The following is a 453,739-nucleotide window of genomic DNA, read 5'->3' on the forward strand; positions in this document are numbered from 1 at the left end:
GCGGCCCCCCCACCAAACCCGCGGCCCGCGCGCCGGTCTCTCCGTCCGCGCGCGTCCGGCGTGCGGACCGGCGCGAGCGCGCGGTGCGGCGCGCCCGCGCGCCCGGTGCTCGGCGATCCGGCCGCGCCGAGTACCGTGACGGTGCTGCGGTCACCCGGCCGGAATGTCGTGCGCACCCGGCGGTCGCGTGTGTGCCGCACGTCGTGGCGGCCGCGACCGGCAAAATCGAACGGAGCATTTCTCATGAAGCTTGCTGTCATCCCGGGCGACGGGATCGGGCCCGAGGTCATCGCCGAGGCGCTCAAGGTGCTCGACGTAGTCGTGCCCGGCGTCGAGAAGACCGAGTACGACCTCGGCGCGCGTCGCTACCACGCGACCGGCGAGATCCTGCCGGACTCGGTGCTGCCCGAGTTGAAGCAGCACGACGCGATCCTGCTCGGCGCGATCGGCGACCCGTCGGTGCCCAGCGGCGTGCTCGAACGCGGGCTGTTGCTGCGCACCCGGTTCGCGCTGGACCACCACGTGAACCTGCGGCCGTCCAAGCTGTTCCCCGGCGTGACCAGCCCACTGGCGGGCAACCCCGACATCGACTTCGTCGTCGTGCGCGAGGGCACCGAGGGCCCGTACACCGGCACCGGCGGTGCGATCCGCGTCGGCACTCCGCACGAGGTGGCCACCGAGGTCAGCACCAACACACGCTTCGGCATCGAGCGCGTGGTGCGCTATGCCTTCGCCAAGGCGCAGGCCCGCCGCAAGCACCTGACGCTGGTGCACAAGAACAACGTGCTCACCTTCGCCGGCTCGCTCTGGCAGCGCACGGTGGACGAAGTCGCGGCCGAGTTCCCCGATGTCACAACGGCTTACCAGCACATCGACGCCGCCACCATCCACATGGTCAACGACCCCGGCCGGTTCGACGTGATCGTCACCGACAACCTCTTCGGCGACATCATCACCGACCTCGCCGCCGCCGTGAGCGGTGGCATCGGCCTGGCCGCCAGCGGCAACATCGACGCGTCCGGGACGAACCCCAGCATGTTCGAGCCGGTGCACGGCAGCGCCCCCGACATCGCCGGTCAGTCCAAGGCCGACCCCACCGCCGCGATCCTCTCGGTCTCCCTCCTGCTCAATCACCTGGGCGACACCGAGGCGGCCGCGCGCATCGAGTCGGCGGTCGCCAAGGACCTCGAGTCGCGCTCCGGCGCCGCGTCGACCGTGGAAATCGGCGACCGCATCGCCGCCACTGTCTGACCGTTCCCAGGAAGGTCCCGTTCCCTGAAGGAACGGGGCCTTCTTGCATTCAGGCTCCGCACGGATGCCGCGCCTGACCGGCTCTCTCGCACATCGGCGTCGTCTGGGTAGCACCATCGCGCGCAGCAGGCCCCGGCGGGACAGGACTCCGCGCGCGAGTCCGCCTGCTACGTCACTCCGGCGCGCCTCGGCCTTGTCCGCGGCCCGACTTCGGCCGCGCGACGGAGGCCCCGGTGGATCGTCGGCGCCGAGGTCGAGACTCGAACACGACCGGACCTCTGGGAACTCGGGACGGCTGCCTTTGCGGTCCGCCTACGGCTGTGCCGTCGAGTCCCGGCGGAGCGGTTGTACCGAGGCCGAGACTTGGAGGTGACCGTCGCTGGAGGACTTCGGAGCGGCTCGGTCGTCTGTGTTCGTGCCCTCGAGTTCCGGTGGATCGGTGGTACCGAGGTCGAGGCTCGGCAATGGCTTTCTACCGGCGACTCCGGCGCGGTTGGCCGAGTTTGTGGCTCTGCTACGGCTGCGCCGTTGAGTTCCGGAGGGACCTGATCTCCAAGGGCACCACCGTCTTGGGCCCTCCGGGCGGACTTCGGCCGGGGCAGGCGGGACTTCGGGGGGCGGGTCTAGTCGGCGTCGCGGGGGACGAGGGGAACTGCCGCGACAGCCGTGACAGCGGCCAGGAAGAAGGCGGCGGGGAAGCCGCTCGCGGTGATCAGCGCGCCGAACACCGGAGGGACGGCGGCCATGGCCAGATTCTGACCGGTGTTCTGCACGCCGAGGCCACGGCCGCTCCAGTATGGGCCGGCGATTTCGGCGACGGCGGTGAAGGCCAAACCGTTGTCGGAGACGGTGATCACGGACGCGGCGATCAGCAGCGGGATGGCGGCCCACCACCAGTGCGTCCACGCGGTCAGCGCCAGCCCCGCCATCGAGAGCACGGCGGCGACGGCGACCGTGCGCAGCGGTCCCATCCGGCTGCCGACGCGATCCGACCACGCGCCCGCGCCGATGCGGCCCAGCGCGCCGAGGATCTGCGTGACGGTCACCAGCGCGCCCGCGGCGGCCAGCGACCAGCCGATGTCGCGATGCAGCCACAGCAGCGCGAAGGTCCACACCGTGCCCTGCGGGACGACCAGCAGCACCGAGACCAGATGGATGCGCCACAGCGTGGCGTCGTCGCGATAGGGATTGGCCCGCAAGGCCGGATCGGCCTCCGACCGGGCGGGGCGCGGCGGGTCGACGATGCCGGCCAGGCAGCCCACGGCCGCCACGCCCGCCATGAGCGCGGGAACGAGAATCGCCGCGGGCACGCCATGGGCGGCGGCGACGGCCGGGATCGCCAGCGCGCCGACGCCCACGCCCAGCGGCTGCGCGGTCTGCCGGATGCCCATCGCCAGCCCGCGCCGATGGGGCGGGAACCAGCCGACGATCACGCGGCCGCTCGCGCCGTTGGTGCTGGCCGCCCCGACGCCGCCGAGGAACAGCAGCGCGCCAAGGGCCAGGTCGTTCGTCGTGGCCGCCGCGGCGCAGCCGGCCGCCAGCATCAGCAGCGGGCCGCCGACCAGCACCTTGCGTTCGCCGATCCGGTCGACCAGATAACCCCACGCGATCAGGGTGCACACCAGGCCGACGGTGGGCATGGCCACCAGCAGTCCGGCCGTCGCCAGCGCCATGCCGCGATCGGTCAGCGCGGGCAGCAGGAACGGGACACCGTGGATGAAAACCGCGCTGGACGCCTGGGCGAACACACCGAGACCGAGCATGGACCAGCGTCGAACCTCGTCGATCTGCGTCACGGTCGCCATCGGCTACTCCTCGGAATCTCATATTTTGGGAATGAATTCCCACTTTGTGAACTATTCTGCTCACGGTACACCTCCGCGGCCCCGCCGTTCGACGGCTTCGGCTGTCGAACTCCTCACAGCGCGGCGGGGGCAACGACGCGCCGGTTCGGACCACTCGGTCGGGCGCGTTCGGGCAGGTGACGGCGGGTCGATAGACTCCGGGCATGCGTCTAGGTCGAGTTGCCAGTCCCGATGGGGTCGCCTTCGTCAGCATCGAAGGCGACGGAAGCGACAGCGTGGCCAAGGAGATCGCGGAACATCCGTTCGGCACACCGACGTTCACCGGACGGAGCTGGCCGCTGGCCGACGTGCGGCTGCTCGCGCCGATCCTGGCCAGCAAGGTGGTCTGCGTGGGCAAGAACTACGCCGCGCACGCCGCCGAGATGGGCGGTCCCGCCCCGGCCGACCCGGTGATCTTCCTCAAGCCGAACACCGCGATCGTGGGCCCGAACGCCCCGATCATCCTGCCGCCCAGTTCATCCCAGGTCGACTACGAAGGCGAGCTGGCGATCGTCATCGGCCGCCCCTGCAAGGATGTGCCCGCCGCTCGCGCGCTGGACGTGGTGCTGGGTTACACCGCCGCCAACGACGTGACCGCCCGTGACCAGCAGCGCCACGACGGTCAGTGGACCAGGGGCAAGGGCTACGACACGTTCTGCCCGCTGGGTCCGTGGATCGAAACGTCCTTGGACCCTTCGGATCTGGAGGTCGTCACCGAACTCGACGGCGAAGTCCGCCAGCGCAGCCGCACTTCGCTTCTCCTGCACGATATCCCGAAGCTCATCGAGTGGATCACCACCGTGATGACGCTGCTGCCCGGTGACGTCATCCTCACCGGCACCCCCGAGGGCGTCGGCCCGATGCGCGAGGGCCAGCAGGTCTCGGTGACCGTCGAGGGCATCGGCACCCTCACCAATCCCGTTGCCGCCAAACGCTGATCGAAAGAGAGCCATGACTGAAGTACGGGTCCGATTCTGCCCGTCACCGACCGGGACGCCGCATGTCGGCCTGATCCGGACGGCACTGTTCAACTGGGCCTACGCCCGCCACCACGGCGGCGCATTCGTCTTTCGTATCGAAGACACCGATGCCGCACGGGATTCCGAGGAATCCTACCGGGCGATTATCGATGCGCTGCGCTGGCTCGGGCTCACCTGGGACGAGGGGCCGGAGGTCGGCGGCCCTTACGAACCATATCGTCAGTCGCAGCGAAAAGATCTGCACCTGGACGTGGTTCGGCGTTTGCTGGAGGCCGGTGAGGCGTATGAATCGTTCTCCACACCGGAGGAAGTCGAGGCCCGCCATCGCGCCGCGGGACGCGATCCGAAGCTCGGTTACGACAACTACGATCGTGATCTGACGCCCGAGCAGATCGCGGCGTACCGGGCCGAGGGCCGTCCCGCCGTGATCCGGCTGCGGATGCCCGGCGAAGACCTGTCCTGGCACGATCTGGTGCGCGGCGAGACCACCTTCAAGGCGGGCAGCGTCCCGGACTTCGCGCTCACCCGTGGCACCGGCGATCCGCTGTACACGCTGGTCAACCCGGTCGACGACGCACTGATGCGGATCACCCACGTGCTGCGCGGCGAGGACCTGCTCTCCTCGACGCCGCGGCAACTCGCGCTGTACGCCGCGCTGCGCCGGATCGGGGTCACCGATTTCACGCCGGAGTTCGGTCACCTGCCGTTCGTCATGGGCCAGGGCAACAAGAAGTTGTCCAAGCGTGATCCGGAGTCCAATCTGTTCGCCCACCGCGACCGGGGCTTCATTCCTGAGGGTTTGCTGAATTATCTCGCGCTCCTCGGCTGGGGACTGTCCGAGGACCGCGACGTGTTCTCCATGGCGGAGATGGTCGAGGCCTTCGACATTTCGAAAGTAAATTCGAATCCGGCCCGTTTCGACCAGAAGAAGGCGGACGCGCTCAACGCCGAGCACATTCGATTGCTGGCGCCGGGTGATTTCGCTCACCGGCTGCGGGAGTATCTCACCGAACACGGCCTTGTCGGCGCCGAAATCGATGAGAAGGTGTTCGCCGCGGCGGCGGAACTCGTGCAGACCAGGATTGTCGTGCTGGCCGACGCCTGGGAGCTGTTGCGTTTCTTGTTCGCGCCGGCCGAGGAGTTCGCGATCGACCCCGCGGCGGGAGCCAAGAATCTCGGCTCCGACGCGACCGGGGTATTGCAAGCCGCTATTACCGCGGTGGAGCCGTTGGCCGAGTGGACCACAGAGGCGATCGAGGAAGCGCTGAAAAAGGCGCTGATCGATGATCTCGGGCTGAAACCGCGCAAAGCCTTCGCGCCGGTGCGGGTCGCGGTCACCGGATCGCATATCAGCCCGCCGCTGTACGAATCGCTGGAACTGCTCGGCCGCGACGTCACCCTGGACCGGTTGCGCTCCGCGCTGGACTGGAAGGAGACCGGCCAGGCCGCGCCGCAAGGCTGAAAATTAGGGCTTTGACCAGGCGATTTGTAGTTAACCCGTAGCCGTTTGGTACTCTTCTTCTCGGCCCGGAACACGGTCTCGAGTCACCCAGACGCGAGGCTGAACGACCTGGTCATTGGGGTATGGTGTAATTGGCAACACAGCTGATTCTGGTTCAGCCATTCTAGGTTCGAGTCCTGGTACCCCAGCGGAGTGTGTTGAAAGACTTCGGTTCGCGGCCGAAATACCTCAGCACCTGGCGATTTGGTCGCCGGGCCTCGGCCGGATAAGCTAGCCGAGCCTCCTGATCGAAAGATCACCACGGCGCTCCTCGCGACAGCGAGAAGCAGTCCTGGCCCCGTCGTCTAGCGGCCTAGGACGCCGCCCTCTCAAGGCGGTAGCGCGGGTTCGAATCCCGTCGGGGCTACACGAGTGGAAGGCCCATGCTCATGGAGCATGGGCCTTTCTCGTTTCGCAATGTCTTGTGGGGATGCAACCCCACACCCCGCCCGGAGGGCTTCGCCCCCGGACCCCCGGCGAGGGCTTCGCCCCGCCTGGATCGTGGTGGTTCCGTGCCGGGTGAGCTGCGGTTTTGGTCTCGGCTGTGGCCAGAAGGGCCGCAGTAGTTGCGCCGGTTCGGCTGGCTGCCGGTGCTGCTGACGGTCTGCCGGCCGTGTCGGATCCGTCCGGTGAGCAATCCGATGCTCGGATAGACCCGTGAACACGGTGGCAAACGGTCGCGCTACCGGCCGCCGATGCGACTCGCATGCGGCAGTGACCAGTGAGATTGTGCTCGGTGCTGTGCAAAGCGCCCTGCGGTGCCGTGCTGCGACGGGTATGGATGTCGCTGACGACGCAGCTGCGAACCGGCCGTCGCCGGATGTGCGCTGCCGCCATCTGTGCCATCCCACGGACATGGTCGGCGGCGGCATCGCACCTCGGCCGACCCCGACTCGCTCCACGGGTTGCGGCGTCCGGTGCCGGGATGCCACGCCCAGGTGTGGACGTCCTTGGTGACGCGTGCGGCCGAAGTCGTTCCGGGTCTCGCGCCCGTGGCGCGGTCCGATTCACTCGGTGGTGTGCGGTGGGATACATCGTGAGACAGCGGCGGGCGCGCCATGACGGGCCCGGGATCGACGCTGCGGCACGGACTCGTTCGATACGACATCACACCCGGCGGGCGGTCGTCGCGTACGTCGCGGTGCGCCTGGCGACAGCGTGGATGAGGCGGTGTGCTCGACGGCAGCGCTGACCCGCCGAACCCGGCGAGTCCGGGTGCCCCCTCGGCGCGTCCGGCGCAAACCGGCGCAAAAGGAAGGCCCTCCAGCGATCTTGCTGGAGGGCCTTCGCCGTCTGTGCGGACTAGCCGCTCTTGCGCCGGAATTCCCGCTTGTGGCCGACCGCGGCGTGCGCCCCGGACGCCTTCGACCGGCCGTCGAGGTGATCGGCCGCGCGGGCGTTCTGCTGGTTCTTGCGCTCCAGTGCTTCCCGGAACTTGCGCTTCACCTCGTCGGCGCCAGTGGGCTTACCCGAATCCGCCATCGCTGCTCCTCGTCGTCGCGGCCGCGCAGCGCGTCCTCGCGGGCGGCGGTGCCCGGCCGATTCCTGTCGAACACCCCGACGCTAGCCCGTGCGAGGTGGTTGTGTCAGTTGGATTTCGGGCGCGTCGCGCGGCCCGATCGCGCTCGGGTCAGTCCAGCGCCTGCGCGGTACTGCCGCCGAGGGGCATCGCGGGGAGACCGAGCTTGCGGTGATCCCAGCTGCGGATGCGCTCGGGCACCACGCGGACGGCGACCCGCTTGTTCAGCATGGCCTCCACCATCGGCCGCACCTCCTCGCTGTAGGGACCGGTGTAGCGTTCCCACACGCTCACGCCGACTGCGAAGAGTTTCCCGGCGTCTTCGACGATCTCGGCGCGGCCCTCGATCGAGACGCCCCGGAGCTGGTCGTAGGTGTCGCCCGCCTCGACCATGCAGGTGACCCGGGGATCGCGGCGCAGGTTCACCGCCTTCTGCGATTTGGCCTTGGTCTCGAACCAGATCTCCCCGTCGATGAGCGCGTACCACATCGCGGTCAGGTGCGGCGTGCCCTTCGGGCCGATGGTCGCCAGCGTCGCGATCCGGCTGCGCTGCAGGAACTCGGTGATCTCGGTGTCGGACATCACGATCTGTGCCCGTTGGTTGACTCCCATGGGCCAACTGTAGAGAGTCCGGACTGAAACGTGTTACAGGCGCTTGTGCAGGGCCTCGGCCGCCGCGACCAGATCCGCCGCCCACCGGGCGCCCGGCCTGCGGCCCATCCGATCGATCGGCCCGGACACCGAGACGGCCGCGACCACGCTGCCCCCGGCGTCGCGCACCGGCGCGGACACGCTGGCCACGCCGGCCGCGCGCTCGGCCGCGCTCTGCGCCCACCCGCGCTTGCGCACCTCGGCGAGCGCGCGCTCGCCGAACACCGCGTCGGCCAGGATGGTGCGCTGCAGCTCCGGGTCGGCCCACGCCAGCAGCACTTTCGCAGCCGATCCCGCGGTGAGCGGAAGCCGCGCGCCGATCGGCACGGTGTCGCGCAGTCCGACGGGGGGTTCCAGCGCCGCGACGCAGACGCGGGCGTTGCCGTCGCGGCAGTAGAGCTGGACGCTCTCCCCGGTGATCTCGCGCAGCCGGGGCAGAATGGCCGACGCGGCCTCGAGCAGCGGATCGCTGGCGCTGGTCGCGAGCTCGGCGAGGGCCGGGCCCGGCCGCCAGGTGCCGTTGCTGTCGCGAGCGAGCAGGCGGTGCACTTCCAAGCCGACGGCGAGCCGGTGCGCGGTGGCGCGCGGCAGCCCGGTGCGCGCGCACAGCTCGTTGAGACCCGACGGATGCTCGGCTACGGCGTACAGGACCGCCACTGCTTTGTCGAGAACGCCGATGCCGCTATGCTGTCTCATAGAACGATACTAGCGTCTCGGATGTTGAGAAATCCACCTTCACGGATTCCGCCCCTCAGCGTCCGTACCAGGCGCAGCTATCCCAACTTGTGCAACCGTCGCCGCGTCGGAGTCCAGATCGCGGAACGGCTGCTTCGTCCGAAAGGTGATCAACCATGGCCGAACCGCGCACGCTGGCCGAGAAGGTGTGGGACCAGCACGTCGTCGCTCGCGGGGAGGGCGAGGGTGCCTCGCGCGAACCGGACCTGATCTACATCGACCTGCATCTCGTCCACGAGGTGACCAGCCCGCAGGCCTTCGACGGCCTGCGCGCCGCGGGCCGGCCGGTGCGACGGCCGGATCTCACGATCGCGACCGAGGACCACAACGTCCCGACCGTCGATATCGACAAGCCGATCGCCGACCCGGTTTCGCGCACCCAGGTGGAGACGCTGCGGCGCAACTGCGCGGAATTCGGTGTGCGGCTGCACCCGATGGGCGACCTCGACCAGGGCATCGTGCACGTGGTCGGGCCGCAGCTCGGCTTGACCCAGCCGGGCATGACCGTGGTCTGCGGCGACAGCCACACCTCGACGCACGGCGCGTTCGGCGCGCTGGCGATGGGCATCGGCACCTCCGAGGTCGAGCATGTGCTTGCCACCCAGACCCTCTCGCTGCGGCCGTTCAAGACGATGGCGATCACCGTGGACGGCGCCATGCCCGCGGGCGTGACGAGCAAGGACCTGATCCTGGCCGTCATCGCGAAGATCGGCACCGGCGGCGGCCAGGGCTACGTCCTGGAGTACCGCGGGGAGGCCATCCGGGCCATGTCGATGGAGGCCCGAATGACGATCTGCAACATGTCCATCGAGGCGGGCGCGCGGGCCGGGATGATCGCGCCGGACGAGACGACCTACGAATTCCTCAAAGGACGGCCGCACGCGCCGCAGGGAGCCGACTGGGACGCCGCGGTGGCGGCCTGGGAGGCGCTGAAGACCGACGAGGGCGCCGTTTTCGACGCCGAGGTGCACATCGACGCGTCCCAGCTGACTCCGTTCGTCACCTGGGGCACCAACCCGGGTCAGGGCGCCCCGCTGGGTGAGGCGGTGCCCGACCCCGCCGCCTTCGCCGACGAGGTGGCCCGCGAGTCCGCGGAGAAAGCTCTGCGTTACATGGACTTGGAGCCGGGTACTCCGCTTCGACAAGTACCGATCGACACCGTATTCGTCGGTTCGTGCACCAACGGACGCATTGAGGATTTGCGTGCGGTGGCCGGGATTTTGAAGGGACGTCATGTCGCCGACGGCGTGCGAATGTTGGTTGTACCGGGGTCGATGCGGGTTCGCGCCCAGGCGGAAAAAGAAGGACTCGGCGAGATTTTCACCGCGGCGGGCGCCGAATGGCGGCAGGCGGGCTGCTCAATGTGCCTGGGAATGAATCCGGACCAGCTCGAGCCCGGCCAGCGTTGCGCGTCCACCTCGAACCGCAACTTCGAGGGCAGGCAGGGCAAAGGCGGCCGTACGCACCTCGTTTCTCCCCTCGTAGCGGCCGCGACGGCGGTCCGCGGAACACTGTCGTCGCCTGCGGATCTGGACTGACCGGCCCCGATTCCCTCAAACAAACCCAGGAGATTCGTAATGGAAGCCTTCACCGTGCACAAGGGCATCGGGGTGCCGCTGCGCCGCTCCAATGTCGATACCGATCAGATCATCCCGGCGGTCTACCTCAAGCGGGTCACCCGGACCGGATTCGAGGACGGGTTGTTCGCCGCATGGCGGACCGATCCCGACTTCATTCTGAACATCGCGCCTTACAACAGGGGTAGTGTGCTGGTGGCGGGCCCGGATTTCGGTACCGGATCGTCGCGTGAGCACGCTGTTTGGGCGCTGTCTGACTACGGCTTTCGGGTGGTCATCTCATCCCGGTTCGCCGACATCTTCCGCGGCAATGCGGGCAAGGGTGGTCTGCTCGCCGCTCAGATGTCACAGAACGATGTCGAAATGCTCTGGAAGTTGCTCGAGGAACAGCCCGGCTTGGAATTGGTTGTGGACCTCGAGGCGCGCACGGTGACGGCCGGAACCGTCGTGTTGCCGTTCGATATTGATGACTACACCAGGTGGCGTCTGCTGGAGGGATTGGATGACATCGGGCTGACGCTGCGCCGGGAGGACACGATCGCCCGGTTCGAAAAGGCAAGGCCAACATGGAAACCGACGACCCTGCCGGTACATATTTCGCAGACGTAATCACCCTCGCCGGTTAGCTGGACGGCCGGAGTTGTGGTAGCTGGACGTGTGCTAAACCACATGAATTTTGGCGTGGCACATAGACTCTTGCCCAAAGTGGGTTTACCGTGGTACCTAGTCGGTCCGACGACGGGCCATTAGTCTGCGGAGGATTCAATGAACAAGGCGGAACTGATCGACGTTCTGACCGAAAAGTTGGGTACGGACAGGCGCACGGCCACCGCGGCAGTCGAGCATGTGGTCGACACCATCGTGCGCGCGGTGCACAAGGGTCAGAGCGTCACAATCACCGGATTCGGTGTGTTCGAACAGCGTAAGCGGGCGGCTCGCGTCGCCCGGAACCCGCGTACCGGCGAAACCGTGAAGGTCAAGCCCACTTCGGTACCCGCGTTCCGTCCCGGCGCTCAGTTCAAGGCGGTGATCGCGGGCAAGCAGAAACTGGCCGCGACCGGGCCCGCTGTGAAGCGCGGGGTGAATGCGCCGGTGGCCGCGAAGAAGGCGGCGGCGAAGAAGACGGCGGCCAAGAAGACCGCCGCCAAGAAATCGACGCCGACCAAGGCGCCCGCCAAGACCACGGCCAAGAAGGCCGCCGCCAAGGCCCCGGCGAAGACCACCGCGCGCAAGACGACCGCTACGAAGACCGCTGCGAAGAAGGCGCCCGCGAAGAAGACCGCGGTCGCGAAGAAGGCTCCGGCCAAGAAGACGGCCACCAAGGCCACGGCGGCCAAGAAGACCACCGCCGCCAAGAAGACCCCTGCGAAGAAGACCGCGGCCAAGAAGGCCCCGGCTCGTGGAACCCGCTGATCTCGAGCCACCGCCGGATCGGCGCTGAATGCGCGGCCCCACGACTGGGCCCATTCGCCTCAACGTCGAGACGGCCCCGGGAGACACCCGGGGCCGTTTTCGGCTGTCCGCCTACCGTGCTGTCACCCTCGCGGCGCGCCGTGGTGGTCGACCGGCGCCCGCCGACCCGCGCGGTGACGACGGAGTTGCCGCCGGATCAGGACTGCCCGTCGTAGGCTGACAGCGATCGATCCAGATGGTCGGCGGCCACCAAGCGATGGCCGACGAACGACAGCACCCACACACTGCCCTTGCGATTGCGCGCCGACGGCAGCGCGAGTCCGTCGCGTTCGGCCAGCCGGCCCAGCAGATCCGGGATCACCTTGCCCTGACTGCAGACGACGCGAACCGCCTTGTCCGACACCAGGGCTCGAAACCGTTCCCCGGCCTCGTCCGGGCGCTCGGCGTACCCGTCTTCGGAAAACAATGCCTCCTCGGCGATTTCGACGCCGAGCTTGTCCGCTATCGGCACGACGGTCTGGACGCAGCGCAGTGGAGGGGCCGAATAGACCTGAGATGCGCCGAATGCCAAGAGATTCGGCGTGAGCGCCCGCGCCTGCGTCTCACCATCGCGGTCGAGCGGGCGCTGGTCATCGGGACCGTTGAAGCGGTCCCGACGGCCGGCTTTGGCATGCCGGACCAACAGCAGGGTGTCGGTGCGCGCGGGCAATCGGGTGAAGGCGCGCACCACCTGCCGGTCCATCGGATACGACAACTGGTCCATCACCCGGTCCAGCGGGTGCCAGCTGAGCACGTCCACCTCGGAGTTGGCCGTGAACTCCCCGCTGATCAATTCCGCGGCCCAGTAGTCGACCCGCTTGAGCTTGCGATGGCCCGGAATCGGGTAGGTCACGTGTCCGAGGTAGCGGCCGAGCCTGCACTCGAGCCCGGTCTCCTCGCGGACTTCACGGACCGCGGCCAGCACCGGGGTCTCACCCGGGTCGAGCTTGCCCTTCGGCAGCGACCAATCCTCGTACTTGGGGCGGTGCACGATCGCGATCTCGATCGCCCCGGTGGACGACTCACGCCACAGCACCGCTCCGGCGGCGTAGATGTTGGCGGTGACGCGGGGATCCCAGAACGGGCCCCCCTCCTGTTCGAACCCCGTGGTGGCGTTCACTGCTGATCTGGCCTCCGCAGCCGCATCAAGAACTCCTGATGGTCTCTGATCTTGTCCCCATCGCCGGACGTCCCCGGCGACGCCCGCCAGGTGCCGTCCGGTTGCAGCACCCAGCAGCGTGTGGTCGGCGAGAGGGCCGATTCGAACACTTCGCAGAGTTGTTCGGTCAACCGCGGGTCCTTCACCTGCGCCATCACCTCGACCCGGCGGTCCAGGTTGCGGTGCATCATGTCGGCGCTGCCGATCCAGTACTCGTCCTGCGCCTGGAAGTGCAGGATGCGGGAATGCTCCAGGAACCGGCCGAGGATGGAACGGACCTCGATGTTCTCGCTCATGCCCAGCACGCCGGGGCGCAGACCGCAGATCCCGCGCACCACGATCTGCACCGGCACGCCCGCCTGCGAGGCCCGGTACAGCGCGTCGATGATCTCCTCGTCGACGATCGCATTGGCCTTCAGCCGGATTCGGGCGTCCTCGCCCCGGCCCGCCAGCTCGGTCTCGCGCTGGATGCGCTCGATGATGCCGGAGCGCACGCTGTGCGGTGCGACGAGCAGGTTGCGGTAGTTCTCCTTGCGCGAGTAACCGGTCAGCGAATTGAACAGGTCGGTCAGGTCGGCGCCTATTTCCGGTGCCGCGGTGAGCAACCCGACGTCCTCGTAGAGGCGTGCGGTCTTCGGGTTGTAGTTGCCGGTCCCGATGTGGCAGTAGCGGCGGATGGTCGCGCCCTCACGACGCACCACCAGGCAGGTCTTGCAGTGCGTCTTCAGGCCGATGAGGCCGTACACCACGTGCACGCCGGCCTGTTCCAGCGCGCGGGCCCACTTGATATTGGCCTGCTCGTCGAAGCGCGCCTTGATCTCCACCAGGGCGACCACCTGCTTGCCCGCCTCGGCGGCGTCGATGAGCGCGTTGACGATGGGGGAATCGCCGGAGGTGCGGTAGAGCGTCTGCTTGATGGCCAGCACCTGCGGGTCGGCGGCGGCCTGTTCGATGAACCGCTGCACGCTGGTGGAGAAGGAATCGTACGGATGGTGCACGAGCACGTCGCCCTCGCGCAGCGCGGCGAAGACGTTGCGTGGCGTCTCGCGCTCGCCGAACGCGGGCGGGGTCGCGGGGACGTACGGGGTGTCCTTGAGATTCGGCCGGTCCACCCCGTACACCTGCCAGAGGCAGGACAGGTCGAGCAGGCCGGGCACCTGGATGACATCGCCGGGGTCGACGTCCAGCTCCCGCAGGAGTAGATCGAGCATGTGCTCGGTCATGTCGTCGGACACCTCCAGCCGCACCGGCGAACCGAACCGCCGCCGGGCCAGCTCCCGCTCCAGGGCCTGAAGCAAGTCCTCGTCGCGATCCTCATCGACCTCGAAGTCCGCGTTGCGGGTGATCCGGAACGAGTGGTGCTCGACCACATCCATGCCGGGGAACAGCAGATCCAGGTGCGCGGCGATGAGCGCTTCCATCGGCAGGAAAGCGGCGATCGGGGAGCCGGATTCGGTGCGGCGCACGCGGACGAACCGGTCGACGTTGTCGGGCACCTTGACGCGGGCGAAGTGCTCGCCGCCGGTAGCGGAATCCTTCACCGTCACCGCGAGGTTGAGACTCAGTCCGCTGATGTAGGGGAAGGGGTGCGCCGGATCCACCGCGAGCGGGGTGAGTACCGGGAACACCTGGTCCTGGAAGTAGCCCGAAAGACGCTCGCGTTCGCCCTCGTCCAGGTCGCTCCAGTCGATGATCGCGATGCCCTCGGCCGTCAGCGCGGGCAGCACGCTGTCGAGGAAGACGCGGGCATGCCGCACCGCGATCTCCTGCGTGCGCGCGGCGATCAGTTCCAGCTGTTCGCCGGGAGAGCGGCCGTCGGCCGAGCGGACCAGCAACCCGGTCTCGGCGCGGCGTTTCAGCCCCGCCACCCGCACCATGTAGAACTCGTCCAGGTTCGAGGCGAAGATCGCCAGGAACTTCGCGCGCTCCAGCAACGGCAGCGACGCGTCCTCGGCGAGGGCGAGCACGCGGGCGTTGAAGTCCAGCCAGCTCAATTCACGATTGAGGTAGCGATCACGTGGCAACCGCGCCCCCTGCGAGTCGGCGGACACGGGTGTCGCCGCCGGGGGTGGCGTGGGAAGCAACGGCTGCTGCTTGACGGTTTCCGTATCGCTCACGCCAACGATCATCCCTTACCGGACAGGCCACGCGCATCCCGCGAGCGTGATCGCCCTGTGTCTCACGCCACCATGGCGACCGGCTAGCACACGTGTGGAACGTGTTCGTGAACGCCACTCGGCCATCCGATGTCGTGCAGGACAGCACGCGTCGCGTTCCCGGCCCCGAGGGCCACCGCGCGGTCCAAGTCGGCGGGGGTGTCGACGTCCAGGCGCAGGCCCGGCCAGTCCCCGGTGAGGTCGACCGCGCCCGCGTCGATATGGCTGCGTGCCGACCCGGGGCCGAAGCGGGGATCGAGCGCTGCGACCGGGTCGCGGACCACCAGCGCGGCGGTGCCGCTGCCCTCGTGATCAATGACTATCGAGCGCAGCCCGCGCGGGGCGGCGGCGAGCATGTCCGACAGCTCTTCCGGGCGCAGGGCGGGCAGATCGGCTTGCAGTGCGAGCAGATCGATCGGGCCGTGCGCACCGCGCAAGGCGGCGGCGGTGGCGGCCAGCGCGGTGTTCAGCCCCTCGGCCTGCGACTGGCGCGGTTCCGGATGGACCTCGGCGCCGAGCGCGCGGGCCATTTCCGCGACGGCGGGGTCGGGCGTGACCACGGTGACCGACACGACTTCGCCGACCGCCGCGGTGGCGGTCACGGTGTCGGCGAGCATGGCCAGCACCAGCCGGGCCCGGTGCTCCGGGCGCAGCCGGTCGGCCAGTCGGCTCTTGGCCCGATCGAGGCTCTTGACCGCGATCACGGCATGCACGGCGTGCGGGCGCATGCGAGCAATCCTTCCATGGCATATTGGGCTGATGACGAGGGCGGCAGTGCTGGGCGCGGGATCGTGGGGCACCGCGTTCGCGAAGGTGTTGGCGGACGCACGAACCGAGGTCACGATCTGGGCCCGGCGGCCCGAGGTCGCCGCGACGCTGGCCTCCGAACATCGCAATCCCGATTACCTGTCGGATATTCCGCTGCCACCGATCGCGGCGACCCCCGACCCGGCGGTGGCGCTGGACGGAGCGGACATCGTCGTGCTGGCGGTGCCGTCGCAGTCGCTGCGCGCGAACCTCGCGGAGTGGAAGGGGCTGATCCCGGACGACGCCACCTTGCTGAGTCTGGCGAAGGGCATCGAGACCGGGACGCTGCTGCGGATGAGCCAGGTGATCGAGGAGGTCACCGGTGCCGACCCGAGCCGGGTCGCGGTGCTGTCCGGACCGAACCTGGCGCGCGAGATCGCGCTGTGCCAGCCGGCCGCGACCGTGGTCGCCTGCTCCGACGAAGACCGCGCGGTCGCGGTGCAGCACGCTTGCGCGACCGGATACTTCCGGCCCTACACCAACACCGACGTGGTGGGCTGCGAGATCGGCGGCGCGTGCAAGAACGTCATCGCGCTGGCCTGCGGCATCGCGTCGGGAATGGGCCTCGGCGACAATTCGATCGCCAGCTTGATCACCCGCGGCCTGGCCGAGATCATCCGGCTCGGGGTGGCCCTGGGCGCGGAACCGGTCACGCTGGCCGGCCTGGCCGGGGTCGGGGACCTGGTCGCCACCTGCGCGTCACCGCTGTCGCGCAACCGGTCGTTCGGTCACGTGCTCGGCGCGGGCGGATCCATGGAGGCCGCCCAGTCGGCCACTCATGGCCAAGTCGCGGAGGGTGTGAAGTCCTGCACATCGGTGCGCGCGCTGGCCGAGCGGCACGGCGTCGAGATGCCGCTGACCACCTCCGTGCACCAGGTCTGTCACGAAGGGCTCTCCGTGCGCGAAGCCGTCGGCAACCTGCTCGGGCGGCGGATGAAGCCGGAGTGATCCGGGCCGCTCCACGCGGGCGGAGGCCGGAGTGTCCGGGACGGTCAGCGGTGGGAGCGCGTACCGAAACGGGTACGGTTCGGGGCATGACGAACCGGATCAGGGTGGCTGTGGTGTTCGGCGGGCGCAGCAACGAGCACGCCGTGTCCTGCGTATCGGCCGGCAGCGTGCTGCGTCACCTGGATCCGCAGAAGTACGAGGTCGTGCCGATCGGCATCACCGCAGAGGGCCGCTGGGTGCTCGGCGGTTCGGACGTGGCCGCGCTCGGCATCCACGATCGCGCCCTGCCGTCGGTGGACGCCACCGGCACGGCCCTGACCCTCGCCGCGGACCCGAGCCGCTCGGGGGCGCTCATCGCGCTCGACGATCCGACCGCCGCGCTCGGCACGGTCGACGTGGTCTTCCCGATCCTGCACGGACCGTTCGGCGAGGACGGCACGTTGCAAGGAATGCTGGAACTCGCCGGAATCCCGTACGTCGGCCCCGGGGTGCTGGCCAGCGCGGCGGGCATGGACAAGGAGTTCACCAAGAAGTTGCTGGCGGCGGAGGGATTGCCGATCGGCACCCAGGTGGTGCTGCGGCCCGGCACCGCGACGGTCACCGAGGAGGACCGGCTGCGCCTGGGCCTGCCGGTGTTCGTGAAACCCGCCCGCGGCGGTTCATCGATCGGCATCACCCGCGTCACCGACTGGGCGGAGTTGGACGCCGCCATCGCCGCGGCGCGCGCGCACGACCCGAAGGTGATCGTCGAAGCCGGCATCGTCGGACGCGAAGTGGAATGCGGGGTGCTGGAATTCCCGGACGGCCGGGTCGCGGCGAGCGTGGTCGCTGAGATCCGGATGCCGGAGACCGGCACCACCGCCGAGAGTCCCGCGTTCTACGACTTCGACACCAAGTACCTCGACGACGTTTGCGAATTCGACGTGCCCGCCAAGCTGGACGACGAGGTCGCCGAGCAGATCAGGGAACTGGCCGTGCGTGCTTTCCAAGCACTCGACTGCCAGGGACTGGCGCGGGTCGACTTCTTCGTCACCGAGCAGGGACCGGTGATCAACGAGATCAACACGATGCCCGGATTCACCGCCATCTCGATGTATCCGCGCATGTGGGAGGCCACCGGCATCGATTACGCCGCACTGATCTCGACGCTCATCGAAACCGCGCTCGTCCGCGGCACCGGCCTGCGGTAGGACTCGGGCTCGCGCTTCGCGATGGCGGACACCGTCGTGCCGTGAGTGACCCGGACGAGCGGTCGTCGAGCGGCTGCACTGTGTAGTCGGCGGGACATCCGGGGCACTCTCGGCCCACGTCCACGATGGTCCCCGGCGACAGCTACCGATCCCGACGGTAAGCCGATCCGCCGAGCCGGGGTTACCTGCCGAGATTTCGATGACGGTCAGGCGTGTCACCGCATTTCCGCCCAGCTTCCATCGTCATCCTGTACCGCTCATCCGGACCGGGCCGCGGCGCATCGCGCGCCCGGGACTCGGTGAGTGCGCCTCAGCCAGTCGCTCGCCGAATGCTTCTCCGGATCAGCGCGTGGCCGCGTGGCGTCAGTTGGGCAGCGGCCCAGGGTCGATCGGCTGGGCCGGGAGTTGCGCGGTGATGGTGTCGGAGACTTCTTGCAGCGGCGTCGGACCAGAACCGTCGGGGACGGTGAGGGCGATGTAGGCGCCCCGGTCGACGGCGAACCAGGTGCTCGCCGCGGCGGCCTGGTCACGGACCTCGAACCACTGCACGCCGTTCACGATCTGCAGCGGTGAAGCGCGGTTGAATTCCAGCGGGCGATCCAACCCGCAGCGCAGGACGATCGCGGTGCCGCCGTCGGGGCGCTGCCACGCGCGCGTGGCGGGCGGAGCGGGCTCCACCAGGGTCGACTTGGTGAACTCACCCAGGGTCGCGGGCAGCGCGGGCAGGAGAGCGGCGCAGGCCGGACCCTCCGCCGCCGGGGCCGGGACGGGACCGAGCACCAGAGGTTCGCGTTCGACCGGCGCGCGGCGCGCGAGCACGGCGGCGACCAGCACCGCGACGACCAGCACGACCGGAAGGGCCACGGCCGTGGCGATGAGGGCGGGCGAGTACTGGTGCGCCGAGGCCGATGCGGGCGCGCTGTCCGGCTCGTCCGCTGCGGCGGAGTCTTCGGCGTCGCTCCGGTCGGCTGCTGCGTCGTCGTCCGGTGCCGCTGCGTTCGAGGCAACTGCGTCGGCGCTGTCCGCGTCCTTCGTGCCCTCGGGCTTCCGGGATCCGGTCGCGGCTTCCGAGTGTTCGTCCCGCTCCGCCGAATCGCGGTCCGGCGAATCCGCCGCCATGGTCACCGATCCTTTCTGCTGCGCGCGTCGCCCCGGTCGGCAGCCGCGCAGCGGTGGACCGGGCCGGTGGTACTCGAGTGCCTCCGAAAGGGTACCGTCGGGCTCGTTCCAGCAAGCAGCGCGCCGGAAAGGATCGGTCATCAGCGCCAGCAGGGCCCCGAGGACAGTGCGTGAACTGGGGGAGTTCGCGCTGATCGACCGTATCAACGCGGGACGGGTGCAGGCGCCCGGTGTGCTGCTCGGCCCCGGCGACGACGCCGCGCTGGTCGCGGCGCCGGACGGCCGGTTCGTGGTGACCACCGACATGCTCGTGCAGGACCGGCATTTCCGGCTGGGCTGGTCCAGCCCCGAGGACATCGGCCGCAAGGCGATCGCGCAGAACGCCGCCGACGTGGTGGCCATGGGCGCGACGCCGACCGCGTTCGTCGTCGCGCTCGGCTGCCCTGCCGACACCCCGCTCGCGGTGATCGACGGACTCGCGGACGGCATGTGGGCCGAGGCCGCCAGGGCGGGCGCGTCCATCGCGGGCGGCGACCTGGTCCGCAGCCGTGAACTGGTCGTCTCCGTCACCGCCTTCGGCGATCCGGTCGGCGCGCCGATCACCAGAGCGGATGCGCGCGTGGGCGATGTCGTCGCGGTCGCGGGCCGGCTCGGCTGGTCGGCCGCGGGCCTGGCCGCCTTCACCGCCGGAGCGACCGGACCCGAGGTCGCGGAAGCGCTTGCCGCGCATCGAGTCCCGCAGCCGCCGTACGCCGTCGTCCTGGACGCGCTACGCCGTGTGCCGCGCGCGGACTCGAATGTTCCGCAGGCGCAGCGGGTTTCATCGCAGACCGATACCACGTCCGATTCGGCCGCCCGAGGTCCGGCGACGGTCTCCTTCGATGACGGAGCGTCGAATTCGCCCCGGGTGACGGCCGCCGAGTCGTCCGGATCAGTGCCGCCCGGCGCGGAGCGGGAAGCGCAAACTGCCTCGGAAAGTCGGGTGGCGGGTGGCGGGACCGACCCCGGACTGCACGCGCTGACCGACGTGTCCGACGGATTGCTCGCTGACCTCGGACACATCGCCGCGGCCTCGGGCGTGGGCATCGACCTGGATTCGGCCGCCCTGCGCGACCCGGCGCTGGAACTCGTCGCCGCTCGGCTGGACGCCGATGCGGCCCAATGGATCCTGACCGGAGGCGAGGACCATGCCTTCGCGGGCGCATGGTCGCCCGACCGCGCGCTACCCGCCGGATGGACCGCGATCGGGCGCGTTGTGGCCGGTCGCGGGCTCACCGTCGACGGCGTCGCCCAGACGGGTGACGGTGGGTGGGAATCGTTCCGTGGGGCGGACTCGTCAGCCGACGGCCGACCACGCTAAGTTGTGCGGTCATGGGCGCGAAACCACTGTCGGAAATCATGGATCCGGGATGGGCGAAGGCACTCGAACCGGTGGCGGATCGGATTTCCGCCATGGGCGAATTCCTTCGCGCCGAGAACGCCGCGGGCCGTGGCTACCTGCCGTCCGGTGAGAACGTCCTGCGCGCCTTCCAGCGCCCCTTCGAAGCGGTGCGCGTCCTCGTCGTCGGCCAGGATCCCTACCCGACGCCGGGCCACCCCATGGGTCTCAGTTTCTCCGTGGCGCCGGACGTTTCGCCGATCCCGCGCAGCCTGGCGAACATCTTCGCCGAATACAGCAAGGATCTCGGCCACCCGACGCCGTCCTGCGGGGATCTGAGCCCGTGGTCGGATCAAGGTGTGCTGATGCTGAACCGAGTGCTCACCGTGTCGCCCGGCAAGCCCGCCTCGCATCGGGGCAAAGGATGGGAGGCGGTCACCGATCAGGCGATCCGCGCCCTCGTCGCCCGGGACGAGCCGTTGGTCGCGATCCTGTGGGGCCGCGACGCGGCGACGTTGAAGCCACAGCTGGCCGAATCAGAGGTCCCCTACATCGAGTCCGCGCATCCGTCGCCGCTGTCGGCGTCTCGTGGGTTCTTCGGTTCCCGTCCCTTCTCGCGAGTGAACGAACTACTCGACGAACTGGGGGCCGAACCGGTTGACTGGCGCCTGCCCTGATCGGGCGTCTGTGTGTGATCGACCGAAGTAACGAGTGAGGAGCTGTTCCATGCACAACACCACCGTCCGCGGCGCGCTGCGCGGCACCACCGCGACCTTGGCCTTCTGCGCCGCTCTCACCAGCGGCGCCGCCGTCGCGGGTGCGGCGCCGCTGCGGCTCGAGCCCACCACGGAGACCGCGACGGCCCCGGTCGCCGAGGAGTACACCTCCAGCGGCTCCTCCACCATCTCCGCCTCGGTGAACGCCAAGATCGCGTGCCTGTTCTTCGTGGGCAATCTCGGCTGCTGAATCCGCGAATCGCCGGGTTCGTCCCGGCGCGGAACGGCATTGTGCGATCCTACAGATCGTGAGTAATGCGAACAATCTTCTCGAACCGTCTCGGCTCCGGCTGCGCGGTTCGGGTGGACTCGAGCTGGCCGCCGATCAGTTCGGCCCCGTCGACGGCCCGCTCGTCGTCTTCCTGCACGGTGGCGGGCAGACCCGGCACTCGTGGAAGAAGACCGGCGCCCGGCTGGGCGCGTCGGGAATGCGGGTGGTCACGGTCGACGCCCGCGGCCACGGTGACAGCGAGTGGGCGCCGGATCGCGACTACCGGCGCGAGACCATGGTCGAGGACCTCCTGCTGGTGCTGGAACAACTCGGCGCGCCCGCGGTGGTCGTCGGCGCCAGCATGGGGGGCATCACCGGGCTGCTCGCGACCGCGCGGCCCGGCGGGCAGGCGATCACCGCGTTGGTCCTCGTCGACATCGTCACCCGGCCCGAACCGGAAGGGGTCGCCCGGGTGATCGACTTCCTCGGCAAGCATCGCGACGGCTTCGACAGCATCGAGGAGGCGGCCGACGCGGTCGCCGCGTACCTGCCGCACCGCCCGCGGCCGAAGAGCACCGAGGGCTTGCTGCGCAACCTGCGCGAGCGCGACGGTCGTTGGTACTGGCACTGGGATCCGGACATGCTGAGCGACCGGGTCGAGGACCCGTCCGCCATGATCGAGCCGATGGAGGACGCGGCGCGCGCGTTGCGCATCCCGGTGCTGCTGGTCCGCGGCATGCGCTCGGACGTGGTGAGCGCCGAAGGGGTCGAAGCGTTCCAGCGGCTGGTGCCGCACGCCCAACTGGTGGAGATCGGCGGCGCCGCGCACACCGCGGCCGGTGACGACAACGACTCGTTCACCGACGCGGTGGCGAAATTCGTCCTCGCGACGATGGAATGACGCCTGCTCAGGCGAGCCCGGCGTAATCGGGCTTGCGCTTCGCGACGAACGCGTCCACGCCCTCGCGACCGGCGGCGGAGCCCGCGGCCGCGGCGATGCCGTCGCGTTCGCTGTCGAGCTGGTCGCTCAGCGTCGCGCTCTCCGACTGCCGCAGCAACGACTTGATGCCGGCATGGGTCGAACGCGGTCCGGTGGCGAGGGCGCGCGCCAGTCGCTGTGCCTCCGCGGCGATCTCCGCGTCGGGGACCAGCCTGCTCAGCACACCGAGGCGTACCGCCTCGTCGGCGTCCAGGACGGCGTCGGTGAGCAGGATTTCCCGCGCCCGTGCCCGTCCGACGACGCGCGGCAGCGTCCAGGACATGCCCCCGTCGGGGCTGAGGCCGATGCCGGGATAGGCCGGGCGCAGCTTGGTGCCGGGTCCGCCCAGCGCGATGTCGGCCAGGCAGACCAGGCTCATCCCCGCGCCGGCCGCCCAGCCCTGGACCGCGGCCACCACCGGGACCGTGACCGCGTCCAGCGCGCGGACGAACTCGTGCAGATCGGTGGCCAGACCGTGAATGTGTGCCGAGCGGTCCTGCGCCGCGGCGAAACCGCGCACGTCGCCGCCCGCGCAGAAGTTCGCGCCGGTGCCACGCAGCAGCACCGCGCCCACGTCGGAGCCGAGCGCGTGCAAAGCCGCGGTGCCCGCGTTGATGCCCGCGAAGTCCATGGACGTGCCGTTGGCGGACGTGGCGATGGTGATCTGGAGGACGCCGTCGACGGTGGTCACGTACCCGGCTTGCTCGCTGGTGGTCATGATCTGCACCCTAGTGGGCGCCGCCGAACGCGTCCCCGCGTGGTGCGGAGGGTGCGCCTACCGGGTTCCCACCGCCGCGCGATCCGCGTGCATCGTCGGCGTGCGCACCATGCGCACCTCCATCGCGGCGGTGAACACCTCGACTTTGCGCGTGCCGTCGAGCACGAAACCATGCTTGCGATAGAACGCCTGGGCGCGCGCGTTCTGTTCGAACACCCACAGCGAGCACGGAGCGGCCGGATCGAGCGCGGCGCGAATCAGGTCGTCGGCGACTCCGCTGCCGTGCCAGGCGGAACGCACATAGAGGGCGTGCAGTTCGAGCGGGGTCACCGGGTCCGCGTCGCCGGGCGGACCCCCGCTGGAGAATCCGATCACGACGTCGTCGACGATCGCGACGTGCGTGCGGCCCGGATAGCGCACCCGGTCGCGCTCCCACTGTTCGGCCCGCCGCGCGACGTCGAACGCGTCGAGCACGTGCGCGGGAACCAGCCCCCGATACGCCTCGCGCCAGCAGTCGATGTGGCATTCGGCGAGGCTGTGGACGTACTCGGCGGCCAATGGCTGGACCCGCCATGGACGCGTCGTCACCACGGCTCCGTCAGCCGGATGCCGGTAGTCATGACGACGCCCCGGACCACCCGATACGGGTGCCGGGGCGCGTGCCGACAGTGCTGGCCAGCCGGAGGGCGGATCAGCCGCGGGTGACCTTGCCCGCCTTCAGGCAGGAGGTGCACACGTTCATGCGGCGGGTGTTGCCCGGGGCGACCTGCGCGCGCACGGTCTGGATGTTCGGGTTCCAACGACGGTTGGTGCGCCGGTGCGAGTGCGAGACCGACTTCCCGAAGCCGGGGCCCTTGGCGCAGACGTCGCAGACGGCAGCCATAGTCGCGAACTCCTTCATGTCAATGGTGGGGACCGCCGCTTTCGCGATGCGGCGCGTCCTCGTGCAATGTCGAGTATGTGCCCTGTCGGCGGAGAGCCGACCAGCGCTGACCGGCGACGGCCGCGCGAGGCAACCCTGCAAGGGTAGCTGTGCTGCCACCGATCCACCAAACCGGTCCCCGCGGACGAGTGCCCGATCGTTGGCCGGGCACCTCCATTCTAAGGACGCGATGTTGCCGGTCGCCTGTCGGGACCGCCCGCTAACCTGGCGGGCGGCGGTGGTGCGCGGGTGGCGGAAGGGAGTGAGGTGACGGTGTCCGGAGTGCGAGAAGTGATGGACGGCACGGCATTGCTGCGCTGGGGCCGTACCTGTCTCGCCGGCTTGGCGCACCGGCGCGAGGAGATCAACGCGCTCAATGTCTTTCCCGTCCCGGACTCGGACACGGGTACGAACCTGCTGGCCACCATGCGTGCCGCGGTCGAGGCAGGAGAGGCGGCCGGTGCGCGGGCGAACGCGGACGGGAGCGCGGCCCGTGCCGTCGCCGTCGCGATGGCGCACGGCGCGACGGTCGGGGCTCGGGGCAATTCCGGGATCATCCTGTCCCAGGTGCTGCGCGGCGTCGCGGACGCGGTGGACGGCGGCCCGTTCACGGGGGACAGCCTGCGCGCCGCGCTGGCCAGGGCATCCGGGCTGGTCCGGGAGGCACTGAGCGTGCCGATCGAAGGGACCATTCTCACCGTGCTGGACCGCGCGACCACGGCGGCCGCGCGATGCCCGGACCAGGAGCTGGCGAACGTGGCGCTGGCGGCCGCGGACGGCGCGGCCGAAGCGCTCGGGGACACTCCCTTCCAATTGGGTGTGCTGGGTCAGGCGGGTGTCGTCGACGCGGGAGCCCGCGGGTTGGTCGTGTTGCTGGACAGCTTGGTCACCGTGACCCGAGGCGAGGCGCCCACGCGTCCGGAGTACCCCCGGCCGTCGGCGGCGCGGAGCGCGCCTGCCTGCGCCGCCGAACCGCGCTACGAAGTGATGTATCTACTGGCCGATTCCGACGAGCGGAGGGTCGCCGCGCTGCGCGCCCGTCTGGGTGAACTCGGCGACTCGGTCGTGGTGGTCGGCGACGGGCTCGGCTCCTGGTCGGCGCATGTGCACTGCGCCGACGCGGGTGCGGCGGTGGAGGCGGGCATCGCGGCGGGCGTGCTGAGCCGGATCCGCATCGAGAACGTGCTGCGCACGTCGCATCCGGACGTGCGGGCCGGGTCCGGCGACTCCGTCACCGCCGAGGTCGGCGAACGTGCGAACTGGGCCGATCTCGCTCCTGGCGCGACGTCCGGCTTGCCGACCCGACCCGGCCGGGAAGGCGGCTTCGCAGGCTCCGCGCCGACCGCCGATACGAATCATGCGGTGGTCGGTGTGCTCGGCCCGGGCGCGGCGGCGACGCCGGGGGTTCCGGCGGATCGCGGGATCTTGGCCGTGGTGGCGGGCGCGGGTGCGGCGGCGTTGTTCGAGGACGCGGGCGCCGTGGTGCTGGCGGGCGACGAGCCGGTCACGGCGGCGGCGCTGCTGGCCGCGATCCGGCGGATGCCGAACCGCGAAGTGCTGGTGCTGCCCAACGGCGCGCTGCCCGCGCACGAATTGGTCGCCGTCGGCGTCGCCGCGCGCGACGCCCGTCGCGACGTGCTGCTGCTGCCGAGCGCGTCGATGGTGCAGGGACTGGCCGCCTTGGCCGTGCACGACCGCGGGCGGATCGCGGTGGACGACGCGTTCGCCATGTCGGAGGCGGCGGCCACGACGCGGTGGGGATCGCTGCGCGCGGCGACCGAGCGCGCGCTCACCATGGTCGGCACCTGCGAACCGGGCGACGGGCTCGGACTGGCCGGGCACGACGTCGTCGTGATCGAGCGCGACGTGCGCGCGGCCGGGCGGACACTGCTGGACCGGCTGCTCGCTTTCGGCGGCGAGCTGGTCACGCTGCTGGTGGGCGCGGCCGCGCCGGAAGGTCTCGGCGACGAACTCGCCAGGTACGTCGAGCAGAACTTTCCCGGGGTCGAGGTGATCGTGTATTCCGGTGGGCAGCACGGTGATTCGGTGCAGATCGGAGTGGAATAGGGCATGGCGACACTGGGTGATCGGCTCGACCACATCCTCGGGGCGAAGGCGGCGGCCTCGCTGGCGGACGCGTTCGACATGCAGACCGTCGAGGATCTGCTGCGGCACTATCCCCTGCGGTACGCGACGCAGGGGCAGCCGCTCACCGAGGAGGCGCCCGAGGACGGTTCGCACATCACCGTCATCGGCCGGATCACCAAGGCCGAGCTGCGGCCGATGCGCAACCGCCGCGGGTCGTTGCTGAAGGTGGTCCTCGACACCGGCTCCGGCCGTGGCGTCGACGTCACCTTCTTCCATGGCGACAAGGTGAAACACGTGGTCCGTGCGGGTTTGCGGGCGATGATGTCGGGCACGGTGACGTACTGGCGGCCCGGTCAGTGGAATCTGAGCCACCCCGGCTACCTGATCCTGCCGGAGACCGAGGACGACACCGACTCGGTCGGCGCGCTGACGAAGGTACGCGGCGGCGGGGACCTGCGCGGTCTCGCGCAGAGCGCGCGAGGCGCGGGCGGGGTGGACACGGCGTTCATGGAACGCGAGTTCATCCCGGTCTACCCGGCCACCGCGAAGGTGCAGAGTTGGGACGTGCTGGCCTGCGTTCGGCAGGTGCTCGACCAGCTCGACCCGCTCGACGATCCGCTGCCGGAGGACGTGCGCGCCGAGCGCGCGCTGCCGAACCTGTCCGACGCGCTACGCCTGATCCACCTGCCCGAGCGCAAGTCCGATATCGATCAGGCCAAGGACCGGTTGCGTTTCGACGAGGCGCTGGCCTTGCAGCTGGTGCTGGCCGAGCGCAGGCACGAGGTGTCCGGGCGGCGGGCCCGTGCCTGCGCGCCGCGCGCCGACGGCATCGCCGCCGCGTTCGACCAGCGCCTGCCCTTCGATCTGACCGCGGGGCAGCAGCAGGTCGTGGCCGAGATCTCCGCCGACCTGGCTCGGGAGCAGCCGATGCACCGGTTGCTGCAAGGCGAGGTGGGCTCCGGCAAGACGATCGTCGCCCTGCACGCCATGCTGCAGGTGGTGGACGCGGGATTGCAGTGCGCGCTGCTCGCCCCGACGGAAGTGCTCGCCGCGCAGCACTATCGGTCGCTGCGCGGCATGCTCGGTGAGCTGGGCGCCGCGGGCGAGCTGGGCGCGGCCGACCACGCCACCCGCGTGGTGTTGGTGACCGGGTCGATGTCGGCCGCGGCCAAGAAGGCCGCGCTGCTGGAGGCGGTGACCGGCGAGGCGGGCATCGTGATCGGCACGCACGCGCTGATCCAGGACAACGTCGAGTTCTTCGATCTCGGCATGGTGGTGGTCGACGAGCAGCATCGTTTCGGGGTGGAACAGCGAGATGCGCTGCGCGCCAAGGCGAAAGCGGGCACCAGCCCGCATCTGCTGGTGATGACCGCGACCCCGATCCCGCGCACCATCGCCATGACCACGCTCGGCGATCTGGAGACGTCCACGCTGACCGAATTGCCGAAAGGCCGTTCGCCGATCGTCTCCAAGGTGGTGCCGCGCCGGTTGCACCCGAACTGGATGGATCGCGCCTGGGAGCGGATCGTGGAGGAGGTCGCCGCCGGTCGCCAGGCATATGTGGTGTGTTCGCGCATCGGTGACGACGAGGAGCCGGCGGGCAAGTCGCGCAACGGACGCGCGAAGTCCGGCGACGGCGCGAAGGAGGGCCCGGCCACCCAGGCGGTGCTCGACGTGTTCGAGATGCTGCGCGGCGGCCCGCTGTCCGGCGTGCGGGTCGGCTTGCTGCACGGCAGACTCCCCGCCGACGAGAAAGACCAAGTGATGCGGGCGTTCAACGACGGATCGGTGGATGTGCTGGTGTGCACCACCGTGGTCGAGGTCGGCGTGGACGTGCCCAACGCGACGGTGATGGTGATCGTGGACGCCGACCGGTTCGGCGTCAGTCAGTTGCATCAGCTGCGCGGCCGTATCGGCCGGGGCGAGCACCCCGGGTTGTGTCTGCTGGTCACGGACGCCGCGCCGGGCGGGTCGGCCATGGCGCGGCTGGACGCGGTCGCCGCCACCACCGACGGCTTCGAACTGTCGGTGCTCGACCTGCGGACCCGCCGCGAGGGTGACGTGCTCGGGGCCGCCCAGTCCGGCACGGCCCGTTCGCTGCGGCTGCTGTCGCTGCTGGACGATCTCGAGGTGATCACCGCGGCCCAGGAATTCGCCCGGGCCGTCGTGGCGTCCGACCCGGGCCTGCGCAAGCACCCCGGTCTGGCCGGGATGATGCACGCGGCGGTGGACTCCGAGCGGCTGGAGTACCTGGCGAAGTCCTGACGCCGCTCGACGTCGCCGCGTCGATCGGGGCGAGCTACGGGGTGGACGAACCCGACCACATCGCCACGGTCACCGCCCGAGCCGCGGGTAGGGCAGGTCGGTGCTGGTGTGCTCGGCGACCGCCAGCGGACTGCCGATGTGCGGGAAGGCCCGCTGCGGGCACGCGGGACGCTCGCACACCTTGCAGCCGGCCCCGATCGGGACCGACGCCGCCGGGTCGTCCAACTGCAATCCGGCCGAGTACACCAACCGGTCGGCGTATTCGACATCGCAGCCGAGGCCGATCGCGAAGTTCTTCGCGGCGGCGCCGAATCCGTGCGGGGCGATCGCCGCGGTGCGGGCCACCCACAGGTAGCGGCGGCCGTCGGGCATCTCGGCCACCTGGGTCAGGATGCGGCCGGGGTTGGAGAAGGCCTCGTGCACCACCCACAGCGGGCAACTGCCGCCGACCCGGGAGAAATGGAACGCGGTCGCGGACTGACGCTTGGAGATGTTGCCCGCCCGGTCGGTGCGCACGAAGAAGAACGGGACGCCGCGCTGGCCCTGCCGCTGCAGCGTGCTGAGCCGATGGCAGATGGTCTCGAAGCCGACTTCGAAACGCAGACCGAGCAGGTCGATGTCGTAGTGCAGTTCCTCGGCCGAGCGCAGGAATCGCCCGTACGGCAGGACCAGCGCGCCCGCGAAATAATTGGCCAGCCCGATCCGTGCCAGTGTGCGGGACTCGCCGCTGAGCGACGGGCTCTCGGCCAGCACGGCATCCAGTTCGGCCCCGTACAAGAGGAAGCCGAGCGTGGTGGCGATCTGGAAGGCGCGCTGGCCCGGCCGCAACCGGCGGGCGAGCGTGAGCGTCCGGGTCTCCGGGTCGTAGTGCCGTTTGGGAACGGTGCGGTCGGCGCCGTCGCCGCGCACCAAGACGGTGACCCCGGCGCGTTCCTCGGCGATGCGGGCGAGCTGGCGATCCAGCGAGCCGATGGTGAGTCCGGAGTTCTCGAACAACTGTTCCGCGGCGATGTCGAGCTGCGGAATGTGGTTGTGATGGTCGTAGAAGAAGTCGCGCACGTCCTCGTAGGGCATGGGCACTCCGGGCGCGCCCGCCGGGGCGGAGACCCGCGCCGACAGCAGATCGAGCTGATCGGTGGCGGCGCGTAGTCGGCGATGCATCGCCACGACGATCCGGGCGACCTCCGGCTGGCGGGTGGCCAGCTCCTCCACTTCGGTCAGCGGGGCGGTGTGCCCGCCCGCGGCGTCGATGAGCACTTCGTGCAGGTCCGACACGAGACGCGCGTCGGAATCGGCGGCGAAGAACTGGACGTCCAGATCGAAGGTGGAATTGAGTTTCAGCAGTACGGGAATGGTGAGTGGGCGCTGGTCGCGCTCGAGCTGATTGAGGTAGCTCGGCGACAGATCCAGCGATTTCGCCAGAGCCGCCTGAGTCATCCTCCGCTCTTCGCGCAATCGCCGAAGCCGGGCGCCCGCATACATCTTGCGCACGTGCACGATGGTAGCTGCGATGATTCGCAATCATCGCAAAAACACGCGTTATTACCCACGAAAATATGCTTTTGCAAGGTGTTCAGCAATGTATTCGATCTGCGTAGCGTGCGAAGAGAGGTTTTGCCGCCGTGTCGTGGAGGATGCATGAGAATACACACCGTACGAGCCCGTTCCGCCGCCGAGGAGTTCCCGCGCGCGGAGCATCTCGCGACGAAGATCGCCGAGGTGGCCGCGGACCCGGTCGAAGTCACCACCGAAGTCGCCGCGATGATCGTCAACCGGATCATCGACAACGCCGCGGTAGCCGCCGCGGCGCTGACGCGCCGCCCGGTGGCCGCGGCGCGCGCTCAGGCCACCGCGCAGCCCTACTCGCCGCGCGCAGGTCGCCGAGGCGCGACGGTGTTCGGTTTGCCCGTCCGGCAGCGGGTTTCGCCCGAATGGGCCGCTTGGGCCAATGGCGTCGCGGTGCGGGAGCTGGACTTCCACGACACCTTCCTCGCCGCGGAGTACTCGCATCCCGGTGACAACATCCCACCGATCCTCGCCGTCGCCCAGCATCTCCGCCGCGGCGGCGCCGACCTGATTCGCGGGCTGGCCACCGGCTACGAGATCCAGATCGATCTGGCTCGCGGGATCTGTCTGCACGAGCACAAGATCGACCATGTCGCCCACCTCGGCCCCTCCGTCGCGGCCGGCATCGGAACGCTGCTCGAACTCGACACCGAAACCATCTACCAGGCGCTCGGCCAGACCCTGCACACCACCACGGCGACGCGGCAATCCCGCAAAGGCGAGATCTCCAGCTGGAAGGCGTACGCTCCGGCGTTCGCGGGGAAGACGGCGGTGGAGGCCGTGGATCGCGCGCTGCGGGGCGAGGGTGCGCCCGCGCCGATCTGGGAGGGCGCCGACGGCGTGATCGCCCGGCTGCTCGGCGGGCCGGACGCCGCATACCGGGTGCCGCTGCCCGGGCCGGGCGAGGCCAAACGGGCCATCCTGGACAGCTACACCAAGGAACACTCGGCCGAATATCAGAGCCAGGCGCCGATCGATCTCGCTCGCCGAATGCGCGCGCGGATCGGCGACCTCGAGCAGATCGTCTCCATAGTGCTGCATACCAGTCACCACACACACGTGGTGATCGGCACGGGTTCCGGCGATCAGCAGAAGTTCGATCCGCACGCCAGTCGCGAAACCCTCGACCATTCGGTGCCGTATATCTTCGCGGTCGCGCTGCAAGATGGGAGCTGGCACCACGAGCGGTCCTACGCGCCGGAGCGGGCGCGACGGCCGGACACCGTCGCGCTGTGGCGCAAGATCAGTACGACCGAGGATCCGGACTGGACCCGCCGCTATCACGCCACCGATCCTCGCGAGAAGGCATTCGGCGCACGAGCTGTCGTGACACTGCGGAGCGGGGAGACGATCGTCGACGAACTGGCGGTCGCCGACGCGCATCCGCTGGGAGCGCGCCCCTTCGGCCGGACGCAGTACATCGCCAAGTTCCGGGCCTTGGCCGAGGGTGTGCTCGACGAGGACGAGCAGGCGCGTTTCCTCGACGTGGCGCAGCGGACGCCGGAACTGGCGCCCGGGGAGCTGGACCAGCTGAGTTTCACCGTATCCGAGCAGGTGCTGAGCCGGGCGCCGCGGATTCCGGAAGGAGTCTTCTGATGCGCGCGCCGGTGGGTACGGTGACCGGCCTGCTTTCGTCTGCGGTGAGCGCGGAACACAAGCGCGTGGCGTTCCGGGCCGGTCTGGCCTCCGGGCGTATCCAGCGAATGCCGGGTGCCTTCGACCCGTTGGTGGCCCGGGTGATCCAGGAGATCGGGTTCGAAGGCGTATACGTCTCGGGCGCGGTGACAGCGGCCGAGCTGGCCCTGCCCGACATCGGGCTGACCACCCTCGGCGAGGTGACCGCGCGCGGGCAGCAGATCACACGTGCGACCGAGCTTCCGGTGCTCATCGACGCGGACACCGGCTTCGGCGAGCCGATGAACGCCGCCCGCACCGTGACCCTCTTGGAGGACGCGGGGCTGGCGGGCTGCCACATCGAGGACCAGGTCAACCCGAAGCGTTGCGGGCACCTCGACGGCAAGTCCGTGGTGCCGGTCGAGGATATGGTGCGGCGGTTGCGCGCCGCCGTGTCGGCCCGGCGCGACCCGAACTTCGTCGTCTGCGCCCGCACCGACGCACGCGCGACCGAAGGATTGGCCTCGGCGACCGATCGGGCCAAGGCCTACGCGGACGCCGGTGCGGACCTGATCTTCGCCGAAGCGCTGGCCGACGCCTCGGAGTTCGCGAGATTCCGTGCTGCCGTGCGAGTTCCCTTGCTGGCGAACATGACCGAGTTCGGCAAGTCCGAACTGCTCCCGGCGCGCCTGCTCGAAGAGCTCGGCTACAACGCGGTCATCTATCCGGTGACCACCTTGCGACTGGCCATGCACGCCGTGGAGAACGGGCTACGCGACATCGACCGCACCGGGACCCAGGCCGCGCTGCTCGACCGCATGCAGCATCGGTCCCGCCTCTATGAACTACTGCGCTACCAGCGCTACAGCGAATTCGACGCAGGAATATTCACCTTCACCGTGAGCGAGTGAACGATATGACCGAGATCAAGAAGGGCCTGGCGGGCGTGGTGGTCGACACCACCGCCGTCTCGAAGGTGGTACCGGAGACCAACTCCCTGACCTATCGCGGCTACGCGGTGCCGGATCTGGCCCGGCACTGCGGGTTCGAGGAGGTCGCCTACCTGCTCTGGTACGGCGAACTGCCGGACTCCGCGCAACTGGAGCTGCTGTGCGGGCGCGAGCGCGCCCAGCGCCGGATCGATCGGTCCGTACTGTCGCTGATCGAGAAGATGCCCGACTCGTGTCATCCGATGGACGTGGTGCGGACGGTGGTGAGTTATCTGGGAGCCGAGGACCCGGAGGAGGATCTCACCGGCGCCCCGGCCCGGCGGGCGCTGCTGGCCAAGGCGCTGCGCTTGACGGCGATGCTGCCCACCGTGATCGCGGCCGACATGCGCAGGCGGCGCGGGCTGGATTTCGTCGCGCCGCACTCGCACTTGGGTTTCGCGGAGAACTTCCTGAACATGTGTTTCGGTGCGGTACCCGATCCACGCATCGTCAAGGCGTTCGAGACCTCCTTGATCCTCTACGCGGAACACGGTTTCAACGCCTCGACCTTCGCCGCCCGGGTGGTCACCTCGACCCGATCGGACATCTACAGCGCGGTCACGGCCGCGATCGGCGCGCTGAAAGGCCCGCTGCACGGCGGTGCCAACGAGGCCGTCATGCACGCGCTGCTGGAGATCGGCGAACCGGAACGAGCCCGCGAATGGTTGCGCGGCAAGCTCGCGGACAAGCAGAAAGTGATGGGGTTCGGGCACCGGGTCTATCGGAACGGCGACTCCCGGGTGCCGACCATGCGGGCGCAGTTGGCGCAGGTCGTGGCGGTGACCGGCGGCGAGCGGTGGCTGCGGGTCTGCGCCGCGCTGGAACGCGCGATGGACGAGGCCACCGGTATCAAGCCGAACCTGGATTTCCCGGCCGGTCCCGCCTACTACCTGATGGGCTTCGACATCGCCATGTTCACGCCGATCTTCGTGATGAGCAGGATCACCGGGTGGACCGCGCACATCATCGAGCAGGCGGCGTCGAACGCGCTGATCCGGCCGTTGTCGGAGTACATCGGCGTCCCGCAGCGCGAGCTGGCGGTCAGTCGCTGACCGGAGCCGCCGCCGGATGCATCCCCTTCCGCGCCGAGCAATTGCTTGGTTGAATGTTGCCGTCCGGCGTCCCGGCAGCAGGAAGTGAGCAGAACCGATGCCCGATCCCGACGAACTCGTGCGTGCGATGTGCCGAAGCTGGTCCGACCCCGATCCGGATCGGATCAGCGCCTACTTCGCCGAGGACGCCGTCTACCACAACATCCCGATGGAACCCGTCGTCGGCCGCGCCGCCATCCGCGACTTCATCGCGGGTTTCCTGACCACGTTCGATGGCATCGACTTCGACATCCACCACCAGATCGCCTCCGGCGCCGTGGTGATGAACGAGCGCACCGACACCCTCCGCTCCGCAGGCCGCGAGACCCCGCTCCCGGTCATGGGCTTCTTCGAAGTCGCCGACGGCGAGATCACCGTATGGCGCGATTACTTCGACATGGCCGCCATCAACCGAGCCTTCGGCCTGTAGACCGGCGGAAAATTCCTTCTCTTGCTTGGAACCGAATCAGGGGTGGGCGCGTCGAAAGTAGGCAAGAGGGGAAAGACGGTGTCGTGGTCGACTTGTGAGGAGGGGTAGCCGATGGAGCGTTGTTCCGGGTGTCATACGGCATGGCGACGGGGGATGCGGGCGCGGGCGCGGGAGTTGCCGGTGACGCGGCGGGAGGAACCGTGTGATCGGTACACCCTACGGCGGCGGCAGCCCCCGCGACCCGAGCCGGAATCCAGTTGAAGGCGTAGCTGATTCGGTGCCCCCTTCGACAGGCGAAGGGGGCACCGATCATCGATCAGTGGTCAGGTCACCGTACCGCTGCCGCCGCGGCGACCATGTTGCGCAGGGAGGCTTCCACCTCGGTGCGTCCTCTGGTCTTGAGCCCGCAGTCGGGATTCACCCAGAGGCGTTCGGCCGGAATGGCTTTCAGCGCCGCCCGCAACGACGTGGTGATCTCCTCCACGCTGGGCACCCGCGGTGAGTGGATGTCGTACACGCCGGGGCCTACCCCGAGGTCGAATCCCGAGGCGTTCAGGTCGTCGAGCACCTCCATGCGGGAACGCGCCGCCTCGATGGACGTGACATCGGCGTCCAGCCCGGCGATCGCTTCGATCACCTCGCCGAATTCCGAGTAGCACAGGTGCGTGTGGATCTGCGTCGCATCGGACACCCCGGAGGTCGCGAGCCGGAACGACAGCACCGACCACTCCAGATAACCGGGCTGCTCGGCCGCACGCAGTGGAAGCAGTTCACGCAAGGCCGGCTCGTCGACCTGGATGACCCGGATGCCCGCCGATTCCAGGTCCACGGTCTCGTCCCGGATGGCCAGCGCCACCTGGCGGGCGGACTCGCTCAACGGTTGGTCGTCGCGCACGAAGGACCACGCCAGAATGGTCACCGGACCGGTCAGCATGCCTTTCACCGGCTTGTCGGTGAGCGACTGCGCGTACCCGATCCAGTCGACGGTCATCGGCTCCCGCCGCGCGACGTCCCCGAACAGGATCGGCGGCCGCACGCAGCGCGTCCCGTAGGACTGCACCCACCCGTGCTCGGTCGCCGCGAACCCCTCGAGATGTTCGGCGAAGTACTGCACCATGTCGTTGCGCTCCGGCTCGCCGTGCACCAGCACGTCGAGCCCCAGTTCCTCCTGCAGCGTGATGACCTCCGCGATCTCCGCGCGCATCCGGCGCACGTACTCCGCCTGGTCGATCTCGCCCTTGCGCAGCGCGGCGCGCGCCAGCCGGATGGCCGAGGTCTGCGGGTAGGAACCGATCGTCGTGGTCGGCAGGGCAGGCAGCCGCAAACGGTCCCGTTGCAGTTCCCGGCGTTGTTCGGCGGGCGCGCGGCGGGCGGCGTCCGGACCGAGCGCCGCCAGGCGCGCGCGTACCCCCGGATCGTTCAGCCGCGGATCCGACTTCCGCGACGCCAGCGCCTCCCGGACCGCGGTCAATTCGGCATCGATCGCCTCCGCGCCCTCGCGCAGGCCGGTCGCGAGCAGCCGGATCTCGGTCACTTTCTCCGCGCCGAACGCCAGCCAGGACCGCAGACGCTCGTCCAACCGCGTCTCGCCGGCCAGTGTGTACGGCACGTGCAGCAACGAGCACGAACTCGAAACCGCCACGTGTCCGGCCGATCCCAGCAACAAACCGAGAGTGGCCACGGCTCGGTCGAGGTCGGTGCGCCAGACGTTGCGCCCGTCCACGACACCGGCGACGACCAGCTTGCCGGTCAGCGCGGGCACGGCCGCCACCGCGGCGACGTCGACGCCGGAGGTGAAGTCGAGCGCGACTCCTTCTATGCCGGTGCGCGCCAGCGCCGCGAGTGCCGCGTCCGGCTGTCCGAAGTAGGTCGCGACGAGGATCGCCGGGCGCTCGGTGGCCTCGGCGAGTTCCTCGTAGGTGACCTGGAGCAGGTCGATTTCCGCCGCGGTGAGGTCGGTGACCAGCACCGGCTCATCGATCTGCACCCACTCGGCGCCGGCGACGGCGAGCCTGCGCAGCAGTTCCCGGTAGAGCGGCAGCAGTTCGATCAGCCGGGCGAGTGCTGGGCCGCCGGTCGCCTTCGCCAGCTTCAGGAAGGTGAGCGGGCCGATCACGACCGGCCGCGCGGGCACACCCAGCTCCAGCGCCTCCTCGACTTCCGCCAGCAGCTTCTCCGGGTGCAGCGAGAACGCGGTCTCCGGGCCGATTTCCGGCACCAGGTAGTGGTAGTTGGTGTCGAACCACTTGGTCATCTCCAAGGGCTCGACCGTGTCGGTGCCGCGGGCGGCGGCGAAATACCGGTCCAGCGGATCCGTGATCCCGGCGACCCGGGGCGGCAGCGCGCCCAGCAGCTCGGCGGTGTCGAGCATGTGGTCGTAGTAGGAAAACGTGCCGACGGGGATGGAGTCCAAGCCCGCGGCGCGCATGTCGGCGAACTGGGCCTGCCGCAAGTCGCGCGCCACGGCGTGCAACCGGCCCGCGTCGATCTTGCCCGCCCAATAGGCTTCGATAGCCCGCTTCAGTTCGCGTCGTGGCCCCACTCGTGGAAGCCCGAGAACCGTCGCGGTGAACGGCTTCTGCTGTGCAACAGTCACGATGTTTCTCCATTGCTGAGGACGAAAGCCATCGCCATACGGGCAGGCGGAGAACCTTATGACATGCCGGTGAATGTTCCCGGCCGAGGAGCCCGACACGTCAGCTGGTGATCCGCGCGCCCAATCCACGAGGCGGTGGCCGCCGGGTACGGCGTACCCGGCACGGCTGGCAGGTCTTCGGACTCGCGGGCACCGGCCGTGCGGGCCGGCGTACGCCGGAGTGCTCCCGATGGCCGACCTACTGGCCGTCGCTTCCCGAGTCGCGGAGCCTTCCGGCCCGGTGAACTCAGTGCCTGGTGACGGCGGTCGTTCCTGCATACCGCTGCGGGACAGTCCCGGATTCTCACCGGGTTCCCTCTCACCCGCCGTGACGTCGCCGCACGGACGGGCTCGACTCCGTGGCGCGACGTCGGGGCTCCATCTCGTCGCGCTGCGGTGAACCAGCTGCCTCCTCAGCATAGGACGAGACGGGACGAGCGCGTCGAACCGGACCCGGTCGCCCGGCGTCGCATCGGTTGCCGACGCGCCGCATTTGTGTCGGCACGATGAACGCAACTTCGCAACGGTGCTAGTCGGCTTTGTGAAAAGTTCGCGAAGGGGGATTCCATGTCGGTGCGGTTCACGCAGCCGGGTACCTTAGGTCAATGTTCTCGAAAGTCTTGGTTGCCAACCGTGGCGAGATCGCCATCCGAGCCTTCCGCGCGGCTTACGAACTCGGCATCGGGACGGTCGCCGTGTTCCCGTACGAGGACCGCAATTCGGTCCATCGGTTGAAGGCGGCGGAGTCGTATCAGATCGGCGAGCCCGGCCATCCGGTGCGGGCGTATCTGTCGATCGAGGCGATCATCGAGGCGGCCAAGTCCGCGGGCGCCGACGCCATCTACCCCGGGTACGGATTCCTGTCGGAGAACCCGGATCTGGCGGCGGCGTGTGCCCGGGAGGGCATCACCTTCATCGGCCCGTCGGCCGAAGTGCTCGAACTGGCGGGTAACAAGGCGCGCGCCATCGACGCGGCCAAGGCGGCCGGCCTGCCGGTGTTGCGTTCGAGCGCACCGTCGTCGGACGTGGAGCAGCTGCTGGCCGCGGCGAACGAGCTGGAATACCCGATCTTCGTCAAGGCCGTCGCGGGTGGCGGCGGGCGCGGGATGCGCAGGGTCGCCGCACCCGAGCAGTTGCGCGAGTCGATCGAGGCGGCTTCCCGGGAGGCGGAGTCGGCGTTCGGCGACCCGACGGTGTTCCTGGAGCAGGCGGTGGTGAATCCCCGTCACATCGAGGTGCAGATCCTGGCCGACCAGCACGGCAATGTGATGCATCTGTTCGAGCGGGACTGCTCGGTGCAGCGCAGGCACCAGAAGGTGATCGAGCTGGCGCCCGCGCCGAATCTGGACCCCGCACTGCGCGACCGGATCTGCGCCGACGCGGTGGCCTTCGCCCGGCAGATCGGCTACTCGTGCGCGGGCACCGTGGAGTTCCTGCTGGACGAGCGCGGCAACCACGTCTTCATCGAGATGAACCCGCGCATCCAGGTGGAACACACGGTGACCGAGGAGATCACCGACGTCGACCTGGTGCAGTCGCAGCTGCGCATCGCCGCCGGGGAAACGCTCGAGCAGCTGGGTCTGAGCCAGGAGGCCGTGACCATCCGGGGTGCGGCGTTGCAGTGCCGGATCACCACCGAGGACCCGGCCAACGGGTTCCGTCCGGACACCGGCCGGATCACCGCCTACCGCACGCCCGGCGGCGCGGGCATCCGCCTGGACGGCGGGGCCAACCTGGGCGCCGAGATCGGGGCCTACTTCGACTCCATGCTGGTCAAGCTCACCTGCCGGGGCCGCGACTTCGGTGCGGCGGTGGCGCGGGCGAGCCGGGCGCTGGCCGAGTTCCGGATCCGCGGCGTGGCCACCAACATACCCTTCCTGCTGGCGGTGCTGGACGATCCCGACTTCAAGGCGGGCCGGGTCACCACCTCGTTCATCGACGAGCGCCCGCAGCTGCTGACCTTGCGGCAGTCCGCCGACCGCGGCACCAAGATCCTCGACTACCTGGCCGACGTCACCGTGAACAAGCCGCACGGTGAGCGCCCGACCACGGTGTACCCGCACGACAAGCTGCCCGCGATCGATCCGAGCGTGCCGCCGCCGGACGGCTCCCGGCAGCGGCTGCTGCGGCTGGGTCCGGAAGGTTTCGCGCGGGCGTTGCGTGAGCAGAAGGCGGTCGGCGTCACCGACACCACCTTCCGTGACGCGCACCAGTCGCTGCTGGCCACCCGCGTGCGTACCAACGGCCTGCTCGGGGTGGCGGGGCATGTGGCGCGGTTGACGCCGGAGCTGCTGTCGGTGGAGTGCTGGGGCGGCGCGACCTACGACGTGGGGTTGCGGTTCCTGTACGAGGACCCGTGGGAGCGGCTGGCGGCGTTGCGGGAGGCGATCCCGAACATCTGCCTGCAGATGCTGCTGCGCGGCCGCAACACCGTCGGTTACACCCCGTATCCGGAGGCGGTGACCCGCGCGTTCGTCTCCGAGGCGACCGCGACGGGCATCGACATCTTCCGGATCTTCGACGCGCTCAACAACGTCGACCAGATGCGCCCGGCCATCGACGCGGTCCGCGAGACCGGGACCGCGATCGCGGAGGTCGCGATCAGCTACACCGGGGATCTGTCGAATCCGGACGAGTCGCTCTACACCCTGGACTACTACCTGAAGCTGGCCGAGCAGATCGTCGACGCGGGCGCGCACGTGCTGGCGATCAAGGACATGGCCGGCCTGCTGCGCGCCCCGGCCGCGACCACGCTGGTCACCGCGTTGCGCAGCAATTTCGATCTGCCGGTGCACGTGCACACCCACGACACCCCGGGCGGGCAGCTGGCCACCTATCTGGCCGCCTGGCAGGCGGGCGCCGACGCCGTCGACGGCGCGAGCGCCGCGATGGCCGGGACCACCAGCCAGCCCGCGCTCTCTGCGATCGTCGCCGCGGCCGCCCACAGTGAATACGACACCGGGTTGAACCTGCAGGCCGTGTGCGACCTGGAGCCGTACTGGGAGGCGTTGCGGAAGGTCTACGCGCCGTTCGAGTCCGGGCTGCCCGCGCCCACCGGCCGCGTCTACACCCACGAGATCCCCGGCGGTCAGTTGTCGAACCTGCGCCAGCAGGCGATCGCGCTCGGGTTGGGCGACCGGTTCGAGGAGGTGGAGGCGAAGTACGCCGCCGCCGACCGGCTGCTCGGGCGTCTGGTGAAGGTCACGCCGTCCTCGAAGGTCGTCGGCGACCTGGCGCTGGCGCTGGTCGGCACCGGTGTCGAGGTGGAGGACTTCGCCGCCGATCCCGGCCGCTACGACATCCCGGATTCGGTGATCGGGTTCCTGCGCGGCGAACTCGGCACCCCTGCCGGCGGCTGGCCCGAACCGTTCCGCAGCAAGGCGCTGGCCGGGCGCGGCGCGGCCAAGCCCGAGACACCGTTGACGCCCGCCGACGAGAAAGGCCTGGCGGGTAGCTCCGCGGAGCGGCGGGCTACGTTGAACCGGCTGCTGTTCCCCGGCCCGACCGCCGAATTCCTCGCCCACCGCGAGAAGTACGGCGACACCTCCGGGTTGTCGGCCAACCAGTTCTTCTACGGTCTGCGCCGCGGCGAGGAACACCGGGTGCAGCTGGAGAAGGGCGTCACCCTGCTCATCGGCTTGGAAGCCATTTCGGAACCAGACGAGCGCGGCATGCGCACGGTGATGTGCATCCTCAACGGGCAGCTGCGGCCGGTGTCGGTGCGCGACCGGTCGATCGCCAGCGAGGTCCCGGCCGCGGAGAAAGCCGACAAAGCCAACCCCGGCCACGTCGCGGCGCCGTTCGCCGGTGTCGTCACTCTCGCGGTGGCCGAAGGCGATTCGGTCGCGGCGGGCGACACCATCGGCACCATCGAGGCGATGAAGATGGAAGCCGCGATCACCGCGCCGCGGGCGGGCACCGTCGGCCGCGTCGCCATCGGCGCCGTGCAACAGGTCGAAGGCGGCGACCTGCTCATCGAGCTGACGGTCCGGGAGTCGTCCGCCGGATGACGCGGATCGTCGCCGGAACGGCGGGCGGGCGGCGCCTCCGGGTGCCGCCCGCGGGCACCAGGCCGACCTCCGACCGGGTGCGGGAGGCGCTGTTCAGCGCGTTGGACGCTCGGCTGGACTTCGCGGGCACGCGGGTGCTGGACCTGTACGCGGGTTCCGGCGCGCTCGGGCTGGAAGCGTTGTCACGCGGTGCGCAGCACGCGCTGCTGGTCGAGTCCGACCGCAAGGCGGCGGCGGTGGTCCGCGGCAATATCGCCGAGCTGGGGCTGCCCGGCGCGGAATTGCGCGTCGCGACCGTGGCCGGTGTGCTGCAACTGGGCGGGGCGGGCGTTTTCGACGTGGTGTTCTCCGACCCGCCCTATGCGCTGGACAACGCCGCGGTGCTCGCCGACCTGCGGTCGCTGACCGAGCACGGCTGGCTGCGCCCCGGTGCGTTCGTCGTGCTGGAGCGTTCGGCGCGCTCGCCCGAAACGGCTTGGCCCGCAGGCTTCGTCCCGGCCAAGCCGCGCCGATACGGCGAAACCCGCATCGATCTGGCGGAGTACGAGCCGGACGCCTAGACGCGGACCGGCCACTCGCGCCCGGCCGGGTGAGTCCTGCTAGCGTCGCCTCATGGCAGGAGCACTGTGCCCCGGATCGTTCGACCCCGTGACCTACGGACACCTCGACGTCTTCACCCGGGCCGCGGCCCAGTTCGACGAGGTCGTCATCACCGTCATGATCAATCCGAAGAAGCAGGGCATGTTCACCGTCGAGGAGCGCATGGAGATGCTGCGCGAGTCGACCGCGCACCTGGGCAACGTGCGGGTGGAGTCGTGGCAGGGCCTGACGGTGGATTTCGCCCGCGAGCAGGGCATCACCGCGATCGTGAAGGGTCTGCGCGACGCGGGCGACTTCGGCTACGAACTGCAGATGGCGCAGATGAACAAGAAGCTCTCCGGGGTGGACACGTTCTTCATCGCCACCAACCCGTCCTTCAGCTTCCTGTCCAGCTCACTGGTCAAGGAGGTCGCCGCGTACGGCGGCGACGTCACCGACATGCTGCCCCCCTCGGTGCACAAGCGCCTCGTCGACCGTCTGGCCGAGCGCAAGAACTGACGGAGAACCCGCCAGCGGCGGGGGAGCCCTAGAAGACCAGCCCGCGCAGGGCGAGGAAGCGCATGCCGCCGACCGCGGCGGTGATCGCCAGGATGGCGGCGGCCTGCGCGGTGTCTCCGAGGCCGGGAGCCCAGAGGCCGAGCGCGGCCAGCGCCGCGGTCGTGACGCCGAGGCCGACGAGCGCGAGCCCACCGCCTTCCCACTGGGCGGTGAACCAGCCGACCCGTGCCGCGGCGTGGAAGGTGAGCTGACGGTGCAGTTCGTTGGCGATCATCGTGCTGACGATGGAGCCGACGACGTTGGCGACCAGCGGCCCGACGCCGTGCATGGCGAAGAACAGCAGGACGTAGGCGATGTTGCTGGACCCGCCCACCAGCGCGAAACGGATCAGCTGCGCGAACGCGCGATCGCCGCGCAGATAGCGGGTGAGCTGTCCGAACCTGGTCGCGACCGAGGTCGTCGGCAACACGGGGTATGGGCCCACCCACGGCACGAAGAAGCTGGTGGCGCTCCCTCCACCCGGTCGGGGTAGTTCCAGAACAGTCATCGTCTTTCCGATCGAACACAGGCCATCGGCAGAGACAACGGCGATGGTGATCGCCCGCTTCCCCGTCGACTCTTGGCAGGTTCCGTTCCTCGCGCATGTTCAGCGATCGCTGACGCGTCGGAACCTGTCAACATTCGACGGCAGGTTGCCCGTACCTCCGGCTTCCTGGTCCGCGATCCGGGGACCGCGGTAGGGGTGAAGATCTTGGTCGACCTTCCAGAAGAATGTAACACGAAGCGGAGAGGCGGTCTCCACTTGATTTCTGTGGCGTGCGAGACACTGGCCCGACACACCGGAAAGTGACTCGGCACGAGCGGTGACGACGGGCACACTGGGGCTCGGCGGAAAGTTTCGCCGTGAGTCCGCAGGAGGGTAGTGAGCATGTATCGCGTATTCGAAGCGCTCGACGAACTGGTCGCCATTGTCGAAGAGGCCCGCGGCATCCCGCCGACCCGCAGCTGCATCGTGCCGCGCGGCGACGTGCTCGAGCTACTCGACGACGTCCGCGACGCGCTGCCCGGCGAACTCGACGACGCCCAGGACGTGCTCGACCATCGCGACAAGATCGTCTCCGATGCCAGGACCGCGGCCGAGACCGCCGTGACCGGCGCGAACGAGCAGGCCGAGCGCACCATCGGCTCCGCGCGCGAGGAAGCCGACCGCATCCTGGCCGACGCCAAGGCGCATGCCGACCGCATGGTCGCCGAGGCGAGCGCGCACGCCGATCGTCTCGTCGCCTCCGCTCAGGAGGAAGCCGACCGCGTGGTGGCCGACGGGAATGCCGAATACGAGGCGGTGACCGGACGGGCGCGCGTCGAGTCCGAGCGGATGATCGAGGCGGGCAAGGCCGCCTACGACCGTTCCGTCGCCGAAGGGCTCGCCGAGCAGGAGCGGCTGGTCACGCAGACCGAGGTGGTCCGCGCCGCGCACGCCGAATCGGCCAGGGTGATCGACGCCGCGCATGCCGAAGCCGATCGCCTGCGCGAGGAATGCGACCACTACGTCGACTCCAGGCTGGCCGATTTCGAGGAGACGCTGACCAGCACGCTGCGCACGGTCGGACGGGGGCGGCATCAGCTGCGCAGCGGGGCGGGCGCACCCGACTACGCCGGCGAATTCCGCAGGTAGCGGCGTCGAACGGAGTGGGGGCGGGTTTGGGTCCGTCCCACATGATCGCGTATTGTTGAGTGGTTGCCCGTATCCCTCGATCGTGAGTGAGTTCGTGATGCCCGCCGGTTCCGGTTCCGCGTCGCGTCCGCAGTCGGCCAAGCGCCGGCCGCCGGACGGTGGTTTCGTGCTGGACACCCGCAGCCTCGGTCGCAGGCCGGGGACCATGCGCGAGCTGCGCCGCACCGTCACCACCGAGCAGCGGATCGGCCTGGATCTGATCGCCGTTCCCGTGGGCGCGCAGGTGGAACTCGACCTGCAGTTGCAGGCGGTGTCCGAGGGTGTGCTGGTCACCGGGACGGTGTCCGCGCCGGTCGAAGGCGAGTGCTCGCGCTGCCTCGAGCCGTTCGGCGACGAGATCACCTTGCAAGTGACCGAGTTGTTCGCCTACCCGCACAGCACCACGGAGCAGACCACCGAGGACGACGAGGTCTACCGCATGGTCGACGACCTCATCGATCTGGAGCCCGTGGTGATCGACGCCGTCGGCCTGGAGCTGCCGCTGCAGCCGCTGTGCACGCCCGATTGCGCGGGATTGTGCCCGGAATGCGGCGTACGGATGGCGATTGCGGGATCCGACCACCGGCATGAGATACTTGACCCTCGCTGGGCCGGACTGGCTAAATTCGCCTCCGGATCGCCCGGCACCGGCAGCCCCGACGAGGGTGCGGCCGACCGAGACCATTGAGCAAGACCGATCAGCCGAACCGGCAGAGCAATCAGACAGAGGAGAAGTAGTCGTGGCCGTTCCCAAGCGCCGGATGTCCCGTTCCAACACCAGGTCGCGGCGCAGCCAGTGGAAGGCCACCGCGCCGACCCTGATCACCTGCCCGAACCGCGCGTGCGGCGAGAAGACTCTCCCGCACATCGCGTGCCCGTCCTGCGGCACCTACAAGGGCCGCCAGGTCACCGCCGCGGTCTGATCGTTCGACCTGTCGTAGCAACGTGACCGACGAACCCGACTCGTCCGGTGAACACGCGAGCCTGCTCGCCGCGTTGGGCGTCGATGTGCAGCCGGACCTGTTGCGTCTCGCGCTGACCCATCGCTCGTACGCGTACGAGAACGGCGGTCTGCCGACGAACGAGCGTCTCGAGTTCCTCGGCGACTCCGTGCTCGGGCTGAGCATCACCGAACGGCTGTATCACGAACATCCCTCGAAGAGCGAGGGTGAGCTGGCCAAACTGCGCGCGAGCGTGGTGAACATGCGCGCCCTCGCGGAAGTGGCCCGCGGGCTCGGCGAAGGCGGCCTCGGTGTGCACCTGCTGCTCGGCAAAGGTGAGGAACTCACCGGCGGCCGGGACAAGGAGAGCATCCTCGCCGACGGCATGGAGTCGCTGCTGGGCGCCGTGCATCTGCAGCACGGCATCGAAGTGGCTCGCTCCGTGGTGTTGCGGCTGTTCGCGGAGCTGCTCGAGCGTGGACCGCGCATGGGCGCGGGCCTGGACTGGAAGACGAGCCTGCAGGAACTCACCGCCGAGCGTGGTCTCGGCGTGCCCAGCTACGAGATCACCTCGACGGGGCCGGACCACGACAAGGAATTCACCGCCACCACGGTGGTCGGCGGACGAGCCTACGGGCAAGGTGTAGGCCGGTCGAAGAAGGAAGCCGAGCAGAAGGCCGCAGGGGCCGCCTACGAGGCGCTGACCGCCGAAACCTGACGTGCCCGAACTACCCGAGGTCGAGGTCGTGCGACGCGGGCTCGCCGAACACGCGGTCGGCCGGGTCGTCGAATCGGTGGCGATCACCCATCCCCGCTCGGTGCGCCGCCATCTCGAAGGCGCCGCCGATCTCGCCGCCCGGCTGACCGGCCTCGAGGTCGAGTCGGCCGAGCGGCGCGGCAAATTCCTCTGGCTGACCTTCGACGACCCGGAAGTGGCCCTGGTCGTGCATCTCGGCATGAGCGGTCAGATGCTGGTCCAGCCCATGGACGCGCCGTTGGAGAAGCACGCGCATATCCGCGCCACCTTCGGCGACGGCACCCAGCTGCGCTTCGTCGACCAGCGCACCTTCGGCGGCTGGGCGCTCGCCCCGCTGGTCGAGGTGGACGGCACCCTGGTGCCGCAGCCCGTCGCGCACATCGCCCGCGACCCGCTGGACCCACGTTTCGACGTCGAGTCCGTGGTCGCCGCCATCCGGGGCAAACAGAGTGAGATCAAACGCGTCCTGCTCGATCAAGGCGTCGTCTCCGGGATCGGCAACATCTACGCCGACGAGGCGCTGTGGCGTGCGAAGATCCACGGCGGCCGGCTCGCCTCGGGGCTGTCGCGGTCCGCGGTGCGCAGGTTGCTGGCCGAAGTCGGCGCGGTGATGGGCGAAGCGCTCGCGGCGGGCGGTACCTCGTTCGACGCGCTCTATGTGAACGTCAACGGCCAGTCGGGCTACTTCGAACGCTCGCTCGCCGTATACGGTCGGGAGCACGAACCGTGTCGCCGGTGTGGTGCGCCGATCATCCGGGAGCGGTTCATGAACCGCTCGTCCTACTCCTGCCCGCGCTGCCAGCCGAAGCCTCGTCGTCGGTAGCGCGGGCGAGCTACCGTTTCCTCAGGGCGGTTCGGAATGTCAGCCGACCGTGAGGAAGGGAAGCATGCGCAAGCTCACCTATTACGTCGCGTCGACCATTGACGGATTCATCGCCACCGAGGACGGCTCGGTCGATTTCTTCCCCGTCGGCGGCGATCACGGTCCGTCTATCAACGCGCAGTATCCCGAGACGCTGCCGACCAAGGTGCGCGAGGCGATCGGGTTGGAGGAACGCAATCGCTACTTCGACACGGTGCTGATGGGACGCAAGACGCACGACTTCGGCGTCCGCACCGGCACATCGACTCCGTACGCGCACCTGCGGCAGTTCGTGGTCTCGACCACGCTGCCCGAGAGCCCGGATCCGGCCGTCGAGCTGATCTCGGAGAACCCGGTCGAGAGGGTCCGTGCGCTCAAGCGGGAGAGCGGATTGGGCATCTGGCTGTGCGGTGGTGGCGAACTGGCGCAGGTGCTGCTGCCGGAGATCGACCAGATCTTCCTCAAGCTCTACCCGATCGTGCTCGGCCGCGGCCGAGCGCTGTTCGGCGCCGGGTCGCGGCTGCCGGAACCGGCCAAGTTCCGGGTGATCACCAGCACGGTGTTCGAGGACGGGGTGGCGTTCGTCAAATACAGCCGGGTGCCGTAGCGCGTGCCGGACCAGCAACCGAGTGGCATGCCGGACCAGGCCGCGGCGCCCGGTCCGGAGGCGGCGTTGCGGGAGATCGGCTTCTGGCTCGAGCGCTCCCGGGCGGAAACCCATCGGGTGAAGGCGTACCGGCGCGCCGCCGACGTCGTGGCGGGATTGACCGCCGACGAGCGCGAGGCGCGCCGGGCGGCCCGCAGCTGGACCGAGCTCGCGGGCATCGGACCCAAGACCGCCGCCGTCATCGAACAGGCGTACGCGGGTGAGGTGCCGCGCTACCTGGCCGAGTTGCGCGCGGCCGCGCAGCCGATCGGAGCCCCGGGCAAGCCGTTGCGGGAGCGACTGCGCGGCGATCTGCACACGCACTCGAATTGGTCCGACGGCGGCAGCCCGATCGAGGAGATGATGCGGGTGGCGGCCGCGCTCGGGCACGAATACTGCGCCCTGACCGATCATTCGCCGCGCCTGACCGTGGCCAACGGATTGTCCGCCGACCGGCTGCGCAAGCAGCTGGACGTAGTGGCCGAGCTCAACGAGCGGATGGCGCCGTTCCGCATCCTCACCGGCATCGAAGTGGACATTCTCGACGACGGCGCCCTCGACCAGCAGGCGGATCTGCTTGCCCGGCTGGACATCGTCGTGGCGAGCGTGCATTCGCACCTGCGCGACGACAGCGCCACCATGACCAAACGGATGGCGTACGCGGTCGCCGACCCCAACGTCGACGTGCTCGGCCACTGCACCGGGCGGCTGGTCGCGGGTGGACGCGGCACCCGGCCGGAGTCGACGTTCGACGCCGAGGTGGTGTTCGAGGCATGCCGCACCTACGGCACCGCCGTGGAGATCAACAGCAGGCCCGAACGACTCGACCCTCCTTCGCGCTTGCTGCGACTCGCGGCCGAGATGGGCTGTCACTTCTCGATCGACACCGACGCGCACGCACCCGGCCAGCTCGACTGGCAGGGTTACGGCTGTGAGCGCGCGGTCGCGAACGGTGTCGCGGCGGAACGGGTGATCAACACCTGGCCGCTGGCGGATCTCCTCGCCTGGACTCGCGCGCAAGGGTGACCGCGGGGTCAACTATTGTCGAATACTCCGACATTGCCTGTGTCGGAACTGAATTGCCGCCGAGAATGAGGGCTACACGGATTGCTGGGGGTGGGATCAACTGGTGGGCGACTTTCCGCTCGAAATCGTACTCGCGCTCATCGGTATCGCCGTGCCCGTCGGGGCGTTCCTGTGGGAGTTCGTCTTCGCAGGCCGTAGGCGACTCGGCTATCGGGTACAGATGGACACCCCGGTCACCGGTGAGATCGAGTCGGTGTTCCCCGGAGTGCTGCCGCAGCTGCGCCCGTCGTCCGACGGGGCCAGTCCGGACCTGAAGGACATCTCGGTCGTGCTGGTGCGCATCGAGAACAGTGGCGTCACGACGATCGATACCCATGACTACAAGGCGCCGGACGCCGCGCGGATCGGCTTACACCTGCGCTTTCCGCAGCGCAGGGTGATCGGGATGGCGGTGAACGAACTCAGCGATCCGGCGCTGGCCGACAACCTCGACGCCGACTCCGGCATCGCGGTGCGCGAGGACACCGGCGGGCACATCGGCGTGATCGATCTGCCGAAGGTGCCGCTCGGTCCCGGCGATCATTACAAGATCCTGGCGATCCTGCAGCGTTCCGAAGGCGTCGGCGAATATCCGCAACCGGTGCTGCGGGGCGGCATCAAAGGCGGGCGGATCACCGAGACTCGCAGCCGCACCGGGATTCCCCTGATGATGGTCGCGCTCACCGTGTTCTTGGTGCTGGTGATCGTCGTCCAGCTGGTGGTGGCCGCGCTGGAGCCGTCGCCGACGCCACTGAACTGCGCCTCGGGAAAACTGACCGTGGTCGGGTCGTCGGCGTTCGGACCGGTGCTCGAGGAAGCCGCCCGGCAGTACCGGAAGCGTTGCACCGAGGCGGATTTCGCCTTCGGCTTCGAAGGCACCGAGCGCGGATTGGACCGGCTCGCCGAAGAGGGCGGGGGCAACGCAGGGTTGCTCGCCATCACCGACGGCGCGAAGGGCAGTGGTTATCCGGCGTTGGTGCACCGTCCGCTCGCGTTGTCGCTGTTCGCCCTGGTCGTGCATCCCGGCGTCGGGGTCCGCGGTCTCACCGTCGCCCAGGTCCAGGATCTGTACCGGGGCAAGATCGGCAACTGGCGGGCGGTGGGCGGTCCGGACCTGCCGGTGGTGCTGGTCAACCGCACCCCGGGCTCGGGTTCGCGGAACACGCTCGAGCGCAGGTTGCTCGACGGCTCCCAGCCGGATCGCTCGCACCTGAGCTGCACGGCGCTGAAGGGCACGGTCATCACCGAGCCCGCGCACTGCGAGGTGCAGGTGACCGCCGACATGCGCAAGGCGGTGGCCGAGATCCCCGGCGCCATCGGCTATGCGGAGTTCTCCGAGGCCGTCGACGCGGGTTTGCCGACTCTCGTGATCGACGGTGTGGCCCCCGGCCGCGACGCCGCTGTGCGGCGCACCTATCCCTTCTGGGGAGTCGAGTACGCCTACAGCAACGGGGAGTTGCCCGGGGACTCGCTGGCCGCGAGTTTCCTGCACTTCCTGACTGATCAGACCGGCAAAGAGGTGCTGCGCGCGCACGGCAACGCACCGTGCGCCGACCTGCCCGACCCCGGCCGCTGCCTGCCGGATCAGTGAACTCCGCGCGCTGGGAGCGCCGAGGTGCCGGTGGGCTGGGCGACGATGACCGCATGACGAAAGTCCCTCTGCGCGAGTTGAATCGGACGCTCCTGGTCCACACGACGACTTCGCCGCGCCGCTGCGCGATCGCTCGGTGGTGCGCTCCACCATGATTCGACGGGGGCGAACCCCTTTCGCCCGGCGCTTCCCGGGCAGGCACCCGCGCGGACTCGCCGAAACCGGCGAGCTGCTGGTGCCGCTGACGCACGGCCTCGAGCCAGACGTATGGAGCGGTGGCGCGATCGGCACGTCACGGTCGGGCCGGAGCCGAAGCCCTGCTGCGGTTCGTCGTGGCCGGTGACGACGCCACCCGGCCGGCCACGATCCGCAGGTCGTCCTCGACGGGTGATGCGCGCTGCGGTCGACAAGGCGGGGCCTCCGGCTTACCCATCGGTTGCCGAACGAACGCTGGGCGGCGCGATTTTTCCCGAACTGTTTGGTTTGAAGATCCCCGTCTGAGGTACCTCCCTCTCGGCCCCCCTGCTCATGCCGACGGCGTGACCAGGCCAACCAAGCCCCATGGACGGCGGTGCAGCTAGGTCTTCACCCCCGCCGCGGCGGCCACTTAGTTCAGTTCGGCGCCCGGTACTCCGAGTGCTGGGTGAATGCGAGTGAGTGCTATTTGGTTGTCCCTGGAAGGAGGGTCATGAGCGCGCTTTCCGTGCCGATTTCCGCGCAGGCGTCGTCCGATCTGGAGATGCCGTCGTGCGACTACTTGTCGACAGACCGTTCCAGCGGCCCGTTTCGCATCGCGATGGTCGTGCCGCCGTACTTCGACGTGCCGCCCAAGGCGTACGGCGGCGTCGAGGCCGTGGTGGCCGATCTGGTCGACGCGTTGGTGGCCCGTGGCCACGACGTCACGCTGCTGGGCGCGGGGGAGCCGGGGACGAAGGCGAAGTTCGTGCCGGTGTGGGAGCGGGCGCTGCCCGAGCGGCTCGGGGAGCCGTTCCCCGAGGTCGTGCACGCGCTGCGGGTGCGCCGCGCCATCGAGGAGCTGGTGGCCACCTCGGGTATCGATCTGGTGCACGACCACACCTTCGCGGGCCCGCTCAACGCGACCGTCTTCCAGAACATGGGCTTGCCGACGGTGCTCACCGTGCACGGGCCGGTCGAGGACGACATCTACCGCTACTACCAAGATCTGGGCGACGAAGTGGCGCTGGTGGCGATCAGCGACCGCCAGCGCGAACTGGCGCCGGGTCTGAATTGGTCCGGGCGCGTGCACAACGCGCTGCACGTCGACGATTGGCCGTTCCGGGTGGAGAAGGACGACTACGCGCTGTTCCTCGGCCGGTTCAACGAGTGCAAGGCGCCGCACCTCGCGCTGGAGGCCGCGCACGCCGCCGGGATCCCGCTCGTGCTGGCGGGCAAGTGCAGCGAGCGTCCGGAGCAGGCCTACTTCGAGGCCAAGGTGCGGCCGCTGTTGACGGAAAACGATCACGTGTTCGGTCTCGCCGACGCGGCGGCCAAGCGTAAGCTGCTTGCGAATGCGCGTTGCCTGTTGTTCCCAATCCGCTGGGAGGAACCGTTCGGCATGGTGATGATCGAATCCATGGTCTGTGGCACGCCGGTGGTCGCGCTGCGCGGCGGGGCGGTGTCCGAGGTGATCGTCGACGGCGTGACCGGCCGCATCTGCGAGGATCCCGCCGAGTTGCCCGCGGCCATCGAGGAGGTCAGGGGCATCGATCCGTACGCGTGCCGAGCCCACGTGCAGGCGAATTTCGGCTCCGACACGCTCGGCTTCGGTTACGAGCAGGTGTATCGCCGGGTGTTGCGTTCCAAGAAGCGGTTCGGCGCCGCGCCGGTGGACCTCGCGGCGCCTGCTGCCGCGCCGCTCGACGACGCCCCGGCGCCCGGCGCCGCGCCGATCCGGATCGCGGCGAGCGGATAGGCGTGACCGATTCCGCACCGTTGAGCCCCGCCCCCCTGAACTCCGGTGAGCCGACCGGGTTCGGGGGGTGCGGTTCGGTGACCCTGGTCGAAGGCGGCACGTTCTGCCTGTCCAATCGGCTCGGCGACGTCGAACCGGGCAAGCCGCACGGATTGTTCTTCCGGGACGCGCGCGTGCTGTCCCGCTGGGAGTTGCTGGTGAACGGCAAGCCCGCCGAGTCGCTTTCGGTGCTCAGTCCGGAGGCGTTCGCCGCCAGGTTCGTGTTGCGCAGGCCCCCGCAAGCGGGCCTGGCCGACAGCACGCTGCTGGTGGTGCGCGAACGGATCGTGGCCGACGGCATGCACGAGCTGATCACGTTGGAGAACATGGGCCGCGAACCTACCGCGGTGCTGCTGGAACTGCATGTGGATGCCGACTTCGTCGATCTCTTCGCGGTGAAGGAGGGCCGCGCGGGGCACGCGCGGGCCGACGTGACGGTCGCCGACGGCGAACTCGTGCTGCACGATCACGCCGACCGCAGCCGGGGGATCTCGATCTCGGCGACCGTGGAACCGGAAGTTCTCCCGGGTTCGCTGCTGTGGCGGGTGATCGTGCCGGTCGGCGAATGCTGGCAGACCGAGATCATCGCGCAGCCGACGGTGGGCAATCAGCGCTTCCAAGCGATCTCGCCGGGCGAGCACTACGGGGTCAGCGCGCCGGGCCGAAAGATCGAGGCGTGGCGTGACACCGCCACCGACATCGCCGCGTCCGACCCGGCGCTCACCCGGGTGCTGCGCCGCACCGAAAGCGATTTGGGCGCGTTGCAGATGCACGACGAATCCGGCGATGCCCGGCCGTTCGTCGCCGCGGGCGCGCCGTGGTTCATGACCCTGTTCGGGCGCGACAGCCTGCTCACCGCGTGGATGGCGCTGCCGCTGGAGGTCGATCTGGCGCTGGGCACGTTGCAGCAGCTGGCGGAACTGCAAGGCCAGGACGTCAACCCGCTCACCGAAGAGGAACCAGGACGCATCATGCACGAGATGCGCCGCGGCCCGGCCGGCGGGCAGGTCTTCGGCGGCAACATCTACTACGGGACCGCCGACGCCACACCGCTGTTCGTGATGCTGCTCGCCGAATGCCATCGCTGGGGCGCCGACCCGGAGGCGATCCGGCAGATGCTGCCCGCCGCCGACGCCGCGCTGCGCTGGATCACCGACTACGGCGACCGGGACGGGGACGGCTTCGTCGAGTACCGCCGCGCCACCGACCGCGGCCTGATCAACCAGGGCTGGAAGGACAGCTTCGACGGAATCAACGACGCCACCGGCCATATCGCCGAGGCGCCCATCGCGCTGTGCGAGGTACAGGGTTACGTGCACGCCGCGATGCTGGCCAGGGCCGAGCTGGCCGAGGCGTTCGACGACCCGCGGCTGGCCGGCCTGCTGCGCGAACGCGCCGCGGAGTTGCGCGTCAAGTTCGCCGAGCAGTTCTGGCTGCCCGACCGCGGCTGGTACGCCGTGGCGCTGGACGGCGGTAAGCGTCAGGTCGACGCGCTGACCAGCAACGTCGCGCATTGCCTCTGGTCGGGCATCGCCACCGACGAGCACGCGGCGGAAGTCGTGGCGCGCCTGGCCGGTCCGGAGATGGACTCCGGCTTCGGACTGCGCACTTTGGCGTCGAACATGGGCGCCTACAACCCGATGAGCTATCACTGCGGCTCGGTGTGGCCGCACGACACGGCGATCGCGGTGGCGGGCCTGCTGCGCTACCGGCACGTGCCCGGCGCGGTCGAGCTGGCGACGCGGCTGGCCACCGGTCTGCTGGACGCGGCGGCGGTGTTCGACGGGCGCCTGCCGGAGTTGTTCTGCGGCTTTCCCCGGTCGCGATTCGCCACGCCGGTGCCGTACCCGACCTCCTGTTCGCCGCAGGCGTGGGCGAGCGCGGCGCCGCTGCTGCTGGTGCGCGCCTTCCTCGGACTCGACCCCGACGCGCCGACCCGGACGCTCAGCGTCCGGCCGCAGCTGCCGGCGCGGTGGGGGAAGGTCTCGCTGCGCGCATTGCGGCTCGGCGCGACCACTGTCGACCTGGAGGCCGAGGGCGCGCAGATCACCGCGGCGCGCCTGCCCGACGACTGGCGGCTGGTGACCAGATGAGGCGCACCGGTTGCCGCGAGGCACGAGCGGGTATGCCTCCGGCGTAAGGATATTGGCAAGCCCTTCTCGCACTGATCCGCAGCACGGGAGGTGCACGATGCAGACATCACTGGATACGCAAGACCTGTGGCGGGCCCGATACCGGGACTGTTCCGCGGAGCCGTCGACAGATCTCGACATGGATCGCGCATTGTTCATCCGCAGCGTGCACGCCGGTCACGGCCCCGAGTGCCGCCAGTACCTCGCTGCGGCCGCGTATTGTCTCGACCACGGGGACGAGCACTGACCCGACGGCACCGCGGCGACGAGTAGCGCACTTCCCGCCCGTCGAGGTTCCGGTTACAGAATCGCGAAGGCGACGACCAGCCCGAGCGCGAAATGCGCGGCCGCCACCACGAGCACCTCGGTGGTGTAGGTGTCGGCGTGCAGCGCGGCGCCGATATCGATGCCGAGCGCACGCTCGATGACGCGCACCGAGATGACCTGGGCGACAATGCCGACCAGGCCGAACACCAGCGCGGCGATCAGACCCTCGGACAGCTTGCCACCGCCGCCGACGGCGAAGATGGCGAGCACGACGATGAACGCCATGCTGATCATGCCCGCCGCGGTGACGATGATGGCGTTCGGCTTGCCCGTCACCACCAGCTTGCGCAACTTGCCCGGCGTGGTCAGGTCGATGGCGTAGAAGCCGACGAGCATGAGTACCAAGCCGACGAGGGCGTAGAGGATGATCGCTCCCACACCCTCGCCCAGCGAACTCCAGTACCCCGATTCCAGGGCGACTGCGGTCATCTTGATCCTTCCGAGACGGGTTGGCGTACGGCCGAGACGGATTCGTGTTCGACGGTGGCGATGCTCAATCGGTGATGCGGTGCGGGACGAAGGCTGAGCCGTCGTCGGTGATCAGTCCCGCGGTCTCGCGGATGCCGAGGCCCGCCGCGGCGTCGCCGACGATCCACGCGCCGAGCACCGGGCGCATGTCGTCGAATTCCGGTAGCGGGTCGAGCAGCTGGTACACGTAGCCTTCCTCGCCGTAGACACCGCCGGTCGCGGTTTCCAGACCGGCGCCGACGATTGTCATGTTGGCGCCTTCGCGTCCCAGCTTCGGTTTGCGGATGTACTCGGTGAGCTCGTGCGGCGAGTCGAGGTAGGCGGGCAGCAGATTCGGGTGGCCAGGGTACATTTCCCACAGCACCGCCAGGATCGCCTTGTTGCTCAGCAGCGTCTTCCACAGCGGTTCGATCCACATGGTCTCCGGCAGGCTGTCCACGACGCGCTTGCCGAACTCGTCGTCGAGCACCCACTCCCATGGGTAGAGCTTGAAAATCGCCTCGATCGGGGCCTCCGCCAGATCCACGAAACGTTCCAGCTCCGAATCGAATCCGATTTCCTCGATCGGCAGCGCCACGGTGTCGAACCCGGCCTCGGCCGCGGTCTCCTGCATGTAGGCGGTGGTGACGTTGTCCTCGCCGGTGGCGTCCGCGCCCGACCAGCTGAAGTGCAGTTGCGCGGTGGGCAGCACGTCGCGCAGCTCACCCCACCGCTCGACCAGCTTCTCGTGCAACGAGTTCCACTGGTCGCCGCCCGGGTAGCGGTCGGTCAGCCAGTGCCACTGCACGATCGCCGCCTCCAGCAGCGAGGTGGGCGTGTCCGCGTTGTACTCCAGCAGTTTCGCCGGACGCCGCGCGTCGTAGCGCAGGTCGAAGCGCCCGTACACGTACGGGTCGGAGCGCCGCCAGGATTCCGCGATCGGGCCCCAGCTCCACTCGGGCAGGCCGAAATCGGCGTACCGCTCGGTGAGCACGATGTGCTCCACCGCGTTCAGGCACATCGAATGCAGGAGTTCGACGTCGGCCTCCAACGCGAGGATCTCCGACATCTCGAACTCGTAGTGCACCGACTCGTCCCAGTACGGGCGCGGCTGGCCGCTCGCGTCCCGGCCCGGGGACCCGTAGACCAGACCCTGGCTTTCGATGGTCTGCTGCCAGCCCGCCCGGGGCGTATCCCGCACGCGTCGCATCTACGACCCTCCGCCGGTGCTCTTGCTGCCCAGGCCGCCGCGCTGGATCGTGGTGCCGCTCTTGGTCTTGATCTCGGCGCCTTTCGGTTTGATCGTGGTGCCGCCCGTCGGCGGTTTGCCTATGGTGCCCGTACCGCCGTAGTAGTAGCGGTACTGCGGGCCACCGCCGAGGATGATCAAGCCCGGGTTGACGCCGGTGTCGCTGATGAAGCCGGGACGGCCGTCGCCGCAGTACGAGTCGTCGACCACGATCTCCTGGCCGTTCTCGGTTCGCACGCACTGCGCCGTCACCCGGTCCGGCGCGGCCAGCGCGCGATAGGCCAGATAGCCGCCGCCGACCAGCGCAGCGACGCCGACGATGGCGACACCGCCGATCATGACTCGCTTGCGGGTGCGCTTCTTGGCTTCCTCGGCCCAGGCGGCCGCGCGCTGTTCCTCCTCGGCGCGCTTGCGGGCCTTCTCCCTCGCTCGCGCCTCGGCCACGGTGGGCGGACGGGGCTGCGTGACGCCTGCTTCCTGGCGCTGAATACTGCCGGGCCGCGGCGGAACGGAGCCTGCCGGACGTTCGCCGCCCGGGCCGCTCGCCTCTCCGGGCGACGGCACCGAAGCCCCCGTGGACCAGTCGTTGCCGGGCTGCTCGGCGTCACCGGGACCTGGCCGTTCGGTGGCCCGGGAGACGGGCGTCGACCGATCCTGTTCGTCGCCGGACGCGGGCGTGGCCGCAGTGGCGGGCTGCTCGTCCTCGCTCGGGCGCTGCGGCCCGGACGGCCGCCCGGGCTCGTCCCGGCGCTCGTGCTCACCCGGATTCCGCGTGCTCACCGCTGCGCCCCCCTCGTCGCCCGAACCACCACTACCGCTCCTCGAAACCGGTCAAATCACCCCGCGCGGGCTCCCAGCTTTCCACAACCAACCTCACCTGACCAGGTGTATCGCCGGATCGCAAGTAGGCGAGCAACCGCTCGCACGCGGCTCGCGGCCCCTCGGCGACCACGTGCACGCGGCCGTCCCTGGCATTGGTGGCGTGCCCGACCAGGCCGAGTTCCAGCGCCCGCGACCGGGTCCACCAGCGGAAACCCACACCTTGGACCAGGCCGTGCACCCAGGCGCTCAACCGAACGGCCTCGTCCATCAGGCCTCGACGTCGAACGACAGCGTTACCTTCGATCCCGCCTTCAGCGTTCGTCCCACCGTGCAGACCTTGTCGATCGCGCGCTGCACGGTGACCAGCAACCGTTCGCGGGCCTCGTCGTCGAGTTCGCTGAGGTCGAGCTCGAACACTTCCTCCAGGTGCGGGTACACCTCGTTCTCCCGGTCGGCGTCGCCGGAGACGCGGATGGTCGCGTCGAAGTTGTCGCCGAGTTTGCGCGACAGCGGGAAGTCCGCGCTCAGGCCGGAGCAGGCGGCCAGCGCGATCTTCAGCAGCTCGCCGGGGGTGAACACACCGGGAACGCCCTGCGAACCGATCAGGACTTCGGCGCCGCGGGAGCTGCGCCCGGTGTAGGCCCTGGTACCGGTGCGCTCGACCCACAAGGTGGTCGGTTCCGGCGCGCTCGGCGCCGCGGTGGCGGGTGTAGCGGTCTGTTCAGCCATGGGTTCGATCCTGCCATTGTCGTCGCAATCAACTCGCGCGCCTGGCAACGCCGCGCCAGGTCGCGCCATTCCGCGCGGTCGGCGGCCCGTGGCCGGGATTACTACTCCTGGAACCGGTAACCCATGCCCGCCTCGGTGAGCAGGTGCTTGGGGCGCGACGGATCGTCCTCCAGTTTGCGGCGCAATTGCGCCAGATAGACCCGCAGGTAGTGGGTCTCGGTGGCGTAGGAGGGGCCCCATACCTCGCGCAGCAGCTCACGCCGCCCGACCAGCTTGCCTCGGTTGCGCACCAGCATCTCGAGCATGCCCCACTCGGTGGGGGTCAGGTGCACGGTCTCGCCGCGCTTGGTGACCTTCTTGGCGGCCAGGTCGACGGTGAACGAGTCGGTGGTCACGACCGGCGCCGAGGCGTCGGGATCGGTGGCGCCGCGCCGGACCGCGGCGCGCAGCCGGGCCAGCAGCTCGTCCATGCCGAAGGGCTTGGTGACGTAGTCGTCGGCGCCCGCGTCCAGCGCTTCCACCTTGTCGGCGGAATCGGTCCGCGCCGACAGCACGATCACCGGCGCGGAGGTCCAGCCGCGCAATCCGGCGAGCACCTCGATGCCGTCCATGTCGGGCAGGCCGAGGTCGAGAATCACGACGTCCGGGTGCCGGTCGGCGGCCGCGCGCAGGGCCGCCCCGCCGGTCGCGGCTGTGATCACCTCGTAGCCGCGGACGGACAGATTGATCCGCAACGCGCGCACGATCTGCGGTTCGTCGTCGACCACGAGCACCTTCGTCGCCACCGCCTCGGACGTCTTCGGAACCACCGCAGCCTCCTGTGTCGTCACGGACACCTCACTCACCCGCGTTCGTCGTCTCGTGCGCCACGGCCCCGCCCGCGCCGTCGGCTTCCGGCGGCTCGCCGCCGGGCAAGTCGACCAGCATGGTCAATCCTCCCCCCGGGGTCGGCTCGGCATGCACCGTGCCGCCCATCGCTTCGACGAACCCGCGCACCACCGACAGGCCGAGCCCGACGCCGGTGGTGTTGTCGCGGTCGCCCAGGCGTTGGAAGGGTTCGAACAGCTGTTCCTCGGTGCCGTGCGGGACACCGGGGCCGGTGTCGACGACGGCGATCGCCACCCGGTCGCCCGCGCGTTCCGCGGTGATCCGGACCGTGCCCGCGCGGGGCGCGTGCCGCAACGCGTTGTCGACGAGGTTCGCCAGCACGCGTTCCAGCAGGCCGCTGTCGGCGCGCACCGAGACGTCGCCCACCTCCACCCGGACCCGGTCCACCGCCGCGCGCCGCAGCCCCCGCGCGCCCATCCCGACGCTCACCAGTGCGCGGTGCACCGCCTCGTCCAGGTAGACCCGCCGCACCTGCGGGGTGACCACGCCGACCGCGAGCCGGGAGGAGTCGAGCAGATTGCCGACCAGCGCGGTGAGTTGATCCACCGATTCCTCGATCGTCTCCAGTAGTTCGGCGGTGTCCTCCGGGGAGAACTCGATGTCGTCGCTGCGCAGGCTGGACACCGCCGCTTTCGCCCCGGCCAGCGGGGTGCGCAGGTCGTGGCTGACCGCCGAGAGCAACGCCCGCCGCAGCCGGTCGGCCTCCAGCAGGGCCGCGGCGGCGCCGGCCTCCTCGGCCAGGCGCGCCTGCCGCACCAGCGCGACGGCCTGGTTGGTGACCGCGTTGAGCACCGGGCGGTCCGCCGCCGCCAGCGGGCGGCCGGACAACAGCAGCCAGTGGTGGGCGTCGCCCGCTTCCACCACGGTGTCGGCGTCGGAGGGCTGGCGCGGCGGGTCTGTGCCCACCTCGGCGAGCACTCGGTCGCCCGCTACCAAGCCGACCGCGCGCTGTGCGAAGACCTCCCTGATCTGTTCGAGCAGCCGGGGCAGATCCGCGCCGTGCAGGATCGCGCCGGAGAACATGGTCAGCAGCTCGGCCTGCCGGGACGCCTTGCGCGCCTGAGCGGTTCGCTTCGCGGCCAGATCGACCAGCGCCGCCACCGCGACGGCGACGATGAGCAGCACCACCACGGTGATGAAGCTGTTCGGCTCGGCGATGGTGAGGCTGTAGCGCGGCGGCGCGAAGAACCAGTTCAGCAACAGGCCCGACAGCAGCGCCGAGAACGACGCGGGCACGACGCCGCCGAGCAGCGCCACCGCCACTACGCCGACCACGAACACGGCGCTGATCCCGCCGAGATCCAGCACGTCGTCGAGGTAGGCGGCGCTGATCGCGCAGACCAGGGCCGGTACCAGAACGGCGGCGAGCCAGGCCGCCACGGGGCGGCGCGGATGCACAGCGGCGTACCGGAATCCGCGGTGGGCCTCCTCGTGCGTCACCATGTGCACGTCGATCTTGCCGGAGCGCTGCACCACCGTGGCGCCGATGCCCTCGTCGAAGACCCGCGCCCAGCGCGAGCGCCGTGAGGTGCCGAGTACGAGCTGGGTGGCGTTCGCCTCGCGGGCGAAGTCGAGCAGCGCGGTGGGCACGTCCGCCCCGGTGACGGTGTGCAGCGAAGCGTTCAGGCTCGCCGCCAGCTCGCGCAACCGCGCCAGCCGCTCGGTGGAGACCCCGGCCAGGCCGTCGCCGCGCACCACGTGCACGACCACCAGATCGGCGCTGGATTTGGTGGCGATCCGGCTCGCGCGCCGCACGATCGTCTCCGATTCGGGGCCGCCGGTCACCGCCACCACGACGCGTTCGCGCGCCTCCCACAATTCGGTGATCGCGTGGTCGGCCCGGTACCTGGCCAGCGCGGCGTCGACCTGGTCGGCCAGCCACAGCAGCGCCAGCTCGCGCAGGGCCGTGAGGTTTCCCGCGCGGAAATAGTTCCGCAGCGCCGCGTCGATCTTCTCGGCGGCGTACACGTTGCCGTGGGAAAGCCTGCGCCGCAACGCTTCCGGGGTGATGTCGACCAATTCCACCTGGTCCGCCCCGCGCACCACCGCGTCGGGCACGGTCTCGCGCTGCTGGATGCCGGTGATCTGCTCGACGACGTCGTTGAGGCTCTCCAGATGCTGCACGTTGACCGTGGAGATCACGTCGATACCCGCGTCGAGCAGCTCCGCCACGTCCTGCCAGCGCTTCTCGTGCTTGCTGCCGGGCGTGTTGGTGTGCGCCAGCTCGTCGACCAGCACCACCGCGGGCGCGCGCCGCAGCACCGCCTCGACGTCGAGTTCCGGGAACCTGCCGCCGCGATAGTCGATCATTTTCGGGGGTACGCGCTCGATGCCCTCGAGCAGTTTCGCGGTCTTCTCCCTGCCGTGCGTTTCGACCACCGCGGCCACCACGTCGCGACCGCGCTCCAGCCGCCGGTGCGCCTCGCCGAGCATGGCGTAGGTCTTGCCGACTCCCGGCGCGGCGCCGAGGTAGATACGCAGCTGCCCGCGTTTCACGCCTTCATCATCGCGCGTCGCGCTGCTCGGGCCGAGCACCCCTCGATCGTCACCGACTCCGTGTCACCGCCGCGCATCATCCGCCTCGATCACGACCGGTATCGGCCGCGGTGCCTGTTCGCGAACCCCGAACGCGCGGATGACCAGCGCGCAGCAGACGAATGCGACGACGACGATCATTGCCGACATTGTGATCCTCTCTTCCCTCCCGGCTGGACGGCACCGGTCGCGCTGGAATCATCCCGCCCGGCCTGCTCTCCACTTACTACCGTCGCCAGACGGCCGGACCTCGATATTTACGGGGTGTTGACGGTCCGTCCGTGTTCCTTGACGCCATCCTTGCGGGCGGCGCGTGACCGTCAACGAACCGCAAATGCCGAGTATCGAGGCGTCAAGAAGTCGTCAGGAACCGACGGGACGCGCCATAGGCGCGCTTCACTCGCTCTGTCGCGCCGAAGCCCGGCGCGCGGATGGAGGTTGGTCGAGTTATGTCGGTCGTGGTGTTCACCGCGCTCACCGTGGCGGCGTTCGCGCTGCTGGGGTTGATCCAGCGCGGGGTGGAGAAGTTGTGACCGCGAATCTGGTCGGTCTGGTTCTCGCCGTCGGCTCAGCGGTCTATCTGGTCGCGGCGCTGCTGTTTCCCGAGAGGTTCTGAGTGAGCACGACAACCGCGGGGATCGTCTTCGTGGCCTCTCTGATCCTTGCGCTCGCGCTGGTGCACGTGCCGCTGGGCGACTACATGTACCGGGTCTACGACGGACGCGAGCATTCGCGCGTCGAACGTCTCGTCTACCGCGCGATCGGAGCGCACCCCGAAGTCGAGCAGCCTTGGCCCGCGTACGCGCGCAGCGTGCTGGCCTTCTCGGCGGTCGGCATTCTCTTCCTGTTCTTCTTCCAGCTCGTACAGGGCCGGTTACCCCTGCACCTGAACGATCCGGGCACCGAGATGACGCCCGCGCTGGCCTGGAACACCGCGGTCAGTTTCGTCACCAACACCAACTGGCAGAACTACTCCGGTGAATCCACCCAGGGCCACCTGGTGCAGATGGCCGGGCTCGCGGTGCAGAACTTCGTCTCGGCGGCGGTGGGCATGGCGGTGGCCGTGGCGCTGGTACGCGGGTTCGCTCGCAGGCACACCGGCGATCTCGGCAACTTCTGGGTGGACCTGGTGCGCGGCACGCTGCGCATCCTGCTGCCGATCGCCTTCGTCTTCGCGCTCGTGCTGGTGGTGGGCGGTGTGATCCAGAATTTCCACTTGCACGACCAAGCGGCGCGGACGCTGAGCGGGACGCGGCAGACCATCACCGGCGGCCCGGTCGCCAGCCAAGAGGTGATCAAGGAACTCGGTACCAACGGCGGGGGCTTCTACAACGCCAACTCGTCGCACCCGTTCGAGAACCCGGCCACCTGGACCAACTGGGTGGAGATCTTCTTGCTGCTGGTGATCAGCTTCTCGCTGCCGCGCACCTTCGGCCGGATGGTGGGCAGCCGCAGGCAGGGCTACGCGATCGTCGCGGTGATGGGGACGATCGCACTGATCAGCGTCACGCTGACGAACCTGTTCCAGCTCCAGCACCACGGCACGGTGCCGACCGCGATCGGCGCATCGATGGAAGGCGTGGAACAGCGTTTCGGCGTGTCGAATTCGGCGACTTTCGCCGCCTCGACCACGCTGACCTCGACAGGCGCCGTCGACTCGTTCCACGACTCCTACACCAGCCTCGGCGGCCTGATGACGATGTTCAACATGCAGCTGGGCGAAGTCGCGCCCGGCGGCACCGGATCGGGGCTGTACGGCATGCTGATCCTGGCGGTGATCACGGTGTTCGTCGCCGGGTTGATGGTCGGCCGCACGCCGGAGTACCTCGGCAAGAAGATCACACCGCGCGAGATCAAGCTGGCCGCGTCGTATTTCCTGATCAGCCCGCTGATCGTGCTGGTCGGCACCGCCGCGGCCATGGCGATGCCAGGCCGGCGCGCGAGCATGCTGAATTCGGGGCCGCACGGTCTGTCGGAGGTGCTGTACGCCTTCACCTCGGCCGCCAACAACAACGGCTCCGCCTTCGCGGGACTGACCGGCAACACCGAGTGGTACAACACCGCGCTGGGCCTGGCCATGCTGTTCGGCCGTTTCCTGCCGATTATCTTCGTGCTCGCCCTGGCCGGTTCGCTGGCTCGGCAGGGCACCACTCCCGCGTCGATCGGCACGCTGCCGACACACCGGCCGCAGTTCGTCGGCATGGTCGTCGGCGTGACGGTGATCCTGGTCGCGCTCACCTTCCTGCCCGCGCTGGCGCTCGGGCCGCTCGCCGAAGGAATCCACTGACATGTCCAGTTCCGCAATCGATGACCTGGTCGCGGCGCGGGCCGAGTCCGATCGGCGGCGGCGGGCCAAGAGTGTCCCGAGCGGGGTTCTCGACCCCAAGATGCTGCTGACCTCGCTGCCGGACGCGGTGCGCAAGCTCGATCCGCGCACCCTGTGGCGCAACCCCGTGATGCTGATCGTCGAACTCGGCGCGGTGTGGTCGACCGTTCTCGCGCTGGTGGACCCGAGCTTCTTCGCCTGGGCGACCGTGGTGTGGCTGTGGCTCACCGTGCTCTTCGCCAACCTGGCCGAGGCCGTCGCGGAGGGGCGCGGCAAGGCGCAGGCCGACACCCTGCGCAAGGCGAAGACCGACACCGTCGCGCGGCGGCTGGTGGAGTGGTCGCCGGGCGCGCGGCTGGTCGAGGAACGCGTCGCCGCCACGGACCTGCGCCGCGGCGATCACGTCGTGGTCGAGGCCGGGCAGGTGATCCCGGGCGACGGCGACGTCGTGGAAGGCATCGCGTCGGTCGACGAGTCGGCGATCACCGGTGAATCCGCGCCGGTGATCCGCGAATCCGGCGGTGACCGCTCGGCGGTGACCGGCGGCACCACCGTGTTGTCGGACCGGATCGTCGTGCGGATCACCCAGGAACCCGGCCGCAGCTTCATCGACAGGATGATCGCGCTCGTAGAGGGCGCGAGCAGGCAGAAGACCCCGAACGAGACCGCGCTGAACATCCTGCTCGCGGCGCTGACGATCATCTTCGTCTTCGCGGTCGTCACGCTGCAGCCGATGGCGATCTTCAGCAAGGCGAACAACCCGGGCGTGCCGGACACCTCGGCGCTGGACGCGCACGGCGTCACCGGCATCGTGCTGGTCTCGCTGCTGGTGTGCCTGATCCCCACGACCATCGGCGCGTTGCTGTCGGCGATCGGCATCGCGGGCATGGACCGCCTGGTGCAGCGCAATGTGCTCGCCATGTCCGGTCGTGCCGTCGAGGCAGCCGGAGACGTGAACACCCTGCTGCTGGACAAGACCGGCACCATCACGCTCGGCAATCGTCAGGCCGCGGACTTCGTCCCGGTGCCCGGCGTGAGCACGGCGGAACTGGCCGACGCCGCACAGCTTTCCAGCTTGGCCGACGAGACGCCGGAGGGACGTTCCATCGTGGTCTACGCCAAACAGGCCTACGGTCTGCGGGAGCGGACGCCCGGCGAGCTGAGTCACGCGCGGTGGGTGGAGTTCACCGCGCAGACCCGGATGTCGGGCGTCGATGTCGAGGACCGCATGCTGCGTAAGGGCGCGGCGAGTGCGGTCACCGAATGGGTGCGGTCTCGGGGCGGTTCGGTGCCCGCTGAACTCGGCGCGACCGTCGACGGCATCTCCGCCGCGGGCGGCACGCCGCTGGTCGTCGGCCAGGTCGACGGCGACGGCGCCCGGGTGCTCGGCGTGATCCACCTCAAAGACGTGGTGAAGCAGGGCATGCGCGAGCGGTTCGACGAGATGCGCAGCATGGGCATCCGCTCGGTGATGATCACTGGCGACAACCCGTTGACCGCTCAGGCGATCGCGGACGAAGCGGGTGTCGACGACTTCCTCGCCGAGGCGACGCCGGAGGACAAGCTGGCGCTGATCAAACGGGAACAGGAGGGCGGGCGGCTGGTCGCGATGACCGGCGACGGCACCAACGACGCGCCCGCGCTCGCGCAGGCCGACGTGGGCGTCGCGATGAACACCGGGACGTCGGCCGCCAAAGAGGCGGGCAACATGGTGGATCTGGACTCCGACCCGACCAAGCTGATCGAGATCGTCGAGATCGGCAAACAGTTGCTCATCACGCGCGGGGCGCTGACGACGTTCTCCATCGCCAACGACATCGCCAAGTACTTCGCGATCATTCCTGCGCTGTTCGTGCCGCTGTTCCCCGGTCTGGACCTGCTCAACGTCATGCGGCTGTCCAGCCCGCAGTCGGCGATCCTGTCCGCGGTGATCTTCAACGCCGTCGTCATCGTGGCGTTGATCCCGCTGGCTTTACGCGGCGTGCGTTACCGGCCGTCGAACGCGTCGAAGTTGCTCAGCCGCAACCTGACCGTCTACGGGCTCGGCGGCATCATCGCGCCGTTCCTCGGCATCAAACTCATCGACCTCACGGTCCAGTTCCTCCCCGGGATGTCCTGATATGCGCCTTTCAACCTGGATCCGGCAGCATCTCGCCGCCCTGCGCGCATTGCTCGCGCTCACGGCGATCACCGGAATCGTGTATCCCCTGGCGGTTCTCGCGGTAGCCCAGCTCCCCGGCCTGCACGAGAAGGCGGACGGGTCGCTGGTCGAGGTGAACGGAACGACCGTAGGTTCCAGCCTGATCGGGCAATCGTTCACCGCCGCCGACGGTGCGGCTCTGGTGCAGTACTTCCAGAGCCGTCCCTCGGCCGCCGGTGACGGCTACGACCCGATGTCCACCGCCGCGAGCAATCTCGGACCGGAGGACATCGTCGACACACCGGCACGCGCGAGCCTGCTCACCACGGTGTGTGCCCGCAGCAAGGAGGTCGGCGACCGTGAGGGGGTCGACGGCAGCCGTCCGTTCTGCACGAAAGACGGTGTGGGCGCGGTGCTCTCGGTACTCGGACCGCGCGACCGCGATGGCGGCGTCGCGCATCCGGTGCGGGTGGTCAGCGTCAACGAGGCGTGCCCGGCGCGGCCGTTCGTCACCGCCTACCGCGGCGTCCGGGTCGACTGCGCCGAACCGGGACAGGATTACTCCGCCGGGCGTGTCGTCCCGATCCGGGGCGACGCGCCCGCCGATCCGGCGGTGCCGGCCGATGCTGTCGCCGCGAGCGGGAGTGGACTGGACCCGAACATCTCTCCGGAGTACGCGGCCATCCAGGTTTCCCGCGTCGCGAAGGCGCGCGGGGTTTCCGAAGACCAGGTCCGGGCCCTGGTGGACGAGCACACCAGCGGCCGGACGCTGGGATTCCTCGGTGAGCCACGCGTGGACGTCCTCCAGGTGAATCTGGATCTGGATCGCCGGTACCCCTACCGCGGGTGAACGCGGGCGGTGCCGTGTGCCGCCCGCGGCGGTCAGTGGCCGCGCGCGATCCAGTCGGCGAGGAAGGGTTTCTCCGCGCCGATGGTGGTGGAATCGCCGTGCCCGGTATGGACCGTGGTCTCCTCCGGGAGCGTCAGCAGGCGTTCGCGAATCGACTCGATGATCGTGCCGAAATCGGAGAACGAGCGGCCGGTCGCGCCGGGCCCACCGGCGAACAACGTGTCGCCGGTGAACACGACCTTCGCGTCGGGCAGATGCAGTGCGACCGATCCGGGGGAGTGGCCGGGCGTGTGCAGCACCTGGATCTCGCTGTCCGCCACGGCGATCCGAGTACCGTCCGCGAGCGGCCGGTACTCGGCTTCCGGATGGGTCATGCGCCACAGCGGCTCGTCCCCAGGATGCAACAGGATCGGGGCGTTCAGCCGCTCGGCCAGCTCGGGAGCGACCGTCACGTGATCGTTGTGCCCGTGGGTGCACACGATCGCGCGGACCGTGCGCCCGGCGACCGCCGCGACGATCGGGTCGGCGTCGTGGGCGGCGTCGATGACGACCACCTCGTCGTCGCCGCCGACCAACCAAATGTTGTTGTCCACCGCCCAGGTGCCGCCGTCGAGACAGAAGTCGCCGGAAGTGACGACGCGGTCGATGCGGGCGGTCACCAGACCACCACCGAGCGCAGCACGTCGCCGGCGTGCATCTTGGCGAAGGCCCCCTCCACCTGGTCGAGGCCGATGCGTTCGGTGACGAAGCGGTCCAGCGGCAGCCGTCCCTGGCGGTGCAGGTCGATCAGGGTGGGGAAGTCGCGTTCCGGCAGACAGTCGCCGTACCACGAGGACTTCAGCGCGCCGCCGCGGGAGAACAGGTCCAGCAGCGGCATCTCGATGGTCATCTCCGGCGTCGGCACGCCGACGAGAACCACCGTGCCCGCCAGGTCGCGGCCGTAGAACGCCTGCTTCCAGGTCTCCGGCCGCCCGACGGCGTCGATGACGACGTCGGCGCCCCACCCGTCGGTGTACTCCTGGATCTTCTCGGCCACGTCCTCGGTGGTGGCGTCGACCGTGTGAGTGGCGCCGAAGTCGATGGCCCAGCGCAGTTTCCGGGCGTCGCGGTCGACCGCGATGATGGTCTTCGCCCCGGCCAGCCGGGCCCCGGCGATGGCCGCGTCGCCGACGCCGCCGCAGCCGATCACCGCGACGCTGTCGCCGATCGAGACGTTGCCGGTGTGCAGCGCCGCGCCGATGCCCGCCATCACGCCGCAGCCGAGCAGGCCCGCCACCGCGGGGTCGGCGGCCGGATCCACCTTGGTGCACTGGCCCTCGTGCACGACGGTCTTGTCGACGAACGCGCCGATGCCCAGCGCGGGTGCCAGCTCGGTTCCGTCGGCGAGCGTCATCTTCGCGCTCGCGTTGCGACTGTCGAAGCAGTACCAGGGACGGCCCCGTTTGCACGCCCGGCACTCGCCGCAGACCGCGCGCCAGTTGAGGATCACGTAGTCGCCTTCCGCCACGTGGGTGACCGCGGCGCCGACGGTCTCCACCACACCGGCGGCCTCGTGGCCGAGCAGGAACGGGAAGTCGTCGGTGATCCCGCCGTCGCGATAGTGCAGATCGGTGTGGCAGACACCGCACGCCTGCACCCGCACCACCACGTCGTGCGGGCCCGGATCGGGGATCACGACCTCGGTGATCTCCACCGGTGCGCCCTTGCTGCGGGCCACGACCCCGCGGACGGTCTCCGACACCTGTGCCTCCTGAGCGAGTTCGTCGGGACGCGGATCCGGCCGCTCGGCGGATCCGCGAGCTGAACACCTGTCCATACAGCTGTTCCTGATGGAACCCTACCGCCGGATGGCGCCGAGGCGCGCGTTTCGAGCGGGAATCGGCCCGGAGGTTGACATTCCACTTTGGAGGGTTATGATGGAGTAATATTCCACTATGGAGGGTGGAACCGTCGATAGGACCAAGCATGGACATCTCCACCGGCACCCGCGCCTCGAATGCCGAACGCGACGCCGTGGTGCGCCTGCTCGGCAGGCATATGGCAGACGGGCGGCTGGATCTGCCCGAATACGACCAGCGCGTCGCCCAGGTGTACGCCACCACCGATCGCGAGGACCTGCGCTCGGTGCTGTCCGATCTGCCCGACCTCGGCAAGGACGCCGCCGCACCGGCTGCCGCGCGCCCGCGCATCCCGATCTGGCAGCGGATCGAAGGCAGCACCTGGCTCGGCGTGAGCCTGCTGGTGCTCGTCATCTGGGGCGCGATCTCGCTGAGCGTCGGCGCGTTCACTTACTTCTGGCCGATCTGGGTGATCGGCCCGTGGGGCGCGGTCCTCGCGTTCCGCATGGTGGCCGGCTTCGAGAACGGCCGTTTCACCCAACGGATGAGCTGAGCTTCGCTGCGCTGCCACCCGGTTCGCCGGGTAGCAGCGCCGTTTTCCTCCCCTACCAGCCGCGCCGGGAGGACTCGTGCGAGGTTTCGTAGCGTGATCGCTGATCGCCGCGGTGGCGGCGGCCGGGCGGCGGTTTGTCGTAGGTCCGTTCCGGGCCTCGGTCGAAGGGGCCGTCGTAGGGCTCGTGCCGCTCTCGCCGCCTGGTCTTGGGCTCGAGTTCCGTGGGCGTCTGCGGGTTCCCCCTGCGCCCGGTCTGCCGACCCGTTCGCGGCTGCCGGACCTCCGCGTCGTCGTATTCGTCCGGCTGTCCGCCGGCATGGCGCGGGTCGTCGGCGGGCGCTTGATGCCGACGTCTCGGCAGATCAGGACGGCCCGGCGTAGGACGGGCGATCGGGTCCGCTCCGCCGGTCCGGGGGGATCGATGGCCCTGCCGAGCGGGTTCGGGCTCGTCGCGGTGGCGGCGCGCGGGCGAAGCGTAGTCGTCGGACGAGCGGGTCTGTCGTGCGGCGGGCCGGGGAGCGTCCCCGCGAACTCGATCGGCATCGTGACGCCAAGACTGCGAATCGTCCCCTCTGCGCTGGGCGGAGCGCCTTTCGCCCCGCGCGGGCGTTGGTTCGGCGGATCCTTGCCGGCGGGCTCGGGCGTCCACGGCTTCGGTGGGCGTGCGCGCGGCGCCGGACGCGTCGCGCGACGGCTTCCGGGGGGACCTGCCCGCACGGGGTGGCTGCGGGGGACGCCCCGGCTGGAGCACGGGGAGTTCGCGGGTTTCCTGTGTGGCGCTGACGCCCTTCTCCCGATAGGTCGCGGGAATGTCGTGCGCGCGCAACCATGCGCCGGGGTCGTGGCGGGCTCCGGCGTCGAGCCAGGGGATGGTCTCCTCGAGCAGGTCGAGGAGATCGCCGGGCCCGTCGCCGAGTGCGACGCGGATGGCGGGGAATGTGTCTGGCTGGAACGTCCACTTCCACTCGGATCGTGGCGGTGCGCCACTGTGCCCGCGGCCGTGCACGACGAGGTCGCCGGAGCGGGAGATCTTGGCCCGCACCGTTCGCCTGCTCGACTCGATCACGAGTTCGCCCGTCTCGGTGCGAGTGACCTGTTCCATCTCGTCGTGGTCGTCGGGCTCGCCGGGGTCGCTGTCGTCGTCGTGGTCGACGCGGCGCAGCCATTTCGTCATCGCGCCCAGCGGGAACAGTGGCTGCGGTTCGTCCGAGCTACCGGTTCGGGTGATCCGCAATGTCCGCGCTATCCCGGCAACGAAATCGCCGCGCCCAGGTTCGGGCACGTCGTCGTCCTCGGGGTCGGTCACGGGCGCGGGCCGCGCGCCGACGCCGCTGCGCGCGGGTCGTCGGCCGGTGCCGTACGCCGGGTCGGCCGAGCGCCCTGCTCGACCGCGAAAATTCCCAGAACTGGGAGTTTCGTCCTCGTCCTGGTCGTCCCACGGCGGGTCGGCGTCCTGCTCCAGCGCCCGCAGCTTGATCTCGAACCACGCCGCGGCCAGGGCGCCCGCCGCGAGGGCGGCCGCGACCGCCACCTCCACCCGCACATCGCTGAGCAGAGCGCTCTTGCTGCGCTCACAGGCGTGCAGGAACACCAGGCTGCCGAGAACCAGCCCCGTGATCCGGGCAAGGCGGAACCGCGTGCTTGTCCCTGGCGAAGGGGCCGACATCGTGGTGCGCTCCCGAACGTTCCGCTGGCGAATCAGAGGGATCGTATGTGGCCGGAGCGCGCGACGTCAGTGCCAGTTCGAGACCGCCCGGAATCGGCGGACCAGCGAGCCGGGAGCGGGTGGCCGATCGACCGAGCGCGCGGGCGCTTTCCGCGCCGCGGCGCGTCCCGCGCCGGGCCGGCGCAACCGACGTGACCGGGTGCGGCCGACACGGCCGGGAGCCGCGTCGGCAAACCTCGGGCACATCGAAATGCGCGCGAACCGGCGGCGAGTCGATAACCTACGGATGTCGCCGAACCGCCACTCGGCCGCGTGCGCCGTCGGGGCCGGGAAACGCCCGGCACGCGACGGATACCATGACTGGTCGCCGGGATGCGCTGCCTCGACCACGCGGAACGGCCGACCGGGCAGAACACGGAAAGGTCGTCGAACTTGCACCTGAAGAGCCTGACGTTGAAGGGCTTCAAATCCTTCGCGTCCGCGACGACGTTGCGGTTGGAGCCCGGCATCACGTGTGTGGTCGGTCCGAACGGATCGGGCAAATCGAACGTCGTCGACGCGCTCACCTGGGTGATGGGCGAGCAGGGCGCGAAGGCGCTGCGCGGCGGCAAGATGCAGGACGTGATCTTCGCGGGCACCGCCGGACGCGCACCGCTCGGCCGCGCCGAGGTCACGCTGACCATCGACAATTCCGACGGCGCGCTGCCGATCGACTACGCCGAGGTGTCCATCACCCGGCGCATGTTCCGCGACGGCGCGGGCGAATACGAGATCAACGGCAACTCCTGCCGCTTGATGGACGTGCAGGAGCTGCTCAGCGACTCGGGCATCGGCCGGGAGATGCACGTCATCGTCGGGCAGGGTCAGCTGTCGGCCATCCTCGAGTCGCGCCCGGAGGACCGGCGCGCGTTCGTCGAGGAGGCCGCCGGTGTGCTCAAGCACCGCAAACGCAAGGAGAAGGCGGTCCGCAAGCTGGAGGCCATGCAGGCCAACCTGGCCCGGCTGACCGACCTCACCACCGAATTGCGCCGCCAGCTCAAACCGCTCGGCAGGCAGGCCGAAGTGGCCCGCAGGGCGCAGACCGTGCAGGCCGATCTGCGCGACGCCCGGCTGCGCCTGGCGGCCGACGACCTGGTCACCCGCCGCGCGGAACTCGCGAGCCAGCAGAGCAAGGAGGCGTACGCGCGCGAGCAGCAGATCACCGTGCAGACCGAGCTGGACGCGGCCAACGCGGCGCTGGCGCAGCAGGAATTCCAGCTGTCGCGGCTGACGCCGAGCGCCGAGGCCGCCGCCCAGATCTGGTTCCAGCTCTCGGCGCTGGCCGAGCGGGTCAACGCGACCATCCGGATCGCGGGCGACCGGGCGCGGCACCTGGACGCTGCCGCTCCGGTCAGCACCGGCCGCGATCCCGAGCAGCTCGAGGCCGAGGCCGACCGCGTCGAAGCCGAGGAAGCCGAGCTGCGCGAGGCGGTCGAGATGGCCGCCGAGACCCTGGAAGCGGCCAGGGACCAGCTGGCCGAACGTGAACACGCCGCCAAGGCCGCCGAGCAGGCGCATCTGGCCGCCGTGCGGGCGATCGCCGACCGGCGCGAGGGCGTGGCCCGGTTGTCCGGCAAGGTCGACACGCTGCGGGCCAGGGCGCAGTCGGTGGACGCGGAGATCGCGCGCCTGTCGGTCGCCATCGCCGACGCCCGCCACCGCGGCGAGGCGGCGCAGACCGAATTCGACACGGTGCAGGACGAACTGGCCGAACTCGACGCGGGCGAGGCGGGGCTCGACGCCCAGCACGAGCACGCCGTGCAGGCCCTCGAACTGGCCGATCAGCGCGTCACCGAACTGCGTGAGCAGGACCGCGAGGCAAGCAAGCGGGTCGCGTCGCTGAGCGCGCGCATCGAGGCGCTGGGGATGAACCTGGCCCGCCGCGACGGTGTGGCCTGGCTGGTGGAGCACCGCGAACAGGGATTGCTCGGACCGCTGTCGGGCCTGCTGCGCGTGCACGCGGGCTTCGAGGCGGCGGTCGCGGCCGCGCTGGGCCCGCTGGCCGACGCCGTCGCCGCCGATACCGGCGAGTCCGCGCACGCCGCGATCGAAGCGCTCAAGGACGCCGACGGTGGCCGCGCCGCCGTGGTCTTCGGCACCGACAGCGGCGAGCCGCCGAAGCCGGGCGCCTTGCCCGGCGGCGCCCGCTGGCTGGTCGACGTGGTGGAGTGCCCCGACCCGGTGCGCGGCGCGATCGCGGCGCTGACCTCGGGAACCGCCGTGGCCGACGACCTGCCGTCCGCCCGCGCGCTGGTCGCGGCGCGGCCCGAGCTGCGTGTGGTCACCCGCGACGGCGATCTCGCCGGAAACGGCTGGCTGCTCGGTGGTTCGGATCGCGCGCCCAGCCAGCTGGAGATCCAGGCCGACATCGATGCCGCCCGGGCCGAACTGGTCGCCGCGCAGCGCCGCGCCGAGGAACTCGAGGCCGCGCTGTCCGGCGCGCTCGAGGAACAGTCCGACCGCAAGGACGCCGTCGACCAGTCGCTGCTCGCGCTGCACGAATCCGATCAGGCGCTGGTCGCGATCTACGAACGGCTGGGCAGGCTCGGCCAGACCGCCCGCACCGCGCACGCGGAGAGCGAACGGCTCCTCGGCCAGCGCGACGATGCGGAGGCCGGCCGGGAAGAGGCACTGGCCTCGCTGGCCGAGCTGGAGGATCGCCTGCGGCACGCGGAGCTCGAACAATCCGAGGTGGACGCCGACGGTGCGGGCGCGGCGGGCACCGAATCCGCGGGCCGCGCACGCGAGGAGGCGGCGGCCGCGCTGGCCGAGGCGCGCGCGATGGAGGTCGAGGCCAGGCTTGCCGTGCGCACCGCCGAGGAACGAGCGGAATCCGTACGCGGCAAGGCGGATTCGCTACGCCGCGCCGCGCGCGCCGAACGGGAGAACCGGGCGCGGGCCGAACGCGCCCAGGCCGCGCGCAAGAAGGCGGCGGAGGTGGCCGCCGCGGTCGCCGAATCCGGTGCGAAGATCGCCGCCGAGCTGGAGCGCGTCGTCGGGGAGGCGGGCGCTCGGCGCGACGAACTGGTGCGCAGGCGCTCGGAGTGCGCCGCACAGGTCGAGCAGGTCAAGGAGCGGGTGCGCGCGCTCACCGCGCAGCTGTCCCAGCTCACCGACGCGGTGCACCGGGACGAGGTGGCGAAAGCCCAAGCCGCGCTGCGCATCGAGCAACTGGAGGCGACCATCGCCGAGCAGTTCGGCATCGCTCTGGACGACCTGATCGCCGAATACGGTCCGGATGTGCCGCTGCCGCCCTCGGCGCTGGAGATGCAGGAGTACGAGCAGGCCAAGGAGCGGGGCGAGCAGGTCAGCGAGCCCGCCCCGATGCCGTACGACCGGCAGACCCAGGAGCGCCGTGCCAAGCGCGCCGAGAAGGACCTCGCCACCCTGGGCAAGGTGAATCCCTTGGCGCTGGAGGAATTCGCGGCGCTGGAGGAGCGCTACAACTTCCTCGCCACCCAACTGGAGGACGTCAAGAGCGCGCGCAAGGATCTCCTGGACGTGGTCGCCGAGGTCGATGCCCGCATCCTCCAGGTGTTCACCGAGGCATACGCCGATGTGGAGCGCGAGTTCGTCGAGGTGTTCGCGAAACTGTTCCCCGGTGGCGAGGGCAGGCTGCTGCTCACCGACCCCTCGGACATGCTCACCACCGGCATCGAGGTGGAGGCCCGGCCGCCGGGCAAGAAGGTCAAGCGGCTGTCCCTGCTGTCCGGCGGCGAGAAGTCGCTGACCGCGGTCGCGTTGCTGGTGGCGATCTTCCGCGCCCGGCCCTCGCCGTTCTATGTGATGGACGAGGTCGAGGCGGCGCTGGACGACACCAACCTGCGCCGCCTGATCGGCCTGTTCGAGCAGTTGCGGGAGAAGAGCCAGCTGATCGTCATCACCCACCAGAAGCCGACGATGGAGATCGCCGACGCGCTCTACGGCGTCAGCATGCGCGGCGACGGCATCACCCAGGTGATCTCTCAGCGGCTGCGCGGGGAGAACCTGGCCCCGGTGGGCTGAGCCGCCACACGGTCATCCGCGGCGTCCGGGGAGGGTGACGGTGCCGGAGTCCAGATCGACCAGCGGATCGTCGCCCGAGATGCGATCGTCGACTTTCGCGATCGCCACCCACTCCTTGCGCTCGTGGATGTGCTTGCGCGACGGCCCGAATATCTCGTCGACTTCGGCGCCCACCGGGTCACGGTGGGCTCGTCTGCGCAGGCGTACCACTATGCCGAGGGTACGCCGCGCCCGCCGCACCACAACGCGACGACGCGGTACCCCGGATGGCCGGCTCGCCACGCGGCGAGCGCGCGTAGCTCGATCAGCTCGGTGAGCAGGCTGATGCGATATCGAGCGGACCTCGTACGCACCAGCCTTCGGCGCCGCCCACCCGGCTCCCACACGGCCTCGGTCGGCCGATCGTCTCCGCCGCGAAGCCCAGCGGCCACGGCGGCCGGCCGGATAGGCATCCCCGCTCACCCGGCCGGATTCACGGGCGACAGCTGCCCGCCACCGTCAACGCGCCCAGGCGGCGTGGGGCCGTGACCGGCCGACGCCGGTCACCGTCCAGCGCCCGCCTTCTCGCTGTCCAGCAGCGCTTTGATCTGCGCCGCCCCGGTTTCCGCCAGCCAGGCGTCGAAGGTCCGCAGTCCGGGATGGATCCGGCGGATCTCGTCGACGTCGGCCCTCCATCCGCCGGTGTGCCGCATCAAGCGCCAGGTGTTGCCGATCTCCGCACCGATGGCGTCCGCCTCGGCTTCGGAGACCTCGTGATAGCGGACGGGGTGGCCGGTCGCCGCACTGATCGCCGCGGCGGCCGCGGGCGGAGCCAGTACGTCGCCCGCGAGTTCCAGGACGCGGCCGTGGAATCCGTCCGGATCGGCGAACGCCAGAGCGGCGATGTCGCCGATGTCCGCGAGCGCGATGACCTTCATCGGGCCTTCGGCGGGAAACAGGTGCCGGTGCACGCCGTCGAAGATGCCGTCGACGGGCGACGTACGCAGCAGGTAGTTCTCCATGAAGCGCACGGGGCGCAGCAGCGTGTAGCGGATGCCTGCGGCGACGATAGCCTCTTCGATGCGCTGCTTTCCGGTCGTGCCCCAGGATGTGTTGTCGCCCATCGACGCGATGCCGGTGAACACGATCTGCCGCACACCGGCGTCGAGCGCCGCGCGCACGATCGCCTGTCCGCGTGCGGCTTCCAGGTCGACGTCCCAGCCCTGTGCGCGGTAGGCCGCGGGCGGGACCAGGAACAGCCCGGTGACACCGGCCAGCGCCGCGGGCAAGGTTTCCGGCGAATCGAAATCGCCGACGACGAGTTCCGCACCGGCCGCGGCCAACTCGCGTGCGGCCGGCGCGTGCGCGTCGCGGACCAGCGCGCGCACCGCCCTGCCGTCCGCCAGCAGCTTGCGGGCGGTTACGCCGCCCTGTTTGCCGGTGGCGCCGGTGACCAGGATGAGGGTGTGCTGAAAGGACATGCTTCGCCTTCTCTGCTCGATAGAATCGGGTTGGGTAACCCGGATTCGGACGATACGGGTGCCGCGACCCGATCCACTAGGGAACTTGTCGGAAGGCCGTAACGAAATGACCGCATCGCTCGCTCCCGCCGCGACGTCGCGCGCGGACGCCCGGCGCAATCGAGCCCGCGTGCTCGCGGCCGCGCAGCGCGCCTTCGCCGAGCAGGGCGCCTCGGTGTCACTGGCCGAAGTCGCCCGCAGAGCCGGTGTCGGGGCGGGCACGGTCTACCGGCACTTCCCGACCAAGGCCGATCTGCTGGAAGCCGTTATGCAGCAGCGCATCGACGGGCTGGCGCGGCTTGCCGCCGAGCACGTCGGCGCACCGGACGCCGGGGCCGCCTTCTTCGACTTCTGCGCCACCGTGATCGCCACCACGCCCGGCAACCAGGCCTTGTGCGACTTGGTTCAATCCGACGACGGCTGGCCGCGGGCGCTCTTGCAGAGCGCGGGTGTGCGGTTTCACCGCGCACTGGACGTGCTGCTGCTAGCCGCTCAGCGGCAGGGCGCCGTCCGCGCCGACATCGGGATCGATGACGTGCTCGCGATCTTCACCGGATGTGTTGCGATTCAACAGCTTCGGAAGACCCGGGGCGGCGTCGACCGTACCGCCGCGATCGTGCTCGACGCGCTGCGGGCAGGGCCGGGTGCGGCGATCGTAACGGAACGCGCGAGCGTGGACGAGAGTCGTAACGAAACGACCGAACATAACGAAAACGGGGGCGCGGATTGTCCGGTGTGTCACGCACCGGTGCCCCGCGCCGGGATCGGGCGCAGGGCGAAATACTGCTCGGCGGCATGCCGTCAGAAGGCGCACCGTCGACGTGTCGCGGCGGCGCGCTAGCGGCACTGGCGCAATTGCGCCATGTGGTGCGCTGTTGAGACATGACGCCGATCGCAGAGCGAGGGCAGTGCCTGTCGGCCGCTCCCGCGGCGGCCGATGGGGGAGTGCTAGCGGCGAGTCAGAGCAGATCGCTGACGTCGTCGGGCACGTCGACGGCGTACTTGCGCAGGATGTCCATCGAGATCACTTCCAGGGCGTTCTCATGCGTGGCGGCCAGGATCACGGGGGCGGCGACGCCGTCCTCGTGCGCGTGCAGCCATCGCACGGCCACCACGCACCATCGGTCGCCCGGCTGGAGACCGGGAAAATTGTTCTCTGGGCGCGGCGTGCTCAAATCGTTTCCGATGGACGCCTGATGTTCCAGGAATTCTGCCGTGACGACGGTGCACACGGTGTGGCTGCCCAGATCCTCCGGCCCGGTACTGCAGCAGCCGTCCCGGTAGAAGCCGGTGAGAGGATCGGTGCCGCACTCTTCCAGCGGCCCCCCAAGCACGTTTCGATCGGTCACGTCGCCGATCCTATTGTCCCTTCGCGAGAAGTTCCGCAGGACAAGAAATCTGGAGGGCTGTGTCGGTGCCCGCCCGGGCATGTCCACGGCCCGGGACCTGCGGTGTTCGCCGGACTCGTGCGGCTTGCCGGGGGCGGCGACTCGCGCACCCGGTGCGGCTCGGGGCCGGGTACGTGACGAGCGGTCTGCAAGGATGGTTCGCGTGAGTCCCGAAGTCTGGATCCTGATCGCCGCGGTCGCCGCACTGCTGCTCGTCGTGCTCGTCGCCGGTTTCGTCCGGTACAAGCGCGGCCGCGTGTCGCTGACTCCGCCCACGCAGGACAAGGAGGTGACCGATCGGTCCGGTGGTTACACCGCGTCCGGCGGATTCGCCTTCAGCCGGGGCGGCACGGCGACCGAACCGCAACCGGTCGAGCGCACCGATACCGAAGGACAGCCGCACGTCGGCGACGACGCGGCGATCCCGCGCGACGCGCCCAGACGCGGCATCACCAACGTTCCGTTGCCGGACGCGGACGTCGCCGAGGCGCCGCCGGCCGCCGGGGCCGCGCCGGTCGAACCCGAGACGGCACCCCCCGCCACCGACGCGGTGGCGCCGCCGGAGGGTCCGGTCGCCGACAGCGCGCCCGGCACGGCGGACGAGACCGAGGCCGCGGACACGGCCGCCGAGCCGGTCACCGCGGGCCCGGACACCGCAGCGGCCACCGACCTGGTCGCTCCCGACACGCCCGCGGGCGTCGAGGCGCCCGCCGCGCTGGAGGAGATCGAACCCACGGCCGGCCGCCTGGTCCGGTTGCGCGGACGCCTGTCCCGCTCGCAGAACGCGGTCGGCAAGAGCCTGCTCGGCCTGCTCGGTGGCGGTGACCTCGACGAGGACTCCTGGGAGGAGGTCGAGGACACCCTCGTGCTGGCCGACCTCGGCACCGCCAGCACCACGGCGGTCGTCGCACGGCTGCGTTCGGAGATGGCGGCGCGCAGTGTGCGCACCGCCGACGAGGCCCGTGCGGTGCTGCGCGACGTGCTGATCGAGCAGCTGCGACCGGAGCTGGACCGCTCGGTGCGCGCGCTGCCGCACCCGGACCACCCCTCGATCCTGCTGGTGGTCGGCGTGAACGGCACCGGTAAGACCACCACCACCGGCAAGCTGGCGCGCGTGCTCGTCGCCGACGGCCGCCGCGTGCTGCTCGGCGCGGCCGACACCTTCCGCGCCGCGGCCGCCGACCAGTTGCAGACCTGGGGCGAGCGGGTCGGCGCCGACACCGTCCGCGGCCGCGAAGGCGCCGATCCCGCCGCGGTCGCGTTCGACGCGGTGGCGGCGGGCATCGAGCGCGGCGTGGACGCGGTGCTCATCGACACCGCCGGGCGGCTGCACACCAAGACGGGACTGATGGACGAGCTGGGCAAGGTCAAGCGCGTGGTGGAGAAGAAGGCCGCCGTCGACGAGGTCCTGCTCGTGCTGGACGCGACCGTCGGGCAGAACGGGCTGACCCAGGCCAGGGTGTTCGCCGAAGTGGTCGACATCACCGGCGTCGTGCTGACCAAGCTGGACGGCACGGCCAAGGGCGGCATCGTCTTCCAGGTCCAGCACGAACTGGGCGTGCCGGTGAAGCTGGTCGGGCTCGGCGAGGGCGCCGACGACCTGGCTCCGTTCGAGCCCGCCGCGTTCGTGGACGCACTGCTGGGCTGAGTCTTCCCGCTCGCAGGCTCCTTCGAAAGGGACTGCGGCCCGCGCTGTTCCGGTCGGCGGGCCGCGGTCCATCCCGGGCCCCGGGAATGCGAGGGCGGTCACACCCCGGATGTTTGCCGAGTCCTCCTCCGCGATAACGAATGTCCGATTCCCGGACGACTACCTCACAGCGCCGGAAAACGCCTGGTGTACGTGACGAAACGTAGTGGCAACACAGCTGCGCCATCCGTTCACGTAGGTGAAACACGTCAGCTCTACGGATGAAACACCGAGTAAGGACCCTTCTGTTCAGGTCCATTTGCCGGAATCGGCGGGGCCCGAGATGAGGAGGACATTAAAGTGGCGTTTCCACTTACCGGTGCACCGGATACCGGTGACACCGCATGGATGCTGGCGAGCTCGGCGCTGGTGTTGCTGATGACGCCGGGCCTGGCTTTCTTCTACGGCGGCATGGTCCGGTCGAAGAACGTGCTCAACATGATCATGATGAGCATCAGCGCCATGGGCCTGGTCGGCGTGCTGTGGTCGCTGTACGGATACTCGACGGCCTTCGGTGACAACAAGTTCGGCCTGATCGGTGACCCGACGCAGTTCTTCGGCCTGAAGGGCCTGATCGGCGGCAACTCCGTCGCCGAGGTCAAGGACGCGGCGGGCGCGGTCACCACCGAAGCGGTGAACATCCCGCTCGCGGGCACGATTCCGGCGACCGTCTTCGTCGCCTTCCAGCTGATGTTCGCCATCATCACGGTTGCCCTCATCTCGGGCGCGGTCGCCGACCGCTTGAAGTTCGGCGCGTGGCTGCTCTTCGCGGGCATCTGGTCCACGGTGGTCTACTTCCCGGTCGCGCACTGGGTGTTCGACTTCGACGTGAAGGACGCCGACGGCAACGTCGTGCACGAGGGCGGCTGGATCGCCAACAAACTGCTCGCTGTCGACTTCGCGGGCGGCACGGCGGTGCACATCAACGCCGGTGCGGCCGGTCTGGCCCTGGTGCTGGTGCTCGGCAAGCGCAAGGGCTGGCCGACGACGCCGTTCCGCCCGCACAACCTGCCGTTCGTGATGCTCGGCGCCGGTCTGCTGTGGTTCGGCTGGTTCGGCTTCAACGCAGGTTCCGCGGTGACCTCCGGTGGCCTCGCCGGTTCCACCTTCGTCACCACCACCATCGCGACCTGCGCCGCGATGCTGGCCTGGCTGCTGGTGGAGAAGATCCGCGACGGCAAGCCCACCTCGCTGGGCGCTGCCTCGGGCATCGTGGCGGGTCTGGTCGCCATCACCCCGTCCTGTTCCTCGGTGAACGTGCTCGGCGCGCTCGCCATCGGCGTCGTCGCCGGCGCGCTGTGCGCCCTCGCGGTCGGCCTGAAGTTCAAGTTCGGCTTCGACGACTCGCTCGACGTGGTCGGCGTGCACTTGGTCGGCGGCATCGTCGGCACCCTGATGGTCGGTTTCGTCGCGGCGCCCGAGGCGGGTGCGGCCAAGACCGGTCTGTTCTACGGCGGCGGAGTCGATCAGCTGTGGCGGCAGGCGGTGGGCGCCGGTGTGGTACTTGCGTTCTCCTTCATCGCGACGCTGATCATTGCCTATATCGTGAAGTTCACCATTGGGCTGCGCGTGAGCGAGGAAGCAGAGTCGGTGGGCTTGGACGAGTCCGAGCACGCGGAAACCGCCTACGACTTCGCCGCTCTGGGTAGCACGGCACGTTCGGCCGTCAAGGAGGCATGACGAACATGAAACTGATCACCGCAATCGTCAAACCGTTCACGCTCGAGGACGTCAAGTCCGGGCTCGAGCAGGCGGGTGTGTTGGGCATGACCGTCAGCGAGGTCCAAGGGTACGGCCGGCAGAAGGGCCACACCGAGGTGTACCGCGGCGCGGAGTACTCCGTCGATTTCGTGCCGAAGGTCCGCGTCGAGGTCGTCGTGGACGACGCCTCCGTCGAGAAGGTCGTGGAGGTGATCGTGGAGGCCTCCCGCACCGGCAAGATCGGCGACGGCAAGGTCTGGGTCACTCCGGTGGAGTCCATCATCCGGGTGCGGACCGGCGAACGCGGCACCGACGCGCTGTAGCGGAAAACGAGTCGAGCGGCGGCCCCGCTCCCGCCGGACCTCCCGGTCGGGGCGGGGCCGCGCGCATGAAATGGGCGGTGGGTTGTGGGTAGTCAGTACCAGCACGACGGTGATCCGAAGGTCACCGGAGAAGGCAACGGCAAGGTGTCCAACGGCGCGGCCGACCTGGTCCGTGCGCGAACCCAATTGCTCGACGGCGGCCAGCCGCGCAATCCCCGGCTCGACGCCGAGTCGTTGCGCCAGGCCCTGGTCGACCTCTACGAACTGTGGCTCACCAGCAAGGGCGCCGAGCTGGGCATCGCTCCCGACAGTGGCTTGGCCGTGGTGGCCGTCGGCGGTCTCGGCCGCGGCGAGATGCTGCCGTTCTCCGATCTGGATCTGGTGCTGCTGCACGACGACGTCGACCCGGCCCGGGTGGCCGAGGTCGCCGACCAGCTGTGGTACCCGCTGTGGGACGCCCACATCAAACTCGACCACAGTGTGCGGACCGTTCCGCAGGCGCTGCGGGTGGCCTCGGACGATCTCATCGCCGCGCTGGGCATGCTCGAGGCCAGGCACATCATCGGCGACCAGGAATTGAGCAACCTGCTGATCGGCGGGGTGCGCCGGGAGTGGCGCACCGGCATCCGCTCCCGGTTCGATGAGCTCATCGCCCAGGCCCAGGCCAGATGGGAGCGCAACGGCGAGATCGCGCACCGCGCCGAGCCCGATCTGAAGAACGGGCGCGGCGGGCTGCGCGACATCCAGCTGCTCGACGCGCTGGCCATCGCCCAGCTGACCGACGCGATGCCGGGACTGGGCCCGGACGTGCCGGGCGGCGGATTGAAGCAGGCGCATCGGCGCCTGCTCGACGTGCGCACCGAACTGCACCGCGTGGCGGGCCGGGCCCGCGACCAACTGCGGGCGCAGGACGCCGACGAGATCGGCGCGGCCCTGCGCATCGGCGATCGGTTCGATCTGGCGCGCACCCTGAGCGATTCGGCCCGGACGGTCAGTTACTCCGTGGACGTCGGACTGCGCACCGCGGCCAACGCGCTGCCCCGCCGGGGATTGGCGCGCCTGCGCCGGATGCCGGTACGCAGGCCGCTGGACGAGGGGGTCGTCGAGCACGCGGGCGAAGTCGTGCTGGCCAGGGACGCCCGCCCGCAGCGCGACCCAGGACTGATCCTGCGCGTGGCGGCCGCGTCGGCGCAGACCGGTCTGCCCATGTCGGCCACCACCTTGAACCGGCTATCGGAGGACGCCCCCGAACTACGCGAGCCGTGGCCCAAAGATGCCCTCAACGACCTGCTGGTGCTGTTGGGCGCGGGCCGCGGCACCATCGACGCGATCGAGGCGCTCGATCGCACGGGCTTGTGGGGCAGGCTGCTGCCGGAGTGGGGCGCCGTGCGCGATCTGCCGCCGCGCGACGTCCAGCACATCTGGACCGTCGACCGCCATCTCATGGAGACCGTCGCCTACGCGGGCGGGCTGAGCACCCGGGTGGCGCGCCCGGACCTGCTCGCCCTGGGCGCGCTGCTGCACGACATAGGCAAGGGCCGCGCGGGCGATCACAGCGCGGTCGGCGCGGAACTGGCCACCCACATCGGCCGCCGCCTCGGTCTGTGGCCGTCGGACGTCCGCACCCTCAGCGCGGTCGTGCGTCATCACCTGCTGCTGCCGGAAACCGCGACCCGGCGCGATCTGTCCGATCCGGAAACGGTGCGGTACGTCGTCGACGCGCTCGACGGTGATCCGCAACTGCTGGAACTGCTGCACACCCTGGCGGAGGCGGATTCGCAGGCGACCGGTCCCGGCGTGTGGGGCGATTGGAAGGCGTCGCTGATCGGCGAACTGGTCCGGCGCTGCCGGTTGGTCATGGCGGGCGACCAGCTGCCGACGCCGGAGCCGATCGCACCGGACTTGATCGAGCGGGCCCGGGCGGGCGGGGTGCACGTCGATCTGAAGCCAGGGGAGAGCAAGCACACCTATGTCGTCACCGTCATCGCGCCCGACAGCTCCGGGCTGCTCTCCGACGCCGCGGGCGTGCTGGCGCTGCATTCGCTGCGCGTGCTGTCGGCCGCGCTCGGCGTCGAAGGCTCCTCCGCGGTGGACACTTTCGTCGTCGCGCCCAAGTTCGGCGATCCGCCGGATCCGGGACTGCTGCGCCAGGAACTGATCCGCGCCACGGCCGGGGACCTGGACGTCTCCGCGGCGCTGGCCAAACGCGAGCGCGAGGCGAGCACCATCGGCCGCAGCCGCTACGCGCAGGCGCAGCCCCGCCTGATCTGGTCGGACACCTCGGTGCCCGGTCAGGTGATCCTGGAATTGCGCGCTGAGGACCGGGTCGGCTTGCTCAGCCGCCTCGCCGCGGAGCTGGCCGAGTGCGGAGCCGATGTCCGCTGGGCCAAGGTGGTCACGATGGGCTCGGCCGTGGTCGACAGCTTCTGCTTGGATCTGGGCCCCGAGGACGGTCCCGCGCGCCGGGAAACGATCGAGAAAGCGCTTCTGGCGGTGGTTCCCAGAACTGCGCCGAAGCCTCCTCCGGAAGGTCTCGCGAATGCCGAAAAAGGCATTTAGCAGCAGATTTATCCGGTGATCAATCCGTTGCGAGATATTTGCTGCATCCGAACTCCCGCCTCGTGACCCGCCCCTACGATCTAGATCGTCTGGCTATCGCGAGCACGAGGGGAGCAGGTCGGTGGCAATTGAAGTCGTTTCGGCGTCCACGATGACGAGTGACGAGACCACGCACATGGCACGCTGCGTCGGCGGCGACCGCTGGGTGGTCTCCTGGCTTCCGGGTCGCACCCTGACCGGGCGACAGGCGGTGACCGCGATGACGATCGCCTCGACCGTCGCCACCTCGCCCATCCCGAGCACGGCGGAGTGGGCCGTCCTCGACGGCCTGGCCCTGCAGCTGGGCCTGACCGCCAACGAGGCGGTCTTCATGGTGGCCGAGGAGAATCACGACTACCGCAAAACGGCCAAGCCGCGCCGTCGCGTGCTCGACTAGCGGCCTCGCTCCGCGCGGAAGGACGCACCGCCTGCGCGAACATGCGGGCGATCCCATTACCCTGGGAGAGAATGTGACGTCCCCCGAGATCAGGAGCGCGATCGGTGTTCGAATCCCTGTCCGACCGGCTTACCGGTGCCCTCAAGGATCTGCGCGGTAAGGGGCGTCTGTCACCGGCCGACATCGACGCCACCTGCCGCGAGATCCGCCTGGCCCTGCTGGAGGCCGACGTCGCGCTGCCCGTGGTCCGCGGATTCATCGGGCGGATCAAGGAGCGCGCCAAGGGCGCCGAGGTCAGCGCGGCGCTGAACCCGGCGCAGCAGGTCGTGAAGATCGTCAACGAGGAACTGATCGGCATCCTCGGCGGCGAGACCAGGCGGCTGAACCTGGCCAAGAACCCGCCGACCGTGGTCATGCTGGCCGGTCTGCAGGGTTCCGGTAAGACCACGCTCGCGGGCAAGCTGGCGAAACTGCTGAAGGGGCAAGGCCACCAGCCACTGCTGGTGGCGTGTGACCTGCAGCGTCCCGGCGCCGTCACCCAGCTGCAAGTGGTCGGCGAGCGTGCGGGCGTACCCGTCTACGCGCCGCACCCCGGCACGTCCGTCGGCGGCGGGGAGAACCCGCTGGGCATCTCGGCCGCCGATCCGGTGAACGTGGCGCGCGGCGGCGTCGAGGAGGCTCGGCAGAAGCAGTACGACGTCGTCATCGTCGACACCGCGGGCCGTCTCGGTATCGACGAGGAGCTGATGCGCCAGGCGGCGGGCATCCGCGACGCCGTGCAACCGGACGAGACTCTGTTCGTCCTCGACGCGATGATCGGCCAGGACGCGGTCAACACCGCCGAGGCGTTCCGCGACGGCGTCGGCTTCACCGGCGTCGTGCTCACCAAACTCGACGGCGACGCCCGCGGCGGTGCGGCGCTGAGTGTCCGCGAGGTCACCGGTGTGCCGATCCTGTTCGCCTCGACCGGTGAGAAGCTCGAGGACTTCGACGTCTTCCACCCGGATCGCATGGCCAGCCGCATCCTCGGCATGGGTGACGTGCTCACCCTGATCGAGCAGGCCGAACAGGTCTACGACGCCAAGCAGGCCGAGGAGGCCGCCCGTAAGATCGGCAGCGGCGAGCTGACGCTCGAGGACTTCCTCGACCAGATGCTGGCTATCCGCAAGATGGGCCCGATCGGCAACCTGCTCGGCATGCTGCCGGGCGCCGGTCAGATGAAGGACGTGCTCGCCCAGGTCGACGACAAGCAGCTCGACCGCGTGCAGGCGATCATCCGCGGCATGACCCCGGCCGAACGGGCCAACCCGAAGATCATCAACGCCTCGCGCCGCCTGCGCATCGCCAACGGTTCCGGAGTCCAGGTCTCCGAGGTCAACCAGCTCGTCGACCGCTTCTTCGAGGCCAAGAAGATGATGGCGATGATGGGCCGCCAGATGGGCCTGCCCGGCTCCCGCCGCGGCAACGCGAAGAAGGGCAAGAAGGGCAAGAAGGGCGGTCGTGGCCCCACGCCGCCGAAGGTACGCGGCGGCTTCCCGGGGATGGGCGGCATGCCCGCCGGGATGCCCGACCTGTCCAACATGCCCGCCGGTCTCGACCAGCTGCCGCCCGGGTTGGAAGGATTCGACCTCAGCAAGCTGAAGTTCCCGAAGAAGTAGGACACTCGCGCCGCCCGCGCTCTTCGTGGGCGGCGCCGGTCCGTGTCGCGCCGCGCTCTGCTTCGCGGCTCGGTCATGCGGCGCGCGCGGGAAAGCCGGACGGCCTTCGCGGCCGAGCCTCACTCGGAGGACCGATCGGGGAATCGGACAGTAGGTTGGAGGCCGACGAGTTCAGGAGGTCACTGTGCATCTACGCGGTGTGGTTCTGCCCGAAGGCGAGGTGCGCGACCTCTGGGTGCGCGACGGCCTGGTGTCGTTCGAGCCGGTGCCCGGAGCCGAAACGCTCTGCGACTCGGGGTGGATCGTGCCGGGATTGGTCGACGCCCACTGCCACGTCGGGATCCGGTACGGCGGGGGTCATGAGGACCGAGCGGGCGCGATCGCGCAGGCCGAGACCGAACGCGACGCCGGGGCCCTGCTGCTGCGCGACGCGGGCTCGCCCATCGACACCCGGTTCATCGATGACCACGAGGAACTGCCCCGAATCATCCGCGCGGGCCGCCACATCGCCCGCCCGAAGCGCTACATCCGCGAACTGGGCATCGAACTCGACGACGAACGCGACCTGCCGGAGATCGTGGCCGAGCAGGCCCGCCGCGGCGACGGCTGGGTGAAGATCGTCGGCGATTGGATCGACCGCTCCGTCGGCGACCTGCGCCCGCTGTGGAGCGACGCGATCCTGAAAGAGGCCATCGACGCCGCGCATGCCAACGGCGCGCGGGTCACCGCGCACGTCTTCGGGGAGGACGCGCTACCCGGCCTGATCAACGCCGGTATCGATTGCCTGGAGCACGGCACCGGCCTCACCGACGAGACCATCGAGATGATGGTCGAACACGGCACCGCGCTGGTCCCCACCCTGGTGAACATCGACACCTTCCCGGGCATTGCCGACGGCGCAGGCAAGTTCCCGGTCTACGCCGCGCACATGCGCGAGTTGCACCGGCGGGTGCGCGGCACGGTCGCCGCCGCGCATGAAGCGGGCGTACCGATCTTCGCGGGCACCGACGCGGGCGGCTCCATCCGCCACGGGCGCATCGCCGACGAGATCGCAGCGCTCGCCGCCGCGGGCCTGTCCCGGCACGACGCGCTCGGCGCGGCCTCATGGAACGCACGCGACTGGCTCGGGCGCCCCGGCATCGAACCCGGCGCGCCCGCGGATTTCGTTGTCTACGAGCAGGATCCGCGCATTTACCCGGAAACGCTCGGTACGCCTTACGCCGTCGTCCTGCGCGGGCGGGTGTACGGCGAACGCGGTCCGGTCACCGGGCATCGATAACTCGTCACCCGGGCTCACCCGCGCGTTCGCGAACGGGGCGTAAGGTCGGATTCCGTGACGATTCGCCTCGGATATCAGATGCCCAACTTCAGCTACGGCAAGTCGGTGCGCGAGCTGTTCCCCACGGTTGTCGCGCAGGCCAGAGAGGCCGAAGCCGCCGGCTTCGACACGGCCTTCGTCATGGACCACTTCTATCAGCTGCCGGGCATCGGCACGCCCGACGAGCCGATGCTCGAGGCTTACACCACGCTCGGCGGCCTGGCCACGGCGACGGAGCGAATCCAGTTGTCGGCGTTGGTCACCGGCAACACCTATCGCAACCCGGCCATGCTCGCCAAGACCGTCACCACGCTCGACGTGGCCAGCGGCGGCCGCGCGGTGCTCGGCATCGGCGCGGGCTGGTTCGAACTCGAGCACCGCTCCCTCGGGTACGAATTCGGCACGTTCACCGACCGCTTCGAGCGGCTCGACGAGGCGCTGCACATCATCCAGCCGATGCTGCGCGGCGAGCGGCCCACCTTCGAGGGCAAGTGGTACCGGGTCGAGAACGCCATGAACGAGCCGCGCGTGCGCGACGACCTGCCGATCCTGCTCGGCGGCAGCGGCGAGAAGAAGACCTTCGGCCTGGCCGCCCGCTTCGCCGACCATCTCAACATCATCTGCAACGCCTCCGAACTGCCGCGCAAGATCGAGGCGCTGCGAGCACGCTGCGCCGAGGTCGGCCGGGATCCGCAAACTCTGGAGACCAGCTACCTGTGCTTCGTGATGATGGACGAGGACGGCGATCTGGTGCGCAAGCAGCAGCGCGATTACCTGAGCCGCATGGGTATCGACCTGTCGTCGCTCTCGGACGCGGAGCGCGCGCAGAGCCCGGCCGACCGTCAGTTCGTCGGCACCCCGGACGAAGTTGCCGAACAGCTGCGGACCCGCGTTCTCGACCACGGAGTCGATGGCCTGATCATCAACATGGTGTTCAACGGGCACGAGCGGGGCGCGGTCGAACTCGCCGGACGCACCTTTGCTCCGCTGGTGCGCTGACAAGCGCGAACCGGGCGCGAATGCCGTTGGCGCCGGATACAATCGGCCGATGATAGCCCCTCCGTGGCGCGCGTCGTACGGTGTCGACGCGCCGTCGGTGCTGCTGTTGCTGGGAGTTCTCGCGGTCGGGTATCTCGCCGCCGCCCTGGTGGTGGCGCTGTTCCAGCAACTGCGTCCGAGTCTGCTGCTCCTGCTGATCGGCGTCGTGCTGGCCGCGCAGTTCGCGTTGTTCCTGCACGCGACCCGACGGGGCAAGTTCCAGGTCTGGGCGGGCTTGCTCGACGACCTGGACCTGCGCGGCGACGAACGACTACTCGATATGGGGTGCGGCCGCGGGGCGGTGTTGCTGGCCGCGGCGCGCCGCCTGCCCGCCGGGCGCGCCGTGGGTCTGGACCTGTGGTGCTCGGCCGACAACTGCGGGAACACCCCGGCCACCGCCGAACAGAACGCGCTCGCCGAGAACGTCGCCGACCGGATCGAGCTGCGCACCGGCGACATGACCCGCATGCCGTTCCCGGACGACGTGTTCGACGTCGTCGTCTCCAGCCTGGCGATCCACAACATCCGGACCGCGGAGGGTCGCGCGGCGGCGGTCCGGGAGGCGTGCCGTGTGCTGCGTCCCGGCGGCAAATTGGTCATCGTCGACATCGGCAAGACCCGGGAATATCGCGCCGTCCTGGCGGCCGATGGCGCGACCGCCCTCACCCTGCGCCCGGTGGGGTGGCGGATGTGGTGGGGCGGCCCCTGGGTGCCCACGCGAGCGCTCACCGCCGTCGCTCCGGGGTAGTGCCGGAGGTGTTGTGGCGGGCGGGCGCCGGTTCGTGAACACGGGACGCGATTTCTGGCGTGATCGTCCGGTCTGGCACAATGGACCACCGTCCTTCCGGACAAGTGTCAGCCCGTCTCCGGTTCCGTACCGCGCGGCGGTCACACACTCGAAAGCGCAAAACCGGGCTCGCAGACCATGCGGGTCGCCGAATTGCGTCGTGACCAACCAACGAAAGGCAGATCAGCAGTGGCTGTTCGCATCAAGCTCACCCGCATGGGCAAGATCCGCAACCCGCAGTACCGCGTCGTCGTCGCCGACGCCCGCACCCGCCGCGACGGCCGGGCCATCGAGTCCATCGGCAAGTACCACCCGAAGGAAGAGCCCTCGCTGATCGAGATCGACTCCGAGCGCGCGCAGTACTGGCTTGGCGTGGGCGCGCAGCCGACCGAGCCGGTCCTGCAGCTGCTGAAGATCACCGGCGACTGGCAGAAGTTCAAGGGCATCGACGGCGCCGAGGGCACCCTGAAGGTCAAGCCGGCCAAGCCGTCGAAGCTGGACCTGTTCAACGCCGCGCTGGCCGCCGCCGACAACGAGCCGGTCGCCGAGGCCGTCACGCCCAAGAAGAAGGGCAAGAAGGACGCCGAAGATGGCGCCGAGTCCGCTGAGGCCGCCGAGTAATGTCCCCCGCCGCCCATGGACCGGCCCGGACGACGGGTGAGTCGCGTCTCGAGGTGATGGAGCAGTGAGCGCCGTCGTCGCCGATGCCGTCGAGCACTTGGTGCGCGGCATCGTCGCCAATCCCGATGACGTCCGCGTCGAGCTGATCACCGGCCGCCGCGGGCGCACCGTCGAGGTGCACGTTCATCCCGATGACCTGGGCAAAGTGATCGGCCGCGGCGGACGCACCGCGACCGCGCTGCGCACCCTCGTCGCCGGTATCGGCGGCCGGGGCATCCGGGTCGACGTGGTCGACACCGACCAGTAGATGGAACTCGTCGTCGGACGGGTCGCCAAGTCGCACGGTGTGCGCGGCGAACTCGTCGTCGAGGTGCGCACCGACGAGCCAGAGGCGCGTTTCGCGCCGGGCACCAGGTTGCGCGGCCGGCTGCCGCGAGCGGCGGAGGTCCGCGAATTCACCGTGGAGTCGGCCCGGGAGCACTCGGGCCGACTTCTGGTGTTCCTGGCCGGCGTGACCGACCGCACGGCGTCCGACGCGCTGCGCGGGATGCTGTTCGTGGTCGACAGCGCCGAGCTCCCGCCGTCCGAGGACCCGGACGAGTTCTACGACCACGAGTTGGAGGGGCTGGAGGTCCGGCTCGCCGACGGCACGGTGGTCGGATCCGTGCGCGAAGTGCTGCACTCCGCTGCCGGTGAGCTGCTCGAGGTGCGTGCCGCCGACGATGGGCGGGAGATCCTGATCCCGTTCGTCACCGCGATCGTGCCGACGGTGTCCCTCGCCGAGGGTGTGATCGTGATCGATCCGCCCGAGGGCCTGCTCGACCCGGAATGAGGCGGTGCGGAATTCGCTCCCGCGTCGCGCGCCCGGCCGGTGCGACGCGGCCCGGCGGCGAGAGGAGACAGGCATGAAACTCGACGTCGTCACGATCTTCCCGGAATACCTGGAGCCGCTGCGCACGGCGCTGCTCGGGAAGGCGATCGACAAGGGACTGATCTCGCTCACGGTGCACGACCTGCGCCGCTGGACGCATGACGTGCACAAGTCCGTCGACGACGCCCCCTACGGAGGTGGGCCGGGCATGGTCATGAAGCCGACCGTGTGGGGCGCCGCGCTCGACGAGGTCTGCCCCGACGACGCACTACTCGTGGTCCCCACCCCGGCCGGAGTGCCGTTCACGCAGTCGACCGCGCACCGCTGGGCCGCCGAGCGGCATCTGGTCTTCGCCTGCGGCCGCTACGAGGGCATCGACCAGCGCGTCTTCGATGACGCCGCCCGCCGCGTGCGGGTCGAGGAGGTCAGCATCGGCGACTACGTGCTGATCGGCGGCGAGGCAGCCGTACTGGTGATGACCGAGGCCGTGGTCCGGCTGCTGCCGGGCGTGCTCGGCAATCAGCAATCCCATCAAGAAGATTCGTTCTCCGACGGGCTGCTCGAAGGCCCCAGCTACACCCGCCCGGTCTCCTGGCGCGGCCTCGACGTCCCGCCGATCCTGCTGTCCGGTGACCACGCGAAAGTCGCGGCCTGGCGGCGGGAGCAATCCCTCGCCCGCACCCGCGAACGCCGCCCCGACCTGCTGGCGGCCCAGGACGAGGCCGGACCCGGGCGATAGACCGGATTCGCCTCGCTCCCAGCCCGAGGGCCACATATCGTCTCGTAGCCGTGCGGTGCGGCGCGCTGTCCCATCCGGCTCGCTTCGAGTTGGTTTCCGGCGCGCGGACGATCGACTCCTCCGAACTCGACGCGGCCGCCCATGCGGCGTAGGACGCGTTGGTCGACGTCGTCGCCCGATGCCAGACCGCGGGGGACCTTCCGGCTCCCGGCCTTGCGCAGGGCGCCGCCGATCCGGCCGCCTCGCCGCGAAGGGCGAGGCCGAGCCGACGCCGCCGACCTGCTCGCCTATCTCCGTCCGGCGTCGTGGCGGGGACCATCACGTCTCACGGCAGCAGGCCGTGGCGGCGGGCGGCCACCACCGCCTCGTGCCGGGAGTGGGCGTCGAGTTTGACCATCGCGTTGCGCAGATAGCTCTTCACGGTTTCCGGTCCGAGTGAAAGGCGTTGCGCCGCTTCCTGATTGGTGCAGCCCAGGGCGATCTGGGAGAGCACGTCGAGTTCGCGGCGGGACAGTTTCGGGCGATCGGGGTGCGGCTCGCCGGTGAGGACCCGGGTGAGTCGCTCGCACACCGCGTGCAGGCGTCCGCGCAAGCGGTCGTCGTCGGCCGAGCGCGCCATGTCGCGCAGTTCGGCGTGGATGTCGCGCAGTTCCTCGGTGATCGCCGGGGCCGCCGAAGGAGACGGCGCGGCCGCCTCCAGCATCCGCAGCCTGCGGTCGACCTCGTCGCGCACGGCGATCTCAGTGGCCAGGCGGCGACCGGCCTGGACGACGAGATCCGCGGTGCGGTCGCCCAGCGGGCTCGCCCCACGCGTCGCGGCGTAGAGCACCGCGCGGGAGCGGCGGTCCACCACCACGGGCACGGCCAGCACGGAGCGGATGCCCTCGCCCGCGACCGGCCCGTCGTAGTCGTGGGTGATCGAGGAGGCGCGGCGATAGTCCGAGACCGCGGCGGGCCGCCCGGAATCCATCACGCGGCCGCCCAGTCCCGAGGTCCGCACGACGGCCAGGCCGCGCAGGCCGTTGGTCAGCGTGCCGACGAATTCGGAGAGCAACAGCGCGTCGCCGTGCACCTCGCCACCGAACGCCACCGGCACGCCCGCGGTGCTCGCCACCCAGCGGATCTCGGCACGCAGAGCATCGCTGTCGCGCGGGCGCAGCAGAGCGGTGTGGGTCACGGGACTCACCCCTTTTCGGGGGTAGTGGGCGGCGGGATGTGACCCACATCCTATTGCACACCCGGGTTGCGCTGGATCACAGAACGAGGAGAACCGAAGATGGGCACCGATCCGAATCAGCGGGTGCGCGAACTGCTGGACTGTTACGACCGCGCCGACGCGTCGGCGGCGGACCTGCTGTGCGACCGGCACCCGGCCGACCGGGTCGCCTTCACGATCGTCGAGGCCGACCTGTCCTCGACCGACCTCACCTACGGCGAACTGCGCGAACGCTCCGCCCGGTTTGCCGCCGCGCTCGCCGGGCTCGGCGTCGAGCCCGGCGACCGAGTCGCCACGCTGATGGCGAAGTCGGCCGACCTGGTGGTGGCGTTGCTCGGCATCTGGCGGCGCGGCGCGGTGCACGTGCCGCTGTTCACCGCCTTCGCGCCGCCCGCCATCGCCCTGCGGTTGACCGCGAGCCGGGCATCGGTCGTCGTCGCCGATGCCGACCAGGCGCCGAAGCTGGCGCCCGGACCGGATCTGCCCGCCGACCCGCCTTGGCGGTTGATCGTCGTGGGCGCCGAGGTCCCGGCGAGCGCACTGCGGTTCGACGACCTGCTCGACGCCCACTCGGCCACCCACCCGCACGCCCGTCCGGTCACGGTCGGCGGCGACGGACTGCTGGTCCAGCTGTTCACCAGCGGAACCACGGGCACACCCAAGGGCGTCCCGATTCCGCTGCGCGCGCTCGCCTCGTTCCACGTCTATCAGGAATTCGCGCTGGACGTCCGGCCCGACGACGTCTTCTGGAACGCCGCCGACCCGGGTTGGGCCTACGGCCTCTACTACGCCATCCTCGGCCCGCTGGCCACCGGTATCCGCAGCATCCTGCTGCACGCGGGTTTCTCCGCCCCGCTCACCTGGCAGGTGCTGGACACCTTCGGCGTCACGAACTTCGCCGCCGCCCCGACCGTCTATCGCGCGTTGCGCGCCGACAGCACCACGCCGCCCGTGCATTCCCGGCTGCGCCGCGCCTCCTCGGCTGGGGAGCCGCTGACGCCGGAGGTCGTCGCCTGGTCCGTCGAATATCTGGGTGTCGCGGTGCGCGACCACTACGGCCAGACCGAGCACGGCATGGTCATCTGCAACGCCTGGCACGAAGACCTCGACATCGAGACTCCCGCGGGATCGATGGGGCGCTCGTTGCCGGGCTGGACCTGCGCCGTGCTCGCCGACGACGCCGACATCGTCGCCCCGCCAGGGCAATTGGGGCGCGTCGCGATCGACACCGAACGCAGCCCGCTGCTGTGGTTCCTCGGCTACCTCGACGCCCCGGAACGTACCGCGCAGCGTTACACCGCAGACGGCCGCTGGTATCTGACCGGCGACGCGGGCTCGCAGGACGCCGACGGCTTCTTCCGTTTCTCCTCCCGCGACGACGACGTGATCATCATGGCGGGCTACCGCATCGGCCCGTTCGAAGTGGAGAGTGTGCTGGTGCTGCACGAGCAGGTCGCGGAGGCGGCCGTGGTCGGCATGCCGGACGAATTGCGCGGGGAAGTGCTCGAGGCGTTCGTCGTGCTGCGCGACGGCGCGGAAGGCGGTCCGGAGCTGGAAGCCGAGTTGCAGAGCCTGGTGAAGCGGAAGTTCGCCGCGCACGCCTATCCGCGCAAGGTCCACTTCGTGGACGGCCTGCCGAAGACGCCCAGCGGCAAGGTGCAGCGGTTCGTGCTGCGGCAGGGCGGTGCCCGATGACCTCGGCCGCCGCGCTGCCCCTCCCCAGTTACGCCTCCGGTGTCTCGGACGTCCCCCTGCTCGGCGACACCATCGGCGGCAATCTCGATCGCACGGTGGCGGCGTTCCCGGATCGGGAAGCGCTGGTGGACCGGCCGAGCGGACGGCGCTGGACCTACCGTGCGCTCGGCGCCGCCGTCGACGCGCTGGCCTGTGGACTCGCCGGCCAGGGCATCGGCAAGGGCGACCGGGTCGGCATCTGGGCGCCGAACTGCGCGGAATGGTTCCTCGTGCAATACGCCACGGCGAAGATCGGCGCGATCCTGGTCAACATCAACCCCGCCTACCGCACCAGCGAACTGGAGTACGTGCTGCGCCAGGCGGGCGTGCGGATGCTCATCGCGGCCGAGCGGTTCAAGTCTTCGGACTACGTCGCGATGATCGAACAGGTCCGGCCGGATTGCCCGGCGCTGACCGAGGTGCTCGTGCTGGGCACGCCCGCGTGGGACGCGCTGACTCGCACCGCGATCGACGCCGATCGGCTCGCCACGCTGGGTGCGCGGCTGTCGGCCGACGACCCGATCAACATCCAGTACACCTCCGGCACAACGGGTTTCCCTAAGGGCGCCACGCTCAGCCATCACAACATCCTGAACAACGGATATTTCGTCGGCGAGTTGTGCGGATACACCGAACAGGACCGGATCTGCGTCCCGACGCCCTTCTATCACTGCTTCGGGATGGTCATGGGCAACCTCGCGAGCACCAGCCACGGTGCGGCCATCGTCATCCCGGCGCCGTCGTTCGATCCGAAGGCGACGCTGGCCGCGGTCGCCGCGGAGCGCTGCACCTCGCTCTACGGCGTGCCGACGATGTTCATCGACATGCTCGCCGAACTGGAGACGGCGGCTGTGGATCTGTCCACGCTGCGCACCGGGATCATGGCAGGCTCGCCGTGCCCGGTCGAGGTGATGAAGCGAGTGATCGGCCGGATGGGTATGCGCGAGGTGAGCATCTGCTACGGCATGACCGAGACGTCGCCGGTCAGCACCCAGACCCGGCGCGACGACGGCATCGACCGGCGCACCGCGACGGTCGGCCGGGTGGGGCCGCACCTGGAGGTCAAGATCATCGATCCCGCAACCGGTCTCACGGTGCCGCGCGGCGAACCCGGTGAGCTGTGCACGCGTGGCTACTCGGTGATGCTCGGGTACTGGGACGATCCGGAGAAGACCGCCGAGGCCATCGATGCCGCCCGCTGGATGCACACCGGCGACATCGGCGTGATGGACGCCGAGGGCTACGTGGCCATCACCGGCCGGATCAAGGACATGGTCATCCGCGGCGGTGAGAACATCTACCCCCGCGAGATCGAGGAATTCCTCTACACCCATCCCGACATCCTGGACGCGCAGGTGATCGGCGTACCGGACCCGAAGTACGGCGAGGAGCTGATGGCCTGGGTCCGGATGCGCGAGGGCGCAACGCCGTTGGACGCCGCAGCCGTGCGGGAGTTCGCCGCGGGCAAGCTGGCGCACTTCAAGATTCCTCGCTACGTGCACGTGGTCGAGGAATTCCCGATGACCGTCACCGGCAAGATCCGCAAGGCGGAGATGCGGGAGCTGTCCAGGCGGCTGCTCGGGCTCGGCGAGGGTTGAGGTGGCGGGGTTCACCTGGGCGTGGACCGCGTGTCAGGCGGCGACTGTAGTGTCTCCGACGTGACGACAGCGCCCGAGACTGCCAGTGCAGAGTCCACACCCGCCGTGCCACGCTCCGACACCGCGGGCCCAGCCAGCGTGAACCGTCGTATCGCGGAGGAACTCGCGGTGCGTGAGCCCCAGGTGCGCGCCGCCGTCGAGCTCCTCGACGCGGGCTCGACGGTGCCGTTCATCGCCCGGTACCGCAAGGAGGTCACCGGCGGACTGGACGACGCGCAGCTGCGCGTGCTCGAGGAACGTCTGCACTATCTGCGCGAACTCGACGAACGCCGCGCCTCGATCATCGAATCGATCCGCGGCCAAGGAAAACTCGACGACGCCCTGCACCGGCAGATCCTGCTCGCCGAGACCAAGGCCCGGCTCGAGGACATCTACCTGCCGTACAAGCCGAAGCGGCGCACGAAGGCGCAGATCGCGCGCGAGGCCGGGCACGAGCCGGTGGCCGATGCCCTGATCGAGGATCCGAACACCGATCCGGCGCAGTACACCGCCGAGCAACTCGACGGCGCGCGCGCCATCCTCGTCGAACGCTTCGCCGAGGACGCCGACCTGGTCGGCGAGTTGCGCGAACTGATGTGGAACCGCGGGCAGATCACCTCGACCGTGCGGGCGGGCAAGGAAGAAGCGGGCGCGAAGTTCGCCGACTATTTCGAGTTCAGCGAGCCGTTCGACAAGCTGCCCTCGCATCGCATCCTGGCGCTGCTGCGCGGCGAGAAGGAGGAGGTGCTCACGCTGCACCTCGAGCCGGACACCGAGGAGCCGCAGCCGGGCGAACGCACCGTCTACGAGGGCCGCATCGCCACGCGCTTCGGCATCGCCGACCGGGGCCGCCCCGCCGATTCCTGGCTGCTGGACACCGTGCGCTGGGCTTGGCGCACCAAGCTGCAGGTCAGTCTCGGCATCGACACCAGGATGCGACTGCGGCAGGCCGCGGAGAAGGACGCGGTCGACGTGTTCGCCGCGAACCTGCGCGACCTGCTGCTCGCCGCCCCCGCGGGCACCCGTACGACGATGGGTCTGGACCCGGGCTACCGCACCGGCGTGAAGGTCGCGGTGGTCGACGCCACCGGCAAGGTCGTCGCCACCGAGGTGATCTATCCGCACAAGCCGCAGGGCCAGACCGAGAAGTCGCTTGCGGTGCTGGGCGCGCTGGTCGCCCGATTCGGCGTGGAGCTCATCGCCATCGGCAACGGCACCGCCTCGCGCGAGACCGATGCCCTTGCCGCGGAATTGATCTCGCGGATCCCGGAGAACAAGCCCACCAAGATCGTGGTCTCCGAGGCGGGCGCGTCGGTGTACTCCGCCTCGGCCTACGCTTCGCAGGAGCTGCCCGACCTCGACGTCTCACTGCGCGGCGCGGTGTCGATCGCACGGCGGTTGCAGGACCCGCTGGCCGAGCTGGTGAAGATCGATCCGAAATCCATCGGCGTCGGCCAGTACCAGCACGACGTGTCCGAATCGCTGCTGGCCCGCTCGCTGGGCGCGGTGGTCGAGGACGCGGTGAACGCGGTCGGCGTCGACGTCAACACGGCTTCGGTGCCGCTGCTGTCGCGGGTGTCCGGCATCGCCGGGTCGGTGGCGGAGAGCATTGTGGCGCACCGGGACCAGAACGGCCCCTTCCGCAGCAGGACCGCGCTGCTCGACGTCCCGCGCCTGGGCCCGAAGGCGTTCGAGCAGTGCGCGGGCTTCCTGCGGATCCGCGGCGGCGACGATCCGCTGGATACCTCCGCGGTGCACCCGGAGGCGTATCCGGTGGTGCGGCGCATCCTCGAATCCACCGGCCGCGGCATCGCCGAGGTCATCGGGAACACCACGGTCCTGCGCTCGCTGCGCGCAGGCGATTTCACCGACGAGCGTTTCGGTGTCCCGACCGTCACCGACATCATCGCCGAGCTGGAGAAGCCGGGCCGCGACCCGCGTCCGGAGTTCAAGACCGCCGAGTTCGCCGCGGGCGTGGAGAAGGTCGCCGACCTGAAACCGGGCATGGTGCTCGAAGGTGTGGTGACCAACGTGGCCGCGTTCGGCGCGTTCGTCGACGTGGGCGTGCACCAGGACGGCCTGGTGCACGTCTCGGCCATGTCGCACAACTTCGTCAAGGACCCGCGCGAGGTGGTCAAGTCCGGCGACGTGGTCAAGGTCAAGGTGCTCGAGGTGGACGTGGCACGCCAGCGCATCGGCCTGTCGCTGCGCCTGGACGACGAGCCGGGCACACCCGCCAAGGGCGGCGACAACCGGCAGCGCGGTCAAGGCGGCCGCTCCGACCAGGGCGGGCGCTCCGGAGGCGGCGAGCAGCGGCAGCGGCAGAATGGTCAGAACAGGCAACAGGGTCAGAACCGCAACCAAGGAAAGGGGCGCGGCGGCAACCAGCGCCGGAACGCGCCCGCACCGAGCGGCGCGATGGCGGATGCGCTGCGCAGGGCGGGTTTCGGCCAGTAGTCCGGTGCGCGGGAGGGAGTAGCGGCCATGCGACGGTGGCTCCACGAGGACGTGATCGCCCAAGGGCGGCTGCCGTTGCTGTGCTTCCTCCTCGGATTCATCGTCGGATTCCTGTTCATCCGCGTCAGCGTCCGGCTCATCCGGGCGCGGGTGCGGTGGTGGCCGGGCAATCTGCGGGCCGGTGACACGCACATCCATCACATGGTGTTCGGGGTCATCCTGGTGCTCGCCTCCGGCGTCGGCATGGTCGCCCAGTACCAGAGCGCCGACACGGCCACGGCGAGCATCCTGGCCGCCTCCTTCGGTGTGGGCGCGGCGCTGGTCCTCGACGAGTTCGCGCTGATCTTCTATCTGCGCGACGTGTACTGGGAGGAGCAGGGACGCACGTCGGTGGACGCGGTCTTCGTCGCGCTCGCCGTCACGGGATTGCTGCTGCTGGGCTTCCACCCGCTGTGGATGCTGGACATCAACGATTTCCGGCGCGATCCGAGCACCGAGGTGCGCGCCTTCGTCGTCGCGTTCGCGGTCGTCAATCTCGCTCTGGCGGCGATCGTGATCGCCAAAGGGAAGATCTGGACCGGCCTGTTCGGCATGTTCTTCCTGCCCCTGCTGGTCGTCGGTGCGCTGCGGTTGAGCCGTCCGGGTGCGCCGTGGGCGCGCTGGCGTTACGCCGACCGCAGGCGCCTGAGGTACCGGGCGATCGTCCGCGAACGGCGCTATCGCCGCCCGGTCATCCGCGCGAAGATCTTCGTGCAGGACCTGGTCGCGGGAAAACCGGACGTCGAGCACGTCCGCACGGCGGCGGAAGCGGAACTCACCCGCACGGTCGTGCCCGCTCCGCCCGCCCCGCACCGGCACCACTCGCTCTGGCACGCCGACCACGTTTCACTACACACCCCCGGCTCGCCGCCCGCCCAGGACGCGATCTCCGGCGAACAGAATCGCTGAGAGCGGCGCATTCGGCGGAGATTCGACCTACCCTGCGCTATGCGTATACGTATACTGTGATCGTGGTGGATCCTCTGAGTCTCGCGGTCGGCGCCGGACTCGTCGGTGTCGGCTGGGCCTTCGGCCGGTTCGGACATCGCCGAGCCCGGTCGAAGGGCCGCCTTCTCGCGCGCTGCGGTTGCGGGCACGACCTGGCGCTGCACGACCGCGCTACCGGCAATTGTCACGCCGAGATCTCCCGTAAGGGCACGCACGGCCTGCGGGAATGGGTGGGCTGCCAGTGTCGCCGCTACACGGGGCCGACCCCGCTGGAAGAGGTGTTCGCCTCGCCGATACTGCCGCCGGAGTCCTGAGCCGGAAGAGGGGCAGCCCGAAGGCCGTCGTGCCGAGTTCGCAACCGCCGTGCTGTCCCGCCCTCTAGGTTCCGCTGTGCGGAGTGAGGGCGACCCGCGTGGCATCGCGGTCGGTAACAGGCGGCGGTCGTGCACTGTGGCGCGCCGGGGGTAGCGTGAAAGGGCGCCGTCGCACCGCCCGATTTCTTCCGCGGCGCGCCGATCTGGCACAATGCTCAGGTTGCCCTGGGTGGTTGTCGACCCGGCGCACCCCCTTATTCGGAGCATGAACCGGCCGAGCACGTCCAGTGCCGCCAGGGTCCTCTGTTCGCGCGAAACCAGAAGGATGGAAATGAACACCCTTGACTTCGTCGACGAGAAGTCGCTGCGCAGCGACGTCCCCGACTTCCGGCCGGGCGACACGCTGAACGTGCACGTGAAGGTCATCGAAGGCTCGAAGGAGCGCATCCAGGTCTTCAAGGGCGTCGTGATCCGCCGCCAGGGTGGTGGCATCCGCGAGACCTTCACGGTCCGCAAGGTGTCGTTCGGTGTCGGCGTGGAGCGCACCTTCCCGGTGCACAGCCCGAACATCGACCACATCGATGTCGTGACCCGCGGTGACGTCCGCCGGGCCAAGCTGTACTACCTGCGCGATCTGCGCGGCAAGGCCGCCAAGATCAAGGAAAAGCGCTGAGTTAGCTTTTCGGTACAACAGATTTTCCTCAGCCCGGCATCGGACCACGGTTTCGCTGCCGGGCTAATCTGTTCGGCGTGGCAGACGAAAGTGGGTCGGTGTCGGTGTCCGAATCGGGCGACGAGGGTACGCGGGCAGGTCGCGCCAAGCGGCGCCCGAAGAAGAAGCAGCGGCCGTTCTGGCAGGAATTGCCGATTCTCATCGTGATCGCCGCGGTGATCGCCGCGCTGATGGTCACCTTCGTCGGCCGGCCGTACGTGATCCCGTCCGAGTCGATGGAAACCACGTTGCACGGATGCGCCGGATGCACCGGTGACCGCATCTACGTGCAGAAGCTCAGCTACTACTGGGGCGATCCGCAACCGGGCGACGTGGTCGTGTTCGTCGGGCCGCCCTCGTGGAACACCCACTACCAGTCGATCCGTTCGGACAACCCCGCGGTCCGCGGCGTGCAGAACTTCTTCTCCTTCTTCGGCTTGGTGCCGCCCGATGAGAACGATCTGGTGAAGCGGGTGATCGCGGTCGGGGGCCAGACCGTGGAGTGCTGCGATCCGCAGGGCCGGGTCATCGTGGACGGCAAGCCGCTGGACGAGCCGTACGCCCGCTACCTCGCCCCTTACGTTCCGGGCCAGCCGTACAACGCGAGCGGCGGACGCGAGTTCAAGCCCGTGAAGGTGCCCGAGGGGCATCTGTGGGTGATGGGCGACAACCGCAACCAGTCGGCCGACTCCCGCGCCCATATCACCGACGAACTGCAGGGCACCATTCCCGTGGAGAACGTCCGCGGCAAGGCGGTGTTCAAGATCTGGCCGCCCGGCCGGATCGGCCCGGTGCGTTCGGAGAATCCCCAGGTGAACTGAGCACGCGGCGCGCAGGATAATTGGACGGTGGGGCAAGGGCGAGTGCCGGTGGGTAACGGTTGGCCGCCGCGCGTGGTGATGCGCAGGGCCGGAGGGTTGCGCACGCTCGAGGCGGCATTGATCCGCAGCGGTCTCGGACCGGTCGCCGGTGTGGACGAAGCAGGGCGCGGACCCTGTGCGGGACCGCTCGTGGTGGCGGCGTGCCTGCTCGCTCCGAAGGCGTATGACAAGCTGGCCGGCCTCGACGACTCCAAGAAGCTCACCGAGGCGACCCGCGAAGAGCTGTATCCGGTGATCGTTCGTCTGGCGCTCGCCTACCAGGTCGTCGTCATCCCGGCCTGGGAGATCGACTCGATCGGCATCCACGTCGCCAATATCGAAGGGATGCGTCGCGCCGTGGCCGGGCTGGGGCGCACTCCCGGATACGTGCTGACCGACGGGTTCCGGGTGCCCGGTATCCCGGTACCCTCGCTGCCCGTGATCGGGGGCGACGGCGCGGCGGCCTGCATCGCGGCGGCCAGCATCCTCGCCAAGGTCACCAGGGACCGCATCATGGTCGAACTGGACCAGCGGTTCCCCGGCTACGGCTTCGCCGCCCACAAGGGCTACAACACGCCCGAGCACACCGCCGCGCTGCACCGCCTCGGGCCGAGCAGCGAGCACCGTCGCTCGTGGCGCAACGTGCGCGAAGCCGCCGGGTTGCGGCCGGTCGCGGCGGCCGCCGACGAGGCCGACGCGCTGCTGGCCGAGGGCGTGGACGAAGCGCTGCCGGAGCAGTTTCCGGACGGGCGTACGGCTGGCCGAGTAGCTACCGACGCGGCGCATGCGCGATGATGTCACCACACGACGCGATGCGGCGAGAAGGAGGACGTCCCACCCGATGAGTGCCGAGGACCTCGAGAAGTACGAAACCGAGATGGAGCTCTCGCTGTATCGCGAGTACAAGGACATCGTCGGTCAATTCTCGTACGTGGTGGAGACCGAGCGCCGCTTCTATCTGGCCAATTCCGTGGAGCTGCGCCCGCAGAACGCGGACGGCGAGGTGTACTTCGAGGTGCGGATGAGCGACGCGTGGGTCTGGGACATGTACCGCCCGGCCCGCTTCGTCAAGCACGTCCGGGTCATCACCTTCAAAGACGTCAACATCGAGGAGCTGGAGAAGCCGGACCTGCGGCTGCCCGAGTGAGCCTGCCGTTCAGTTCCGCACAGCGACTCGGTTATCAACAGACTTTCCATTTCCCCAGGTCGACGGCTCTGACCTGATCCGATTCCGGCGCACGCTGGCCGGGTGACAGACAGACAGGCGCTCGGCGCACACGGGGAGGAACTGGCGGCGGCATTTCTGCGCGCCGCGGGAATGCAGATCGTCGCCAGGAACTGGCGTTGCCGATACGGCGAACTCGATGTGATCGCCACGGACGGGGACGTGACCGCGTTCGTGGAGGTCAAGACCCGTTCCGGCGTGGGATACGGTACTCCGGCCGAGTCGGTCACCTTCGCCAAGCAGCAGCGGATTCGACGGCTGGCCCTGCTGTGGCTGGCCGAGAAGGACGGACCGTGGCGGCGCATCCGGTTCGACGTGGTGTCGGTGCTGGTGGCGCGTGGCCGCACACCGGTCATCGATCATCTCCGGGCGGTGTTCTGAATGGCCCTCGGCCGGGCGCACTCGGTCGCGGTCACCGGCGTGGACGGTCTGCTCGTCGAGATCGAGGCCGATATCGGGCAAGGCCTGCCGTCGGTCCATCTGGTCGGACTCCCCGATACCGCATTGCAGGAGTCGCGCGACCGGGTGCGCTCCGCGGTGGCGAATTCGGGGGAGAAGTGGCCCGACGGCCGGGTGGTCCTCGCGCTGTCGCCCGCGACATTGCCGAAGCTGGGCAGCGTCTACGACTTGGCGCTCGCCGTCGCGGTGCTGGACGCGTCCGGCTCGGTTCCCTGCGATCGGCTCGCGAAGACCGTGCTGCTCGGCGAACTCGCGCTGGACGGCCGGGTACGGCGGGTGCGCGGCATCCTGCCCGCGGTGCTCGCGGCCCGCAAGGCGGGCTGGTCCACCGTCGTGGTCCCGGCGGTGACCATGGCCGAAGCGGGACTGGTCGAGGGCATCGAGGTCCTCGGGGCGCGCAGCCTGCGTGCCGTCGTGGCCTGGCTGCGCGGGGAAGGCGCGCTCGACGAGCCGGACGGCGACCTGCCCGACACGGTGCGCCAAGGCGGCGATCTCAGCGAGGTGGTGGGGCAGGACGAGGCCCGCTGGGCATTGGAGGTGGCGGCGGCGGGCGGGCACCATCTACTGCTCACCGGGCCGCCCGGCATCGGTAAAACGATGCTCGCGCAACGTCTTCCGAGTCTGCTGCCACCCCTCACGGAGGCCGAGGCACTGGAGGTGACCGCGATCCACTCCATGGCGGGCACGCTGGCCGGTGACCATCCGCTGGTCACCGCGCCACCCTTCGTCGCCCCGCATCACTCCACTTCGGTGACCGCGATGATCGGCGGTGGTTCGGGGACCGCCCGGCCGGGCGCGGTCAGCCGGGCCCACCGCGGCGTGCTGTTCCTCGACGAGTGCGCCGAGATCGGCACGAAGGTGCTGGAAGCGATGCGAACGCCATTGGAAGAGGGAGAGGTGCGTATCGCCCGCCGCGACGGCGTCGCGCGTTATCCGGCTCGTTTCCAGCTCGTTCTGGCTGCCAACCCGTGCCCGTGTGCCCCGGCGCGCGATGTCGACTGCATCTGCGCGCCGCTGGCTCGCCGCCGCTATCTCGGCAAACTGTCCGGGCCGCTGATGGACCGGATCGATATCTGGGTGCGGATGCACGGGCAGTCCGGCGCGGCGTTCAGCACCGACGCCGCGGAGAGCAGCGAGGTGGTCCGCGGCCGGGTCGCCGTCGCGCGGCGCGCCGCCGCCGAGCGCTGGCGCGAGTACGGGTGGCTGACCAATGCCGAGGTTCCCGGCCACATCTTGCGCCAACGATTCCGATTGCCGCGGGAATCACTCGCGCCCGTCGAGGCCGCATTGCGTCTCGGTCGCATGTCCGCGCGGGGTGCGGACCGGGCCATTCGCGTCGCCTGGACGATTTCCGACTTGCGCGGCGGTGACCTGCCCACAGCACAGGACGTTCTGGCCGCTCTGAACTTTCGTCAGCGGGGTGCCCAATGAGCGCGATGATGCCCGCCGAAGAGGGGGCGGCAAACCCGTCTGCGGCGGTGACCGTACGCGGCGCCGCGGACGTTTCCGGCATTGTGGCGACGCGTGCTGCCAGGGATGTGTCCGCGACCGCGAATCCGCATGAGCCCCCTGCGGCCGGGGATGTGTCTGCCGGCACGGAGGTGTCCCGGGCTGCCGACCTGCCTGCGGCGGGAGAGGTGCCCGGCGGCAGGAGCGCGTGCGTAACTGCTCCCGCGTCGCCGGTCGCCGAGGTGCCTGCTGTCGGGGCCTCCGCTACTGCGGACTTGCCTATCGTTGCGGGCTTGCCTGTCGTCGGGGACTCGGCTGCCGTTGGATGCGCGCCTGTCGTCGGGGACTTGTCTGCCGTCGGAGGCGCGCCTGTCGTCGGGGACTTGTCTGTCGTCGGGGACGTGGCTGCTGGGGACCCGCCTGTAGTTGCGGACTTGCCTGTCGTCAGTGATTTGGCTGGTACTGAGGACGTGCCTGTCGTTGCGGACTTGGCTGTCGTCGGGGACTTACCTATTGCTGCGGACTTGGCTGTTGCCGCACATTTGCCCGCTGACTCGGACGCACCTGCCGCCCCAGACCTGCCTGGAGGCGGAGAAGTGTTCGCCGCGAATGCGCCTGCGGTTGCGCACCCGCCCGCGGTGGACGTACCGGCAGCGGCGAACGGGCGCACGGTCGCCGACTCGTGCGCGGTGGCCCGAGCGCCTGCGCTCGCGGATGGGCGCTCGGTGGTCCAGGTGCCCGCAGGCGGTTCAGGATCGCTGTCCGGCGAACCGGATGCCCGGCGGCTCGCATGGGTGTACCTGTCGCGGGTGGTGCAGGGGCCGTGTGCGCCGCTGTCGGCGCTCGTCGAGTCGGTCGGGGTGGTGGAGGCGGCGCGTGCCGTGCGCGAGTGCGCCCTCCCAGAACCGCTTCGCGGGCCCACGGCGCAGCGGAGCGGTGTCGACGTGGCGGCGCGGGATCTGGAGATGATCGAGCGGATCGGCGGGCGGGTGGTGACGCCGGACGACCCGGAGTGGCCCGCCTGGCGCATGCTCGGTCTCACACAGCTCGAGCCGGGCCGGGATCGCGACGGCGCGGTACCGCTGGTGTTGTGGGTGCGCGGTCCACGCTCGCTGCTGGAGTCCAGCGAACGGGCGGTGGCGGTGGTCGGCGCGCGGTGCAGCACCGGGTACGGCAATCGGGTCACGGGAGAAATCGCGGGCGATCTCGCCGCACAGGGGTGGACCATTGTTTCCGGGGCCGCCTTCGGGATAGACGGCATGGCGCACCGGGCAGCGCTGTCGGTAGAAGGCCCCACGATCGCCGTGCTGGCCTGCGGCATCGACCGGCCCTACCCGGCGCAGCACGAGCGCTTGCTGGCCGACATAGCCGAGTCCGGCTTGGTGGTCAGCGAATACCCACCAGGCGTCTCCGCGCAGAAGCACCAGTTCCTCGCCCGGAACCGATTGATCGCCGCCCTCGCCGACGGTGTGCTCGTGGTCGAGGCCGGGCTGCGCAGCGGGGCGCGTAACACCGTCAAATGGGCGCGTCGCCTGGGGCGTCCGGCGCTGGCCGTGCCGGGCCCGGTCACCTCGGCCGCTTCGGTGGGCTGCCACCGCATGATCCGCGACGGCGAAGCGCTCCTGGTGACCAGGGCGGAGGAAGTCGTCGACGAAGCGGGGCCGTTGCGGTTGTCGCTTCCCGGAGCGGCGGCCGCGGGCGGCAACTTGGAGGACCAGTTGGCCGGAGACGAGGCGCTGGTCTTCGCCGCGCTGCCGAGAATCGGCTCCCGGCTGCCACTGGAGGTGTCGCGGCAGTGCGGACTGCCCCTTCCGGCGGTGCGTGCGACCTTGGCCGCACTCGAATTGACGGGTCTGGTGGCCAGTGACGAAAACGGTTGGCACCGAACGGGGCGGCGCGGATGAGACCCTTCGGCGCGGCCGCTTGCCATCCGCGCCGCGGATCGGGACGGTGGAAGCATGGCGGAGTTGCCCGAAGACCTGGAAGCGCTGCTGGTGGAGTACGGCAGGCATCTGCGGCTCGGACGCAATCGCTCCGAGCACACCGTGCGCGCGTACCTGGGCGACGCGCGATCCCTACTGGAGCATCTGTACACGCGGTCGGCGGATTCGGCGATCCGCGAACTGGACCTGCTGTTGCTGCGTTCGTGGCTGGCCCAGCAAGCGGCGGGGGGCGCGGCTCGCACGACTGTGGCACGGCGCGCGTCGTCGGCGCGCACGTTCACGGCATGGCTCAGCCGGACCGGCCGGTTGCCCGCCGATCCGGGGCTGCGGCTGGGTTCCCCGAAGGCGCACCGCGTCCTTCCCGCCGTACTCGGGCGGCAACAGGCGCTGGGCGCCATGGATGCCGCGGAGTCCGGTGCGGCGCAGCGCGATCCGATGGCCCTGCGAGACCGGGCGATAGTGGAGTTGCTGTACGCCACCGGGATCCGGGTCGGTGAGCTGTGCGGCTTGGACGTCGAGGACGTGGACCGCGAACGGCGCGTGGTGCGCGTGCTGGGCAAGGGCAACAAGGAGCGATCCGCGCCGTTCGGCGTGCCCGCCGACGAGGCGGTCGGCAACTGGCTGCGCTACGGACGTCCGGCCTTCGCCACCGCCGAGTCCGGTCGAGCGCTGCTGCTCGGCCGCCGCGGCAGGCGTCTCGATCAACGCCAGGCAAGAACCGTTGTCCACGAGGTGATCTCGGCCATCCCGGGCGCACCGGATCTGGGTCCGCACGGTCTGCGGCACACCGCCGCGACCCACCTTCTCGAAGGCGGGGCCGATCTTCGTGTGGTTCAGGAACTGCTCGGGCACGCCAGTCTGGCCACCACGCAGCTGTACACCCACGTCTCCATCGACCGGCTCAAGAAGGTGCACGACCAGGCCCATCCCCGGGCTTGACCCGCGCACGGGTCACGGACCGATGTAGTAATGCACCCGAGCCTCCCGTCCATCCGCGGTACGCCAGCCGCCGGGCCCGCTGTGCACCTGCCGCCAACCGTGTCGCTCGTAGAGGGTGATCGCCGCCGTGCTGTCGGACGCCACCGTGAGGACGGCGCGCTGCCCCCAGCTCGCGGCGACGCGTGCGGCTTCGGCCAGCAATCGTGCACCTACCCCCGCTCGGCGGGCGGCCGGGAGGACATACAACCGGATCACCGAGACGACCGCTTCCGCGCCCGCCGATTCGCGCAGGACCTCCGGCGTGTTGTCACTCGTGCCCAGGCCGATGTGCCCGACTACGGTGCCGTCGCGGTCGGCGACGAGTGCCGCGAGGAGTTTGGGCGGCGCCAGCCAGCCGGCGGGGTCGGCAGGCCAGACCGCCGGATATCGGTCGACGTGGTGAACGTGCCGCAGGGCCGCGGCGCAGGCGTCGAGGTCGGCCTCGGTGCGCGGTCGGATGATGACGCTCATCCGACCATTCTGGGCCGTCCGCCTGGCCGGACCTGCATTATCCGACTGATTGGTCGGTTTTCTTGCTGATCACGTGCCCGAAGTCCGTTACCGGCTCACTCTGTGGCGAAGTAATCGAATCCATATGTTTCCGGCACGGAGAAAGGGCACCCTGAGAGTAGCGAATCGGTGCCCGCAGTTCCCGGCGTACTTCGAGTGTGGGAAGACGAACGATGTCTACGTCCAGCGGACCACAGGCCCTGCGTCGCGAACTGTACCCATTGGCGGGACGGTCCGCGTGGGAGCGTCCTGCTTCCATTTCGCCACAACCCGTCACGCCGGAAGGCGTGCGGGAAATCTCCCTCGACGGCGGCGCGTCCAGAATGACGATCGGGCGGTCCGGCGCGGCCGATATCATCGTGACTTCCGACCCGACCGTGTCCCGCCTGCACGCGATTCTGGAGCGCATCGGCGGATGCTGGACCATCGTCGACGACGGCTTGTCGAAGAATGGGACATTCGTCAATGGTGAACGCGTCGGCGGACGGCGGAAACTCGGTTCGGGGGATATGATTCGCGTCGGTCGGTCGGTATTCGTCTTCCGGGTCGCCGAATCCTTCCACGAGGAAATGACGCTCGCGCATTCCCCCCTGCCGACCCGCAATTCACTGACGCCGGCCCAGTATCTGGTTCTCGCGGCGCTGTGCCGCCCGTACGACGCCCGTGACGCCTATTCCTATCCGGCCTCCAACCGCCAGATCGCGGACGACTTGTGCCTGAGCCTTTCGACGGTCAAGACGCACATGCGTGCGCTGTTCCGGATATTCCAGGTCGAAGCCTTACCGCCGAACCAGAAACGCCTGTTCCTGGTCGAACGCGCTATCGAATTCGGTGTCGTCACCGATCAGGAAAGGTAAGGCTCCGGCCGGCTCGTCGAAGGGTTCCGGTTCGGTCAGATCGGTTGGAAACCCGCGCCCGCGCCGCCGCGCGCGTTGACGTCGGCGACGACCGCGGTGATGTCGGTGCCGAGTTGCGGGCCCAGGCACGGCACGGCCAAGTAGCCGCTGACCATGCCGACGAGTGTGGTCCCGACGACGAGCGGAGCGCCCGAATCGCCCTCGACGACACACGTCTGCGTCCATGTCGAATTGCCGCCCGTCAACATGTCGCCGTAGGCCGGTCCGCAGGTGCGGCCGGTCGTCCGGCCTTCCTTGCAGACCGTGTCCGGGGGCCGGGCGGGCCCGCCCAGGCCGGTGATGGTGGTGCCGCCCACCTGGTTGACCGGCGCGACCTTGCCGGGATCGAATTCGATCACGGAGTAATCCAATTCGCGGCTGGCATAGACGACAGTGCCGACGGTACCGGCGCCGCGATCGCTCTCGGGGACGATGGCGGCATTCGCGTCACCGCAGTGGGCCGCGGTGAACCCGACGAGCCGACCGCCGGTGTCGCGCCCGATGGTGGTGAGCGTGCAGATGTTCTGACCGCCGACGACGATGCCCGAGCCGCCACCCAGTACGGATGGCGTCTCGGCCTGCGCGGTCCCGGGTGCCCCGAACAGCGCCGTGACAGCGGCTGACGCCGCCGCAGCGCCCACGAGTTTCCTGAACTTGGTCATCCGGTAATTCAACCGCACTTATCCGGGCGTCACGATTGATTCCCGCATGTTCACCGGATCGGTGCTTCGGCAAGGCCGAAACGAAATCAGCAGAGCGCTGCGAAAGACGAACGCCTCGGGCTGGTCACAGCCCGAGGCGCACATATTGGAGCCCACTTCTGACGGATGCGGTCAAGCCGCGCAGACGAACACGGCAACCGCGTTGACCACCGGCGGAAGGAGCAGCAGAGGAGCGCAGAAAATGCCGAGCGGCCAAATCAGGCCCAATGTCGCGGGCTCGACCTGAGCCGGTACCGCGTTATCCGCCACTTGCACAGGTCCCGGTGCTACGTCCGGAGCAGCGGATGCGAAACCTGAACCGAGGGCGATGATCGGTGCGAGCGCTACCGCCGCCGCCGTTACACGCATTTTGTTCGTGATCATGATGTCTCCAGCGATTGATTGCTTCACCAGCCCTCGTTTGTTGAAGGCCGTCATTGTGAACACACATCAACTCTTCTCGGCGGGCGCGCGCTAGACCATGAGCCCGGGGGTCGGAATCATTCATACCGGGGGAACCGAGGAGACGTCGGAATCGCTATTCTGCGCAACGCACGCGGGTGTCGCACCAGGCGGGCCGCGACGGGGCGATGCGCACGCGCCTGCCCCGCGCAGCCCACCCGGCACGATCAGCCGTGCGCGACCGGAGCGGTTTCCGGTTGCCCGGCTGCTTGCGGCCGCCGGGCGCGCAGCAGCACCGCGCCGAGCAGGGCGGCGGCGATGCTGAATCCGGCGCTGATCCACGCGCCGGTGGACATGGCGGCGGTGAAGGCATCCTTGGCGGGCTCGATGTAGCCGAGCTGGAAGGCCGCACCGATGGATTCGCGCGCGGCGTCCGGGGCGTCGGCGGGCATGTGCGAAGTGAACACACCGGCTAGCACGCTGCCGAGGATGGCGATGCTGATCGCCATGCCCACCTGCTGGATCGTGTCGTTCATCGCGGAGCCGACACCGGCGTGCTGCAGCGGGATCGCGCTCATGATGGCCGCATAGGCCGCCGGACCCGCCAGTCCGCCGCCGACGCCCATCACCAGCATGCTGACCAGCACCCACAGATACCCGCTGCCCGCCGCCAGGATGCCGAAGGCCACGCCCATGACGAGCAGGCCGGACACGATCAGCGTCTTGTTGCTCAGCGTCTTGCCGAGCGTCGCGCCGAGGCCGTTGCAGACCGCCGCGGCGACGGCGTAGGGCAGCAGCGCCAGCCCGGCCTTCATCGGGCCGTAGCCGAGGACGAACTGCAGGTATTGGGTGAGCATCAGCATGACCGCACCCATGCCGAAGACCATCAGCAGCAGGGTGAAGCAGGTGCCGGTGAAGTCGCGGCTGCGGAACACCGCCAACGGCAGCATCGGATGCTCCGACCGGCTCTCCCAGACGACGAAGGCGATCGCCGCGCCGACCGCCAAGACGATCGCGCCGATGTTCCATTCCCGCTCGATGATCACGTAGACCGTCGCGCCGAGCGCCACGACGGACAGGACGACGCCGACCAGGTCGACCGGCCGCTGCTCCCCGGTGGTCTCCGGCATCAGCACGACAGCCGCGACGATCGCGAGCAGTGCCACCGGGATGTTGAGCAGGAACACCGAACCCCACCAGTAGTGCTGGAGCAGGAAGCCGCCGAGCGTCGGTCCGGCGACGATGCCGACCATGGAGACCGTCGACCACGCCGCCATCGCCGTGCGCCGTTCGTCCTCGGCGAAGGTGGTCATCAGGATCGACAAGGTCGACGGCATCAACAGCGATCCGCCGACGCCCATCGCGACGCGGGCCGCCACGACCTGCCACGGTTCGGAAGCCAGCACGGCGGCCAGTGACGCCACCCCGAACACGGCCAGTCCGGTGATCAGCGCCCGCCGCCTGCCGAACCGGTCGGACAGGCTGCCCGCGGTGAGCAGGAGCCCGGCGAAGACCAGCACGTAGGCGTCCAGAATCCACTGCACGTCCGACGGCGTGGCGCCGAGTTCACGGATCAGCGACGGGATCGCGAGATTGAGCACGGTGCTGTCGAGCATCAGCACGAGCAAGGACAGACAGAGGACCCCCAGGACCCACCACCGGCGGGGGTCTCGTACAACGTTCGATTCCACTCGCACAGCGTACGAGAAACTCGAACAGTGTGCGAGCGATTATAAGATCGTGTCGTGACCAAGCAGTTCGCGTCGGTATGGACCAAACAGCCGCGCCAGCCCAAGTCGTCCGGGCTGCGCCGCGAGCAGATCATCGCGGCGGCCGTCGAGATCCTCGACGCCGAAGGGCTGGAATCGCTGAGCATGCGCAAGCTCGGCGCGAAACTGGGCGCGGGCGCGACCAGTCTCTACTGGCACGTGTCCAACAAGGACGAACTGCTCGAGTTGGTGCTCGACGAGTTCTGGGGCCTGGTCCGGACGCCGGAGCCCGAGCAGACTTCCTGGCGCGAGTTGCTGAACACCTTCGCCTACAGCCTGCGCGCGACCATCAGGGAGCATCCCTGGATGGCGTCGCTGGTCGGGCAACTGCCCAGCATCGGTCCGAACTCGCTGCGGTTGAGCGATCGGCTGCGCCGCGCGTTCGTCCAGGCCGGTTTTCGCGGTGTGGACATCTATCTGGCCAGCGGGACGGTGATGTGTTTCGTCCTCGGTCAGGTGATTCCGGAGATCGCCTGGGACAAAGTGTCCAAAGGCATGGAGATCGACGCCGACGGCATGCTGCGCGTGATGGGGGAAGTGGCCGGCGACTATCCCGAGATGCTCGCGGACTATCAGGCGACCGTGCCGACCGACCAGGAGGCCGCACGCGCGATGGCGTTCGACTTCGGCTTGCTCTGCGTCCTCGACGGACTCGAAGCCCGTCTGCGTAACATGCCGGAATCCCGGCAGGAGTCTCCGGCGAAGGACACTGGTCGATTATGAAACGTGTTCTAAGAAAATGGGCCCGGGAGGCGGTATGGTGCCGATAAATTGAAACGTGTTCTAAGTGCGTGATCCGGTGCGGGGACCGCATGACGACGCGGCGCCCGGGCGCCGCTGCGCAGAAAGGCGTCGACATGAGCACGCACACCATTCTCGGCAGAGAGGTGCGCATGCCGGTTCGCATCCGGCTCGCGCACGCCTTCATGGCGACCTATCTGGTGCCCGCGGAGCCCGCGCAGCGCCTCATCGACTACTCCGGCCTGCGGATTCTCCGGCTTCCGGGCGGACGCGCGATGTGCACGCTGGTCTTCGTCGACTATGTCGACGGCGACCTGGGCCCCTACCACGAATTCGGCGTCTCCTTCATGGTGCGCCACCACACCGCGGCATCGGGGTCGGGCAATCTGAAGGCGCTGGTCACCGGCCGTGCGGGGGTGTTGATCCACCGGCTGCCCGTCGACGGCGATTTCACCCTGGCCGCGGGGCGCGGTATCTGGGGCTTCCCCAAGGAACTCGCCGAATTCGTGGTCGACCACGGCGGCCGGACGCGCAGTGGCGCGCTGCACCAGAACGGGCAGCTCATCGCGGATCTCACGGTTCGGCCGGGGTTCGCGACCCCGAACCGTGCCGCCGCCTCCTCGTTCGACGCCTACTCGCACATCGATGGCGTCACCCGCTGCACGCGCTGGGAGATGCGTCCATCCGGCATGCGAGCGCGTCTCGGCGGGGCGAGGCTGACCCTGGGCGATCACGAGATCGCCGCCGAACTCCGGTCGCTGGGCCTGCCGCGGCGCGCGTTGATGTCCTCGTCGGTGTCGCGACTGGCCATGACGTTCGAAGACGCGACCGCGATCTGACGCCGCTCGGTCGCGTAACCACCCGGTCACGGCGGGCGAGGAGCGTGGACGGTCCGGCGCGGCTCCGGTTAGCCTGACGTAGCCGATCGTTCGCCAAACGCTCAGTACGGAGTGTGCCCGTGACCGTCGCCGACCGGAAAGGTGTGGCTGAAAAAGGCTGTGAACAGGCCAGAGCGCGGGGTAACGGCCGGTTTGCGCGAGAAGTTCGCGATGCTGGACCCTCCCTCGAACTCCGGTTGCCAGCCGGATCGGGAACGTGCCGACTCGCACTCGGCCGCTCGAACACCGCCGCGATGGGCGTGTCCACCAGGGGCGCACGTCCAGCGCGCATACCGATATGGAGCGCGTTCCCGTGGCCGGTGATCGCCCGGCGCGCGTTCCGGTGGTCCGCACTAGCGTGGTTCGTCGTGACCACCGCGCAGTCCGGCATCACCCAGTGCACCGGGACATCGCTTCGCGCCAGAAGAGGCCACGCCGTTCGATGCGGGCGGGCCGGCGGCCCAGGACGCACGTGCGCGGGTAGGCGGCGTCTTCCGACCCGAACCGAGGCGGCGTGACGCTGCCGAATCCGGAAGCCGAATCGGAAGAGGGCGAAGAGGAACTCGACTACCGCTTCACGCTCGCGAACGAGCGCACGTTCCTGGCCTGGATGCGCACCGCGCTGGGGCTGCTGGCCGGTGGCGTCGCCGTGCACACGCTGGTGCAGTCGTTCCGGATCGGTGGGTTGCGGCGCGCTATCGCGCTGAGCTGCTTGGTCCTGGCGGCGGTCGTCGCGGTCGGTGCGTACGCGCACTGGCGGCGCGTCGGGGTGGCCATGCGGCGCGGCGATCCGCTGCCGGAGACGGTGCTGGTGCCGATCCTGTCGGCGGGCATCGCGATCGTTTCCGTGCTGGCGGCCGTGGCGGTGTTGCTGCGATGAGCGCGCCACATCTGTCCGCGGAACGCACCGCCCTGGCGTGGCGGCGCACCGCCGTGTCGGCGATGGTCGTCGGCACGCTGTTCACGCACCAGGCGCTGGGCAGCGGCTGGCGCGCGGCCGCGGTCGCGCCCGTCGGCGCCGCGATCGCGATGGCGGCGCTGGCCGGGGCCTGCTACCTGCGCAACCGGAGCCTGCGGCGGGGCCGCTTCGCCCATGGCGATCGCGTCATCGCCGCCACGGCCGCGGCGGTGGTCGTGGTCGCGGTGGCCGCCGCCGCGGGCGGTTCCCTCGATCCGCTCCCCTGAACGGGGGAGCGGCTCAGCAACGTTGGCCGAGACGACAGGAGGACGACCATGAGCACAGCGAGCGAGCCGAGTGACTTCATCGTCGCGGAGCATCGGCGGGCGGCCGCCGCACTGCCCTTCGCCGACACGACCGACGCGGCCGATGTCGAGCGCGGTTTCATCGCCGCGCTGGAGCCCGGCGTGGTCACCTCCGACGACGGAACGGTCGTGTGGGACAACGACTCCTATTCGTTCCTGCGGGAACCCTGCCCGGTCTCGGTCCATCCGAGTCTCTGGCGGCAATCCGGCCTCGCGGTGCGACAAGGGTTGTTCGAGGTCACCGAAGGCATCTACCAGATCCGCGGTCTCGACATCTCCAATATGACGCTGGTCGAGGGCGAAACCGGCGTCCTGGTGATCGATCCGCTCATCTCGGCCGAGACCGCGGCGGCCGGTCTCGCGCTCTACCGCGCCCATCGCGGTGACCGCCCGGTGACCGGCCTGATCTACACCCATTCGCACGCCGACCATTTCGGCGGGGCGTGCGGAGTCACCACCACCGAGGCGGTCGAGGAGGGGCGCTGTCCGGTGCTGGCGCCCGCCGGATTCCTGGAACACGCGGTGGCCGAGAACGTCTACGCGGGCACGGCGATGGCGCGCCGCGCAGGGTACATGTACGGCGCGGTGCTGCCCCGCGGGCCGCTGGGCGCGGTGGGTTCCGGGCTCGGGCAGACCACGTCGGTCGGCACGGTCACCTTGATGCCGCCGACCGTCGACATCACCGCGACCGGCCAGGAGGAGACGATCGACGGCATCCGGATGGTCTTCCAGCTGACACCCGGTACCGAAGCCCCCGCGGAGATGAACTTCTACTTTCCCGACCACCGCGCGCTCTGTATGGCGGAGAACGCCACCCACACCCTGCACAACGTGCTCACGTTGCGCGGCGCGCTGGTGCGCGACGCCCATATCTGGGCGCGATACCTGACCGAGGCGATCAACCTGTTCGCCCGCGATTCCGACGTCGTCTTCGCCTCGCACCATTGGCCCACCTGGGGCACCACTCGGCTGGTGGAATTCCTCTCGCTGCAACGCGACCTGTACGGATATCTGCACGACCAGACCGTCCGCCTGTTGAACCAGGGGTACGTGGGCGCGGAGATCGCCGAACTGGTCACCCTCCCGCCCGCCATCGAGGAAGCCTGGCACGCACGCGGCTACTACGGCTCGGTCAGCCACAACGTGAAGGCCATCTACCAGCGATACATGGGTTGGTTCGACGGCAATCCCGCGCACCTCTGGGAACATCCGCCGGTGGAATCCGCGCGGCGGCACGTCGAATTCATGGGCGGCGCGCAGGAAGTGCTGCGTAAAGCGCGGACTTCTTACGACGCGGGGGACTACCGCTGGGTGGCGCAGGTGCTCGACTACGTCATTTTCGCCGACCCCGACAACGACGCCGCGAAAAAGTTGCAGGCCAGTACCTTCGAACAACTCGGCTACGGCGCGGAGAACGCGACCTGGCGCAATTTCTATCTCAGCGGAGCCTACGAGCTGCGCTACGGCTCGTTCGGCACGCCCACCAAGAGCGATTCGCCGACCATGGTGGCGGCTCTGTCCGTCGATCAGATCTTCGACGCCTTGGCGTTGCGCGTCGACGGTCCCAAGGCGTGGAACCACCGGATCGTGACGGACTGGATTCTCACCGACCAGGACCGCACGCACCGCCTGGAGCTGCGCAACGGCCGCCTCACCCACTTCGACGTCGCACCGGGCATGAAACTGCCGGAACCGGACGCCACCTTCACGCTGGCCAAGAACACCCTGATCCGAGTGTTGCTGGTCGGCGAGGACTTCGGCGTCGCGGCGGCCGCGGGCGACATCGTCATCGAAGGAGATGTCACCAAGCTCGCCGAATTGGTGGACATCTTCGACGCCCCCGATCCCGATTTCGCGATCGTCACACCCTAGTTCGCGCCTTGATCATCGAGCCTCCCGGCCGAAGAAGTAGCCGACAACGATCCCGGCGAGGCCCGACACGGGCGCCAGGTATTGCGTAAGTTCTTGGGCGGGCAGACCTTTGATGATGCCGAAGAGGACACCGGCGACCGTGCCCGCCACGAGCGCGGCGGCGAGTCCTGCGCGGTAGCGAGCCTCCAGGATCTTGTTCTTCGCCTCCGCTTCTTCCTTGATCAGCTCGGTGCGTCGCGACTCCGCCTGTAGCTCATGGTCCCGCCGCGCCCGATCGACGGCTTCCGTGTCGGCATATGCTGATGCCTGGTATTCGCGTTTCGCCGTGATGTAGGCCATCATTTGATCGAATGACAGGGCTTCGACGCCCATCAGTCGGGAAGAATCGATGATCTCCTGGATTTCGGCGCGGTTGTCGAGCGCCTCGCCGTAAATGGGCGAGGGGGGGTCACTTTCCACAGGAAGATCCGGGAGACTTTCGGCCGTCTCGGGTTCGCCGGTCACCGTAACAGTATCGCCTGCGTCCCGGCCCACTGCCGGTGGTCGGAAATTTTGGCTGTGAACCGATTCGTCGGCACTGTGCTCAATCGGACGTCGGCAACGTCGCGAGGTATCGGCCCGCGACGAAACGCTGGATCAGCCGCACCGCGGGTCCGCCGAGCCGGGTGTACCAGGTGGCGGGGCGGGAGAACGCGACGATCAGCCCGTACACCGTGTCGTCAGCGCGGTCGTACTCCACGGCGAACAATTCCTCGCCTGACGCCGGGTGGCCGGGCAAGGTTCCGTAGGCGAAACCCCGCCGGTCGGGTTCATCGAGGACGTACACCACGCGACACGGGGCGGTGATCCCCAACGGACCGAATCCGAGCCGCACGGTGATTGCCGTGCCGGGTTCGGCCGTCGGCGTATCGGCGGACCGGAAGATCCCGGTGCCCTTTTGCACGCGGTAGCTCAGAATCTCCGTACCCGCGCGTTCGAACAGCGCGCGTCCCCGGCCGAGACGTCGCCGCACCCGCAACCCGTGATAGCCCTCCGGCAGCACGCCTCGGGTCGCACCGACTTCGGAATACGTGAACGACGACAACCTATCCGCCATGCCCCGATCTTCGCCCCTCCGAGCCCGGTCCCGCCACCGCGGATCGCCGACACGCCGGTCCTGACTGTCCGGCTGCTCCGAAGACCTGAGCCGACCCGCGAACGAAGCCGCGGATCGCCACATTCAGGGGCGCACCGGTTTGAGCCGCAGGGGAGTGAGGCGCAGCAGCCCGAGCGGGTCCAGATACTCACGGTTGCGGCGGCGACCGCCGTCTACGCGGGCACCCCAGTGCAGACATGTCGTCGCGCATCCAGGGTGCCCGGACTCCAGCGTGCCGATCCGGGTGCCGCGTCCGACCCGCCTTCCCGCGGGAATCTCGGCGCGTACGGGCTCATAGGTCGTACGCAGCCCGCCCGGGTGCTCGATGGACACGACCGGCTTATCGGCCACCGTTCCGGCGAACACGACGATCCCTGCCCCGGCCGCGAGCACCGCTTGCCCCTCGGCGCCGGCCAGATCGACCCCGCGATGTCCAGGCAGCCAGTTCTGCGCGGGTTTGTCGAAGTGCCGTAGCACCGCCGGGCGCGGTTGCAGCGGCCAGCCGAACCGGCCGTCGGGTCCGGCTGTCGCGGTCGGCGTCGTCGCGACGATCGCGGTGACACCGAGAGCCAGCGCCGAGAAAAGACGCCGACCACGTCGCATGGCATTCGGACTGAGCATTCGTGCCTGGTCGGCAGGCCGACTACGACCCGCAGAGCGGTACGGGAGGTGCGCACAGGTCGCCACCCGAGGTGGAAGGCGTCTCGTCATCGCCACCTGTATCGAGGCCGGATTGCCGGAACGGAAGCGGCGTGCGGCGCAGCAAACCGGACAGAGACGGCAGGCAGGCCGATCCCGTGCACGCCCCGGGCACGGGTCGCGGGGCAGGCGTCCGGGCTGCGCTCGGCGACGCGGTCACGACGCCGAGCACGAAGAAGAGCGGAACGAGGAAAGTGGTCGCGGTGGAGATCGGTTTCATGGCTCCAGCCTTCCGCGATTCCGGCGTCGCCGAGGGCTCGATCCGCGGAATGGGGATAACTCACCCGCCTGTGAAAAGCTGCTGTTCCCCCTGGTCAAAGCCTTCGGCTCGGACCGATTTAGATCTGTGTGCCGGAAGGCCGTAAACTGATCGAGCGGTCCGTGCCTGCATGGACCGACTTCGCGCGCCACCCGTGCTTGTTCATAGCGGCGCTGTTCGAATCGGACTTGAGATATCTGGGTTCGCGGCAGCGTGTTCGGAACAGGGAATCGCCGGCTGGTCCCCACCTACGTGGTCGGGTCCGACGATTCGGCGGCGCCAGGGCAGCGGATCACCGATTCGCTGCGTCAACCGGCAAACGAAAGAGAGATACGGGAGCTATGGCTGTCGTAACCATGAAGCAGCTGCTCGACAGCGGCGCGCACTTCGGACACCAGACCCGGCGCTGGAACCCGAAGATGAAGCGGTTCATCTTCACCGACCGCAACGGCATCTACATCATCGACCTGCAGCAGACGCTGACCTACATCGACAAGGCCTACGAGTTCGTCAAGGAGACCGTCGCCCACGGTGGCACCGTCCTCTTCGTCGGCACCAAGAAGCAGGCCCAGGAGTCGATCGCGGCCGAGGCGACTCGCGTCGGGATGCCCTACGTCAACCAGCGCTGGCTGGGTGGCATGCTCACCAACTTCTCCACCGTGCACAAGCGTCTGCAGCGCCTCAAGGAGCTCGAGGCCATGGAGCAGACCGGTGGTTTCGAGGGTCGCACCAAGAAGGAAATCCTCATGCTGACGCGTGAGATGAACAAGCTGGAGCGCACCCTCGGCGGTATCCGCGACATGCAGAAGGTGCCTTCGGCCATCTGGGTCGTCGACACCAACAAGGAGCACATCGCCGTCGGCGAGGCGCGCAAGCTGAACATCCCGGTCATCGCGATCCTGGACACCAACTGCGACCCCGACCTGGTCGACTACCCGATCCCGGGCAACGACGACGCGATCCGCTCCGCCGCCCTGCTGACCAAGGTCGTCGCCTCCGCGGTGGCCGAGGGTGTGCAGGCGCGCGCAGGCGTGGCCTCGGGTGACGAGAAGCCGGAGGCGGGCGCGGGCGAGCCGCTGGCCGAGTGGGAGCAGGAGCTGCTCGCGCAGGCCGCCCCTGGCGCCGAGGCCGCCGAGACCTCTGCCGAGGCCTGAGACCCGTCACCACCGCGGCGTGAGCGACGCTCCCGGAGGCACCAGCCCGCGTAGGGGCCCGCGAACGCCGCGGATGGGCACAGTTTCGCCGGCGTTCACGGGCGAGTGTCATCGTGAGCGCCGCTGCCACCACCCACACTTCTCCGAAGGAGGCTCGCCGAGAATGGCGAACTACACCGCTGCCGATGTGAAGCGGCTCCGGGAGCTGACCGGCTCCGGGATGATGGACTGCAAGAACGCGCTGGCCGAGACCGACGGTGACTTCGACAAGGCCGTCGAACTGCTGCGCATCAAGGGCGCGAAGGACGTCGGCAAGCGTGCCGAGCGGACCACCGCCGAAGGCCTGGTCGCCGCCAAGGACGGCGTCATGGTCGAGATCAACTCCGAGACCGACTTCGTCGCGAAGAACGCGGAGTTCCAGCAGCTGGCCGAGCAGGTCGTCGCCGCGGCGGCGGCCGCCAAGCCGGGCGACCTGGAGACGCTGAAGGCGCTGGACCTGGGCGGCAAGACCGTCGACGAGGCGGTGCAGGCGCTCGCCGCGAAGATCGGCGAGAAGCTCGAGCTGCGCCGCGTCATCTCGCTGAACGGCCCGGTCGCCACCTACCTGCACAAGCGTGCCTCCGACCTGCCGCCCGCCGTCGGCGTGCTGGTCGAGTACACCGGTGAGGGCGACGCCGCGGCCGAGGCCGCTCGCGCCGCCGCCATGCAGGTCGCCGCACTCAAGGCCAAGTACGTGACCCGCGACGAGGTTCCGGCCGACATCGTGGAGAACGAGCGCCGCATCGCCGAGCAGACCGCTCGCGAGGAGGGCAAGCCCGAGGCCGCGCTGCCGAAGATCACCGAGGGCCGGGTCAACGGCTTCTTCAAGGACGTCGTGCTGCTCGAGCAGCCGTCGGTCACCGATTCGAAGAAGACCGTCAAGGCGCTGCTGGACGAGGCCGGTGTCACCGTCACCCGCTTCGCCCGCTTCGAGGTCGGCGCGAACTGAGTCTCGCCGCACCCCCAGCGTGCAGGCCCCCCGCCGACCGAACGAACGCCGGTTGACGGGGGGCCTTCTGCTGCCGCTCCAACCTGATAAGGCAGGATGGATGCCGCTCTGCCTTGCTCTACGTCACAGGCGCTCGCGATGAGCGACGAATCGCCGGAAGAACGACAATCCCTCGCCGAAGGAGACTGGAGACCCATGACGGACCCGGGGACCGATCGCCCAGGATATCGCCGGGTACTGCTGAAACTCGGCGGGGAGATGTTCGGCGGCGGGAAGGTCGGGCTGGACCCGGACGTCGTGCAGACGGTGGCCGAGCAGATCGCCGAGGTGGTCGCCAGCGGCGTCCAGGTGGCCGTGGTGATCGGCGGCGGGAACTTCTTCCGCGGGGCCGAACTCGAGGAGCGCGGCATGGAACGCGCCCGCTCGGACTACATGGGCATGCTCGGCACCGTCATGAACAGCCTTGCGCTGCAAGACTTCCTGCAGCAGCAGGGCGTGGACACCCGGGTGCAGACCGCGATCACCATGGGCCAGGTCGCCGAGCCCTACCTCCCGCTGCGTGCCAAGCGGCACCTGGAGAAGGGCCGTGTGGTCATCTTCGGTGCGGGCATGGGCATGCCGTACTTCTCCACCGACACCACCGCCGCCCAGCGCGCGCTGGAGATCGGCGCGGACGTGGTGTTGATGGCCAAGGCGGTCGACGGGGTCTTCACCGCGGACCCGCGCGTCGACGAGACCGCGACCATGTACTCCGAGATCACGCACAAAGAGGTCATCGAGCGCGACCTCAAGGTCGCGGACGCGACCGCCTTCAGCTTGTGCATGGACAACCAGATGCCGATTCTGGTGTTCAATTTGTTGACCAAGGGCAATATCGCCCGCGCGGTCGCCGGTGAGAAGATCGGCACACTGGTTCGGTCCTGATACCCGCGACCGCGGATCATGACATGACGACGCTGTGGAGGAAACGGTCGTGATTGAAGAAGCGCTCTTCGACGCCGAGGAGAAGATGGAGAAGGCCGTCTCGGTGGCGAAGGACGATCTCGGAACCATTCGTACCGGTCGCGCGAACCCGGGCATGTTCTCCCGGGTCGTGGTCGACTACTACGGGTCGCCCACCCCGATCACCCAGATGTCCAGCATCACGGTGCCGGAGCCGCGCATGGTCGTGATCAAGCCCTACGAGGCGGGCCAGCTCGGGGCGATCGAGACCGCGATCCGCAACTCGGATCTCGGTGTCAACCCCACGAACAACGGGGACATCATCCGGATCAGCGTGCCGCAGCTGACCGAGGAGCGCCGCCGCGAGCTCGCCAAGCAGGCGAAGGGCAAAGGCGAGGACGCCAAGGTCGCGATCCGCAATGTCCGTCGCAAGGCGATGGACGAACTGTCGCGCATCCAGAAAGATGGCGAGGCAGGCGAGGACGAGGTCGGGCGCGCCGAGAAGGAGCTCGACAAGACCACCGCCAAGTATGTCGGCCAGATCGATGAGCTGGTCAAGCACAAGGAAGCCGAACTGCTCGAGGTCTGACGCGGATCGGCCGGTAGGCGTGGCGGGGGCCCGGAGGAGGCCCCGCGTCACCGCGAGTGCCGCCGAGCCAGCGCAAGGCCCGCCCGGGCGGGGGACGAACGGAACGACGAGTTGAGCGACGGGACAATCGTGGCCGAGAACGCCGCCGCGACCGGTGCGGCAGAGGAGCCGCCGGTGAACGGGAAAGCCGATGCGATGCAGCAGCGCGCGCACGATGCTCCTGCGTCCGGTCATGAACCGTTAGGCGCCCCCGCGGCGTCGGCGCCCGATCCCGCGGCGGCCCACACCGCGCCCGCATCGAGTGGTTCGCGCGCGGGTCGCAATTTGCCGGCCGCGCTCACCGTCGGCTTCGGCCTGGGTCTTTCGCTGATCGCGATCCTGCTGTTCGTACCGAAGGTGTTCATCGGCGTCGCGGCGGCCGGGGTCGGCGTGGCCACCTGGGAAGTCGCCAAGCGGCTGCGCGAAGCCGACGTGCTGGTCCCGCGGGTTCCGCTGATCGCGGGCGGCCAAGCGGTGTTCTGGCTGGGCTGGCCGTACGGCGCCAGCGGCGTCGCGGGCGCGTTCGCCGCCACCACGCTGATCTGCATGGTGTGGCGGCTGTTCGACCACGGTTTACAGACCGCGCCGCGAAACTTTCTGCGCGACACCGCCATCACAGTGTTCGCGCTGGCCTGGATTCCCTTGCTCGCCTCGTTCGCGACGCTCTTGCTGCTGGAGCCCGACGGCAACCTGCGGGTACTGACCTTCATGATCCTGGTCGTCTGTTCCGACGTCGGCGGGTACGTGGCAGGCGTGCTGTTCGGCAAGCATCCGATGGTGCCCTCGATCAGCCCGAAGAAGTCGTGGGAGGGTTTCGCCGGCTCGCTGGTGTTCAGCGTGATCGGCGGCCTGCTCACGGTGACGCTGCTGCTGGAGGCGAACTCGATGATCGGCGTCGTGCTCGGCGTCGGCCTGGTGCTGGTGGCCACCTGCGGTGATCTGATCGAATCGCAGATCAAACGCGAACTCGGCATCAAGGACATGGGTACGTTGCTGCCGGGGCACGGGGGCATCATGGACCGCCTCGACTCCATGCTTCCCTCGGCGTTCGTCTCCTGGCTGGTGCTGTCCACGCTGCTGTGATCCGGCGCGTCAGCCCTTCTTGGCCGCGCGGCGCAGTTGCAGGATGCGCACGCCGCCCACCGAGGCCATGACGAGCGCGCCACCGATCACCGACAGCAGGACAGTGACGCCGAGCGGCAGCGAGAAGTCCCAGAAGAAGAAGTGCACCTGAACCTGTTCGAGGTTCTGCACGATGAAGATCAGCAGCAGGACCAGGATCAAGACGCCTGCGACGAGCCCGGTCCAGGCGTAACCGGTGCGCGAGGCCAGCGACGTCTTGGCCGGTACGAGGGGCGGGGCGCTCGGTGGGGTCGTGCGTCGGCGCTGCGACAGGTCCGGGTCCGGCTCCGGCGGATGTTCGGGGGGATGCGTGGACATACCTCGATCATGGCCGACGGCTATGACGGCCGCAGGTATTTCCCGGCGACGGGCCGGGCATGTCGGGCCGCGCGCGTGTGGTCGGGTGCCGGGGAGGTTCCGGCGGATGGGAGAATGGAACAACTATGACCGTCTCCTTGCCCTTGGTTTTCGATGCTCCGCGCCGTGGCATGCCGCCGCGCCATCTCGCCGACCTCGATGCCGAGGGCAGGCGCGCGGCCGTCGCGGAACTGGGCCTGCCGAAGTTCCGCGCGGACCAGATCGCCCGCCAGTACTACGCGCGTTTGCAGGCCGATCCGGCACGGATGACCGATCTGCCCGCCGCGGTCCGGGACAAGATCGGCGAGGCGCTGTTCCCGCCGCTGTTGAGCGTGGTCAAGCACGTCGCGTGCGACGACGGGGAGACCCGCAAGACCTTGTGGCGCGCGGGTGACGGCACGCTGCTGGAAAGCGTCTTGATGCGCTATCCGGACCGCGCCACCCTGTGCATCTCCAGCCAGGCCGGTTGCGGCATGGCGTGCCCGTTCTGCGCCACCGGTCAGGGCGGGCTGAACCGCAACTTGTCGACCGCCGAGATCGTCGACCAGGTGCGCGCGGCGGCCGCGGCGCTGCGGGACGGGGAAGTGGCGGGCGGGCCGGGCAGGCTGTCCAACATCGTCTTCATGGGCATGGGCGAGCCCCTGGCCAATTACAAGCGGGTGGTCGCCGCGGTCCGCCGGATCACCTCGCCCGCGCCGGACGGTCTGGGCATCTCCCAGCGCAACGTCGTGGTCTCGACCGTGGGTTTGGCTCCCGCCATTCGCAAACTGGCCGACGAGGGATTGTCGGTCACGCTCGCGGTCTCCCTGCACACGCCCGACGACGAACTGCGCGACACTCTGGTCCCGGTCAACAATCGCTGGCCGGTCGCCGAGGTGCTCGACGCGGCCCGTTACTACGCCGACAAGACGGGTCGCCGCGTCTCGGTCGAATACGCGCTCATCCGCGATATCAACGATCACCCGTGGCGTGCGGACATGCTGGGGGAGAAGCTGCACAAGGCGCTCGGCTCCCGCGTGCACGTCAACGTGATCCCGCTCAACCCCACCCCCGGCTCCAAGTGGGACGCCAGCCCCAAGCCGGTCGAGCAGGAGTTCGTGCGCCGGGTAAACGCACAGGGCGTGCCCTGCACGGTCCGCGACACCCGAGGCCAGGAAATCGCCGCCGCCTGCGGACAGTTGGCCGCGGAGAACTGAGACAGCCGGTCCATGAACCGGCCGGATGGCGCGTCGCGGAATCCGCCGCGATCTTGCGCTGTCCGGACGGAAGCCTTTCCCCGACGGCCGACGCGGATGACGAGCTAGCCGCGGTTCTTCGCCGGGCGGTTGGTGGCGGCGCGGCGTTCGGCTTCCTTCGCCTTGATGCGCGCGTTCTCCGCACGGACCGCCGCGTAGTTCTCGCGCTCGCGCACGAGCCACTCCGGCGGGTCGGCGAGCAGGGCGTCGATCTCCTCGGCGGTGAGGTGATCGGAGATTCCGGCCCGGGTCAAGCCGGTGTTGGAGACGCCGAGTTTGCGGGCCACCACGTCGCGGGGGAACGGGCCGGTGCGGCGCAGTTCGGTGAGCCATTCGGGGGGATCGTTGCGCAGCGCGTCCAGCTGGGCGCGAGAGATCGACGCGTTGCGGAACTCCTCGGGCGCGGCCGGAAGGTAGATGCCGAGTTTGTCGGCCGCCGTCAGCGGCTTCATCGTCTGCGGTTTCTTGTCCGGGCTCACCGACACAGCCTAACGGGCGCGGCGGGAGGGATCCGTCCCCAGCCCCGCCTCGGACCACGCGGCGACCGCTCGACGGGTGCCTGCCGCGGGCGCGGAACACGAGCTGGGCAGCCGTCTATCCGGCGGCGCGAAGGGCTCCCCTCTGCTGGTGGCATACGCTTCCACGAATGAGCCGGTTGGAGTCGATCGATGTCGTGCGCCTGCGCTGGTTCGTCGCGGTCGCGCAGGAATTGCACTTCGCGCGCGCGGCGAAGTCGCTGCACATCTCGCGGCAGAAGCTCAGCCATACCGTCATCGATCTGGAGAACGAGCTCGGCACCAAGCTCTTCGTGCCCGGCGCGCAACCGACCCGGCTCACCGACGAGGGGCAGGAGTTGCTGGAGCAAGCCCGCGAGATCATCGCGCGGGCAGAGTCGGCGGCCCGGCAGCGCGGACCGGAAGCTCGGGAAGCCCTGCGGGTGGGTTTCGTGCCGGGCGTCACGGTGTCCAAATGGACCCGGATCTGGGCCGAGCGGTTCCCGGACACCCCGCTCGAAGTGAGCGCGCTGGCGCAGGCGGATCAAGAAGCGGCGCTGCGCGAGGGACGCGTCGACATGTGCTTCGTCCGGCTGCCGATCGACCGCGAAGGCATGAGCGCGATCCCGCTCTACCGGGAGGTTCCCGTCGTCGTGGTGCAGAAGGAGCACCCGCTGTCGGTGTTCGACGAGGTGCGCGTGACCGACCTGGCCGACGAGCATGTGCAGGACACCTCGGACATCGATGCGGTCGGCGGTGCGCTGGAACTCGTCGCCGCGGCCGGTGGCGCGGCCATCGTGCCCCACTCGCTCGCGCGGCTGCATCATCGCCGCGACCTCGTCTATCGCCCGATGCTCGGCGTTCCCGACACGGAGGTCGCGCTGGCCTGGCTCGCCGACCACACCAGCGATCTGGTCGAGGAGTTCATCGGCGTCGTCCGTGGGCGTTCGGAGCGGAGTTCACGCGCCCCCGCCCGCGCCGAGCGGAACGAGCCGCGGAAGAAGGTCCCGGCCCAGAAGACAGCCGGACGTCCGGCTCCGGTCAAGAAGAAGCCCTCCCGGCGGCGCGGACGCTAGCCGGTCGGCGGCGGCGCGAACCCGGCCGGTCCGCGCCGCCCGGTGCTCAGCTGCGGCAGACCCGGTTCAGTTCGTCGGTCGCCGCGTCCATACTCGTGACTTTGTCATCGGTGAGAGCCTGTGCGTAGGCGGCGATGGCGGCCTTCTCCGCCCCCTCGGCCGGGATGGCCGAGAGCTTCGCGGCCAGGGACTGCTGCACGGTCGGGTCCAGATTCCCGCCCGACTCGTCGATGGCGGCGTTGATCGCGTCGATGGCCGCGCCGCACGCGGGCGACTGGGCGTGCGCGGGCGCCGCGGGCAGGAGCAGCAGCGCGCCGAACGCGCTCGCGGCGAGCAGGGCGGCCGAAAAAGTCTTGGTCATTACGTCCTAAAGGGTTCGTGCGGACAGAAAACCGAGGTCCGCGACCCGGCTGGGGCGCGGACCTCGGACGCACACGGTACCGGGCTGTGCGGCGCGGTACAGGACGAATGAACTTGTGCGCGTAGCTTTTCCGAATGGATCAGCGCGGCTTGCGCTGCAGCAGCGAGTCGCGGATCAGGATGCCGGCGATCAGGACGGCGAAGCCGACGAGGAAGATGTCCTCGATCTTGCCGCTGTGGTTGCCGACCAGCATGGCCAGCAGGATCAGCGCGACGATCCAGCCCGCGATCCGGAAGGTGCGACGCGACTCACCGCTCCAGCCCCAAGCGGCGGAGGGAACTTCGGCGGGGTCCACGCGAGTGACGACGCGCTCGGTGTCGGCGTGTTCGAGTTCCGTGGCGGCCACGATCGCTCCTTAGCTGTTACTTGTACCGTGATTCCGGTACGCACTCGATGAGCTACTGCCGCATATCGTGACATACGACGGTGCGTCGTTGTAAGTCGGCCCGCGCCGGTCGAACGCGTTCCGGCGGTAGGACACAATGAAGTCGTGTCCGACATCGTGAGAGTCCTGCTACTGGGCAGCACCGGATCCATTGGCACCCAAGCGCTCGAGGTGATCGCCGCCAATCCCGACCGCTTCGAGGTGGTCGGACTCGCCGCGCGCGGCGGCAACACCGAGTTGCTCGCCGCCCAGATGGCCGCTACGGGCACGCGCAATGTCGCCGTCGCCGATCCGGCCGCGGCCCAGCGGCTGGACCTGCCGCTGGGCGGCCCGGGCGCCGTGACCGAGCTGGTGCGCCGTACCGAGGCGGACGTCGTGCTGAATGCGCTGGTCGGCTCGCTCGGGCTGGAGCCGACCCTGGCTACCCTCCAGTCGGGCACCCGACTCGCCCTCGCCAACAAGGAATCGCTGGTCGCGGGCGGTTCGCTGGTGACCAGCGCCGCCGCTCCCGGTCAAATCGTCCCGGTCGACTCGGAGCACTCCGCGCTGGCGCAGTGCCTGCGCGGCGGTCGCGCCGACGAGGTGGACCGGCTGGTGCTGACCGCTTCCGGCGGCCCGTTCCGTGGCTGGACCGCCGAGATGCTCGATTCGGTCGGGCCCGCCGAGGCCAAGGCGCATCCCACCTGGTCGATGGGCCTGATGAACACCCTGAACTCGGCCTCGCTGGTGAACAAGGGACTCGAGCTGATCGAAACGCACCTGCTGTTCGGGATCCCCTATGACCGCATCGATGTCACCGTGCACCCCCAATCGATCGTGCACTCGATGGTCACCTTCACCGACGGCTCCACGCTCGCGCAGGCCAGCCCGCCGGACATGAAGCTGCCCATCGCGCTGGCGCTGGGCTGGCCGGACCGGGTGCCCGGCGCGGCCGCGGCCTGCGATTTCGGCACCGCGTCCAGCTGGACGTTCGAACCGGTCGACAACGATGTCTTCCCCGCGGTAGAGCTGGCGCGCGCGGCCGGCCAGGCCGGTGGCAGCGTCACCGCGGTCTACAACGCCGCCAACGAGGTCGCGGTGCAGGCCTTCCTGGATGGCGCCCTCCGTTTCCCGCAGATCGTCGGCACGGTGGCCGCGGCCGTGGAGGCGGCGGAGCAATGGCGCGCGGAGCCGCGATCGCTCGACGAGGTCCTCGCCGCGGACACCTGGGCGCGGGAGTTCGCGGCCGCCCGGATTCGCGGCTGAGACCCTGCGGCGCCGGATCGGACGCGCGCACCGACGGCGTGCTGGCACACTGAACACACAGGACAGGACTTTGTCCGGTTAGGGTGAACGGAGTGCTCGCGGCCAGGAGCGGACGCGTGCGTGCGGGATATTCGAGCTGCGCAAACGCAGGAGGGCTGTAGAGCAAATGGTGTTCGCGTTGGGATTCGTGCTGTTCGCGCTGGGCATCACCGTGTCGATCGCGCTGCACGAATGTGGGCACATGTGGACCGCCCAGGCGACCGGCATGAAGGTGCGGCGGTACTTCATCGGATTCGGGCCGAAGATCTTCTCGTTCCGTCGTGGGGAGACCGAATACGGCCTCAAGGCGCTTCCGCTCGGCGGATTCTGCGACATCGCGGGCATGACCGCGCTCGACGAATTGCGCCCGGAAGAACTCGACCGCGCCATGTACCGCCAGGCCACCTGGAAGCGGCTGGTCGTGATGTCCGGCGGCATCGCGATGAACTTCGTCCTCGGCTTCATCCTGATCGTGGTGCTCGCGGTCGGCTGGGGGTTGCCGAATCTGAAGGAACCCCCCGCGACCGCGCTGGGCGTCATGAGCTGCGTACCACAAGGGAAGGCCGACGGCTCCAGCGAGCCGTGCACCGGCACGGGCCCGGCGCAGCGTGCCGGACTGCAGCGCGGTGACATCGTCAAAGAGGTGAACGGCGTCAAGGTGGACACCTGGCGGCAGTTCCAGGCCGAGACCCAGAAGCAGACCGGCCCGTTCACCTACCTCATCGAGCGCGACGGCAGCACCCTCAGCATTCCGGTCACCCCGGAGCGGGTCATGCGCTATCCCGAGGGCGGCGGCGAGGGCCGTGAGGTCGGCGCCGTCGGCGTGGCGCCGGAGCGCTACGACCCCGTGCAATACGACCTGCTGGGCGCTATTCCCGCCGCCGCCGTGTTCACCGGCGACATGTTCGTGCGCACCGTCGATTCGCTGACCCAGATGCCCGCGAAGGTCTCGGCGCTGTGGGACGCGGTCACCGGCGGTGAGCGGGATCCGGAGACCCCGGTCAGCGTGTACGGCGCCAGCAAGATCGGCGGCGAGACCGCGGAACGCGGCCTGTGGAACATGTTCATCCTGGTGCTGGCCAGCCTGAACTTCTTCCTCGGCATCTTCAACCTCCTGCCCTTGCTGCCGCTGGACGGGGGTCACATCGCGGTGGTGATCTACGAGAAGATCCGCAACACCATCCGCGGCTGGAAGGGACTGGCGCCCGGTGCGCCGGTGAACTACTTGAAGTTGCTGCCCGCGACCTATGTCGTCGTGGTGATCGGCGGTGCCTACATGCTGCTCACCCTCGCCGCCGACATCGTGAACCCGATCAAGCTGTTCTGAGCCGGGCTGCCGACCGGGCGGCGCGACCGGCGACGTAGGCTGGCGTGGTCGACCGGGGAAGCCTTGTCGTTGCTGTCACAGGGTGGCCGTCCTGCGCCAAGGCTAGACTCGGCACCGAACCGGCCGGACACGATGAAAGTAGGCAGCCGAAGGTGACCAGCACAATCGGATTGGGGATGCCGACCGCTCCCGCGGCAGTGCTCGCTCCACGGCGTAGGACCCGCCAGTTGATGGTGGGCAATGTCGGGGTGGGCAGCGACCACCCGATCTCGGTGCAGTCCATGACCACGACCAAGACCCACGACGTGAACGCCACCCTGCAGCAGATCGCGGAGCTGACCGCGTCGGGGTGCGACATCGTGCGGGTGGCCTGCCCGCGTCAGGAGGACGCGGACGCGCTGGCCACGATCGCGGCGAAATCCCAGATCCCGGTGATCGCCGACATCCACTTCCAGCCGCGCTACATCTTCGCCGCGATCGACGCCGGATGCGCCGCGGTGCGGGTCAACCCCGGCAACATCAAGGAGTTCGACGGCCGCGTCAAGGAGGTCGCCAAGGCCGCGGGCGCGGCGGGCATCCCGATTCGCATCGGCGTGAACGCCGGTTCGCTGGACAAGCGGATGCTGGAGAAGTACGGCAAGGCCACGCCGGAGGCGCTGGTGGAGTCGGCTCTGTGGGAGGCGAGCCTGTTCGAAGAGCACGGGTTCGGCGATATCAAGATCTCGGTCAAGCACAACGACCCGGTGGTCATGGTGGAGGCATACCGTCAGCTCGCCGCGCAGTGCGACTACCCGCTGCACCTCGGCGTCACCGAGGCGGGCCCGGCGTTCCAGGGCACGATCAAGTCGGCTGTCGCCTTCGGCGCGCTGTTGTCGGAGGGCATCGGTGACACGATCCGCGTTTCGCTGTCCGCGCCGCCTGCCGAGGAGGTCAAGGTCGGCGGACAGATCCTGCAGTCGCTGAACCTGCGTCCGCGCAAGCTGGAAATCGTGTCGTGCCCCTCGTGCGGGCGCGCTCAGGTCGACGTGTACACCCTGGCCAACGAGGTGACCGCGGGCCTGGAAGGCATGGCGGTGCCGCTGCGGGTGGCCGTGATGGGCTGCGTCGTGAACGGCCCCGGCGAGGCGCGCGAGGCCGACCTGGGTGTGGCCTCCGGCAACGGCAAGGGCCAGATCTTCGTCAAGGGCGAGGTCATCAAGACCGTCCCGGAGGCGCAGATCGTCGAGACGCTCATCGAAGAGGCGATGCGCATCGCCGAGGAGATGGGCACGGACGCGGGCACCGGCGAACCGGTCGTCACCGTCAGCTGAGCAGCCGCTCACCAGCGCTTTCGGCATAGCCATACCGCATCGCGCCGGTTCGTGGCAGGCTGTCACCGTGCGGAGTCTGCTGGAGCCGGCGCGACGGGCCAAATACGCCCCTGCGCGGCAGCTCGCTAATCGGGATCTTGCTCAGGTCTTGCGTGTGCTCGATGCCGATCCGGTGGCCTCGTGCATGGTCGCCGCCCGCCTGCAGGAGTTCGGCCTGGACAACCGGTGCGGCCAGGGGGAGCTCTGGAGCAGGGGCGGCCCCGCGGAGTCGCTGTGTTTCTCGGGTGCGAACCTGGTGCCGTTGCTCGGCAATCGTGACGCTCTGCGTGCGTTCGCCGACCGGGCGATCCGCTGGCCCCGCATCTGTTCCTCGGTGGTGGGACGCCGGGAACTGGCGTTACCGCTGTGGGAGATGCTGGCCGGTCACTGGGGCCCGGAGCGGGAGCTACGTGGGGAACAGCCGCTTCTCGCGCTGGCCCAGCCGCCGCTGGCCACGCCGGACCCGGAGGTCCGCCGGGTGCGCCACGACGAACTCGACCGCTATCTCTCGGCCGCGATCGCCATGTTCATCGAGGAGGTCGGCGTCGATCCGCGCGCGGGTGACGGTGGCCGCGGCTATCGCCGCCGCATCCAGAGCCTGATCGAATCCGGCCGCGCGTGGGCCCGTTTCGAGGACGGGGAAGTGGTCTTCAAAGCCGAGGTCGGCTCGCTGTCCCGGCGCACGGGCCAGATCCAAGGGGTCTGGGTCCATCCGGACCATCGGGGGAAGGGGTGCGGCACCTCGGGCACCGCGGCGGTCGCGAACGCCGTGGTCGCTTCGGGCCGCACCGCGAGCTTGTACGTGAACGACTACAACGCGATCGCCCGCCGCGCCTACAGCCGGGTCGGGTTCCGGCAGATCGCGACATTCGCCACCGTTCTGGTCGACTGAGCGCGCCCACGGCGAATGCCGGAGTGCCGCAGGCGTTTGCCCGGCAGTCACTATTACGATCGGTCCCGATGTCGACTCGGATGCTGCTCTCGCTCGCCGTCGCGGCCCTCACGGTGGCCGCCGCCGGTTGTGCGAGCGAGCCGCAAGGGCCTGTCCCCGCCGCGGACGCGTTCGTCAAAGCGTTCGCCGAGCACCGGGTGAGCGCCGCCGCCGACCTCACCAATCTGCCGGAGAAGGCCAGCGCCGCATTGCGTTCCGCATGGGATCAGCTCCAAGCCGAACAGCTCACCGCACGCACCGGCGCGGCGCGCGTCACCGGAGACACCGCGACCGTCGACTACACCTACGAATGGCGCCTGCCCAAGAACCGGACGTGGAAGTATTCGGGCCAGTTGCAGATGGGGCGCAGCAACCGACGCTGGATGGTCCGCTGGACCTCCTCCAACATCCACCCCAAGCTCGGCGACACCCAGACCATGGTGTTGCGCTCCAATCCGCCGCCGCGCGCGCGGGTCAACGAGCAGTCCGGCAGCGACGTCATGGTGCCCGGCAAGGTGTCGCGGGTCGCGTTCGTCGCGGCCGACGCCGCCGATCCCGGGAGCGTGGCCACCGCGCTGGCCGCGGCGCTACACCGTTTCGACAAGTCGCTGACGCCGGAGTCGATCCTCGAGGAGGCGAAGGCGGCCCGGGGCGCCTATACGGTCGCGCTGCTCAACGACATCGAATCCGCCCAGGTGACGACTGATCTCATCGGACTGCCCGGTGTCACGGTGACCCAGCAATGGGATCTGGTCGCCACCGATCGGGAATTCGCGCCCGATCTGCTCACCCAGGTGCGCAAAACGGTGATCGCGGAGGTGGACGGCAAAGCGGGGTGGAGCGTGGTCACCGTGAACGCCAACGGCGCCGACACCGACGTGCTGATGGACGTGCCCTCGCAACCCGCGCCGTCGTTCTCGCTCAGCGTCGACCGCAACGTGCAGAACGCCGCACAGCGTGCCGTGCAGCCACGGACCGAGCAGACCATGATGGTGGTGCTGCGCCCGTCCACCGGCGCGATTCTGGCGGTGGCCCAGAACAAGGCCGCCGACCGGGACGGTCCCCTCGCGACGATCGGCCAGTACCCGCCCGGCTCGGTGTTCAAGACGGTCACCGCGGCCGCGGCCATGGCGAATGGTCTCGCGACGCCGGATACGGTGCTGCCGTGCCCGAGCCGCATCGTCATCGGCGAGCGGACCATTCCCAACTACAACCTGTTCACCGTCGGGAACGTGCCGATGTCCACGGCCTACGAGCGGTCGTGCAACACCTCGTTCGCCAAACTCGCCAGTGAACTGCCGGGCCCCGCGTTGCATGACACCGCGGCGAAGCTCGGTGTCGGACCAGTCTATTCGGTGGTGGGGCTGCCGACGACCTCCGGCGCGGTGCCGTCCGCCGACGACCTGATCCAGCGCACCGAGGACGGCATCGGTCAGGGCAAAGTGGTGGTCAGCCCGTTCGGCATGGCGCTGATGGCGGCAACCATCGCGCACGGCTCGGCGCCGGTGCCGTACCTGATCGCGGGGCGGCCCACGCAGATCGATGGTGACCGCCCGGCGCTGGCTCCCGATGTCATCGAAGGACTGCGCACGATGATGCGCCAGGTGGTCGTCGGCGGCACGGCCGAGCGGATCGCCGATCAAGGCCCGGTCTACGGCAAGACCGGTGAAGCCGAGGTGGACGGCGGGTCGCACTCGTGGTTCGTCGGCTACCGTGGCGACCTCGCCTTCGCCACGCTGCTGGTCGAAGGCGGCAGCTCCGACAACGCGGTCGCGGTGACACGCGACATGTTGGCGGCGCTGCCTGCTGGATACTGATGCAACTCCGAACAGCGCGCGCCTCGGCGGGGAACGTCGCGGAGCCGGACTCGGAACGGTGCACGCACACCGATCCGAGTCCGGCGGACCGGCCGGTCATTGGCCGACGGCCGATTCGATCAGCAGATGCTCCAAGCTGATCGTGTGGTCGGCGTACTTGTCGACACCGATGACCGCGACGAAATCCCGATCACCGGCACGCTGCTGCAGCGACGCCCACGAGTTGGCGAGATACCAACCGGCTCCGGCGGTGCCGCGTGCGCCCAGACCACCGCAGTACATCCGATACCGGCCGGGATGCCGATCGGCGTCGGGGCGTACCCGGGCGACGATGCCGATGTTGCGGTCATCGCCGGAGCTGTAACTACTTCCGTCGGCCAGCCGCAGGTACACGGTAAGGGAACCGTCCTCGGCAGTGCTGTCCCACAGGGTGAACAGCGGACGCTCGGCGGTGTCCAGGTACCGGCGCAGGAAGTCGTTGCCGCTGAGCCCGAAGCTGATATACGGGCGGTCGCGGTGGACGACGTGATCGCGGTCGCTGCGGACGTCGACCGGGATGCTGGTGTGGCGTTGCAGAAACGACAGCACGTACAGCAATCCACGAAGCTCGTTCTCACCCACTACGGACGGAACGTCGTATTGTGTCGGAAACACGCTGGCTTGCTTGTCGAACACGCGCTGCCGGCCGATCCCTGCCGCCCGGAGCGCTTCCACCGAAGACCGTGCCAGCTCGAACACCGGATAAACCAGCGTCGTTCCGTTCGTGGTCATCTCGGCGCCGAGGAAAGCCTCGACCGAGGCGTCTGTGCCGGAGAAGCCCGCCTCGTGCGAACGGAGTTCGGCGGGTGTGGAGTTGGCCATCTGAAACAATCCCTCCACGGTCCAGCCCGGGAACATTCGCTCCAGCACCCGGCAGTGATAGTCGCGCGGAAGTCCGATCATGCGCCCGGACAACCACTGGTAGTACTGCGCTTTCGCCGGCCCATGCCCGGGAGGGATGGGCGGATCCAGGCGCGCCGCGCACCTGTCGTACGCGGCCAGAAAATCGTGATGACTCTTGAGATGCCGCTCCGCCAGCAGCATCTTCAGTACGGTCGCCAACGAAACCCCCTTACCCCTGCAGCCTCCGTCCACGGTGACGGAGACTCATGTCGTATTCGCTCAACCGCGACGAAACTGGGCCGCCGGCGAGAAGCCTGCCGACGGCCCAGCCGTTTCAGCCGTCAGATGTAGATGAATGGGAGACCATTACTGGTTCCTCCGGAGGTGGTCGCGGTGACTTGCACTGTTCCCGTTCCGGCGGGAGTGACGGCGGTGATCTGTGTTGCGGAGTCGACGGTGAACGAAGCTGCCGGTGTGCCGCCGAAATCGACGGCCGTAGTGCCTGTCAGGTCGGTCCCGGTGAGGACGACCGTCGTTCCACCGGCCGCCGGCCCTACGTTCGGAAGCACGACCGCGAGTGTCGGTACCGCGATGTAGGTGTAGGCGAGGCCGTTGCTGGTTCCGCCGGGGGTGGTGGCGGTGACTTGCACCGTACCGGTCCCGGCGGGCGCTACGGCGGTGATCTGCGTTGCCGAATCGATCGTGAACGAGGTCGCCGGTGTGCCACCGAAATCGACCGAGGTAGTCCCGGTCAGCCCCGTGCCGGTGAGGATGACGGTTGTCCCGCCCGCTTCCGTGCCGACACTGGGAACCGCCGCGGTGAGGGCGGGAACCGCGACGTAGGTGTAGGCGACGCCGTTGGTGGTTCCGCCCGGGGTGGTGGCCGTGATCTGGACGATTCCGGTCCCCGCCGGGGCGACAGCCGTGATCTGAGTGGGTGCGTCGACCGTGAACGAGGTCGCCGGTGTGGCGCCGAAGTTCACCGCTGTCGTACCGGTCAGGTTGGTGCCCGTGAGAACGACGGTCGTGCCACCGGACACTGAGCCCAGGGTCGGAGCCGCCGCGGTGAGGGTGGGCAGCGCGACGTAGGTGTAGGCGACGCCGTTGCTGGTTCCACCCGCGGTGGTGGCCGTGACCTGGACAGTTCCGGTCCCTGCTGGGGCGACGGCCGTGATCTGGGTGTCGGAATCGACGATGAACGAGGTCGCCGGCGTGGCGCCGAAGTTCACCGCGGAGGTAGTAGACAACCCTGCTCCGGTGATGACGACGATGGTTCCGCCGGCGACCGGTCCTACATTCGGCACCACCGTGGTCAGGACGGGGATCGGGATGTAGGTGTAGGCGACGCCGTTGCTGGTTCCACCCGGGCCGGTGGCGGTGATTTGCACCGTCCCGGTCCCCGCCGGGGCTACGGCGGTGATCTGGGTGGCGGAGTCGACGGTGAACGAGGTGGCCGGTGTAGCGCCGAAGTTCACGGCGGTGGTGCCGGTCAGTCCCGTTCCGGTGAGCACGACTGTCGTACCGCCCGATACGGTGCCCACGTTGGGAACCGTCGCGGTCAGGGTGGGGACCGGGATGTAGGTGTAGGCGACGCCGTTGCTGGTTCCGCCGGGGGTGGTGACGGTCAGCTGCACGGTTCCGGTCCCGGCGGGAGCGATGGCCGTGATCTGCGTGGCGGAATCGACGGTGAACGAGGTGGCCGGTGTGGCGCCGAAGTTCACCGCCGTCGCTCCCGTCAGTCCTGTTCCAGTGATCACGACTGTCGTGCCACCGGTCGCGGGACCCACATTCGGCACCTCCGTGGTCACGGCGGGGATCGGGATGTAGGTGTAGGCGACGCCGTTGCTGGTTCCGCCGGGGGTGGTGACGGTCAGCTGCACGGTTCCGGTCCCGGCCGGAGCGACGGCCGTGATCTGGGTGCCGGAGTTGACGATGAACGAGGTGGCCGGTGTGGCGCCGAAGTTCACCGCGGTAGCCCCGGTCAATCCTGTGCCGGTGATGACGACGGTCGTCCCGCCCGCTTCCACGCCCGCGTTCGGTACCACCGCGGTGACAGTGGGCAGCGCGACGTAGGTGTAGGCGACGCTGTTGCTGGTTCCGCCGGGGGTGGTGACGGTCAGCTGCACGGTTCCGGTCCCGGCCGGAGCGACGGCCGTGATCTGCGTGGCGGAGTCGACAGTGAACGAGGTGGCCGGTGTGGCGCCGAAGTTCACCGCGGTAGCCCCGGTCAGGCCCGTTCCGGTGATGACGACTGTGGTTCCGCCGGTGACCGGTCCTACGCTCGGGACCACCGTGGTCACGGCGGGCACGGCGACATACGTGTAGGCGGCGGCGTTACTGGTTCCGCCCGCGGTGGTGACGGTGACTCCCACGGTCCCCGTCCCCGCGGGGGCGATTGCCGTGATCTGGGTGTCGGAGTTTACGGTGAACGAAGCTGCCGGTGTGGCGCCGAAGTTCACCGCGGTGGCTCCGGTCAGGCCCGTTCCGGTGATGACGACTGTGGTTCCGCCGGTGACCGGTCCTACGTTCGGCACCACCGTGGTGATGGCGGGCACCGGAATGTAGGTGTAGGCGATGCCGTTGCTGGTTCCGCCGGGTGTCGTGACGGTGACTTGCACGGTTCCGGTCCCGGCCGGCGCGACCGCCGTGATCTGGGTGGCCGAGTTGACGATGAACGAGCTCGCCGGTGTGGCGCCGAAGTTGACCGCTGTCGCTCCCGTGAGATTCGTTCCGGTGATGACGACCGTTGTCCCGCCGGTGACCGGACCGGTATTGGGCACCAACGTGGTGATGGCGGGCACCGCCACATAGGTGAAGGGAAGGCCGTTGCTGGTTCCGCCGGCAGTGGTGACGGTGACCTGCACGGTCCCCGTTCCGGCTGGAGCGACAGCGGTGATCTGGGTGTCGGAGTTGACGACGAACGAGGTCGCCGGTGTGCCACCGAAGTTCACCGCCGTGGCGGTCGACAGGCCCGTTCCCGTGATGACGACCGTGGTTCCGCCGGTTGTCGGGCCGGTCGTGGGTACCAGGCTGGTCAGCGCTGGGACACCGGCATAGGTGTAGGTGACACCGTTGCTGGTCCCGCCCGAACCCGTGACCGTGACCTGCACGCTCCCCGTTCCGGGAGGCGCGATGGCGGTGATCTGAGTGGGCGAATTGACCGTGAAAATGGTTGCGGTGTTGCCGAACCGGACAGTCAGCGGGCCGGTGAACCCGGTGCCGGTGATCGTGACGGTGTTACCTCCCGAGGCAGGCCCGGCGGTCGGCGAAATGGAGGTGATGGTGGGGACGACCACGTAGATGAACGGCACCGCACCGCTGGTGCCGCCCGGACCGGTGACCGTGACCGGCACGATGCCGGTACCGGCCGGCGTGACAGCCGTGATCTGGGTGTCGGAGTTGACGACGAACGAGGTCGCCGGTGTGTTGCCGAAATTGACCGCGGTGGCTCCCGTGAAGCCCGATCCGGTGAGCGTGACCGTCGTCCCGCCCGCGGTGGAGCCTTGATTCGGGTTGATGCTGTTGAGTGCGGGAACCGGAACGTAGGTGTAGGGGAGGCCATTGCTGGTTCCCCCCGCGTTGCTGACGGTGACCTGCACCGTACCGACCGAGCCGGCCGGGGCGATGGCCGTGATCTGAGTGGGGGAGTCGATCGTGAAAGTGGTCGCGGTACCGCCGAACCGCACGGTCGTCGGACCGCCGAATCCGGTACCCGTGATCACGACACTGGTTCCACCCGTTGCGGGCCCTGATGTCGGGGAGAGGGAAGTGATGGTAGGCATGACGCTGCCTCCTTTTGCCGTGGTGATGATTCCTCTGCACCGGGGGGCGCCCGCCGCTCTTCAGCGGCCCGGCTATCTCCATTAACGCCTTTGGATTGATGCCTGGCAACGTATCTCGCGATCCGTTTTGGTCCGTTTTCGGTTGACCGGCGGTACGTCGGTCAGCGGCGCGAACATCCTGGCAGGCGTTGTGGCAGCAATATTTTCGATGGCGCTGCGCCGCCGTCGATGAGGGCACCGCTAGCACGCAGCATGCCGAGATCTGCGGTCCCGGCGAACGATTGGCGACCATCCGGAACGTCCTTCGGCATCCCGGCTCGGAAGCCTTTTCCGGGTTACAGGAACAGTTCCGGTGGGTCGTCGAACTCGATGCCCGCCTGCCGTGCCCGGGTCACCATCCTGCGATCCCACTCGCGGTGGACCCGGAGCGCCATGCGGAACTCGCCCATCTGCTCGGACATCTGCTGTGTCTGTGAAATGGCGAGGTCGCTCAGTACCTTCGCGGCATCGGCCTTCGTCTTCGTCATGGTGGCGTCGACATCGCCGCGCTTGAACCACCCCGTCACGGCTGCCGAGAGCACCGAAGAGCTGGCGATGAGCACCAGCGCCGCGAAGATCGGCGACTGCTGGACGATATTCATGACGCCTCCCTCATCCTGACCGCGTGCAACGTCCGAACGTCCCGCAGCACCTGTCGGCGCTTCCACAAGAACGCGACGCCCAAGGCGATCGGCAGCGGACCGCCGAGAACCGTGGCCGGGCCGAGGGTTCGGTGCTGGATCTGCAACAGCAGTAGCTGCGCACCGAAGGCCACCAGGGACCAACCGAGCGCCCCTAAGCCGACTTGTTCGACCAGATAACCCCAGACACGCCGGGCGAACAGGCCGACCAGCGTCGTGACGCAGCCGACCAGCATCAAAACGAGCCACAGCGTGCGAAATCCCGCGGGCATAGCCGCGGTCGCCGAACCCGGCGGTGGACCGTAGACGCAGTGCAACAGCATCGAGACACCGAATACCGCGCACAGCACCACCTCGAAGGGGTCGTGGCGTGTCTTCTCCTTCTGGGCCCTCATGCCGGTTCACCGCTATCCGGTGGCGCCGGGCTCACCCGGTGGCGCGCCGATTCGACTGCGGGCAAGCCCAGTGCCGCCGCGACGATCGCGAGGACGAACCCCGAGAGGTCGGCGGAGACGACACCCTTGGTGACGCCGTACCCGATCAGCGCTACCAGCAGTGGGTACAGCAATGCGCGAACGGGCTCGCTGTGCAGGATGGTGATCACCTTGTTCATCGGTTCTTCCCTTTCTTCTTCTGTATCGACGGTGCTGCCGGCTGATGCCGGAGCCCGCCGTCTGAAAACCCACCGTTGGGTTTGTTCGAACACGGCAGGTCCGGGCGTTCGGATTGCGCCGTGTCGTTGGAGTGCCGCCCCGAGCCGGGGAATCAGACGAACCCGTATGCGTCCGTGAAGGCTTCGTGGTGCGGTGTCGCGGCCTGTGCCGGTGCGGCACCGTCCACCGGAGTACCGGTCGTCGCCCTGGCACGTCGATCCGGTGAGTGGTGTCCCGAGGAGGGAGAGAGGAAGGTAGGCATTGGGCTGCCTCTCTGTTTGCTGGTTCCTCTGTACCGGGGTGCCCGACGCTGGCGGCGAACCGGTTAACTCCGTTATGCCCCATGATCAGCGGGTCGGCAACGCGCCGAATGATCCGTTTTTGTCCGTTTTCCAGATTGTTGCCACGTATTGACCAGGCGGAGGCGCGATCCGGTCGGACCGCATCCTCCGGCCGTGCCGCAGTGTGGTTCTCGCCGGTGCGGCGAGCCGGGGTCCGACACCCCCGGGAAGCGGCCGCCTCGCCGAAGCGGAAACGCCATGCCCGCCGGAATTCTCGTCGTCGCGCCGGTGCGTCTACCAGTCCGCGGGTCGGCAGAGCGAGATCGTTGATGCCTGTCGGGAGGAGATCCGGGCGCCACGCGAGTCGTGCCATCCGATCGGACCGAAGACTCAGGGATTCACGCTCGAATGCGACCGGGCCGCCGCCGGATACCCCGGCGGCGGCCCATGCGCTGTCCCGATCAGACGTAGGAGTACGTGACACCGTTACTGGTACCGCCGGACCCGGTGACGGTCACCTGCACATCCCCGGCCGCGTGGGCCGGTCCGACGGCGGTGATCTGGAGAGCCGAGTCGACGGTGAAAGTCGTCGCGGTGTCGCCGAACCGCACGGTGAGCGGACCGGTGAACCCGGTGCCGGAGATCGTGACGTTGTTCCCACCCGACGTGGGCCCCGAAGTCGGCGTGACCGCCGAGATGGCGGGCACCACGACGTAGCTGAAGGTGACCCCGTTGCTGGTGCCACCCGGAGCGGTGACGGTGACCGAGACGATGCCCGTGCCCGCGGGGGCGACGGCCGTGATCTGCGTGTCCGAGTCGACGGTGAACGAAGTCGCCGGTGTGGTGCCGAAAGTGACCGCGGTGGCGCCCGTCAGCCCCGACCCGGTGAGCGTGACCGTCGTCCCTCCGGAGGTGGACCCCTGGCCGGGCGCGATGGAACTCGAGGACGGAACCGCGAGATAGGTGTAGGTGGCTCCGTTGCTGGTTCCGCTCGAGTCCGAGACCGTCACCTGCACCGGACCGGCCGACCCCGCCGGAGCGATGGCCGTGATCTGAATCGCGGAATCGATGGTGAAAGTTGTTGCGGTGGAGCCGAAACGCACGGTCAGCGGACCGGTGAATCCGGTACCGGCGATCGTGACGCTGGTGCCTCCTGTGGTCGGGCCCGAGGTCGGGGTGATCGAAGTGATAGTGGGCACGGCGATGCCTCCTGGTTCCGTAGAGATTTCCTCTGCACCGGGGAGGGCGCCCCGACTCACTCAGTGACCCGGCACTTTCCATTAGGACCCCGCGCCGCTACGTCGGCAATAATCCACCCACTCCGTTTTTGTCCGTTTTCCTCGTTCGTCCCCGGTGGGCGTAGCTCGGCGGTGCCTCGCGAATTTTGGCCTTGGCCATCGCTTCATCGCGGCCCATATCGTGGCCGGCCGCGCCGAGGGCGATCCGGCCTTCGCGCGAAGGCGACAATTCGGCTCCCCTCGGCTATCTGTTGTGCCGAGTCGGCATCTGAATCCCGATGACCCCGCCCTCGCCCGGCACGTAGCCCGCCGGACCATCGCACCCTCGTGACGGATTCATCTTGACTGGGCCCCGCCGGTAACCTTCCGACGCCGACACCAGGTCCGGCAGCACCAGGCGGATACGGTGGCCGCTCGGCGGCGGTCGGAGTCCGTCGGCAGTTGCTTCGGAGCGGTATCGTGGACCCGGCCGTGCTATCCGAGCGCGTTGCGTCCGAGGGGGATTCATTGACCGAGAGAACCGGTGCGGGATTCGATGTGTGGGGCTGGTCGGCCTCCGCTGGACTTCCACCGATGCACGGCTCGGTCGTGCCCGTCGACCCGCGCGGGTAGGAATGGAAGCGTGATCGGTCAGCCGCCACCGCTCCCGGCGGGCCCGGGTCCGGTGCTCGACGCCAGGGCAGTCCTGAACGGAACCGTCGACATGCGCGCCTACCGGCGCAAGTATCTGGTCATCTGCGCGCAACCCCGGCGAGGTCTCGCCTGGGATGCAGGCCTGCTGAAAGCCAACCACCAGGCGAGTTTGTCGACGCTGACCTCCTGCATCGAATGGCTGGACATGCACTTCGGCTGGGAACTGGTAAGCGTCTTCACCCGCCAAGTCGACAAGTACTACATCCACCACGCGATGCTTCGGCGTCGATAGACGGTCGGCGGCAATCCATGCGGCGAAGCGGGACCGGCCGCACGCCGCCGCCGGTCGCGTTCCGCTGATCGACCCTCCGCCGTCAACCCTTGAGCGCGCGGATCATGTCGACGAGCACCTGCGCGCCCGCTTGCGTGCCTTGTTCATCGCCGTTCTTGAACCCGAGTTTGCCTTCCCAACCGTCGATCTCGCCGATCAGCTCGAACCAGGGGCGTGTAGTGGCAGGATCCGCATAGTCGGGTATAGGCTTGACGACTTCCACGACACGGATCCCATCGATAGTCAAAGTGCGGGCCGGGTGTTCCACCTGGTTCGCCGGAGTGGTGCTATCGGCGAGGTGGACCAGAGAAATGTATCCCACATAATCCCGTTCCGACTTGTGGTAACTGCATCCATTTCCCCCGCCGATCTTCTCGCTCATCGGCTTGGTGACATCGACGCTGACCTTCAGGTCGGCTGTCTCATATCGACCGGCGAAGAACTCCTTCGGATAGTCACACAATTCCTGAATCGAATGACTGCTCTCTACCGCTACCCATTGATCGGTATCGGTGCGTGGGAGCAGGTCGCATCCCGAGAGCAGCGCAGTCAACGCTGCGACCGTGATGAGTTCGGGTAGTTTCACAGTGCGGCCCACTCGGGTCCTGGTGCTTCGGTATCGAAATCTCTCGAGGCGCTTTGCGGCCAGTGATCGTTGTGGAATCCCTTCTGGTTCGCCGTCGACTCGTGTATGCGATTGATGTTCTGTTTCTCGGTCAACAAGGCGGCGACAAGTTTCTTCCCATAATCGACCGCCTTCTTGATTATTCCGGCCAGGGCATCGATCGCGTCTGAAACTCCCCATGGCGCGCCCACTCCGGTTGCGATCTTGGACAGCGCCGCACCGAAATCGACAAGGAATCCGATTATATCCTGAACTATGGTGGAGTAGAACTCCCAAGCGGAATTCGCTACCGCGGCGAGGCTGTCACCGAGCTTGTCGCATATCGCCTTGGCCGAATCCATGGCCGTGTCCTGCAACGTGCGTGCCGCGCCGTAACGAAGCGCGGCGGATCCCTGCCAGTACCCCAGCACGTTGCCTTTGTTCACTTCGTTGTTCTGAGCCGCGCCGATCATGGATTTCAGCTTCAGCCATTCCTCACTTGTTTGAAGAAAGGCAACCGGCGCTCGCAGGCCTTCACTGGCATCGTGAAGATCCGTCAACAACTCACGGATCTTGTCCTTGATTTCCTTTTTGTGCTCTTGCATGTAACCGGTGAAGTCGTCATTGCTGATCGCGCCGTACGCGGCTCCCACTGTCGCACCGAGTACACCGAACAGGCTTCCACCCTCTGAAGCCGCTGCGGCTACGGCTGCCTTGTCGAACGCCTCGTCCACTTTGGCGGGCTGATTGCGTATTTCCTCGACCTTGTCAGCGAACTGGTCGAGCACGGTGTTGAGCTCATCGAGACTCTTCGTAGCGCCCACAACTATCCTTCGTCCAGTTTGATCAGCACGTTTGCGAAGCTTTGGTCCTGCTCCGCATATACTTTGGCGACATGCGCGAGAACCTCCCCGATTGATTGTGTCTCAGTGCGCCCTTCGCTGAGTCTATCTTGCATATACTGTGCAGCGGCTACCTGGGCATTCCAGGTCTCCTGGTATAAGGCCCATACCACTTCTTTGTGACCTTCACGTATTTCTTGCGACTTTTCTGCGGCGTCGCCGAGGCAATCGGATGCGCGGATCCAGGCGTTGGAAGCGGAAACCAACTGGTTGAGGTCCACCGAAAAGTCGGCCATCAGGAACTCCTTGTCAAATATTTTTTGTACTCTCCGAGCTCATATTCGAGTTCATCATCGGAGCGGTGGGACCATGATCCATCTTCATGAAATCGAGGGCGTTGTCGGCGTATCTGATTCGCGCAGTCGAGGATATCGTGGGCGATATATGAAGGACTGGCGGTGGACGCCCAAGCCGAATCGATTCTGATACTAGTGATACGGGAGATGCTTGCGGTCACAGTAACAGAATTCGACCCGAAATCTGTCCATGGGCCCTGGCCGATGAACAGGTCGTGTCCGCGGAGGGCCTGCTCCACTGCCTCGAATTCCGCAAGTGTCTGCGTATCGAGCAGGGTGATGAGTTGCCTACGGCGCGAGGGGGATGCGCTCAGTGCAGTAAACCTCCCCTGGGCGATGAGCGGCGCATCGTGACGCCAGAGTGCGGCGTAATAGCATGTCATCGCGGCGGCGGAAAGGTCGGATGGATCCAAGCGGGCGTGCAGATTCCGGTCCGCATCGACGGCGATGGGAAGGCGGCCGTCGTCCAACTCCATCGTGAACAATCCCGCACCGATCAAGCGGATATCAACGTGCTCATCCACCTTCAGTACCACCTCGCGCCGGGGCCATATGCGTCTTTGTCCTCACTGCGGCATCCTCTCCTCTATGTCCCCGAGCGACCTACAGCAGTCATCTGTACTACTTGGACGTCGCGGGACAGTGTTCGGTTCCAACGGAGCTACTACCAACTTTCGAGGCGGGTGGCTTCGAGGCGTTGGAGCGCTTGGGTGATCCAGGTGGTGAAGTGGGTGGTCAGGTCGGTGGGGGTGGTGGGGCGGATGGTGATGTGGTCGGTGCGGTGTTCGGTGTAGCGGCCGTCGGTGGAGATGTCGTGCCATTGGAGGACTTTGGTGGGTTTGGTGTGGGTGTGCAGGGGGGCGGTGATGAGGACGGCGGTGCCGCCGCCGTCGAGGGGGCGGCCGAGGAGGCGTTGGTACTGCTCGCGGGGGGTGTTGCGGGCGTTGTCCTGGAGGTAGGTGTCGCGGCGGGGGACCAGGTCGTCGGGGTGGAAGGTGGCGGGCTTCTCGGTTCCGGGAGCGCAGGCGGGGATGGCGTTCACGAGGCGTGCCGGGAGTTGTTCGGCGGGGAACATGCGTGCGCGGATCGGGCCGTGTTCGTGTTGATTGCCTGGCTGGCTGAGGACGACGGCGCGGTAGCTGTCGCGTGCGCCGAGGATTCGGTACTCGCGGATGTCGTCGGGGCCCGTGCTGTTCTTGTGCTTGCAGGTGCCGCCGAGGATCTCGATCCGGAGGTCGGAGTCGCCCAAGGTGCGGAAGGCCGCGATGATCTCGTCGAGCTCGTCCGTGGAGTAGCGGTCCCACACGGCGGCGCGGTGGGCGGCGAAGTCGTCGCGGAAGGCGAAACGGCTGGTGTAGCGCAAGGGGCTGGGGATGCGATCGTGCGCGTCGCTGTACCAGAGAGCGGCGAAGTCGTCCGGTTCCCAGGTCCATTCAGCCATGTGAGGTCCAATCCGGCCGCGTCGACGCGGCCACTGTTCACGCGCGCACGCCCGCTCGCCGATACGGCAGGCGGGCGTGCGCGGAGTCGAGAAGTACGCGGCCCGATCAGTCGGGCGTGCCGCCGATCACGCCGCCGGGCAGCGTTCTCGGAGGTTCACCGAGCAGCTCGTCGGTGTTCTCCTGAGTGATCAGATAGTCCGGCGTCTTGTGCTCGGACTCGTCGTCCTTGCCGCCGCCACGAGCGCCGGGCGCCATCATGCCGGGCATGCCGCTCGTGCCGCGCAGTCCGGTGGTGGCCCTCGCCGCAGCTGCCGGATTCACTGATGCGTTCGGCGTTCCCGGTGCGCCGGTGACGCTGCGTCCCGGTTGCGGGTGGCTCGTTGTGCTGGGCGTGCCGGGGCTGCCCGGGGAGCCGGGACTGTGCGGAGTCGGTGTGCCTGCCGGCGCAGTCTTGGTCGGGTCCGTGGTGGAGGCGGGGGTGGTAGACGTGGGGTCCACACCTGCGGGGGTGGTCGAAGTATCGGCCGCTGTCGTATCGGAGGATTGCTGGTCCTGGGCCGACTCGTCGGTGGACTGCTGCTCTTCGGTGCTCGTCTCGTCGGGCTTGCCGTCGCCATCCTTGTCGCCGGGAGTGCCGGAATCGGTCGTGGGACCGTTGCCCGTGTCGTTCGAGGTGGGTCCGCCACTGTCGTCGCCCTTGTATCCACCCGGCGGAGGCGCTGGTATGTCCACCGACGCGGTGGGGCCGACCGGCGTGGGGAGCACCGGAATCTTGCCGTCCATTTCGCTGAACGGCTGGACGTAGAACTCCTTCATCGCGACCCGCGCGGACTGCTCCGCCTCGGAGCGTTCGCCGTTGAGGCTCCAGCGCGTCGGGTGGAAGATGCGCTCACCGAAACTGAAATTGACGAGATCGGGGAGCGCCTTCTTAGTATTGGAGATTGCGGTGGCGGCGTCGCGGACCCGGCAGTACAACTCCTCGAGGGATGTCGTCAGATTCTGCGCGTCGCTGGTGTATTTGGCGATCGCGTTCTTAGATTGCTCCGCGGCGGGGCCGGACCAGGCTTGAGCGATGGAGGTCTGGATGGACCGGGCAAAGGTTTCTACACCCTGCTCCCACTGGGTGCGAGCTTGCCAGTATCTGTTTGCCTGATTGATAGCGTTCGTGGGATCGAGCGGTTCGAAAGTGCTGTTGATCCGGGCGTGTTCCCAGCTGTCGGGGTGCTCGCCGCCGCTCGGTATGCGTGTGCTCTCGTAGCCGCTCATTTGCCTGTTCCATCCGGGAGAGAGGTCGGCCCGTAGGGGAGTTGTACGGGCGGGCGATCGGGGAGCGCCGTGTTGAGCTTGTTGAATTCCGCCGCGAAGTCGCTGTCGGACTGCATCATCCGATCGCGAACGATCCGGTACGTCTCCTGGATGTCTTCGACGATGCGGTAGTGATCTTCCAAGATCTGGTAGACACTGTTGCCATCTGCGGCTCCGTTCGCCTTCATCCGGAAGCGGTCTACTACGGTGGTGGCCGAAACCATCCCGTCAGCCTTCTCACCAAGCCCCCATTTGTCTTCTCTGGCGATATCAACGACTGTGGTCTGGATATCGCGGATGGCTTCCTTGAAGAAGTTGCAATCGCGGTCGATGTAGATGAAGTCTTCCGGCTTCATGTCGACTGCTAACTGGCCTTCACGCGCTGCATTGATCATGTTCGCCATCGGCCGAGGCGCATCGTCGTCGCTCACTTCATCCCTCCCGACGAGTTCTCGAAATCTCGCTATACATTGCTCGGTATCGTTGGCACGATCTTCTCGGCCAGCGTCCGTGCGAGCTGGCACGAATCGATCGACCCAGTATCGCGATTGGACGCCGGATTGAGCAGGTTGATGTCGAGGCTGCCTTCCTGCATTGCGACGTTCACCGTGCACGCATCCTTGATGTTCGGGCCATCGAACTGACGTGTCGATATTGCTGCGCGCCCAGCGATGTTGAACTCGGTCGTCTCTGGGAAGTGCTTGTCTCGCGTCATCTCGACAGTGAGGTTCGTCGTGGTGATGGTTGCGAAGTAGCCGTCAGTGCGTCCGTATCGGCATCCGCGCCACTTGATCCCGCCATTGGCATCCGAGTTGGCTTCATTGCGGCGGCGAAGCTTCTCCGAGTCCAGGACGCTCTGCGGGATGTCTTTGCACGTGTCGAAGCCGGTGGGCACATCGGTGGCGATGCTCTGGTCAGCTGTGGAACTGGCGGTCGGGTGGGCATCTCCGTCGTTCGACGGGTTGCAGCTGGTCAGCGCACATATAGCACCGACGGCGAGGATGGCCAGTTGCAGTGAATTCCGCCCTATTGTCATGGCTCCCCTTGCGCACCGGTTCATTGTCCCTGGCTCATCGAGGCCGGACCGGCTTCTCCGCCCCCCGCAGCGAATGTCGACGCTACCGGCGGCTTTGACCGTGTGCAAGCGGCCGACGAGCGAGTGGAGGCTCCTGGAGCACGGCGGGTTGGTGGTTGCCCCGGACGCTTGGCTGCTGTGCGGCCGGGGCTGCGGACGGGCTTGGTCAGCTGTGCACCGCGTCGAGTCCAGCTCTGTTTAAGTAGCCGGTGAACGAATCCCACACATTCGGCGTGAAGATGAGAGCCGGGCCGGTGGGATTCTTCGAGTCACGTACACCCACGCAGCCTTCGCGGAGGAATGCGACCTCGACGCAGTCCCTCTCCGCGCTGCTGTAGGTGCTCTTGAACCAGGTGGCATCGGATAGGCTGGCGCTCATTCGGCGTACTCCTTGGCGATCTTGCGGATGAGGGCTCGGCTGTTCTCCTGGTCAAGGGCCGATCGCAGAATGTCGGCGTACGCCTGGCGGTACTGCCGAACCTCGTCAGGCTTCTCAAGATACAGGTTGCCGGTAAACCCCTGCATGTAAACGACCGGTGGTTCGGTGAGAGCGGCGGTGGGGTGCACAGGGAAGTCGAGCATCACGAACGAGCCGATGTTGAGCCCGGCGTATGCCTCCGCTGCAAGGGGGACTACCCGCACGGAAATATTCGACTGCTCACCCACTCGCAGCAGGTGCCTGAGCTGGCCTTCCATGACCGAGGGCCCTCCAATCGCCCGGTGTAGTGCAGATTCATCGATGACGGCCTCAAGGCGCAGCGGGTCAGAGTCGTTATCCAAGCGTGCCTTTCGCCGCCTGAACGCTTCGATCCATCGCTCGACCTCCGCTCCATTCATCGTTGGGAACCTGACCCAGATCAAGGCACGCCGATACTCGTCGGTTTGCAAGAGGCCAGGAAGCAAGGTCGTTTGGTAGGAGATGATTCGTCTGGCTGTCGCCTCCAACTCCACGAAGAGGTTGAAGTCTTTGAGGATAGTGTCATCGAAGGTATGCCACCATCCGGACCGCTTGGTCTCCTCGACCAGGTTGAGCAGGATCGCGGTGCGTTCTTCCGACGCGCCGTAGACCTGGCACAACCGCTCGATGAACAGCGGATGCAGCCGGACCGGTTGTCCGGTCTCCATCCGCCAGAGGGTCTGTTTGCCCACATCGATCGCGTCCCGCGCGTACTCCGCGCTGACGCCCGACTTGATCCGCAGCTCACGCAGCTGCCGCCCCAGCATCCGGCGGGGAAGGGTGGAACCGGTTGAAGTCACGACGAAATCCCTTTCGTAGCCTAAGTATTGGCCGGGTACCTAACTGGAACCGAATGGCGGGGGACCTTGGAACCTGGGCGATTTCCGCCCGGTTCCACCACTGAGAACATTCCCGCCCAGCAATATCCGGTGCTCTACTGAACCTCGCCCGGACCCATTCGAAGAAGTGCTGAAACCTTAACCGCCACAACGGTTCCAGGTCCAGCGACCGGGATTTTCGCGTACCGAACTATGTGAATCGAGGCAGGCGAATGAATCATGCGGCATTCGCGGACACTCCCGCGTCCCGCTGCGCGTTCTACCGCCGCACCTGTGGGCTGCCCGCCGGGATCCATCCGGAGATCGGCCGGATCGTCGTGAAGGCGGGTGTGGTGGGCGGGATCACGATGCCCGACAGGCTGGGGCAGTGCGTGCGTGACGACATGCTTTTCCGTGGTAGGCCACTCGGCCCGGTGGTCGCGCATATCCGTTCCCGCCGATGGACTTTTCTGTGCCGTCCCGATCTACCCGACGACATGCGGCTGTTCGCGGCCTTGTTCCGGCTCGACGTCTCGGTCGTGCCGTTCGGCAGTGAAATCGCGCTGCCGTCACCTGCCGATGCACCCGGCGCGTTTCGCCGATGGGTGATCGCGCCGCGAGACACGTTCCGTCCGTCCGGGATGGTGATCGTGGATTGCGTGCTGGCTCGCGCGGGCGGGAAAGGCGCGCCGTGAGCGAGGGCCTGCCGACGCGAAGTCAGCTGCTGGGAGCCTGCCGGGAGGGCGCACCGCCGCCGGACCATCCGGTGCTGCTGGGGGCGTGCGCTCTCGCGGAGCTGCATACGCGCCGGATCCAGGCGGGCCAGGGCTGCGCGTGCGACAACGATGAGCGCCGGGCCCGGTTGGTTCGTGACGTCGACCGCTGGGTCGAGACACGATTGCCCGCAGCGCGTGGCGGAGCCTATCTGCACACCGAATCGGTCGGCTCGGTGGTCGACCGCGTCGCCCGGCTCAGCGCGGGCGCGTACGCGGCGATGGCCGCCGACCAGGGCTGGGACCTGTGGTTCGCCTGGGAGCGACTGGCCGAACTGGCCGTGGCCTATGAGGATCTGGTCGGCGAGCTGCGCAGCGGACGCCGCCGGTTGCCGAGCGCTTTCTAGCGCGAGTCAGTTCCGCAGCAGGGTGGCGGCGAGGTGGTGCCGCAGTGGTTCGCCGACCGCCGCCATCCGGAGCGTGTAGTCGATCGTGTCGCCGGACACGTGCAGCGACCGGCCGACAGCGGTGACGAGTTTCGCGGTGCTGCTGCGCCCGATGGCGGTGGAGTCCAATTCCATGCGCAGCGTGCCGTCCTCGATCGTGAGCGAGCCCTCGCAGATTTCGGTGATGCCGGTGGGATGGGCGAGGATCAATTCGACGCGGTCGGGGCGCGGGCGTCGCAGATAGCCGGTCTCGGCGTGCAGCGGCCGGCCGTCGTCGGTGGCGCGGGTCTTCTGCCGGTAGGTGAGGAACGGTCGGCCGAGATGGCCGAACCGGATTTCCTCGATGTAGCCGAACGGCTGAATGGTCGGGTATTCACCCTGCCCATTACCGCGCCACGTGCCGAGCAGTGGAGCGAGCGGAGCGATATCGGGGTGCAGGGCAATCGCAGGCTGGGGTTCGACCACGGCGAACAGCCTAAACCCGTGCCCGTCCAACCGTTCGGGTACTCCCGAATTGCCGCACGCTAAGGTTAGCTTCGCCTTATCACCAATGTGGTGTGGTCGGAAAGGAAACAGTAAGTTGAACGGACGCTGGAATGAGTCGCGTCGTGGCGGTACGCCTCGGTCGCGGACCCGAAGTGGTCTGCTGCGCGCGTCGGCGCTTGGTGTCGCGCTGATCGTGGCGGCGGGCTGCACGGACTCGAAGTCGGACGAGGCGCCCGCGCTCGACGGCAACAAATACGTCCAGACCAATCTCGCGGCCAACAACGCGGAGTACAAGGCGCAGTTCGTTTTCCCCGACCTGGTGAACGCCTGGGGGCTGGCCAACCGCCCCAAGGGCGCGGGCGGGCACTTCTGGGTCGGCGCGGGCGGTAAGTCGTTCCAATTCGTCGGCGACCTGACCAAGTCCTCGGACGAGAAGCTGCACAAACTCTTCCAGGACGATCTGAAGATCGTCACCATCCCCGGCGCCGACGCCGACACCTCGGACAAGAGCGCGGGCAAGACCACCGGCGTGGTGTTCAACCCGGCGCCGATCACCTCGGACCTGTTCGTCGTGCGCGACCAGCCGGTCGAGGCGGAAGGCGGCCCGCTCAACGGTTCGGCGCGGTTCATCTTCGCCACCGACTCCGGCAAGATCTCCGCCTGGACCGAACTGGGCTTCGAGGGCCGGATCGTGCGCCACGACGGACCCGCCAACCTGGTCTTCGACGGCCAGGCGCAAGGGATGCAGTTCTTCGGGATCGCGCTCGCCCCTTCCGGTGACAAGCTGCTGGCCGCCGACTTCGGCGCCGACCCGCAGGTGCGGACCTTCGACAAGAACTGGCAGCCGATACCGACCGTCGGCTTCGCCAACCCGTTCGCCACCGGCGACGCGATCGACCCGGCCGCGCCGGAGAAAGGCAAGAAGGCCAAGCCCGGCGATCCCGCGCCGTTCAACGTCTCGACCATCGGCAACCGGGTGTTCGTCGCCTACGCCACCACGCAGCCGGACGAGAAGGACGCCACGCAGTTCGATGCCGGCGAGGAGGATTCGCTGGACAAGGACGAAGAGCGGGAAGCGGGCGGCAAACCCGACAAGGGCAAGCTCGCCGAGTTCGACGCCAACGGCAAACTGGTGCGCATCATCGATGACGGCAAGCGCCTGAACGCGCCCTGGGCGGTGACGATCGCGCCGGACGGGTTCGGTCCGCTCAGCGGCAAACTGCTGGTCGGCAACTTCGGCGGCGCCGGACACGTGCTCGCCTACGACGACACCACCGGCAAATTCGCCGACTACCTGCGTGATGCCGACGGCAAGCCGGTCGCGATCGAAGGACTGTGGGCGCTGATGTTCGGCAACGGCGAGAGCCTCGGTGACGCCGACTCGCTCTACTTCACCGCCGGACCCGACGACGAGAAGGACGGCCTGTTCGGCAAGCTTCGGTTGAAGTAGGACCCTTCCCCGAGCGGCCCGCACCGATCCGATGCGGGCCGCTCGTGCTTATCGTCCACCCGTCGGCGCCGAGGCCCGGGGTTCGGTGCGCCGTTCGCGGATGGCCGACTCGACTTCATCGACCGCCGTCCGGATCATCGCCCCGTAGCCATCGTCGGCGAGGGTGTGCAATCGTGTGCGAGCGGCGTCGATTTCGCGCTGTGCGGCGTCGAAGGAACCGAGCCTGCGGTAGTCGTCGGCGAGGTTGAGATGTAGCGACGGGTAGAACGCGGCCACCCGCAGCGCTCCGTCATAGTTCTGGGCGCGGGCGTCGGAGAGGCTGTCGGCGGCGTCCAGTGCCCGGATGTTCCAGGTGAGCGCCTCGGCGGCGTCGTCGTACAAATCGGCCAGATAGTGGGCGAGTGCGCACCGGTGCAGCGGGTCGCCCTGTGGTCCGAGCGAGGCCCATACGGCGAGCAGGGCGTCGCGCGCGTCGTCCGGGCGGCCGTCGTGGCCGAGAGTGACGGCGCTGGTGATGGCGTCCATGGTGGGATCGTGGGTCGGGTTCATCCAGGTCTCCTTCGGTGGGATGAGGTCGCGTGTCGTGTGCGAGTTCGGGTGGCCGGTGTCGGGCCGACACCGGATGTATCTGGAGGCAGGCGGTGTGCGGGCGGGACGCGCGATCGGTCACGGTGCAGACACGACGAACGGGCGGCGCAGCAGATACCGGCCGTCGGCGGCGGGGTGACTATGCCGAAGCGTTCTCGTCGAGCGGCCGCACCGGCATGGCCAGGGTGGTGAGATCTCCGTCGGTGGCGGAGCGCAGGATCACCGGATGATCGGCGGCGATGATGTCGAGCATGAGATCGGGGCCGAGCGCGGTGTGGACGGCGGGCAGCAGTGTCGCGGGATCGAAGGACAGCGTGACGGCGGAGCCGGTGACCTGAGCGGGCACGTGATGCGCCGCGCCGGGTGCGACCGCCACGAGCTCGGATGGCTGGATCTCGAACCGCACTGTCGCGGTGATCTTTTCGAGAAGGCGCAGCATGGCATGCCGGGCGACGAGCACCCTGGTGCGGACCGGTCCCAGCCCAGCCAGTAGGGCGCGATGGTCGGGGAAGTCGCCGTCGATGACGGCGGACCGGTGTTCTCCGCCGTCTCCGGCGAGAATCAGCCCGCCGTCGGCCGGTGTGGCGACGACCTCGTCCATGCCGCGCAGCGTCTCGGCGATCGACGCGAGCCCGCCCGGATCGAGCACCACGGACCAATCGCCGCCGTGCTGCCGGTTCGCCACGACGGTGCGGGTGGACAGGCGGTATCGGTCGGTGGCCGTGAGAGTCACGGCGTTCGCGCCGGCTTCCAGGAGAACGCCCGCCAGTACCGGGATCTCGCGGGTACGAGCCGCGGCGGCCCGGACCTGCTCGAGCGCCTCGGCCAGCGCCGCCGCATCAATCGCCACGTGCGCGCCGAGTGACCGCTTGACCACGGCGGCGACGCGAGCGGCCTCGTGCGCTCGCCGCGCCAGTTCCGCCACGTGACGGTCGAGCAGTAGGCCCGCGTGCTCGGCGTCGCCGGTGAGAATGTCCGCGATCGCCTCCAGCGGCAGATCTATCGCGCGCAACTGCCGGATGAGCGTCGCTCGCTCCCGCTGCGCCTCGGTGTAGTAGCGGTATCCGGTCAGTGCGTCGACGCGGGCCGGAACGAGCAGGCCGCAGTCGTCGTAGAACCGCAGCGCGCTCGCCGTGAGCCCGCTGGCCCGCGCGAGCACACCGATCGTGATCAACCCTGTCGACTCCGCACTCACCACGCGGCCATCATGGAGCCTCAACCAACTCGAAGGTCAAACGCCGGGGTCGGTGGGAGTTACGCGCCAGCGGCGCGACCAGTCCCAGACCGATTCCAGTGCTGTGCCGAGTTCGACGCCCGCGGTGGTCAGTTCGTAGGACTTGTCCGGGTTCTTCGCGATCAAGCCCGCGGACTGCAGGTGCTGCAAGCGCACCGACAGCATGCTGGAAGAGCAGTTGCCCATGCGCCTACGCAGTTCCAGGAAGCCGAGGCGGGCGGGTTCCAGTTCCCACAGGATGCGCAGAATCCAGCGCTGGCCGAGCAGGTCCATCGTGGCCAGCAGCGGCGCGTTCGCCGGGTCCTCCCGGCCACGCGGCGGCTTCGGTTCGTTTGCGCTTCTCATTTAGAACCAGCATAGTAGTTCTGAATCAGAAGCATCGGCCCGGGTCGCCGGGCGGACCGAGAGGGTGACGGTGGACGACACGACCGGACGGCGAATCGTTCTGATCACGGGCGCCTCCCGCGGTATCGGCGCGGAGACCGCTCGGGTGCTGGCAGCGCGGGGCGACCACGTGGTGATCAACTACCGGGAGAAAGCCAAGCGGGCCGACGCGCTGGCCGAGTCGATCCGGCAGGCGGGCGGCAGCGCCTCCACCGTGGGCGCCGACATCGCCGACGCGGACTCGGTCCGTGCGCTGCTCGCCGCGATCGTCGAGGAGTTCGGGCGGCTGGACGTGCTGGTGCTCAACGCTTCCGGTGGGCTGGAGCGCGATGCCGCGCCCGGTTACGCGATGGCCCTCAACCGCGACGCGCAGGAACGGCTGGCGCGGCTCGCCGTGCCGCACATGCCGTCCGGCGCGCGGATCGTGTTCGTGACCAGTCATCAGGCGCATTTCCACGGCCGCAAGCCGGTTCCCGCCGACTACGAGCCCATCGCGGCCAGCAAGCGCGCGGGGGAGGACGCGCTCCGTGCCATGATCCCCGAACTCGCAGCCAGAGGTATCGCCCTGCACGTGGTCTCCGGCGACATGATCGACGGCACGATCATCGTCCAGCTGCTGGAGCGCCGGAACCCCGACGCCGTCGCCGCGCGCCGCGCGCAGGGCGACTTGCCCACCGTCGCGGAGTTCGCCACCGCCGTCGCCGCGGCAACCACCGCCCCCGCCGACCCGGGCCACACCACCTACATCGGCGGTCAGGACTACCTCGACGTGCGCGAAACCGTCTCCTGAACGCTGATCGTCGTGGTGGTCGCGGGCGGTCGGTCCGCGACGGTTGGCAGTCGAGGCCCGCGAGACGATCTCGGGTGCCGATCGAGCATGTGACTTCGCCAGGCGTGGCCGGGTCTGCGGGCGCTGGTAGTCGGGGTATGCGGAGCCGTCTCCTGAGCGCCGTCCGTCGGTCGGCATCTGTGAGCTGCGCGCGGTCGGGCAGGTCGCCCACCCTCTCGCCGTTCATCAGCGCGCCTTGATATCGCGCACGCGTGGGCACGCAAGGAATCGGCAATTTCGGTGGAGCGTCGAGGCCGGGACCCGGATCATGGGCGGATGGTCGACTATCTGAGCACTGCGTCGCGGACTGAGTGGGCCGCGGTCCCGCTGCCGGTGCGTGCGGAAGTGGCGCGGCTGCTCGGGGATGACATTTGTGCGGCGGTCGATCAGCGCGGCGGGTTCAGTCACGGGGTGGCGGTGCGGCTGCGGACGAGCGGGGGTGGCGCCGCTTTCGTGAAGGCGATCGAGGTGGGCGACGGGCTCGCGTCGGTCTATCGGCAGGAGGCGCGGATCGCGTCGCGTCTGCCCGCCACGGCGCCCGCGCCGAAATGCCGTTTCACCAGCGAGATCGCGGGATGGTTCGTGGCCGCGTTCGAGGATGTCGAGGGAACGTTTCCGCGGCTCGACGAGCCGGGGGAGTTGCAGGACTGCCTCGATCTCGCCACGCGGTTGGCCACGGAGTTGACGCCGAGCCCGCTGGTGGACGTGCCGACGGTCGCGGAAGCCCACGGGACGGAGCTGATCGGTTGGCGGACGTTCGTGACCGAGGGCCCGCCCGCCGACCTGGACCAGTGGTCCGTTCGCCACCTGACGGAATTGGCCGAATTGGAAGCGACCTGGCTGACGGCCGCGGCCGGGAACATGCTGCTGCACACCGACCTCCGGCCGGACAACATGCTGCGGCGCGCCGACGGTACGGTGCTGGCGGTCGATTGGGCGTGGGCTTGCCGAGGCGCGGCGTGGATCGACCTCGTCGCCCTCGCTCCGTCCATCGCGGCCGCCGGTGTGGATCCGGATCCGATCGTCGCCGCCCACCCGGTGACCCGTGACATCGACTCCGCGGCCATCGATGCCTTCGTGTGCGCGCTGGCCGGATATTGGGCCGCGGCCTGCCGGAGGCCCGGACCGCCGCGTTCGCCGTATTTGCGTGATCATCAGTCGGCGTTTGCTCGGCTCTCCAGAGATTGGCTGGCGTGTCGCACTGGTTGGCAATAACCGCAGTGGAGACGGATCTATCGTCGAAAAACCTGCGATCACTGGATGTTTGCCGTTGGCGTGGCATCGGGGCGGCGCCGAGAATCGGGCCGATGGGCGTGTCGCGGCGGCGGAAGTGAGCGAATCCGACGCGCCTGCTGCCGTTCTCGGTCACGCTGGGCACATGTGGATGTTCGGGCAGTGCCGGAACACCGGCGAGGCAAGGCATCGAGGACGCGACCGAGACGCGTCCACCCTGGTCGGAATGGGGGTCCGTGAAGTGGATCAGTTATCCGAGGCCCGGGTGATCCCGGGCAAAGAACTCCTGCTGGCCGCCTTCCGAGGCTTGCCGCACATGGATCATCCGATGCTGGAGGCGGCGGGCGAACTGGCGCAGTTGCACCAGACGCGCGAACGCACTCCCGCGAGCCGATGCGACAAACTCGACCGGCGCCGAGCGCAACTGGTGCGCGGCATCGACCGCTGGGTCACGCTCGCGACGCCGATCCCGCCGCCCGCCGCGCCCGAGCACAGCGAGACCGTCGGCCGCATGGTGGACCGGCTGGCCATGCTGGCCGCCCAGGCGTTCGCGCCGCTGACGCACGCGCCCGATTCGGTCTTCTACGACGCGTGGATCAGGATCGACGAATTGGCCGACGGCTACCAGGATCTCGTCGACGACCTGCGCACCGGCGCGCGACGACTACCCGAGGGGCGCTACGACCGCTGGTAGCTACCTGCCCCGCCCGAACAGCCGGAACGACCGCCTGCGACGGCGCGGCAGGGTCGCGTACACCATGGTCATGTCCGCGAAGACCTCCGCTTCCCGTTCGCGATCGGCGCCGAATTCGGCACGGCCGAGCACGTGTTCGATCGACTGCGGCGAAATCGAGGGCAGGATGACGGACAACGAGGGCGGCAACGGATCGCCGCGCTCGTGGTCCTTGTGGTGGCCCAGCAGCATGTGGCCGACCTCGTGCAGGATGACGTGATCGGCGTTGCGGCCGGTCGCCGCGGCGTCGTACACGATGATGTCGTCGTGCTTGCGTGCCACCCACAGGCCGCCCCCGCCACAGCCCGTGTCGGCCAACATCGCCTTGGGCACCGGGTGCAGGCTGATCGAGCGTCCGCGATGGGCGGCCACCGCGGCCAGATAAGCGGTCAGATTCCACGGGTTGGGGAGGGGCACGGTCCGGGTGGCATCCCCGAAACGGGCTTCCATGCTGGTCATCGGCGCCCACCTTACCTACCGGGCGGCGACTAGTCATCTGCGGAATCCGGGCATACCGGCGGCGGTGATCCGCAGGGCGACAAGCCGATCGGTCACTCGGTGGGCGGCCTGCTGTCCAACGGCTGGGCCCGGATGGCACGGATGGCCAGGTAGTTCAGGCCCCACAGCGCGATTCCGATGGCCAGCAGCACGCCCGCGATGGCATATTGGGCCGGATTGCGATCGGTGAACGGCGTGACGAGAAAGCCGCAGGTGAGCGCGCCGAGCACGGGCAGCGGCGTCGGCGTCTTGAAGTGCTTGTGCGGCACCGGGTCTCGCCGCAGCACCAGCACGGCGACGTTGACCACGGTGAACACCGCGAGCAGCAGCAGCGCCGTGGTGCCGCCGAGTTCGGGCACCTCGCCGACGAACAGGATCAGCCCGAGTGCGAGCAGCGTGGTGAAGATGATCGCGTTGAAGGGCGTGCGGCGCCGCTCGTGAACCCGGCCGAACGGCCGGGGCAATACTCCTTGCCGAGCCATGCCGTAGATCAGGCGGCTGGCCATCAACATGTTGATCAACGCCGAATTGGCGACGGCGAACATGGTGATGTACGCGAAGATGTGCGTCGGGAAGCTCGGCGCGCCCACTTCGACGACCTTCAGCAGTGGGGTGTCGCCCTCGCCGAGTTGATCGGCGGGGACGAGGGCGACCGCGCTGATCGACACCAGCACGTAGATCAGCCCGGTGATGATCAGCCCGGCGAGCAGCACCTTCGGGAAGATGCGGGTGGGCTCCTTGCACTCCTCGGCCATGTTCACCGAGTCCTCGAAACCGACCATCGCGTAGAACGCGAGCGTGGTGGCCACGATGACGCCGCCTACCGCGTTGCGCTCGCCGGTATCGAATTCGACGATGCGCGAGAAGTCGCCGTCGCCGAAGCCCAGCGCCCAGCAGCCGATCCCGATCACGATCAGCAGGCCGGTCAGCTCCACGCAGGTGAGCACCACGTTCAGCTTGACGCCCTCGCTCACGCCGCGCAGGTTGATCGCCGCGACCACCGCCATGAACACCAGCGCGATCACCGTCACCGCGGTGCCGCTGCCCAGATCCAGGTCGAAGGCTTCGGCGAAGTTGGCCGCGAAGGCCCGCGACGCCGTGGAGGCGGAGGTGATGCCGGAACTCATCACCGCGAAGGCGACCATGAACGTGAGGAAATGGATGCCGAACGCCTTGTGCGTGTAGAGCGCGGCGCCCGCGGCGTGCGGATACTTGGTGACCAGCTCCAGATAGCTGAAACCGGTGATCAGCGCGACCAGGAACGCCACCAGGAACGGCACCCACACCGCGCCGCCGACCTCGTTGGCCACCTTGCCGGTGAGCGCGTAGATGCCGGTGCCGAGGATGTCGCCGACGACGAACAGCAGAAGCAGCCCCGGCCCCATCACCCGTTTGAGCTCGGGCCCGGATTCGGCTGGTGGATTCTCGGTGACTTCGGACATAGGTCCTCCCCTCGGCAGTAAGCGCGAGGGTACCCATTCCGGCGCGGAATAGTCGTTCATCCGCGCCGGATGCCGGTGGCTCTAGTCCTCCCGGTCCATTCGGCGCGCGGCCTCCACGATCATGGCCGCGGAGTCGCGCGGACTCAGCGCCATGGCGCGCAGCTGATCGAAGATCACGCCGAATCGGCGGATCTCGGTGTGGCCCTCGATCAGCTCGTCACCCGCCATGCCCTCGACGTAGACCAATTCGGGGTCGGCGGGATCGGGGAAATCGAGCAAAGTGAACGAGCCCGCCATGCCGGGGTGCGCGCCCGCGTCGAACGGCAGGATCTGGAGGATCACGTTCTTGCGCTTGATCTCCTGCAGCAACCGGTCGAGTTGCCCCCGCATCACCGCGGGCCCGCCCACGGTGCGACGGATGGCGGCCTCGTCCAGGACCACCCACAGTTCGAGCGGGTCCTCCTTGGTCAGGTTGACCGCGCGGTCCATCCTGGCCTTCGCCCTGCTCTCCATGACCGACGCCTCGAGCTTCGGCATCGAGGTGTCGATCACGGCCGTCGCGTACTCGTAGGTCTGCAAAAGCCCTGGAATGAAGGAGGTTTGATAGTGCCGGGCGGACAATGCCTCGGACTCGAAGTTGATGTAGGCGGCGTAGACCTCGGACACGCTGCCCTCGTACGCGCGCGACATGCCCGGCTTCAGCGCGTCGGACAGCAGCTCCAGGGCGTCTTCGCGCTGTTCCTCGCCGATCCGGTAGAGATCGAGCATCGCCATGAGGGTGCGCCGCTGCGGACGCGCCTGCGCGGTCTCGATCCGGTACAGCGTGGTGACGTTGATCCCGGTCTTCGCGCTCACCTCTTCCTTACTGAGCTGGGCGTTCTCGCGCATCTCGTGCAGCATCGCCGCCAGCCGCCGCAACCGGACGGTCAGGACGGTGCGCTTGCCTGCCATCAGTACTACCCCTTCGGTCTGCGCCCTTGCTGGAACGCGTTATCACGTGCGCCCTCGAATGCGGCCTGCGTGCAGCGGATCTGTGCCGAGTGTGGGCACAGCAACAGAGACTACCTCCCGTGATGCACGTTATGGTCGGTGTTTTCGTGGGAGTCTGCGTTCGGCGGCCGACTCTGCGGGGCAAACCCGACCGGGCGCTCGGTCGAGGCGGCGTCCGGATACTCGCCGACCAGCCCGGCATTGTCGCGCGGACGATCGGAACGCCGCGCGGCCGGAATGCGACCGTGGGATGCCATCCCACGCTCGTGGTCCGGCCGGGTGTGGTTCGGCGGCGCTTCCGGCGCCGGCCACCGATGTCGCGACCGGCGCGCCCGCCGCGTCACGGCGCATATTGCAGTCAGATTGCTATTAAATTCATACCCATCCAAAATAATGTTGATCGCCAGGTAGAACACACATTTTTGAAGGATGCGGAGAGTTTGCCACAATTTGATTTCATCTCGTGTTCCCGGCCTTCTGCCGCGAGCGCCGATAGATAATGGCCGCGTGACGAGGATGGATCACCTCGCGCTGAGAAGCGCCTCCGCGATAGAGAGCGTCATCGCGGGCACGCCGCAGAGCGTGGGTACCTTCCGCTTCTGGTTCGAGGATCAGCGATGGGAATGGTCGGACCAAGCGGCCGCGATATACGGCTACGCCGGCGGGAGCGCGCGACCCAGCACGGAGTTGCTGCTGGCGCACAAGCACCCTGACGACCGGGCGCCCGCCGCCGAGTCCATCGCCACCGCGGTGCGCAGCGGTGAGCCGTTCTGCGGCCGCCACCGCGTCATCGATGCCGCCGGGCGCACCCGGCACGTCATCGTCGTCGCCGATCGGATGCGCGACGACCGGGGCGCCGTGGTCGGCACCGCGGGCTATTTCATCGACGTCTCCGACATCCTCGAGGAGAACCGGCAGGAGATCCTCGACGACACCCTGCCCGAACTGGTCGAGTCGCGGGCGGTGATCGAGCAGGCCAAGGGCGTGCTCATGGTCGTCTACGGCATCAACGCCGAACAGGCGTTCCGGGTGTTGCAGTGGCGCTCACAGGAAACCAACATCAAGTTGCGGACGCTGGCGCGGCAACTGGTCGGCGAGGTTCCCGCGATGGGCGGCGGCCCGGCCGCGCAACGGGCCCGCTTCGACCACCTGCTGCTGACCATGCACGACCTGCTGGCGTCGAAGTAGGCGCCGGGACCGGAGGCGACGCGCGCGGCCCCGGGGGTGCCGCGTTCCCCGGCCGCGTCCGGAATTGGTCGCTTGCCTAGTTGCGCCATGGCGACCCGCGCGCCGCGACGCCGCCCGGTACGGCGAACTCGCCGTTTGCGGCTGTGTCGCCGTCGAATCATCAGCGCGCCAACGTCATCGAGGACACGGGGTTGCGTGATCTTCGCCCTTCGACCGACCCCACTCCCGATAAGTCGGAGACAATTCATTAGAAGTCACCATAGTGGGAGGAAGTCGTTGTGGTCAGTGAGTACACATCGGCACTCGAGCGGGAAATCGTCACCATGCGCGGGCAACACGAGGCGTTGCTGCGAACCGGGCGGCAGTGGTCGTTGCGCGCGATGTTCGGTACACCCGACTGGGACATCGTCGATTACTGCCGCGACTTCCGGCCCAACCGGTTCGGCGACCGAGCGTGCGCGGAGGTGGAGCGCTTCTGCCGCGAGCACGGCATCTGGCTCGAGCCCGCGGGCCCGCACTACAACAGCATGACGCCCTACCTGCATCCTGGCGCCGTCAGCGCCGAGCGGATGACGATCATCGGCCTGTACAACGCGATCCTGTTCTGGCTCAATGACACCGTTGGGCGGGAGAAGTTCGGTCACCTCGGGGACGACGAACAGCGCGAAGCGCGCGTAGCGATCGACCGGCTGTGCGTCCTCCTGCGCACGCGCTCGGCGCCGCGGGACGCCACTCCGTTGGAGACGTCGGCAACGGCGTTCCTCACGATGCTGTCCGCCCTCGCGGACCCGGCCTGGCTCGACCGGTTCATCGAATCGACCATCGAGCACCTGCGGCCAGCGATCCAGGACCAGAACGCCCGGGCACGCGGTGGGTTGCTCAGCGTCGAGGAGTACATCGACCTGCGCTCCCAGGTGTCGGGCATGTATCCGGCGATCGCGCTGTGCGAGTTCGGCCGCGACGACTATCTGCCGTGGGAACGGATCCGCCACACCGGGCTGGACGGCGATCTGCACCGCCTGCGGATGCTGACCGTCGAGATCGGCGCGCTGATGAACGACGTGTTCTCCTTCGAGAAGGAGTGCATCGTCGATCTCGCGGACTTCAACTTGATCCCGGCGGTACTGCTGAACCACCCCGGATGGTCGCTCGAGGACGCCGTGCGGGGCGCCACCGAGATCGTGCGCGCACGGCTGGCCGAGTTCCGGAAGGTGGGCGCGGTCGTGGCCGAGCGATGCGACCACTTGGCCGCGGAGGACGCCGAGCTGGCGGCCACCGTCTCGACCCATCTCGCCGATCTGGTCGCGTGTGTGCAGGCGACCTGGGTCTGGCAGGTCAAGACGATGCGGTACAAAGGCGCGTCGATCTTCCGGGAGAACGGGTTGCCGTAGGGCCGCCCTTCTCGCCATGCCTGGGAATGCTTCCGGGCGGCAGTACTCGACGGTCTCGAACAAGTGTGGATACGATGCGTCGGGGGCTATCTCCGGCCTGAATGGTGAGGGGGTTGCGGTGGAACAGATCGAACTCGCCAGGATGGCGAACTCGTGGTGGCGCGCTCTGCAGGCCGTCGCCGATTGGTCGGTGTCCGTACCGGACCCCGAGGCCGTGCTGCTCGGGATGGTCGAGGAGCTGGTTTCCGGCCTCGAAGCCGAACCTTTCGACGCGAGCGTCGGGCTCCGCGTGGGCGCGGGGCTGGCCTCCGCCGGACTGGTCGGCCCGGCGGTGCCCAGTACGTCCGCCCAGGTCCTCTATGGGCTGGCCGGACACGAGACGGCTCCGGATGCCGGGCGGCGGCTCGCGGCGCTGCTCGCGGCTGTCGGTCAGGGCTACGAAGCGCAGTCGCGGGAGGCCGCCAGCCACGCGCGCCGCTTGTATGACGAACGGTTCCGCGTGGTGTTCGACAACGCGGCGATCGCGATCGCCATCGGTGACACCGACGGCACGCTGCTGGACGTCAACCGGGGCTTGGCCGAGATGATCGGAGTCCCGGCGGAGACCCTGCGCGGGGTGTCGGTCTACGACTTCGCGCACCCCAACGACCGCGAGGGCATCCGCACGCTGGTGTACGAGAAACTCGTGCCGGCCGGGGCGGGCACGGTGAAACTGGAGCAGCGGATCCGGCGCGCCGACGACAGCTACGGGTGGGCGTCGTTCGCCATCACCTTCGTCAAGGGCGTGGACGGTCAGAGCGACTATCTGCTCGCGGTCGGTGAGGACGTCACCGAGCAGCACCGGATGCGCGAGGAGCTGCATCGGCAGGCCCGGCACGACCCGCTCACCGGACTGCCGAACCGGCGGCATCTCATCGAACGGATCGACGCGATGATCGCCGACGCCCGCAACGGGGACCGCGCGGGGTTGTGTTTCGTCGACATCGACCGCTTCAAACACATCAACGATCGCTACGGTCACGGCACCGGCGACCAGATTCTGACCGCGGTCGCGGAGCGCCTGCAGGACAGTGTGCGCGGATCGGGGTGCCTGGTCGCCCGCATCGGCGGCGACGAGTTCGTCGCGCTGGTCCCGCCGCCTGCCAGCGACCACCGGGTGGCCACCGTGGCGAACAGCCTGCTCGAGGCGCTGGTCGACCCGATCACCGCCGGTGACCGGCGGCTACGCATGTCGATCAGCATCGGCGCGGTCGTCACGGCGGTGGCGGGCGCGGACGCCGAATCGCTGCTCGACGCGGCCGATACCGGCCTCTACCGGGCGAAAGCCGACGGCAAAGGCCGATGGGTGCTGCACATTCTGGACACCGACACCTCACGCGGTCCGCAACCGGTGTTGTGAGCGGCGGTTCGCGCGAGGGTTCAGCGGGCGAGCAACCTGTGCAGGAACCTCGGCGAGACCATCGGCCGTTCCTCGGGCCAACGTCCCTCGCGCAAGTCGTAGTCCAAGCTGTGCAACAGCGACATGACCAGGTGCCCCTCGTCGAGCAACGGCCGGATGAGCCCGGCCTCGGCGTACCGGACCACCACCGGGACCAACTCGTCCTTCGCGGCTTCGATCCGGCCGGCCGCCGCGAGGCAGGAAGCGAGCAGCAGCGAGGCCTGTGCCGCGGCCCGGGGGCGTCGATCGGCGTCGATGGAATCCCGCAGCTGCCGGGCACGCGCGGACGCGGCGGCAACCCTCTTGGCGGCGCCGGAACGCAGCAGCATGCGGATCGCGGAATCCTCGCGCATCTCCGCGGCCATCGTGGCTATGCCGCTTTCCCCGGCCGGCGGTTCGGTGACATAGGTGGCCGTCAGGCCGAGCCGGACCTGCTCATTGGCGATGCGGGTGGCCAGCCGGGGCAGTTTCAGGGCCTGCGCCACCTCGGCGCCTTCTTCCAGCCGTCGTGCGGCGGACGCCAGGTCGCCGCGCAGGGCCTTGATCCGGGCGCCGGTGGCGTAGTTCGCCATCAGGAAGTCGACCGGGCCGCCCTCGGTGCCGAGCCGGCCCGCTTCGTCCAGCAAGCGCTCGGCCCCGGGGAGCTGGTCGCGTTCGTAGAGCAACTCGCCGAGCAGGGCGCCCGCCAGACGGGCGGCGTAGGACCGCGGGCCCGTGGAGCTGATGGCGATCTCGAGCGCGGTGCGGAAGCTGTGTTCGGCCGTGGCGATATCGAGCTGTTCGCGTGCCGCGACGCCGACCAGGCTGTGGCTGTACATCAGGATGAATGTGCTGCGGGTCTGCCGGTAGAACGGTGTGGCCCAGTCGTGCCATTCGCGCGCCCGGTCGTAATCGAACCGGCTGAACGCGGAGAACGCGGCGAGATTCGCGGCTTCGCACAGCACCCACGGCCCCAGCGTGTCGGCCCGGCCCAGGCATTTGCCGACTACGGCGTCCACGCCTTCGGGATGGTCGCCGAACGCGCGTTCCACGCACTCGATGAGGTCGGCTTCGATCGCCAGATCCGGGTCGTCGACCGTGGCCTTCTCCAGCGACGCGCGCACCAGCCGTAACGCGGCGTGCAACTCCGTGGGCTGTCGCAGCACCACGTGGGTCCAGGCGATCGCGATCTGCAGCCGCGGGCGCGCGGCGGCCACCGCAGGCGGAAGTTTGGCGACCAGGCCGAGGAACGTCGCCAGCTGCGCGTCTTGCACCAGATCGCGGGCTTTGGCCTCGACGATGTCGACCGCCATCTCGCCGCCGTCGCCGGCCAGCGCGTGGTCGATGGCGTCGCTGAGCATCCCGTGGTCGCCGAACCATGTCGCCGCCGTGCGGTGGAGTGCGGCGACCTCGTCGGGGAAATCACGCTCGAGTCGCCTGCGCAGGAATTTCGCGAACAGATGGTGGTAGCGGAACCAGTCGCCGCTGTCGTCGACCCGGCGCAGGAACAGATTGCGGCGTTCGAGATTCTCCAGCAGGTCCTGCCCGTGCGGCCTTCCGGTCAGGGCGGTGGCCAAACTGCCGGAAACCCGGTCCGGAAGCGCGGTTTTCAGCAGAACGTCGAGCAACTCGGGCTCGACGGTGTCGAGCACGTTCTCGGCCAGGTACTCGGCGATGGCATGGTTGCGGCCGGACAGGTGGGCGATCAGCGAGGCCGGATCGGGGTGCTCGCGCAGCGACAGCGACGCCAGTTGCAAGGCCGCCGCCCAGCCTTCGGTGTAGTCGTGCAGTTCGGCGTTCTCGGCGTCGGCCAGCGTGAGACCGGTCTGTTCGGCGAGGAACGTGCGCGCCTCGTCGGGGTCGAAACGCAATGCGGCGGCGTCGATTTCGACGAGCTGGTGGCGAACGCGCATGGTGCCGAGCGGCAGACCTTCCAGCGAGCGGCTGGTCAAGATGATCTGCAGGTGCTGCGGGCCCTCCTCGATCAGGTAGTGCAGGGCCTCGACGGCGGCGGGATCGGTGATCCGATCCCAGTCGTCGATCACCAGGGCGAACCGCTCGTCGCGTGCGTGGATGGCGTCGATCAGCGTGGTGAGCACATAGCGTGCGGCGGCGGCGTCGCCCTCCTCGAGCACCGGCGTCAGGTCGGGCGCCAGCGCCGGACTGACGCGATTGAAGGCCTCGATCAGATGCGTCAGCAGCCAGACGACGTTGTTGTCGTCCCGGTCGACGTTCAGCCAGGCCACCGCCACCTTCTCGGTCTCGGCGAGACGCTTGGCCCACTGGGCCGCGAGGGTGCTCTTGCCGAACCCGGCTGGGGCGTGGATGACGGCCAGGCGCGGCGGCGGCACGGTCTGCAACGCGTCGATCAGGCGCTCGCGCTGGACCAGCGGCCGAGTAGGCAACGCCGGGCGGAACTTGGTCTCCGGCGTCGGCGGGGTCTTCGGGTGCGGGGTGGGGAACCGCGCGGTGGCCGTCAACGGCCGCGTGCTGAGGTCTTCGGGCGCGGGCCGATCGCCCGCGGGCAGAGTCATGTGCTCGACCTGCATGTCGTTGCCGCGCTGGATATCGCGCAGCCGCTCGCCGAACGCGGCGGCCGAGGGCGGACGGTCGGCGGGATTGTGCGCCATGCTGGCCTCGATGGCGGCGGCCACCTCGTCGGGGATGCCGTCGAGCCGCAGATCCGGCAGCGGGTCGGCGGCGATACGCAGGAACTGCGCGACGACCTGCTCGCCGGAACGACGCTCGTATGCCGCGTGACCGGTGATCATGGCGAACAGCGTCGCGCCGAGCCCGTAGACGTCCGAGGCGACCGACGGCACGCCGGAACGCAGCACCTCCGGCGCGGTGAACGCGGGCGAACCGGTGACCACACCCGTGGTGGTCTCGAAACCGCCTTCGATACGGGCGATCCCGAAATCCGTGAGTTGTGGCTCGCCGTAGTCGGTGATCAGGACATTTCCCGGTTTGATGTCGCGATGCAGAATGCCTGCCCGATGTGCGGTCTCCAAGGCGCCCGCCAGCTTCACGGTGATCCCGATCGCCTCCGGCAACGGCAGCAGACCCTCCCGGCGGATGCGGTCTTCCAGCGAACCGCGCGAGTGATACGGCATCACCAGGTAGGGTCGTCCGCTGCGGGTGGTCCCCACTTGCAGGATCGGCACGATGTTGGGATGCCCGGACAGCGCGCCCATGGCCTGCTGTTCGCGCAGGAATCGTTCGACGTTCTCCGGTTCGAGATCCGGTCGCGCGGTGAGCACCTTGACCGCGACGCTGCGATTCAACGCCCGCTGCCTGCAGCGGTAGACGACGCCGAAACCGCCCTTGCCGATCACTTCGGGGTCGTCGAGACCCGCGCCCTCCAGTTCCCGCTCGATCCCTGGAGGCCGATCGTGCTGTGTGGCGAACGGGTCCGAACCGGCCATGGCCCTGCTCTGCGTCGGATGTCTGTGGTCCTGCGGGTAGATACCCAGTTTATGCCCAGCGAACCCGGCGCTCGGTTATTACGTTTGAGATAGAAGACGAGGTACAGGTGGGCCTTGCGGCGCTGTGTCGTCGTTGTCCAGGGGCGGCTGCCGGAACGCAGCAAACATGGGAGCCGGGCTGCCGAGCAGGATGCTCCAGCGGACGTCGTCGGAGCGGCGCCGGGCGCTATGACATATGTCAGAATCCGCGCATGACCATCGACGTCTGGGCGCAACACCCGACCCGGCGCTTCCTCGCTCACGACATGTTCGCCTCACTGCGGCGGTGGACCGGAGCGGTGATACCGACCGACGAGATCCCCCTGTCGGTCACCCTCGACGCGATGGACGCCGCGGGCGTCGATCGAGCGCTCATCTCGGCGTGGCACGCGCCGGAAGGCGTCCTCATCTCCAACGACGAGGTCGCGGCCTGGGTGGCCGAGGCGCCCGAGCGCCTGCTCCCCATCGCGTCGGTGGACCTGCGCAGTCCGATGGAGGCGGTACGGGAGTTGCGCCGCCGCGTGGACCAAGGATTCAAAGGGCTGCGGGTGCTCCCGTGGCTGTGGGAGCTGCCGCCGACCGATCGGCGCTTCTATCCGCTGTTCGCGGCCTGCGTCGATCTGGGCATCCCGTTCTGTACGCAGGTGGGGCACACGGGTCCGTTGCGGCCGTCGGAGACCGGCCGCCCCATTCCGTACATCGATCAGGTCGCCCTCGACTTCCCGGAGCTGACGATCGTCTGCGGGCACATCGGTTATCCGTGGACCGAGGAGATGATCGCGGTCGCGCGCAAGCACGAGAACGTCGTCATCGACACCTCCGCGTACACGACCAAACGCCTTCCCGCAGAACTGGTCTCCTATCTGAAGTCCCGGAGCGGGCGCAGGAAGGTGCTATTCGGCACGAACTATCCGATGATCTTCCCGCAGCACGCGCTCGACGGTTTCGCGGCCCTCGGGCTCGACGACGAGACCCGCGAGCTGTACTTGGACGGCAACGCGCGGCGCGTTTTCGGACTGGCCGGTTGACCGATTTCGCGCGGCGGCGTGTCGGCAGGCCGTTGCCCGCGCTTTCCCCGCTTCGGTCATAGGATGCCTCGGCGCGCCGGTGTCGACCGGGCCGTCGCGCGGATCGCCGGCGGATCGGGTGCCGGCGCCCCCGGTCGGCACGCATCCGAGGAGGTCGAATGCTCTGGGCGGTACAGGTGTTCGCCGCCGCGGCCGCTGTGCTCCATGTCGGCATCTTCGTCATGGAGTCCGTGCGGTTCGGCGACCCCAAGGTGTACCAGGGGATCTTCCGGCTCTCCGAAGCCGAATTGCAGGCGGCGCGGCCATGGGCGTTCAATCAGGGCTTCTACAACCTGTTTCTGGCGGTGGTGACACTCGTGGGCGTGGCGATCCTGCGGTCGGCACCGGAGGCGGGATGGGCGCTGCTGCTCGCCGGATGCGGGTCGATGCTGGCCGCGGCGGTGGTCCTGGTGGCGCACGACCGCCGGTTCGCCAGAGGTGCGGTGGTGCAGGGCGCGCTGCCCGCGCTGACGCTGCTCGCCGCCGCTACTCGGCTCTGAACGTGTCCAGGTCGTGGGCAAGCCGCTGAAGGCCGGTGTGGCGCTTCGGGATCGTGTTCCTGTCACCGGTCCCGGCGAACGCCATCCGCACACTGGTGGCAACTAAAGGTTCACAGCGGTGGTCGCTTCCGTACTCGTGGACGGGCGCGGGGTCTGAACAGTGACCGGAAGTCGGGAACGAAGGACGTCTCCCGTATCGCCGAACGGGGCGGGGATCGTTCGGCCTCTGGTGCCGAAAAGGGTTGCGGCGAGTGTGCTCTCGGCGCTGACGCACCGTCAGGAGGCCTTGACCGCAGAAATGCAGACGCAATCTTGCGTTCTTGCATCTGTACGTGCATGATCCAGCTAGCCTAGTTGTGACAACCGATCCGATGGCCGGGATAACCGAATCGAGAGCCAATTATGTTGGTACAAAGAGCGTTGGTGTCGGGCGAACTCGGAGTACGGCGATGAGCGCGCCGACAGTCGGCGTCTTACCGACCGCACCGCAATTGTTGTGTGCTTTCCAGGGACGGCGTTTCCAAGACCGGGAGCTGCTGCGGTCCGCACACGCACTCGCCGAGCTGCACCAGCACCGCGTGCAGGCGGTGGACGCCGCACTCATCGCCGAAATAGACTGCCGCCGTCGCGAGCTCGTCGACGACATCAACGACTGGGTCGCGCAGGAGATCCCACAGCACCGCAACGGGGCCTCGCTGCACACCGAGAGCCTCGGCGCCGTGGTGGACCGGATGGCACGTAGCTGGGTGGACGCCAATCAGGTCATTCACACCGAGGGCGCGCGCAGCGACAATACCCATAAACATTGGTATCAACTGGCCGAACTCGTCGACGGGTACACTGATCTGGTAACCGACGTGGCCGGTGGCCGCCGCCGTTTGCCCGAACAATGAGTTCGACGCGACGGTGGTCTCGTCCGCGGTAGTGACACTGCCCCGCAGCGTCACTCGTCCGAATGGCGACGTCCCGGTGCCGAGCCGCCCGACCAGTGGCTTTCTCCGGGTGGTCCTGTCGCCGGCACAGTGACGGCGGGCGCAACGGGGCGCCCCGCCCGGCGTGCCGCGTGGTCGACTGGCGCGGCACGCCCGTGACGGATTCTCTTGCCTGGCAATCATTCCGCGACTAGCGCGCGGCCGCCCGTGCGCGCTGCCCGACGGACGCGGCGTCGCCGGAGATAGCGACGGATCCGGCTGGCGCAGAAGTACACCAGGGTCACACCGGCGACGAGCAGAACCGCCGCGATCACCGACGCGGCCAGTGGGTGGAAAACGGCGAGGGTGACCACACCGGCCACGGTCACATCCTCGACGGTGCTCACCACGATGTTGCTGGCGGGCTCGGGGGAGGTGTTGACCGCCATCCGGGTTCCGGCCTTCACCAGATGGCTGACCAGGGCGGCCGTTCCGCCGACCGCGCCCGCGGCGAGTTCCGGCAGCGAGCCGTCCTGTCCGGCCAGCAGGGCCGCGACCACCGCTCCCGCGATCGGCCGTACCACGGTGTGCACCGCGTCCCAGAACGAGTCGAGATACGGGATCTTGTCGGCCACGGCCTCGATCAGGAACAGCACTGCCGCCGCGATCAGGACATCGGTGCGCTGCAAGGCTTCCGGCACCGAATCGGCGAAGCCGAACCGGCCGAAGAGGCCGAGCAGCAGGACCACGGCGTAGGCGTTCACGCCACTGGCCCAGCCTGCTGTGAAGATCAGCGGTAGAACGGACACGAGCCCATGGTATGGGGATGGGGCGACAGGCGTCGGCAGCGTGGCCCCTGCTGCCCGGGCCGCGTCGAAGCGGTGTTCCGAGCTCCCACAGCAGGACGGCTATGTGAGTTCCTTGCGGCCCTGCACCGTGAATTGGCCCAGCAACTCACTGAGTCCGTTTCCGAGGTCCATGAGCGCGGTGTCGAGAGCTGCGCTGTCACGCTTCCGTTCGTCATCGTCGGAAGCGATTCCGGTTGTCGCCATGTGCTTCATGACGAAAGGCTCGTAGCGCCGATCGATGAATTCTTTTGTCAACTGCGGGAATTTCTGAAGCAACGCGTACATGTCCTCGCTGGAAGCCATGCTCGCCAGATCGGCGGCGGCCATGAAGGCGACCAAGCGATCAGCGAATACCGTCATTCCGGTACGAAAGCCATCGAGATCGGTTACGCGGAGGTATCCGGCCATGGCTCCTACCTGCGCTACGAAGCCGTACGCACTGGCGAGGAAGTCGTGGTAAGCGTCTTTTCGGTTCTTCAGTGCCACCTGCACCAACGCGAGTCGCTCGTCGCGATCCGCTTTGTTGACAGTGACGTACACGGCGGCGGAGGCCGACACGATGCTGGAGATCAGCGCAGCGCACAGCGCCGCTGTGAGCGCGTACCGTCCACTTCGGGTGGTCGTGTCCGTCTCGCGCGTGTGCTCGTCCTCGCCTGCCGCCGACTCGGTCCGGGCATTCCCCGTTGGCTGCTCCGCGGGAAGGTCGAGCGATGAAGGCGCTGCGGTTTTGTCCCGGTGCGGTTGAGAAGCTGGTTCAGTAGCCATTTCTACTCCCACCCGACGGAGGGTTTCCGGTGTGCGGATCATTTCACGCGCCAGCGGACACCGTCGGCTGAATTACTCGATCCGGTGTCGCCTACGCCGACTCGCGGGGTACGGACTCGGTCCGATATGAGCCCACGATCGTCACGCCACATCGGTCTGCGTATTCGTCGGTGCCCGGGCGAATGGGATGCCGTGCGTCCGTCAAGACCGCGGTGGGACGACCTCTCCCGGATGGCCACGGTCCGTGCCGCCGATTCGGCGACCGATGGGCTCCGGCTGCCCGGCAGAACCGGACCGTGGTCCGGCGCTGTTTCCGCTGGCCCTCGGCATCGGCGCGGTGGTCCGATTACGCTGTTCGCTATGTCTGTCCGCACTCGCAAGCCCCTCGTCCCCGGAACGCTGTCGCCTACCCGTGAAGTGCCGCGCGCCATCGAGCGGCCGGAATACGCGTGGAAGAAGACCGCCAACGAGGGGCGCGAGCCCTGGGTGCAGACCGCCGAGACGATCGAGAAGATGCGCATCGCGGGCAAGATCGCCGCGCAGGCGCTGGAGGAGGCAGGCAAGGCGGTCGCGCCCGGCGTGACCACCGACGAACTGGACCGCATCGCGCACGAATACATGTGCGACCACGGCGCGTACCCCTCCACCCTGGGTTACAAGGGCTTTCCGAAGTCGTGCTGCACCTCGCTGAACGAGGTCATCTGCCACGGCATCCCGGACTCGACTGTGATCGAGGACGGCGACATCGTCAACATCGACGTCACCGCCTACATCGACGGCGTGCACGGTGACACCAACAAGACATTCCTCGCCGGTGACGTCGACGAGGAGGTGCGCCTGCTGGTCGAGCGGACCGAGGAGGCCACGATGCGGGCGATCAAAGCGGTCCGGCCCGGCCGGGCGCTGAACGTGATCGGCCGCGTCATCGAGTCCTACGCCAACCGGTTCGGCTACGGCGTGGTGCGCGACTTCACCGGCCACGGCGTCGGCCCGACCTTCCACAGCGGACTGGTCGTGCTGCACTACGACCAGCCCGCGGTGGAGACCATCATCGAACCGGGCATGACGTTCACCATCGAGCCGATGATCAACCTCGGCGGCATCGACTACGAGATCTGGGACGACGGCTGGACCGTCGTCACCAAGGATCGCAAGTGGACCGCGCAGTTCGAGCACACCTTGGTCGTCACCGAGTCGGGGGCCGAGATCCTGACCCTCCCGTGACCGGCGGCCTGGCCGGTCGCGGACCGGCGGTCCGGGTGGCCGCATCCCGCATGACCGGGCCGCGATGAAGGGCGCGCTGCTGGTCGCGGGCACGACCTCGGACGCGGGCAAGAGTGTCGTCGTGGCCGGGATCTGCCGGATGCTGGCGCGGCGCGGCGTGCGCGTCGCCCCCTTCAAGGCCCAGAACATGTCCAACAACTCCGTGGTCACGCTCGACGGCGGGGAAATCGGCCGGGCGCAGGCATTGCAGGCCCAGGCGTGCGGACTGGAGCCGAGCGTGCGGTTCAATCCCGTCCTGCTCAAGCCGGGCAGTGATCGCCGCTCCCAGCTGGTGGTGCGCGGCAAGGCGGTCGGCACCGTCGGCGCGGAGGACTACTTCCGGCATCGCCGGGAGCTGCGCGAGGTGGTGGCCGCCGAACTGGCCGCCTTGCGCGCGGAATTCGACGTGGTCGTCTGCGAGGGCGCCGGGTCGCCCGCCGAGATCAACCTGCGCGCGACGGATCTGGCGAACATGGGTCTGGCGCGCGCCGCGGAGCTGCCGGTGCTGCTCGTCGGGGACATCGATCGCGGTGGCGTGCTCGCCCATCTGTTCGGCACCGTCGCCATCCTCGAGCCCGAAGACCAGCGATTGATCTGCGGGTTCGTCGTCAACAAGTTCCGCGGCGCGGTCGATCTGCTGCGGCCCGGGCTGGAGCGTCTCACCGAGCTCACCGGCCGCCCCACCCTCGGCGTGCTGCCGTATGCCGAGGATCTGTGGATCGATGCGGAGGACTCGCTGAGCACCCTCGCCGACGCGCCGGTCGGCCGTCCGCGGCCACCGATGGGCACCGAGTGGCTGACCGTCGCCGCGATCCGGCTGCCGCGCATCTCCAATTCCACCGATGTCGAGGCGCTGGCCTGCGAACCCGGCGTCGCGGTGCGCTGGGTGGCCGAACCGTCCCGGTTGGCGGACGCCGATCTGGTGGTCCTGCCCGGCAGCAAGGCGACGGTTTCGGATCTGCGGTGGTTGCGGCGTACCGGCATCGCCGACGCATTGCGGGCCCGCGCCGGCACGGGCAAGCCGATCCTGGGCGTCTGCGGCGGATATCAGATGCTCGGCACCCGCATCCTGGACCGCGTCGAGTCCGGTGCGGGCGAGGTCGACGGGCTCGGACTGCTCGATCTCACCGTCGAATTCGCCGAGCCGAAGGTGTTGCGCCGCAGCTCGGGACACGCCGCGGGAGTCGCCGTGCACGGCTACGAGATCCATCACGGCCGCGTCACGCACCGTGCGGATCCGGCGTGGCTCACCGTCGACGGCGAGCCGGAGGGCAGCGTCCGCGGCGCGGTGTGGGGTACCCACCTGCACGGGTTACTGGAGTCCGACGAGTTCCGGCGCGGGTGGCTCCGCACGGTGGCCGAGGCGGCGGGGCGCGCGGGTTTCGTCGCGGCCGACGACGTCTCGGTCGCGACGGTGCGTGCCGCCCAGCTCGATCTGCTGGCCGATCTGATCGAAGACCACCTCGACCTCGCCGCGTTCGAGCGCCTGCTGACCGACGGCGCGCCCGCCGATCTGCCCTCCCTGGCCACCGACATCGTGCTCCCGAGCGGCCGCATCGGTTGACGCGAACCACCCAGCGCCTTACCTTGCAGTAAGGAATTCGGCTCCAGGTAAGGCTAGGGGCCGATCGGCACGGTCGGGTGAGGATGATGGCGGCGGAGAAGAGGCCCAGCAGCCGAGGGGCGAATGTGGTGTCGGCGACGGTCACGAGCAAAGGGCAGATCACGATCCCGATCGATGTGCGCGTCGCGATGGGCTTGCGCACCGGCGTGCGCGTCGCGTTCGTGCCGACGCCCACGGGCACCTACGAGCTGGTGCCCGAAACGCGAACGATCAAGGCGCTGAAAGGCATCGTGGGCTGGTCCGGATCCCCGATCGGCCTCGCCGAGATGAACGAGGCGATCGCGGGCAACGTCGTGGAAGGCAAGCGGTGATGATCGGTCTCGACGCGAATGTGCTGATCCGCTACCTCACCCAGGACGACCCGGAGCAGTCCGCCCGTGCCAATCAGGTGATCGACGGGCTCACCGAGAGCAAACCGGGCTACGTCACGATGATCGTGCTCGCGGAGATCCACTGGGTGCTGCGTCGCGGCTACAAACAGGACCCCGAGGCCGTCACCGACGTGCTGCTCGGACTGCTCGATTCGAGCGAGATCGTGGTCGAGCGCGCCGACACCGTGCGCCAGGCGTTGCGCCGGGCCGCCGACGGCGCGGACTTCGCCGACGCGCTGATCCAGCAGCTCGGTCAGGAGGCCGGGTGTGAGCTGACCGTCACCTTCGATCACAACGCAGGTGAGCGGGCCGGGATGCGCCTGCTCGCGTGAATCCGGCACCCCGACCCACCGCCGCGGTGCCGTGATCCGTGTAGCGTGATTCGGCATGGAATCTCGGCAGATCACGGTGGGTGACCGGGCGTGGACCGTGCGGATCGACGGGCCGGAATCCCGGCACAGCGTGCTGCTGCTGCCCGACGCGGGCGACCCGGCGGACGTCTTCGATCAGGTGTGCGCCCGGCTGCACAATTCGGATCTGCGCACCTTCGCGGTGGAGTCGATCGAAGGTCTCGACCCGGCCGCCGTCACCGCGATCCTCGACGCCCTGGGGCTGCCGTGGGTGAACGTCGCCGGGTGCGGAGCGGGCGCCGTGCTGGCCTGGCAGGCGTGTGCGCGCGGCTTCGGCCGTTTCCAGAGCCTGGTCGTGGCCGATCGCGGTCACCCGGCCACGCCCGGCGCCGATGGAGCGGTGGCGGACGCGTCGACCGGCCCGGTGGAGGTGCCGACCACGCTGCTGGTCACCAAGAATCTGCCGCGCTCGGTGGCCGACACCTCCGGGCGGTTCGTCTACGGCGAGTTCCGGGTGGTGGAGGTCGACGTCACCGATGTGGCCACCGAAGCCGACCACGAGCTGGCCACCGAGATCGTGCTACGCACCAGCCTCTGGTGAGTCGGCGCCCGCCGCGGCCTGGTAACCGGCCAGCCAGTCGAGCCAGTTGTCGAGTTCGCGGAACGCCTGGGCCAACGGTTCAGGGCCGGAGAGGAACACGTCGTGCTTGGCGCCGTCGATCGGCACCATGTTCGTGCGATCGCCGAGGCAGCCGGACCAGCGCTGGATCTGCTTGACGTCGAGCACCGCGTCGGCCACGTCCACGGCGGGGCCGTACTCCTTGGCGAACTTGGTCATCCGGGAACGCAGGATCAGCGAGGGGACGCCGATGTCGAGGCCCTGGTGCAGCCGCGCGTGGCCGTTGCGGATCGCCCGCAGCCAGCCGAGCCGGACCGGGAAGCCGTGCAACGGTTTCCAGTCCAGGTTGTAGTTCCATTCGCCGGACACCGAGTGGTGCAGGCTGTCACCGTAGGTACTGATCTTGCCGCCGGGCAGCTGCACCATCTTGCGGAAACGGCCCACGGCCTTGATGATCGGCGTCCCGATGCTGCGGTAGTACGCCGGACCCTGCAGGTCGAACCACGGGCTGTTGAGCACCACGCCGGTGATGCCCGCCGCGGCCGTGCCCTCGGCGCGGTTGAGCCGATCCAGCCACAGCGACACGACCAGACCTCCGGTGGAGTGGGCGTTGAGCACCACCGCGGCACCGGTCTCGGCCCGCACGATCCGCAGCGCCTCCGCCAGCTCCCGGTCGTAGAAAGCGAGATCCGTCACATAGTGCGGGGTCTGCCCGTCGCGCAGCGACCGGCCGCATTTGCGCAGGTCGAGCGCATAGAACTGGAACCCGCGCGCGGCGAAGTGCTCGGCGAGGTGCTCCTGGAAGAAATAGTCGGTGAATCCGTGGACATAGAGCACCGCGCCCGCGGTCTGTTCGACGGCGCCGGAGGGGACGTAGCGCACCAGCGTGGCGACCACCTCGCCCTCACCGTCGGGATCGGGGCCGAGAGGCAGCGTGCGCTGCTGGTAGTGCGGACCGAGGACGTCGGGGCGCCAGCCTTCGCCATCCGGCGAAGTGCTGACCGGTTCGGCAAGCGACTGTTCGTTCGTCACGCGACCAATGTATTGGACAGTGTCATGCGCCGACAGACCACGGCCGTCCACCCGCCGCCGAAGTGATGACGATCTCTGTCACATTCCGCACATTCAGCAGGTTCGCTGCGGGGTGGCGGCGTGGTGAGGTGCACAATTGGGCTTAGGTGAACGGCGGGTAACCTAACTCCCGCCATGCCGTTCGGGGTCGGCGGACGCCGGAACCGAGCCACAACCACACCGTGCCCAGGCAGGTCCACCCGCCCGGTGGGCCCGCGCAGAAGGACAAGGAAGTCGATCTACCCGTGCCGAACGCTGCCATGACTGAAAAGACCGATGTAGTACTCATCGGTGCCGGCATCATGAGTGCCACTCTCGGCGCGCTGCTGCGGCAGCTGCAGCCGGAGTGGTCGATCTCCCTGTTCGAGCGGCTCGACGCCGCGGCCGCGGAGAGCAGCGATCCGTGGAACAACGCGGGCACCGGGCACTCCGCGCTCTGCGAGCTGAACTACAGCCCGCAGCTACCGGACGGCTCGGTGGACATCACCAAGGCCGTCGACATCAACGAGCGGTTCCAGGTCTCCCGTCAGTTCTGGTCCTACGGCGTGGAGAACGGCATCCTCCGCGATCCGTCCGCCTTCATCAACCCGATTCCGCACGTCAGCTTCGTGCACGGCGCCGACAACGTGGAGTACCTGCGCAAGCGGTACGAAGCGCTGGCGCCGCACCCGCTGTTCGAGGGCATGCAGTTCATCGACAGCCCCGACGAGTTCACCCGGCGGTTGCCGCTGATGGCGCGCGGGCGGGACTTCGCCGACCCGATCGCGCTGAACTGGACCGACGGCGGCACCGACATCGATTTCGGCTCCCTCACCCAGGAGCTGCTGGCCTACCTCGGCGCCTCCGGCGCGGACCTGGCCTTCGGGCACGAGGTGCGCGATCTGTCCAAGCAGTCCGACGGCTCCTGGCTGGTCACCGTGCGCAACGTACGCACCCGCGAGACGCGCAGGCTGATCAGCAAGTTCGTCTTCGTCGGCGCGGGCGGCGGCGCGCTGCCGCTGCTGCAGAAGGCCGGCATCAAGGAGGCGAAGGGATTCGGCGGGTTCCCGGTCAGCGGACAGTTCTTCCGCTGCGTCAACCCGGCGCTGATCCAGCAGCACGAGGCCAAGGTGTACGGCAAGGCCGCGGTCGGCGCCCCGCCGATGTCGGTTCCGCACCTGGACACCCGCGTGATCAAGGGCAAGCCGGGCCTGCTGTTCGGCCCGTACGCGGGCTGGACGCCGAAGTTCCTCAAGGACGGCAAGAACACCGACCTGTTCAAGTCGGTACGGCCGAACAACATCTTCTCGCTGCTCGGCGTCGGGGTCACCGAACTCGGTCTGACCAAGTACCTGGTCAGCGAGCTGCTGAAGTCCGAGGCGGGCAAGGTGGTCACGCTGTCGGAGTTCATTCCGCGCGCCGAGGCCAGGGATTGGGAGCTGATCACCGCGGGTCAGCGCGTGCAGGTCATCCGGCGCAAGGGCGTGGGCGGCGTGCTCGAGTTCGGCACGGCCGTGATCGCCGCCCAGGACGGCACGATCGCCGGTCTGCTCGGCGCCTCCCCGGGCGCGTCCACCTGTGTCACCGCCATGCTGGATGTTCTCCAGCGGTGCTTCCCGCAGGAGTACGCGGAATGGACGCCGAAGCTCAAGGAGATGGTGCCCTCGCTGGGCGTGAAGCTCTCCGAAGACCCGGCGCTGTTCCACGAAGTGTGGGATTGGACCTCCAAGGCGCTGAACCTCGTCGACGGCGGCGACAACACGCCGAAACACGCCGGGGTCGCGGCGAACGCCTAGGTTGTGATAGCAAGGCGCGATGATGTCAACGGTCGTTCTCAAACGTTCATGGGCGCAGGATCTCGATACCGCGACGCTCTACCAGCTGTTGAAACTTCGCGTCGAAGTCTTCGTCGTCGAGCAGAAGTGCGCGTACCCCGAACTGGACGGGAAGGACCTGCTTCCCGAGACGCGGCACTTCTGGCTCGATGACGAGGGCGAGGTCATCGCCACGCTGCGGCTGTGCGAGGAGCACCACGACGGCGTGAAGAGTTTCCGCATCGGCAGGCTCTGTACCGCGGCGCCCGCCCGCGGGCACGGCTACACCACGCGACTGCTGCAGGCGGCGCTGGCCGAGGTCGGCTCGGCGACGGTGCGGTTGAGCGCCCAGAGCTACCTGATCGACCTGTACACCAAGCACGGCTTCAAGGTCGACGGCGAGGAATTCGACGAGGACGGCATCGCGCACGTGCCGATGCGCAGGGGTTGATTCTCAGCGCCTGCGGCGCTGGGAACGGTGGACGCTCGGTCTCGCTTCGCTCGAAAGAGGTGAGCGAGGTGAGCCGAGCGCGTTGGGTCCGTAAACGCACCGCTTCGAACGGTGCGATGAGTGGGACCGGCGCAACCCCGACCGCTGTGCCGGTTCAGGTGAGTGCGCATCGGTTCTGAATCGAAGGGCACTGTCGGGCCGACGCGGCCGCGCGCTTAGAGTTGGGGCGTGTCCGTGTCCCATGCCGAAACCATGCCGACGTCCGACCAGCACAGCCGAACGCTTTCCGGTTCGGATGGTGAGGCGGGATTCCCCTTCTCGGCGGTGGTCGGGCAGGAACGGCTGCAACTGGCGCTGATCCTCTGCGCGGTGCATCCCGGCATCGGCGGCGTGCTGGTGCGCGGTGAGAAGGGCACCGCGAAGTCGACCGTGGTGCGCGCGCTGGCGCAACTGCTGCCGCCGGTGGTGGACGAGACCGGCGCGCGGCCCGCCCGCTTGGTGGAGCTGCCGGTGGGCGCCACCGAGGACCGCGTCGTCGGCTCGCTGGACTTGGAGCGCGTGCTGCGGGACGGGGAGCAGGCGTTCCGCCCCGGCTTGCTGGCCGCCGCCCATCACGGCGTGCTGTACGTCGACGAGGTCAACCTGTTGCACGACCATCTGGTGGACGTGCTGCTGGACGCCGCGGCGATGGGGCGGGTGCACATCGAGCGCGATGGTGTGTCGCACTCGCACCCGGCGCGTTTCGTGCTGGTGGGCACGATGAATCCGGAAGAGGGCGAACTCCGTCCGCAGCTGCTGGACCGGTTCGGGCTGACCGTGGACGTGGCGGCCTCCCGGGACGTGGACGTCCGCATGGCGGTGGTGCGCCGCAGGCTGGACTACGAGGCCGACCCGGCCGGGTTCGCCGCGCGGTACGCCGCGGCGGACCACGAGGTGGCCGAGAAGATCCTCGCCGCCCGCGATCGGCTGGGCCGGGTGACGCTCGACGACGTGGAATTGCGCCGGATCGCCGCGCTGTGCGCCTCGTTCGACGTCGACGGGATGCGCGCGGACCTGGTCGTGGCGCGCACCGCGACCGCCCATGCCGCCTGGCGCGGCGGCGACGCGGTGACCGAGGCCGACGTGCGGGTGGCCGCCGAGCTGGCGCTGCCGCACCGGCGCAGGCGCGATCCGTTCGACGAGCCCGGCATCAGCGAACAACAGCTCGACGACGCCATGCGCGACGCCGCCGACCAGGCGCGACGCGAGGAGGAGGCATCCACGCCGAGCGATGCCTCCGAGCCGGACGGTACGCCAGCGGACGTGGACAATGCTTCCGGCGACGACCCGGACGGCCCCGACGACCCGTCGCCGCCCGACGGTCCGGGCGGCGGGCACGCACCGGAAGGACGCAGTGGCGCATCGGTTTCCGCCGGTGCGCGGACACCGCGCTGGGAAGTGCCCGGCGTCGGCGAAGGCGCTCCGGGACGCCGCTCTCGCGCGGAATCCCGGCACGGTCGCGTGGTGCGTTCCAGCACCGACACCTCCTCGGGCCTGCACCTGCTCGGCACAGTTTTCGCGGCCGCGCCGCATCAGCGTTCCCGCGGACGCGGCGACGGGCCGTTGCTGCTGTCCGCCGACGATCTCCGTGGCGCGTATCGCGAAGGGCGCGAGGGCAATTTGGTCGTCTTCGTCGTCGACGCGTCCGGCTCGATGGCTGCCCGCGACCGGTTGTCCGCCGTCACCGGAGCGGTGGTCACGCTGCTGCGCGACGCCTATCAGCGCCGCGACAAGGTCGCCGTGGTCACCGTGCGCGGCGCGGAAGCCGAACTCGTGCTGCCGCCCACCTCGTCGGTCGACATCGCGGTGCGCCGGTTGTCCGGGATGCGCACGGGCGGGAAGACGCCGCTGGCCGCGGGCCTGCTGAAGGCGCGTGAGCTCGTGCTGCGGGAACGCGTGCGCGATCCGCGCCGCAGGCCGATGCTGGTGCTGCTCACCGACGGTCGCGCCACCGGCGGCGTCGACCCGGTGCCCCGCGCCCGCGCCGCGGCCCGTCTGCTCGCCGGAGACGCCGTCACCTCGATCGTGGTCGACTGCGAACGCGGCATGATCCGGCTCGGGCTCGCCGCGGATCTGGCCCGCGACCTGCGCGGGGGATACCTGCGCTTGGCCGAGTTGACCGGCGATTCGGTGGCCGGCGTCGTTCGCGCGAGTTCCGCAGGTCCGCGCGGCACGTCGGTGCGGGCGGCGTGACCTTCCAGGGGTTAAGGAGATTCGATGCCCAAGGGTGTTCCGGAAACTGTTCCCGACGACGGGCTGACCACGCGGCAGCGGCGCAATCAGCCGGTGCTCGCGGTGCACACCGGGCCGGGCAAGGGTAAGTCGACGGCCGCGTTCGGGATGGCGCTGCGGGCCTGGAACCAAGGTTTCGACGTGGCGGTCTTCCAATTCGTGAAGAGCGCCAAGTGGAAGGTCGGGGAGGAAGCCGCCTTCCGCGCCCTCGGCGCGCTGCACGAGCAGACCGGCGCGGGCGGCCCGGTCGAATGGCACAAGATGGGCGAGGGCTGGTCGTGGACCCGTAAGCAGGGCACCGAGCAGGACCACGCCGCGGCCGCGCTGGCCGGCTGGCAGGAGATCGCCCGCCGCCTGCGGGGCGAACAGCACCGCTTCTACGTCCTCGACGAATTCACCTACCCCCTCAAATGGGGCTGGGTGGACGTCGCGGAAGTCGTCGACACCCTCCGTGACCGCCCCGGCAACCAACACGTCGTCATCACCGGCCGCGACGCGCCGCCGGAACTCCTGGACGCCGCCGACCTCGTCACCGAAATGACGAAACTCAAACACCCCATGGACGCGGGCCGCAAAGGCCAACGAGGCATCGAATGGTGATTCCCGCGAGTGGCACATCGTTGCGGCGAATCGCGAGAGGCCCGCACGATGGTGTGCCACTCGTGCGGCGGTCGCGGGGATGAGGGCCGTGGTGGTGGCGGCGCCGGCGTCGGGGAGTGGGAAGACGACGGTGGCCACGGGGCTGGTGGGGGCGTTGCGGCGGGTGGGGCATCGAGTGGCGCCGTTCAAGGTTGGGCCGGATTACATCGATCCGGGGTATCACGGGCTGGCAGCGGGGCGGCCGGGGAGAAATCTGGATCCGGTGCTGGTGGGGACGCAGCGGGTGGTGCCGTTGTTCCGGCACGGTGCGCGGGGGTGCGACCTCGCTGTGGTCGAGGGCGTGATGGGGCTGTTCGACGGCCGGATCGATGAGAACCACTCCGGTCCGGTGGCGGAGGGGTCGACGGCGCAGGTGGCGGCCCTGTTGGGGGCGCCGGTGGTGCTGGTGGTGGACGCGCGGGGGCACAGCCAGAGCCTTGCGGCGCTGCTGCACGGATTCGCCACCTTCGACAGCGGCGTCCGGCTCGGGGGTGTGATCCTGAACCGGGTCGGCAGCGAACGGCACGATCAGGTGCTGCGCGCCGCCTGCGATCGTGTCGGCCTGCCCGTGCTCGGATCGTTGCCGCGGATGGCGGACCTCGAGGTGCCGTCCCGGCATCTCGGCCTGATCCCCGCCGTGGAACACGGTGCGGCCGCGACGGCCGCGGTGGCGGCGATGACCGATCTCGTCGCCGCGCACGTGGACTTGCACGCGGTCGCCGCACTCGCGCGCTCGTCGGTCACCGGACCGGCGTGGGATCCGGCCGCCGCCGTGCGTGGTCTCGAAGGAACCGGAGGGGTATCCACCGCGGCGTCCGTCCCGATGGCGTCGGCATCTCCGGATGACGCCGTTCACCAGGAGACATCGACGTTGCTAGGGGGAGCCGGTGACGATGAGGCGTCGACGTTCGTCGGCGGGGGTGGGGACTCCCGCGTCTCCATCGAGCGCGCCGCCGACAGCGCGCTCACCGCGGATCGGGAGGGGCCGCTGATCGCCGTCGCCGGTGGCCCGGCGTTCACGTTCGGCTATGCCGAGCATCGTGAGCTGTTGGTGGCCGCGGGGGCACAGGTGGTGGTGTTCGATCCGCTGCACGACGAATTGCCGACCGGGACTGCGGGATTGGTGCTGCCGGGTGGTTTCCCCGAAGAACACGCCGCGGAGCTGGCCGCCAATTCCGGCCTGTTGCGGGCAGTGGCCGCAGCCGCGCGGCACGGGATGCCGGTGCACGCCGAATGCGCCGGGCTGTTGTATCTGACCCGTTCGCTGGACGGGCATCCGATGGCCGGGGTGGTGGAGGCCGACGCCGCGTTCGGACCGCGCCTGACCCTCGGATACCGGGACGCCGTCGCGCTGGCCGACTCGCCGTTGTGGCGGGCCGGGGAGCGGGTCCGTGGCCACGAATTCCACCGCACGTGCCTGGTGTCCGCGCCGCCACGAAGTCCGGCGTGGGGCTGGCTCGGCAGCGCGGGAGAGCGCGTGCGTGAGGGCACGCTGAACGGCAACGTGCACGCCTCGTACCTGCACACCCATCCGGCGGGGAATCCCGAGGCGGTGCTGCGATTCGTCACGGCGGCAGCGCGGTTCGCGAGCTCTCGTGCCCCCAGCTGAGGTCGTCGTCGGCATCGGCCTGCGACGGGGCACTTCGGCCGACACGATCCGCGCCGCACTGCGCGAGGGCGTCGCAGATCACCGAATCGCGGGCCTGGCCACCATCGCGCGGCGCCGGGCCGAACCCGGACTGCTCGCTGTCGCCGCGGACCTTCAGGTCCCGCTGCGGTCTTTCTCCGCCGAGGAACTGTCGGTCGTCGCGGTGCCCAACCCCGGAGACCGGACCCGAACGGCCGTCGGCACGGCGAGCGTCGCGGAGGCCGCGGCGCTGCTTGCCACCGGAGGCGGGCCGCTGGTGCTGCCCAAGCGCGTCGTGCACGGCGTGGTGCTCGCGGCCGCGCTGTACCGGCGGTAGCGCCGGGGCGTACGAGGCGCGCCGCGGTACGGGCGGCTGCCTCAGGGTGCGACCGAGCCCCAGTCGGCGAATCCGGTGGGGTCGTGGCGGCCGATGCTGGCGTGTTCGAACAGGCCCCAGCCCTCGGCGTCGCCGCAGCGGGCCCGGGCGACGTGGTCGATCACGCCGTACGGGGTGCGGGCGACGATGGCCGGGTCGGTGAGGTCGTAGCGGCTGGAGGACGACCAGTCGCGGCCCTTCCACTGGCCGTGCTGCCAGTCGGGATCGCCGCCGTAGCCGCAGCCGACGTGCAGCGGGACGCCGATGCCCGGCGTGATCTCGATCTCCAGGGGCTTGCCGTCGGGCGTGGTCGATTCCAGTCGCGCACCGACGGGGAGCCGTGTGCCGGATCGGTAGTCGATCGAGATCCGGGGCCAGCCGAGTTGCTCGGTGCGTCCGTCGGGCCAGATCCGGGTCGCGTCGTTGAGTGTGCGCGTGCCGTCCGGCTCCTCCTGCACGATGACCACGACGGCGAAATCCTCGAAGCGCAGCGGCGCGTACAGCCACCAGAACCCGCCCGATGGCTCGGCGGCCGCGCGGCCGGGCGGCTCGGTCTCGCCGACCGGGCGGATGCCCCACGAGCGGTCCCTGGTGCCGGTCCACACCGCCGGGTGGACCGCGATGTCGTCGCCGTCGACGTGCAACGTCCCCGCCCACGAGCCGACCTGCGCGAAGCGGGACGCGTCGATGATCGGCCGGTTGCCCGCGAGGATGAGATGCGGTTGCTCCTGTACGGCGGGGAAGGCGCCGGTCCAGGTGAGGTCGAAACCGAGGTCGTCGTGATCGCAGACCACCCGGATGCGCCGCAGCGGCTCCAGCACCTCGACCCGGTAGCCGCCGACGCGCTGGTCGAGGCTCCGGTCGCCGAGCGCGTCGGAGAAGCGCACCGCGCGCACCGTGTCGCCGCGGCGCACGGCGGCGTAGGCGTCGGTCACCCCGAGGTTCGGGTACACGCCGAGACCGGTGATGAGGAAGGTGCCGCCGTCGCGGTCGTGGGCGTTGAAGTAGCTGCGATCGTAGAAGTTGCGGTCGCTGGAAGCCACGCGGGCCAGCGACAGCGGGGTCTGATGGATGGGGTACTCGTCCAAAGGCACAGGCATGGTCAGTCCCATTCGTAGGTTCCGTCGAGCAGCGCTTCCAGGCTTGCCCGGTGCATGACGTAGTCGTCGCGATCCGGCGTGTCGGTGTCCTCGCCGAAGTGGATCATCCTGCGCTTGATCCGTGCCATCACGATCGCGTGCCGCAACGCGGCGTAGACGATGTAGAAGTCGAGATCGCGCACCGCATGACCGGTCAGCGCTTCGTATTTCGACACCACGTCGTCGCGGCGCAGGAAGTCCGGGAGCCCGGGCTGACCGAAGCGGGTGGCCAGATCCTGGAAGAACCGGTGGATGAAGATCACCCAGCCCAGGTCGAGCTCGCGCGGCGCGAGCGCGGCCATCTCCCAATCCAGCACCGCCACCGGGTCGAAGTCGCGGTAGATGATGTTGCCTGGGCGGGCGTCACCCCAGCTCAGCACGTCCGGACCCGGGTCGGCGGGCCAGTGCTCGTCCAGCCAGGCGAAACTTCGTTCGATCAAAGGGATCTCGAAGCCGTCGTCGGCGAGCGCCCAGCGGTACCACGAGCGCTGCGCCTCGACGTGCCTGCGCAGCGAATCGCCGGGTCCGTTCAGCATCGGGAACAGCGCCGCGGGGTCGGGGATGCCGTGGATTCTGGCGATCACCTCGACGGTGTTGTGCGTGAGCCGCAGACGTTCGGCGGGGGTGGCGTCGAACAGCCAGCCGACGAACACGTACGGCGGGTTGTCGGTCGGTATCCGCCCCTCGACGCGGCGCATCACGAAGAACGGTGCGCCCAGCGGCTTCTCGTCGTTCTCCAGCCAGCACAAGCCCGGCACGGGCACGTCGGTGGCCGCGGCCACGCCCGCCATCACCTGGTATTGGGTGGCCAGGTCGTAGGTCTCGAAGACCGGGAAGGACCCGGCTTCGGGCGCCATCCGCGCGACGAACGACCCGCGCTCCGTGTGCCCCGCGGCGGTCCACTCGGCGTCGAACAGGAGCGACGTGCTGGACATGCCCCCGGACTGCGGACGCGACAGATCGGAGATCCGCGGCAGGTCGTCCGACTCGACTTTCGTCCGTAGCCAGCGCGCCAGGTCCCCGGCGAGCGTCTCGAGGTCGCGTTCGCTGACGGTCAGCTGCTGTCGCTGTGCCGGGTCCGGATCGTCTGCCATCTTGTCCTCCTGACACGTGCTGCCCGGGGTGCACCGCTCGGGTGCGCCGGGATACGCGACTGTAACGCGTTCTAGTTATCGGTGGGCCGGAACCGCGAACGAATTCCGGCCGGCACGGTGGGGCGGGCACGTAGGCCGAAAGAAGGACCCGGAAATCCAGGGTTTTCCCGGAGGTCATCCCATGACCTGGTCGGATACCTTCGGCTCGCGAAAGTGTCGGCCGACGAGGAGGGCGATGTGCGTACCGTCGAGACGGAGGTGGTGTCGCCCGGTATCGGCGAGACCGCGACCGGTGCCGAGCGGCCCTGGAGCCTGCCCGCCCGGATCGCGTTCCGCTTCGTCTTCGCCTACTTCGGGCTGTTCTGTGTGCTGTTCGCGCAGATCCTCTTCGTGTTCACCGGCATCCTGAGCAGGTGGCTGCCGGAAAACGCGATCCAGTGGCAGATGCGCGTGACGAACCCGCTGGTGAGCTGGGTCGGCGACCACGTCTTCGGCGTGGATGCCGTCTTGCGCGAGGACTCCGGCAGCGGCGACCAAGCCGCCATCTGGCTGCTGATCTTCTGCGAATTCGTCGCGGCGGTGCTGATCACCCTGGTCTGGTCGATCCTCGATCGGCGCCGCCGGGAGTACACGACACTGCGCAACTGGTTCGTGATGTTCGTCCGGCTGTGCCTGGGCGGCCAGATGCTCTTCTACGGTCTCGCCAAGGCGATTCCGGCGCAGATGCCCGCGCCGTCGCTCACCGCGCTCCTGCAACCGTACGGGACGATGAGCCCGGCATCGGTGCTCTGGAACCAAGTCGGCGCCGCGCCCGCGTACGAAATCCTGCTCGGGACGGCCGAAGTGCTCGGCGGTCTGCTGCTGTTCCTGCCCCGCACCGCGACGGCGGGCGCGTTGCTCAGCCTGGTGAGCATGGCGCAGGTCTTCGTGCTGAACATGACCTACGACGTGCCGGTGAAGATCCTCTCGTTCCACCTGCTGCTGCTCGCGCTGCTCGTGCTGGCGCCGCAGGCCGGGCGGCTGGCGAATCTGCTCGTGCTGGAACGCCCGTCCGAACCGGCCACCCAGCCGCGGCTGTTCGGTTCCCGCCGCGCCAACCGGATCGCGGCGACGGTGCAAGTGGCGCTGGGGTTGTGGGTGCTGGTCAGTGGTGCGCACATCGGCTGGCAAGCCTGGCGCGAGTCGGGCGACGGCGCGCCGAAGCCTCCGTTGTACGGCATCTGGACCGTCGGCGAGTTCACCAGGGACGGGCATCCCACGCCGCCGCTGATCACCGACGAGGCCCGCTGGCGCCGGTTGATCTTCGATCGCGAGCACACAACGGTGCAGAAGATGGACGACTCGTTCCTGCCCGTCGTGGCCGTGATCGACGAAGCCGCGCACACCCTCGTCCTGTCGGAAGCGAAGTCGCCGGACGCCGAGCCCGCGCGTTGGGGCGCCTTCACCTTCACCCAGCCCGCCACGGACACGTTGCGCCTCACCGGTGAGCTGAACGGGACACCCGTGACGTTGTCGCTCGACCGGATAGATCTGAACTCCTTCACGCTGCGCAGCCGGGGCTTCCATTTCGTGCAGGAATACCCGTACTTCCGCTGACCCGAGTCCGGCGGCGGCTCGCGATCCCGCCGAAACGCGCTACGGCCACCGCACTTTTCGATACCTTCGGTCTGCACCGACTCGGACTGGAGGGGCCGCCGTGACCGAAGCGATCCTCGACCGGACGGAAGCCGCGGACGCGGAGCGTTCCGGTATCCGCCCGTGGCGCGCGACGACACGGGTGGCGTTCCGCTTCGGTTTCCTGTACTTCGGGCTGTTCTGCCTGGTGTACCCGTCGATCGCTCCGGAGTTCCTCGGACTGACGCGCGAATGGCTGCCGGACTGGGTGAACTCCGGCGCCGCCCGCGCGCTGCGCCCGGTGGTCGAGTGGACCGGTACCCGGGTGTTCGGCACATCCGTCACGGCGAACACGGCGTCGATCAGTGGCGACCAGGCCTACTTCTGGGTGCTGGTGTTCGTCCTGCTCGTGGTCGCGGTGCTCGCAACGCTGATCTGGAGCGCGCTGGATCGGGACCGGCCGCACTACCGGGCCGTGCAGCCGTGGTTCCTGCTGTTCGTGCGGTTGTGCCTGGCCGGGCAGCTGGTCGCCTACGGCATGGCGAAGGCCATCCCCACTCAGATGCCGCCGACGCCGCTGAGCCGGTTGCTCGAGCCCTACGGGAATTTCAGTCCGATGGCGGTGCTCTGGAATCACATCGGGGTGTCGCCGCACTACGAAATCCTGCTCGGCTGCGCGGAATTGCTCGGCGGCGTGCTGCTGTTCGTGCCGCGCACCGCACTGGTGGGCGCGATGCTGAGCCTGGTCTGCACGACACAGGTGTTCGTGCTCGACATGACCTACGACGTGCCCGCGAAGATCCTGTCGTTCCACCTGATGCTGCTGTGCCTGGTGCTGCTGGCCCCGGAGGCCGGGCGTCTGGTGCACGTGCTCGTGCTGGACCGGCCGACCGGACCGTCCACCACGCCGCCGCTACTGCGCACGCCGCGGGCGAATCGGATCGCGGCCGCGGTGCAGATCGCACTCGGGGTGTGGTTGGTGTTCTCGAACGCGCACACCGGCTGGGAAAGATGGACCGAACAGGGCGCAGGACGACCGGAACCTCCGTTGTACGGCATCTGGGCGGTCACCGAGTTCAGCGTGGACGGCAAAGCGCTGCCACCGCTGACCACCGACCAATTGCGTTGGCAGCGCATCGTCTTCGACCGCGACGGGGCCTCCGTGCAGCGGATGGACGGGCAGTTGGTTCCGGTGCTCGCCCAAGTCGATCCCGGTGCGCGCACGCTGGTCATGGTCGCGCCACCGGCGGCCGTCGGCGACCGACCACAACCCTTGGCGAGTTTCGGATTCGACCGGCCCGGACCCCAGCGGCTGACGTTGACGGGCACGCTGGCCGGACAGCCGGTCTCGATGGCGCTGACCTCGGTCGCGCTCGACGACTTCCCGCTGCGCAGCCGCGGATTCCACTGGGTGCAGGAATATCCGTACTTCCGCTGAGCCGGTGGCTCAGGCCTCCAGATCGTCGGCGGACCCGATGTCCTCGTGCCACAGCGCGGGATGCTCGGCGATGAACCGGCTCATCAGATCGATGCAGCGCCGGTCCTCCAGGACGGTGACCGCGACGCCGTGCCCGGCGAGCCATTTGTGCCCGCCGGAGAAGGTCTGCGACTCTCCGACCACCACCGCGCCGATGCCGAACTGGCGGACCAGGCCGCTGCAGTACCAGCACGGCGAGAGCGTGGTGACCATGATGGTGCCGCGGTAGTCGCGCCGCCGTCCCGCCGCGCGGAAGGCGTCGGTCTCGGCGTGCATGCTGGGGTCGCCCGACTGGACCCGGCGGTTACGCCCGCGCCCGAGCAGCGTGCCGCCCGTGTCGAAGAGGGCGGCGCCGATCGGGATCCCGCCTTCGGCGAGTCCGCGCAGCGCCTCGTCGTAGGCCACGTCGAGCAGTCGTTCCGGTGTGAGCTGCTTCATCGTCCGCCTTTCCGAGCGACTCCACCGCAACCTACCGCCGCGGGCGGCCGGTTCGCTCGTTACCGCTGGTCACAGTTGTCGGTCGGGTCGGTGGTCCACGCCTCGGCCGTCCGCGGCCGCGCCCGGTCAGCGCTGCGAACCGGCTCCGGCTACCCGCGGCTTCGCTCGCCGCGGCTGCTCGAGCTGCGGGCATGCCGGTCGATTGCCGGTGCCGGACGGTCACGCCGTAGGCTCGAAACTTGTGCCGAACACGTCAGACGCAACGCAAGACCCGCCGACCGGCGACCCGAACTACCTGGTCGGGCTCGATCTGCACGGACGGCGCGTCGTCGTGGTCGGCGGTGGGTCGGTCGCCCAGCGCCGACTGGGACTGCTGATCGCCTCCGGCGCGGACGTCCACGTGGTGAGCCGCGCGGTCACGCCCGCGGTCGAGGGGATGGCGACCTCCGGGCAGATCACCGTCACGCTGCGCGCTTACGCCGACGGCGACCTCGACGGCGCCTGGTACGCGATCGCGTGCACCGACGAGCCCGAGACCAACGCGGCGGTGGTCGCCGAGGCGACCCGGCGGCGGATCTTCTGCGTGCGTGCCGACACGGCGCGGCTGGGCACCGCGGTCACCCCGGCCACCGCGCGCTACGACGGGCTGACGCTCGGCGTGCTGGCGAGTGGGCAGCACCGGCGCTCGGCGGCCGTGCGCAACGCGTTGCTGGAAGCCCTGCAATCCGGTGTGGTGAGCGACGACTCGACGCCCGTCGCGCCCGGCGTCGCCCTGGTCGGCGGTGGGCCGGGCGACCCCGATCTGATCACCGTGCGGGGGCGGCGGCTGCTGGCCAGGGCGGATCTGGTGGTCGCCGACCGGCTCGCGCCGCCGGAGCTGCTGGCCGAACTCGGCCCGGAGGTCGAGGTGGTCGACGCCGCCAAGATCCCGTACGGGCGGGCGATGGCGCAGGAGGCGATCAACAACGCCCTGATCGAAGGCGCGAAGGCGGGCAAATTCGTGGTGCGGCTCAAGGGCGGCGACCCGTACGTGTTCGGGCGCGGCTACGAAGAACTCGAGGCCTGTGTGGCCGCCGGGGTCCCGGTCACGGTGGTGCCCGGCGTCACCAGTCCGATCTCGGTGCCCGCCGCCGCGGGTATCCCGGTGACCCACCGCGGCGTCACCCACGAGTTCGTGGTGGTGAGCGGGCACGTCGCGCCCGACCATCCGGATTCGCTGGTGGACTGGCCCGCGCTGGCCCGCCTGCGCGGCACCCTGGTGCTGATGATGGCGGTCGAGCGGATCGAGCAGTTCGCCACCGCGCTGCTGAACGGCGGACGCCCGGCGGGCACACCCGCCACCGTCATCCAGGAGGGCACGCTGCGCACCCAGCGTGTGCTGCGCGCCGATCTCGGCACGGTGGCCGCCCGGGTGCGCGCCGAAGGCATCCGCCCGCCCGCGATCGTGGTGATCGGCCCGACGGCCGGTTTCTCCGCCGACGCGGTCGTCCCGCACGCCGACTCGGCGGCAGGATAGCGTTCGCGGCCGCCCAGGGGAGCAGGGGCGGGCACGGGTGGTTCAGCCGGGATGTCGACCGGCTGGTTCACTGGGACCGCTCGTCGTCATGAGCCGGAAGGACCTGGGACTATGCCTTATCGCGTGGACTCGAGACAGCTGGTGGTCCGCGCCGACGGTGACCGGCCGGATCCCCGGGACCGCTCCCCGTCGCGCGTCCGGCCGGATCGGTGGGTGGACAAATGCGGCAGCGGCATCAATTACAGTGACTCACTGTGCTTCGGAACCCCGCTGCGACGATGCAGTATCCAGTGACGCAGCGGGCCTTCGGGCTCGCGATCCTAGTGCTGAGCGGATTGCAGCTCATGGTCGTGCTCGACGGCACGGTCGTGATCTTCGCGCTGCCGCGGCTGCAAGAGGAGATGGGGTTGTCCAGCGCGGGCAGCGCGTGGACGGTGACCTCCTACGGGCTGACCTTCGCGGGCCTGATGCTGCTCGGCGGCAGGCTCGGCGACGCCTTCGGCCGCAAGCGCATGCTGGTCGTCGGCGTCGCGGTGTTCACGCTGGCCTCGCTGTTGTGCGGGCTCGCGCAGAACCAAGCCATGCTGCTGGCGGCGCGGGCCTTCCAGGGCGCGGGCGCGGCGGTGGCGGCGCCCACCGCGTTCGCTCTGGTGGCGACGACCTTCGCGCCGGGCAAGGCGCGCAACCAGGCGATCGCGATCGTCGGCTCGATGGTCGGCATCGGGTCCGTCGGCGGGCTCGTGGTCGGCGGCGCGCTGACCCAGCTGTCGTGGCGATGGATCTTCCTGATCAACGTCCCGATCGGCGCGCTGATCATCCTCGGCGCGGCCTACAAACTCGCCGACACCGAACATCACCGCTCGGCGCTCGACATCCCGGGCGCCGTGCTCGGCACCATCGCCTGCGCGTCGATCGTGTTCGGCGCCACCGAGGGCCCGGAACTCGGGTGGGGGCATCCGGCGATCATCGGCTCGCTGATCGCGGGCGTCGTGCTGCTGATCGTCTTCGTGGCGCTGGAACGGCGGGTGGACGACCCGCTGCTGCCGTGGTCGCTGTTCGACAGCCGCGACCGCGTCGCCACCTTCCTGCTGATCTTCCTGGCCGGCGGTGTGCTGGGCGCGATGACCTTCTTCGTCGCCCAGTTCATGCAGAACGTCATCGGATACGGTCCGCTCAAGGCGGGCGTCGCGGCGATCCCGTTCACCGTCGGCATCGGCATCGGCGGCGCGGTGGCCTCCAAGGCCGCGCTGTACGTCGCGCCGCGCTGGCTGCTCGCGGGCGCGGCCGTGGTGCTCGGCGGGGGATTGCTGTTCGGTTCAACCCTCGACGGCGAGGTGCTGTACTTCGCGACGCTGCTGCCGCTGCTGGTGGTGATCGGTTTCGGCGTCGGCGTCGCGATGGTGCTCTCGCCGCTGTGTGTGCTGGTCGGCGTGCCGCCGGCCAATATCGGCCCGCTGGCCGCGGTCGGGCAGATGTTCATGAACCTGGCCACGCCGGTGGCGATCGGCCTGCTCACCCCGATCGCCGCTTCTCGCACCCTGTCGCTCGGCGGCCGCACCGAGAAGGTGGCCGGGATGACATCCGCGGAGATCGCCGCGCTGGGCGACGGCTACACCCTGGTGCTGTTCGTCTGCGCCCTCATCGCGTTCGCGGCCGGACTGGTCGCCTTGACGCTGCGCTTCACTCCGCAACAACTGGCCATGGCCCAGCACGCCCAGGAAGAAGCACAGCAAGTGTGAGTGGCTGAATCAGTCCTACGGCGGCGTATGCCTTAAATCGCCGTTTTCCCTCGAGGTGCCCGGCTCACCTCGACCACGTCTTTCGAGCGAAGCGAGACCGAGCATCCGCCGTTCGCGGCCCAGCTCGCGCACACGCGAGCCATAAGGGGGCCGCGGACACCAGCGCCGAAGGCGCTGAAATCAGAACCGCCCCGCCACCCGGCGGGGTGTGACGCGCACGATGATGCGCGGACCGTCGTTGACGGAGGCGGGGTTGAAGTCCGCGTACTTCTGTCCGGTGTACTTCATGGACAGTTCGTTGGGCAGGGTCTTCTCCGGGTCGGGCGTGATGGTCGCGCTGCCCCGGATCTCCGCGTAGACATACGGGTTGTCCGGCGGGTTGATCAGCAGGGTGATGCGCGGGTCACGCGCGAGGTTCTTGCCTTGCTGACGATCGGTCGTGGTGGAGAAGAGCAGGTCGTCGCCGTCGCGCTTCAGCCAGATCACGGTCAGATGCGGTTGCCCGTTGGGTCCGATCGTGGCTGCGGTGGCGAAGACCTTCTCTTCGTCCAGGTACTTCTTGAGGCCCTCGGAAAGTTCTGCGGTGCTGGTCACGTTCTCAGCGAACAACGGCGCGCCGCAAGGAATTCCCGTCGGCTCGGCGCATACGGGCCGCCGAAAGCACGGTGGACCGGACCAGGCGCTGATCTGCGACGTGTGGTCGAGGATTGCTCCCTCGGTCATCGGTGGGACGCCGCCGTACCCGCAGGCGCTCGCGGGTACCCCGGTGGAGGGCCGCCTGGGTGCTCGGGGTCCGTGCGGTAGCTCTCGCACGCCGGTTGCCTGCCATTCCGGGGCGGTCCCGGCGTTTCCGACCGGAGCGCTGTCGGCTCCTATCGGTTCTGCGGGAAGCCGAGGTTCAGTCCGCCGTGGCTGGGATCGAGCCAGCGGGTGGTGACCGCTTTGGTGCGGGTGAAGAACCGCACGCCGTCGGCGCCGTGCGCGTGCGCGTCACCGAACAGCGAGTTCTTCCAGCCGCCGAAGCTGTAATAGGACATCGGAACCGGGATCGGCACGTTGATGCCGACCATCCCCACTTCCACCTCGTTGTGGAAGCGGCGAGCGGCGCCGCCGTCGTTGGTGAACAGGGCGGTGCCGTTGCCGTAGGGGTTGGCGTTGATCAGCGCCAGCGCGTCGTCATAGGTGTCGACGCGCACCACCGACAGCACGGGGCCGAAGATCTCGTCGGTGTAGACGCTCATGTCCGTGGCGACGTTGTCGAGAATCGTCGGCCCGAGCCAGAACCCGTCGGTCGCGCCGTCGGCTTCGACGCCCCGGCCGTCGAGAATCACGGTGGCTCCGGCGGATTCGCCCGCCGCGATGTAGTCCGCGACGCGGTCGCGGTGCGCGCGGGTGACCAGCGGACCCATGTCCGCGCCGCGGGTGCCGTCGCCGGTTTTGATGGTGGCGGCCCGTTCGGCGATCTTGCCGACCAGCTCGTCGGCTGCCCCGCCCACCGCGACCACCACGCTGATCGCCATGCACCGCTCGCCCGCCGAGCCGAATCCGGCGTTCACCGCGGCGTCGGCGGCCAGGTCCAGGTCCGCGTCCGGCAGCACCACCATGTGGTTCTTCGCGCCGCCGAGCGCCTGCACCCGCTTGCCCGCGGCGGTGCCGCGCTGATAGACGTACCGGGCGATCGGCGTCGAGCCGACGAACGAGACGGCCTTGACGACCGGATTGTCCAGGAGTTCGTCGACCGCGACCTGGTCGCCCTGAACCACGGTGAACACGCCTGCGGGCAATTCGGCTTCGGCCCACAGCCGCGCCAGCCACAGCGACGGGGACGGGTCCTTCTCGCTCGGTTTGAGGACCACCGTGTTGCCCGCGGCGATGGCGATCGGGAAGAACCACATCGGCACCATCGCGGGGAAGTTGAACGGCGAGATGATCGCGACCGGGCCGAGCGGCTGGCGGATGGAGAAGATGTCGACCTTGGTCGAGGCGTTCTCGGTGTAGCCGCCCTGGAGCAGATGCGGAATGCCGCAGGCGAACTCGACGACTTCCAGGCCGCGGCTCACCTCGCCGATCGCGTCCGCGAGCACCTTGCCGTGTTCGGCGGTGATCAGCCGGGCCAGCTCCTCCTTGCGCTCGTTCAGCAGCTCACGGAAGCGGAACAGGATCTGGGTGCGCCGGGTCAGCGAGGTGTCCCGCCACGCCGGGAAAGCCTTCGCGGCGGAATCGATCGCCGCGCGGGTGTCGGCGACGTTCGCCAGCGTGACCTCCCCGGTCACCACGCCGGTCGCCGGATTGGTCACCGGGGCGGTCGTCCCGCCGGTGCCTGCGAAGGCCTTGCCGTCGAGCCAGTGCGCGATGGTCTGCATGTCTCCTCGATTCGCTCGGTGGGCATCGGCGGTGCCGCCGCTCCGGCCGGGGCGCGAACGCGGCTCGACTACCACTGTCCGGCATACACCCTTCACCCTGCGCCGACGATCCGTACGGGATCTCCGGTGAGTACCGCGCTCAGGTGATGATCAAGAGTTCGGTCGGCGACGCGATCTCGGTTCGCAGCCCGGCCTTGGCCGCCACTCGCGCGACGCCCCGCACGTCGGCCGGTTCCGCTCTGGTGAGCACGAGGGCCCGCGCCAGCAGGCCCTTGTGGTGCTTGTTGAAATGACTCACCACCGTGCGGGAGCCGTCCGGATGCTCGGTGAGCACGTTGGCGGTGATCGCGCCGGGGACCCGCCCCAGCTGCTGATAGGTGCCCGAGCGCAGGTCGACCACGAGTTCATCGCCTGCCTCGGCGCGCAGGGCGGTGGCCAGCTCGTCGCGCCACACCGCCGAAAGGGTTGGCAATCCCGGCAGTTTCGAGCCGCCGGACAGGCGATAGGCGGGAATCGGGTCACCGGCGCGGACCGCGCCGAACAGGGCGGAGCCGATGCCGAGCCGCGCGTATGCCTTGGCTCGCTGCGCCTTGGTGAACGAGCGCGCGTCGAGCGCGTCGTAGAGGACGCCGGTGTAGCGCTCGAGCGCGGGACGGGTCGGCGAGGTGCGCAGCGCCGCGTTGCGCGCGATCTCGCCGTCGGCCCCCTTGCCGAGACCCAGCGCGGCTCTGGAGCCTTCCGGGTCGGCCGCCAACCGCACCACTTCCTCGATCAGCCGGGCGCGCACCGCGGTGAGCTGCGGCATCGCCAGGGAGTCCAGCGCGAGCGGCGCCCCGGCGCCGCCATCGGACTTGGTTTCGGAAGGAGGCAGCAGCACCAGCACGAACGAATACGGTAATGCGCTGGGAGCGGCGTCCGGCCAGCGACTACCCTGTGCTTCCGTGATCACCCGCCTCTCCCGCCTGTTCCTGCGAACCCTCCGCGACGACCCCGCCGACGCCGAGGTGCCCAGCCACAAGCTCTTGGTCCGTGCCGGCTACGTGCGCCGCGTCGCCCCGGGTGTCTACTCGTGGCTGCCGCTGGGCCTGCGCGTGCTGCGCAAGGTCGAGGACGTGGTGCGCGCGGAGATGGACGCGATCGGCGCACAGGAGATCTCACTACCCGCGCTACTGCCGCGCGAACCGTACGAGACCACCAACCGGTGGACCGAGTACGGCGACGGCCTGTTCCGGCTGCGCGACCGCAAGGGCGCGGACTACCTGCTCGGCCCCACCCACGAGGAGCTCTTCGCGCTCACCGTGAAGGGCGAGTACAGCTCCTACAAGGACCTGCCCGTCACGCTGTACCAGATCCAGACCAAGTACCGCGACGAGGAGCGGCCCCGCGCGGGCATCCTGCGCGGGCGCGAGTTCGTCATGAAGGACTCCTACTCCTTCGACCTGGACGAGGACGGCCTGAAAGCCAGCTACCACGCGCATCGCCAGGCCTACCAGCGCATCTTCGACCGGCTGCGGGTCAAGTACGTCATCGTCGCCGCCACCTCCGGCGCGATGGGCGGAAGCGCGTCGGAGGAGTTCCTCGCCGACAGCCCGGTGGGCGAGGACACCTACGTGCGCTGCCCGGAATCCGGCTACGCGGCCAATGTGGAGGCGGTGGTCACGCCCGCGCCCGAACCGCTGCCGATCGAAGGGCAGCCCGAGGCTGTCGTGCACGACACCCCGGACACCCCGACCATCGCGACGCTGGTGGACTGGGCCAACAACGCCGGTATCGCCGAGCGCTACGGCCGCCCGGTCACCGCGGCCGACACCTTGAAGAACGTCATGGTCAAGCTGCGCCACCCGGACGGGAAGAGCGAGATCGTCGGCATCGGCGTCCCCGGTGACCGCGAGGTCGACGACAAGCGCCTCGGCGCTTCCGTCGAACCGGCCGAGGTGGAACTGCTCACCGAAGCCGACTTCGCCGAGAATCCGTTCCTCGTCAAGGGGTACATCGGCCCGAAGGCCCTGCAGGCCAACGGTGTTCGCTACCTGGTCGATCCCCGCGTCGGCACCGGCACCAGCTGGATCACCGGCGCCGACGAACCGGGCAAGCACGTCGTCGGCCTGGTCGCGGGCCGCGACTTCACTCCGGACGGGACCATCGAGGCCGCCGAGGTCCGCGACGGCGACCCCTCGCCCGACGGCCGGGGCACGCTGGTGGCGGCGCGCGGCATCGAGATCGGTCACATCTTCCAGCTCGGCAACAAGTACACCGACGCGTTCGAGGTGGACGTGCTCGGCGAGAACGGCAAGCCGGTGCGGCTGACCATGGGCTCCTACGGCATCGGCGTCTCGCGGATGGTCGCGGTGATCGCCGAGCAGCAGCACGACGACAAGGGGTTGCGCTGGCCCGCGGCGGTCGCGCCGTACGACGTGCATGTCGTCATCGCGAACAAGGACGACGCGGCCCGCGCCGGAGCCGAAGAGGTGGTGTCCGGCCTGCACGCCCAGGGCCTGGACGTGCTATTCGACGACCGCACCGCCTCGCCGGGCGTGAAGTTCAAGGACGCCGAGCTGCTCGGCATGCCGCTGGTGCTGGTGATCGGCCGCGGCTGGGCCGAGGGCAAGGTGGAGCTGCGCGATCGCTTCACCGGCGAGACCGAGGAACTCCCCGCCGCGTCCGCGGTGGACGCGGTCGTGGCCAGGGTCCGGGGCTGATCCGATGCCGAAGCGGCCCCCGGCGTGATGCGCCGGGGGCCGTTCGCCTTCGCGCCGAACCGCAGGGAGCGTAGCGCGGCTACCTACGCCACCGTAACCTGTATTCGCTGGTCACGGATCCGCTGACCTCGTCCACGCTGCTGTTACCCGCTGGTAAGTTAACCGGCATGACAAACACCGACGTGCGGTTGTTCAACCCCGCCACCTATGACCCGCAGCAGTTCGACGCCGAGACGCGGCGCCTGTTGCGCGCCACGATCGAGTGGTTCGAGGGCCGGGGTAAGCAGCGTCTGCTCGCCGACGACGCGAACGCGGTGTGGACGGCCGACTTCCTCGACTTCGTGAAGAAGGAGAAGCTGTTCGCCACCTTCCTGACGCCCGCCGCGTACGCCGACGGCGATCCGAACCGCCGCTGGGACGCCGCGCGCAACGCCGCGCTGTCGGAGATCTTCGGCTTCTACGGTCTGGCGTATTGGTACGCCGAGCAGGTGACCATCCTCGGCCTCGGCCCGATCTGGCAGAGCGACAACGAGACGGCCAAGAAGCGCGCGGCCGCCGATCTGGCCGACGGCGAGGTGATGGCGTTCGGCCTGTCCGAGCAGACCCACGGCGCCGACATCTACAACACCGACCTGGTGCTCACCCCGACCGAGCCGGGCAGCGCGGACGCCGAGGCGGGCATCCTCTTCCGCGCCGACGGGGAGAAGTACTACATCGGCAACGGCAACGTGGCCAGCATGGTGTCGGTGTTCTCCCGCCGCGCCGACCTCGAAGGCGCCGACGCCTATGTCTGGTTCGCCGCCGACTCCCGCCACGAGAACTACCGTCTGCTCGGCAACGTCGTGCATCAGCAGATGTACGTGAGCACCTTCCGGCTGGAGAACTACCCGGTGCGCGCCGAGGACATCCTGCACACCGGGCCCGAGGCCTTCTCCGCCGCGCTGAACACCGTGAACGTGGGCAAGTTCAACCTCTGCCACGGCGGAATCGGCATGGTCGAGCACTCCTTCTACGAGGCGATCACCCACGCGAACAACCGGATCCTCTACGGCAATCCGGTCACCGACTTCCCGCACGTGCGGTCGAATTTCGTCGACGCCTACGCGCGCATCGTCGCGATGAAGCTGTTCAGCGACCGCGCGATCGACTACTTCCGCAGTGCGAGCCTGGAGGACCGCCGGTACCTGCTGTTCAACCCGATGACGAAGTCCAAGGTGACCTCCGAGGGCGAGACCGTCATGACGTTGCTGCTGGATGTGCTGGCCGCCAAGGGATTCGAGAAGAACACCTACTTCGCCGAGGTCCAACGGCTGATCAGCACGCTGCCCCGGCTGGAGGGCACGGTACACGTGAACGTCGGGCAGATCCTGAAGTTCATGCCCAACTACCTGTTCGACCCGCAGGACTACCCGGAGATCGGCACCCGGCAGGACGCGGCCGACGATGCGTTCTTCTGGCGCCAGGGCCCCGCGCGCGGGGCGGGCAAGGTGCGCTTCGCCGACTGGACCCCCGTCTACGACAAGCACGCCGACATCCCCAACGTGGGCCGGTTCTACCAGCAGGCGCAGGCGCTGCGCACGCTGCTGACCACGGCGGCGCCGGACGCGGACCAGCAGAAGGACCTGGACTTCATGCTGACCATCGGTCACCTGTTCTCCCTGGTGGTCTACGGCCAGTTGATCCTGGAGCAGGCCGCGATCACCGGCCTGGACCGGGACCTGATCGACCAGATCTTCGACTTCCAGATCCGCGATTTCAACGCCTACGCCACCGCCCTGTACGGCAAGCCCTCGGCAACCCCCGACCAGCAGGGCTGGGCCGCGTCCGCGCTGCGGCCACCGGTCGCCGATCGCCCGCGCTTCGACCGGGTGTGGGCCGAGGTGGCGTCCTACGACGGCGCCTACGAGATGCGGCCGTAGCAGTCGCGTGTCGAGCGAACGGCGGCCCGAGCTGTCCGCCGTCCGCCGTTCGCGTCGTTCCTCTGCGGGGCAGCAGATCTCGTGCCCGGCCGGGTCAGACCTTGCCCGGAAACGCGACCGTGGGCGGATTCGCGCCGAGGATCGACTGCCACGCGGCCAGCCGGACGGCGGCCTCGGTGAGCGCTTCGACACCGGTGCGCCGGATGGCCATGGAGTCGGCGCGCTCGACCACCGACCGCCAGGCGACCGCGGTGTCGGACTCGACCGTCACGGCCAGCCGGGCGGCCGAGATCGGATCGGTCACGGCGAACGGCACCGTGTAGGCCGCGTCCGGCGGTGGCACCGTCGCGCCGCCCAGTGCGAGGGTGTCCACGGTGGCGTCGCGGCGAGCCCGGTGAGCGGCGGTGTGCTCGGCGACCACCCTGGTGCGCTCGGGCGAGGCGTAGGCGGCGATCACCCCGTAGGCGTACACCGCGCCGTATTCGGCGTTCAGCGCGTCGATGAGCGCTCGGCGTTCCTCCTCGGTCATGCCAGCAACACCCCCGCCTGCACCGCGCAGGCCGCGCTGATCGACGCGAGCAGACCGGCTCGGTAGCCGGTCAGAGCGCGAGCGAGCTCGGCCGACGATTTCTGGGCGGCGGTGAGCTGCGTACGTAGCGAATCCACGCTCGGCGGCGTGGTGGGCGGCACGGCGCTGCCCGAAGCCACGGCCGACGGGCCGGATGCACTGGCGCGCGTGCGGTGCGCCGGTTTGGTGCCGTCGGCGTAAACGCCGATCGCGCGGTCGATCTCGGTGCGCAAGGCGTCGGCGTGGGCGGTGCGCTCGGCCGCGATCGCCGACAACGCGGCGTGCCGGTCGGGTGCGATGGCGATGGCCGCGGTCGCGGCCGCGGCGTCGGCGCGCGCGGCGATCTCCTGTGCGGCAAGCGGATCCGGCTCGTGAACCACGTCGTCACCGGTGCAACCGGCCAGCGCGCCGAGAGCGAGCACCCCGGCCGTTCCGCCGCCCGCGAGACGCAACGCGGTGCGGCGATCCATGGCGGTGCGGTGGGGCTCGTGCCGGTCGGATGGCATGCCGGTGGTGCGCCCGGCACACGGCGGGGCGGGAAGGCGGATGGGCACGGCACTATCGTGCCAGACTCGCGAGGCTGCGCCGGACCAGCGTCGGTCGTGGCGTGCGCAGTCCTCGACCACTGGTCCTTTACACTCTCGTGGCGCGTTACGCTAGACCTTCGGTAGAGAATTCTCCCGCCGCGTCACAACTGAACCAGGAGCCGCCCCATATGCCGATGCCGACCGAGGAAAGGGTGAGCCAGCTCGTAGCTGGTCTCGTCGAACGCCGAGGATTCGACCTCGAGGGCGTCGAGATCTCGACGGCGGGCACGCGCGTGGACGCGCAGGCTCGGGTGCAGGTGACCGTGGACCGCGACACCTCCGATCTGGATTCCCTGGCGAGTCTGAGCACCGAGTTGTCGGCGCTGCTGGACGACGCCGGGGAGTTCGGCGAGACGCCCTACCTGCTGGAGGTCACGACCCCCGGGATCGACCGCCCGTTGACCGCCGCCCGGCACTGGCGGCGGGCGCAGGGGCGGAAGGTACGCGTCCGGCTGCGTGCGGATGCGCAACCGCCGGAAGGATCGGCGACCTTCGAGGCCAGGGTCGGCGCGCTCACGGGGGATTCCGTGGCGCTGGTGCTCGGCGGCAAACGCGACCCGCACCGGGTGACAGTTCCGCTGGCCGACATCGCCACGGCCGTCGTCCAGGTCGAGTTCTCGCCTCCGGGCGCGCGGGAACTGGAACTCGCGGGCGGAGTCGTTCCGGGGCGGCCCGCTCCGGGCCAGGAAGACGCGGTGGCGGTCGACGACGCCGCGCAGCTTCGAGGAACACCGAATGCACCATCCGAATCCGTAACAGCGTCCGATTCGCCGACCGAAGGGATCGTGGAATGAACATCGAAATCGAAGCCCTGCGCGCGATCGTCGCCGACAAGGGGATCTCGATCGAGACCGTGATCTCCGCGATCGAGTCGGCGCTGCTCACCGCGTACCGCCACACCGAGGGCCACCAGCCGAACGCGCGCATCGACATCAACCAGAAGACCGGCGTGGTCCGGGTGATGGCGCGCGAGGTGGACGCCGACGGCAACGTGATCTCCGAATGGGACGACACCCCGGAGGGATTCGGCCGGATCGCGGCGACCACCGCCAGGCAGGTCGTGCTGCAGCGGCTGCGCGACGCGGAGAACGAGAAGTCCTTCGGCGAGTTCTCCACCCACGAGGGCGACATCGTCGGCGGCGTGGTGCAGCGTGACGCGCGCGCCAACGCCCGCGGCACCGTCGTGGTGCGCATCGGCAGCGAGCTGCACGGCACGGAGGGATTGATCCCGCCCGCCGAGCAGGTGCCGGGCGAGACCTACGAGCACGGCGACCGGATCAAGTGTTACGTCGTCGGCGTCTCCCGGGGTCCGCGCGGCCCGCAGATCACGCTCTCGCGCACCCACCCGAACCTGGTGCGGCGGCTGTTCGCGCTGGAGGTGCCGGAAATCGCGGACGGCTCGGTGGAGATCGTCGCCGTGGCCCGCGAGGCGGGGCACCGATCCAAGATCGCGGTGCGCACCACGGTGCCCGGGGTCAACGCCAAGGGCGCCTGTATCGGGCCCATGGGGCAGCGCGTGCGCAACGTGATGAGCGAACTGGCCGGCGAGAAGATCGACATCATCGACTACGCCGAGGATCCGGCGGCGTTCGTCGGCAATGCCCTCTCGCCGTCGAAAGTGGTATCGGTCACCATCGTCGACGCCGAGGCCAGGGCGGCCCGCGTCGTGGTGCCCGATTTCCAGCTCTCCCTGGCCATCGGCAAGGAGGGGCAGAACGCCCGCCTGGCCGCGCGCCTGACCGGCTGGCGCATCGATATCCGCAGCGACGCCGCTCCCGGTGACATGGGCGGATCCGTCCGGACGGAGGCGCATCGGAGTTGACCGGAGCCCGCCCGCGGAGTGCTCGGGATGACAGGTTCGTAACTTCCGCGGGGGAGGGGTTCGGCGTTCCGAGCGTGGCAGCGGTAGAGTGGTCCAAGGTTCAGTCCGAGCCTTCGGCTTCGATGCCCGATCGCACCACCGAGCAGCACCCGGCGCGCCAGCGCCGAGCCGCTCCCGTGCGGACGTGTATCGGGTGCCGGAAGCGCGAACTGGCCGTCGATCTGTTGCGGATCGTGGCTCGGGACCGTGAGACCGGAGACGGCTCCCACGTCCTCGAGATCGTTCCCGATCCGCGGCGCAGACTTCCCGGACGGGGTGCCTGGCTGCACCCCCTTTCGGCTTGTCTGCTCGCGGCAGAGCGGCGCCGAGCGATCGGCAGAGCACTACGAGTGTCCGGACATCTGGATATCTCAGCCCTGGAGCATTACCTCGAGAACAGGCACGAGCACTCATGAGCACACCGTGAAGTACCAACGATGAACGTCCATCGGAGATAACCCGAGGTCGTGCGGGCCGCCGTCCCCAGAACGGTGGGGCTGCTCGACCTCTCAGTGAGGAGAGCAGTGGCAGGCAAGGCCCGCGTGCACGAGTTGGCCAAAGAACTCGGTGTCACGAGCAAGGAACTACTCGCAACGCTCAAGGAGCAGGGCGAGTTCGTGAAGTCGGCGTCCTCGACGGTGGAAGCTCCCGTCGCGCGCCGGCTGCGTGAGTCGTTCGCGGCGAAATCCGCCCCGTCCAACGGCAACAAGCCGGGTGCACGCCCCGGATCGTCCGGCCGTCCGGCCCCCAAGCCCACGGGCGGCGGCCCGCGTCCCGGTCCCCGTCCGTCGGCGCCCACTCCGGCGCCCACCGCGCAGGAGACCGCCGCCCCCGCCGCGCGCACCGGCGAATCCCCGGCCGTGAAGCCGGGCCCCGCCGCGCGTCCGGGACCGTCCCCGGCGCCCAAGCCCCCCGCCCGGGAATCGGTCAACCCGCAAGCCGCGGCGGCCTCGGGCGCGACCGCGAGCTCCGCGCCCGCGCCGGCCGGTCCGCGGCCGACGCCGGGTGGCCCGCGCCCCGGCCAGCAGCAGCGACCCGGCGCCCCCGCCCCCGGTGGCCAGCGCCCGGGTGGTGCTGGTTCCGGCCCGCGCCCGGGGCCGAAGACCCCGCGCGTCGGTAACAACCCTTACTCGTCCGCTCCCGAGCGGCCCGCGCCGCGTCCGGCCCCCGGTCAGGGTGGTCCGCGTCCCGGTCCGGCTCAGGGTGGTCCGCGTCCCGGCCCGTCCCAGGGTGGTCCGCGTCCCGGTCCGGCTCAGGGCGCCCCGCGTCCCGGTCCGGCCCAGGGTGGCCCGCGGCCGACGCCCGGTCCGGGTGGTCCGCGTCCCGGCGGCCCGCGGCCGAGCCCCGGCTCGATGCCGCCTCGTCCGAACCCCGGCGCGATGCCGTCGCGTGCGGCGCGTCCCGGTGGCGCCGGAGGCCCCGGCGCCGGTCGTCCCGGCCGCCCCGGTGGCGCCGGTGCGGGTCGTCCCGGTGGTGGCGGCGGCGGTGGCTACCGCGGCGGCGGCGGCGCCCCCGGTGCGGGTGCCGGTGCGCCCGGTGCCGGTGGTGGCGCGGCCGGTGGCTTCCGCGGTCGTCCTGGTGGCGGCGGCGGTGGCGGCGGTCGTCCGGGTGGTCCCGGTGGCCGCGGTGGCGCGGCCGGTGCGTTCGGCCGTCCCGGTGGCGCGCCCCGGCGGGGCCGCAAGTCGAAGCGGCAGAAGCGGCAAGAGTACGACTCGATGCAGGCGCCCGCCGTCGGCGGCGTGCGGCTGCCGCGCGGCAACGGCGAGATCATCCGGCTCGCCCGCGGCGCGTCGCTGTCGGACTTCGCGGAGAAGATCGACGCGAACCCGGCCGCGCTGGTACAGGCCCTGTTCAACCTCGGTGAGATGGTCACCGCGACCCAGTCGGTGAACGACGAGACCCTCGAGTTGCTCGGCAGCGAGATGAACTACGTCGTCCACGTGGTCAGCCCCGAGGACGAGGACCGCGAGCTGCTGGAGTCGTTCGATCTCACCTACGGCGAGGACGAGGGCGGCGAGGAAGACCTCGAACAGCGTCCGCCGGTGGTCACCGTCATGGGCCACGTCGACCACGGTAAGACCCGCCTGCTGGACACCATCCGCAAGGCCAACGTCCGCGAGGGCGAGGCCGGTGGCATCACCCAGCACATCGGCGCCTACCAGGTGCTCACCCACCTCGGCGACGAGGACCGGCTGATCACTTTCATCGACACCCCCGGTCACGAGGCGTTCACCGCCATGCGTGCCCGTGGTGCGAAGGCCACCGACATCGCGATCCTGGTGGTCGCCGCCGACGACGGCGTCATGCCGCAGACGGTGGAGGCGATCAACCACGCGCAGGCGGCCGACGTGCCGATCGTCGTGGCGGTCAACAAGATCGACAAGGAAGGCGCGAACCCGCAGAAGGTTCGTCAGCAGCTCACCGAGTACGGCCTGGTCGCCGAGGAATACGGCGGCGAGACCATGTTCGTCGACATCTCCGCCAGGCAGAACATCAACATCGACGCGCTGCTCGAGGCGGTCCTGCTGACCGCGGACGCGGCGCTGGACCTGCGGGCGAACCCGGACATGGACGCGCAGGGTGTGGCCATCGAGGCGCACCTCGACCGCGGCCGCGGCCCGGTGGCCACCGTGCTCATCCAGCGCGGCACCCTGCGGGTCGGCGACTCGATCGTGGCGGGAGACGCCTACGGCCGGGTGCGCCGGATGGTGGACGAGCACGGCGAGGACGTCGAGGCGGCATTGCCGTCGCGGCCGGTCCAGGTCATCGGCTTCACGTCGGTGCCGGGCGCCGGTGACAACCTGCTGGTCGTCGACGAAGACCGGATCGCGCGGCAGATCGCCGACCGGCGCAACGCGCGCAAGCGCAACGCGCTGGCCGCACGCAGCCGCAAGCGGATCAGCCTGGAAGATCTGGATGCCGCGCTGAAGGAAACCAGCGAGCTGAACCTGATCCTCAAGGGCGACAACTCGGGTACGGTCGAGGCCCTCGAAGAGGCGCTGCTCGGCATCCAGGTGGGCGACGAGGTGCGGCTGCGGGTGATCGACCGCGGCGTCGGTGGCGTCACCGAGACCAACGTCAACCTGGCTTCGGCGTCGAACGCGATCATCATCGGGTTCAACGTCCGTGCCGAGGGCAAGGCCACCGAGCTGGCCAACCGCGAGGGCGTCGACATCCGGTACTACTCGGTGATCTACCAGGCCATCGACGAGATCGAGAAGGCCCTCAAGGGCATGCTCAAGCCGATCTACGAAGAGGTCGAGCTGGGTCGCGCCGAGATCAGGGCGATCTTCCGTTCGTCGAAGATCGGCAACATCGCCGGTTGCATGGTCACGTCGGGATCGGTCAAGCGCAACGCCAAGGCGCGCCTGCTCCGCGACAACGTGGTGATCGCCGAGACGATGACGATCTCGTCGCTGCGCCGGGAGAAGGACGACGTCACCGAAGTCCGCGAGGGCTTCGAATGCGGTATGACGGTCACCTACGCCGACATCAAGGAAGGCGACATCATCGAGGCCTACGAGCTGCGCGAGAAGCCGCGCGACTGATAGACCGAGACGACACCGGACGCCGCGCGAAGAGCGCGGCGTCCGGCCGGTCTTCCTGAACTGGGGAGGGTAAGGGTGTACCTGGGTGCACTGGAGTTCGACCTGCTGCTCGGCGACGTGCATTCGCTGAAACAGAAGCGCTCGGTGATCCGGCCGATTCTGGCCGAATTGCAGCGTTTCGGTGTGAGTGCCGCCGAAGGTGGGGAACACGATCTATACCGTCGTTCGCTGCTGGGCGTGGCCATGGTCAGTGCGGGCATGGATCACCTGACCGAGGTGCTGGACAGATGTGAACGGCACGTCGCGGCCCGCCCGGAGTTACAGTTGCTGGCGGTGCGCCGCCGAATCTTCGGCCCCGAGGACTGACCGCGGCGCAGCGACGGAGCTCGGGTGGCGGCACCGAGCCACGCGACGACCGCCACCGAACAGAGTTGATAGTGAGGAGGAAACGGCCATGGTGGACCAAGCCAGGGCACGCCGACTCGCCAAGCGGATCTCCTCGATCGTCGCGACCGCGATCGAATACGAGGTGAAGGACCCGCGGCTGCGTTTCGTGACCGTCACCGACGCCAAGGTCACCGGCGATCTCCGGGAGGCGACGGTGTACTACACCGTGATGGGCGAAACCCTCGACGCCGAACCGGATTACGACGGTGCGGCGGCCGGACTGGAGAAGGCCAAGGGCGTCCTGCGTTCCAAGGTGGGCGCGGGAACCGGGGTGAAGTTCACTCCGACGCTGGCATTCGTACTGGACACCGTGCCCGACGCGGCACGGCAGATGGAGGAACTGCTCGCCAGGGCGCGGGCCGCGGACGACGCGGTCGCCAAGGCGGCCGCCACCGCCAGGCACGCGGGCGACGCCGACCCCTACAAGGTCGAACGCGACGCCGACGAGTGACATGCGGTAGTCGATGACGACGATGCGGGAAACGGCCGGTTTGGACGCGGCCGTGGCGGCGCTGGACGCCGCGGGCTCGGTGACCATCATCTGCCATGTGCAGCCCGATGCGGACACCATCGGAAGTGGTCTCGCGCTGGCGTTGGTCCTGCACCGGCGCGGGATCCCGGTGCAGGTGTCGTTCGCCGAGCCGGCGGAGTTGCCCGCATCGATGCGGTCGCTGCCCGGTGTGCGGCATCTGGTGGCGCCCGCCGACGTGCGTGCCGAGGTCGACCTGCTGGTCACGGTCGACTGCGGCAGCGCGGGCAGGCTCGGCGCGCTCGCCGACCGATTGCCCGGCGCCGCAACGACAATGGTGATCGATCACCATCGGTCGAACACGCGCTTCGGCGCGATCAACCTGGTCGACCCCGGCGCGGAATCCACCACGAGCGTGATCGCGCGGTTGCTCGACGCGTGGGGGGTGGCGATCGATGCGGAGGTGGCGCACTGCCTGTATGCCGGTCTGGTCACCGACACCGGTTCGTTCCGGTGGGTGCGGCCGGGTACCCACGAATTGGCGGAGCGACTGCTGGCCACCGGAATCGATGGCGCGGAGATCGCGCGCACGCTGATGGACACCCACCCGTTCGGGTGGCTGCCCATGCTGTCTCGGGTGCTCGGGACGGCCCAACTCGTTCCCGAGGTCCGCGGCGGTGTGGGGTTGGTGTACGCGTTCGTGCGTCGCGACGACATCGATGACGTGCGGTCGGAGGAGATCGAGAGCGTGATCGATATCGTGCGCACGACCGCGGAGGCCGGAATCGCCGCGGTATTCAAGCAATCTCGGGTCGTACCGGATCGGTGGACGGTGTCGCTGCGCTCGCGCGACAGCGGATCGCGCGCGGGTGACGGGGTCGACGTCGCGGAGGTGGCGACCGGGTTGGGCGGCGGCGGCCACCGTTTCGCCGCCGGATACACCGCCTACGGCTCGCCCGACGATCTGGTCGGTGCGCTGCTGGCCGCGCTCGGGTGACCGTGGGCCTCGAATTCCGCACGGCCGGAGCATGGTCCGATCGCCGGATCGTCGCATGGCCGGAGCGGTCCACGGATAGCTCGGCTTGGGTGGCATCCGGGCACGGCTGTGCCGACGCCGGCGCGCTCGACCGCCGGACACTGCGACGAGCAGCGCCGGGGCCTGCCGCCCCGCCCGTACCGGCGATCCGCTCTCCGCGCCTGGATGCTCAGGTCGCCGCGCGCTGTTCGGGAGCTGTCGTAGCGTTGTCGGCGCGGCCGGTGACGGTACGGCTCGCGCCTACGCCGCGCAGTTCGTCGGTGAGTCGTGCGAACGTGGGACGACGGCGGGCGCGCGGGCCGAGCAGCGGAGGTACCGGTGAAGGCTGAGAGTCCCCGTGGCGAGGAGGTCAGCGGTCCGGTCGCGCGCCCGGTCGGCGTCGACCGAGCCGCAGGCGCCGGGCCGAAGCGCATCCTCGGGCTCGCGTTGCCGACCCTCGGCGTACTGGTCGCCGAACCGATCTACCTGCTGTTCGACTTGGCCGTGGTCGGCAGGCTCGGCGCGCTCGCGCTGGCCGGGCTCGCCGTCGGCGGGTTGATCCTGGCGCAGACGAGTTCGCAGCTGACCTTCCTGTCCTATGGCACCACCGCGCGATCCGCCCGCCGTCACGGCGCGGGCGATCACCGGGGGGCCGTCGCCGAAGGCGTGCAGGCCACCTGGATCGCGCTCGCCGTCGGCGCCGTGATCCTGCTCCTCGTACAAGCGCTCGCGGTGCCGGTGACCAGCGCCATCGCGGGCGGCGGGGACATCGCGCGGGAAGCGCTGGGCTGGGTGCGGATCGCGCTGTTCGGCGTGCCGCTGATCCTGATCTCCATGGCGGGCAACGGGTGGATGCGCGGCATCCAGGAGACGCGCAGGCCGCTGGTCTACGTGGTCGCGGGGCTGGCGGTATCGGGCATCCTGTGCCCGGTGCTGGTGCACGGGCTCCTCGGCGCGCCGCACCTGGGCCTGCCCGGCTCTGCGGTGGCCAATGTGGCGGGTCAGATCGTCACCGCGGTCCTGTTCCTGAACGCGCTGATCCGCGAGGGCGTTTCCCTGGCCCCACATTGGTCGGTCATGCGGGCGCAGCTCGTGCTCGGTCGCGACCTGATCGTCCGCAGCTTCGCCTTCCAGGCGTGCTTCGTCTCGGCGGCGGCGGTCGCCGCGCGGTTCGGCGCCGCGTCGGTGGCGGCCCACCAGCTCGTGCTGCAACTGTGGAACTTCCTGGCGCTGGCCCTGGACGCGCTGGCCATCGCCGCCCAGACGCTCACCGGCGCCGCTCTGGGCGCGGGCGACGTCACCGGCGCCCGCGGGATCGCGCGGCGCGTGACCCGCTGGTCGGAGATCTTCAGCCTCGGGCTCGCCGCCTGCTTCGCGGCGGGGGTGGTGGCGATCCCGGCGCTGTTCACCGCCGATCCCGATGTGCTGGAGCGCGCGCACGTGGTGTGGTGGTTCTTCGTCGCGCTCATTCCGGTGGCAGGCATCGTCTTCGCCCTCGACGGCGTGCTGCTCGGCGCGGGCGACGCGGCGTATCTGCGCACCACCACGCTCGGCGCCGCGTTGCTCGGCTTCCTGCCCGCCATCTGGTTGTCGCTGGCCTTCGACTGGGGCGTGGCCGGAATCTGGTCCGGCCTCGCCGCGTTCATGCTGTTGCGGCTGATCGCCGTCGCGTGGCGGGCGCTGTCGGGCCGGTGGGCACTGGTCGGCGCCGAGATGCCGGGGTGAGCGACACCCGGCTCGGCCGGTGCGTGCGAATCCGTGCGGATGTGCCAAGGTAGGTGTGGTGATACCCAAGTTGATGGCGGTGAGCGACATTCACGTCGGGCACCAGGGGAATCGGCCGGTCGTCGAGCAGATCACGGCGGACTCGCCGGAGGACTGGCTCATCGTGGCCGGCGACGTGGGGGAGAAGACCGACGACATCCGGTGGGCGCTGGAGCTGCTGCGCGGCCGGTTCGCCAAGGTGATCTGGGTGCCGGGCAACCACGAGTTGTGGACGACGGCGAAGGACCCCGTGCAGATGGCCGGGGTGGCCCGCTACGACTACCTGGTGTCGATCTGCCGTGATCTGGACGTGCTGACGCCGGAGGACCCCTTTCCGGTGTGGCAGGGCGCCGGTGCGGAGGAGCACGGCGGCGCGGTGACGCTGGCGCCGATGTTCCTGCTGTACGACTACTCGTTCCTGCCGGAGGGAGCCACCACCAAGGCGGAGGGCCTGGCGATCGCGCGTGAGCGCAACGTGGTGGCCACCGACGAGTTCCTGCTCTCGCCGGAGCCGTACCTGACCAGGGACGCGTGGTGCCATGCGCGGGTGCAGGTGACCAAGCGCAAGCTCGACGCGCTCGCGCCCGGCACCCCGCTCGTGCTGATCAACCACTTCCCGCTGGTGCGGCAGCCGACCGATGTGTTGTTCTACCCGGAGTTCGCGCTGTGGTGCGGCACCGAGCTGACCGCCGACTGGCACACCCGCTACAACGTGGTCTGCTCGGTCTACGGTCACCTGCACATCCCGCGCACTTCGCATTACGACGGCGTCCGGTTCGAAGAGGTCTCGCTCGGCTACCCGCGGGAATGGCAGCGCCGCGGCCTTCCCGACCGACTGCTGCGGCAGATTCTGCCGACCCCGCAGTACCCGCCGGGCACGCTGAACAAGTGGGGCGGGCACTTCCAGGTGACGCCGGAAATGGAAGCCGCGGCCGCGGAGATGCGCAGCAAAGCGCAGCAGCGGCGTGGGCTGGCATAGTCCGCTCACGGAGAGCGCAGTCGATCGGCACCGGCCTTCCACTGCACGCGTCCATCGTTGCGACAAAGGCGTTGCCGCGGCCTCGGGCGGATACCCGGCGCTGCGATCACCCCTCGTGTGGCTCGACTACGCTCGTCGGTGATGATCGAGAACATTCTGCCCGCGGGTGTGGCCTCGGCCGAGCTGCTGGCGTACCCCGAGGATCTGCGGCCGCATCCCGCCGAGGAGCATCTCATCGCCAAGTCGGTGGAGAAGCGGCGCCGCGACTTCATCGGCGCGCGGCACTGCGCCCGGCTGGCGCTGACTCAGCTCGGCGAGCCGCCGGTGGCCATCGGCAAGGGGGAGCGCGGCGCTCCGGTGTGGCCGCGCGGGGTGGTCGGCAGCCTGACCCACTGCGACGGCTATCAGGCCGCCGCACTGGGCCACAAGCTGCGGTTTCGCTCCATCGGCATCGATGCCGAGCCGCACGCGACCCTGCCCGACGGCGTACTGGACTCGGTCAGCCTGCCGCCGGAGCGGGAGTGGTTGAAGACCACCGATTCCCAGCTGCACCTCGACCGGTTGCTGTTCTGCGCCAAAGAGGCCACCTATAAGGCGTGGTTCCCGCTCACGGTGCGCTGGCTGGGCTTCGAGGACGCGCACATCACGTTCGAGATCGAGGACAGCACCGCGGATTCCGGGCACGGCAGCTTCCATACCGAACTGCTGGTGCCCGGGCAGACCACCGACGGCGGGACGCCGCTGCTGTCGTTCGAGGGCCGTTGGCTGATCACCGACGGGTACATCCTGACCGCGATCGCGCACGTCTGATGGACGGACTCGGCGGGCTGCTCGTCATCGACAAGGCCGGCGGCTGGACCAGCCACGACGTCGTCGCGAAATGCCGAAGGCTGCTGCATACCAAGAAGATCGGCCATGCCGGAACCCTCGACCCGATGGCGACCGGCGTGCTGGTGCTCGGTGTGGAACGCGCGACCAAACTGCTCGGCCTGCTCACCTTGACGACCAAGGCGTACACCGCGACCATCCGGCTCGGACAGGCCACCAGCACCGACGACGCCGAAGGCGAGGTGCTCACGACGATCCCGTCCGGTCACCTCGTCGACGACGACATCGCCGCGCGTACCGCGGAATTGACCGGCGACATCGACCAAGTGCCTGCCACCGTGAGCGCGATCAAGGTGAACGGCGAGCGCGCTTACGCCCGCCACCGTGCGGGCGAAGAGGTGCAGTTGGCCCCGCGTCCGGTCACGGTGTCGCGGTTCGACGTGCTCACCCGGCGCGACGTCGGCGATTTCGTCGACCTGGACGTGGTGGTCGAGTGCTCCTCGGGCACCTATGTGCGGGCGCTGGCCAGGGACCTGGGCGCCGCGCTCGGCGTCGGCGGCCACTTGACCGCGTTGCGCCGGACCAGGGTCGGTCCGTTCACGCTCGAACACGCCCGCACCCTGGACGAGTTGGCCGCCGCCGCGGAGTCGGGCGTGCCGCCGCTGAGTCTCGACATGGACGCCGCGGTCCGAACCGCGTTCCCGCTCCGGGACATCGACGAAAAGCAAGCCGACGACCTGCGCAACGGCCGCTGGCTCGAACCCGCCGGGATAGCCGGTGTGTATGCCGCCATCGACCCGGAAGGCCGTTCGATCGCGCTGCTGCGGGAAAGCGGAAAGCGAGCCGCATCCGTCATGGTGGTACGCCCGTCCAACCTTTGAGGATCCTTCGAGGTCCGAGCCCGTCTCGGCCTGCGCCACCGCGGCGAGTGCTCCCGAACGGCCGTCGCCGCGATGCCGTTGCGTCGCCGCACGATCAGCCCGGAGGTTTCCCCGAGCTGTCGGCGCCGGTGATGTCGATGACCGGGCGCAAGGCGCCGAGCAGCGCGCCGAGTGAGATCTCCCGCATCTGGGCACGGGCCGGTGTGCCGTGCTCCAGCCAGTCGACGGTGAGCACCCGAACGAAGGTGAGCCAGCTCGTCAAAATCGCCGAGACGGTGGCGCGTGGCGGCCCCTCCAGCCGTAGCGCGTCGAGCACGCGCTCGCGTAGTTCGCCGAGTTCCCCTGCGATGATCGCCTGAATGGTGGGGTCCGCGGCCAGGACGCGGTTGGCCGCGAGCACGCTGTTGGCGTTGGCCTCGAAGTAGTCGAAGTGCGTGTCCAGGCCGGCGGCGAGCTGGTCGACCAAGGGTGCTTCGGCGTCGAATGTGGTCGCGACCAGCAGTTGCTCGGAGGCGAGCTGGTAGACGGCCGCGAACAAGTCGCGTTTGCCCGGGAAGTGGCGGTAGAGCAGAGCCCGGGAGACGCCCGCCTCGGCAGCGACGTCCTCCATGAGCACCGCGTCGTAGGGCCGGTCGGCGAACAGTTTCGCGCCTGCGTCGACGAGCACGCGGCGGCGCTCGTCGGGGGACAGTCGGCGGCGGGTCACCTCGCGAGCTTAGTTGACGCGTGTCTACTACACGCCGTAGGGTCTTAGTAGACGAACGTCTACTAAGCGGTGGTCTGTAAAGGGCGGTTTCACCGCGCACCCGCCGAATACTTCGCGTGCATCCGGGAGGCATGTATGTCCAGCGCACTCAAATGGCTGTCCATGGTGATGGGCGTCGCCTGCGTGGCGATCGGGATTCTGCACATAGCACTCGGTGTCGACTCGGTGCCCGACATGGGTTCGGCCGGTGTGACCGCCGACAGCCAGAGCCGGTTCTTCGGCGCGATCTTCGCCGGATACGGCCTCGCGTGGATCTGGGCCGCGCGGCAGTCGCCGATACCCGCGGCGGCGATGCGCCTGCTGGCCGGGATCTTCCTGCTCGGCGGGGTGGCCCGCTTCGTCTCGGTCGCCGTGTACGGCTGGCCGCACTGGTTCCAGATCGTTTTGACCGTCATCGAACTCGTGCTTCCCCCGGTCTACTTCTGGCTCGCCGACGCCGACGAGAAGCGGCTCGGCTCGGCGCCCCGTGTGCTCGCCGCGGATTGAGGTCAATGCCGGTGATTTCACCGGCTGCGGCGGTGGCGGCCACGGCGGCAACAAGATTCGTGTCCCCGGGTGATCCGTAACGCGCTCAGCGTTGGCGTTCCGCCGGAAAGGAGAGGGTAAGCGGGCGGCATCGGTGCTGGTGGTGCGCCCGGCGAACATGTGAGGAGTTCGATCCTGTGCGTCACCGCGCCCGCGGGACGACGGGTGCGCTGCTCAGCACATCGCCGGCGGTTTCGCGGTGGCCGGCCTGGTGAACTCCAGTCGCATGGCACCCGATGCACTGCGCGACAGCACCATCGCGGAGCCTTGTGCGCGAGACCAGGTCCGGGGGACCGTGACGAGATTGTCCCCGGCCATCATCACCAGGACCAACCCGTCGTAGCGGTAGCGGTAGACGGAATCGGGAGTAGTGCAGGCCGTCGCCGTGACGCCGGGAGCGCGCAGATCCAGAGCTTTCTCGGCGTAGATGGTCAGTCCGGGGGCTGTACGCAAAGTCTCCGTTTCGAATCGCTGCGCGCGGCCGATCCCCACGGCCAGGGAGTAGTCGGTCGCGCCCCAGAAGAAGCTGCCCGCGACGAGCAGGAAGACCAGCCCCCATTCCAGCGGTGTGGTCGTCGACGGTGCCGTCATCGATCCGGCGGCGAGTTGGCGGCGGCGGGTGCGCACGACGCCCCACAGGAGCAGCAAGCCGATGATCGAGCAGGACGGCGCCACTCCGATCGTCCAGTTCAGCGGGTTGTCGAACCAAAGTTGCGATAGTCCGTTGAGCAACAGCAGCGCACCGGCGATCACCCCGGCGATCAAGACCCATTTGGGCAGGGCTCCGTGCAGAACCACGGGCGGGATCGCCACCCTGCCCCACGTGAAGGCCAGTGTGACGACCGCGCACACCGCCAACGGGATGAACAACCCATCGGCGCTGCGCATGACGTAATCGGTCGTGCTGAATCCCAGCACTTGAGAGTCGATTCCGAAATATCCGCAGAATCCGCGAGCGTGGAAGAACCCCCAGTAGAACAGCAAACCCGCCAGCAGCGTAGCCGGAGCGACGAACTGGCCGAGAACCTGCGCCATCTGGGAGAGGTCGGCGAAGGTGGACGAACCTTCGCGAGGCCGGTCAGGGCGCGGCGGATCAGCCGCCATTGCGCCTCGAAGTCGTCGGTGGCGCAGTGGTGGCCGGGGGCTTCGTCGTGGTGGTCGTCGTGGTCGGTTGTCCGGTACCGCTTCCCGAGGTGTCCTCCGGCACGCAGGTCTTCGTGTAGACGGTGATCACTCCGCCGGACTCGATGGTGGCGTCGGGTGGTATTCCGGCCGAGGGCAATGGCGGGTCGACTCCCACGAAGGACTCGTAACCCTTGGCCACCGGCGTCCCGTCCTCTGCAAGCGAGCAGGTCGGCGTCGGTGCCGAATTCTTCGCCTTCTTCGTGACGGTCACGCAGTCGACAGGCAATTTCTTCTCGTCGCAGTTCCTGGCCATTTGGGCCCGTATGTCGGTCACGACCGCGTCGGCCGGATCACCTTGGCTGAAATTGAATTGGGCGAGGTCGACCGGAATGCCCTTCGCGCCACGACCGCTGTTGTCGGAGCCGCCGGGGTTACCGGAGGCGCCCTCCGTCGCCGCGGCCTCGGGTATGCCCGGCTTTCCCTCGGCAGGTGGCGTGTCACCGTCACCGTCACCGTCACCGCAGCCGGCGAGGACGGCGAGGACGGCGGCGATCGCCACGAACACCACGACTATCCATGACCCGACGCGCTTTTCCCGTTCGACGCCCATGAGATGTGCCGATCCACTTGTGCGATATCCGGTCAGGCCAGCGTATCGACCCATTGTCCAACGCCGGAGCCGCTCACGCAGCTCAATGCGGAGACTGTCGGTCGAGTGAATGGGGGACGCGGCGTGGAGGCTCATGGGCGGCAAGTGTCGTGCCGTAGCCGATCGGAACGGCGCGAGGCATCTTCCGGGATCTGCTCGAGAATCGCACCCGGGCAGCGGAATCCGTACAGTGTGGGATGGTCGCGCGGCGGCCGCAGTCGGGTAGTGGTAGCGAAAGTGGCGAGCTTGAGTGACGCGCCGGTGGACACGTTCGAGCTGTGGGACCGTGACGGGGGCGGGCTCGTGGCGGTGCAGGACATCACCGCGGGCATTCGGGCGCTCGGTCTGGAGGTCGACGAGGCGGTGGTGGAACGGCTGGTCGCGGCCGCCGACACCAATGGCGACTTCCTGGTCTCGCGAACCGAATTCGACGCCGCCCTGGTGGCCGGGCGTATCGAGGTGACCGACGCCGACGCCGCGTTCAAGGTGTTCGACGTCAACGGCGACGGCCGCATTTCCGTCGAGGAGCTGGAATCGCTCATCCGCCACGTCGGCGCGGACCGTATCGATGAACCGGCCGACGCGTTGCCGGCCGCGGCCGACACCGATGGCGACGGCTTTCTCTCGCTGCCGGAATTCCGCGCGCTGCTGGATTTCCTGTCCCGGTAGCGGCACGAGCGGCGCGGCCGGGCTCAGGCCGTCGCGCTGGTCCGCGCCGGACCGAGTGAAGGTGGAGGGCTTGGGCTCAGCCGCCGATCTGGTGGCGCAGGCGCTGCACGGCGTCGTCCATGTGCTCGACGAGCAGCGCGCGGGCGCGGGCGGGCTCGGCGGTGGCGATCGCTTCGCGCAGACCGACGTGCTCTTGGGCTTGGTCCCGCAGGTCCGGGTAGGTGGTCTGCAAGGCGCCCAGGCACATCCGCGTCTCGATCAGCAGGGTGCGGGCCGCGCGCACCAGCCGCGGGCTGGCCGCGCTCTCCACCAGCGCCTCGTGGAAGGCCTGGTCGGCCTCCGACACTCCCACCGCGTCACCGCGTTCGGCGCACGTGACCATCTCCTCGACGCTGGGACCGAGCGCCTCGTAGGCGATCGGGCGGCGGCCGTCCAGGATCAGTTCCAGCGCGCCGCCTTCCAGCGCGGTCCTGGCGCGGTAGATGTCGACGACGTCGTCGAGGCTCAGTTCGATGACGAAGATGCCGCGGTGCCGGATGCTGTGCAGCAAGCCTTCGGACACCAAGCGCTGCATCGCCTCGCGCACCGGTCCCCGCGAGACCGCGAACCGCGCGGCGAGGTCGGCTTCCCCGAGCTGCGACCCGGGCGCGAGACTGCCGCGCATGATCGCCTCGCGGAGCCGATCGGCGATCATCTCCGCGGTCGACTGCCGGTTCACCGGCTCGAAATCAACGACGGACATCGATCTGCCTTTCCGCGAACAAGGTGCCGAGTCCGGCGACGACCGGCTCGGCGCCGGCCAGCCGCAGGCCCGCCCAGATCGTGACCTGATTGGCCGTCAGCACCGGTTTGCCCAGCGTAGCCTCCAGGTCCGGCAGCACCGCGAGGGTGTGCATCGCGGTGTCCGGGATGAGCAGCGCCTCCGCGCCGGGATGGTCGTTGTCCGCCGCCAGCCGCAGGACCTGGGCCGGTGTGAGGGTGCCGACTTCGGCCGCGGTGTCGATTCCGGCGCTGGACATCGAGACGACGTCGATGTCCGCGTCGGCGAGGAACTCCACGAACAGCCGCGCGACCTCGTCGGGATAGCTGGCGGCGACGGCGACGGTGCGCAGTCCGAGGGCGTGCACGGCGTCGGCGAACGCGATGCTGGTGCTGGTCGCGGGCACGCCCGCGACCTCGGCCAGCGCACGCGCCTGGTCGCGGGCGCCCGCGGGACCGTAGACGAAACTGCCGGACGTGCAGGCCCAGACGATCGCGGCGGGGCGGTGCGGGGCGAGCAGCGCGGCGCCGAGGCGCAATTTCTCCGGACTGCCCAGCTCCAGCAGTTCGGGGATGGCGTGCAGATCGGTGCCGTAGATGTGGGCTACGGGGAGGTGCGCGCCGAGCGCCGCCGCCGCGAGCGGGTAGTCGTCCTCGGCCGCGTGGTCGGGGTAGATGAAACCGACGGTGGGTGCGTGCATGCGATGTTCTTCCTTCAGAAAACGTTGAGCAGCCACTTGCCTGGGCCCATCATCGGGAGTTTCATCCGGCCGAGGCATGCCCACATGGTCAGTTGGTTGGCGGTGAGCACGGGTTTGCCGAGGGCCTGCTCCAGCGGCTCGATCACGTCGTAGGTCGGCAGGTTGGTACAGCTGACGAAGACGGCCTGCGCGGCGGAATCGTCGGCGGCGACGATGCGTTCGGCGATCGTGCGGTAGCTGACCTTCCAGATGCCGCCGCCGAGCCCGAGGTGGTCGGAGCGCACTACCGAGCATCCGGCTTCGGCGAGGAATTCGTGCAGCCGGTGGGTCAGGATCTCGTCGTAGGGGGTGAGCACCGAGATCCGGGTGAGGTCCAGATGGCGAATCGCTTCCAGCAACGCGCCGGAGGTGGTGACCGCGTCCTGCGCCCCGGCCCGGCAGATGGTGTCGCGCAACGACTTCTCATAGGCGAGGCCCTTGATAAAGCTGCCCGACGTGCACAGATAGGCGACGACTTCGGGCTCCACATGTATGACGTTCCGGGTCGCCGCGGTGAGATGCGCCGCGTCGGACACCAGTTCGGCCATCTCCAGCGACACCGGGACCGGCTCGTAGGGGGTGCGGGCCAGGTGCAGGCTCACCTCCAGAGGCGCCCAGCGCCAGAGCTCTCGTTCGAGGGCGAGGTCGAACGGTGCGATGATCCCGATACCCCGTTGTGCAACGGGCCCCTCGAGGTCGGGAAAGCTCAGATCCACTACGGCCCCTCTCGCGCTCAGCCGGGACGACCTCCGAACACGATCGGATTGTTGACAATCATACGATGCCCTCTTAGTGTGTCAATGTGGAACAGGGCCCGATTGTCGTCGTCCTGCACAGTGACAGTGTGCCCGACGCCGAACGAATGGACCGCGTAGCAGGTCGCGCCACCCTCCGGTACACCGAGGCACCCGGGTTGGCGGACGCCCTGCCCGGAGCGGAGGTCTTGTTCGTCTACGACTTCCGGACGCGGGCGCTGCCCGGCGCCTGGCATGCCGCCGACCGTCTGCGCTGGGTGCACATGGGGTCGACCGGCGTCGATCCGGCGATGTTTCCCGAGCTGCGGGCCAGTGACGTGGTGGTGACGAACACCCGAGGCGTCTTCGACGCGGCGATCGCCGAATACGTGCTCGGACAGATCCTCGGTTTCGCCAAGGACCTGTCCGGCTCGCTGCTGCTGCAGCAGCGGCACGAGTGGCGGCACCGGGAAAACGAACGGGTCGCGGGAGCGACGGCGCTGATCGTCGGCACCGGCTCGATCGGACGCCACATCGCCCGGTTGCTGCGCGCGGCCGGGATGTCCGTGCGCGCCGTGGGCAGACGAGCGCGCGCGTCGGATCCGGATTTCGGTGAGATCGCCACCGACCTGCACGCCGAGCTGGCCCGCGCCGACTACGTCGTCGCGATCGCCCCCCTCACCGACCAGACCAGGAACATGTTCGACGCCGCCGCCTTCGCCGCGATGAAACCGCACGCGAGGTTTGTCAACGTCGGCCGCGGGGAACTCGTTGTGACCGACGATCTCGTCGCCGCGCTGCGCACCGGATCGATCGCCGCGGCGGCGCTCGATGTGGTGGACCCCGAGCCGCTCCCCGCCGATCATCCCCTGTGGGAACTGCCGAACGTCCGGATCACCCCGCACAACTCCGGTGACTTCATCGGATGGCGCACCGAGATCGTCGACGTGTTCGCCGAGAACTTCGACAACTGGATCGCCGGACGTCCGCTGGACAACGTGGTCGACAAAAGGCTGGGGTACGTGCCCGGCTGAAGGAGCCCATCCATGAGCTACCCCGACAAGAACCATCCCACCGACCCGACCGCCATGACCGCGGTCGAGCTGGTCTCGGCCTACGCCGCGGGCGCGCTGTCGCCCGTCGAGGCGACCGAGGCGATCCTGCGCGCGATCGCCGACCGGGACCCCGCGCTCAACGCCTTCTGTCTCGTCGACCACGATCGCGCCTTGGTGCAGGCGAAGGATTCCGAGGCGCGCTGGCAGTCCGGCCATGCCAGGGGCTTGCTCGACGGCGTACCCGTCTCGATCAAGGACGTCTTCCTGACCGAGGGCTGGCCCACCCGGCGCGGATCCACGTCGATCGACCCGGCCGGGCCGTGGCCGGTGGACAGCCCGGTGGCGGCGCGGCTGCGCGAGGACGGCATGGTCTTCCTCGGCAAGACCACCACCCCGGAGATCGCGTGGAAGGCGGTCACCGACAGCCCGCTGGCCGGTGTCACCCGCAATCCGGCCGACCCGTCCACCACCGCGGGCGGCTCCTCCGGCGGTAGCGCCGCGGCCGTCGCGGCGGGCCTCGGCCCGGTCTCGGTGGGCACCGACGGCGGTGGCAGCGTGCGCATCCCGGCCGCCTTCTGCGGCATCGTCGGATTCAAGCCCACCTACGGCCGGATTCCGTTGTTCCCGGCCAGCCCGTTCGGTCCGCTGGCGCACGCGGGCCCGATGACGCGCACCGTCGAGGACGCGGCGCTGCTGATGGACATCCTGTCGCTCCCCGATCCGCGCGATCCGACCGCGCTGGCTCCCACGCTCACCGTGTTCCGCGCCGAAATGCAGCGTGACGTGCGGGGATTGCGGGTGGCGTACTCGCCGACGCTCGGCTATGCCACGCTCGACGCCGAGGTCGCCACGATCGTGGACGCGGCGGTGGCACGCCTGGCCGACGCCGAACTCCGGGTCGCCGCCGCCGATCCGGGCTTCGAGGATCCGCGCGAGGCTTTCGAACTGCTCTGGGCCGCCGGCGCGGCGACCATGCTGTCCGGCTTCCCGGAAGGCACCCGCGACCGGGTGGACCCGGGGCTACGCGCGGTTTGGGAGCGCGGCGAAACCGTGACCGCCGTCGACTATCTCGCCGCACGCAACGTAGCGGCGCAGATCGGCATCACGATGGGCCGGTTCCACACCGACTACGACGTCCTGATCACCCCGACGGTGCCGATCCCCGCCTTCGAAGCGGGACACGACGTGCCACCGGGCAGCGGGCTGCGCAGCTGGCCCGAATGGACGCCCTTCACCTACCCGTTCAATCTCACCCAGCAGCCCGCGATCAGCATCCCGGCGGGTACCACGAGCGCGGGTCTGCCGGTCGGGCTGCAGATCGTCGGTCCGCGCCACTCGGACGATCTGGTGCTCGCGGTGGCCCGCTACGCCGAATTCGTGCTGGCCTCCTGACTGCGCGCGGCCCGGTGGCGTGCTGCCACCGGGCCGTGACGTCGGGACAGGGGAGCGGTCCGAGTGGCATTCAGGCGCGGGCGAAGGCGAGCGTTTCGCCTTGGACGCCGTGCAACCACAGCGTGTTGCACGCCGCGGCGATCTCGGCGAGCCCCTCCTCGATGGTGGCGAAGACATTGCCCGGCACCCACCCGAGGTCGCCGTTGATCAGCAGATTGTTGCGGCCGTAGAACAGCGCGAGATCGGTGGCGCCGCGCTCGTGCTCGGCCGCGGAGCCGGGCTCGTAGCCGTAGGCCGGATTCCCGATCTCCCACGGCTCGAAATCGAACAGGCACACGTCGCCCGGGATCGGCGTGACCGTCGGATTCTCCCGATGCGGGGCCGCGCCGATCCGAGGGAGCAACGTGTACACCTCGTTGCGGGCGTACTTGGCGTGGAAGGCGTCGCCTTCCAGCGGCAGGGCGTTCCACACCGCCGCGCAGGTCTGCGGCGCTTCCTCGTCGAGCAGACGAGCGCGGCAGGTGACCGCGGCTTTGGTGAGCGTGATGGTGATGTAGCGGGCCATGCGGTGCTGCTTCCTGGTCGGTGCCCGCCGGACGGGCACAGCGGACGGGTGATGGTCGCGAACTACAGCTCGGCGAGCACTTCGGACCAGATCGCCAGAGCGTCCTCGATCTGCGTTTCGGTCACGATCAGCGGCGGGATCATCCGCACCACGTTCATGTGCGCGCCGCAGGTCAGCAGCAGCAGCCCCTTGTCCACCGCGGCGCGCTGGGCGGCCGCGGCGGTGGCGGTGTCGGGTTCGCCCGTGGCCGTGGTGAACTCGGCGCCCGCGAGCAATCCGAGGCCGCGCACGTCACCGATCGCCTTGGTGGCGCTGTCGCGCAGACCGCCCAGCAGTTGTGCCCCGCGCGCGGCCGCGTTGGCCACCAGCCCTTCGGACTCGATGACCTCGAGCGTGGCGATCGCCGCCGCGCACGCCACCGCGTTGCCGCCGTAGGTGCCGCCCTGCGAGCCCGGCCACGCCCGCGCCATCAGCTCGCGCGAGGCCGCGATGCCGGACAGCGGGAACCCACTGGCCAGTCCCTTCGCGATGGTGATCACGTCGGGCCGGACGTCGAAGTGCTGGTGGCCGAAGAACTTGCCGGTGCGGCCGAAGCCGGTCTGGATCTCGTCGAAGACCAGCAGGATGCCGTGCCGGTCCGCGCGTTCGCGCAGCCCACGGAAGAACTCGGTGTTACCCGGAACGTACCCGCCTTCACCGAGCACCGGCTCCACGATGAACGCGGCGGTCTCGGCCGGCGAGGTGAGCGTGGCGAACAGATAGTCCAGTTCCCGCAGCGCGAAGGCGGTGGCTTCCCGCTCGCTCCACCCATAGCGATAGGCGGTGGGGAACGGCGCGACGTGCACCCCTGCCATGAGCGGGCTGAACCCGGCCGAGAAACGGGTGCCGGAGGTCGTCATGGTCGCGGCGGCCACGGTTCGGCCGTGGAAGCCGCCGTGGAAGACGACGACGTTCGGCCGTCCGGTGGCCTGGCGCACCAGCCGCAGCGCGGCCTCGACCGCCTCGCTGCCGGAGTTGGCGAAGAACAGCGCGTCCAACCCTTCGGGCAGCACCGCGCCGAGCCGCTCGGTCAGCTCCAGCAGCGGACGATGCAGCACGGTCGTGTACTGGCCGTGGATCAGCGAAGCCACCTGCGCCTGTGCGGCGGCGACCACCTTCGGGTGGCAGTGACCGGTGCTGGTCACGCCGATACCCGCGGTGAAGTCGAGGTAGCGGCGTCCGTCGGTGCCGTAGAGATAGCACCCCGCGCCATGGTCGACGGTCACCGGAGTGGCCTGTTTCAGGATGGGCGAGAGCTCGGTCATGGTGATTCGCCTCCCGGAGCGGGGTGGAAGGGAAAGGCTTGTCTATTGTCGGATTGTCGACAATATGCATAACATGGCCGCACGGGTCGCAGCAATGGCCGGACGCTGCGCGGTGCCGAAAGGAGCCACCGACCATGCTCACCGAAAGCGCACTGAGCGCAGCCGAACGGGCGGCGATCGACACGGTGCCACGCGGCTTGTTCATCCAGGGGCGGTGGCGGGCGACGGCAAGGACGCTGCCGGTCTTCGATCCGGCGACCGGCGAGGTGCTGTGCGCGGTGGCCGACGCGGATCCGGCCGACGGTCTCGCCGCACTGGACGCGGCGTGCGCGGCGCAGCGGGAGTGGGCGGCCACGCCACCGCGCGAGCGCAGCGATCTGTTGATGCGCGTGCATCGCGCGTTGCTGGCGGAGACCGACCGGCTCGGGCTGATCGCGACGCTGGAGATGGGCAAACCGCTGGCCGAGGCGCGCGGCGAGATCGCCTACGCCGCCGAGTTCTTCCGCTGGTTCGCCGAGGAGGCCGTGCGACTGGACGGCGGGTACATGCCCGCGCCGACCGGCGGTTCGCGTTTCCTCGTGACCCGGCAGCCGGTCGGGCCCAGTTTGCTCATCACGCCGTGGAACTTCCCGGTGGCCATGGGCGCCCGCAAGATCGCGCCCGCGCTCGCCGCAGGCTGCACGTGCGTGGTGAAACCCGCTGAGCAGACGCCCCTTTCGATGCTGGCGCTGGCCCAGGTGCTGGCCGAGGCAGGGCTGCCCGCCGGGGTGGTGAACGTCGTGACGACGGCCGACCCGGCCGCGGTGATGACGCCGCTGATCCTGGACGCCCGCTCGCGCAAGCTGTCGTTCACCGGCTCGACGGCGGTCGGCAAGCAGTTGCTCGCGCAGTGCGCGCGGACGGTGATGCGCACCTCGATGGAACTCGGCGGCAACGCGCCGCTACTGGTGTTCGACGACGCCGACCTGGACGAGGCGGTCGAGGGCGCGCTCGCGGCGAAGATGCGCAACATCGGCCAGGCGTGCACCGCGGCCAACCGAATCCTCGTGCAGCGCGGAATCGCCGACGTCTTCGCACATAAGCTCGCCGACCGGATGGCGGCCCTGCCGAGGGGGCGGGGCACCGAGCCGGACGTCGTGGTCGGCCCGCTCATCGACGCCGAGGCCGTCGACAAGGTGCAGCGCTTGGTCGACGACGCTCGCGCTCGCGGCGCCACGGTGCTCACCGGCGGAACAGCGCTGCCCGGACCGGGCACCTTCTATCCCGCGACCGTCCTGATCGACGTCCCCGACGACGCCGAGCTGTGCCACACCGAGATCTTCGGACCGGTCGCCGCGATCGGCGTCTTCGACACCGAGGACGAAGCGGTGACCAGGGCCAACGACACGCCCTACGGACTGGTGAGCTACGTATTCACCGAGAACCTGCGGCGCGGCCTGCGGGTGTGCGAGGCGCTGGAAACCGGCATGGTGGGGCTCAACCAGGGCGTGGTGTCGAACCCGGCGGCGCCGTTCGGCGGTGTCAAGGAGTCCGGCCTCGGCCGCGAGGGCGGGCTGACCGGGATCGATGAATTCCTGGAGACCAAGTACATCGGAGTGCGACTGTGAAGGAGCGTCAGTGAGCGGGTACCGTATCGCCACCATCCCGGGTGACGGAATCGGAGTCGACGTCACCGCGGCGGCGGTGCGCGTGCTCGACGCCGTGCTGCCCGGACTGGAATGGACCGAATTCGACTGGTCCTGCGAGAACTATCTGCGTACGGGGGCGATGATGCCGCCCGACGGTCCGCAGCGGCTGGCCGGCTTCGACGCCATCCTGCTCGGTGCCGTCGGCTTTCCCGGTGTGCCCGACCACGTCTCGCTGTGGGGGCTGCTGATCCCGCTGCGCCGCGCCTTCGGTCAGTACGTCAACCTGCGCCCGGTGCGCCTGCTGCCCGGCACGGAGTCGGCGCTGCGCGACCGGACCGCCGCCGACCTGGACATCCTCATCGTGCGGGAGAACTCCGAGGGCGAGTACTCGCGGATCGGCGGCATCCACAACGAGGGCCGTCCCGACGAATTCGTGCTGCAGGAGTCGGTGTTCACTCGCACCGGGTGCGAGCGGATCATCCGCTACGCGTTCGAGCGGGCAGCCGAACGGTCCGGACGGTTGTGCTCGGCGACGAAGTCGAACGGGATCATCCATTCGATGCCGTACTGGGACAGCGTCTTCGAACGTATCGCGGCCGAATACCCGCAGGTGCGGACGCGGCAGATGCACGTCGACGCGCTGGCCGCCGAACTCGTGCTGCACCCCGACCGGCTGGACGTGATCGTGGGCTCGAACCTGTTCGGCGACATCCTCTCCGATCTGGCCGCCGCCGTGACCGGCGGGCTCGGCCTGGCGCCTTCGGGCAACATCAATCCCGAGCGCACCGGCCCCTCCATGTTCGAGGCCGTGCACGGCAGCGCCCCCGACATCGCGGGCCAGGGCATCGCCAACCCGGTCGCGCAGATCCTCGCGGGCGCGATGTTGCTCGATCATCTCGGTGAATCCGCCGCGGCCGCCGCGATCGATCGAGCGGTCTGCGACGTCCTCGCCACCGGAAAGGTCCGCACCCCGGATCTCGGCGGAACCGAGTCCACCGCCGATCTCGGCGACGCCATCGCCATCCGCGCGGCCGAGCTGGCCGGCAACGCCACCACGGCCGACATCGCCTGACCCGATTCACTCGCCGGGCCGGCCGTCGGCTTCGGTCCACACTGATCACTTACCCGCGGTCGTGCCGGAAGTAATCGTCGGCGTCGCTCGCCGGTTCCGGCGTCCACATCCTCGACCGGCCGTGCGCGCACGCGGGATGCTGCCTTTCGGCTCGCTCGGCTGGTGAACTGGGAGGCCGGCGGCGGAACGACCGGCAGGGCCGGTTGGGATGAGACGGCGCAAATGCACACCGGACCGCCGCCGACGCCGCCCGGCTTCGCGCTGATCGATGACATCGGCCCTGGTCGACCTTCCGCGATGCGCGCCCCGGGCGGCACAGTCTCCCCACGTGGGAATGGGCCTTGTTGCGGCGACGCGCGGCAGGGGTGACCCGTCAGGAGGTGAGCCAGATGGCCTCGGCCGCGGGGCGCCCGAGGTCGGTGGCGGACTCGGTCGCGCCGATGCGGATGGCGATGGTGCCTGCGAAGTCGCGACGTTCCACCACCGCGATGGTGGTGTCCAGCGCGATGCCGACGGAGTCGAAATAGCGCAGCATGTCCGGATCCGCGTCGGAGATCCGCGCGACCCGGCCGGACTCGCCCGCGTGGAAGTCGCTGAGCTGGCGCGCGGGCGGAGTGGGAACCGCGCCGTCCACCGAGGGGATCGGATCGCCGTGCGGATCGCGATCGGGGTATCCGAGTTTGGCGTCGATCCGGGCCATCAGCAGCTCGGAGACCGCGTGCTCGAGCACCTCGGCCTCGTCGTGCACCTCGTCCCAGCCGTAACCGAGCTCGTTGACAAGGAACGTCTCGAGGAGCCGGTGCCTGCGCACCATAGCGACGGCGGCGCGGCGCCCCTCGTGGGTGAGGGCTATCGCACCGTAGCGGGCGTGCTCGACCAGTCCCTGGTCGGCGAGTTTGCGGACCGCTTCGGACACGGTGGAGGCCGACACCCCGATCCGCTCGGCGAGTAATTTGGTGGTCACCTTCTCCTGCGACCACTCCTGCGCGGTCCAGATGACCTTGAGGTAGTCCTGGGCGACCGACGAGAGCACCGGCGCGATCGTCGCGGTACCGCCCTGCGCATCGCCCGGCGCCGGGGCGTCGGCCAACTCGCGTCGAGTGGCGATATCTCGTTTACCTGGCACACCCCGAGCTTAGGCACTGGCGTGCCGATCCACACATCGTCGACCCCGTCGTCGCCCGATCGCGAACGAAACGCGATTCGCCGTTCACTCCCGGGTGTGCGCCCGGGCGCGGCGGGTGGGTCACCCGGTTCCCGAAGGATCCAGCGCGCTGCGATACGCGGCCACGCCGTCGAATCGCACGCCGGTCAGCCGTGCGGTGGCCGGTGCGCCGACCGGCGCACCGGAAAGGTGGTAGAACGTCGCCGTGGCGGATCCGGAGAACCGGTCGCCGGCCACGTCGAGTTCGAAGGCGACGATTCCCTTGCGCACGACGTCGGGGTCGGCCCGATCCACGGTGAATTCCAGGAACGCGCCGGTGACCCGCGAGCCGTCGGCTCGCCAGCTGCCCATGCCGTTGCTGTCACTGGTGGCGCGATTGCCGTGATCGGGGTTCGACTGCAGCATCGTGCCGCCCGGGTGGAACTGCATCACGTGGTAGCCGAACGGAGCGCCGTCGGCGACCACTTCCCACGTGCCGAGCACCGGATGCCGCTCACTCATGCTGTGTCCTTTCCGGCATGAGTGGGGCGCTGCGTGGTGACGCTGTGCTGCCTCCTCCGGGCCTGGCCGCTCATGCCGTGTCCGATTTCGGCATGAGTGGGGCCCTGCGTGGTGACGCTGTGCTGCCTCCTCCGGGCCTGGCCGCTCATGCCGTGTCCGATTTCGGCATGAGTGGGGCCCTGCGTGGTGACGCTGCGCTGCCGCCTCCGGGCCCCCGACCACTCATGCCGTGCCTGTCGTCGCGTGCGTGGGGCGCTCCCGCAAGACGGCACCCAGCAGCGCGACGCCCCGGTCGATGTCGTCGCGCGGCACGTTCGCGAAGCTCAGCCGCATCGCGTTGCGGTGGCCGGCGACGTCGTCGGCGTAGAAGGCGCTTCCGGGCAGGAACGCGACCCCCTGTCGCAGCGCTTCCGTCAGTGCCGCGTCGGCATCGAAACCGGCCGGGCCCTCGACCCACAGGAACATCCCGCCGTCGGGTTCGGTCCACCGGAACCCGGCCGGGAGGTGCCGCTCGGCCGCGGCGGTCAAGGCGTCCAACTTGGCCGAGTAGGACTCGACGACGTGGGCGAGGTGCGCGGCGCCTGCCGAGCTGCCCAGGAATTCGGCGGCAATCGCCTGGCAGTAGGTCGATGTCTGCATATCGATGCCCTGCTTCAACGCGAGCACGGTTTTCAGCAGATCCGCGGGCATGACGGTGATTCCGACACGAATCGCCGGGGCGAGAGTTTTCGACAAGGACGTGATGTAGACGGAGTTGTCCGGCGCGAAAGACCACAACGCGGGCGGTGCGACGCCGCGATAGCGCAAGTCGGTGTAGACGTCGTCCTCGACGATCAGCGTGTCGTGGCGGACGGCGATCTCCGCTATTCGTGCACGCCGCTCGGCGGGCATCGTCCGCCCGGTCGGATTCTGGAATGTGGGCAGCAGGTAGACGAATGCCGCGTCGTATCCGGACAGAGCCTCCTCCAGCGCTTCCGGCACGATGCCGAATTCGTCGGACGGCACCGCGACGACGGTCGCTCCGTGGCTGCGGAATTCTTTGACGGCCGGGCCGTAGGTCGGTGTTTCGACGAGCACCACGTCCCGCGGGTCGAGCACCGCCAAACACACGTTGTGCAAAGCGCCGGATCCGCCGGTGGAGATATGCAAGCGATCATGCGTGCATTGAATATCACGGCGGCGCAGGAGATTTCGCGCTTCGTCCAGCAGTGGGGCGAATCCCTGGGTCATGCCGTACTGGAGGACGGCGCTGCCGTATCTCTCGATGGCGTTCCGCGAGAGCGTCGCGACGAGCTCGCCAGGGAGCAGGGCGGGGTCGGGCGCTCCGACGGCGAACGAGACGACCTCAGGGCGGCGTGCCAGCGTCGCGAACATGTCATCGATGGGGCCGCTGCCGACCTCGGCCGCGCGGCGGCTGTGCTGGAGGCGCACCACGTCAGGAACCGACCGGATCGCGGCGCCGGAGGCGGGCGACGACTTCGGGCACCAGGGCGTCGTATTCCGGCGTCAGCACCACGTCGTCGTTGAACAGGGGATCGGTCCGCATTTCCACCGCGACCAGGTCCTCGGTTTCGTCCAGGTTCACCGCCACGTGCACGACGCCGTCGGGGATGTAGATGAACTCGCCCGGGCCGTGGAAATACGGAGTCAGTTCCGGGCCGATCAGGGTCGCCGCCCGCCCGCGCAGGCAGACGACGACGATCTCGCTGTGCGCGTGATAATGCGCTTTGGACATGGCGCCGGGGGTCATGTTGACCATGCCCGCCGAGATGCCGGTAGCGCCACACGTTTCGGTGGTGACGCAGGGGATGAGGCGTTGTCGTTGCCGCCCGATTGTTTCGGCCGCATCGGACGGCTTGATCACACGCACGTGCTTGACTGCACTTTTCATGGCTACTCCGGGGCACTCTGTCGCCGACGAATTGGACGCTAGACCATTCCCGCTGATGGCGAGACGAGTCCGGGAGCCCACGGAAAACCGGGGATGTACCGGCTCTTTCGCGAATACGTCCGATTAGTTTCCGGCGGTCGAAGTTTCCCGGAGATGTCGGCGAACCCGACGTCGCGGCACCGTGGCACGCAAGCGTGCGGCGAGCCGGGCCACCTCCCGGCTATGCCGGGGGAGCACCACCTGCGGCGGCATGCGGCTCGGGCGCGGATCACGCCCGGCCGCTCCGCGCGGCTCGAGCGGGCGGACGGCGTCCGCGTCGGATCCGGCCTGGTGGCGTGTGGCCTACCGGCCCCGCGGGCCTCGGCACGGCTCGAAGCCCTGTCACCGGCGCACGGCACCCGGAAGTGTTGTGTGAGATCAGCACGCCCGAATACTGTTCGCTACCTGATTTGCGTAGGCTGCGCACTGTGCAGAGATGGCGAAGTCTCGACGAGGTGCCCGCGGACTGGGGGCGCTGTGTCCTCACGATCGGTGTGTTCGACGGTGTGCACCGCGGCCACGCGCAGCTGATCAGCCGGGCCGTGAAGTCGGCCGCCGCGCGCGGCGTGCCCGCGGTGCTGATGACGTTCGATCCGCACCCGATGGAGGTGGTCCGCCCCGGCTCCCACCCCGCGCAATTGACCACCCTCACCCGCCGGGCCGAACTGGCCGAGGAACTGGGCGTGGACGTGTTCTGCGTGATGCCGTTCACCCACGAGTTCATGAAGCTGACTCCCGCGAGCTATGTCCACGACCTGCTGGTAGAGCGGTTGCACGTGGTCGAGGTGGTGGTCGGCGACAACTTCACCTTCGGCAAGAAGGCCACGGGCACGGTCGAGACGATGCGCGAACTCGGCAAGCGCTTCGGCTTCGAGGTCGACGGCGTGACGCTGCTCGGCGAACACGCCGTGACCTTCTCCTCGACCTACATCCGCTCGTGCGTCGACGCGGGGGACATGGCGGCCGCGGCCGAGGCGCTGGGGCGCCCGCACCGGGTGGAAGGCGTCGTCGTGCACGGTGACGGGCGCGGCAAGCAACTCGGTTTCCCGACCGCGAACGTGGCGCCGCCGATGCACGCCGCGATTCCGGCCGACGGCGTGTATGCCGGATGGTTCACCGTGCTCGGCCCCGGTCCCACCATCGGCACCGTCACTCCGGGCGAGCGGGCCATGGCCGCCATCTCGGTGGGCACCAACCCCACCTTCTCCGGTCGCGCCCGCACCGTCGAGGCGTACGTGCTCGACGGCGAGGCCGACCTCTACGGGCAGCACGTCGCGGTGGACTTCGTCGAGCACATCCGGGGCCAGCGCAAATTCGAGTCGGTGGACGAGCTCGTCGAGTCCATGGGCCGCGACGTGGAGACCGCCCGCAAGATCCTCACCGCCGTCGACGCCGGGTAAGCGTCAGGACTTCATGAACTCGAGCAGGTCGTTGTTGAGCTGCTCGGCATGCGTGACGTACAAGCCGTGCCCGGCGGTCGGGTACTCCTTGTAGACGCAGTCCGGAACGAGCTTCGCCGTCCGCCTGCTGCTGGCGTCGATCGGGATGGACTGATCCGGCACGCCGTGCACGACCAAGGCGGGAATGGGCAGAGTCCGCAGCACCTCGCGGTGGTCGGACGGGAAGGTGGATTCCCAGACCGCGATGGTGGCCCACGGCGAAGCGGACAGGCAACGACGCATCTCGTGCTCGATCAGCGCGGGGGAGACGTCGTTGCCCAGATGCGTGGCGAAATATCCCTGCGCGCGATCGGCGAACCACTTGGGCCGGTCGGTGCGCCATTGCGCGATCGACGCCAGGCTCAGTTCTTCCGGGAGGCCCTCGGGGTTGTCCTCGGTCTGCCGCAGGAAAGGCAGTGTCGTGGCGAACAGCGCGATGCGCGCGACCCGTGTGGTGCCGTGCCTGGCCAGGTAGCGGGCGACCTCCGCGCCGCCCGCGGAGTGGGCGACCAGGGTGAGGTCGCGCAGATCCAGTCGTTCGATCAACTCGGCCACGTCGTCGGCGCGGGTATCCAAGTCGTATCCGGTCGACGCCCGGTCCGAGCGGCCGTGCCCGCGCCGGTCCAGCAGCACGCAGCGGTAACCCCGCTCGACGAAGAAGGGGACTTGGTACTCCCACATCTCCGCGTTGAGCGCCCACCCGGCCAGGAACACGATCGGTGCGCCGGTTCCGTAGTCCTCGTAGGCCAGGCGGGTGCCGTCGGTCGTCTCCAGGTAGGGCATCGTCGTCTCCTCGTATTCGGCGGTACGAGAAGAAGATTCGCAGCCGGAGCGCGGCGAGTCGATTACTCGGGAGGTAATGACCCTGCCGCACCGGGTGGTGCGACCGGAGCCGGATCCCAGGTCGGCCGCCCCGCGATTTCGGCGGGAAGCTGCCGGTCCGGTAGGGTGGTCGATCGGGTTTGCTGCGGTCCGCGGTGGCGCCCGCACCCGGGTGACCGGACATTCGAGCGCGGAACTGAGAAACAGGAGTGGATGCCCCATGGCGCTGACCACCGAGCAGAAGTCGGCGATTCTCGCCGAGTACGGCCTGCACGAGAAGGACACCGGTTCGCCGGAGGCGCAGATCGCGCTGCTGTCCAAGCGCATCGCCGACATCACCGAGCACCTGAAGAAGCACAAGCACGACCACCACACCCGCCACGGCCTGATGGCGCTGATCGGTCGTCGCAAGCGGCTGTCGAAGTACCTGCAGGACAAGGACATCAACCGCTACCGTGCGCTGATCGAGCGGCTCGGGCTGCGGCGGTAATTTGTGGGGCCGCGTGTTCGCGGCCATCGACGGCTCGCGTCCGAGTGACCGCTCGGACGCGAGCCGGGCGCGCCACCGGCACTGCTCGGTCTCGCTTCGCTGAAACGCGAGTTGGCCCGTGGGGATGTGACCGCGTGGTCTGTCGCGTGCCATCCGGGGGAGCTGCGGGATCGGTGGTTCCGCGCGGCGCGAGAACGAGTTCTCCTACACTGTGCCCGGTCGTCGACACCCGCGAGTTGATCTTGTGAGCCTTGCCGTAGCAGCCTCGATGGGCGGCGGGCCGGGGCTTGTATCGACGTCGATGCGGGTATTCGCAGACCCGCCGCGGTGCGGTGGGAGTGGTAGGCGGCGGTCCGACACGGGGGTGTTCCGGGCGGTCGCTGGTTCAGCTGAGGGTGCGACGTACAATCGCACCGTTGGCATATGTGTATAGGGGTGGATCGCGCCCCCGTCGCACGACAACATTGCACAGCCGTATGCACCCGCCCGCGTGGCGTCGGTCTTCGGTAGTGGCCTATCGGCAGCGAGTTGGCGCCGTCGGGCTTCGATCGATGACCGCCTCCGCGTCGCCGTGTCCAAGGGGATTCGGCCGGGTGTGCGCGCCGCAGCCAGGAGGGTTGCCGCGCGTCCGTACCCGGTACGGCTGACGACAGCCGGATCGCGCCAGCGAGCGCTCGAGCCGGCGAAGACGAGAGGTTGAGAGAGAAGAATGACCGAGACAACTGAACGCAAGAGCACGGCCGTCGAGGTCGAGCCGGGTGTGTTCGAATCCGTCGCGCTGATCGACAACGGCAGCTACGGCACCCGCACCATCCGGTTCGAGACCGGACGCCTCGCCCGGCAGGCCGCCGGTTCGGTCGTCGCCTACCTGGACGACGAGACCATGCTGCTGTCGGCCACCACGGCGGGCAAGCAGCCCAAGGACCAGTTCGACTTCTTCCCGCTCACGGTCGACGTCGAGGAGCGGATGTACGCCGCGGGCCGCATCCCCGGATCGTTCTTCCGCCGGGAGGGCCGCCCCTCCACCGACGCGATCCTGACCTGCCGCCTGATCGACCGGCCGCTGCGCCCGTCCTTCGTCGACGGCCTGCGCAACGAGATCCAGGTCGTGGTCACCGTGCTGAGCCTGGACCCGAAGGACCTCTACGACGTGGTGGCGATCAACGCCGCGTCCGCGTCCACCCAGTTCGCGGGCCTGCCGTTCTCCGGCCCGGTCGGCGGCGTGCGCGTCGCGCTGATCGATGGCCAGTGGGTCGCCTTCCCGACCACCGAGCAGCTCGAGGGCGCCGTCTTCGACATGGTCGTCGCGGGCCGCGTGGTCGACTCCGGCGACGTCGCGATCATGATGGTCGAGGCGGAGGCCACGGAGAACGTCATCAGCCTGATCGACGGTGGTGCGCAGGCGCCGACCGAGGCCGTCGTCGCCGAGGGGCTCGAGGCCGCCAAGCCGTTCATCGCCCGCCTGTGCCGCGCGCAGCAGGACCTGGCCGAACTGGCCGCCAAGCCCACCGAGGAGTTCCCGCTCTTCCCGCCCTACGGCCAGGACGTGTACGAGGCCGTCGAGGGCACCGCCAAGCGCGAACTGGGCGAGGCGCTGAGCATCTCCGGCAAGCAGGAGCGCGAGGAGAAGATCGACGAGATCAAGCTCGCCGTGCTGGAGCGGCTGGCCGACGACTTCACCGGACGCGAGAAGGAACTGGGCGCGGCGTTCCGCTCGGTGACCAAGAAGCTGGTGCGTCAGCGCATCCTGTCCGACGGCTTCCGCATCGACGGCCGCGGCCTAGCCGACATCCGCGCGCTGTCCGCCGAGGTCGCCGTGGTGCCCCGGGCGCACGGCTCGGCGCTGTTCGAGCGCGGCGAGACCCAGATCCTCGGCGTCACCACCCTGGACATGGTGAAGATGGCCCAGCAGGTCGACTCGCTCGGCCCGGAGACCAGCAAGCGCTACATGCACCACTACAACTTCCCGCCGTTCTCCACCGGCGAGACCGGCCGGGTGGGCTCGCCGAAGCGCCGCGAGATCGGCCACGGCGCGCTGGCCGAGCGGGCGCTGATCCCGGTGCTGCCCAGCCAGGAGGAGTTCCCCTACGCCATCCGTCAGGTCTCGGAGGCGCTGGGTTCCAACGGCTCCACTTCGATGGGCTCGGTGTGCGCCTCCACCCTGTCGCTGCTGAACGCGGGTGTGCCGCTGAAGGCGCCGGTGGCCGGTATCGCGATGGGCCTGGTCTCGGACACCATCACCAACGACCAGGGTGAGGACGAGGTCCGCTACGTCGCGCTGACCGACATCCTCGGCGCCGAGGACGCCTTCGGCGACATGGACTTCAAGGTCGCGGGCACCCGCGAGTTCGTCACCGCGTTGCAGCTGGACACCAAGCTGGACGGCATCCCCTCGCAGGTGCTGGCCGGTGCGCTGAGCCAGGCCCACGACGCGCGCACCACGATCCTGGACGTGATGGCCGAGGCCATCGCCACCCCGGACGAGATGAGCCCGTACGCGCCGCGCGTCACCGCGATCAAGATCCCGGTCGACAAGATCGGCGAGGTGATCGGCCCCAAGGGCAAGGTGATCAACCAGATCACCGAGGACACCGGCGCCAACATCTCCATCGAGGACGACGGCACCGTGTTCGTCGGGGCGACCGACGGCCCGTCGGCGCAGGCCGCGATCGACGCGATCAACGCCATCGCCAACCCGCAGCTGCCGAAGGTCGGCGAGCGCTTCCTGGGCACGGTCGTCAAGACCACCGCCTTCGGCGCGTTCGTCTCGCTGCTGCCGGGCCGCGACGGTCTGGTGCACATCTCCAAGCTGGGTAACGGCAAGCGCGTGGCCAAGGTCGAGGACGTGGTGAACGTCGGCGACAAGCTGCGGGTGGAGATCGCCGACATCGACAACCGCGGCAAGATCTCGCTCGTGCCGGTCGAGGAGAACGCCGAGGAGCCCGGCGACGACACGGCCGATGCGGGCTCGGCCGGGACCGAGTAGTACTTGTCCCTGTGACGAAGAAGAAGACGACAACCCCTCTGCTCAGCACCGGGCAGGGGGGTTCGTCACTCGAGCTGCGGATGGACACGGACAGCGGAGTGCGCCGCACCGTGCTACCCGGCGGATTGCGTGTGGTCACCGAGCATCTGCCCGGGGTGCGCTCGGCGTCCATCGGCGTCTGGGTGGGGGTCGGGTCGCGCGACGAAGGCCCGACCGTCGCGGGCGCCGCGCACTTCCTGGAGCACCTGCTGTTCAAGGCGACGCCGACGCGCTCGGCCCTGGACATCGCCGAGGCGATGGACGCGGTCGGCGGCGAACTCAACGCGTTCACCGCGAAGGAGCAGACCTGCTACTACGCGCACGTCCTGGACGACGACCTGCCCCTGGCCGTCGACATGGTCTCCGACGTGGTGCTCAACGGCCTGTGCCGGGCCTCGGACGTGGACGTGGAGCGGCAGGTGGTGCTCGAGGAGATCGCCATGCGCGACGACGACCCCGAGGACCTGGTCGGCGACTCCTTCCTGACCGCGCTGTTCGGTGACCATCCCATCGGGCGCCCGGTGATCGGATCCGTCGAATCCATCGAGGGCATGCGGGCCGCGCAGCTGCGGTCGTTCCATCTGCGGCGCTACCGGCCGGACCGGATGGTGGTGGCGGTCGCGGGCAACGTGGAGCACGACCACACCGTGGAATTGGTGCACCGCGCGTTCGAGAACCGGCTCGATCCCGCGGCGACGCCCGCGCGCAGGCGCGAGGGCCGGTTCCGGCCACACGGCACTCCGCAGCTGCACTGGAGCCATCGCGACAGCGAGCAGGCGCATCTGGTTTTCGGTGTGCGCGCCTTCGGGCGGCACGAAGGGGAGCGGCGCTGGCCGCTGTCGGTGCTGAACACCGTGGTCGGCGGTGGGCTGAGTTCGCGTCTGTTCCAGCGCATCCGGGAGGAGCGCGGGCTGGCCTACTCGGTGTACTCCAGCGTCGACACCTTCGCCGACACCGGGGCGTTCTCGGTCTACATCGGATGTCAGCCGGAGAACCTCGGCCAGGTGGCGGCACTGGCGCGCGGCGTCTTGGAGGAAGTGGCCGCCGACGGCATCACCGACGCCGAATGTGCCCGCGCCAAGGGGTCGTTGCGCGGTGGGCTGGTGCTCGGTCTGGAGGACTCCGCCTCGCGCATGAACCGCCTGGGGCGCAGCGAACTCAGTTACGGCAACCATCGCAGCGTGTCGGAGACGTTGACGCGCATCGACGCCGTCACCACGGACGAAGTGTCCGCCGTCGCGCGCACGCTGCTGGCGCGGCCGTTCGCCGCCTCGGTCGCCGGACCGTACAGGCGCACCCGGGATCTGCCCGCCGCTGTCCGGCGGCTGGTGCCGAGCTGAGCTCGGCGTGAGCGAGGGACCGCGGCTTGGCGGAGGATCCGTTGCCGCGATACTGTTTCGGCCGCCCGGCCGTCGATTCCCCGCCGGAGGGCGCTGAACTCGATTGTCCGGGCGTCGGATCCGGCGATCTCTGGCAAGGAGTCGAGATGAACCGAACGAGTCGTGCCCTGTCCGTGCTGGGCGCGGTGTCGATGCCTGTCCTTGTGCTGGCCGGGTGCGGCGGAACGGACGCGGATGCGGGCAAGCCGGGGGAGCCGACGGCGGCCGCGCTGCGCGCGGAAGCCACGAAGATGACCGAGGCGCTGGCGAGCCACGACTACGCCGCCGCGTACCGATTCCGCTCCGCGCGATGCAGGCTGACCCTCAACGAGGACGACTACGCCGCGTCCATGGCGCAGCTCTATGACGGCCGGGACCTGAAATCCAAGCCGGCGGAGATCACGGTCACCACGTCCGGGTCGACGGGTACGGTCACGGTCAAGAATTTCGACGCCCGTGCGGCCGAGGACGACACCAAGCCGAAGACGTGGACGTTCGTCGACGGGCAGTGGCGCTTCGACAACTGCTGAACGCGCCCGCCCGGCCGGGTCACGCCTGGTGGGCGCGGTTGGCTGCCGCGATGATCGTCGGCACCAGCCCGGGCAGGGCGGACTCGAGGTCGTCGATGCGCAGGCGCTGGCAGGTGTGGCCGTCGATGATCAGCCGCTCGATCACGCCCGCGTCGCGCAGGATCTTGAAATGGTGGGTGGCGGTCGATTTGTTGATCACCTCGTAGAGCGCGCCGCAGCGGACCGCCGTTCCCGCGTTGCCGAGCCGGCGCACCATCTCCAGGCGCACCGGGTCCTGCAGCGCGCTGAGCACCACGGGCAGCGCGGCCACCGGCGGCTGTTGCTCCGCGCCTCGGGCATCGGGCATGATCTGGCTCACTCTCAGGTTTGATGACCGTCGTACCGGATGTATGGTCGATTGCGGTTCGATCATTATCAAACCTACCTGATCGGAGTTTCGATGGCAGCGACGATGGCGGTGGCCGTCGAGGAGCAGACCACGCAGCGCTGGGCCTACGCCCTGATTCTGTCGGCCAGTGGCGTGGCACTGGGAGTTTCGGGCGTTCCCGCACCGCTCTACGGCATCTATCAGAAGCAGTGGCATCTCTCCCCGCTCACCACGACGATCGTGTTCGCGGTCTACGCGGTGGCCGCCTTGGGCGCGGTGCTGGTGTCCGGGCGGATCTCCGACGTGGTCGGCCGGAAGCCGGTGCTGCTCGGCGCGTTCGCCACGATGGTCGCCGGATTGCTGGTATTCGTGCTCGCCGACAGTGTGCCCATGCTGCTGCTGGCGCGTGCGTTGCACGGCGTCGCGGTGGGCTCGACCGTGGTCGCGGGCGCCGCCGCGCTGCTGGATCTGCGTCCGCATCGCGGTGCGCGGTCCGGGCAGCTCAGCGGCGTCGCGTTCAACGTGGGCATGGCGGTGGCGATCCTGGGCTCGGCGCTGCTGGCGCAGTACGCGCCGTATCCGCTGCGCACGCCTTATGTCGTGATCACCGTGGTCTGCCTGGCGATCGGCGTCGGCGTGCTCGCGTTGCGCGAACCGCACTCGGCCCGGGGCGCGGGACGCATCCGGATCGCGAAACCCGCGGTGCCGCAGGAAATTCGAGGTGACTTCTGGTTCTCGGCCATCGGCGTGATGGCCGCGTGGTCGGTGCTGGGCGTGCTGTTGTCGCTGTACCCGTCGCTGGCCACGCAGCAGACCGGTATCCACAACTTGGTCTTCGGCGGCGCCGTCGTCGCCTCGACCGCGCTCTCCGGCGCCACCGCGCAATTGTTCGCGACCGGCGTGCCCGCTCGATGGGCCGCGATCCTCGGCGACACCGGCATGGCACTGGCACTGCTGCTGACGGTGCCCGCGCTGGCCACGCACAACTGGATGGCGGTGCTCGCCGCGGGCGTCGCGCTCGGCGCGACCTTCGGCCTCGGATTCGGCGGTTCGCTGCGACACCTGTCGGAGGTCGTTCCGCAGCACAAGCGCGGCGAGACCATGTCGGCGTACTACCTGCTCGCCTATTCGGCGATGGCCCTGCCCACCATCCTGGCCGGTTGGGCGGCCACCACGTGGGGGTTGAGCACGGTGTTCCCGTGGTTCGTCGGTGTCGTCGCCCTCGCCTGCCTGATCGCGGCCGGTCTCGGCCTGCGTCGCGACCGCGGGGCGGAGCGGCGGGCATGAGCGGCGATTGGCTTTTTGCCACGCGTGTCCGCTAATGTTCTGTGTCGCATCACGGACTCCGCGATGCGCATGCGGATGTAGCGCAGCTGGTAGCGCATCACCTTGCCAAGGTGAGGGTCGCGGGTTCGAATCCCGTCATCCGCTCCACGAAATCATCCAGGCCGTGGCCGGTTCGTCTGCCGCGCAAGGTTTTCGGCACCGCCGGTGCCTTTCTGGTCGATCTCCATCCCTCCCGTCACGCTCGTGGTGTGTGCGAGGGTGAAACGTCTCGGACTCGTCTGGTGCCGATGAGAGCGGTACGGACAGAGGGTTCCGGCACCCGGTTGTCTCGCGGCGGGAATCCAGCGTGCGCGCGGCTGGTCGTAGCCGCCCACTGCGCCCGTCTCCGAATTGTTCCTCTCGGACTCTTGCGCAGATGTCTGGATAGTGCTACAAAAAATCTGTCTGAATCGACACAGGTTATCTTGGTAGAGCCCCGAAGATGGAGTGAGTTGGAGGTGGCGACCATGTTGATGCGGACCGACCCGTTCCACGATCTGGAGCGGTTCACGCACCAGGTGCTCGGCACGGCAGCGCACCCGGCCGTCATGCCGATCGACGCCTGGCGGGACGGCGAGGAATTCTTGGTCGAGCTCGACCTGCCCGGCATCGATACCGGCTCGCTGGATCTGGATCTCGAACGCAACGTGCTCACGGTGCGCGCGCAGCGCCCGGAGTTGGAATCGGGGCGCGAGATGGTGGCCGCGGAGCGGACCCGTGGCGTGTTCAGCCGCCAGATATTCCTCGGCGAGGGGCTCGACAGCGATCGCATCAGCGCCGACTACGCCGATGGGGTGCTGCGGTTGCGGATCCCCGTCGCGGAGCGGGCCAAACCGCGCAAGATCGAGGTCGCCCGCGCCGACGGCCACCAGGTGATCGACGCCTGATTCCGACAGGACCCAGCACGTTCCGGCAGGAGGTGAAGGGCTATGCGCACCCTCGACAGCTGTGACGTCGCCGGCTTGCCGCTGTTGGACGCCGACCTCGACGGGCTGTTCGCCGAGGTGGACGAGATCCTCTGCGCGGCAATGGCTGTCGCCCGGTGCCCACCGGCGCTGCCGCGCCTGGCGCTGGCCCCCGACGGGGCGAGGGGGCGGCGGCCGTCGGCAGAGGTGGCCACCTTACGCGGCCGCATACCGGCGCACCGGCCGCATCCGCGCGAGCGCGGACCTCCGCGCGGATGAGGGCTTTTCGGCAGATTTATCCCCGAAAGGCACGTGAGAAGAAAGGCAGGTGATGCGAGAACCTACCGAAATCGTCACGTCACTCTCTTCCGACGCGGGCCCGGCACGCGGTGTCCGGGCCCGCGGCTCCCGTATCCGCGACAGGCCCGAAGCCAGGAGGAAGGACCACCGTGCACACCCCGACATTTCCCACCGGTAGCCCCGCCGACCACCTCGAACAGCAAGCGCCTGCCGACCGGCACGAGCACGCCGGAATCGATACGACGGCACTGAACCCGCTGGCCGAACGCATCCGGGACGCCTTCGACCACGCCGACGAAGTCGACCGGCTCGAACAAGCCTTCGTCACGCCGCTGCCCGACGACGAATACCCGCTCGCCTACTGACCCGATCTCGCTGCCACGCCTTCTCATGACGACTACAACGCATGCCCCCAGCCGGTTCCGGCCGCACCGCCCGCGTCGCGACACCCTCGTCCCCGCCACCTCCACCGAATGGCGCCATGGCACCGTCGCTTGGTTCAACACCGAGAAAGGGTTCGGCTATCTCGAACCCGACGACCGCACGAGCGCCGTGTTCGTCGACTTCCGTGCCATCGACACACGCGGATACAAGACACTCATTCCCGGCCAGACCGTCGTCTTCACCACCACCATCACCGACCGGGGGCCCGAAGCGGCGAGCGTGCGTCCGTACACGCGGCGCCCGTACGCACCCGGCCGGTGCTGATCCGCTCGGTGATGATCGGGACGTCGGCCGAACGAGGGCACGGCACCCGGACGCGGATTCGCGACTGCGCGAGGTCGAACTGAACTGCGGTGGCCGCGCGACCGCGTGCGCATGCGTCAAGTGTGTTCGAGCAGCTCATCGATATCGCGGCAGACGTCATCGGTCCGTACGTCGGCGACGAACGAGACGTCGTGCGGGCAGCGGGGAAGTTCCTCGTCGGTGCAGTCGTGGTGGCAAACCGGGCAGGTCGTGGTCCACGACATCAGCACTCGGTCACGGGCGCGACCCAGGGGCCCGGCGTTGATCACGTTGCCGATCCAGAAGATTCCCACGGTCGGGATGCCGAACGCCCTGGCCAGATGCCGCGGACCGCTGTCGTTCCCGACGAAGACGCCGATGCGGGCCAGAACACCGCACAGCGCGGGCAGCGGCGCGCCGATCAGCGTACGGATCCGGTGGTCGAGCGGGTGTGCGCCGATACGCGAACGGAGGCCATCGACGAGTTCGCGATCGGACTCCGAGCCCAAGAGAACAACCGCGACGCCCCGGTCGAGACAGTGCGTGGCGACGTCGGCGAAGCGTTCGGTGGGCCAGCGTCGGCGGGGGTCCCGGGCGCCGGGATGGATGGCCGCGATCGGGCCGCGCAGATCGCGGAGGACGGGCCCGGCGGCGGACCGATCCGCCGGCGTCGGCTCGAGGTGCGCTTCGAGCATCACGGGCGCCGCACCGGCCAGGCCGACGACTTCGAGGGCTCGCAAGGTCTCGTGCTGGTAGTAGCGGAACGGCAGTGTACGGGTCAGGGCGGGCGCGCCCGCGGCACGCGAACCCACTGTCCAGCGCGGGCGCAGGCTGGTCAGGAACGGGTTCGACCATGCGCCACCGCCGTGTAGCTGCACACCCAGATCGATCGGCCCCAGCTCGGCGCGGACTTCCCCGTCGACATCGCCTTGTTCATCGACGACCACCACACGGTCGATGGGGCCCGCCCGATCGCCGAGCAGTTCGGCGTGTTCGGCCGTACCGAGCAGAACGATCCGAGCGGCGGGATACGTCGCCGCCAGCGCGTGGATCGCGGGGAAGGCGAACAGCAGATCGCCGAGACCGCCGCCGCGCAGCACCGCGATGCGCCGCACCCCGGGGAAGACCTCGCCGAGCGGCCCGAGCGCCGGACGCGACGGGACGAGTCCCGTGCGAGTGATCGCGCCGCCGGCGTGTCCCATGCGACCTCCTGCGTATCCGATGAGCCGGAACGAATGTCGTCGTTCTACCCGGGGTCGGGGCGCACAAACGGTGCGGGCATCGGAGCACGGATGTTTCGGCGCGGTCGAGTGGGGCATGTCAGCACGTGCGGGCTTCGGTGTGCGGCCCGGATCGGTACTGCGCGTGTGATCCAGTCGTCCTCGGCGAACGGAGCCTGCGGTGAAGGTCCCCACGGTATCCGAGCACGCCGGCCCGTCGGCCGACGCCCACGCCGCCGAGGTGCCCGGGGTCATGTCGAAGCCGCCGAACCCGCTGGCGTTGCCGGGCGACGACGCTCTCAGCATCGAGGCCGATACCGTCGCGACGGTGCAGGAGACGCACCTGGTGCTGGTGCACGGGCTGTGCACGGCGTTGGAAGCCGCGCTGGAGCGGGAGTGATGGCCGCGGGCGGTCCGCTCGTCGTGATCGGGGACGCGCTGCTCGACATCGACGTCGACGGTCGCGCCGACCGATGCAGTGCGGAGGCGGCGGCCCCGGTCGTCGACGTCGCGCACCGGGCGTTCCGACCAGGTGGCGCGGGACTGGCGGCCCGGCTGGCGGCGGCCGGTGACCGGGAAGTCGTCCTGATCGCAGGCTTCGCCGCCGATGAAGCGGGTGCCCGGCTGCGCGGGTTGCTGGACGGACACGTGCGGGTCATCGCGCTGCCCCTTCATGGTTCGACGATCTGCAAGCAGCGAGTGCGCGCGATCGGCCCCTGGGCCCGCTCGAACGGGCACACCCGCGCCAAGGAACCGCGGCGGCCCATTCTGATCACCAGAATCGATTCCGGCACCGGACGAGCAGGCGCCGACCCGCTGCCGGAGGAGGCGCACGCCGTGCTGGCGTCGGCGCAGGCGGTGCTGGTGTCGGACTACGGTCACGGTATCGCGGCTCACCCGCAGATCCGTGCGCTGCTGCGTACCCAGGCCCGCCACGTTCCGGTCGTCTGGGATCCCCACCCGCGCGGACCCGTGCCGATCCCCGGCGCGGCACTGGTCACGCCGAATCGCGCGGAAGCGCTCGCCCTGTTGTCCGGTCGGCTCGACGACGGACCTGACCTGTGGAAACTCGTCAAAGGGTGGGCGGTCGACGCCATCGCGGTGACCCTCGGCCCGGAGGGCGCCCTGGTCTGCCTGCGGGCGTCCGGCAAACGTTTGCGCATCCCGCTTCCGGCCGCGGCCAAGGCGCCCGGCGGCAGTGACGCCTGCGGAGCGGGCGACAGCTTCGCCGTCGCCGCGACAGCCCAGGTGGGCTCGGGTAGCGGACCGGAGCGGGCGGTGCGCCGTGCGGTGCTGGCGGCGGCCGAGTTCGTCGCCTCCGGCGCCGCCGCCGCGTTCACGGAATCGGCACCGGCCATGATTCCGGGAGCGACCACCGCGGAGCCCAGTGCGTGGACGTAATCAGCGCCGGCGCTCGAGCTCGCCTCAGCGAAACCCTCCGTGTCACCGCGTCTCGCGACGGCGAGCGGTGGCGCGGGACGTGAGTCGGACTGTGCCCGAGATGATTCGGAGGGACGGCCGCACCGGTCACGCGCCACGGTCGTCCGCCACGAAACGGTCGCTTGCCAGAAGATCACCGCGCGCGCATGGAAACCGGCCCGCGCTTCGTTTTTCGGATAGCCGCCGAGCCTCGTCACGCCTGGACCCGGCGCGGATGACATACTGGGTCGTAGGTCACCGGCAGTCGCCACTGATGTGCGCGTGCGCCGGCCGTTGAGTCAACAGCGGATTGTCGGCCGAACGCGCCCGCGCCCGCGTGACCCCGCCGAGGGAAGACGGCCCGCGGGTCGCGTTGGGCCGTGCGCCCCTTGTCCCTCGGAGAGGCCTTGCATCCATGATCCACCGTATGCAGCCCTGCACGTCCACCATGACCGCTGCCGATTCAGCACCATCCGAGCAACCTACTGTCGGAAGCTTCCGGTTCTGGTTCGCCACCCGCCGTTGGGAGTGGTCTGCCGAGGTCTACCGCATGCACGGCTACCAGCCCGGTGAGATCGAACCGACCACACAGCTGCTGCTCGCGCACAAGCACCCAGACGACCGCACGCACGTCGCCGAGACCATCACGCGTGCCATTGATCACGGCGAGGCTTTTTCGAGCAGGCACCGGTTCATCGACCTGTCCGGCCAGGAACACACCGTGCTCGTCGTCGCCGATCGGATTCTCGACGACCGAGGCACCGCGGTCGGCACCGCGGGCTTCTACGTCGACCTGTCCGACACCCTGGCCGAGGCGCACCAGGCCATGCTCGCCGCGACTCTGCCCGGGCTGTATGAGAATCGCGCGGTGATCGAGCAGGCCAAGGGAGTGCTCATGCGCGTCTACCAGATCAGTGCCGAGCAAGCGTTCCAGGTCCTGCGCTGGCGATCGCAGGAAACCAACACCAAGTTGCGGGCGCTCGCACAGCAGCTGATCGCGGAACTCCCTCAGGTGCCGCCGCCACCGCCGGACCTGGTCGCCGCGTTCGACCACATCCTGCTGACCGTCCACCACCGCATCCCCAGAGAGTGATCGTGCGGGAGGTCACGGCGTTTCGCTTTTCGGACCGATGCCCCGGGGGACTTCGTCTGTCGCGCTGACACGGCCGGTATCGACTGCCAGGCTCGACTGTGCGGTCTCGTGCCGATACCCGGCCGCCGGAGGTGCGCATGTTCTGTCAGAACGGCATGGAAGGCATCCCGACCGATGACGGTCTGCTCCTCGTCGCGCACGGTGAGCTGGACGCGGCGACCGCCGACGAGTGCGCCCGAGCGGGTGTCCCGGTCGGAGTGACCGTGCCGGACGACGGACCCGTGCGGCGAATCGTGGATGTGCCGTCAGTGCGGAGCAGCGTGCCGGTGGTCGCGTGCCCGGCGCCCGGGCTGCACGAAGCCGACCATCCGCCGCGTGAGTGCCGGTTCTCCGGCGCTGTCGTCACGGGTTATGTGGCGGGGCGGACCGGCGGCGGTCCGGGAGCACGTCGGGGGATCTCCCCGGACGCTGTGCACCGCCCGCACGTCTCCGGTGGCGCGACGCGGTCTCGGTGGCATTCCGGGCAGGCGGGCGATCCCGAGAACGCATCCGGGCACCGGCGCCCGTCCAAAATACGAACAAGACCGCCCACGAACGCTTGACGCGGCCGTCGGGCGGTATACGGCGATCGTCGCCGCCCTCCCTCGGGCGAGCGCGGCGACCGCTGCAAAGGGGAATGAGGAAGCTCATGTCACTCGCGACCGCCAACCGCAGGACCGCCACGCCGCGCCGGACGCGGCGCGGAACGGACAGCTACGACGGCATCGAACCATTGCTCGAGAAATTGGCCGCGATGGACGAGAACGATCCCGAACGGCCGCGACTGCGGGAAGCGATCATGCGCCGGTGCCTGCCGCTGGCCGAGCACATCGCCCGACGCTTCGTCGGCCGCGGGGAGAACTACGACGATCTGTACCAGATCGCCGCCGTGGGGCTGGTGCTCGCGGTCGACCGCTTCGACCCGGCGCGGGGACCGTCCTTCCTGTCGTTCGCGGTACCCACCATCATGGGCGAGGTACGCCGCCATTTCCGCGACCACAGCTGGGCGGTGCGGGTGCCGCGCCGGATCAAGGAGATCCAGTTGACCATCGGCCCGGCGGTGGAGCGGCTCTCCCAGCGATTGGAACGGATGCCCACCGCGCTGGAGATCGCGGTCGAACTCGACATCGACCTGACCGAGGTCACCCAAGCGTTGCTGGCAGGCAACGCCTACTCCACGAACTCGATCGACGCGGTCATCGAAGACGACGACAGCGGCGGCGCCTCGGTGCGCGTCGCGGAGACGTTCGGCGAGGAGGATCCCTCCTACGACCTGACCGACGAGGCCCTCGCGGTCGCTCCATTGCTCGCCGAGCTGCCCGAGCGGGAGCGGCTCGTGCTGCGCATGCGCTTCTTCGAGGGGCGTACGCAGGCGCAGATCGCCGCCGTGCTGGGCGTCTCCCAGATGCATATCTCCCGCGTCTTGTCGCGGACCCTCACCGACCTTCGGGAGCGTGCCCTGCGCGACTGATCGTCGCTGTCTCGTGCAGCCCTCGGGCGCCCTCGTGAGCTCGAGGCGCGGCGGGCTACGCGATGAGAGTCGTATGGGGAGATCTGCCGTACGCCTCGCGGTACGCGCTGGCGAACCGTCCGGGATGAGCGAAGCCCCACGCCGCGGCGATCGAGGTCACGGTGTGGCCGTCGTCGGACGAGCAGTCGCGCAGCTGTTCGTGCGCGGCGCGCAGGCGAAGCCGCCGCAGATACGCCATGGGTGTGGTGTCGAGATGGCGACGGAACGCCAGTTGCAGTGCGCGGACGGTGACATAGGAGGCCGCGGCGATGTCGGCGACGGTGATGTCCTCGGTGAGGTGCGACTCGAGGTAGGCCAGCGCGCGTCGCACCGTGTCGGGGTGGGCGTCGTTGCGGTCGTGCGCCGTCGGATCGGTGTGCGCGGTGCTCGGGAAAGCATGCAGCACGGTGGCGGCCAGGTACTGCGCGGCCGTGGAGGTGATCAGCGGCTGCTCGCGTACCGTGCGGTCGGCGGCGAGACCGCGCATGTGCTCCAGGACGCCGGAGAGGTGGCGCGCGGCGGCCGGTGACACCGGCCGATGACCCGTCAGCCGGACCGGTTCCAGGTCATGGTCCGGGGCCGAGGCCGCGACTTGGGTCAGCAGCGCGGGATCGAACATCGTGATGCTGTAGCGAGCGTGGTGGACCACCCCGGAATACGGCAGATCCGGCGGAGTGAGCAGCCCGAGTTCACCGGGCTGGAAGAAGTCGGTCGTGCCGTCGGCGTAGTTCTCTTCGATCGTCCCCGCGTCGACCTGGCACAGGCATATCTTGCCCAGCGGCTGGGCGTCGTACCGCATGTCGAAGCTCAGTTCGAGGTCGTCCAGGCTGACCGGACCGAGCATCGTCCGGGTGATGTCCGTCCGGACGGGGACACCGGTGCTGTTGCCGATCCGCATCCTGGTGTAGTTGCGATTGAGGAACCGCTCGGTATCACCCAAACTGTCGCTGTGGAAGGCCAATGACTCCATCGCGGCGACACTCCTGCTCTGTCGGATACGGCATCCCACCCGGCACGTCGTCGAGGTTGTCCGAGCCACGCTGCTCGGCGTACGGACTGGCCACAACCGCTGTCGTTCGGCCAGGTAGGGGATGTGCCGGCGATTCGAATCCCGGTCACACCGCAGCGGAGAGTACCCACTGCGCCGGGACCCAATCGCCGAGAACCTTTCCAATCTATCCCCGCGACAAGAGCGGCGAGCCGAGTCGAACAGCGCGTCCCGATCCGCCGGGGGCTCGTGAGTGTTTCGTCCTCGCCTCAGCGGCCACCCTGACCACGGGGGCCAGGTCGCCCTCTCATACGAAACCGTCCCCAGAGACGAGGAGGTCCTATGGTTTCGCGGGACACGATCGCGCAGTTGCGCCAGGACATCACCACCGCGGAGGACGCGGGCGACGAAGCGAACGCCGAGCGTTTGCGCCGGGAGCTCGCGGAAGCGGTCCGGGAGGCGGGCAAGAGCGCCGAGCCCGGGCAACCATGACGCATCGGTACACGCGGAGGCCGGCCGCATGCGGCGCCACCGGCCTCCGCGCCGATCATCCGGCGCTCTCCCGATTCTCCAGCCCCACGGCTTCGGTGAGTTCCTGGCGGTGACGCCGCAGTTCCGGGTGTTCGGCGCTCAGCTCGCTCATCAGGTCGGCCAATCCGTCGGCGACGGCGTTGAGCTTCTGCTGGACCGCGGCGTCGGAGCGGCTCTGCGTGTTCTGCAGTAGCGCGACGAGCAGGAACGTGATGATCGTCGTCGCGGTGTTGATGACCAACTGCCAGGTGTCCACGCTCGGTAGCAAGAAGATCGTCGGCGCCCAGACCAGGACCAGAAGCACACAGAAGACGAAGAATCCCGCCTTGGAGGCCAGTGCGCTGGCCGCTGTCGCGAATCGGTCGAATACCGACAACTTCCCACTGACATCCGAGGGCATGGTCGCGGGTTCGGGGACGGTGTGTTCAGCGTGCTCAGCCATGGGAGTCCTCTCCGAATACCGATCCAGACGGGCTTCGGGTTACCGCTCCCGGTCCCGCTCAAACGCTATGGATGGTCGGCAGGAGGCTGCGCCACCGGCGCGATCGCGGTGCGAATCTGTTGCGGCCGTTGATCATTCGTCGGGATCGTCGCGCGGCGGCAGATAGGGTTCGGCATCTTCCGGATGGCCGTGGGCGATGTTGCGCGCTCGAGCCAGCTCGGCGTCCAGTTCCGCGCCCAACAGGACCGCGATATTCGAGATCCACAGCCAGACGAGGAAGACGACGACGCCACCCAGGGAACCGTAGACCCGGTTGTAGGAGCCGAAGTGACCGACATAGAAGGCGAATCCCCAGGACGCGCCTGCCCAGAGCACCACGGCCAGCGCGCTGCCCGGGGTCAGCCACCGGAATCCCGGCTGTCGCACGTTGGGCGCCGCCCAATACAGCAGGGCGAAGACGAGGCTGATCAGCGCCATCATCACCGGCCACTTGACGATGCCCCACACCGTGATCGTCGCCTGCCCGAGCCCGAGCCAGCGGCCGACCTGGTCGGCGAGCGAACCGCTGACGACCACGCCGACCGTGCAGACGCCCAGCAGGACCACCACCGCGGCGGTCAGGGCCACCCGCACCGGCACGGTCTTCCAGATCGGCCGTCCCTCCTGGATGTCGTAGATCGCGTTGGTCGCGCGCATGAACGCCCCGATGTACGCGGACGCGGTCCACAGCGCCGACGCCAACCCGACCAACGCCAGCGGTCCGGCCGGGGTCTGCGCCTCCTCGATGCCGTTCACCGCGTCCACGAGTAGATCTGTCCCGCCGCCCGGCCCGATCTCGCGAAGGGTGTCCACCAGCGCCCGGGTGTCGTCGCGTCCCAGCATGCCCAGTCCGGCGGTCAACACGATCAAGCCCGGAAACAGCGACAGCACGCTGTAATACGTCAATGCCGCGGCCCAGTCGGTGAGATTGTCGCGCTGGAACTCGCCGACCGATCGGGTGACCACACCCCACCACGACCGTCCCGGCAGATCGGCCGGGCTGCGCAGCCGGCGTCGTGCCGCGAACCTCTTCTGCAAGTTTTGCGCCACACTCACACCTCCCGCTGGCGGCGAATACCCGCCGTGCCGGTCCCGAAACCCACTCCACGCCAGGAGCATTCGGTGCCGACGAGCGGGCCGCGCGCAGTGCTGAGAGCACGGGAAATTCCGTTGTTCCCGGCACGGCGGGACCGTAACGTCGCTTCGGTTTGTACACCGATCGACCGAAGGAGATCTCCCTCATGGAACCTGTCACCGAACGCGACATCAGATCGTCGTTCGTCAACTGTTCGAAAGGAGACGCCAAGCGGCTACCCGTGCCCAGGGACCTGGACGAGCGGCCCTGGGCGGATCTGGACTTCCTCGGCTGGAGCGATCCGTCGCTGCCGGGACGCGGCTATCTGGTCGTCCCGCAGGACGACCGCCTGGTCGGCGTCGCGTTGCGGTACGCCACCGGCGGCACCGGCCGGGCGCAGATGTGCACGATTTGCCTGACCACCCACACCGGCGGCGGAGTCTCGCTGATGACCGCGCACAAAGCCGGCGAGTCCGGGCGCCGGGGCAACTCGGTCGGTACCTACATGTGCACTGACCTCGCCTGCTCGCTGTACGCGCGGAACAAGAAGCGGCCGGCGCTCGGAAGCCGGTACCGCGAGGATCTCACGCCCGAAGAGAAGGTCGAGCGGGTGCGCGAGAACCTTTCGGCGTTCCTCGCGAAGCTGTACTGACCCCCTCGTCCATCCTTCCGGCAGCCGAGGGCTGCCCACCCGAACGGAGGTAGCTGCCATGTGCCGACACTCGAGAACCACCCACCTCGTCCACTCCGAAACATCCAGCAGCGCAGGAGAATTCGGGGTGTACGTGCTTTCCTCGCCGGTCGAGTCGGTCCGGATCGCCCCGGGCCGTCCCGTCCGGCGAGGAGGCACGGCTCATGCCGAGCGCGCTAGCCGGCCGAGTTGTCCGTCGGCTCCCACACCGCACGCAGGCTGGGTGCGCCCGGGACGAGATCGGGCAGGTCGGGCACCGCTTCGGCGTCGGCGACGAGCGGGGCGATGATCGCCGCGTGCTGGTCGCGGGCCAGCCGCGCCGCCTGCCTGCCCGCTTCGGTCACCGCGCGGCCCAGCTGTTCCGGTGTGCCGCGCAAGGCGGCCGGCGCGAATCGCACGTCGACGAGGACGCCCGCCGCGTCCACGGTCACCGCCACCAGCTTGTCCGCCGACTCGGCGGTGCACCGCACCGCGGCCAGCTCGTCGCGCACCTGCGCCAGGTGGGTGCGCTGCTCGGCGAGCGCGTCCAGGATGTAGTCCACCTGATTGCGGATTCCGCTGTTGGCGGAGCGCAGACCGTCGCGTTCCCACCGATCCACCGGCACCGACCTCCTCGAGTCCACGTCATCCCCCGGTGCGTCGCCGTGTGGCAGCGTCCGAGAACAAGGCAGGAATTGTCCGGCAGACCTGGCGCCGGCGCCGCGTGCGCGTTTCCCATGCTGGGAATGGTCAGGCCGGTGCCGTATCGGTTTCGTGCACCGTCAGCCAGCGAACCGCACCTGGATCCTCGGTCGTCAGCACGGCCGTGACCCGACGACGAGTGACGTTTCCCGCGGCCCGGTGCGTCTCCAGGAATCGCACTACCGCGATATCGCCGGACCTGGAGAGTTCTTCGATTTCGGACACCTCGATGGTCAAGCCGGGCACGGCGTTTCGCGCACCACGGACGCCCGCGAGCAAGGAGCTGCGCCCGAGCACTTCGCCGTCGGTCGTCACCATGCTGAACCGCTCGTGTTGCGCCGCCGCGAACCGCTCGAACACCTCGACCGGCGCCTCCGACCCGAGCCACGTCCCCAGGTCGGCGTGCAAGCGCTCGACCGCATCGACCACATTCACACCCACGCGCGGCATCGTACGCAGGCCCACGCGCGGCGTGGCGTGACCGCTGCACACCGCGGCGTGACGCGGACCGATGGCGGCCGTTGCGAACAGTGCGATAGCCAGACCGGTGCGGCCACTGCGGTGGGTGCGGACGCCCCCGGGCGGTAGCGTCGGCGGAATGAAGATTCGTGGAGCGGTCCTGGAGCGGATCGCGGCGCCGGCGCCGTTCGCCGAGTCGGCGCCGATCACCGTGTGCGATCTGGAGCTGCGCGAGCCGGGGCCCGGTGAGCTGCTGGTCCGGATCGAGGCGGCGGGCCTGTGCCACTCGGACCTGTCCGTGGTGGACGGCAACCGGGTCCGCCCGGTGCCCATGCTGCTCGGCCACGAGGCGGCGGGGAGGGTGGAGGCGCTCGGCCCCGGCGACGGCGATATCGCGGTCGGGCAGCGCGTGGTCATGACCTTCCTGCCGCGGTGCGGCGAGTGCGCGGGGTGCGCGACCGACGGGCGCACCCCGTGCGTGCCCGGCAGTGCCGCCAACAACGCCGGTGAGTTGCTCAACGGTGGGCGGCGGCTGTTCCGTGACGGCGCCGAGGTGCACCACCACTTGGGCGTCTCCGCTTTCGCCACGCACGCGGTGGTGGACCGCAGGTCGGTGGTGCCGGTCGACGACGACGTGCCGCCCGAGGTGGCCGCGGTGCTCGGCTGCGCGGTGCTGACCGGCGGCGGTGCCCTGCTCAATTCGGCGCGTCCGGGCACCGGGGACCGGATCATGGTCGTCGGCCTGGGCGGTGTGGGTATGGCGGCAGTGCTGGTGGCGGTGTCGCTCGCCGCCGAGGGGCACGAGGTGATCGCGGTCGACACCGTGGCGGACAAACTCGCTCTCGCCCGGGAGCTAGGCGCGCACGCCGCCTACACCCCGGCCGAGGTCGCCGAGCTCGGGGTGCAAGCCGAGGTGGTGGTCGAGGCGGCGGGCAACGTCCGCGCGTTCGAGACCGCCGTCGCCGCGACCGCGCCCGGGGGCACGACCGTCACCGTCGGACTGCCCGCGCCCGATGCCCGGGCGGCTATCTCGCCGCTGGCCTTGGTCGCGCAGGGACGTTCGATCGTCGGCAGCTACCTCGGCTCCGCGGTGCCGTCCCGGGACATTCCCGAGTACGTCCGCATGTGGCGGTCGGGACGGCTGCCGGTGGAGCGGCTCGTCTCGGCGCATGTGGGGCTCGACGAGATCAACCGTGCCATGGACGAACTCGCCGCAGGCCACGCCTTGCGCCAGGTCATCGTCTTCGACTGACCCCGGCCGCCGAATCCTCGGTTCGCCGGCGCGTCACGTCGCTCATCCGGTGGGGCGGTCCAGCCCGTCGACGAAACGGGCGAGGAGACGGGCGAACTCGGCGCGCTCGGCGGGAGTCCAGTCCGCCATCGCCTCGGCCATGGCGGCGCGCCTGCCCGCCCTGGCCTCGGCCACCGCCCGATGTCCCGCTGCGGTCAGGCGTAGGACCGAACGCCGTCCGTCGCGCTGATCGGCGACCCGTTCCAGCAGGCCGGAGGACACCGCCTGGGCCACCAGGCGACTGGCCCTCGGCTGATCGACGCCGAGGGCGGGAGCGAGCGCGCCGACCGTGTCGGCCGCGCCGTCGGCCACGGCGTCGAGCGCGCGGAACACGGCGACGGGAATAGCGCCGTCGCTCAGCGCACCCCGCGTCTGCCTGCGCCGGATCCGGACCATCGCCGCTTCCACGGCGACGGTGATCGCGTCGTGCTCGTCCATTCGTTCACTCTGTCATGCCCGAAATTCATATGCAAGAATACATGTACTTGTTCATAGGCATATTCAGGAGAGTGGTTATGGCCATCCGTCGCGGCATCGGATATTGGCTCGTGGAGCTCGATCGATTGATCAACGAGCGCTTCGACGAAGATCTCGCCTCGGGCGGGTTCAATCGCAGGCGCTGGCAGGTGACGCACTCGCTGGCCGACGGACCGCAGCGCGCCGACGACATCCGTGACGCGCTCGACACCTTCTGGACCGACGACTCCGAATGGCCCACCGAACTGGCCGGACTCCTCGCCGACGGGCTGGTCGCCGACGACGCGGGCATGCTGTCGCTGACCGACGAGGGCCGAGTCGCCCACGACGAGGCCTTCGTCCGGATCGGCGAACGCAGAAGGCAATTGGCGGAGGGCATCACCGACGAGCAATTCGCCGAGACCGTGCGGATACTCCGACGGATGGTCGCCAACCTCGGTGGCGCTACGAGTCCGGAGGCCGGTGAACCACAGCCGGCGCGATAGGCACTTTCGCTCATCGTCGTGCCGCCCTCGGGCTGCCCGCGGGTTCGAGGACGGGTGGCGCACGGCCTGCGTTCGAACGCGTCGATCCTGTGGTTGCCTCCTCTTCGCCGGGCACGATCGGGCGGCGGGATCGCGGCCCATTAGGCTGATCCCGACCGAAGCGGAACGAGGAGGTGCGGTGACCATTCGGGTCGGAGTGCTCGGAGCGCGTGGCAAAGTCGGACAGGCGATCTGCGCGGCGGTGACCGCGGCAGGCGATCTGGAGCTGGTCGCCGCCGTCGACAAGGATGATTCGCTCGAGTCGTTCACCGCGGCGAATACGCAGGTGGTCGTCGATTTCACGCACCCGGACGTGGTGATGGGGAATCTCCGGTTCCTGGTGGAGCACGGCATTCACGCGGTGGTGGGCACCACCGGGTTCGACGAGGCCCGGCTGACGGAGGTGCGCGGCTGGTTGGCCGAGCGTCCCGAGGTCGGCGTGCTGATCGCGCCGAACTTCGCCATCGGCGCGGTGCTGTCCATGCGATTCGCCGAGCAGGCCGCCCGATTCTTCGAGTCGGTGGAGGTCATCGAGTTGCACCACCCGAACAAGGCCGACGCGCCGTCCGGCACCGCCTACCGCACCGCGGGACTGATCGCCGCCGCCCGGGACAAAGCGGGCCTCGACCGCAGTCCCGACGCGACGACGACCGAACTGGAGGGTGCCCGCGGCGCCGACGTGGACGGGGTGCGGGTGCACTCGGTGCGCCTGGCCGGTTTGGTCGCCCACCAGGAGGTGCTGTTCGGCACGCAGGGCGAGACGCTCACCATCCGGCACGACTCGATCGATCGCTCCTCGTTCGCCCCCGGGGTGCTGCTCGGAGTGCGGGAGATCGCGAACCGGCCCGGTCTCACCGTCGGGCTCGACCCGTTCCTGGATCTGTGATCGAGCGTCGGCAGCCGCGCCGCGATGGAGCGCGACCGTGAGCGGCTCGGAGCGGGACGATCACAAGGGCGGCGGAGAAGTCGTCAAGGTGGTCGCGTTCATCGCGGCCCTGATCCTGGTGCTCGGCTTCTATTTCCTGCTGCTGGGCCGGATCGCGCTCGGCCTGATCGGTTCCGGCGAGGTGGCGGCGATCGTGATCGGCGTCGGCGTCCTCATCCTGCCGCTGCTGGGCGTCTGGATCGTCGTGGCCACCGTGCGCGCGGCCCTGGCGCATCAGCACCTGGCGCGGCGGATCCACGACGAGGGCCTCGAGCTCGACACCTCCGCATTACCGCGGCTGCCGTCCGGCCGTATCCAGCGCGCGGCCGCTGACGAGTTGTTCGCGACGGTCAAGGCCGAGTGGGAGGCCGATCCGGACAACTGGCGCGTCTCCTACCGCCTCGCGCGCGCCTACGACTACGCGGGTGACCGCACCCGAGCCCGCGAGACCATGCGCCGCGCGGTCGCGCTGGAACGGCACGAGCGCGACACCGCCTGACGGCCGCGCGGGCCGATACCATCGCAGGGTGGCCCGGTTGCTGATCATCCATCACACGCCGTCCCCGCATATGCAGGCGATGTTCGAGGCCGTCGTCTCCGGGGCCACCGACCCCGAGATCGAAGGTGTGGAAGTCGTGCGCCGCGCCGCACTGGCCGTCACCGCCCCCGACGTTCTGGCCGCCGACGGATATCTGCTGGGCAGCCCGGCGAACCTGGGTTACATGAGCGGTGCGCTCAAGCATAATTTGCACGTTTACCGGGGTACTAGATCAAAGGGCGGCTTGACCAGGGAGAACGCCGCGTGACCCGCCTCCTGATCATCCACCACACTCCCTCGCCGCACTGCCAGGCGATGTTCGAGGCCGTGATCTCCGGCGCGACCGACCCGGAGATTACCGGCGTGGAGGTGGTGCGCCGCGCCGCGCTGGCGGTGACGCCGACCGATGTTCTGGAGGCGGACGGGTACGTGCTCGGCACCCCGGCGAACCTCGGGTACATGAGCGGCGGGCTGAAGGTCGCCTTCGATGCGATCTATTACCCCTGCCTGGACTCCACGCGCGGACGGCCGTTCGGGCTGTACGTCCACGGCAACGAAGGGACCGAGGGCGCGGAAAAGGGCGTCACCTCGATCACAACCGGCCTGGGCTGGGTGAAAGCGGCAGAGTACGTGACGGTTTCGGGACCTCCGTCCAAGGCCGATATCGAGGCGTGCTGGGAACTCGGCGCGACGATCGCCGCTCAACTAATGGAGACACCACTTGGATAAGGCAACAATTGCAATTATTGTCTCGACTGCGAGTGCGGCAGTTTCGCTTTTCTCTTTGGTCTGGCAGTTAGCGCTTTATCGGCTCTCGGGCGCGAGGCTGCGAGTTCAGCTTGTTTTCGAGTTCCATGACGAGTGGGGCACGATTCGCGCGATATCTGGCCGTCAGCGGAGGCCGTGGGGAAGCGTAATGCGCGACTCGAATATTCCAGTCGCGAATCACTTCGGGATCGAGTGCGTTCGTGTGCGGGTCACGAACATCGGCAGGGCGGCTGTCTCGGTTGAGAACATCGCTCTGGACGTAGGGCAAACGAAATGGTGGCGTAGGGGTAGAAAGACCTTCGTACCCTGGCTGTTCCACGCAAAGGACGACGATCGCGAGGCTGCCGTCACGCAGCCTTCCGTACGACTCGAAGCCGGAGCGACCGTATCTCAGGTGTTCCATTTGTGGCCTGGGGCACGTGCACAGGCGCAGAAGCTGAAGCACGGTCGGACACTCACTATTCGTGGTACTGCTACCGCCGCCGGTCGCCGACCGACACTCTCACCGCGCCGCTTCGCATGGAAGTTTAATCGCGGCGACGAGTCCTGGTTCACTGATTACGTTGTGACTCCGGAAATGCGGGTTTACCGGTCGCTTTGGCAGTCGAGCTACGCCGAGTATGTTGGTGGATTGCCTCTTCTTCTTCATCGCGAGATATCGAAAAGTTTGCGTGAGGGTGCAACGAGTAAGGACATTGAGGAATATCTGAAGGAACACCGGAGCGAGGGTATATTCGGCATGGCTGCGTTCGACGCGCACAAGGCATTCCATGGCGGTGACGACAGCGTCGGCAATCCCGTTCTTGAGCCCGATAGCGTGGCCGAGATCGACGCTGAAGCGGAACCCCAGTCGACATAGCGGCGGCTGGAGTGGAAGACACCCACCGCCGCTGCCCGGTTCACCACCGACCAACGGCCCGGCCGTGGTGTGTGTACGAAGTCGCCCTGGCGCTGTGTAAACCCTTTTGCAAAATCCCTGATCAGAGGGGTCTCAGAGTTAGGTCAACGCCGGTTCAGGGGCTATCGTAGGGACCACGTCCCAAGCGATGATTAACCCCCGCAAGGAGTTTGGGGCGACTCCACGGAACGAACCACCGGGACCTACAGACAGGGACCCGGCAGGCGGAGTGGAGATGCCGCAAGCCGCGCAGGGAGACGCTGAGCGTCTTCCTCGCACGTAGACCCAGAGACCAGGCGCGGAGGCTGGTCGGCTCAGGGGAGCGTGCGGAATCACCCACTCACCCTGGGAGTTCCGCACAATGTCCGGCACCAGCCCCTATCTCTCCACCACCGATATCGCCAAGCGGTTCGAAGTCACGGTGGACACCGTGTACCGCTACGTCGCCGAAGAGGGTCTTCCGGCGCATCGGCTCGCCCGCCGCTTGAGGTTCCTCCCCGACGAGGTGGACGCCTGGGTTCGCGCCCGGACCACCTCCGCCTCCGGGATGCCCACTGCCCCTGCCGCTCCGGCGCGCTCCGCCGACCCCGATTGGGTCGCCGCCCAGCTGGCCCAGTTCACCCCGGCCGACCTCCGCCGGGCGGGCGAAGTCCTGTTGTCCCTCGCGGGCACTCTGGACGGCCGGACGGCGGTGTGATCATGACGAGCACGACCATCCCGGCTGCCGCAATGAGCACTCCAGAGGTCTGCACCCCTGTTCGCCAGAGTGCAGGTATGAACACCTCCAGCCCACGTACGGGGAGCCTGAAGGAGGCAGCGGCGCTGCTGAATTGCTCAGTCGCCACCATCCGGCGGCGTGTCCATGACGGGAGCCTCCCGCATATGCGGCTGACGCCCGGCGGAGCTATCCGGGTGGACCTGGACGCGCTCCCGGGCATCACGGTGGCCGCCCCAACCCGTCCCCGGGGCGAGGCCCGTTCGTCGGCCAGCGCCGCTTCCGGCCGGGCTCAGGTTGTCGGCGTGAGCGAGGTGGCGGCGGTGCTGCTGTCGGAAGTCGCGCTGGCGGCGCACGTCCTGACCCCGAGCCACATCGCGCAGATCTACCGCGTCATGCGGTCGGCCTGGAACGAGCACAACGCTCGGGCAACGTCGGCTGCCTGACCTTCGCCTGTCCACAAAGCACGTAATCCGTTGGACGCCTGGCGAATCAGAGCGTCCTCGGCACATGAAACGGCCGGTCTCCGCTTCACCTCGGAGACCGGCCAGAGAAGGGATCAACCCCATGAATTCCGAGATCGAGTCTACCGCGCCGGGCTATGTGTCCGGAGAGGATGCCGCCGACGGAATCACTGCCGTCGGCGGCAATCCGGACGCGCCGCTGGCCGAAATCCTGGGGCCGGAGGGGTGGGCGGTGTTGTGCAAGGACTACGCGGAGGTAGGGACCACCCCGGCGGACCTGGAAGCAACGGCGCTGACCGAACTCGACTGGCTGCCGCACGCCGCCCTCCGCGCTACCGGGGCGGAGGTCACGCCCTCTCTGGAGGCAGCAGCCGCCCGCGAAAAGGTAGCGCGGGTGGGCCGGGTGGTGGAGTGGAGCGGGACCTATTACGCCGCTGACACGCTGGACCCCCGGCGGTCGGAATGGGAGCGCGTGCTGTCCACCGCAATCACGCGCAACAACATGCTCCCGATCAAGCCCAATTCCTTGCCGCTGCTGTTCTTTACGGGAGAACAGGCGATGAAGGCAGGCGCGACCGAGGCCGAGTTGAGGGCGCTGCGCTACCTCACCCCGGAGGCGGTCCGCGCGCTCACCCTGCGCAGCCGCTCGCTTGCCGACGCCGATACGCGAGAGGTCCGGGCACAGTCACTGCTCATTGCCGCCGAGCGGGCAGCGGAGAGCCTGGCGGTGCCGGAGCGGATCGACCTGACGACCTACACGCCCAGCCCCGTCACGTGGCTGGTGGAGGGACTGTGGCCGGTCGGCGGGGTGCTGGGTCTGTTCGCGCAGCGCAAGGCGGGCAAGTCCACAGTGGTCCGCGAACTGGCGGATTCGCTGCTGGACGGCCGGTCATCCTTCGGCCGGTACAGCACGCACCTGGACCCGGCGGCCGAAGTGGTGCTGATCGACACGGAGATGCCGCCGGACCTGCTTCACATGGAGTACATGGGGATGGCCAACCTGGGCCGGATCAACCTCCGCTCCATTCGGGGCGTGGAGCGGACCTTCGACGTGCGGGTGCCGCAGGTCCGGGCGCGCTGGGCCGCGCAGATCGCGCCGGGCTCGGTGATCGTGGTCGATTGCCTGTATGCCCTGTTCGGTTCCTTGGGCATCTCGGAGAACGACGACACGGTCAAGGACGTGATGTCCGGGCTGCGCTCTCTGGCGCTGGAGTGCGGTGCAGCCGGGCTGCTGATCATTCACCACTTGGGCAAGGACTCCGAGCGCGGCGCACGGGGGCACAGCTCACTGGAGGACTCCCCGGACGTGCTGTGCCGGATCGAGATGGACGGGATGCCCGCCGCAGACACCCCGCGTCTGTTCTCTGCCTTCGGACGCTATGGCGTCAGCATCGAGCCCGCGCGGTTGATCCTGGGCAGTGACCACCGCCTCAGCCTGGAGACCGTGGCCGAGGTCAAGGCCGAGCAGCGGCGGACCGCATTGAGCGCCGACGCGGACTTGGTCCTCAAGGCGATCCGGGACAACCCCGGATGCGCCGCCTCCGTGATCGTGGACGTGACCGGACTGCCGGACAAGCGGGCGCGCACGGCCACCAAGCACCTGGAGGAAATCGGGCTGGTGCGGGACGAGGGCACCGCGAAGACCCGTCAGGCGTGGCGAGCTGTGCCGCAGCCCGACCCTCTGGACAGCTTCGCGACGGTCGGGGAGACGGCCCGCCGCCGGGTTCTGGAGGGGTGATCCGATGCTGATTTGGACCGTTTCCGGGGGCCGCTCCGGGAAGAGTTTCGGCCGGGATTTTCGGCCGAAACATAGCCGCAGGTCAGACGGTGGAAGTCCGATTTTCGGGTGGTCCGTGCGTTATGAGTTCTGGCCGTTCCGGCCGGTTCCGGCCGCAACTCCGTGGCCGGAACATATGCACAGCTCAACCCATGTTTTCGCGAAGTTCCGGCCCGTTCCGGCCATTTTTCCACCGCTCCGCTGCGAGTGGTTCCGGCCGTGCGGCCCGGCCCCTATAGGGGGCCGGACGGACGGACCACGGTTCCCGGACCGCAATAGGGGGTCTCCCGAGAGTGGTGCACAAGGCACGGAATCCGTTGGAAGACATATCCATTCGTGCCCGAAATCGGGGAGCCGTGGTGAGCCGCGCACATCAACCCTGACCCCTCAACGCCCCACCCGATTGGAGCTGTGGAATGACGAAGATCGAGACCCCCACCGCCGAGCCCTTCACACCATGTGAGGTGTGCGGTCGGCCGACCTGGTACGCGCCGAACGCGGACCTGTTCGTCCACGCGGACGGGTCCGACAACCGGAACTGCTGGGCGGCGCGGGACTTCGACCCATACGGCGGCGTGACCCGGAGGGCAAGGCGTGGGCGCTGGCTCAGCTGGCAGCGGAGGTGACCCAGTGACCACCTCGTTGCGTCCCTCGCTGACGTTCGCCCCCCGGCCCCATCCCACCGCCTCCCGGTCCCTGCCCGATCGCGCAGCGTCATGCCCTCGCGGAGGCTGCGCGGCGCGTGCTGGAGCTGCGGCCGTGCCCCGTAGGCCCGGAATTCGCGGTCCGGCTGGAGGCCGTGGCGGCGTACCGGCGGGCTGCGTCATGAGCGCCCCGCTGCCTCCGGGGCAACGGCGGCTCAAGGCCCCAGATCTGGCCGAGATCGACCGGCAGCGCCACCCGTTCGCCTCCCTGATCCGCAGCGACCCGCCCGCCGACGTAGAGCCCCGGACGCAGGCCGAGCGCGCCTGGAACCCCGAGACATAAGCAGTGCGCCCCCGATCGCTCAGGCAAGCAATCGGGGGCCGTGAAAGGAATGCGACCCCATGATGACCGAGATCGAGGCCGCGCCGGAGCGCGGGGCCTACGTTCCGCCGCCCGTCGTTGACCCCTGGTTCTACTGGCTGTCGGCGCACTGCCCGCGCTGCGTCCATACCGCCGCCTGGCGGCCGGACAGCCTGACCGAGCCGCACACCTTCACCTGGCGCGGCGGCGCGACGGTGACCACGGCGCACGCCTGCGGGTGCTGCGGCTCCCGCTGGACGGTCCGCTGGCCGACCGCCCTTGTCCTGGAGCCTGCGGAGGATGACTCCGAAACGTCCTGAACTGGGGAAATAGGCACCGCGGAATGCGGCCTAAGTCACATACAAATCGTCAACCGAGTAACTAAAAGCTCTGTCCACCAGGGCATTTCGAGACACACAGGAGAACGAACCATGACCGACTTCAGCGCCCGCGTGGACGAAGACCAGCCCCGCCAGCCTCAGTGGATGAGCGACCGCCGGTACAACCATCTCCCGAGGCCGCGCCGGTACGACCAGCGTCCCCGCGATCACCGTGCCGATTCCCTGGAGGTCCAGCGCGAGCGGCGGCGTAAGCGCCTGAATGTGGTCTATGACGAGCGTCTGCGCCTGTCGGCGGAGGTGGTGGAGGCGGTGAGTGGCGCGTCGGCCGCCATTGCCTCCGACCGTCGGCCGGGCCGCTGGACCGCGCCGACCGGCGACGCCTTCGCGGAGATCTCGGCGGCCCTGACCGAGATCGCGCGGGCTGTGCGTGCGCCCGTCCCGCACTGGCCCGCCACCCTGTCCGCCGGGGCGGTGGTGGATGGGGAATGGGCGCGGATGCTGACCGAGGCCGCCCGGGGGCTGGACGACCCCGTGAGCGCTGCGCTCGCGCCCAGCGCGCCCGGAGCGGCGAACACCTCGGAGTTCATCGTGGAGCGGCTGCGCACGATCGACAACGCCGGGCGCTCGCTGGGTGCCCACGTCGGACAGATCCAGGCGGGGGAGGGTTCCAAGCCTCCGGCCCCGACTCAGGCCGCCGTGGCAGCGGCCGACCCAATGAACGCATTGCGTGCCAGGCACTCCCGCGAACAGCAGGAGCTGCGGGCGCGCCAGGCCGCCGAATGGGCCACGGCCTCTGCCGAAGTGAAGGCCGCGCGCGTGGCCGCTCAGGCGGAGAGGGCGGCGAAGTGAGCGCCCCTGCATCACCAATCCGCAGGCTGGAGACCCAGACCCACCGCGAAGGGAGCAACCCATGGCACGCCTGACCTTGGCCGACCTGACTGACGACGAATACGGCCGCGTGCTGCTGGCCGTCCACGAGGCGGGACATGCCGTGATGGCGGCGCTGGCGGGTGGCCGGATCGCCGCCTGCGTAGCGTCGGCCGGGCACGGCAGCGTGGATTTCTACGGCCACGACCCCGCGCGCACCGCCGGTATCGCCTGGGCTGGGTCGTTCGCCGAACTGCTGTTCATCCACGGTGACCACCCGCCGGAGAGCGCCGTCAGGGAGGCATTCGCCTCGGCGACGCCGCAGGACCGGGAGGGGATGACCTCCGGCCGCCCTCGCGAGGCCGAGGCCGATATCCGGTTCACCATGCCAGCGATTCGCCGCGTGGCCTCGCGCATCCACGCCCAGGGGTTCGCGACCCGCACCGAGATTCACGCCGCGCTGGGAGTCCGGCCCGGGATGGATATCGACATGGTGCGCTGGGCGTACCGCAACCGCATCGACCCGTTCGCCGTCACTCCGGCGGCGTGACCGAGACAAGGAGGGCTCAGCGATGAGTCACGGACCAGACAAGGCCACCCCGGACGAGCGGGAGCGCCAGACGAAGGCGCTGGAGCTGCGGATCGCAGGCGCGACCTATGACCAGATCGCGAAGACGCTGAAGTACGCCGACCGGACAGGTGCCTTCCGGGCGGTGGATGCGGTGCTGAAGCGCCGGGAGTCCACTGCCGCTGCCGAATACAGGGAGTTGGAGGACTCCCGGCTGGACCTCGCCCTGCGGAAGGTCGCGCCGGGAGTCGTCGCCGGGGACCTCAAGGCGATCGAACTGTGGCTGCGCATCCACGACCGCCGGGTGAAGCTCCACGGCCTCGCCATGCCGGAGAAGCTTCAGGTGCAATCGGTCGGTCTGGATCACGAAGCGTTCACCACGACCGTGGACGAAGACATGCGGCTGCTGGGCCTTCGCCCCGAGACGGGAAGGCCGTTGAGCGAACCGGAGTTGATCGAGGACGACGGGGAGCCCTGGGCGAACACGGGGGACCTGCTCCCGGGCGCACGGCCTCCTCTGCCCGCCGCCGACAACCAGACCGGGCAGCCCAATCCGGCAGCGCCCCTGCCGGACCAGACGCCCGTCCGTGCTCCGGCCACCCCATCTCGGGGCACGCGGTGGGACGCGAGCGTGGATGGGCGGCGCTTGACGTGGAGTGACGTCCTGGGGTGACGCGGCGCGCTGCCGGGGGCAGGTGATGTGCGCCGCCTGCCTCCGGCCCACCCATCCGTTACTAATTCTGACAGTTTGGTAACATTGCAGGTAGATGCGTTCCATTCACCTGCAAGGAGACCACGCCATGCGGCTTGTCGGCTACGTGCGGCTCAGCAACGCCGAGAAGAACGACGGCAACCGGCTCGCCGATCAGAAGGCCCAGGTGCGCCGCGCCGCTGCCAAACACGGGCACCGGATCGTCCGCTGGTGTGAGGATGACGGCCTGTCGGGTGCGCTGCCCGCCGAGAAGCGGCCCGGGATCGACTGCGCGCTGAGCGTGGTGCGCTCCGGTGACGCCGAAGGGATCATCGTCCGCGACCTGGATCGGCTCGCCCGCGCGGTGACGGTCCAGGAAGCAATCCTCGCCGAGGTGTGGCGGTGGAACGGCGTCATGTACACCGCGACCGGCGAGGTCCCGAAGGACGATCCGGACGACCCGATGCGGACCGCGATGCGGGAGATGATGGCCGTGTTCTCCGGGCTGGAGCGGCGCATGATCGCCAAGCGGATGCGCGACGGCCGCAAGGCCAAGGCCGCCAGGGGTGGGCACGCCGAGGGCAGCATCCCCTTCGGTTGGCGCACCGACCCCGACAACCCGCGCAACCCTCATGGCGCGCTCGCCGCCGAGGAGACCGAGCGGCGTGCGGTGGAGCTGATGCGGGAGCTGCACGCCGAGGGTCGATCGCTCCGGCAGATATGCGACCGGCTGACGGCGGAGGGCATCCCCACCAAGCGGGGCGGACGGTGGCAAGCGAACACCGTCCGCCGGATTCTCGACCGTGAAACCACCACGACCGCCAAGGATTAGGCGGCGGGCAGCGAGCCGGTCAGAATTTCGCAACCGCCTTCCTGCACGTGGAGCAGATCGTGCCGTGTGGGTTCTCGCCAGGGGGCCAACTGGCGGTGGGCTCCGCGTCAGCCTGGCTCATTGCGTACTCCCGTGTGGACTTGCCACACACCGTCTCCACCTCATTCCAGCTTCGCCCCTGGGGGTCGGGCCACGCGACGGCGTGCCAGGCATCGCCCCCGGATGTGCGCTGCCTACCACTTCCGAAGTTTGTCGAGTTGACCGCGCCCCACGACTGAAGGGCTGTGACCTACGTCGTCATGGCCCGGACGGTAGCCGTGCCGGAGCGGGGCAGCGGTGAACCACGCCGAGGGCTGAGGCACGCGATACCCTGATCAACGCGAACGCCCCGGCCGGATAGCTCCCGGCCGGGGCGTTCGTCTGTGTGCGGGTTCGATCAGGCGGCGCTGTGTCTACTCCCTGGTCTTCGGTCCGGTCGCCCGCCCCTCACCGGCCGCAGCCTCACCGTGTCGGCAGCGGCGGCCTGGCGCTCCCGCTCCACCCTCGCGCGGATGCCCTCCACGCTGCGCTCCGGCGGTATGCGCTCCGGCCACCACATCGCCCAGGCCAGCACCCCGAGGGGCAGCGCGATCACCGCCGCCCACCCGAGCGCGATCACAGGACATCCTCGGCAAACACCGACCGCCGGGGAAAGCTCTCCCGGGGGTTCACGGTCTCCACGTGGGCGATCTCCTGGACCCTGTGCAGCTCCGCCTCGTCCAGGTGGTCCGGGGAGGGCATGAGCACGGCGTCGGCCCCGATGTTCCGGACCTGTGCCGAGACCGGCAGTACCGATATCTCATCGGGCCAGATCAGCCGGTAGCCGAGCCTCCGCGCCAGCCGCTCCACCCCCGCCCGGTCCCACTCGACGCTGGGTGAGAGGTCGACGTCTATCCATCCGAGCGCTCTGGGCTGGTTCGCTATGTCCTGGGTCATGGTGTCCTCCGGTTATCTTATGAACACCTATAAGTCTCCTTCAGAGGACACGATTACGCACGGCTTCCGTCTCATATAGGTATGGAGACTGAAACGTATGTAGACCTCGGAGGATTCGGCCAGGCACTCTGTCCAGCATCATGGAAGGTGATCTTCAGCGGACAGTAGGGCGCAACGTGCGCGCCATCCGGATAGCGCGTGGCCTGAGTCAGGAGGCGTTCGCCGACGCCCTGGGCGTGCACCGGACCTACATGGGCACGCTGGAGCGCGGACAGCGGAATCTCACCTTGCGAGCCGTAGAGCGGCTGGCCGATCTCCTGGGGATAGACGACCCGCGCACCCTGCTGAGCGAGACGATGACGGTCTCCGTGACCGTGACCGACCCAGGGCAGTAGGTCCCGCTCCGTCAGGGAGTCGGGTCGATCGTCACAGCCATCAGCGCGCACTCGTATCCCACGGTCACCACCCGCTCACTGAGCGCGTAGACCGTGTTGTTGTACGCCGGGACGCTGTGGGAGCCGGTGGTAACCACCTGCTCGAAGACCGGGGCGCGCCAGACGAACAGCGAGCCGGTAGCCACCAGGGTGTTCCCCAGCGCGGAGGCGTAGCCGCCGCCGAAAACCCACGTGTTGCCCATGTTCGTCCGCAGCTGCGGGGAGCCGTTGGTCGCCTTGAGGTTGCCCGCCTGGACCGCCCAGCGCCGGGAGGCGTGGATGTACCCGGCGTATCCCTGCTCGCCCAGGAAGTCCTCCAGGGTGCCGATCGCGGTAGCCAGGTCCGGCACGACGGTCGGCGCTCCGGCATCGGACAGCAGCCGCGCGCCGAAGGCGGATTCCACCAGCATCGGCTCGTGGAGGCGGCGCGTGTGCGCGGCCCGCGCCATCACCTCCGCCTCCGTCTGGTCGGTCCGGCACTCCGACGCCGCCCAGACCACCATGGGATCGAATTGCAGCGGTGCGCCGCGCTCGCCCGCCGCCTTGACCGCCGGGTCGTCGTCGCAGAGTTCGGTGGAGTAGGTGCCGATTCCGCTGTCGCAGTTGTACGGGTACAGGTCGATACCCGCCAGCAGCTCCCTGGTCGGTCCTGTGGTGTCGAACAGCGTCGCGGCGGCGTAGAGGCCGTATCCCTGAGTGGGCAGCGGCGGCGCTTCGTAGACGACGGGCAGCGGGTTCGCGGCAGTGGTCACGGTGGTCATGGCCTTGTCCTCCTGATCGGGTTGCCGCCGACGCTACGAGCGGGCCGCGCAGGACCAGGGGAGCGCGGACACCCGGCCGGGTCTATCACAAGGCCATTCCCAAGCTCTCCGGCCGGGCGTCTGCTCGGGGCGCGGCGTGACCGACTACCGCAGCAGAGCGCCGCGCCCTGGGGCAGACGGTAGGCGCTGGCCGTGCACGGACCCCGACACAGCAACGGCCCCCGCAGCTCTGGGCGGCGGGGGCCGAGGTGTGAGCGCCCACTGCTTCGGGCTGGGGACGCTCTGCCGATCGCGATAGGAGTTCGAACCGATCCGACGCCTCCAGTCTAGGAGGTTGGGGTGTGCGGCCCGAGCACGCCACGGCCCGGCCGGATAGCTCCCGGCCGGGCCGTTGGTCGGTGGTGAATCAGGCAGCGGGGCGTGAGCGGGGCGTGATGTTGATGCCCTTGCGCTTGTCGGCCCAGCGGCCCTTGCCAATGCGCTCGATCTCGATCACCAACACCGCCTTGATGAATTCGCGCTGCGCGACCAGGTCCAGCCCCCGCCACATCTTGACCGGATCGGGTGCCGTAGCCAGGGCTTTGACGGCGGGGTCGATGAACGTCGGCGCGGCGGCGGCTTCGGCCTCGGTGATCTGGGCTTCGAGCCGGGTCGCTACACGGGCACCCGTCGCGGCGGGCATTCGTCCCTCGGCTATCTCCGTCTCCACTTCCTCCAGCTGGCGGCGCAGTTCGGCCAGCCGGACTCCGGCGGTGGGGTCGGTCGCGGGAGCCTCGGCCAGAGCCTCCAGAGCCTCCGGGGTGGTCAGGATGCCCTCCACCACGGCGTGTACGGCGTCGTCCACGATGTCCTGTGTGCGGGCGACGCACATCTTCTTGCAGCCGTACACCGGCCACTTCCGGCCGTCTACCTTCGACTTCCCGCCCCAGCGCCGCCAGACGGGTTCCTTGCAGACAGAGCAGGTCGCGATGCCGGAGGCGAGATACTTCACCGGCACCCCACGCGGCCCGGACTTGCGGGCGGCGAACAGCGCCACGAGGTCGTTGTGCTGGTCCTCGGTGAGGATTGCCTCCCACGTCCCCTTGCCGTGGATGACGCCCCGGCCGCGCTTGCCGTTGACGACCTCGCTGTGGGTGCGGAAACCGGCCAGCGTCGGATTCACCAGTAGGCGACGGAGTTTCGCGGAGTCCCACCCGCGCGGGTCCTTGGTCTCCATCCAGCGCACCGTAGAGCCGAACGACTGGCCGTCGAGCACGCGGCGGGCTGCCTCTGCGATGAGGGCGGACTGGATGGGCTCCGGCTCCCACCACTTCCGCAGGACCCGGCCGTTCGCGTCGGTCTCGGTGGCGACCCGGTAGCCATAGGGGACGCGGCCGTGGGGCCGTCCGGCGGCGAGGTTGGCGCGGTGGGCACGCATGATCCGGTCCCGGATCTGGTCGGCTTCCTTCTCGGAGAGAAGAGCATCCAGCCCGGTCGCGAACCGGTCGTCGCCCTTGGTGAGGTCGAACAACTTGCCGTTGTAGGACCAGAACACCCCCAGCTCGGCGCACAGGTCCCGCAGCTCCACATACCGGCCGAGTTCACGCTGAGCCCGTGACGCCTCCCAGGTCACGAGCACGTCGCCGGGCGTGAGGGTCTTCTTGAGCCGGGCGTACTCCGGCCGGTCCTTCGTGGCGTAGCGGGAGGCGGAGCGGTCGTTGTCGGAGAACACCGCCTCCACTGGCCAGCCATTGCGCTCGCACACCGCGCGGCATTCGGCCTCCTGCTCCTCGACGGAGCGGCCACCGGCGTTGTCGCTGCTCACACGGACATAGATCAGGGCTCTGAGCGGGGGCGTCATAGTAGGGTAGTTTAGGACGTAAATACACGCGTTCGACACGATCTACTACCCGTGTCTGGATTCCACACGCGGTCGGCCGTACGGCCTGTACCTGCACGGCAACGAAGGCACCGAGGGCGCCGAGCGCGGCGTGGTGCGCATCACCACCGGGCTCGGCTGGGAGCAGGCCGCCGCCGCGGTCGTGATCTCCGGCTCGCCCGGCAAGGACGACCTGCAGCGATGCTGGGAACTCGGGGCCACGCTCGCGGCCGGGCTCATGACCTGAGGCCCCCGAATTCTGGTGTCTGACCCTCGCGCACCATTGCCCGGCATACTGTCTGCGGTTGTTGTCGCGGTGGGGATGTGGACGAGTAGCTCGGGATGGGAGAGCCAGGTGACCTGGGCCGAAGGGAACGAGAACGCCCCGCGCCGAATCGGACTGGTCGAGGACCACGAATCGGTCGCGATCGGTCTCGCCGCGATGCTGGCGCCGGAGCCGGATCTCGATCTGGTGCTGACCGCGGGCACCGTGCCGGAACTGCTGGCCGCGGCCGACGGCGCGCCGCCGCTGGATCTGGTGGTGCTGGATCTGCGGCTGGCCGACGGATCCTCACCCGAGGACAACGTGCGCGCCCTGCGTGGCCGCGGCATGGAGGTACTGGTCTTCACGGGTGCGGACAACGCCTTCCTGGTGCGCGCCGCCGCGCGTGCGGGTGTCTTGGGTGTGGTGCGCAAATCCGAGGACGTGCCGACCGTCGTCGCCGCCGTACGCCGCGCGGCCAGCGGAGAGCAGGTCGTCACCACCGACTGGGCGGCCGCCATCGACGGTGATCCGCAACTGTCCGACGTGGGCCTGAGCCCGCGTCAGGAGGAAGTGCTGACGCTCTACGCGTCCGGGGAGAAGGCATCCCGGGTCGCGCGGTTGACAGGTCTGTCCGAGCAGACGGTCAACGATTATCTCGGCCGGATCCGCCAGAAGTACGCCGACGCCGGCCGTCCGGCGCCGACCAAGACCGACCTGTACAAGCGGGCGGTGGAAGACGGCTGGCTGCCGGTCCCCGAGCGGCAGCCGCGCGGATGATCGCGTCCAGCATGCTGGACACCCCGTCGCACTCTCGCTCGCTCCCGCTCGACCGGCCGCGCGCGAGCCGTTGGCGCCGCGGAGTCGTGGCGCTGTCCAGGGAGAAAGCCTCCGAAGGAGCCGCCGATCGCATCCTGCGGCGGTTCGGGCTCGCCATCGGCATCGCGGGGGTGATCGCCGCGATCGTCGAGTTGCCCGAGATCGCCGATCAGAGCCGCTTCGTGCCCGTCCGCTGGACGGTGGTGGAGGTGGTGCTGGCGTTCGGGCTGTTCCCGGTGCTCGCGGTCGTCTCGGTCGGCATGAGCCGGCGCGTGATCCAACGGGTGGCCGGTGCGGCCGCGATGAGTTTCCTCGGCGCGATGGCGGTGGTCCCCGTGGCATACGCTGTGCCGGATTCCGAAGGGGCGGCTTCGGTCTGGCTGTACCGGGTGCTGGCGCTGGGTGTGCTCGCGGCTGTGCTCGCTTGGCGGCCGCCGTTCGCCGTGACGTATCTGGTGGTGGGCGCGGCGTTCAGCGCCCTGGCGAATCTGGTCGTGCTGCGGGAGACCACCGCGCTCGCGTTGCTCGGCGATTTCGCCAGAGCGGCCGGGTTGAGCGCGCTGTTCCTGTGGTGCGTGGTCTATGCCAGAGCGGCGGCCGCGCGCGTGGATCGCGAGTCGGCGATCGAGAGCAGCCGCGCGGCGGCGGTCGCGGGCGCGGCGGCCCGGGAGCGGGAACGCGCGAGGTTCGCCGCGCTGATCCACGACGCGGTGCTGTCCACCCTGCTGGACGCCTCGCGAGCCGGGACCGAATCGCCGGTGCTGCGCCGCCAGGCCGAACGCACCCTCGAACAACTCGACGAGTGCCGGGTGGCCGAGACCGAACCCGACCGCTTGGACGCGCAATCCGCGATCGGGTTCCTCCGCTCGGCCGTCCACGAGGTGAATCCCGGCATCAGGTTCACCACACGGCGCTGGGCCGGGTTCGACGATCTGCACCTGCCGGTGGACGCAGCCAGCACGATCGCGGCCGCGCTGGCCGAGGCCGTGCGCAACAGTCTGCGGCACGCCACCGTCGCCGGGCGGGAGGTGCGCCGCACCGTCACAGTGACGATCAGCGCCGGGGGAATCCGGGTGGTATTCCGGGACGACGGGGCGGGTTTCGACCTGAGCGCGGTGCCCGTCGATCGGCTCGGCATCTCGGTGAGCATCCTCGGCCGCATGCGTCAGCTCGCCGGTGGCGCGGGGTTCGTGGAATCCGAACCTGGTGAGGGAACAACCGTGACGCTGGTGTGGGGCGGGAATGGCTGAGCCGGAAACCGAATTCGGGCTGCGCGATCTGCTCGGGCTGCGCGACCGCGCGGCTTGGCTGTTCCTGGTCGTGCTCGAAGCCACCATCGTGCTGTACATGATCCGGAACTTCTCGGAATCGCCGGTGGCCGCCGCCGTCGCGGCGCTGGTCGTGCTGGCGCTGGCCGGTGTCGTCGTACTGGTGGTACCTACCGATCCGCTGCCCTGGGCCGCGACCGTGTTCGTCGCCGCGTCCGGGCCGCTGGCCACGACCTTGACCTCGTTCGACGTCGAACACGGCTGGTCCAAGCAGGTGTGGACGGCGTTCGCCGCGTCGTATGTGCTCGCCGTGCTGGTGCTGCGCGGACGCTTGGCCGCCGCCTGGCTCGGTGTCGCCGGCATCGGCGTGGTGATCGCCGTGGTCGGCGTGGTGGCCGGGCTGCGGATCGGCGTCGTCGTCGGTTCGATCGTGCCGGTCGCCACGGTGGCGGGGGTCTCCCTGTTCGCGGCGATCATGCGGCCGACCCAACGTTCGCTGCGGTTGCTGCGCGAGGAGGCGGCCATGCGCGCCGCCGCCGAGGCCGCGATGGCGGCGGAGAACTCCGAACGCACCCGTCAGCTGGCCCGGCTGGACGCGGTGGCGCGCCCGATCCTGGAACGCATCGCCGACGGCGCGGAACTCACCGCGGCGGAGCGGGAGCAATGCAGGCTCCTGGAAGCCGAACTGCGCGACGGCCTCCGGGCTCCGCAGCTGGCCACCGATCAACTCAGCAGCGCCGCTCGGGGCGCTCGCTCCCGCGGCGTCGAGGTGATCCTGCTCGACGACGGCGGCTTCGCGGGCGTGCCGCATCACGTGCGCAGGCAAGTGATCGACGCCGCCACCCGCGAACTGGACGCCGCGAACGACGGCTCGGTCACCGTCCGCATCCTCCCCGCGGGCCGGCGCATCCTGGCCACCGTCCTGGCCACCGCGTCCGACCGAGACCGCCGCACCGAGATCGACACCACCGGCGCGGTCACCGTCTCGACCTGACCTGTCGGTGGGTCGTGGCATCGTTGCCTGCTATGCGGAAGATGGGTGCCGCGGCGGCACGGCGAACGGCTTTGGCGGCGCAGGGTTTCGGGATGCGCAGGCCCGGCCGCGCGACGCGGCGGACGGTGCTCGGTGTGCTGGACCGGACCCAGCTGCTGCAACTGGATTCGGTGTCGGCGGTGGTGCGAGCGCATTACGCGCCGGTGTTCAGCCGCATCGGGTCCTACGATCGCACGCTGCTGGATCAGGCGGCGTGGAGCAACGGCGCTCGGCGCCCGCGGGCACTCGTCGAGTACTGGGCACACGAGGCCGCGCTCATCCCGGTGGAGGACTGGCCGCTGCTGCGCTGGCGGATGCGGCGGTACGAGCACGGGCGCTGGTCGGGCATGCGCAAGGTGGTCGAGCGCAATCCGACCCTGGGCAAGGACATCCTGGACGTGATCACGTCGGTGGGTGCGGCCACCGCCGGCGAAGTGGAGCGTCATTTGGAGCTGGACAAGCCGCGACCGAAGGGCTCCTGGTGGAATCTCAGCGATACGAAGATGATCTGCGAGCAGCTCTTCGCGGCGGGCGCGCTGTCGGTGGCCACCCGTGTGGGATTCACCAGGCACTACGACTTGACCGAGCGGGTGCTGCCCGCGGAGGTGCTGTCCCGCGACGTCGCCGAAGCGGACGCCGTCCGTGAGCTGGTGCTGCGTGCCGCCACCGCGCACGGCATCGGCACCGAAGCGGACCTGCGGGACTACTACCGGCTGCAGCGCGCCCAGACCGAACCGGCCATCGCCGATCTGGTGGACGCGGGAGAGCTGATCCCGGTGGAGGTGGCGGGCTGGGAGAAACCGGCCTATCTGCGGGCTGGCGCCCCGACACCGCGCCGCGTCGAAGGGGCCGCGCTGCTGTGCCCGTTCGACCCGCTCATCTTCTTCCGCGCCCGCACGGAGCGCATCTTCGACTTCCACTACCGCATCGAGATCTACACCCCTGAACACAAACGGGTGCACGGCTATTACGTCTTCCCGTTCCTGCTCGACGGTGAACTCGTCGGTCGCGTCGACCTACGCGCGGAGCGTGCGAACGGCCGGTTGTGGGTCCCCGCCGCGTTCGCCGAACCCGGATACGACACTCCGGCCACCGCGCACGCTCTCGCAGGCGCGCTGCGCGAGATGGCCGATTGGCTCGAACTGGACGAGGTCGTCATCGGCGATCGCGGCAATCTCGCCGCGTTGCTGTAGGCGCGACTGGGTCAGCTGTCGCGTTTGGGCCCGTACCCGCGCATCTGGTCGCGCAAAGCCCCGTGGACGGCGCTGGACAGCCACGAGTTCAGGGACTGACCGCTCTGTGCCGCAGCCTCTTCCGCACGCGCCTTCATCTGCTCCACCAGTCGCAGCGTGACCCTGCTGATGTCTCCGGTCATCTCCTCGAAGGTGGGCGGCTCGTCACCCACCGTGCTCTTGCGCACATCGATGGACGCGTCGGTGCCGTCGACCGACACGTGCACCGTTCGGTCGCCGAGTGCGGCGCTGACCTCGGCGGCGAGGTCCGACAGCGCGGCGAGCAGCACCAGGCGGGCAGGCCCCTCCGTCGCAGCGGCCAGGGCCGTCGCCGTGGCCTGCGTCTTCTCGTCGCCGAGCGCCGCGGCGGCGATCAGGTTCTCGCGCAGCCGGCTGGTGTACTTGGTCAAATCCATGACGCCAGTGTGACGCCATAATTGATGTCAGGCAAGCGGCAAGATGGCATCACCCAGCTGTCGTCGATATGGATTCGCGTCTTTGTTGCGGCCTGATCGCCGACGACGGTGTCGAGGGCGTGTCTTGGACCGGGTAGCCTTTCTGACCATGAAGAACGGTGAATCGACGCCAACGGAGCTGCGTGCGTCCGGCACGGTAGGTGTCGCGATGGTGACCCCCTTCAGCGCCGACGGCAAGCTCGACGTCGATGCCGGGGTCGCGCTCGCGGCCCGCCTGGTCGACCGCGGCGTCGACCTGCTCGCGATCTCGGGAACCACCGGTGAATCGCCGACCACCACCGAGTCGGAGAAGGCCGATCTGCTGCGCGCCGTCGTCGATGCCGTCGGTAAGCGCGCGACCGTGATCGCGGGCGCGGGCACCTACGACACCGCGCATTCGATCGTGCTCGCGCGCAACGCGCAGCGGGCGGGTGCACACGGTTTGCTCGTGGTGACGCCGTACTACTCCCGGCCCTCCCAGGAGGGGCTGATCGCGCATTTCACCGCCGTCGCGGACGCCACCGACCTGCCGGTCACCCTGTACGACATTCCCGGGCGTTCGGTGGTGCCGATCGCCAGTGACACCATCCGCAAGCTCGCCGAGCACCCGCGCATCGTCGCGGTCAAGGACGCCAAAGGCGATCTGAACATGGGCGCCGAACTCATCGCGAGCACCGGCCTGACCTTCTACTCCGGCGACGACGCGCTCAACCTGCCCTGGTTGTCGGTCGGCGCGGCCGGATTCATCAGCGTCATCGGGCATCTCGTACCCGAACGACTGTGTGCGTTGCTGGAGGCATACACGGCGGGGCAGGTGGTGCGCGCCCGCGAAATCAACACCACGCTGCTGCCGCTGCACGCCGCGATGGCCCGGCTCGGCGGCGTCGCGATGAGCAAGGGGGGCCTGCGGCTGCTGGGCGTGGAGGTCGGCGAACCGCGGCTTCCGCAACTGATGCCGACCGGCGAGCAACTGGAAGTGCTCGCCGCGGACCTGCGAGCGGTCGGAGTGCTTTCGTGAGCGAACATCTATCCCGGCGCCGGCGCAGCGCGTCCCGCCCCGCGGGAGCGCCGGCCCCCACCACCCCGGCGGAGCAGGTGACGCCGTCCCCCGCGTCAGCGGAGACCGTCGCACGGCCCGAGCCGGCTCTGGACGAGACGACGGCTGAAGCCCCTCCCGCGGTCACCGCCGAGAAGCCCGCGCCCGTGCAGGCGCGCCGGGAAGGCAAGGGTCAGAACGCGGCGTCCCGGCGAGGGGGCCGGGGACGCGGGCAGTCCGGCGCCCGCCGGGTCGAAGAGCCTCCGGCACAGGCGGCCCCGGTGGCCGCGCACGATCGGCTCGGCGCCCCGCCGCCCCTGCCGCAGAACGGCCTGCGCGTGTTCGCGCTGGGCGGTATCGGCGAAATCGGCCGGAACATGACCGTTTTCGAGTACGGCGGCAAACTGCTGATCGTCGACTGCGGCGTGCTGTTCCCGGAGGACCAGCAGCCCGGCGTCGACCTGATCCTGCCGGACTTCCGCCCCATCGAGGACCGGATCGACGATGTCGTGGCCGTCGTGCTCACCCACGGCCACGAGGACCACATCGGCGCGGTGCCGTTCCTGCTGCGGCTGCGGCCCGATATCCCGGTCGTCGGCTCGAAGTTCACCCTCGCGCTGGTCTCCGCGAAGTGCCGGGAACACCGCCTGCACCCGAAACTCGTCGAAGTGACCGAGGGGCAGCACACCACCCACGGCCCGTTCGGCTGCGAGTACTTCGCGGTCAACCATTCCATTCCCGACGCGCTCGCCGTCGCCATCCGCACGCCGGCGGGCGTCGCGTTGCACACCGGTGACATCAAGCTCGACCAGCTCCCGCTGGACGGGCGGCTCACCGACCTGGCCGGATTCTCCCGGCTCGGTGACGAGGGCGTCGATCTGTTCCTGGTGGACTCCACCAACGCCGAGGTCCCTGGCTTCGTCACGCCGGAACGCGAGATCGGCGGCGTGCTGGACACGGTCATCGGCAAGGCGAACGGCCGGGTCATCGTCGCGTCCTTCGCCAGTCATGTGCACCGCATCCAGCAGGTCGTCGACGTGGCCCAGAAGTACGGGCGGCGCGTGTGTTTCGTCGGCCGCTCGATGGTCCGCAATATGCAGATCGCCCAGGACCTGGGCTATCTCACCGTGCCGGAGGGCGTCGTCGTCGACCTCGACGTCGCCGCCACGCTGCCCAGCCACCGCCTGGTGCTGATCTCCACGGGTTCGCAGGGCGAGCCGCTGTCAGCGCTGTCGCGGATGGCGCGCGGCGACCACCGGCAGATCAACATCCGCCCCGACGACCTCGTGGTGCTGGCCTCCTCGCTGATCCCCGGCAACGAGAACTCGGTGTTCGCGGTGGTCAACGGCCTGGCCCGGCTCGGGGCCACGGTGATCACCCAGCAGAACGCCAAGGTGCACGTCTCCGGGCACGCCTCGGCGGGAGAGCTGCTCTACCTGTACAACGCGGTGCGGCCGACCAATGCGATGCCGGTGCACGGCGAGTGGCGCCATCTGCGCGCCAACGCGGCGCTGGCGGTGGCGACCGGCGTGCCGCAGGAGCGGGTGGTGCTCGCCGAGGACGGCGTGGTGGTCGACTTGGTCGACGGCATCGCCTCGATCGTCGGACGGGTGCCGGTGGGCCACGTATACGTCGACGGGCTGTCGGTCGGTGATGTCGGGGAGTCGACGCTGTCGGACCGGCTGGTGCTCGGCGAGGGCGGTTTCATCGCGATCACCGTCGCCATCGATGAGACCACCGGCAAGGCGGTGAGTACCCCGGAACTGAGCGGCCGCGGCTTCTCCGACGATCCCACCGCACTGCTCGACGCGGCGGAATTGGTGGAAGCCGAACTGTTGCGCCTTGCGGGCGAAGGCGTCACCGACACCCACCGGATCGCGCAGGGTGTGCGCCGCGTGGTGGGTCGATGGGTGGCCGACACCTATCGGCGTCGTCCGATGATCGTGCCGACCGTCATCGGCGTCTGACCATCCCCGCAACGAAAAGCGCCGGGCAGCTCAGCTGCCCGGCGCTTTCCACGCGGTAGTGGATTACTCCTGGCAGGCCGCGGACTCGATCTTCGCGCTCTTGACGATGTTGCAGGCGAAGGTGTGGTCGACTTTCCACTGGCCGCCCTCGGACACGAACTGGATGAACGCGTCGTCCACCGGGGTGCCGTCGATGGTGACCTTGGCGTCGGCCTTGAGTTTGCCGTCCTTCGGGTCGCCCACGTTGGTGACCTCGACGGTGACCTTCTGCTTCTTCGCGGCGTCGACGAGGTTGGCGACCAGGTAGGGATCCTGCTCGGCGGCCTGGATCCAGCTGATCTTCTCCGCGTTCGGCACGTTCGGATCGAACGCCTTCTGCAGCCGTTCGTTCAGCTGCTGCACGGAGGGCTTGGCCAGGGCGGGCGAGGACGGTGTGGTCGGCGCCGAGCCGGCCTCCTTGTCGCCCTTGTCCGAGCCGCCCTCCAGCTCACCCGCCGCGTGGCTGGGATTGGCGCTGGTGCTCGGAGACGAGGAGTCGTCGTTGGAGGCGCAGGCGCTCAGCGAGCAGGCCAGTGCGGTGAGGACGACGGCCACGGTGGTCCGGAAAGTGCGGTGCTTCACGTTGTTTCCTTCGACTCGAAGTCCGGGCATCAGCCGTGGTTGGACGTGCAGTTCCAGTGCACGATGTAGGCATCGGAATCGTTGTGCGCCAGCGCCTGGCCTTGCGCGCTGCGCCGCGACGAGGCGTACCCCCAGCTCCAGGTACCGGTGCCGCTGGAGTACGCCACGGCGCCGCAGCCGTTGCGGAACCAGACCACCGACTGGCAGTCCGCCGCGCCGCAGGAGCTGATGGCGCGCTGCTGTGCGGCAGACGAGTTCGGGTAGTCGTAGGAGTACCCGATCAAACCGGTGGAGGTGGACAGCGCGATCGCGCCGTAGTTGTTGGTGTAAGCGTTCGCGGCGGGCGCGCTGACAGCCAGCGCGGCACCTGCCGCCGCGAGCGCGGCCACACCGGTAGCAAACTTCTTCACGAGGATTTGCCCCTTCTTGTCATAAGGCCCACGACCCGATGGACCGAGTGACAAGGTACAGAGCCGACCTTCATTACGCTAGCCGGAGATTTCCCGGCAGAGGGAGACGCGAACACCGTGCTAGGGGCGCGCGTTGCCGGTATAGAGCCAAGTGTGGCCAACGGCCCCGCCTCCCGCAACCGGGGCGCAGGGGTTTCCGTCGCCCGTGTCAGCGGCGAATCTCGATTAAGCACAACGTCATTGCGTGCCGGTCGGCACGAAGCCGAGTGTGGCACGTCCTCGGTTCTCGTGGCCCGCCTGGCGTCGCCGGAGAAATCCCCGCGTGGACCGCCGGGGCGGCGCCGCGGTCGCGGTGACCGCAGGGCGTCGTGCCGCACGGCGTCGACGCATGGCGGTCGGTATGTTCGGGGAGTGACTATGGCACAGCGGGAACGCCGGGGACTCGTGGAAGCGATGGAGGCGGCGGGTCCGGACGCGCGCACGCTCTGCGGTGCGTGGACGGTGCGAGATCTGGCCGCTCATCTGGTGGTTCGCGAACGGCGGCCCGATGCCGCGCCGGGCATCCTGCTGAAGCCGTTCGCCGGGTATCTCGCGCGGGTGCAAGCGAAGGCGGCGCGTAAGCCCTTCCCCGAACTGCTGGAACAGGTGCGGACCGGTCCGCCGTGGTGGTCGCCGCTGCGGCCGGTGGACGCGGTCGTCAATCTGTCCGAGATGTTCGTCCATCACGAGGACGTGCGCCGCGCCGAACCCGGTTGGCAGCCACGCGAACTGACCGCCGCCGACGAGGACCAGCTGTGGTCGGTCCTGCGGAAGATGGCCAAGATGGCCTACCGCAAGGCGCCGGTCACCGTCGAAATCGCGACGCCGGACGGCAGGCGCACGGTGGTGCGGTCGGCGTCCGACGAGGTGGTCACGCTGACCGGAAAGCCGTCGGAACTGGTGCTGCACGCCTTCGGCCGGGACGAAGTCCGGCTGGAGACCGCCGGATCCCCGGAGGCCGTCCGGGCGGTGTTCGAAGCGGACCGTTCGGTCTGATAATCGCCCGTCGCCTCGGGCCGCAGAGGCCGACGGGCGGCGAAAAGCCGCCAGAGGCGCGACGGTGCCAGTGTTGCGGATGGTCCGGATGGGGCGATTGCGGCTAGCCTGGGGCCATGGCAGGTAAGTCCCGCAGCACCACGACGACTCGGGCGCGGGCGGGATCGGCGCGGGGGAGGACCACCACGGCGCGGTCTCGCGCGGCCACGCCCCGTGCCGCGGCGCCCAGAGCGACCGCCACCCCCCGCAGGCGCGCCCCGGCCCGGCGCCCGGCGCGCCGTCCGTCGAACACGGCTCCGCTCGCGGTCATCACACGAGGTATCGGCAGCGGCTGGACCATGCTGGCCCGCGGACTCGGCGCGACCACCCGGACGTTGAGCCGCGCGGGCGAGATCGAGCACGGGCATCGGCGCGACGGCATCGCGCTGGCGCTGATCGCCCTGAGCGCCGTGATCGCGGCGGCGGTCTGGTTGTCGGCAGGCGGGCCGGTCGGCCACTGGGTCGAGGACGTGATCCGCGCGATCTCCGGATCGGCGTCCGCGGGACTGCCGTTCGTCGCCTCCGGGATCGCCGTCGTCCTGATGCGGACCGAACCGCGCCCCGAGATCCGGCCGCGGCTGGTGCTCGGCGGCCTGCTGATCGGCTTGCCGATCCTCGGACTGTGGCACATCGCCGCGGGCGCTCCCACCGACGCGCACGGACGTTCCCGCGCGGCCGGTTTCGTCGGCTTCGTGACCGGCGGGCCGCTGACCAACGGCCTCACCGCCTGGCTCTCGGTCCCGATCCTGCTGCTGGCCATCGTCTTCGGCGCGCTGCTGGTGACCGGGACCACGGTGCGCGAGGTGCCCGCCAAGCTGCGGCGTTACCTCGGCACCGAGACCGGTGGCGACGACTACGGCGAATTCGACGGCGATTACCGGGACTACGATCCGGCCAACTACGACGCCGACGGTTTCCCGGTGCACCGCGCCACCACCAAGCGGCGCGGTCGCACGCCGGCGGAGAACTACCCGCCCGACGAGTTCGGCGACCCCGACGCGGTCACCGAAGCGCTCGGTGAACCGCCGCTGCGCGACGCCAAGCAGATCGCGGTCGAAGAACCCGCGCCGAAACCGAGGCCGAAGAAGCAGCGTCCCGCCGCGGTGGTGGAGGATCAGACGCCACCGCCACCGCCGCCGCAGCAGCTGGAGTTCGTCGCCGATCGCGAGGTCGAAGGCGACTACACCCTGCCGCCGTTGTCGCTGCTCACCGACGGGGATCCGCCGAAGAAACGCAGCGCCGCCAACGAATCGATGATCGAGGCGATCACCGAGGTGCTGGTGCAGTTCAAGATCGACGCCGCGGTGACCGGCTTCGTGCGGGGCCCGACGGTCACCCGCTACGAGGTCGAACTCGGGCCCGGCGTGAAGGTCGAGAAGATCACCGCGCTGGCCCGCAACATCGCCTACGCCGTCGCGACGGAGAACGTCCGGCTGCTCGCGCCGATCCCCGGCAAGTCCGCCGTCGGCATCGAGGTGCCCAACGCCGACCGCGAGCTGGTCCGGCTGGCCGACGTGCTCAAGGCGCCCAGTACCCGCACCGACCACCACCCGCTGGTGATCGGCCTGGGCAAGAACATCGAGGGCGAGTTCGTCTCGGCGAATCTGGCCAAGATGCCGCACCTGCTCGTCGCGGGGTCCACCGGTTCGGGTAAGTCCAGCTTCGTGAACTCGATGCTGGTGTCCTTGCTGCAGCGAGCCACGCCGGACGAAGTCCGGATGATCCTCATCGACCCGAAGATGGTGGAACTCACTCCGTACGAGGGCATCCCGCACCTGATCACGCCCATCATCACCCAGCCGAAGAAGGCCGCGGCCGCGCTGGCCTGGCTCGTCGAGGAGATGGAGCAGCGCTATCAGGACATGCAGGCCAACAAGGTGCGCCACATCGACGACTTCAACAAGAAGGTGAAGTCGGGCGCGATCACCGCGCCGCTGGGCAGCGAACGGGTGTACCGGCCCTACCCGTACATCCTGGCCATCGTCGACGAGCTGGCCGATCTGATGATGACCGCTCCGCGCGACGTGGAAGACGCCATCGTCCGCATCACCCAGAAGGCCCGTGCGGCCGGGATCCATCTCGTGCTGGCCACGCAGCGGCCGTCGGTGGACGTGGTGACCGGTCTGATCAAGACCAACGTGCCCTCCCGCCTGGCCTTCGCGACCTCATCGCTGACCGACTCCCGCGTCATCCTCGACCAGCCCGGCGCGGAGAAGCTGATCGGCATGGGCGACGGCTTGTTCCTGCCGATGGGGGCGGGCAAGCCGACCCGGTTGCAGGGCGCGTTCATCAGCGACGAGGAGATCCACGCCGTCGTCGACTTCACCAAGAACCAGGCCGAGCCGGAGTATCAAGAGGGCGTGACCGCGGCGAAGCCGGGCGAGAAGAAGGACGTCGATCCCGACATCGGCGACGATCTCGACGTCTTCCTGCAGGCGGTGGAACTCGTGGTCACCTCGCAGTTCGGCTCGACGTCCATGCTGCAGCGCAAGCTGCGCGTCGGCTTCGCCAAGGCAGGACGGCTGATGGACCTCATGGAGACCCGCGGCGTGGTCGGTCCCAGCGAGGGCTCCAAGGCGCGCGACGTGCTCGTGAAACCCGATGAGCTGGACGGGCTCCTGTGGTCGATCCGCGGTGGCGGGGAGGACGGCGGCTCCGAGCCGCCGGAGTGATCCGGCTGGTTCCCTCGGCGAGATTCGAACTCGCATCTCCCGGAATCTAGGTCCGGCGCCTCTACCGATTGGGCTACGAGGGATCGGGTCGGGTTTCGACCGCACGAAAAAGGGGTCACTCCCGGCGATTCGCCGCGGAGTGACCCCTTCGATACAGGTCTGGGAAAGACGAGATCAGGGGCGGCTCCGCGCGCTCATCCACCACGAGATGAACGAGAGCGATAGCACGGCGTGGGCGCGCGAACGCCGGGCATCGCTCGGCAACTCTTGCCGTAGCGTTCCGGTCATCGTCTCGCCTTCCTGCGATCTGATCTTCGTCGGCTCGAAGGTAGCACCGGATACGGTGCCGGGAACCGTTTTTCCCTCGCCGACGACCCTACCCGGTCCGGTTCTTCCGTGCCTGAAGGGTATAGCTCGACGGCAGCGGCAACGAGTACCGGGTCGGTCGCCACTCGCCGTCCCGTCCCGCCGTCGTGAGGCCGGGCAGCGCATTGGCGCGGTCGAACGTGACGGTGATCGTCGCCACGAACGACGACTGTGGCATGAGCGGGCGGGTGAACGCATGTGGAATTATGGGCGGCAATCACCCCGCTATCGAACAACAACGGACAAATCGGGCATTATGGACATCATGATCTTCGCTCTCGATCGGCACGCCGCATGCACGTAACCGCACTCGAATGGGTGATCACCGTCGTGGTGATCCTCGGACTGTTCATCTTCGACTTCTTCGCCCACGTCCGCACCCCGCACGAACCGACGTTCCGGGAATCCGGGTTCTGGTCCGCGGTGTACATCGGGCTGGCGCTGCTGTTCGGCGGTGTGGTCGCCTGGCAGTGGGGTTCGACCTACGCCGGGGAGTACTACGCGGGCTTCGTCACCGAGAAGGCGCTCTCGGTGGACAACCTGTTCGTCTTCCTGATCATCATGTCCACCTTCGCGGTGCCGCGGATCTACCAGCAGAAGGTGCTGCTGATCGGCATCGTGCTCGCCCTGGTCATGCGCGGTGCGTTCATCGCCGTCGGCGCGGCCGCGATCAGCGCGTTCAGCTGGGTGTTCTACCTGTTCGGTCTCTTCCTCGTCTACACCGCCGTCAAGTTGCTGCGCGAGAGCGGCCACGAGGTCGAGGTCGAGGAGAAGAGAGACAGCCGGATCGTCGCGTTGGCCAAACGGGTGCTGCCCACCACGGACCAATACGACGGCGACAAGCTGGTGACCAGGGTCGACGGCCGCCGGGCGGTCACCCCGCTGTTGCTCGCGCTGCTGGCCATCGGATTCGCCGACCTGCTCTTCGCGCTGGACTCCATTCCGGCCATCTACGGCCTGACCGAGCAGCCGTACCTCGTCTTCACCGCCAACGCGTTCGCGCTCATGGGCTTGCGACAGCTGTACTTCCTGATCGGCGGTCTGCTCGACCGGCTGGTGTACCTGTCCTACGGGCTGGCCGCGATCCTCGCGTTCATCGGCGTGAAGCTGGTACTGCACGCCCTGCACGAGAACACGCTGCCGTTCGTCAACGGCGGCGAGCACGTCGCGGTGCCGGAGATCTCCACGCCCGTCTCGCTGGGCGTGATCTTGGGCATCCTGGTCGTCGCGACGGTCGCCAGCCTGCTCCGCACCCGCGTGCGAGCGGACCGCTAGCCGGTCAGGACGCGAATGCGCCGAAGACCGGCGCCCACTCCACGGCGCGCACGTCGTCGATCAGGTTCTCCCGGGCGAACGGGTCCTGGGCGAGCAGGTCCTTCAACTGCCCGGCGTCCTCCGAGCGGAAGATCAGCAGCGCTCCGGACCCGTCCGGGTACGGGCCGCTGCTGAGCAGGGCGCCGGACTCGAGCAGGCCGGCCAGCCAGGCGCGGTGCTCGGGGCGGTGGACGTCCCGGTCCGCGGCAGTGGCCTGGGAGTAGACGTAGTGGACGGCGAAGATCGGCACGGTATCGCTTCCTGTGGGAACGGACTCAGAGCGTCAGCAGCATTCGAGTATTGCCGAGGGTGTTGGGCTTTACATAGCTCAGATCGAGGAACTCGGCCACACCGGTGTCGTAGGACCGGCACATCTCGGCATACACCTCGGCGGTGACCGGCGTGCCGTCGATCTCGACGAAACCGTGCCTGCCGAAGAACTCCACTTCGAAGGTCAGCACGAACACCCGCTCCAGCTCGAGTTCGCGAGCAACCTCGATCAACCGCTGCACAATGAGCTTGCCCACACCGGAGCCCTTGACGTCGGGGTGTACCGCGACCGTGCGCACCTCCCCGAGGTCGGCCCACAGCACGTGCAGCGCGCCGCAGCCGACGACCCGGCCGTCCAACTCGGCGACCCAGAACTCCTGCACCGCCTCGTAGAGGTTGACCAGGTTCTTCTCCAGCAGGATCCGGCCGGCGTAGACGTCGACGAGGCGCTTGATCTCGGGCACATCGGAGGTTCGCGCGCGTCGGACGACCGGAACGGAACTCCGCGCGGCCGAAGCCGCGCCCGGATACGCGTCGCTGGTCGAACCACCTAGTGGTCCCCGAGAGGTCATGGGGTGCACAGTAGTCGGCCCGGCTACCGATAGTCTGAACGTGTGCCGCAGATCCACTCGTTCAGCTCACCGCATCGCGCCGGGCAGCGCGACGCGGTGCCGAGGCGGCCGTGACCGAGCCGATCGCCGGCGAGGCGACGGCGTGAGCGGTCAGGCCCGGAGGCGGCAGCGGAGCGTGACCACGCGGGGCCCCGCTCGTGCCGGAAGGGGCAGAGCATGAGCGTGCAACCCGACGAGGCGGACCGCCCCTGGGTGGCGCCCGCACCAACCCGGCCCGGCTTCGCGCCCGCGCAGGCCGAGAGCGGGCCGCCCCTGCTGAACATCGCGAATGTGCTGACCATGCTGCGCATCGCGATCGTGCCGCTGTTCGTCGTGGCGCTGTTCGTCGGAGATGGCCACGACACCGGCTGGCGGATCGCCGCGGCGGCGCTGTTCGGCCTCGCCGCGATCACCGACCGGTTCGATGGGCAACTGGCTCGCAAATACGGCCTGGTGACCGACTTCGGCAAGCTGGCCGATCCCATCGCGGACAAGGCGCTGATCGGGTCGGCGGTGATAGGGCTGTCCCTGCTCGGCGATCTGGCCTGGTGGATCACCCTGGTGATCTGCGGTCGCGAGATCGGCGTCACACTGCTGCGCCTGCTCGTCGTGCGGCGCGGCGTCATTCCCGCCGGGCGCGGCGGCAAGCTCAAAACCCTGGTCCAGTCGCTGGCCATCGCCATGTTGCTGCTGCCGCTGTCAGGCTGGGTCGCCGGCATCGGCATGCTGCTGATGTACCTGGCGGTCGCGCTGACGGTGGCCACCGGGCTGGACTACGTCGGTCAGGCGGCCCGGGTGTGGTTCGCGGGCGGACCGGGGCGGACGCGCGGCGTATGAGCGATCCGCTGGTGGAAGGCGTGCAGGCCATCGATCTGGTTCGTGCGCTGGTGACTGTGCGGCAAACCGTGGCCACCGCCGAATCCCTGACCGCGGGCCTGCTCGCGGCGACCATCGCCGGGGTCCCCGGCGCCAGTGCCGTGCTGCGCGGCGGCTTGGTGGTGTACGCCACCGATCTCAAGCACAGCCTCGCGGGTGTGGACGCGGAAGTGCTCGCGGCCGAAGGCCCGGTGGCGGCGAGCACCGCCGAACAGCTGGCCGTGGGCGCGCGCACCCGATGCGGCGCGGACTGGGGCGTGGGCCTGACCGGCGTGGCGGGCCCCGATTCACAGGACGGGCACCCGGTCGGCACGGTCTTCCTCGGACTGGCCGGTCCGGGGCATACCGAGGTGATGCGGTTGAAACTCCCCGGCGACCGGTGGACGATCAGAATCGGTGCGACGCGCACGGCGGTGTCGGAATTGCTGCGGTGTGTGCGGGAGGCGGGCCCGGGCCCGGCCGACCGCGTCGGGCGGAGCGGCTGAGGTGCCCCGGGCGGGAACCAACCGCCCCGGCTCGGACGTTGTGCCAGAAAGAACGGCATGCGTGGGGTCGAGAATCGCCTCGGCCCGGCGACCGGGAGCGAAGGAGAACGAGATGACGCTGCTGCGAGAGGCGATCGGGGACAGTCTGCGGCGTGCGCGTCTCGCCCAGAACCGGACCTTGCGCGAGGTGTCGACCTCCGCGCGGGTGAGCCTGGGCTATCTCTCCGAAGTCGAGCGCGGTCGTAAGGAGGCTTCCAGTGAATTGCTGGCCGCCATCTGCGAAGCGCTGGACGTGCCGCTGTCCCGGGTGCTGTGGGATGTGAGCACGATCATGGCCGGCGCCGACGGGCCGACCGCCGACGCGACCGCGAGCGACGCCCCGGCCGCGACCGCGGCGTCGGAGCAGACCGCCGCCGAACCCGCGGCGCAGGACGAACCCGCGGCGGCGACCATGTCGGTGGCCGACGCGGCGCGGCCGCTGCCGCTGGCGGAGGACACCCGGATCGTCATCCCCGCGCCGCGTTCGGACATGTTGGTCCTGGTCAAGGGCGCGTGACGCGCGACGAGACGTGGCCACGGCGGCAACGCTGCGGGCCGGTGCGGAAAGCGGATAGATTCTCCCTTAGGCGTCGGTTGAGCCGGGTTCGCCCGGCTCGGGTGCCACATGGTGGAGGATAGGCACATATCGAGTGCGTGACGGTCGCGCACTGGAGTCGCGCCCGAGCGCGGCATGTCAGATGGAGGCGGGATCAATCGATGGCTAATCCGTTCGTCAAGGCCTGGAAATACCTGATGGCCCTCTTCGATGCGAAGATCGAGGAGCACGCGGATCCGAAGGTCCAGATTCAGCAGGCTATCGAGGAAGCCCAGCGGCAGCACCAGGCCCTTTCGCAGCAGGCCGCGTCGGTCATCGGCAACCAGCGCCAGCTGGAGATGAAGCTGAACCGGCAGCTGGACGAAGTCGAGAAGCTCAACGCCAACGCGCGCCAGGCCGTTCTGCTGGCCGACCAGGCCACCGCCGCGAGCGACACCGAGAAGGCGATCCAGTACACCAACGCCGCCGAGGCGTTCGCGGCGCAACTGGTCACCGCCGAGCAGTCCGTCGAGGACCTGAAGGTCCTGCACGACCAGTCGCTGCAGGCGGCCGCCCAGGCCAAGAAGGCCGTGGAGCAGAACGCGATGCTGTTGCAGCAGAAGGTCGCCGAGCGCACCAAGCTGCTCAGCCAGCTGGAGCAGGCCAAGATGCAGGAACAGGTCTCCGCCTCGCTGCAGCAGATGGATTCGACGCTGTCCGCGCCGGGCAGCACCCCGAGTCTGGACGCGGTGCGCGAGAAGATCGAACGCCGCTACGCCAACGCGCTGGGCGCCGCCGAACTCGCGCAGAACTCGGTGCAGGGTCGCATGCTCGAGGTGCAGCAGGCCAGCATCCAGATGGCCGGGCACAGCAAGCTGGAGCAGATCCGCGCGTCCATGCGCGGGGATCAGCTGCCCGCCGGTGGCGCCCAGCCCGCCATCAATCCGGGGCAGGCGCAGCCGCAGATGAACAAGGGGCAGGCCGCGCAGCAGTAGCCGACGACGGGCGTTCGGCGACATGTGTCGGTGGGGGCTGGTTCACTGGAAGACAAGGCGTGGGGACCCGACCGGCCGGCCGTCGGCCGAGTCGGGTCTCGGTCTGTCCGAAGTGTGCAACCGGTGGGAGAGAAGGTATGAGCGGCAGGGTATTCGGTGAGCGGCAGCTCGACGCGCGGCGCCTGCGCGGGACGGCGCTGATCCGGGCACAAGCCGCGCTCGCGCCACAGCCGGGCAGCCTGCCGGACAGCCTTCGCGAAGCGGGGGAGAACGCGCTTGTGGCCGTGCGGCGCTGGGCCGATCCGCGGGAGCGTGAGCTGCGCCGCCGCCGCAGGGCCCGTCGCCGAAGCTTCCAGCTGGGCACCGTATCCGGCCTCACCACGGCGGGAACCGTTGGCCTCGTTGTCCTTTCGGCGCCGGTCTGGGCCGTGGTCATGGTCGGCGGCGGCGCGGTCGCGCTGGTGACGGGCGCGGCGCTGAGCACTCGCCGTTATCTGCGGCTGCGCGGCGCTCCCCTGCCGCACGCGGCGTTCATCCCGCGCAAGCAGCCGCCGTTGTGGTCCAACGCGCGCCCGGCGATCGCGCGTCTGGTGCGGGCGGAGAAGGCATTGCACGGGATGGGCGTCCAGATCGCTCGCTCGCACCGGCTGCCGCAGGACGAACTGGCCGACCTGCTGGAAACGGCCGCTTCGGGCGCGGCGGCGCTGCACGCGCTGGCCGCCGACATCACGGCGATGGAACAGGGCCTCGGTGCGATGGGGAGCGCTGATTCCCCCGCGGCGGTGGCGCTCACCGAGAACCTCCGGCTGATTCTGGCCAGGCTCGATGCGGGCGTCGGGGAGTACGAGCAGGTCGTAGCCGCGGCAGCCCGGATCCTCGCGGTTCCGGAGAACACCGTGGTTCGGCACAACTTCGACACCATCGTGGCGGATCTGCGCCATGCTTCCGATCGGCTGGACGGGTGGGCCCAGGCCCTCATCGAGGTGGCCGACAAATCGGTGCCCGCGTCGCCGCGGCCACCGATCTGACGCCGGCCGGTTCAGCTCGACCGGTCCTTGCGGCGGAGTTCCTCGGCCCTGGCGCGGAACGCCGCGCCGACCAGTTCGCGGCTCTCGGCCATGAGGTCGAGCACCTCCCAGGACGCCTTCCGGGCGGCGGATCCGACGATCCCGGCGATCGCCGAGCCGTGCCGCCGCGCGGCGGCCGCGAGTTCTTGTGCCAGCTCGTTCGTCTGTTCCATCGGGTCCCGGCCGTTAGATGAGGCTCAGTGCATGACTGTGTGCTGACCGGTGTGTCTCCGTCATTCGATCATCCCTTCCCTCTTGTCGCGCAACGTCACTGTGCGTCGAAGATCAGAGTACATCCGTGCACTGAACGGGCCTACGATCCGGTCGTGCCGGCGCAAGCGGCATCCGGCGAGCGCGTCAGCCGGGCGTTCGTGCGTGATGGGCGCGGATCCGGCGCGTGCGTGGCCGGTAGGCTGCGGCGATGCGGTTTCTCTCGGCTCGCGGGCGTGACGGTGTGATGGTCGGCATGACGAGCAGCCTGGATCGGTGGCTGGTCGACCGCAGTGCGCGGGTTCGAGCGACCCCGGCGGACCGGGCGCTGAAGGCGTTGAGCACCGCCGCCGACAAGAACCGTCTGTGGATCGCCCTGGGGGCGGTCCTGTTCGTCGCCGGAGATCGCTCGACCCGGCGCGGCGCGGTGCGCGGGCTGCTCGCACTGAGCATTGCCAGCAGCGTGGCCAACGGCGTGGCCAAACCGCTGTTTCCGCGCCGCCGTCCGCCGGACGAGTCCGTTCCGTTCGTGCGCAGGCTGGTCGCGCCGCCGGTCTCGTCGTCGTTCCCGTCCGGGCACTCGGCTTCCGCCGCCGCCTTCGCGACGGGCCTGGCGCTGGAGTCTCCCGTGGCGGCTGCCGCCGTCGCCCCCGTCGCCGCCGCGGTCGCGTACTCCCGCGTCCATATCGGCGTGCATTGGCCGTCCGACGTGGTCGCGGGCGCGTTGTTCGGTGGCGCGGTCGCGCTGGTCACCCGGCGGTGGTGGGCGGTGCGCGACGACGAGCCCGCCGCCCTGGGCCCGGTCGAACACATCGACCCGCTGCCGGACGGCGCCGGATTGCTGCTGATCGGCAATCCGCACGCGGGATCGGGCGACGGCGACAACGCGCTGGCCACCCTGCGCGACCGGCTGCCCGCCGCCGAGGTGCTCGAACTCGGCGACGACGACGTCGAGGCGCGGGTCGGCGAACTGCTGCGACGCGACGACATCGTCGCTCTCGGCGTGGTCGGCGGAGACGGAACGGTGTCGGCCGTCGCGGAGTACGCGGTGCGCCACCGGGTGCCGTTGGCGGTCTTCGCGGGCGGCACGCTGAACCACTTCGCCAGGGATGCCGGGGTGGAGGACTCCGATGTCACCCTCGCCGCGTTGCAAGCGGGCGAAGCGGTGCGCGTCGACGTGGCCGAGGTGTGCTTCGACGACGCAGAGCAGCGCGTCTTCGTCAACACCGCCAGCCTCGGCGGTTATCCCGACTTCGTGCGGGTCCGGGAGCGCTGGGAGCGCCGGATCGGCAAGTGGCCCGCTGCGGGACTCGCCATGGTGCGCGTACTGTTCCGCGCCCAGCCGCTGCACGTCACCATCGATGACACCCGCACCGCGCTGTGGATGCTGTTCGTCGGCAACGGCGCCTACCATCCCGCCGACCAGATCCCCATGTCGCGTCCGGAATTGCACGGCGGCACCCTCGATGTCCGTTACCTGCGCGCCGACGTCCCGTTCTCCCGGCTGCGGCTGGTCTTCGCGACGTTCACCGGCACGCTCGCGTATTCGCCCACCTATCGGCACCGCCGGGTCTCCCGCGTGACCGTGCGGGTGGCCGGGCAGCCGGTCTCGTTGGCCACCGACGGAGAGGTCGATCATCGCGGCAAGAACTTCCGGTTCGCCAGCGGGCCGTCGGCGCTGACGCTGATCAGAAGCGGAGATCGCGAGGCCGGTGCGGCGCACCGCGGGCCACGGAGCGAGCACTGAAGATAGCTGTCCAATAACTATGATCTTGGAGACGATTCGGCGAGTCGTCGAATCGGTAATCGCAGTGTTTGGCTGCGGCAGAGCGGGGTAGTTGCCACGGTGTAGCTGATTACTTCCGGCCTCGACTGAGGGCGGGAACATGCACTACAGGGCAGGAGCACGTCATGCTCGATGTTTCCTACCGTCTATCGCTGCTCGACCAGGACACGCAGCGGCTGGATGTCAGCCGGTACTTCGCGTGTGACACCGCCGAGGACCCGGTGCGGGTGTCGCGCAGGACGCGGCGCGTCGCCGACGGATCCGAGGCCACCGATCGACCCGCAAGCGATTGAACCCTTTCTCAGCACGCGCGGTGCCCAGCCGCGTTCTGCCGGGCTGCGCGTCGCAGGGACGAACCGCGGAGGAACCCATGACTGAAATGCTGGAAACGCTCATCGGCAGCTCGGTGTACGGCCCCGAAGGCGAGAAGATCGGCAAGGTCAAACGGGTCTACGTCGACAACAACTCCGGATCCCCCACCTGGATCGCGGTGTCCACCGGCCTGTTCAGCACCGACGCCTTGGTCCCGCTGGCCGGGGCCGAGCATCGTCCCGAGGCGGCGACGTTGCGGGTGCGAGTCGGCAAGGAGGCGGTGAAGACCTCGCCTCAGCTGGACCACAACGGGCAGATCAGCCCGCAGGCCGAGCAGGAACTGTTCGATCACTATCAGATCGACCCGGAGCAGGCCGCCTGGGACGTCTACGGCAGGCAGCCGGTGCCGCAGCCGCGACGAGCCCGCCCCGAGATGACCCGCCCGCCGGAGGAGCGCGCCGGCGAACCGGGCGACGTCGCCGCGGCACGGAGGCGCCGCCATCCGGGCAGTGAAGAGGAGACGCTCCGGATGCCGCGCAGCGGCGATCGGTCGCGCATGGGGCGGGAACAGATGATCGACCCCTACGCCGTCGATACGGCCGATCTCGGGATGCAGCGACCGGACGGCATGCCGGACGACGATCCCTTGGCCGAAGAGTTGCCGGACGCCGAGCGCCCCAGGAGCTGACCGGGCGGACTCGTCCTCGACGATGGTGTGCGTGTCCCGCCCGGAGCGCACACCATGGTTGTGATCCGGTCGCGAGCAGGTCGGTATTCAGTCCGGAGTCGTTCGGTCGGTGGCACGGGAGGGCCGGTCCGGCGGCGCGGTCGAGGACAGGAATCGCCAGGCGCGTGTGGCCGCTTGCAACGTGAAGCGGGTGTCGACGTCGCGCAGATCGAATCCGGTGAGCTGCCGGATGCGGCCGAGCCGGTAGCGCAGGGTGCTGCGATGGATGTGCAGGGCAGCGGCGGAATCGTCGTAATTGCCACCGCATTCGAGGTATTGGCTCAGCGTGTACACCAGGTCGGCGTTGCGGTCCCGGTCGTAATCGAGCAGGAGGCCGAGCCATTCCCGGATGAACCGCTCGACTCGGCCGTCCGTGCGGGCGGCGTCGATCAGGCGGTAGAAGCCCAGCTCGTCGTACGCGGTCGCGCCGTCGGGCGTGGGCGATCGCAGGCGGATATCGATCGCGTGGCGCGCATCGTCGAACGCCCGGACGAAATCGGCCGGTCGCGCGCAGCGGCCGCTGATGCCGATGGCCACCGGGGCGGTGTCGAGGTGCGCGCGGACGGTGCGATGCAGTGCGGCCGGGTCGGGCCTGCGATCGGTGATCAGCACGACCATGCCCGAACGGCGGCCGTGCAGGAAGGGCAGTTCCAGCGCCGTGGCGGCCCGGGCGACCGCCTCCGCCGACGCGCTGTCGACGCCGTGCACGAGCACCACGTAGTGCTCGCCGTGCAGGTCGTAGCCCAGGGCCTCGGCGCGGGCGAAGGCGCTGTCGCCGTCGGCGCCGGACAGTAGGTCGTCGACCAGCTCGCGGCGCAACCGCAGCTCGATCTCGGCGAGGTTGCGCTGATGCGCCAACTCCAGCCCGAGCATCGTGCTGCTGTAGGCGAGCGCGAAGATCTCCGCGTCGACCGCCGTATCGTCCGGATCGATCAACGCGAGCGTGCCGAGTATCTCCGTACGCGGTTTCACCAGGATGATCACGCGGTCGCGGACGCGCAGCGGGCCGTTGTGGGCGGCGAGACGGCGCAGCAGTTGCTCCCGCTGCCGCGGCGGCGCTTTGGGGTACGGATCCGGTCTGCCCGGTCCCGACCACGCCCGCAGATTGCCGAACGGGTCCTCGACGGCGACCGGCAATCCGGTCAGCTGTCCCAGCGCGTCCGCGATGCCTTGTTCGCCGCCGCCGTACGCGGCGGCATCGGAGAGCACTTCCTGGACGTGGGTGCGGCGCCGCAGCCACAGCACGGTTGCCGACAGCCGCTCGTTGACCTCGGTCAGGTCGGCGGCCACCGCGGCAGCACGCTCGCGCCGCATACCATCGGCCAGCGCGACGCTCGCCAGTCGAGCGAGCACGGTGAGCAGGAACATCTCCTTCTGCGACGGTTCGCGGTCGGCGCCGACGACGATCGCGCCGACCACCCCGGACCGGTCGCGCAGGGGTAGCGCCCACGCCCACCGGCGGCCGGGGAGCCGGAGGCGGCCTGCGCCGTTCCGCGCGCGCAGTTGCGCGTCCAGATCGGGCGGAGCGGACTGCCCTGTGCCGAGCCGGTATTCGCCCCCGACGAGTCGATAGCAGCCCAGTGCGTCGCAGCATCCGGCGGAGGACACCGACTCCGCGGCGATCCGCAGGATGTCCGGTTCCCGGTGATCGCCCGAGAGCAGCGCCGACATCGCGCCCAGAGCCCACAGCGCCGACGCCGATACGGGCGCCGGTGCGTCGTCGACTTTCGAACTCGCGTACTGGGTCATGGACTCCGGTCCCTAGCCCTCGAGGTCGTGCGCCGATATCGCGGGCTCGGATGCCGGACGCCCGATGGCCCATTGTTCTGCCGCGAGCGTCCGGCCTGGTCCGATCGCATATCGACGTGTCCCGCCGCAGGCAGAATCGACGCTACTCCGGTGACGTGACCTGCGCCCGAGGAAGCGAGAACCCGGCCACCGGAGGTCACCGGGAGGCACGCGTGGCCGGACACCGAGTAGGAAACCCCGATCACCGCGGGCCGGACGAGGTCCTGGTGTCAGGGGGAACCCTGATTTCCACCCCGGTATCGCGCTTCACCTGGTGATTCCCGCCCACCCGAGTGTCATGCTCGAAGCGGAAACGGACTTCTGGGAGGCATCGGAATGTTGTGGAAGATCATCGGCATCGTCGCGGTCGTCTGGATCGCACTGGCCGTCATCGGCGCATTGATCAAGGGCCTGTTCCCGATCCTGGTGATCAGCGCCATCGTGTTCGGGTTGTACCTGCTGTACAAGGCGGTGTCGGGTTCGGACAACTCGACGGTGAGCAAGCTGTAGGGGGCGGACACGGCGGGCGGACCCTGTCGCACCCCCGCCGCCGCGATGCGGGTGATCGGCCCTGTGGCAGGCTAGGCGGATGCGAGTAGCCGTCGTCGCAGGGCCCGACCCCGGTCACGCGTTCCCCGCTATCGCGTTGTGCTTGCGGTTCCTGGATGCCGGTGACGAGCCGGTCCTGTTCACGGGTCCGCGCTGGTTCGACGCCGCACTCGCCGCCGGAATCGGGGTGCGCAGGCTCAAAGGCTTGGCGCCGCGGCCGGTGGACGACGACGCGGACGCGGGGCAGCGCATTCACGAGCGGGCGGCGCACATCTCCACCGAGATCCTGCCCGAACTGAGCGCGATGTTGCCCGAACTGGTGATCTCCGACGTGCTGACCGCGGGCGGCGGGATGGCCGCCGAGCGGCTCGGCGTCCCGTGGGTGGAACTGTCCCCGCATCCGCTGTATCTGCCGTCGAAGGGATTGCCCCCCATCGGAAGCGGACTGGCCCCCGGTGCGGGTCTGCGCGGGCGGGTGCGCGACGGTGTGTTGCGCGGCATGACCGCACGCGCCCTGCGGAACGGGCGCCGCCAGCGCGAGCGGGCGCGCGCGAGCGTCGGTCTCCCGGCCGTCGATCCCGGCCCGGCGGCCCGCCTGGTCGCCACCCTGCCCGCACTCGAGGTGCCGCGTCCCGACTGGCCGGAATCCGCCCATGTGATCGGGCCGCTGCTGTGGGAGCCGACCGACGCGATCCTGGACCTCCCGCCCGGTGACGCACCGCTGGTGATGGTCGCCCCGTCGACGGCCCACACCGGTGTGGCGGGCATGGCGGAGACCGTTCTGGAGGCTTTGGACGGAACCGGTGTCCGCGTGGCCATCTCGATGCTGGACGCTCCGCCCGCCGATCTTCCCCCGTGGGCCACAGCGGGACTGGGCCGGCAAGACGCACTGCTGACCCACGCGTCCGTCGTCGTGGGCGGCGGCGGTCACGGCCTGCTCGCCAAGACGCTGTCCGCGGGTGTCCCGATCGTCACCGTTCCCGGCGGCGGCGACCAGTGGGAGCTGGCCAATCGCGCCGCCCGGCAAGGCAGTTCGATCGTCGTGCGGCCACTGTCGCCCGCCGCGGTCCGCGCCGCGGTACAGGAGATCCTCGCCGATCCCCGCTACACCGACGCGGCCCGGCAGGCGGCCGCCACGCCCGAGTTCCCGGACCCCGTCAGCCTGTGTCACCGGGTGGGCCACGCCGTGCATCCCTGACCGGAACGGTCCGGGTGTGCCACTGACCTGGGACCGCGCGGAATGGGAGTAAGTTCGGGACGGTGCGATTGACCGAGTTCCAGGAACTGTTGCATACCGAGTTCGGTGTGGCCCGCGGCGACGCCCTGCTGACCGACCACGTCATCCTCGAGCTGGGCGGGCGCACCGGCGCCGCCGCCATCGAGGCCGGGATCGATCCCCGCGACGTCTGGCGTGCCCTGTGCGCCGAATTCGACGTGCCCAGGGCGCGCTGGTGAGCGCGCCGGGGCAGGTCGAGCGGGACGAGCCGCTGTACCGGTTCGACGAGCGGCAGCGGATGATCCCGCACGACCCGCAGCGCTTGGCCGTCCGCGTGGCGCAGGCCCGCCCCGACGACTTCGCGAGCTACCGGCAGACCGGAATCGAGCTGATGCTGCTCGGCCGCTACGACGAGGCGCTGGATCACCTCGATCGCGCGCTCGAACTGGTGGACACCGAGCAGCGGCGGATCAGCGTGTGGATCAACCTGGGCGACGTCTACCGTTACCGCGGCGACGCCCACACCGCCGAGACGTTGTACCGCCGTGCGGTGGAACACGCACGGGCGGCCGCTCCGCAGGTGCTCTCCTTCGCCGTGCAGCATCTGGGCAAGGCGCTCGCCGAACGGAATCAGCTGACCGAGGCGCACGCGCTGCTGGCCGAGGCGATGCGGCTGCGCGTCGCCGAAGGCGATCCCGAGGAGATCGAATCGACTCGCGCCGCGCTGGACACGCTGGGTGAGCTGACGATCCCGTTGCCGTCCACGGTCGCGACGCTGTTCGGCGAGTCGCCGACCTGGTCGGACTCGCACGAGGGCAGGAGCGGCGGGGTGGTGTCGGTCAACGGCGCCTACTGGCTCAAACGCGGACCGAAGGCGGTCGCCGAGTACCAGCGGCTCACCTGGCTGCGCGATCGGGGGATCGCCGTGCCGGAGGTCGCGGCGTTCGAAGACGACGTCCTGGTGCTCGTGGACGCGGGCGCACCCAGCCTGGCGGCGCGGACGAATTCTTATAGCGCGCACGCGGCTTCGATCGGCACCGTGCTCGGCGGGCTCCTGCGGCGGCTGCACGGCATTCCGGTCGCCGACTGCCCCTTCGACGGACGGCTCGACGTCGTGCTGGCGAAGGCGCGCCGCCACGTGGTCGAAGGGCTCGTGGACCCGGACGATTTCGACCACGACAACGCCGGATCCACCCCCGAGGAGGTCCTCGCGCGATTGCTGGCGCAGCGGCCGGGCAATGAGGACCTGGTGGTGGCGCACGGCGACTTCACCCCGCCGAACGTCCTGGAGAACGAGGTCCTTCTCGACGTGGGCGCGCTCGGCGTGGCCGACCGCTACCGCGATCTGGCACTCGCCGTCCGCGATCTGCGCGCGGACTTCGGCGAAGCGGAGGTGGCGGCCTTCTTCGCGGCCTACGGGCTGACCGAGCCGGACGAGAACCGCTTGGCGTACTACCGGCTGCTCGACGAATTGTTCTGAGCGTCAGGTCTTCCGCGCGTAGTGGCGGGCCGCTTTGGTGCGGTTGCCGCAGGTCGCCATGGAGTGCCAGCGCCGAGTTCCGTTCTTCGAGGTGTCGTAGAAGAACAGCACGCACTCCGGATGCGCGCACTGACGGATCCGGTCCGGCGCGGTGCGCAGTAGTTCCAGCAGGTTGTCGGCGGCCAGCCAGGCGGGCAGCCAGGCCGGCTCCGCGACGTCCGCCAGGTCCGCAGGGCCCGCCTCGGTGAGCGTGCGGCGGATGCGGCCGTGTTCCAGCACCTCGTTGAGCCCCGCGTGCGAAGCGTGCGCGACCACGTCGTAGATGGCCGTCCGCGCGGTCAGCGTCGCCTGCAAGGTGGCTTCGTCGGCGGTGGCGCGATCGGAGAGCCCCGCCGACGCAAGCCAGGTGCGCAGGCCGGTGACCTCGGTGAGCAGATCCCGTGGTCCGTGCTCGATCCATCTCGTATTCAGCAGATCGAGCGCCAGGGGTTCACCGAGGTGGGGGCGTGGATCGGGCATGCCCGAGGGTATCGAGTGCGTGTCACCGTCCACGGCGGCCACCTCCCTGTAACTATTGAAAAGAATTTTACCGGTTGACACTGGGCACTGCCGTTCGTATGGTCTAACCAGTAAAACTAAATAAGACAGTTAGACATTCCGAGGAGGAATCATCATGACCACGGTCGCCGCACCTCAGCTCGCCACCGGGCACGTCGGACTGAACGTCTCCGACCTGGATCGCTCGGTGGACTTCTATCGCCGCGCGCTCGGTTTCGAACAGCTCGCCGCGAGCACCGACGCCCAGCGCCGGTGGGCCTTCCTCGGTGCGGACGGCAAACTCGTCGTCACGCTGTGGGAGCAGAGCGACGGCGCGTTCTCCACCGATACCCCCGGACTGCATCACCTTTCGTTCCAGGTGGACAGCATCGACCAGGTGCGCGCGGTGGAACGGGTGCTGCGTGAACTCTCGGTCGCCTTCGCGCACGACGGCGTGGTGGCGCACGGCGAGGGCGTGGCCTCCGGCGGGATCTTCTTCAGCGACCCCGACGGCATCCGGCTGGAGGTCTACACGCCCAGCGGGGCCGAAACCGCTCCCGCACCCAGCGGCGCCGCCCCCACCTGTGGCTTCTTCTGATCTGATCGTCAGCGCACCGAAGGGAGCCATCGTGCGGGAGACGTTTCACCGCGGGGAGGTCGCCGTCCAGCGCCGGATGGGGCAGGCGGATATCGCCGAACGGGTCGGTCGCATGATCCGCCCCGATATCCCGGCGGTCGCCGCGGGCTTCCTGGCCGAACAGCGGATGGTGGTGCTCGCCGCCGCCGACGCGGCGGGCAGGCTGTGGGCGAGCGAGCTGGTCGGGCTGCCCGGTTTCGTGCGGGCGGTGGACGACCGGACCATCACAGTCCGAACCCGGCCCTCTGCTGCCGATCCGCTGCACGAAGCGCTGACACATCCCTCCCGCGTCGGCATGATCGCGCTGCAACCGCAGCGGCGCAGGCGGATGCGGGTCAACGGCAGGTCGACGCCGGAGGGCGCGGGCCTGCGCATCGTCACCGATCAGGTGTACTCGAACTGTCCTAAGTACATCTCGCGGCGCGATATCGAGAGCTATGCCCCCGAGGCCGGCTCACCGGCGGTGCGGCGCGGCGTCGAACTCGACGCGGGCCAGCGGGCCGCGATAGCGGCAGCCGACACGTTCTTCGTCGCGACAGCGGACGCGGAGGGCAACGCGGACGCCTCGCACCGCGGCGGTAATCCGGGCTTCTTGCAGGTGCTCTCGCCCACCCGTCTGCGCTGGCCGGATTACCGGGGCAATTCGATGTTCATGACGCTCGGCAACCTCGAGGTCAACCCCCGTTGCGGGGTTCTGATCCCGGATTGGTCCACGGGAGCCATGTTGCAGCTCACCGGCACCGCCGAATTGATCTGGGCGCCCGAGACATTCGCCGCAGGCTCGCAATGCTCCCTGGATTTCACCGTCGAGGAGGTGGTCGAGCGGCCCGGGGGAGCGCTGCGGTGGGGGCCCGCCGAGCTCTCGCCCGTCAATCCCTGAAACTTCGAGGAAAGGAACCATCCCATGCGACCCCCATTACCCCCGTTCGACGCGGAATCCGCCCGGGCCAAGGTGCGAGCTGCCGAAAACGCCTGGAACACCCGCGATCCGGAGCGGGTCGCGGCCGCCTACACCGAGGACTCCGTGTGGCGCAATCGCGACGAGTTCTTCACCGGCCGCGACGCGATCGTCGAGTTCCTCACCAGGAAGTGGTCGATCGAGAACGGCTACGCACTGCGCAAAGACTTGTGGGCCTTCGACGACAACCGCATCGCGGTGCGCTTCCAGTACGAATGGCACGACGAGTCCGCCCGGTGGTTCCGCAGCTACGGCAACGAGCAGTGGGAGTTCGCCCCGGACGGCCTGATGTCCCGGCGTGAGGCCAGCATCAACGATGTCCGGATCGAGGAGTCCGAGCGGCGCATCTTCGGGTCGCGGGAGGCGGGCGACGAGTCGGTGCTTCCACAGCGGTAGTGCGCTGCGGGGACCGCACGCCCATCGCGGACGGCGGCGCCCAGCCGGACGCCGCCGTCTCGTGTGCCGGATCGCGCTCAGGCGGCGACGGCCTGCCGCTCGGGTTCGGCCGATCCGGCATTCGCGCGGCGCCGGGGGAACAGTGCGAACGAGATCACCCCGAATCCCACGCCCACCGCGGCCGCGACGCCGAACGCCGCGTCGAGCCCCGCGACGAAGTGCGGCAGGGTCATCGGCTGCTCGCCGGTCGCCACACCGCGGAACACGGTGCCGAGCACCGCGACGCCGAGCGCCAGGCCCAATTGCCGCGCGGTGTTCACCGCACCCGCGGCCGTGCCTGCCTGCTCCGGGGCGACGGCCGCCATGCCGGTCGAGACCAGCGCGGGCGCGTTGACGCCGATCCCGATGCCGATGACCAGGAATCCGGGGACCAGCGCGACCCAGGAGGACTCGACGCCGACGAGCATCAGCAGCCAGCTGCCCAGGCCCACGACCACCAGCCCTCCGCCGATGGTCCACCTCGGCGCGATGTCGTGCAGGAACCTCCCGAACGCACCCGCCACCACGAACGCGGTCGCGGCCATCGGCAGCATCGCCAGCCCCGCGTGCAGGGGGGACATGTGCAGTTGCTGTTGCAGCCACAGCGAGATCAGGGGGCTGCTCGCGAACGCGGCGAACGTCTGCCCGGACGCGCCGAACAGGGTCGCGCCGAAGTCACGGTTGCGCAGCAGCGCCAGGGGGAACATCGGTGCGCAACTGCGCATTTCGACGACGACGAAGATCAGCGCCGCAGCGGCGCCCAGCGCGAACGCCGTCACCGCGGCCGCGTCCGTCCAGCCGTGCTCGCCGCCGCGGATGACGCCGTAGGTGACTGCGGTGGCCGCCGTCGCGAAGGCAGGCATGCCCGGCAGGTCCACGGCTCGGCCCGGCCGCCGCCGAGCGGGCGGGAACACCGCGGCGGTCAAGCCGATCGCCAGCACGTCGATGGGCAGGTTGACGAAGAAGATCCAGCGCCACGACAGGGCGTCGGTGAGGACGCCGCCGAGCACCACTCCGATGCCCGCCGCCGCGCCGGATACCGCGCCCCATACGCCGAAGGCGACGCCGCGGTCGCGTCCGGTGTAGGTCGCGTGCAGCAGCGAGAGCGTGGTGGCGAACATGGCCGCCCCGCCGATGCCTTGCAGTGCCCGCGCCGCGACGAGGGCCGCCGCGGACTCGGCGATGCCGCAGCCGAGCGACGCGACCGCGAAGACGACCAACCCGGCCAGGTACGCGCGCTTCGCGCCGACCCGGTCGGCGAGCGAGCCGAGCACCAGCAGCAAGGCGGCCAGCGCCAGGGCGTAGCCGTCCACCACCCATTGCAAGCCGGACAATCCGGTGTCCAGGTCGGCGGCGATGTCCGGCAGGGCGACGTTCACGATGGTGACGTCGATGAGCAGCATCAGCGTGCCGAGGCACGCGGCGAACAAGGGGAGCCATTTCCTCACGGGAGCCTCCACGGCGGATTCGAACGATTTCGACGCCAAGCGTGCGGCAAGTGGATGGATCTCCCTAGCCGCAGCGGTATCAGCGTTAGATTCCTCCTGTGCGAAACGATGACTCGAGGGAATCCTCCGGACTGGATGTGCTGGACAAGCAGATCGTGCACGGGCTGGTCCACGACGTCCGGATCCCGTTCGCCCGGCTGGGCGGCATCCTCGGGGTCTCCGAGCAGACGGTGGCGCGGCGGTACCGCGCGCTGCGTCAGCGCGGCATCCTGCACGTGTCCGGGCAGGTGAACGCGGTGCCGCTCGGTCACGCGCGCTGGGTGCTGCGCCTGAAATCGACACCGGACAAGGCGTTGCGGCTGGCCGAGTCGCTGGCCCGGATCCCGGATCTGAGCTGGGTGACGCTGCTGTCCACCGGGTCCGAGGTCACCTGCGTGGGCAGGCCGCGCTCGATCGAACGGCGTGACGCGCTGCTGCTGCACATCCTGCCGCGCGCCCCGCAAGTGCTGGAATTGACCGCGCACGAGGTCATCCACCGATTCCCGCTCGACGAGGAGTGGCCGCGCTACCGCCATCTGCTGACCGACGCCCAACTCGACGACCTCGGCCCCGCGCGGCGCCGGCCCGCGGATGCGGGGCCGGACGCGCCGATGGACCTGTCGGCGGCCGACGAGGCGATGCTCACGCTGCTCGGCCGGGACGGGCGCGCTCCGTACGCCCAGCTCGCGGCCGCGACCGGGTGGACGGCGCCGCGCGTCGCGCGGCGCATGGCCGAGCTGACCGCGGCGGGCGTGCTGTACTTCGACATCGATTTCGCGATCGAGCGGATGGGTTACGGCGTGCGCGGCGCGCTGTGGCTGCGGGTGCGTCCCGCCGACCTGGATGCCGTGGGGCAAGCGATGGCCACGCATCCGGAGATCGTCTTCGTGGCCGCCACGACTGGACCGTCCACGATGTTCGCCTCGATCATCTGCCGCGACACCGCGGACCTCTACCGGTACGTGACCGAGCGGCTCGGCGCGCTGGACGGGATCACGGGCGTGGAGGTGACGCCGTCGCTGCGCGTGCTCAAGCAGGCGCAGACGCTGCTGGATACCGACCGGATCGCGTTGGTGCCCTGATCGCGCGGCGTTCGCTGCGACGGTGCGGGAGCGCCGGGCGCGTCGCTTGACTCGAACATCTGTTCGTCTAGTCTGGTCGCCAGAACTTGTCGGTGCCGCGCTCTACTGTAGGCGCCAACCACAGAACGAGACTTACCCGTCGAAAAGGGGATCAGGACATGGCACCACAGGCGTACGACCGGGACAAGGCGCTCGAGCTCGCGCTGGCCCAGGTGGAGAAGAGCTTCGGCAAGGGCGCCGTCATGCGCCTCGGCGAGGAGGCGCGCCAGCCCATCTCGGTGATCCCCACCGGTTCGATCGCGCTCGACGTGGCGCTGGGCATCGGCGGTCTGCCGCGCGGCCGCGTCGTCGAGATCTACGGCCCGGAATCCTCGGGTAAGACCACCGTGGCGTTGCACGCGGTGGCCAACGCGCAGGCCGCGGGCGGGGTGGCGGCATTCATCGACGCCGAGCACGCCCTCGATCCGGACTACGCCCGCAAGCTGGGCGTCGACACCGACGCGCTGTTGGTCTCCCAGCCCGACACGGGTGAGCAGGCGCTGGAGATCGCCGACATGCTGGTGCGCTCCGGCGCGATCGACATCATCGTCATCGACTCGGTGGCCGCGCTGGTGCCGCGCGCCGAGATCGAGGGCGAGATGGGCGACAGCCACGTCGGTCTGCAGGCCCGCCTGATGAGCCAGGCACTGCGCAAGATGACCAGCGCGCTGAACAATTCCGGCACCACCGCGATCTTCATCAACCAGCTGCGCGAGAAGATCGGCGTGATGTTCGGCTCGCCGGAGACCACCACCGGTGGTAAGGCGTTGAAGTTCTACGCGTCGGTGCGCCTGGACGTGCGCCGCATCGAGACGCTCAAGGACGGCAGCGACGCGGTGGGCAACCGCACCCGCGTGAAGGTCGTGAAGAACAAGGTCTCCCCGCCGTTCAAGCAGGCCGAGTTCGACATCCTCTACGGGCACGGCATCTCCAAGGAGGGCTCGCTCATCGATATGGGCGTCGAGCAGGGCTTCATCCGCAAGTCCGGCTCCTGGTACACCTACGAGGGCGATCAACTCGGTCAGGGCAAGGAGAACGCCCGCAAGTTCCTGCTGGAGAACGTCGACGTCCGCGACGAGATCGAGAAGAAGATCAAGGAGAAGCTCGGCATCGGCGCCGACGTGACGGCCGATGCGGCCGCGGAGGTGCCCGCCGATTTCTGAGCCGACGAACCGGCGCGCGCCCGGCACGGCTCCGGCTGATTCCGGGCGGCCACGGGCCGACGCGGTACAGGAGATGCGGCGCCGGCTGGAAGAACTCCTGTCCGGCTCCGGTTCGCCGGAAGGCGTCCGGGTACGCGAACAGGATTCCGAGCTCGTCCGGAGAGCCGAAGGTGGTTCGGTTGCGCCGGACACCATGGGAACTCGGCCGGATGCGTCCGATCCGCAGCGGGCGCGTCCGGCTGAGTCCCGTCGTGGGCGTCGGGGGGCGCGGGAGCGTTCCGGCTCGTCCTCGACCGACTCCGGCCGGCCCGAAGGCCGGTCGGCGGACCCGGTGGCGGCCGGGTCCGAAGGCGGGACGGTCGAGCAGGCGAAGGAGGCGTGTCTCCGCTTGCTCGCCGTCCGTGCCCGCAGCCGGGCGGAGCTGGCTCAGCGTCTGGCCGCCAAGGGGTACGCGCCCGAGGTGAGCGAACGCGCGCTCGACCGACTCGGCGAAGTCGGCCTCATCGATGATGCCGCCTTCGCGGAGCAATGGGTGCACTCCCGCCATACCTGCTCCGGCAAGGGCAAGCAGGCGCTCGCGCAGGAACTCCGGCGCAAGGGCGTCGCGCGGTCGGAAGCCGCCGCCGCCCTCGACGCCATCACCACCGACGACGAGGAAGCCCGCGCCGCCGAGCTGGTCCGCCGCAAACTGCGCTCGCTGCCGCGAGAACTGGACCGGGACAAGATGATTCGCCGCCTCGTCGGCATGCTGGCCCGCCGTGGCTACGGCCAGTCCATGGCGTATCGGGTGGTCAAGGCCGAGTTGGCGGATCGGGGGATCGAGGGCGACCTCGACGAGGGCATCGACTGAACCCGGGGTGCTCGACCGGGGCAAGGTGCTGTCGTATACCCGCGATCGCCGGGCCCGCGCGATGCGTGAAGCTGGTTCGGTGCCACGGAACTCAGCGAGATCGAGCACCTTCACGGCTGCCGAGGTCCGCGGGGTGGTCATCGGGAGGAAAGTGCCTCTTCGCTGCCGGATCGGTCGGCCGGGCCGCGTGAACCCGCATTCGCTCACGACTGCGTTCGACGCCGGTCGGATGTGCGGGATGCGGGTGGGCCGGAAATGGCCTGTGGCTCGGTAGGACTGCTGCTGCTAGCGGAATCTGGGACGGCTACGGCGTTTTCGATCGGTTGGCTGATTGTCGTTGCTCGGGCAACCGATCGGGGCCCGACCCGAAGCGGTGGAGGTCAGTACCCTCCGTACCGCCGCGGCGGAGGTGCAACGCTGCACGGGTTTCGGGTGCGGCATCGTCGGTCTACGCCTCTCCTGTGTCGGCGGACAGACCGGTGGCCTCGCTACCGAAGGAGTCATCGAACTGGCGGTCGGAGGTACGGCTGGTCATCGATCGTCAACTTTCGCGGGTACGAAGCACTGATGACCGTCCCACCGGTCGGCTACCGGGGATCGGTGTGTGCCTACGAGATTGACGCGACACCGCGGAGGGCACGAGTGTTGCGCTCAGCTCGAGCGCAACACCAACGAGGGTTATGGCTCTACTCCGCGCAGTGCCGAATCCGTGATCGATTGAAGGTGTATGAGTCCCCAGGCCGGCCGACACCGCATCTCGACCCGACAGCGACCGCCCTGAAGCGGCCGCTGCGGCGAGGCGATGTAGATCACTCAGTGGTCGGAAAGGTAGTAACGCCGCGGAGTGTCAAGAGAATCAGAGCATTCAGCGTGTCTTGGTCAGATCCATACCGGGGGCCGCATCGGTGATGATGGAGGACGCGGCGACGACGGCTCTACCGCGCTTGCGTGTGCGTAGGCGGCGCTCCAAATAGGTGGCGAAGGTGGTGAGCGAGTAGTTGAGCGCGATCATGATGGCGGCGATGACGATCAGAGCCGGGATGACATTCTGTTCGGCGGCGCCGAGTTGCTGGCCGGACCGAACGATTTCGGTGTAGGTGATCTGGTATCCGAGTGCCGAATCCTTCAAAGCGACGACCATCTGCGACACGAGGGCGGGCAGCATCGCGGTGATCGCCTGCGGTAGCAGGATGATCCGCATGAGCTGACCCTTGCGCAATCCCAGCGCGACGGCCGCTTCGGTCTGTCCCTTGGGTAGTGCGCGGATGCCCGAGCGCACGATCTCGGCGATCACCGAGCCGTTGTAGATCGTCAGCGCGGTCACTACCGCACCCAAGGCGAGCTGGTCGGACGGGAACACTTTGTAGTCGGCGTACACCGAGAAGAGGAAGATCATCAGGATGAGCACCGGGATGGCCCGGGCGAATTCGACGATCGTGCCCGCCGCCACGCGGACGGCCCGATGATCGGACAACCGGAGTACGCCGAAGATCATCCCTATTACCAAGGCGAAGACGATCGACAGGACGGCGGCGACGACGGTGCCGCGCAAACCGGGCAGCAGGTAGGTGTTCCACACCTCCTGCTCCACGAATGGCTTCCACTTCTCGGCCTCGAACTGACCCTTGTCGGCGAAGCCTCGGTAGACGAACCATCCGACGGCGACGATCGCGGCGACGAACACCACCGAGTAGATGTTGTTGCGCAGCCGCGCCTTCGGCCCGGGAGCATCGAATAGGACGGACGCACCAGAACTCATCGGGCCACCTCGAAGCGCTTGGCCAGCCAGCCGAACAGCAGGCCCATGGGCAGGGTCAGGATCACGAAGCCGAGGGCGAAGATGGCGCCGATCTGCAGCGGTGCGGCTTCGGTTTCGTTCATGCCCGCCATCAGCAGCGCGGCCTCGGCCACGCCGATCGCGGAGGCGATGGTGGAATTCTTCGTCAGCGCGATCAGCACGCTACCCAGGGGGGCGATGACCGCGCGAAAGGCTTGCGGCAGCACGATGAGGCGCAGATTCTGGCCGAACGTGAGGCCGAGCGAGCGACCCGCCTCCGACTGCCCGAGCGGCACCGTGTTGATTCCGGCGCGCAGTGATTCGCAGACGAACGCCGCAGTGTACACGCTGAGTCCGACGAGTGCCCAGCGGAAATTGTTCTCGGCGATGTCGTCCCTGCCACCAGAGGCCAGCTTGAGCCCGAGCGTGGTGCTCAATCCGAGCGAGCAAAAGACGATGATCAGCGTCAGTGGCGTGTTGCGGAAGATGGTCACGTAGGCGGCGCCGATCCAGCGTGCCACCGGTATCGGCGATACCCGCATAGCGGCCACCACGGTGCCCAGGACGAGCGCACCGATCGCCGACACCACGGTCAGCTTGATGGTCACCCAGAATGCGTCCAGCAACTGGGATTGATAATCCGAGATCAACTCGAACACAGTGGACGCGTCCCTTTCCTTCTCGAGGGGAGGGTCTGCCGCCGCGGCGGGACTCCGGTCCGTCCGGAATCCAGCCGCGGCACGCCGACTCAGTACCGTTCCACCTGTGGCGGCGCCGGGATCTGATAGCCGGTGGCGGCGAAGTTCTTCTCCAGCGCCGACTTCCAGGCCCCGCTCTGGATCATCGATTCGATCGCGTCGTTGATCTGGTCCCGGGTCTGCTGATCGCCCTTCTTCACCCCGATGCCGTACTTCTCGGTGGTGAACGGCTGCCCCACCACCTTCAGCGCGTCCGGGGCCTGGGCGGCGAAACCACGCAGAATGACGTCGTCGGTGGTGACCGCGTCCACGTCGCCGGCTTTCAAAGCCTCAACGCACAACGAGTACGTGTCGTATTCCTGCAGCTGGACATCCTTGGCGTACTTCTCCTTCACGTTCTGCGCGGGAGTGGAGTTCTTCACCGAGCACAGCTTCTTGTTGCCGTTCAGCGATTCCACGCCGGTGATGTCGGTGTTGCCGCTCTTGACGAGCAGGGACTGGCCGGTGATGAAGTACGGGCCGGCGAAGTCCACCTTCTCCTTGCGCTTGTCGGTGATGGAATAGGTCGCGACGATGAAGTCGACCTGCCCGTTCTCGATCAGCGTCTCCCGCTGCGGCGACGGCGCCTCCTTGAACGTGACCTTGTCCTGCTGCACACCCAGCTTCTCGGCGACGTAGCGGGCGACGTCGACATCGAAGCCGCTGTAGGACCCGTCCTTGGTCCGCAGGCCCAGGCCCGGCTGGTCGAATTTGATGCCGACGGTGAGCTTGCCGTCCTTGGCGTGGTCGAGGGCGGACTTGTCGTCGCCGCCGCCGCACGCGGTGGCGGTCGCGGCGGCGAGTGTCAGGGCGATCGCTCCGACACCGATGCGCAGAGCGCGATTGATCCTCATCGAGTTCCTTCTCCCTATCCGTGGGTGTGCTGGCCGCTGTGTCCGGCAGGTCAGTGGCTCAAGATCTTGCCCAGGAAGTCCTTCGCGCGCTCGGACTTCGGCGCGGTGAAGAAGGCGTCCGGCGGCGCGTCCTCCACCACTTGGCCGTCGGCCATGAACAGCACCCGATTCCCCGCGCGGCGCGCGAAGCCCATCTCGTGGGTGACGACCAGCATCGTCATCCCGTCCTTGGCCAGCGAGACCATCACTTCGAGCACCTCGTTGACCATCTCCGGGTCCAGCGCGGAGGTCGGCTCGTCGAACAGCATCACCTTCGGGCTCATCGCCAGCGCCCTGGCGATGGCGACGCGCTGCTGCTGGCCGCCGGACAGCTGCGCCGGGTACTTGTCGGCCTGATCGGCGATGCCCACCCGGTCGAGCAGTTCCATCGCGCGGGCGCGGGCGGCGTCCTTCTTGACTTTGCGGACCTTGACCGGCGCGAGCATGACGTTCTCGACGATCGTCTTGTGCGCGAACAGGTTGAAGGATTGGAAGACCATGCCGACGTCGGCGCGCAGGGCGGCCAGTGCGCGGCCCTCGGCGGGCAGCGGGACGCCGTCGATGGCGATGTCGCCGGAGTCGATCGGCTCCAACCGGTTGATGGTGCGGCACAGTGTCGACTTCCCGGAGCCCGAGGGGCCCAGCACGATGACGACCTGCCCTTTGGGCACCTCGAGGTTGATGTCTCTGAGTACGTGCAGGTCGCCGAAGTGCTTGTCCACTTCGCGCATCAAGATCATCGGCGGTCCGCTTGTGGCGGCGCTGACGGCCCCGGCAGAGGCGTCCCCGGTCGTCGCGGGCGCGGCGTCGTCGTCGGTCATGGTCATGACCTTAGGCAAAAATCGGAAATTTGCCCGACTTTCCGCGACACACCGTCCCGCCGCGCCGATCGGACACTCGGGCGTAACCTCCCGGTTGCTCGGCCGTCGGCCGTAGACCGCCCGGAGCCTGCGCCGATGCCCGCGAAAGCCACCGCCGGCCGCCCCGTACCCTGGACGCGTGGATTCGATCGGACAGGCAGTGTTGGCTTCCGCTCCCGCCGAGGGCACAGCACGCAGTTACGAGGTCCGCACCTTCGGTTGCCAGATGAACGTGCACGATTCCGAACGCTTGTCGGGCTTGCTGGAGGACGCGGGCTACGTGAAGGCCGCGCCCGGCGCGACGGCCGACCTCGTCGTCTTCAACACCTGCGCGGTGCGTGAGAACGCCGACAACAAGCTCTACGGCACCCTCGGGCATCTGGCGCCGGTCAAGGCGAGCCATCCGGGCATGCAGATCGCCGTCGGCGGCTGCCTGGCGCAGAAGGACCGCGACGTCGTGGTGCGCAAGGCGCCGTGGGTGGACGTGGTCTTCGGCACGCACAACATCGGCTCGCTGCCCGTGCTGTTGGAGCGGGCGCGGCACAACCGGGAAGCCCAGGTGGAGATCCTGGAGTCGCTGGAGGCGTTCCCGTCCACGCTGCCCGCCAAGCGCGAGTCCGCCTATGCGGGCTGGGTCTCCATCTCGGTCGGCTGCAACAACACCTGCACCTTCTGCATCGTTCCGGCCCTGCGTGGCAAGGAGGTCGACCGCCGCCCCGGCGACGTGCTCGCCGAGGTACAGGCGCTGGTGGACCAAGGCGTGCTCGAGGTGACGCTGCTCGGACAGAACGTGAACTCCTACGGCGCGTCCTTCGCCGACCCGAGCGAGCCGCGCGACCGCGGCGCGTTCGCCAAGCTGTTGCGCGCGTGCGGACGCATCGACGGCTTGGAGCGGGTCCGCTTCACCTCGCCGCACCCGGCCGAGTTCACCGACGACGTGATCGAGGCGATGGCCGAGACCCCGAACATCTGCCCGCAGCTGCACATGCCGCTGCAGTCGGGTTCGGATCGGGTGCTCAAGGCGATGCGCCGCTCTTACCGTAAGGCCCGCTACCTCGGCATCATCGACAAAGTGCGCGCCGCGATGCCGCACGCCGCGATCACCACCGACATCATCGTGGGCTTCCCGGGCGAGACCGAGGAGGACTTCCAGGACACCCTGGACGTGGTCCGGCAGGCGCGGTTCACCAGCGCGTACACCTTCCAGTACTCCAAGCGGCCCGGAACGCCCGCCGCCGGCATGCCCGATCAGCTGCCCAAGGCCGTCGTCCAGGAGCGCTACGACCGGCTCATCGCGCTGCAGGAGGAGATCTCCTTGGCCGCCAACCGGGAGCTGATCGGCACCGAGGTGCAGTTGCTGGTAGCCGAGGGCGCGGGCAAGAAGAACGCCGCGACCGCGCGCATGAGCGGCCGCGCCCGCGACGGCAGGCTGGTGCACTTCCGCCCGGGCGGCACCGCCGAGCCGATCCGCCCCGGTGACCTGGTCACCGTGGACATCACGGCCGCGGCGCCGCACCACTTGGTCGCCGACGCCGCGATCAAGACCCATCGCCGCACCCGTGCCGGTGACGCGCACGAACGCGGTGTCACGCCGAAGACCGCGCCGATCGGCGTCGGTCTGGGGCTGCCGCGCATCGGCGCGCCCGTCCCGGAACCGGCCGCCGCCGGCTGCTCCACCGGCTGCGGCGCATGACCACGCGCCCGGACGACAACGACGACGCCGCCGGCGGCGCCGAAGCTGCCGCGTCCGGCGACGACGAGCGCCGCGCGTCCGCGGCGACCCCGGGGCACGAGCCCGCGAGCCCCGCTGGCGACGAACGAAACGAGGACTCAGTGAGCTCGGTCGAGAGCACCGGCGATTTCGAACAGTTCCGCGACGATCTGGACGCCGTCGAGCGCAGGATCGCCGGTGAGATCGATCCCGGCGTCCGCGCCATGGTCGTGGCCGGCGCGGTGTTCCTGTTGCTGGCGTCGCTGGTCCTGCCGCACGCGGGCGCGGCGCGCGGCTTCGACGTGCTGTTGAACACCGACGTCGCGCGGGCCGAGCACATCGGACTGCCCTCGCGGGTCTTCGTCTGGTTCCTCGTGGTCTTCGGCATCGGGTTCTCGATGCTGGCGCTGATGACCCGCCGCTGGGTGCTGGCCTGGATCGCGGTCGCGGGCAGCGCTGTGGCGAGCGTGTTCGGCGTGCTCTCGATCTGGCACCGCCAGACGCCCGGGGTCGGCAACTACATCGGCGCGGGCCCCGGTATCGGGCTGATCCTGGGCGCCATCGTCACCGTCGTGCTCACCTTCCACTGGATCCGCGTGGTGTGGAGCCGCACCGCGCTGCATTTGGCCGCTGAGGAGCAGCGCCGCAACGCCGCGACGGCCGCCGAGGAACGCGACCGCCGCCGCCTCATGGGCGATTCCTGATCGTCACCGGTTGCTGACGGCGCCCTCGGCGGCCTCGGCCCACTCCCGCCACTGCTTGGCCTGCTCGAGCGCCTTCTCGGCATCCCGGGCATTGCCCGCGGCCTGCGCTTTCGCGGCCTGCTCCTCGAACTGGGCCACGCGTTCCCGGAACTGCGCGGCACGCGCCATCGCCTCCGGATCGGTGCGCCGCCATTGCGCGTCCACGGCATCGCGCACGCGCTTCTCGATCGCGCGCAGCTTCCCTTCCAGTTCCTGCATGCGCTCGCGCGGCACCTTGCCGATGGCGTCCCACTTGTCCTGGAGTTCGCGCAGTGCGCTGCGGGCCGTTTCCAGATCGGCGGACGGATCGATGAAGGCGTAGGCGCTCAGCAGTTCCTCTTTGGCGGCCGCGTTCTGCTCGAACTCGGCGTCGCGCTCGGAGACGGCGGCGTTGCGGGCGGCGAAGAAGACGTCCTGCGCGCTCTTGAAGCGCCGCCACAGCGCCTCGTCGGCCTCCCGCGGCGCGCGGCCCGCGGCCTTCCACTCGGCGAGCAGGTCGCGGAAGACGCTCGCGGTGGCCACCCACTCGGTGGAACCGGACAGCTCCTCGGCCTGTACGCACAGCTCTTCCTTGCGCGCTTTCGCGGCGGCGCGTTCCCGGTCCAGCTCGGCGAAGTGCGCGCCGCGGCGGCGGTTGAACGCCTCGCGCGCTTTGGAGTAGCGCTTCCACAGCGCGTCGTCGACCTTGCGGTCCACGCCGCGGATGGATTTCCACTCGTCGAGGATCTCGCGCAACCGATCACCCGCGGCCTTCCACTGGGTGGACTCGGCGGCGATCTTCTCCGCCTCGGCGGCCAGCGCCTCCTTGCGTTCGGTGTGCTCGTGCCGGGCGCGTTCCTTCTCTTCCTTCGCGTGCGCGGCGGCCTCTTCGGAATGCTCGGCGATGGCCTGCAGGCGCCGGGCCAGGCCCTCGATGTCACCGATGACGGCGGCGGTCGGCAACGACTCGGCCAGCGCCGTCGCGGCGGCCTTGGTCTTGCGCGCGTCCGCCCCCGCGGCCAGCCTCGCTTCCAGCAGGGCGACCTCGGTGGCCAGATCGTCGAACCGGCGGCCGAAGTGCGCCAGGCCTTCCGCGGCGTCACCGGCCTGCCACGAGCCGACCTGTCGTTCGCCCTCGGCGGTCTTCACCCAGGCGGTGCCGTCCTCGTCGACCCGGCCCCACAGGCTCGGATCGGAGACGGTGGGCACGACGACGGGATGGGGATGCTGCTGGGCCGGGCCAGGGGCGGGTTTGACCGCGTGCGGCTTGGGCGGTTGAATCGAGCGGCCCGGTTTCGGAGCACCGGAAGAACGGGGCATCTTGCCGGGGCCGGCTTTCGCGGTTCCGTTGCTGTCGGTCATTTTTCCTCGTCCCTGCCGCGCGTCACGGCTGCCTGGTTACGCCCTAGCTCATCCCATTCAACCCGGTCCGAGCCCTTGTGACCATCGACCCATGCCTTCCCGAGGAGGAATCCCGGGGGTTTCCAACCCCTGATGACCTGGGTTGTAGCTCCTCGAACACTATCAATCCCGGCGGTGTTTCCGGGAGAGACACTCGAAGCCGGGCGGTACCGGTGGTCCCGGCAACGACTACGGTTACGACGTGTTCTCCGTCGCCGCCCTCGTTCCGTCGCCGCCCGTGCTGGTCCCCGAGCTGTGCGGCGGCGTGGCGGACGAGGCGGGAACAGGCGATCCGGATCCGCGCGTGGTGCTGCGGTCCGCTGTGCTCGACGCCGTGCGCGCCGTCGCGGCCGCGGCGGACCACTGGACGGTGATCGGCGTCGGCGGCGCGGACGAGCGCACGTTCGGCCCGGAGACCGTCGGTACGTTCCGCGGCTTCGGCGCTGACGTGCGGGTCGGTCTTTCCGGTGCGGCGGTCACGGGAACCGGGCGGGCTGACGCCGACCTGCCATTGGCCGTGCTGATCGGCGGGTGGCTGCGCGGACAGGTCGCCCCCGGCGCGATCGCCGAGGCGCGCGTGGTGCCCGCGGACGCGACGCCGGGGCACTGCCGCGAGGCCGGGGCGAAGACGCGTGCCGTGCTGGACGGCGACGTCGCGCCGCGCGGTGTGCTCGTCGTCGCCGACGGCGCCGCGACGCTGTCCACCAAAGCGCCCGGCTACCTGGACGAACGGGCTCGTCCGGCGCAGGACCGCCTGGACCACGCTCTGTCCACCGGCGATCGCGCCGCGCTGTGGGCGCTCGATCCCGGCCTGTGCGATGAGCTGGGCATCGCGGGACGCGCCGCCTACCAGGTGCTGGCCGGGCTGTTCCGCGCCGACCCGCTGGTCGAGACGCGTTACCGCGACGCCCCGTTCGGGGTCGGCTACCACGTGAGCCTCTGGCGGCCCGCGGGAGACGATGCGCCGTGACGGACTCCGGCATCACGCCGATCGCGGTGGTCGGCCCGACTGCCACCGGCAAATCGGACCTCGCCCTCGAGCTGGCCGAACGGCTCGGCGGCGAGATCGTGAACATCGACGCCATGCAGCTGTATCGGGGCATGGACATCGGCACCGCCAAGCTGCCCGTCGAGCAGCGCCGGGGCATTCCGCACCACCAACTCGACGTGCTCGACGTGACCGACACCGCGTCCGTCGCCGCCTATCAGGCGGCCGCCGCCGCGGACGTCGTCGCGATCATGCGGCGCGGCCGGGTGCCCGTCATCGTGGGCGGGTCGATGATGTACGTCCAGGCGCTGCTGGACCAGTGGGAGTTCCCGGCCACCGATCCGGCGGTCCGGGCGCGCTGGGAGGCGATGCTGGCCGAGGAGGGCGTCGCCGCCGTGCACGCGGCGCTGCGCGAGGCCGATCCGGTGGCCGCGGCCACCATTCTGCCCACCGACGGCCGCCGCATGGTGCGCGCGCTCGAGGTCGTGGAACTCACCGGGCGGCCGTTCGCCGCCTCCGCGCCGACGATCGGGCAGCCGCGCTGGGGCACCGTCGTCATCGGCGTCGACCGGGAGACCGCGGCCTTGGACGCGCGAATCGAGCGCCGCACCGCCGCGATGTTCGAGGGCGGGCTGGTGGAGGAGGTGCGCGGCCTCATCGAGCGGGGGTTGCGTGAGGGCGTGACGGCCCGCCGCGCCATCGGCTACGCACAAGTCCTGGCTTATCTGGACAACGAATACGACCTGAACCACGCTCAGGAACGCACCCTGATCGGCACCCGGCGCTACGTGCGCAGGCAACGCTCCTGGTTCCGGCGCGATCCTCGGGTGCGGTGGGTGGACGGCGCCGCCGCGGATCCGGCCGCGACGGCGCTGGCCCTGCTCGACGAGAAAGAACGGACCCCGCAGTGACCCGACGTGTGAGCACGCGCAACGCCTCCGTCCAGGTGTGGCAGGCCTACCTCAACAACCGCACCAAGCGCCATCGCGACGGCCGTTTCCTGGTGCAAGGGGTCCGTCCGATCACGCAGGCCATGGCCAACGACTGGCCGCTGGAGACGCTGCTGTACCGGCTCGGCGGCCCGGAGCTGTCGAGCTGGGCGCGCGAAGTGCTGGACACCAGCGGCGTGCCGCAGGTCGGCTTGGTGCCCGAGCTGATGGCCGAACTCGGCGAGAAGTCCGGCGGGATCCCGGAACTGGTGGCGGTCGCCGAGTCGCGGCAGCCGGAGCTGGAAACCTTCGAGCCGGGCGAGCCGGGGGAGGACGCGCCGGTGGTCGTGGTGTTCGACCGGCCCAACTCGCCGGGCAACCTGGGCACCCTGATCCGCTCGGCGGACGCGTTCGGCGCCAGCGGGGTCGTAATCACCGGTCACGGCGCCGACCAGTACGACCCGCTGGCCGTGCGCGCCTCGACCGGCTCGCTGTTCGCCGTGCCGGTGTTCCGCGCCGCCGGGCCCGCGCAGGTGCTGGAGTTTCGCAACCGGCAGGTGCGCCGTGGCATCCCGACCCGCATCGTGGGGACCGACGAGCACGGCAGGCACGCCGCCTACGACTACGACTTCACCGAAGCGACTATTCTTGTCGTCGGCAACGAGACCAGCGGGATGAGCTCCGCCTGGCAGACGGCTTGCGACGACATGGTGCACATCCCGATGGGCGGCACGGCCAGTTCCCTGGGGGCGCCCTCGGCCGCGGCGGTGGCGCTCTACGAAATTTCCCGGCAGCGCCGGACGTTTGCCAGATGACGACGAGATAGGGAGACATCACCCGTGCCGGACATCGAGTTCACCAAGGGCCACGGCACCCAGAACGACTTCGTCGTGCTGCCGGACCCGCAGGCCGACCTGGCGCTGACGGCCGCGCAGGTCGGCGCGCTGTGCGATCGCCGCCGCGGACTCGGCGCGGACGGCGTGCTGCGGGTCGCGCGGGCCGGCGCGTTGCTGGCCGCCGGTGTGCTCGCGGAGGTTCCGGAGGATGTCGGCGCCGACGACTGGTTCATGGACTACCGCAACGCCGACGGTTCGATCGCCGAGATGTGCGGTAACGGCGTGCGCGTCTTCGCCCACTACCTGACCGCGTCGGGACTGGAGACTCGCGACAGCTTCGTCGTCGGCAGCCGCGCCGGGGCGCGCCCGGTGACGGTGCACGCCGGGAACGCGGTCACCGGGGACGTCACCGTGGGCATGGGGCGGGTGCGCGAACTCGGCGCGTCCACCGCGACCATCGCGGGCTGGGCGCTGCCTGGGATCGGCATCGATGTCGGCAATCCCCATCTGGCCTGCGTCGATCCGGGGATGTCCGCGGACGCGCTCGGCAAGCTCGATCTGACGGTGCCGCCCGGCTTCGACCCGGACCTGTTCCCGCACGGCGTGAACGTCGAGATCGTCACCGCGCTGGACGGCGAGCGGTCGGTCGACATGCGGGTCTACGAGCGCGGCGTGGGCGAGACCCGTTCCTGCGGAACGGGAACCGTCGCCGCGGCCGCCGCGGCGCTGGCCGCCGACGGCTTCCGGATCCCCGAGGACACCGGCCGGGTGACGGTCCGTGTCCCCGGGGGCGAATTGACCGTCGGCCTCGAGCGCGGCACGGCGTGGCTGCGCGGGCCGTCGGTGCTGGTCGCCACCGGCCGCCTCGCCGGATCGTGGTGGAACGGCCGGTGAGCGGCGCCGCGCGCCGATAACCGGGTGCGTGCTGCGGTGATGTCGTGGCAGCATGGATGGTGTATGAGGAAATCAGAGACGTATGAATTCACTCCGGCGGACGCGCCTGATGACGCCGCCGCGGCGGATGACGCCGTGACCGCCGACGACAACGTGACCGGCGCAGACGCCGCGACCGGGGACGTCGTCGCCGAGCACAAGGCCCGGATGGACCGATCGGGCTGGTCGGCCGATCCGACGGTGGGCGAACTCCAGTTGGAGGACCGCAGCTCGCTACGACGGGTCGCGGGCCTGTCCACCGAACTCGCCGACATCACCGAGGTCGAGTACCGGCAGCTGCGCTTGGAACGCGTCGTGCTGGTCGGTGTGTGGACCACGGGAACCGCCGCGCAGGCCGAGGCGAGCATGGCCGAGCTGGCGGCGCTCGCCGAGACCGCGGGCTCCGAGGTGCTGGAAGCGCTGATCCAGCGCCGCGACCGGCCGGATCCGGCCACCTACATCGGCTCGGGCAAGGCCGACGAGCTGCGCTCGGTGGTGCTGGAGACCGGCGCCGACACCGTCATCTGCGACGGCGAGCTGACTCCAGCACAGCTGACCGCTCTGGAGAAGGTGGTCAAGGTCAAGGTGGTCGACCGGACCGCGCTGATCCTGGACATCTTCGCCCAGCACGCCACCTCCCGGGAGGGCAAGGCGCAGGTTTCGCTGGCCCAGATGGAGTACATGCTGCCCCGGCTGCGCGGCTGGGGTGAGTCGATGTCCCGGCAGGCCGGTGGTCGCGCGGGCAGCAACGGCGGCGTGGGTCTGCGCGGTCCCGGTGAGACCAAGATCGAAACCGATCGTCGTCGCATCCGCGAGCGCATGGCCAAGTTGCGCCGGGAGATCCGGGAGATGAAGACGGCGCGCGACACCATGCGGGCGCGCCGCACGTCCAGCGGCATCCCGTCCGTCGCGATCGTCGGTTACACCAACGCGGGCAAGTCGAGCCTGATGAACGAACTCACCGGCTCCGGCGTGCTGGTGCAGGACGCGCTGTTCGCCACCCTCGATCCCACCACCCGCCGGGCCGAGCTGGACGACGGGCGCGAGGTCGTCTTCACCGACACGGTCGGCTTCGTGCGGCATCTGCCGACCCAGCTGGTCGAGGCGTTCCGCTCCACCTTGGAGGAGGTGACCGGCGCCGACCTGCTGCTGCACGTGGTGGACGGCTCCGACGCGCTGCCCGCCGAGCAGATCAAGGCGGTCCGCGAGGTCATCACGGATGTGATCAAAGAGTCCGGCACGCCGGCCCCGCCCGAACTGCTGGTGGTGAACAAGACCGACGCGATGGGCCCGACCGAGCTGACGAAGCTGCGTGCGCTGCTGCCGGACGCGTCCTTCGTCTCCGCGCGCGGTGGCCAGGGCATCGACGCGCTGCGCGAGCGGCTCGCCGAGATGCTCGGCGGCTTGGACGTGGAGATCAGTGTGCTGCTGCCGTACACGCGCGGCGACCTGCTCGCCCGCATCCACGCCGACGGCCGCATCCTGGGCTCGGATCACGAGGAGGGGGGAACCCGCGTGCGCGCACGCGTCCCCCATGCTCTCGCCGCCGCCCTGTCGGAGTACGCGCATGCGGGCACGACCGGTACCCAGGAGTAGTGCGAGAGCCCCACTCTTCGAGCGGTGACTCTTGCCGCGTGTTCGATGCGCACTGGTTCGGAGCGCATCATGGGTGCCGTCGACCCGCCGATGGACGTTCGCGCGGAACTTGCCCGCGGCCGCACATGCCACGACGGCAGGCTGGTGCACAGGGGCTGTCACGGTTCTGCGCCGTGTGGGCGCGCATCGGAGCGGCGCGCCGACGACCCGGCGTAGCGCCGATGAAATGCGAGTTCGCGACGGGCTTGCCGGGTCGTGAATGAGCTGGTCGATCGACCGGATCGGGCGTGTCGTGACGTGACGCGCACATCCGGTGCGACGCAGTCGATTTCGTTGCGCTATCGTCATCGAATCGACACCAGGAGGGTTCATGTCGGACGCCCGCTCCGATTCCCGCACCCGGCGCTCCGGCGCCGCGAACAGCGCCGACCCGGCGCTCACCGACGGAGCGCCGCTGTCGGTCTCGCTGACCGACACCGATCTGCGGGTGCTCGACACCCTGCTCGCTCCGCTGCGCGCGTGGACCAGTCCGCGTTTCTACGGTTTGGAGAACATCCCGGCCGACGGCCCGGTGCTGCTGGTCGGTAACCACAACCTGCTCGGCGGCATCGACGCGCCGATGCTGCTGCCCGAGGTGCTGCGCCGCCGCGGCCGCCTGATCCGCGGGCTCGCCGAGAACGTGCTGATCAACGTGCCCGGTGTCCGGCACTTGCTGCACCACTACGGCGCGGTGCGCGGCACCCGGTCCAACTGCCTGGCCCTGCTGCGGCGCGGCGAGGCGGTGATGGTGTTCCCGGGCGGCGGGCGGGAGGCGGTCCGCCGCAAGAACGAGAAGTACCTGCTGAAGTGGGAGGGCCGCAGCGGTTTCGCGCGCATGGCCATCGAGGCGGGTGCGCCCATCGTCCCGGTCGCGATGATCGGCGTCGACGACGCGTACGACATCGTGGTGGACGGCGACCATCCGCTGCTGCGCCCGCTGCGCTGGACCGTGGAAGCGCTCGGGCTCAGCCGCGACCTCACCCCGCCGCTCATCCGCGGTGTCGGCCCCACCGTGATCCCGCGCCCGGAGCGCTTCTATTTCTCCGCGGGCGCGCCCATCGATCCGGCGCCCTGGCGCAACGCCGGCGATATGCACGCCGCCGCCACGGAGTTCCGCGACGTGGTGCGCAAGGCGCTCGAGGAGGAGATGAACTTCCTCTTCGCCGAACGGGCGCGCGACGAAGGCCGCACTCTGGTCGGCCGCTTGCGCGGCTGGCTGACGCGCTGACGGTTTCGGCGGCCGGACCGTCACTGCCGCGAGACGGGGTTTGCGCGGTCACGTGAACCGGTCGGCGGGCCGAGTCGTCGGAACGGGTTGGGTGACGGCCGCTTCTCGATCCCGGCATGAGCTGGTCACACCGGCGGAGGGCCGGGCTGACTGTCACGTCCGGGCCGCGCATCTCGCGCACGACTGGGATCGCTGGGCACTCACTCCGGACGTCACCGTTTGACACCACCAGCCCGGTCGACGGATCGGAACTCGCGGGCCGGGTGATAGCCGCGGCGAGGTTGTCATCGGCGCGCGGTGCCGACCCGGCTGTCCGGTGTCTCGCCCGGCTCGGCTTCGGCGGTGGTCGCCCGGTTCGTCGTCTCGATTTCATCGGCCGATGCGCGGCTGGTGAAGCACCCGGGACGGTCGTCGGTGATCGGTGCCTGGTCGATGGCAAGGGATGGCGCGCCGAACCGCTTGTTCGTGGGGCGTCGTTGCCGGTACCGGAGCGGCGACTCGCGGCCCGGCACCGCCTGCTGACGGCGGGTCGACGGATCGCCCGCCCGCGAATCGGCGGTCGTCGGCGTTACGCCTCCGGGTGGTCTTCCCCATCGTCCGGAGCCATCGGCCGTTTGCCGGGAATCTCGTCCGCTGATCTCGACCCAGTTCGCCGCTCCTGGTGAGACCATGGTTCTGGCCCCAGAAGTGAACAGGGATTCTCCTTCCGGGTACGGTATGGGGCAACGACTGGTCGGTGTGGACCGGCCGGTGTGGTCACTAGGAGGTTGGCGTGGAACGCACACTGTTCGAACCCGAGCACGAACTGTTCCGGGAGTCGTTCCGCAAGTTTCTCGATCAGCACGTCGCGCCGAATCACGCGAAGTGGGAGGAGCAGGGCATCGTCGACCGGGCGGTCTGGCTCGAGGCGGGCAAGCAGGGCTTCCTCGGCATGGCCATGCCGGAGCAGTACGGCGGCGGCGGGGTGAAGGACTTCCGCTACAACGCCATCGTCTCGGAGGAGTGCGTGCGCGGTCAGTACTCCGGCCTCGGCTTCTCGCTGCACAACGATGTGATCGCGCCTTACCTGCTCGAGCTGGCCAACGACGAGCAGAAGCAGCGCTGGTTGCCCGGCTTCTGCGCGGGCGAGATCATCACCGCGATCGCGATGACCGAACCGGGCACCGGTTCGGACCTGCAGGGCATCAAGACCCGCGCGGTGCGCGACGGGGACGACTGGATCCTCAACGGCGCCAAGACCTTCATCACCAACGGCATCAACTCCGACATCGTGATCGTGGTGGCACAGACCGACCCGGAGAAGGGCGCGATGGGCTTCAGCCTGTTCGTGGTCGAGCGCGGCATGCCCGGTTTCGAGCGCGGCCGCAACCTGGACAAGCTCGGCCTCAAGGCCCAGGACACCGCCGAGCTGAGCTTCACCGACGTCCGCGTGCCCGGCAAGAACCTGCTCGGCACCGAGGGGATGGGCTTCATCCACCTCATGCACAACCTGCCGCAGGAGCGGCTGTCGATCGCCGTCATGGCGGCGGCGGCCATGGAGTCCTGCCTGGACATGACCATCCAGTACGTCCGCGACCGCAAGGCGTTCGGCAAGCCGATCGGGGCGCTGCAGAACACCCGTTTCGTGCTCGCCGAACTGGCCACCAAGACCACCGCGGTGCGCCTGATGGTGGACAAGTTCATCGAACTGCTGAATGAGGGCAAACTGACCGCCGAAGACGCGGCGATGGCCAAGTGGTGGAGCACCGAGGAACAGCTCGACCTGATCAACCGCTGCTTGCAGCTGCACGGCGGCTACGGCTACATGAAGGAATACCCGATCGCCAAGGCCTACATGGACGCCCGCATCCAGACCATCTACGGCGGCACCACCGAGATCATGAAGGAGATCATCGGGCGCAGCCTGAAATTGTCCTGAGCGTACGCCGTTTCGGCTCGGGCCGACGTCCGCCGCCGGCCCGAGCGTCGTCTGCGGCACAATCGCCTCCCGAGGGGTTGGAGGACTCATTCCGTCCATCGCCCGGAGCGGAGGTGATGCGATGCCGAGTCTGGCCAACCAGGTCGTGCGCGGATATCTGAAGGCGACGCGCGCCAATCGTGTGTTCGTCGATGCCGACGCGGCGCGCGAGCGGGTCCGCGACCGGAGCGTACGGCCCCGGCGCTATGGCCCGCCGCGCCGGCTGCGCGCCGATGTGGCGATCGCGGTGGACCGGCGCGGTGGCTGGCCGGTCTACACGCTCACTCCGCGCGGGCGGCCGCCGCGGGGCAACGTGGTCTACGCGCACGGTGGCGGCTGGGTGCACGAGATCGCCCCGCAGCACTGGGCGCTCTGCGCGGCCGTCGCCGCCGACACCGGTGCGGCCGTGACGGTCCCGATCTACCCGCTGGTCCCATTCGGGACGGCCGGACCGGTCGTGCGCGGCTTCGCTGAACTGGTGCTCGCCAACCGGGAAACGTACGGAAACGTCTGCCTAGCCGGAGATTCCGCCGGGGGACAGATCGCTCTGTCGACCGCGGTGGTGCTGCGCGACGAGTCTTCGGTGCGACTGCCGGGTACCGTGCTGATCGCGCCCGCTCTAGACCTCTCGCTGACCAACCCGGAGATCGCTGTCGTGCAGCCCCGTGACCCGTGGCTGGGTGTCGCGGGATCAAGGGTGTTCATCGAGTACTGGCGGGGAGATCTCGGCATCGCCGACCCGCGGGTCAGCCCGCTTGCCGCCGACCCGCGCGGGCTGGGTCCGTTGACGGTTTTCTGTGGCACCGACGACATCCTGTACCCGGACACCTGCCTGCTGGTGGAGGCGGCTCGCGGCGCCGGGGTCGCGGTGGAGTATCACGAAGGCCCCGGGCTCCCGCATGTCTATCCGCTGACTCCTACTCCGGAGGGCCGTGCAGCCCGCAGGGTCGTCGTCGAGAGGTTGCGTAGCGCGCTCGCAGGCTGAAAAGGCGCTCGTCGTGGCGTGACGACCCCGGTTCACGTACCGGACCCGGGCAACGTCACCACGAAGCAGGCGCCGGGTGCGCCGTCGGTGACGCGGATGGTTCCCCCGTGGCGTTCGACGACGTCGCGGACGATGGCGAGGCCGAGACCCGCGCCACCCTCGTCGCGGCTGCGCGCGTCGTCCAGGCGGACGAATCGCTGGAAGATGCGGTCGCGCTCGGCGGGCGGCACACCCGGGCCGTCGTCGGTGACCGACAGCACCGCTCGCCCGTCGGCGTCACGGTCCACGGCGACCCGGACGGTGCTCGCGGCATGCCGCTGGGCGTTGTCGACGAGGTTGCCCAGGACGCGAGCGAGCTGGGTACGGCTTCCGGTCACCGCCACGGCCTGCTCCGGCGTCGCGATCTGCACGGCGACCCGGTCGCGGACGCGGTGCTCCAACTCCTCGCGGACCAGGACGGTCAGATCCACGCGATCGGCGCGCGGCTGTTCGCCCGCGTCGAGCCGGGCCAGCAGCAGCAGGTCGGCCGCGAGATGTTCCAGCCGGATGGTGTCGCCGATCAGTCCGTCGAGCTCCAGCAGTTCGGGATGGGCTTGGGCCACCTCGAGCTGGGTGCGCAGGCTCGCGATGGGGCTGCGCAATTCGTGGGCGGCGTCGGCGATGAACCGGCGCTGGCGTTCGGTGGATTCTTCCAGCGCGGCGAGCGTGGCGTTGGTGGTGCTGGCCAGCCTGCCGATCTCGTCGCGAGAGCCCGGTTCCGGCACGCGCCGGGAGAGATCACCGTCCACGATCTCGGCGAGCTGCCTGCGGATCGCCTCCACCGGGCGCAGGGCGCGCCGGGTGACCAGCCAGGTCACCAGGGCCACGACGGTGAGCAGCGGCGGCAGTCCGATCAGCATCGCCTGCCGCGCGTCCGCCACCGCGCTGTGGGCGGTCTCCAGCGAGGAGCCCGCGTAGACGGTGGCAGGCTGCCCGCCGGGGGTTCGCACCGCGAGGGCGGCGACGCGGAACGGGTGCGGTCCGTCCTCGGCGTCGACCGTCAGCCATACGTCTCCGAATTCGGGTTCGGCCGACGACGGATCCGTGGACGGCGAGGAGCTTTCGTCGTCGTCGGCTTCCTCTTCCTCGTCTTCCTCGTCGTCTTCTTCCTCGCCTTCGTCGTCTTCGTCTTCGCCCTCGGCAGCCCTCGAGTACGGCCCGAAGTCGGCCATCGGCGGTTTCCCCGCGAGGTCGTCGTCGGCCACGAGAACCCGGCGGTCGAGCGCAACCAGCTGCACCGGTTCGTTTTCGGCGTCTGGAAGTCGCAAGCGGGCGGGATCGGTGCCGGCCGCGAGCTGGGCCGCCACGTCGTGCGCGGTGGTCTCCGCCTGCAATTCCGCGCTGTGCGCCAGGTTGTGCCGTAGCACCGCCAGCACCACCAGCCCCGCCGCCGTGAGCGCCACCGCGACCACGGCCGTCGCCGCCACCGTGGTGCGTGTGCGGACCGAACGCCACCAGGCCCGGCCGCTCCGCTCAGGCACGGTCTGCTGCCAGCCGGTAGCCCGCGCCGCGGACGGTGGTGATCGATCGGCGCCCGAACGGCGCGTCGATCTTGCGGCGCAAGGTGCTGATGTAGACCTCGACGATGTTCGGATCGCCGTCGTAGGCGAAGTCCCACACGTGGTGCAGGATGTCGGCCTTCGACACCACCTCTCCGGCTCGCACGGCCAGGTGCTCGAGCACGGCGAACTCCTTGGCGGTGAGCGTCACCTCTTCCGAGCCGCGGCGGCAGGTCCGGGTGCCGGGGTCAACGACGAGGTCGCCGACGCGCAGCACCCGTGCGCCGCCGCGAGTCCGCCGGCGCAACAGGGCCCGAATGCGGGCCAGCAGCACCAGGTAGGAGAACGGCTTGCTGAGGTAGTCGTCCGCCCCGGTGTCCAGGCCCTCGGCCTCGTCGTATTCGCCGTCTTTCGCGGTCAGCATGAGCACCGGCGTCTCGTGGCCCCCGGCGCGCAGCGCTGCGCAGACCCGGTAGCCGTTCATGCCGGGCAGCATGATGTCGAGGATGATCAGGTCGTAGTCGGTGGTGGTCGCCAGATGCAGGCCCTCGGCGCCGTCGTGCACCACATCCACGGCAAAACCCTCGGCCGACAAGCCTTTTGCCAGTGTGAGAGCCAAACGTTTCTCATCCTCGACGATCAGCAGACGCATCCACCAAGAGTGGCAGACCGATCCTGAAACCGTCTTCAGGTCGCTTCAGGCGGCCTTCAGCTCCGTGCGACAAGGTGAACGCATTCCGAAGCAGCACTCCCGCAGGAGGTTTCGCATGACAACCGTATTCCGCCGCGCCTACGCCGGGCTCCGCTGGCTCCTCGTCGGCACGGCCGTCGCGGCTGCCGTCGTCGGCCTGAGCGTCGTTCTGGCCGCGGTCGCCACCGGTGGTCCGGACGACCACACCGTCGCCTTCCGCTCGTCCGCGGCGGACTGGTCGCTGGTGGCCGACGCCGGCGTCAGCAGGCAGCAGGCCATCGACAAGGCGCTCGAAGCCGTGCCGGGCGGGCAGGTTCGGTCCACCGAATTCGACACCGAGGGTGGCGTCCCCGTATGGGAAGTGGAGGTCGTCACGCCCGCGGGCGTGGAGCACGACGTGACGATCGATGCGAGCAGCGGCGCGGTCCGCAGCGCGGCCGACCACGACTGAGCCCCTTCCATCCGGTGCCGACGACGCGGGTGTGACGGGTCGGCCCACGGGTGAGCGCACGAGGTGTCAGCTGCCGGGCGGCGGGGATCCGGAGGGAGATCCCGGCCGCGGCTTCGCCGCCGCCCCGAGGTACCGGAGAAGCATCGACGTTCTGCCCTTCGGTCGGTTTGCCCAGGAGTAGCCTCGAGGTTATCCACTCGAGGGATCGAGGTCGGGATGCACGAGATGGCCATTACGCGCAGTGTCATCGACGCCGTCTGTGAGCACGCGGCGGGCCGGCGGGTCCACTCCGTCACCGTCGAGGTCGGCGCGCTGTGCGCCGTCGTGCCGGATGCCATGCGGTTCTGTTTCGAGGTGGCGGCCGAAGCGACCGTCGCCGAGGGCGCCGAACTGGTCCTGGTGGAGATCCCCGGGGTCGCGGCCTGCCGGACCTGCGGCGCCGAGTTCCGGTTGCGAGATCCGATCCTGCTGTGTCCCTGCGGCAGCGCCGACGTCGAGATCCGCTCCGGGCGCGAGCTGCGTATCCGATCCATGGAGGTGAGTGAGGCATGTGCGCAACCTGCGGGTGCGGCGACGACGCCGCCGCGCTGATTCGCGTCCCGCACGACCACCAGCACTCCGAAGGGCACGAGCACGCCCACACGGCGGACCGCCAGCCGCACGAACACGGCCCGGACGCCGATCACGTGCACCTGCCCGCCACCGAGACGGTCACCCTGGAACTGAAGGTGCTGGCCAAGAACGACGAACTGGCGCAGCGCAACCGGGCCTGGCTGGCCGAGCGTGGCATCGTCGCGCTCAATATGACCAGCTCGCCGGGCGCGGGCAAGACCACGCTGCTGGAACGCACCATCCGCGAATCCGGACAGGCCCCGATCGCGGTCGTCGAGGGCGACCAGGCCACGCTGTTGGACGCCGAGCGGATCAAGGCCGCGGGGTGCCGCGTCGTGCAGGTCAACACCGGCGCGGGATGCCACCTGGACGCGGAGATGATGTACCGCGCCCTGGAGGCGCTCGACCCCGCGCCGGGCACGCTGCTGTTCGTGGAGAACGTCGGCAACCTGGTCTGCCCGGCGCTGTTCGACTTGGGGGAGCGGGAGAAGGTGGTGCTCGTCTCGGTGACCGAGGGGACCGACAAGCCGCTGAAGTACCCGCATATGTTCCAGGCAGCGGGGCTGGTGCTGGTGAACAAGACCGACCTGCTGCCGTATGTCGATTTCGACCTGGACCGATGCCGGGAATACATCCATTCGATACATCCCGGCGTCGAGGTCCTCCCGCTGTCCGTAAGCAGCGGTGCAGGTCTGTCTACCTGGTACGACTGGCTGGTCGCGCGGCGCGGCGCGGCCGGTCCGGCGGCTCTTGAGGAAGCCGCCGGGCGCGCTTAAGGTGAAGTGATCAGGATCACATCTGCGGGTGACCCCTTCTTCGAGAAAGGCGAGATTCGGCCCCCGGTGGTCCGCTGCGGAAGGTGGCGGGAATGCCCACTCAGGAAGCAGTACGAGCCGAAGAAACACTGATCCACGTGCTCTGGATCAACGCGGGACTCAGTTGTGACGGTGACTCGGTCGCCTTGACGGCGGCTACGCAGCCGAGCGTCGAAGAGATCGCCCTCGGCTCCCTCCCCGGTCTGCCCAAGATCGCCGTGCACTGGCCGCTCATCGACTTCGAGTGCGGTCCCAACGGCGGCGCCGACGATTTCCTGGAGTGGTTCTTCAAGGCCGACCGCGGGGAACTCGAACCGTTCGTCCTGGTGGTCGAGGGCTCGATCCCGAACGAGCAACTCAAGGACGAGGGCTACTGGTGCGGGTTCGGCAACAATCCCGCCACCGGCCAGCCCATGACCACCAGCGAATGGCTGGACCGTCTCGCGCCGAAGGCCACGGCCATCATCGCGGCGGGCACCTGCGCGACCTACGGCGGCATCCACGCGATGGCGGGCAACCCGACCGGTGCGATGGGCGTGCCCGACTATCTCGGCTGGGACTGGAAGAGCAAAGCTGGTATTCCGATCGTCTGCGTGCCGGGTTGCCCGATCCAGCCGGACAACATGTCGGAGACGCTCACCTACCTGCTCTACATGGCGACCGGGCAGGCGCCGATGATCCCGCTGGACGACGCGCTGCGGCCCAAGTGGTTGTTCGGGGCGACCGTGCACGAGGGCTGCGACCGCGCGGGCTACTACGAGCAGGGTGAGTTCGCCACCGAGTACGGCTCGCCGAAATGCATCGTGAAGCTGGGCTGCTGGGGGCCGGTGGTCAAGTGCAACGTTCCCAAGCGCGGCTGGATCAACGGCTTGGGCGGCTGCCCGAACGTCGGCGGAATCTGCATCGGCTGCACCATGCCGGGCTTCCCGGACAAGTTCATGCCGTTCATGGACGAACCGCCCGGCGGCAAGTTCTCGTCCACCGCATCGGGGCTCTACGGATCGGTGATCCGCAGCCTCCGTCACATCACCGGACGCACGGTCGACAAGGAGCCGCACTGGCGGCACCGGGGCCGGAAGCTGGAGACCGGCGCGACCCGCACCTGGTAGGAGGATCTCTGATGACTCAGATCATCCCGGAGCCGTCACACAAAACGATCGAGCCGGATCGTCTCGTCGAGATGGCGTGGGACCCGATCACTCGCATCGTGGGCAGCCTCGGCATCTACACCAAGATCGACTTCGAGAATCGGGAAGTGGTCGAGTGTCACAGCACCTCGTCCATCTTCCGCGGCTACTCGATTTTCATGAAGGGCAAGGACCCGCGCGACGCGCACTTCATCACCAGCCGCATCTGCGGCATCTGCGGCGACAACCACGCCACCTGTTCGTGCTACTGCCAGAACATGGCCTACGGCGTGCGCCCGCCGCACCTCGGCGAGTGGGTCGTCAACCTGGGCGAGGCCGCCGAGTACATGTTCGACCACAACATCTTCCAGGAGAACCTGGTCGGCGTGGACTACTGCGAGAAGATGGTCTCCGAGACCAACCCGGGCGTGCTGGCCAGGGCGGAGAACACCGAGGCGCCGCACGCGGGCGACCACGGGTATCGCACGATCGCCGCCATCATGCGGGCGCTCAATCCGTTCACCGGTGAGTTCTACCGGGAGGCGCTGCAGGTCAGCCGGATCACCCGGGAGATGTTCTGCCTGATGGAAGGCAGGCACGTCCATCCGTCCACGCTGTATCCCGGTGGACCCGGCACGGTCGCGACCATCCAGCTGATGACCGACTACCTGTCCCGGCTGATGCGCTACGTGGAGTTCATGAAGAAGGTCGTGCCGATGCACGACGACCTGTTCGACTTCTTCTACGAGGCGATGCCGGGCTACGAGAAGGTCGGTCTGCGTCGCACGCTGCTGGGTTGCTGGGGCTCGTTCCAGGACCCGGAGGTGTGCAATTTCGAGTACAAGGACATGGCGGACTGGGGCCGGAAGATGTTCGTCACCCCCGGCGTCGTGGTCGACGGCAAGCTGCTGACCACCTCCCTGGTCGACATCAACCTTGGCCTGCGGATCCTGCTGGGCAGCTCGTATTACGAGGACTGGACCGATCAGGAGATGTTCGTGAAGACCGATCCGCTGGGCAATCCGGTGGACCGGCGCCACCCGTGGAATCAGCACACCAATCCCCGGCCGCAGAAGCGGGACCTGGACGAGAAATACAGCTGGGTGATGTCGCCGCGCTGGTTCGACGGCACCGACCACCTCTCCCTGGACACCGGCGGCGGCCCGCTGGCGCGACTGTGGTCGACGGCGCTGGCCAACCTGATCGACATCGGTTACGTGAAGTCGACCGGCAACAGCGTGCAGATCAACCTGCCCAAGACCGCGTTGAAGGGCCCGGTCACGCTGGAGTGGAAGATCCCGGCGCATGGCAGCAACACGCTGGAGCGCAACCGCGCCCGCACCTACTTCCAGGCGTACGCGGCGGCCTGCGCGCTGCATTTCGCGGAGAAGGCGATGGCGGAGATCCGGGCCGGCCACACCAAGACCTGGGAGAAATTCGAGGTTCCCGAGGAGGGCATCGGCTGCGGCTTCACCGAGGCGGTGCGCGGCGTGCTGTCGCATCACATGGTGATCCGGGACGGCAAGATCGCCAACTACCACCCGTATCCGCCGACGCCGTGGAACGCCAGCCCGCGCGACAGCTACGGCACGCCGGGACCCTACGAGGACGCGGTGCAGGGCCAGCCGATCTTCGAGGAGAACGACCGCGAGCACTTCAAGGGCATCGACATCATGCGCACCGTGCGCAGTTTCGATCCCTGCCTGCCGTGCGGCGTGCACATGTACCTCGGCAAGGGCAAGACGCTGGAGCAACTGCACTCACCGACGCAGACGCTCACCCCCGAGTGAGGCCGCGTCGGGCGGAACGACCGGAGGTGACGGTGGAGGATCGCCCGGACGACCAGGACGACGCGACGCTCGGTGACGCCCGGTGGCGGGAAGCCGGTGACCGCATCGAGACGTTGCTGGAGGCGAGTTCGGCGGGCGGTGCGCTCGCGCGCGAGCGCGCCGAACAGCTTGTGCGCGAACTGGTCGAACTCTACGGCGCGGGCCTGACCCGCGTCGTCGGCTTGCTCGATCCGCAGGCGGTTGAGCGGTTGGCCGGCGACGATCTGGTGGCGAGCCTGCTGCTGGTGCACGGGCTGCACCCGCACGATGTGACCACCCGGGTGCGGACCGCGCTGGACAGCGTGCGCCCCTACCTCGGTTCGCACGGCGGCGACGTCCACCTGGTCGAGATAGTCGACGGGGTGGTTCGCTTGGAACTGGCGGGCAGTTGCAAGAGCTGCCCGTCCTCGTCGGTGACGCTCGAACTGGCCGTCGAGGACGCCGTCCGGGCGGCGGCGCCGGAGATCGAGTCCATCGAAGTCGTCGCCGCGCAGACGGAGTCGGCGGGGGTGATCTCCGCCGACTCGCTGTTCTCGCGCGTGCGCGCGGACGGCGCGCGGTCCGGGAGCTGGGTCGCGGTCCCCGAACTGGCCGAGCTGAGCGCGGGCGAGGTGGGTGGCTTCGCCGTCGCCGGGTCGACCGTGCTGGCCTGCCGGGTGGGCGAGGACGTGTACGCCTACCGGGACCACTGTCCCGGCTGCGACCGTTCCCTCGCCGGAGCGACGCTGGAGCGGCGAGTGGGTTTCCCGGCCGGTGACGCGGTGCTGCGGTGCCCGACCTGCCGGGCGCACTACGACGTGGTGCACGCGGGCGCCCGCGTCGACGGAGAGGGGCATCTCGACCCGCTTCCCGTGCTCGTGCGATCGGGTGAACTGTCGGTTGCGGTGCCGGTGGGGGTGCACGGGTGAGCACACCGTTCCGCGCGCTACAGCGGATCGCCGCCGACCGCAGGCCCGCGCCGCGGCCCGGCGAACGGTGCGAGATGTGCGCGGAGCCGATCGCCGATCAGCACCAGCACGTCGTGAACGTCGAGGGCAGGCAGCTGATGTGCGTGTGCCGCGGCTGCTATCTGCTGTTCGTCGACCAGCACGCGGAGCTGCGCTATCGAGCGGTGCCGGACCGGTATCTCGCGTTCCCCGGATTCACGATCAGCGAGGCGGAATGGGACGCGCTGGAGATCCCGGTGAACCTGGCGTTCTTCTTCCGCAATTCCGCGCTGGGCCGGACGGTGGCGTTCTATCCCGGGCCCGCGGGTGCGACGGAATCGGAACTGCCGCTGGAGCAGTGGAACGCGATCCTGCACCGGCATCCCGAGCTGGACGTGCTCGCTCCCGACGTGGAAGCGCTGCTGATCCGGGTGCCCGACCGCAGGACCGAGCGGGCGGCCTGCCTGCTGCTGCCGATCGACGCCTGTTACGAGTTCGTCGGCCGGATGCGGCTGCTGTGGCGTGGTTTCGACGGCGGCCAGGACGTGCACCGGTATCTGGAGCAGTTCTTCGCCGACGCGTCGGCGCGCGCGAAATCCGGTGGTGCGGCATGAGCCCGGTGTACTCGACGACGTTCGCCGTGCTCGAGATGAAACCCGAGCCGTACGCCGTCGCGCCGATCCTGTCGGCGCGCGTCGGCATCGCCGCGTTGGCGGAGGAACCCGTGCACGCCATCGCCTTGCGCGCGCAGGTGCGCATCGAACCGTTCCGCCGCGGCTATTCCGACGAGGAAGCCGTGGGGCTGGTGGATCTGTTCGGCCCGCGCGAGCGGTGGCACGAGACGCAGCGTTCGTTTCTCTGGATGCACTGCGCCACCATGGTTCCGAGCTTCACCGGCGGCGCCGAAGTGGATCTGCCGATGCCGTGCACCTACGACTTCGAGGTTTCCGGGTCGAAGTACCTGCACGCGTTGCGCGACGGTGTGGTTCCGCTGCTGTTCCTGTTCAGCGGGACCGTTTTCATCCGGGGCAGCACCGGATTCGCCATCCAGCAGATCCCGTGGGACCGCGAGGACAAGTTCGAGATGCCGGTGTCGGTGTGGCAGAACCTGATGGCCGCCTACTTCCCGAATTCCGGGTGGGTGCGGCTGCACAACGACACCCTCCGGGCGCTGGCCGCCTACAAATCCGGCCACGGCCTGCCCGGCTTCGACGACGCGGTGACCCGGCTGCTGACCAGCGCCGAGGAGACGTCGTGACCACCGCGCAAGCCCGCGCCCGCGCCGTGGCCGACGCGGTGCTCTACGAGGGCTATCTGCTCTATCCCTACCGCGCCGACGCGCGCAAGAACCAGGCGCGCTGGCAGTTCGGTGTGCTCGGGCCGCCCGGGGCCGCCGCCGCGGGCCTCGGCGAGGAATCGACGCTGTCGGCGCAGTGCCTGATCCGCCCGGGCGAGCATCCGCGACTCACCCTGACCGTTCGTTTCCTCCAGTTGCAGCGCCGCCAAGTGGTGAACGGGGACGGCGCGCCCGTCGCCGAGCTGACCGAGGGCGGGCGGTCGTGGCTGTCCTGGGATGAAGCGGTCGAGCGGGAGGTCGCCGTCGGCCCGCTCGCGCCCGGTCGCCTCGTCCACTCGCTGGACATACCGGGCGGCTCCGACATGGAGGAGATCGCCGCCCCCGCGCAGGGCACCCTCGTGCGCAGCAGACTGCCGTTGGCGGGTGAGCTGGAACTCGCCGCCGACCGGGACGACGGCTTCCTGCGGCTGACGGTCGTCCTGCGCAATGTCGGCGCGCCCGCGGCCGACCAGCGTGACGCGATCGGTCGCTCGCTGATCGGCGCGCACGTCATCGCGGAGATCACCGGCGGCGAGTTCGTCTCGCTGCTGGAGCCGCCGCCGGACGCGGTGGCCGCGGCCGCCCGCTGCGATCGGCACCGCTGCTTCCCGGTGCTCGCGGGCCCGCCCGGCGACTACAGCATGCTGCTGATCTCGCCGATCATCCTGTACGACCACCCGGAGATCGCCCAGCAGAGCGAAGGCGCGCTGTTCGACTCCACCGAGATCGACGAGATCCTCACGCTGCGGATCCTCACGATGACCGACGCGGAGAAGGCGCGGGCGCGCGCCACCGATCCGCGCGCGGCGGAGATCATCGACCGCTGCGAAGCCATGTCACCCGACGCCATGCGGCAGCTGCACGGTGTCCTGCGCGATCCACATGCCGAGGGTCCGGGGCTGATCCCGGAGATCCCGGAGGGCGTCGATTGGTGGGACCCGCTGGCCGACGGCGCCGTTCGCCCGGATGTCGACGCGGTGCCCGTCGCGGGCGTGCTCGTGCGCAGGGGCAGCCGGGTCCGGTTGCATCCGGCGCGCCGGGCCGACGCCCAGGACCTGTTCTTCGACGGACAGTGCGCGCGGGTCGTGTCGGTCCACGAGGACGTGGACGGGCAGGCGCACGTCGGGGTCGTGCTGGACGACGACCCGGCGGCCGAGCTGCACGAATGGTATGGCCGCTACCTGTATTTCGCGCCCGACGAACTGGAGCCGCTCGACGGCACCGAGGAATGAAAGGAAATCCGCTATGGAAACCGTGGGAGTGGTCTCGACGACCGTCGTCGCCGTGCTGGTGGCGGCGGGGGTGTATCTCGGCTTGCGGTCGATCCCGGATCTGCGGCGATACCTGAAGATCCGGCACATGTAGCGGCGACCGGAAAGGAGCATCATGGGTGAGCATCGCGAAGAGCCGCAGTCGGCACGTGGCGCGCCGGGTTCGCGCGACGCGGGCGCGGGCGTCGCGGCCGGAGGCCCGGCCGAACGCGAGCCGGGGCATATCGATCACGAGGAGATGACCTCCGCGCACTCGGCAGACACCAAGAAGGAGACCGAGTTCTCCTCGGAGGCCCCGCCCGCGACGGAATCGGCGGCGCCTCCCTACGACGAGCGCAAGGAGACCGCCAACGCCCCCGCGGAGACGGCGACCGGCGAGGTCGACGACGCGCGTGTCGGCGGGGCGACGACGCCCACCGAGAAAGAGGAGTGACCCGACGGCCGCGGTGCTGGTCGCCGGGATCGGCAACATCTTCCTCGGCGACGACGGATTCGGACCGGAGGTGGTACGGCGGCTGCCGCGCCACCCGGACCCGGGCGTGCGCGCGGTGGACTACGGCATCCGCGGCATGCATCTCGCCTACGACCTGCTCGATCGCTGGGACGCGCTGGTGCTGGTCGACGCGCTGCCAGACCGCGGGGCGCCCGGCCGGGTCGAGGTGTTCGGCGCCGCGCCGGAGAACACCGGCCCCGCGGCGCTGGACGCCCACGCGATGAGCCCGGACGCCGTCTTCGCCGGAGTGCGCGCGCTGGGTGGCGTGCTGCCGCCCACCGTGGTGATCGGCTGCCAGGTCGCCTGCGCCGAAGAGGGCATCGGTCTGTCGGAGCCGGTCGCGGCGGCGGTGGACGAGGCGGTCGCGGCGGTGGGCGACGTGGTCGCCGCGTTGCTCCCGCGGGCCACAGCAGAACAGGAGGACTGACCGATGTGTCTGGGCATCCCGGGACGGGTGATGGCGATTCCCGACGGCTACCACGGCCAGATCGCGCTGGTCGACGTGTCCGGCGAGCAGCGAAAGGTGAACATCGGTCTGCTCGACGAGGATCCGGCGCGGCCGGGTGACTGGGTGATCATCCACATGGGCTTCGCGGTGGAGAAGACCGACGAGGCAGGGGCCGCGGCGGCGCTGGACGGACTGCGCCTGTTGCAACACGGGGACCAGCTATGACCACGGAGCGGCTACGGCGTCGTCTGGTGGTGCGCGGTGTGGTCCAAGGGGTCGGCTTCCGGCCGTTCGTCTACACCACCGCCGCCGAACTGGCACTGTCCGGCAGTGTCGGCAACGACAGCGGCGGCGTCGTCATCGAGATCGAGGGAGCCCCCGCGGATCTCGACGAGTTCGCCGCGCGGCTGCGCGTGCGGCCGCCGCCCCTGGCGGTGGTCGAATCGGTCGAGCAGGCCGACATCCCGGCGCGCGGTGGCACCGGATTCCACATCGCGGGCACCACGCGCGACGGCGTCGGTCGCACGCTGGCTTCGCCCGACGTCGCTCTGTGCGCCGACTGCGAACGCGAGTTGCGCGATCCGGGAAACCGCCGCTATCGCCACCCGTTCGTCAACTGCACCAACTGCGGTCCGCGTTTCACCATCATCGCGAGCCTGCCCTACGACCGCGAGCGGACGTCGATGGCCGACTTCGCCATGTGCGACCGGTGCGCGCGGGAGTACACCGATCCGGCGGACCGCCGTTTCCACGCGCAGCCGATCGCCTGCCCCGAGTGCGGTCCCACCCTCGCGTATACGGGACCGGGAGGCGGTGAGCCGCTGGCGGCGGCGCGGCAACTGCTGCGCGCCGGCGGCATCCTGGCGGTCAAAGGCATCGGCGGCTACCACCTCGCCTGCGACGCCACCGACGAGGCGGCCGTGGCCGAGTTGCGCAGACGCAAGCGCCGCGGGGACAAGCCGTTCGCGGTGATGGTGCCGGATCTCGCCACGGCACGGGCCGTAGTCGCCGTCGACGATGCCGCCGCCACACTGCTGACCAGCCCGGCTCGCCCCATCGTGCTGCTCGCTCGCCGGTCCGCGCCCGAGCGGAGCCCCTCAGCCGCCGATCCCGGAGGCACCGCCGAGCCGGGCGGAGACGCTGTGCCGGACGGAGACGCTGTGCCGGACGGCGGCGCGGCGCAGTCACCCGCGCCGGTCCCCGCTCCTTCGGTGGCGCCCGGCAACCCGGACCTGGGCGTCATGCTCGCGTATACGCCGTTGCACCTGCTGCTGTTCGGCCTGCCCGGCGATCCGCCCGGACCGCAGGTGCTGGTGATGACCTCGGGCAATCTCGGTGGCGAGCCGATCTGCTATCAGGACGACGACGCCCGCACCCGCCTCGCCGGTCTGGCCGACGGCTGGCTGTCGCACAACCGGCGCATCCTGGTGCCTTGCGACGACTCGGTGGTGCGTTCGCTCGGCGGCCGCGAACTGCCGGTCCGGCGCTCGCGCGGCTACGCGCCGCTGCCGCTGCTGCTTCCGGTGCCGCTGCCGCCGACGCTCGCGGTCGGCGCCGATCTCAAGAACACCTGCGCGATGGCCGATGGCCGCTACGCCTGGCTGAGCCAGCACATCGGCGATATGGACGACCTGGCGACGCTGCGCTCCTTCGACGCCGCGCAGCGCCATCTCGGGGAACTCACCGCGGTACACCCGGTGCAGCTGGTCGCCGACGCGCATCCCGGCTACCGCTCGGCCGCGTGGGCGCGCCGGAACGCGGGCGAGCGGCCTCTGTACACCGTCCAGCACCATCACGCGCACATCGCCGCCGTCATGGGCGAGCACGGTCTCGGCGCTAGCGAACAGGTGGTCGGCATCGCATTCGACGGCACCGGATTCGGGCCGGACGGCGCGGTATGGGGCGGCGAGGTCATGCTCGCGGGCTACAAGGGCTATCGGCGCCTGGCCCATCTGAAATACGTGCCGCTGGCGGGCGGCGATCTCGCGGTGCGCAGGCCATACCGCATGGCGCTGGCTCATCTGCGGGCCGCCGGGATCAACTGGGCCGACGATATCCCCGCGGTCGCGGCATGTCCGCCGGCCGAGCGTTCGGTGCTGGCCCACCAGTTCCGGACCGGTCTGGGTTGTGCGCCCACGTCGAGCATGGGCCGGTTGTTCGACGCGGTGTCCTCGCTGTGCGGCGTGCGGCACGTCGTCGACTACGAAGCACAGGCAGCGATCGAACTGGAGGGACTGTCCCGCTCCGGCGCCGAAGGCGCCACCGCCTACCGGTTCCCGCTCGGTGACGGTGATCCCGCCGTGATCGATCCCGCACCGGTGCTCGCGGGCGTGGTCGCCGACGTTCGCGCGGGCGAGCCCGCACGGGTGGTGGGCGCGCGTTTCCACGCCGCCGTCGCCCGGCTGACACTCGAACTCGCGACGCGCTACGCCGCCCCGGCGCAGATCGTCGCCCTGTCCGGCGGCGTCTTCCAGAACGCGCTGCTGCTCGCGCGATCGTGCGCGCTGCTGCGCGACAACGGCTTCACCGTGATCACCCATCGCCGGCTGCCACCCAACGACGGCGGCCTCGCGTTCGGGCAACTCCTCGCGTGCAGCGAGGGATGAGCGAAGGAGAGCAACGATGTGTCTTGCGGTACCAGGCAAAGTGCTCAGCCTGCACGAGCGGGACGGCACGCTGATGTCTGTCGTCGACTTCGGCGGCGTGCACAAAGACGTGTGCCTGCAATACATCCCGGACGCGGCGGTGGGTGACTACGTCGTCGTCCACGTCGGCTTCGCGATCCAGCGGCTGGACGAGGAATCCGCGTTGCGGACCCTGGCCGAGTTCGAGCACCTCGGCGTACTGAACGAGGAATTCGGCGACGGTTTCGCCATCGCCGCGAAGCAGGCGGGCCTGGACAATCCCGCCATCGAGTCGTCACGCGAGGAACCGGAGGCCCGGTCATGAAGTATCTGGACGAATTCAGCAATCCCGAGCTGGCCCGGCGCCTGCTCGACCGCATCCGCGCTACCACCAGCCGCCGCTGGGCGATCATGGAAGTCTGCGGCGGACAAACCCATTCGATCATCCGCCACGGCATCGACCAGCTGCTGCCCGATCAGATCGAGATGATCCACGGCCCCGGTTGCCCGGTCTGCGTCACCCCGCTCGAAGTGATCGACAAGGCGCTGGAGATCGCCGCGCGACCGGGCGTGATCTTCTGCTCGTTCGGCGACATGCTGCGCGTGCCCGGCAGCGCAAAGGACCTGTTCCGGGTGAAGAGCGAGGGCGGTGACGTCCGGGTGGTGTACTCGCCGCTGGACGCGCTGAACCTGGCCAAGGAGAACCCGGACCGCGAAGTGGTGTTCTTCGGCATCGGTTTCGAGACCACCGCGCCGGCCAACGCGATGACGGTGTACCAGGCGAAGCGCCTGGGGATCCGGAACTTCTCGCTGCTGGTGTCGCATGTGCTGGTCCCGCCCGCCATCGCCGCGATCATGGAATCGCCGACCTGCCGGGTGCAGGGCTTCCTCGCCGCCGGGCACGTCTGCACCGTGATGGGCACCGACGAGTACCCGCCGCTGGCCGAGCAGTACAAGGTGCCGATGGTGGTCACCGGATTCGAGCCGCTGGACATCCTGGAGGGCATCCGCCGCACCGTGCTGCAGCTGGAATCGGGCAGGCACGAGCTGGAGAACGCCTACCCCCGCGCCGTGTCCGCGGCGGGCAATCCCGCGGCGAAGGCCATGCTGCAGGACGTCTTCGAGGTCACCGACCGGGGTTGGCGTGGCATCGGCGTCATCCCGCGCAGCGGCTGGCGGCTGTCGGACCGCTATCGGGAGTTCGACGCCGAACACCGCTTCGCCGTCGGCGATCTGCACACCGCCGAGTCGACCATCTGCCGCTCCGGTGAGGTGTTGCAGGGATTGATCAAACCGCACGAGTGCGCCGCCTTCGGCAAGGAGTGCACGCCGCGTAACCCGCTGGGCGCCACCATGGTGTCCTCTGAAGGCGCGTGCGCCGCCTACTACCTGTACCGGCGCCTGGATCTGCCCGCGGAGGTGGCCCATGCCTGAGGAAGGCGCCGCCCCCGTGACGATCGACATGGCGGGCTGGGTCTGCCCGATGCCGCTGCGGGATTCGCCGAACATCGTGATGGGGCACGGCGGCGGCGGAGCGATGTCCGGCGAGCTGATCGAGCATCTGTTCCTGCCCGCGTTCGGCTCGGCCGCGCACGCGGACCTCGGCGACTCCGCGGTGGTCACACTGGACGGCGCGCGCCTGGCCTTCTCCACCGATTCGTTCGTGGTGAAGCCGATCGTGTTCCCGGGCGGCACCATCGGCGAACTCGCGGTCAACGGCACGGTGAACGATCTGGCCATGGCCGGAGCGCGGCCGATGGTGCTGTCCACCGCGTTCATCCTGGAGGAGGGCACCGCGCTGGCCGACATCGCGCGCATCGCGCAGGCGGTCGGCACCGCCGCCCTCGCGGCGGAAGTCCAGCTGGTCACCGGGGACACCAAGGTCGTGGACGCCGGACACGGTGACGGGATCTACATCAACACCGCCGGAATCGGTGTGGTTGCCCCCGGCGTGGGCATCCGGCCGCAGCGCGCGGCACCGGGCGATGTGGTGCTGGTCAGCGGCGACATCGGTGTGCACGGCGTCGCGGTGCTCAGCTGCCGCGAAGGTCTGGAGTTCGGCACCACCGTGCTCAGCGATACCGCGCCGCTGCACGGCTTGGTCGCGGCGATGCTGGCCACCGGCGCCGACGTGCATGTGCTGCGCGATCCCACCCGCGGTGGCGTCGCGGCCTCGCTGAACGAGATCGCCCGCGCCGCACAGGTCGGCATATCGCTGGACGAGCGGCAACTCCCCGTGCCCGACGGCGTGCGCGACGCCTGCGGTCTGCTCGGTCTGGACCCGATGTACGTGGCCAACGAGGGCAAATTGCTGGCGTTCGTACCGCCCGAGAACGCCGATCGCGTGCTCGCGGCGATGCGGGAACACCCGCTGGGCGCACAGGCCGCCGAGATCGGCCGGTGCGTCGCCGAACATCCCGGCATGGTCGTCGCCCGCACGGCGCTCGGCGGGACGCGGGTGGTGGATCTGCCCGCGGGCGAGCAACTGCCGCGCATCTGCTGACGGCGGACCAGGATCGGCTCGGAGCCGGAAGGCGAGGTGGGAATCATCGTTCGGATCGCCGACACCCCCGCGGCGGCCCGCGTCCCGCTGGACGGACGGCAGCGGCGCGGCGTCGCCGGGATGGCGTCGGTCGTGGTCGCACTGCACGCGCTCGGGTGGTCCGCGCTGCTGCTGCTCGTGGTCCCCGGCGGATACCTGGTGGACGGCGCGGTATTCGGCGTGGGTCTCGGGATCACCGCCTACACGCTCGGGATGCGGCACGCGTTCGACGCCGACCACATCGCCGCCATCGACAACACCACCCGCAAGTTGGTCGCGGACGGACGCAAGCCGCTGTCGGTCGGGTTCTGGTTCTCCCTCGGGCACTCCACCATCGTTTTCGTCCTCGTCGCGCTGCTGGCGTTCGGCGTCAAGGCGCTCGCGGGAAACCTGCGCGACGAGGACTCCGAGCTGCACCGATGGACCGGTGTGCTGGGTACCGGTATCTCCGGAACCTTCCTGCTCGCCATCGGCCTGTTGAATCTGGTCTCGCTGATCGGCATCTGGCGGGTGTTCCGCGGGATGCGCCGCGGAACTTGCGGCGAGGCCGCGGTGCGGCAGCGGTTGGACGACCGCGGCGCCCTGCAGCGGGTGATCGGACCGCTCACCAGGGCCGTGCGGGAGCCGTGGCAGATGTACCCGGTCGGGCTGTTGTTCGGACTCGGCTTCGACACCGTCACCGAGGTGAGCCTCCTGGTGATCGCGGGCGGCGCGGCGGCGACCGACCTGCCGTGGTACGCGATCCTCGTCCTGCCGGTGTTGTTCTCGGCGGGAATGACGCTGTTCGACGCGCTGGATGGCGCGTTCATGAACTACGCGTACGGGTGGGCCATCGCGGGGCCGCTGCGCAGCGTCTACTACAACATCGTCGTCACGGGTCTGTCGGTTCTCGTGGCCCTGGTTATCGGCGCGCAGGAGATGATCTCCGTGCTGACCGACGAGCTGGGCATCGCCGACGGTCCACTGGCCTGGGTCGGCGGATGGGATCTCGGCGCCATGGGGTTCGTCATCGCCGGGCTGTTCGTGCTCACCTGGGCGGTGGCGGTCGCGGTGTGGCGCTTCGGCCGGCTCGAGCAGCGGTGGTCCGTCGAGCACCTGGGCGAAAGGCCGAGCCGATGACCGGCAGCGGCGCGGAGATGTTCGCCCGGTACGCCTATGCGCCCAATCGGCTCGGCTACTGCGGTCCGCCCGACGCGGCCGCGCTGCGGGACGGGTCGGACGACCAGGTGCGCGCGGTGGCGCGCCGGTTCACCGGCGCGTGGCCCTACCTGCGCGTGATGGCGCGGATGACCGGCATCGCCGATCCGCTGGACCGCCGCCTCGTCGAGTCCTATTGGCTGGGCGGTGGCGTCGGCGCGGCACTGGACCCGGGCGAGTTCACCGCGGAACTGCTGGCGCTGCTCGGCCCGGTGGCAGGCGGGTACTGGACGCACCTGACGCAGCAATTGGCCGAGGAGGCTGCGGCGAACCATTGCTTCCACGTCTTCGGCGTGTACCCGTGGTCCCGCTTGCTCCGGCACGGCAACGGACATCCACTGCACGTGCTCGACAGTTGCCGGATCACCTGGGGAACAGTCTTCGACCGCAGCGGTGCGGAAGTCGCGCTGCGCTGTCGCACGCTCGATTGGGACGGAGAGTGTCTCGCGCTGCACACCGAGACTGTGCGAACCCTCGCGATCCGGGTGGACGGGTACGCGGCGTTGCCCGACGTCGCGCTAGGGGAGCAGGTCGCGGTGCATTGGGGGCGGCTGTGCGGGCGGCTGGACGATGCTCAGGTGCGTGCCCTGGAGGCGGCGACGCTACGTCAGCTGGAGGTCACCAACCGGCGCCTGGCCGAGCGACGCAACCCGGCGACCAGGTGACGGATCGAGCGGCGGCACGGCATGCGCCCGCCATGACCGCCGAAGCCGTGAAGCGGAGCGTGACCCCCCTTTTCTCGAAGGCGACGAGGGCCCCGGAGAAATGGCTTCCCGGCCGCCGTATAGGTGAATGACGAGGCGCTTCTCCATGTTTCGCCGGACCCCTCGCGGCGTATAATGAATATGGCTGTCGAGCCCGACCGCGAGGAGTAACACGTGTATTCGCCGGTGGTTGTCGGGGCGAAAAATCATTTCTACCCGGAAATCTTTATCCGGGTGATTTCGACGGCGTACCTGCGTGTTCCTCGTCATGGCGGCCGACGGCCCAGCTGCGCCCCCATGTCATGCGCGAAGGGAGGTGAACTACCGTGATGGATCAGATGATGGGGATGGCACGCGACTGGTGGAACCGCATGTTCCCCGGCATGCCGATGCCGATGCTGCCGATGATGCCGATGATGTCGTAGCAGCGCCACCGAACGGAAAACACGGCGAGTTCCTGCTACCGTCTATATGCGATGTGCAATTCATGCACGGCAGTACGGATGATTTCGTAATCGACCGCACTCGATTCGCCATTCGCCACACATAGCGCGATATCCGTCGGCCCCGTATCCGCGCCGCGCAATGCCGCGGCGCGATGGACGGGTTCCGTGGTGTCGGCGAATGGCGACGCGATCCAGCGAGGTGCGCTATGACCGCAGATCCGCGACAGGCGAAGCGGCCGGTCAGTGCCGTGCTGGCCGGTCCGTACGGGCATCCGTTCCATCCCATCTTGGTCACCGTCCCGATCGGCGCCTGGGTCGCCAGTTTCGTGTTCGACCTCGCGTCCCGATTCGTCGACGATCCGGACTTCCTGGTCGAGGGATCGTCGTGGTTGATCGCGATCGGCGTGCTGGGCGCCTTGGCCGCCGCGACGATCGGGTTCCTCGATCTGCTCGCGATCCCCACCGGTACGCCTGCCTTCCGCACCGGTTTGCTGCACATGACCCTCAACCTGCTCGTGACCGCTGTCTACGCGGTCGGCTTCGTCTGGCGGCAGGGCGCCGACAAGGCGGTCGCGGTCCCGGCCGGGCCGTTGGTGCTGTCGGCGGTCGGTCTGATGATATTGGCGATATCCGGGTATCTCGGCGGCAAGCTGGCCTATCACTACGGCGTGCGAGTCGCCGACGAAACCACCCAGGCCGGCGGCTTCACCCACTGAATCCCTGCTCATCTGTCAGGAGGCACACCATGGGCATCGCCGCATTGATCTTCTGGCTCCTCACCGCGGGCGGCGGTTTCTTCCTGCTCGGCACGTGGATCGCCCGAGGCGGCACGCGTCAGCCGAATTCGACCCAGCTGCCGCCGCCGGTCCTGTTCGGTCACTTCGCGCTCGCCGTGGCCGGTCTGATCGTCTGGATCGTCTACCTCGCCGTCGACAGCACGGCGCTGGCCTGGACCGCGTTCGTCTTGCTGATCCCGGTCGCGCTCCTCGGGTTCGCGATGCTGCTGCGCTGGATCCCCGTCTACCGGGACCGTTCGGCCGGAAGGACCGAACCTCCCGAGGGACACTTTCCCGTTGCCGTCGTCGCGGGTCACGGCGTACTCGCCGTGACGACTGTCGTGCTGGTGTTCCTTACCGCGCTCGGCGTCGGGAGCTGACCCCGGCCGAGCGGCCGCCGGCCGCGTCAGCGTGGCCGGCGGTCGCTCGTCGTGCCGGACCGTCAGATCTTGCGAATGACCGTGACGACCTTGCCCAGGATCTGGGCGTCGTTACCGGGGATCGGCTCGAACACCGGATTGTGCGGCATCAGCCAGACGTCCTTGCCGGTGCGCTTGAAAGTCTTCACCGTGGCCTCGCCGTCGATCATCGCCGCGACGATATCGCCGTTGTCGGCGACGTTCTGCTGCCGCACGACCACCCAGTCGCCGTCGCAGATCGCCGCGTCGATCATGGACTGACCGACGACCTTCAGCAGGAACAGCGAACCGTCGCCGACCAGTTCGCGCGGCAGCGGGAAGACGTCCTCCACGGCCTGTTCGGCCAGAATCGGGCCACCGGCGGCGATGCGACCGAGCACCGGGACGAAGGTGGGGACCGGACGGTCCACCTCGACGGCGATCTCGCCGTCGTCGACCGCGGCGACCGGCAGGCTGGTCACCGACCGCACCACCTCGTCCAGGCCCCGGACGTCCACGGCGCGGGGCCGATTCGGATCGCGGCGCAGGTAGCCCTTGCGCTCCAGGGCGCGCAGCTGATGAGCGACCGACGAAGTGGACGTGAGGCCGACGGCGTCACCGATCTCCCGGATGCTCGGCGGGTAACCGCGCTCGCTCACCGAGGTGCGGATCACCTCGAGCACTTTGCGCTGACGCACGGTGAGATCCGCCCCGCTACCCGCCGCGTCGGCGCCGCTTTCGGTCTCGTCACCCGTGTCGTCCGTCTGCCTCACCGCAACCGCCCTTTCCTGCTGTGCCAGGCCGGTCCGTGCCCGGCATGTGTCTCGATGGCCCGTCGAATCTTCGGTTCTTCGAATCTAGTCCGGTCGCGCCGCTGGATCAAACATCTGTTCGACGCATGTCGGGTGTTGGTGCTGACTTTGTCACCGCGCCGTGGTAGAAATCGAACACCAGTTCTTCGAACACTTGAGCGAATCCGCTCGGAACACATGTTCGAACAGCTCGAACGGCGACGGAGCACCCACCACGGAGGTTTGTCCGATGAGCACTGCGATCAGCGATGTCACCCTGTCCCTCGGCGCGTCGGTCGCGAAATCCGAGCGCCGCGCCGCCGATCCGGGTCCGGCGGACGATCTCGGGTACGAGGCCGCGCGGCGATTGGTGCGCGATGGTGCCCGCTCTCGCGCGCTGACGCCCGCGCACCGGTCCGCGGTCGATCGGCGCCCGCCCGGCGCGCGTCCCGGTGCGGGCATGGTCGCTTACGACCGCGGATCACGCGCGTTCGCGCAGGGGCGCGCCCGCGGCGCTCATCCGATGCGGCGTGTCGAGCAAGCACAGGTCGGCTTCGCGGTCCTCGCCGTCACCGCGTTGATCACCGCCGTGATCGTGGTGGGGCTGATCGCCATGGCGCATGTGCGGGCGGGTGAGTGGGGTGGCGGCTCCGTCCGGCCCGCGCCCGCGGTGGTGGACGGTTCGGGCGTGTCCGGCGGCGGCGATTCGCGCTGAGTGCAAGGAAATTCGGCCATTTGGACCGGCCGTAATTGTGGATCCGCAAACTAGAACGTGTTGCTACCGTGCTGAAGACCTGATCCGGGCAACACCGCCCGAACGACGCCGGGACCTTTCAGCACATGACTTTCCGCACCTCGGGCCGCACGGTTCGCGGCTACCTCCGCGTAGCGGCCTTGTTCCTCTGTCTCGTCTTCGCTGCGGGCGCAGTGTCCACGGCCCGGGCCGAACCCGCGTACGCGGCGTATCTCGACCTCCCGTCCGTCAACGGTGACGGCGCGGGGGCGGGCGGGCTCGATCCCGCTCTGCCGCTGGACGAATCCGGCCTCGCCGAGGCGTTGCGTCAGGCACGGGCCGACGGCGTGGCGCCGCGCCGGTACGCGACGCTGCTGCATCAGTACTGGCTGGTGGTCGCCACCCGCAACGCCGACATCGATCTGGCTGCTTGGGATCCCGGTCGCGGCCCGCACGCGAACGAACGCATCTTCAACCAGGTGTACGTCAATTATCTGCGGCTGGCTACCCGGCATCCGGAGTTCTACTGGGCGGGGCTGGCCGGTATCGCGGGCGGATCGTTCGCCTCCGGATTCTTCGACATGGGTGATGTGGGCGTCGTGCTGGACGTGCCGGGCATCCATCAATTCGGCAAGGCGGTCGCCGATCTGCTGCGCGCCACGCCGCCGGAATTGGCGCGTGCGCTGCCCGAGGACATCCGGCTGCTCGCCACCGAGGGCTCCCGGCTGAGCGCCGCGGACGTCGCCTGGTATCAGACGCGCCTGATGATCATGCAGAAGCACATCTTCACGGATCTGGTGCCGATGCACGAGGCGTACGTCGCGCTGGGCATGCGTGGGATCGAGGAGATGTATGCGGCTGGCCTGCTCGACGACGACCTGCGGACCGCCTGGCGGTCGATCGCCTCGGGCACCCGAGACGGTTACGTCGACGCGCTGATCCGGATGACCGACCGGGAGCAGAACCGCGTCGTCGCCGACCAATGGGACGAGACCTCGGCGGGCCGTGCGCCGATCGGCCGCGTGCTGACCTACGTCAGCACCGTGGCGGGAAAGCCCGGAGTCCCGGGCGTCCGCGCGCCCGGCGTGTTCGCCCCAACGGTGGTCAGCGCCGACGTAGGAGGCCGCAGCCTCGCGCTGCGCGTCCCGCTGCCCGGCTTCAACTGGGCCGACCGAGACACGCGATGGAACTACATCACCGGCGACCTGGTGCCCCGTCACATCGATCTGGAGACCGACCCGGCACTGGCCGGTGCCGTCCTCGGCGAGGCGTTCTTGGGCAAACTCGCCCGCGGCCGCCTCGCCGCCCGGTTGCCGGATCTGCTCGCCGATCTGACCGCGCACTGGCAGATCTCCGGATGATCGCCCCGCGTCCGATAGCCGGGTGAGTGCGACAATCCGGAAACTCGGACGGGTATCCTCGAAGTGTTATGCAGGTATTCCGCGTGTCGTACGAGGAATACCTGGTGCCGGGGTATAGACCTCTGTACACGGGCTCGCCGGACCGATCACCGCGATCGGCGTCCGGTCCGGACGCGAGCACGCGCATCGACGAAGGATTTCTCGGATGCATTGCCCGTTCTGCCGACATCCCGACTCCCGGGTGGTGGACTCGCGCGAGGCCGACGAAGGCGCGGCCATCCGCCGCCGTCGCGCCTGCCCGCAGTGTGGGCGGCGGTTCACCACGGTGGAGACCGCCATCCTGTCGGTGGTCAAGCGCAGCGGCGTCACCGAGCCGTTCAGCCGCGAGAAGGTCATCCGGGGTGTGCGCCGGGCCTGCCAAGGTCGTGAAGTCGACGACGACGCGCTGAACCTGCTCGCGCAGCAGGTGGAGGACGCGGTGCGGGCCAAGGGGTCGCCCGAGGTGCCCAGCCACGAGGTGGGCCTGGCCATCCTGGGTCCGCTGCGTGACTTGGACGAGGTGGCCTACCTGCGGTTCGCGTCGGTCTACCGGTCGTTCACCTCGGCCGAGGACTTCGAACGCGAGATCCAGGAGATGCGCCGGGCGCGCGCCGAAGCGCTGTCGGCCGCCGACTGACTCAGCGCCGGACCGCGGCCATCGCCTTCTCGATTCGCTTGGCCGACACCGGAAACGGAGTGCCGAGTTTCTGCGCGAACAGGCTGACGCGGAATTCCTCGATCATCCACCAGATCTCGGTCACCGCCGGCGTCTGTCTGCGGTTCTCCGGCAGCGACTCGATCAGGCGATCGTAGGCGGTCAGGACCCGGTCGAGTTCGGCCATGCCCTGGCGATCGCGAACCGCCGAGCCGGGCAGCGCTTCCAGTCGTGCCGCCGCCGCTTGTAGATAACGCGGCAGTTCGCGCAGCCTGGTCGCGCCCGTCTCGGATACGAAGCCGCGAAAGACCAGGTTGTCGAGCTGATGACGGACGTCCTCGGCGATATCGCGCTCGTTCGTACGCTCCAGCGCCGCCGAAACCTGATGGGCGCCGGCCAGAACCGGCACGACCAGGCGCACGAAACGAGCGACGGTGGGGGCGAAATCGGGACGGATCCGGGCGACGAGCGCGTCGAATTCCGCCGGATCGAGCACCGGCCCGCCCGCTGCCGTGAGCAGTTCGTCGGCGGCCGCCGCGCGGCAGTCCTCGACCAGCGCCTCCAGGGAGCCGTACGGATTCTGGCTCAGCGCAAGGCGATCGGAAGGTGACAGCCCCGCGGTGGCGCTGCGCGCCGAAGCGGGCAGCGCGTGCAACAGCAGCGCTCTGGTGCCGAGGCGCATGGCGGCGGCCTGCTGCGTGGGGGAGCTGAGCACCCGGACCGCCACGCCGTCGCCCTCGGCGACGAGCGCCGGATATCCGGTGACGGTCTGCCCCGCCACCTCGCGCCGCACCGTCGGCGCGAGGGTGCCCAGCGATTCGGAGGTCCACACCGTGGCAGGCGGTCGCTCCGCCCCCGCGGTTGCCCGGGCGACCGAGGCGGAAACCTGCTCGGCGAGCTGCGTTTTCAGCGCGGCGAGGCTTTTGCCCCGCGCGAGCGTCACGCCGTCTTCGCCGACGGCCGCGAAAGTCATGCGCAGGTGGTCGGGCAGTGCCGCGACGTCGAAGTCGGTGGGGGCGATCGGAACCGAACCGAGCCGGGACAGTTCGCGCGCCAGCCCGGCGCGCAGCGGCTCCGCACGCGGGGTCAGCGCCGCCAAGGCGGCGGCCGCGAAATCGGGGGCGGGAACGACACTGCGCCGCAGGGTTTTCGGCAATGTCTTGATCAACGCGGCGGCCAGTTCGTCGCGCATGCCCGGCACCAGCCAATCGAAGCCGACGGCACGAACGTGCGCGAGCTGTTCCACCGGGATCCGCACGGTGACGCCGTCGTCCTCGGTGCCCGGTTCGAATTGATAGGACAGCGGGAAGCTGAGTTCGCCCTGGCGCCAGGAATCGGGGAAGGCCGCCGGGTCGAGTGCGGTCGCGCCTTCGTTGACCACGGTCGAAGTGGTGAAGTCGAGCAATCCGGGGTCTTCCCGTCGCGCGGAGCGCCACCAGCTGTCGAAGTGACGCACCGAGACGATGTCGGCGGGCAGACGTTTGTCGTAGAACTCGAACAGCACCTCGTCGTCGACCAGGATGTCCCGGCGGCGGGCGCGATGTTCCAGATCGGCGACGTCGTCGAGCAGCGCGCGGTTGCGGTGGAAGAACTCGTGCCTGGTCTGCCACTCGCCCTGGACCAGGGCATGCCGGATGAACAACTCGCGCGACAACTCGGGATCGATGCGGCCGTAGTCCACGGGCCTGCCGGTGACCAGCGGGATCCCGTACAACGTCACCCGCTCGTAGGCGCGCGCCGCACCCCGCTTGGCCGACCAATGCGGTTCGGAGTAGGTGCGTTTGACGAGGTCGCCCGCCAGCCGCTCGGCCCATTCGGGCTCGATCTTCGCGGCCATCCGGCCCCACAGCCGTGAGGTCTCGACCAGTTCGGCGGCCATCACCCAGCGGGGTGGCTTCTTCGCCAGCGACGAACCGGGGAAGATCATGAACTTGGCGTTGCGCGCGCCGAGGAACTCGCGAGATTCCGCCTCGCGGACGCCGATGTGCGAGAGCATCCCGGCCAGCAGCGCTTGGTGGATGGCCGTGGAATCCCAGGGGAGTCCGTCGCCGTCCGCGACGGCCGCGATGGCGGACCGGCCGCGATCGGCGCTCGAGCGTCCGTCGCGTCCGCGCGCTGACCGGCCCCGGCGGGATCGGTTGCCCGCCTTGCCATCCGCCCCGATCGTTTCGGCTCCGTCCGGCTCCGCCGCCTCCGCCGAGTCCTGCGACCGCGTCGACCACCCGAGGCCCTTGGTGATCGTGCGCAGCTGGCCGTGCAGGTCCTGCCACTCCCGGATCCGCAGATAGTGCAGGAACTCCTCCCGGCACAGACGCCGGAACTGGTTGGACGACAACGACTTGCGCTGTCCGCCGAGGTAATCCCACAGTCGCAGGTAGGCCAGGAAGTCGGAGCCCTCGACCGTGAAGCGCGCGTGTTTGGCGTCGGCCGCCTGCTGCTGCTCGGCGGGGCGCTCCCGGACATCCTGGATGGACAGCGCCGCGACGATGACCAGCACGTCGGACAGGCAACCCGTGCGCTGCGCCTCCACCAGCATCCGCGCCATCCGCGGATCGACCGGCAGCTGGGCCATCTCACGGCCGATCGGCGTCAGCGACAGTGCGGTCGCGTCGTCACCGGCCCGGGCGCCGCCGTCCCGTCGCGCGAGCGCGCCCAGTTCCTCCAGCAGGGCGATGCCGTCGCGGATGGCGCGGCGGTCCGGCGCCTCGACGAACGGGAACTTCTCGATGTCACCGAGGCCGAGCGCGGTCATCTGCAGGATCACCGCGGCCAGGTTGGTACGCAGGATCTCCGGATCGGTGAAAGCCGGCCGGGATTCGAAATCGTCCTCCGAGTACAGCCGGATGCAGATGCCGTCGGCGACGCGACCGCACCGTCCGGATCGCTGCCGCGCCGAGGCCTGCGACACCGGTTCGATCGGCAACCGCTGCACTTTGGTTCGCATGGAATAGCGCGAGATCCGCGCTGTGCCCGGGTCGACGACGTACCGGATGCCCGGCACCGTGAGCGAAGTCTCCGCGACGTTCGTCGCCAGCACCACCCGTCGCCCGGTGTGCGGGGCGAACACACGGTGCTGCTCGGCGGCGGACAGCCGGGCGTACAGCGGGAGGATCTCGGTGCGCGGCAGCTTCAGGTCCCGCAGCGCGTCCGCGGTGTCACGGATCTCGCGTTCGCCGGACAGGAACACCAGCACGTCGCCGTCGCCCGCGGCGAACAGCTCGGTCACCGCGTCGCCGATGGCGTCCACCGGGTCTCGGTCGACGATGCGGGTGTCCTCGTCGTCTTCGTCCGCGGCGGCGCCGGGCAGCTCCAGTGCGAGCGGGCGGTAGCGGATCTCCACCGGATAGGAGCGGCCGGAGACTTCCACGATCGGCGCGGGAGTACCGTGCTCGTCCGCGAAATGCCGCGCGAACAGCTCGGGATCGATGGTCGCCGAGGTGATGATCACCTTGAGGTCGGGCCTGCGCGGCAGCAGCTGCTTCAGATAGCCGAGCAGGAAATCGATATTGAGACTGCGTTCGTGCGCCTCGTCGATGATGATCGTGTCGTAGCGGCGCAGCAGCCGGTCGCGCTGGATCTCCGCGAGCAGGATGCCGTCGGTCATCAGCTTGATCAGGGTGTGCTCGGAGGCGTGATCGGTGAACCGCACCGTGTAGCCGACGACGTCGCCGAGTTCGGTGCCCAGCTCTTCGGCGATGCGCTCGGCCACGGTGCGCGCGGCGAGCCTGCGGGGCTGGGTGTGCCCGATGGTGCCGCGGACGCCGCGGCCGAGTTCCAGGCAGATCTTCGGAATCTGGGTGGTCTTGCCCGAGCCGGTCTCGCCCGCGACGATGACCACCTGGTGTTCGGCGATGGCCGCGGCGATGTCCTCGCGGCGGGCGGTGACCGGCAGCTGCTCCGGATAGCGGATCTGCGGCACCGCGGCGCGTCGCGCCTCGACGCGCAACTCGGCGGCCGTGATCTCGGCCTCCACGTCGGCCAGGTCGCCGCCGCGCGCCTTGTCGAGTCTGCGCCGCAACCGGTGTTCGTCGCGAAGGGAGAGATTCGCCAGGCGGGTGCGAAGTGCGCGGGAATCGGTGGCGGCTGTCCTGGTCATTGCATCGACCAGCCTAGCGAAATCCGCCAGCGGATTTTTCCACCAGGCGGCGCGGCCGGTAGCCGGGTGGATGCCGACGCCGCGCGGCGGCCCGGCGGCAGACGCCGATATGCGAGGATCGGAGGAGGAACGAGGATGCCTACGGCGCCGCCGGATGGTCGGTCGTCCCACCACGGTGTGCTGCTGGCATTGCCCGACCGAGCGCCGGTCCCGGCGCGCGATGCTTCGCGGAGCCGGGCGGTAGGAACCGGTAGAGGTGGACACATGAACGCGCTATGGCATGGCTTCGCCGACATGGGCGCCGTCGAGCGGGACGGGGCGTTCGTGGTCGCCCGCGGGGAGGGCGTCTACGTCTTCGACCGAGCGGGTAACCGCTACCTCGACGCGACCGCGGGCCTGTGGTTCGCCAACGTGGGTCACGGACGCGGCGAGATCGCCGACGCGGTGGCCGCCCAGCTGCGCACGATCGCGCACTACTCCAATTTCGGCGACATCACCGAGCCGGCCACCCAGGAACTCGCCGAGCGGCTCGCTCGCCTCGCCCCGGTGCCCGGCAGCAAGATCTTCTTCACCTCGGGCGGCTCCGACTCCGTCGACACCGCGACGAAGCTGGCCCGGCGCTACTGGCACGAAGTGGGGCAGCCCGGCAAGACGATCGTGGTCGGGCGGCGGATGGCCTATCACGGCATGCACGTGGCGGGCACGGCGCTGGCGGGGCTTCCGGGGAATCGGGAAGGCTACGGCGAGCTGATGCCCGCGGCGCGGACCGTCGAATGGGACGACGCGAAGGCTTTGCTCGCGCTGATCGAGGAGATCGGCGCCGAACGGATCGCCGCGTTCTTCTGCGAGCCGGTCATCGGCGCGGGGGGTGTGTATCCGCCCCCGGCGGGCTACCTCGCCGAGGTGCGGCGCATCTGCCGTGACCACGACATCCTGTTCGTCGCCGACGAGGTGGTGACCGGTTTCGGCCGCATCGGCGGCGCGTGGTTCGCGTCGTCCCGGCTCGCGCTCGAACCCGACCTGATGACCACCGCGAAGGGCCTGACCTCCGGCTATCTCCCGATGGGCGCGGTCTTCGCCGCCCCGCACGTCGCGGAGCCGTTCTTCGCGGGCGGCGTCTGGTGGCGGCACGGCTACACCTACGGCGGCCACGCGGGCGCCGCGGCCGCCGCGCTGGCGAATCTCGACATCATCGAGCGGGAAGGGCTGCTCGACGCGGCCCTGCGGCTGGAAACCAGCTTGCACGAGCAGCTCTCGGTGCTCGCCGCACATCCTCGGGTCGCCGAGGTGCGCAGCGGATTCGGCGCCGTCGCGGCGATCCAGCTGGCCGACCCGGCCGAAGGGTTGCCGTTGGTGCGAACCCTGCGTGCGCACGGCATCTCCAGTCGCGCCGCGGGCCAGGGAGCCATGCAGGTCTCCCCGGCGTTCGTGATGACCGACGACCAGATCGCCGAACTCGTCGACGGCTTCCTCCGCGCACTGAACGACGTGTGATCCGCAGCCCTCGACGAGACGGCACAGCCGGCCCCGAGGGCAGAGGGCGCGAGTCATGAAGACGCTGTGCCGGGTTGGACGGTGGTCGCCGAAGGGCGCGCAGTAGTCGAAGCCGTGTGCGGCGTCCATGCGGGGCGGGATTGCCACCGGCAGTGCGCCGAACGGACCACCGCATGTGCGGTGATCAACTGTGCCGCAGGCTGTCTCGACGGTAGCGCGGCGGACCTGTCCGTCGATCGTCGAGTTGTCCTGTCGGCGTGGAAATCGCCGGTCGTGTCGGTAGCCACAGTCGATCGACGCTGTGGGCGGATCGAAAATGGACACCCTGACCGTCTCGGGATGCGAGCATGGAGGGGCGACGACCGTGGTCGCCGTGCGGAGAGGTGGTGGGGTGTGGCGGAGTTCGTGCAGAAATATGCCGCTTTGCGGTGGGTGGTGGTAGCGGCATTCGTGCTCGCCGCGGTGATCGTGCTGTCCCGGGTGACGGCCCCCGCGGTGCCGGCCACCGATTCCGCCGAAGGGCTGCCGGAACCGCCCACGGGACACGAACTTACGGCCGGGCACTCCGAGTCCGACGCGGCACACCTGGTGATGTGCCTGGTCATGCTCGGCATGCTGCTGTTCCCCTCGGGGGCGAGCCCGCACGCGGTGCGCGGCGTGCTGACGGCGATGGCCGTGGTCTTCGCCGCGCTGCTGACGATCCGCGCGGCGGAGCAGGCCGCCCAGGGGCGGCCGCTGCCGATCGACCGGCTGGTCCCGCTCGGCTACCACATCGTGGCCGCCGCGGCGATGCTCTACGCCATGTCCGGCCACACGGCCGCTGGGCACGTGGGCGGCCCGGCCGCCGGTCCCGCGCTCGGTCTGGCCGCGCTGTTCCTCCTCGACGCGCTGCTGGTCGCGTTCGCCGCCTGCACCGGCCGGGCGCACGTGCGGGCGCCGGGGCCGCTGGGGCTGCTGGTGCGTTCCGGCGGCTGTGTCGCCGCGCTCACCGGCCCGGCGAAACCGTGGGCGGCGGTGCCGCACGTGGTGATGGACGCCGGCACCGCTTACATGCTGGTGTCCGTGATCATTCGGTGATCGGAACCAATCCGGTTCCCAGCGCATACCGAACCCCTGTGCATGCAGGCACGGGATTCGGCCATGAGCAACGAACACGGTTCTGCTTCACCCCGACGGCCCGGCGATCCGGCACGCGCGAGGAAGGAATCCGATGGTCCGGCGCTCGCGTGCCCGCTGCCCGTCGGCTACGACCGCGCGCAGGCCACCCGGGCGAGCCGTGAACTCGCGGCGCTGCTCGCCGCGGCGGGCACGGGCGATCGCGGCGCGTTCACCGAGTTCTATCAGCGGACCAGCCCGCGGGTGTTCGGTCTGACGGTGCGGATCCTGCGCAGTCACGCCGCCGCGGAGGAGGTGACCCAGGAGGTCTACCTGCAGGTGTGGTCGATGGCCGATCGCTACGACGCCACACTGGCCAGCCCCGTCGGCTGGCTCATGATGCTGGCCCATCGCCGGGCGGTGGACCGGGTCCGCGCGGAGAGTTCGGCCACCAGCCGGGACCTGATCTACGCGCACGAGCATCTGGGTCGCGACCACGACGTCGTCGCCGAATCGGTCACCCAGCGCATCGAAGAGCAACAGGTGACCGCGTGCCTGAAGAACTTGACCCCCACACAGCGCGAAGCGATCGCGCTGGCCTACTACAGCGGGTGGACCTACCGAGAGGTCGCCGATCATCTCTCGGTGCCGCTACCCACGATCAAGACCCGCATCCGCGACGGGCTGAAGAGATTGGAGAAGTGTTTGTCCGGGGAACCCACCGATGGTTGACACGTCGCCGCGGTCGGAGGCGGACCTCATCGACCTCGCCTACCCGTGCGCGCTGGACGCGGTGGCCGATATCGAGCGCAGGCATATCGATGCCCGCCTGGCCGCCGCGGACCCGGACGTGCGGCAAGCCTTCTCCGACACCGTCTGGCAGGTGCGCGACGTCATGGGGCGGCTGGCCGTGCTCGACGAGCTCGCGCCGCCGCCGGAGCTGGAAGATCGCATCCTCGCCGCGCTGCCCGACCCGGCGACTCGATCCATCCGGCGTAGTGCGACGTGGCGGCGGACGCTGCGCTGGGCGGCACCGATCGCGGCCGCGGCGTGTCTGGTGATCGGTGGCAGCGTGCTGACCGCGCAGTTCATGGGCAACCCGTCGGACCCAGCCGCCGCCGACCAACAGCAGATACACCCGGAGGCGCGGACGGTCAGCGGATCGTTCGCAGGCGGCGGTCTGCTCATGGTGGACGTCTCGCCTGAACTCGGGCGCGCGGTCGTCGTCTTCGACCAGGTCGCGCCGCCGCCCTCGGGGCAGGTGTATCAGGTGTGGCTGGTCGGCTCCGATGGACGACCCCGCTCCGTCGGCGTGCTGAGCGACCTGCCGTCGACCGTCCGGCCGTTCGTCACGGGTTTCCGGTCGGGTGAGGTGCTCGCGGTGAGCGTGGAACCGGACGGCGGCTCGGACGCGCCCAGCGGCGATCCGGTCGTGGGTGTGACACTGCCCTGAGGGCGCCTAGATCTCCACCGGCTGGTCGCCGACGACTCGGCCGCCCAGATGGACCCACCCGTCGGAATCCCACCGGGTGAACAACTGCGAGCCTTTGCCCTGCGTGATGACCAAGCCCTTGCGCAGCAACGCCGTCAAAGCCACGGCTGCGGCTCCGGTCGCCTCGTCCTCGGTGATCCCCATGGTGGGAGCGAACATGCGTGAGCGCAGGGCGGCGCGATGTTCGTCGGTCCACGCCCACAAGTAATGGGGGCCGCCGGGGAACTCGTCCGGTCGCAGGGTCGCCAGTTCCTCGGCGTCCTCCAGCTGATGGAAGGTGAACGCGGGCGCCCATTCGCCGCGAGCGGTGATCCAGGTCAGACCCTCCGTGAGTTCCACCGCCACCGGGCCGGCCGGAACGTCCAGTACCCGCACGGGGATGCCCTGCGACGCGAGCCACCACGCGGTGCCGACCGACGGGTGCCCCGCGAAGGGCAGCTCCATCGTGGGGGTGTAGATCCGCACCGCTACCGTGTCGTGCACCGGTTCCTCGACCACCACGGTCTCGCTGTATCCGGCTTTGGCCGCCAGCGCCTGCCGATCGACCGCGGCCACGTCGGCCGCCCGCGCGATGCCCAACTCGTTGCCGTACCGTCCGGCGGCGTCGGTGAACACTCGCACCACATCGACCTGTGTGCTCATGCTCGCCGAGCCTACCCGGATGCCGTGGACCGAGCTGTCGGCCGGATCACATCGGAACGCGAAAGAGGCCCCTGCCGCAGGGCAGGGGCCTCTTTTTCAGCGAAATCAGATCGCGGCCGGGCTGAGGGCCTCGGTCGACTGCACAGCCTGGCCGACACCGGCCACGATGGCGGCGGCGCGCAGCGATTCGAAGATCACTTCCCGGGACACGCCCGCTTCGCGCAGCGTGTGCTCGTGCGCCTCGAGGCAGTGCGCGCAGCCGTTGATCGAGGAGACCGCGAACGACCAGAGTTCGAAGTCGGCCTTGTCGACCCCCGGCGTGCCGATGATCTGCATGCGCAGCCCGGCCCGCAGGTCGTCGTAGCGGCCGCCGAGGAACGCCTTGCCCCGGTAGAACACATTGTTCATGCCCATGATCGAGGCGGCGCCGAGCGCGGCGTTGTACGCCTCCGCCGACAGCACGTCGGCGGCGTCCTCGGCGATCTCGCGCAGCGTGGTCGTCGACCGGGTCGCGGCCGCCGACGCCAGCAGGGTGCCCCACAGCTGCTGTTCGTTCAGCACGGTGGTGCGCGCGAGGGATGAAAGATTGAGCTTGAGGTCCTTGGCGTACTCGGGAAGGGAGTTCTTCAGGTTCTCAATGCTCATGCGGCGATTCCTCTATTCGAAGCGGTCCCGGGCGGGGACCAAGGCGGTTTTCGATGTGTGGTGACGGTGACGGCGGTGTTCAGACGCTGGCGGCCAGAAGTTCGGCGGCGTTGATGGTGGGGTCGCCCTTCTTCCAGTTGCAGGCGCACAGTTCGTCGGACTGCAGCGCGTCCAGCACGCGCAGCACCTCGTCGACGTTGCGGCCGACCGAACCGGCGGTGACCGAGACGAACTGGATCTCGTTGTTCGGGTCGACGATGAAGGTGGCGCGGTCGGCGACGCCGTCGGCGTTGAGCACGCCGGTGGCCGTGGCCAATTCGCGCTTGAGGTCCGACAGGATCGGGAAGGGGAGGGTCTTGAGGTCCTCGTGCTGCGCCCGCCACTGGAAGTGCACGAACTCGTTGTCCACCGACGCGCCGAGCACCTGCGCGTCGCGGTCCTCGAACTCCTCGTTGAGCTTGCCGAACGCGGCGATCTCCGTCGGGCACACGAAAGTGAAGTCCTTCGGCCAGAAGAAGACGATCCGCCACTTGCCGGCGTGGTCGTCGCTGGTGATCTGGGTGAAGTAGTCGTCGGGCTGCTGAGCGTCGACCTTCGACAGGTCACCGCCGATGACCGCGGTGAGGTTGTATGCCGGGAATTGGTCGCCGATGGTCAGCAGGGCCATGCTCTCTCCTCGTCAGTGGGTTGCCAACTGTGTTCTGCGGTATTGCGAGGTCTTTGCGGTTACCTGAGCCACCGCCTCGGACCCGGACTCACACCGCGGGTGAAAAGCTCACGGGCGATCTTGCCCAAGGGGTGCTGAAAGGTAAAGGTGATCAGTCGCACTACACTGATAGGAGTGACTGATCAGACTTATCAGCCCACCCTGTCACAGCTGCGTGCGTTCGTGGCGATCGCGGAATATCGCCATTTCGGCACCGCGGCCGCCCGTCTCGGTGTGAGTCAGCCCACGTTATCGCAGGCGCTCGCCGCCCTGGAACAGGGGCTCGGGCTCCAGCTGATCGAGCGCAGCACCCGGCGGGTGCTGGTGACCGCCGCGGGAATGCGCTTGCTGCCCAAAGCGATGGCGACGCTGGAGGCCGCCGACCGCTTCGTCGCGTCGGCGACCGGGGACGGACTCGGCGGCACGCTGCGCATGGGCATCATCCCGACGGTCGCTCCTTATGTGCTGCCCGGGTTGCTGCCGGAGCTGCGCAAGCGGCTGCCCGAGTTGCGCCCGCAGATCGTCGAGGACCAGACCGCGCGGCTGCTGGACGGGTTGCGCACCGGCGTGCTGGATGTCGCGTTGCTGGCGGTGCCGACCGAGATGCCCGGCCTGGTCGAGATCCCGCTCTACTCCGAGGAGTTCGTGCTGGTCACGCCGCGCGGTCACGAGCTGGCCGGGCGCACCGACCTGGCGGCGGCGGTGCTGGACGCGCAACCGCTGCTGTTGCTGGACGAGGGGCACTGCCTGCGTGATCAGACCTTGGAGGCATGCCGCTCGGCCGACGTGCACCCGGCCGCCGTCGGCGACACCAGGGCCGCCTCCCTGTCGACCGTGGTGCAGTGCGTGGCGGGTGGACTCGGCGTGACCCTGATTCCGCAGATGGCCGTCGCGGCGGAAACCGCGGGCGGCACACTGGATGTCGCTCACTTCGCGACGCCCGCGCCCGGCCGCACCATCGGCCTGGTGTTCCGTACGTCCAGCGCTCGCGCCGACGACTACGAATATCTGGCCGCCATCGTTCGTGCTCAGCGGCCGATGTGAAGGCTGTGGCGGCACAGTGGTGACAGGTGAGAGGAGTGGCGAAGTGGAACCGGCGGCGCTGGGAGAGGGGCGGCTGAGCGGCCTGTCCGGGATGGACCACGCGCTGTTCGCCTATGGCACCCTGCAGTTTCCCGAGGTGCTGGAGGCGCTGCTCGGGCGCGTTCCCACGCTCGAACCGGCCGAGTTGACCGGATGGCGCGCTGCCGCGCTGCCGCGACGGCTCTATCCGGGACTGGTCGCCGCGGCGCGGGGACTCGCCCGCGGCGCTGTGCTGAGCGGCCTCACGGCGGCGGAGTGGGCAATCCTCGACGCGTTCGAGGACGACGAGTACGACTTGCGCCGAGTGCGCATCAACGGGCGGGATGCTCCGGTGTGGACCTACGTCTGGACCGTGCCTGCGGATCCCGTGGATTGGGACCGGGAGCGTTTCGCCGCCGTGCACCTCGGGGATTTCGCCGCTCGATCCGCCCGGTGGCGGCAGGACCCGGAAAGCTTCGGCCGTTCGGCCGGGCCTGGATGGGGAGGGGCTCTCGGGTAGGGCCTACGGTTGCCATTCCAAGACGACCGGTCGTATATTGAGCGCATGGCACGACCCCGGCGCAGCGAGGACACTCGGCGGCTTCTCGTCGAAGAGGGCGCCGCGGGGTTCCTGACCAACGGCTACCACGGCACGGGGCTCAAGCAGATCCTCGACAAGGTCGGCGTGCCGAAGGGTTCGTTCTACAACTACTTCGACAGCAAGGAGAGTTTCGGGCGCGCGATCATCGAGCATCACTCGCTGTGCGTGCAGCGCAACCTGACCGAGGCGTTCGCTACCGCCCCGGACCCGGTGAGCGGCCTACGGGCGTTCTTCGCCCGGTTGATGGACGATTTCGTGGCGGCCGATTTCACCGGCGGCTGCCTCATCGCGAATCTGGGCGGCGAGCTGGAAGGCAGCGATCTCTTGCGGCAATCGCTGTCGGCGGCGTGGAACGCGTGGCGCGAGCGCGTCGCCGAGCAACTCGCGCATGGCCAGCGCCTCGGGATGATCCGCGCCGACATCGACGCGGGTGAGCTGGCGGATCTGCTGCTCGAATCCTGGGAGGGAGCGGTGATCCGGATGAAGATGGAGCGCACCCTGACACCCCTGCACAAGTGCCTGGATCGTTTGCTCGGCGACTACTTCCTGCCCTGATCCCAGGGCGGCGCAGCACCCGGCGTCTCGGCTGACAATTCGAAGACGACCGGTCGTATCGGAAAGGACAGATATGGCGAAGACGGTCATCGTGACCGGTTCCTCCAGCGGGATCGGTCGCGACATCGCACGGGCGTTCACCGAACGCGGCGACAACGTCGTGCTCAACGGACGGGACGAGGAGAAACTGGCGCGGGTGGCCGCCGAACTGGGCGCGCCGCGGCGAGTGGCCACTGTGGCGGGTGACATCGGCGCAGCCACGACCGGAGCGGCCTTGGTCGGTGTCGCCGTCGAGCGGTTCGGCGGCGTGGACGTGCTGGTCAACAACGCGGGCATCTTCGGGGCGAAACCCTTCGTCGACGTCACCGAGCAGGACTTGGACGGCTACCTGAACGGCAACCTCAAAGGCACCTATTTCACCACGCAGGCGGTGGTGCGGCGGTTCCTGGCGCAGGCGCGCGGCGGCAGCATCGTGAACATCGGCACGGTGCTGATCGACCATGCGCTCGCCGGTCTGCCCGCCACGGCGGCCTTGGTCAGCAAGGGCGGCGTCCACGCGCTCACCACCAGCCTCGCCGCCGAACTCGCGGCCGACGGCATCCGGGTCAACGCGGTCGCTCCCGGCATCATCCGCACTCCGCTGTTCGGCGACGGCGACGAGTCGGCCTCGGCCGGGCTCGCGCTGTTGAACCGGATCGGCGAAGTCGCCGAGACAACCGCCGCGGTGCTGTATCTGGCCGATGCGGAGTTCACGACCGGACACATTCTCCCCGTCGACGGCGGGTTCATCTCGGGAAGGGCGGCTTGAAATGCCTTACGTCAACATCAAAGTGACCGACGACGGCGTCACCCGCGAACAGAAGGCGCGGCTGATCAAGGGCGTCACGGATCTGCTGGAAGAGGTGCTCGGCAAGGCGCCCGCGAGTACGTATGTCGTGATCGACGAGGTGCCCGTGTCGAACTGGGGTGTAGGCGGGGTCGACGTCGAGCAGTGGCGCGAGCGGCAGCGTTCCTGAACCGCGGCAGCCGCCGCGGACTCGGCGCGGCGCTGACCGGAGAACGCCGAACGCGCCGGTTCCACCGGAACCGGCGCACTCGGTCGTCGTCGCCTAGACCCGCAGGGCGTGCGGTTCGATCGCGCCGCGCACCAGCGCCCGCGCGTCGATGGTCTCGGGCTTGTAGGGCAGCAGCGCCAGACGATCGGTCATCCGGCCGACCGGGTCCTCGACCGCGTCGACCAGGCCGAACAGGAACGACCACTCGTGCTCGTCGCTGCCGTAGTGCACGACGGTGCCGAACTGCTCGTGGAAACGCTGCCAGGAGCGCTTCAAGGTCTCGTTGCGCCACATCGTCGCGCACCCGGCCTGGGCGCACAGCACGCCGCCGGGCGCGAGGAGCGCACGACATCGGGACAGGAACTCCGCCTCGTAGAGGCGATTGTGCTGCGCGTCCTCCACGCGCTCGTCCGGCAGGTCGATCACGACGACGTCGTAGCGGGTGCCCGCCTGCTCGGCCGTCGCCAGGAAGTCCCAGCCGTCGGCGTAGTGCACCTTGATCGGCCCTTCGCCCGCGACGGCGGCGGCCAGCTCGTCGGTGGAGTACCCGTAGGGCAGGTGCTCGGCGCACAGCTCCACCTCGAGCTGGTCGATGTCGACGTGGTCGACGTGGGTGGCGCCTGCGGCCACCGACATCTGACTGGCCACGCCCTCGCCGGAACCGACGATGAGCACCTTGTCCAGCTTCTCGGCCAGCACGAAGGCGGGCACCATCATCGCCTCGTGGTAGGTGAGCTGGGAGAACTCGGTGGACTGGCGGTCGTCGTCGGAGAACAGGCTGATGCCCTGCTCGGTCCGCGCGATGACCATGTGCTGGTAGGGGGTGTGGGTGTCGACGATCACCTCGTGCAGGTCCCAGATGCGGGTCAGACCCGCGCCCACCGGCTCCTCGATCCGCTGGCTGCCGTGCCCCCTGCGGATGACCTGCATGCGAACGTCCTTGGGAGCCAAGGCGTCTCGAAGCAGCTCGACCGCCTTCGACGCGCCCGCGCCGATGCTGCCGCAGGTGAACACGTCGACGAAGATGTCGCCGGACTCCGGATAAGTGTGAATCGAGGCGTGGGACTCCGACAACAGCGCGAGGACGGTCACCCCCTGCGGTTCGAACTTCTTGTGTACGACATCGCAGATGGTGACGCCCGCCGCGATCAGAGACTCACGCAACGCCGATTCGAGTCGTTCGAGATCGTCGCAGAGATCTGCGTCGACACCACCGAACTCGGCCAGCACATGCCAGCCGGTGAATTCCGCCGTCATGGGCAAACTCACTCTCGCTCAGCGCCCGAGACATGAACGGTCAAGGGCGGAAAACCATTGAAGGACACCGACGAATAGCTCGCGGTATAGGCACCGGTGTCGAGGATTCGAACGCGATCACCGGCTCGCAACGTGGTCGGTAGGAGGACTCGCGTGCGTTGATACAGTACATCGTCGCCGTCGCAGGTCGGACCGGCCACCACCGCCTCGTCGACGGGGTCGCCGTCGCGGTCGGTGACGAACCGGTAGGCGATGTACTCGTTCTCGGTCTCGGCCATGCCGTTGTAGCGGCCGATGTCGAGATACACCCAGCGCCTGCCGTCCGGCGCGGTGCGGACGCCGACGACCTCGGCGTGAATCGTGCCCGCCGAACCGACCAGCGCCCGGCCGGGTTCGACGACCAATCCGGTTGCCCCGGACAGGAATTCGGCCGCTGCGTGCTTGACCACCGCGGCGATCTCGCCCAGCGCGGGCGCCGGGTCGGCGTAGGAGATCGGCAGCCCGCCGCCGATGTTCACCGAGTTCACCGCGATGTCCTTGTCGGCCAGTGCCTCGGCGATCCGGCCCGCCTGCTCGATGCCGATCCGCCACGCGGTGGGGTCCAGTTGCTGGGAGCCGACATGGAAGTACGGCCCGGCGACGACCAGCCCCAGATCCCTGGCCCGGACCAGCAGCCGGAACGCCTCACCCGGGCTGCAGCCGAACTTCGTGCCGAACGGCGTGCGCGACTCCGGCGCCGAGGCGAGGAAGCGGCACTCCACCTCCGAGCCGGGCGCGTGCTCCGCGATCCGCAGCAGGTCGTCCTCGGTGTCGAAGGCATAGCGTCGCACCCCCAGGGCGTAGGCCCGGGCGATGTGCGCGGTTTTCTTGATCGGGTTGCCGTAGCACAGCCGCTGCGGGGACACGCCCAGCCCGAGGCAGAGGTCGATCTCACCGATGCTGGCGACGTCGAATTCCGCGCCTTCCTCGTCGAGCAGGCGCACGATCTCCGGCACCGGGCTCGCCTTCACGGCGAAACGAATTCTCGTCGCGGCGCCGTCGCCCGTGGACAGGGCGGCGTCGAGCGCGCGGTAATTCCGGCGGACACGCTCGGGATGGATGACAAGGTACGGCGATTCGGGCATAGTTGATCTTTCGCTTGGGCAGCGGGGGAGAGAGTATCAGCGGCCCGTACCCAGAAACGAATCCGTCGAAACCTGGGTTCGCCACATGGTCGCGAGCCCTCGTCCTGCCGGCACGAAGGGGCCGCTGACCTGCGTGGATACCGGACCGATGGCCGATGCGGGCTCAGCCGGCGGACACGGTGACGTCGTCGAAGACGACCTCGCCCGCCGCGTCGGACTCGGCCAGATCGACCACCGCGTCGATCGACCAGCCGTGGTCGCCCGCCGGGTCGTCCAGCACCTGCCGCACATGCCAGAATCCGGGTCTTCGTTCCACCTGGAACAGTTGCGGGCCCCGGGCGTCGGGGCCCGTGCCGATCCGCTCGTATTCCGCGTAGTAATCGGCGAAAGCTTCCGCCCAATCCGGGCCGGGGCCGAGCGCGGCCAGCTCGTTCCAGCGCCGCAGAGCGGCCAGCTCGACGCGGCGGAACATCGCGTTGCGGACCATGACCCGGAACGCGCGCTCGTTGGCCGAGATCGGGCGCACCGTCTCCGCGCCGAACGCGACCTGGTCGGCGTCGGTCTCCGCGCCCGGGTTGGTCAGTTGCTCCCATTCGTCGAGCAGGCTCGAATCGACTTGGCGGACAAGCTCTCCGAGCCATTCGGTGATGTCGTCCAGTTCCTCGGTGCGCGCCGAATCGGGCACCGTGCGCCGCAGCGCGCGGTAGGCGTCGGCGAGATAGCGCAGCACCACGCCCTCGGAGCGGGCCAGCTCGTAGAAGGAGATCAGCTCCGCGAAGGTCATGGCTCGTTCGACCATGTCGCGGACCACCGACTTCGGCGCGGGCGCGAACTCCGACACCCACGGGTGCCCGGCGCGATAGGTCTCGTAGGCCGGTTCGATGAGTTCGGCCAGCGGCTTCGGCCAGGTGACCTCTTCGAGCAGTTCCATCCGCTCGTCGTAGTCGATGCCGTCGGCCTTCATCTCCGCGATCGCCTCGCCGCGTGCCTTGTGCTGCTGGGCCATCAGCAACTGGCGCGGATCCTCCAGGGTGGATTCGATGAGCGACACCACGTCGAGGGTATAACTCGGGGATTGTTTGTCCAGCAGGTCCAGCGCGGCCAGCGCGAACGGCGACAGCGGCTGATCGAGGGCGAAATCACGTTGCAGGTCGACGGTCAGGCGTGCGCGTCGGCCCTGCGCGTCGGGTTCCGGCAGCTGCTGCACCACCCCGGCGTCGCGCAGCGCGCGGTACAGCCGGATGGCGCGCAGGATGTGCCTGCGCTGGGCGGGACGCGGCTCGTGGTTGTCCTCCAGCAGGTGACGCATCGCGGTGAAGCAGTTGCCCGGCCGGGCGATCACGTTCAGCAGCATGGCGTTGGTGACCGCGAACCGCGACACCATCGGCTCCGGCTGCGCGGCGACCAAGCGGTCGAAGGTCTCCTCACTCCAGGAGACGAAGCCTTCCGGCGGTTTGCGCCGCTGCACCTTGCGCTGCTTCTTCGGATCGTCGCCCGCCTTGGCCAGCAGCCGGGTGTTCTCCACCTCGTGTTCGGGAGCCTGCACGACAACGGTGCCCATGGTGTCGTAACCAGCCCGCCCGGCGCGGCCTGCGATCTGGTGGAACTCCCGCGCCTTGAGCCTGCGGGTGCGCACGCCGTCGAACTTGGTCAGCCCGGTGAGCAGCACCGTGCGGATGGGCACGTTGATGCCGACGCCGAGGGTGTCGGTGCCGCACACCACCTTCAGCAGGCCGTCCTGGGCGAGTCGCTCCACCAGGCGCCGGTACTTGGGCAGCATGCCCGCGTGATGCACGCCGATGCCGTGCCGGATCAGCCGCGACAGCGTCTTGCCGAACCCGGCGGCGAACCGGAACTCGCCCAGCGCGTCGGCGATCGCGTCCTTCTCCGCGCGCGTCGCGAAATTCACACTCGTCAGCGCCTGGGCACGCTCGAGCGCGGCGGCCTGGGTGAAGTGCACCACATACACCGGGGCCTGATGGGTGGTGACCAGATCTTCCAGTGTCTCCGTGATCGGCGTGCGGGCATAGGAGAAGGTCAGCGGCACGGGACGCTCGGTGCCCGCGACGACCGCGGTGGAGCGGCCGGTCCGGCGCTCCAGGTCGCGGACGAAGAAGTCGACCTCGCCGAGCGTGGCCGACATGAGCAGGAACTGGGCGCGGGGCAGTTCGAGCAGCGGCACCTGCCAGGCCCACCCCCGGTCGGGGTCGGCGTAGAAGTGGAATTCGTCCATCACGACTTGGCCGACGGCGGCGTCCGCGCCTTCCCGCAGCGCCAGGTTGGCCAGGATCTCCGCGGTCGCGCAGATGATCGGCGCCTCCGGATTCACCGCGGCGTCGCCGGTGACCATGCCGACGCGTTCGGCCCCGAACACCTCGCAGAGGGCGAAGAATTTCTCGCTCACCAGCGCCTTGATCGGAGCGGTGTAGTACGTGCGCAAACCCTGGGTCAGCGCGAACAGATGCGCGCCGACCGCGACGAGTGATTTACCGGAACCGGTTGGGGTGGCGAGGATGACGTTGGATCCGGAGGCCAGCTCGAGCAGTGCCTCGTCCTGCGCCGGGTAGAGCGGGGTGCCCTGCTCGGCGGCCCACATCCCGAATGACTCGTAGAGCGCGTCGGCGTCGGTCCCCGGGATGTCGAGCAGTTCGGTCAGATCCACTCCGACCACCCTACGGCCTCGCCGGTAGGCACGCGTGCAGGGGCGATCGGGACCCCGCGCGGGTCAGTCCTGCTCGTCCTCGTCCTTGTTGCGGCTCTGCTCGGCGAGGAATCGCTCGAACTCGGCGCCCAGCTCGTCACCGCTCGGCAGCTCGCCATCGCCCACCAGCAGGCTCGACTGCCGCTCCTGCGCGGTGACGAAGCTGTCGTACTGCCGCTCCAAGGCATGCACGACGGTCTCCACCTCGACGTTGCCCGCGATGTGCTCGTTGACCTGTTCGCGCACCCGCGCGGCGGCCTCGCCCAACGCGGCCAGCGGGAACTCCAGGCCGGCGTTGTCCGCGACGTTCTCCAGCAGCGTCTGCGCGGCCTCCGGGTAGGCGGTCTGCGCGAGGTAGTGCGGCACGTGCACCGAGAACCCGACCGACTCGTGCCCGTGCTGCGCCATGCGGAATTCCAGCAGCGACGACGCGCTGCCCGGCACCTGGAGTTCCCCCGGCCACCGCTGATGGTCGGAGATCAGGTCGCGGTTGGAGGAATGCGCGGTGACGCCGAGCGGGCGAGTGTGAGGGATCGCCATCGGAATGGCGCTCAGGCCGATGCTGCGGCGCACGCCCAGCTGTTCGGCGAGCAACCGCACCGCCGTGGTGAACTTCTCCCAGCGCAGGTCCGGTTCCAGACCGGCGAGCAACAGGAACGGAGTCCCCGCGGTGTCGCGCAAGGCCCAGAGGTTGAGTTCCGGCTCGGCGTATTCGGAGAAGTGATCGGTCTTGAAGGTCATGAGCGGACGCCGCGACCGGTAGTCCAGCAGCTCGTCCACATCGAAGGAGGCGACGAGTTCACTCTCGAGGCTCTCGCGCAGATGCGTGGTCGCCAGCCGCACCGCGTGCCCGGCGTCGGTGAAACCTTCCAGCCCGTGCACCAGGACCGGGCCCGCACCGTCGGCGGACGACAGCTGCGGAGCGGGGAACTCCAATTCGTACATTCGCGACTCGTAGTCCATCGCGTACTCCTTCCTGCGCGGCTCCTGTGGCCCGGACGCGTACCGCACGCGCCAGTGTGGTTGCCTGCCCGGTCGTTCACCACCGCTGGTGGTGGTGCGAGGCGAGCGGTCGTCCGAACCGGGGACCACTGTCCATTGTCCCCCATGCCGTGGCGGTCACCGCGCACGGCCGGACACCGACCCATACTCCGAGGCAACAGCATCGGTGGCTCGCGCATTCCCGGCCCGGCGGCGTGGCATCGCCGACTTGACACCAGGAGTTTGGCACAGTGGGGGTGTGACCGTGGCGGATTCGAAGCGCATGCGGCTGGGCCCGGTGGTATCCCTCGTCTGCACGGTGCTGCTGGCAGGCTGCGGGTCGACTGTATCGGGGCGCCCGGTCTCCTCGGCGCCGACCACGGTGACCAGGCACGTGAGCGCAGAACTGCCGACTCTGCTGCCGGATCCGGCGCAGTTCCCAGCGCCGTACACGGCGGTGGTGCTGCCCCAGGAGGCCGTGGCCCAGGCGGCGGGTGACCTGGACGGCACGGGCCGCGGCGCGAACGTCCAGCCCAGCCGGTGTGTGCCGCCGAGCCAGGACTTCGGACCCGAGCACACCGCGATGGCGGTCGGCACGGACGACGTCACGCGCGCCACACTGACCGTCGAATTGACCCGCACCGGCGAGCCGTTGGCGGCGCTGCGCGACCGGCTGGGGCAGTGCGGATCGGTGCGGGTGAACCGGGCGGGCGCCGCCACCACCGTGACGACCGAGCTGGAGTCGCCCCCGCCGATCGACGCCGACGACGCCCTCTCGCTGCGCAGGACGGTGCGGCCGGAATCCGGTGGCGCGCGGCTGACCCAATCCATGCGCACCCACGTCGCGCAGTCCGGGGATGTGCGAATCACGGTGACCTACATGTCCTTCACCGAGGGTGAAGCGGATATCGCCGCGCTGAACGCGCTGTTCGCCACCGCTGTGCGTAAAGTGCGCGAAAGATAGCGGGCAGGGGAAAAGCACGGTAGCAGGCGGCACCGACACGAATCGCGGGCCATGCGAGGTGCCGATCGACTCGTGCACAGCGCGAATCGATTTCCCCAGGGCGGCTGAAGGGCCAGGTCGGCCTCCGGGTCCGGTGACCGGCGCCCCGCATCGTCGGTGCATGACAACTTCCTCTTCCGAACCGGTCGACGCGAGATACACGGGCAAGGACGGCGTCTTCCGGCTGGGCGCCGGCAGAGACACTCGATTCACCCGCGGTGCTCCGCCGGCGGACGCGGTGCAAGTCACTCCTGTCGAAGAAGCGGTGCCGGAATCGTTTTCGCACGCGGTGGCGAACGGGACAACTGTGTGGAACTCCCGCCGACCGGCACGGCAGGTCCGCTGCCGCGACGATCCTCCGCCGTTCCGGCATTCGCCCGAGCAAGCCGTGCGGGTGGACGACCCGGCGGAGCTGATCGCCGCCGTGCCCGCGATGCTGGGCTTCACCCCGGAACGGTCCGTGGTCGTGCTCGTCCTGCGGCGCGCTGCGGGCGGTGGCGCGATCGTCGACGCGGTGGTGCGGTTCGATCTGGATTCGCCCAGCGGGCGGCGCGTACGTGGCGCGACTTTGGCCTCCGCGATCGCGCGGATCTGCGCGCACGACGAGGCGGCCGAGGTACTGGCCGTCGTCGTCGACGAACGCGCCGTGGAGCCCGGAGCAGGCGCCGACCGGTCCGGATGCGCGGCCGGTCGATTCGACGTACTGGCCGGCTCGCTCGGCAGGCGCTTGGCCGCGTGTGACATCTCGCTCGCGGGAGTGTGGGCGGTGCGGTCGATCGCCGCTGGACAGCGCTGGTGGACGGTGACGGGACCGCGACGGCACGGGGTGCTGCGGGACCCGGCGGCTTCCCTGGTGACGCTGACCCATGTGCTGGACGGCAGGCCGATCCGCGGTTCGCGCTCCGAGCTCACGGATTTGGTCGCGCCGGAGCCGGCCGCGCGGGCCGAGGTGGCGGCGCACCTGGCGGACGCGGTCGTGCGCGCCCGTGAGCGCTACGCGGTGGCGGCGCGTCGCGGTGATCCGATCGGGTACAGCAGGCAAGCGCTCGACTACGTGTTGTGGCAGATCGCCAACACCGCCTCGGGCGCCGAGCTACTGGCGCCAGAGCTGGCCGAAATGGCTGCGGCCCTGCGTGATCGGGCAGTGCGGGACACGATGTTCGCCTTGGCGGTCGGCGACCACGCCGCTGCGGCCGAGGCGGTGTGGGTGGCGCTGACCCGCGCGCTGTCCGGCACGGACCGCGCCGAGGCGGCCGCTCTGCTGGGGTACAGCGCCTACGTCCGTGGTGACGGACCGCTGGCGGGCATCGCGCTGGATGCCGCGCTGGAGGCGGATCCGGGTCACCCGATGGCACTGTTGCTGGACACCTCGCTGCGCCTGGGCATGCGTCCGGAACAGATGCGGCGCCTCGCGCACAGCGGCTATCGGACCGCCGCGGGTCTCGGCGTCGACCTCGGCACACCGTCGTCGTGAAACCGGAAACGAGGGTCGGTGGCGGAGAGTCGGCGGTGCGCAGTCCGATTCCGCGCGACTCCGGCGACTTCGCGCGGCAGAGTGCATCCTCCGGGCGCACGGCGCCGCGGTGGCTCCGGTGCGGTGGCGCGGTCTCGGCAGCCCGAGTCGGTGCGGGACCGACTCGGGCACGCGGGAGCCGGTTACTTCGCGCTGTGCGCGCGGGAACCGAGCGACTGAAGGAAAGCCCAGGCGTCGGTGACGATCTCGTCGAGCTCGTTGTGTTCTGGACGCCACCCGAGTTCGGCCATGGCACGCTCGCTGGACGCGATCAGCGTCGCCGGGTCGCCAGGGCGGCGAGGCGCGTCCTGCGCGGCGATCGGCAGGCCGGTGACCCGCTCGCAGGCCGAGATCACCTCGCGAACGGAGAACCCGGTGCCGCTGCCGAGGTTGTAGATCCGATGGGTGCCCGTTTCCGCGGTCGCCAAGGCCAGCAGATGGGCCTCGGCGAGGTCGCGGATGTGAATGTAATCGCGGACCGCGGTGCCGTCGGGGGTGGGCCAATCGGTGCCGAAGACCGAGATCGCCTTGCGGTGCCCGGCAGCGACCTGCAGCACGAGCGGGATGAGATGGGTTTCCACCACCCGGTTCTCGCCGAGCCCGCCGTAGGCGCCGGCGACGTTGAAATACCGCAGACTGGTCGCCGCCAGTCCGTGCGCGATCGCGTAGGACGTGATGGCGTGGTCGATGGCCAGCTTCGACGCGCCATACGGATTGGTCGGGCGAGTCGGGGCGTCCTCGGTGATCGGCACCTGTTCCGGTTCCCCGTAGACCGCCGCGGTGGAGGAGAAGACCAGCCGCGGCGTGCCCGTGCGCCGCAGGGCCTCCAGCAGTTCGAACGTCTTCACCACATTGCCGTGCCAGTACTTCTCCGGCTGCTGCACCGACTCGCCGACCAGCGACTGCGCCGCGAAATGCAGGACTCCGTCGAAGCGTTCGGAAGCCAGCAGTGCGGGCGCGGCGACCGCCACGTCACCCTGGACGAACCGGGCGGCGGAAGGGACGCCGTCGGCATTGCCGGTGGACAGATCGTCGACCACGACCACCTCGTGGCCGGCTTCCAGCAGGACCTGGGCGCAGACGCCGCCGACGTAGCCCGCGCCCCCTGTGACGAGAAGTTTCACGTGTCAGGCCAGCTTCACCTGGACGGCGTGCGCCATCTCGTCGGGCAATTCGAAGCCGTCGTGGCCGGGCACGGTGATGACCACCGAACCGGCCTTCGTCTCCACCGTGACCCGTGCGTCGGGCACCACGCCCGCCTCGCGCAGCCGGCCGATGACCTCGGGGTCGGTCTGGATGTGCTCGGCGAGCCTGCGCACGACGACGGCGTGCTGCTGGCCGTGCGGCAGGTCGGACAGGCGCAGCAGCGTCTCGTCGGCGGCGGCGGGCGGAATGATGCCGAGTTCGTCCAGACCGGGGATGGGGTTGCCGTAGGGGGAGGTGGTGGGGTGGTTGAGCACCTCGACCAGGCGTCGCTCGACGTCCTCGCTCATGACGTGCTCCCAGCGACAGGCCTCCGCGTGCACGTTCTGCCAGTCGAGGCCGATGATGTCGACGAGCAGGCGTTCGGCCAGCCGGTGCTTGCGCATGACGGCGACGGCCATGCTGCGCCCCTTCTCGGTCAGCTCCAGATGACGGTCGCCGGCGACCAGCAGCAAACCGTCACGCTCCATCCGGGCGACGGTCTGGCTGACGGTAGGACCGCTCTGTTCGAGGCGCTCGGCGATCCGGGCGCGCAGGGGCACCACGCCCTCCTCCTCGAGGTCGTAGATGGTACGGAGATACATCTCCGTGGTGTCGACCAGATCCTTCACCTGTTACCCCTTCGTCGGCACGAATTCTACCCACGCGCGACGGCACCCCCGTGTGCCGGATCGTCTCGTTCCACGCTGCGCACGACATCTCCGGCGGCATTGCGGGGCCCGATCGGCGCACGGCGGGCGGCCGTGAGCGTCTTTCTTGTATTTGTACTGCATAGGAACGTTTCGCGGGGTTCCTTGCTTCCCGCTAGCGTTGCGATCATGGCCACTGCACCGCGCGGCGAACCGCGGACGCCGATCCCGCCCGCACCGAGCCGGCCCGCGACGGTCGTCTGGACCGAGCGCTTCCTGGATTACGCCTGGACGCCGGAGCATCCGATGCAGCCCGCGCGCCTGAAGTTCACCATGGCGCTCGCGGAGAGCCTCGGCTTGCTCGAGGGTGTCGAACTGCTCGAGCCCGCCGAGGCCGGCCGCCCGGAGTTGCTGCGCATCCACACGCCCGACTACCTCGACGCGGTGGAACGCGCCGCGCCGCCGGTGGGTTCGCCGGCCGCCCCGCCCTACGGCCTCGGTTCCCCGGACAATCCGGTGTTTCCGCGCATGCACCAGGCCGCGTCCACGATCGTCGGCGGCACTCTGGCCGCGGCCAGGGCCATCGCGGAGGGACGCACCAAGCGAGCGGTGAGCATCGGCGGTGGCATGCATCACGCGATGGCCGGTTCGGCTGCGGGTTTCTGCGTGTACAACGACCCGGCGGTGGCCATCTCCTGGCTGCTCGACCACGGTTTCGACCGGATCGCCTACATCGACGTGGACGTGCACCACGGCGACGGCGTGCAGCGCGCTTTCTACGCCGACCCCCGGGTGCTCACCATCTCGCTGCACCAGCACCCGGCCACCCTGTGGCCCAATACCGGGTGGCCGGAGGAGACCGGCGCGGGCGCGGGGGAGGGCACCGCGATCAACCTGCCACTGTTGCCCGGCACCCGGGATGCGCAGTGGCTGCGTGGATTCCACGCCGTGGTGCCCGGCGCGGTGGCGGCGTTCGGGCCGCAGATCGTGGTCAGCCAGTGCGGGGTGGACACCCATCGCGAAGATCCGCTGGCCGATCTGGAACTCACCGTCGACGGACAGCGCGCGGCCTTCCGGGCGATGCGCGACCTCGCCGATCGGTATGCCGAAGGTCGCTGGCTGGCCGTCGGCGGCGGCGGGTACGGCCTGGTCCGGGTGGTGCCGCGGGCCTGGACCCACCTGCTGGCCACGGCGCTGGACCGCACCGTCGACCCCGCGACGCCGATACCGCAGGACTGGATCGACACGATCCGCGCGGCGGCGCCGCGAGCCGACCCGCCGCGCACCATGGGCGACGGTGGCGACGTCGCCTACCGTCCGTGGGACGGCCCCGGCGGCACCGGCGAGACCGGTGACGCCCGGGTCGACCGCGCCCAACGTGCCGTCGACATGGCGGTGCTGGCCACCCGCCGAGCGACTTTCGGGTTGCTGGGACTGGATCCGGAGGACCCTCGTGACTGACTTTCCCGATACCTCGGACACCCCCGCGACCCCGCCTCCGCCGCCGCAGCACTGGTTCGCGGACGTGCTGGCTTCCGACGGTGGCGTCGTCCGGTTGCGGCCGATCACACCCGATGACGCCGAGCGGTTGCAGGAGTTCCACAGCGCGCTGTCGGATCGCACCAGGTACCTGCGGTATTTCGGTCCGTATCCCCGGATTTCGCCGAAGGACCTGTACCGCACCACGCACGTCGACTATCACGACCGGGTCGGGCTGGTGCTGGAACTGGCCGAGGCGATCGTGGCGGTGGGCCGCTACGAACTGCTGGAGCGCGACGGGCCGCGCGCGGCGGAGGTCGCGTTCGTGGTCGCCGACGGGCACCAGGGGCGCGGGCTCGGCTCGATCCTGCTGGAGCACTTGGCCGGCGCCGCCGCCGAGAACAAGATCGAGACCTTCGTCGCCGAGGTGCTCGCGGAGAACACCGTGATGGTCACGGTGTTCCGGGACGCGGGCTATCAGGTCGAGCGCAGCAGGGACGGCTCCGTGCTGCACCTCGAATTCGCCATCGACCCCACCGAAGCGCTGCTGTCGGTGCGTGATTCGCGCGAACGCGCCTCGGAGGCGCGCAGTGTGGGCAATCTGCTCACCCCGCGGTCGGTCGCCGTGATCGGGGCCACCACGGCGACGGGGCGGGTCGGCGGCGCGGTGCTGGCGAATCTGCTGTCGGGCCTGTTCCAGGGGCCGGTGTTCCCGGTGAACCCCAACCGAAAGTCGGTGCGCGGGGTCCGGGCCTACGCGACGGTCCGGGAAATACCCGACGAGGTCGATCTCGCCGTGGTCGCGGTGCCGCCCGCGGCGATCGGATCGGTGCTCGACGACTGCATGGCCAAAGGGGTCAAAGGGCTCGTGGTGTTGACCGCGGGTTTCGGCGAGACCGGCGAGGAGGGCCTGGCGGCCGAACGGGAGCTCGTGGCGGCCGCGCGTGGCCACGGCATGCGCGTGGTCGGGCCGAGCGCGCTCGGCATCGCGAACACCGACCCGGCGGTCGCGATGAACGCGACGCTCGCCACGGTGCTGCCCGGGCGCGGGCGGATCGGATTCTTCTGCCAGTCCGGGCCCCTGGGCGCGGCCATCCTGGGCGAGGCGGCGGCGCGCAATCTCGGGTTGTCGACGTTCGTGTCGGCGGGTAACCGCGCCGACGTCTCCGGCAACGACCTGCTGCAGTACTGGGACAGCGACCCGGACACCGATGTGGTGCTGCTCTACCTGGAGAGCTTCGGCAATCCGCGCAAGTTCTCCCGGATCGCGCGCCGGGTGGCCCGGACCAAACCGATCGTCGCGGTGAGCAGCGGTCGCTCGGTCGCCCAGCCCGCGGGGGACATGGACCGTTCGATCGTGCGGGATCTGTTCGCCCAAGCGGGCATCGTCCAGGTCGACTCGATCTCCGAACTGTTCGACTGCGCCGCCCTGCTGGGCTACCAGCCGCTGCCGCGAGGCTCGCGGCTGACGGTCGTCGGCAACAGCACGGCGCTCAACTGGCTGGCCGTCGACGCGGCGCAGGGCGAGGGGCTCGAGGTCGCTGAGCCGGTCAACCTGGGACCACAGGCGACGCCGGGCGCGTACCTGGACGCACTGGTCGCGGCCCTGCGGTCGGACGAGACAGATGCGGTGATCGTGGTTTTCGCTCCCCCGGTCCCGCTGCCGACCACCGGTTTCGCCGACGCCATCCGCGCGGCGGCGGCCGCTGTGCCCGAGGCGGGGAAGCCGATTCTCACCACATTCGTGGCCGAGCAAGGGATTCCGAACCTGCTCGCGGTGCGCGGTCCGGGCGCGGCGGCGGCGCACGGGTCGATCCCGTCGTATCCCGATCCCGAACGCGCCGCACGGGCCCTGGCTCGGGTCCGGCGCTACGCCGAATGGCGCACCAGGCCCGTGTCGCCGGTGGTGCGGCCGCAGGGTATCGACACCGACCGCGCGCGCCAATTGGTGGCCGACTGGATGGCCGGGTCGGGTGGTCGCCGGCTCACCGATCTGGAGACAGTGGAACTGCTTGCCTGCTATGGGATTTCGGTCGTGGAGTTCCGGGAGGTGCGCAACGCCGAGGAGGCGGTCGCGGCCGCGGAGGAACTCGGCTATCCGGTGGCGGCCAAGGCGACCGGCGAACACTGGCGGCGCAGACCGGATCTCACCGGTGTCCGGCTCGATCTATGGCGACCGGAAGCGGTGCGGCAGGGATACGCGGATCTGGCGGAGTTGTGCGGTGATCCCGTGGTGCACATCCAGAAAATGGCTACCAAGGGTGTCGGCTGCATTCTGCGGGTGCAGGACGACCCCTCGTTCGGCTCGGTGATCGAATTCGGCCTGTCCGGTCTGATCATCGAGTTGCTCGGTGACCGCGCCTATCGTGCGTTGCCGTTGACCGCCGACGAGGCGACGGCTCTGATCGACGCACCGAGGGCCGCGCCGCTGCTGTCGGGGACCCCGGCGAGCCCCCGTGTGGACAAGGCGGCCCTGTCCGAACTGGCCCAGCGCATTTCGGCCTTGTTCGATGATCTGCCGGAGATGCGGGAGTTGTCCTTCGACCCCGTGCTGGCCTCGCCCACTTCGGCGGAGATCCTCTACGCACGCGGCCGTATCGGACCGGAGCCGAGTCGTTTCGACACCGGTCCGCGCCGGCTGGGGTGAGCATCTCCGGGCCCACGGTCTGCCACGGGTGTGGCGTGGCTGAGCCGTCGGCTCGCACACGTCACCTGGGCGATGTCCGCTAACGGACGATCGCGCCCAGCGCGATCTGGGGATGCCACATTCGTCCTGGAAGGAAGGCCGTCGCGCCATGAAGATCCGTAGCCTCGCCCTGTTGTCACTGCTCGCGGCGGCGCTCACCGCCTGTTCGGTGAGCATCGGCACGCCGAAGGTGCAGGAGGCCGACCTGGAGAAGTCGGTCAAGGACTCGCTCACCGAGAAGGTAGGGCAGGAGCCCGACACGATCGACTGCCCTGGCGATCTCACCGGTAAGGAGGGAACGACCATGCGCTGCACGCTGACCGCGGGTGGCGACACGCTCGGTGTGCTGCTCACGGTGACCTCGGTCGACGGCGAAACCGTCAAGTACGACATCGCGGTGGACCAAAGCTGAGCCTGCACGTCAGGGGAATACAACACCGCCGACCGGCTCGCGCGACACCCGGAGGGGACGGGTACGCGCGCTGACCGGTCGGCGCGGGAAGGTGACCCCGGCGGAAGGGTCACCGAGCCGAACGCCGGCGCTGTCTCGAAGCGTCCGGCGCCGGGAGGTGATCAGCTGGCGTAGGCGCGGAGCCGGTCGGCCCGCTCGCCCTTGCGCAGCTTCGCCATGACTTCACGCTCTATCTGACGGACCCGCTCGCGGGACAGACCGAAGAGCTTGCCGATCTGGTCCAGCGTGCGCGGCTGGCCGTCGTCCAGGCCGAACCGCAGCCTGATGACCTGCTGTTCGCGCTCGTCCAAGGTGGCGAGCACGCTGCGCACATCGTGGTGCAGCAGACCGGCGATGACCGCGGACTCGGCCGAGGTGGCCTCGGAATCCTCGATGAAATCGCCCAGCGGTGCCTCTTCGTCGTTGCCGACGGGCATGTCCAGGCTCACCGGGTCGCGGCTGTGGTCGAGCAGATCGGAGATCTTGTCGACCGGGATGCCCGATTCGGTGGCCAATTCCTCGTCGGTGGCCTCGCGTCCCAGCTGCTGGTGCAGTTCACGCTTGATCCTGGCCAGTTTGTTCACCTGCTCGACGAGGTGGACGGGGAGCCGGATGGTGCGGCTCTGGTCGGCCATGCCGCGGGTGATGGCCTGCCGGATCCACCAGGTGGCGTAGGTGGAGAACTTGAAGCCCTTGGCGTAGTCGAACTTCTCCATGGCGCGGATCAACCCGAGGTTGCCCTCCTGGATCAGGTCCAGCAGCGGCATGCCGCGGCCGGTGTAACGCTTGGCGAGCGAGACAACGAGACGCAGGTTGGCTTCCAGCAAGTGGGACCGGGCGGCCTGACCGTCGCGCACGATGATCGCGAGATCACGCTTGCGGGTCGCCGACAGTCGCTTGCCGGTCTCCAGCAAGTACTGCGCGTAGAGGCCCGCCTCGATGCGCTTGGCCAGCTCGACCTCGTCCGCAGCGGTGAGCAGCGCGGTGCGGCCGATCCCGTTCAGGTACACACGTACCAGGTCGGCGGCAGGGCTCTGAGCGTCGAGGTCCGAATCGCTGGTGCGCACACGAGTGGTGGCGGGGCTTGTCATGACTTGCCTCCTGTCGGTGGTGTCTCACTCCGATAAACGGACCCGACAGGGAGAAAGTTCCCCGTTACGGCTCGCGTAAACCGCTCTGAGCAGCGGTTTTCGCCCCTCTCGTCTGAGAAGTTCCTGAGAAGCGCCGCAGCGGGGGGACGTTCCCCGGCCAGGACCTGCACCGGCCGGCGCGCGGTTGTCGTGCGCTCACACGGGCTCGATCAATCCGTGCCGCACCAGCCCGGTGACCACGGACAACGCGTCGGCGGCGAACTCGGCGCGCACCTCGTCGGCTCCGTGGGCGAGCGCCAGCAGTTCGATCAGCTCGTACAACGGCAGGCCGTCGGCGCGCATTCCCGCCAGCAGCGAGATAGTGACCTCATCCACTTCGTGCTGCCAGCGGGGACCGTCGCCGCGATGCAGCCGCGCCACCTCCGGCGTCCACCCCTCGGCGCCCCGCAGATACACCCGCTCCAGCGCGGTCGCCGGGTTCACGGCGAAACGTGAAGACCACGCAAGGTTTTCGTCCGCCGCGATCGCTCGCAGCCAGGCCGAGCGCTCGAAGTAGCGCACGGCCTCGTCGCCGAGCGGATCATCGAAACCGTGGGTGAGATCCTCGGCCAGAAGTTCGGTCGGCCCGTCGATGGCGCGCAGGTAGACGAACCCGAATCCGATTCCCTCGACGTCGGCGGCCTCGAAGGCGTCCAGCCAGCGCTCGGCACGGGCCTGCGCGTCCGGATCGCGCGGGTCCGCGCCCGCGTCGCGCAACCAGGTGCCCACATACAGCGCGGGGTCGGCCACGTCTCGTTGCACCACCCAGGCATCCACGCCGTGTGCGGGCAACCAGGACGAGACGCGCCCGCGCCAGTCCTCGTCCTCGGCATGGACCCACGCGGCCAGCATGGCGGCCGTGCCGCCCGGGACGAGCAGATCGGCGGCCTGGGAGATGACCAACTTGCTGGCGCCGTCGAGCGCGAGGCCGGAGTCGCGGTAGGTGTGCTCGACGCGCCCCGGGCCCACCACGAAGGGCGGATTGGCCACCACCTGGTCGAAGCGCCTGCCCCGCACGGGCTCGAACCAGGAACCCTCCACCAGTTCGATGTCCAGCTCGTTGAGCGCCGCGGTGGCCTCGGCCAGCCACAACGCCCGGGGGTTCACGTCGGTGGCGGTGACGCGCTGTGCGTAGGAGGCGGCGTGCACCGCCTGCACACCGCAACCGGTGCCGAGGTCGAGCACGGTGCCGACCGGCCGGGTGGGGGTGGCGCGCAGCAGCGAGAGGGAGGCCTGGCCGACGCCGAGGACGTGATTCTCGGTCAGGGTGCGGCGGTGCATCGAATCATCGAGATCGGACAGGACCCAGCGCGTGCCCGCGCCCGCGTCCAGCGGCCGCAGGTCCAGTGCCGCCCGCACCTGGTCGCCGTCGCGCTCCAGTAGCCCCGCGGCGACCGCACGGTCGATCTGCACGGGCGCCAGCGCCGTGGCGACCTCCCGCTCGGGCAAGGCATCGCCGAGCAGCAGCAGGCGGATCAGCGTGCCCAGTTCGCCGGCCGCGCGTGCGGCTCGGCGCACCGGCACCGGCTCCGAGCGGCCCAGTGCCGCGTGCGCGTCGCCGAGTACCGCGAGCAGGGTGTCGGCGTCGTAGCCCACCCTGGTCAGTGCGGTTCGCAGATCCGGGCACAGCGCGGTGAGCAGCGATCCGGTGGTCGTCGATCGGTTCGTAGGCACACCGGTACTCTGCCACCGCGGCCGCCGGACGCGGATCGGGTGGCGGCTGTGCGGGCCTCGCGGGCGGGTTCGATCAGACTCCGTTGGGGTCGCGTCCGGTGACGCAATAGAGCGCGTCCCCCGGATCGCTCAGGACGATCCAGTGCTCGTGTCGTTCCACCACGGTCGCGCCGAGTGACTCGTGCCATGCGGCGGTCGCTTCGACATCGCTCGCGGCCAGGTCGACATGGGCGCTCGTGGGGCGGTCCTCGCCGAGGCGCTGCAGCAGCAGGTGCGCGGGAAGCTGGGTGTCCGCGGAGCGCAGCCGGGCGAATTCCGGCCGCCTCCCGGATTCGTAGGTCCACCCGGTCAGCAGCTTCCAGAAGCGGGTCTCCACCTCGTGGTCGGTAGGACCGATATCGAGGCACACCTGGTCCAGTCGCGACAGCGTGCCGTCCGGGGCCCGCACGGCGGGCGCGGGCGTGCTCGTCGCGCGGCCGCTGGGCGTCAGGCAGAACGTCTGGCCACCGGGGGAGCGCAGCACGGCGTAGTCCGGGTGGTTCGCGACCAGTTCGGCGCCCAGGTCGAGCGCTGTGCGAACGGCGGAGGGGATGTCGTCGACGTCCAGGTCGAGGTGCACACCGCCGAGACCGGTCACCGCCTGCATCTTGACACTGGCGGCGGCGAACAGCGCGGGGTCGGGCAACAAGGTGAGGAATTCGTCGTTCACGCCGCGCCGAGGGGAGAGTTCGGTGCCGGTGACCGTGGACCAGAACTTGGCGCAGTCGTCGAAACGCTGCGTCGGGCGGTCCAGGAAGACCCAGATCCACCGAATCATGTTCACTCCTGTCTTGTCGCCCGCGACGAACCATGTCCGGTCGATCGGGTGCGCGAGGCTCGATGCGACCCTAGGTACGCGTGCCCGCGTTGTCGAGAAAATACCGCCGCTCCCGCGTTTGGCAGGAATTCGTCGGTATATGGCGTTCCAGTCACTCGTTGCGCATGAATGGTTCCGGCACGCTCGTCGGATGACCGAACTGCAGACGCCGCACCCGACTCCCCTCGACGCCCCGCCGCGCCGGCGCTTGCATCCGGCGTGGCTGGTCGCGGGCGTCGGCTTCGTCGCGCTGCTGGGCGCCGCCGGATTCCGGTCGGTGCCCAGCGTCCTGATGGATCCGCTGCACGAGGAGTTCGGCTGGTCGCACGGAACCATCGGGACGGCCGTCTCGCTGAATCTCCTGCTGTACGGGTTGATCTCGCCGTTCGCCGCCGCGCTGATGGATCGGTTCGGCATCCGCCGGGTGGTGGCCTGCGCGTTGCTGCTGGTCGCGGCGGGCAGCGGGCTGACGGTGTTCATGTCCCAGCCGTGGCAGCTGGTGCTGACCTGGGGTCTGCTGGTCGGGATCGGTGTGGGTTCGATGTCGATGCCGTTCGTCGCCACGATCACCGGGCGGTGGTTCGTGCGACAGCGCGGTCTGGTCACCGGCGTGCTCACCGCGGCGGGCGCGACCGGACAGCTGGTCTTTCTTCCGGTGGTGTCGGCGCTGGCGCAGGCGCACGGCTGGCGGCTGCCGTCGCTGATCGTCGCGGGCGCGGCGCTGGCCGTGGCGCCGCTGGTGCTGTTGTTCATCCGGGACTATCCGAGCGACCTGGGCGTGCGGGCCTACGGCGCCGAGCCGGACAGCGCAGTCGGTCTCCGGGTACCCGCCGCCGGTGGCGCGTCGCGCGCGCTCACGGTGCTCGCCGCGATCGCGCGCCGTCCCGGATTCTGGTTGCTCGCGGGCGGATTCGCGGTCTGCGGCGCGTCGACCAACGGGTTGGTCGGTACCCATTTCGTCACCGCCGCGCACGACCACGGCATGCCGCCCACCACCGCGGCGAGCCTGCTGGCCGTCGTCGGCGTCTTCGACGTCGCGGGCACCATCGCCTCGGGCTGGCTGACCGACCGGACCGATCCGCGCTACCTGCTGATCGGCTACTACATGCTGCGCGGGCTGTCGCTACTGATCCTGCCCGCCCTGCTCGGGCCGGATACGCGGCCGAGCCTGTGGGTGTTCATCGTCTTCTACGGCCTGGACTGGGTGGCCACGGTGCCGCCGACGGTCGCGCTGTGCCGCGAACTGTTCGGCGCCGACGGCCCCGTCGCGTTCGGCTGGGTGTTCGCCGCCCACCAGATCGGCTCGGCGGTGGCGGCCACCGGCGCAGGCGTCATCCGTGACGTCCAGGGCGACTACGACCTCGCCTGGTACCTGGCGGGCGGTCTGTGCGGCGCCGCCGCCGTGATGTCGGCGGTCATCCGCCGTGCTCCGGCACCGGCCCCCGGCGTGCGGTGAGCGGGCCTCGCCCGAGCCGTCAGTTGTCGATGGCGTTGTGCGGGCGCGACTCGATGGCCGTGCGCGGCCGGTCCCAGCGACTGGGCTCGTCCTTGCGGCGCGGCGGGCGATCGTTCGCGATCAGCACCGCGATCCACGGGAGCGGGATCGACGCGACGATGATCAGGATCGACAACAGGGGATTGCCGAACGCGCTGTAGGCGACCGCGGCGAGGACCAGGCACGGTATGCGGAACGCCATGATGATCGTGTAGCGGCGCACGCGAGCGCGGTGCTGATCCTCCAGCGAAGGCGCCGCTTCGGTGATCAGCGCCGGGTGTTTGTCGTCACTGCCTGGGAAGTATCCGGGGGAACGGCGGGGCTGCGTCGGCATCGTCACGTCGGGGTGCTCTTCGCGGTCGCGGCCGTCGGCGGATGGGGAATCGCCGTTCTGCTGCATACCCCGAGTCTTCCACTCGCGGTCCGGGCGCGCACACACCGCGGTCGGGTTCCGATCCGGAATCGCGGTGATCCGGGACGCGCCCCGTGGTCAACCCGGTTTCTCCTGATGCGGCATCATGGAATGCGTGAGCACCGACACCATCGTTCGCCCGGATACGACGACCGACGAGACGACGGGCGACGACACCCCGAAGTTCTTCCACTACGTGAAGAAGGACAAGATCGCCGAGAGCGCCGTGATGGGCACCCACGTGGTCGCGCTGTGCGGCGAGGTCTTCCCGGTGACCCGCTCGCCCAAGCCCGGCTCTCCGGTGTGCCCGGAGTGCAAGAAGGTCTACGACGGCCTACGCAAGGGCGACTGACGGGTCCTACTCGCCCGGCGCTGACGCCGCTTTTCGCAGCTCGAGCATGGTGCGCGAGCCGTCGGGGCCGGCCTCGTCGCGGCCCTCGGCGGCCTCGTTCGGGTCTGCCGTGTCCTCGTCGTCGGCGCCGTTCTCGCCGCGTACCTGGTTGGCGATCCACTCCTTCACCTGCTCCATGCGCGTCGCCCGGGCGGGCCAGAACTCCTGCACCGCCGCGTTGAACTCCGCGCCCAGGATCACCGCGAAGCCGAGGAAGAACGTGAACAGCAAGAACGCGATCGGCGTCGCCAGCGCGCCGTAGGTGACGCCGGTGCGGGTGACCCAGGAAAGGTAGCGGCGCAGCACGTCGCTGGCCGCCATGAAGAACACCCCGGCCACCAGCGCCCCGCCGAAGAGGCGGTGCCAGGGCAGCGAGGTGTGCAGCGCCAGCTTGTACAGGGTGGTGAGCCCGACGATCAGCAGCAGGCCGACGCCCGGGTAGTAGAAGAAATCCAGCAGTTGCAGTCCGGTCGCCCGCCACGCGCCGGGCAGCACCCGCCCGATCAGCGTCGGCCCCAGCGCCACCAGCGGCAGGATGAACACCGCCGCCACCAGGAACAGCACGTACAGCAGCAGGGCGAAGATGCGCTGCCACACCGGGTGCCGCGCGTCCTGCTGGTCGTGCGCCTCCACGATCGAGTCGACGAATGTGGCCATCGCCGACGAACCGGCCCACAGCGACAGCACGAAACCCACCGACACCACCGCGCCGCGCCCGCGTCCGAGGACGTCCTGCACCGTGGGCTCGATCAGGTCGGACACCACGTTGGCGCTGAACAGGTCCCGGCTGAACGCGATGATCTTGGACTCGACGATCTGCACGGTGTCCGGGCCGAACCATTCGCCGACGTAACCGAGGCTGCCGAGCACCCCGAGCAGCAGCGGGGCCAAGGAGAGCGTCTGCCAGAACGCCGCCGCGGCGGACTTGGCGAAGATGGAGTCCGCCCAGGCCTTCTCCGCCACGCGCACGATCAGCGCCGTGGCCCGTCTCCCCGCCACCGAGGCCCGCGCGCCCGCGCGGTCGGCCCATCCAGGGGCGTGCGCGGCGGCGCGGGTCGACGGTGCGTCGGTCCGCGGCGGATCGCCCGGGAGGGCGCGGTGCTCGGTCATCGTGCTTACAGCATCGCGCACTTCGGCGATCCGCATCGGGCTGTGCGCGCGACGTGTCGGTGCGCATCGGGTGAACTCCCAGCGTCCCGGCCGACGGCCGTGTGATGCCCATCGCGACCGCCGCGTCGGTTTGGCGACACGCCGTGCCGGGCCGCTAGGGTCGTCTGCGTGACTGGGTCGGGTGGCGCCGCTGTGGCGGGAGAAGCGGAGACGCCGGGCGATTCGACAAGGGTGAGCACCGCCGTCGGCGGCTCCCTCCGCGCCTGGCAGCGACGTGCGCTGACGAAGTATCTGGCCACCAAGCCGCGGGACTTCCTCGCCGTGGCCACCCCGGGCGCGGGCAAGACCACCTTCGCGCTGCGCGTGGCCGCCGAACTGCTGGCCGACCGCACCGTGGACCAGATCACCGTGGTCGCGCCGACCGAGCACCTCAAGCACCAGTGGGCGCAATCCGCCGCGCGCACGGGGATCGCACTGGACTCGCGGTTCTCCAACTCCACCGGCGGCACCTCGGGGGACTATCACGGTGTCGTGGTCACCTACGCCCAGGTCGCCGCGCACCCTTCTCGCCATCGCGTGCGCACCGAGAACCGCAGGACGCTGGTCATCCTCGACGAGATCCACCACGCGGGAGACGCGAAGAGCTGGGGTGACGCGACGGCCGAGGCGTTCGGCGACGCCACCCGCCGCCTCGCGCTGACCGGAACCCCGTTCCGCAGCGACGACAGTCAGATTCCGTTCGTCGTCTACGAGCCCGACGAGTCCGGTTTCCCGAAGTCCCGCGCCGACCACACCTACGGCTACGCCGAGGCTCTCGCCGACGGCGTGGTGCGGCCGGTGGTCTTCCTGGCCTATTCCGGCGAGGCGCACTGGCGCGACAGCGCGGGCGAGGAGTATTCCGCGCGCCTCGGCGAGCCGCTGAACGCCGAGCAGACCGCGCGGGCCTGGCGCACCGCGCTCGACCCGGCGGGCGACTGGATCTCCGCCGTGCTGCGCGCCGCCGACATCCGGCTGCGCCAGAAGCGCGCCTCCGGCATGCCCGACGCGGGCGGCCTGGTGATCGCCACCGACCAGGACCGTGCCCGTGACTACGCCGAACTGCTGGAACACATCTCGGGTGAGAAGCCCGCGCTGGTGCTCTCCGACGACCCGGCCTCCTCCAGCCGCATCGCCGAGTTCAGCAGGAGCACCCAACCCTGGATGGTCGCGGTCCGCATGGTGTCCGAGGGCGTCGACGTGCCGCGCTTGGCCGTCGGGGTGTACGCGACCAGCGCCTCCACCCCGCTGTACTTCGCGCAGGCGATCGGGCGGTTCGTGCGCGCCCGCAAGTCCGGCGAGACCGCGACCGTGTTCCTGCCGTCGGTGCCGGTGCTGCTGGATCTGGCCGCGCAGCTGGAGTTGCAGCGCGACCACGTCATCGGCAAGCCGCACCGGGAGAAGAACGGCCTCGACGACGAACTGCTGATCGAGGCGAACAAGCAGCAGGACGAGCCGGGCGAGCAGGAGAAGTCGTTCGTCGCGCTGGCCGCCGACGCCGAGCTCGACCAGGTGATCTACGACGGGTCCTCGTTCGGCACCGCGACCTTCGCCGGCAGCGACGAGGAAGCCGACTATCTGGGGATTCCGGGGTTGCTGGACGCCGAGCAGATGCGCGCGCTGTTGCGCGAGCGGCAGGCCAAGCAGGTCGCCGAGCGCAGTGTGCCCGCGCCCGTCCCCGATCCCGGCGCCCAGGTGGCAGGCGCGGCGGAGCGCGTCGCCACGGCCGATCGGCTCGGCGAATTGCGGCGCGAACTCAACAGCCTGGTGGCGATGCATCACCATCGCACCGGCAAGCCGCACGGCGTGATCCACGGCGAGCTGCGCCGGGAGTGTGGTGGCCCGCCGACCGCGCTGGCCTCGGCCGACCAACTCAACGAGCGCATCGCCGCGTTGCGCCGGAAGTAGCCCGCGTCATCCGGCCGGGGCGGGCCAGGCGGCCATGGCACAGTCGATGGACGCGGTGAGTTCCGCCAGCGACGCCCCGTCCCGCGCCTGGATGGACAGCCCGTAGAGGACCGTGGTGTAGAAACCGGCCAGCGCCGCGCTGTCGGTGCCTTCCGGCAGGTCGCCCTCGGCGACGCCGCGTTCGAGCCGTCGCCGGATGTCTTCGGTCGTCTCGCGGCGCTTGTCGACCAGGAAGTCGCGGATGCTCGTGTTGCGTGTGGTGTAGGTGGAGCCGGCGAGCACGACCATGCACCCGTGCGGCTTGTCCTCCTCGGTATACGCCTTCGCGTTGTCGCGCAGCATCGCCTCGACGGCCGCCCGCGCGGTCGGCTCCTCGCGCAGCGCGCGGGCGGTGTAGCCGCCGTCGGTGTGCCCGTAGAGTTCGACGGCCGCGCGGAACAACGCCTCCTTGCCGCCGAACGCGGCGTAGAGGCTGGGCGAGTTGATCCCCATCGCGGCGGTGAGGTCGCTCATCGAGGCGCCCTCGTAGCCGTGCTCCCAGAACACCTCCATGGCACGGTGCAACGCCTCGGCGCGATCGAAGGCGCGCGGTCGTCCCCGTTCAGCCATCCCGACCCTTTCTGTGTCGATCGTTAAATATACCCCTTGACACCGTCGCGGGGGATGCGCTTGGCTATTTATGTATTGATCGACACAAAATTTGGAGGAGTAGCGATGTCGGAGCTGACGGGCAAGGTCGCGCTGGTCACCGGGGGTAGCCGTGGGATCGGAGCGGCGGTCGCGCGCCGCCTCGCCGCCGCGGGCGCGGACGTGGCGCTGACCTACCAGCACGCCGAAGGGCAGGCGAAGTCGGTGGTCGGAGAAGTCCAGGCACTCGGCCGCCGAGCCGTCGCGATCCAGGCCGACAGCGCCGACGCCACGGCCGTCCGCGCGGCGGTGGACCGCGCCGCGTCCGAACTCGGCGGGCTGGACATCCTGGTCAACAACGCGGGAATCTTTCCGGCGAAGCCGTTCGAGGAGTTCACCGTCGCCGAGATCGACAACGCGCTGGCCGTGCACGCCCGCGCCGCGTTCGTCGGCGCGCAGGCCGCCGTCGCGCACATGACCGACGGCGGGCGGATCATCAGCATCGGCACCAACCTCACCGATCACGCGCCGTTCGACGGTGTGACGCTCTACAACCTCAGCAAGTCCGCCCTCAACGGATTCACCAAGGCGCTCGCGCGCGAACTGGGCCCGCGTGCGATCACGGTGAACCTCGTGCAGCCCGGATCCACCGACACCGATATGAACCCCGGAGACGGCGCGCACGCGCAGCGGCAGCGGGAATTGACCGCGCTGGGCCGCTTCGGCGCCGCCGACGATGTCGCGGCCACGGTGGCTTTCCTGGCGGGGCCGTCCGGTCGCAGTGTCACCGGCGCGTTCCTCACCGTGGACAGCGGCACCAACGCCTGATCAGCCGCTGAAATACCGCCCCGGCGGGACCCCGACCGCCCGCCGGAACGCCGCGACGTAGGCGCTCGGCGTGCCGTAGCCGACCCGGCCGGCGATCCGGGCGATCGGCAGGCCCTCGGCGAGCAGCGGCAGGGAAGCGGCCAGCCGGATCTGCGTGCGCCAGTGGGCGAAACCGAGACCGGTTTCCGAGACGAACAACCGGGCCAGGGTGCGTGGGCTGGCCGCGACGTGGGCGGCGAATTCGGCGAGCGTCCTCGGGTCGGCTGGATCTGCGGCGAGGGCGTCGGCCACCTGCCGCGCCCGCGGATCGGTCGGCGGGTGAGCGCCGATCGGGATCACCTCGACGGGCTCCAGGAGATCGAACACCACCGCTTCGGCGCGCGCCCGCCGCTCCCGGGTGGTGTCGGCCGTGGTGAGCAGGTCGAACAGTTCGTGCAGAAGCCGGGTCACGCGCAACATGGTCGGCGCGCCGAAGTCGACCGCGCACCGCCCGGGGTCGAGGAAGATGCCGCGCATCGCGGCGCCGTCGGACGTGCCCGTGCGGTGCGCGATGCCCGCGGGGATCCACAGCGCCCTCGTCGGCGGCAACACCCAGCGGCTGTCGTCCACCTCGACCGCGAGGACCCCGCGGGAGGCCCAGGCGATCTGGTGTTGCGGGTGTTCGTGCAGGCCGAACCAGTGCCCCGCGGGCAGCACGCCGACCCCGAACACCATGGCGGTCGCGCCGGTCGGGGCGGGATGGACCTCGGCGTGGCCGTTCTGCGACACAGTGTGTCACCGTAGCTTGTCGTGCCCGGCGCGATCCGTTCGTAGCGTCACAGGCATGGCGATGAACATCTTTCACCGATTGCTGTGCCGCTCGTCGATGTGGGAGAAGACCAGCGCGACGCGCATCGTGCCGTGGGCGCTGTCCGGCCTCGATCTCGGTGCTGACACTGTCGAGATCGGCCCTGGTTACGGCGCGAACGTGTCCGCGTTGCTGGCTCGCACCTCCGCGCTCACCGGTGTCGAGATCGATCCGGTGCTGGCCGCGCGGTTGCGCGACCGGCACGGCGCGGCGATGACGGTGATCGACGGCGACGGAGCCGAGATGCCGCTGCCGACCGGGCGATTCGACTCCGTGGTCTGCTTCACGATGCTGCACCACGTACCGACACCCGGTAGGCAGGACGCGGTGTTCGCCGAAGCCCTGCGAGTCCTGCGTCCGGGCGGCGTGTTCGCGGGCAGCGACGGGCTCGACGGCCGGATGTTCCGGCTGATGCACCTCGGCGACACCTGCGTGCCCGTGCCACCGGAGACTGCCGCCGACCGGCTGCGCCGGATCGGCTTCACCGATGTGGAGATCGATACCGGCGCTTCGAGTTTCCGCTTCCGGGCGCGGCGGCCGGAGTGATGTCCTCGAGCGGCGTGCGGGATTGCCTCTCGCCGTTCAGCCGGGCGTCGTCGTGAAGAAGCGCTGAGGATCCAGCGCACTGATCGGCGTCCACCGAGCCTGTGGTGTGGATTCGTCCGCATCCCGGGGCACGGCGTCGAAATAGCCCTGGATCGCCAACCCGAGTCGCGGATCCTCGTCGACTTGCCGCGCCATCTCGTAGTAGACGGCCAGGACGTGCACGCACCGTGCCTTGCGTGCCGCGCACGAACAGTCGGCGCCGGCGAGAACGGGCGCGATCGAGATCCCGGCCGCCGTGATCGCGCGGTGCATGTCATCGGTCGGCACGGGCAGGTCCGGGACGATCCCGGCGACGGCGGTGATCGTTTGCCGGGACAGCGGCGCGACCTCGAGGTGGGTCACCGACGCCTGCCCGCCGCGGTGGATGGTGGCGCGCACCACCCGTCCCTCGACGGTGGCTAGTACGCCGTTGTTCCGGGCGATGCTGCGGGCGCGGGGCAACAGCGGGTCCGGCCGGGTCTGGCGCAGCGGCTCCGCCAGCCGTACCCAGTCCATGCCCCACGCCGTGTAACCGAATTCGTTGTCCGCCATCAGTACTCCCTCTTGCGGCGCAAGATCTCGATCAACTGGTCGTCGTCCAGCGCGGCCAGAGCCGCGATGCCCGCCGCGTCGCCGAGGTCGCGCAACGCCGCCTTACGGTCGTGCATGCCCGCGATGTGCTCCTCCACGGTGGTGGTGGAGGTGAGCGTGGTGACGGTGACCGTGCGGGTCTGGCCGATCCGGTGCACCCGGTCGGAGGCCTGCGCCTCGACCGCGGGATTCCACCAGCGATCGAAGTGGACGACGTCGGCGGCGCGGGTCAGGGTGAGCCCGGTGCCCGCCGCGCGCAGGCTGAGCACCAGCACCGGTGGCCCGTCCTCGGCCTGGAACCGGGTGACGATCTCGGCGCGCTCGGCCTGCGAGAGCCCACCGTGGAAGAACGGCGCGGTCACCCCGAACCGGTCGGCCAGATGCCGGACGAGCAACTCACCGGTCTGCCGGTACTGGGTGAAAATCAATGTGGGACTGTCGGTTTCGAGATTGGTGGCGATGATGTCGGTGCACAGGTCGAGTTTTCCGGACCGGCCGGTCAACTCGTCGAGGTCGCCGGTGATCAGGCCGGGATGGTTGCACACCTGCTTGAGTGCGGTCAGCGCCGCGAGCACGCGGCCGTGACGCTCGATGCCCGCGCCGAATCCGTCGTCGACGGCTTTGTCGAGCAACTGGTCGTAGAGCCGCTCCTGCTCGGCGGTGAGGTCGCAGAGCAGGTCACTGTGGATCTTCGCGGGAAGGGCCGCGGCGACCTGACGCTTGGTTCGTGCCAGCACCACCGGTTCGATGGTGTCGCGCAACCGCGCCGCGGCGGCCGCCGACCCCTCGTGGATCGGTCGTACGAAGCGCCGCCGGAATTGCGTCCGGTGCCCGAACAGCCGGGGCGCCACCAGGTGCAGCAGGGCCCACAACTCCTCGAGATGGTTCTCCACCGGCGTGCCCGTGAGCGCGACCGTCGCGGCCGCGTCGATTCCGCGCGCGGCCTTCGCGATCTGGGTGCGGGGATTCTTCAGCGCCTGCGCCTCGTCGAAGACGGTCGTCGCCCAGTCCTGCTGCGCCAGCACCTGCCCGTGCAGCCGCAAGGTCGGATAACCGGTGACGACGATGGTGCCGGCGTCGGCGGCGACGGTGCCGCCACGCCAGACGACCGCGCGGAGCCCCGGCGCGAACCGGCCGATCTCGTGTGCCCAGTTGCCGACCAGCGAGGTCGGGCACACCACCAGTTGCGGGCCCGCCGCGGCCCGGTCGAGCAGGAAACCGATGGTCTGGACGGTCTTGCCGAGGCCCATCTCGTCGGCGAGCACCGCGCCGCCGTGCGCGGCCACCGTTTCGCGTAGCCAGCCGACCCCGCGGGCCTGGTACGGCCGCAGCTGCGCTTTCAACGTCGCCCGCAGGTCCGCGGTGACCGCCTCGGTGTCGCGCAGGACGCGCACCGCGTGGTGCGCGGCGACGATCGCGGTGCCGGACGCGTCCGGCACCGCGTGTGCCGCGATGGGCAAGGCATCGGCGTCCGTGTCGAGCGGCTCCCCGGCTGGATCGGCGAGAACGGAGCGCACGATCCGCTGCCAGGACAGGACCGACTCGCCCGGCTGCTCGGGCCTCGAACCGGCGAGAGTCTGGGCGTCGACCAGCACGGCGTCGACCTCCGCGACCGCGAGGGCTCCGTCCGCGACCGGGACGGCCAGGGCGACGGTCTCGCGGTCACCCGGACCGGCTGGGTGGGGACCGGTGGTATGTCCCGTCCAGGACCAGAGCGCGAACATGTGCCGATCGGGTAGATATGTGGCGTGTGTGCTTGGCAGGGCGCACCCCTTAATCAACGTATAGTGTACGGAGTAGTATAACAACGTACACCGTATCGAATTGATTCCCCGAGGAGCCGGTGAGCGAGGACAGCGCATTCGACCAGGCCAGGCGGCTGATGGGCCTGCTGTGGCGGCACCAACTTCCGCCGCCACCGGTGGGGCGCGGTCCGAAGCCGACCGTGAGCGTCGACGCGGTGGTCGCGGCGGCGGTCGCGCTCGCCGACCGCGACGGCTACGACAAGGTCTCCATCCGAGCCGTCGCCGCCGAACTCGGGCTGCGGCCGATGGGTCTCTACACCTACGTGCCGAGCAAGGACGCGCTGACGATCCTCATGGTCGACGCGGTCGCCGACGAGGATCCGCCCATCCCCGGCGATCTGCCGCCGCGCGAGCGGATGGCGGCCGTGGCCAGACAGGTCCGTGCGGAACTCGTCGCACATCCCTGGCTGCTCGACGTCCCGCCGTGGCGGCTGGTACTCGGGCCGGGGCGGATGCGCCGCTACGAACGGCAGCTCGCCGCGATCGATGGGCTCGGCCTGCCGGACGTGGTGATGGACCGGGTGATCGCCGTGTTGTCGGAGTTCGCCACCGGGAACGCGCGCATGGCGGTGGCCGCGGCCAGAGAGACCGGGCGGATGAGCGACGCGCGGTGGTGGGAGGTGCACGGCCCGCTGCTGGCCGAGGTCATGCCGCCGAGCCGTTTCCCGCTCTCGTCACGCGTCGGGGCCGCGGTCGGTGAGCTGTATCAGGCGCCCGCCGACCCCGACGGCTCCTTCGAATTCGGCCTGGCCAGGCTGCTGGACGGCATTCTCGGCGCGGTGCCCGGAGCCTGAACGCCTCCGGACACGCCGACAGCGGGCGACCTCTTGGTCGCCCGCTGCCGGTGGAAACGGTGTTCTGTTGTCCGATGCTGTTGTGTCAGGACGCGAGGAGCAGATCAGAGCGCGGGAGCGGACTCCGTGTCGATCACGGCGTCCAGCTCACGCAGCCGATCCATGTGTTCGTTCGCGTGGTGCTGGCAGAAGAGCAACTCTCCACCTGCGGGCAGTACGGCGCGCACTCGGGCGGCCGCCCCGCAGCGGTCGCAACGATCGACCGCGGTCAGTGGGGTGCTTGTCAGGGTTCCTGGCATGACTCCTCCGTCCTGGCTCCCGGTCCCGACGACCGTTCACCTGGTGTGGGGCCCGTGGTCACTCACCACGAGCTCGCTACCGCTACTTCCCAGCAGGGGTATGACTACTCTGTCAGACGTTCGGGACGGGGGACTTTGTTCCCGCGTAGGAAGCAGTGTGTTTTCGATAACACGACCAGGGATTTCGCTACGGGCGAACGCCACAGGTCCTGTCGTCGATGTGCACTGCGTCACACCCTCGATCGGCCGATCCAGTTGTCTACCGGGAGATTACCCGTGACCTATGACACTCACACACTTGTTCACCTATGCACTTTGGACGAATGGCTTTCCGCTCGGCAAACGGGGGAGTACCGTGCGCCCTCGCTCGCCGAAGCGGGGTTCATCCATCTCTCCACGCCCCAGCAGGTGCACTTGCCCGCAAACCGCTTGTTCCGCGGACGGCGTGATCTCGTGCTGCTGCGGATCGACGCCCGCCGCGTGGGTTCGCCGATCGAATGGGAGCCCGGCGTCCCCACCGACCCGGAATCGATGCTCTTCCCGCATCTATACGGCCCCTTGCCGGTGGCCGCGGTCACCGGAGTCGAGGACTACCCGCCCGAGTCGGACGGGAGTTTCGCCCCACGCACGGCGTGATCACCGGTCGCGGATCTCGCGCGCCACGATGGCGGCCTGAACCCGCGACCGCACACCGAGTTTCGTCAGCACCCGGGAGACGTGCGTCTTCACGGTCGTCTCGCCGATGAACAACCGGCCCGCGATCTGCGCGTTGGACAAGCCGTCGCCGAGACACTCGAGCACTTCGCGTTCCCGCTCGGTGAGCCCGTGGAGCCCGGCGGGAGCCGGTCGCGTGCCCGCGCCGTTCGAGGCGAACGCCGCGATCACCGCTCGCGTCACTTCCGGAGCCAGCACGCCGTCACCCGCCGCCACCGCGCGCACCGCCTCGACCAGGGCCCGTCCCGACGTCGATTTCAGCACGAACCCCGAAGCGCCCGCGCGCAGCGTGCGAAAGACGTACTCGTCCAAGTCGAAGGTGGTCAGGATCAGCACCTCGGCCAGACCCGCCGCGGTGATCCGCTCGGTGGCGGTGATGCCGTCCACCCCCGGCATCCGCACGTCCATCAGCACCACCTGTGGCCGCAGCGCTTTGGCCTGCGCCACCGCGACATCGCCGTCGGCCGCTTCGCCGACCACCTCGATGTCGTCCTCGGCGTCCAGGATCATCCGCAGGCCCGCGCGAATCGCGGCGTGGTCGTCGGCGATCACCACCCGGATCGTCATGCGGCGTCCGTCGATCCGAGCGGCAGGCTGGCCAGGACTTCCCACCGGCCGGAATCCGTTCCGGCGCGCAGGCTTCCGCCGAGCGCAGCCGCACGCTCGCGCATATTCACCAGACCGCGTCCAGCTCGATCCTTCCCGCCGGATGGTCGCCGCGGCCCGATCCGGTTGTCGACGGATATGGTCAGCATTCCCTCCTCGGTGCGCACGTCGATGCGGATCTCCTGTCCCGGTGCGTGTTTCATGGCGTTGGTCATAGCTTCCTGCACGATGCGATAGGCGGCCTGGCCGACCGCACTGGGCAGCGCTGCGCCGGTGGGCGATTCGCGTACCAGCACCGAAACCCCCGCGGCGCGGGCGGCGTCCACCAGGATCGGCAGCTGTGCGAGCGTGCGGGGCGCGGCGATCTCCTCCGCCGCGTCGTCGCTGCGCAGCAATCCGATCATGGTGCGCATCTCCTCCAGAGCACTGACGCTGTCGGCCCGAATGGACCGCATGATCCCGGCCACCGCGGGGTCGGCTTCGCGGCGGTCCAGTATTCCGATCGCCGCCTCCGAGTGCAGCGCGATGGCCGACAGGTGCCCGGCGATCACGTCGTGCAGGTCGCGCGCCATCGTGGTGCGCTCGTCGGCGACGGCCGCGCGCCGGTCGAGTTCGGCGACCAGGGTCAGCGCCTGGGCGCGGGCGCGCTCGGCGTGCGCCACCTCCTTGTGCGTGCGCACCGAATTCGCCCACCAGATCGGCGTCGCGACGAAACTGAACACCGCCACCAGGGCGAGCGACACCGCGCGTGGGTCGCCGGTCAGCGCCAGCACCAGGACTACGAGGACGCCCGAGAGCGCGAACCAGGACAGTGCCGTGATCCGCGCGGTCCGGCGCCCGGAGTACAGCACGGCGGCGTAGATCAGGTCGGCGTAGATGATCCACACCGACACGGTGGCGCCGAGCCGGATGTCCATCGCCAAGGGCACGAGCCCGCCCAGCATGGCCGCGACCGGCGCGCGGCGCCGGGCGAACGTCGCCAGGCACAGCACGGCGAGCACACCGAACCGCACCCACAACGACACCTGCTCGCCCCGGTCGGTCATCGTCGACAGGCCGGACAGGTAAAGCGCCGCGCCGCCGGCGAACGCGATCACCGCGCCCAGCGCGTCCCGCGTCCGCTCCGGCAAATCCGACCACCGCCGCACGCCTCCATCACAGCACAGCGCGGGCGACGCGCCATCGGCCGAAGTGATGACCGATCCGTTCGCGCACGCGGTGATCCGGCTAATCTGGAGGGCGTGAACGTCGACGTCACCGCACTCCCCGGCATCGGGGTCCGCAAGGACTTCGAGGTGCGTTCCGGTCGCCGAATCGGCGTGGTCGCCCACCGTGACGGTGATATCGACCTGATCGTCTCCAAGGTCGACGATCCCGACGCCTGTGCCGCGCAGATCCCGCTCACCACCGACGAGGCAGCGGTGCTGGCCAATCTGCTCGGCGCGCCGCAGCTGGTCGCCAAGCTCAACGACGACCACCGCGACATGCCCGGGATCACCACGCGCCAGCTCCCGATCGGGGACGACTCCCCGTACGACGGCCGCACCCTCGGCGAAACCGAGATGCGCACCCGCACGAAGGTCTCCATCGTGGCGGTCATGCGGGCCGGGCAGTTGCATCCCTCGCCCGGACCCGATTTCACCTTCACCACGGGCGACCTGCTCGTAGTCGTCGGCACTCCGGAGGGCTTGGATGCCGCCGCGAAGATCTTGACGCACGGCTGACGTGACGGACACCGCGCTCGCCTTGCTCGAGCTCGGAGCGGTTCTTTTCGTTCTCGGCATGCTGGGTCGTGTCGCGGGCCGTGTCGGGATGTCACCCATCCCGCTGTACCTGCTCGGCGGTGTCGCCTTCGGCCAGGGCGGTCTCATCGAACTCCGCGCCGCCTACGACTTCGGCCATGTGGCCGGTGAGATCGGCGTGGTGCTGCTGCTCTTGCTGCTCGGCTTGGAGTACACGGCGGCGGAGCTGGTCACCGGGTTGCGTCGTTCCTGGCCCGCCGGTCTGGTGGACATCGTGGTCAACGCGTCGCCGGGCGCGGTGGTGGCGCTGATGCTGGGCTGGGGCGTCTCCGGCGCGATCACGATGGCGGGCGTCACCTACATCTCGTCCTCGGGCATCGTGGCGAAAGTCCTCGACGATCTCGGCCGCCTGGGCAATCGCGAGACGCCGGTGATCCTGTCCATCCTCGTCTTCGAGGATCTGGCGATGGCGGTCTACCTGCCGATCCTCACCACGGTGCTGGCCGGGCTGAGCTGGGTCAGCGGGCTGCGCGCGTTGGCGGTGGCTCTGCTCACCATCACGCTGGTCCTCGCGGTGGCGCTGCGCTACGGGCGGTACGTGTCGGCGATCGTGGACAGCGCCGACCGCGAGGTCTTCCTGCTCACGCTGCTCGGCGCGGCGCTGCTGGTGGCGGGCGCGTCCTCGGCGCTGAGCGTGTCGGCGGCGGTCGGAGCGTTCCTGCTGGGCATCGCGATCTCCGGTTCCACCGCGCACGCGGCGGCGAAAATGCTCGAGCCGCTGCGCGACCTGTTCGCGGCCATCTTCTTCGTGGCCTTCGGGTTGAACACCGACCTGCGATCGATCCCGCCGGTGCTGGGCTGGGCGATCCTGCTGGCGGTGATCACCGTGGTGACCAAGGTGGCGACCGGGTGGTGGGCCGCCGCACGCGTGGGCATCCGGCCGCTGGGCCGGGCTCGCGCCGGTGCGGCCCTGGTCGCGCGCGGCGAATTCTCCATCGTGATCGCGGGACTGGCCGTGAGCGCGGGCGCGATGGACGGTCAGCTCACCGCGCTCGCCTCGACCTACGTTCTGCTGATGGCGGTGCTCGGCCCGATCGCGGCCCGCGTGGTCGAGCCGGTGGCCGGGGTCCTGCAGAGCCGTGGTCGCCCCGAGCCGCAGGTCTCCTGATCAGTCCTGCGCGGCCCTGCGTGTCGCGATCCGTTCCAGCCGGTGCCAGAACAGACTGGCGATCGCGCCGACCGCCAGGCCGATGGCGGCGGCGCACAGATGGCCGTAGTCGGTGAACGTCGGTTCGATCCACAGCGCCGCACCGAGCGCCACGAGGATCGCCCCCGCCCACACCAGTCGCACCCTGCCCCGGAACCGGAACGCCAGCGCCGCCAGCACGGCTGAGAACCCGTAACTGGTACCGACATCCGCGGCGACGGCCACTCGTAAGGGAATCACGCCGCGGTCGATGGCATGGGCGATGCCGGTGACGGTGAGCAGCGTCGCCCCGATATGCCCGGTCGCGAACAGCAGAATCCAGCGCGCCGTGCCCAGCCAGCGCTCCGCATAGGCCATGACCACCAGGAAACCGGCGATGGTCGTCCAGGGAAACCCGCCTTCGGTCCAGAACGCGGAGGCGACGAGCACCTGAACCGGGTTGTGCCGCATGTTGTACAGGTTGGTCGACGCCGAGAAGATCAGCCTGCGCTCCACCGAGTCCCCGACCCCGCGTAACGTCCACCACGTGACGAACAGCGTGAACGCGTAGGCGGTGCTGGCGGGCGCGGCCCCCAGATGTACCCGGATCGCAGGCAACATCCGGCGCGGCAATCCAGGACGGCACAGCCAGGCCAGGGTGTCACGCAACTCGGCGCGCAGATCGACGGTCCGCGTCCACGGTGAGCGCGGCACGCGCGAAGTCGAGGTCAGGGCAACCACTCCGCAAGTCTGCCGTGCCGGGTGCGAGTTCACCGTGCCCACCCCGTGCAGACACGGCCGCCCGTCGGGCCAGGATGCGGCCGGAGTCTTGTTCGACGTCGACACGCGGAGCAGGACAGCTCCCGGAAAAGCGCGACGCCCGCATTCGCCGGCCGCTGGAAATATTCGAGCGGCACGACGAATGCGGGCGTCGAGGCCAGGCGACCTAGTCCAGGTAGTCGCGCAGGACCTGGGAGCGGCTGGGGTGGCGCAGCTTGCTCATGGTCTTGGACTCGATCTGGCGGATGCGTTCGCGGGTGACCCCGTAGACCTGGCCGATCTCGTCGAGAGTGCGGGGCTGGCCGTCGGTGAGACCGAACCGCAGCCGGACCACGCCCGCCTCCCGCTCCGACAGCGTCTCCAGCACCGACTGCAGCTGATCCTGCAGCAGCGTGAAGCTCACCGCGTCGACGGCCACCACGGCCTCGGAGTCCTCGATGAAGTCACCGAGCTGGCTGTCGCCCTCGTCGCCGATGGTCTGGTCCAGCGAGATGGGTTCACGCGCGTACTGCTGGATCTCCAGCACCTTCTCCGGCGTGATGTCCATTTCCTTGGCCAGTTCCTCCGGCGTCGGCTCGCGACCGAGATCCTGGAGCAACTCGCGCTGGATGCGACCGAGCTTGTTGATGACCTCCACCATGTGCACCGGGATGCGGATGGTGCGGGCCTGGTCGGCCATGGCGCGGGTGATGGCCTGCCGGATCCACCAGGTGGCGTACGTGGAGAACTTGTAGCCCTTGGTGTAGTCGAACTTCTCCACCGCGCGGATCAGACCCAGGTTGCCCTCCTGGATCAGGTCGAGGAACGCCATGCCGCGGCCGGTGTAGCGCTTGGCCAGCGAGACGACCAGGCGCAGGTTGGCCTCCAGCAGGTGGTTCTTGGCCCGGTTGCCGTCGCGGACGATCCAGTTGTAGTCGCGGCGCATCGCGACCGGCAGCTTCTCACCCTGCTCGGCGAACTCGCGCACCTTCTCCGCCGCGTAGAGGCCTGCCTCGATCCGCTTGGCGAGTTCGACCTCCTCTTCGGCGTTGAGCAGCGCGACCTTGCCGATCTGCTTGAGGTAGGCGCGGACCGAGTCGGCGGAGGCGGTGAGTTCGGCGTCCTTGCGGGCCTGGCGCAGCGCCTCGGATTCCTCCTCGTCCCAGACGAAATCGCCGGAGGCCTTGTCCGCCGCCGTCGGCTCGTCGGCTTCCTCGCCCTCGGCTTCCTCGGTCTCGGCTTCCTCGGCGACGTCGACCAGTTCGTCGCCGTCGGCGAGGTCTTCCTCGGAGACCTCCAGATCGCCGAGATCGTCGAGATCGAGCGACTCGTCCTCGAGCGCCTCGTCGGCGCCGGGCTCGCCGTCCGGTCCCGCCTTCTTGGTCGTGGCCTTCTTCGCGGGAGCCTTGGCCGCCTTCGCGGCCTTCTTGGCAGGCGCCTTCTTGGCGGCGGCCTTCTTCGCCGGAGCCTTCTTCGCAGCAGCCTTACGGACCGGCCGTGCTGCGGTTACATCTGCGGAGTCGGCATCGGCCGATTCGGCGGTCTGACGGGTATTCGTGGCTACCACGTACGCCCTTTCGTGACGGTCTCGTGCGGCGTCACGCCAGAGTGGTGTTCCGGCGGAGCGATCTGTCGGGTTTCACCGGCGGAGGGCCGGTCGGGGTTTCTCCGGCTCAGCCGGGCACGTTCCATTGTAACGATCTAACCAGGGTACCTACGGCACGATGCAGGGAACGGCATCCTCGCGGTACCCGCGCGCCTCAGGGGGCGACACCGCCCGCGATCGCCATCGCGGCGCCGACGATGCCCGCGGTGTTCCGCAGGCGGGCCGGGATCACGGGCGTCCGGTTGGTGAGCAGGGGGATCCACTTCTCGGAGTCCCTGCTGATGCCCCCGCCCGCGACGAACACGACCGGGAAGAACAGGTTCTCCAGCGTGGTCAGGACCAGGCTGACCTGTGCGGCCCACTGCTCGTAGCTCAGGCCGTCGCGTTCCTTGATCGAGGCCGCGGCCCGGTGCTCGCTCTCCATGCCCTGGATCTCCAGGTGGCCGAGCTCTGTGTTGGGCACCAGCGTGCCGTGGTAGAGCAACGCGGAGCCGATGCCGGTGCCGAAGGTCAGCAGCATGACCAGGCCCGCGAAATTCCGTGCCGCGCCGTAGTGGTCCTCGGCCATGCCCGCGGCGTCCGCGTCGTTGAGCACGGTGACCGGACGACCGCCGAGCGCGGCGGAGAACAGCGCTCGCGCGTCGGTGCCGATCCAGGACTTGTCGATGTTCGCCGCGGTGCGCGCCACGCCGCCGATCACCACCGCGGGCAGGGTGAGCCCGACCGGCCCGGTCCACTTGGCTCGGTCGACCAACTCGGCCACCGCCTCGGCCACGGCGAACGGTGTCGCGGGGTGCGGTGTCGCGATCTTGATCCGCTCGTGGACCAACTCGCCGGTGGCCAGATCGACCGTGGCGCCTTTGACGCCGCTGCCGCCGATGTCGATGCCGAATGCGTGCCCCCGAGCGGACATGACTAACCCCTCGTCTCCCTGTGCTGGCCGGTGTGATGACAGCGCTGCACGGGGCCCGGGACGCCACAGCGGGCGTGCGAATGGGATGCCCGACGACGGCGCTGTGTCGTGCACGACAAGAGTAATGGGACCACGAGGCTGGGCGTTCGGCGAGGATGTGTGATGCGATGAAGGGCGTGCCGGAAACCTCATCGCCAGTGTCCGACTACACCCCCGACTCCTTCGTCTCGATCGTCGCGCGCGGCGACGAGGCCGAGTTGCGCCGTGTCGCGGTCGACATCGCCGAGACAGCCGCCGCCCATGTCCGCTCCCGCCGCCCCGAGGTGTTCGGGCCCGCGGGCGCGCACGTCGAAGGCGCGGTGCAGTCCAAGAGCCACGAGACCGACCCGGTGACCATCGTGGACACCGAGACCGAAGAGCTGATCCGCAAGCTGCTCGCCGAACAGCGCCCCGGCGATCCGATCCTCGGCGAGGAGGGCGGCGGCAGCATCGATGACGCGAGCGCGGACACCGTCCACTGGGTGGTGGATCCGATCGACGGCACCGTCAACTTCCTTTACGGCATTCCCGGCTATGCCGTGTCGGTCGCCGCGCTGCGGGGCGGGCGGCCGGTCGCGGGCGCCGTGGTGGATGTCGCGCGGGCGGCGACCTACAGCGCCGGGCTCGGGCTGGGCGCGCTGCGCGTCGACGCCGAAGGCGCGGTGGAGCACCTGCGCTGCACGCCGGTCGAGTCGCTCGCGATGTCGTTGGTGGCCACCGGGTTCGCCTATGGCAGGCATCGCCGGAGCAGGCAGGCGGAACTGGTCGCGCAGGTGCTGCCGCACGTGCGCGACATCCGCCGTTTCGGTGCGGCGGCGCTGGATCTGTGCCATGTCGCGGCGGGCCGGGTGGACGCCTACTACGAGCACGGATTGAACGCCTGGGACTGGGGCGCGGGCGCGCTGATCGCCGCGGAGGCGGGCGCGCGGCTGACGCTTCCGCCCGCGACGGCGCCGGGCGCCGCCGGCGACCTGGTGGTCGCCGCCGCGCCCGGCATCGCCGGCGAACTGGGCGAGTTGCTGGCCCGGGTCGGGGCTACCGAGCCGATTCCGGACCGCTGATCAGCAGTGGGCCTGCCGCGCGGCGTCGAGCAGCTTGATATCGATGGAGGTCGAGTTGCCAGGCGCCGGGTTCTTCAGCGAACGCAGCACCTCCTCGGCGTCGTTGCTGGGCCGGATGTCGCGGAACAGCGAGCCGAGCACCAGATCGACGGTGTCGTCGCCGCGCTGATCCTCGATCAGCTCGGCGCACGGCGCGACCAGCTGCACGGAGGCGGCGGCCGGGCGGCCGTTGACGCCGAAGCGGATCTGTCCGGTGCATTCGAGGTCGCCGTTGACATATACCGAATCGTTGCCGTATTGCGTTCCGGGTGCGCTCGCGAAGCCGAGGTCGCCTAGCTGGGCGGCAACGTGCGCGGCTTGGCCGCGCTGATTGTTCGCGTTCAGCACGCGCACCTTGCTCGCCGCCAGCGCGGCGGGTTCCACGTCCTGCAGCCGGCTCGCGCCGACCCGCTGGCCGAGCGGAGTCGCTTGCGGCGCACCGGGATCCGAGGCCGGGCTCGGTGAGTTGCACGCCATCGCGGTGTGGTCGGTGTCGTGCGTCGTGAGGGCTTTCACCCAGACGATCCCGCAGATCAAAGCGAGAACGCCGAGCATGATGAGCCAGGGCTGGGGGCGGCGGCGCACGAACGGACGACCTTGCGAATCCGTCGCGCTGCCTTCGGTGATCAGTGAAACCACCAGCACACTCTACGAAAATGTGGCGGGGACGCGGCGCAAGGTCTCGGTGCGTTCCCCGGACGGTGTCGATTGGCCCTCATTTTCGACTCGTGTGGGTTTTGATTGCGACTTTTGCTCCGGGGTCCGCTATTGTCTGGCGGCCCAGATCGAATCACCGGTGCGGAAATCAGTGGTCGGTCGCGGGAACAAGAAGGGCATGTCCTGCGTTTACCCAGCGCTATCGGGAGTGGATCGGCCTGATCCGCCCTGATAGGAGACCGGTGTACGTGTGACGTGCACCACCGGCGGGGCGGTACCGGTCGCGGCGGTTCCGGCAGGAATCGGGTGTGAGCGGACCGGTCCGGGATATACGGAGTTAGGACGAGGGGAAGACGACATGGCAACCGACTATGACGCACCGAGGCGCACCGAATCCGACGATGTGTCGGAGGACTCGCTGGAGGAGCTGAAGGCTCGTCGTAACGAGGCACAGTCCGCCGTCGTGGATATCGACGAATCCGATACCGCGGAGTCGTTCGAGCTTCCCGGCGCCGACCTGTCCGAGGAAGTGCTGACGGTTCGGGTGATCCCGAAGCAGGCCGACGAGTTCACCTGTTCCAGCTGTTTCCTGGTCCATCACCGGAGCAGGCTGGCCAGTGACAAGGGTGGCCAGATGATCTGCATGGACTGCGCCGCCTGAGCTCGACGAGAGCGAGCGAAGTGTCAGCCCGCGCTCGGCAGACCGAGCGCGGCGAGGACCCGTTCGGGCCGCCGCGTACTGACCAGCCAGTACGGCGTCGGATCGTCCGGGTCGTCGAGCACGAGCAAGACCATCGGCCCGACCCAGGGTCGATGCTGGACATAGGCGGCGGGGTCGAGCTGGCGACCCAGCGCCGCGCTTTTCGCGGTGGGGGCGACGGCCGCCGCGCGGGCAACGAAATTCACCGGTAGATGTGCGCGATCGGCGCGTAACTCCGGTGTGCCGTTCGCGTCCGGCGCGACTTCGACGCGGTGCCGGCTCAGCCACAGCAGCACCCAGACCGGCACCGGGAACAACACGACATACGGCAGCCACGCCCGCAGGCCCGGCGCGCCCATGTGGATCTCCGCCGCGAGCAATCCGGTGATGGCGAAGGCCACCGGCCACCACCACAGCGGCACCCACAGGCGCTCCCGGTAATGGTGCGCGCGCTGCTTTTTCTCGTCCGTCGTCATGGGATTGGGCTGGTCCGACACGAGTCAACACTAAGTCACGAGGGCAAACAGCCTACGCGTAGGCTCGTCCAACGTGAGCGCACTTTCACCCATACCCTTGCTGCGGCTGGACCCCGGCATACCCGTGCCCACGCGCGCCCATGCGGGCGACGCGGGCGTGGATCTGTGCACCACGCAAGACGTCATCCTGGAGCCGGGAGAGCGGGTGCTCGTCGGCACCGGTGTCGCGGTCGCGCTACCGGTCGGCACGGTCGGCCTGATCCATCCGCGCTCGGGTCTGGCGGCCAAGACCGGGCTGTCGGTGGTGAACACCCCCGGCACGGTGGACGCGGGGTATCGGGGCGAGATCAAGGTGTGCCTGATCAACCACGACCCGCGCACGCCGATCGAGTTGCGTCGCGGCGACCGGATCGCGCAACTGCTGGTGCAGCGAGTGGAGCTGGTGGATTTCCTGGAGGTCGAATCGCTCGACGAGACGACCCGGGGGGTGGGCGGCTACGGCTCCAGCGGCGGTCACGCGAGCCTGACCGCGCAGACGAACGGGGTGGGCCGGGCGGCCGGCGAGGAGGCATGACGGGAATGTTCGGAAAGCGAAAGAAGTCGAGCCGGGCCGAGGACGACCGGTACGACGAGGCGGAGGACTACGGCGACTACGAGCCCGCCTACGAGGACGAGTACGACGACGACTTCTACGATGACGCTCCCACCGACGAGCGCTCGTACGAGGGCGTGGATCTGAACGTCGACCGTCCGCACGGCCGGCCCGGCCCGTACGACTACGACGAGGTCGCAGAACTGCTCGACGCGGTGTCCGAGCAGCGGCTGGACCTGGGGTCGGTGCTGGTGCCGGTACCGCCGGGCGGCCAGCTGCAAGTCGAGATGACGCCGGAGGGCCAGCCGCAAGCGGTGCACTTGGCCACGGAACACGGCCGGATCACCGTCGCGGCTTATGCCGCGCCCAAGACCTCGGGTCAATGGCGGCTGGTCGCGGCGGATCTGGCCGACTCGCTGCGCAAGGACGGCGCCAGGGTGTCGGTGGAGAACGGACCGTGGGGCCGGGAGTTGCTGGCCCTGACCGAGGGTGCTGACCTGCGTTTCATCGGCGTGGACGGTTATCGCTGGATGGTGCGGCTGGTGGCGGCGGGTCCGTCGGGCGCGGCGAACGACGGCACCCCGCTGGTCAAGGCGGCGCGGGCGGTCCTGAGCGAGACGGTCGTGCGGCGTGGCGAGGACCCGCTGCCGGTGCGCGAGCCGCTGCCGGTGGTGCTGCCGCAGCAATTGGCCGAGCAGCTGGCCGCGGCCCATCAGCAGCAGGTCGAAGCCCAGCAGCAGGCGATGGCCGCGCAGGTGGCGGCGCAGACCGGCGCGCAGCCGGTGGTGCCGCGGATGCCGCAGGGTCCGCGCCGCGGCGCGGACGGATCGGCCATGCAGCAGCTCGGCCTGAACTGAGCCGGGCGACTCACCCGAAGGCGCCGAGCCCCGTGTGTCCGAGGACCGCGGGATCGGCGCCGAGTTCGTCCAGGGTGATCCGATGCAGCCGCGAGCGCGGGGCCAGCGCCGCCCACTCCTCGGCCACCGCGGGCGGATGCACCGGGTCGTCGACCGCGGCGATCACCGCGAGCGGCGGCTCGAAGGTGGCCAGCAGCTCGGCGGCGGGCCACTTGTAGTCGGCGGCCTCCTCCAGTGCCCGCGGAAGGTCCGGCCACTGTGCCCGCCACGACTGGGTCAGCGCGTCCGCCAGCCACCGGGGGCTGCTCGCCCGCATCCGCTCGATCACCGCGGCCAGGCCGTCGGCGCGCAGCTGGGCCGCGGTGGCCGCCGCGCTCAGCGCGGCGGGGCAGGCGGCGGTGTCGGATCCGGTCCAGGCGGGCAGCGCCGCCACCACTCCGACGACACGATCCGGGTGCTCGGCTGCCCACTCCAGGGCGATCGCCGCGCCGAGCGAGATACCGGCCACCAGGACCGGGGCCGCGTCCGCCGCCGCCTCCAACGCGGCCAGGCAACTCGCCACCACCTGGCGCGGGTCCGGTTCCACCGCGACGAAATCCAAGCCGCGTGCGGCGCTGGCGGGCCCGAAGGCACGCCGCGCGAAGTCGGCGTCGGACCCGGTGCCGGGCAGCGCCACGACGCGGGCGGGGTGTGGGGAGTCGAACATCGGTCCGAGCGTAGCGGGGGTGGCCCGGCCCATCTACAGTGGCGTTGTACGGCCGCAGCAGGTCGTGCGGATCGGATCCCTCACGATGGTGTGCGACCCACGCCATCTGCTCTATGCAGGAGAGCGTGCACAATGTCATCCGCAGCCTCAGGGTATTTTCGACGTCTGGGCCGCAGGCTGACCCAGGACCTCGATCAGCTGGATGCCGAAGAGCTGGCCGAGACCTCCGAGGCCTCGGGCGCGTCGCGCGCGTCGGAGTGTCGGCGCGGTGACGAGGCCACCATGCTCGGTAGGCTCCGCAGTGTCGAAGCATGTCCGAAGTCCGCGGGCGCCAGCGTCCAGGCCGAATTCTTCGACGGCACCGACGCCATCACACTGGTCTGGATCGGGCGCAGGCGCATTCCCGGCATCGAGCCGGGGCGGCGCATTCTCGTCCGTGGCCGGGTCGGCGACCGTGACGGACGCAAAGTGATCTTCAACCCCTACTACGAATTGCGCGGGAACAGCTGACGTATGCCTTGGAGCGACGACAACGCAGGATCGGACGACCGCACCGGGCTCGACGTGCCCGACCGTGACGAGGAACGTGCCGAGCAGACCCTCCTCGAACAACTCGGCGGTTTCAGCGGCCTGATCTACTCGACGCTCCCCGTCGTCGTGTTCGTTCCCGTGAACAGCTTCGCCGGGCTGGCCGCCGCGATCTGGTCGGCCCTCGGAGTGGCCGCCGCCATACTCCTGTGGCGTCTGGTGCGTCGCGATCCCGTACAGCCCGCCATCTCAGGATTCTTCGGCGTCGGCATCTGCGCTTTCATCGCCTACCGGATGGGCGAGGCCAAGGGGTTCTTCCTCTTCGGCATCTACACCAGCCTTGTGTACGCGGGGGTGTTCCTCGCGTCCATCCTGGTCCGCAGACCGCTGGTCGGCGTCATCTGGGGTGTGCTGAACGGTCATGGGTCCGACTGGCGGTCGGATCCGCGCTCGGTGCGCCTCTACGATCTGGCCACCGCCACGTGGATCCTGGTGTTCGGGGCGCGCTATCTGGTGCAGTCGCAGCTCTACGACACCGACCGCACCGGCTGGCTGGCCTTCGCTCGCATCGCGATGGGCTGGCCGCTGACCGCGGTGGCGCTGGGCGTCACCATCTGGGCGGTGCGGCGGGCGGGCCACCTGCCCGCCAAGTCGGTGGCCGCGGCCGGGCCGGTCTGAGCGTTGACCCGGCGCTCACGCCCGGCGAAAACCACAGGGGTGGGATAAGTCCCACCGCCGAGGTGAATGCTTCCCCACCCTGGGGTGGCTGGTCGCTCTCCCGAGTTCGTCAGACGATCTATGCGTACCGAAAACACGCACTGATCGGCAAGAAAGGACTCGGACGTGGCTACCGAGCACAACACCGCGGCGCTGCCCAAGACCCACAACCCCGCTCTCTCGGAGAGCCGGCGGGTATCGGCCGAACTGGACAAGCTGATCGGCCCGGCGGCCGCGGGCGATCGCCAGGCGGTCGCCGAGATCATCCGGATCGTGCACCCGCTGGTGCGGCGCTACTGCGGCGCGCGCCTGGGCAACACGGCGCATTTACAGGTCACCGCCGATGACGTGGTGCAGGAAGTCCTGCTGGCCACCGTGAACGCCATTCCGCGCTACCGCGATCAAGGCAAGTCCTTCCTGGCCTTCGTCTACGGCATCGCGGCCAACAAGGTCGCCGACGCGTTCCGCCGCTCACAGCAGCACCCCGCCTACCCGATGGCCGACGTGCCGGACTACGCGTCCTCCGCCGCCGGACCGGAAGAGTGGGCGCTGGCCTCCGAACGACGCGCCGCCACAAAGGAACTCATGAAGGTGCTGGCCCCCGCGCATCGTGAGGTGCTGGTGATGCGCATCGTGCTCGGCTGGTCGGCGGCGCAGACCGCCGAGGCCATCGGCACCAGCCCGGGCGTGGTGCGGGTGATGCAGCACCGCGCGCTGAACAAGCTGCGCGCGGAGCTGCGACTGGCCGCCTAGTGCTCCGGCGGCGCTTCGCCGACGATCCGCGTCCGGCCGTATACGGGGAGTTATGGCCTGATGCCGTAGTTGGCGAGTTCCAGCCGGAGGTCTTCCTCGGCCTCCACCGAAGTGACGAACAGCAGCTCGTCGTCGCCTTCCAGCGCGTCGTCGGGCTGCGGCACGATCACCCGGCCGCCGCGCAGGATGGTCACCAAGGCGGCGTCGCGCGGCAGGGTGAGCGTGCGCACCGGTTTGCCGGCCAGCGAGGTGTCCGCGGGCAGCGTCATCTCGACCAGATTCGCCTGGCCCTGGCGCAGCGTCATCAGCCGCACCAGGTCACCGACGGACACCGCTTCCTCGACCAGGGAGGCGAGCAGCCGTGGTGTGGACACCGCGACGTCCACACCCCAGGAACCGTCGAAAAGCCATTCGTTGCGCGGATCGTTCACCCGAGCCACCACCCGGCGCACCCCGAACTCGGTCTTGGCCAGCAGGCTGTGCACCAGGTTCGCCTTGTCGTCACCCGTGGCCGCGATGACGACCTCGTAGGTCTGCAGCCCCGCCTGCTCCAGCAGGGCCAGTTCGCACGCGTCGGCGTGCACCCAGACCGCGTCCGGGATGGCGGCGGCATCGATGTGTTCGAGCTGACGCTCCAGGAGCATGACCCGGTGCCCGCCGCGCAGGAGTTCCCTGGCGATCGATCGGCCGACAGCGCCCGCTCCGGCGATGGCCACTTTCATGTTCAGTCCTCGCTCGCTGGGGGCTTCGCGGCCAGGGCGACGGCCTCGCCCACGGCACCGGATGCGGCGGCCACGTAGACGATGTCGTCGGCCTGGATGATGGTCTTCTTGTCGGGCAGCAGTGCCTGGCCGAACCGGATGATGAACGCGACCCGGGCGGCGATGGTCTGCTCCAAGTCGCGCACGGTGCGGCCGTACCACTCCTCGTGCAGCGTCAGCTGGGTCACGGCAACCGTTCCGGTGGGGTCACGCCAGGTGGTGGTGCCGGTGTCGCCGATGAGCGCGCGCAGGAAGCGGTCGGTGGTCCACGGGACCGTGGCGATGGTCGGGATGCCGAGCCGCTCGTAGACCGCGGCGCGCTTGGCGTCGTAGATGCGGGCGACCACCCGCTCGACCCCGAACATCTCCCGGGCGACCCGGGCGGAGATGATGTTCGAGTTGTCGCCGGAGGAGACCGCCGCGAACGCGTCGGCCCGTTCGATTCCCGCCTTTATCAGCACATCTCGATCGAATCCGACCCCCGTCACCCGCTCGCCGGGAAAATCGGACCCCAGCCGCAGGAAGGAACTGGAGTCCCGGTCGATCACGGTGACTTCGTGACCTACGCGGACCAGGGCATGGGCCAGCGACGAGCCGACGCGCCCGCACCCCATGATCACTACGTACACCGTGCAACCTCGTTCCTGGAACCATGGTGTTCGGTCTGCTTTGCTGTTCGGTCGAACGCTACCCGTCGAATGATTCCACCGGCCACGTTCCCCCTCCAGCCGGCGAGCAAACCTGCGAGCCACGCGCGCGATCCCCCGTGCGGGGGCCTATGCTCGCTCCAGTGTCCAAGTTGACGACGGCAGCGAAGCGAGTGCTGCTGGGCAGGCCTTTCCGTAGCGACTCGCTGGGTCACACGCTGCTGCCGAAGCGAATCGCGCTCCCCGTGTTCGCCTCCGATGCCATGTCATCGGTGGCCTACGCCCCCGAAGAGATCTTCCTCGTGCTGTCGGCCGCCGGGGTGGCGGCGTACCTGTACGCCCCGTGGGTCGGATTGGCGGTCGCCTTCGTCATGGCGGTGGTCGTGGCCAGCTACCGGCAGAACGTGCACGCCTACCCCTCCGGCGGCGGCGACTACGAAGTGGCCACGACGAACCTGGGACCCAACGCGGGCTTGACGGTCGGCAGCGCGCTGCTGGTCGACTATGTGCTCACCGTCGCGGTATCGATCTCCTCGGCCGCGTCCAACATCGGTTCCGCCATTCCGTTCGTCGCCACGCACAAGGTGCTGTTCGCCGTCGTGGCCATCGCCCTGCTCACCGCGATAAACCTGCGCGGCGTGCGGGAATCGGGCACCGCGTTCGCCATTCCGACCTACGCGTTCATCGTCGGCATGTTCGTCATGCTCGGCTGGGGCCTGTTCCGGATCTTCGTGCTCGGGGAGGAGTTGCGGGCCGAATCGGCGGGCTTCGGCTTGATCGCCGAACACGAGCACCTCTACGGGCTGGCCTTCGCCTTCCTCATCGCGCGCTCGTTCTCCTCCGGCTGTGCCGCGCTGACCGGTGTGGAGGCGATCAGCAATGGTGTGCCCGCGTTCCGCAAACCCAAGTCGCGCAATGCCGCCACCACATTGCTGATGCTGGGCACGATCGCGATCGTCTTGCTGATGGGCATCATCATCCTCGCCCAGAAGATCGGGGTGGTGTACGCGCACAACGTCGAGGACCTGACCGGCGCACCGTCGGACTATCACCAGAAGACGCTGATCGCCCAGCTCGCCGAGACCGTGTTCGAGGGGTTCCCGCTCGGGTTCTTCTTCATCACGACGGTGACCGCGCTGATCCTCGTGCTCGCCGCGAACACGGCGTTCAACGGGTTCCCGGTGCTCGGCTCGATCCTGGCCCAGGACCGTTACCTGCCGCGCCAGCTGCACACCAGAGGCGATCGGCTGGCGTTCAGCAACGGCATCCTGTTCCTGTCCGGCGCGGCCATCGCGTTCGTGGTGCTGTTCGGCGCCGAAGTGACCAAGCTGATCCAGCTGTACATCGTGGGCGTGTTCGTGTCGTTCGTGCTCAGCCAGACCGGCATGCTGCGGCACTGGACCCGCCTGTTGCGCACCGAGACCGACCCGGCGCAGCGCGCGCGGATGAAGCGCTCGCGGGTGATCAACGCGGTCGGGCTCAGCGCGACCGGAGCGGTGCTGGTGATCGTGCTGATCACCAAGTTCTTCGCGGGCGCCTACATCGCCATCTTCACCATGGTCGCGATCTTCGTCGTGATGAAAATGATTCGCAGGCATTACGATTCGGTCTCGCGGGAATTGGACGAGCACGAGTGGGACGGCGTGCTGCCCAGCCGTTCGCATTCCATCGTGCTGGTATCCCGGCTGCATCTGCCCACCCGCCGCGCCCTCGCCTACGCACGCGCCAGTCGCCCGGACACGCTGGAGGCGGTGACGGTGAACGTCGACGAGGCCGACACCAGGGCGCTGGTGCGGGAGTGGGAGAACAGCGACATCACGGTGCCGCTCAAGGTGATCGAATCGCCCTATCGCGAGATCACCAAGCCGGTGCTCGACTATGTGAAGCGGGTGCGCAAGGACGCCCCGCGCGACGTGGTGACCGTGTTCATCCCCGAATACGTGGTGGGTCATTGGTGGGAGCAGGTGTTGCACAACCAGAGCGCGCTGCGCTTGAAGGGCAGGCTGCTGTTCGAGCCGGGTGTGATGGTGACCAGCGTGCCGTGGCAGCTGAGCTCCTCCGCGCGGGCCAGGACGCCCGGAGTGGTGAACGCGCCGGGCGCGGTGCGGCGCGGCTACGAGGACCGGACATGACGCTCGGGGAGCATTCGGCATGAGCGAGCGGCGGACCGGCACGTTCGAGGTGCGGCTCGGGCCGCCGGGGCACGGCGGCTTCTGCGTCGCACGGCACGAGGGACGTGTCGTGTTCGTCCGGCACGGACTGCCCGGCGAGCTGGTGCGGGTGCGGGTCACCGAGGATCGCGGCGGCTCGTTCTGCCGGGCCGACGCCGTCGAGGTGCTCGAGCCGTCCCCGGATCGGGTACCGGCCACTTGCCCGGTGTCCGGTCCCGGTGGCGCCGGATGCTGCGATTTCTCCTTCGCCACACCGGTGGCCCAGCGCGCATTGAAGGCCGCGGTGGTGGTCGAACAGTTGCGGCGGTTGGCCGGGATAGAGCGGGAAGTGCTGGTGGAGCCGATCGGCTCCGGCGACGTGATCGGCGGATGGCGCACACGTGTGCGGCTCGCGGTCGACGCACAGGGTCGCGCGGGCGTGCACCGCTACCGCAGCACCGACGTGATCGCGGATCTGCGGTGTCCGCAACCGGTCGCGGGAGCGCTGGACGGGATCGCGGACCGGCAATGGACGCCCGGCGCAGACTTGGTGATCGCGGTGGACGGTGACGGAATCCGGCATGTCGTCGAGCTGGCGCCCGCCGCCGAGGCCGAGCCGGGCAGTCGCGGCGGGGAGCGGCGCGGCCCGGGCGGCAGCCGGGAGGCAGGTGGCCGGGACAAGCGTGGTGGCGGGGGAGCCGGTCGACGCGACCGGCCGCACGGCCGTGACCGGCGCGGGGGACGGCGTGGCGGCGGCGGCGAATGGACTGCCGCGGAGGGCGCCCGCCGCGACGACCGGCGAGCGGCGTCCGCCCGGCGTGCGGCGGCGCACGCGGCGCGCGACGAGTGGGTGTTCGAGGGCAGCGGGCGGGCGGTCGAGTACGTGGCGGGCCGTCGCTGGGAGGTCGCGGCGACGGGCTTCTGGCAAGCACACCGCGGTGCGGCGCAACGGTATTCGGATCTGATCGCGGAGTGGTCGGACCTGCGGCCCGGCGGGCGGGCCTGGGATCTCTACAGCGGCGCGGGGGTCTTCGCCGCGCGGCTCGCCGAGCAGGCCGGGCGCACCGGTGTGGTGCTCGCGGTGGAGTCCGCCCGGTCCGCCGTGGCCGACGGCGCCGCCGCGCTGCGCGATCTGCCCTGGGTGGAGCTGCGCGCCCAGCGGGTGGAACGCTGGGTGCAAGAACACGTCGGCGGAGCCGCCCCGGATGTCGTCGTGCTCGACCCACCGCGCGCCGGTGCGGGCAAGGAGGTGATCGGCGCCGTCGCCGCCGGCGGGGCGGCGCGAATCGTCCACGTCGGCTGCGATCCCGCCGCGTTCGCCCGTGACCTGGGCCTGTATCAGGCCGCGGGCTACCGCCTCGCCGATCTGCGTGCCTTCGACGCTTTCCCCGCGACGCACCACGTGGAATGCCTGGCGCTGCTGGAGCGGTGAGCGGTCAGTCCTCGTAGACCGGCGGCCTGCGGTCGCGGCGTGCGCGCATCGCCTCGTCGAAATTGCCGGTGGTGAGGCGGACGTAGAGCTGGGCCGTGCCCTCGTGCTGCATGTGCGATTCGAGTCCGCCCGCCTCCATGCCGCTCCACAGCATGCGTTTGGTGAGCTCGGTGCCCACCCGGCTGAAGCCGATGATGCGTTCGGCCAGGTCGTAGCAGGTGTCCAGCAGTTTCGGCCCTGGCACCGTCCGCGAGACCAGGCCGATGCGTTCGGCTTCGGTCGCGTCGACGTCGCGGCCGGACAGCATGATCTCGAACGCCCTCGACGCACCGACCGCGCGGGGCAGCAGATAGCTGAGGCCCAGTTCGGCCGAGGTGAGGCCGTTGTTGATCCCCGCGGCCCGGAAATACGCGTCTTCGGCGGCGATCCGGATGTCGGTGCCGACGGCCAGGCAGAGCCCGCCGCCGATGGCCGCGCCGTTCACCGCGGCGATCACCGGCTGGTGCATCCGCCGCAGCGCGATCAGCACGTCGTTGAGCAGATCCATCGACCGCCGCGCGACACTGGTGACGGTCAGCCCGTCGACGTCCGGCACCTTTCCCGCGCTGGTCAGGTCGGCTCCCGAGCAGAAGCCGTGTCCCGCGCCGGTGAGCACGACCACCCGTACGTCGTTGTCGGCGCGCACCTGCTCGAGCGCCTCGCGCAGCGGAATCATCACGTCGAACGCCATCGCGTTCATCCGTTCGGGCCGATTGAGCGTCACCAGGGCGATATGCGGCCGTGGTGTGTCGACGAGCACGAACGACATGCGACCTCCTGATCGGTGACGACCCCAATATAGGCACGACCGACCCGGCGCAACGGTGAATTCGGGCGCGGCGCCGCGAATCCCGAGCGGGTCCGCGCAACCGTGCAATTAGAGTCACGGCCATGACCGTGTACGTAATCGCGCAACTGAAGTTCACCGACCGCGCCGCCTACGATCGCTACCAGGCGCGCTTCCTGGACGTCTTCGTCCGCTACTCCGGCACGCTGCTGGCCGCCGACGAGTCCCCGCAGACGATCGAGGGTGTCACCGACCGCGAGAAGGTGGTCCTGATGTCATTCCCTGACGAGCCCTCCTTCCGTGCCTGGGCCGAATCTCCCGAATATCAGGAGATCTCGAAGGACCGGCACGCGGGAGCGGACACGGTCAGCCTGCTGGTGCGAGGGCTCGGTCACGGTTCGTGAGCCGGATTTCCGGCACGATGGAGCGATGATTCATCACGTCCAATTGTGCTGTCCCGCAGGCGCGGAAGACCGGCAGCGCGGCTTCTACACCGGAGTTCTGGGGTGGACCGAACTTCCGAAGCCGCCGCTGTTGGCCGCCCGCGGCGGTTGCTGGTTCCGCGTACCCGGCCGGGGCGGCCCGGATGGCGAACTGCACATCGGCGTGGAAGCCGACTTCCGCCCGGCCACCAAGGCCCATCCGGCGTTCGTCGCCGACATCGACGCCACGGCCGAAGCGCTCGCGAGCGCCGGGTATCCGGTCGTCTGGGCCGATCCGGCGGAGATTCCGGGGCGACGGCGGTTCCACACCCACGACGCGGTGGGCAATCGGGTGGAGTTCCTGGCGGGCTGAAGTCGCCGGGCCGGCGCGATCCGGACGACCGGCCGTCAGTCCAGCTGCCAGGTGACGCGGATCCCCGCGGAGATCTCGCTCTCGCCCAGCTCCACCGGGACGGCGGCGGCGCGATACGCCTCGAGCGGCGCGGACATCGACTGCGCGCGCGGGACCGGAGGCGCGGCGGCGGTGTTCTCGGTGATCTCGACCACCTCGCCGAGCGAACGCTGCGCGCGTCGCGCGTACTGCTCGGCCTTGGCGAGGGCGTTCTCCCATGCGGCGTCGCGGGCGCGCACGAGCAAGGACTCCTGGTCGGCGAAGGCGAGGACGAGACCGCCCAGGCGCACGTCGTCACCGCCCGCCTCGACGCAGTCCGCGATGACGGTGCCTGGGCCGGGATCGGCATCCTCGCCGATGTCGCGTAACGCGACCGTCAGCGACGTGCTCGCGAGGTATCCGGTGATGCGGCTGCCCTGTCCCTCGGTCCACACCGTCTCCGTCTGCACCGACAGCCCGCTGGTGGCGATGTCCGCACCCTCCACGCCGTCGGAGCGCAGCGATCGCGCCACCGCGGCCACGCGCTCACCGGCCCGGCTGTAGGCGAGCGCGACCTTGCTCGCCCGTGATTCGACCGAGATCGTCACGCGCATCAAGTCCGGGGTGGCGCGGGCGGTGCCGTGGCCGTAGGTGGTGACGGTGCCTGCGCGCGAATCGGTCTTCTTGGCCACGGAACTCTCCCTTGCTCGGGCTGGGACACCCTGCCACCCTAGGCCGGGTACCGTATGTCGAGGCTCACATTTCGACGCCATGTGGGTTGGTGTGATCGTTCTCGTGCGGGAGCACCAGCCGCCGCTCCGTAGACTGATCGGATCAGATGCGCTATCCGGAGGGAGCTAGTTCAGGTGGGAGTGCTTTCCCGGGTCGACACGCCCGATGATCTGCGCCGGCTGACCGTGCCGGAGGTGCGCGAGCTGGCGGCGGAGATCCGCGAGTTCCTGGTGCGCAAAGTCGCCGCGACCGGCGGGCACCTCGGCCCGAACCTCGGTGTGGTCGAACTCACCATCGCGCTGCACCGGATCTTCGACTCGCCGGCCGACCCGTTGATCTTCGACACCGGGCATCAGGCCTACGTGCACAAGATCCTGACCGGACGCAAGGATCGGTTCGACTCGCTGCGCAAGCAGGGCGGCCTGTCCGGCTACCCGAGCCGCGCCGAGAGCGCCCACGACTGGGTGGAGTCCTCGCACGCCTCGGCGGCGCTGTCCTACGCCGACGGTCTGGCCAAGGCGTTCGCGTTGAGCGGGCAGGACCGGCACGTGGTCGCGATCGTCGGCGACGGCGCGCTCACCGGCGGCATGTGCTGGGAGGCGCTCAACAACATCGCCGCCGCGGACCGCCCGGTGGTCGTGGTGGTCAACGACAACGGCCGCTCCTACGCGCCCACCATCGGCGGCTTGGCCGAGCGGCTGACCGCGCTGCGCACCCAGCCGGCCTACGAGCACGCGCTGGACACCGGCAAGCGCATCTTGAAGAGCATCCCCCGGGTGGGCGAATCGGCGTACTCGATGGTGCACGCGGTGAAGGCCGGCATCAAGGACGCGGTCAGTCCGCAGGAACTGTTCAGCGACCTCGGCCTGAAGTACGTCGGTCCGGTGGACGGCCACGACGTCGTCGCGCTGGAGGCCGCGCTGCGCCGGGCCAAGGACTTCGGCGGCCCCGTCGTGGTGCACACGGTGACGCAGAAGGGCCGCGGCTACGCGCCCGCCGAGAACCATGTCGCCGACCAGATGCACGCCTGCGACCCGATCGATCCGCTCACCGGCGTCCCGGTCGGCGGTCCGAAGGCGCGCGGCTGGACCTCGGTGTTCTCCGAGGAGCTGATCGCGCAGGCGGAGCGCCGCGCCGACATCGTCGCCATCACCGCGGCGATGCCGGGGCCCACCGGCCTGGCGGCGTTCGGGGAGCGTTTCCCCGATCGGATGTTCGACGTCGGCATCGCCGAACAGCACGCCATGGCGTCCGCGGCGGGGCTCGCGCTGGGCGGGATGCATCCGGTGGTGGCGATCTACTCGACGTTCCTCAACCGCGCCTTCGACCAGCTGCTGATGGACGTGGCGCTGCTGAAGCAGCCGGTCACCGTGGTGCTGGACCGCGCGGGCATCACCGGCTCCGACGGCGCCAGCCACAACGGCATGTGGGATCTGTCGGTTCTCGGCATCGTTCCCGGCATCCGGGTCGCCGCGCCGCGAGACGCCGCGACGCTGCGGGAGGAACTGGCCGAGGCGCTGGCCGTCAACGACGGTCCGACCGCGCTGCGCTTCCCGAAAGGCAGTGTGGCCGAGGACATCTCCGCGGTCGAACGGCTGGACGGCATCGACGTGCTGCGGATGGCCCAGCCGGACGGCGGTTCGGTGCAGGCGGTGCATGGTGACGTGCTGCTCGTCGCCGTGGGCTCGTTCGCGGCGGTGGCCCTGGAAGCGGCGAACCTGCTGGATTCCGAAGGGATTTCGGTGACGGTCATCGACCCGCGCTGGGTGCTGCCGGTCTCCGACACCTTGCTGAAACTCGCGGAGAACTATCGGCTTGTCGTCACGCTCGAGGACGGTGGCCTGCACGGCGGCATCGGCTCGACGGTATCGGCCCGCCTGCGCAACTCCGGACTGGACATCCCGACCCGCGAACTCGGGGTGCCGCAACAGTTCCTGGAGCACGCCTCGCGCGGCGAGGTGCACGCCGAACTCGGTCTCACCGGTCCCGACATCGCTCGGCGGATCGGCGGATGGCTGGCCGCTCGCTGAGGCCGGGGCTTCGGCCGGACCCCCGGGCGGCCGCTAGCCCGATGGCGGCAACGCGGCGGCCAGCCGCGGTACGGCCAATTCCCGCTGCCACGGACGGGCGCCGCCGGATTTCAGGTAGCCGTCGACAGCGGAGGGGTCGACCGCGTCGTAGTCGGGCAGCCCGTCCCAGCACAGGCGGCGGACCAGGTCGGGAGCGAGCAGGTTCTCCACCGGTATCGAGTGCTCCGCCGACAGCTCGGACATAGCCGCCCGTGCCCGGGTCAGGCGGGCCGCCGCGGCCGGGTCGCGGCGTTCCCAGCGGTTGACCGGCGGTGGGCCGTCGAACGGCTGGGTGAGCGGCGGCAACTCGCTGTCCGGCAAGGTGCGGCCGCGCTCGATCGCGGCGAGCCATTCGCGGGAGTAGCGGCGCTGCCGCGGACCGCCGAACACCGGCAGCGTGCGCAACTGCGCGATGGACCGGGGTTCGGCCGTCGCGGCCGCGATGATCGCGGCATCCGGGAGGATGCGGGCGGGCGCGACGTCCCGGGCGCGGGCCAGCGCGTCCCGTGTGGTCCACAGCTCGCGCACCACGGCCAGCTGCCTGGTGCGGCGCAGCGTGTGGATGCCCGAGGTGCGCCGCCAGCGCTCGGCCTTCGGCGCGGGCGGGTCCAGGGTGCGGATGTGCTCGAATTCCTGTGCCGCCCAGTCGGATTTGCCCTGCTCATCGAGTGCGGCGGCCACGGCGTCACGCAGTTCCAGCAACAATTCGACATCCAGGGCGGCGTAATTCAGCCAGTCGGCGGGCAGCGGGCGGGTGGACCAGTCGGCCGCCCCATGCCCCTTGCGTAGCGCGCGGCCCAGCAGCCGCTCCACCATCGCGGCGAGCCCGACGCGTTCGAAACCCGCCAGGCGCCCGCCCAATTCGGTGTCGAACAGCCGGGCCGGACGCAAACCGAGTTCGGCCAGCCCCGGAAGGTCCTGGTCCGCGGAGTGCAGAACCCACTCCAGCCCGTTGATCGCGTCGGCGAGCGGGCCGAGGGCGTCGGTGATCGGGATCGGATCGATGAGGAACGTGCCCGCGCCCGCGCGGCGCAGCTGGATCAGGTACGCCCGCGCCGAGTAACGGAACCCGGAGGCGCGCTCGGCGTCGACGGCCAGGGGGCCGGTGCCCGCGATCAGCCGGGCGGCGGCCGCGCTGATCTCCGCGGCGGTGTCCAGTACCGGTGGCACGCCCTCCAACGGCGCGAGCAGCGGCGTCGCGGCCGAGGGTTCGGATTCTTCTGGTACGGACATGGTGTTGAACTTTACGTGCCGACGCCACGACGCCGCCGTCCTATCGGCGCATAAGTGTGTCGACGGATCGGGCGCGATGGGCCCGGTGTACCGGACGACGGCGGTTCCTGCGCAGGTCACACCGTGTCTGCGGGCGTGATCAGGGGTGATCGCGGGACAGGGCGGGCGGCACCTGCAGCTGGGTCACCCCGGCCGGCGGCAGTCCCGCCGCGTAGGCCAGCACCTCGCAGAACGCCTCCAGGTGCGGGCGCATGTCGGTGGTGACGGGCGTCCACGAGGCCCGAAGTTCCAGCTGATGGGCGCGTGGCGGACCGGCGATGTCCCCGTAGCGCACCGAGCTGGTCGAGGTCACCGTGCCGCCGAGCGCGGTGAACGGCTCGGTCCGCGACTCCAGCGCGTCCACCAGCCAGCTCCAGGCCACCTCGGGTAGCAGGGGGTCGGTGGCGAGCGCGGCGTCGATGTCGGCCTGGATGTAGGCGACCAGACGTAAGGTGCCGTGCCAGGTGTCGTCGCCGTCCGGATCGTGCAAGAGGATCAACCGGCCGAACGCGTCGCCTTCGGAATCGACCGGTACGACAGGGGTTTCCGGATGGGTGACCTCCGCGCCGATGGCGTAGGAGTACGGTGCCAGGCGTTGCGGCGGCCGGATGGGCGCGAGCTCGATCCGAGGGTGCACGGTTGCGGTGCGCATCGCCTCGACCGCGGCGCGAAACTGAGCTGGCTCGCCCTGTGGTCCTTCGGTCGGTGCGGCGCCGTCGCGGAAGTCGAGCGGTGTCACGGAAGCTGACGGTAGACCTTGTGCACCCGGTGCAGTCGGAGGCGCGCCGCTACGGGCCGTGCGACGTCCGTGCGAGCATCGCTGCCGCCTCCGCGTCCGCCCTCCCGCACGACCCGCATACGATAGCCGTGATGAGCACTCATACCCGCCGCCGGTTGACCGATGCCCCGTTCCTGTCCGCCGCTACCGGCGCGACGCCCAGCAGGCGTCCGGTGTGGTTCATGCGCCAGGCCGGACGCTCGCTGCCCGAATACCGCGAGGTGCGCGCGGGCGTCGGGATGCTCGAGTCCTGCTTCGACCCGGAACTGGTATGCGAGATCACCCTGCAGCCGATCCGCAGGCACCGGGTCGACGCGGCGATCCTGTTCTCCGACATCGTCGTTCCGCTCAAAGCGGCGGGGATCGATCTGGACATCGTGCCCGGCGTTGGCCCGGTGGTCGCCGCGCCCGTGCGGACGGTCGACGACGTGCGCGCGCTGCCCCGGTTGCGTCCCGAGGAGGTCGGGGCGGTCACCGACGGCGTGCGTCTGCTGCTCGACGCGCTGGGGGAGACGCCGCTGATCGGGTTCGCGGGCGCGCCGTTCACCCTCGCCTCCTACCTGGTCGAGGGCGGTCCCAGCAAGAACCACGAGCGCACCAAGGCGATGATGTACGCCGACCCGCAGACCTGGCACGCGCTGCTCGGCGTGCTCACCGACATCACCATCGCGTTCCTGCAGGCGCAGCTCGCGGCGGGCGTCGACGCGGTGCAGCTGTTCGACTCCTGGGCCGGGGCGCTCTCGCTGGCCGACTACCGCAGCTTCGTGCTTCCGCATTCGGAACGTGTGTTCGCCGAGATCGCCGACGCGGGAGTGCCGCGCATCCACTTCGGGGTGGGAACCGGCGAGCTGCTCGGCGCCATGGGCGAGGCGGGCGCCGACGTGGTCGGCGTCGATTGGCGGGTGCCGCTGACCGAGGCCGTTCGCCGCGTGGGGCCGGGAAAAGCGTTGCAGGGCAATCTCGATCCGGCTGTGCTGTTCGCCGGGCCCGCGGCGGTCGAGGCGCAGGCCCGGCGGATCGTGCGGGAAGCGGACGAGGCGATCACCCTCGGCGCCACCGGGCACATCTTCAACCTGGGCCACGGGGTGCTCCCGGAGACCGATCCGGGCGTGCTGACCGCCTTGGTGGAACTCGTTCACGAGCTGTAGGCCGGGCGGAGAAGACCGCCCACAGCCGGGCACGAAGCAGGCGTGCGGACGGAAGTCGTCCAGCGCTTGGGCGCACCATCGATGCGGGCAACGGTGACATGTTCGGACGCCCGGCTGGACGATGGGCTCCAGGGATGGGCCCGCTCCGGGCGCGCCGCACGGCTCGCACAGTCACGCCGACGGAGTCTCGGGCGACTGCGGAAATGATCTCGAGGTGCGTCCACCTGCCCCGAGATCACGTTCGATCGAGGGTTTGCGATGCTCAACGCTCGGTTCGGGCGGTGCTGGTAGCCGGAGGCGGCACTGGCCGCAGTCGCGGGCAGTGTGCCCCGGGTCATCGTGGGCCGACCGTTCGACGGCCGAGGTCGCGGCACACGCTACGGTCGAGGCATGCGTATCGCGGTGGTCGGCGGTGGGATCAGCGGACTGGTGGCCGCGTATCGGTTGCGGACATTGCTCGGGCCGGATGCCGACGTGCTGGTGCTCGATCGCGCCGAACGGGTCGGCGGCATCCTCTACACCGGTGAACTGGCCGGGGAGCCATTGGATCTCGGTGCGGAAGCGTTCGTCGGCCGTCGGCCGGAGGTGCCCGCGCTACTGCGGGAACTCGGGCTCGAGTCGCAGTTGGTGACGCCTGCCGGTCTGCGGCCGCTGGTGTGGTCCTCCGGAGCGGCGCACCCACTTCCGGAGGGCACGTTGATGGGTGTCCCGGCGAACGCCGAGTCGATGCGCGGTCTGGTCGACGCCGAGACGCTGGCACGGATCGCCGCCGAACCCGATCGACCGCTGACCTGGGCCCCCGGCTCCGATGTCGACGTCTACCACCTGGTCGCCGACCGCTTCGGCCCGCAAGTGGCCGAGCGCAGCGTGGATCCGCTGCTCGGTGGGGTGTACGCGGGCAGTTCCCGCTCGATCGGTGTCCGCGCCGCGCTGCCCACCCTCGCCGCCGCCCTGGACGACGGCGCGCCCAGCCTCACCGCCGCCGTCGGAGCCGCGCTGCCGCCGCCCTCGAACGCGCCGGTCTTCGGGGGAATCCGCGACGGCTACCGGGTGCTGCTCGAAGCGCTCGCCGAACGCTCCGGGGCCGGTTTCGTCACCGCGACCCCGGGCACGCGTCTGGCCAGGGGACTGCGTGGCTGGGTGGTGGACCCGATCGGCGCCGTCGACGCCGTGGTGCTCGCCACCCCGGCGCCGGTGACCGCGCGACTGCTGCGGACCGTCGCCCCCGCCGCCGCGGCGGAGCTGGCGGGCGTCGAACTCTCCTCGTCGGCGGTGGTCGCGCTGGCGCTGCACCGCGAGACCGCGTTGCCGCAGAACTCCGGCATCCTGGTGGCGACCGGGGAGCCGCTGCGCGCGAAGGCGTTCACCCTGTCCAGCCGCAAATGGACGCATCTCGCGCAACGCGAAACCGCTCTCGTTCGTGTCTCGTTCGGGAAATTCGGGGACGACTCCCCGCTGTCGTGGCCCGATGCGCAACTGGTGGCCGCCGCCACCGAGGACTTGGCTACCGTCACCGGAGTGGCCGTGGAGCCGATCGAGGCCGTGGTGCAGCGCTGGCCGGGCGGCCTCGCCCAGTACGCGCCCGGCCATCCGGCGCGCGTCGCGGCCGTCGAAGCCGAGGTCGCCGCGCTCGACGGGCTGGCGGTGGCGGGCGCGTACCTGCACGGCGTCGGCGTGCCCGCGTGCGTCGCCTCCGGCGCGGCCGCCGCGCAGCGGATCGCGGAGACGGTCAGCGCGGGCAGCGCACGCTGATCGCAGGCGGGGCCGTCCCAGTCCGGCCCGCCGCGGCAACGAGAGCCGACACGGTACCGCTGCTGTTGGATGTCCGCTTTTCTCGGGCTGCTCGATAATCGGCGCTGAAAATGCCCAGGAATCGGCAATTGAGAACACTTCGCCGACATGCGGAATCAGTGGGATTCGCCGATAGCGTGAGCATCATGCAGCTCTCGCACTCCACCCATATCGGTCTTGCGCACCATCGTGCGGCTCGCGGCGGAGGACGAGAACAGTTCCCGGGTGACCACCAAACTTATCGCACGACAGGTGGGCGCGTCGGAAAAGCATGTGGCCAAGCCGGTTTCCCGGTTGGTCGAGCTGGGTCTGGTGCAGGCGCACCGCGGACGATCCGGCGGATTGTTCATCATCGCGGCCGGGCGCGCCGCTTCGGTGGGACCCGGGCGCACGGCCGGGCCGATCTCTCCGCACTCGAACTGCCCGAGGACGCCGACGGATATGTCTGGTCCCCCGGATTCCTGCGCGACATCCAGGGCCAGCTGTGCGCCCTCGGCATCCCGGCCGCCCGCGTGCAGGTCGAACAGTTCACGCCCGGCGACGCGGGCGCTCCCGGGCGAGTGGCACGATAGTGCTATGGCGCGACTCGACTATCAAGCTCTCAACTCCACCATCCGCTACCTGATGTTCTCGGTCTTCCAGGTGCAGCCCGGAGTGCTGGGCGAGGACCGGGACGCCGCGACCAAGGAGGCGAAGGCGTTCTTCGACGGTCTCGCCGACCGCGACGTGGTGGTGCGTGGCATCTACGACGTGGCGGGGATGCGCGCCGACGCCGATTTCATGATCTGGACGCACGCCGAGCGCGTCGAGGACCTGCAGGCCGCCTACGCCGACTTCCGCCGCACCACCGAGCTGGGACGGGCCAGCGCGCCGGTGTGGAGCAACGCGGCGCTGCACCGTCCCGCGGAGTTCAACAAGAGCCATATCCCGGCGTTCCTGGCCGGTGAGGAGCCGGGCGCCTACATCTGCGTGTACCCGTTCGTCCGGTCCTATGAGTGGTACCTGCTGCCCGACGAGGAACGCCGCCGGATGCTGGCCGAGCACGGCAAGGCCGCGCGTGGCTATCCGGACGTGCGGGCCAACACCGTCAGCTCGTTCGCGCTCGGCGACTACGAGTGGATCCTGGCCTTCGAAGCGCCCGAACTGCATCGCATCGTCGATCTGATGCGCGACCTGCGCGCCACCGACGCCCGGCGGCACGTGCGCGAGGAGATTCCGTTCTTCACCGGTCCCCGCGTGGAGATCGAGCAGCTGATCGCCGCCCTGCCCTGACGTCCACCGGACTTGCCCAGAGTTTTCGGGGCATGCGACGAGCGGTGCCGACTCCGTACGCTGCCGGTGAGCGTCGGGCCGTTACTCCGCTGCGCTGTCCGAGGGGTGCAGTCGCAGAGCGATGGAGTTGATGCAGTAGCGCTTGTCGGTGGGCGTGTTGTACCCCTCGCCCTCGAACACGTGGCCGAGGTGGCTGTGGCAGTTCGCGCACAGCACTTCGACCCGGTGCATGCCGAGCGAGTCGTCCGACCGGAGAATCACCGCGTCGGACGCCGCCGGATCGAAGAACGACGGCCAGCCGCAATGCGAGTCGAACTTCTCGGTGCTGCGGAACAGTTCGGCGCCGCAGGCCCGGCACACGTAGACGCCTTCGGTCTTGGTTTCGGTGTACTCGCCGGTGAACGGCCGCTCGGTGGCGGCCTCGCGCAGCACCGCGTATTCCTCGGGGTCCAGCTTCAACCGCCATTCCTGCGGCGTGAGCTGGATCCGCGGCGCGGGCAGGGACGTGTCGGCTTCGGAGCTCATGGCTCCACGCTAATACGATTCTCCTCCACCGGCGCCGAACCGTTGTGTGGCCTGGGGCTTTCCGCCGGGAGTGCGGTATCGGCCGTGGACGCGGGCCGCTGCGGCGCCGCGCCGCGCGAGTCCGGTGCGGACTTCATCCACGCGGGATCGATGCCGAACGGCAGCCGTCCTTCCCGCCGTGCGGCCAGGTAGCGGTCGCCGAGCACGCAGAATACGACGATGAGCAGCAGGCCCCAACCGAAGGTGATGCGCAGGTACTCCAGATTGCGGCCGATGTGCTGCCAGCGGTCCGACAGCCACTTGTCGTAGCTCATGAACCCGAAGATCGCCAGCCAGGCCGGCCAGTTGCGCAGCACCGAATTGCGCAGCACCACCGTCATCAGGAACGGGAACAGCATCATCGAGTAGTACATCTGCCCGAGCGAGCTGAGCAGGAACGAGGCGGTGAGCAGCACGCCGGAGGAGGTGCAGACGAAGAACAGCTCGTCCTCGCGGTAGTAGCGGTACAGCAGCCACAGCGAGATCAGCACCAGCACGCCGAGCACCGCGCGCATGCCCCAGGTCAGCCACGCGGGCAGCCCGTAGTACTCGCCGTTGCCGACGATCGCGCTGTTGAAGTAGTCGCGGGATTCGAAGAGGTAGGGCGCGGTGCGCGTGAGGAACTTCTCCGGGTCCTTCGACAGCGGCCAGGCGATCGCGGTCAGCGCCAGCGGTACGCCGAGCGCGGTCACGAATACCTTCCATTGTCCGCGGACCAGCGCGATCAACAGCAGGGGAGCGAGCGTCGGCTTGACCGCGATACTCAGGCCGAGCGCGGCGCCGGCCCACAGATCTCGCCGTTTCAGCAGCAGGTGGATGAAGATCAGCTCCGCCAGCAGCACACAGCCGTTGACGTTGGTGAACACCAGCGTGTTGATCACGGTCTCGGACGTGAACATCGCCAGCAGCAGCGCGGGAGCGGCGACCGAGTTCAGCGTGTACCGGAACAGCCGCAGCAGCAGGTACCAGGCGACGAGGATCGCGATCGCGTTCAGGGCGATGAACAGCCAGCGTGATTTCTCGTAGTCGATGACCGCGATCGGCGCGATCAGCAGGGTTCCGCTGGGCGGGTAGAGGTAGTGCGGGTCCACCGAGTCGAAGTTCGCGGTGTAGACCGGCCGTCCGTTCAGGAAGTCGAGAGATGCCTGGTAGACCGGCCGGTAGTCGTCGGTGATGAAGCCGTTGACAGCCTTGATGAAAACCCGGTTCAGCACGGTCATGACCGCCAGGGGCCAGAGTGCGAACTTGATCACCTCGGCGGTGGTGCGAGCGGTCCTGGGCTCGAGCTGTCGAAGGAACACTGGGGCACGGTACACCGGATCGGTTACCGGTGGTTGGCCGGACCTGCCCGACTCGCGGCCCGAGCGGCTCCTCGACGCCTCCGGTCAGGCCGGGCAGGCGGTGCCGTCAGCGGGAAGTTTGCCGTCCTTCAGATAGTCGAGCACCGCTCGCTGCGCGCAGCCGGAATGCGTGGCCACCGGATGCCCGAAGCCCTGCCAGGACAGCGCCGCGTGCCGGGCGCCCGCCGAACCGAGTGCCCCGGTCACCGACGACTGGCCGCCGTTGCCGACCACCGGATCGGCGACACCGCCGAGCACGAGCACCGGGATGCCCAACTTCTCGGGCAGCGGAGGCGCGGTAGACACCGGCCAGGCCGCGCACTCCATCAGGCCGATGGCCGCCGCTCTGCCGAAGACGGGGTACTTACCCGCCCAGGTGCCTGCCAGCTCGGTGGCCTTGTCCGGCGTCGGCGGCAGCTGCGTGTCGGTGCACCGGTTGACGAACTGCCCGTCGTTCGCCGTGGCCGCGGTCTCGCGGCTGATGAGGTTGCTCAACGGTCCCTGGTCGCCGCGACCCGCTGCGGCGAGCGCGTCGGACAGCTCCGTGACCCGCGTGGCCTGGTCGGCCCGCGGGCTGCCGAGGAAGCCCGACACCGCGGTCAGCACCGCGTTCGCCGAGATGTCGCCGAGCCCGCCGGTCGCGGCCCGGTTCACCAGTTCGGTGACCGCGGCGCGCGGGTCGGCACCGAGCGAGCAGCCCACGCCGACGCAGCGCTGCGCGAACGCCGTCAGCGCCGCCTCAGCGCCTTGCACGGCCTGCTCCGCGCGGGTCACCGCATCGGTGCCGACCGGCTCGGGGGAGTCGAGCACCAGCCGGGCGAGGTGGTCTCCGTACTTGCGGGCGTAGCTCAGCGCGACCTTCGCGCCGTTGCCGGTGCCCAGCACCGCGATGTGCTCCACCTGCCACTGCCTGCGCAGTTGCTCGATGTCGTCGGCGGCGTGCGGCGCGTCGAAGGTGCCCTCGTAGGGCTGCAGGAAATCGCGGCAGGCGATGGTGCCGTCCTGGCTCAGCTTCGTCATCCGCGCGACCGGGTCGCCCGGGTCGGACTGGGCGTTGTCGGCCAGGCCGCGGCGGACCTCCAGCGGCAGGCAGTCGATCGGCTGCGAGGTGCCGATGCCGCGCCGGTCCACCGCGACGATCGGGCGGGCGGCCAGCAGCGCCGAGGCCGGGCCCGCGGCCAATCCGGCCAGGGTGGCGGAGGATGAGCGATCCGAACCCGAGGTGAGCACCAGGGGCGGCGCGTCGGCCGGGGTCTGCGCCAGCCTGGCCCGCAGCGCGCCGGCCCGGAAATTGCCGAGCACCGCGCCTGTCGAATCGATCGGGGTGGAGTACTCGGCGCAGTCCAATACCAGCCCCGCGGGCGCGGGCCCGAGGCCGAGCTGATCCAAGGTCGGCTGGGTGCACTCCCGCCAGCTGAGATCGGTTTTGGGCACCTCGGCGCTCGGCGGCGGAGCGGGCGCGGCGGAGGTCGTCGCGGCGCCCGCGACCGGCGGGCGCTGCACCGCGACACCGGGACGATCCGACGGTCCCGCGCCGCAACCGGCGGTCACGATCGAAAGGGTGGCGGCAAGCACGGCAGCCCGAGTCCAGCGCATTGCTACAGCCTGCCAGGTTCGGGCGGTTCTTTCATCGACGGGCCCACCGGGTGAGCACCGTGCCGTCGTCGTCCAGCAGGACGTGCGCGCGCGTCATCCGGACGCGGAACTCGTGCCCGGACAGCGAGATTCGCCGCGCCGCGCCGCCCACCAGCAGCGGCGCGGTGGTCAGGCAGAGCTCATCGACCACGTCGGCCTCCAGCAGTTCACCGAACAGGTGCGGGCCGCCCTCGGTGAGCACGCGCAGCAGGCCGCGCTCGCCGAGCACGCGCAGCAGGCCGGTCGGCGTCACCGCGATGTCACCGGCTTCGATCACCTCGGCGCCCGCGTCCGCCAGACGCTGTTTGCGGTCGGCGGGAGCGGTGGCCGTCGTGATGATCAGCGGTGGCACCTGGGTGTCGGTCAGCAGGCGTGCGTCGGGGTCGATCGCCGCGCTGGCCGTGACCACCGCGATCGGCGGCGGCGCGCCGTCGGGATGCCCGCCGATGCCGCGCTCGTGGAACGCGCGGCGGCGCCCCGGGTCGGTGCGTGCCCCGCCGTAGTTCTCCGCGCGCGCCGTGCCCGCGCCGACCACGATCACCTCCGCCAGTTCGCGCAGCAGCATGAACACCGTCCGGTCGGCCGGCGTGCCCAGCCCTTCGGTCAGGTTCCCGCTGGTGGCCGCGCCATCGATGCTGGAGACGAAATTGGCGCGGACCAAAGGCGCGTCGAGTGCGGCGGGGAAGGCGTACAACTGCGCGAGGTCGTCGGGGCTGAGCTCTGTGAGCTGGATCGCATTCTGGCTACGCTGCATGAGACCAGATCACACCACGTCTTTAGGCTTCGTCCATGCAAGAACGCCTCGTCGATCGTCACCCGGAGGTCCCGGCCGATCAGCTCGTCGCCCAGATGGTGCCTCCGCCCATGTTCGACGAGGTGAGTTTCGCCTCCTACATCCCGGATCCGAAGGAACCGAGCCAGGCGGCGGCGGTCCGCAAGGCCGAAGAGTTCGCCGGCCAGGTCGCCAAGATCAGCAAGGCCGCGCACAAGAAGAGCTTCTTCGGCAAGAAGAAGCAGGTCAGCGGTGCCGGTTTGTACCTGGACGGCGGGTTCGGCGTCGGTAAGACCCATCTGCTCGCCTCGATCTTCCACAGCTCGCCCGCGCCCAAGTCGTTCGGCACGTTCGGCGAGCTGACCAATCTGGTCGGCGCGCTCGGCTTCGCCAACGCCCTCGAGCGGTTGTCGGGCAACAGCGTGCTGTGCATCGACGAGTTCGAGCTCGACGATCCGGGTGACACCATGCTGGTCTCGCGATTGCTGACCGAACTGTCCGCCGCCGGTGTCTCGATCGCCGCCACGTCGAACACCCTGCCGGGCCAGCTCGGCGAAGGACGTTTCGCCGCGCAGGATTTCCTGCGCGAGATCAAGAAGCTGGGCGCCATCTTCGAGGCGGTGCGCGTGGACGGGCCGGACTACCGCCATCGCGACCTGCCGCCCGCGCCGGAGCCCACGTCGCCGGACGTGCTGTCCGAACGGGCCGGCAGCACACCGGGTTCCACGCTCGACGACTTCGACGCGCTGCTGAAGCACCTCAGCACGCTGCACCCGTCGAAGTACGGCGCGCTGATCTCCGGGGTGTCGTCGGTGTTCGTCTCCGGCGTGCATCCGGTGACCGATCAGGCCGTGGCACTGCGCATCGTGGTACTGGCCGACCGGCTCTACGACGCGAGCGTCCCGGTGACGGTGTCGGGCGCGAAGCTCGACGAGATCTTCTCCGCCGAGATGCTCGAGGGCGGATACCGCAAGAAGTATCTGCGCGCCATCTCGCGCTTGCTCGCGCTGTCGCGGTTCGAAGTCCCGGCCTAGCGCCGCCATCCGACCGCGGCGGTTCGGCGAGGACGACGTGTGCGAGTTCCGCGGACTCGATGATTGGAGCAGCCGAATGGCCCCTCGATTTCGTGCCCCGGTCGTGATGGCGGCCGGTCTGGCGGTCGCGTTCGGACCGGTAGCAGGCATCGCGCAGGCCGACCCGCCCGCGGCTGTCGCCGCCGACCCCGCGCTGCACCTGCAGGCGGTGCAGAACGCCCGCGACATCGGCGGCTACCGCACCACCGACGGCCGGATCGTGCGCACCGGTCTGGTGTATCGCACCGGACAGCTGAACAACGCGACGCCGGGCGACTTGGCCGCGCTCACCGACCGCCACGTGCGCTCCGTCCACGACCTGCGCACGGTCTACGAGCGCGCGCTCGGGCCGGACCGGATCCCCACGGGTGCGACGGCGCACTGGGACGACGTGATCGGCCAGGCTCCGCCTCAGGTCATCGCCACCACGCTCACCGGGGGTGACGGGCTGTACCGCGCGTTCATCACCGCCCCTGGCGCGAACGAGGCGTTCGCTTCGGTGCTGCGCGACGTCATCGGCGCGGACGGTGCGGTGCTGTTCCACTGCACCGCGGGCAAGGATCGCACCGGCTGGGCGGCGGCGGTGCTGCTGACCGTGCTCGGGGTGGATCGGGCCACGGTCACCGAGGATTACCTGCTGTCCAACCGGTTCCGCAACGCGAGCCAGGACGACCCGCTCAACGGTGTCCAGGCGGCCTGGCTCGACGCGGCCTTCGACCAGGCGAACCAGACCTACGGAAGTTTCGACGCCTATGTCCGGGACGGGCTGCGGCTGACCGACGGCGACATCGCCGCCCTGCGGGCCCGTCTGCTGGGCTGAGCGCGGCGTCCGGACCGAACGTCCACTTCGGCTGTCCGGGGCCGCACCGTGCACTACGATCCCGGCATGGCGAAGTTTGAGACATGGGACGGCCTGGAACTCAATTACCGGGTCTGGGAGGGCGGGGGCGTCCCGGTCGTGCTGCAACACGGGGTGGTCGCGGACACCAACGCGAACTGGATGAGCACCGGTGTGGTCGCCGCGCTGCACTCCGCCGGGCACACCGTGGTTTCCCTGGACGCACGCGGCCACGGTCGCTCCGACAAGCCGCACGAGGCGGCGCGCTACTCGTGGCAGGCCATGGCGCGTGACGTGCGCGCGCTCTACGACGAACTGGGCTTCGAGGAAGTGGTGCAGGTCGGGTACTCGATGGGCGGGGTGATCTCGCTGCTGGTGGCCGCGACCGACGAGCGTGTGCGGCGGCTGGCGGTCGGTGGCATCGGCTCGGGCGTGCTGGACTGCGGCGGCGTCGACCGCCGCGTGATCGACCTGCCCGATCTGCAGGCCGCGATGACCGGAGACGGCGCCGGCGCGTCGCCGACAGCGAAGATGTTCCGGGTGCTGGCCGACGCGGTGCACGCCGACGTGGACGCCATCCACGCGGTGGCCACCGGCCTCGACGATCGTCCCATCGAGACCCTGGCGGACATCACCGTGCCCGCGCTGGTGCTGGCGGGCGACAACGATCCGTTCGCCGCCGAACCGGAGCGGCTCGCCGCGGCCCTGCCGAACGGCGTGCTCGCCGTGGTGCCCGGCGATCATCTGATGGCGGTGGTGAGCCCCGCCTTCCATGCAGCGCTCGTCGATTTCCTGCGCTGAGTCGGGACTAGAAGACCAGCCGCAGCACGTAATCGTGGTGCACCTGGTTGCCGACGGTGAACTTCCTGGTGCCGACCTCCGCGAAACCATGCTTCGCGTAGAAGCGGCGGGCGCGGGCGTTCTCCTGATTGACGCCCAGCCAGACGCCCGGGTATCCCTGAGCGCGCGTCCAGTCCAGCGCGGCGGTCATCAGCGCGGTGGACACGCCGGTGCCATGGTGGCCGGCCAGCACGTACATCTTGCTGATCTCCACCAGCTCGCGTATCCCGACCGACTCGGCCACCGCTGAGTCGGCCGGGGCGCGGGTGACCAGCATCGCGTATCCGACGATGTCTCCGTCCACGACAGCTTTGAGCACGATCCGAGCCGGATCGCTCAGATATTCGCCGAAGCGTTCCTCCGACAGGACGTCGCCGACGAAGACCGCGATGTCGTCGGGCGTCGCTCCGGGCGGACACGCGAGCGGGAAAGTCGCCGCCGCCACGTCGCTGAGCGCTTCCGCGTCCCACAGCCCGGCCCGATCGACGATGACTGGGAGGTTGCTCATGTCCTTATCAGAGCATACGGTTCGGCGGGAATGTGAACTCGTTGCGTGTAGGCCAGAGCCTCATGGTGGGATCATGGGAGTTGGTGGGCAATATCCGACGACATCGGTAGTTCAGCTATTGGGGGTCAAGCTGGGGCCTTCAGTATTTTGAAGCAGCTTGATACCGAAAGCATTTCCTCGCACCCCTGCCACCGTTACCTGGTAGGTGATCATGAACAGCGTAGCTCGTCGAGCTGATAGCCGTGCGTTCAGGACTGGCAGAAGCGGATCTCCTTGGACTCCGTCGATTGACTGGGGCTCCAATTTGGCAAACGCAAACTCAACCGACGTTGTCCCCATTTCGTCTTGGTAGTCGGACCAGCAAGTAGAAGCGGATGGTGCCGCGCTCACCGTGGAGATAACCTGTGGTTTCGGACTGGCTTGAGAATCTCCATAACTCATGACATTTCCGCTGGCGTCCATCGGTAAAAACGCCTTTATATCTTCGGTGTCGTCGAATTCTCCGCCGATGTGGTCGACCCGGATGAAACCTGCATACAGATCTACGACGGAAGTAGCGCTAACAGATGTCGGTGCTGAGAAAACCACGTAGGTGGGCCTGACCATGCGGTTGAGTGGAATCGACTTCATGGATAGCTCCTCTGGTCGATCAGCTGGTGTTTATTTCCATCCTCCACGCATCTGGTATTTATGCGGCCTTTCCTCATCACTCACGGGTCGCGATGGTCTTCCATGCCGCACGGAATCTAATCCTCTCCCGGTCGGTCTGGGCTTCGGCGGGCTGTCGTCGGCAGCACCACGGCGACCGGCTGTCCGTAGTGGCGGACGACCTGTTCGTCGTCGTTGGCGAGGTGTTCGAACAGGACGGCCGGGTCGTCGTCTTGGCACTCGCGGGTGCGCTTGCACGCTGCGTACACCAGCGGCAGATCGCGTCCGATGTGACGCAGTCGAGTTACCCCTGCCCGGCCGGAAGCGCCGTCGAGCTCTACTCGATCATCGACGGCGGGCATACCTGGCCCGGCAATCCGTTTGTGGTGTCGCCGGTGCCGTTGGTCGGTGGCACCACCACGTCGATCAGCGCCGATCGGATCATGGGGGACTTCTGCCGTGCCCATCCGCTGGAAGGCTCCCTCCGTCGCTGACGGAACCGACTGCGGCTCGCGCACGGGACCAGCACGGCCTAGCCGGTCGGACCGAGTTCTGTGGGCTGGTCCACCGTTCCCGGACGTGGCGCGCTCGCGACGCGATGGGAGCGGAAGACCCGGGAGAGCGCTATCAGCGCCACGGCGAACAGCAGGGGAATCACGAATCCCACACGGTGCCCCACACTCGCCGCGACCGCGCCGACCAGGCCGCCGCCCAGGAGGGTTCCCGCGTAGTTGAACAGGTTGAGACGCGCGATCAGCGCGTCGAGCTCTCGTCCGGTCGCGAGTTGCCCGGCCGCGCTGAAACACAGCGGTGCGATCACGGGCAGACCGGCGCCCGCGACCAGAAAACCCGCGATCGCGACGGCTGGACTCGGCGCGGCCACCACGAGCGCGAGACCACAGGCCCCCGTGGCCGCGGCGGCCCGGACCACAGTGCGCGGACCGAAACGGCGCACCAGCGAATCGCCCGTGGCTCGGGCGACCAGCGATGTGCCCTGATACGCGGCGAAGGCGAGTGCCGCGGTCGCCGAACCGGCCAGCAGGTCGTCGGTGAGATACAAGGCCGACCAGTTGCCCACCGCCAGGTCGATGGCGAAGACGAACGCCGCCGCGATCCCGAACGCGAGATACGCGCGCAGCGCGACTGCCGGGCCGGGCGAGGCGGTCTCGGTGGGACTCGTCTCCGCGTCCCGCACGCCGAGCAGTCCCGGCCCGAGCAGCCAGCCGAGCACCAGCACGACCGCCGCGGCCGCGAGCAGCGATTCGCGCAACGTCACCTCCAGCGCCTCGCACCCCGACACGAACAACGCCCCGGCTATCGTTCCGGCGCTCCACGAAGCGTAGAACGACGACAGGATGAACGTCCCGTACCCGTGCTGGATGAACACCGCCTGCATGTTGGTGCTCGCGTCGACGATGCCGACCGCGATCCCATAGCAGCCGAGCGCGGCCACCAGCAGCGCCGTGTTCGGCGCGAACGCCGCCGCCGAGCCGGTGCCGGCCACGAGCAGCAGCCCGATCCGCACCGCCGCGCGGCTGGACCAGCGCAGCGCCAGCCGCTCCGCCAGGACGCTGCCGCCGCCCGCCAGCAAGGAGATCAGCACCACCGAGACGGCGATCACCCCGTCCGACAGGCCGAAACGTGCTTTTTGCTGCGGCAATTCGGTCAGCACGACGGCGAGGAAGAAGCCCTGCGCGCCGAACGCGAACGAGTTCGCGACGCGGGCGCGCCGCAGGACGGGCGCGATCGAACTCACCGGCGCAGGGTAGCCGGAGCCGCACGACGGCGCGCGCCGAGCCTGCCTCGGGGCGGGACTCGCCCGGCTCGAGGCGCGCATCGCGCTGACCCGGCCGATCCGGCGCTATCCGCTGCTGCGGCCCGCCGTCGGCGACATGGACCTGCGGTGGCGGGAGAGCATTCTGATCCGCGGGCTGTTCGAGCTCCCGATGCGTGCGCCCGCGGTGCGCTGACGAGCGGATTCGGTCGACCGACTTTGCTGTGCGCCGCTGGCGACGTAGCCTCTTGCGCATGACAAGCGGAAGCCGCATCGGGATCGTCGGTGCGGGTATCGCAGGTCTCGCCTGCGCGAAAGTATTGCAACAGGAGGGTTTTCCGGTCGAAATCTTCGACCGCGCACCCGATGTCGGTGGCGTGTGGAGTGCGACCCGGCGATACCCGGGACTGCAAACGCAGAACTCCAAGGACACGTACCACTTCTCCGACTTTCCGATGCCGGGCGACTACCCGCGGGTTCTCGACGGGCAGCACATGCAGGCGTATCTGGCCGCCTACGCCGAGCGCTTCGGGTTGACCGAGCACTTGCGGCTGCGCACCGAGGTGGTCGCCGCCGATCCGGTGGACAGCGGCTGGTTGCTGGAAATTCGCGACGAGAGCGGAGTCCACCGGGCGTCGTGCGATCACCTGGTGATCGCCAACGGCGTTTTCAGTGAGCCCGCGATGCCGGAGTACCACGGCGCCGACTGGTTCCGCGCCGCGGGCGGGCGTCTGTGCCATTCCTCGGAGTTCACCGATCTGGAGTCGGTGCGCGGCAAGTCGGTCGTCGTGGTGGGTTACGGCAAGTCCGCCTGCGACATCGCCACCGCGGTGAGCGAGGTCGCGGCGTCCACCTCGGTCGTGGCGCGGCGGCTGTTCTGGAAGATGCCGCGCAAGCTGGCGCGGGTGATCGACTACGAACGGCTGATGCTGACCCGCTTCGGCGAGGCCCATTTCCACTACCTACGGCCCCGCTGGATGGATCGGTTCCTGGACGGTCCCGGTGAATCCGTGCGGATCAGCAACTTCGATCTGATCCAGGAACTGGTCACCAAGCACTCTCACCTGCGCGAACTCGACTTGGTGCCCGCTGGGCGATTCGAGGAGATCGCCGAGAGCACCGTGAGTCTCGTCAGCGAGGGCTTCTACGAACAGGTGGCCAACGGACGCATCACGGTGCACCGGGACACGACCATCACCGAGATGGGCGGCGGCCAGAAGGCGGCGCCCGGGATCCGGCTGTCCACCGGGCAGGTGCTGCAGGCCGACGTCGTGATCTGCGCGACCGGCTTCCAGCAGCGCGTCCCCTTCCTCACCCCGTATATCCAGCGCAGGCTGACCGACGAGCACGGCAACTTCCGCCTGCATCGGCAGATCCTGCCGTTGGGGGTGCCGAATCTGACCTTCGCCGGCTACAACTCCTCGACGATCAGCACGCTCAACGCCGAGGTCGCCGCGCACTGGACCGCCGCGCTGCTCACCGGCAGGCTGCACCTGCCGCCCGCGGAGAAACTCGACGAGGAGATCGACGCCCGCCTGCGCTGGATGGAGGAGCGCACGCATGGCCGCCACGCGCATGGCACCGCGGTCGTCCCGTTCTCCATCCAGAACATCGACGAGATGCTCGCCGACCTGAAGTTCCGCCTGCCGCTGCACACGCGAGCGGCGCAGGTGTTCCGCCGGATCAAGCCGGAGTCCTACCGGGGTCTGGCCACCCGTCGCAAGCCCGGGCCGGGGCCGACGGCGCGCCCGACGGCGCCGATCGAGGCGGAACTGCTGCCCTATGAGGGCGACAGCGGCCGGGTCAGCCACTAGGGCCGTGGCTGCTCCGCTGAGTCGGTAGGCGTGTGGCGGACGGGTACTGACGTCCGCCGCGCTGATCGTCGGCTGCGAGTGGTGCGTGCGCACGTTTGCATCGACTGCCGAAATTCCCGTGTGTCGACCCGCGACTCGGACACGGCTGTCCGACGCTCGCCTGCGTTCGGGTGACTCGGGGCGCGTCACCGTATCCGGCGCGCGCACCGATGGAGTGTGTCGCGGCTCGATAGCCGACGTGCACGGTGCATACCCGCAGGTCGATACGTCATTGTGAACCCCGGACGGCGCACGGGCGGAAGCGATCGCGTGCTCGACCGCGAACCATTCCCTCGACGGGATGTCCGACCGTGCCGTTCGGGTCGGACTCGCCCCGGGTTATCGCGTGCGCAATACCGGGGGCCGCTGGTTGCGTTGGCGATAATCCAAGGGTGGAAGCGCTGGACATGAATCTCCTCGTGGCCCTCGACGCACTGCTCGACACCAACAGCGTCACCCTGGCCGCGGAGCGCCTACACACCTCGCCACCCGCGATGAGCCGGACGCTGGCCAAATTGCGTGGCGTGCTCGGCGACCCGCTGCTGGTGCGCGCGGGCCGCAATCTGGTGCCCACGCCACGCGCGCTGGAATTGCGTTACGAGGTCAGCACTCTGGTCGAGCAGGGACGCGCGCTGCTGACACCGCGTGACGACCTCGACCCGGCGGCGCTGCGCCGGACGTTCGCGGTGCAGGCCGGCGATATGGTGCTGAGCGAACTGGCCGGGCCCCTGCTGTCCGCGGTACGGGCCCAGGCTCCAGGCGTGACGCTGCGATTCCTGCCCGACATCGTGGAGGGCACCGCCGCGTTGCGCGACGGCCGGGTCGACCTCGAAGTCGGTGTGATCGACCACACCGATCCAGAGACGGCCGTGCGCCGAGTGCTCACCGATCGGGTGATCGGAGTAGCCGCCGCCGACCATCCCTTGGTCACCGATCGCGTCACCGTCGCCGCGTACGCGGCCGCGCCGCATCTGAGCATCTCGCGCACCGGCCGTTCGCACGGCCCGATCGACGACCGCTTGGCCCTGCACGGCCGCACCCGGCGGGTGGTGGCCACCGTGCCGACGCTGACCAGCGCGCTGTTCGCGGTGCGTGGCAGCGACTTGGTCTGCCCCGCGCCCGCCCTGCTGAGCGCCGCGACATTACCCGCGATCGGTCTTGCCGCGTTCGAGATACCGCTGCCGCTGCCCGAGGTCGCTATCGGGATGGCATGGCATCCGCGTAACACCGCCGACGGGGGGCATCGCTGGTTGCGCGATCTAGTGCAGGAGATCCTGCTGCGTTCTTCGGCGGCGGCGCGTCCGCCGAAGCGGAAGCGCGCCAGAGCCGCTCAGGACACCGGCGGCGGGCTGGAGAGCCGGTAGTCGGCCGGTCTGCGCTGCGCTTCGGTGCGCTCGGACTGATATCCGTTCGTGGTCGACTCACCCGGCGTGTTCCCGAAGACGTCGGCCCGGCCGAGCGGAGCCGCCGCCGTGCGCTTGAGTTCGTCCAGCATGGCCTGCAACTTGTCCACGTGCGTGTTCTCCACCGGGGTCCGGTCGTCCACACCGGCGCGGTGCGCGCCGGTGAGTCCCGTGGCTGTGGCATCGGGTACCGCGCTGTTCTCCGAGCCGCTGTGATTGGTGGCCGCGGCGGACGCGACGATGCTCTCGTACGGGGCGTTCTCGACGGGGGAGTACGAGCCTGCCGCGGGGGCGGGCTCACGCGAGGCCGGGAAGGTCTCTTGTTGTCCGGTACCGGGATCGCGCGGGGTGGGCGCGGTGAACGACGAGACGGGTTCCCGCGGTGTCGGCGTGGTGAAAGCGGGTTCACGCGCGGGAGGGGCGGTGAAGTTCGACGCGGAATTGCCGGGGGCGGTGAAGCCCTGCGCGTTCGGCTCGAGTGCGGTCAGCGTGGGCTCGCGCGGGGGCGTGAAGCTCGTCGGCGCAGCGGGACTCGGCTCGGGCGCCGCGTGCACCGGCTCACGCGGTGTGCCGTTCCGGGTGCCCGCCGTTCCGGGCGACTCGTTCTTCGGTGCCGTGGGCTCGGCGCTGTGCTCCGGTCGGCGCGCACTGGACCGCCTCGCGGCGGCCCGGGGTAGCGGGGCAGCCGGTCGCTGGGCCGTCTCTTGATCCTCCGGCGCCGGGTCGGCACCGGATTCCAGGCGTTCCACCCTGGCATCGAGGCCCGAAATGTCCTGTCCCGCCCGGAAAGCCCACGCCTCGAGCTTGGCCAACCGCCCCTCGACGGTCGGTTCGCTCGCCACGGCCTGCGCACCGTCGATGCGGGCCGCCACCGCGTCCAGCTTCTCGCTGACCTCTCGGAGAGCCGACGCGATACTCGACAGCATCGCGCCGATCGACTCGCCGGTCTGCTGACCGTGCTCCATCCAGTACCTACTTCCCCGTATCGGCCCAGCTCGCACTCGGCCGGACGATTCTATCCGCCCAGTTGGACATCCGCGGCTCGCGAAGAATCGGCGGCGCACCGATCAAAGACCTGATCACTGCAGCCTAGGCCCCCGGAATTACCCCCGTGCAGGCGGATTACGCGGCGACCCGCTTTGTCCGGAACGGGCCGACACCTCCGATCCGACATTATCCGCCCGATCCGCGTCCCGCGCGAGTCCACGCTTCGGGTGACCGCGACGACGCGTCGCGCGGCCGTGCTGTGCCCGCTCGTCGAGGGCCGGGCGCGGCGCGGAATGGCGGCAACTGTCAATTCGGCGATATCAGAAGCGCCGATGCCGCCCCGTGGCATGATGAAAGCCCTTGTGCCGCAGAGTACGACGCCATTTCCGTGGATCGGGCATGTGCGTGGCACACCCGAGCGCGGGGTAGACGAGGCTGGCGAGGTTGCCGAGTCTGACGCACTCTTGATCTATGGCGTAGGTCGCCGGGCCTGCGGTGGTTGTGCAGGGGAGTGGTCGCGTGAGAACGAAGCAGCGGGCGGAGATCGCCTGCGGGCGCCGGGCGATGCTCGCCGAGTTGGGTATCGGAGAGGCTTCCGGCCGTACCCGCGGGTCGAAGACCGGTTATGCCTGCGGGTGTCCGGAATGCGCCGCCGCCCAGTGGGACATGCGGCGGCTGAAGTACTGGTTGTGCGGCAGGCTGCTGGCCTACGGGGCCGACGAGGCCGAAGTGGATCGGCGCATCGGGACGCTGCCGGTGGATGTGTACTGGCGTAAGGGCGACCGGGTCTACGCGATCGAGGTGCGCAGCGGCCCGGTGGAGCGAGGGCTCGCGCGAGAGCACACCGAGCGGCTGCGCGCCGAGGGCTGCACGGATGTGCTGTGGCTGTGCCCGCCCGGCTACTGGGTGCCGTATCTGCACGCGCTGGGCATCGCGGACTTCGCTCCGGCCGCCTGTGATTACCGGGCGGTCACCGGTGTGCTGGACACCGAGCACGCGATGGCGGCGCCGCGGCGCGAGCCGGTCGAACTGCGCGAATTCATCGCGGGCTGGGTGCGCGGCGAATACGTCTGGGGCTATCGGGACGAGAGGACAGGAGGCTGGGCCACCGTGACCGACTGGGAGTACCACACGAAGACGCAGGCCACGGTCATCGCCCGGCAGCGCCAGGAACTGGTCAACCAGCGCACGGCGCTCGCGGTGGCCCGGAAGTCGTTGCGCGACAAGCAGAAACATCTACTGAAGCTGACCACGCGGCTGGAACGCGCGGAGTTGGACGCGCAGAAAAAGGCCGACGCCCTCGCCACCGCCCAGCGCACGATCGCCGATCACGACCGGCTCGACAAGGCCTTGCGCAACACGATCGCCAATCTCGAGGTGACCATCGGCCGCTGGCAGCTGATCACCATCTGCGCGATGCTGCTGATCGTCACGTTCTTGGCGGCGGCGATGGTGGTGCGCTGAGCCGGAAGGGCGCTCGGTCCCAGCGCCATTCGTGGCGCAGCACCAGGGCGAGGAAGTCCAGCAGTTCCAGGCCGGTCTTCGCGCGCACCTCGCGGAGCGCGGCCCCGTGCACGGGGCCGCGCTCGACGAGGTCGCGCAGCATCCGCTCGCTCGCGGCGTCGACAGCGCGTGCGCGCAGATCCGGGATGCCGATGCGACTGCCGGTCCAGATCAGCCAGCCCCACCCGTTGGCGTGCGCGTGCGCTCGGCTCGCGGCGGCTTTCACCCGGTTCACGTGAAAGCCCACGTGGCCGAGGGGCGCGACGTCGATCAACACCGTGCGGCCGTCGGTGAGCTGGGCGACGATGCTCGGATAGTGCACCCGCTCGGCGCCGTCGAGGTCGTAGACGACCGCCGCGGGTTGCTCCTGGAAGGTCTCCACCTGATCGCCCGCGTTGAGGATCCACAACAGCCTGGCCTCCAGACCGGAGTCGAACGGCACGTCGCGACCGACCTTGTCCAGGTAGAAGCGCCCGCGGCCGTCGTCGTCGCTGTCCACGGTGCGCGCGGAGGTGGTGGGGATCGCGGCCGGGGCGCCGGCGCGGGGCCAGTCGACCTGGTCGAGCCAGGGATTCAGCTGACTGGTCGCGCGCGGCTCGGCGTCGTGCAGCTTCGCCAGACGCCGGTTGGTCTTCTTCTGCCAAGCCGCGATGCGCTGGGTGACGAACCCGGCGACCCGCTTCGCGTCCTCGGCCGCGTGCCCGGCGAGCCGCAGTTTCAGGTACGACAGCTCGGTCGCCGCGATATCGGTGTCGGTCGCGTACGTCTCCACCAGCAGCGCGCGCGTCAACTGCCGGTCCCGCGCGTCCAGGGGATAGCGCGCGGACAGGACCGCGGCGGCGCGATGCCCGGACAACTGCGCCATCCGGATCATCTGCCCGACCGCTTTGGTGTGTAGTTGGCGCACCCGGTCGCGGGAGAGGTCGTAGCGAGCGCCGATGCGGGCCAGCGTCTCGGGCTTCTCCCCGCTGATCCCGAGCCGAGCCGTCAGCAGGTCGCCGTCCTTGGCCTTCTGGTCGGCGCGCATGGCGACCAGCTCGCCGAGCACCTCGTTGACCTCTTCCAGCTCGAACGAGATGTCGCCGCGAAGATCCAGCGACTCGGGATCGTCGTCATCCGGCGCCGCCCCCTGCGCGACCTCCGTACTGATCGTCACGCGACAACCCCCTGACTCGGCTCCGGCACTGTGCGCCACAGCGTATCCCCGCCCACCGACACCGGGCCCCTGTCACCGTGCCGGCCGTTTCAAGTGTTCGGTGCCCATTCGGGTGCTGTGTGTACGCGGACCGGGCACCGTATCACCCGCTGACCGGGTTCATGTCCGGGTCGACGCGGCGCAGCGCGGAAGCCAGCCACTCGGTTCGCCGGTGCTCGGCGGGCATCTCGGCCAGACCGTCCGATGCTTCCTGGATCGCGTTGGTCGTGTCGCCCAGCAAGGACAGGACGCCCCCGCGCTGCACACCGCCGAATCCGGGTGTCCACCAGTACATGGCTTCCGGCGGTTCGATACCGTCCGCCGCGTCTGTCGACGCGTCGGCCTCGGAGAGTGCACGCAGTGCTTCGCCTGGCTCCCCGCGCGCGGCCAGTAGTTCGGCCCTGCGCATCCTCGCGTAGGCGACCAGGACGGGGTGCGCGCCACGGACCGCCAGCGCGGCGTCCGACAGGGCGATCACTTCGCCGTAGTCCCCGGTCGCGCTCCACGCCACGTACCCGGCGAAACCGAGGCTGTGGACGAGTCGGTCTGGGTCGCGGGATTCCGCTGCCAGGTCCACAGCCGTGGTCAGGCTGCGCCGCGCGGCGGTGTCGGCTCCCACCGCGTGTTCGAGCCAACCCCGGTACTGCGTGATCTCGGAGGCGAGCGCCGCCGCCTCGGTGCGGGCCGTGCGTGCTTCGCGTGCGAATTGCTCGGACATGGCGGACATGCCGCGTACCGCCGGAAGCACCGCCAGGGCACCGGCCGCGTCCTCGATCCGGCGGGTAGACGAAAGCATCATGGCGACGTCGGCAAGGGCGCTGGCGTCCACGCTCGCAGCCGACCTGGCGGCGGTGGTCAGTCGGCCCAGGTCCGTTGTCCCCAAGACGCGTTCGTAGGCGGCGGTCACTCCGGCGGGCACGGGGCGCTGCCCGGTCTCGATCGCCGACAGATAGGTCTTGCTGTAGAACGTCCGTTCCGCCATCGCGCGCAGAGAGATACCGGCCGCTTCCCGAGCGGCACGCATGAGCGCCCCGGTTTCCACCACACCAGCGTAATGGGGGTGTGGACACCTGCGGACGCCGAAAACGCAAGTGCGCGAGCCCTTCACGCATAGCGTCGATTTCAGCCCCGTCGCCGGGTGGACACCGCCGGGTATCGGCGATGTTGCCCCGGCCCGTCCCCGGCGGCGGGTGCCTACCAACAATCGGTCTCGGCAATTCGAGGCGGTGCGTCATCTCGCTACCCGGTGGGCCGACCGCGTGGAACCCAGGCTGTCCGTCGCGACGACGCGCGAGCTTTCCACCTGGGGATGGTTGTTGCTCCGGGCATCGGCGGCGGCGGTACGCGATAACCGGCCCGACGAGGCCGACGAGATGATGAGGCTTGCCGCCGCCGGTGCGGTCGCGGTGCGGCCCGAATCCGGTCCCTATCACCAGTACTGGACGACGTTCGACCCGGCCACGGTGGCTATGAAGCGGGTAGAGAACGCCGTGGTGGACGACCGCCCGGACGTCGCGTTGCGCCTGGCCAGCGATATCCCGCCGGACCAGCGGCCGACGTCGGACAACCGGAACCGGCACCTGATCGACGTATCGGCAGCCCACGTGGAATTACGCCACTATGATGCCGCCTTCGACGTGCTGGCGTCGCTGTCGCGTGATGCGCGCCCGTGGCTGGTCGAACAGCGCTCGGCGCGTGATCTGCTGGGCCGCATCATCTCCAAACGTCGCACGCTCACGCCGGAAATGCGCGAACTCGCCGATTTGGTGCAGCTCGAATATTGACCAACAGTGAACTGCTCGTCTCGGCTGCCTGGACCGCGCTGGCGACCCTCGACTACGCCGACGTGACGGTGGGGCCGTTCCTCGCCGCCGACGATTGGGTGGCCTTCGGCGTGCACTCCGAAGACGGCAGCTTCACCGTCAGTGTGTCCGACGACGTTCCTCTTCCACCCGCTGCGTGATGTCCTCCACCGACCTGCCCTTCGGTATCCGCTGCGGCCAGCAGATCGCCGCGACAATCACCAACAAGGGCAGGCCGACCGCCACCGTGATGCCGACCTCGATCCAGCTCATTGCGCGAACCGCCTGAACTTGGTGGCCCATGCCGCGCGCCCTCGTGGAGTGACCGACCAGCGGGAACCGTGCGCCGTTGCCATGATCAGCCCGCGTGATTCGAGCTGACCGATCACCCGGCGGGTGCTCCATCTGGTGAGCTGCGCTTCGCGGCTGATCTGGTCGGCGGTGAGCATTCCGCCCGGTGCCAGCACGCCCAGTACCGCTGCCTCTGCGTCCACTGTCAACCCCTCTGCGTCGGTGTCCGCCCACTGCGCGAGAGCAACGGCGGTGCGCCTGATCAGTTCGACGGCCGGACGCTCTGCCGTGCCCGCCGGATACTCATGCGCGCCCGGAATCCGTTGCGGTAGTGCGTCCATCGCGTGCCCCTCTCTGGAATTTCCCCTCGTGGGACTCAATGCTCCGCGTGCACAACGAAACAGGCCACGGCGCGCACGATGCACCTACGATGCGACTATGCGCAGAGAACGCCTTATCGAGGCGCGGAAGGCGACCGGGAAGACTCAGGAGCAGATAGCCGAAGCTGTGGGGGTGGATCGGACCACGTTGGGGCGATGGGAGCGCAACGAGGGGACTCCGTATCCGGCTCAGCGACCGAAATACGCTGAGGCACTGGGTATCACGATGGACGAACTGTCGGCGATGCTCAGCAGCGTCCCCGCCATCGAGGGCGAGGTACCCGAATGGCTGTCCACGTATCTCGGTATGGAGCAGTCGGCCACGTCCATCCGTACTCACGAGCCGCGCGCCGTCTACGGACTGCTGCAAATTCCCTCCTACGTCGAAGCCCTGGTGAGTCGGGTCGGCATTTCGGGAGTCTCGGACACCTATGTCCAGCAGGCGGTGGATCAGCGTCTGCACCGGCAGAAGCGTGTTCGGTCGGGCGATCTGGTGCTAGACGTGATTCAGCCGGAATCCTCGCTACGGTTGCGCGTCGGCACCCCGGAGGTGATGTCCACGCAGTTGCGGACCGTGGCGGAGCTGTCGGAGCTGCCCAACGTGACGGTGCGGGTCACCACCTATGACGCCGGACAGTACGAAGCGCGCCGCCTGCACGCGTTCTCGCTCATGTCCCACCCGTGGGGTTCGCCGCGTGTCCACATCGAGTCGTACGGTGGCGGGCGGTTCATCACTGATGCCGAGGAAGTGCAATACTTCGCCAGTGCGTTCGACCACGGGGCGAAGGTTGCTCTGAGTCCCACCGAGTCGCGCCGATTCATTCTCGGACTGGCAGAGGAATGGGAGCGCAAGAACCATGGATAGCCTCGAATGGCGGGTGTCGAGCTTCACCGACAACGGGACATGCGTCGAGGTGGCCGGGACGCCGAGCACCGTCTACGTGCGCAACTCCAACGCTCGGGAGGCCGGGACGGTCGCGTTCACCCGTGAAGAGTGGGGCGCGTTCCTCAAGGGCGCTCAGGCCGGAGAGTTCGACGACTTGGCGTGAGCTGTACCGAGCCGCCCGGGGGTTGGGGCGCGCGTACCCAATCGTCGCTCTCGTGCGGCTTGTACCCGATGTTCTTCAAGCCACCGGGTCCGAGTATCAGAGGAAGTAGGAGGGCGGGTACCTTCTGCCCCTCGTGCTCGATGATGGGAAGTCCGGGAGTCTCTGTGGCGGCTGGCCGAGCCTGCTCATCCACACAGCACCCAGCCAGTACGGCGGATGCTCCCGGTCTCCATTCGGCCACTCGATCTCCAACCGACCACCCCGCCTCGGGTCGTTGCCGGGCTCCACGTGGAGGGTGACGTCGTTACTCGGGTGCTGTTCATGACGACCTCTAGGGAAATACGCCCCCGCTGGTGTATCTCGAGTGGCAGCATGGACGTTTCCCGCCGGACCGAATGCCGCGAGCTCAGCCAGTTCACGGATACAAGTAAACCCCTGCCGAAACAGGGGCTGACCTGGTGAGACGGTGGTGCGCGATACTGGGATTGAACCAGTGACCTCTTCCGTGTCAGGGAAGCGCTCTCCCGCTGAGCTAATCGCGCGAGGTGGAGACGGGAATCGAACCCGTGTGCACGGCTTTGCAGGCCGTTGCCTCACCACTCGGCCACTCCACCGCGCAAAGGGGGACGGCGTAATGTTGCCTGGCCCTACCTCTCGAGCGGATGACGGGATTCGAACCCGCGACCCTCACCTTGGCAAGGTGATGCGCTACCAGCTGCGCTACATCCGCATTCTGCCTCCCCGGGGCTCGTTTCCGGCCTCCGTGGTGCGAGACAGAACATTAGCCGACGCCCGGTGAAAGGTACAAATCCGCTGGTAGAACGGCGGAAATCCGGAAGGTGGCGTGCTGTGACGCCGGTGGCCGATGGGGTCGGTGGGGGAGGTGGGGCGTTCCGTCCTCGGTCTCGATGATCGAGACGCCGATTCGGCTGCCCGGCTCGACGGGTTGTGAGACGTCCGGCCCTTCTCGGAGAACACGCGGGGTGGGGCCGCCGTCCGGCGGAGGGTGGGGCTGCACGTCCCTGCCCGGTTGGCGATTTGGTGAACCGCCGGTGGCGCGTGCTAATGTTTCGTCTCGTCCGGAGGGCACCCCAGCCGCCGGAAACCCGTAAGGTCTCATAGCTCAGCGGGAGAGCGTCCGCCTCACACGCGGAAGGTCGCTGGTTCGATCCCAGCTGGGACCACTTACGCGAACGAGACCGGTGCAGTTGCTGCCCGGTCTCCTTTATTCTCCGCGTCGGTCGGCGCTCTCTCGGCTTCACGTCACTCTGGTGGATGCAGCCCACTCCTCGATGTTGCGCTGTGACCTGGGTCACATTATGGTAGCGGTTGTCCTCATCCGGACCGGAAACCTTTCCACACGCTTTGCGAAGTCTTTACTATCGTGCCGACTGCTCCGTCACGGATCGTGTTTCCGCCGACGGCCCGAGCTTCGACCGCCGCTCGCTTTCGATGCCAAGAACATGTTTGACCGATGAACCGGGGCCACCACCTCGGCGAAGGAGAAAATATGTCCACCGACACCGATTCCGCACCACGGACGTCGCCGTACGCGAACATGGGCGATCGTCTGACCGTCATCGGCCGTGCCGATCTGCCCGCTTCGATCGTGGTTTTCCTGGTCGCCCTACCCCTTTCGCTCGGCGTCGCGGTGGCCTCCGGCGCTCCGGTCGCTGCGGGCCTGATCGCCGCCGTCGTCGGCGGTGTGGTGGCCGGACTGCTCGGCGGTTCCGCGATCCAGGTCAGCGGGCCCACCGCGAGCCTCACCGTGGTCGTCGCCGAGAGTGTGCACCAGTTCGGCTGGGCGGCAACCTGTTTCATCACGATCGGTGCGGGCATGCTGCAGATCCTGTTCGGGCTGAGCCGGATCGCCAGGGCCGCGCTGGCCATCGCCCCGGTGGTCGTGCACGGCATGCTGGCGGGCATCGGCGTGGTGATCGCGCTGCAACAGGTCCATGTCCTGCTGGGCGGGAACTCGCTGAGTTCGTCGTTCGCCGCGCTGGTCGCCCTGCCCCGCCAACTGATGTCGGTGCGTACGGGCGACCTGGTCGTCGGACTCGTCGTCATCGGCATCCTGGTCGCGTGGCGCTCGGTGCCGGGGCGGGCGCGGGTGGTGCCCGGCCCGCTCGTCGCGGTGTTCATCGCCACTCTGCTGGCGCTGGTCCTGCCGACGCACGTCGAGCGCATCGTGCTGAACGGCTCGTTGGCGGACGCGCTGGGCCTGCCCGCCATTCCCTCCGGCGGTCCGGCGGCCGTCGTCACGACCATGGTGACGATCGCCCTCATCGCGAGCATCGAGACCCTGTTGTCGGCCGTCGCGGTGGACAAGATGCGGCCCGGCCACCGCACCGACTTCGACCGGGAGCTGATCGGGCAGGGATCGGCCAACGTCGTGTCCGGCCTGCTCGGCGGCCTGCCCATCGCGGGGGTCATCGTGCGCAGCATCACGAACGCGAACGCCGGTGCCCGCAGCCGGGCGGCGACCGTGCTGCACGGAATCTGGATCCTGCTGTTCGCGGTCGCGCTGGCCGGGCTGGTGCGGCAGATCCCGACCGCCGCCCTGGCCGGACTGCTCATCTTCGTCGGCGTGCAGCTGATCAAGCTGGCGCACATCCGGCTGGCCAGGCGGGCCGGCGAGATGTACGTCTACCTGGCGACGGTGCTGGGCGTGGTGTTCCTGAACCTGCTGCAAGGCATGGTGATCGGGCTGGTGCTGGCCTTCGCGCTGCTGTTGTGGCGGGTGGTGCGCGTGACAATCGTCGCGGCACCGGTTCCGGGCACGCGCCGATGGGTGGTCACCATCGATGGCACGTGCACCTTCCTGGCCTTGCCGAAGCTGACCGCGGAACTGGCGAAGGTCCCCGCCGACGCCGACGTGACCGTCGAGATGGCCGTCGACTTCCTGGACCACGCCACGCACGAGTTCCTCACCGAATGGGCTCGCGAGCGCGAGACATCGAGCGCGGCGGTGCAATTCGCCGAACTCGGCAGCGCGCGGATGGCCACCGTCTTGGCCGGGCCGCCCGAGCGCGGGCACTTCCGGCAGGTCATCGACCAGGTGATCGGGCCATGGCGACGGACGGGTAGTCGGGAGGACCGCATCGCGGCGGGCATCGCGGCCTACCACCGCGGCCACGCCCACGTGCTGCGCCCGCATCTGGACAAGCTGCGCCATCGGCACGACGCCGACTCGTTCTTCCTCACCTGCGCGGACGCGCGGATCGTGCCGAACGTCATCACCAACAGCGGGCCGGGCGACCTGTTCACCGTCCGCAACGTGGGCAATATCGTGCCCGCGCGCGGCGGAGACGTCTCGGTGGAGGCGGCCCTGATCTACGCGCTCGAGCGGCTGGACGTGCGCGCGGTCGTGGTGTGCGGTCACTCCGGCTGCGGGGCGATGGAGGCGCTGCACCGCGAGGTGCGGGCGGGGGAAGGGCTCGGCGATTGGCTGGCGCACGCGCGGCCGAGCCTGGAGCGCTATCGGCTGGGACATCCGGTGGCCGCCGCGGCGGCCGTCGCCGGGTTCGGGCCGGTGGACCAGCTGGGCATGGTGAACGTCGCGGTGCAGCTGGAGACGCTGCACGCGCACCCGGTCGTGCGCCGGGGAGTCGAGGAGCGCGGCGTGGCGGTGACCGGATTGTTCTTCGACCTCGCCACGGCCCGAGTGATCGAGGTCATGGTCGACGGCATCGCGGAGTTCGGCGACGAAGGCCGCCTGATCGCGGTGGAAACGGCGTGACCTGGGGATTGTGGAGTAGGTCACGGTGATGACGACGGCGGGACAGTGGGGAATGCCACACAATCGGCGAAGTTCTCAGGCTTTGCTAAGTCTTTACCAATACACTTGTACTCGTTTACATCTCGACTCATCGCTGTGTCGGGACTGCTTCACCGCGAGATGCCGGTTCGCGGTCTTGTGCCCTGCTGGACATGTTGATCGTCAACCGACCTCGGCGAATCAGCCGAGTCGGCGAAGGAGAGTCATGGCTATCGATCACGATTTAGCCCCGCCACCGTCAATGCCCGCACCCATGGGCTCGGGCCGCAGTTCCGGACCACTGTCCGATCGCTTCTCCGATATCCTCCGCCACGACGTGCCGTCCTCGATCGTGGTTTTCCTTGTCGCGCTGCCGCTTTCGCTAGGCATCGCGATCGCGTCCGGAGCCCCCGTCGCCGCCGGGCTCATCGCCGCCGTGATCGGCGGCATCGTCGTCGGCACGCTCGGCGGGTCGGTCCTCCAGGTGAGCGGCCCGGCCGCGGGCCTCACCGTGGTCGTCGCCGAGACGATCAATCAATTCGGTTGGCGCACGACGTGTTTCATCGTCTTCGCGGCCGGTGTACTGCAGATTCTGCTCGGGCTCAGCCGGGTGGCCAGGGCGGCGCTCGCCGTGGCGCCCGTGGTGGTGCACGCGATGCTGGCCGGTATCGGCATCACGATCGCGCTGCAACAGATCCATGTGCTGCTCGGCGGTTCCTCGCACAGCTCGGCCTGGCGCAACATCGTGCAACTGCCCGGTCAGCTGTTGTCCCTGCACGGGGGCGGCGCGCTGATCGGCGCGGTGGTGATCGCGATCATGGTCGGCTGGAAATACCTGCCCGCCCGGGTGCGCGCGGTGCCCGGCCCGCTGGTCGCGGTGCTCGTCGGCACGGTGTTGTCGCTGGTGCTGCCGCTCGATGCCGAGCGCATCGTGCTCAACGGCTCGCTGTTCGACGCCATCGGCCTGCCCGCTCTGCCGCGCGGCGACTGGTCCGGTCTGGTCCTGGCCATCCTCACCATCGCCCTGATCGCCAGCGTGGAAAGCCTGCTGTCCGCGGTCGCCGTGGACAAGATGCACTCGCGCAAGCGCACCGACTTCGACCGTGAGCTGATCGGCCAGGGCTCGGCGAACGTGCTGTCCGGCCTGCTCGGCGGCCTGCCGGTCACCGGCGTCATCGTGCGCAGCGCCACCAACGTGCAGGCGGGTGCGCACAGCCGCGCCTCCGCGGTGCTGCACGGCGTCTGGGTGCTGGTGTTCTCCGTGGCGCTGGTCTCCGTGGTGGAGCAGATCCCGAAGGCCGCGCTGGCCGGTCTGCTCATCGTGATCGGCACCCAGCTGGTCAAACTGGCCCACATCAAACTGGCCCGGCGCACCGGTGACCTGCTGGTCTACGCCGTGACGGTGCTCGGCGTGGTGTTCTTGAACCTGCTCGAGGGCGTACTGATCGGCCTCGGCCTGGCCTTCGGCCTGCTGCTGTGGCGGGTGGTCCGGGTGGCGGTCAAAGCCGAACAGGTTTCCGGTACGCAGCGCTGGGTGGTCACCATCGACGGCTCGGCCACCTTCCTCGCACTGCCGAAGCTCTCGGCGCAGTTCGCCATGATCCCCCCGGGAGCCGACGTCACGGTGGAGATGACCGTCGACTACCTCGATCACGCGGCGTTCGAGGCCATCGAGGAGTTCGCCCGCCAGCAGGTGAACAACGGAGGCAGCGTCGATTTCGTGGAGATCGGCGGGGCCAGGATGGCCCACGCCGGGGTGCAGCCGCCCGCGCGCAGCTTCGCGCGGGCGGTCTGGGACGAGATCCTCGGCCCCTGGCGGCGCGACGATCGGCACGCCAACCCGGTCGCGGCGGGCGTCGCGGCCTACCACCGCAGCCACGCGCACGTCGTCCGGCCGCATCTGGACGAGCTGCGTGATCAGCAGGATCCGGATTCGTTCTTCCTGACCTGCTCGGACTCGCGGATCGTGCCGAACATCATCACCAACAGCGGACCCGGCGACCTGTTCACCGTCCGCAACGTGGGCAACCTCGCGCCCGCCGAGGGCGACGCGTCGGTGGAGGCCGCGCTGGTGTTCGCGCTCGAACAGCTGAACGTCCGCTCCATCGTCGTCTGCGGGCATTCCTCCTGCGGTGCGATGAAGGCGCTGCACACCGGCGCCGAGGTGCCCGGTGTGGACCCCTGGCTCGCGCACGCGCGACCGAGCCTGGAGCGATTCCGCGCGGGCCATCCGGTCGCGGCCGCCGCGCGGGAGGCCGGTTTCGGCGAGGTCGATCAGCTGGCCATGGTGAACGTGGCGATGCAGCTCGAGGTATTGCACCGGCATCCGGCGGTGCGCAAGGCGGTGGCCGAGCGCGGCGTCACGGTGTCGGGCCTGTTCTTCGATATCGCCAGTGCCCGGGTGGTCGAGGTGACCGAGAACGGGATCGCGCACATCGATGACGCGGGCCACCAGCCCACTGCCGAACTCGTCTGATCGAGGCCGGACGAATGATCCCGCCCGGGTGGCGTGCCCGGGCGGGATCGCCGTATCCGGACAGGGTTCGGTATGCCGGACTGCTCGTACCCTGGGGAACGTGACCGCAGACCTGGAAACGAGCTCGGACGATCGGCCGACCCGCTGGCGCGCCTTCCGAGCGGGGCTCGAGCGACGACCTACGCTGTATCTCGGCTACCGGATCGTGGTCGCCGTCGTCGGCGTGGCCGTGCTCGCGGTCGGGGTGCTCGCGATCCCCTATCCCGGTCCCGGCTGGGCGATCGTGTTCGCCGGGCTCGGCATCCTCGCCACCGAATTCGCCTGGGCGCGAAAGGCGTTGGGCTGGCTGCGGGACCGGTACCGGCAATTGATGGACTGGTACTCCCGGCAGGGCCGGGCTGTGCAGGTGGCCGGGGCGGTCGGCACCGCCGCGTTGGTCGTGGCGACACTGTGGATATTGGGAACCTTCGGGCTCGTGGGTAGTTGGATCGGAGTCGAATGGGAATGGCTGCGCAGCCCCCTGCAACGGTGACCACCGTTCCGGGGCGCATGCTCACCCAACCGGAATGGCTGGCCGCGCGTATCGCGGAGATGGGCCGTTCCTGGGGCACCACATCGCTGCGCATCGCGGGCACGCTGTGGTGGTGCATGGTCGCCTCCGCCTTGGTGGAGCAGATCGCGCGGGCGTACGCGCACGACGAGGCCGCTCCCGAAGCCGCGCTGGAGCGACTGGACTGCGAAGTTCGCCCCGACGGTGGCATCGAGCGCGTGCGTATCCCGGCGGACGGTCAAGCGGCCGGCGGTGCGTCGGCCCTGCACGAGACGCTCGCGACCGTCATCCCACCGGTCGCCCGGGTGTCGGGTGCCGGTGTGCCCGCCTTGTGGGCGATCGTCGCCGACGCGATCGGCAACCGCGCGCTCGACGCGGGGTCCGCCGACGCGGGGGCACGGCTGGCCGCCGAGATCGGCGGCAAACTACCGGTTCCGCGCTTCGTCGAGATCGGCGGACGCACATTCGTGCGGCGCATCTCCTGCTGCCTGGTCTTCGAAGTTCCCGGCTGCGAGATGTGCACCAGCTGCCCGAAACGCCCCGCCGCCGAGCGAATCGCCCTGCTCGCGGGCCTCGCCGCCGAGAGCTGACGACCGGCCGGGTGACAGCCGATTTTCCCGCCGCGGCCGTGACTCACCCGGTACGCCCACGGCGCCGGTCCACTCGGCGGGGACTCGAACGCAAATCTCGCGCCACCCGACTCGTACGGCCTAAAACCCGGAGGGGCGGGCCTGCGCGGCGGGACAGTAGCATGGTCGCGCCGGACGAAGATGCGATCGGCCACCATCGAGCGGGCCCCGGCCCGCACCCGAGAACGCCAAGGAGAGCGCAGCCGTGACCACCTCAGCCGCCATCAGCCCAGTCGCCCTCGTCCGGGTGCCGGCCGGGACGACGGCGGGCGCCGCGGTGCGTGCGGCGGGACTGCCCACGAAGGGGCCGGACACCGTCGTCGTCGTCCGGGTGGACGGTGAACTCAAGGACCTGTCCTGGACCCCGGACGAGGACGTCGACGTGGAGCCGGTGGCGGCGAACACCCCCGACGGCCGCAACGTCATCCGGCACTCCGCCGCGCATGTCCTCGCCCAGGCGGTGCAGCAGGAGTTCCCCGGTGCCAAGCTGGGCATCGGCCCTTACATCAAGGACGGGTTCTACTACGACTTCCGTGTCGAGCGGCCGTTCACCCCGGAGGATCTGGCCAAGCTGGAATCCCGGATGAAGAAGATCGTCAAAGGCGCGCAGCGGTTCTCCCGCCGGGTGGTCGAGGTCGAGGAGGCCAGGGCCGAGCTGGCCGGGGAGCCGTTCAAACTGGAGCTGATCAGCGACAAGTCCGGCATCGATGACCCGGAGGTCATGGAGGTCGGCGGCAAAGAGCTGACCATCTACGACAACCTGGATCCGCGCACCGGCGAGAAGATCTGGGGCGATCTGTGCCGCGGTCCGCACATCCCGACCACCAAGTTCATCCCGGCCTTTAAACTGACCCGCAGCTCCGCGGCCTACTGGCGTGGTGACCAGAGCCGCGAGGACCTGCAGCGCGTCTACGGCACCGCGTGGGAATCGCAGGAGGCGCTCGACGAGCACCTGCACCTGCTCGCCGAAGCCGAACGCCGCGACCACCGCAAGCTCGGCCTGGAACTGGACTTGTTCAGCTTCCCCGACGAACTCGGTTCCGGCCTGCCGGTATTCCATCCCAAGGGCGGCATCATCCGCAAGGAACTCGAGGAGTACTCGCGCCGCAGGCACGTCGCGGCGGGCTACGAGTTCGTCAACACCCCGCACATCACCAAAGGGCATCTGTTCGAGGTCTCCGGCCACCTGGACTGGTACCGCGACGGCATGTTCCCGGCGATGCACCTGGACGCCGAGCTCAACGAGGACGGCACCGTCCGCAAGCCCGGCCAGGACTACTACGTCAAGCCGATGAACTGCCCGATGCACAACCTGATCTTCCGTGCCCGCGGCCGGTCGTACCGGGAGCTGCCGCTGCGGCTGTTCGAGTTCGGCTCGGTCTATCGGTACGAGAAGTCCGGCGTGGTGCACGGCCTGACCCGGGTGCGCGGCATGACGCAGGACGACGCGCACATCTACTGCACCAAAGAGCAGATGCACAGCGAACTCACCGACACGCTGCGGTTCGTGCTGGATCTGCTGAAGGACTACGGCCTCGACGACTTCTACCTCGAGCTGTCCACCAAGGACCCGAAGAAGTTCGTCGGTTCCGACGAGATCTGGGAGGAGGCCACCGAGACCCTGTCGAAGGTCGCCTCGGCCTCCGGTCTGGAACTGGTGCCCGATCCCGGCGGCGCCGCCTTCTACGGCCCGAAGATCTCCGTGCAGGCCAAGGACGCGCTCGGCCGCACCTGGCAGATGTCGACGATCCAGCTGGACTTCAACCTGCCCGAGCGCTTCGATCTGGAATACACCGCGTCCGACGGCACCAAGCAGCGGCCGGTCATGATCCACCGCGCGCTGTTCGGCTCGATCGAGCGCTTCTTCGGTGTGCTCACCGAGCACTACGCGGGCGCGTTCCCGGCCTGGCTGTCGCCGGTGCAGGTCGTGGGCATCCCGGTCGCGGAAGCCTTCGCGGCGCACCTGGACCGGGTGATCGAACGGTTGCAGGACGAGGGCGTGCGCGCGCAGGTGGATCGCAGCGACGACCGGATGCAGAAGAAGATCTTCAACAACACCGCCCAGAAGGTGCCGTTCATGCTGCTCGCCGGTGAGCGGGACGTGAACGCGAACGCCGTGAGCTTCCGCTTCCGCGACGGCACCCAGGTCAACGGCGTGCCGGTCGACGACGCGGTGGCCACCATCGTCGCGTGGATCGCCCATCGGGAGAACGCGTCGCCGACGGCCGAGGGGTTCCAGATCCGGTCGGCGAACAAGGGTGGGGCATGAGCGAGCGTACGGTGCCGGACGGGCTCGCGGATCTGGACGGTACCGCGGCCTCGGCCGAGCCGGGCAGCATCGTGGACGCCGGTGCCGGCGAACCGGATCGGCTGCTGCGACTGTGGACGCCGTATCGCATGTCCTACATCGCGGAGGCCGCCACCACCGCCAAGGATTCGACCGGCCACCCCTTCACCGACATCCCGAAGATGTCGGATGAGGACGGACTGGTCGTCGCCCGGGGCGAGCTGGTGTACGCCGTGCTCAACCTGTACCCGTACAACCCGGGGCACATGATGGTGGTGCCCTACCGCAAAGTGGCGAACCTGGAGGACCTCACCGAGGCGGAGAGCGCCGAACTGATGACCTTCACCCAGCAGGCGATCCGGGTGATGAAGAAGGTGTCCCGGCCGCACGGCTTCAACGTCGGGCTGAATCTCGGCGGGGTGGCCGGTGGATCGCTGGCCGATCACCTGCACCAGCACATCGTGCCGCGCTGGGGTGGCGACGCGAACTTCATCACCGTCATCGGCGGGGCGAAGGTCATGCCCCAACTGCTGCGGGAGACCAGGGCGCTGCTGTCGGCGGCCTGGAAGGAGGCGTAGATGAGCGACCGGGCGGAGCGGCCGTGCTGAGCTTCTTCGGCCGCGAGACGTTCGCCAAGGCGACGGCTCCGCTGGGCCGGGCGCTGGTCGGCACGGGACTCACCCCCGACGCCATGACGCTGATCGGCACGACCGCCTCCATCGTCGCCGCGGTCACGCTCTTCCCGACCGGACACCTGTTCTGGGGAACCATGGTGATCTGGTTGTTCGTCATGTTCGACATGCTCGACGGAGCCATGGCCAGGGCGCGCGGCGGCGGCACCAAATACGGCGCGGTGCTGGACGCCACGTGCGACCGGCTGGCCGACGGCGCCATCTTCGCCGGGCTGGCCTGGTGGGCGGTCTTCCACGAGCAGCACAAGCCGCTGTTCGCCGCGACGCTGGTCGTCCTGGTGACCTCGCAGGTGATCTCCTACGCCAAGGCGCGCGCCGAGGCCAGCGGGCTGTCCGCCGACGGCGGCATCATCGAGCGGCCGGACCGGCTGATCATCGTGCTGGTCGGCGCGGGGTTCACCGGGATCGGCGGCTACTGGGACATCGAGTGGCTCACCTACGCCGTGCACGTCGCCATATGGATCCTCGCGGTGCTCAGCATCGTCACCGTCGGTCAGCGGGTGCTGGCCGTGCGCAACTCGCCGGGGGCGCGCACGGTGATCCCGGCGGGGCAGCCGCAGAGCCCGAGCCCGAGCGCGGGCACCACCGGCACCACGGGACTTCCGTCGTGACCTCACCTGGGGCCGGACGCCGACCGATGCGCGGTGGCGTCCGGACAGTGGTGACGGCGAAGTGCGGATTCACGGCGCGGGAGTGTGCATGACAATCGGGGAGCGGTTCGGCGCCGCCGGTTACGCGGCGGGTTGGCGGCTGGTGCGTGCGCTGCCGGAGCCGACGGCCCGGCGACTGTTCGAGTGGGGCGCCGACCGGGTCGCCCGGCGGGCCAACCGGGAGTTCCACGCGGGCGGCGCGCCGAACCAGTTGCGGCGCAATCTGGCACGTGTGCTCGGCGTGCTTCCGGCGGACGTGCCGGACGACTTGATCAGCGCGAGCATGCGGTCCTACGCCCGGTACTGGCGGGAAGCGTTCCGGCTGCCCACGATGGACCATGCCGCGATCGACTACTACGTCGGCGGGCTGGAACATCTGGATGCCGCGCTCGCCGAGGGCCGGGGCGTGGTCTTGGTGCTCCCGCACTCCGGCAACTGGGACATGGCGGGCGTCTGGTTGGTGCAGCACTACGGCGGCCTCACCACCGTGGCCGAGCGGCTGAAGCCGGAATCGCTGTTCGAGCGGTTCGTCGCCTACCGGGAGAGCCTCGGCTTCGAGGTGTTCCCGCTGACCGGTGGCGAGCAACCGCCGTTCGGTCAGTTGGCGGCGCGCCTGCGGCAGAACAAGGTCGTGTGCCTGATGGGTGAACGCGACCTCACCGGCAAAGGCGTTCCCGTTCAATTCTTCGGTGAGCGCACCTGGATGCCCGCCGGCGCGGCGAAGCTGGCCATCGAGACCGGCGCGGCGCTGCTGCCGGTGCACGCGTGGTTCGAGGTCGATGCCGACGGCCGCGAGAACTGGGGCCTGAAAACCGAGGCGGCACTGGATGTTTCCGCAGGGGTGGCCGCGGCCACCCAGGCGCTGGCAGACCGCTTCGCAGCGAATATCGCCGAGCATCCCGCGGATTGGCACATGCTGCAACCATTGTGGGAGAGCGATCTCTCGCCCCAGCGGCGCGCCATGATCGCGGCCGCGCAGGCGAGCCTCGAGGTCGAGCAGGGAGACGTATCGCCATGAAGATCGGCATGGTCTGCCCCTATTCGTTCGACGTCCCCGGCGGGGTGCAGGCGCATGTGGTCGAACTGGCACGGGTGTTCCTCGAACGCGGGCACAAGGTGAGCGTTCTGGCGCCCGCGTCCGAGGGCACCCCGCTGCCGGAGTTCGTGGTGTCGGCGGGCCGAGCGGTGGCCATCCCGTACAACGGGTCGGTGGCCCGGCTGTCGTTCGGGCCCATGGCCTATGCCAGGATCCGCCGCTGGATCGACGGCAACGATTTCGACGTGCTGCACATCCACGAACCGAACGCGCCCAGTCTGTCCATGCTCGCGCTGAAGATCGCCGAGGGCCCCATCGTCGCGACCTTTCACACCTCGACGACGAAATCACTGGTGCTGAGCACTTTTCAGGGCGTACTGCGGCCGTACCACGAGAAGATCTCCGGCCGTATCGCGGTGTCGGAGCTGGCGCGCCGCTGGCAGGTCGAGGCGCTGGGCTCGGACGCGGTGGAGATCCCCAACGGTGTCGACGTCCCGGCGTTCGCCCGCGCGCCGATGCTGCCGGGCTATCCGCGCCCCGGTGGGACGGTGCTGTTCCTGGGACGCTACGACGAGCCGCGCAAGGGCATGGACGTGCTGCTCGGTGCGCTGCCCGAGCTGGTGGGCAGGCATCCCGACGTCGAAATCCTGATCGTGGGCCGCGGCGACGAGGACCGGCTGCGCCGCGAAGCGGGCACCTTGTCCGGTCACCTGCGTTTCCTCGGCCAGGTGTCCGACGAGGAGAAGGCTTCGGCGATGCGGAGCGCCGACGTGTACGTCGCGCCCAACTTGGGCGGGGAGAGCTTCGGCATCATCCTCATCGAGGCGATGGCGGCGGGCACCGCGGTCGTGGCCAGTGAGCTCGACGCCTTCCGCCGGGTGCTGCGGGACGGCACGGCGGGCATGCTGGTCCCGGTCGGCGACTCGGCGGCCTTGGCCGCCGCGCTGCACACCGTGCTCACCGACGACGTGCGCAGGGAAGCCCTGGTGCACACCGCGACGCAGGTGGTCGGCGAGTACGACTGGCCGGTGGTGGCCGAACAGATCCTGCGCGTCTACGAGACGGTGACCGTCGGCGACACCAGAGTGCGGGCTGCCGGATGATCACCTTCTCCGCGACGACCGTTCTCGTCCTCGCGCTGATCGCCGCGGTCGTGGTGGCGATCGGGTTGTGGGCGTATTCCACCGCCAACCGCCTGGACCGGCTGCACGTGCGCTCAGACCAGTCCTGGCAGGCACTCGACGCGGCGCTGGCCCGGCGGGCGGTGGTGGCCCGGTCGGTCGCCATGGCGATCGCGGGCCCGGTATCCGATGCGGCCATGGCGGAGCAGGCCAGACAGCTGTCGGCGCTCGCGGACCGGGCCGAGCGCACCGGTCGTGACGAACGCGAGACCGTGGAGAACCGGCTGTCTTCCGCGTTGTCGGCGGTCGACATCGGCACGCTGCGCCCCCAGTTGGTCGCCGAACTGGCCGACGCCGAAGCCCGGGTGCTGATCGCCCGCCGTTTCCACAACGACGCCGTGCGCGACACGCTGGCGCTGCGCACGCGCCGCTCGGTCCGCATCCTGCACCTCGGCGGTACCGCACCGCTGCCGTCCTACTTCGAGATCACCGAGCGCGCCACCCCTGCGGCGTCCACGGGCCTGGCGGTCGACACCATCCGCACCACCGCGCGGGTCGTGCTGTTCGACGAAAACGACCGGACGCTGCTGATGCGCGGCAACGACCCGAAGACGCCGGAGGTGTCGTTCTGGTTCACCGTCGGCGGCGGCGTGGAGCCGGGGGAGAGCCTGCGTTCGGCGGCGGTGCGGGAACTCTACGAGGAGACCGGATATCGCGCGGATCCGGCCGACCTGCGCGGCCCCATCTGGCGGCGGGTCGCGGTGTTTCCGTTCGACGGTGAGCTGATCCGCTCCGAGGAACTGTTCTTCGCGCTGCGCGGGCGGGCTTTCGAGCCGCACGCGGCGAACCGGACGCTGATCGAACGCCGCTCCATCACCGGGCACCGATGGTGCACCGCGGCGGACATCGTCGCGCTGGACCGCTCCGGCGAGACGGTCTACCCATATCACTTGGACGAACTGCTCGCCGAAGCCGCCGAGGCGGCGTCGGGAACCGCCGATCCGGAGGTCCGTTCCATCCGCTGACCGGCCGCACGACGGGGTGTGATGTGTTTCACGATCGTGATACCGTCGCGATGATTCGGGGCGCCGAAGGGTACTGCTGACAGGGACGCATGCCAGTTCGGTGTCGTGGTCCCGCTGACAGCGGGGCGTTCCTGCTCGGTTGTGGAGGTAGTTGGTTCATGTCGTACCTGCTGTTCGATTTCCTGTTGCCGCTGATCGGACCCGCGGCCGCGGAGTACTGGGCGACGTTGCTGGTGGTCGGCCCGCTGTGATCCAGCGCCCGGCGCAGGCCGGTGCGGCGCCGGGACGGCACGACAGCCGAGCCTTCCCGGCGTAGGGCGCCATAACCGAGATCACACCAGGCCAGTGCCCTCCAACTGGCTATCAAGTGGCCTTTTGCGGCCACCTAGAATCGTGGCGTTCGACCCCGAGTGATCGATTGGCGCACATGCCTGGAGGAGTTTGCCGTGACCACCCCTGAGACCAGCCAGACCGTCGGTACCGCCCGCGTCAAGCGCGGCATGGCCGAGATGCTCAAGGGTGGGGTGATCATGGATGTCGTCACGCCGGAGCAGGCCAAGATCGCCGAGGACGCCGGCGCGGTCGCGGTGATGGCGCTGGAGCGGGTGCCCGCCGACATCCGTGCCCAGGGCGGCGTGTCCCGGATGAGCGATCCGGACATGATCGACGGCATCATCTCGGCGGTGTCCATTCCGGTGATGGCGAAGGCCCGGATCGGCCACTTCGTGGAGGCGCAGATCCTGCAGAGCCTCGGTGTCGACTACATCGATGAGTCCGAGGTGCTCACCCCCGCCGACTACGCCAACCACATCGACAAGTGGAACTTCACCGTGCCGTTCGTCTGCGGCGCCACCAACCTCGGCGAGGCGCTGCGCCGGATCACCGAGGGCGCGGCCATGATTCGCTCCAAGGGCGAGGCCGGCACCGGTGACGTGTCCAACGCGACCACGCACATGCGCAAGATCCGGCAGGAGATCCGCCGGCTGTCGTCGCTGCCGGAGGACGAGCTGTTCGTCGCGGCCAAGGAGCTGCAGGCGCCCTACGAGCTGGTCCGCGAGATCGCCGAGACCGGCAAGCTGCCGGTCGTGCTGTTCACCGCAGGCGGCATCGCCACCCCCGCCGACGCCGCGATGATGATGCAGCTCGGCGCCGAGGGCGTGTTCGTGGGGTCGGGCATCTTCAAGTCCGGCAACCCGGCCCAGCGCGCCGCCGCCATCGTCAAGGCCACCACCTTCTACGACGATCCGGACGTCCTGGCCAAGGTGTCGCGCGGTCTCGGCGAGGCGATGGTCGGCATCAACGTCGAGGAGATCGCGCAGCCGCACCGCCTGGCCGAGCGCGGTTGGTGATTCCCGGCCGGTAGCGTCTGCCGCGTGGAGTTGCGGCAGCTGCGGTACTTCGTGGTTCTGGCGGAGGAGTTGCACTTCCGCCGGGCCGCGGAGCGATTGTTCATCTCGACGCCCACGCTCAGCCAGCAGATCAAGGTGCTGGAGCGGGAGCTGGGCGGCCCACTGCTGGTCCGGGAGCCGCGGGTGGAGCTGACGGCCGCGGGCGCGGTGCTGCTGCGCACCGGCAAGGACGTGCTGCGCGCGATGGACGACGCGGTCCGGCAGACCCGGCGCGCCGCCGTGGCAGGCGCCCCGGTGCTGCGCCTGGGACTGTTGAACGGCGTCCCGCCG

General features: G+C 69.3%; 446 protein-coding genes, 8 tRNA genes, 3 pseudogenes and 1 riboswitch (1 of these 458 cut by a window edge). Of the genes and pseudogenes, 291 read left to right on the forward strand and 166 right to left on the reverse strand.

Annotated elements, in window-relative coordinates; translation table 11 throughout:
• Window positions 1-243: 243 nt before the first annotated feature.
• A complete protein-coding gene (locus tag ABZ552_RS04325; protein WP_281878432.1) occupies window positions 244-1,251 on the forward strand; it encodes a 3-isopropylmalate dehydrogenase in 1,008 nt (335 codons plus the stop codon).
• 623 nt (window positions 1,252-1,874) lie between these two features.
• On the opposite strand, the gene ABZ552_RS04330 is transcribed toward ABZ552_RS04325, so the two are convergent.
• Window positions 1,875-3,056, reverse strand: a complete 1,182-nt coding sequence (locus tag ABZ552_RS04330) for an MFS transporter (RefSeq protein ID WP_357435574.1) — start codon at window positions 3,054-3,056, stop codon at window positions 1,875-1,877.
• A gap of 203 nt (window positions 3,057-3,259) precedes the next feature.
• Between ABZ552_RS04330 and ABZ552_RS04335 the strand changes: the two genes are divergently transcribed.
• The 4 genes from ABZ552_RS04335 (at window position 3,260) to ABZ552_RS04350 (ending at window position 5,943) form a co-directional block, all read left to right on the forward strand.
• A complete protein-coding gene (locus ABZ552_RS04335; RefSeq protein WP_281878435.1) occupies window positions 3,260-4,033 on the forward strand; it encodes a fumarylacetoacetate hydrolase family protein in 774 nt (257 codons plus the stop codon).
• A 13-nt stretch (window positions 4,034-4,046) separates the two neighbouring features.
• Window positions 4,047-5,537 (forward strand): glutamate--tRNA ligase, encoded by a 1,491-nt coding sequence (gene gltX, locus ABZ552_RS04340; RefSeq protein WP_281878437.1) that lies wholly within the window; start codon window positions 4,047-4,049, stop codon window positions 5,535-5,537.
• Window positions 5,538-5,653: 116 nt separating this feature from the next.
• Window positions 5,654-5,725, forward strand: a tRNA-Gln gene (locus tag ABZ552_RS04345).
• Window positions 5,726-5,870: 145 nt separating this feature from the next.
• Window positions 5,871-5,943 (forward strand) — tRNA-Glu (locus ABZ552_RS04350).
• Window positions 5,944-6,878: 935 nt separating this feature from the next.
• Here ABZ552_RS04350 and ABZ552_RS04355 read toward each other — a convergent pair.
• The 3 genes from ABZ552_RS04355 to ABZ552_RS04365 form a co-directional block, all read right to left on the reverse strand.
• Window positions 6,879-7,058, reverse strand: a complete 180-nt coding sequence (locus ABZ552_RS04355; RefSeq protein WP_281878438.1) for a DUF5302 domain-containing protein — start codon at window positions 7,056-7,058, stop codon at window positions 6,879-6,881.
• A 148-nt stretch (window positions 7,059-7,206) separates the two neighbouring features.
• Window positions 7,207-7,707 carry a PPOX class F420-dependent oxidoreductase gene (locus tag ABZ552_RS04360; protein WP_357435577.1) on the reverse strand — a complete coding sequence of 167 codons (501 nt, stop codon included), beginning with the start codon at window positions 7,705-7,707 and terminating at the stop codon, window positions 7,207-7,209.
• 33 nt (window positions 7,708-7,740) lie between these two features.
• Entirely contained in the window at window positions 7,741-8,442 is a 702-nt protein-coding gene (locus tag ABZ552_RS04365) for an IclR family transcriptional regulator (RefSeq protein WP_159838653.1), read from the reverse strand.
• 155 nt (window positions 8,443-8,597) lie between these two features.
• Here ABZ552_RS04365 and leuC point away from each other — a divergent pair, with 155 nt between their 5' ends.
• From leuC to ABZ552_RS04380, 3 genes are all read left to right on the forward strand, one after another.
• Window positions 8,598-10,019, forward strand: coding sequence for a 3-isopropylmalate dehydratase large subunit (gene leuC / locus ABZ552_RS04370; protein WP_281878440.1), 1,422 nt, complete (start codon window positions 8,598-8,600; stop codon window positions 10,017-10,019).
• A gap of 39 nt (window positions 10,020-10,058) precedes the next feature.
• Entirely contained in the window at window positions 10,059-10,667 is a 609-nt protein-coding gene (leuD, locus tag ABZ552_RS04375; RefSeq protein ID WP_281878441.1) for a 3-isopropylmalate dehydratase small subunit, read from the forward strand.
• A 156-nt stretch (window positions 10,668-10,823) separates the two neighbouring features.
• A complete protein-coding gene (locus ABZ552_RS04380) occupies window positions 10,824-11,471 on the forward strand; it encodes an HU family DNA-binding protein (RefSeq protein WP_281878442.1) in 648 nt (215 codons plus the stop codon).
• 196 nt (window positions 11,472-11,667) lie between these two features.
• Here ABZ552_RS04380 and ABZ552_RS04385 read toward each other — a convergent pair whose 3' ends face one another.
• The 3 genes from ABZ552_RS04385 to cofC form a co-directional block, all read right to left on the reverse strand.
• Window positions 11,668-12,630 (reverse strand): NUDIX hydrolase, encoded by a 963-nt coding sequence (locus tag ABZ552_RS04385; RefSeq protein ID WP_357435580.1) that lies wholly within the window; start codon window positions 12,628-12,630, stop codon window positions 11,668-11,670.
• Window positions 12,627-14,798 (reverse strand): RNA degradosome polyphosphate kinase, encoded by a 2,172-nt coding sequence (locus tag ABZ552_RS04390; RefSeq protein WP_281878444.1) that lies wholly within the window; start codon window positions 14,796-14,798, stop codon window positions 12,627-12,629. The genes ABZ552_RS04385 and ABZ552_RS04390 overlap by 4 nt, the downstream gene beginning before the upstream one ends.
• 71 nt (window positions 14,799-14,869) lie before the next feature.
• Window positions 14,870-15,553, reverse strand: a complete 684-nt coding sequence (gene cofC / locus ABZ552_RS04395) for a 2-phospho-L-lactate guanylyltransferase (RefSeq protein WP_281878446.1) — start codon at window positions 15,551-15,553, stop codon at window positions 14,870-14,872.
• A gap of 31 nt (window positions 15,554-15,584) precedes the next feature.
• Between cofC and ABZ552_RS04400 the strand changes: the two genes are divergently transcribed.
• The gene (locus ABZ552_RS04400; protein ID WP_357435582.1) at window positions 15,585-16,580 is read left to right on the forward strand and encodes an NAD(P)H-dependent glycerol-3-phosphate dehydrogenase; all 996 of its coding nucleotides are present in this window, start codon (window positions 15,585-15,587) and stop codon (window positions 16,578-16,580) included.
• An 86-nt stretch (window positions 16,581-16,666) separates the two neighbouring features.
• The gene (locus tag ABZ552_RS04405) at window positions 16,667-17,770 is read left to right on the forward strand and encodes a D-alanine--D-alanine ligase family protein (protein WP_281878448.1); all 1,104 of its coding nucleotides are present in this window, start codon (window positions 16,667-16,669) and stop codon (window positions 17,768-17,770) included.
• A 363-nt stretch (window positions 17,771-18,133) separates the two neighbouring features.
• On the opposite strand, the gene ABZ552_RS04410 is transcribed toward ABZ552_RS04405, so the two are convergent.
• The gene (locus ABZ552_RS04410; RefSeq protein ID WP_357435584.1) at window positions 18,134-18,889 is read right to left on the reverse strand and encodes a DUF3515 domain-containing protein; all 756 of its coding nucleotides are present in this window, start codon (window positions 18,887-18,889) and stop codon (window positions 18,134-18,136) included.
• Between the two features lie 166 nt (window positions 18,890-19,055).
• Here ABZ552_RS04410 and ABZ552_RS04415 point away from each other — a divergent pair, with 166 nt between their 5' ends.
• From ABZ552_RS04415 to ABZ552_RS04430, 4 genes are read left to right on the forward strand one after another with little or no spacing between them, the layout of a single operon-like run.
• Window positions 19,056-20,249 carry a thiamine-monophosphate kinase gene (locus ABZ552_RS04415; protein WP_357435586.1) on the forward strand — a complete coding sequence of 398 codons (1,194 nt, stop codon included), beginning with the start codon at window positions 19,056-19,058 and terminating at the stop codon, window positions 20,247-20,249.
• An 11-nt stretch (window positions 20,250-20,260) separates the two neighbouring features.
• Window positions 20,261-20,944, forward strand: a complete 684-nt coding sequence (locus tag ABZ552_RS04420) for a uracil-DNA glycosylase (protein ID WP_159838675.1) — start codon at window positions 20,261-20,263, stop codon at window positions 20,942-20,944.
• A 49-nt stretch (window positions 20,945-20,993) separates the two neighbouring features.
• Window positions 20,994-21,233 carry a hypothetical protein gene (locus ABZ552_RS04425; RefSeq protein ID WP_159838676.1) on the forward strand — a complete coding sequence of 80 codons (240 nt, stop codon included), beginning with the start codon at window positions 20,994-20,996 and terminating at the stop codon, window positions 21,231-21,233.
• Window positions 21,234-21,291: 58 nt separating this feature from the next.
• Entirely contained in the window at window positions 21,292-22,155 is an 864-nt protein-coding gene (locus ABZ552_RS04430) for an alpha/beta hydrolase (protein WP_357435588.1), read from the forward strand.
• Between the two features lie 7 nt (window positions 22,156-22,162).
• Here ABZ552_RS04430 and ABZ552_RS04435 read toward each other — a convergent pair whose 3' ends face one another.
• The 3 genes from ABZ552_RS04435 to rpmB all read right to left on the reverse strand — a co-directional run bounded on the left by ABZ552_RS04435 (window position 22,163) and on the right by rpmB (window position 23,834).
• Window positions 22,163-22,951, reverse strand: coding sequence for an enoyl-CoA hydratase-related protein (locus ABZ552_RS04435; protein ID WP_357435590.1), 789 nt, complete (start codon window positions 22,949-22,951; stop codon window positions 22,163-22,165).
• A 57-nt stretch (window positions 22,952-23,008) separates the two neighbouring features.
• A complete protein-coding gene (locus ABZ552_RS04440; RefSeq protein ID WP_357435592.1) occupies window positions 23,009-23,539 on the reverse strand; it encodes a GNAT family N-acetyltransferase in 531 nt (176 codons plus the stop codon).
• Window positions 23,540-23,642: 103 nt separating this feature from the next.
• Window positions 23,643-23,834 carry a 50S ribosomal protein L28 gene (gene rpmB, locus ABZ552_RS04445; RefSeq protein ID WP_063019880.1) on the reverse strand — a complete coding sequence of 64 codons (192 nt, stop codon included), beginning with the start codon at window positions 23,832-23,834 and terminating at the stop codon, window positions 23,643-23,645.
• Between the two features lie 333 nt (window positions 23,835-24,167).
• Here rpmB and ABZ552_RS04450 point away from each other — a divergent pair, with 333 nt between their 5' ends.
• Together ABZ552_RS04450 and recG are read left to right on the forward strand one after the other, a co-directional pair.
• Window positions 24,168-25,940 carry a DAK2 domain-containing protein gene (locus ABZ552_RS04450; protein WP_357435997.1) on the forward strand — a complete coding sequence of 591 codons (1,773 nt, stop codon included), beginning with the start codon at window positions 24,168-24,170 and terminating at the stop codon, window positions 25,938-25,940.
• Window positions 25,941-25,943: 3 nt separating this feature from the next.
• Window positions 25,944-28,226 (forward strand): ATP-dependent DNA helicase RecG, encoded by a 2,283-nt coding sequence (gene recG / locus ABZ552_RS04455; protein WP_357435594.1) that lies wholly within the window; start codon window positions 25,944-25,946, stop codon window positions 28,224-28,226.
• A gap of 69 nt (window positions 28,227-28,295) precedes the next feature.
• Here recG and ABZ552_RS04460 read toward each other — a convergent pair whose 3' ends face one another.
• The gene (locus tag ABZ552_RS04460; RefSeq protein ID WP_357435596.1) at window positions 28,296-29,717 is read right to left on the reverse strand and encodes a short-chain fatty acyl-CoA regulator family protein; all 1,422 of its coding nucleotides are present in this window, start codon (window positions 29,715-29,717) and stop codon (window positions 28,296-28,298) included.
• Window positions 29,718-29,864: 147 nt separating this feature from the next.
• Here ABZ552_RS04460 and ABZ552_RS04465 point away from each other — a divergent pair, with 147 nt between their 5' ends.
• From ABZ552_RS04465 to ABZ552_RS04480, 4 genes are all read left to right on the forward strand, one after another.
• Window positions 29,865-31,388 (forward strand): MmgE/PrpD family protein, encoded by a 1,524-nt coding sequence (locus tag ABZ552_RS04465; protein ID WP_357435598.1) that lies wholly within the window; start codon window positions 29,865-29,867, stop codon window positions 31,386-31,388.
• A 20-nt stretch (window positions 31,389-31,408) separates the two neighbouring features.
• Window positions 31,409-32,317 carry a methylisocitrate lyase gene (gene prpB / locus ABZ552_RS04470; protein WP_357435999.1) on the forward strand — a complete coding sequence of 303 codons (909 nt, stop codon included), beginning with the start codon at window positions 31,409-31,411 and terminating at the stop codon, window positions 32,315-32,317.
• Window positions 32,318-32,322: 5 nt separating this feature from the next.
• A complete protein-coding gene (locus tag ABZ552_RS04475) occupies window positions 32,323-33,447 on the forward strand; it encodes a bifunctional 2-methylcitrate synthase/citrate synthase (RefSeq protein ID WP_357436000.1) in 1,125 nt (374 codons plus the stop codon).
• A gap of 97 nt (window positions 33,448-33,544) precedes the next feature.
• A complete protein-coding gene (locus tag ABZ552_RS04480; protein ID WP_357435600.1) occupies window positions 33,545-33,916 on the forward strand; it encodes a limonene-1,2-epoxide hydrolase family protein in 372 nt (123 codons plus the stop codon).
• A 328-nt stretch (window positions 33,917-34,244) separates the two neighbouring features.
• On the opposite strand, the gene metE is transcribed toward ABZ552_RS04480, so the two are convergent.
• Entirely contained in the window at window positions 34,245-36,512 is a 2,268-nt protein-coding gene (gene metE, locus ABZ552_RS04485) for a 5-methyltetrahydropteroyltriglutamate--homocysteine S-methyltransferase (protein ID WP_357435602.1), read from the reverse strand.
• A gap of 171 nt (window positions 36,513-36,683) precedes the next feature.
• Window positions 36,684-36,871: riboswitch (cobalamin riboswitch) on the reverse strand.
• A 285-nt stretch (window positions 36,872-37,156) separates the two neighbouring features.
• Between metE and ABZ552_RS04490 the strand changes: the two genes are divergently transcribed.
• Genes ABZ552_RS04490 through coaD form a run of 3 tightly spaced genes read left to right on the forward strand, consistent with a single transcriptional unit; the run spans window position 37,157 to window position 41,659 of the window.
• Window positions 37,157-40,561, forward strand: a complete 3,405-nt coding sequence (locus ABZ552_RS04490) for a pyruvate carboxylase (protein WP_357435604.1) — start codon at window positions 37,157-37,159, stop codon at window positions 40,559-40,561.
• Window positions 40,558-41,121: a 16S rRNA (guanine(966)-N(2))-methyltransferase RsmD gene (gene rsmD, locus ABZ552_RS04495; RefSeq protein WP_281917674.1), complete on the forward strand. Its 564-nt coding sequence runs from the start codon at window positions 40,558-40,560 to the stop codon at window positions 41,119-41,121. Before ABZ552_RS04490 ends, rsmD begins: the two co-directional genes overlap by 4 nt.
• A gap of 52 nt (window positions 41,122-41,173) precedes the next feature.
• Window positions 41,174-41,659, forward strand: coding sequence for a pantetheine-phosphate adenylyltransferase (gene coaD / locus ABZ552_RS04500; RefSeq protein WP_159838696.1), 486 nt, complete (start codon window positions 41,174-41,176; stop codon window positions 41,657-41,659).
• A gap of 28 nt (window positions 41,660-41,687) precedes the next feature.
• On the opposite strand, the gene ABZ552_RS04505 is transcribed toward coaD, so the two are convergent.
• Window positions 41,688-42,206 (reverse strand): GtrA family protein, encoded by a 519-nt coding sequence (locus ABZ552_RS04505; protein ID WP_281878467.1) that lies wholly within the window; start codon window positions 42,204-42,206, stop codon window positions 41,688-41,690.
• Window positions 42,207-42,587: 381 nt separating this feature from the next.
• Between ABZ552_RS04505 and ABZ552_RS04510 the strand changes: the two genes are divergently transcribed.
• The 10 genes from ABZ552_RS04510 to ABZ552_RS04555 all read left to right on the forward strand — a co-directional run bounded on the left by ABZ552_RS04510 (window position 42,588) and on the right by ABZ552_RS04555 (window position 53,300).
• Window positions 42,588-43,334, forward strand: coding sequence for a DivIVA domain-containing protein (locus ABZ552_RS04510; RefSeq protein WP_159838893.1), 747 nt, complete (start codon window positions 42,588-42,590; stop codon window positions 43,332-43,334).
• 97 nt (window positions 43,335-43,431) lie between these two features.
• On the forward strand, window positions 43,432-44,061 hold the full coding sequence (locus ABZ552_RS04515) for a DUF177 domain-containing protein (protein WP_357436002.1): 630 nt from the start codon (window positions 43,432-43,434) through the stop codon (window positions 44,059-44,061).
• Between the two features lie 52 nt (window positions 44,062-44,113).
• Window positions 44,114-44,296: a 50S ribosomal protein L32 gene (gene rpmF, locus ABZ552_RS04520; RefSeq protein ID WP_014987105.1), complete on the forward strand. Its 183-nt coding sequence runs from the start codon at window positions 44,114-44,116 to the stop codon at window positions 44,294-44,296.
• A 22-nt stretch (window positions 44,297-44,318) separates the two neighbouring features.
• Window positions 44,319-45,032 (forward strand): ribonuclease III, encoded by a 714-nt coding sequence (rnc, locus tag ABZ552_RS04525; protein ID WP_281878470.1) that lies wholly within the window; start codon window positions 44,319-44,321, stop codon window positions 45,030-45,032.
• Between the two features lies 1 nt (window position 45,033).
• A complete protein-coding gene (gene mutM / locus ABZ552_RS04530; RefSeq protein WP_357435608.1) occupies window positions 45,034-45,894 on the forward strand; it encodes a bifunctional DNA-formamidopyrimidine glycosylase/DNA-(apurinic or apyrimidinic site) lyase in 861 nt (286 codons plus the stop codon).
• 64 nt (window positions 45,895-45,958) lie between these two features.
• Window positions 45,959-46,540, forward strand: a complete 582-nt coding sequence (locus tag ABZ552_RS04535) for a dihydrofolate reductase family protein (protein ID WP_281878473.1) — start codon at window positions 45,959-45,961, stop codon at window positions 46,538-46,540.
• A gap of 27 nt (window positions 46,541-46,567) precedes the next feature.
• Entirely contained in the window at window positions 46,568-47,605 is a 1,038-nt protein-coding gene (locus tag ABZ552_RS04540; protein ID WP_357435610.1) for a PHP domain-containing protein, read from the forward strand.
• A 103-nt stretch (window positions 47,606-47,708) separates the two neighbouring features.
• Complete coding sequence (locus ABZ552_RS04545; RefSeq protein WP_281917676.1) at window positions 47,709-49,235, forward strand: substrate-binding domain-containing protein; 1,527 nt, start codon at window positions 47,709-47,711, stop codon at window positions 49,233-49,235.
• Between the two features lie 739 nt (window positions 49,236-49,974).
• A complete protein-coding gene (locus tag ABZ552_RS04550) occupies window positions 49,975-51,168 on the forward strand; it encodes a glycosyltransferase family 4 protein (protein WP_281919524.1) in 1,194 nt (397 codons plus the stop codon).
• A gap of 20 nt (window positions 51,169-51,188) precedes the next feature.
• Window positions 51,189-53,300, forward strand: coding sequence for a glycogen debranching N-terminal domain-containing protein (locus ABZ552_RS04555; protein WP_281880818.1), 2,112 nt, complete (start codon window positions 51,189-51,191; stop codon window positions 53,298-53,300).
• 339 nt (window positions 53,301-53,639) lie between these two features.
• Here ABZ552_RS04555 and ABZ552_RS04560 read toward each other — a convergent pair whose 3' ends face one another.
• From ABZ552_RS04560 to ABZ552_RS04590, 7 genes are all read right to left on the reverse strand, one after another.
• Window positions 53,640-54,095 (reverse strand): DUF350 domain-containing protein, encoded by a 456-nt coding sequence (locus ABZ552_RS04560; protein ID WP_281878477.1) that lies wholly within the window; start codon window positions 54,093-54,095, stop codon window positions 53,640-53,642.
• A 64-nt stretch (window positions 54,096-54,159) separates the two neighbouring features.
• The gene (locus tag ABZ552_RS04565; RefSeq protein ID WP_281878478.1) at window positions 54,160-55,323 is read right to left on the reverse strand and encodes a glutathionylspermidine synthase family protein; all 1,164 of its coding nucleotides are present in this window, start codon (window positions 55,321-55,323) and stop codon (window positions 54,160-54,162) included.
• Window positions 55,324-56,142 carry a hypothetical protein gene (locus tag ABZ552_RS04570; RefSeq protein WP_281917677.1) on the reverse strand — a complete coding sequence of 273 codons (819 nt, stop codon included), beginning with the start codon at window positions 56,140-56,142 and terminating at the stop codon, window positions 55,324-55,326.
• 31 nt (window positions 56,143-56,173) lie between these two features.
• Window positions 56,174-56,452, reverse strand: coding sequence for an acylphosphatase (locus ABZ552_RS04575; RefSeq protein WP_357435613.1), 279 nt, complete (start codon window positions 56,450-56,452; stop codon window positions 56,174-56,176).
• Window positions 56,452-56,913 (reverse strand): OsmC family protein, encoded by a 462-nt coding sequence (locus tag ABZ552_RS04580; RefSeq protein ID WP_281878480.1) that lies wholly within the window; start codon window positions 56,911-56,913, stop codon window positions 56,452-56,454. The genes ABZ552_RS04575 and ABZ552_RS04580 overlap by 1 nt, the downstream gene beginning before the upstream one ends.
• Before the next feature lie 101 nt (window positions 56,914-57,014).
• Window positions 57,015-57,722, reverse strand: coding sequence for a response regulator (locus tag ABZ552_RS04585; RefSeq protein ID WP_281878481.1), 708 nt, complete (start codon window positions 57,720-57,722; stop codon window positions 57,015-57,017).
• A gap of 28 nt (window positions 57,723-57,750) precedes the next feature.
• Window positions 57,751-60,297, reverse strand: coding sequence for a sensor histidine kinase KdpD (locus ABZ552_RS04590; RefSeq protein ID WP_357435615.1), 2,547 nt, complete (start codon window positions 60,295-60,297; stop codon window positions 57,751-57,753).
• A gap of 470 nt (window positions 60,298-60,767) precedes the next feature.
• Between ABZ552_RS04590 and ABZ552_RS04595 the strand changes: the two genes are divergently transcribed.
• The 5 genes from ABZ552_RS04595 to ABZ552_RS04615 all read left to right on the forward strand — a co-directional run bounded on the left by ABZ552_RS04595 (window position 60,768) and on the right by ABZ552_RS04615 (window position 65,652).
• Window positions 60,768-60,869 carry a potassium-transporting ATPase gene (locus ABZ552_RS04595; RefSeq protein ID WP_195083923.1) on the forward strand — a complete coding sequence of 34 codons (102 nt, stop codon included), beginning with the start codon at window positions 60,768-60,770 and terminating at the stop codon, window positions 60,867-60,869.
• The gene (gene kdpF, locus ABZ552_RS04600; protein WP_357436005.1) at window positions 60,866-60,952 is read left to right on the forward strand and encodes a K(+)-transporting ATPase subunit F; all 87 of its coding nucleotides are present in this window, start codon (window positions 60,866-60,868) and stop codon (window positions 60,950-60,952) included. Before ABZ552_RS04595 ends, kdpF begins: the two co-directional genes overlap by 4 nt.
• Window positions 60,953-62,623 carry a potassium-transporting ATPase subunit KdpA gene (gene kdpA / locus ABZ552_RS04605; RefSeq protein WP_357435618.1) on the forward strand — a complete coding sequence of 557 codons (1,671 nt, stop codon included), beginning with the start codon at window positions 60,953-60,955 and terminating at the stop codon, window positions 62,621-62,623.
• 100 nt (window positions 62,624-62,723) lie between these two features.
• On the forward strand, window positions 62,724-64,781 hold the full coding sequence (gene kdpB, locus ABZ552_RS04610; protein ID WP_357436007.1) for a potassium-transporting ATPase subunit KdpB: 2,058 nt from the start codon (window positions 62,724-62,726) through the stop codon (window positions 64,779-64,781).
• A gap of 1 nt (window position 64,782) precedes the next feature.
• Window positions 64,783-65,652, forward strand: coding sequence for a potassium-transporting ATPase subunit C (locus ABZ552_RS04615; protein ID WP_357435620.1), 870 nt, complete (start codon window positions 64,783-64,785; stop codon window positions 65,650-65,652).
• 32 nt (window positions 65,653-65,684) lie between these two features.
• Here ABZ552_RS04615 and ABZ552_RS04620 read toward each other — a convergent pair whose 3' ends face one another.
• Both ABZ552_RS04620 and ABZ552_RS04625 read right to left on the reverse strand, forming a co-directional pair.
• Window positions 65,685-66,311: an MBL fold metallo-hydrolase gene (locus ABZ552_RS04620; RefSeq protein ID WP_357435622.1), complete on the reverse strand. Its 627-nt coding sequence runs from the start codon at window positions 66,309-66,311 to the stop codon at window positions 65,685-65,687.
• A complete protein-coding gene (locus tag ABZ552_RS04625; protein ID WP_281878488.1) occupies window positions 66,308-67,393 on the reverse strand; it encodes an S-(hydroxymethyl)mycothiol dehydrogenase in 1,086 nt (361 codons plus the stop codon). Before ABZ552_RS04625 ends, ABZ552_RS04620 begins: the two co-directional genes overlap by 4 nt.
• A gap of 224 nt (window positions 67,394-67,617) precedes the next feature.
• On the opposite strand from ABZ552_RS04625, the gene ABZ552_RS04630 reads away from it, so the two are divergent.
• Window positions 67,618-68,043: a DUF1707 domain-containing protein gene (locus ABZ552_RS04630; protein WP_281878491.1), complete on the forward strand. Its 426-nt coding sequence runs from the start codon at window positions 67,618-67,620 to the stop codon at window positions 68,041-68,043.
• A 52-nt stretch (window positions 68,044-68,095) separates the two neighbouring features.
• Here ABZ552_RS04630 and ABZ552_RS04635 read toward each other — a convergent pair whose 3' ends face one another.
• On the reverse strand, window positions 68,096-69,709 hold the full coding sequence (locus tag ABZ552_RS04635; RefSeq protein WP_357435624.1) for a hypothetical protein: 1,614 nt from the start codon (window positions 69,707-69,709) through the stop codon (window positions 68,096-68,098).
• Window positions 69,710-70,141: 432 nt separating this feature from the next.
• Here ABZ552_RS04635 and smc point away from each other — a divergent pair, with 432 nt between their 5' ends.
• Window positions 70,142-73,753, forward strand: coding sequence for a chromosome segregation protein SMC (gene smc, locus ABZ552_RS04640; RefSeq protein ID WP_357435626.1), 3,612 nt, complete (start codon window positions 70,142-70,144; stop codon window positions 73,751-73,753).
• 12 nt (window positions 73,754-73,765) lie between these two features.
• On the opposite strand, the gene ABZ552_RS04645 is transcribed toward smc, so the two are convergent.
• Together ABZ552_RS04645 and ABZ552_RS04650 are read right to left on the reverse strand one after the other, a co-directional pair.
• Window positions 73,766-73,927, reverse strand: a complete 162-nt coding sequence (locus tag ABZ552_RS04645; RefSeq protein ID WP_281878495.1) for a hypothetical protein — start codon at window positions 73,925-73,927, stop codon at window positions 73,766-73,768.
• A 368-nt stretch (window positions 73,928-74,295) separates the two neighbouring features.
• Window positions 74,296-75,213, reverse strand: coding sequence for an NmrA family NAD(P)-binding protein (locus ABZ552_RS04650; protein WP_281917686.1), 918 nt, complete (start codon window positions 75,211-75,213; stop codon window positions 74,296-74,298).
• A 169-nt stretch (window positions 75,214-75,382) separates the two neighbouring features.
• On the opposite strand from ABZ552_RS04650, the gene ABZ552_RS04655 reads away from it, so the two are divergent.
• Complete coding sequence (locus tag ABZ552_RS04655; protein WP_281878498.1) at window positions 75,383-76,093, forward strand: TetR/AcrR family transcriptional regulator; 711 nt, start codon at window positions 75,383-75,385, stop codon at window positions 76,091-76,093.
• A gap of 118 nt (window positions 76,094-76,211) precedes the next feature.
• On the opposite strand, the gene ABZ552_RS04660 is transcribed toward ABZ552_RS04655, so the two are convergent.
• Window positions 76,212-76,601, reverse strand: coding sequence for a DUF2237 domain-containing protein (locus tag ABZ552_RS04660; protein ID WP_040836797.1), 390 nt, complete (start codon window positions 76,599-76,601; stop codon window positions 76,212-76,214).
• A 202-nt stretch (window positions 76,602-76,803) separates the two neighbouring features.
• Here ABZ552_RS04660 and ftsY point away from each other — a divergent pair, with 202 nt between their 5' ends.
• The 13 genes from ftsY (at window position 76,804) to trmD (ending at window position 90,378) form a co-directional block, all read left to right on the forward strand.
• Complete coding sequence (ftsY, locus tag ABZ552_RS04665; protein WP_281878499.1) at window positions 76,804-78,288, forward strand: signal recognition particle-docking protein FtsY; 1,485 nt, start codon at window positions 76,804-76,806, stop codon at window positions 78,286-78,288.
• A 339-nt stretch (window positions 78,289-78,627) separates the two neighbouring features.
• Window positions 78,628-80,007, forward strand: coding sequence for an ammonium transporter (locus ABZ552_RS04670; protein ID WP_281878500.1), 1,380 nt, complete (start codon window positions 78,628-78,630; stop codon window positions 80,005-80,007).
• Window positions 80,008-80,012: 5 nt separating this feature from the next.
• Window positions 80,013-80,351 (forward strand): P-II family nitrogen regulator, encoded by a 339-nt coding sequence (locus tag ABZ552_RS04675; RefSeq protein ID WP_159838907.1) that lies wholly within the window; start codon window positions 80,013-80,015, stop codon window positions 80,349-80,351.
• A gap of 144 nt (window positions 80,352-80,495) precedes the next feature.
• A complete protein-coding gene (locus tag ABZ552_RS04680) occupies window positions 80,496-82,910 on the forward strand; it encodes a [protein-PII] uridylyltransferase (RefSeq protein ID WP_281880824.1) in 2,415 nt (804 codons plus the stop codon).
• 121 nt (window positions 82,911-83,031) lie between these two features.
• The gene (locus ABZ552_RS04685) at window positions 83,032-83,346 is read left to right on the forward strand and encodes a hypothetical protein (RefSeq protein WP_236566590.1); all 315 of its coding nucleotides are present in this window, start codon (window positions 83,032-83,034) and stop codon (window positions 83,344-83,346) included.
• Window positions 83,347-83,450: 104 nt separating this feature from the next.
• A complete protein-coding gene (gene ffh, locus ABZ552_RS04690) occupies window positions 83,451-85,004 on the forward strand; it encodes a signal recognition particle protein (RefSeq protein WP_281878501.1) in 1,554 nt (517 codons plus the stop codon).
• A 184-nt stretch (window positions 85,005-85,188) separates the two neighbouring features.
• Window positions 85,189-86,283: an amidohydrolase family protein gene (locus ABZ552_RS04695; protein ID WP_357435631.1), complete on the forward strand. Its 1,095-nt coding sequence runs from the start codon at window positions 85,189-85,191 to the stop codon at window positions 86,281-86,283.
• Between the two features lie 54 nt (window positions 86,284-86,337).
• On the forward strand, window positions 86,338-87,321 hold the full coding sequence (locus tag ABZ552_RS04700; RefSeq protein ID WP_281878504.1) for an LLM class F420-dependent oxidoreductase: 984 nt from the start codon (window positions 86,338-86,340) through the stop codon (window positions 87,319-87,321).
• A gap of 49 nt (window positions 87,322-87,370) precedes the next feature.
• Window positions 87,371-88,108: a class I SAM-dependent methyltransferase gene (locus ABZ552_RS04705; RefSeq protein WP_281878506.1), complete on the forward strand. Its 738-nt coding sequence runs from the start codon at window positions 87,371-87,373 to the stop codon at window positions 88,106-88,108.
• Between the two features lie 228 nt (window positions 88,109-88,336).
• Window positions 88,337-88,768: a 30S ribosomal protein S16 gene (rpsP, locus tag ABZ552_RS04710; RefSeq protein WP_281878507.1), complete on the forward strand. Its 432-nt coding sequence runs from the start codon at window positions 88,337-88,339 to the stop codon at window positions 88,766-88,768.
• A 64-nt stretch (window positions 88,769-88,832) separates the two neighbouring features.
• A complete protein-coding gene (locus tag ABZ552_RS04715) occupies window positions 88,833-89,075 on the forward strand; it encodes an RNA-binding protein (protein ID WP_011210690.1) in 243 nt (80 codons plus the stop codon).
• Window positions 89,076-89,600 (forward strand): ribosome maturation factor RimM, encoded by a 525-nt coding sequence (rimM, locus tag ABZ552_RS04720; RefSeq protein ID WP_281878509.1) that lies wholly within the window; start codon window positions 89,076-89,078, stop codon window positions 89,598-89,600. It abuts the gene before it with no gap.
• Between the two features lie 73 nt (window positions 89,601-89,673).
• Window positions 89,674-90,378: a tRNA (guanosine(37)-N1)-methyltransferase TrmD gene (trmD, locus tag ABZ552_RS04725; protein WP_159838754.1), complete on the forward strand. Its 705-nt coding sequence runs from the start codon at window positions 89,674-89,676 to the stop codon at window positions 90,376-90,378.
• 325 nt (window positions 90,379-90,703) lie between these two features.
• Here trmD and ABZ552_RS04730 read toward each other — a convergent pair whose 3' ends face one another.
• Window positions 90,704-91,555 carry a LuxR C-terminal-related transcriptional regulator gene (locus ABZ552_RS04730; protein WP_281878510.1) on the reverse strand — a complete coding sequence of 284 codons (852 nt, stop codon included), beginning with the start codon at window positions 91,553-91,555 and terminating at the stop codon, window positions 90,704-90,706.
• A gap of 99 nt (window positions 91,556-91,654) precedes the next feature.
• On the opposite strand from ABZ552_RS04730, the gene ABZ552_RS04735 reads away from it, so the two are divergent.
• The 13 genes from ABZ552_RS04735 (at window position 91,655) to ABZ552_RS04795 (ending at window position 106,310) form a co-directional block, all read left to right on the forward strand.
• The gene (locus ABZ552_RS04735; RefSeq protein ID WP_357435634.1) at window positions 91,655-93,289 is read left to right on the forward strand and encodes an AMP-binding protein; all 1,635 of its coding nucleotides are present in this window, start codon (window positions 91,655-91,657) and stop codon (window positions 93,287-93,289) included.
• Window positions 93,286-94,926 carry an AMP-binding protein gene (locus ABZ552_RS04740; RefSeq protein ID WP_357435636.1) on the forward strand — a complete coding sequence of 547 codons (1,641 nt, stop codon included), beginning with the start codon at window positions 93,286-93,288 and terminating at the stop codon, window positions 94,924-94,926. Before ABZ552_RS04735 ends, ABZ552_RS04740 begins: the two co-directional genes overlap by 4 nt.
• Before the next feature lie 105 nt (window positions 94,927-95,031).
• The gene (locus tag ABZ552_RS04745; RefSeq protein WP_357436009.1) at window positions 95,032-97,422 is read left to right on the forward strand and encodes a Tex family protein; all 2,391 of its coding nucleotides are present in this window, start codon (window positions 95,032-95,034) and stop codon (window positions 97,420-97,422) included.
• A gap of 27 nt (window positions 97,423-97,449) precedes the next feature.
• A complete protein-coding gene (locus ABZ552_RS04750) occupies window positions 97,450-98,370 on the forward strand; it encodes a hypothetical protein (protein WP_281878515.1) in 921 nt (306 codons plus the stop codon).
• Window positions 98,371-98,432: 62 nt separating this feature from the next.
• Window positions 98,433-98,723, forward strand: a complete 291-nt coding sequence (locus ABZ552_RS04755; RefSeq protein ID WP_281878517.1) for a hypothetical protein — start codon at window positions 98,433-98,435, stop codon at window positions 98,721-98,723.
• A gap of 331 nt (window positions 98,724-99,054) precedes the next feature.
• Window positions 99,055-99,396: a 50S ribosomal protein L19 gene (gene rplS / locus ABZ552_RS04760; RefSeq protein ID WP_011210681.1), complete on the forward strand. Its 342-nt coding sequence runs from the start codon at window positions 99,055-99,057 to the stop codon at window positions 99,394-99,396.
• A gap of 104 nt (window positions 99,397-99,500) precedes the next feature.
• On the forward strand, window positions 99,501-100,256 hold the full coding sequence (gene lepB, locus ABZ552_RS04765) for a signal peptidase I (RefSeq protein WP_281880826.1): 756 nt from the start codon (window positions 99,501-99,503) through the stop codon (window positions 100,254-100,256).
• A 48-nt stretch (window positions 100,257-100,304) separates the two neighbouring features.
• A complete protein-coding gene (locus ABZ552_RS04770) occupies window positions 100,305-101,090 on the forward strand; it encodes a ribonuclease HII (RefSeq protein WP_281880827.1) in 786 nt (261 codons plus the stop codon).
• Between the two features lie 46 nt (window positions 101,091-101,136).
• Window positions 101,137-101,442 carry a DUF2469 domain-containing protein gene (locus ABZ552_RS04775; protein ID WP_011210678.1) on the forward strand — a complete coding sequence of 102 codons (306 nt, stop codon included), beginning with the start codon at window positions 101,137-101,139 and terminating at the stop codon, window positions 101,440-101,442.
• Between the two features lie 102 nt (window positions 101,443-101,544).
• On the forward strand, window positions 101,545-101,901 hold the full coding sequence (locus ABZ552_RS04780; RefSeq protein WP_357435639.1) for a YraN family protein: 357 nt from the start codon (window positions 101,545-101,547) through the stop codon (window positions 101,899-101,901).
• On the forward strand, window positions 101,902-103,410 hold the full coding sequence (locus ABZ552_RS04785; protein WP_357435641.1) for a YifB family Mg chelatase-like AAA ATPase: 1,509 nt from the start codon (window positions 101,902-101,904) through the stop codon (window positions 103,408-103,410).
• Window positions 103,411-104,186: 776 nt separating this feature from the next.
• The gene (gene dprA, locus ABZ552_RS04790) at window positions 104,187-105,332 is read left to right on the forward strand and encodes a DNA-processing protein DprA (protein WP_281880828.1); all 1,146 of its coding nucleotides are present in this window, start codon (window positions 104,187-104,189) and stop codon (window positions 105,330-105,332) included.
• Window positions 105,333-105,386: 54 nt separating this feature from the next.
• Window positions 105,387-106,310: a tyrosine-type recombinase/integrase gene (locus ABZ552_RS04795; RefSeq protein WP_357435643.1), complete on the forward strand. Its 924-nt coding sequence runs from the start codon at window positions 105,387-105,389 to the stop codon at window positions 106,308-106,310.
• 12 nt (window positions 106,311-106,322) lie between these two features.
• On the opposite strand, the gene ABZ552_RS04800 is transcribed toward ABZ552_RS04795, so the two are convergent.
• Window positions 106,323-106,820 carry a GNAT family N-acetyltransferase gene (locus ABZ552_RS04800; RefSeq protein ID WP_281878523.1) on the reverse strand — a complete coding sequence of 166 codons (498 nt, stop codon included), beginning with the start codon at window positions 106,818-106,820 and terminating at the stop codon, window positions 106,323-106,325.
• Between the two features lie 260 nt (window positions 106,821-107,080).
• Between ABZ552_RS04800 and ABZ552_RS04805 the strand changes: the two genes are divergently transcribed.
• Window positions 107,081-107,716 (forward strand): FHA domain-containing protein, encoded by a 636-nt coding sequence (locus ABZ552_RS04805; protein ID WP_357435645.1) that lies wholly within the window; start codon window positions 107,081-107,083, stop codon window positions 107,714-107,716.
• 35 nt (window positions 107,717-107,751) lie between these two features.
• Here ABZ552_RS04805 and ABZ552_RS04810 read toward each other — a convergent pair whose 3' ends face one another.
• From ABZ552_RS04810 to ABZ552_RS04820, 3 genes are all read right to left on the reverse strand, one after another.
• Window positions 107,752-108,417, reverse strand: coding sequence for a serine protease (locus ABZ552_RS04810; protein ID WP_281917699.1), 666 nt, complete (start codon window positions 108,415-108,417; stop codon window positions 107,752-107,754).
• A gap of 171 nt (window positions 108,418-108,588) precedes the next feature.
• Window positions 108,589-108,894 (reverse strand): hypothetical protein, encoded by a 306-nt coding sequence (locus tag ABZ552_RS04815; protein ID WP_195083897.1) that lies wholly within the window; start codon window positions 108,892-108,894, stop codon window positions 108,589-108,591.
• A 191-nt stretch (window positions 108,895-109,085) separates the two neighbouring features.
• Window positions 109,086-110,549, reverse strand: a complete 1,464-nt coding sequence (locus tag ABZ552_RS04820; protein ID WP_357435647.1) for an MFS transporter — start codon at window positions 110,547-110,549, stop codon at window positions 109,086-109,088.
• A 54-nt stretch (window positions 110,550-110,603) separates the two neighbouring features.
• Between ABZ552_RS04820 and ABZ552_RS04825 the strand changes: the two genes are divergently transcribed.
• The 5 genes from ABZ552_RS04825 to ABZ552_RS04845 all read left to right on the forward strand — a co-directional run bounded on the left by ABZ552_RS04825 (window position 110,604) and on the right by ABZ552_RS04845 (window position 115,381).
• Window positions 110,604-111,350, forward strand: a complete 747-nt coding sequence (locus ABZ552_RS04825; RefSeq protein ID WP_281878529.1) for a TetR/AcrR family transcriptional regulator C-terminal domain-containing protein — start codon at window positions 110,604-110,606, stop codon at window positions 111,348-111,350.
• Between the two features lie 134 nt (window positions 111,351-111,484).
• The gene (locus tag ABZ552_RS04830; protein ID WP_281878530.1) at window positions 111,485-112,207 is read left to right on the forward strand and encodes an acetoacetate decarboxylase family protein; all 723 of its coding nucleotides are present in this window, start codon (window positions 111,485-111,487) and stop codon (window positions 112,205-112,207) included.
• A 553-nt stretch (window positions 112,208-112,760) separates the two neighbouring features.
• Window positions 112,761-113,126 (forward strand): DUF202 domain-containing protein, encoded by a 366-nt coding sequence (locus ABZ552_RS04835; RefSeq protein WP_281878531.1) that lies wholly within the window; start codon window positions 112,761-112,763, stop codon window positions 113,124-113,126.
• Window positions 113,123-113,431 (forward strand): DUF202 domain-containing protein, encoded by a 309-nt coding sequence (locus ABZ552_RS04840; RefSeq protein WP_281878532.1) that lies wholly within the window; start codon window positions 113,123-113,125, stop codon window positions 113,429-113,431. Before ABZ552_RS04835 ends, ABZ552_RS04840 begins: the two co-directional genes overlap by 4 nt.
• Window positions 113,432-113,479: 48 nt before the next feature.
• On the forward strand, window positions 113,480-115,381 hold the full coding sequence (locus ABZ552_RS04845; protein WP_357435650.1) for an alkyl sulfatase dimerization domain-containing protein: 1,902 nt from the start codon (window positions 113,480-113,482) through the stop codon (window positions 115,379-115,381).
• Between the two features lie 12 nt (window positions 115,382-115,393).
• On the opposite strand, the gene ABZ552_RS04850 is transcribed toward ABZ552_RS04845, so the two are convergent.
• The 3 genes from ABZ552_RS04850 to ABZ552_RS04860 all read right to left on the reverse strand — a co-directional run bounded on the left by ABZ552_RS04850 (window position 115,394) and on the right by ABZ552_RS04860 (window position 117,119).
• Window positions 115,394-115,885, reverse strand: coding sequence for a hypothetical protein (locus ABZ552_RS04850; RefSeq protein ID WP_281878534.1), 492 nt, complete (start codon window positions 115,883-115,885; stop codon window positions 115,394-115,396).
• Window positions 115,886-115,964: 79 nt separating this feature from the next.
• The gene (locus ABZ552_RS04855) at window positions 115,965-116,477 is read right to left on the reverse strand and encodes a DUF1990 domain-containing protein (protein ID WP_357435652.1); all 513 of its coding nucleotides are present in this window, start codon (window positions 116,475-116,477) and stop codon (window positions 115,965-115,967) included.
• A gap of 123 nt (window positions 116,478-116,600) precedes the next feature.
• On the reverse strand, window positions 116,601-117,119 hold the full coding sequence (locus ABZ552_RS04860) for a M23 family metallopeptidase (RefSeq protein WP_281917703.1): 519 nt from the start codon (window positions 117,117-117,119) through the stop codon (window positions 116,601-116,603).
• Window positions 117,120-117,815: 696 nt separating this feature from the next.
• On the opposite strand from ABZ552_RS04860, the gene rpsB reads away from it, so the two are divergent.
• The 5 genes from rpsB to ABZ552_RS04885 all read left to right on the forward strand — a co-directional run bounded on the left by rpsB (window position 117,816) and on the right by ABZ552_RS04885 (window position 122,269).
• Window positions 117,816-118,628 carry a 30S ribosomal protein S2 gene (rpsB, locus tag ABZ552_RS04865; RefSeq protein WP_159838796.1) on the forward strand — a complete coding sequence of 271 codons (813 nt, stop codon included), beginning with the start codon at window positions 117,816-117,818 and terminating at the stop codon, window positions 118,626-118,628.
• Window positions 118,629-118,791: 163 nt separating this feature from the next.
• Window positions 118,792-119,616: a translation elongation factor Ts gene (gene tsf, locus ABZ552_RS04870; RefSeq protein WP_159838798.1), complete on the forward strand. Its 825-nt coding sequence runs from the start codon at window positions 118,792-118,794 to the stop codon at window positions 119,614-119,616.
• A gap of 195 nt (window positions 119,617-119,811) precedes the next feature.
• Window positions 119,812-120,540, forward strand: coding sequence for a UMP kinase (gene pyrH, locus ABZ552_RS04875; protein ID WP_174183891.1), 729 nt, complete (start codon window positions 119,812-119,814; stop codon window positions 120,538-120,540).
• 49 nt (window positions 120,541-120,589) lie between these two features.
• On the forward strand, window positions 120,590-121,147 hold the full coding sequence (gene frr, locus ABZ552_RS04880) for a ribosome recycling factor (protein ID WP_281878537.1): 558 nt from the start codon (window positions 120,590-120,592) through the stop codon (window positions 121,145-121,147).
• A 111-nt stretch (window positions 121,148-121,258) separates the two neighbouring features.
• Window positions 121,259-122,269 carry a phosphatidate cytidylyltransferase gene (locus tag ABZ552_RS04885; RefSeq protein WP_281917705.1) on the forward strand — a complete coding sequence of 337 codons (1,011 nt, stop codon included), beginning with the start codon at window positions 121,259-121,261 and terminating at the stop codon, window positions 122,267-122,269.
• A gap of 9 nt (window positions 122,270-122,278) precedes the next feature.
• On the opposite strand, the gene ABZ552_RS04890 is transcribed toward ABZ552_RS04885, so the two are convergent.
• Complete coding sequence (locus tag ABZ552_RS04890; RefSeq protein WP_281878541.1) at window positions 122,279-122,626, reverse strand: lipopolysaccharide assembly protein LapA domain-containing protein; 348 nt, start codon at window positions 122,624-122,626, stop codon at window positions 122,279-122,281.
• A gap of 125 nt (window positions 122,627-122,751) precedes the next feature.
• Between ABZ552_RS04890 and rlmN the strand changes: the two genes are divergently transcribed.
• Window positions 122,752-123,861, forward strand: a complete 1,110-nt coding sequence (rlmN, locus tag ABZ552_RS04895; protein WP_281917706.1) for a 23S rRNA (adenine(2503)-C(2))-methyltransferase RlmN — start codon at window positions 122,752-122,754, stop codon at window positions 123,859-123,861.
• Window positions 123,862-123,965: 104 nt separating this feature from the next.
• Here the strand turns inward: rlmN and ABZ552_RS04900 are convergent, their stop codons facing one another.
• The gene (locus tag ABZ552_RS04900; RefSeq protein ID WP_281878544.1) at window positions 123,966-124,379 is read right to left on the reverse strand and encodes a DUF5997 family protein; all 414 of its coding nucleotides are present in this window, start codon (window positions 124,377-124,379) and stop codon (window positions 123,966-123,968) included.
• Between the two features lie 167 nt (window positions 124,380-124,546).
• On the opposite strand from ABZ552_RS04900, the gene ABZ552_RS04905 reads away from it, so the two are divergent.
• Window positions 124,547-125,470 carry a LysR substrate-binding domain-containing protein gene (locus ABZ552_RS04905; protein WP_357435657.1) on the forward strand — a complete coding sequence of 308 codons (924 nt, stop codon included), beginning with the start codon at window positions 124,547-124,549 and terminating at the stop codon, window positions 125,468-125,470.
• A 46-nt stretch (window positions 125,471-125,516) separates the two neighbouring features.
• Here the strand turns inward: ABZ552_RS04905 and ABZ552_RS04910 are convergent, their stop codons facing one another.
• The gene (locus ABZ552_RS04910) at window positions 125,517-125,831 is read right to left on the reverse strand and encodes a hypothetical protein (RefSeq protein WP_281878547.1); all 315 of its coding nucleotides are present in this window, start codon (window positions 125,829-125,831) and stop codon (window positions 125,517-125,519) included.
• A gap of 139 nt (window positions 125,832-125,970) precedes the next feature.
• Complete coding sequence (locus ABZ552_RS04915; RefSeq protein ID WP_063019818.1) at window positions 125,971-126,237, reverse strand: DUF2631 domain-containing protein; 267 nt, start codon at window positions 126,235-126,237, stop codon at window positions 125,971-125,973.
• 144 nt (window positions 126,238-126,381) lie between these two features.
• Here ABZ552_RS04915 and dxr point away from each other — a divergent pair, with 144 nt between their 5' ends.
• From dxr to ABZ552_RS04940, 5 genes are all read left to right on the forward strand, one after another.
• Entirely contained in the window at window positions 126,382-127,521 is a 1,140-nt protein-coding gene (dxr, locus tag ABZ552_RS04920; protein ID WP_281878548.1) for a 1-deoxy-D-xylulose-5-phosphate reductoisomerase, read from the forward strand.
• Between the two features lie 166 nt (window positions 127,522-127,687).
• Window positions 127,688-128,887 carry a M50 family metallopeptidase gene (locus ABZ552_RS04925; RefSeq protein WP_281878549.1) on the forward strand — a complete coding sequence of 400 codons (1,200 nt, stop codon included), beginning with the start codon at window positions 127,688-127,690 and terminating at the stop codon, window positions 128,885-128,887.
• A gap of 152 nt (window positions 128,888-129,039) precedes the next feature.
• The gene (ispG, locus tag ABZ552_RS04930) at window positions 129,040-130,197 is read left to right on the forward strand and encodes a flavodoxin-dependent (E)-4-hydroxy-3-methylbut-2-enyl-diphosphate synthase (protein ID WP_281878550.1); all 1,158 of its coding nucleotides are present in this window, start codon (window positions 129,040-129,042) and stop codon (window positions 130,195-130,197) included.
• A gap of 67 nt (window positions 130,198-130,264) precedes the next feature.
• On the forward strand, window positions 130,265-131,128 hold the full coding sequence (locus tag ABZ552_RS04935) for a GNAT family N-acetyltransferase (RefSeq protein WP_281878552.1): 864 nt from the start codon (window positions 130,265-130,267) through the stop codon (window positions 131,126-131,128).
• Between the two features lie 68 nt (window positions 131,129-131,196).
• Window positions 131,197-132,984 carry a penicillin-binding transpeptidase domain-containing protein gene (locus ABZ552_RS04940; protein WP_357435661.1) on the forward strand — a complete coding sequence of 596 codons (1,788 nt, stop codon included), beginning with the start codon at window positions 131,197-131,199 and terminating at the stop codon, window positions 132,982-132,984.
• A 96-nt stretch (window positions 132,985-133,080) separates the two neighbouring features.
• Here the strand turns inward: ABZ552_RS04940 and ABZ552_RS04945 are convergent, their stop codons facing one another.
• The 6 genes from ABZ552_RS04945 to ABZ552_RS04970 form a co-directional block, all read right to left on the reverse strand.
• Window positions 133,081-134,085: a hypothetical protein gene (locus ABZ552_RS04945; protein WP_357435663.1), complete on the reverse strand. Its 1,005-nt coding sequence runs from the start codon at window positions 134,083-134,085 to the stop codon at window positions 133,081-133,083.
• 122 nt (window positions 134,086-134,207) lie between these two features.
• On the reverse strand, window positions 134,208-137,648 hold the full coding sequence (locus ABZ552_RS04950; protein ID WP_357435664.1) for an IPT/TIG domain-containing protein: 3,441 nt from the start codon (window positions 137,646-137,648) through the stop codon (window positions 134,208-134,210).
• A gap of 335 nt (window positions 137,649-137,983) precedes the next feature.
• Window positions 137,984-138,289 carry a hypothetical protein gene (locus ABZ552_RS04955; RefSeq protein WP_281878556.1) on the reverse strand — a complete coding sequence of 102 codons (306 nt, stop codon included), beginning with the start codon at window positions 138,287-138,289 and terminating at the stop codon, window positions 137,984-137,986.
• The gene (locus ABZ552_RS04960) at window positions 138,286-138,723 is read right to left on the reverse strand and encodes a hypothetical protein (RefSeq protein ID WP_357435666.1); all 438 of its coding nucleotides are present in this window, start codon (window positions 138,721-138,723) and stop codon (window positions 138,286-138,288) included. The genes ABZ552_RS04955 and ABZ552_RS04960 overlap by 4 nt, the downstream gene beginning before the upstream one ends.
• Window positions 138,720-138,941 (reverse strand): hypothetical protein, encoded by a 222-nt coding sequence (locus ABZ552_RS04965; RefSeq protein ID WP_159838940.1) that lies wholly within the window; start codon window positions 138,939-138,941, stop codon window positions 138,720-138,722. The genes ABZ552_RS04960 and ABZ552_RS04965 overlap by 4 nt, the downstream gene beginning before the upstream one ends.
• Before the next feature lie 782 nt (window positions 138,942-139,723).
• A complete protein-coding gene (locus ABZ552_RS04970; RefSeq protein ID WP_357435668.1) occupies window positions 139,724-140,461 on the reverse strand; it encodes an IPT/TIG domain-containing protein in 738 nt (245 codons plus the stop codon).
• Window positions 140,462-141,122: 661 nt separating this feature from the next.
• Between ABZ552_RS04970 and ABZ552_RS04975 the strand changes: the two genes are divergently transcribed.
• Complete coding sequence (locus ABZ552_RS04975) at window positions 141,123-141,425, forward strand: hypothetical protein (RefSeq protein ID WP_281917711.1); 303 nt, start codon at window positions 141,123-141,125, stop codon at window positions 141,423-141,425.
• A gap of 82 nt (window positions 141,426-141,507) precedes the next feature.
• On the opposite strand, the gene ABZ552_RS04980 is transcribed toward ABZ552_RS04975, so the two are convergent.
• From ABZ552_RS04980 to ABZ552_RS05025, 10 genes are all read right to left on the reverse strand, one after another.
• On the reverse strand, window positions 141,508-142,017 hold the full coding sequence (locus ABZ552_RS04980) for a hypothetical protein (protein WP_357435671.1): 510 nt from the start codon (window positions 142,015-142,017) through the stop codon (window positions 141,508-141,510).
• Window positions 142,018-142,046: 29 nt separating this feature from the next.
• Complete coding sequence (locus ABZ552_RS04985) at window positions 142,047-142,892, reverse strand: hypothetical protein (RefSeq protein WP_281917713.1); 846 nt, start codon at window positions 142,890-142,892, stop codon at window positions 142,047-142,049.
• A 2-nt stretch (window positions 142,893-142,894) separates the two neighbouring features.
• Window positions 142,895-143,206 carry a hypothetical protein gene (locus ABZ552_RS04990; RefSeq protein WP_281917714.1) on the reverse strand — a complete coding sequence of 104 codons (312 nt, stop codon included), beginning with the start codon at window positions 143,204-143,206 and terminating at the stop codon, window positions 142,895-142,897.
• Entirely contained in the window at window positions 143,206-143,790 is a 585-nt protein-coding gene (locus ABZ552_RS04995; RefSeq protein WP_281917715.1) for a hypothetical protein, read from the reverse strand. The genes ABZ552_RS04990 and ABZ552_RS04995 overlap by 1 nt, the downstream gene beginning before the upstream one ends.
• A 140-nt stretch (window positions 143,791-143,930) precedes the next feature.
• Complete coding sequence (locus ABZ552_RS05000; protein WP_357435673.1) at window positions 143,931-144,707, reverse strand: ESX secretion-associated protein EspG; 777 nt, start codon at window positions 144,705-144,707, stop codon at window positions 143,931-143,933.
• A gap of 106 nt (window positions 144,708-144,813) precedes the next feature.
• The gene (locus ABZ552_RS05005; RefSeq protein ID WP_357435675.1) at window positions 144,814-145,974 is read right to left on the reverse strand and encodes a hypothetical protein; all 1,161 of its coding nucleotides are present in this window, start codon (window positions 145,972-145,974) and stop codon (window positions 144,814-144,816) included.
• Complete coding sequence (locus ABZ552_RS05010) at window positions 145,971-146,444, reverse strand: hypothetical protein (protein WP_357435677.1); 474 nt, start codon at window positions 146,442-146,444, stop codon at window positions 145,971-145,973. Before ABZ552_RS05010 ends, ABZ552_RS05005 begins: the two co-directional genes overlap by 4 nt.
• Before the next feature lie 32 nt (window positions 146,445-146,476).
• A complete protein-coding gene (locus ABZ552_RS05015) occupies window positions 146,477-147,049 on the reverse strand; it encodes a DUF3558 domain-containing protein (protein ID WP_357435679.1) in 573 nt (190 codons plus the stop codon).
• A 205-nt stretch (window positions 147,050-147,254) separates the two neighbouring features.
• Window positions 147,255-147,467 carry a DUF397 domain-containing protein gene (locus tag ABZ552_RS05020; RefSeq protein WP_357435681.1) on the reverse strand — a complete coding sequence of 71 codons (213 nt, stop codon included), beginning with the start codon at window positions 147,465-147,467 and terminating at the stop codon, window positions 147,255-147,257.
• Window positions 147,464-148,345 carry a helix-turn-helix transcriptional regulator gene (locus ABZ552_RS05025; protein ID WP_281917721.1) on the reverse strand — a complete coding sequence of 294 codons (882 nt, stop codon included), beginning with the start codon at window positions 148,343-148,345 and terminating at the stop codon, window positions 147,464-147,466. Before ABZ552_RS05025 ends, ABZ552_RS05020 begins: the two co-directional genes overlap by 4 nt.
• Window positions 148,346-148,596: 251 nt before the next feature.
• On the opposite strand from ABZ552_RS05025, the gene ABZ552_RS05030 reads away from it, so the two are divergent.
• Together ABZ552_RS05030 and ABZ552_RS05035 are read left to right on the forward strand one after the other, a co-directional pair.
• The gene (locus ABZ552_RS05030) at window positions 148,597-149,058 is read left to right on the forward strand and encodes a DNA-directed RNA polymerase subunit beta (RefSeq protein WP_281878575.1); all 462 of its coding nucleotides are present in this window, start codon (window positions 148,597-148,599) and stop codon (window positions 149,056-149,058) included.
• Window positions 149,055-149,483, forward strand: coding sequence for a DUF4254 domain-containing protein (locus tag ABZ552_RS05035; protein WP_357435683.1), 429 nt, complete (start codon window positions 149,055-149,057; stop codon window positions 149,481-149,483). The genes ABZ552_RS05030 and ABZ552_RS05035 overlap by 4 nt, the downstream gene beginning before the upstream one ends.
• A gap of 6 nt (window positions 149,484-149,489) precedes the next feature.
• Here the strand turns inward: ABZ552_RS05035 and ABZ552_RS05040 are convergent, their stop codons facing one another.
• Entirely contained in the window at window positions 149,490-149,987 is a 498-nt protein-coding gene (locus ABZ552_RS05040; RefSeq protein WP_281878579.1) for a peroxynitrite isomerase, read from the reverse strand.
• 178 nt (window positions 149,988-150,165) lie between these two features.
• On the opposite strand from ABZ552_RS05040, the gene ABZ552_RS05045 reads away from it, so the two are divergent.
• Entirely contained in the window at window positions 150,166-151,458 is a 1,293-nt protein-coding gene (locus ABZ552_RS05045; RefSeq protein WP_357436012.1) for a TIGR03118 family protein, read from the forward strand.
• Between the two features lie 48 nt (window positions 151,459-151,506).
• Here ABZ552_RS05045 and ABZ552_RS05050 read toward each other — a convergent pair whose 3' ends face one another.
• The 3 genes from ABZ552_RS05050 to ABZ552_RS05060 form a co-directional block, all read right to left on the reverse strand.
• Window positions 151,507-152,007, reverse strand: a complete 501-nt coding sequence (locus tag ABZ552_RS05050; protein WP_357435685.1) for a hypothetical protein — start codon at window positions 152,005-152,007, stop codon at window positions 151,507-151,509.
• Window positions 152,008-152,185: 178 nt separating this feature from the next.
• Window positions 152,186-153,244, reverse strand: a complete 1,059-nt coding sequence (locus ABZ552_RS05055) for a MerR family transcriptional regulator (RefSeq protein WP_281878583.1) — start codon at window positions 153,242-153,244, stop codon at window positions 152,186-152,188.
• A gap of 33 nt (window positions 153,245-153,277) precedes the next feature.
• Complete coding sequence (locus tag ABZ552_RS05060; RefSeq protein WP_281878584.1) at window positions 153,278-153,625, reverse strand: helix-turn-helix domain-containing protein; 348 nt, start codon at window positions 153,623-153,625, stop codon at window positions 153,278-153,280.
• A gap of 64 nt (window positions 153,626-153,689) precedes the next feature.
• Here ABZ552_RS05060 and ABZ552_RS05065 point away from each other — a divergent pair, with 64 nt between their 5' ends.
• The 3 genes from ABZ552_RS05065 to ABZ552_RS05075 all read left to right on the forward strand — a co-directional run bounded on the left by ABZ552_RS05065 (window position 153,690) and on the right by ABZ552_RS05075 (window position 156,420).
• Window positions 153,690-154,454: an SDR family oxidoreductase gene (locus tag ABZ552_RS05065; RefSeq protein ID WP_281878585.1), complete on the forward strand. Its 765-nt coding sequence runs from the start codon at window positions 153,690-153,692 to the stop codon at window positions 154,452-154,454.
• A 315-nt stretch (window positions 154,455-154,769) separates the two neighbouring features.
• Window positions 154,770-155,708 (forward strand): phosphotransferase, encoded by a 939-nt coding sequence (locus tag ABZ552_RS05070; protein ID WP_357435687.1) that lies wholly within the window; start codon window positions 154,770-154,772, stop codon window positions 155,706-155,708.
• 259 nt (window positions 155,709-155,967) lie between these two features.
• Window positions 155,968-156,420, forward strand: coding sequence for a DUF4254 domain-containing protein (locus ABZ552_RS05075; protein WP_281878587.1), 453 nt, complete (start codon window positions 155,968-155,970; stop codon window positions 156,418-156,420).
• On the opposite strand, the gene ABZ552_RS05080 is transcribed toward ABZ552_RS05075, so the two are convergent.
• The 3 genes from ABZ552_RS05080 to ABZ552_RS05090 form a co-directional block, all read right to left on the reverse strand.
• Complete coding sequence (locus ABZ552_RS05080) at window positions 156,421-156,918, reverse strand: hypothetical protein (RefSeq protein ID WP_281878588.1); 498 nt, start codon at window positions 156,916-156,918, stop codon at window positions 156,421-156,423.
• A 92-nt stretch (window positions 156,919-157,010) separates the two neighbouring features.
• Window positions 157,011-158,399 (reverse strand): APC family permease, encoded by a 1,389-nt coding sequence (locus ABZ552_RS05085; protein WP_281878589.1) that lies wholly within the window; start codon window positions 158,397-158,399, stop codon window positions 157,011-157,013.
• Between the two features lie 81 nt (window positions 158,400-158,480).
• A complete protein-coding gene (locus ABZ552_RS05090; protein WP_281878591.1) occupies window positions 158,481-159,350 on the reverse strand; it encodes a helix-turn-helix transcriptional regulator in 870 nt (289 codons plus the stop codon).
• Window positions 159,351-159,905: 555 nt separating this feature from the next.
• Between ABZ552_RS05090 and ABZ552_RS05095 the strand changes: the two genes are divergently transcribed.
• The 3 genes from ABZ552_RS05095 to ABZ552_RS05105 all read left to right on the forward strand — a co-directional run bounded on the left by ABZ552_RS05095 (window position 159,906) and on the right by ABZ552_RS05105 (window position 163,367).
• Window positions 159,906-160,577 (forward strand): PAS and ANTAR domain-containing protein, encoded by a 672-nt coding sequence (locus ABZ552_RS05095; RefSeq protein ID WP_281880831.1) that lies wholly within the window; start codon window positions 159,906-159,908, stop codon window positions 160,575-160,577.
• 278 nt (window positions 160,578-160,855) lie between these two features.
• Window positions 160,856-161,968, forward strand: a complete 1,113-nt coding sequence (locus ABZ552_RS05100; RefSeq protein ID WP_357435690.1) for a terpene synthase family protein — start codon at window positions 160,856-160,858, stop codon at window positions 161,966-161,968.
• A 118-nt stretch (window positions 161,969-162,086) separates the two neighbouring features.
• Window positions 162,087-163,367, forward strand: a complete 1,281-nt coding sequence (locus ABZ552_RS05105) for a sensor domain-containing diguanylate cyclase (RefSeq protein ID WP_281878595.1) — start codon at window positions 162,087-162,089, stop codon at window positions 163,365-163,367.
• A gap of 20 nt (window positions 163,368-163,387) precedes the next feature.
• Here the strand turns inward: ABZ552_RS05105 and ABZ552_RS05110 are convergent, their stop codons facing one another.
• Entirely contained in the window at window positions 163,388-166,810 is a 3,423-nt protein-coding gene (locus tag ABZ552_RS05110; RefSeq protein WP_357435692.1) for a protein kinase, read from the reverse strand.
• 251 nt (window positions 166,811-167,061) lie between these two features.
• On the opposite strand from ABZ552_RS05110, the gene ABZ552_RS05115 reads away from it, so the two are divergent.
• From ABZ552_RS05115 to ABZ552_RS05125, 3 genes are all read left to right on the forward strand, one after another.
• Window positions 167,062-167,877: an amidohydrolase family protein gene (locus ABZ552_RS05115; RefSeq protein ID WP_281917732.1), complete on the forward strand. Its 816-nt coding sequence runs from the start codon at window positions 167,062-167,064 to the stop codon at window positions 167,875-167,877.
• Between the two features lie 158 nt (window positions 167,878-168,035).
• Window positions 168,036-168,416, forward strand: a complete 381-nt coding sequence (locus tag ABZ552_RS05120; protein WP_281917733.1) for a DUF1304 domain-containing protein — start codon at window positions 168,036-168,038, stop codon at window positions 168,414-168,416.
• 533 nt (window positions 168,417-168,949) lie between these two features.
• On the forward strand, window positions 168,950-169,309 hold the full coding sequence (locus ABZ552_RS05125) for a DUF4254 domain-containing protein (protein WP_281880832.1): 360 nt from the start codon (window positions 168,950-168,952) through the stop codon (window positions 169,307-169,309).
• A 218-nt stretch (window positions 169,310-169,527) separates the two neighbouring features.
• On the opposite strand, the gene ABZ552_RS05130 is transcribed toward ABZ552_RS05125, so the two are convergent.
• Together ABZ552_RS05130 and ABZ552_RS05135 are read right to left on the reverse strand one after the other, a co-directional pair.
• A complete protein-coding gene (locus tag ABZ552_RS05130; protein ID WP_357435694.1) occupies window positions 169,528-170,136 on the reverse strand; it encodes a DUF4126 domain-containing protein in 609 nt (202 codons plus the stop codon).
• A gap of 99 nt (window positions 170,137-170,235) precedes the next feature.
• The gene (locus ABZ552_RS05135; RefSeq protein ID WP_281917735.1) at window positions 170,236-170,940 is read right to left on the reverse strand and encodes a hypothetical protein; all 705 of its coding nucleotides are present in this window, start codon (window positions 170,938-170,940) and stop codon (window positions 170,236-170,238) included.
• Window positions 170,941-171,300: 360 nt separating this feature from the next.
• Here ABZ552_RS05135 and map point away from each other — a divergent pair, with 360 nt between their 5' ends.
• The 5 genes from map (at window position 171,301) to ABZ552_RS05160 (ending at window position 175,149) form a co-directional block, all read left to right on the forward strand.
• Window positions 171,301-172,164 carry a type I methionyl aminopeptidase gene (gene map, locus ABZ552_RS05140; protein WP_357435696.1) on the forward strand — a complete coding sequence of 288 codons (864 nt, stop codon included), beginning with the start codon at window positions 171,301-171,303 and terminating at the stop codon, window positions 172,162-172,164.
• Between the two features lie 64 nt (window positions 172,165-172,228).
• Window positions 172,229-173,767 (forward strand): cobyric acid synthase, encoded by a 1,539-nt coding sequence (locus tag ABZ552_RS05145; RefSeq protein WP_357435698.1) that lies wholly within the window; start codon window positions 172,229-172,231, stop codon window positions 173,765-173,767.
• A 125-nt stretch (window positions 173,768-173,892) separates the two neighbouring features.
• Window positions 173,893-174,138 carry an AbrB/MazE/SpoVT family DNA-binding domain-containing protein gene (locus ABZ552_RS05150; protein WP_159839008.1) on the forward strand — a complete coding sequence of 82 codons (246 nt, stop codon included), beginning with the start codon at window positions 173,893-173,895 and terminating at the stop codon, window positions 174,136-174,138.
• The gene (locus ABZ552_RS05155; RefSeq protein WP_159839010.1) at window positions 174,138-174,530 is read left to right on the forward strand and encodes a type II toxin-antitoxin system VapC family toxin; all 393 of its coding nucleotides are present in this window, start codon (window positions 174,138-174,140) and stop codon (window positions 174,528-174,530) included. Before ABZ552_RS05150 ends, ABZ552_RS05155 begins: the two co-directional genes overlap by 1 nt.
• Window positions 174,531-174,585: 55 nt before the next feature.
• Window positions 174,586-175,149, forward strand: coding sequence for an alpha/beta hydrolase (locus tag ABZ552_RS05160; RefSeq protein ID WP_159839012.1), 564 nt, complete (start codon window positions 174,586-174,588; stop codon window positions 175,147-175,149).
• On the opposite strand, the gene ABZ552_RS05165 is transcribed toward ABZ552_RS05160, so the two are convergent.
• Complete coding sequence (locus tag ABZ552_RS05165; RefSeq protein ID WP_281878607.1) at window positions 175,129-176,199, reverse strand: alpha/beta hydrolase; 1,071 nt, start codon at window positions 176,197-176,199, stop codon at window positions 175,129-175,131. The genes ABZ552_RS05160 and ABZ552_RS05165 overlap by 21 nt on opposite strands.
• A gap of 299 nt (window positions 176,200-176,498) precedes the next feature.
• On the opposite strand from ABZ552_RS05165, the gene mqo reads away from it, so the two are divergent.
• From mqo to ABZ552_RS05195, 6 genes are all read left to right on the forward strand, one after another.
• Window positions 176,499-178,013, forward strand: a complete 1,515-nt coding sequence (gene mqo, locus ABZ552_RS05170; protein ID WP_281878608.1) for a malate dehydrogenase (quinone) — start codon at window positions 176,499-176,501, stop codon at window positions 178,011-178,013.
• A 19-nt stretch (window positions 178,014-178,032) separates the two neighbouring features.
• Window positions 178,033-178,482, forward strand: coding sequence for a GNAT family N-acetyltransferase (locus ABZ552_RS05175; RefSeq protein ID WP_281917738.1), 450 nt, complete (start codon window positions 178,033-178,035; stop codon window positions 178,480-178,482).
• Window positions 178,483-178,734: 252 nt separating this feature from the next.
• Window positions 178,735-180,714, forward strand: a complete 1,980-nt coding sequence (locus tag ABZ552_RS05180; RefSeq protein ID WP_281880833.1) for a VWA domain-containing protein — start codon at window positions 178,735-178,737, stop codon at window positions 180,712-180,714.
• Between the two features lie 24 nt (window positions 180,715-180,738).
• Window positions 180,739-181,353: a cob(I)yrinic acid a,c-diamide adenosyltransferase gene (gene cobO, locus ABZ552_RS05185; protein ID WP_281878611.1), complete on the forward strand. Its 615-nt coding sequence runs from the start codon at window positions 180,739-180,741 to the stop codon at window positions 181,351-181,353.
• Window positions 181,354-181,432: 79 nt separating this feature from the next.
• Window positions 181,433-183,001 (forward strand): cobyrinate a,c-diamide synthase, encoded by a 1,569-nt coding sequence (locus ABZ552_RS05190; protein ID WP_357435702.1) that lies wholly within the window; start codon window positions 181,433-181,435, stop codon window positions 182,999-183,001.
• Window positions 182,988-183,356 (forward strand): cobalamin biosynthesis protein, encoded by a 369-nt coding sequence (locus ABZ552_RS05195; RefSeq protein WP_281878615.1) that lies wholly within the window; start codon window positions 182,988-182,990, stop codon window positions 183,354-183,356. The genes ABZ552_RS05190 and ABZ552_RS05195 overlap by 14 nt, the downstream gene beginning before the upstream one ends.
• Before the next feature lie 41 nt (window positions 183,357-183,397).
• On the opposite strand, the gene ABZ552_RS05200 is transcribed toward ABZ552_RS05195, so the two are convergent.
• Both ABZ552_RS05200 and ABZ552_RS05205 read right to left on the reverse strand, forming a co-directional pair.
• Window positions 183,398-184,495, reverse strand: a complete 1,098-nt coding sequence (locus ABZ552_RS05200) for a hypothetical protein (protein ID WP_357435704.1) — start codon at window positions 184,493-184,495, stop codon at window positions 183,398-183,400.
• A gap of 2 nt (window positions 184,496-184,497) precedes the next feature.
• The gene (locus tag ABZ552_RS05205; RefSeq protein WP_281878618.1) at window positions 184,498-185,628 is read right to left on the reverse strand and encodes a phosphotransferase family protein; all 1,131 of its coding nucleotides are present in this window, start codon (window positions 185,626-185,628) and stop codon (window positions 184,498-184,500) included.
• A gap of 237 nt (window positions 185,629-185,865) precedes the next feature.
• Here ABZ552_RS05205 and ABZ552_RS05210 point away from each other — a divergent pair, with 237 nt between their 5' ends.
• Complete coding sequence (locus ABZ552_RS05210) at window positions 185,866-187,224, forward strand: DoxX family protein (RefSeq protein ID WP_357435706.1); 1,359 nt, start codon at window positions 185,866-185,868, stop codon at window positions 187,222-187,224.
• A gap of 100 nt (window positions 187,225-187,324) precedes the next feature.
• On the forward strand, window positions 187,325-188,680 hold the full coding sequence (locus ABZ552_RS05215) for a DoxX family protein (protein ID WP_357435708.1): 1,356 nt from the start codon (window positions 187,325-187,327) through the stop codon (window positions 188,678-188,680).
• A 9-nt stretch (window positions 188,681-188,689) separates the two neighbouring features.
• On the opposite strand, the gene ABZ552_RS05220 is transcribed toward ABZ552_RS05215, so the two are convergent.
• Window positions 188,690-189,133 (reverse strand): nucleoside deaminase, encoded by a 444-nt coding sequence (locus ABZ552_RS05220; protein ID WP_281880836.1) that lies wholly within the window; start codon window positions 189,131-189,133, stop codon window positions 188,690-188,692.
• A 265-nt stretch (window positions 189,134-189,398) separates the two neighbouring features.
• On the opposite strand from ABZ552_RS05220, the gene cobA reads away from it, so the two are divergent.
• Together cobA and ABZ552_RS05230 are read left to right on the forward strand one after the other, a co-directional pair.
• Window positions 189,399-190,673 carry a uroporphyrinogen-III C-methyltransferase gene (cobA, locus tag ABZ552_RS05225; protein ID WP_281878624.1) on the forward strand — a complete coding sequence of 425 codons (1,275 nt, stop codon included), beginning with the start codon at window positions 189,399-189,401 and terminating at the stop codon, window positions 190,671-190,673.
• A gap of 278 nt (window positions 190,674-190,951) precedes the next feature.
• Entirely contained in the window at window positions 190,952-192,412 is a 1,461-nt protein-coding gene (locus ABZ552_RS05230; RefSeq protein ID WP_281878625.1) for an MFS transporter, read from the forward strand.
• Between the two features lie 180 nt (window positions 192,413-192,592).
• On the opposite strand, the gene ABZ552_RS05235 is transcribed toward ABZ552_RS05230, so the two are convergent.
• From ABZ552_RS05235 to yaaA, 3 genes are all read right to left on the reverse strand, one after another.
• Window positions 192,593-193,006, reverse strand: coding sequence for a PPOX class F420-dependent oxidoreductase (locus tag ABZ552_RS05235; protein WP_281878626.1), 414 nt, complete (start codon window positions 193,004-193,006; stop codon window positions 192,593-192,595).
• Window positions 193,007-193,284: 278 nt separating this feature from the next.
• Entirely contained in the window at window positions 193,285-194,775 is a 1,491-nt protein-coding gene (locus ABZ552_RS05240; RefSeq protein ID WP_281917745.1) for a CoA-acylating methylmalonate-semialdehyde dehydrogenase, read from the reverse strand.
• Window positions 194,776-194,914: 139 nt separating this feature from the next.
• Window positions 194,915-195,658, reverse strand: a complete 744-nt coding sequence (gene yaaA, locus ABZ552_RS05245) for a peroxide stress protein YaaA (RefSeq protein WP_281880838.1) — start codon at window positions 195,656-195,658, stop codon at window positions 194,915-194,917.
• A gap of 58 nt (window positions 195,659-195,716) precedes the next feature.
• On the opposite strand from yaaA, the gene ABZ552_RS05250 reads away from it, so the two are divergent.
• The gene (locus ABZ552_RS05250; RefSeq protein ID WP_281878630.1) at window positions 195,717-197,474 is read left to right on the forward strand and encodes a proline--tRNA ligase; all 1,758 of its coding nucleotides are present in this window, start codon (window positions 195,717-195,719) and stop codon (window positions 197,472-197,474) included.
• Between the two features lie 167 nt (window positions 197,475-197,641).
• Complete coding sequence (locus tag ABZ552_RS05255) at window positions 197,642-199,393, forward strand: acyl-CoA dehydrogenase family protein (protein ID WP_357435711.1); 1,752 nt, start codon at window positions 197,642-197,644, stop codon at window positions 199,391-199,393.
• Window positions 199,394-199,487: 94 nt separating this feature from the next.
• Here the strand turns inward: ABZ552_RS05255 and ABZ552_RS05260 are convergent, their stop codons facing one another.
• Window positions 199,488-199,922, reverse strand: coding sequence for a ferritin-like domain-containing protein (locus ABZ552_RS05260; protein ID WP_281878632.1), 435 nt, complete (start codon window positions 199,920-199,922; stop codon window positions 199,488-199,490).
• On the reverse strand, window positions 199,919-200,515 hold the full coding sequence (locus ABZ552_RS05265) for a hypothetical protein (RefSeq protein ID WP_350356369.1): 597 nt from the start codon (window positions 200,513-200,515) through the stop codon (window positions 199,919-199,921). Before ABZ552_RS05265 ends, ABZ552_RS05260 begins: the two co-directional genes overlap by 4 nt.
• Before the next feature lie 161 nt (window positions 200,516-200,676).
• On the opposite strand from ABZ552_RS05265, the gene rimP reads away from it, so the two are divergent.
• The 11 genes from rimP to truB all read left to right on the forward strand — a co-directional run bounded on the left by rimP (window position 200,677) and on the right by truB (window position 212,340).
• The gene (gene rimP / locus ABZ552_RS05270) at window positions 200,677-201,342 is read left to right on the forward strand and encodes a ribosome maturation factor RimP (RefSeq protein ID WP_281917747.1); all 666 of its coding nucleotides are present in this window, start codon (window positions 200,677-200,679) and stop codon (window positions 201,340-201,342) included.
• Window positions 201,339-202,370 carry a transcription termination factor NusA gene (gene nusA / locus ABZ552_RS05275; RefSeq protein ID WP_281878639.1) on the forward strand — a complete coding sequence of 344 codons (1,032 nt, stop codon included), beginning with the start codon at window positions 201,339-201,341 and terminating at the stop codon, window positions 202,368-202,370. The genes rimP and nusA overlap by 4 nt, the downstream gene beginning before the upstream one ends.
• Window positions 202,371-202,492: 122 nt before the next feature.
• Complete coding sequence (locus ABZ552_RS05280) at window positions 202,493-202,825, forward strand: YlxR family protein (RefSeq protein ID WP_281878640.1); 333 nt, start codon at window positions 202,493-202,495, stop codon at window positions 202,823-202,825.
• A 108-nt stretch (window positions 202,826-202,933) separates the two neighbouring features.
• Entirely contained in the window at window positions 202,934-205,957 is a 3,024-nt protein-coding gene (gene infB / locus ABZ552_RS05285; protein WP_281878641.1) for a translation initiation factor IF-2, read from the forward strand.
• Between the two features lie 75 nt (window positions 205,958-206,032).
• The gene (locus ABZ552_RS05290; RefSeq protein ID WP_039799368.1) at window positions 206,033-206,323 is read left to right on the forward strand and encodes a DUF503 domain-containing protein; all 291 of its coding nucleotides are present in this window, start codon (window positions 206,033-206,035) and stop codon (window positions 206,321-206,323) included.
• A gap of 88 nt (window positions 206,324-206,411) precedes the next feature.
• A complete protein-coding gene (gene rbfA / locus ABZ552_RS05295; RefSeq protein ID WP_281917749.1) occupies window positions 206,412-206,855 on the forward strand; it encodes a 30S ribosome-binding factor RbfA in 444 nt (147 codons plus the stop codon).
• Between the two features lie 13 nt (window positions 206,856-206,868).
• A complete protein-coding gene (locus ABZ552_RS05300) occupies window positions 206,869-207,870 on the forward strand; it encodes a bifunctional oligoribonuclease/PAP phosphatase NrnA (RefSeq protein ID WP_281878643.1) in 1,002 nt (333 codons plus the stop codon).
• A gap of 450 nt (window positions 207,871-208,320) precedes the next feature.
• A complete protein-coding gene (locus ABZ552_RS05305) occupies window positions 208,321-209,613 on the forward strand; it encodes an MATE family efflux transporter (RefSeq protein WP_281880841.1) in 1,293 nt (430 codons plus the stop codon).
• A 58-nt stretch (window positions 209,614-209,671) separates the two neighbouring features.
• Window positions 209,672-210,631, forward strand: a complete 960-nt coding sequence (locus ABZ552_RS05310) for a metallophosphoesterase (protein ID WP_281878644.1) — start codon at window positions 209,672-209,674, stop codon at window positions 210,629-210,631.
• A 141-nt stretch (window positions 210,632-210,772) separates the two neighbouring features.
• Window positions 210,773-211,441 carry a 4'-phosphopantetheinyl transferase Npt gene (gene npt, locus ABZ552_RS05315; RefSeq protein ID WP_281878645.1) on the forward strand — a complete coding sequence of 223 codons (669 nt, stop codon included), beginning with the start codon at window positions 210,773-210,775 and terminating at the stop codon, window positions 211,439-211,441.
• Complete coding sequence (gene truB / locus ABZ552_RS05320) at window positions 211,441-212,340, forward strand: tRNA pseudouridine(55) synthase TruB (protein WP_281878646.1); 900 nt, start codon at window positions 211,441-211,443, stop codon at window positions 212,338-212,340. Before npt ends, truB begins: the two co-directional genes overlap by 1 nt.
• A gap of 94 nt (window positions 212,341-212,434) precedes the next feature.
• Here truB and ABZ552_RS05325 read toward each other — a convergent pair whose 3' ends face one another.
• Entirely contained in the window at window positions 212,435-213,046 is a 612-nt protein-coding gene (locus tag ABZ552_RS05325; protein ID WP_281878647.1) for a TetR/AcrR family transcriptional regulator, read from the reverse strand.
• A gap of 135 nt (window positions 213,047-213,181) precedes the next feature.
• On the opposite strand from ABZ552_RS05325, the gene ABZ552_RS05330 reads away from it, so the two are divergent.
• Window positions 213,182-213,592, forward strand: a complete 411-nt coding sequence (locus ABZ552_RS05330) for a DUF4345 domain-containing protein (RefSeq protein ID WP_281878649.1) — start codon at window positions 213,182-213,184, stop codon at window positions 213,590-213,592.
• Between the two features lie 213 nt (window positions 213,593-213,805).
• On the opposite strand, the gene ABZ552_RS05335 is transcribed toward ABZ552_RS05330, so the two are convergent.
• A complete protein-coding gene (locus tag ABZ552_RS05335; RefSeq protein ID WP_357435717.1) occupies window positions 213,806-214,735 on the reverse strand; it encodes a hypothetical protein in 930 nt (309 codons plus the stop codon).
• Window positions 214,725-215,366 carry a hypothetical protein gene (locus tag ABZ552_RS05340; RefSeq protein ID WP_357435719.1) on the reverse strand — a complete coding sequence of 214 codons (642 nt, stop codon included), beginning with the start codon at window positions 215,364-215,366 and terminating at the stop codon, window positions 214,725-214,727. The genes ABZ552_RS05335 and ABZ552_RS05340 overlap by 11 nt, the downstream gene beginning before the upstream one ends.
• A 276-nt stretch (window positions 215,367-215,642) precedes the next feature.
• Between ABZ552_RS05340 and ABZ552_RS05345 the strand changes: the two genes are divergently transcribed.
• The gene (locus ABZ552_RS05345) at window positions 215,643-216,074 is read left to right on the forward strand and encodes an EF-hand domain-containing protein (protein WP_357435721.1); all 432 of its coding nucleotides are present in this window, start codon (window positions 215,643-215,645) and stop codon (window positions 216,072-216,074) included.
• Between the two features lie 76 nt (window positions 216,075-216,150).
• Here ABZ552_RS05345 and ABZ552_RS05350 read toward each other — a convergent pair whose 3' ends face one another.
• From ABZ552_RS05350 to ABZ552_RS05360, 3 genes are read right to left on the reverse strand one after another with little or no spacing between them, the layout of a single operon-like run.
• Entirely contained in the window at window positions 216,151-216,816 is a 666-nt protein-coding gene (locus ABZ552_RS05350; protein ID WP_281878655.1) for a GntR family transcriptional regulator, read from the reverse strand.
• Window positions 216,803-217,534: a maleate cis-trans isomerase gene (locus tag ABZ552_RS05355; RefSeq protein ID WP_357435723.1), complete on the reverse strand. Its 732-nt coding sequence runs from the start codon at window positions 217,532-217,534 to the stop codon at window positions 216,803-216,805. The genes ABZ552_RS05350 and ABZ552_RS05355 overlap by 14 nt, the downstream gene beginning before the upstream one ends.
• 14 nt (window positions 217,535-217,548) lie before the next feature.
• Window positions 217,549-218,289, reverse strand: coding sequence for an Asp/Glu/hydantoin racemase (locus ABZ552_RS05360; RefSeq protein WP_281878657.1), 741 nt, complete (start codon window positions 218,287-218,289; stop codon window positions 217,549-217,551).
• An 86-nt stretch (window positions 218,290-218,375) separates the two neighbouring features.
• On the opposite strand from ABZ552_RS05360, the gene ABZ552_RS05365 reads away from it, so the two are divergent.
• Window positions 218,376-219,341, forward strand: coding sequence for a D-2-hydroxyacid dehydrogenase (locus tag ABZ552_RS05365; protein ID WP_281878658.1), 966 nt, complete (start codon window positions 218,376-218,378; stop codon window positions 219,339-219,341).
• A gap of 12 nt (window positions 219,342-219,353) precedes the next feature.
• Entirely contained in the window at window positions 219,354-220,754 is a 1,401-nt protein-coding gene (locus ABZ552_RS05370; protein ID WP_281917755.1) for an amidase, read from the forward strand.
• 70 nt (window positions 220,755-220,824) lie between these two features.
• On the opposite strand, the gene ABZ552_RS05375 is transcribed toward ABZ552_RS05370, so the two are convergent.
• Complete coding sequence (locus ABZ552_RS05375; protein ID WP_281878660.1) at window positions 220,825-221,319, reverse strand: DUF3830 family protein; 495 nt, start codon at window positions 221,317-221,319, stop codon at window positions 220,825-220,827.
• A 62-nt stretch (window positions 221,320-221,381) separates the two neighbouring features.
• On the reverse strand, window positions 221,382-222,623 hold the full coding sequence (locus tag ABZ552_RS05380; protein ID WP_357435726.1) for an aminotransferase class III-fold pyridoxal phosphate-dependent enzyme: 1,242 nt from the start codon (window positions 222,621-222,623) through the stop codon (window positions 221,382-221,384).
• Window positions 222,624-222,757: 134 nt separating this feature from the next.
• Between ABZ552_RS05380 and ABZ552_RS05385 the strand changes: the two genes are divergently transcribed.
• Window positions 222,758-224,230, forward strand: coding sequence for an NAD-dependent succinate-semialdehyde dehydrogenase (locus tag ABZ552_RS05385; protein ID WP_357435728.1), 1,473 nt, complete (start codon window positions 222,758-222,760; stop codon window positions 224,228-224,230).
• A gap of 10 nt (window positions 224,231-224,240) precedes the next feature.
• Window positions 224,241-225,323: a tartrate dehydrogenase gene (locus tag ABZ552_RS05390; protein ID WP_350356370.1), complete on the forward strand. Its 1,083-nt coding sequence runs from the start codon at window positions 224,241-224,243 to the stop codon at window positions 225,321-225,323.
• 373 nt (window positions 225,324-225,696) lie between these two features.
• Here the strand turns inward: ABZ552_RS05390 and ABZ552_RS05395 are convergent, their stop codons facing one another.
• The 4 genes from ABZ552_RS05395 to ABZ552_RS05410 all read right to left on the reverse strand — a co-directional run bounded on the left by ABZ552_RS05395 (window position 225,697) and on the right by ABZ552_RS05410 (window position 228,880).
• Entirely contained in the window at window positions 225,697-226,365 is a 669-nt protein-coding gene (locus tag ABZ552_RS05395; RefSeq protein ID WP_281880842.1) for a metal-dependent transcriptional regulator, read from the reverse strand.
• Window positions 226,366-226,569: 204 nt separating this feature from the next.
• Entirely contained in the window at window positions 226,570-226,989 is a 420-nt protein-coding gene (locus ABZ552_RS05400; RefSeq protein WP_281917759.1) for a hypothetical protein, read from the reverse strand.
• Between the two features lie 222 nt (window positions 226,990-227,211).
• Entirely contained in the window at window positions 227,212-228,423 is a 1,212-nt protein-coding gene (locus tag ABZ552_RS05405) for a PLP-dependent aminotransferase family protein (protein ID WP_357435730.1), read from the reverse strand.
• A gap of 1 nt (window position 228,424) precedes the next feature.
• The gene (locus tag ABZ552_RS05410; protein WP_281878666.1) at window positions 228,425-228,880 is read right to left on the reverse strand and encodes a cupin domain-containing protein; all 456 of its coding nucleotides are present in this window, start codon (window positions 228,878-228,880) and stop codon (window positions 228,425-228,427) included.
• Window positions 228,881-229,347: 467 nt separating this feature from the next.
• Between ABZ552_RS05410 and ABZ552_RS05415 the strand changes: the two genes are divergently transcribed.
• Window positions 229,348-230,319 carry a bifunctional riboflavin kinase/FAD synthetase gene (locus ABZ552_RS05415; protein ID WP_159839093.1) on the forward strand — a complete coding sequence of 324 codons (972 nt, stop codon included), beginning with the start codon at window positions 229,348-229,350 and terminating at the stop codon, window positions 230,317-230,319.
• Between the two features lie 3 nt (window positions 230,320-230,322).
• On the opposite strand, the gene ABZ552_RS05420 is transcribed toward ABZ552_RS05415, so the two are convergent.
• Window positions 230,323-231,141, reverse strand: a complete 819-nt coding sequence (locus ABZ552_RS05420; protein ID WP_281878667.1) for an alpha/beta hydrolase — start codon at window positions 231,139-231,141, stop codon at window positions 230,323-230,325.
• 259 nt (window positions 231,142-231,400) lie between these two features.
• Here ABZ552_RS05420 and rpsO point away from each other — a divergent pair, with 259 nt between their 5' ends.
• The 4 genes from rpsO to ABZ552_RS05440 all read left to right on the forward strand — a co-directional run bounded on the left by rpsO (window position 231,401) and on the right by ABZ552_RS05440 (window position 236,604).
• Complete coding sequence (gene rpsO / locus ABZ552_RS05425; protein WP_281878668.1) at window positions 231,401-231,670, forward strand: 30S ribosomal protein S15; 270 nt, start codon at window positions 231,401-231,403, stop codon at window positions 231,668-231,670.
• Window positions 231,671-232,379: 709 nt separating this feature from the next.
• Window positions 232,380-234,656: a polyribonucleotide nucleotidyltransferase gene (locus ABZ552_RS05430; protein ID WP_281878669.1), complete on the forward strand. Its 2,277-nt coding sequence runs from the start codon at window positions 232,380-232,382 to the stop codon at window positions 234,654-234,656.
• A gap of 80 nt (window positions 234,657-234,736) precedes the next feature.
• The gene (locus ABZ552_RS05435) at window positions 234,737-236,035 is read left to right on the forward strand and encodes a pitrilysin family protein (protein WP_281917762.1); all 1,299 of its coding nucleotides are present in this window, start codon (window positions 234,737-234,739) and stop codon (window positions 236,033-236,035) included.
• A 146-nt stretch (window positions 236,036-236,181) separates the two neighbouring features.
• Window positions 236,182-236,604: a hypothetical protein gene (locus ABZ552_RS05440; protein ID WP_281878673.1), complete on the forward strand. Its 423-nt coding sequence runs from the start codon at window positions 236,182-236,184 to the stop codon at window positions 236,602-236,604.
• A 19-nt stretch (window positions 236,605-236,623) separates the two neighbouring features.
• On the opposite strand, the gene ABZ552_RS05445 is transcribed toward ABZ552_RS05440, so the two are convergent.
• The gene (locus ABZ552_RS05445) at window positions 236,624-236,950 is read right to left on the reverse strand and encodes a helix-turn-helix domain-containing protein (protein WP_357436025.1); all 327 of its coding nucleotides are present in this window, start codon (window positions 236,948-236,950) and stop codon (window positions 236,624-236,626) included.
• 39 nt (window positions 236,951-236,989) lie between these two features.
• Between ABZ552_RS05445 and ABZ552_RS05450 the strand changes: the two genes are divergently transcribed.
• From ABZ552_RS05450 to ABZ552_RS05475, 6 genes are all read left to right on the forward strand, one after another.
• The gene (locus ABZ552_RS05450; protein ID WP_357435735.1) at window positions 236,990-238,258 is read left to right on the forward strand and encodes an MFS transporter; all 1,269 of its coding nucleotides are present in this window, start codon (window positions 236,990-236,992) and stop codon (window positions 238,256-238,258) included.
• Window positions 238,259-238,329: 71 nt separating this feature from the next.
• Window positions 238,330-238,405, forward strand: a tRNA-Gly gene (locus tag ABZ552_RS05455).
• Window positions 238,406-238,764: 359 nt separating this feature from the next.
• Window positions 238,765-239,184 (forward strand): Hsp20 family protein, encoded by a 420-nt coding sequence (locus ABZ552_RS05460; protein ID WP_357435737.1) that lies wholly within the window; start codon window positions 238,765-238,767, stop codon window positions 239,182-239,184.
• A 42-nt stretch (window positions 239,185-239,226) separates the two neighbouring features.
• The gene (locus ABZ552_RS05465) at window positions 239,227-239,481 is read left to right on the forward strand and encodes a hypothetical protein (RefSeq protein ID WP_357435739.1); all 255 of its coding nucleotides are present in this window, start codon (window positions 239,227-239,229) and stop codon (window positions 239,479-239,481) included.
• Window positions 239,482-239,651: 170 nt separating this feature from the next.
• Window positions 239,652-239,867, forward strand: a complete 216-nt coding sequence (locus ABZ552_RS05470; RefSeq protein WP_281878680.1) for a hypothetical protein — start codon at window positions 239,652-239,654, stop codon at window positions 239,865-239,867.
• 25 nt (window positions 239,868-239,892) lie between these two features.
• Window positions 239,893-240,210: a cold shock domain-containing protein gene (locus tag ABZ552_RS05475; RefSeq protein WP_357435741.1), complete on the forward strand. Its 318-nt coding sequence runs from the start codon at window positions 239,893-239,895 to the stop codon at window positions 240,208-240,210.
• A 116-nt stretch (window positions 240,211-240,326) separates the two neighbouring features.
• Here ABZ552_RS05475 and ABZ552_RS05480 read toward each other — a convergent pair whose 3' ends face one another.
• Complete coding sequence (locus tag ABZ552_RS05480) at window positions 240,327-241,430, reverse strand: glycosyltransferase family 9 protein (protein WP_357435743.1); 1,104 nt, start codon at window positions 241,428-241,430, stop codon at window positions 240,327-240,329.
• A 199-nt stretch (window positions 241,431-241,629) separates the two neighbouring features.
• Here ABZ552_RS05480 and ABZ552_RS05485 point away from each other — a divergent pair, with 199 nt between their 5' ends.
• The 4 genes from ABZ552_RS05485 to ABZ552_RS05500 all read left to right on the forward strand — a co-directional run bounded on the left by ABZ552_RS05485 (window position 241,630) and on the right by ABZ552_RS05500 (window position 245,470).
• A complete protein-coding gene (locus tag ABZ552_RS05485; RefSeq protein ID WP_357435745.1) occupies window positions 241,630-241,848 on the forward strand; it encodes a hypothetical protein in 219 nt (72 codons plus the stop codon).
• Complete coding sequence (locus ABZ552_RS05490) at window positions 241,848-242,849, forward strand: PfkB family carbohydrate kinase (protein WP_281878685.1); 1,002 nt, start codon at window positions 241,848-241,850, stop codon at window positions 242,847-242,849. The genes ABZ552_RS05485 and ABZ552_RS05490 overlap by 1 nt, the downstream gene beginning before the upstream one ends.
• Before the next feature lie 445 nt (window positions 242,850-243,294).
• Entirely contained in the window at window positions 243,295-243,960 is a 666-nt protein-coding gene (locus tag ABZ552_RS05495; RefSeq protein ID WP_357435747.1) for a PAS and ANTAR domain-containing protein, read from the forward strand.
• 688 nt (window positions 243,961-244,648) lie between these two features.
• Window positions 244,649-245,470: an RNA polymerase sigma factor SigF gene (locus tag ABZ552_RS05500; protein ID WP_281878688.1), complete on the forward strand. Its 822-nt coding sequence runs from the start codon at window positions 244,649-244,651 to the stop codon at window positions 245,468-245,470.
• Window positions 245,471-245,525: 55 nt separating this feature from the next.
• On the opposite strand, the gene ABZ552_RS05505 is transcribed toward ABZ552_RS05500, so the two are convergent.
• Window positions 245,526-246,479 carry an AraC family transcriptional regulator gene (locus tag ABZ552_RS05505; RefSeq protein WP_281878689.1) on the reverse strand — a complete coding sequence of 318 codons (954 nt, stop codon included), beginning with the start codon at window positions 246,477-246,479 and terminating at the stop codon, window positions 245,526-245,528.
• Window positions 246,480-246,839: 360 nt separating this feature from the next.
• On the opposite strand from ABZ552_RS05505, the gene ABZ552_RS05510 reads away from it, so the two are divergent.
• A complete protein-coding gene (locus tag ABZ552_RS05510; protein ID WP_281878690.1) occupies window positions 246,840-246,989 on the forward strand; it encodes a hypothetical protein in 150 nt (49 codons plus the stop codon).
• A 55-nt stretch (window positions 246,990-247,044) separates the two neighbouring features.
• Here the strand turns inward: ABZ552_RS05510 and ABZ552_RS05515 are convergent, their stop codons facing one another.
• Complete coding sequence (locus ABZ552_RS05515; RefSeq protein WP_357435751.1) at window positions 247,045-247,470, reverse strand: low affinity iron permease family protein; 426 nt, start codon at window positions 247,468-247,470, stop codon at window positions 247,045-247,047.
• A gap of 132 nt (window positions 247,471-247,602) precedes the next feature.
• Window positions 247,603-248,559 (reverse strand): YihY/virulence factor BrkB family protein, encoded by a 957-nt coding sequence (locus ABZ552_RS05520; protein ID WP_281878692.1) that lies wholly within the window; start codon window positions 248,557-248,559, stop codon window positions 247,603-247,605.
• A 191-nt stretch (window positions 248,560-248,750) separates the two neighbouring features.
• Here ABZ552_RS05520 and ABZ552_RS05525 point away from each other — a divergent pair, with 191 nt between their 5' ends.
• Window positions 248,751-249,236 carry an FBP domain-containing protein gene (locus ABZ552_RS05525; RefSeq protein WP_281878693.1) on the forward strand — a complete coding sequence of 162 codons (486 nt, stop codon included), beginning with the start codon at window positions 248,751-248,753 and terminating at the stop codon, window positions 249,234-249,236.
• 215 nt (window positions 249,237-249,451) lie between these two features.
• Here ABZ552_RS05525 and ABZ552_RS05530 read toward each other — a convergent pair whose 3' ends face one another.
• Together ABZ552_RS05530 and ABZ552_RS05535 are read right to left on the reverse strand one after the other, a co-directional pair.
• The gene (locus ABZ552_RS05530; RefSeq protein WP_357435753.1) at window positions 249,452-249,880 is read right to left on the reverse strand and encodes a YbaB/EbfC family nucleoid-associated protein; all 429 of its coding nucleotides are present in this window, start codon (window positions 249,878-249,880) and stop codon (window positions 249,452-249,454) included.
• A 124-nt stretch (window positions 249,881-250,004) separates the two neighbouring features.
• A complete protein-coding gene (locus ABZ552_RS05535) occupies window positions 250,005-250,397 on the reverse strand; it encodes a DUF4440 domain-containing protein (RefSeq protein WP_281878695.1) in 393 nt (130 codons plus the stop codon).
• Between the two features lie 157 nt (window positions 250,398-250,554).
• Between ABZ552_RS05535 and ABZ552_RS05540 the strand changes: the two genes are divergently transcribed.
• Window positions 250,555-251,667, forward strand: coding sequence for an alcohol dehydrogenase catalytic domain-containing protein (locus ABZ552_RS05540; RefSeq protein WP_281878696.1), 1,113 nt, complete (start codon window positions 250,555-250,557; stop codon window positions 251,665-251,667).
• A gap of 42 nt (window positions 251,668-251,709) precedes the next feature.
• Here the strand turns inward: ABZ552_RS05540 and ABZ552_RS05545 are convergent, their stop codons facing one another.
• On the reverse strand, window positions 251,710-252,144 hold the full coding sequence (locus ABZ552_RS05545) for a MarR family winged helix-turn-helix transcriptional regulator (protein ID WP_281878698.1): 435 nt from the start codon (window positions 252,142-252,144) through the stop codon (window positions 251,710-251,712).
• Between the two features lie 77 nt (window positions 252,145-252,221).
• Between ABZ552_RS05545 and ABZ552_RS05550 the strand changes: the two genes are divergently transcribed.
• The 15 genes and pseudogenes from ABZ552_RS05550 to ABZ552_RS05620 all read left to right on the forward strand — a co-directional run bounded on the left by ABZ552_RS05550 (window position 252,222) and on the right by ABZ552_RS05620 (window position 263,096).
• Window positions 252,222-252,668: a hypothetical protein gene (locus ABZ552_RS05550; protein ID WP_357435756.1), complete on the forward strand. Its 447-nt coding sequence runs from the start codon at window positions 252,222-252,224 to the stop codon at window positions 252,666-252,668.
• 178 nt (window positions 252,669-252,846) lie between these two features.
• Window positions 252,847-253,593: a 4-hydroxy-tetrahydrodipicolinate reductase gene (gene dapB, locus ABZ552_RS05555; RefSeq protein WP_281878700.1), complete on the forward strand. Its 747-nt coding sequence runs from the start codon at window positions 252,847-252,849 to the stop codon at window positions 253,591-253,593.
• A 37-nt stretch (window positions 253,594-253,630) separates the two neighbouring features.
• Window positions 253,631-254,131 (forward strand): hypothetical protein, encoded by a 501-nt coding sequence (locus ABZ552_RS05560; protein WP_357435758.1) that lies wholly within the window; start codon window positions 253,631-253,633, stop codon window positions 254,129-254,131.
• A gap of 28 nt (window positions 254,132-254,159) precedes the next feature.
• Window positions 254,160-254,375: pseudogene (locus ABZ552_RS05565) on the forward strand (flavodoxin family protein); the annotation flags it as partial.
• Between the two features lie 59 nt (window positions 254,376-254,434).
• A complete protein-coding gene (locus ABZ552_RS05570; protein WP_357435760.1) occupies window positions 254,435-254,899 on the forward strand; it encodes a flavodoxin family protein in 465 nt (154 codons plus the stop codon).
• A 187-nt stretch (window positions 254,900-255,086) separates the two neighbouring features.
• Window positions 255,087-255,797 (forward strand): hypothetical protein, encoded by a 711-nt coding sequence (locus ABZ552_RS05575; protein ID WP_357435762.1) that lies wholly within the window; start codon window positions 255,087-255,089, stop codon window positions 255,795-255,797.
• Between the two features lie 400 nt (window positions 255,798-256,197).
• Window positions 256,198-256,533: a helix-turn-helix domain-containing protein gene (locus ABZ552_RS05580; RefSeq protein ID WP_357435763.1), complete on the forward strand. Its 336-nt coding sequence runs from the start codon at window positions 256,198-256,200 to the stop codon at window positions 256,531-256,533.
• A 77-nt stretch (window positions 256,534-256,610) separates the two neighbouring features.
• Window positions 256,611-256,997 carry a helix-turn-helix domain-containing protein gene (locus tag ABZ552_RS05585; protein ID WP_357435765.1) on the forward strand — a complete coding sequence of 129 codons (387 nt, stop codon included), beginning with the start codon at window positions 256,611-256,613 and terminating at the stop codon, window positions 256,995-256,997.
• Between the two features lie 121 nt (window positions 256,998-257,118).
• Window positions 257,119-258,753, forward strand: a complete 1,635-nt coding sequence (locus ABZ552_RS05590) for an AAA family ATPase (RefSeq protein WP_357435767.1) — start codon at window positions 257,119-257,121, stop codon at window positions 258,751-258,753.
• A 505-nt stretch (window positions 258,754-259,258) separates the two neighbouring features.
• On the forward strand, window positions 259,259-259,426 hold the full coding sequence (locus ABZ552_RS05595) for a hypothetical protein (protein ID WP_357435769.1): 168 nt from the start codon (window positions 259,259-259,261) through the stop codon (window positions 259,424-259,426).
• Between the two features lie 412 nt (window positions 259,427-259,838).
• Window positions 259,839-260,117: a hypothetical protein gene (locus ABZ552_RS05600; RefSeq protein WP_357435771.1), complete on the forward strand. Its 279-nt coding sequence runs from the start codon at window positions 259,839-259,841 to the stop codon at window positions 260,115-260,117.
• Window positions 260,118-260,228: 111 nt separating this feature from the next.
• Window positions 260,229-260,987: a hypothetical protein gene (locus tag ABZ552_RS05605; protein ID WP_357435773.1), complete on the forward strand. Its 759-nt coding sequence runs from the start codon at window positions 260,229-260,231 to the stop codon at window positions 260,985-260,987.
• A gap of 61 nt (window positions 260,988-261,048) precedes the next feature.
• Entirely contained in the window at window positions 261,049-261,555 is a 507-nt protein-coding gene (locus ABZ552_RS05610) for a hypothetical protein (RefSeq protein WP_357435775.1), read from the forward strand.
• 22 nt (window positions 261,556-261,577) lie between these two features.
• Window positions 261,578-262,246, forward strand: a complete 669-nt coding sequence (locus ABZ552_RS05615; protein ID WP_357435777.1) for a hypothetical protein — start codon at window positions 261,578-261,580, stop codon at window positions 262,244-262,246.
• A 94-nt stretch (window positions 262,247-262,340) separates the two neighbouring features.
• Window positions 262,341-263,096, forward strand: a complete 756-nt coding sequence (locus ABZ552_RS05620) for a recombinase family protein (RefSeq protein ID WP_357435779.1) — start codon at window positions 262,341-262,343, stop codon at window positions 263,094-263,096.
• A 436-nt stretch (window positions 263,097-263,532) separates the two neighbouring features.
• Here ABZ552_RS05620 and ABZ552_RS05625 read toward each other — a convergent pair whose 3' ends face one another.
• Together ABZ552_RS05625 and ABZ552_RS05630 are read right to left on the reverse strand one after the other, a co-directional pair.
• Window positions 263,533-263,754, reverse strand: coding sequence for a hypothetical protein (locus tag ABZ552_RS05625; RefSeq protein WP_357435781.1), 222 nt, complete (start codon window positions 263,752-263,754; stop codon window positions 263,533-263,535).
• Window positions 263,751-264,071 (reverse strand): hypothetical protein, encoded by a 321-nt coding sequence (locus tag ABZ552_RS05630; RefSeq protein WP_357435782.1) that lies wholly within the window; start codon window positions 264,069-264,071, stop codon window positions 263,751-263,753. Before ABZ552_RS05630 ends, ABZ552_RS05625 begins: the two co-directional genes overlap by 4 nt.
• Before the next feature lie 140 nt (window positions 264,072-264,211).
• On the opposite strand from ABZ552_RS05630, the gene ABZ552_RS05635 reads away from it, so the two are divergent.
• Complete coding sequence (locus tag ABZ552_RS05635; protein WP_357435784.1) at window positions 264,212-264,466, forward strand: helix-turn-helix transcriptional regulator; 255 nt, start codon at window positions 264,212-264,214, stop codon at window positions 264,464-264,466.
• Between the two features lie 11 nt (window positions 264,467-264,477).
• Here ABZ552_RS05635 and ABZ552_RS05640 read toward each other — a convergent pair whose 3' ends face one another.
• Window positions 264,478-265,266, reverse strand: coding sequence for a hypothetical protein (locus ABZ552_RS05640; protein ID WP_357435786.1), 789 nt, complete (start codon window positions 265,264-265,266; stop codon window positions 264,478-264,480).
• A gap of 406 nt (window positions 265,267-265,672) precedes the next feature.
• Window positions 265,673-267,106: a recombinase family protein gene (locus ABZ552_RS05645; protein ID WP_357435788.1), complete on the reverse strand. Its 1,434-nt coding sequence runs from the start codon at window positions 267,104-267,106 to the stop codon at window positions 265,673-265,675.
• Window positions 267,107-267,131: 25 nt separating this feature from the next.
• Between ABZ552_RS05645 and ABZ552_RS05650 the strand changes: the two are divergent.
• The 5 genes and pseudogenes from ABZ552_RS05650 to ABZ552_RS05670 all read left to right on the forward strand — a co-directional run.
• Window positions 267,132-267,371, forward strand: a pseudogene (locus ABZ552_RS05650) (flavodoxin family protein); the annotation flags it as partial.
• A 108-nt stretch (window positions 267,372-267,479) separates the two neighbouring features.
• Entirely contained in the window at window positions 267,480-268,166 is a 687-nt protein-coding gene (locus ABZ552_RS05655) for a response regulator transcription factor (RefSeq protein WP_281878705.1), read from the forward strand.
• 11 nt (window positions 268,167-268,177) lie between these two features.
• Window positions 268,178-269,455 carry an ATP-binding protein gene (locus ABZ552_RS05660; RefSeq protein ID WP_281878706.1) on the forward strand — a complete coding sequence of 426 codons (1,278 nt, stop codon included), beginning with the start codon at window positions 268,178-268,180 and terminating at the stop codon, window positions 269,453-269,455.
• Window positions 269,448-270,467 carry a hypothetical protein gene (locus ABZ552_RS05665; RefSeq protein ID WP_281878707.1) on the forward strand — a complete coding sequence of 340 codons (1,020 nt, stop codon included), beginning with the start codon at window positions 269,448-269,450 and terminating at the stop codon, window positions 270,465-270,467. Before ABZ552_RS05660 ends, ABZ552_RS05665 begins: the two co-directional genes overlap by 8 nt.
• A gap of 32 nt (window positions 270,468-270,499) precedes the next feature.
• Window positions 270,500-271,699, forward strand: coding sequence for a crosslink repair DNA glycosylase YcaQ family protein (locus ABZ552_RS05670; RefSeq protein WP_281878708.1), 1,200 nt, complete (start codon window positions 270,500-270,502; stop codon window positions 271,697-271,699).
• Window positions 271,700-271,710: 11 nt separating this feature from the next.
• Here ABZ552_RS05670 and ABZ552_RS05675 read toward each other — a convergent pair whose 3' ends face one another.
• Window positions 271,711-272,154: a hypothetical protein gene (locus ABZ552_RS05675; RefSeq protein WP_281917773.1), complete on the reverse strand. Its 444-nt coding sequence runs from the start codon at window positions 272,152-272,154 to the stop codon at window positions 271,711-271,713.
• Window positions 272,155-272,302: 148 nt separating this feature from the next.
• Between ABZ552_RS05675 and dapA the strand changes: the two genes are divergently transcribed.
• Window positions 272,303-273,211: a 4-hydroxy-tetrahydrodipicolinate synthase gene (dapA, locus tag ABZ552_RS05680; protein ID WP_357435791.1), complete on the forward strand. Its 909-nt coding sequence runs from the start codon at window positions 272,303-272,305 to the stop codon at window positions 273,209-273,211.
• A complete protein-coding gene (locus tag ABZ552_RS05685; RefSeq protein ID WP_281917774.1) occupies window positions 273,208-275,196 on the forward strand; it encodes an RNase J family beta-CASP ribonuclease in 1,989 nt (662 codons plus the stop codon). Before dapA ends, ABZ552_RS05685 begins: the two co-directional genes overlap by 4 nt.
• A 63-nt stretch (window positions 275,197-275,259) precedes the next feature.
• Here ABZ552_RS05685 and ABZ552_RS05690 read toward each other — a convergent pair whose 3' ends face one another.
• Complete coding sequence (locus ABZ552_RS05690; RefSeq protein ID WP_281878712.1) at window positions 275,260-275,817, reverse strand: hypothetical protein; 558 nt, start codon at window positions 275,815-275,817, stop codon at window positions 275,260-275,262.
• Window positions 275,818-275,846: 29 nt separating this feature from the next.
• On the reverse strand, window positions 275,847-276,227 hold the full coding sequence (locus ABZ552_RS05695; protein WP_281878713.1) for a DUF4189 domain-containing protein: 381 nt from the start codon (window positions 276,225-276,227) through the stop codon (window positions 275,847-275,849).
• A gap of 411 nt (window positions 276,228-276,638) precedes the next feature.
• Here ABZ552_RS05695 and ABZ552_RS05700 point away from each other — a divergent pair, with 411 nt between their 5' ends.
• Entirely contained in the window at window positions 276,639-277,262 is a 624-nt protein-coding gene (locus ABZ552_RS05700) for a TIGR03085 family metal-binding protein (protein WP_357435794.1), read from the forward strand.
• 116 nt (window positions 277,263-277,378) lie between these two features.
• A complete protein-coding gene (locus ABZ552_RS05705; protein ID WP_281878715.1) occupies window positions 277,379-279,973 on the forward strand; it encodes a DNA translocase FtsK in 2,595 nt (864 codons plus the stop codon).
• A gap of 6 nt (window positions 279,974-279,979) precedes the next feature.
• Here ABZ552_RS05705 and ABZ552_RS05710 read toward each other — a convergent pair.
• Window positions 279,980-280,056 (reverse strand) — tRNA-Leu (locus ABZ552_RS05710).
• A gap of 293 nt (window positions 280,057-280,349) precedes the next feature.
• The gene (locus ABZ552_RS05715) at window positions 280,350-280,499 is read right to left on the reverse strand and encodes a hypothetical protein (protein ID WP_281878716.1); all 150 of its coding nucleotides are present in this window, start codon (window positions 280,497-280,499) and stop codon (window positions 280,350-280,352) included.
• 134 nt (window positions 280,500-280,633) lie between these two features.
• On the opposite strand from ABZ552_RS05715, the gene ABZ552_RS05720 reads away from it, so the two are divergent.
• Window positions 280,634-281,614, forward strand: coding sequence for a TerC family protein (locus tag ABZ552_RS05720; RefSeq protein ID WP_281878717.1), 981 nt, complete (start codon window positions 280,634-280,636; stop codon window positions 281,612-281,614).
• 4 nt (window positions 281,615-281,618) lie between these two features.
• Here the strand turns inward: ABZ552_RS05720 and ABZ552_RS05725 are convergent, their stop codons facing one another.
• Window positions 281,619-281,903: a YciI family protein gene (locus tag ABZ552_RS05725; RefSeq protein ID WP_281878718.1), complete on the reverse strand. Its 285-nt coding sequence runs from the start codon at window positions 281,901-281,903 to the stop codon at window positions 281,619-281,621.
• Window positions 281,904-281,928: 25 nt separating this feature from the next.
• Entirely contained in the window at window positions 281,929-282,495 is a 567-nt protein-coding gene (locus tag ABZ552_RS05730; RefSeq protein WP_281878719.1) for an amino-acid N-acetyltransferase, read from the reverse strand.
• A gap of 216 nt (window positions 282,496-282,711) precedes the next feature.
• Here ABZ552_RS05730 and pgsA (ABZ552_RS05735) point away from each other — a divergent pair, with 216 nt between their 5' ends.
• From pgsA (ABZ552_RS05735) to ABZ552_RS05755, 5 genes are all read left to right on the forward strand, one after another.
• The gene (gene pgsA / locus ABZ552_RS05735) at window positions 282,712-283,371 is read left to right on the forward strand and encodes a CDP-diacylglycerol--glycerol-3-phosphate 3-phosphatidyltransferase (RefSeq protein WP_281878720.1); all 660 of its coding nucleotides are present in this window, start codon (window positions 282,712-282,714) and stop codon (window positions 283,369-283,371) included.
• Window positions 283,368-283,895, forward strand: a complete 528-nt coding sequence (locus ABZ552_RS05740) for a nicotinamide-nucleotide amidohydrolase family protein (RefSeq protein WP_281878721.1) — start codon at window positions 283,368-283,370, stop codon at window positions 283,893-283,895. Before pgsA (ABZ552_RS05735) ends, ABZ552_RS05740 begins: the two co-directional genes overlap by 4 nt.
• A 112-nt stretch (window positions 283,896-284,007) precedes the next feature.
• Complete coding sequence (locus ABZ552_RS05745) at window positions 284,008-284,451, forward strand: helix-turn-helix transcriptional regulator (RefSeq protein ID WP_281917778.1); 444 nt, start codon at window positions 284,008-284,010, stop codon at window positions 284,449-284,451.
• Between the two features lie 200 nt (window positions 284,452-284,651).
• Window positions 284,652-285,464, forward strand: a complete 813-nt coding sequence (gene pspA, locus ABZ552_RS05750; RefSeq protein ID WP_357435797.1) for a phage shock protein PspA — start codon at window positions 284,652-284,654, stop codon at window positions 285,462-285,464.
• Window positions 285,465-285,601: 137 nt separating this feature from the next.
• Window positions 285,602-286,492, forward strand: coding sequence for a hypothetical protein (locus tag ABZ552_RS05755; protein ID WP_281878724.1), 891 nt, complete (start codon window positions 285,602-285,604; stop codon window positions 286,490-286,492).
• Between the two features lie 11 nt (window positions 286,493-286,503).
• Here ABZ552_RS05755 and ABZ552_RS05760 read toward each other — a convergent pair whose 3' ends face one another.
• Window positions 286,504-286,704 (reverse strand): hypothetical protein, encoded by a 201-nt coding sequence (locus ABZ552_RS05760; RefSeq protein WP_281878725.1) that lies wholly within the window; start codon window positions 286,702-286,704, stop codon window positions 286,504-286,506.
• Between the two features lie 248 nt (window positions 286,705-286,952).
• Here ABZ552_RS05760 and ABZ552_RS05765 point away from each other — a divergent pair, with 248 nt between their 5' ends.
• From ABZ552_RS05765 to ABZ552_RS05775, 3 genes are all read left to right on the forward strand, one after another.
• Window positions 286,953-288,488, forward strand: coding sequence for a bifunctional phosphatase PAP2/diacylglycerol kinase family protein (locus tag ABZ552_RS05765; protein ID WP_281917779.1), 1,536 nt, complete (start codon window positions 286,953-286,955; stop codon window positions 288,486-288,488).
• A gap of 164 nt (window positions 288,489-288,652) precedes the next feature.
• Window positions 288,653-288,820, forward strand: a complete 168-nt coding sequence (locus ABZ552_RS05770; protein WP_281878727.1) for a hypothetical protein — start codon at window positions 288,653-288,655, stop codon at window positions 288,818-288,820.
• Window positions 288,821-288,897: 77 nt separating this feature from the next.
• Window positions 288,898-289,527, forward strand: coding sequence for a PRC-barrel domain-containing protein (locus tag ABZ552_RS05775; protein ID WP_281878728.1), 630 nt, complete (start codon window positions 288,898-288,900; stop codon window positions 289,525-289,527).
• Window positions 289,528-289,614: 87 nt separating this feature from the next.
• On the opposite strand, the gene ABZ552_RS05780 is transcribed toward ABZ552_RS05775, so the two are convergent.
• The gene (locus ABZ552_RS05780) at window positions 289,615-291,315 is read right to left on the reverse strand and encodes a helix-turn-helix domain-containing protein (protein ID WP_357435800.1); all 1,701 of its coding nucleotides are present in this window, start codon (window positions 291,313-291,315) and stop codon (window positions 289,615-289,617) included.
• Window positions 291,316-291,690: 375 nt separating this feature from the next.
• Between ABZ552_RS05780 and ABZ552_RS05785 the strand changes: the two genes are divergently transcribed.
• From ABZ552_RS05785 to ABZ552_RS05800, 4 genes are all read left to right on the forward strand, one after another.
• Entirely contained in the window at window positions 291,691-291,864 is a 174-nt protein-coding gene (locus ABZ552_RS05785) for a hypothetical protein (RefSeq protein WP_039799283.1), read from the forward strand.
• A 79-nt stretch (window positions 291,865-291,943) separates the two neighbouring features.
• A complete protein-coding gene (locus ABZ552_RS05790) occupies window positions 291,944-293,101 on the forward strand; it encodes a nucleotide disphospho-sugar-binding domain-containing protein (protein ID WP_281917781.1) in 1,158 nt (385 codons plus the stop codon).
• 62 nt (window positions 293,102-293,163) lie between these two features.
• The gene (locus ABZ552_RS05795) at window positions 293,164-293,358 is read left to right on the forward strand and encodes a DUF3046 domain-containing protein (protein WP_281878732.1); all 195 of its coding nucleotides are present in this window, start codon (window positions 293,164-293,166) and stop codon (window positions 293,356-293,358) included.
• Window positions 293,355-294,599, forward strand: coding sequence for an APH(3') family aminoglycoside O-phosphotransferase (locus ABZ552_RS05800; RefSeq protein ID WP_281917782.1), 1,245 nt, complete (start codon window positions 293,355-293,357; stop codon window positions 294,597-294,599). Before ABZ552_RS05795 ends, ABZ552_RS05800 begins: the two co-directional genes overlap by 4 nt.
• A gap of 3 nt (window positions 294,600-294,602) precedes the next feature.
• On the opposite strand, the gene ABZ552_RS05805 is transcribed toward ABZ552_RS05800, so the two are convergent.
• Window positions 294,603-295,118, reverse strand: coding sequence for a CGNR zinc finger domain-containing protein (locus tag ABZ552_RS05805; RefSeq protein WP_281919533.1), 516 nt, complete (start codon window positions 295,116-295,118; stop codon window positions 294,603-294,605).
• 154 nt (window positions 295,119-295,272) lie between these two features.
• On the opposite strand from ABZ552_RS05805, the gene ABZ552_RS05810 reads away from it, so the two are divergent.
• From ABZ552_RS05810 to ABZ552_RS05820, 3 genes are all read left to right on the forward strand, one after another.
• The gene (locus ABZ552_RS05810; protein ID WP_281917783.1) at window positions 295,273-295,734 is read left to right on the forward strand and encodes a VOC family protein; all 462 of its coding nucleotides are present in this window, start codon (window positions 295,273-295,275) and stop codon (window positions 295,732-295,734) included.
• Between the two features lie 76 nt (window positions 295,735-295,810).
• Window positions 295,811-296,653 (forward strand): pyridoxamine 5'-phosphate oxidase family protein, encoded by an 843-nt coding sequence (locus tag ABZ552_RS05815; RefSeq protein ID WP_281919534.1) that lies wholly within the window; start codon window positions 295,811-295,813, stop codon window positions 296,651-296,653.
• A 24-nt stretch (window positions 296,654-296,677) separates the two neighbouring features.
• Window positions 296,678-297,127: a nuclear transport factor 2 family protein gene (locus ABZ552_RS05820; protein ID WP_281917784.1), complete on the forward strand. Its 450-nt coding sequence runs from the start codon at window positions 296,678-296,680 to the stop codon at window positions 297,125-297,127.
• Window positions 297,128-297,204: 77 nt separating this feature from the next.
• Here the strand turns inward: ABZ552_RS05820 and ABZ552_RS05825 are convergent, their stop codons facing one another.
• Window positions 297,205-298,614, reverse strand: a complete 1,410-nt coding sequence (locus ABZ552_RS05825; protein ID WP_357435803.1) for an MFS transporter — start codon at window positions 298,612-298,614, stop codon at window positions 297,205-297,207.
• A 98-nt stretch (window positions 298,615-298,712) separates the two neighbouring features.
• Here ABZ552_RS05825 and ABZ552_RS05830 point away from each other — a divergent pair, with 98 nt between their 5' ends.
• From ABZ552_RS05830 to recX, 3 genes are all read left to right on the forward strand, one after another.
• Window positions 298,713-299,735: an Lrp/AsnC family transcriptional regulator gene (locus ABZ552_RS05830; RefSeq protein WP_281917786.1), complete on the forward strand. Its 1,023-nt coding sequence runs from the start codon at window positions 298,713-298,715 to the stop codon at window positions 299,733-299,735.
• A 158-nt stretch (window positions 299,736-299,893) separates the two neighbouring features.
• Window positions 299,894-300,937, forward strand: coding sequence for a recombinase RecA (gene recA / locus ABZ552_RS05835; protein WP_043728224.1), 1,044 nt, complete (start codon window positions 299,894-299,896; stop codon window positions 300,935-300,937).
• A gap of 193 nt (window positions 300,938-301,130) precedes the next feature.
• Entirely contained in the window at window positions 301,131-301,787 is a 657-nt protein-coding gene (recX, locus tag ABZ552_RS05840) for a recombination regulator RecX (RefSeq protein ID WP_357436027.1), read from the forward strand.
• An 865-nt stretch (window positions 301,788-302,652) separates the two neighbouring features.
• On the opposite strand, the gene ABZ552_RS05845 is transcribed toward recX, so the two are convergent.
• From ABZ552_RS05845 to ABZ552_RS05860, 4 genes are all read right to left on the reverse strand, one after another.
• A complete protein-coding gene (locus ABZ552_RS05845; RefSeq protein WP_281917789.1) occupies window positions 302,653-303,546 on the reverse strand; it encodes an amino acid ABC transporter permease in 894 nt (297 codons plus the stop codon).
• Window positions 303,543-304,223, reverse strand: a complete 681-nt coding sequence (locus ABZ552_RS05850) for an amino acid ABC transporter permease (protein WP_281878745.1) — start codon at window positions 304,221-304,223, stop codon at window positions 303,543-303,545. The genes ABZ552_RS05845 and ABZ552_RS05850 overlap by 4 nt, the downstream gene beginning before the upstream one ends.
• Window positions 304,224-304,312: 89 nt before the next feature.
• On the reverse strand, window positions 304,313-305,155 hold the full coding sequence (locus ABZ552_RS05855) for a glutamate ABC transporter substrate-binding protein (protein WP_281878746.1): 843 nt from the start codon (window positions 305,153-305,155) through the stop codon (window positions 304,313-304,315).
• A gap of 50 nt (window positions 305,156-305,205) precedes the next feature.
• Window positions 305,206-305,934: an amino acid ABC transporter ATP-binding protein gene (locus ABZ552_RS05860; protein WP_357436029.1), complete on the reverse strand. Its 729-nt coding sequence runs from the start codon at window positions 305,932-305,934 to the stop codon at window positions 305,206-305,208.
• A 259-nt stretch (window positions 305,935-306,193) separates the two neighbouring features.
• Here ABZ552_RS05860 and miaB point away from each other — a divergent pair, with 259 nt between their 5' ends.
• Window positions 306,194-307,747, forward strand: a complete 1,554-nt coding sequence (gene miaB, locus ABZ552_RS05865; protein WP_357435806.1) for a tRNA (N6-isopentenyl adenosine(37)-C2)-methylthiotransferase MiaB — start codon at window positions 306,194-306,196, stop codon at window positions 307,745-307,747.
• Window positions 307,744-308,469, forward strand: coding sequence for a hypothetical protein (locus ABZ552_RS05870; RefSeq protein WP_281878748.1), 726 nt, complete (start codon window positions 307,744-307,746; stop codon window positions 308,467-308,469). The genes miaB and ABZ552_RS05870 overlap by 4 nt, the downstream gene beginning before the upstream one ends.
• A 3-nt stretch (window positions 308,470-308,472) precedes the next feature.
• Here the strand turns inward: ABZ552_RS05870 and ABZ552_RS05875 are convergent, their stop codons facing one another.
• The gene (locus ABZ552_RS05875; RefSeq protein WP_236566564.1) at window positions 308,473-309,807 is read right to left on the reverse strand and encodes a DUF349 domain-containing protein; all 1,335 of its coding nucleotides are present in this window, start codon (window positions 309,805-309,807) and stop codon (window positions 308,473-308,475) included.
• A gap of 283 nt (window positions 309,808-310,090) precedes the next feature.
• Here ABZ552_RS05875 and ABZ552_RS05880 point away from each other — a divergent pair, with 283 nt between their 5' ends.
• From ABZ552_RS05880 to ABZ552_RS05915, 8 genes are all read left to right on the forward strand, one after another.
• Entirely contained in the window at window positions 310,091-310,858 is a 768-nt protein-coding gene (locus tag ABZ552_RS05880; RefSeq protein ID WP_281878750.1) for a hypothetical protein, read from the forward strand.
• Window positions 310,855-311,787 (forward strand): tRNA (adenosine(37)-N6)-dimethylallyltransferase MiaA, encoded by a 933-nt coding sequence (gene miaA, locus ABZ552_RS05885; RefSeq protein WP_281878751.1) that lies wholly within the window; start codon window positions 310,855-310,857, stop codon window positions 311,785-311,787. The genes ABZ552_RS05880 and miaA overlap by 4 nt, the downstream gene beginning before the upstream one ends.
• A complete protein-coding gene (locus tag ABZ552_RS05890; protein WP_281878752.1) occupies window positions 311,784-312,620 on the forward strand; it encodes a TrmH family RNA methyltransferase in 837 nt (278 codons plus the stop codon). The genes miaA and ABZ552_RS05890 overlap by 4 nt, the downstream gene beginning before the upstream one ends.
• A 33-nt stretch (window positions 312,621-312,653) precedes the next feature.
• Window positions 312,654-313,535: a diaminopimelate epimerase gene (dapF, locus tag ABZ552_RS05895; RefSeq protein ID WP_281880849.1), complete on the forward strand. Its 882-nt coding sequence runs from the start codon at window positions 312,654-312,656 to the stop codon at window positions 313,533-313,535.
• A 207-nt stretch (window positions 313,536-313,742) separates the two neighbouring features.
• Window positions 313,743-315,170 carry a GTPase HflX gene (gene hflX, locus ABZ552_RS05900; protein WP_281880850.1) on the forward strand — a complete coding sequence of 476 codons (1,428 nt, stop codon included), beginning with the start codon at window positions 313,743-313,745 and terminating at the stop codon, window positions 315,168-315,170.
• Window positions 315,171-315,540: 370 nt separating this feature from the next.
• The gene (locus ABZ552_RS05905) at window positions 315,541-316,437 is read left to right on the forward strand and encodes a lysophospholipid acyltransferase family protein (RefSeq protein ID WP_281878754.1); all 897 of its coding nucleotides are present in this window, start codon (window positions 315,541-315,543) and stop codon (window positions 316,435-316,437) included.
• 772 nt (window positions 316,438-317,209) lie between these two features.
• Entirely contained in the window at window positions 317,210-318,355 is a 1,146-nt protein-coding gene (locus ABZ552_RS05910) for an acyl-CoA dehydrogenase family protein (protein ID WP_281878755.1), read from the forward strand.
• 121 nt (window positions 318,356-318,476) lie between these two features.
• Entirely contained in the window at window positions 318,477-319,379 is a 903-nt protein-coding gene (locus ABZ552_RS05915) for an alpha/beta hydrolase (RefSeq protein WP_357435809.1), read from the forward strand.
• 32 nt (window positions 319,380-319,411) lie between these two features.
• Here the strand turns inward: ABZ552_RS05915 and ABZ552_RS05920 are convergent, their stop codons facing one another.
• Together ABZ552_RS05920 and ABZ552_RS05925 are read right to left on the reverse strand one after the other, a co-directional pair.
• Window positions 319,412-320,899: an ATP-binding protein gene (locus ABZ552_RS05920; RefSeq protein ID WP_281917794.1), complete on the reverse strand. Its 1,488-nt coding sequence runs from the start codon at window positions 320,897-320,899 to the stop codon at window positions 319,412-319,414.
• A complete protein-coding gene (locus ABZ552_RS05925) occupies window positions 320,892-321,569 on the reverse strand; it encodes a response regulator transcription factor (RefSeq protein ID WP_281878759.1) in 678 nt (225 codons plus the stop codon). The genes ABZ552_RS05920 and ABZ552_RS05925 overlap by 8 nt, the downstream gene beginning before the upstream one ends.
• A 115-nt stretch (window positions 321,570-321,684) precedes the next feature.
• Here ABZ552_RS05925 and ABZ552_RS05930 point away from each other — a divergent pair, with 115 nt between their 5' ends.
• From ABZ552_RS05930 to ABZ552_RS06025, 20 genes are all read left to right on the forward strand, one after another.
• Window positions 321,685-322,059, forward strand: coding sequence for a PepSY domain-containing protein (locus ABZ552_RS05930; protein ID WP_281917795.1), 375 nt, complete (start codon window positions 321,685-321,687; stop codon window positions 322,057-322,059).
• 216 nt (window positions 322,060-322,275) lie between these two features.
• Window positions 322,276-322,650, forward strand: coding sequence for a hydrogenase maturation nickel metallochaperone HypA (hypA, locus tag ABZ552_RS05935; RefSeq protein ID WP_281880852.1), 375 nt, complete (start codon window positions 322,276-322,278; stop codon window positions 322,648-322,650).
• Window positions 322,608-323,447, forward strand: coding sequence for a hydrogenase nickel incorporation protein HypB (gene hypB / locus ABZ552_RS05940; RefSeq protein ID WP_281917796.1), 840 nt, complete (start codon window positions 322,608-322,610; stop codon window positions 323,445-323,447). The genes hypA and hypB overlap by 43 nt, the downstream gene beginning before the upstream one ends.
• Before the next feature lie 92 nt (window positions 323,448-323,539).
• A complete protein-coding gene (locus ABZ552_RS05945) occupies window positions 323,540-324,595 on the forward strand; it encodes a hydrogenase expression protein HypE (RefSeq protein WP_281878763.1) in 1,056 nt (351 codons plus the stop codon).
• 11 nt (window positions 324,596-324,606) lie between these two features.
• Window positions 324,607-326,403, forward strand: coding sequence for a nickel-dependent hydrogenase large subunit (locus ABZ552_RS05950; protein ID WP_281917797.1), 1,797 nt, complete (start codon window positions 324,607-324,609; stop codon window positions 326,401-326,403).
• Between the two features lie 32 nt (window positions 326,404-326,435).
• Entirely contained in the window at window positions 326,436-327,350 is a 915-nt protein-coding gene (locus ABZ552_RS05955; RefSeq protein ID WP_281880853.1) for a NifU family protein, read from the forward strand.
• Window positions 327,347-327,982, forward strand: coding sequence for a DUF5947 family protein (locus ABZ552_RS05960; protein WP_281878766.1), 636 nt, complete (start codon window positions 327,347-327,349; stop codon window positions 327,980-327,982). The genes ABZ552_RS05955 and ABZ552_RS05960 overlap by 4 nt, the downstream gene beginning before the upstream one ends.
• Window positions 327,979-328,626, forward strand: coding sequence for a DUF6084 family protein (locus ABZ552_RS05965; protein WP_159838148.1), 648 nt, complete (start codon window positions 327,979-327,981; stop codon window positions 328,624-328,626). Before ABZ552_RS05960 ends, ABZ552_RS05965 begins: the two co-directional genes overlap by 4 nt.
• The gene (locus tag ABZ552_RS05970) at window positions 328,623-329,936 is read left to right on the forward strand and encodes a hypothetical protein (protein WP_281917798.1); all 1,314 of its coding nucleotides are present in this window, start codon (window positions 328,623-328,625) and stop codon (window positions 329,934-329,936) included. Before ABZ552_RS05965 ends, ABZ552_RS05970 begins: the two co-directional genes overlap by 4 nt.
• Window positions 329,937-330,090: 154 nt before the next feature.
• Entirely contained in the window at window positions 330,091-330,408 is a 318-nt protein-coding gene (locus tag ABZ552_RS05975) for a hypothetical protein (protein ID WP_281917799.1), read from the forward strand.
• 13 nt (window positions 330,409-330,421) lie between these two features.
• Window positions 330,422-330,895: a hydrogenase maturation protease gene (locus tag ABZ552_RS05980; RefSeq protein ID WP_281917800.1), complete on the forward strand. Its 474-nt coding sequence runs from the start codon at window positions 330,422-330,424 to the stop codon at window positions 330,893-330,895.
• Window positions 330,896-330,898: 3 nt separating this feature from the next.
• Window positions 330,899-331,141, forward strand: coding sequence for a HypC/HybG/HupF family hydrogenase formation chaperone (locus ABZ552_RS05985; RefSeq protein ID WP_281878775.1), 243 nt, complete (start codon window positions 330,899-330,901; stop codon window positions 331,139-331,141).
• Window positions 331,138-333,522, forward strand: coding sequence for a carbamoyltransferase HypF (locus ABZ552_RS05990; protein WP_357435814.1), 2,385 nt, complete (start codon window positions 331,138-331,140; stop codon window positions 333,520-333,522). Before ABZ552_RS05985 ends, ABZ552_RS05990 begins: the two co-directional genes overlap by 4 nt.
• 16 nt (window positions 333,523-333,538) lie before the next feature.
• Window positions 333,539-333,865 (forward strand): HypC/HybG/HupF family hydrogenase formation chaperone, encoded by a 327-nt coding sequence (locus ABZ552_RS05995; RefSeq protein ID WP_281878777.1) that lies wholly within the window; start codon window positions 333,539-333,541, stop codon window positions 333,863-333,865.
• Complete coding sequence (gene hypD / locus ABZ552_RS06000) at window positions 333,862-334,974, forward strand: hydrogenase formation protein HypD (protein WP_281878778.1); 1,113 nt, start codon at window positions 333,862-333,864, stop codon at window positions 334,972-334,974. Before ABZ552_RS05995 ends, hypD begins: the two co-directional genes overlap by 4 nt.
• Window positions 334,967-336,043: a hydrogenase expression/formation protein HypE gene (gene hypE, locus ABZ552_RS06005; protein WP_357435816.1), complete on the forward strand. Its 1,077-nt coding sequence runs from the start codon at window positions 334,967-334,969 to the stop codon at window positions 336,041-336,043. The genes hypD and hypE overlap by 8 nt, the downstream gene beginning before the upstream one ends.
• An 87-nt stretch (window positions 336,044-336,130) precedes the next feature.
• Window positions 336,131-337,201, forward strand: coding sequence for a HoxN/HupN/NixA family nickel/cobalt transporter (locus ABZ552_RS06010; RefSeq protein ID WP_281919537.1), 1,071 nt, complete (start codon window positions 336,131-336,133; stop codon window positions 337,199-337,201).
• Window positions 337,198-337,944 carry a DUF6390 family protein gene (locus tag ABZ552_RS06015; protein ID WP_357435818.1) on the forward strand — a complete coding sequence of 249 codons (747 nt, stop codon included), beginning with the start codon at window positions 337,198-337,200 and terminating at the stop codon, window positions 337,942-337,944. Before ABZ552_RS06010 ends, ABZ552_RS06015 begins: the two co-directional genes overlap by 4 nt.
• Before the next feature lie 691 nt (window positions 337,945-338,635).
• On the forward strand, window positions 338,636-339,145 hold the full coding sequence (locus ABZ552_RS06020) for a DUF2231 domain-containing protein (protein ID WP_281878781.1): 510 nt from the start codon (window positions 338,636-338,638) through the stop codon (window positions 339,143-339,145).
• Window positions 339,146-339,174: 29 nt separating this feature from the next.
• Window positions 339,175-339,585 carry a hypothetical protein gene (locus ABZ552_RS06025; protein ID WP_281878782.1) on the forward strand — a complete coding sequence of 137 codons (411 nt, stop codon included), beginning with the start codon at window positions 339,175-339,177 and terminating at the stop codon, window positions 339,583-339,585.
• 62 nt (window positions 339,586-339,647) lie between these two features.
• On the opposite strand, the gene lexA is transcribed toward ABZ552_RS06025, so the two are convergent.
• A complete protein-coding gene (lexA, locus tag ABZ552_RS06030; protein WP_281880855.1) occupies window positions 339,648-340,301 on the reverse strand; it encodes a transcriptional repressor LexA in 654 nt (217 codons plus the stop codon).
• 343 nt (window positions 340,302-340,644) lie between these two features.
• Here lexA and ABZ552_RS06035 point away from each other — a divergent pair, with 343 nt between their 5' ends.
• The 3 genes from ABZ552_RS06035 (at window position 340,645) to nrdR (ending at window position 343,164) form a co-directional block, all read left to right on the forward strand.
• Window positions 340,645-341,109 carry a hypothetical protein gene (locus tag ABZ552_RS06035; protein ID WP_281878783.1) on the forward strand — a complete coding sequence of 155 codons (465 nt, stop codon included), beginning with the start codon at window positions 340,645-340,647 and terminating at the stop codon, window positions 341,107-341,109.
• A 125-nt stretch (window positions 341,110-341,234) separates the two neighbouring features.
• Window positions 341,235-342,488: a hypothetical protein gene (locus tag ABZ552_RS06040; RefSeq protein ID WP_357435821.1), complete on the forward strand. Its 1,254-nt coding sequence runs from the start codon at window positions 341,235-341,237 to the stop codon at window positions 342,486-342,488.
• 205 nt (window positions 342,489-342,693) lie between these two features.
• Window positions 342,694-343,164, forward strand: a complete 471-nt coding sequence (gene nrdR, locus ABZ552_RS06045) for a transcriptional regulator NrdR (RefSeq protein WP_281878785.1) — start codon at window positions 342,694-342,696, stop codon at window positions 343,162-343,164.
• 1 nt (window position 343,165) lies between these two features.
• Here nrdR and hrpA read toward each other — a convergent pair whose 3' ends face one another.
• Window positions 343,166-347,278: an ATP-dependent RNA helicase HrpA gene (gene hrpA, locus ABZ552_RS06050; RefSeq protein WP_357435823.1), complete on the reverse strand. Its 4,113-nt coding sequence runs from the start codon at window positions 347,276-347,278 to the stop codon at window positions 343,166-343,168.
• A gap of 264 nt (window positions 347,279-347,542) precedes the next feature.
• On the opposite strand from hrpA, the gene ABZ552_RS06055 reads away from it, so the two are divergent.
• The 4 genes from ABZ552_RS06055 to ABZ552_RS06070 all read left to right on the forward strand — a co-directional run bounded on the left by ABZ552_RS06055 (window position 347,543) and on the right by ABZ552_RS06070 (window position 351,320).
• Window positions 347,543-348,772: an aminotransferase class III-fold pyridoxal phosphate-dependent enzyme gene (locus tag ABZ552_RS06055; protein WP_357435825.1), complete on the forward strand. Its 1,230-nt coding sequence runs from the start codon at window positions 347,543-347,545 to the stop codon at window positions 348,770-348,772.
• A 393-nt stretch (window positions 348,773-349,165) separates the two neighbouring features.
• The gene (locus tag ABZ552_RS06060) at window positions 349,166-349,849 is read left to right on the forward strand and encodes a DUF5134 domain-containing protein (protein ID WP_357435827.1); all 684 of its coding nucleotides are present in this window, start codon (window positions 349,166-349,168) and stop codon (window positions 349,847-349,849) included.
• 63 nt (window positions 349,850-349,912) lie between these two features.
• Window positions 349,913-350,599, forward strand: a complete 687-nt coding sequence (gene sigK / locus ABZ552_RS06065) for an ECF RNA polymerase sigma factor SigK (protein WP_281878790.1) — start codon at window positions 349,913-349,915, stop codon at window positions 350,597-350,599.
• The gene (locus ABZ552_RS06070; protein WP_281878793.1) at window positions 350,592-351,320 is read left to right on the forward strand and encodes an anti-sigma factor; all 729 of its coding nucleotides are present in this window, start codon (window positions 350,592-350,594) and stop codon (window positions 351,318-351,320) included. Before sigK ends, ABZ552_RS06070 begins: the two co-directional genes overlap by 8 nt.
• A gap of 6 nt (window positions 351,321-351,326) precedes the next feature.
• Here ABZ552_RS06070 and ABZ552_RS06075 read toward each other — a convergent pair whose 3' ends face one another.
• The 3 genes from ABZ552_RS06075 to ABZ552_RS06085 form a co-directional block, all read right to left on the reverse strand.
• Complete coding sequence (locus tag ABZ552_RS06075; RefSeq protein ID WP_281878794.1) at window positions 351,327-352,001, reverse strand: PhzF family phenazine biosynthesis protein; 675 nt, start codon at window positions 351,999-352,001, stop codon at window positions 351,327-351,329.
• Between the two features lie 105 nt (window positions 352,002-352,106).
• Complete coding sequence (locus ABZ552_RS06080; RefSeq protein WP_281917804.1) at window positions 352,107-352,646, reverse strand: alkyl hydroperoxide reductase; 540 nt, start codon at window positions 352,644-352,646, stop codon at window positions 352,107-352,109.
• 79 nt (window positions 352,647-352,725) lie between these two features.
• Window positions 352,726-353,313: a peroxiredoxin gene (locus ABZ552_RS06085; protein ID WP_063021215.1), complete on the reverse strand. Its 588-nt coding sequence runs from the start codon at window positions 353,311-353,313 to the stop codon at window positions 352,726-352,728.
• A gap of 174 nt (window positions 353,314-353,487) precedes the next feature.
• Here ABZ552_RS06085 and ABZ552_RS06090 point away from each other — a divergent pair, with 174 nt between their 5' ends.
• From ABZ552_RS06090 to ABZ552_RS06110, 5 genes are all read left to right on the forward strand, one after another.
• Window positions 353,488-354,396 (forward strand): hydrogen peroxide-inducible genes activator, encoded by a 909-nt coding sequence (locus tag ABZ552_RS06090; protein ID WP_281878797.1) that lies wholly within the window; start codon window positions 353,488-353,490, stop codon window positions 354,394-354,396.
• A 43-nt stretch (window positions 354,397-354,439) separates the two neighbouring features.
• Window positions 354,440-354,934, forward strand: coding sequence for a gamma-glutamylcyclotransferase family protein (locus tag ABZ552_RS06095; protein WP_281878798.1), 495 nt, complete (start codon window positions 354,440-354,442; stop codon window positions 354,932-354,934).
• Between the two features lie 45 nt (window positions 354,935-354,979).
• Window positions 354,980-355,570: a TetR/AcrR family transcriptional regulator gene (locus ABZ552_RS06100; protein ID WP_281917805.1), complete on the forward strand. Its 591-nt coding sequence runs from the start codon at window positions 354,980-354,982 to the stop codon at window positions 355,568-355,570.
• 73 nt (window positions 355,571-355,643) lie between these two features.
• Entirely contained in the window at window positions 355,644-356,378 is a 735-nt protein-coding gene (locus ABZ552_RS06105) for an SDR family NAD(P)-dependent oxidoreductase (RefSeq protein ID WP_281878801.1), read from the forward strand.
• A 1-nt stretch (window position 356,379) separates the two neighbouring features.
• The gene (locus tag ABZ552_RS06110; protein WP_281878802.1) at window positions 356,380-356,586 is read left to right on the forward strand and encodes a 4-oxalocrotonate tautomerase family protein; all 207 of its coding nucleotides are present in this window, start codon (window positions 356,380-356,382) and stop codon (window positions 356,584-356,586) included.
• Between the two features lie 93 nt (window positions 356,587-356,679).
• On the opposite strand, the gene speD is transcribed toward ABZ552_RS06110, so the two are convergent.
• From speD to ABZ552_RS06130, 4 genes are all read right to left on the reverse strand, one after another.
• Window positions 356,680-357,882, reverse strand: coding sequence for an adenosylmethionine decarboxylase (speD, locus tag ABZ552_RS06115; protein ID WP_281878803.1), 1,203 nt, complete (start codon window positions 357,880-357,882; stop codon window positions 356,680-356,682).
• A gap of 8 nt (window positions 357,883-357,890) precedes the next feature.
• Entirely contained in the window at window positions 357,891-359,006 is a 1,116-nt protein-coding gene (locus tag ABZ552_RS06120; RefSeq protein WP_281878804.1) for a type III PLP-dependent enzyme, read from the reverse strand.
• 163 nt (window positions 359,007-359,169) lie between these two features.
• A complete protein-coding gene (locus tag ABZ552_RS06125; RefSeq protein ID WP_357435832.1) occupies window positions 359,170-361,668 on the reverse strand; it encodes a DUF3516 domain-containing protein in 2,499 nt (832 codons plus the stop codon).
• 63 nt (window positions 361,669-361,731) lie between these two features.
• Window positions 361,732-362,670: a PAC2 family protein gene (locus ABZ552_RS06130; protein WP_281917808.1), complete on the reverse strand. Its 939-nt coding sequence runs from the start codon at window positions 362,668-362,670 to the stop codon at window positions 361,732-361,734.
• A 277-nt stretch (window positions 362,671-362,947) separates the two neighbouring features.
• On the opposite strand from ABZ552_RS06130, the gene ABZ552_RS06135 reads away from it, so the two are divergent.
• Complete coding sequence (locus ABZ552_RS06135) at window positions 362,948-363,652, forward strand: sensor domain-containing protein (protein ID WP_357435834.1); 705 nt, start codon at window positions 362,948-362,950, stop codon at window positions 363,650-363,652.
• 160 nt (window positions 363,653-363,812) lie between these two features.
• Window positions 363,813-365,165 carry a DUF4192 domain-containing protein gene (locus tag ABZ552_RS06140; RefSeq protein ID WP_357435836.1) on the forward strand — a complete coding sequence of 451 codons (1,353 nt, stop codon included), beginning with the start codon at window positions 363,813-363,815 and terminating at the stop codon, window positions 365,163-365,165.
• A gap of 182 nt (window positions 365,166-365,347) precedes the next feature.
• On the opposite strand, the gene galE is transcribed toward ABZ552_RS06140, so the two are convergent.
• Together galE and ABZ552_RS06150 are read right to left on the reverse strand one after the other, a co-directional pair.
• Window positions 365,348-366,328 (reverse strand): UDP-glucose 4-epimerase GalE, encoded by a 981-nt coding sequence (gene galE, locus ABZ552_RS06145; protein ID WP_357435838.1) that lies wholly within the window; start codon window positions 366,326-366,328, stop codon window positions 365,348-365,350.
• A gap of 3 nt (window positions 366,329-366,331) precedes the next feature.
• On the reverse strand, window positions 366,332-367,018 hold the full coding sequence (locus tag ABZ552_RS06150) for a metal-dependent transcriptional regulator (protein ID WP_159838084.1): 687 nt from the start codon (window positions 367,016-367,018) through the stop codon (window positions 366,332-366,334).
• A 207-nt stretch (window positions 367,019-367,225) separates the two neighbouring features.
• Between ABZ552_RS06150 and ABZ552_RS06155 the strand changes: the two genes are divergently transcribed.
• From ABZ552_RS06155 to ABZ552_RS06165, 3 genes are all read left to right on the forward strand, one after another.
• Window positions 367,226-368,497 (forward strand): acetoin utilization protein AcuC, encoded by a 1,272-nt coding sequence (locus ABZ552_RS06155; RefSeq protein ID WP_357435840.1) that lies wholly within the window; start codon window positions 367,226-367,228, stop codon window positions 368,495-368,497.
• Window positions 368,490-371,162 (forward strand): GNAT family N-acetyltransferase, encoded by a 2,673-nt coding sequence (locus tag ABZ552_RS06160; RefSeq protein ID WP_357435842.1) that lies wholly within the window; start codon window positions 368,490-368,492, stop codon window positions 371,160-371,162. Before ABZ552_RS06155 ends, ABZ552_RS06160 begins: the two co-directional genes overlap by 8 nt.
• A gap of 148 nt (window positions 371,163-371,310) precedes the next feature.
• Window positions 371,311-371,613 carry a DUF4333 domain-containing protein gene (locus ABZ552_RS06165; protein ID WP_281878813.1) on the forward strand — a complete coding sequence of 101 codons (303 nt, stop codon included), beginning with the start codon at window positions 371,311-371,313 and terminating at the stop codon, window positions 371,611-371,613.
• A gap of 161 nt (window positions 371,614-371,774) precedes the next feature.
• On the opposite strand, the gene ABZ552_RS06170 is transcribed toward ABZ552_RS06165, so the two are convergent.
• The 3 genes from ABZ552_RS06170 to ABZ552_RS06180 form a co-directional block, all read right to left on the reverse strand.
• A complete protein-coding gene (locus ABZ552_RS06170; RefSeq protein WP_159838076.1) occupies window positions 371,775-372,743 on the reverse strand; it encodes a sigma-70 family RNA polymerase sigma factor in 969 nt (322 codons plus the stop codon).
• A 195-nt stretch (window positions 372,744-372,938) separates the two neighbouring features.
• Complete coding sequence (locus ABZ552_RS06175; RefSeq protein WP_357435844.1) at window positions 372,939-374,456, reverse strand: methyltransferase; 1,518 nt, start codon at window positions 374,454-374,456, stop codon at window positions 372,939-372,941.
• Between the two features lie 73 nt (window positions 374,457-374,529).
• Entirely contained in the window at window positions 374,530-375,273 is a 744-nt protein-coding gene (locus ABZ552_RS06180; protein WP_281878817.1) for a VOC family protein, read from the reverse strand.
• Between the two features lie 190 nt (window positions 375,274-375,463).
• Here ABZ552_RS06180 and ABZ552_RS06185 point away from each other — a divergent pair, with 190 nt between their 5' ends.
• The gene (locus ABZ552_RS06185) at window positions 375,464-376,768 is read left to right on the forward strand and encodes an MFS transporter (protein WP_357435845.1); all 1,305 of its coding nucleotides are present in this window, start codon (window positions 375,464-375,466) and stop codon (window positions 376,766-376,768) included.
• A 19-nt stretch (window positions 376,769-376,787) separates the two neighbouring features.
• On the opposite strand, the gene ABZ552_RS06190 is transcribed toward ABZ552_RS06185, so the two are convergent.
• Window positions 376,788-377,141: a DUF3099 domain-containing protein gene (locus tag ABZ552_RS06190; RefSeq protein ID WP_281880856.1), complete on the reverse strand. Its 354-nt coding sequence runs from the start codon at window positions 377,139-377,141 to the stop codon at window positions 376,788-376,790.
• Between the two features lie 193 nt (window positions 377,142-377,334).
• On the opposite strand from ABZ552_RS06190, the gene ABZ552_RS06195 reads away from it, so the two are divergent.
• Window positions 377,335-377,571, forward strand: coding sequence for a DUF3039 domain-containing protein (locus tag ABZ552_RS06195; RefSeq protein ID WP_174186802.1), 237 nt, complete (start codon window positions 377,335-377,337; stop codon window positions 377,569-377,571).
• Window positions 377,572-377,577: 6 nt separating this feature from the next.
• Here the strand turns inward: ABZ552_RS06195 and ABZ552_RS06200 are convergent, their stop codons facing one another.
• On the reverse strand, window positions 377,578-378,720 hold the full coding sequence (locus ABZ552_RS06200) for a YihY/virulence factor BrkB family protein (protein ID WP_357435846.1): 1,143 nt from the start codon (window positions 378,718-378,720) through the stop codon (window positions 377,578-377,580).
• A 231-nt stretch (window positions 378,721-378,951) separates the two neighbouring features.
• On the opposite strand from ABZ552_RS06200, the gene ABZ552_RS06205 reads away from it, so the two are divergent.
• The gene (locus tag ABZ552_RS06205) at window positions 378,952-380,664 is read left to right on the forward strand and encodes a DEAD/DEAH box helicase (RefSeq protein ID WP_281880858.1); all 1,713 of its coding nucleotides are present in this window, start codon (window positions 378,952-378,954) and stop codon (window positions 380,662-380,664) included.
• A gap of 6 nt (window positions 380,665-380,670) precedes the next feature.
• Here the strand turns inward: ABZ552_RS06205 and ABZ552_RS06210 are convergent, their stop codons facing one another.
• Window positions 380,671-381,273 (reverse strand): TetR/AcrR family transcriptional regulator, encoded by a 603-nt coding sequence (locus tag ABZ552_RS06210; RefSeq protein WP_281878822.1) that lies wholly within the window; start codon window positions 381,271-381,273, stop codon window positions 380,671-380,673.
• A 105-nt stretch (window positions 381,274-381,378) separates the two neighbouring features.
• Here ABZ552_RS06210 and ABZ552_RS06215 point away from each other — a divergent pair, with 105 nt between their 5' ends.
• Window positions 381,379-382,119: an SDR family oxidoreductase gene (locus ABZ552_RS06215; protein ID WP_281878823.1), complete on the forward strand. Its 741-nt coding sequence runs from the start codon at window positions 381,379-381,381 to the stop codon at window positions 382,117-382,119.
• On the opposite strand, the gene ABZ552_RS06220 is transcribed toward ABZ552_RS06215, so the two are convergent.
• Window positions 382,120-382,887: a helix-turn-helix transcriptional regulator gene (locus tag ABZ552_RS06220; protein WP_281917814.1), complete on the reverse strand. Its 768-nt coding sequence runs from the start codon at window positions 382,885-382,887 to the stop codon at window positions 382,120-382,122.
• Window positions 382,888-382,942: 55 nt separating this feature from the next.
• Between ABZ552_RS06220 and ABZ552_RS06225 the strand changes: the two genes are divergently transcribed.
• Window positions 382,943-383,512: a class I SAM-dependent methyltransferase gene (locus tag ABZ552_RS06225; RefSeq protein ID WP_357435847.1), complete on the forward strand. Its 570-nt coding sequence runs from the start codon at window positions 382,943-382,945 to the stop codon at window positions 383,510-383,512.
• Window positions 383,513-383,548: 36 nt separating this feature from the next.
• On the opposite strand, the gene ABZ552_RS06230 is transcribed toward ABZ552_RS06225, so the two are convergent.
• Both ABZ552_RS06230 and ABZ552_RS06235 read right to left on the reverse strand, forming a co-directional pair.
• The gene (locus tag ABZ552_RS06230) at window positions 383,549-384,103 is read right to left on the reverse strand and encodes an SWIM zinc finger family protein (RefSeq protein ID WP_281878826.1); all 555 of its coding nucleotides are present in this window, start codon (window positions 384,101-384,103) and stop codon (window positions 383,549-383,551) included.
• Window positions 384,103-385,866: a DEAD/DEAH box helicase gene (locus ABZ552_RS06235; protein WP_357435849.1), complete on the reverse strand. Its 1,764-nt coding sequence runs from the start codon at window positions 385,864-385,866 to the stop codon at window positions 384,103-384,105. The genes ABZ552_RS06230 and ABZ552_RS06235 overlap by 1 nt, the downstream gene beginning before the upstream one ends.
• A gap of 158 nt (window positions 385,867-386,024) precedes the next feature.
• On the opposite strand from ABZ552_RS06235, the gene ABZ552_RS06240 reads away from it, so the two are divergent.
• A complete protein-coding gene (locus tag ABZ552_RS06240; protein WP_281880861.1) occupies window positions 386,025-386,741 on the forward strand; it encodes a TetR/AcrR family transcriptional regulator C-terminal domain-containing protein in 717 nt (238 codons plus the stop codon).
• A gap of 104 nt (window positions 386,742-386,845) precedes the next feature.
• Here the strand turns inward: ABZ552_RS06240 and ABZ552_RS06245 are convergent, their stop codons facing one another.
• On the reverse strand, window positions 386,846-387,040 hold the full coding sequence (locus tag ABZ552_RS06245; RefSeq protein WP_036538000.1) for a hypothetical protein: 195 nt from the start codon (window positions 387,038-387,040) through the stop codon (window positions 386,846-386,848).
• 276 nt (window positions 387,041-387,316) lie between these two features.
• Between ABZ552_RS06245 and ABZ552_RS06250 the strand changes: the two genes are divergently transcribed.
• A complete protein-coding gene (locus tag ABZ552_RS06250; RefSeq protein ID WP_281878830.1) occupies window positions 387,317-387,676 on the forward strand; it encodes a DUF952 domain-containing protein in 360 nt (119 codons plus the stop codon).
• Here ABZ552_RS06250 and ABZ552_RS06255 read toward each other — a convergent pair whose 3' ends face one another.
• Window positions 387,677-388,321 carry a response regulator transcription factor gene (locus tag ABZ552_RS06255; protein WP_281878831.1) on the reverse strand — a complete coding sequence of 215 codons (645 nt, stop codon included), beginning with the start codon at window positions 388,319-388,321 and terminating at the stop codon, window positions 387,677-387,679.
• On the reverse strand, window positions 388,318-389,490 hold the full coding sequence (locus ABZ552_RS06260; RefSeq protein WP_357435851.1) for a histidine kinase: 1,173 nt from the start codon (window positions 389,488-389,490) through the stop codon (window positions 388,318-388,320). Before ABZ552_RS06260 ends, ABZ552_RS06255 begins: the two co-directional genes overlap by 4 nt.
• 111 nt (window positions 389,491-389,601) lie before the next feature.
• Between ABZ552_RS06260 and ABZ552_RS06265 the strand changes: the two genes are divergently transcribed.
• Window positions 389,602-390,084, forward strand: a complete 483-nt coding sequence (locus tag ABZ552_RS06265; RefSeq protein ID WP_357435853.1) for a cation:proton antiporter regulatory subunit — start codon at window positions 389,602-389,604, stop codon at window positions 390,082-390,084.
• Between the two features lies 1 nt (window position 390,085).
• A complete protein-coding gene (locus tag ABZ552_RS06270; RefSeq protein WP_281917819.1) occupies window positions 390,086-391,270 on the forward strand; it encodes a cation:proton antiporter in 1,185 nt (394 codons plus the stop codon).
• Here ABZ552_RS06270 and ABZ552_RS06275 read toward each other — a convergent pair whose 3' ends face one another.
• The 3 genes from ABZ552_RS06275 to ppgK form a co-directional block, all read right to left on the reverse strand.
• Window positions 391,271-392,029: a rhomboid-like protein gene (locus ABZ552_RS06275; RefSeq protein WP_357435855.1), complete on the reverse strand. Its 759-nt coding sequence runs from the start codon at window positions 392,027-392,029 to the stop codon at window positions 391,271-391,273. It lies immediately after the preceding gene.
• A gap of 205 nt (window positions 392,030-392,234) precedes the next feature.
• Window positions 392,235-393,614, reverse strand: coding sequence for an RNA polymerase sigma factor (locus tag ABZ552_RS06280; protein WP_281878838.1), 1,380 nt, complete (start codon window positions 393,612-393,614; stop codon window positions 392,235-392,237).
• 193 nt (window positions 393,615-393,807) lie between these two features.
• The gene (gene ppgK, locus ABZ552_RS06285) at window positions 393,808-394,566 is read right to left on the reverse strand and encodes a polyphosphate--glucose phosphotransferase (protein ID WP_281878839.1); all 759 of its coding nucleotides are present in this window, start codon (window positions 394,564-394,566) and stop codon (window positions 393,808-393,810) included.
• 197 nt (window positions 394,567-394,763) lie between these two features.
• Between ppgK and ABZ552_RS06290 the strand changes: the two genes are divergently transcribed.
• Window positions 394,764-395,666 (forward strand): inositol monophosphatase family protein, encoded by a 903-nt coding sequence (locus ABZ552_RS06290; RefSeq protein WP_281878840.1) that lies wholly within the window; start codon window positions 394,764-394,766, stop codon window positions 395,664-395,666.
• On the opposite strand, the gene cei is transcribed toward ABZ552_RS06290, so the two are convergent.
• A complete protein-coding gene (gene cei / locus ABZ552_RS06295; RefSeq protein ID WP_281878841.1) occupies window positions 395,667-396,344 on the reverse strand; it encodes an envelope integrity protein Cei in 678 nt (225 codons plus the stop codon).
• Between the two features lie 376 nt (window positions 396,345-396,720).
• Between cei and ABZ552_RS06300 the strand changes: the two genes are divergently transcribed.
• Entirely contained in the window at window positions 396,721-397,023 is a 303-nt protein-coding gene (locus tag ABZ552_RS06300) for a DUF4193 domain-containing protein (protein ID WP_014351871.1), read from the forward strand.
• 23 nt (window positions 397,024-397,046) lie between these two features.
• Here ABZ552_RS06300 and ABZ552_RS06305 read toward each other — a convergent pair whose 3' ends face one another.
• Entirely contained in the window at window positions 397,047-397,538 is a 492-nt protein-coding gene (locus ABZ552_RS06305; protein WP_281880862.1) for a DUF3093 domain-containing protein, read from the reverse strand.
• Window positions 397,539-397,611: 73 nt separating this feature from the next.
• On the opposite strand from ABZ552_RS06305, the gene dut reads away from it, so the two are divergent.
• Both dut and ABZ552_RS06315 read left to right on the forward strand, forming a co-directional pair.
• On the forward strand, window positions 397,612-398,112 hold the full coding sequence (gene dut, locus ABZ552_RS06310; protein WP_281878842.1) for a dUTP diphosphatase: 501 nt from the start codon (window positions 397,612-397,614) through the stop codon (window positions 398,110-398,112).
• A gap of 5 nt (window positions 398,113-398,117) precedes the next feature.
• Window positions 398,118-398,987 (forward strand): DUF3710 domain-containing protein, encoded by an 870-nt coding sequence (locus ABZ552_RS06315; RefSeq protein ID WP_281878843.1) that lies wholly within the window; start codon window positions 398,118-398,120, stop codon window positions 398,985-398,987.
• Between the two features lie 10 nt (window positions 398,988-398,997).
• Here the strand turns inward: ABZ552_RS06315 and ABZ552_RS06320 are convergent, their stop codons facing one another.
• Window positions 398,998-399,693, reverse strand: coding sequence for an alpha/beta fold hydrolase (locus ABZ552_RS06320; RefSeq protein ID WP_281878844.1), 696 nt, complete (start codon window positions 399,691-399,693; stop codon window positions 398,998-399,000).
• 132 nt (window positions 399,694-399,825) lie between these two features.
• Between ABZ552_RS06320 and ABZ552_RS06325 the strand changes: the two genes are divergently transcribed.
• The 3 genes from ABZ552_RS06325 (at window position 399,826) to ABZ552_RS06335 (ending at window position 401,691) form a co-directional block, all read left to right on the forward strand.
• Entirely contained in the window at window positions 399,826-400,203 is a 378-nt protein-coding gene (locus tag ABZ552_RS06325) for an OB-fold nucleic acid binding domain-containing protein (protein ID WP_040867807.1), read from the forward strand.
• Window positions 400,204-400,206: 3 nt separating this feature from the next.
• On the forward strand, window positions 400,207-400,899 hold the full coding sequence (locus ABZ552_RS06330) for a DUF3159 domain-containing protein (RefSeq protein ID WP_281878846.1): 693 nt from the start codon (window positions 400,207-400,209) through the stop codon (window positions 400,897-400,899).
• 165 nt (window positions 400,900-401,064) lie between these two features.
• Window positions 401,065-401,691, forward strand: coding sequence for a sigma-70 family RNA polymerase sigma factor (locus tag ABZ552_RS06335; protein WP_159838028.1), 627 nt, complete (start codon window positions 401,065-401,067; stop codon window positions 401,689-401,691).
• Window positions 401,692-401,741: 50 nt separating this feature from the next.
• Here ABZ552_RS06335 and ABZ552_RS06340 read toward each other — a convergent pair whose 3' ends face one another.
• The gene (locus ABZ552_RS06340) at window positions 401,742-402,413 is read right to left on the reverse strand and encodes a TrkA family potassium uptake protein (protein WP_281878847.1); all 672 of its coding nucleotides are present in this window, start codon (window positions 402,411-402,413) and stop codon (window positions 401,742-401,744) included.
• A gap of 2 nt (window positions 402,414-402,415) precedes the next feature.
• Window positions 402,416-403,081, reverse strand: a complete 666-nt coding sequence (locus ABZ552_RS06345) for a TrkA family potassium uptake protein (protein WP_159838024.1) — start codon at window positions 403,079-403,081, stop codon at window positions 402,416-402,418.
• A 161-nt stretch (window positions 403,082-403,242) separates the two neighbouring features.
• Between ABZ552_RS06345 and ABZ552_RS06350 the strand changes: the two genes are divergently transcribed.
• Both ABZ552_RS06350 and ABZ552_RS06355 read left to right on the forward strand, forming a co-directional pair.
• On the forward strand, window positions 403,243-405,231 hold the full coding sequence (locus tag ABZ552_RS06350) for an APC family permease (RefSeq protein WP_281878848.1): 1,989 nt from the start codon (window positions 403,243-403,245) through the stop codon (window positions 405,229-405,231).
• A 19-nt stretch (window positions 405,232-405,250) separates the two neighbouring features.
• Window positions 405,251-406,681, forward strand: coding sequence for a TRAM domain-containing protein (locus ABZ552_RS06355; protein ID WP_281917823.1), 1,431 nt, complete (start codon window positions 405,251-405,253; stop codon window positions 406,679-406,681).
• 4 nt (window positions 406,682-406,685) lie between these two features.
• Here the strand turns inward: ABZ552_RS06355 and ABZ552_RS06360 are convergent, their stop codons facing one another.
• Window positions 406,686-407,489, reverse strand: coding sequence for an enoyl-CoA hydratase (locus ABZ552_RS06360; protein ID WP_281878850.1), 804 nt, complete (start codon window positions 407,487-407,489; stop codon window positions 406,686-406,688).
• Window positions 407,490-407,611: 122 nt separating this feature from the next.
• On the opposite strand from ABZ552_RS06360, the gene ABZ552_RS06365 reads away from it, so the two are divergent.
• Both ABZ552_RS06365 and ABZ552_RS06370 read left to right on the forward strand, forming a co-directional pair.
• Window positions 407,612-407,911: a DUF1330 domain-containing protein gene (locus tag ABZ552_RS06365; RefSeq protein WP_281878851.1), complete on the forward strand. Its 300-nt coding sequence runs from the start codon at window positions 407,612-407,614 to the stop codon at window positions 407,909-407,911.
• 25 nt (window positions 407,912-407,936) lie between these two features.
• Window positions 407,937-408,302, forward strand: coding sequence for a VOC family protein (locus ABZ552_RS06370; protein ID WP_281878852.1), 366 nt, complete (start codon window positions 407,937-407,939; stop codon window positions 408,300-408,302).
• 35 nt (window positions 408,303-408,337) lie between these two features.
• Here ABZ552_RS06370 and ABZ552_RS06375 read toward each other — a convergent pair whose 3' ends face one another.
• Entirely contained in the window at window positions 408,338-409,012 is a 675-nt protein-coding gene (locus ABZ552_RS06375) for an SIMPL domain-containing protein (protein ID WP_281878853.1), read from the reverse strand.
• Window positions 409,013-409,186: 174 nt separating this feature from the next.
• On the opposite strand from ABZ552_RS06375, the gene dxs reads away from it, so the two are divergent.
• The gene (gene dxs / locus ABZ552_RS06380) at window positions 409,187-411,082 is read left to right on the forward strand and encodes a 1-deoxy-D-xylulose-5-phosphate synthase (RefSeq protein ID WP_357435861.1); all 1,896 of its coding nucleotides are present in this window, start codon (window positions 409,187-409,189) and stop codon (window positions 411,080-411,082) included.
• Between the two features lie 33 nt (window positions 411,083-411,115).
• Here dxs and ABZ552_RS06385 read toward each other — a convergent pair whose 3' ends face one another.
• Window positions 411,116-412,354: an HRDC domain-containing protein gene (locus ABZ552_RS06385; protein WP_281878856.1), complete on the reverse strand. Its 1,239-nt coding sequence runs from the start codon at window positions 412,352-412,354 to the stop codon at window positions 411,116-411,118.
• A gap of 139 nt (window positions 412,355-412,493) precedes the next feature.
• Window positions 412,494-413,132 (reverse strand): DUF3000 domain-containing protein, encoded by a 639-nt coding sequence (locus tag ABZ552_RS06390; RefSeq protein WP_357435863.1) that lies wholly within the window; start codon window positions 413,130-413,132, stop codon window positions 412,494-412,496.
• 122 nt (window positions 413,133-413,254) lie between these two features.
• Between ABZ552_RS06390 and hemE the strand changes: the two genes are divergently transcribed.
• The 4 genes and pseudogenes from hemE (at window position 413,255) to hemQ (ending at window position 417,382) form a co-directional block, all read left to right on the forward strand.
• Window positions 413,255-414,319: a uroporphyrinogen decarboxylase gene (gene hemE, locus ABZ552_RS06395; protein ID WP_281880865.1), complete on the forward strand. Its 1,065-nt coding sequence runs from the start codon at window positions 413,255-413,257 to the stop codon at window positions 414,317-414,319.
• Between the two features lie 390 nt (window positions 414,320-414,709).
• A complete protein-coding gene (locus tag ABZ552_RS06400) occupies window positions 414,710-416,071 on the forward strand; it encodes a protoporphyrinogen oxidase (RefSeq protein WP_281878858.1) in 1,362 nt (453 codons plus the stop codon).
• Window positions 416,072-416,299: 228 nt separating this feature from the next.
• Window positions 416,300-416,449 (forward strand): annotated as a pseudogene (locus tag ABZ552_RS06405) (Rrf2 family transcriptional regulator); the annotation flags it as partial.
• A gap of 237 nt (window positions 416,450-416,686) precedes the next feature.
• On the forward strand, window positions 416,687-417,382 hold the full coding sequence (gene hemQ, locus ABZ552_RS06410; protein WP_063021020.1) for a hydrogen peroxide-dependent heme synthase: 696 nt from the start codon (window positions 416,687-416,689) through the stop codon (window positions 417,380-417,382).
• Between the two features lie 81 nt (window positions 417,383-417,463).
• Here hemQ and msrB read toward each other — a convergent pair whose 3' ends face one another.
• From msrB to ABZ552_RS06430, 4 genes are all read right to left on the reverse strand, one after another.
• The gene (msrB, locus tag ABZ552_RS06415; protein ID WP_281878859.1) at window positions 417,464-417,907 is read right to left on the reverse strand and encodes a peptide-methionine (R)-S-oxide reductase MsrB; all 444 of its coding nucleotides are present in this window, start codon (window positions 417,905-417,907) and stop codon (window positions 417,464-417,466) included.
• Window positions 417,904-419,247, reverse strand: a complete 1,344-nt coding sequence (locus ABZ552_RS06420; protein ID WP_281878861.1) for a glycosyltransferase family 87 protein — start codon at window positions 419,245-419,247, stop codon at window positions 417,904-417,906. The genes msrB and ABZ552_RS06420 overlap by 4 nt, the downstream gene beginning before the upstream one ends.
• A gap of 84 nt (window positions 419,248-419,331) precedes the next feature.
• Window positions 419,332-420,882: an alpha/beta hydrolase gene (locus tag ABZ552_RS06425; protein WP_281878862.1), complete on the reverse strand. Its 1,551-nt coding sequence runs from the start codon at window positions 420,880-420,882 to the stop codon at window positions 419,332-419,334.
• Window positions 420,883-420,913: 31 nt separating this feature from the next.
• The gene (locus ABZ552_RS06430) at window positions 420,914-421,675 is read right to left on the reverse strand and encodes a pyrimidine reductase family protein (protein ID WP_281878863.1); all 762 of its coding nucleotides are present in this window, start codon (window positions 421,673-421,675) and stop codon (window positions 420,914-420,916) included.
• A gap of 35 nt (window positions 421,676-421,710) precedes the next feature.
• Here ABZ552_RS06430 and zapE point away from each other — a divergent pair, with 35 nt between their 5' ends.
• From zapE to ABZ552_RS06445, 3 genes are all read left to right on the forward strand, one after another.
• Window positions 421,711-422,727 carry a cell division protein ZapE gene (gene zapE, locus ABZ552_RS06435; RefSeq protein WP_281878864.1) on the forward strand — a complete coding sequence of 339 codons (1,017 nt, stop codon included), beginning with the start codon at window positions 421,711-421,713 and terminating at the stop codon, window positions 422,725-422,727.
• A 76-nt stretch (window positions 422,728-422,803) separates the two neighbouring features.
• The gene (locus ABZ552_RS06440) at window positions 422,804-423,586 is read left to right on the forward strand and encodes a tyrosine-protein phosphatase (protein WP_281878865.1); all 783 of its coding nucleotides are present in this window, start codon (window positions 422,804-422,806) and stop codon (window positions 423,584-423,586) included.
• Between the two features lie 66 nt (window positions 423,587-423,652).
• A complete protein-coding gene (locus ABZ552_RS06445) occupies window positions 423,653-424,405 on the forward strand; it encodes an alpha/beta hydrolase (protein WP_281878866.1) in 753 nt (250 codons plus the stop codon).
• Between the two features lie 7 nt (window positions 424,406-424,412).
• Here the strand turns inward: ABZ552_RS06445 and ABZ552_RS06450 are convergent, their stop codons facing one another.
• Both ABZ552_RS06450 and ABZ552_RS06455 read right to left on the reverse strand, forming a co-directional pair.
• Window positions 424,413-424,952 carry a GNAT family N-acetyltransferase gene (locus ABZ552_RS06450; RefSeq protein WP_357435867.1) on the reverse strand — a complete coding sequence of 180 codons (540 nt, stop codon included), beginning with the start codon at window positions 424,950-424,952 and terminating at the stop codon, window positions 424,413-424,415.
• A gap of 111 nt (window positions 424,953-425,063) precedes the next feature.
• Window positions 425,064-425,582 carry a hypothetical protein gene (locus ABZ552_RS06455; protein ID WP_357435868.1) on the reverse strand — a complete coding sequence of 173 codons (519 nt, stop codon included), beginning with the start codon at window positions 425,580-425,582 and terminating at the stop codon, window positions 425,064-425,066.
• Here ABZ552_RS06455 and ABZ552_RS06460 point away from each other — a divergent pair.
• The gene (locus ABZ552_RS06460; protein ID WP_357435870.1) at window positions 425,567-426,094 is read left to right on the forward strand and encodes a hypothetical protein; all 528 of its coding nucleotides are present in this window, start codon (window positions 425,567-425,569) and stop codon (window positions 426,092-426,094) included. The two genes, ABZ552_RS06455 and ABZ552_RS06460, sit on opposite strands and share 16 nt — an antisense overlap.
• 38 nt (window positions 426,095-426,132) lie before the next feature.
• Here the strand turns inward: ABZ552_RS06460 and ABZ552_RS06465 are convergent, their stop codons facing one another.
• Entirely contained in the window at window positions 426,133-427,356 is a 1,224-nt protein-coding gene (locus tag ABZ552_RS06465) for an MFS transporter (RefSeq protein ID WP_357435871.1), read from the reverse strand.
• Between the two features lie 272 nt (window positions 427,357-427,628).
• On the opposite strand from ABZ552_RS06465, the gene ABZ552_RS06470 reads away from it, so the two are divergent.
• Entirely contained in the window at window positions 427,629-429,188 is a 1,560-nt protein-coding gene (locus ABZ552_RS06470) for an NAD(P)/FAD-dependent oxidoreductase (RefSeq protein ID WP_357435873.1), read from the forward strand.
• Window positions 429,189-429,619: 431 nt separating this feature from the next.
• Window positions 429,620-430,591, forward strand: a complete 972-nt coding sequence (locus tag ABZ552_RS06475; RefSeq protein ID WP_281878877.1) for a LysR family transcriptional regulator — start codon at window positions 429,620-429,622, stop codon at window positions 430,589-430,591.
• On the opposite strand, the gene ABZ552_RS06480 is transcribed toward ABZ552_RS06475, so the two are convergent.
• Entirely contained in the window at window positions 430,558-431,595 is a 1,038-nt protein-coding gene (locus ABZ552_RS06480; RefSeq protein WP_357435875.1) for a hypothetical protein, read from the reverse strand. The two genes, ABZ552_RS06475 and ABZ552_RS06480, sit on opposite strands and share 34 nt — an antisense overlap.
• A gap of 541 nt (window positions 431,596-432,136) precedes the next feature.
• On the opposite strand from ABZ552_RS06480, the gene ABZ552_RS06485 reads away from it, so the two are divergent.
• On the forward strand, window positions 432,137-433,081 hold the full coding sequence (locus ABZ552_RS06485) for a hypothetical protein (RefSeq protein ID WP_281878881.1): 945 nt from the start codon (window positions 432,137-432,139) through the stop codon (window positions 433,079-433,081).
• Here ABZ552_RS06485 and ABZ552_RS06490 read toward each other — a convergent pair.
• Both ABZ552_RS06490 and ABZ552_RS06495 read right to left on the reverse strand, forming a co-directional pair.
• Entirely contained in the window at window positions 433,047-434,276 is a 1,230-nt protein-coding gene (locus ABZ552_RS06490) for a sigma factor-like helix-turn-helix DNA-binding protein (protein ID WP_357435877.1), read from the reverse strand. The genes ABZ552_RS06485 and ABZ552_RS06490 overlap by 35 nt on opposite strands.
• Before the next feature lie 142 nt (window positions 434,277-434,418).
• Window positions 434,419-435,357, reverse strand: a complete 939-nt coding sequence (locus ABZ552_RS06495) for a helix-turn-helix transcriptional regulator (RefSeq protein ID WP_357435879.1) — start codon at window positions 435,355-435,357, stop codon at window positions 434,419-434,421.
• 217 nt (window positions 435,358-435,574) lie between these two features.
• Between ABZ552_RS06495 and ABZ552_RS06500 the strand changes: the two genes are divergently transcribed.
• From ABZ552_RS06500 to ABZ552_RS06510, 3 genes are read left to right on the forward strand one after another with little or no spacing between them, the layout of a single operon-like run.
• Complete coding sequence (locus ABZ552_RS06500) at window positions 435,575-436,099, forward strand: hypothetical protein (protein WP_281878884.1); 525 nt, start codon at window positions 435,575-435,577, stop codon at window positions 436,097-436,099.
• Window positions 436,096-436,278: a hypothetical protein gene (locus ABZ552_RS06505; RefSeq protein WP_281878885.1), complete on the forward strand. Its 183-nt coding sequence runs from the start codon at window positions 436,096-436,098 to the stop codon at window positions 436,276-436,278. Before ABZ552_RS06500 ends, ABZ552_RS06505 begins: the two co-directional genes overlap by 4 nt.
• Window positions 436,278-436,406 carry a hypothetical protein gene (locus ABZ552_RS06510; protein WP_281878887.1) on the forward strand — a complete coding sequence of 43 codons (129 nt, stop codon included), beginning with the start codon at window positions 436,278-436,280 and terminating at the stop codon, window positions 436,404-436,406. The genes ABZ552_RS06505 and ABZ552_RS06510 overlap by 1 nt, the downstream gene beginning before the upstream one ends.
• Here the strand turns inward: ABZ552_RS06510 and ABZ552_RS06515 are convergent.
• Entirely contained in the window at window positions 436,387-436,749 is a 363-nt protein-coding gene (locus ABZ552_RS06515) for a helix-turn-helix domain-containing protein (protein WP_281878888.1), read from the reverse strand. The two genes, ABZ552_RS06510 and ABZ552_RS06515, sit on opposite strands and share 20 nt — an antisense overlap.
• Window positions 436,750-436,846: 97 nt before the next feature.
• Between ABZ552_RS06515 and ABZ552_RS06520 the strand changes: the two genes are divergently transcribed.
• Window positions 436,847-437,653 (forward strand): helix-turn-helix transcriptional regulator, encoded by an 807-nt coding sequence (locus ABZ552_RS06520; RefSeq protein WP_281878889.1) that lies wholly within the window; start codon window positions 436,847-436,849, stop codon window positions 437,651-437,653.
• A complete protein-coding gene (locus tag ABZ552_RS06525; protein ID WP_281878890.1) occupies window positions 437,646-437,837 on the forward strand; it encodes a DUF397 domain-containing protein in 192 nt (63 codons plus the stop codon). The genes ABZ552_RS06520 and ABZ552_RS06525 overlap by 8 nt, the downstream gene beginning before the upstream one ends.
• A gap of 467 nt (window positions 437,838-438,304) precedes the next feature.
• On the opposite strand, the gene ABZ552_RS06530 is transcribed toward ABZ552_RS06525, so the two are convergent.
• From ABZ552_RS06530 to ABZ552_RS06540, 3 genes are all read right to left on the reverse strand, one after another.
• Window positions 438,305-438,379: transfer RNA gene (locus ABZ552_RS06530), tRNA-Val, on the reverse strand.
• A gap of 1 nt (window position 438,380) precedes the next feature.
• Window positions 438,381-438,451, reverse strand: a tRNA-Cys gene (locus ABZ552_RS06535).
• A 43-nt stretch (window positions 438,452-438,494) separates the two neighbouring features.
• Window positions 438,495-438,567, reverse strand: a tRNA-Gly gene (locus ABZ552_RS06540).
• Window positions 438,568-438,949: 382 nt separating this feature from the next.
• Between ABZ552_RS06540 and ABZ552_RS06545 the strand changes: the two genes are divergently transcribed.
• From ABZ552_RS06545 to ABZ552_RS06605, 13 genes are all read left to right on the forward strand, one after another.
• A tRNA-Val gene (locus ABZ552_RS06545) sits at window positions 438,950-439,021 on the forward strand.
• A 326-nt stretch (window positions 439,022-439,347) separates the two neighbouring features.
• The gene (locus ABZ552_RS06550) at window positions 439,348-441,576 is read left to right on the forward strand and encodes a bifunctional SulP family inorganic anion transporter/carbonic anhydrase (protein WP_281917848.1); all 2,229 of its coding nucleotides are present in this window, start codon (window positions 439,348-439,350) and stop codon (window positions 441,574-441,576) included.
• Window positions 441,577-441,868: 292 nt separating this feature from the next.
• Window positions 441,869-444,070 (forward strand): bifunctional SulP family inorganic anion transporter/carbonic anhydrase, encoded by a 2,202-nt coding sequence (locus tag ABZ552_RS06555; protein ID WP_281919540.1) that lies wholly within the window; start codon window positions 441,869-441,871, stop codon window positions 444,068-444,070.
• A 100-nt stretch (window positions 444,071-444,170) separates the two neighbouring features.
• Window positions 444,171-444,602 carry a TIGR02611 family protein gene (locus ABZ552_RS06560; RefSeq protein WP_281878894.1) on the forward strand — a complete coding sequence of 144 codons (432 nt, stop codon included), beginning with the start codon at window positions 444,171-444,173 and terminating at the stop codon, window positions 444,600-444,602.
• Window positions 444,599-445,210, forward strand: coding sequence for a (2Fe-2S)-binding protein (locus ABZ552_RS06565; RefSeq protein ID WP_357435883.1), 612 nt, complete (start codon window positions 444,599-444,601; stop codon window positions 445,208-445,210). Before ABZ552_RS06560 ends, ABZ552_RS06565 begins: the two co-directional genes overlap by 4 nt.
• A gap of 244 nt (window positions 445,211-445,454) precedes the next feature.
• On the forward strand, window positions 445,455-447,518 hold the full coding sequence (thrS, locus tag ABZ552_RS06570; protein WP_281878898.1) for a threonine--tRNA ligase: 2,064 nt from the start codon (window positions 445,455-445,457) through the stop codon (window positions 447,516-447,518).
• Window positions 447,515-448,114, forward strand: a complete 600-nt coding sequence (locus ABZ552_RS06575; protein ID WP_281878900.1) for an HIT domain-containing protein — start codon at window positions 447,515-447,517, stop codon at window positions 448,112-448,114. The genes thrS and ABZ552_RS06575 overlap by 4 nt, the downstream gene beginning before the upstream one ends.
• Before the next feature lie 23 nt (window positions 448,115-448,137).
• Window positions 448,138-448,839 (forward strand): phosphatidylinositol phosphate synthase, encoded by a 702-nt coding sequence (pgsA, locus tag ABZ552_RS06580; RefSeq protein WP_357435885.1) that lies wholly within the window; start codon window positions 448,138-448,140, stop codon window positions 448,837-448,839.
• 88 nt (window positions 448,840-448,927) lie between these two features.
• The gene (locus ABZ552_RS06585) at window positions 448,928-449,896 is read left to right on the forward strand and encodes a phosphatidylinositol mannoside acyltransferase (protein ID WP_281917849.1); all 969 of its coding nucleotides are present in this window, start codon (window positions 448,928-448,930) and stop codon (window positions 449,894-449,896) included.
• On the forward strand, window positions 449,893-451,017 hold the full coding sequence (locus ABZ552_RS06590) for a glycosyltransferase family 4 protein (RefSeq protein WP_281878905.1): 1,125 nt from the start codon (window positions 449,893-449,895) through the stop codon (window positions 451,015-451,017). Before ABZ552_RS06585 ends, ABZ552_RS06590 begins: the two co-directional genes overlap by 4 nt.
• A complete protein-coding gene (locus ABZ552_RS06595) occupies window positions 451,017-452,060 on the forward strand; it encodes an NUDIX domain-containing protein (protein ID WP_281919541.1) in 1,044 nt (347 codons plus the stop codon). The genes ABZ552_RS06590 and ABZ552_RS06595 overlap by 1 nt, the downstream gene beginning before the upstream one ends.
• A gap of 446 nt (window positions 452,061-452,506) precedes the next feature.
• On the forward strand, window positions 452,507-453,409 hold the full coding sequence (gene pdxS / locus ABZ552_RS06600) for a pyridoxal 5'-phosphate synthase lyase subunit PdxS (protein WP_357435887.1): 903 nt from the start codon (window positions 452,507-452,509) through the stop codon (window positions 453,407-453,409).
• A 24-nt stretch (window positions 453,410-453,433) separates the two neighbouring features.
• A protein-coding gene (locus ABZ552_RS06605) for a LysR substrate-binding domain-containing protein (RefSeq protein ID WP_357435889.1) crosses the window boundary here: on the forward strand, window positions 453,434-453,739 show its beginning. The gene runs 579 nt beyond the window's last position; the window shows 306 of its 885 coding nt (coding positions 1-306); it begins with the start codon at window positions 453,434-453,436; the stop codon falls past the right edge of the window.

It is taken from the genome of Nocardia sp. NPDC019219 (assembly GCF_040632645.1).
In the GTDB taxonomy this organism is placed as follows: Bacteria; Actinomycetota; Actinomycetes; order Mycobacteriales; family Mycobacteriaceae; genus Nocardia; species Nocardia sputorum.

Coding starts and splice junctions, on each gene's coding strand:
- ABZ552_RS06180 (WP_281878817.1), bottom strand. CDS start 375,273: ATGATTCGGTGGATCTGGGTCTTCCTGGACCGCCCGACGCAGCGTTTC.
- ABZ552_RS05545 (WP_281878698.1), bottom strand. CDS start 252,144: ATGGACGAGCACGACGCGATCACCGTCGCCGTGGAAGCGGCGATGGTC.
- ABZ552_RS06515 (WP_281878888.1), bottom strand. CDS start 436,749: ATGGACGCACTACCGCAACGGATTCCGGGCGCGCATGAGTATCCGGCG.
- npt (WP_281878645.1), top strand. CDS start 210,773: ATGATCGAGAACATTCTGCCCGCGGGTGTGGCCTCGGCCGAGCTGCTG.
- ABZ552_RS05500 (WP_281878688.1), top strand. CDS start 244,649: ATGTCACTCGCGACCGCCAACCGCAGGACCGCCACGCCGCGCCGGACG.
- ABZ552_RS06555 (WP_281919540.1), top strand. CDS start 441,869: ATGGGCTCGGGCCGCAGTTCCGGACCACTGTCCGATCGCTTCTCCGAT.
- ABZ552_RS05190 (WP_357435702.1), top strand. CDS start 181,433: ATGAGGGCCGTGGTGGTGGCGGCGCCGGCGTCGGGGAGTGGGAAGACG.
- tsf (WP_159838798.1), top strand. CDS start 118,792: ATGGCGAACTACACCGCTGCCGATGTGAAGCGGCTCCGGGAGCTGACC.
- ABZ552_RS06385 (WP_281878856.1), bottom strand. CDS start 412,354: ATGTCCGTACCAGAAGAATCCGAACCCTCGGCCGCGACGCCGCTGCTC.
- truB (WP_281878646.1), top strand. CDS start 211,441: ATGGACGGACTCGGCGGGCTGCTCGTCATCGACAAGGCCGGCGGCTGG.
- ABZ552_RS04905 (WP_357435657.1), top strand. CDS start 124,547: ATGAGCCGGTTGGAGTCGATCGATGTCGTGCGCCTGCGCTGGTTCGTC.
- ABZ552_RS04845 (WP_357435650.1), top strand. CDS start 113,480: ATGAGCACAGCGAGCGAGCCGAGTGACTTCATCGTCGCGGAGCATCGG.
- coaD (WP_159838696.1), top strand. CDS start 41,174: ATGGCAGGAGCACTGTGCCCCGGATCGTTCGACCCCGTGACCTACGGA.
- ABZ552_RS06470 (WP_357435873.1), top strand. CDS start 427,629: ATGACAAGCGGAAGCCGCATCGGGATCGTCGGTGCGGGTATCGCAGGT.
- ABZ552_RS05915 (WP_357435809.1), top strand. CDS start 318,477: ATGCCGAGTCTGGCCAACCAGGTCGTGCGCGGATATCTGAAGGCGACG.
- ABZ552_RS05990 (WP_357435814.1), top strand. CDS start 331,138: ATGACCACGGAGCGGCTACGGCGTCGTCTGGTGGTGCGCGGTGTGGTC.
- ABZ552_RS06020 (WP_281878781.1), top strand. CDS start 338,636: ATGACCGCAGATCCGCGACAGGCGAAGCGGCCGGTCAGTGCCGTGCTG.
- dapA (WP_357435791.1), top strand. CDS start 272,303: ATGAAGAACGGTGAATCGACGCCAACGGAGCTGCGTGCGTCCGGCACG.
- ABZ552_RS06525 (WP_281878890.1), top strand. CDS start 437,646: ATGGATAGCCTCGAATGGCGGGTGTCGAGCTTCACCGACAACGGGACA.
- ABZ552_RS06235 (WP_357435849.1), bottom strand. CDS start 385,866: ATGTTCGCGCTCTGGTCCTGGACGGGACATACCACCGGTCCCCACCCA.
- ABZ552_RS06370 (WP_281878852.1), top strand. CDS start 407,937: ATGATTCATCACGTCCAATTGTGCTGTCCCGCAGGCGCGGAAGACCGG.
- ABZ552_RS05995 (WP_281878777.1), top strand. CDS start 333,539: ATGTGTCTTGCGGTACCAGGCAAAGTGCTCAGCCTGCACGAGCGGGAC.
- rsmD (WP_281917674.1), top strand. CDS start 40,558: ATGACGCGGATCGTCGCCGGAACGGCGGGCGGGCGGCGCCTCCGGGTG.
- ABZ552_RS05300 (WP_281878643.1), top strand. CDS start 206,869: ATGACGACGATGCGGGAAACGGCCGGTTTGGACGCGGCCGTGGCGGCG.
- ABZ552_RS04990 (WP_281917714.1), bottom strand. CDS start 143,206: ATGGCCGACTTTTCGGTGGACCTCAACCAGTTGGTTTCCGCTTCCAAC.
- ABZ552_RS05660 (WP_281878706.1), top strand. CDS start 268,178: ATGCTGGACACCCCGTCGCACTCTCGCTCGCTCCCGCTCGACCGGCCG.
- hemQ (WP_063021020.1), top strand. CDS start 416,687: ATGGCGCGACTCGACTATCAAGCTCTCAACTCCACCATCCGCTACCTG.
- ABZ552_RS04380 (WP_281878442.1), top strand. CDS start 10,824: ATGAACAAGGCGGAACTGATCGACGTTCTGACCGAAAAGTTGGGTACG.
- ABZ552_RS04580 (WP_281878480.1), bottom strand. CDS start 56,913: ATGGCTGAACAGACCGCTACACCCGCCACCGCGGCGCCGAGCGCGCCG.
- ABZ552_RS06255 (WP_281878831.1), bottom strand. CDS start 388,321: ATGACGATCCGGGTGGTGATCGCCGACGACCACGCCGCGATTCGCGCG.
- ABZ552_RS04420 (WP_159838675.1), top strand. CDS start 20,261: ATGGGCGCGAAACCACTGTCGGAAATCATGGATCCGGGATGGGCGAAG.
- ABZ552_RS05000 (WP_357435673.1), bottom strand. CDS start 144,707: ATGGCTGAATGGACCTGGGAACCGGACGACTTCGCCGCTCTCTGGTAC.
- ABZ552_RS06230 (WP_281878826.1), bottom strand. CDS start 384,103: ATGGCGGACAACGAATTCGGTTACACGGCGTGGGGCATGGACTGGGTA.
- ABZ552_RS05755 (WP_281878724.1), top strand. CDS start 285,602: ATGAGCGGCAGGGTATTCGGTGAGCGGCAGCTCGACGCGCGGCGCCTG.
- ABZ552_RS05765 (WP_281917779.1), top strand. CDS start 286,953: ATGCGGTTTCTCTCGGCTCGCGGGCGTGACGGTGTGATGGTCGGCATG.
- ABZ552_RS05330 (WP_281878649.1), top strand. CDS start 213,182: ATGTCCAGCGCACTCAAATGGCTGTCCATGGTGATGGGCGTCGCCTGC.
- mqo (WP_281878608.1), top strand. CDS start 176,499: ATGACTGAAAAGACCGATGTAGTACTCATCGGTGCCGGCATCATGAGT.
- hflX (WP_281880850.1), top strand. CDS start 313,743: ATGGACCGATCGGGCTGGTCGGCCGATCCGACGGTGGGCGAACTCCAG.
- ABZ552_RS05480 (WP_357435743.1), bottom strand. CDS start 241,430: ATGGGACACGCCGGCGGCGCGATCACTCGCACGGGACTCGTCCCGTCG.
- ABZ552_RS05120 (WP_281917733.1), top strand. CDS start 168,036: ATGCTCTGGGCGGTACAGGTGTTCGCCGCCGCGGCCGCTGTGCTCCAT.
- ABZ552_RS04855 (WP_357435652.1), bottom strand. CDS start 116,477: ATGGCGGATAGGTTGTCGTCGTTCACGTATTCCGAAGTCGGTGCGACC.
- ABZ552_RS06190 (WP_281880856.1), bottom strand. CDS start 377,141: ATGCCGACGCAGCCCCGCCGTTCCCCCGGATACTTCCCAGGCAGTGAC.
- ABZ552_RS04335 (WP_281878435.1), top strand. CDS start 3,260: ATGCGTCTAGGTCGAGTTGCCAGTCCCGATGGGGTCGCCTTCGTCAGC.
- ABZ552_RS06400 (WP_281878858.1), top strand. CDS start 414,710: ATGCGTATCGCGGTGGTCGGCGGTGGGATCAGCGGACTGGTGGCCGCG.
- ABZ552_RS04355 (WP_281878438.1), bottom strand. CDS start 7,058: ATGGCGGATTCGGGTAAGCCCACTGGCGCCGACGAGGTGAAGCGCAAG.
- ABZ552_RS04410 (WP_357435584.1), bottom strand. CDS start 18,889: ATGGCGGCGGATTCGCCGGACCGCGATTCGGCGGAGCGGGACGAACAC.
- recA (WP_043728224.1), top strand. CDS start 299,894: ATGGCACCACAGGCGTACGACCGGGACAAGGCGCTCGAGCTCGCGCTG.
- ABZ552_RS06305 (WP_281880862.1), bottom strand. CDS start 397,538: ATGACGACGGACGAGAAAAAGCAGCGCGCGCACCATTACCGGGAGCGC.
- ABZ552_RS04575 (WP_357435613.1), bottom strand. CDS start 56,452: ATGGACGAGGCCGTTCGGTTGAGCGCCTGGGTGCACGGCCTGGTCCAA.
- ABZ552_RS04510 (WP_159838893.1), top strand. CDS start 42,588: ATGTATCGCGTATTCGAAGCGCTCGACGAACTGGTCGCCATTGTCGAA.
- ABZ552_RS05155 (WP_159839010.1), top strand. CDS start 174,138: ATGATCGGTCTCGACGCGAATGTGCTGATCCGCTACCTCACCCAGGAC.
- ABZ552_RS05615 (WP_357435777.1), top strand. CDS start 261,578: ATGAGTCACGGACCAGACAAGGCCACCCCGGACGAGCGGGAGCGCCAG.
- ABZ552_RS05985 (WP_281878775.1), top strand. CDS start 330,899: ATGTGTCTGGGCATCCCGGGACGGGTGATGGCGATTCCCGACGGCTAC.
- ABZ552_RS05770 (WP_281878727.1), top strand. CDS start 288,653: ATGCTCGATGTTTCCTACCGTCTATCGCTGCTCGACCAGGACACGCAG.
- rpmB (WP_063019880.1), bottom strand. CDS start 23,834: ATGGCTGCCGTCTGCGACGTCTGCGCCAAGGGCCCCGGCTTCGGGAAG.
- pyrH (WP_174183891.1), top strand. CDS start 119,812: ATGACGGACCCGGGGACCGATCGCCCAGGATATCGCCGGGTACTGCTG.
- ABZ552_RS05145 (WP_357435698.1), top strand. CDS start 172,229: ATGAAGGGCGCGCTGCTGGTCGCGGGCACGACCTCGGACGCGGGCAAG.
- ABZ552_RS05845 (WP_281917789.1), bottom strand. CDS start 303,546: ATGAGTTCTGGTGCGTCCGTCCTATTCGATGCTCCCGGGCCGAAGGCG.
- ABZ552_RS05950 (WP_281917797.1), top strand. CDS start 324,607: ATGACTCAGATCATCCCGGAGCCGTCACACAAAACGATCGAGCCGGAT.
- ABZ552_RS05630 (WP_357435782.1), bottom strand. CDS start 264,071: ATGACCCAGGACATAGCGAACCAGCCCAGAGCGCTCGGATGGATAGAC.
- ABZ552_RS05050 (WP_357435685.1), bottom strand. CDS start 152,007: ATGAACCCGACCCACGATCCCACCATGGACGCCATCACCAGCGCCGTC.
- ABZ552_RS05605 (WP_357435773.1), top strand. CDS start 260,229: ATGACCGACTTCAGCGCCCGCGTGGACGAAGACCAGCCCCGCCAGCCT.
- sigK (WP_281878790.1), top strand. CDS start 349,913: ATGAGCAACGAACACGGTTCTGCTTCACCCCGACGGCCCGGCGATCCG.
- ABZ552_RS04940 (WP_357435661.1), top strand. CDS start 131,197: ATGTCGACTCGGATGCTGCTCTCGCTCGCCGTCGCGGCCCTCACGGTG.
- ABZ552_RS05440 (WP_281878673.1), top strand. CDS start 236,182: ATGAACCGAACGAGTCGTGCCCTGTCCGTGCTGGGCGCGGTGTCGATG.
- ABZ552_RS05015 (WP_357435679.1), bottom strand. CDS start 147,049: ATGACAATAGGGCGGAATTCACTGCAACTGGCCATCCTCGCCGTCGGT.
- ABZ552_RS06330 (WP_281878846.1), top strand. CDS start 400,207: ATGCCTTGGAGCGACGACAACGCAGGATCGGACGACCGCACCGGGCTC.
- pspA (WP_357435797.1), top strand. CDS start 284,652: ATGGCTAATCCGTTCGTCAAGGCCTGGAAATACCTGATGGCCCTCTTC.
- ABZ552_RS05115 (WP_281917732.1), top strand. CDS start 167,062: ATGACCATCGACGTCTGGGCGCAACACCCGACCCGGCGCTTCCTCGCT.
- ABZ552_RS05620 (WP_357435779.1), top strand. CDS start 262,341: ATGCGTTCCATTCACCTGCAAGGAGACCACGCCATGCGGCTTGTCGGC.
- ABZ552_RS06200 (WP_357435846.1), bottom strand. CDS start 378,720: ATGACCGAGCACCGCGCCCTCCCGGGCGATCCGCCGCGGACCGACGCA.
- ABZ552_RS05580 (WP_357435763.1), top strand. CDS start 256,198: ATGTCCGGCACCAGCCCCTATCTCTCCACCACCGATATCGCCAAGCGG.
- ABZ552_RS05355 (WP_357435723.1), bottom strand. CDS start 217,534: ATGCACGCACCCACCGTCGGTTTCATCTACCCCGACCACGCGGCCGAG.
- ABZ552_RS04785 (WP_357435641.1), top strand. CDS start 101,902: ATGGCCCTCGGCCGGGCGCACTCGGTCGCGGTCACCGGCGTGGACGGT.
- ABZ552_RS06110 (WP_281878802.1), top strand. CDS start 356,380: ATGCCTTACGTCAACATCAAAGTGACCGACGACGGCGTCACCCGCGAA.
- ABZ552_RS06365 (WP_281878851.1), top strand. CDS start 407,612: ATGACCGTGTACGTAATCGCGCAACTGAAGTTCACCGACCGCGCCGCC.
- rpsB (WP_159838796.1), top strand. CDS start 117,816: ATGGCTGTCGTAACCATGAAGCAGCTGCTCGACAGCGGCGCGCACTTC.
- ABZ552_RS05200 (WP_357435704.1), bottom strand. CDS start 184,495: ATGCCTGTGCCTTTGGACGAGTACCCCATCCATCAGACCCCGCTGTCG.
- recX (WP_357436027.1), top strand. CDS start 301,131: ATGGGAACTCGGCCGGATGCGTCCGATCCGCAGCGGGCGCGTCCGGCT.
- ABZ552_RS04950 (WP_357435664.1), bottom strand. CDS start 137,648: ATGCCTACCATCACTTCCCTCTCCCCGACATCAGGGCCCGCAACGGGT.
- ABZ552_RS06425 (WP_281878862.1), bottom strand. CDS start 420,882: ATGCGCTGGACTCGGGCTGCCGTGCTTGCCGCCACCCTTTCGATCGTG.
- ABZ552_RS05180 (WP_281880833.1), top strand. CDS start 178,735: ATGCCGACGTCCGACCAGCACAGCCGAACGCTTTCCGGTTCGGATGGT.
- ABZ552_RS05505 (WP_281878689.1), bottom strand. CDS start 246,479: ATGGAGTCATTGGCCTTCCACAGCGACAGTTTGGGTGATACCGAGCGG.
- ABZ552_RS05745 (WP_281917778.1), top strand. CDS start 284,008: ATGACGCTGCTGCGAGAGGCGATCGGGGACAGTCTGCGGCGTGCGCGT.
- ABZ552_RS06130 (WP_281917808.1), bottom strand. CDS start 362,670: ATGGACTACGAGTCGCGAATGTACGAATTGGAGTTCCCCGCTCCGCAG.
- ABZ552_RS05775 (WP_281878728.1), top strand. CDS start 288,898: ATGACTGAAATGCTGGAAACGCTCATCGGCAGCTCGGTGTACGGCCCC.
- ABZ552_RS04840 (WP_281878532.1), top strand. CDS start 113,123: ATGAGCGCGCCACATCTGTCCGCGGAACGCACCGCCCTGGCGTGGCGG.
- ABZ552_RS05460 (WP_357435737.1), top strand. CDS start 238,765: ATGTTGATGCGGACCGACCCGTTCCACGATCTGGAGCGGTTCACGCAC.
- ABZ552_RS05060 (WP_281878584.1), bottom strand. CDS start 153,625: ATGAGAAGCGCAAACGAACCGAAGCCGCCGCGTGGCCGGGAGGACCCG.
- ABZ552_RS05280 (WP_281878640.1), top strand. CDS start 202,493: ATGCCCGATCGCACCACCGAGCAGCACCCGGCGCGCCAGCGCCGAGCC.
- ABZ552_RS05540 (WP_281878696.1), top strand. CDS start 250,555: ATGAAGATTCGTGGAGCGGTCCTGGAGCGGATCGCGGCGCCGGCGCCG.
- ABZ552_RS05640 (WP_357435786.1), bottom strand. CDS start 265,266: ATGACCACCGTGACCACTGCCGCGAACCCGCTGCCCGTCGTCTACGAA.
- ABZ552_RS05240 (WP_281917745.1), bottom strand. CDS start 194,775: ATGCAGACCATCGCGCACTGGCTCGACGGCAAGGCCTTCGCAGGCACC.
- ABZ552_RS04615 (WP_357435620.1), top strand. CDS start 64,783: ATGCGCCTTTCAACCTGGATCCGGCAGCATCTCGCCGCCCTGCGCGCA.
- ABZ552_RS05785 (WP_039799283.1), top strand. CDS start 291,691: ATGTTGTGGAAGATCATCGGCATCGTCGCGGTCGTCTGGATCGCACTG.
- ABZ552_RS06100 (WP_281917805.1), top strand. CDS start 354,980: ATGGCACGACCCCGGCGCAGCGAGGACACTCGGCGGCTTCTCGTCGAA.
- ABZ552_RS06445 (WP_281878866.1), top strand. CDS start 423,653: ATGGCGAAGTTTGAGACATGGGACGGCCTGGAACTCAATTACCGGGTC.
- ABZ552_RS04400 (WP_357435582.1), top strand. CDS start 15,585: ATGACGAGGGCGGCAGTGCTGGGCGCGGGATCGTGGGGCACCGCGTTC.
- ABZ552_RS06070 (WP_281878793.1), top strand. CDS start 350,592: ATGGTTGACACGTCGCCGCGGTCGGAGGCGGACCTCATCGACCTCGCC.
- ABZ552_RS05135 (WP_281917735.1), bottom strand. CDS start 170,940: ATGGCTACTGAACCAGCTTCTCAACCGCACCGGGACAAAACCGCAGCG.
- ABZ552_RS05925 (WP_281878759.1), bottom strand. CDS start 321,569: ATGCGTCTGCTGATCGTCGAGGATGAGAAACGTTTGGCTCTCACACTG.
- ABZ552_RS04965 (WP_159838940.1), bottom strand. CDS start 138,941: ATGAACAAGGTGATCACCATCCTGCACAGCGAGCCCGTTCGCGCATTG.
- ABZ552_RS04560 (WP_281878477.1), bottom strand. CDS start 54,095: ATGACCGCAGTCGCCCTGGAATCGGGGTACTGGAGTTCGCTGGGCGAG.
- ABZ552_RS05975 (WP_281917799.1), top strand. CDS start 330,091: ATGGGTGAGCATCGCGAAGAGCCGCAGTCGGCACGTGGCGCGCCGGGT.
- ABZ552_RS05905 (WP_281878754.1), top strand. CDS start 315,541: ATGTCGGACGCCCGCTCCGATTCCCGCACCCGGCGCTCCGGCGCCGCG.
- ABZ552_RS05810 (WP_281917783.1), top strand. CDS start 295,273: ATGACCACGGTCGCCGCACCTCAGCTCGCCACCGGGCACGTCGGACTG.
- ABZ552_RS06430 (WP_281878863.1), bottom strand. CDS start 421,675: ATGCAGCGTAGCCAGAATGCGATCCAGCTCACAGAGCTCAGCCCCGAC.
- ABZ552_RS05160 (WP_159839012.1), top strand. CDS start 174,586: ATGGAATCTCGGCAGATCACGGTGGGTGACCGGGCGTGGACCGTGCGG.
- ABZ552_RS05110 (WP_357435692.1), bottom strand. CDS start 166,810: ATGGCCGGTTCGGACCCGTTCGCCACACAGCACGATCGGCCTCCAGGG.
- ABZ552_RS05510 (WP_281878690.1), top strand. CDS start 246,840: ATGGTTTCGCGGGACACGATCGCGCAGTTGCGCCAGGACATCACCACC.
- ABZ552_RS06585 (WP_281917849.1), top strand. CDS start 448,928: ATGACAATCGGGGAGCGGTTCGGCGCCGCCGGTTACGCGGCGGGTTGG.
- ABZ552_RS05335 (WP_357435717.1), bottom strand. CDS start 214,735: ATGGCGGCTGATCCGCCGCGCCCTGACCGGCCTCGCGAAGGTTCGTCC.
- ABZ552_RS06320 (WP_281878844.1), bottom strand. CDS start 399,693: ATGTTCGACTCCCCACACCCCGCCCGCGTCGTGGCGCTGCCCGGCACC.
- map (WP_357435696.1), top strand. CDS start 171,301: ATGTCTGTCCGCACTCGCAAGCCCCTCGTCCCCGGAACGCTGTCGCCT.
- ABZ552_RS06245 (WP_036538000.1), bottom strand. CDS start 387,040: ATGCCAGGAACCCTGACAAGCACCCCACTGACCGCGGTCGATCGTTGC.
- ABZ552_RS04425 (WP_159838676.1), top strand. CDS start 20,994: ATGCACAACACCACCGTCCGCGGCGCGCTGCGCGGCACCACCGCGACC.
- zapE (WP_281878864.1), top strand. CDS start 421,711: ATGCAAGAACGCCTCGTCGATCGTCACCCGGAGGTCCCGGCCGATCAG.
- ABZ552_RS05085 (WP_281878589.1), bottom strand. CDS start 158,399: ATGTCCGAAGTCACCGAGAATCCACCAGCCGAATCCGGGCCCGAGCTC.
- ABZ552_RS04450 (WP_357435997.1), top strand. CDS start 24,168: ATGGACGGCACGGCATTGCTGCGCTGGGGCCGTACCTGTCTCGCCGGC.
- ABZ552_RS05070 (WP_357435687.1), top strand. CDS start 154,770: ATGGTCGACTATCTGAGCACTGCGTCGCGGACTGAGTGGGCCGCGGTC.
- ABZ552_RS06055 (WP_357435825.1), top strand. CDS start 347,543: ATGAACGCGCTATGGCATGGCTTCGCCGACATGGGCGCCGTCGAGCGG.
- ABZ552_RS05410 (WP_281878666.1), bottom strand. CDS start 228,880: ATGAAAAGTGCAGTCAAGCACGTGCGTGTGATCAAGCCGTCCGATGCG.
- ABZ552_RS04630 (WP_281878491.1), top strand. CDS start 67,618: ATGGACATCTCCACCGGCACCCGCGCCTCGAATGCCGAACGCGACGCC.
- ABZ552_RS05255 (WP_357435711.1), top strand. CDS start 197,642: ATGACAAACACCGACGTGCGGTTGTTCAACCCCGCCACCTATGACCCG.
- ABZ552_RS04650 (WP_281917686.1), bottom strand. CDS start 75,213: ATGTCCTTTCAGCACACCCTCATCCTGGTCACCGGCGCCACCGGCAAA.
- ABZ552_RS04490 (WP_357435604.1), top strand. CDS start 37,157: ATGTTCTCGAAAGTCTTGGTTGCCAACCGTGGCGAGATCGCCATCCGA.
- pgsA (WP_281878720.1), top strand. CDS start 282,712: ATGAGCGTGCAACCCGACGAGGCGGACCGCCCCTGGGTGGCGCCCGCA.
- ABZ552_RS05780 (WP_357435800.1), bottom strand. CDS start 291,315: ATGACCCAGTACGCGAGTTCGAAAGTCGACGACGCACCGGCGCCCGTA.
- ABZ552_RS05205 (WP_281878618.1), bottom strand. CDS start 185,628: ATGGCAGACGATCCGGACCCGGCACAGCGACAGCAGCTGACCGTCAGC.
- ABZ552_RS06550 (WP_281917848.1), top strand. CDS start 439,348: ATGTCCACCGACACCGATTCCGCACCACGGACGTCGCCGTACGCGAAC.
- ABZ552_RS04960 (WP_357435666.1), bottom strand. CDS start 138,723: ATGAGGGCCCAGAAGGAGAAGACACGCCACGACCCCTTCGAGGTGGTG.
- ABZ552_RS06225 (WP_357435847.1), top strand. CDS start 382,943: ATGGCGATGAACATCTTTCACCGATTGCTGTGCCGCTCGTCGATGTGG.
- ABZ552_RS04330 (WP_357435574.1), bottom strand. CDS start 3,056: ATGGCGACCGTGACGCAGATCGACGAGGTTCGACGCTGGTCCATGCTC.
- ABZ552_RS05665 (WP_281878707.1), top strand. CDS start 269,448: ATGGCTGAGCCGGAAACCGAATTCGGGCTGCGCGATCTGCTCGGGCTG.
- ABZ552_RS06215 (WP_281878823.1), top strand. CDS start 381,379: ATGTCGGAGCTGACGGGCAAGGTCGCGCTGGTCACCGGGGGTAGCCGT.
- ABZ552_RS05805 (WP_281919533.1), bottom strand. CDS start 295,118: ATGCCCGATCCACGCCCCCACCTCGGTGAACCCCTGGCGCTCGATCTG.
- ABZ552_RS05730 (WP_281878719.1), bottom strand. CDS start 282,495: ATGACCTCTCGGGGACCACTAGGTGGTTCGACCAGCGACGCGTATCCG.
- ABZ552_RS06120 (WP_281878804.1), bottom strand. CDS start 359,006: ATGCCCGAATCGCCGTACCTTGTCATCCATCCCGAGCGTGTCCGCCGG.
- ABZ552_RS06240 (WP_281880861.1), top strand. CDS start 386,025: ATGGGCCTGCTGTGGCGGCACCAACTTCCGCCGCCACCGGTGGGGCGC.
- ABZ552_RS05420 (WP_281878667.1), bottom strand. CDS start 231,141: ATGCCCTACCTGGAGACGACCGACGGCACCCGCCTGGCCTACGAGGAC.
- ABZ552_RS04405 (WP_281878448.1), top strand. CDS start 16,667: ATGACGAACCGGATCAGGGTGGCTGTGGTGTTCGGCGGGCGCAGCAAC.
- ABZ552_RS05080 (WP_281878588.1), bottom strand. CDS start 156,918: ATGACCAGCATGGAAGCCCGTTTCGGGGATGCCACCCGGACCGTGCCC.
- ppgK (WP_281878839.1), bottom strand. CDS start 394,566: ATGTCCGCTCGGGGGCACGCATTCGGCATCGACATCGGCGGCAGCGGC.
- ABZ552_RS06440 (WP_281878865.1), top strand. CDS start 422,804: ATGGCCCCTCGATTTCGTGCCCCGGTCGTGATGGCGGCCGGTCTGGCG.
- ABZ552_RS06165 (WP_281878813.1), top strand. CDS start 371,311: ATGAAGATCCGTAGCCTCGCCCTGTTGTCACTGCTCGCGGCGGCGCTC.
- ABZ552_RS04435 (WP_357435590.1), bottom strand. CDS start 22,951: ATGACCACCAGCGAGCAAGCCGGGTACGTGACCACCGTCGACGGCGTC.
- ABZ552_RS06015 (WP_357435818.1), top strand. CDS start 337,198: ATGACCGGCAGCGGCGCGGAGATGTTCGCCCGGTACGCCTATGCGCCC.
- recG (WP_357435594.1), top strand. CDS start 25,944: ATGGCGACACTGGGTGATCGGCTCGACCACATCCTCGGGGCGAAGGCG.
- hypB (WP_281917796.1), top strand. CDS start 322,608: ATGTGCGCAACCTGCGGGTGCGGCGACGACGCCGCCGCGCTGATTCGC.
- ABZ552_RS05855 (WP_281878746.1), bottom strand. CDS start 305,155: ATGAGGATCAATCGCGCTCTGCGCATCGGTGTCGGAGCGATCGCCCTG.
- ABZ552_RS04750 (WP_281878515.1), top strand. CDS start 97,450: ATGCGACGGTGGCTCCACGAGGACGTGATCGCCCAAGGGCGGCTGCCG.
- ABZ552_RS04535 (WP_281878473.1), top strand. CDS start 45,959: ATGCGCAAGCTCACCTATTACGTCGCGTCGACCATTGACGGATTCATC.
- kdpB (WP_357436007.1), top strand. CDS start 62,724: ATGCTGCTGACCTCGCTGCCGGACGCGGTGCGCAAGCTCGATCCGCGC.
- rplS (WP_011210681.1), top strand. CDS start 99,055: ATGAACACCCTTGACTTCGTCGACGAGAAGTCGCTGCGCAGCGACGTC.
- ABZ552_RS04565 (WP_281878478.1), bottom strand. CDS start 55,323: ATGCGACGCGTGCGGGATACGCCCCGGGCGGGCTGGCAGCAGACCATC.
- ABZ552_RS05175 (WP_281917738.1), top strand. CDS start 178,033: ATGATGTCAACGGTCGTTCTCAAACGTTCATGGGCGCAGGATCTCGAT.
- hypA (WP_281880852.1), top strand. CDS start 322,276: ATGCACGAGATGGCCATTACGCGCAGTGTCATCGACGCCGTCTGTGAG.
- ABZ552_RS05550 (WP_357435756.1), top strand. CDS start 252,222: ATGGCCATCCGTCGCGGCATCGGATATTGGCTCGTGGAGCTCGATCGA.
- ABZ552_RS04810 (WP_281917699.1), bottom strand. CDS start 108,417: ATGACCAAGTTCAGGAAACTCGTGGGCGCTGCGGCGGCGTCAGCCGCT.
- ABZ552_RS06520 (WP_281878889.1), top strand. CDS start 436,847: ATGCGCAGAGAACGCCTTATCGAGGCGCGGAAGGCGACCGGGAAGACT.
- ABZ552_RS05370 (WP_281917755.1), top strand. CDS start 219,354: ATGAGCTACCCCGACAAGAACCATCCCACCGACCCGACCGCCATGACC.
- ABZ552_RS06575 (WP_281878900.1), top strand. CDS start 447,515: ATGAGCGAGCGTACGGTGCCGGACGGGCTCGCGGATCTGGACGGTACC.
- ABZ552_RS05380 (WP_357435726.1), bottom strand. CDS start 222,623: ATGACCGAGCTCTCGCCCATCCTGAAACAGGCCACTCCGGTGACCGTC.
- trmD (WP_159838754.1), top strand. CDS start 89,674: ATGAAACTCGACGTCGTCACGATCTTCCCGGAATACCTGGAGCCGCTG.
- ABZ552_RS05525 (WP_281878693.1), top strand. CDS start 248,751: ATGGAACCTGTCACCGAACGCGACATCAGATCGTCGTTCGTCAACTGT.
- ABZ552_RS04675 (WP_159838907.1), top strand. CDS start 80,013: ATGAAACTGATCACCGCAATCGTCAAACCGTTCACGCTCGAGGACGTC.
- ABZ552_RS05515 (WP_357435751.1), bottom strand. CDS start 247,470: ATGGCTGAGCACGCTGAACACACCGTCCCCGAACCCGCGACCATGCCC.
- ABZ552_RS05385 (WP_357435728.1), top strand. CDS start 222,758: ATGCTCACCGAAAGCGCACTGAGCGCAGCCGAACGGGCGGCGATCGAC.
- rpsO (WP_281878668.1), top strand. CDS start 231,401: ATGGCGCTGACCACCGAGCAGAAGTCGGCGATTCTCGCCGAGTACGGC.
- ABZ552_RS04635 (WP_357435624.1), bottom strand. CDS start 69,709: ATGTCGGCCCCTTCGCCAGGGACAAGCACGCGGTTCCGCCTTGCCCGG.
- ABZ552_RS04800 (WP_281878523.1), bottom strand. CDS start 106,820: ATGAGCGTCATCATCCGACCGCGCACCGAGGCCGACCTCGACGCCTGC.
- ABZ552_RS04390 (WP_281878444.1), bottom strand. CDS start 14,798: ATGATCGTTGGCGTGAGCGATACGGAAACCGTCAAGCAGCAGCCGTTG.
- ABZ552_RS06040 (WP_357435821.1), top strand. CDS start 341,235: ATGACTTTCCGCACCTCGGGCCGCACGGTTCGCGGCTACCTCCGCGTA.
- ABZ552_RS04925 (WP_281878549.1), top strand. CDS start 127,688: ATGGTGTTCGCGTTGGGATTCGTGCTGTTCGCGCTGGGCATCACCGTG.
- ABZ552_RS05815 (WP_281919534.1), top strand. CDS start 295,811: ATGGGGCAGGCGGATATCGCCGAACGGGTCGGTCGCATGATCCGCCCC.
- ABZ552_RS05760 (WP_281878725.1), bottom strand. CDS start 286,704: ATGGAACAGACGAACGAGCTGGCACAAGAACTCGCGGCCGCCGCGCGG.
- ABZ552_RS05790 (WP_281917781.1), top strand. CDS start 291,944: ATGCGAGTAGCCGTCGTCGCAGGGCCCGACCCCGGTCACGCGTTCCCC.
- ABZ552_RS05260 (WP_281878632.1), bottom strand. CDS start 199,922: ATGACCGAGGAGGAACGCCGAGCGCTCATCGACGCGCTGAACGCCGAA.
- ABZ552_RS06080 (WP_281917804.1), bottom strand. CDS start 352,646: ATGAGCATTGAGAACCTGAAGAACTCCCTTCCCGAGTACGCCAAGGAC.
- ABZ552_RS05635 (WP_357435784.1), top strand. CDS start 264,212: ATGGAAGGTGATCTTCAGCGGACAGTAGGGCGCAACGTGCGCGCCATC.
- hypE (WP_357435816.1), top strand. CDS start 334,967: ATGCCTGAGGAAGGCGCCGCCCCCGTGACGATCGACATGGCGGGCTGG.
- ABZ552_RS05400 (WP_281917759.1), bottom strand. CDS start 226,989: ATGAGTGAGCGGCATCCGGTGCTCGGCACGTGGGAAGTGGTCGCCGAC.
- ABZ552_RS05095 (WP_281880831.1), top strand. CDS start 159,906: ATGGATCACCTCGCGCTGAGAAGCGCCTCCGCGATAGAGAGCGTCATC.
- ABZ552_RS05340 (WP_357435719.1), bottom strand. CDS start 215,366: ATGGGCGTCGAACGGGAAAAGCGCGTCGGGTCATGGATAGTCGTGGTG.
- ABZ552_RS05945 (WP_281878763.1), top strand. CDS start 323,540: ATGCCCACTCAGGAAGCAGTACGAGCCGAAGAAACACTGATCCACGTG.
- ABZ552_RS06105 (WP_281878801.1), top strand. CDS start 355,644: ATGGCGAAGACGGTCATCGTGACCGGTTCCTCCAGCGGGATCGGTCGC.
- ABZ552_RS05020 (WP_357435681.1), bottom strand. CDS start 147,467: ATGAGCGCCAGCCTATCCGATGCCACCTGGTTCAAGAGCACCTACAGC.
- ABZ552_RS04890 (WP_281878541.1), bottom strand. CDS start 122,626: ATGTCCACGCATCCCCCCGAACATCCGCCGGAGCCGGACCCGGACCTG.
- leuC (WP_281878440.1), top strand. CDS start 8,598: ATGGCCGAACCGCGCACGCTGGCCGAGAAGGTGTGGGACCAGCACGTC.
- nusA (WP_281878639.1), top strand. CDS start 201,339: ATGAACATCGAAATCGAAGCCCTGCGCGCGATCGTCGCCGACAAGGGG.
- ABZ552_RS05600 (WP_357435771.1), top strand. CDS start 259,839: ATGATGACCGAGATCGAGGCCGCGCCGGAGCGCGGGGCCTACGTTCCG.
- ABZ552_RS05435 (WP_281917762.1), top strand. CDS start 234,737: ATGGACACGGACAGCGGAGTGCGCCGCACCGTGCTACCCGGCGGATTG.
- ABZ552_RS05740 (WP_281878721.1), top strand. CDS start 283,368: ATGAGCGATCCGCTGGTGGAAGGCGTGCAGGCCATCGATCTGGTTCGT.
- ABZ552_RS06025 (WP_281878782.1), top strand. CDS start 339,175: ATGGGCATCGCCGCATTGATCTTCTGGCTCCTCACCGCGGGCGGCGGT.
- ABZ552_RS05445 (WP_357436025.1), bottom strand. CDS start 236,950: ATGCCCGATGCCCGAGGCGCGGAGCAACAGCCGCCGGTGGCCGCGCTG.
- ABZ552_RS04360 (WP_357435577.1), bottom strand. CDS start 7,707: ATGGGAGTCAACCAACGGGCACAGATCGTGATGTCCGACACCGAGATC.
- ABZ552_RS05930 (WP_281917795.1), top strand. CDS start 321,685: ATGACAACCGTATTCCGCCGCGCCTACGCCGGGCTCCGCTGGCTCCTC.
- ABZ552_RS06590 (WP_281878905.1), top strand. CDS start 449,893: ATGAAGATCGGCATGGTCTGCCCCTATTCGTTCGACGTCCCCGGCGGG.
- ABZ552_RS05675 (WP_281917773.1), bottom strand. CDS start 272,154: ATGGATTTGACCAAGTACACCAGCCGGCTGCGCGAGAACCTGATCGCC.
- ABZ552_RS04740 (WP_357435636.1), top strand. CDS start 93,286: ATGACCTCGGCCGCCGCGCTGCCCCTCCCCAGTTACGCCTCCGGTGTC.
- ABZ552_RS06185 (WP_357435845.1), top strand. CDS start 375,464: ATGACCGAACTGCAGACGCCGCACCCGACTCCCCTCGACGCCCCGCCG.
- ABZ552_RS04705 (WP_281878506.1), top strand. CDS start 87,371: ATGATAGCCCCTCCGTGGCGCGCGTCGTACGGTGTCGACGCGCCGTCG.
- ABZ552_RS05490 (WP_281878685.1), top strand. CDS start 241,848: ATGGCCGCGGGCGGTCCGCTCGTCGTGATCGGGGACGCGCTGCTCGAC.
- hypD (WP_281878778.1), top strand. CDS start 333,862: ATGAAGTATCTGGACGAATTCAGCAATCCCGAGCTGGCCCGGCGCCTG.
- ABZ552_RS04775 (WP_011210678.1), top strand. CDS start 101,137: ATGAGTGCCGAGGACCTCGAGAAGTACGAAACCGAGATGGAGCTCTCG.
- ABZ552_RS06170 (WP_159838076.1), bottom strand. CDS start 372,743: ATGACAAGCCCCGCCACCACTCGTGTGCGCACCAGCGATTCGGACCTC.
- rimP (WP_281917747.1), top strand. CDS start 200,677: ATGCCGATGCCGACCGAGGAAAGGGTGAGCCAGCTCGTAGCTGGTCTC.
- ABZ552_RS04540 (WP_357435610.1), top strand. CDS start 46,568: ATGCCGGACCAGGCCGCGGCGCCCGGTCCGGAGGCGGCGTTGCGGGAG.
- ABZ552_RS05670 (WP_281878708.1), top strand. CDS start 270,500: ATGCGGAAGATGGGTGCCGCGGCGGCACGGCGAACGGCTTTGGCGGCG.
- ABZ552_RS06450 (WP_357435867.1), bottom strand. CDS start 424,952: ATGAGCAACCTCCCAGTCATCGTCGATCGGGCCGGGCTGTGGGACGCG.
- ABZ552_RS05705 (WP_281878715.1), top strand. CDS start 277,379: ATGGCAGGTAAGTCCCGCAGCACCACGACGACTCGGGCGCGGGCGGGA.
- ABZ552_RS04325 (WP_281878432.1), top strand. CDS start 244: ATGAAGCTTGCTGTCATCCCGGGCGACGGGATCGGGCCCGAGGTCATC.
- rlmN (WP_281917706.1), top strand. CDS start 122,752: ATGACCGTCTCCTTGCCCTTGGTTTTCGATGCTCCGCGCCGTGGCATG.
- ABZ552_RS06480 (WP_357435875.1), bottom strand. CDS start 431,595: ATGGAGCACGGTCAGCAGACCGGCGAGTCGATCGGCGCGATGCTGTCG.
- ABZ552_RS05465 (WP_357435739.1), top strand. CDS start 239,227: ATGCGCACCCTCGACAGCTGTGACGTCGCCGGCTTGCCGCTGTTGGAC.
- ABZ552_RS06355 (WP_281917823.1), top strand. CDS start 405,251: ATGAGCGAGCGGCGGACCGGCACGTTCGAGGTGCGGCTCGGGCCGCCG.
- cofC (WP_281878446.1), bottom strand. CDS start 15,553: ATGCGCCCGCACGCCGTGCATGCCGTGATCGCGGTCAAGAGCCTCGAT.
- ABZ552_RS06510 (WP_281878887.1), top strand. CDS start 436,278: ATGTCCTCCACCGACCTGCCCTTCGGTATCCGCTGCGGCCAGCAGATC.
- ABZ552_RS06300 (WP_014351871.1), top strand. CDS start 396,721: ATGGCAACCGACTATGACGCACCGAGGCGCACCGAATCCGACGATGTG.
- ABZ552_RS04475 (WP_357436000.1), top strand. CDS start 32,323: ATGACCGAGATCAAGAAGGGCCTGGCGGGCGTGGTGGTCGACACCACC.
- ABZ552_RS04910 (WP_281878547.1), bottom strand. CDS start 125,831: ATGACCAAGACTTTTTCGGCCGCCCTGCTCGCCGCGAGCGCGTTCGGC.
- ABZ552_RS04595 (WP_195083923.1), top strand. CDS start 60,768: ATGGAGGTTGGTCGAGTTATGTCGGTCGTGGTGTTCACCGCGCTCACC.
- ABZ552_RS06085 (WP_063021215.1), bottom strand. CDS start 353,313: ATGGCCCTGCTGACCATCGGCGACCAATTCCCGGCATACAACCTCACC.
- hrpA (WP_357435823.1), bottom strand. CDS start 347,278: ATGACCAGGACAGCCGCCACCGATTCCCGCGCACTTCGCACCCGCCTG.
- ABZ552_RS05005 (WP_357435675.1), bottom strand. CDS start 145,974: ATGAGCGGCTACGAGAGCACACGCATACCGAGCGGCGGCGAGCACCCC.
- ABZ552_RS05430 (WP_281878669.1), top strand. CDS start 232,380: ATGACCGAGACAACTGAACGCAAGAGCACGGCCGTCGAGGTCGAGCCG.
- ABZ552_RS04480 (WP_357435600.1), top strand. CDS start 33,545: ATGCCCGATCCCGACGAACTCGTGCGTGCGATGTGCCGAAGCTGGTCC.
- ABZ552_RS04795 (WP_357435643.1), top strand. CDS start 105,387: ATGGCGGAGTTGCCCGAAGACCTGGAAGCGCTGCTGGTGGAGTACGGC.
- cobO (WP_281878611.1), top strand. CDS start 180,739: ATGCCCAAGGGTGTTCCGGAAACTGTTCCCGACGACGGGCTGACCACG.
- ABZ552_RS06360 (WP_281878850.1), bottom strand. CDS start 407,489: ATGTCGTTCGTGCTCGTCGACACACCACGGCCGCATATCGCCCTGGTG.
- ABZ552_RS05610 (WP_357435775.1), top strand. CDS start 261,049: ATGGCACGCCTGACCTTGGCCGACCTGACTGACGACGAATACGGCCGC.
- ABZ552_RS05575 (WP_357435762.1), top strand. CDS start 255,087: ATGCGCGACTCGAATATTCCAGTCGCGAATCACTTCGGGATCGAGTGC.
- rbfA (WP_281917749.1), top strand. CDS start 206,412: ATGGTGGACCAAGCCAGGGCACGCCGACTCGCCAAGCGGATCTCCTCG.
- gltX (WP_281878437.1), top strand. CDS start 4,047: ATGACTGAAGTACGGGTCCGATTCTGCCCGTCACCGACCGGGACGCCG.
- ABZ552_RS05230 (WP_281878625.1), top strand. CDS start 190,952: ATGCAGTATCCAGTGACGCAGCGGGCCTTCGGGCTCGCGATCCTAGTG.
- ABZ552_RS05860 (WP_357436029.1), bottom strand. CDS start 305,934: ATGATCTTGATGCGCGAAGTGGACAAGCACTTCGGCGACCTGCACGTA.
- speD (WP_281878803.1), bottom strand. CDS start 357,882: ATGACGGCGGAATTCACCGGCTGGCATGTGCTGGCCGAGTTCGGTGGT.
- ABZ552_RS06155 (WP_357435840.1), top strand. CDS start 367,226: ATGGCCACTGCACCGCGCGGCGAACCGCGGACGCCGATCCCGCCCGCA.
- ABZ552_RS05495 (WP_357435747.1), top strand. CDS start 243,295: ATGCAGCCCTGCACGTCCACCATGACCGCTGCCGATTCAGCACCATCC.
- ABZ552_RS06340 (WP_281878847.1), bottom strand. CDS start 402,413: ATGAAAGTGGCCATCGCCGGAGCGGGCGCTGTCGGCCGATCGATCGCC.
- ABZ552_RS05450 (WP_357435735.1), top strand. CDS start 236,990: ATGTATGGTCGATTGCGGTTCGATCATTATCAAACCTACCTGATCGGA.
- ABZ552_RS04505 (WP_281878467.1), bottom strand. CDS start 42,206: ATGACTGTTCTGGAACTACCCCGACCGGGTGGAGGGAGCGCCACCAGC.
- ABZ552_RS04830 (WP_281878530.1), top strand. CDS start 111,485: ATGAGCACGCACACCATTCTCGGCAGAGAGGTGCGCATGCCGGTTCGC.
- ABZ552_RS04465 (WP_357435598.1), top strand. CDS start 29,865: ATGAGAATACACACCGTACGAGCCCGTTCCGCCGCCGAGGAGTTCCCG.
- ABZ552_RS05820 (WP_281917784.1), top strand. CDS start 296,678: ATGCGACCCCCATTACCCCCGTTCGACGCGGAATCCGCCCGGGCCAAG.
- ABZ552_RS04515 (WP_357436002.1), top strand. CDS start 43,432: ATGCCCGCCGGTTCCGGTTCCGCGTCGCGTCCGCAGTCGGCCAAGCGC.
- ABZ552_RS04550 (WP_281919524.1), top strand. CDS start 49,975: ATGCCGTCGTGCGACTACTTGTCGACAGACCGTTCCAGCGGCCCGTTT.
- msrB (WP_281878859.1), bottom strand. CDS start 417,907: ATGAGCTCCGAAGCCGACACGTCCCTGCCCGCGCCGCGGATCCAGCTC.
- ABZ552_RS05350 (WP_281878655.1), bottom strand. CDS start 216,816: ATGTCCGTCGTTGATTTCGAGCCGGTGAACCGGCAGTCGACCGCGGAG.
- ABZ552_RS05870 (WP_281878748.1), top strand. CDS start 307,744: ATGACCACGCGCCCGGACGACAACGACGACGCCGCCGGCGGCGCCGAA.
- ABZ552_RS05585 (WP_357435765.1), top strand. CDS start 256,611: ATGAACACCTCCAGCCCACGTACGGGGAGCCTGAAGGAGGCAGCGGCG.
- ABZ552_RS06455 (WP_357435868.1), bottom strand. CDS start 425,582: ATGAAGTCGATTCCACTCAACCGCATGGTCAGGCCCACCTACGTGGTT.
- ABZ552_RS06140 (WP_357435836.1), top strand. CDS start 363,813: ATGACAACTTCCTCTTCCGAACCGGTCGACGCGAGATACACGGGCAAG.
- ABZ552_RS04735 (WP_357435634.1), top strand. CDS start 91,655: ATGGGCACCGATCCGAATCAGCGGGTGCGCGAACTGCTGGACTGTTAC.
- rimM (WP_281878509.1), top strand. CDS start 89,076: ATGGAACTCGTCGTCGGACGGGTCGCCAAGTCGCACGGTGTGCGCGGC.
- ABZ552_RS04860 (WP_281917703.1), bottom strand. CDS start 117,119: ATGCGACGTGGTCGGCGTCTTTTCTCGGCGCTGGCTCTCGGTGTCACC.
- ABZ552_RS05965 (WP_159838148.1), top strand. CDS start 327,979: ATGAGCCCGGTGTACTCGACGACGTTCGCCGTGCTCGAGATGAAACCC.
- ABZ552_RS04365 (WP_159838653.1), bottom strand. CDS start 8,442: ATGAGACAGCATAGCGGCATCGGCGTTCTCGACAAAGCAGTGGCGGTC.
- ABZ552_RS04955 (WP_281878556.1), bottom strand. CDS start 138,289: ATGAATATCGTCCAGCAGTCGCCGATCTTCGCGGCGCTGGTGCTCATC.
- leuD (WP_281878441.1), top strand. CDS start 10,059: ATGGAAGCCTTCACCGTGCACAAGGGCATCGGGGTGCCGCTGCGCCGC.
- ABZ552_RS06210 (WP_281878822.1), bottom strand. CDS start 381,273: ATGGCTGAACGGGGACGACCGCGCGCCTTCGATCGCGCCGAGGCGTTG.
- ABZ552_RS06315 (WP_281878843.1), top strand. CDS start 398,118: ATGTTCGGAAAGCGAAAGAAGTCGAGCCGGGCCGAGGACGACCGGTAC.
- ABZ552_RS06075 (WP_281878794.1), bottom strand. CDS start 352,001: ATGAGCACACAGGTCGATGTGGTGCGAGTGTTCACCGACGCCGCCGGA.
- ABZ552_RS06325 (WP_040867807.1), top strand. CDS start 399,826: ATGTCATCCGCAGCCTCAGGGTATTTTCGACGTCTGGGCCGCAGGCTG.
- ABZ552_RS05645 (WP_357435788.1), bottom strand. CDS start 267,106: ATGACGCCCCCGCTCAGAGCCCTGATCTATGTCCGTGTGAGCAGCGAC.
- ABZ552_RS05875 (WP_236566564.1), bottom strand. CDS start 309,807: ATGCCCCGTTCTTCCGGTGCTCCGAAACCGGGCCGCTCGATTCAACCG.
- ABZ552_RS05475 (WP_357435741.1), top strand. CDS start 239,893: ATGACGACTACAACGCATGCCCCCAGCCGGTTCCGGCCGCACCGCCCG.
- nrdR (WP_281878785.1), top strand. CDS start 342,694: ATGCATTGCCCGTTCTGCCGACATCCCGACTCCCGGGTGGTGGACTCG.
- ABZ552_RS05590 (WP_357435767.1), top strand. CDS start 257,119: ATGAATTCCGAGATCGAGTCTACCGCGCCGGGCTATGTGTCCGGAGAG.
- ABZ552_RS04815 (WP_195083897.1), bottom strand. CDS start 108,894: ATGACGGCCTTCAACAAACGAGGGCTGGTGAAGCAATCAATCGCTGGA.
- ABZ552_RS05720 (WP_281878717.1), top strand. CDS start 280,634: ATGCACGTAACCGCACTCGAATGGGTGATCACCGTCGTGGTGATCCTC.
- ABZ552_RS05030 (WP_281878575.1), top strand. CDS start 148,597: ATGAATCATGCGGCATTCGCGGACACTCCCGCGTCCCGCTGCGCGTTC.
- ABZ552_RS05375 (WP_281878660.1), bottom strand. CDS start 221,319: ATGGCCCGCTACATCACCATCACGCTCACCAAAGCCGCGGTCACCTGC.
- ABZ552_RS06035 (WP_281878783.1), top strand. CDS start 340,645: ATGAGCACTGCGATCAGCGATGTCACCCTGTCCCTCGGCGCGTCGGTC.
- ABZ552_RS05090 (WP_281878591.1), bottom strand. CDS start 159,350: ATGGCAGGCAAGCGCACCGTCCTGACCGTCCGGTTGCGGCGGCTGGCG.